Origin of the sequence: Jejuibacter sp. L23 (assembly GCF_050815825.1) — a bacterium.
GTDB lineage: Bacteria > Pseudomonadota > Gammaproteobacteria > Enterobacterales > Enterobacteriaceae > Jejubacter > Jejubacter calystegiae.
Genome location: NZ_CP138199.1, coordinates 631,120 through 1,092,492, shown reverse-complemented (window position 1 = coordinate 1,092,492; position 461,373 = coordinate 631,120). Strand labels below are relative to the sequence as shown.

The 461,373-nt window shown below is 54.8% G+C and carries 395 protein-coding genes, 8 tRNA genes, 3 rRNA genes, 10 pseudogenes, 1 riboswitch and 1 other annotated feature (1 of these 418 only partly in view); of the genes and pseudogenes, 182 read left to right on the top strand and 234 right to left on the bottom strand.

What is annotated here, in order from left to right; genetic code table 11:
• Positions 1-266 carry the beginning of an amino acid permease gene (locus SCU88_RS05020; RefSeq protein WP_175339337.1) on the bottom strand. It extends 1,003 nt beyond the left edge of the window, so 266 of the gene's 1,269 nt are visible here — the first part of the coding sequence; its start codon is at positions 264-266; its stop codon lies off the left edge, out of view.
• Between the two features lie 383 nt (positions 267-649).
• On the opposite strand from SCU88_RS05020, the gene SCU88_RS05015 reads away from it, so the two are divergent.
• A complete protein-coding gene (locus tag SCU88_RS05015; protein WP_175339336.1) occupies positions 650-1,195 on the top strand; it encodes a hypothetical protein in 546 nt (181 codons plus the stop codon).
• Positions 1,196-1,202: 7 nt separating this feature from the next.
• On the opposite strand, the gene SCU88_RS05010 is transcribed toward SCU88_RS05015, so the two are convergent.
• The 3 genes and pseudogenes from SCU88_RS05010 to SCU88_RS05000 all read right to left on the bottom strand — a co-directional run.
• Positions 1,203-1,814 (bottom strand): ankyrin repeat domain-containing protein, encoded by a 612-nt coding sequence (locus SCU88_RS05010; RefSeq protein WP_431810090.1) that lies wholly within the window; start codon positions 1,812-1,814, stop codon positions 1,203-1,205.
• 182 nt (positions 1,815-1,996) lie between these two features.
• Positions 1,997-2,305, bottom strand: coding sequence for a hypothetical protein (locus tag SCU88_RS05005; protein WP_175339334.1), 309 nt, complete (start codon positions 2,303-2,305; stop codon positions 1,997-1,999).
• A 79-nt stretch (positions 2,306-2,384) separates the two neighbouring features.
• Positions 2,385-2,516, bottom strand: a pseudogene (locus SCU88_RS05000) (IS3 family transposase); the annotation flags it as partial.
• Between SCU88_RS05000 and SCU88_RS04995 the strand changes: the two are divergent.
• A pseudogene (locus tag SCU88_RS04995) lies at positions 2,512-2,664 on the top strand (DUF4942 domain-containing protein); the annotation flags it as partial. The pseudogenes SCU88_RS05000 and SCU88_RS04995 overlap by 5 nt on opposite strands.
• Positions 2,665-2,794: 130 nt before the next feature.
• Here the strand turns inward: SCU88_RS04995 and SCU88_RS04990 are convergent.
• Positions 2,795-4,135: a carbohydrate porin gene (locus tag SCU88_RS04990; RefSeq protein WP_175339332.1), complete on the bottom strand. Its 1,341-nt coding sequence runs from the start codon at positions 4,133-4,135 to the stop codon at positions 2,795-2,797.
• 123 nt (positions 4,136-4,258) lie between these two features.
• Positions 4,259-5,656 carry an MFS transporter gene (locus SCU88_RS04985; RefSeq protein ID WP_175339331.1) on the bottom strand — a complete coding sequence of 466 codons (1,398 nt, stop codon included), beginning with the start codon at positions 5,654-5,656 and terminating at the stop codon, positions 4,259-4,261.
• 437 nt (positions 5,657-6,093) lie between these two features.
• Between SCU88_RS04985 and SCU88_RS04980 the strand changes: the two genes are divergently transcribed.
• The 4 genes from SCU88_RS04980 to SCU88_RS04965 all read left to right on the top strand — a co-directional run bounded on the left by SCU88_RS04980 (position 6,094) and on the right by SCU88_RS04965 (position 10,716).
• Positions 6,094-7,125, top strand: a complete 1,032-nt coding sequence (locus SCU88_RS04980; RefSeq protein ID WP_175339330.1) for a substrate-binding domain-containing protein — start codon at positions 6,094-6,096, stop codon at positions 7,123-7,125.
• Positions 7,126-7,379: 254 nt separating this feature from the next.
• Positions 7,380-8,309 carry a dihydrodipicolinate synthase family protein gene (locus SCU88_RS04975; RefSeq protein WP_431810089.1) on the top strand — a complete coding sequence of 310 codons (930 nt, stop codon included), beginning with the start codon at positions 7,380-7,382 and terminating at the stop codon, positions 8,307-8,309.
• A gap of 142 nt (positions 8,310-8,451) precedes the next feature.
• Complete coding sequence (locus tag SCU88_RS04970; protein WP_175339329.1) at positions 8,452-9,300, top strand: fumarylacetoacetate hydrolase family protein; 849 nt, start codon at positions 8,452-8,454, stop codon at positions 9,298-9,300.
• A 126-nt stretch (positions 9,301-9,426) separates the two neighbouring features.
• Positions 9,427-10,716, top strand: a complete 1,290-nt coding sequence (locus tag SCU88_RS04965) for an anaerobic C4-dicarboxylate transporter family protein (RefSeq protein WP_175339328.1) — start codon at positions 9,427-9,429, stop codon at positions 10,714-10,716.
• Between the two features lie 129 nt (positions 10,717-10,845).
• Here the strand turns inward: SCU88_RS04965 and SCU88_RS04960 are convergent.
• The 5 genes and pseudogenes from SCU88_RS04960 to SCU88_RS04940 form a co-directional block, all read right to left on the bottom strand.
• Positions 10,846-11,981, bottom strand: a protein-coding gene (locus SCU88_RS04960; RefSeq protein ID WP_431810088.1) for an IS3 family transposase whose coding sequence is annotated in 2 segments (ribosomal slippage) — positions 10,846-11,735 and positions 11,735-11,981 — 1,137 coding nt in all. Because the reading frame shifts where the segments join, the coding sequence is not laid out codon by codon here.
• Between the two features lie 100 nt (positions 11,982-12,081).
• Positions 12,082-12,675: pseudogene (locus SCU88_RS04955) on the bottom strand (transposase domain-containing protein); the annotation flags it as partial.
• Between the two features lie 101 nt (positions 12,676-12,776).
• Positions 12,777-13,775: an acyltransferase family protein gene (locus SCU88_RS04950; RefSeq protein WP_175339327.1), complete on the bottom strand. Its 999-nt coding sequence runs from the start codon at positions 13,773-13,775 to the stop codon at positions 12,777-12,779.
• 289 nt (positions 13,776-14,064) lie between these two features.
• Positions 14,065-14,419, bottom strand: a pseudogene (locus SCU88_RS04945) (Arm DNA-binding domain-containing protein); the annotation flags it as partial.
• A gap of 163 nt (positions 14,420-14,582) precedes the next feature.
• Positions 14,583-14,658: transfer RNA gene (locus SCU88_RS04940), tRNA-Thr, on the bottom strand.
• A 176-nt stretch (positions 14,659-14,834) separates the two neighbouring features.
• Between SCU88_RS04940 and SCU88_RS04935 the strand changes: the two genes are divergently transcribed.
• Complete coding sequence (locus tag SCU88_RS04935; RefSeq protein WP_175339326.1) at positions 14,835-16,115, top strand: DUF445 family protein; 1,281 nt, start codon at positions 14,835-14,837, stop codon at positions 16,113-16,115.
• 44 nt (positions 16,116-16,159) lie between these two features.
• On the opposite strand, the gene proA is transcribed toward SCU88_RS04935, so the two are convergent.
• The 5 genes from proA to gpt all read right to left on the bottom strand — a co-directional run bounded on the left by proA (position 16,160) and on the right by gpt (position 21,086).
• The gene (gene proA / locus SCU88_RS04930; protein ID WP_175339325.1) at positions 16,160-17,413 is read right to left on the bottom strand and encodes a glutamate-5-semialdehyde dehydrogenase; all 1,254 of its coding nucleotides are present in this window, start codon (positions 17,411-17,413) and stop codon (positions 16,160-16,162) included.
• Positions 17,414-17,423: 10 nt separating this feature from the next.
• Positions 17,424-18,527 (bottom strand): glutamate 5-kinase, encoded by a 1,104-nt coding sequence (gene proB / locus SCU88_RS04925; RefSeq protein WP_138095910.1) that lies wholly within the window; start codon positions 18,525-18,527, stop codon positions 17,424-17,426.
• Positions 18,528-18,735: 208 nt separating this feature from the next.
• Positions 18,736-19,137: a sigma factor-binding protein Crl gene (gene crl / locus SCU88_RS04920; protein WP_138095909.1), complete on the bottom strand. Its 402-nt coding sequence runs from the start codon at positions 19,135-19,137 to the stop codon at positions 18,736-18,738.
• 130 nt (positions 19,138-19,267) lie between these two features.
• Positions 19,268-20,515: an esterase FrsA gene (gene frsA, locus SCU88_RS04915; protein WP_175339324.1), complete on the bottom strand. Its 1,248-nt coding sequence runs from the start codon at positions 20,513-20,515 to the stop codon at positions 19,268-19,270.
• 112 nt (positions 20,516-20,627) lie between these two features.
• Complete coding sequence (gpt, locus tag SCU88_RS04910; RefSeq protein ID WP_138095907.1) at positions 20,628-21,086, bottom strand: xanthine phosphoribosyltransferase; 459 nt, start codon at positions 21,084-21,086, stop codon at positions 20,628-20,630.
• Positions 21,087-21,347: 261 nt separating this feature from the next.
• Between gpt and pepD the strand changes: the two genes are divergently transcribed.
• Positions 21,348-22,805: a beta-Ala-His dipeptidase gene (gene pepD, locus SCU88_RS04905; RefSeq protein ID WP_175339323.1), complete on the top strand. Its 1,458-nt coding sequence runs from the start codon at positions 21,348-21,350 to the stop codon at positions 22,803-22,805.
• A 37-nt stretch (positions 22,806-22,842) separates the two neighbouring features.
• Here pepD and dinB read toward each other — a convergent pair whose 3' ends face one another.
• The 8 genes from dinB to SCU88_RS04865 all read right to left on the bottom strand — a co-directional run bounded on the left by dinB (position 22,843) and on the right by SCU88_RS04865 (position 30,182).
• Positions 22,843-23,898, bottom strand: coding sequence for a DNA polymerase IV (gene dinB / locus SCU88_RS04900; protein ID WP_175339322.1), 1,056 nt, complete (start codon positions 23,896-23,898; stop codon positions 22,843-22,845).
• A gap of 212 nt (positions 23,899-24,110) precedes the next feature.
• Positions 24,111-24,335: a (Na+)-NQR maturation NqrM gene (nqrM, locus tag SCU88_RS04895; protein WP_138095904.1), complete on the bottom strand. Its 225-nt coding sequence runs from the start codon at positions 24,333-24,335 to the stop codon at positions 24,111-24,113.
• 11 nt (positions 24,336-24,346) lie between these two features.
• The gene (gene nqrF / locus SCU88_RS04890; RefSeq protein ID WP_138095903.1) at positions 24,347-25,570 is read right to left on the bottom strand and encodes an NADH:ubiquinone reductase (Na(+)-transporting) subunit F; all 1,224 of its coding nucleotides are present in this window, start codon (positions 25,568-25,570) and stop codon (positions 24,347-24,349) included.
• A 12-nt stretch (positions 25,571-25,582) separates the two neighbouring features.
• Positions 25,583-26,179: an NADH:ubiquinone reductase (Na(+)-transporting) subunit E gene (nqrE, locus tag SCU88_RS04885; RefSeq protein WP_138095902.1), complete on the bottom strand. Its 597-nt coding sequence runs from the start codon at positions 26,177-26,179 to the stop codon at positions 25,583-25,585.
• A 3-nt stretch (positions 26,180-26,182) separates the two neighbouring features.
• Entirely contained in the window at positions 26,183-26,821 is a 639-nt protein-coding gene (locus tag SCU88_RS04880; RefSeq protein WP_168198780.1) for an NADH:ubiquinone reductase (Na(+)-transporting) subunit D, read from the bottom strand.
• A complete protein-coding gene (locus SCU88_RS04875) occupies positions 26,814-27,605 on the bottom strand; it encodes a Na(+)-translocating NADH-quinone reductase subunit C (protein ID WP_138095901.1) in 792 nt (263 codons plus the stop codon). The genes SCU88_RS04880 and SCU88_RS04875 overlap by 8 nt, the downstream gene beginning before the upstream one ends.
• Positions 27,598-28,836 carry an NADH:ubiquinone reductase (Na(+)-transporting) subunit B gene (locus tag SCU88_RS04870; protein ID WP_138095900.1) on the bottom strand — a complete coding sequence of 413 codons (1,239 nt, stop codon included), beginning with the start codon at positions 28,834-28,836 and terminating at the stop codon, positions 27,598-27,600. Before SCU88_RS04870 ends, SCU88_RS04875 begins: the two co-directional genes overlap by 8 nt.
• 2 nt (positions 28,837-28,838) lie before the next feature.
• Complete coding sequence (locus SCU88_RS04865) at positions 28,839-30,182, bottom strand: Na(+)-translocating NADH-quinone reductase subunit A (protein ID WP_175339321.1); 1,344 nt, start codon at positions 30,180-30,182, stop codon at positions 28,839-28,841.
• Between the two features lie 446 nt (positions 30,183-30,628).
• On the opposite strand from SCU88_RS04865, the gene dpaA reads away from it, so the two are divergent.
• The gene (gene dpaA, locus SCU88_RS04860) at positions 30,629-31,363 is read left to right on the top strand and encodes a peptidoglycan meso-diaminopimelic acid protein amidase (RefSeq protein WP_175339320.1); all 735 of its coding nucleotides are present in this window, start codon (positions 30,629-30,631) and stop codon (positions 31,361-31,363) included.
• Here dpaA and SCU88_RS04855 read toward each other — a convergent pair.
• Positions 31,334-32,101, bottom strand: a complete 768-nt coding sequence (locus tag SCU88_RS04855) for a class II glutamine amidotransferase (protein ID WP_175339319.1) — start codon at positions 32,099-32,101, stop codon at positions 31,334-31,336. The genes dpaA and SCU88_RS04855 overlap by 30 nt on opposite strands.
• Before the next feature lie 49 nt (positions 32,102-32,150).
• Entirely contained in the window at positions 32,151-32,732 is a 582-nt protein-coding gene (lpcA, locus tag SCU88_RS04850; RefSeq protein ID WP_154777511.1) for a D-sedoheptulose 7-phosphate isomerase, read from the bottom strand.
• A gap of 224 nt (positions 32,733-32,956) precedes the next feature.
• Between lpcA and fadE the strand changes: the two genes are divergently transcribed.
• Positions 32,957-35,401 (top strand): acyl-CoA dehydrogenase FadE, encoded by a 2,445-nt coding sequence (fadE, locus tag SCU88_RS04845; protein WP_175339318.1) that lies wholly within the window; start codon positions 32,957-32,959, stop codon positions 35,399-35,401.
• Positions 35,402-35,446: 45 nt separating this feature from the next.
• Here the strand turns inward: fadE and ivy are convergent, their stop codons facing one another.
• Positions 35,447-35,896 (bottom strand): Ivy family C-type lysozyme inhibitor, encoded by a 450-nt coding sequence (gene ivy / locus SCU88_RS04840; protein WP_138095894.1) that lies wholly within the window; start codon positions 35,894-35,896, stop codon positions 35,447-35,449.
• 242 nt (positions 35,897-36,138) lie between these two features.
• Here ivy and SCU88_RS04835 point away from each other — a divergent pair, with 242 nt between their 5' ends.
• Positions 36,139-36,864 carry an amidohydrolase gene (locus tag SCU88_RS04835; protein ID WP_431810149.1) on the top strand — a complete coding sequence of 242 codons (726 nt, stop codon included), beginning with the start codon at positions 36,139-36,141 and terminating at the stop codon, positions 36,862-36,864.
• 217 nt (positions 36,865-37,081) lie between these two features.
• Positions 37,082-38,419, top strand: coding sequence for a cation:dicarboxylate symporter family transporter (locus SCU88_RS04830; RefSeq protein WP_175339942.1), 1,338 nt, complete (start codon positions 37,082-37,084; stop codon positions 38,417-38,419).
• Between the two features lie 139 nt (positions 38,420-38,558).
• Here the strand turns inward: SCU88_RS04830 and SCU88_RS04825 are convergent.
• Together SCU88_RS04825 and dnaQ are read right to left on the bottom strand one after the other, a co-directional pair.
• Positions 38,559-38,635: transfer RNA gene (locus SCU88_RS04825), tRNA-Asp, on the bottom strand.
• Positions 38,636-38,761: 126 nt separating this feature from the next.
• Positions 38,762-39,499, bottom strand: a complete 738-nt coding sequence (gene dnaQ, locus SCU88_RS04820; RefSeq protein WP_196240480.1) for a DNA polymerase III subunit epsilon — start codon at positions 39,497-39,499, stop codon at positions 38,762-38,764.
• On the opposite strand from dnaQ, the gene rnhA reads away from it, so the two are divergent.
• Positions 39,447-40,028, top strand: coding sequence for a ribonuclease HI (rnhA, locus tag SCU88_RS04815; RefSeq protein WP_168198779.1), 582 nt, complete (start codon positions 39,447-39,449; stop codon positions 40,026-40,028). The two genes, dnaQ and rnhA, sit on opposite strands and share 53 nt — an antisense overlap.
• On the opposite strand, the gene SCU88_RS04810 is transcribed toward rnhA, so the two are convergent.
• Positions 39,976-40,746: a methyltransferase domain-containing protein gene (locus SCU88_RS04810; protein WP_175339316.1), complete on the bottom strand. Its 771-nt coding sequence runs from the start codon at positions 40,744-40,746 to the stop codon at positions 39,976-39,978. The two genes, rnhA and SCU88_RS04810, sit on opposite strands and share 53 nt — an antisense overlap.
• A gap of 33 nt (positions 40,747-40,779) precedes the next feature.
• On the opposite strand from SCU88_RS04810, the gene gloB reads away from it, so the two are divergent.
• Both gloB and mltD read left to right on the top strand, forming a co-directional pair.
• Positions 40,780-41,535 carry a hydroxyacylglutathione hydrolase gene (gene gloB, locus SCU88_RS04805; RefSeq protein WP_175339315.1) on the top strand — a complete coding sequence of 252 codons (756 nt, stop codon included), beginning with the start codon at positions 40,780-40,782 and terminating at the stop codon, positions 41,533-41,535.
• A gap of 73 nt (positions 41,536-41,608) precedes the next feature.
• Positions 41,609-43,009 carry a murein transglycosylase D gene (gene mltD / locus SCU88_RS04800; protein ID WP_175339314.1) on the top strand — a complete coding sequence of 467 codons (1,401 nt, stop codon included), beginning with the start codon at positions 41,609-41,611 and terminating at the stop codon, positions 43,007-43,009.
• 50 nt (positions 43,010-43,059) lie between these two features.
• Here the strand turns inward: mltD and SCU88_RS04795 are convergent, their stop codons facing one another.
• Positions 43,060-43,830 carry a methyltransferase domain-containing protein gene (locus tag SCU88_RS04795; RefSeq protein WP_175339313.1) on the bottom strand — a complete coding sequence of 257 codons (771 nt, stop codon included), beginning with the start codon at positions 43,828-43,830 and terminating at the stop codon, positions 43,060-43,062.
• A 69-nt stretch (positions 43,831-43,899) separates the two neighbouring features.
• Positions 43,900-44,703: an endonuclease/exonuclease/phosphatase family protein gene (locus SCU88_RS04790; protein ID WP_138095886.1), complete on the bottom strand. Its 804-nt coding sequence runs from the start codon at positions 44,701-44,703 to the stop codon at positions 43,900-43,902.
• 199 nt (positions 44,704-44,902) lie between these two features.
• On the opposite strand from SCU88_RS04790, the gene yafC reads away from it, so the two are divergent.
• Positions 44,903-45,808: a DNA-binding transcriptional regulator YafC gene (gene yafC / locus SCU88_RS04785; RefSeq protein ID WP_175339312.1), complete on the top strand. Its 906-nt coding sequence runs from the start codon at positions 44,903-44,905 to the stop codon at positions 45,806-45,808.
• Between the two features lie 100 nt (positions 45,809-45,908).
• Here the strand turns inward: yafC and SCU88_RS04780 are convergent.
• From SCU88_RS04780 to gmhB, 6 genes are all read right to left on the bottom strand, one after another.
• A tRNA-Asp gene (locus tag SCU88_RS04780) sits at positions 45,909-45,985 on the bottom strand.
• A gap of 59 nt (positions 45,986-46,044) precedes the next feature.
• Positions 46,045-46,160, bottom strand: a 5S ribosomal RNA gene (gene rrf, locus SCU88_RS04775).
• A 105-nt stretch (positions 46,161-46,265) separates the two neighbouring features.
• Positions 46,266-49,171 (bottom strand): 23S ribosomal RNA (locus SCU88_RS04770).
• A 180-nt stretch (positions 49,172-49,351) separates the two neighbouring features.
• A tRNA-Glu gene (locus tag SCU88_RS04765) sits at positions 49,352-49,426 on the bottom strand.
• An 88-nt stretch (positions 49,427-49,514) separates the two neighbouring features.
• Positions 49,515-51,056: ribosomal RNA gene (locus SCU88_RS04760) — 16S ribosomal RNA — on the bottom strand.
• Together the 16S, 23S and 5S rRNA genes with 2 tRNA genes alongside form the textbook arrangement of a ribosomal RNA operon.
• A 366-nt stretch (positions 51,057-51,422) precedes the next feature.
• Entirely contained in the window at positions 51,423-51,983 is a 561-nt protein-coding gene (gmhB, locus tag SCU88_RS04755; protein WP_175340230.1) for a D-glycero-beta-D-manno-heptose 1,7-bisphosphate 7-phosphatase, read from the bottom strand.
• A 185-nt stretch (positions 51,984-52,168) separates the two neighbouring features.
• Here gmhB and metN point away from each other — a divergent pair, with 185 nt between their 5' ends.
• From metN to SCU88_RS04720, 7 genes are all read left to right on the top strand, one after another.
• Positions 52,169-53,200: a methionine ABC transporter ATP-binding protein MetN gene (gene metN, locus SCU88_RS04750; RefSeq protein WP_175340231.1), complete on the top strand. Its 1,032-nt coding sequence runs from the start codon at positions 52,169-52,171 to the stop codon at positions 53,198-53,200.
• Entirely contained in the window at positions 53,193-53,846 is a 654-nt protein-coding gene (locus SCU88_RS04745; RefSeq protein ID WP_138095882.1) for a methionine ABC transporter permease MetI, read from the top strand. Before metN ends, SCU88_RS04745 begins: the two co-directional genes overlap by 8 nt.
• 30 nt (positions 53,847-53,876) lie before the next feature.
• On the top strand, positions 53,877-54,692 hold the full coding sequence (locus tag SCU88_RS04740; protein WP_138095881.1) for a MetQ/NlpA family lipoprotein: 816 nt from the start codon (positions 53,877-53,879) through the stop codon (positions 54,690-54,692).
• Between the two features lie 116 nt (positions 54,693-54,808).
• Positions 54,809-55,213: an Rcs stress response system protein RcsF gene (gene rcsF / locus SCU88_RS04735; RefSeq protein ID WP_138095880.1), complete on the top strand. Its 405-nt coding sequence runs from the start codon at positions 54,809-54,811 to the stop codon at positions 55,211-55,213.
• Complete coding sequence (tsaA, locus tag SCU88_RS04730; protein WP_175340232.1) at positions 55,210-55,932, top strand: tRNA (N6-threonylcarbamoyladenosine(37)-N6)-methyltransferase TrmO; 723 nt, start codon at positions 55,210-55,212, stop codon at positions 55,930-55,932. Before rcsF ends, tsaA begins: the two co-directional genes overlap by 4 nt.
• Positions 55,933-56,091: 159 nt before the next feature.
• On the top strand, positions 56,092-57,810 hold the full coding sequence (gene proS, locus SCU88_RS04725) for a proline--tRNA ligase (RefSeq protein ID WP_175340233.1): 1,719 nt from the start codon (positions 56,092-56,094) through the stop codon (positions 57,808-57,810).
• 63 nt (positions 57,811-57,873) lie between these two features.
• On the top strand, positions 57,874-58,662 hold the full coding sequence (locus SCU88_RS04720) for a YaeF family permuted papain-like enzyme (RefSeq protein ID WP_175340234.1): 789 nt from the start codon (positions 57,874-57,876) through the stop codon (positions 58,660-58,662).
• A 43-nt stretch (positions 58,663-58,705) separates the two neighbouring features.
• Here the strand turns inward: SCU88_RS04720 and nlpE are convergent, their stop codons facing one another.
• The 3 genes from nlpE to SCU88_RS04705 are packed head-to-tail and all read right to left on the bottom strand — an operon-like array spanning position 58,706 to position 60,398.
• Positions 58,706-59,404 (bottom strand): envelope stress response activation lipoprotein NlpE, encoded by a 699-nt coding sequence (gene nlpE / locus SCU88_RS04715; protein WP_138095876.1) that lies wholly within the window; start codon positions 59,402-59,404, stop codon positions 58,706-58,708.
• Positions 59,405-59,436: 32 nt separating this feature from the next.
• Complete coding sequence (gene arfB / locus SCU88_RS04710) at positions 59,437-59,859, bottom strand: alternative ribosome rescue aminoacyl-tRNA hydrolase ArfB (RefSeq protein ID WP_138095875.1); 423 nt, start codon at positions 59,857-59,859, stop codon at positions 59,437-59,439.
• Entirely contained in the window at positions 59,856-60,398 is a 543-nt protein-coding gene (locus SCU88_RS04705) for a YaeQ family protein (protein WP_175340235.1), read from the bottom strand. Before SCU88_RS04705 ends, arfB begins: the two co-directional genes overlap by 4 nt.
• A gap of 187 nt (positions 60,399-60,585) precedes the next feature.
• On the opposite strand from SCU88_RS04705, the gene SCU88_RS04700 reads away from it, so the two are divergent.
• Together SCU88_RS04700 and rof are read left to right on the top strand one after the other, a co-directional pair.
• A complete protein-coding gene (locus tag SCU88_RS04700; protein ID WP_138095873.1) occupies positions 60,586-60,786 on the top strand; it encodes a YaeP family protein in 201 nt (66 codons plus the stop codon).
• Positions 60,773-61,033: a Rho-binding antiterminator gene (rof, locus tag SCU88_RS04695; RefSeq protein ID WP_431810087.1), complete on the top strand. Its 261-nt coding sequence runs from the start codon at positions 60,773-60,775 to the stop codon at positions 61,031-61,033. Before SCU88_RS04700 ends, rof begins: the two co-directional genes overlap by 14 nt.
• A 38-nt stretch (positions 61,034-61,071) precedes the next feature.
• Here the strand turns inward: rof and SCU88_RS04690 are convergent, their stop codons facing one another.
• The 20 genes from SCU88_RS04690 to rpsB all read right to left on the bottom strand — a co-directional run bounded on the left by SCU88_RS04690 (position 61,072) and on the right by rpsB (position 82,947).
• Positions 61,072-61,386 (bottom strand): c-type cytochrome, encoded by a 315-nt coding sequence (locus SCU88_RS04690; RefSeq protein WP_138095871.1) that lies wholly within the window; start codon positions 61,384-61,386, stop codon positions 61,072-61,074.
• Positions 61,383-62,696 (bottom strand): tRNA lysidine(34) synthetase TilS, encoded by a 1,314-nt coding sequence (gene tilS, locus SCU88_RS04685; protein WP_175340236.1) that lies wholly within the window; start codon positions 62,694-62,696, stop codon positions 61,383-61,385. Before tilS ends, SCU88_RS04690 begins: the two co-directional genes overlap by 4 nt.
• Before the next feature lie 97 nt (positions 62,697-62,793).
• Entirely contained in the window at positions 62,794-63,183 is a 390-nt protein-coding gene (locus SCU88_RS04680; protein WP_175340237.1) for a VOC family protein, read from the bottom strand.
• 160 nt (positions 63,184-63,343) lie between these two features.
• Entirely contained in the window at positions 63,344-64,303 is a 960-nt protein-coding gene (gene accA, locus SCU88_RS04675) for an acetyl-CoA carboxylase carboxyl transferase subunit alpha (RefSeq protein ID WP_138095854.1), read from the bottom strand.
• 12 nt (positions 64,304-64,315) lie between these two features.
• Positions 64,316-67,798 (bottom strand): DNA polymerase III subunit alpha, encoded by a 3,483-nt coding sequence (dnaE, locus tag SCU88_RS04670; RefSeq protein WP_138095853.1) that lies wholly within the window; start codon positions 67,796-67,798, stop codon positions 64,316-64,318.
• 21 nt (positions 67,799-67,819) lie between these two features.
• The gene (gene rnhB / locus SCU88_RS04665) at positions 67,820-68,416 is read right to left on the bottom strand and encodes a ribonuclease HII (protein ID WP_175340238.1); all 597 of its coding nucleotides are present in this window, start codon (positions 68,414-68,416) and stop codon (positions 67,820-67,822) included.
• Positions 68,413-69,561 carry a lipid-A-disaccharide synthase gene (gene lpxB, locus SCU88_RS04660; protein ID WP_175340239.1) on the bottom strand — a complete coding sequence of 383 codons (1,149 nt, stop codon included), beginning with the start codon at positions 69,559-69,561 and terminating at the stop codon, positions 68,413-68,415. The genes rnhB and lpxB overlap by 4 nt, the downstream gene beginning before the upstream one ends.
• Before the next feature lie 15 nt (positions 69,562-69,576).
• Positions 69,577-70,365 (bottom strand): acyl-ACP--UDP-N-acetylglucosamine O-acyltransferase, encoded by a 789-nt coding sequence (lpxA, locus tag SCU88_RS04655; RefSeq protein WP_138095850.1) that lies wholly within the window; start codon positions 70,363-70,365, stop codon positions 69,577-69,579.
• 3 nt (positions 70,366-70,368) lie between these two features.
• Complete coding sequence (gene fabZ, locus SCU88_RS04650; RefSeq protein WP_138095849.1) at positions 70,369-70,824, bottom strand: 3-hydroxyacyl-ACP dehydratase FabZ; 456 nt, start codon at positions 70,822-70,824, stop codon at positions 70,369-70,371.
• A 130-nt stretch (positions 70,825-70,954) separates the two neighbouring features.
• Complete coding sequence (gene lpxD / locus SCU88_RS04645; protein WP_175340240.1) at positions 70,955-71,977, bottom strand: UDP-3-O-(3-hydroxymyristoyl)glucosamine N-acyltransferase; 1,023 nt, start codon at positions 71,975-71,977, stop codon at positions 70,955-70,957.
• Positions 71,978-71,980: 3 nt separating this feature from the next.
• On the bottom strand, positions 71,981-72,460 hold the full coding sequence (gene skp / locus SCU88_RS04640) for a molecular chaperone Skp (protein ID WP_138095847.1): 480 nt from the start codon (positions 72,458-72,460) through the stop codon (positions 71,981-71,983).
• Between the two features lie 120 nt (positions 72,461-72,580).
• Positions 72,581-74,986, bottom strand: coding sequence for an outer membrane protein assembly factor BamA (gene bamA, locus SCU88_RS04635; RefSeq protein ID WP_138095846.1), 2,406 nt, complete (start codon positions 74,984-74,986; stop codon positions 72,581-72,583).
• A gap of 34 nt (positions 74,987-75,020) precedes the next feature.
• Complete coding sequence (gene rseP / locus SCU88_RS04630) at positions 75,021-76,373, bottom strand: sigma E protease regulator RseP (protein ID WP_175340241.1); 1,353 nt, start codon at positions 76,371-76,373, stop codon at positions 75,021-75,023.
• A gap of 14 nt (positions 76,374-76,387) precedes the next feature.
• Complete coding sequence (cdsA, locus tag SCU88_RS04625; RefSeq protein ID WP_175340242.1) at positions 76,388-77,248, bottom strand: phosphatidate cytidylyltransferase; 861 nt, start codon at positions 77,246-77,248, stop codon at positions 76,388-76,390.
• Between the two features lie 12 nt (positions 77,249-77,260).
• Positions 77,261-78,019 (bottom strand): (2E,6E)-farnesyl-diphosphate-specific ditrans,polycis-undecaprenyl-diphosphate synthase, encoded by a 759-nt coding sequence (gene ispU / locus SCU88_RS04620; RefSeq protein ID WP_138095843.1) that lies wholly within the window; start codon positions 78,017-78,019, stop codon positions 77,261-77,263.
• Positions 78,020-78,216: 197 nt separating this feature from the next.
• Complete coding sequence (ispC, locus tag SCU88_RS04615) at positions 78,217-79,413, bottom strand: 1-deoxy-D-xylulose-5-phosphate reductoisomerase (RefSeq protein ID WP_175340243.1); 1,197 nt, start codon at positions 79,411-79,413, stop codon at positions 78,217-78,219.
• A gap of 138 nt (positions 79,414-79,551) precedes the next feature.
• Positions 79,552-80,109, bottom strand: a complete 558-nt coding sequence (gene frr / locus SCU88_RS04610) for a ribosome recycling factor (protein ID WP_175340244.1) — start codon at positions 80,107-80,109, stop codon at positions 79,552-79,554.
• Between the two features lie 142 nt (positions 80,110-80,251).
• Positions 80,252-80,977: a UMP kinase gene (gene pyrH, locus SCU88_RS04605; RefSeq protein ID WP_138095840.1), complete on the bottom strand. Its 726-nt coding sequence runs from the start codon at positions 80,975-80,977 to the stop codon at positions 80,252-80,254.
• 211 nt (positions 80,978-81,188) lie between these two features.
• On the bottom strand, positions 81,189-82,037 hold the full coding sequence (gene tsf, locus SCU88_RS04600; RefSeq protein ID WP_175340245.1) for a translation elongation factor Ts: 849 nt from the start codon (positions 82,035-82,037) through the stop codon (positions 81,189-81,191).
• Between the two features lie 184 nt (positions 82,038-82,221).
• Positions 82,222-82,947: a 30S ribosomal protein S2 gene (rpsB, locus tag SCU88_RS04595; RefSeq protein ID WP_138095838.1), complete on the bottom strand. Its 726-nt coding sequence runs from the start codon at positions 82,945-82,947 to the stop codon at positions 82,222-82,224.
• A 316-nt stretch (positions 82,948-83,263) separates the two neighbouring features.
• On the opposite strand from rpsB, the gene map reads away from it, so the two are divergent.
• The 5 genes from map (at position 83,264) to SCU88_RS04570 (ending at position 88,927) form a co-directional block, all read left to right on the top strand.
• Entirely contained in the window at positions 83,264-84,058 is a 795-nt protein-coding gene (gene map, locus SCU88_RS04590; RefSeq protein ID WP_175340246.1) for a type I methionyl aminopeptidase, read from the top strand.
• 43 nt (positions 84,059-84,101) lie between these two features.
• Entirely contained in the window at positions 84,102-86,771 is a 2,670-nt protein-coding gene (glnD, locus tag SCU88_RS04585) for a bifunctional uridylyltransferase/uridylyl-removing protein GlnD (protein ID WP_175340247.1), read from the top strand.
• Between the two features lie 42 nt (positions 86,772-86,813).
• Complete coding sequence (gene dapD / locus SCU88_RS04580) at positions 86,814-87,638, top strand: 2,3,4,5-tetrahydropyridine-2,6-dicarboxylate N-succinyltransferase (protein ID WP_175340248.1); 825 nt, start codon at positions 86,814-86,816, stop codon at positions 87,636-87,638.
• A 572-nt stretch (positions 87,639-88,210) separates the two neighbouring features.
• The gene (locus SCU88_RS04575; RefSeq protein WP_175340249.1) at positions 88,211-88,378 is read left to right on the top strand and encodes a DUF4223 family protein; all 168 of its coding nucleotides are present in this window, start codon (positions 88,211-88,213) and stop codon (positions 88,376-88,378) included.
• A gap of 162 nt (positions 88,379-88,540) precedes the next feature.
• Entirely contained in the window at positions 88,541-88,927 is a 387-nt protein-coding gene (locus SCU88_RS04570; protein WP_175340250.1) for a DUF3461 family protein, read from the top strand.
• Between the two features lie 2 nt (positions 88,928-88,929).
• On the opposite strand, the gene SCU88_RS04565 is transcribed toward SCU88_RS04570, so the two are convergent.
• The 3 genes from SCU88_RS04565 to dgt all read right to left on the bottom strand — a co-directional run bounded on the left by SCU88_RS04565 (position 88,930) and on the right by dgt (position 93,353).
• The gene (locus SCU88_RS04565) at positions 88,930-90,105 is read right to left on the bottom strand and encodes a CdaR family transcriptional regulator (protein WP_175340251.1); all 1,176 of its coding nucleotides are present in this window, start codon (positions 90,103-90,105) and stop codon (positions 88,930-88,932) included.
• A gap of 155 nt (positions 90,106-90,260) precedes the next feature.
• Complete coding sequence (gene degP, locus SCU88_RS04560; protein WP_175340252.1) at positions 90,261-91,688, bottom strand: serine endoprotease DegP; 1,428 nt, start codon at positions 91,686-91,688, stop codon at positions 90,261-90,263.
• Between the two features lie 150 nt (positions 91,689-91,838).
• Positions 91,839-93,353, bottom strand: a complete 1,515-nt coding sequence (gene dgt, locus SCU88_RS04555) for a dGTPase (RefSeq protein WP_175340253.1) — start codon at positions 93,351-93,353, stop codon at positions 91,839-91,841.
• A 64-nt stretch (positions 93,354-93,417) separates the two neighbouring features.
• Between dgt and mtnN the strand changes: the two genes are divergently transcribed.
• The 3 genes from mtnN to SCU88_RS04540 are packed head-to-tail and all read left to right on the top strand — an operon-like array spanning position 93,418 to position 95,552.
• Positions 93,418-94,116, top strand: a complete 699-nt coding sequence (gene mtnN / locus SCU88_RS04550) for a 5'-methylthioadenosine/S-adenosylhomocysteine nucleosidase (RefSeq protein WP_138095829.1) — start codon at positions 93,418-93,420, stop codon at positions 94,114-94,116.
• Entirely contained in the window at positions 94,109-94,921 is an 813-nt protein-coding gene (btuF, locus tag SCU88_RS04545; RefSeq protein ID WP_175340254.1) for a vitamin B12 ABC transporter substrate-binding protein BtuF, read from the top strand. The genes mtnN and btuF overlap by 8 nt, the downstream gene beginning before the upstream one ends.
• 10 nt (positions 94,922-94,931) lie before the next feature.
• A complete protein-coding gene (locus SCU88_RS04540) occupies positions 94,932-95,552 on the top strand; it encodes a TRIC cation channel family protein (protein WP_138095827.1) in 621 nt (206 codons plus the stop codon).
• 52 nt (positions 95,553-95,604) lie between these two features.
• Here the strand turns inward: SCU88_RS04540 and erpA are convergent, their stop codons facing one another.
• Both erpA and clcA read right to left on the bottom strand, forming a co-directional pair.
• Positions 95,605-95,949, bottom strand: a complete 345-nt coding sequence (gene erpA / locus SCU88_RS04535) for an iron-sulfur cluster insertion protein ErpA (RefSeq protein WP_138095826.1) — start codon at positions 95,947-95,949, stop codon at positions 95,605-95,607.
• A gap of 81 nt (positions 95,950-96,030) precedes the next feature.
• The gene (gene clcA / locus SCU88_RS04530; protein WP_175340255.1) at positions 96,031-97,452 is read right to left on the bottom strand and encodes a H(+)/Cl(-) exchange transporter ClcA; all 1,422 of its coding nucleotides are present in this window, start codon (positions 97,450-97,452) and stop codon (positions 96,031-96,033) included.
• Between the two features lie 178 nt (positions 97,453-97,630).
• Between clcA and hemL the strand changes: the two genes are divergently transcribed.
• Positions 97,631-98,911, top strand: coding sequence for a glutamate-1-semialdehyde 2,1-aminomutase (gene hemL, locus SCU88_RS04525; RefSeq protein WP_175340256.1), 1,281 nt, complete (start codon positions 97,631-97,633; stop codon positions 98,909-98,911).
• A 36-nt stretch (positions 98,912-98,947) separates the two neighbouring features.
• Here the strand turns inward: hemL and SCU88_RS04520 are convergent, their stop codons facing one another.
• The gene (locus SCU88_RS04520; RefSeq protein ID WP_175340257.1) at positions 98,948-99,730 is read right to left on the bottom strand and encodes an NAD(P)H-dependent oxidoreductase; all 783 of its coding nucleotides are present in this window, start codon (positions 99,728-99,730) and stop codon (positions 98,948-98,950) included.
• A 91-nt stretch (positions 99,731-99,821) separates the two neighbouring features.
• Between SCU88_RS04520 and SCU88_RS04515 the strand changes: the two genes are divergently transcribed.
• A complete protein-coding gene (locus SCU88_RS04515) occupies positions 99,822-100,733 on the top strand; it encodes a LysR substrate-binding domain-containing protein (protein ID WP_175340258.1) in 912 nt (303 codons plus the stop codon).
• Here the strand turns inward: SCU88_RS04515 and fhuB are convergent.
• The 6 genes from fhuB to hrpB form a co-directional block, all read right to left on the bottom strand.
• Positions 100,730-102,715: a Fe(3+)-hydroxamate ABC transporter permease FhuB gene (fhuB, locus tag SCU88_RS04510; protein WP_138095821.1), complete on the bottom strand. Its 1,986-nt coding sequence runs from the start codon at positions 102,713-102,715 to the stop codon at positions 100,730-100,732. The two genes, SCU88_RS04515 and fhuB, sit on opposite strands and share 4 nt — an antisense overlap.
• Positions 102,712-103,608 carry a Fe(3+)-hydroxamate ABC transporter substrate-binding protein FhuD gene (gene fhuD / locus SCU88_RS04505; protein ID WP_175340259.1) on the bottom strand — a complete coding sequence of 299 codons (897 nt, stop codon included), beginning with the start codon at positions 103,606-103,608 and terminating at the stop codon, positions 102,712-102,714. The genes fhuB and fhuD overlap by 4 nt, the downstream gene beginning before the upstream one ends.
• On the bottom strand, positions 103,608-104,405 hold the full coding sequence (gene fhuC, locus SCU88_RS04500) for a Fe3+-hydroxamate ABC transporter ATP-binding protein FhuC (protein ID WP_175340260.1): 798 nt from the start codon (positions 104,403-104,405) through the stop codon (positions 103,608-103,610). Before fhuC ends, fhuD begins: the two co-directional genes overlap by 1 nt.
• 49 nt (positions 104,406-104,454) lie before the next feature.
• The gene (fhuA, locus tag SCU88_RS04495) at positions 104,455-106,692 is read right to left on the bottom strand and encodes a ferrichrome porin FhuA (RefSeq protein WP_138095818.1); all 2,238 of its coding nucleotides are present in this window, start codon (positions 106,690-106,692) and stop codon (positions 104,455-104,457) included.
• A 276-nt stretch (positions 106,693-106,968) separates the two neighbouring features.
• The gene (gene mrcB, locus SCU88_RS04490; RefSeq protein ID WP_138095817.1) at positions 106,969-109,482 is read right to left on the bottom strand and encodes a bifunctional glycosyl transferase/transpeptidase; all 2,514 of its coding nucleotides are present in this window, start codon (positions 109,480-109,482) and stop codon (positions 106,969-106,971) included.
• Between the two features lie 100 nt (positions 109,483-109,582).
• On the bottom strand, positions 109,583-112,009 hold the full coding sequence (gene hrpB, locus SCU88_RS04485) for an ATP-dependent helicase HrpB (RefSeq protein WP_175340261.1): 2,427 nt from the start codon (positions 112,007-112,009) through the stop codon (positions 109,583-109,585).
• 74 nt (positions 112,010-112,083) lie between these two features.
• Between hrpB and thpR the strand changes: the two genes are divergently transcribed.
• The 9 genes from thpR to panD all read left to right on the top strand — a co-directional run bounded on the left by thpR (position 112,084) and on the right by panD (position 119,081).
• Positions 112,084-112,614: an RNA 2',3'-cyclic phosphodiesterase gene (thpR, locus tag SCU88_RS04480; RefSeq protein WP_175340262.1), complete on the top strand. Its 531-nt coding sequence runs from the start codon at positions 112,084-112,086 to the stop codon at positions 112,612-112,614.
• Positions 112,615-112,622: 8 nt separating this feature from the next.
• A complete protein-coding gene (gene sfsA, locus SCU88_RS04475) occupies positions 112,623-113,327 on the top strand; it encodes a DNA/RNA nuclease SfsA (RefSeq protein ID WP_138095814.1) in 705 nt (234 codons plus the stop codon).
• Positions 113,328-113,493: 166 nt separating this feature from the next.
• Positions 113,494-113,949 (top strand): RNA polymerase-binding protein DksA, encoded by a 456-nt coding sequence (gene dksA, locus SCU88_RS04470; protein ID WP_138095813.1) that lies wholly within the window; start codon positions 113,494-113,496, stop codon positions 113,947-113,949.
• A 53-nt stretch (positions 113,950-114,002) separates the two neighbouring features.
• Positions 114,003-114,905 (top strand): tRNA glutamyl-Q(34) synthetase GluQRS, encoded by a 903-nt coding sequence (gene gluQRS / locus SCU88_RS04465; protein WP_175340263.1) that lies wholly within the window; start codon positions 114,003-114,005, stop codon positions 114,903-114,905.
• A gap of 51 nt (positions 114,906-114,956) precedes the next feature.
• A complete protein-coding gene (gene pcnB, locus SCU88_RS04460; RefSeq protein WP_206665554.1) occupies positions 114,957-116,348 on the top strand; it encodes a polynucleotide adenylyltransferase PcnB in 1,392 nt (463 codons plus the stop codon).
• Entirely contained in the window at positions 116,348-116,827 is a 480-nt protein-coding gene (folK, locus tag SCU88_RS04455) for a 2-amino-4-hydroxy-6-hydroxymethyldihydropteridine diphosphokinase (RefSeq protein WP_175340264.1), read from the top strand. Before pcnB ends, folK begins: the two co-directional genes overlap by 1 nt.
• Before the next feature lie 112 nt (positions 116,828-116,939).
• Positions 116,940-117,734: a 3-methyl-2-oxobutanoate hydroxymethyltransferase gene (gene panB / locus SCU88_RS04450; RefSeq protein WP_175340265.1), complete on the top strand. Its 795-nt coding sequence runs from the start codon at positions 116,940-116,942 to the stop codon at positions 117,732-117,734.
• Between the two features lie 14 nt (positions 117,735-117,748).
• Positions 117,749-118,603 carry a pantoate--beta-alanine ligase gene (panC, locus tag SCU88_RS04445; protein WP_138095808.1) on the top strand — a complete coding sequence of 285 codons (855 nt, stop codon included), beginning with the start codon at positions 117,749-117,751 and terminating at the stop codon, positions 118,601-118,603.
• A 97-nt stretch (positions 118,604-118,700) separates the two neighbouring features.
• Positions 118,701-119,081 carry an aspartate 1-decarboxylase gene (gene panD / locus SCU88_RS04440; protein ID WP_138095807.1) on the top strand — a complete coding sequence of 127 codons (381 nt, stop codon included), beginning with the start codon at positions 118,701-118,703 and terminating at the stop codon, positions 119,079-119,081.
• Positions 119,082-119,149: 68 nt separating this feature from the next.
• Here panD and SCU88_RS04435 read toward each other — a convergent pair whose 3' ends face one another.
• Together SCU88_RS04435 and SCU88_RS04430 are read right to left on the bottom strand one after the other, a co-directional pair.
• Positions 119,150-119,920 (bottom strand): ABC transporter permease, encoded by a 771-nt coding sequence (locus SCU88_RS04435; RefSeq protein WP_138095806.1) that lies wholly within the window; start codon positions 119,918-119,920, stop codon positions 119,150-119,152.
• Positions 119,917-120,843 (bottom strand): ABC transporter ATP-binding protein, encoded by a 927-nt coding sequence (locus SCU88_RS04430; RefSeq protein ID WP_138095805.1) that lies wholly within the window; start codon positions 120,841-120,843, stop codon positions 119,917-119,919. Before SCU88_RS04430 ends, SCU88_RS04435 begins: the two co-directional genes overlap by 4 nt.
• A gap of 108 nt (positions 120,844-120,951) precedes the next feature.
• Here SCU88_RS04430 and can point away from each other — a divergent pair, with 108 nt between their 5' ends.
• On the top strand, positions 120,952-121,614 hold the full coding sequence (gene can / locus SCU88_RS04425) for a carbonate dehydratase (protein WP_138095804.1): 663 nt from the start codon (positions 120,952-120,954) through the stop codon (positions 121,612-121,614).
• Positions 121,615-121,643: 29 nt separating this feature from the next.
• Here the strand turns inward: can and hpt are convergent, their stop codons facing one another.
• Positions 121,644-122,180 (bottom strand): hypoxanthine phosphoribosyltransferase, encoded by a 537-nt coding sequence (gene hpt / locus SCU88_RS04420; RefSeq protein ID WP_138095803.1) that lies wholly within the window; start codon positions 122,178-122,180, stop codon positions 121,644-121,646.
• Positions 122,181-122,385: 205 nt separating this feature from the next.
• Here hpt and SCU88_RS04415 point away from each other — a divergent pair, with 205 nt between their 5' ends.
• Positions 122,386-124,773, top strand: coding sequence for a membrane-bound PQQ-dependent dehydrogenase, glucose/quinate/shikimate family (locus SCU88_RS04415; RefSeq protein WP_175340266.1), 2,388 nt, complete (start codon positions 122,386-122,388; stop codon positions 124,771-124,773).
• A gap of 48 nt (positions 124,774-124,821) precedes the next feature.
• Here SCU88_RS04415 and cueO read toward each other — a convergent pair whose 3' ends face one another.
• The 3 genes from cueO to SCU88_RS04400 all read right to left on the bottom strand — a co-directional run bounded on the left by cueO (position 124,822) and on the right by SCU88_RS04400 (position 128,037).
• Positions 124,822-126,417 (bottom strand): multicopper oxidase CueO, encoded by a 1,596-nt coding sequence (gene cueO / locus SCU88_RS04410; RefSeq protein WP_175340267.1) that lies wholly within the window; start codon positions 126,415-126,417, stop codon positions 124,822-124,824.
• Between the two features lie 112 nt (positions 126,418-126,529).
• Positions 126,530-127,672 carry a biotin/lipoyl-binding protein gene (locus tag SCU88_RS04405; RefSeq protein ID WP_175340268.1) on the bottom strand — a complete coding sequence of 381 codons (1,143 nt, stop codon included), beginning with the start codon at positions 127,670-127,672 and terminating at the stop codon, positions 126,530-126,532.
• The gene (locus tag SCU88_RS04400) at positions 127,672-128,037 is read right to left on the bottom strand and encodes a DUF3302 domain-containing protein (protein WP_175340269.1); all 366 of its coding nucleotides are present in this window, start codon (positions 128,035-128,037) and stop codon (positions 127,672-127,674) included. The genes SCU88_RS04405 and SCU88_RS04400 overlap by 1 nt, the downstream gene beginning before the upstream one ends.
• A gap of 308 nt (positions 128,038-128,345) precedes the next feature.
• Here SCU88_RS04400 and SCU88_RS04395 point away from each other — a divergent pair, with 308 nt between their 5' ends.
• The 3 genes from SCU88_RS04395 to speD all read left to right on the top strand — a co-directional run bounded on the left by SCU88_RS04395 (position 128,346) and on the right by speD (position 130,470).
• On the top strand, positions 128,346-128,693 hold the full coding sequence (locus SCU88_RS04395) for a YacC family pilotin-like protein (protein WP_175340270.1): 348 nt from the start codon (positions 128,346-128,348) through the stop codon (positions 128,691-128,693).
• A gap of 101 nt (positions 128,694-128,794) precedes the next feature.
• Entirely contained in the window at positions 128,795-129,661 is an 867-nt protein-coding gene (gene speE, locus SCU88_RS04390) for a polyamine aminopropyltransferase (RefSeq protein ID WP_175340271.1), read from the top strand.
• Between the two features lie 14 nt (positions 129,662-129,675).
• The gene (speD, locus tag SCU88_RS04385) at positions 129,676-130,470 is read left to right on the top strand and encodes an adenosylmethionine decarboxylase (protein WP_138095796.1); all 795 of its coding nucleotides are present in this window, start codon (positions 129,676-129,678) and stop codon (positions 130,468-130,470) included.
• A 50-nt stretch (positions 130,471-130,520) separates the two neighbouring features.
• Here the strand turns inward: speD and SCU88_RS04380 are convergent, their stop codons facing one another.
• From SCU88_RS04380 to SCU88_RS04355, 6 genes are all read right to left on the bottom strand, one after another.
• Complete coding sequence (locus tag SCU88_RS04380) at positions 130,521-131,198, bottom strand: SDR family NAD(P)-dependent oxidoreductase (protein WP_138095795.1); 678 nt, start codon at positions 131,196-131,198, stop codon at positions 130,521-130,523.
• A complete protein-coding gene (locus SCU88_RS04375; protein WP_175340431.1) occupies positions 131,199-131,669 on the bottom strand; it encodes a YhcH/YjgK/YiaL family protein in 471 nt (156 codons plus the stop codon).
• Positions 131,669-132,838, bottom strand: a complete 1,170-nt coding sequence (locus SCU88_RS04370) for an exo-alpha-sialidase (RefSeq protein WP_175340272.1) — start codon at positions 132,836-132,838, stop codon at positions 131,669-131,671. Before SCU88_RS04370 ends, SCU88_RS04375 begins: the two co-directional genes overlap by 1 nt.
• 1 nt (position 132,839) lies before the next feature.
• Positions 132,840-134,252 carry a sodium:solute symporter family protein gene (locus SCU88_RS04365; RefSeq protein ID WP_175340273.1) on the bottom strand — a complete coding sequence of 471 codons (1,413 nt, stop codon included), beginning with the start codon at positions 134,250-134,252 and terminating at the stop codon, positions 132,840-132,842.
• A gap of 78 nt (positions 134,253-134,330) precedes the next feature.
• The gene (locus tag SCU88_RS04360) at positions 134,331-135,218 is read right to left on the bottom strand and encodes a dihydrodipicolinate synthase family protein (protein WP_138095792.1); all 888 of its coding nucleotides are present in this window, start codon (positions 135,216-135,218) and stop codon (positions 134,331-134,333) included.
• Positions 135,211-136,380 (bottom strand): iron-containing alcohol dehydrogenase, encoded by a 1,170-nt coding sequence (locus SCU88_RS04355; protein WP_175340274.1) that lies wholly within the window; start codon positions 136,378-136,380, stop codon positions 135,211-135,213. Before SCU88_RS04355 ends, SCU88_RS04360 begins: the two co-directional genes overlap by 8 nt.
• Before the next feature lie 168 nt (positions 136,381-136,548).
• Between SCU88_RS04355 and dtnK the strand changes: the two genes are divergently transcribed.
• From dtnK to SCU88_RS04340, 3 genes are read left to right on the top strand one after another with little or no spacing between them, the layout of a single operon-like run.
• A complete protein-coding gene (gene dtnK / locus SCU88_RS04350) occupies positions 136,549-137,784 on the top strand; it encodes a D-threonate kinase (RefSeq protein WP_175340275.1) in 1,236 nt (411 codons plus the stop codon).
• A complete protein-coding gene (locus tag SCU88_RS04345) occupies positions 137,785-138,771 on the top strand; it encodes a D-threonate 4-phosphate dehydrogenase (protein WP_175340276.1) in 987 nt (328 codons plus the stop codon).
• A gap of 2 nt (positions 138,772-138,773) precedes the next feature.
• Positions 138,774-139,538 carry a DeoR family transcriptional regulator gene (locus SCU88_RS04340; protein WP_175340277.1) on the top strand — a complete coding sequence of 255 codons (765 nt, stop codon included), beginning with the start codon at positions 138,774-138,776 and terminating at the stop codon, positions 139,536-139,538.
• 73 nt (positions 139,539-139,611) lie between these two features.
• Here SCU88_RS04340 and SCU88_RS04335 read toward each other — a convergent pair whose 3' ends face one another.
• The 4 genes from SCU88_RS04335 to SCU88_RS04320 all read right to left on the bottom strand — a co-directional run bounded on the left by SCU88_RS04335 (position 139,612) and on the right by SCU88_RS04320 (position 148,980).
• Positions 139,612-145,950 carry an Ig-like domain-containing protein gene (locus SCU88_RS04335; RefSeq protein WP_175340278.1) on the bottom strand — a complete coding sequence of 2,113 codons (6,339 nt, stop codon included), beginning with the start codon at positions 145,948-145,950 and terminating at the stop codon, positions 139,612-139,614.
• Between the two features lie 127 nt (positions 145,951-146,077).
• Positions 146,078-146,551, bottom strand: a complete 474-nt coding sequence (locus SCU88_RS04330; RefSeq protein WP_175340279.1) for a hypothetical protein — start codon at positions 146,549-146,551, stop codon at positions 146,078-146,080.
• Complete coding sequence (locus SCU88_RS04325) at positions 146,521-147,327, bottom strand: hypothetical protein (protein ID WP_175340280.1); 807 nt, start codon at positions 147,325-147,327, stop codon at positions 146,521-146,523. Before SCU88_RS04325 ends, SCU88_RS04330 begins: the two co-directional genes overlap by 31 nt.
• 462 nt (positions 147,328-147,789) lie before the next feature.
• Positions 147,790-148,980, bottom strand: coding sequence for an MASE1 domain-containing protein (locus tag SCU88_RS04320; protein WP_175340281.1), 1,191 nt, complete (start codon positions 148,978-148,980; stop codon positions 147,790-147,792).
• Positions 148,981-149,656: 676 nt separating this feature from the next.
• Here SCU88_RS04320 and SCU88_RS04315 point away from each other — a divergent pair.
• From SCU88_RS04315 to SCU88_RS04285, 7 genes and pseudogenes are all read left to right on the top strand, one after another.
• Positions 149,657-150,937 (top strand): annotated as a pseudogene (locus SCU88_RS04315) (glycoside hydrolase family 18 protein); the annotation flags it as partial.
• A gap of 825 nt (positions 150,938-151,762) precedes the next feature.
• On the top strand, positions 151,763-153,133 hold the full coding sequence (locus SCU88_RS04310) for a glycosyl hydrolase family 18 protein (RefSeq protein ID WP_175340432.1): 1,371 nt from the start codon (positions 151,763-151,765) through the stop codon (positions 153,131-153,133).
• Between the two features lie 41 nt (positions 153,134-153,174).
• On the top strand, positions 153,175-154,539 hold the full coding sequence (locus SCU88_RS04305) for a lytic polysaccharide monooxygenase (RefSeq protein WP_175340282.1): 1,365 nt from the start codon (positions 153,175-153,177) through the stop codon (positions 154,537-154,539).
• Between the two features lie 184 nt (positions 154,540-154,723).
• Complete coding sequence (locus SCU88_RS04300) at positions 154,724-155,407, top strand: LuxR C-terminal-related transcriptional regulator (protein WP_175340283.1); 684 nt, start codon at positions 154,724-154,726, stop codon at positions 155,405-155,407.
• 72 nt (positions 155,408-155,479) lie between these two features.
• Entirely contained in the window at positions 155,480-156,001 is a 522-nt protein-coding gene (locus SCU88_RS04295; protein WP_175340284.1) for a cytochrome b/b6 domain-containing protein, read from the top strand.
• Positions 156,002-156,096: 95 nt separating this feature from the next.
• Positions 156,097-156,708: a response regulator gene (locus SCU88_RS04290; RefSeq protein WP_175340285.1), complete on the top strand. Its 612-nt coding sequence runs from the start codon at positions 156,097-156,099 to the stop codon at positions 156,706-156,708.
• Positions 156,709-156,710: 2 nt separating this feature from the next.
• Positions 156,711-160,046, top strand: a complete 3,336-nt coding sequence (locus SCU88_RS04285) for an ATP-binding protein (protein WP_175340286.1) — start codon at positions 156,711-156,713, stop codon at positions 160,044-160,046.
• On the opposite strand, the gene yacL is transcribed toward SCU88_RS04285, so the two are convergent.
• The 9 genes from yacL to pdhR form a co-directional block, all read right to left on the bottom strand.
• Positions 160,043-160,405, bottom strand: a complete 363-nt coding sequence (gene yacL, locus SCU88_RS04280) for a protein YacL (RefSeq protein WP_138095775.1) — start codon at positions 160,403-160,405, stop codon at positions 160,043-160,045. The two genes, SCU88_RS04285 and yacL, sit on opposite strands and share 4 nt — an antisense overlap.
• A 150-nt stretch (positions 160,406-160,555) precedes the next feature.
• Positions 160,556-163,153, bottom strand: coding sequence for a bifunctional aconitate hydratase 2/2-methylisocitrate dehydratase (gene acnB / locus SCU88_RS04275; protein WP_175340287.1), 2,598 nt, complete (start codon positions 163,151-163,153; stop codon positions 160,556-160,558).
• A gap of 327 nt (positions 163,154-163,480) precedes the next feature.
• Positions 163,481-164,863 (bottom strand): aspartate aminotransferase family protein, encoded by a 1,383-nt coding sequence (locus tag SCU88_RS04270; protein WP_175340288.1) that lies wholly within the window; start codon positions 164,861-164,863, stop codon positions 163,481-163,483.
• A gap of 18 nt (positions 164,864-164,881) precedes the next feature.
• Positions 164,882-166,315 carry an APC family permease gene (locus SCU88_RS04265; RefSeq protein WP_138095772.1) on the bottom strand — a complete coding sequence of 478 codons (1,434 nt, stop codon included), beginning with the start codon at positions 166,313-166,315 and terminating at the stop codon, positions 164,882-164,884.
• A complete protein-coding gene (locus SCU88_RS04260) occupies positions 166,302-167,828 on the bottom strand; it encodes an aldehyde dehydrogenase family protein (protein ID WP_175340289.1) in 1,527 nt (508 codons plus the stop codon). The genes SCU88_RS04265 and SCU88_RS04260 overlap by 14 nt, the downstream gene beginning before the upstream one ends.
• Positions 167,829-168,054: 226 nt before the next feature.
• Entirely contained in the window at positions 168,055-169,479 is a 1,425-nt protein-coding gene (gene lpdA, locus SCU88_RS04255) for a dihydrolipoyl dehydrogenase (RefSeq protein WP_175340433.1), read from the bottom strand.
• A gap of 240 nt (positions 169,480-169,719) precedes the next feature.
• Positions 169,720-171,585, bottom strand: coding sequence for a pyruvate dehydrogenase complex dihydrolipoyllysine-residue acetyltransferase (gene aceF, locus SCU88_RS04250; RefSeq protein WP_175340290.1), 1,866 nt, complete (start codon positions 171,583-171,585; stop codon positions 169,720-169,722).
• 14 nt (positions 171,586-171,599) lie between these two features.
• Entirely contained in the window at positions 171,600-174,263 is a 2,664-nt protein-coding gene (gene aceE / locus SCU88_RS04245) for a pyruvate dehydrogenase (acetyl-transferring), homodimeric type (protein ID WP_138095769.1), read from the bottom strand.
• 199 nt (positions 174,264-174,462) lie between these two features.
• Positions 174,463-175,227, bottom strand: coding sequence for a pyruvate dehydrogenase complex transcriptional repressor PdhR (gene pdhR / locus SCU88_RS04240; RefSeq protein WP_138095768.1), 765 nt, complete (start codon positions 175,225-175,227; stop codon positions 174,463-174,465).
• A gap of 536 nt (positions 175,228-175,763) precedes the next feature.
• Between pdhR and SCU88_RS04235 the strand changes: the two genes are divergently transcribed.
• The 3 genes from SCU88_RS04235 (at position 175,764) to SCU88_RS04225 (ending at position 179,668) form a co-directional block, all read left to right on the top strand.
• Positions 175,764-177,134, top strand: coding sequence for an amino acid permease (locus SCU88_RS04235; protein ID WP_175340291.1), 1,371 nt, complete (start codon positions 175,764-175,766; stop codon positions 177,132-177,134).
• Positions 177,135-177,302: 168 nt separating this feature from the next.
• On the top strand, positions 177,303-178,715 hold the full coding sequence (locus tag SCU88_RS04230; RefSeq protein ID WP_138099153.1) for a glycoside-pentoside-hexuronide (GPH):cation symporter: 1,413 nt from the start codon (positions 177,303-177,305) through the stop codon (positions 178,713-178,715).
• On the top strand, positions 178,712-179,668 hold the full coding sequence (locus tag SCU88_RS04225) for a family 43 glycosylhydrolase (RefSeq protein WP_175340292.1): 957 nt from the start codon (positions 178,712-178,714) through the stop codon (positions 179,666-179,668). Before SCU88_RS04230 ends, SCU88_RS04225 begins: the two co-directional genes overlap by 4 nt.
• Before the next feature lie 332 nt (positions 179,669-180,000).
• Here the strand turns inward: SCU88_RS04225 and ampE are convergent, their stop codons facing one another.
• On the bottom strand, positions 180,001-180,855 hold the full coding sequence (gene ampE, locus SCU88_RS04220) for a beta-lactamase regulator AmpE (RefSeq protein WP_138095765.1): 855 nt from the start codon (positions 180,853-180,855) through the stop codon (positions 180,001-180,003).
• Positions 180,852-181,415, bottom strand: a complete 564-nt coding sequence (gene ampD / locus SCU88_RS04215; protein ID WP_138095764.1) for a 1,6-anhydro-N-acetylmuramyl-L-alanine amidase AmpD — start codon at positions 181,413-181,415, stop codon at positions 180,852-180,854. The genes ampE and ampD overlap by 4 nt, the downstream gene beginning before the upstream one ends.
• Positions 181,416-181,501: 86 nt before the next feature.
• Between ampD and nadC the strand changes: the two genes are divergently transcribed.
• From nadC to hofC, 4 genes are all read left to right on the top strand, one after another.
• A complete protein-coding gene (gene nadC / locus SCU88_RS04210) occupies positions 181,502-182,398 on the top strand; it encodes a carboxylating nicotinate-nucleotide diphosphorylase (protein WP_138095763.1) in 897 nt (298 codons plus the stop codon).
• Positions 182,399-182,566: 168 nt separating this feature from the next.
• Positions 182,567-183,004: a prepilin peptidase-dependent pilin gene (ppdD, locus tag SCU88_RS04205; RefSeq protein ID WP_175340293.1), complete on the top strand. Its 438-nt coding sequence runs from the start codon at positions 182,567-182,569 to the stop codon at positions 183,002-183,004.
• A gap of 5 nt (positions 183,005-183,009) precedes the next feature.
• Positions 183,010-184,383 (top strand): type II secretion system protein GspE, encoded by a 1,374-nt coding sequence (gspE, locus tag SCU88_RS04200; protein WP_138095761.1) that lies wholly within the window; start codon positions 183,010-183,012, stop codon positions 184,381-184,383.
• 5 nt (positions 184,384-184,388) lie between these two features.
• Positions 184,389-185,582, top strand: a complete 1,194-nt coding sequence (hofC, locus tag SCU88_RS04195) for a protein transport protein HofC (RefSeq protein ID WP_431810148.1) — start codon at positions 184,389-184,391, stop codon at positions 185,580-185,582.
• A gap of 129 nt (positions 185,583-185,711) precedes the next feature.
• On the opposite strand, the gene SCU88_RS04190 is transcribed toward hofC, so the two are convergent.
• Positions 185,712-186,755: a GMP reductase gene (locus tag SCU88_RS04190; RefSeq protein WP_138095760.1), complete on the bottom strand. Its 1,044-nt coding sequence runs from the start codon at positions 186,753-186,755 to the stop codon at positions 185,712-185,714.
• A gap of 254 nt (positions 186,756-187,009) precedes the next feature.
• Between SCU88_RS04190 and coaE the strand changes: the two genes are divergently transcribed.
• From coaE to yacG, 3 genes are read left to right on the top strand one after another with little or no spacing between them, the layout of a single operon-like run.
• Positions 187,010-187,630, top strand: a complete 621-nt coding sequence (gene coaE, locus SCU88_RS04185; protein WP_138095759.1) for a dephospho-CoA kinase — start codon at positions 187,010-187,012, stop codon at positions 187,628-187,630.
• A complete protein-coding gene (gene zapD / locus SCU88_RS04180) occupies positions 187,630-188,373 on the top strand; it encodes a cell division protein ZapD (RefSeq protein WP_175340295.1) in 744 nt (247 codons plus the stop codon). Before coaE ends, zapD begins: the two co-directional genes overlap by 1 nt.
• Before the next feature lie 15 nt (positions 188,374-188,388).
• Positions 188,389-188,586: a DNA gyrase inhibitor YacG gene (gene yacG, locus SCU88_RS04175; protein ID WP_138095757.1), complete on the top strand. Its 198-nt coding sequence runs from the start codon at positions 188,389-188,391 to the stop codon at positions 188,584-188,586.
• A gap of 14 nt (positions 188,587-188,600) precedes the next feature.
• On the opposite strand, the gene mutT is transcribed toward yacG, so the two are convergent.
• The 22 genes from mutT to ilvI all read right to left on the bottom strand — a co-directional run bounded on the left by mutT (position 188,601) and on the right by ilvI (position 214,493).
• Complete coding sequence (gene mutT, locus SCU88_RS04170; protein ID WP_175340296.1) at positions 188,601-188,990, bottom strand: 8-oxo-dGTP diphosphatase MutT; 390 nt, start codon at positions 188,988-188,990, stop codon at positions 188,601-188,603.
• 70 nt (positions 188,991-189,060) lie between these two features.
• Complete coding sequence (secA, locus tag SCU88_RS04165) at positions 189,061-191,766, bottom strand: preprotein translocase subunit SecA (protein ID WP_138095754.1); 2,706 nt, start codon at positions 191,764-191,766, stop codon at positions 189,061-189,063.
• A gap of 65 nt (positions 191,767-191,831) precedes the next feature.
• On the bottom strand, positions 191,832-192,335 hold the full coding sequence (gene secM, locus SCU88_RS04160) for a secA translation cis-regulator SecM (protein WP_175340297.1): 504 nt from the start codon (positions 192,333-192,335) through the stop codon (positions 191,832-191,834).
• 273 nt (positions 192,336-192,608) lie between these two features.
• Complete coding sequence (lpxC, locus tag SCU88_RS04155) at positions 192,609-193,526, bottom strand: UDP-3-O-acyl-N-acetylglucosamine deacetylase (protein ID WP_138095752.1); 918 nt, start codon at positions 193,524-193,526, stop codon at positions 192,609-192,611.
• A gap of 102 nt (positions 193,527-193,628) precedes the next feature.
• Positions 193,629-194,786: a cell division protein FtsZ gene (gene ftsZ, locus SCU88_RS04150; protein WP_138095751.1), complete on the bottom strand. Its 1,158-nt coding sequence runs from the start codon at positions 194,784-194,786 to the stop codon at positions 193,629-193,631.
• A 63-nt stretch (positions 194,787-194,849) separates the two neighbouring features.
• A complete protein-coding gene (gene ftsA / locus SCU88_RS04145; RefSeq protein ID WP_138095750.1) occupies positions 194,850-196,106 on the bottom strand; it encodes a cell division protein FtsA in 1,257 nt (418 codons plus the stop codon).
• Positions 196,103-196,933: a cell division protein FtsQ gene (ftsQ, locus tag SCU88_RS04140; protein ID WP_175340298.1), complete on the bottom strand. Its 831-nt coding sequence runs from the start codon at positions 196,931-196,933 to the stop codon at positions 196,103-196,105. Before ftsQ ends, ftsA begins: the two co-directional genes overlap by 4 nt.
• Position 196,934: 1 nt before the next feature.
• Positions 196,935-197,846, bottom strand: a complete 912-nt coding sequence (locus SCU88_RS04135; protein ID WP_138095748.1) for a D-alanine--D-alanine ligase — start codon at positions 197,844-197,846, stop codon at positions 196,935-196,937.
• Positions 197,839-199,314, bottom strand: a complete 1,476-nt coding sequence (murC, locus tag SCU88_RS04130; protein ID WP_138095747.1) for a UDP-N-acetylmuramate--L-alanine ligase — start codon at positions 199,312-199,314, stop codon at positions 197,839-197,841. The genes SCU88_RS04135 and murC overlap by 8 nt, the downstream gene beginning before the upstream one ends.
• A gap of 75 nt (positions 199,315-199,389) precedes the next feature.
• The gene (murG, locus tag SCU88_RS04125) at positions 199,390-200,448 is read right to left on the bottom strand and encodes an undecaprenyldiphospho-muramoylpentapeptide beta-N-acetylglucosaminyltransferase (RefSeq protein WP_175340299.1); all 1,059 of its coding nucleotides are present in this window, start codon (positions 200,446-200,448) and stop codon (positions 199,390-199,392) included.
• Positions 200,445-201,713 (bottom strand): cell division protein FtsW, encoded by a 1,269-nt coding sequence (gene ftsW, locus SCU88_RS04120; RefSeq protein ID WP_138095745.1) that lies wholly within the window; start codon positions 201,711-201,713, stop codon positions 200,445-200,447. The genes murG and ftsW overlap by 4 nt, the downstream gene beginning before the upstream one ends.
• Entirely contained in the window at positions 201,713-203,029 is a 1,317-nt protein-coding gene (gene murD, locus SCU88_RS04115) for a UDP-N-acetylmuramoyl-L-alanine--D-glutamate ligase (protein ID WP_138095744.1), read from the bottom strand. Before murD ends, ftsW begins: the two co-directional genes overlap by 1 nt.
• 2 nt (positions 203,030-203,031) lie before the next feature.
• On the bottom strand, positions 203,032-204,114 hold the full coding sequence (mraY, locus tag SCU88_RS04110) for a phospho-N-acetylmuramoyl-pentapeptide-transferase (protein WP_138095743.1): 1,083 nt from the start codon (positions 204,112-204,114) through the stop codon (positions 203,032-203,034).
• Positions 204,108-205,466: a UDP-N-acetylmuramoyl-tripeptide--D-alanyl-D-alanine ligase gene (gene murF / locus SCU88_RS04105; RefSeq protein ID WP_175340300.1), complete on the bottom strand. Its 1,359-nt coding sequence runs from the start codon at positions 205,464-205,466 to the stop codon at positions 204,108-204,110. Before murF ends, mraY begins: the two co-directional genes overlap by 7 nt.
• On the bottom strand, positions 205,463-206,950 hold the full coding sequence (gene murE / locus SCU88_RS04100) for a UDP-N-acetylmuramoyl-L-alanyl-D-glutamate--2,6-diaminopimelate ligase (RefSeq protein ID WP_175340301.1): 1,488 nt from the start codon (positions 206,948-206,950) through the stop codon (positions 205,463-205,465). Before murE ends, murF begins: the two co-directional genes overlap by 4 nt.
• Positions 206,937-208,703 (bottom strand): peptidoglycan glycosyltransferase FtsI, encoded by a 1,767-nt coding sequence (locus tag SCU88_RS04095; RefSeq protein ID WP_138095740.1) that lies wholly within the window; start codon positions 208,701-208,703, stop codon positions 206,937-206,939. Before SCU88_RS04095 ends, murE begins: the two co-directional genes overlap by 14 nt.
• Positions 208,704-208,738: 35 nt before the next feature.
• Positions 208,739-209,104 carry a cell division protein FtsL gene (gene ftsL / locus SCU88_RS04090; protein ID WP_138095739.1) on the bottom strand — a complete coding sequence of 122 codons (366 nt, stop codon included), beginning with the start codon at positions 209,102-209,104 and terminating at the stop codon, positions 208,739-208,741.
• Positions 209,101-210,042, bottom strand: coding sequence for a 16S rRNA (cytosine(1402)-N(4))-methyltransferase RsmH (gene rsmH / locus SCU88_RS04085; protein WP_175340302.1), 942 nt, complete (start codon positions 210,040-210,042; stop codon positions 209,101-209,103). The genes ftsL and rsmH overlap by 4 nt, the downstream gene beginning before the upstream one ends.
• A gap of 3 nt (positions 210,043-210,045) precedes the next feature.
• Positions 210,046-210,504: a division/cell wall cluster transcriptional repressor MraZ gene (mraZ, locus tag SCU88_RS04080; RefSeq protein ID WP_175340303.1), complete on the bottom strand. Its 459-nt coding sequence runs from the start codon at positions 210,502-210,504 to the stop codon at positions 210,046-210,048.
• 561 nt (positions 210,505-211,065) lie between these two features.
• Positions 211,066-212,070: a catabolite repressor/activator gene (gene cra, locus SCU88_RS04075; RefSeq protein ID WP_175340304.1), complete on the bottom strand. Its 1,005-nt coding sequence runs from the start codon at positions 212,068-212,070 to the stop codon at positions 211,066-211,068.
• A gap of 198 nt (positions 212,071-212,268) precedes the next feature.
• Positions 212,269-212,763 (bottom strand): acetolactate synthase small subunit, encoded by a 495-nt coding sequence (gene ilvN / locus SCU88_RS04070; protein ID WP_138099151.1) that lies wholly within the window; start codon positions 212,761-212,763, stop codon positions 212,269-212,271.
• Positions 212,764-212,765: 2 nt separating this feature from the next.
• Complete coding sequence (gene ilvI / locus SCU88_RS04065) at positions 212,766-214,493, bottom strand: acetolactate synthase 3 large subunit (RefSeq protein ID WP_175340305.1); 1,728 nt, start codon at positions 214,491-214,493, stop codon at positions 212,766-212,768.
• Between the two features lie 819 nt (positions 214,494-215,312).
• Here ilvI and leuA point away from each other — a divergent pair.
• From leuA to thiQ, 8 genes are all read left to right on the top strand, one after another.
• Complete coding sequence (leuA, locus tag SCU88_RS04060) at positions 215,313-216,884, top strand: 2-isopropylmalate synthase (protein WP_175340306.1); 1,572 nt, start codon at positions 215,313-215,315, stop codon at positions 216,882-216,884.
• 2 nt (positions 216,885-216,886) lie between these two features.
• Positions 216,887-217,978: a 3-isopropylmalate dehydrogenase gene (leuB, locus tag SCU88_RS04055; RefSeq protein WP_138095733.1), complete on the top strand. Its 1,092-nt coding sequence runs from the start codon at positions 216,887-216,889 to the stop codon at positions 217,976-217,978.
• Between the two features lie 3 nt (positions 217,979-217,981).
• Positions 217,982-219,382 carry a 3-isopropylmalate dehydratase large subunit gene (gene leuC / locus SCU88_RS04050; protein ID WP_175340307.1) on the top strand — a complete coding sequence of 467 codons (1,401 nt, stop codon included), beginning with the start codon at positions 217,982-217,984 and terminating at the stop codon, positions 219,380-219,382.
• A 12-nt stretch (positions 219,383-219,394) separates the two neighbouring features.
• A complete protein-coding gene (gene leuD / locus SCU88_RS04045; protein ID WP_138095731.1) occupies positions 219,395-220,000 on the top strand; it encodes a 3-isopropylmalate dehydratase small subunit in 606 nt (201 codons plus the stop codon).
• 233 nt (positions 220,001-220,233) lie between these two features.
• A complete protein-coding gene (sgrR, locus tag SCU88_RS04040; RefSeq protein ID WP_138095730.1) occupies positions 220,234-221,892 on the top strand; it encodes an HTH-type transcriptional regulator SgrR in 1,659 nt (552 codons plus the stop codon).
• 530 nt (positions 221,893-222,422) lie between these two features.
• Positions 222,423-222,511, top strand: a riboswitch (TPP riboswitch).
• A gap of 30 nt (positions 222,512-222,541) precedes the next feature.
• Positions 222,542-223,525, top strand: a complete 984-nt coding sequence (gene thiB / locus SCU88_RS04035) for a thiamine ABC transporter substrate binding subunit (RefSeq protein WP_175340308.1) — start codon at positions 222,542-222,544, stop codon at positions 223,523-223,525.
• Positions 223,501-225,111 (top strand): thiamine/thiamine pyrophosphate ABC transporter permease ThiP, encoded by a 1,611-nt coding sequence (thiP, locus tag SCU88_RS04030; protein ID WP_175340309.1) that lies wholly within the window; start codon positions 223,501-223,503, stop codon positions 225,109-225,111. Before thiB ends, thiP begins: the two co-directional genes overlap by 25 nt.
• Positions 225,095-225,814, top strand: a complete 720-nt coding sequence (gene thiQ / locus SCU88_RS04025) for a thiamine ABC transporter ATP-binding protein ThiQ (protein ID WP_138095728.1) — start codon at positions 225,095-225,097, stop codon at positions 225,812-225,814. Before thiP ends, thiQ begins: the two co-directional genes overlap by 17 nt.
• Here thiQ and SCU88_RS04020 read toward each other — a convergent pair.
• The gene (locus SCU88_RS04020) at positions 225,783-226,541 is read right to left on the bottom strand and encodes a DedA family protein (protein WP_138095727.1); all 759 of its coding nucleotides are present in this window, start codon (positions 226,539-226,541) and stop codon (positions 225,783-225,785) included. The two genes, thiQ and SCU88_RS04020, sit on opposite strands and share 32 nt — an antisense overlap.
• A 78-nt stretch (positions 226,542-226,619) precedes the next feature.
• A complete protein-coding gene (araC, locus tag SCU88_RS04015) occupies positions 226,620-227,498 on the bottom strand; it encodes an arabinose operon transcriptional regulator AraC (protein ID WP_138095726.1) in 879 nt (292 codons plus the stop codon).
• A 342-nt stretch (positions 227,499-227,840) separates the two neighbouring features.
• Between araC and araB the strand changes: the two genes are divergently transcribed.
• From araB to araD, 3 genes are read left to right on the top strand one after another with little or no spacing between them, the layout of a single operon-like run.
• Positions 227,841-229,550: a ribulokinase gene (gene araB, locus SCU88_RS04010; protein ID WP_175340310.1), complete on the top strand. Its 1,710-nt coding sequence runs from the start codon at positions 227,841-227,843 to the stop codon at positions 229,548-229,550.
• Positions 229,551-229,561: 11 nt separating this feature from the next.
• A complete protein-coding gene (gene araA / locus SCU88_RS04005; RefSeq protein WP_175340311.1) occupies positions 229,562-231,064 on the top strand; it encodes an L-arabinose isomerase in 1,503 nt (500 codons plus the stop codon).
• Positions 231,065-231,116: 52 nt separating this feature from the next.
• Positions 231,117-231,812 (top strand): L-ribulose-5-phosphate 4-epimerase, encoded by a 696-nt coding sequence (gene araD, locus SCU88_RS04000; protein WP_175340312.1) that lies wholly within the window; start codon positions 231,117-231,119, stop codon positions 231,810-231,812.
• A 141-nt stretch (positions 231,813-231,953) separates the two neighbouring features.
• Here araD and SCU88_RS03995 read toward each other — a convergent pair whose 3' ends face one another.
• Complete coding sequence (locus tag SCU88_RS03995) at positions 231,954-232,634, bottom strand: hypothetical protein (protein WP_175340313.1); 681 nt, start codon at positions 232,632-232,634, stop codon at positions 231,954-231,956.
• Positions 232,635-232,776: 142 nt separating this feature from the next.
• On the opposite strand from SCU88_RS03995, the gene polB reads away from it, so the two are divergent.
• From polB to phoC, 4 genes are all read left to right on the top strand, one after another.
• Positions 232,777-235,137: a DNA polymerase II gene (gene polB, locus SCU88_RS03990; RefSeq protein ID WP_431810086.1), complete on the top strand. Its 2,361-nt coding sequence runs from the start codon at positions 232,777-232,779 to the stop codon at positions 235,135-235,137.
• 214 nt (positions 235,138-235,351) lie between these two features.
• Positions 235,352-238,258 (top strand): RNA polymerase-associated protein RapA, encoded by a 2,907-nt coding sequence (gene rapA, locus SCU88_RS03985; protein ID WP_175340315.1) that lies wholly within the window; start codon positions 235,352-235,354, stop codon positions 238,256-238,258.
• A gap of 12 nt (positions 238,259-238,270) precedes the next feature.
• A complete protein-coding gene (rluA, locus tag SCU88_RS03980) occupies positions 238,271-238,927 on the top strand; it encodes a bifunctional tRNA pseudouridine(32) synthase/23S rRNA pseudouridine(746) synthase RluA (RefSeq protein ID WP_175340316.1) in 657 nt (218 codons plus the stop codon).
• A 150-nt stretch (positions 238,928-239,077) separates the two neighbouring features.
• Positions 239,078-239,824: an acid phosphatase PhoC gene (gene phoC, locus SCU88_RS03975; RefSeq protein WP_175340317.1), complete on the top strand. Its 747-nt coding sequence runs from the start codon at positions 239,078-239,080 to the stop codon at positions 239,822-239,824.
• Between the two features lie 46 nt (positions 239,825-239,870).
• On the opposite strand, the gene djlA is transcribed toward phoC, so the two are convergent.
• The gene (djlA, locus tag SCU88_RS03970; RefSeq protein ID WP_175340318.1) at positions 239,871-240,701 is read right to left on the bottom strand and encodes a co-chaperone DjlA; all 831 of its coding nucleotides are present in this window, start codon (positions 240,699-240,701) and stop codon (positions 239,871-239,873) included.
• Positions 240,702-240,884: 183 nt separating this feature from the next.
• Here djlA and lptD point away from each other — a divergent pair, with 183 nt between their 5' ends.
• The 6 genes from lptD to apaH are packed head-to-tail and all read left to right on the top strand — an operon-like array spanning position 240,885 to position 247,625.
• Positions 240,885-243,245 (top strand): LPS assembly protein LptD, encoded by a 2,361-nt coding sequence (lptD, locus tag SCU88_RS03965; RefSeq protein ID WP_175340319.1) that lies wholly within the window; start codon positions 240,885-240,887, stop codon positions 243,243-243,245.
• Positions 243,246-243,296: 51 nt separating this feature from the next.
• Positions 243,297-244,577, top strand: coding sequence for a peptidylprolyl isomerase SurA (gene surA, locus SCU88_RS03960; protein WP_175340320.1), 1,281 nt, complete (start codon positions 243,297-243,299; stop codon positions 244,575-244,577).
• Positions 244,578-245,567 carry a 4-hydroxythreonine-4-phosphate dehydrogenase PdxA gene (gene pdxA / locus SCU88_RS03955; RefSeq protein WP_175340321.1) on the top strand — a complete coding sequence of 330 codons (990 nt, stop codon included), beginning with the start codon at positions 244,578-244,580 and terminating at the stop codon, positions 245,565-245,567.
• Positions 245,564-246,385, top strand: a complete 822-nt coding sequence (gene rsmA / locus SCU88_RS03950; protein WP_175340322.1) for a 16S rRNA (adenine(1518)-N(6)/adenine(1519)-N(6))-dimethyltransferase RsmA — start codon at positions 245,564-245,566, stop codon at positions 246,383-246,385. Before pdxA ends, rsmA begins: the two co-directional genes overlap by 4 nt.
• A gap of 3 nt (positions 246,386-246,388) precedes the next feature.
• A complete protein-coding gene (gene apaG / locus SCU88_RS03945; protein ID WP_138095711.1) occupies positions 246,389-246,766 on the top strand; it encodes a Co2+/Mg2+ efflux protein ApaG in 378 nt (125 codons plus the stop codon).
• Between the two features lie 7 nt (positions 246,767-246,773).
• A complete protein-coding gene (gene apaH / locus SCU88_RS03940; RefSeq protein ID WP_138095710.1) occupies positions 246,774-247,625 on the top strand; it encodes a bis(5'-nucleosyl)-tetraphosphatase (symmetrical) ApaH in 852 nt (283 codons plus the stop codon).
• A 10-nt stretch (positions 247,626-247,635) separates the two neighbouring features.
• On the opposite strand, the gene folA is transcribed toward apaH, so the two are convergent.
• Positions 247,636-248,115 carry a type 3 dihydrofolate reductase gene (gene folA, locus SCU88_RS03935; protein WP_175340323.1) on the bottom strand — a complete coding sequence of 160 codons (480 nt, stop codon included), beginning with the start codon at positions 248,113-248,115 and terminating at the stop codon, positions 247,636-247,638.
• A gap of 251 nt (positions 248,116-248,366) precedes the next feature.
• Between folA and SCU88_RS03930 the strand changes: the two genes are divergently transcribed.
• Positions 248,367-248,981: a LysE family transporter gene (locus SCU88_RS03930; RefSeq protein WP_138095708.1), complete on the top strand. Its 615-nt coding sequence runs from the start codon at positions 248,367-248,369 to the stop codon at positions 248,979-248,981.
• 32 nt (positions 248,982-249,013) lie between these two features.
• Here the strand turns inward: SCU88_RS03930 and kefC are convergent, their stop codons facing one another.
• The 7 genes from kefC to SCU88_RS03895 all read right to left on the bottom strand — a co-directional run bounded on the left by kefC (position 249,014) and on the right by SCU88_RS03895 (position 258,954).
• Positions 249,014-250,876, bottom strand: a complete 1,863-nt coding sequence (kefC, locus tag SCU88_RS03925) for a glutathione-regulated potassium-efflux system protein KefC (RefSeq protein ID WP_175340324.1) — start codon at positions 250,874-250,876, stop codon at positions 249,014-249,016.
• The gene (kefF, locus tag SCU88_RS03920; protein ID WP_138095706.1) at positions 250,869-251,399 is read right to left on the bottom strand and encodes a glutathione-regulated potassium-efflux system oxidoreductase KefF; all 531 of its coding nucleotides are present in this window, start codon (positions 251,397-251,399) and stop codon (positions 250,869-250,871) included. Before kefF ends, kefC begins: the two co-directional genes overlap by 8 nt.
• 306 nt (positions 251,400-251,705) lie before the next feature.
• On the bottom strand, positions 251,706-251,939 hold the full coding sequence (locus tag SCU88_RS03915) for a YgdI/YgdR family lipoprotein (protein ID WP_138095705.1): 234 nt from the start codon (positions 251,937-251,939) through the stop codon (positions 251,706-251,708).
• A gap of 185 nt (positions 251,940-252,124) precedes the next feature.
• Positions 252,125-255,349, bottom strand: a complete 3,225-nt coding sequence (gene carB / locus SCU88_RS03910; protein ID WP_175340325.1) for a carbamoyl-phosphate synthase large subunit — start codon at positions 255,347-255,349, stop codon at positions 252,125-252,127.
• 18 nt (positions 255,350-255,367) lie between these two features.
• Positions 255,368-256,516 carry a glutamine-hydrolyzing carbamoyl-phosphate synthase small subunit gene (carA, locus tag SCU88_RS03905; RefSeq protein ID WP_175340326.1) on the bottom strand — a complete coding sequence of 383 codons (1,149 nt, stop codon included), beginning with the start codon at positions 256,514-256,516 and terminating at the stop codon, positions 255,368-255,370.
• A 448-nt stretch (positions 256,517-256,964) separates the two neighbouring features.
• Positions 256,965-257,786 (bottom strand): 4-hydroxy-tetrahydrodipicolinate reductase, encoded by an 822-nt coding sequence (dapB, locus tag SCU88_RS03900; protein ID WP_175340327.1) that lies wholly within the window; start codon positions 257,784-257,786, stop codon positions 256,965-256,967.
• 145 nt (positions 257,787-257,931) lie between these two features.
• Complete coding sequence (locus SCU88_RS03895; protein WP_175340328.1) at positions 257,932-258,954, bottom strand: substrate-binding domain-containing protein; 1,023 nt, start codon at positions 258,952-258,954, stop codon at positions 257,932-257,934.
• A 187-nt stretch (positions 258,955-259,141) separates the two neighbouring features.
• Here SCU88_RS03895 and SCU88_RS03890 point away from each other — a divergent pair, with 187 nt between their 5' ends.
• From SCU88_RS03890 to SCU88_RS03870, 5 genes are read left to right on the top strand one after another with little or no spacing between them, the layout of a single operon-like run.
• Positions 259,142-260,887: a class I mannose-6-phosphate isomerase gene (locus tag SCU88_RS03890; RefSeq protein WP_175340329.1), complete on the top strand. Its 1,746-nt coding sequence runs from the start codon at positions 259,142-259,144 to the stop codon at positions 260,885-260,887.
• 4 nt (positions 260,888-260,891) lie between these two features.
• Positions 260,892-261,317: a PTS fructose transporter subunit IIA gene (locus SCU88_RS03885; RefSeq protein WP_175340330.1), complete on the top strand. Its 426-nt coding sequence runs from the start codon at positions 260,892-260,894 to the stop codon at positions 261,315-261,317.
• 11 nt (positions 261,318-261,328) lie between these two features.
• Entirely contained in the window at positions 261,329-261,823 is a 495-nt protein-coding gene (locus SCU88_RS03880) for a PTS sugar transporter subunit IIB (protein WP_175340331.1), read from the top strand.
• Between the two features lie 10 nt (positions 261,824-261,833).
• Positions 261,834-262,631, top strand: coding sequence for a PTS sugar transporter subunit IIC (locus tag SCU88_RS03875; RefSeq protein ID WP_175340434.1), 798 nt, complete (start codon positions 261,834-261,836; stop codon positions 262,629-262,631).
• Entirely contained in the window at positions 262,631-263,449 is an 819-nt protein-coding gene (locus tag SCU88_RS03870) for a PTS system mannose/fructose/sorbose family transporter subunit IID (protein ID WP_175340332.1), read from the top strand. The genes SCU88_RS03875 and SCU88_RS03870 overlap by 1 nt, the downstream gene beginning before the upstream one ends.
• Before the next feature lie 39 nt (positions 263,450-263,488).
• Here the strand turns inward: SCU88_RS03870 and SCU88_RS03865 are convergent, their stop codons facing one another.
• From SCU88_RS03865 to ribF, 8 genes are all read right to left on the bottom strand, one after another.
• Complete coding sequence (locus SCU88_RS03865) at positions 263,489-264,271, bottom strand: glucose-6-phosphate isomerase family protein (protein ID WP_175340333.1); 783 nt, start codon at positions 264,269-264,271, stop codon at positions 263,489-263,491.
• Positions 264,272-264,339: 68 nt separating this feature from the next.
• On the bottom strand, positions 264,340-265,581 hold the full coding sequence (locus tag SCU88_RS03860; RefSeq protein ID WP_175340334.1) for an XAC2610-related protein: 1,242 nt from the start codon (positions 265,579-265,581) through the stop codon (positions 264,340-264,342).
• 6 nt (positions 265,582-265,587) lie between these two features.
• Entirely contained in the window at positions 265,588-266,505 is a 918-nt protein-coding gene (gene rihC / locus SCU88_RS03855) for a ribonucleoside hydrolase RihC (protein WP_175340335.1), read from the bottom strand.
• Between the two features lie 105 nt (positions 266,506-266,610).
• Positions 266,611-267,558, bottom strand: a complete 948-nt coding sequence (gene ispH / locus SCU88_RS03850) for a 4-hydroxy-3-methylbut-2-enyl diphosphate reductase (RefSeq protein ID WP_138095699.1) — start codon at positions 267,556-267,558, stop codon at positions 266,611-266,613.
• Positions 267,539-268,009: an FKBP-type peptidyl-prolyl cis-trans isomerase gene (gene fkpB / locus SCU88_RS03845; RefSeq protein WP_175340336.1), complete on the bottom strand. Its 471-nt coding sequence runs from the start codon at positions 268,007-268,009 to the stop codon at positions 267,539-267,541. The genes ispH and fkpB overlap by 20 nt, the downstream gene beginning before the upstream one ends.
• Positions 268,009-268,524: a signal peptidase II gene (gene lspA / locus SCU88_RS03840; protein WP_175340337.1), complete on the bottom strand. Its 516-nt coding sequence runs from the start codon at positions 268,522-268,524 to the stop codon at positions 268,009-268,011. Before lspA ends, fkpB begins: the two co-directional genes overlap by 1 nt.
• Entirely contained in the window at positions 268,524-271,340 is a 2,817-nt protein-coding gene (gene ileS / locus SCU88_RS03835; RefSeq protein WP_175340338.1) for an isoleucine--tRNA ligase, read from the bottom strand. Before ileS ends, lspA begins: the two co-directional genes overlap by 1 nt.
• Positions 271,341-271,400: 60 nt before the next feature.
• Positions 271,401-272,339, bottom strand: coding sequence for a bifunctional riboflavin kinase/FAD synthetase (gene ribF, locus SCU88_RS03830; protein WP_175340339.1), 939 nt, complete (start codon positions 272,337-272,339; stop codon positions 271,401-271,403).
• A 329-nt stretch (positions 272,340-272,668) separates the two neighbouring features.
• Here ribF and rpsT point away from each other — a divergent pair, with 329 nt between their 5' ends.
• Positions 272,669-272,932 carry a 30S ribosomal protein S20 gene (gene rpsT, locus SCU88_RS03825; protein WP_138095694.1) on the top strand — a complete coding sequence of 88 codons (264 nt, stop codon included), beginning with the start codon at positions 272,669-272,671 and terminating at the stop codon, positions 272,930-272,932.
• A 62-nt stretch (positions 272,933-272,994) separates the two neighbouring features.
• Here rpsT and nhaR read toward each other — a convergent pair whose 3' ends face one another.
• From nhaR to dnaK, 4 genes are all read right to left on the bottom strand, one after another.
• Entirely contained in the window at positions 272,995-273,894 is a 900-nt protein-coding gene (nhaR, locus tag SCU88_RS03820; RefSeq protein ID WP_138095693.1) for a transcriptional activator NhaR, read from the bottom strand.
• Between the two features lie 54 nt (positions 273,895-273,948).
• Entirely contained in the window at positions 273,949-275,130 is a 1,182-nt protein-coding gene (gene nhaA, locus SCU88_RS03815) for a Na+/H+ antiporter NhaA (RefSeq protein WP_175340340.1), read from the bottom strand.
• Between the two features lie 292 nt (positions 275,131-275,422).
• Positions 275,423-276,565 (bottom strand): molecular chaperone DnaJ, encoded by a 1,143-nt coding sequence (dnaJ, locus tag SCU88_RS03810; protein ID WP_175340341.1) that lies wholly within the window; start codon positions 276,563-276,565, stop codon positions 275,423-275,425.
• 120 nt (positions 276,566-276,685) lie between these two features.
• On the bottom strand, positions 276,686-278,599 hold the full coding sequence (gene dnaK, locus SCU88_RS03805; RefSeq protein ID WP_138095690.1) for a molecular chaperone DnaK: 1,914 nt from the start codon (positions 278,597-278,599) through the stop codon (positions 276,686-276,688).
• 278 nt (positions 278,600-278,877) lie between these two features.
• Between dnaK and satP the strand changes: the two genes are divergently transcribed.
• Positions 278,878-279,444, top strand: coding sequence for an acetate uptake transporter (gene satP / locus SCU88_RS03800; protein WP_138095689.1), 567 nt, complete (start codon positions 278,878-278,880; stop codon positions 279,442-279,444).
• A 37-nt stretch (positions 279,445-279,481) separates the two neighbouring features.
• Here the strand turns inward: satP and SCU88_RS03795 are convergent, their stop codons facing one another.
• The 3 genes from SCU88_RS03795 to tal form a co-directional block, all read right to left on the bottom strand.
• A complete protein-coding gene (locus tag SCU88_RS03795; RefSeq protein ID WP_138095688.1) occupies positions 279,482-280,783 on the bottom strand; it encodes an MFS transporter in 1,302 nt (433 codons plus the stop codon).
• Positions 280,784-280,908: 125 nt separating this feature from the next.
• Positions 280,909-281,496, bottom strand: a complete 588-nt coding sequence (gene mog / locus SCU88_RS03790; RefSeq protein WP_138095687.1) for a molybdopterin adenylyltransferase — start codon at positions 281,494-281,496, stop codon at positions 280,909-280,911.
• Positions 281,497-281,616: 120 nt separating this feature from the next.
• A complete protein-coding gene (gene tal, locus SCU88_RS03785) occupies positions 281,617-282,570 on the bottom strand; it encodes a transaldolase (protein ID WP_138095686.1) in 954 nt (317 codons plus the stop codon).
• Positions 282,571-282,770: 200 nt separating this feature from the next.
• On the opposite strand from tal, the gene SCU88_RS03780 reads away from it, so the two are divergent.
• Together SCU88_RS03780 and yaaA are read left to right on the top strand one after the other, a co-directional pair.
• Positions 282,771-284,237 carry an amino acid carrier protein gene (locus tag SCU88_RS03780; protein ID WP_175340342.1) on the top strand — a complete coding sequence of 489 codons (1,467 nt, stop codon included), beginning with the start codon at positions 282,771-282,773 and terminating at the stop codon, positions 284,235-284,237.
• An 82-nt stretch (positions 284,238-284,319) separates the two neighbouring features.
• Positions 284,320-285,093, top strand: a complete 774-nt coding sequence (yaaA, locus tag SCU88_RS03775; RefSeq protein ID WP_175340343.1) for a peroxide stress protein YaaA — start codon at positions 284,320-284,322, stop codon at positions 285,091-285,093.
• 34 nt (positions 285,094-285,127) lie between these two features.
• Here yaaA and SCU88_RS03770 read toward each other — a convergent pair whose 3' ends face one another.
• From SCU88_RS03770 to yjjY, 6 genes and pseudogenes are all read right to left on the bottom strand, one after another.
• On the bottom strand, positions 285,128-285,340 hold the full coding sequence (locus SCU88_RS03770; protein WP_175340344.1) for a hypothetical protein: 213 nt from the start codon (positions 285,338-285,340) through the stop codon (positions 285,128-285,130).
• Positions 285,341-285,554: 214 nt separating this feature from the next.
• Positions 285,555-286,841 (bottom strand): threonine synthase, encoded by a 1,287-nt coding sequence (thrC, locus tag SCU88_RS03765; RefSeq protein ID WP_175340345.1) that lies wholly within the window; start codon positions 286,839-286,841, stop codon positions 285,555-285,557.
• A gap of 3 nt (positions 286,842-286,844) precedes the next feature.
• On the bottom strand, positions 286,845-287,774 hold the full coding sequence (thrB, locus tag SCU88_RS03760) for a homoserine kinase (RefSeq protein ID WP_175340346.1): 930 nt from the start codon (positions 287,772-287,774) through the stop codon (positions 286,845-286,847).
• Positions 287,775-287,776: 2 nt separating this feature from the next.
• Positions 287,777-290,242 carry a bifunctional aspartate kinase/homoserine dehydrogenase I gene (thrA, locus tag SCU88_RS03755; protein WP_138095680.1) on the bottom strand — a complete coding sequence of 822 codons (2,466 nt, stop codon included), beginning with the start codon at positions 290,240-290,242 and terminating at the stop codon, positions 287,777-287,779.
• Positions 290,243-290,270: 28 nt separating this feature from the next.
• Positions 290,271-290,389, bottom strand: a sequence feature (Thr leader region).
• A gap of 197 nt (positions 290,390-290,586) precedes the next feature.
• Entirely contained in the window at positions 290,587-291,291 is a 705-nt protein-coding gene (locus SCU88_RS03750; RefSeq protein ID WP_175340347.1) for a tRNA/rRNA methyltransferase, read from the bottom strand.
• A 412-nt stretch (positions 291,292-291,703) separates the two neighbouring features.
• Positions 291,704-291,846 (bottom strand): annotated as a pseudogene (yjjY, locus tag SCU88_RS03745) (protein YjjY).
• A 96-nt stretch (positions 291,847-291,942) separates the two neighbouring features.
• On the opposite strand from yjjY, the gene arcA reads away from it, so the two are divergent.
• Positions 291,943-292,659 (top strand): two-component system response regulator ArcA, encoded by a 717-nt coding sequence (gene arcA, locus SCU88_RS03740; RefSeq protein ID WP_138095678.1) that lies wholly within the window; start codon positions 291,943-291,945, stop codon positions 292,657-292,659.
• 54 nt (positions 292,660-292,713) lie between these two features.
• Here arcA and creA read toward each other — a convergent pair whose 3' ends face one another.
• The gene (gene creA / locus SCU88_RS03735; RefSeq protein WP_175340435.1) at positions 292,714-293,184 is read right to left on the bottom strand and encodes a protein CreA; all 471 of its coding nucleotides are present in this window, start codon (positions 293,182-293,184) and stop codon (positions 292,714-292,716) included.
• Positions 293,185-293,392: 208 nt separating this feature from the next.
• On the opposite strand from creA, the gene robA reads away from it, so the two are divergent.
• Positions 293,393-294,262: an MDR efflux pump AcrAB transcriptional activator RobA gene (gene robA / locus SCU88_RS03730; protein ID WP_138095677.1), complete on the top strand. Its 870-nt coding sequence runs from the start codon at positions 293,393-293,395 to the stop codon at positions 294,260-294,262.
• Here robA and gpmB read toward each other — a convergent pair whose 3' ends face one another.
• Positions 294,263-294,910, bottom strand: a complete 648-nt coding sequence (gene gpmB / locus SCU88_RS03725) for a 2,3-diphosphoglycerate-dependent phosphoglycerate mutase GpmB (RefSeq protein ID WP_138095676.1) — start codon at positions 294,908-294,910, stop codon at positions 294,263-294,265. It abuts the gene before it with no gap.
• A gap of 53 nt (positions 294,911-294,963) precedes the next feature.
• Here gpmB and yjjX point away from each other — a divergent pair, with 53 nt between their 5' ends.
• Complete coding sequence (gene yjjX, locus SCU88_RS03720) at positions 294,964-295,479, top strand: inosine/xanthosine triphosphatase (RefSeq protein WP_175340348.1); 516 nt, start codon at positions 294,964-294,966, stop codon at positions 295,477-295,479.
• Here yjjX and trpR read toward each other — a convergent pair.
• Both trpR and sltY read right to left on the bottom strand, forming a co-directional pair.
• Positions 295,470-295,805, bottom strand: coding sequence for a trp operon repressor (trpR, locus tag SCU88_RS03715; protein ID WP_138095674.1), 336 nt, complete (start codon positions 295,803-295,805; stop codon positions 295,470-295,472). The two genes, yjjX and trpR, sit on opposite strands and share 10 nt — an antisense overlap.
• Positions 295,806-295,860: 55 nt before the next feature.
• On the bottom strand, positions 295,861-297,798 hold the full coding sequence (sltY, locus tag SCU88_RS03710) for a murein transglycosylase (protein ID WP_175340349.1): 1,938 nt from the start codon (positions 297,796-297,798) through the stop codon (positions 295,861-295,863).
• A 242-nt stretch (positions 297,799-298,040) separates the two neighbouring features.
• Here sltY and ycaC point away from each other — a divergent pair, with 242 nt between their 5' ends.
• Both ycaC and SCU88_RS03700 read left to right on the top strand, forming a co-directional pair.
• Entirely contained in the window at positions 298,041-298,667 is a 627-nt protein-coding gene (gene ycaC / locus SCU88_RS03705) for an isochorismate family cysteine hydrolase YcaC (protein WP_175340350.1), read from the top strand.
• A gap of 104 nt (positions 298,668-298,771) precedes the next feature.
• The gene (locus SCU88_RS03700; RefSeq protein WP_175340351.1) at positions 298,772-299,566 is read left to right on the top strand and encodes a DUF4225 domain-containing protein; all 795 of its coding nucleotides are present in this window, start codon (positions 298,772-298,774) and stop codon (positions 299,564-299,566) included.
• Here SCU88_RS03700 and SCU88_RS03695 read toward each other — a convergent pair.
• Both SCU88_RS03695 and SCU88_RS03690 read right to left on the bottom strand, forming a co-directional pair.
• Positions 299,554-299,880, bottom strand: coding sequence for a hypothetical protein (locus SCU88_RS03695; protein ID WP_175340352.1), 327 nt, complete (start codon positions 299,878-299,880; stop codon positions 299,554-299,556). The genes SCU88_RS03700 and SCU88_RS03695 overlap by 13 nt on opposite strands.
• Positions 299,881-299,991: 111 nt before the next feature.
• Positions 299,992-300,297 (bottom strand): hypothetical protein, encoded by a 306-nt coding sequence (locus SCU88_RS03690; protein WP_175340353.1) that lies wholly within the window; start codon positions 300,295-300,297, stop codon positions 299,992-299,994.
• Positions 300,298-300,417: 120 nt separating this feature from the next.
• On the opposite strand from SCU88_RS03690, the gene ettA reads away from it, so the two are divergent.
• Complete coding sequence (gene ettA, locus SCU88_RS03685; RefSeq protein ID WP_175340354.1) at positions 300,418-302,088, top strand: energy-dependent translational throttle protein EttA; 1,671 nt, start codon at positions 300,418-300,420, stop codon at positions 302,086-302,088.
• Positions 302,089-302,120: 32 nt separating this feature from the next.
• Here ettA and nadR read toward each other — a convergent pair whose 3' ends face one another.
• From nadR to serB, 3 genes are read right to left on the bottom strand one after another with little or no spacing between them, the layout of a single operon-like run.
• Positions 302,121-303,356, bottom strand: coding sequence for a multifunctional transcriptional regulator/nicotinamide-nucleotide adenylyltransferase/ribosylnicotinamide kinase NadR (gene nadR, locus SCU88_RS03680; RefSeq protein WP_175340355.1), 1,236 nt, complete (start codon positions 303,354-303,356; stop codon positions 302,121-302,123).
• A gap of 16 nt (positions 303,357-303,372) precedes the next feature.
• On the bottom strand, positions 303,373-304,755 hold the full coding sequence (radA, locus tag SCU88_RS03675) for a DNA repair protein RadA (protein WP_138095667.1): 1,383 nt from the start codon (positions 304,753-304,755) through the stop codon (positions 303,373-303,375).
• Between the two features lie 56 nt (positions 304,756-304,811).
• Positions 304,812-305,786, bottom strand: a complete 975-nt coding sequence (serB, locus tag SCU88_RS03670; RefSeq protein WP_175340356.1) for a phosphoserine phosphatase — start codon at positions 305,784-305,786, stop codon at positions 304,812-304,814.
• Positions 305,787-305,898: 112 nt separating this feature from the next.
• Between serB and SCU88_RS03665 the strand changes: the two genes are divergently transcribed.
• Together SCU88_RS03665 and SCU88_RS03660 are read left to right on the top strand one after the other, a co-directional pair.
• Positions 305,899-306,555, top strand: coding sequence for a YtjB family periplasmic protein (locus tag SCU88_RS03665; RefSeq protein ID WP_138095665.1), 657 nt, complete (start codon positions 305,899-305,901; stop codon positions 306,553-306,555).
• A gap of 73 nt (positions 306,556-306,628) precedes the next feature.
• Positions 306,629-307,645 carry a lipoate--protein ligase gene (locus SCU88_RS03660; protein WP_175340357.1) on the top strand — a complete coding sequence of 339 codons (1,017 nt, stop codon included), beginning with the start codon at positions 306,629-306,631 and terminating at the stop codon, positions 307,643-307,645.
• Positions 307,646-307,803: 158 nt separating this feature from the next.
• Here the strand turns inward: SCU88_RS03660 and deoD are convergent, their stop codons facing one another.
• The 13 genes from deoD to SCU88_RS03595 form a co-directional block, all read right to left on the bottom strand.
• Positions 307,804-308,526 carry a purine-nucleoside phosphorylase gene (deoD, locus tag SCU88_RS03655; protein ID WP_138095663.1) on the bottom strand — a complete coding sequence of 241 codons (723 nt, stop codon included), beginning with the start codon at positions 308,524-308,526 and terminating at the stop codon, positions 307,804-307,806.
• A 33-nt stretch (positions 308,527-308,559) separates the two neighbouring features.
• Positions 308,560-309,783, bottom strand: a complete 1,224-nt coding sequence (gene deoB, locus SCU88_RS03650) for a phosphopentomutase (RefSeq protein WP_175340358.1) — start codon at positions 309,781-309,783, stop codon at positions 308,560-308,562.
• Between the two features lie 192 nt (positions 309,784-309,975).
• A complete protein-coding gene (gene deoA / locus SCU88_RS03645; protein ID WP_175340359.1) occupies positions 309,976-311,292 on the bottom strand; it encodes a thymidine phosphorylase in 1,317 nt (438 codons plus the stop codon).
• A gap of 60 nt (positions 311,293-311,352) precedes the next feature.
• Positions 311,353-312,132, bottom strand: a complete 780-nt coding sequence (gene deoC / locus SCU88_RS03640) for a deoxyribose-phosphate aldolase (protein ID WP_138095660.1) — start codon at positions 312,130-312,132, stop codon at positions 311,353-311,355.
• Positions 312,133-312,425: 293 nt separating this feature from the next.
• Positions 312,426-313,703 (bottom strand): NupC/NupG family nucleoside CNT transporter, encoded by a 1,278-nt coding sequence (locus SCU88_RS03635; protein WP_175340360.1) that lies wholly within the window; start codon positions 313,701-313,703, stop codon positions 312,426-312,428.
• A gap of 154 nt (positions 313,704-313,857) precedes the next feature.
• Positions 313,858-314,637 carry a TatD family hydrolase gene (locus tag SCU88_RS03630; RefSeq protein WP_175340361.1) on the bottom strand — a complete coding sequence of 260 codons (780 nt, stop codon included), beginning with the start codon at positions 314,635-314,637 and terminating at the stop codon, positions 313,858-313,860.
• A complete protein-coding gene (locus SCU88_RS03625) occupies positions 314,634-315,704 on the bottom strand; it encodes a patatin-like phospholipase family protein (protein ID WP_175340362.1) in 1,071 nt (356 codons plus the stop codon). Before SCU88_RS03625 ends, SCU88_RS03630 begins: the two co-directional genes overlap by 4 nt.
• A 104-nt stretch (positions 315,705-315,808) precedes the next feature.
• The gene (locus SCU88_RS03620; RefSeq protein WP_138095656.1) at positions 315,809-315,970 is read right to left on the bottom strand and encodes a DUF1328 family protein; all 162 of its coding nucleotides are present in this window, start codon (positions 315,968-315,970) and stop codon (positions 315,809-315,811) included.
• 100 nt (positions 315,971-316,070) lie between these two features.
• Positions 316,071-316,685, bottom strand: coding sequence for a molecular chaperone OsmY (osmY, locus tag SCU88_RS03615; RefSeq protein ID WP_138095655.1), 615 nt, complete (start codon positions 316,683-316,685; stop codon positions 316,071-316,073).
• A gap of 190 nt (positions 316,686-316,875) precedes the next feature.
• Positions 316,876-318,465: a peptide chain release factor 3 gene (prfC, locus tag SCU88_RS03610; protein WP_138095654.1), complete on the bottom strand. Its 1,590-nt coding sequence runs from the start codon at positions 318,463-318,465 to the stop codon at positions 316,876-316,878.
• Positions 318,466-318,571: 106 nt separating this feature from the next.
• Positions 318,572-319,252, bottom strand: a complete 681-nt coding sequence (yjjG, locus tag SCU88_RS03605; RefSeq protein ID WP_175340363.1) for a pyrimidine 5'-nucleotidase — start codon at positions 319,250-319,252, stop codon at positions 318,572-318,574.
• A 21-nt stretch (positions 319,253-319,273) separates the two neighbouring features.
• Complete coding sequence (rimI, locus tag SCU88_RS03600; RefSeq protein ID WP_175340436.1) at positions 319,274-319,717, bottom strand: ribosomal protein S18-alanine N-acetyltransferase; 444 nt, start codon at positions 319,715-319,717, stop codon at positions 319,274-319,276.
• Positions 319,695-320,099, bottom strand: coding sequence for a DNA polymerase III subunit psi (locus SCU88_RS03595; RefSeq protein ID WP_175340437.1), 405 nt, complete (start codon positions 320,097-320,099; stop codon positions 319,695-319,697). The genes rimI and SCU88_RS03595 overlap by 23 nt, the downstream gene beginning before the upstream one ends.
• Positions 320,100-320,225: 126 nt before the next feature.
• On the opposite strand from SCU88_RS03595, the gene rsmC reads away from it, so the two are divergent.
• The 4 genes from rsmC to SCU88_RS03575 all read left to right on the top strand — a co-directional run bounded on the left by rsmC (position 320,226) and on the right by SCU88_RS03575 (position 321,700).
• Positions 320,226-321,254 carry a 16S rRNA (guanine(1207)-N(2))-methyltransferase RsmC gene (rsmC, locus tag SCU88_RS03590; RefSeq protein WP_175340364.1) on the top strand — a complete coding sequence of 343 codons (1,029 nt, stop codon included), beginning with the start codon at positions 320,226-320,228 and terminating at the stop codon, positions 321,252-321,254.
• A 124-nt stretch (positions 321,255-321,378) separates the two neighbouring features.
• Positions 321,379-321,465: transfer RNA gene (locus tag SCU88_RS03585), tRNA-Leu, on the top strand.
• A gap of 29 nt (positions 321,466-321,494) precedes the next feature.
• Positions 321,495-321,581 (top strand) — tRNA-Leu (locus SCU88_RS03580).
• A 32-nt stretch (positions 321,582-321,613) separates the two neighbouring features.
• Positions 321,614-321,700, top strand: a tRNA-Leu gene (locus tag SCU88_RS03575).
• A gap of 61 nt (positions 321,701-321,761) precedes the next feature.
• Here the strand turns inward: SCU88_RS03575 and SCU88_RS03570 are convergent.
• A complete protein-coding gene (locus SCU88_RS03570; protein ID WP_138095650.1) occupies positions 321,762-322,010 on the bottom strand; it encodes a DUF1435 family protein in 249 nt (82 codons plus the stop codon).
• A gap of 189 nt (positions 322,011-322,199) precedes the next feature.
• Between SCU88_RS03570 and fhuF the strand changes: the two genes are divergently transcribed.
• The gene (gene fhuF / locus SCU88_RS03565; RefSeq protein ID WP_175340365.1) at positions 322,200-322,988 is read left to right on the top strand and encodes a siderophore-iron reductase FhuF; all 789 of its coding nucleotides are present in this window, start codon (positions 322,200-322,202) and stop codon (positions 322,986-322,988) included.
• Positions 322,989-323,098: 110 nt separating this feature from the next.
• The gene (locus SCU88_RS03560; protein ID WP_175340366.1) at positions 323,099-323,557 is read left to right on the top strand and encodes a YbaK/EbsC family protein; all 459 of its coding nucleotides are present in this window, start codon (positions 323,099-323,101) and stop codon (positions 323,555-323,557) included.
• Here the strand turns inward: SCU88_RS03560 and SCU88_RS03555 are convergent.
• Complete coding sequence (locus SCU88_RS03555) at positions 323,551-324,798, bottom strand: MFS transporter (protein WP_175340367.1); 1,248 nt, start codon at positions 324,796-324,798, stop codon at positions 323,551-323,553. The genes SCU88_RS03560 and SCU88_RS03555 overlap by 7 nt on opposite strands.
• 346 nt (positions 324,799-325,144) lie before the next feature.
• A pseudogene (locus SCU88_RS03550) lies at positions 325,145-325,372 on the bottom strand (helix-turn-helix domain-containing protein); the annotation flags it as partial.
• 1,452 nt (positions 325,373-326,824) lie between these two features.
• Here SCU88_RS03550 and SCU88_RS03545 point away from each other — a divergent pair.
• The 8 genes from SCU88_RS03545 (at position 326,825) to SCU88_RS03510 (ending at position 333,404) form a co-directional block, all read left to right on the top strand.
• Positions 326,825-326,950, top strand: a complete 126-nt coding sequence (locus tag SCU88_RS03545) for a hypothetical protein (protein WP_431810085.1) — start codon at positions 326,825-326,827, stop codon at positions 326,948-326,950.
• A 126-nt stretch (positions 326,951-327,076) separates the two neighbouring features.
• Positions 327,077-327,268: a hypothetical protein gene (locus SCU88_RS03540; RefSeq protein ID WP_431810084.1), complete on the top strand. Its 192-nt coding sequence runs from the start codon at positions 327,077-327,079 to the stop codon at positions 327,266-327,268.
• A gap of 21 nt (positions 327,269-327,289) precedes the next feature.
• Positions 327,290-327,937, top strand: a complete 648-nt coding sequence (locus SCU88_RS03535; RefSeq protein WP_175340369.1) for a TetR family transcriptional regulator — start codon at positions 327,290-327,292, stop codon at positions 327,935-327,937.
• Between the two features lie 103 nt (positions 327,938-328,040).
• Positions 328,041-328,583, top strand: a complete 543-nt coding sequence (gene dnaT, locus SCU88_RS03530) for a primosomal protein DnaT (RefSeq protein ID WP_138095643.1) — start codon at positions 328,041-328,043, stop codon at positions 328,581-328,583.
• A gap of 2 nt (positions 328,584-328,585) precedes the next feature.
• Complete coding sequence (gene dnaC / locus SCU88_RS03525) at positions 328,586-329,323, top strand: DNA replication protein DnaC (RefSeq protein ID WP_138095642.1); 738 nt, start codon at positions 328,586-328,588, stop codon at positions 329,321-329,323.
• Positions 329,324-329,412: 89 nt separating this feature from the next.
• Positions 329,413-329,904, top strand: coding sequence for a DUF2501 domain-containing protein (locus SCU88_RS03520; RefSeq protein ID WP_175340370.1), 492 nt, complete (start codon positions 329,413-329,415; stop codon positions 329,902-329,904).
• A gap of 609 nt (positions 329,905-330,513) precedes the next feature.
• Positions 330,514-332,805, top strand: coding sequence for a phosphatidylglycerol--membrane-oligosaccharide glycerophosphotransferase (opgB, locus tag SCU88_RS03515; RefSeq protein WP_175340371.1), 2,292 nt, complete (start codon positions 330,514-330,516; stop codon positions 332,803-332,805).
• A 77-nt stretch (positions 332,806-332,882) separates the two neighbouring features.
• Positions 332,883-333,404: a GNAT family N-acetyltransferase gene (locus SCU88_RS03510; RefSeq protein WP_175340372.1), complete on the top strand. Its 522-nt coding sequence runs from the start codon at positions 332,883-332,885 to the stop codon at positions 333,402-333,404.
• Here the strand turns inward: SCU88_RS03510 and SCU88_RS03505 are convergent.
• From SCU88_RS03505 to SCU88_RS03475, 7 genes are all read right to left on the bottom strand, one after another.
• On the bottom strand, positions 333,398-334,429 hold the full coding sequence (locus SCU88_RS03505) for a fimbrial protein (RefSeq protein ID WP_175340373.1): 1,032 nt from the start codon (positions 334,427-334,429) through the stop codon (positions 333,398-333,400). The genes SCU88_RS03510 and SCU88_RS03505 overlap by 7 nt on opposite strands.
• On the bottom strand, positions 334,429-334,950 hold the full coding sequence (locus tag SCU88_RS03500; protein WP_175340374.1) for a fimbrial protein: 522 nt from the start codon (positions 334,948-334,950) through the stop codon (positions 334,429-334,431). Before SCU88_RS03500 ends, SCU88_RS03505 begins: the two co-directional genes overlap by 1 nt.
• Positions 334,941-337,466, bottom strand: coding sequence for a fimbria/pilus outer membrane usher protein (locus SCU88_RS03495; protein WP_175340375.1), 2,526 nt, complete (start codon positions 337,464-337,466; stop codon positions 334,941-334,943). The genes SCU88_RS03500 and SCU88_RS03495 overlap by 10 nt, the downstream gene beginning before the upstream one ends.
• A 37-nt stretch (positions 337,467-337,503) precedes the next feature.
• The gene (locus SCU88_RS03490) at positions 337,504-338,175 is read right to left on the bottom strand and encodes a fimbria/pilus periplasmic chaperone (protein WP_175340376.1); all 672 of its coding nucleotides are present in this window, start codon (positions 338,173-338,175) and stop codon (positions 337,504-337,506) included.
• Between the two features lie 57 nt (positions 338,176-338,232).
• Positions 338,233-338,754: a fimbrial protein gene (locus tag SCU88_RS03485; RefSeq protein WP_175340438.1), complete on the bottom strand. Its 522-nt coding sequence runs from the start codon at positions 338,752-338,754 to the stop codon at positions 338,233-338,235.
• Positions 338,755-338,870: 116 nt separating this feature from the next.
• A complete protein-coding gene (locus SCU88_RS03480; RefSeq protein WP_175340377.1) occupies positions 338,871-339,488 on the bottom strand; it encodes a hypothetical protein in 618 nt (205 codons plus the stop codon).
• 448 nt (positions 339,489-339,936) lie between these two features.
• Positions 339,937-340,887, bottom strand: a complete 951-nt coding sequence (locus SCU88_RS03475) for an aliphatic sulfonate ABC transporter substrate-binding protein (RefSeq protein ID WP_175340439.1) — start codon at positions 340,885-340,887, stop codon at positions 339,937-339,939.
• A 236-nt stretch (positions 340,888-341,123) separates the two neighbouring features.
• Here SCU88_RS03475 and SCU88_RS03470 point away from each other — a divergent pair, with 236 nt between their 5' ends.
• The 3 genes and pseudogenes from SCU88_RS03470 (at position 341,124) to SCU88_RS03460 (ending at position 344,433) form a co-directional block, all read left to right on the top strand.
• Complete coding sequence (locus tag SCU88_RS03470) at positions 341,124-341,699, top strand: cysteine dioxygenase (protein WP_175340378.1); 576 nt, start codon at positions 341,124-341,126, stop codon at positions 341,697-341,699.
• A pseudogene (locus tag SCU88_RS03465) lies at positions 341,699-343,273 on the top strand (rhodanese homology domain-containing protein); the annotation flags it as partial. The gene SCU88_RS03470 and the pseudogene SCU88_RS03465, both read left to right, overlap by 1 nt.
• A 77-nt stretch (positions 343,274-343,350) precedes the next feature.
• Entirely contained in the window at positions 343,351-344,433 is a 1,083-nt protein-coding gene (locus SCU88_RS03460) for an LLM class flavin-dependent oxidoreductase (RefSeq protein ID WP_175340440.1), read from the top strand.
• 485 nt (positions 344,434-344,918) lie between these two features.
• On the opposite strand, the gene SCU88_RS03455 is transcribed toward SCU88_RS03460, so the two are convergent.
• Positions 344,919-345,797, bottom strand: a complete 879-nt coding sequence (locus SCU88_RS03455) for an oxygenase MpaB family protein (protein WP_138095632.1) — start codon at positions 345,795-345,797, stop codon at positions 344,919-344,921.
• Positions 345,798-345,935: 138 nt separating this feature from the next.
• Positions 345,936-347,195, bottom strand: a complete 1,260-nt coding sequence (locus SCU88_RS03450) for an NAD(P)-binding domain-containing protein (protein ID WP_175340380.1) — start codon at positions 347,193-347,195, stop codon at positions 345,936-345,938.
• Positions 347,196-347,589: 394 nt separating this feature from the next.
• On the opposite strand from SCU88_RS03450, the gene SCU88_RS03445 reads away from it, so the two are divergent.
• The 4 genes from SCU88_RS03445 to argE are packed head-to-tail and all read left to right on the top strand — an operon-like array spanning position 347,590 to position 351,309.
• The gene (locus tag SCU88_RS03445) at positions 347,590-348,999 is read left to right on the top strand and encodes a purine-cytosine permease family protein (protein WP_138095630.1); all 1,410 of its coding nucleotides are present in this window, start codon (positions 347,590-347,592) and stop codon (positions 348,997-348,999) included.
• A gap of 57 nt (positions 349,000-349,056) precedes the next feature.
• Positions 349,057-349,479 carry a RidA family protein gene (locus tag SCU88_RS03440; RefSeq protein ID WP_138095629.1) on the top strand — a complete coding sequence of 141 codons (423 nt, stop codon included), beginning with the start codon at positions 349,057-349,059 and terminating at the stop codon, positions 349,477-349,479.
• Between the two features lie 11 nt (positions 349,480-349,490).
• Complete coding sequence (locus tag SCU88_RS03435) at positions 349,491-350,168, top strand: DUF1028 domain-containing protein (RefSeq protein WP_175340381.1); 678 nt, start codon at positions 349,491-349,493, stop codon at positions 350,166-350,168.
• Positions 350,161-351,309 (top strand): acetylornithine deacetylase, encoded by a 1,149-nt coding sequence (argE, locus tag SCU88_RS03430; RefSeq protein ID WP_175340382.1) that lies wholly within the window; start codon positions 350,161-350,163, stop codon positions 351,307-351,309. The genes SCU88_RS03435 and argE overlap by 8 nt, the downstream gene beginning before the upstream one ends.
• Here the strand turns inward: argE and SCU88_RS03425 are convergent.
• The 3 genes from SCU88_RS03425 to SCU88_RS03415 all read right to left on the bottom strand — a co-directional run bounded on the left by SCU88_RS03425 (position 351,306) and on the right by SCU88_RS03415 (position 355,204).
• On the bottom strand, positions 351,306-352,214 hold the full coding sequence (locus SCU88_RS03425) for a LysR substrate-binding domain-containing protein (RefSeq protein ID WP_138095626.1): 909 nt from the start codon (positions 352,212-352,214) through the stop codon (positions 351,306-351,308). The genes argE and SCU88_RS03425 overlap by 4 nt on opposite strands.
• A gap of 674 nt (positions 352,215-352,888) precedes the next feature.
• Positions 352,889-354,250: an amidohydrolase gene (locus SCU88_RS03420; RefSeq protein ID WP_175340383.1), complete on the bottom strand. Its 1,362-nt coding sequence runs from the start codon at positions 354,248-354,250 to the stop codon at positions 352,889-352,891.
• Positions 354,251-354,349: 99 nt separating this feature from the next.
• Positions 354,350-355,204: a LysR substrate-binding domain-containing protein gene (locus SCU88_RS03415; RefSeq protein WP_175340384.1), complete on the bottom strand. Its 855-nt coding sequence runs from the start codon at positions 355,202-355,204 to the stop codon at positions 354,350-354,352.
• A 510-nt stretch (positions 355,205-355,714) separates the two neighbouring features.
• Between SCU88_RS03415 and SCU88_RS03410 the strand changes: the two genes are divergently transcribed.
• The 5 genes from SCU88_RS03410 to SCU88_RS03390 all read left to right on the top strand — a co-directional run bounded on the left by SCU88_RS03410 (position 355,715) and on the right by SCU88_RS03390 (position 358,538).
• Positions 355,715-356,122 carry a DUF4225 domain-containing protein gene (locus tag SCU88_RS03410; protein ID WP_431810083.1) on the top strand — a complete coding sequence of 136 codons (408 nt, stop codon included), beginning with the start codon at positions 355,715-355,717 and terminating at the stop codon, positions 356,120-356,122.
• Complete coding sequence (locus tag SCU88_RS03405; protein ID WP_175340385.1) at positions 356,119-356,442, top strand: hypothetical protein; 324 nt, start codon at positions 356,119-356,121, stop codon at positions 356,440-356,442. Before SCU88_RS03410 ends, SCU88_RS03405 begins: the two co-directional genes overlap by 4 nt.
• A 193-nt stretch (positions 356,443-356,635) precedes the next feature.
• Entirely contained in the window at positions 356,636-357,886 is a 1,251-nt protein-coding gene (locus SCU88_RS03400) for a cyanate transporter (RefSeq protein ID WP_175340386.1), read from the top strand.
• Positions 357,865-358,266 (top strand): hypothetical protein, encoded by a 402-nt coding sequence (locus tag SCU88_RS03395; RefSeq protein ID WP_175340387.1) that lies wholly within the window; start codon positions 357,865-357,867, stop codon positions 358,264-358,266. Before SCU88_RS03400 ends, SCU88_RS03395 begins: the two co-directional genes overlap by 22 nt.
• Positions 358,267-358,379: 113 nt before the next feature.
• Positions 358,380-358,538: a YqaE/Pmp3 family membrane protein gene (locus SCU88_RS03390; RefSeq protein ID WP_138095620.1), complete on the top strand. Its 159-nt coding sequence runs from the start codon at positions 358,380-358,382 to the stop codon at positions 358,536-358,538.
• Positions 358,539-358,610: 72 nt separating this feature from the next.
• On the opposite strand, the gene codA is transcribed toward SCU88_RS03390, so the two are convergent.
• The 8 genes from codA to SCU88_RS03350 form a co-directional block, all read right to left on the bottom strand.
• Positions 358,611-359,849: a cytosine deaminase gene (codA, locus tag SCU88_RS03385; protein WP_138095619.1), complete on the bottom strand. Its 1,239-nt coding sequence runs from the start codon at positions 359,847-359,849 to the stop codon at positions 358,611-358,613.
• Positions 359,849-361,078, bottom strand: a complete 1,230-nt coding sequence (locus SCU88_RS03380) for a PucR family transcriptional regulator ligand-binding domain-containing protein (protein WP_175340388.1) — start codon at positions 361,076-361,078, stop codon at positions 359,849-359,851. Before SCU88_RS03380 ends, codA begins: the two co-directional genes overlap by 1 nt.
• Position 361,079: 1 nt before the next feature.
• Entirely contained in the window at positions 361,080-362,336 is a 1,257-nt protein-coding gene (codB, locus tag SCU88_RS03375; RefSeq protein WP_175340389.1) for a cytosine permease, read from the bottom strand.
• A 500-nt stretch (positions 362,337-362,836) separates the two neighbouring features.
• Positions 362,837-363,346: a redoxin domain-containing protein gene (locus SCU88_RS03370; RefSeq protein WP_241666584.1), complete on the bottom strand. Its 510-nt coding sequence runs from the start codon at positions 363,344-363,346 to the stop codon at positions 362,837-362,839.
• The gene (locus tag SCU88_RS03365) at positions 363,336-364,052 is read right to left on the bottom strand and encodes a DsbA family protein (protein ID WP_138095616.1); all 717 of its coding nucleotides are present in this window, start codon (positions 364,050-364,052) and stop codon (positions 363,336-363,338) included. Before SCU88_RS03365 ends, SCU88_RS03370 begins: the two co-directional genes overlap by 11 nt.
• Positions 364,049-366,082 carry a protein-disulfide reductase DsbD domain-containing protein gene (locus SCU88_RS03360; protein ID WP_175340390.1) on the bottom strand — a complete coding sequence of 678 codons (2,034 nt, stop codon included), beginning with the start codon at positions 366,080-366,082 and terminating at the stop codon, positions 364,049-364,051. The genes SCU88_RS03365 and SCU88_RS03360 overlap by 4 nt, the downstream gene beginning before the upstream one ends.
• A gap of 52 nt (positions 366,083-366,134) precedes the next feature.
• Positions 366,135-366,497, bottom strand: a complete 363-nt coding sequence (locus SCU88_RS03355) for a copper resistance protein (protein WP_175340391.1) — start codon at positions 366,495-366,497, stop codon at positions 366,135-366,137.
• A gap of 119 nt (positions 366,498-366,616) precedes the next feature.
• On the bottom strand, positions 366,617-367,495 hold the full coding sequence (locus SCU88_RS03350; protein ID WP_175340392.1) for a VWA domain-containing protein: 879 nt from the start codon (positions 367,493-367,495) through the stop codon (positions 366,617-366,619).
• Between the two features lie 525 nt (positions 367,496-368,020).
• Here SCU88_RS03350 and SCU88_RS03345 point away from each other — a divergent pair.
• Complete coding sequence (locus SCU88_RS03345; RefSeq protein WP_175340393.1) at positions 368,021-369,487, top strand: LecA/PA-IL family lectin; 1,467 nt, start codon at positions 368,021-368,023, stop codon at positions 369,485-369,487.
• A gap of 40 nt (positions 369,488-369,527) precedes the next feature.
• On the opposite strand, the gene SCU88_RS03340 is transcribed toward SCU88_RS03345, so the two are convergent.
• Entirely contained in the window at positions 369,528-370,148 is a 621-nt protein-coding gene (locus tag SCU88_RS03340) for a LuxR C-terminal-related transcriptional regulator (protein ID WP_175340394.1), read from the bottom strand.
• 607 nt (positions 370,149-370,755) lie between these two features.
• Between SCU88_RS03340 and SCU88_RS03335 the strand changes: the two genes are divergently transcribed.
• A complete protein-coding gene (locus tag SCU88_RS03335; protein WP_175340395.1) occupies positions 370,756-371,355 on the top strand; it encodes a LuxR C-terminal-related transcriptional regulator in 600 nt (199 codons plus the stop codon).
• A 29-nt stretch (positions 371,356-371,384) separates the two neighbouring features.
• Here the strand turns inward: SCU88_RS03335 and SCU88_RS03330 are convergent, their stop codons facing one another.
• The 4 genes from SCU88_RS03330 to SCU88_RS03315 are packed head-to-tail and all read right to left on the bottom strand — an operon-like array spanning position 371,385 to position 376,296.
• Positions 371,385-372,449 (bottom strand): fimbrial protein, encoded by a 1,065-nt coding sequence (locus SCU88_RS03330; RefSeq protein WP_175340396.1) that lies wholly within the window; start codon positions 372,447-372,449, stop codon positions 371,385-371,387.
• A 15-nt stretch (positions 372,450-372,464) separates the two neighbouring features.
• Positions 372,465-374,957 carry a fimbria/pilus outer membrane usher protein gene (locus SCU88_RS03325; RefSeq protein ID WP_175340397.1) on the bottom strand — a complete coding sequence of 831 codons (2,493 nt, stop codon included), beginning with the start codon at positions 374,955-374,957 and terminating at the stop codon, positions 372,465-372,467.
• Between the two features lie 15 nt (positions 374,958-374,972).
• The gene (locus SCU88_RS03320; RefSeq protein ID WP_175340398.1) at positions 374,973-375,668 is read right to left on the bottom strand and encodes a fimbria/pilus periplasmic chaperone; all 696 of its coding nucleotides are present in this window, start codon (positions 375,666-375,668) and stop codon (positions 374,973-374,975) included.
• Between the two features lie 43 nt (positions 375,669-375,711).
• The gene (locus SCU88_RS03315; protein WP_175340399.1) at positions 375,712-376,296 is read right to left on the bottom strand and encodes a fimbrial protein; all 585 of its coding nucleotides are present in this window, start codon (positions 376,294-376,296) and stop codon (positions 375,712-375,714) included.
• A 569-nt stretch (positions 376,297-376,865) separates the two neighbouring features.
• Between SCU88_RS03315 and SCU88_RS03310 the strand changes: the two genes are divergently transcribed.
• The 12 genes from SCU88_RS03310 to SCU88_RS03255 all read left to right on the top strand — a co-directional run bounded on the left by SCU88_RS03310 (position 376,866) and on the right by SCU88_RS03255 (position 389,505).
• Positions 376,866-377,660, top strand: coding sequence for a winged helix-turn-helix domain-containing protein (locus SCU88_RS03310; protein WP_175340400.1), 795 nt, complete (start codon positions 376,866-376,868; stop codon positions 377,658-377,660).
• A 3-nt stretch (positions 377,661-377,663) separates the two neighbouring features.
• Positions 377,664-378,149 (top strand): hypothetical protein, encoded by a 486-nt coding sequence (locus SCU88_RS03305; protein WP_175340401.1) that lies wholly within the window; start codon positions 377,664-377,666, stop codon positions 378,147-378,149.
• Positions 378,150-378,527: 378 nt separating this feature from the next.
• Positions 378,528-379,142, top strand: a complete 615-nt coding sequence (locus SCU88_RS03300; RefSeq protein WP_175340402.1) for a common pilus major fimbrillin subunit EcpA — start codon at positions 378,528-378,530, stop codon at positions 379,140-379,142.
• Positions 379,143-379,189: 47 nt separating this feature from the next.
• A complete protein-coding gene (locus SCU88_RS03295) occupies positions 379,190-379,867 on the top strand; it encodes a pilus assembly protein (protein ID WP_175340403.1) in 678 nt (225 codons plus the stop codon).
• A 131-nt stretch (positions 379,868-379,998) separates the two neighbouring features.
• Entirely contained in the window at positions 379,999-382,584 is a 2,586-nt protein-coding gene (locus SCU88_RS03290) for a CS1-pili formation C-terminal domain-containing protein (RefSeq protein WP_175340404.1), read from the top strand.
• Entirely contained in the window at positions 382,562-384,163 is a 1,602-nt protein-coding gene (locus tag SCU88_RS03285) for a receptor (protein ID WP_175340405.1), read from the top strand. The genes SCU88_RS03290 and SCU88_RS03285 overlap by 23 nt, the downstream gene beginning before the upstream one ends.
• Positions 384,164-384,166: 3 nt before the next feature.
• A complete protein-coding gene (locus SCU88_RS03280; RefSeq protein WP_431810082.1) occupies positions 384,167-384,823 on the top strand; it encodes a hypothetical protein in 657 nt (218 codons plus the stop codon).
• An 83-nt stretch (positions 384,824-384,906) separates the two neighbouring features.
• Positions 384,907-385,107, top strand: coding sequence for a hypothetical protein (locus SCU88_RS03275; protein WP_138095600.1), 201 nt, complete (start codon positions 384,907-384,909; stop codon positions 385,105-385,107).
• Between the two features lie 32 nt (positions 385,108-385,139).
• The gene (locus tag SCU88_RS03270; protein WP_138095599.1) at positions 385,140-385,325 is read left to right on the top strand and encodes a hypothetical protein; all 186 of its coding nucleotides are present in this window, start codon (positions 385,140-385,142) and stop codon (positions 385,323-385,325) included.
• Positions 385,326-385,393: 68 nt separating this feature from the next.
• A complete protein-coding gene (locus SCU88_RS03265; RefSeq protein ID WP_175340406.1) occupies positions 385,394-387,499 on the top strand; it encodes a cysteine peptidase family C39 domain-containing protein in 2,106 nt (701 codons plus the stop codon).
• Positions 387,499-388,248 carry a hypothetical protein gene (locus SCU88_RS03260; protein ID WP_431810147.1) on the top strand — a complete coding sequence of 250 codons (750 nt, stop codon included), beginning with the start codon at positions 387,499-387,501 and terminating at the stop codon, positions 388,246-388,248. The genes SCU88_RS03265 and SCU88_RS03260 overlap by 1 nt, the downstream gene beginning before the upstream one ends.
• Positions 388,249-388,254: 6 nt before the next feature.
• Complete coding sequence (locus SCU88_RS03255; protein WP_175340408.1) at positions 388,255-389,505, top strand: TolC family protein; 1,251 nt, start codon at positions 388,255-388,257, stop codon at positions 389,503-389,505.
• Between the two features lie 850 nt (positions 389,506-390,355).
• Here the strand turns inward: SCU88_RS03255 and dsbG are convergent.
• The 3 genes from dsbG to SCU88_RS03240 form a co-directional block, all read right to left on the bottom strand.
• Positions 390,356-391,114 carry a thiol:disulfide interchange protein DsbG gene (gene dsbG, locus SCU88_RS03250; protein WP_175340409.1) on the bottom strand — a complete coding sequence of 253 codons (759 nt, stop codon included), beginning with the start codon at positions 391,112-391,114 and terminating at the stop codon, positions 390,356-390,358.
• A 63-nt stretch (positions 391,115-391,177) separates the two neighbouring features.
• Positions 391,178-391,570: a copper-binding protein gene (locus tag SCU88_RS03245; protein WP_175340410.1), complete on the bottom strand. Its 393-nt coding sequence runs from the start codon at positions 391,568-391,570 to the stop codon at positions 391,178-391,180.
• 88 nt (positions 391,571-391,658) lie between these two features.
• A complete protein-coding gene (locus SCU88_RS03240; RefSeq protein WP_175340411.1) occupies positions 391,659-392,564 on the bottom strand; it encodes an N-acetylmuramic acid 6-phosphate etherase in 906 nt (301 codons plus the stop codon).
• A 204-nt stretch (positions 392,565-392,768) separates the two neighbouring features.
• Between SCU88_RS03240 and SCU88_RS03235 the strand changes: the two genes are divergently transcribed.
• Together SCU88_RS03235 and dcuR are read left to right on the top strand one after the other, a co-directional pair.
• The gene (locus SCU88_RS03235; RefSeq protein WP_175340412.1) at positions 392,769-394,370 is read left to right on the top strand and encodes a DcuS/MalK family sensor histidine kinase; all 1,602 of its coding nucleotides are present in this window, start codon (positions 392,769-392,771) and stop codon (positions 394,368-394,370) included.
• A complete protein-coding gene (dcuR, locus tag SCU88_RS03230) occupies positions 394,367-395,086 on the top strand; it encodes a two-component system response regulator DcuR (protein ID WP_138095591.1) in 720 nt (239 codons plus the stop codon). Before SCU88_RS03235 ends, dcuR begins: the two co-directional genes overlap by 4 nt.
• Here dcuR and SCU88_RS03225 read toward each other — a convergent pair.
• Positions 395,067-396,023 carry an FAD:protein FMN transferase gene (locus SCU88_RS03225; protein WP_175340413.1) on the bottom strand — a complete coding sequence of 319 codons (957 nt, stop codon included), beginning with the start codon at positions 396,021-396,023 and terminating at the stop codon, positions 395,067-395,069. The genes dcuR and SCU88_RS03225 overlap by 20 nt on opposite strands.
• Before the next feature lie 269 nt (positions 396,024-396,292).
• Positions 396,293-399,073 carry a flavocytochrome c gene (locus SCU88_RS03220; protein ID WP_175340414.1) on the bottom strand — a complete coding sequence of 927 codons (2,781 nt, stop codon included), beginning with the start codon at positions 399,071-399,073 and terminating at the stop codon, positions 396,293-396,295.
• Between the two features lie 612 nt (positions 399,074-399,685).
• Between SCU88_RS03220 and SCU88_RS03215 the strand changes: the two genes are divergently transcribed.
• From SCU88_RS03215 to SCU88_RS03205, 3 genes are all read left to right on the top strand, one after another.
• The gene (locus SCU88_RS03215) at positions 399,686-401,194 is read left to right on the top strand and encodes a DASS family sodium-coupled anion symporter (protein ID WP_175340415.1); all 1,509 of its coding nucleotides are present in this window, start codon (positions 399,686-399,688) and stop codon (positions 401,192-401,194) included.
• A 52-nt stretch (positions 401,195-401,246) separates the two neighbouring features.
• Entirely contained in the window at positions 401,247-402,896 is a 1,650-nt protein-coding gene (gene fumA / locus SCU88_RS03210; RefSeq protein WP_175340416.1) for a class I fumarate hydratase FumA, read from the top strand.
• A gap of 128 nt (positions 402,897-403,024) precedes the next feature.
• The gene (locus SCU88_RS03205; RefSeq protein WP_138095586.1) at positions 403,025-403,615 is read left to right on the top strand and encodes a hypothetical protein; all 591 of its coding nucleotides are present in this window, start codon (positions 403,025-403,027) and stop codon (positions 403,613-403,615) included.
• 296 nt (positions 403,616-403,911) lie between these two features.
• Here the strand turns inward: SCU88_RS03205 and gss are convergent, their stop codons facing one another.
• The 6 genes from gss to SCU88_RS03175 all read right to left on the bottom strand — a co-directional run bounded on the left by gss (position 403,912) and on the right by SCU88_RS03175 (position 411,227).
• Positions 403,912-405,789: a bifunctional glutathionylspermidine amidase/synthase gene (gss, locus tag SCU88_RS03200; RefSeq protein ID WP_175340417.1), complete on the bottom strand. Its 1,878-nt coding sequence runs from the start codon at positions 405,787-405,789 to the stop codon at positions 403,912-403,914.
• Positions 405,790-405,949: 160 nt separating this feature from the next.
• A complete protein-coding gene (locus SCU88_RS03195; protein WP_175340418.1) occupies positions 405,950-407,302 on the bottom strand; it encodes an amidohydrolase in 1,353 nt (450 codons plus the stop codon).
• 20 nt (positions 407,303-407,322) lie between these two features.
• The gene (locus tag SCU88_RS03190; protein WP_175340419.1) at positions 407,323-408,363 is read right to left on the bottom strand and encodes a 4-hydroxythreonine-4-phosphate dehydrogenase PdxA; all 1,041 of its coding nucleotides are present in this window, start codon (positions 408,361-408,363) and stop codon (positions 407,323-407,325) included.
• Between the two features lie 9 nt (positions 408,364-408,372).
• Positions 408,373-409,686 (bottom strand): MFS transporter, encoded by a 1,314-nt coding sequence (locus SCU88_RS03185; protein ID WP_175340420.1) that lies wholly within the window; start codon positions 409,684-409,686, stop codon positions 408,373-408,375.
• Between the two features lie 318 nt (positions 409,687-410,004).
• On the bottom strand, positions 410,005-410,502 hold the full coding sequence (locus SCU88_RS03180) for a hypothetical protein (RefSeq protein ID WP_138095581.1): 498 nt from the start codon (positions 410,500-410,502) through the stop codon (positions 410,005-410,007).
• A gap of 176 nt (positions 410,503-410,678) precedes the next feature.
• On the bottom strand, positions 410,679-411,227 hold the full coding sequence (locus tag SCU88_RS03175; protein ID WP_175340421.1) for a hypothetical protein: 549 nt from the start codon (positions 411,225-411,227) through the stop codon (positions 410,679-410,681).
• A 194-nt stretch (positions 411,228-411,421) separates the two neighbouring features.
• Here SCU88_RS03175 and SCU88_RS03170 point away from each other — a divergent pair, with 194 nt between their 5' ends.
• A complete protein-coding gene (locus tag SCU88_RS03170) occupies positions 411,422-411,820 on the top strand; it encodes a hypothetical protein (RefSeq protein WP_175340422.1) in 399 nt (132 codons plus the stop codon).
• Here SCU88_RS03170 and SCU88_RS03165 read toward each other — a convergent pair.
• Both SCU88_RS03165 and SCU88_RS03160 read right to left on the bottom strand, forming a co-directional pair.
• The gene (locus tag SCU88_RS03165; RefSeq protein WP_175340423.1) at positions 411,807-411,995 is read right to left on the bottom strand and encodes a hypothetical protein; all 189 of its coding nucleotides are present in this window, start codon (positions 411,993-411,995) and stop codon (positions 411,807-411,809) included. The genes SCU88_RS03170 and SCU88_RS03165 overlap by 14 nt on opposite strands.
• Positions 411,992-412,687, bottom strand: coding sequence for a hypothetical protein (locus tag SCU88_RS03160; protein ID WP_175340424.1), 696 nt, complete (start codon positions 412,685-412,687; stop codon positions 411,992-411,994). Before SCU88_RS03160 ends, SCU88_RS03165 begins: the two co-directional genes overlap by 4 nt.
• A gap of 494 nt (positions 412,688-413,181) precedes the next feature.
• Between SCU88_RS03160 and SCU88_RS03155 the strand changes: the two genes are divergently transcribed.
• The 8 genes and pseudogenes from SCU88_RS03155 to SCU88_RS03120 all read left to right on the top strand — a co-directional run bounded on the left by SCU88_RS03155 (position 413,182) and on the right by SCU88_RS03120 (position 429,104).
• Positions 413,182-413,784, top strand: a complete 603-nt coding sequence (locus tag SCU88_RS03155) for a BrxA family protein (protein ID WP_175340442.1) — start codon at positions 413,182-413,184, stop codon at positions 413,782-413,784.
• Positions 413,781-414,383 carry a DUF1788 domain-containing protein gene (locus SCU88_RS03150; protein WP_014837242.1) on the top strand — a complete coding sequence of 201 codons (603 nt, stop codon included), beginning with the start codon at positions 413,781-413,783 and terminating at the stop codon, positions 414,381-414,383. The genes SCU88_RS03155 and SCU88_RS03150 overlap by 4 nt, the downstream gene beginning before the upstream one ends.
• Before the next feature lie 11 nt (positions 414,384-414,394).
• Positions 414,395-418,036: a BREX system P-loop protein BrxC gene (gene brxC / locus SCU88_RS03145; protein WP_175340425.1), complete on the top strand. Its 3,642-nt coding sequence runs from the start codon at positions 414,395-414,397 to the stop codon at positions 418,034-418,036.
• Positions 418,037-418,080: 44 nt separating this feature from the next.
• The gene (pglX, locus tag SCU88_RS03140) at positions 418,081-421,710 is read left to right on the top strand and encodes a BREX-1 system adenine-specific DNA-methyltransferase PglX (protein WP_175340426.1); all 3,630 of its coding nucleotides are present in this window, start codon (positions 418,081-418,083) and stop codon (positions 421,708-421,710) included.
• A 190-nt stretch (positions 421,711-421,900) separates the two neighbouring features.
• Entirely contained in the window at positions 421,901-424,498 is a 2,598-nt protein-coding gene (gene pglZ, locus SCU88_RS03135; RefSeq protein WP_175340427.1) for a BREX-1 system phosphatase PglZ type A, read from the top strand.
• Positions 424,499-424,508: 10 nt separating this feature from the next.
• A complete protein-coding gene (brxL, locus tag SCU88_RS03130) occupies positions 424,509-426,593 on the top strand; it encodes a protease Lon-related BREX system protein BrxL (RefSeq protein WP_175340428.1) in 2,085 nt (694 codons plus the stop codon).
• Between the two features lie 38 nt (positions 426,594-426,631).
• Positions 426,632-427,723, top strand: a complete 1,092-nt coding sequence (locus SCU88_RS03125) for a hypothetical protein (protein WP_175340429.1) — start codon at positions 426,632-426,634, stop codon at positions 427,721-427,723.
• 173 nt (positions 427,724-427,896) lie between these two features.
• Positions 427,897-429,104: pseudogene (locus SCU88_RS03120) on the top strand (IS256 family transposase).
• 41 nt (positions 429,105-429,145) lie between these two features.
• Here the strand turns inward: SCU88_RS03120 and SCU88_RS03115 are convergent.
• On the bottom strand, positions 429,146-429,469 hold the full coding sequence (locus tag SCU88_RS03115) for a helix-turn-helix domain-containing protein (RefSeq protein ID WP_175341501.1): 324 nt from the start codon (positions 429,467-429,469) through the stop codon (positions 429,146-429,148).
• Complete coding sequence (locus SCU88_RS03110; protein ID WP_175341502.1) at positions 429,453-429,812, bottom strand: type II toxin-antitoxin system RelE/ParE family toxin; 360 nt, start codon at positions 429,810-429,812, stop codon at positions 429,453-429,455. The genes SCU88_RS03115 and SCU88_RS03110 overlap by 17 nt, the downstream gene beginning before the upstream one ends.
• Before the next feature lie 545 nt (positions 429,813-430,357).
• Between SCU88_RS03110 and SCU88_RS03105 the strand changes: the two genes are divergently transcribed.
• From SCU88_RS03105 to SCU88_RS03075, 7 genes are all read left to right on the top strand, one after another.
• Positions 430,358-430,687, top strand: a complete 330-nt coding sequence (locus SCU88_RS03105) for an NIPSNAP family protein (RefSeq protein WP_048264310.1) — start codon at positions 430,358-430,360, stop codon at positions 430,685-430,687.
• Between the two features lie 293 nt (positions 430,688-430,980).
• The gene (locus SCU88_RS03100; protein WP_021536027.1) at positions 430,981-431,184 is read left to right on the top strand and encodes a helix-turn-helix transcriptional regulator; all 204 of its coding nucleotides are present in this window, start codon (positions 430,981-430,983) and stop codon (positions 431,182-431,184) included.
• 183 nt (positions 431,185-431,367) lie between these two features.
• Positions 431,368-431,682, top strand: a complete 315-nt coding sequence (locus SCU88_RS03095; RefSeq protein ID WP_001090932.1) for a hypothetical protein — start codon at positions 431,368-431,370, stop codon at positions 431,680-431,682.
• Positions 431,683-431,761: 79 nt separating this feature from the next.
• A complete protein-coding gene (locus SCU88_RS03090) occupies positions 431,762-432,058 on the top strand; it encodes a hypothetical protein (RefSeq protein ID WP_109183688.1) in 297 nt (98 codons plus the stop codon).
• A gap of 52 nt (positions 432,059-432,110) precedes the next feature.
• Positions 432,111-432,347, top strand: coding sequence for a hypothetical protein (locus SCU88_RS03085; RefSeq protein WP_000182398.1), 237 nt, complete (start codon positions 432,111-432,113; stop codon positions 432,345-432,347).
• A 39-nt stretch (positions 432,348-432,386) separates the two neighbouring features.
• On the top strand, positions 432,387-432,737 hold the full coding sequence (locus SCU88_RS03080) for a hypothetical protein (protein ID WP_000658726.1): 351 nt from the start codon (positions 432,387-432,389) through the stop codon (positions 432,735-432,737).
• 69 nt (positions 432,738-432,806) lie between these two features.
• Positions 432,807-433,046 carry a DNA-binding protein gene (locus SCU88_RS03075; RefSeq protein WP_014639269.1) on the top strand — a complete coding sequence of 80 codons (240 nt, stop codon included), beginning with the start codon at positions 432,807-432,809 and terminating at the stop codon, positions 433,044-433,046.
• Between the two features lie 31 nt (positions 433,047-433,077).
• On the opposite strand, the gene SCU88_RS03070 is transcribed toward SCU88_RS03075, so the two are convergent.
• Entirely contained in the window at positions 433,078-433,776 is a 699-nt protein-coding gene (locus SCU88_RS03070; protein WP_175341503.1) for a DNA-binding protein, read from the bottom strand.
• A 1,456-nt stretch (positions 433,777-435,232) separates the two neighbouring features.
• Here SCU88_RS03070 and SCU88_RS03065 point away from each other — a divergent pair.
• From SCU88_RS03065 to SCU88_RS03050, 4 genes are all read left to right on the top strand, one after another.
• On the top strand, positions 435,233-435,997 hold the full coding sequence (locus SCU88_RS03065) for a hypothetical protein (protein ID WP_175341504.1): 765 nt from the start codon (positions 435,233-435,235) through the stop codon (positions 435,995-435,997).
• 319 nt (positions 435,998-436,316) lie between these two features.
• Positions 436,317-436,841 (top strand): hypothetical protein, encoded by a 525-nt coding sequence (locus SCU88_RS03060; RefSeq protein ID WP_001037948.1) that lies wholly within the window; start codon positions 436,317-436,319, stop codon positions 436,839-436,841.
• 16 nt (positions 436,842-436,857) lie between these two features.
• Positions 436,858-439,515 (top strand): DotA/TraY family protein, encoded by a 2,658-nt coding sequence (locus SCU88_RS03055; protein ID WP_175341505.1) that lies wholly within the window; start codon positions 436,858-436,860, stop codon positions 439,513-439,515.
• Positions 439,516-439,879: 364 nt separating this feature from the next.
• Positions 439,880-441,130, top strand: a complete 1,251-nt coding sequence (locus tag SCU88_RS03050) for a hypothetical protein (protein WP_049271439.1) — start codon at positions 439,880-439,882, stop codon at positions 441,128-441,130.
• A 62-nt stretch (positions 441,131-441,192) separates the two neighbouring features.
• On the opposite strand, the gene SCU88_RS03045 is transcribed toward SCU88_RS03050, so the two are convergent.
• The 4 genes from SCU88_RS03045 to SCU88_RS03030 form a co-directional block, all read right to left on the bottom strand.
• Positions 441,193-441,600: an H-NS family nucleoid-associated regulatory protein gene (locus tag SCU88_RS03045; protein ID WP_049271437.1), complete on the bottom strand. Its 408-nt coding sequence runs from the start codon at positions 441,598-441,600 to the stop codon at positions 441,193-441,195.
• Positions 441,601-441,723: 123 nt separating this feature from the next.
• A complete protein-coding gene (locus tag SCU88_RS03040; protein ID WP_239670095.1) occupies positions 441,724-442,002 on the bottom strand; it encodes a hypothetical protein in 279 nt (92 codons plus the stop codon).
• Between the two features lie 111 nt (positions 442,003-442,113).
• Positions 442,114-442,584, bottom strand: coding sequence for a hypothetical protein (locus SCU88_RS03035; RefSeq protein WP_000014601.1), 471 nt, complete (start codon positions 442,582-442,584; stop codon positions 442,114-442,116).
• Between the two features lie 125 nt (positions 442,585-442,709).
• Positions 442,710-443,090, bottom strand: coding sequence for a hypothetical protein (locus tag SCU88_RS03030; protein WP_426097924.1), 381 nt, complete (start codon positions 443,088-443,090; stop codon positions 442,710-442,712).
• 341 nt (positions 443,091-443,431) lie between these two features.
• Here SCU88_RS03030 and SCU88_RS03025 point away from each other — a divergent pair.
• Both SCU88_RS03025 and SCU88_RS03020 read left to right on the top strand, forming a co-directional pair.
• Positions 443,432-443,638, top strand: a pseudogene (locus SCU88_RS03025) (hypothetical protein); the annotation flags it as partial.
• Positions 443,637-444,089 (top strand): hypothetical protein, encoded by a 453-nt coding sequence (locus SCU88_RS03020; protein WP_175341507.1) that lies wholly within the window; start codon positions 443,637-443,639, stop codon positions 444,087-444,089. The pseudogene SCU88_RS03025 and the gene SCU88_RS03020, both read left to right, overlap by 2 nt.
• A gap of 150 nt (positions 444,090-444,239) precedes the next feature.
• Here the strand turns inward: SCU88_RS03020 and SCU88_RS03015 are convergent, their stop codons facing one another.
• Both SCU88_RS03015 and mobQ read right to left on the bottom strand, forming a co-directional pair.
• A complete protein-coding gene (locus SCU88_RS03015; protein ID WP_175341508.1) occupies positions 444,240-445,292 on the bottom strand; it encodes a hypothetical protein in 1,053 nt (350 codons plus the stop codon).
• A gap of 88 nt (positions 445,293-445,380) precedes the next feature.
• Positions 445,381-446,877: a MobQ family relaxase gene (mobQ, locus tag SCU88_RS03010; RefSeq protein WP_175341509.1), complete on the bottom strand. Its 1,497-nt coding sequence runs from the start codon at positions 446,875-446,877 to the stop codon at positions 445,381-445,383.
• A gap of 811 nt (positions 446,878-447,688) precedes the next feature.
• Between mobQ and SCU88_RS03005 the strand changes: the two genes are divergently transcribed.
• The 4 genes from SCU88_RS03005 to SCU88_RS02990 all read left to right on the top strand — a co-directional run bounded on the left by SCU88_RS03005 (position 447,689) and on the right by SCU88_RS02990 (position 451,559).
• The gene (locus SCU88_RS03005) at positions 447,689-448,000 is read left to right on the top strand and encodes a conjugal transfer protein TraD (protein ID WP_022064738.1); all 312 of its coding nucleotides are present in this window, start codon (positions 447,689-447,691) and stop codon (positions 447,998-448,000) included.
• 248 nt (positions 448,001-448,248) lie between these two features.
• Positions 448,249-449,760 (top strand): recombinase family protein, encoded by a 1,512-nt coding sequence (locus tag SCU88_RS03000; RefSeq protein WP_175341510.1) that lies wholly within the window; start codon positions 448,249-448,251, stop codon positions 449,758-449,760.
• A 13-nt stretch (positions 449,761-449,773) separates the two neighbouring features.
• On the top strand, positions 449,774-450,676 hold the full coding sequence (locus SCU88_RS02995; RefSeq protein WP_175341511.1) for a ParB/RepB/Spo0J family partition protein: 903 nt from the start codon (positions 449,774-449,776) through the stop codon (positions 450,674-450,676).
• Complete coding sequence (locus SCU88_RS02990) at positions 450,669-451,559, top strand: plasmid partitioning protein RepB C-terminal domain-containing protein (protein WP_175341512.1); 891 nt, start codon at positions 450,669-450,671, stop codon at positions 451,557-451,559. Before SCU88_RS02995 ends, SCU88_RS02990 begins: the two co-directional genes overlap by 8 nt.
• 383 nt (positions 451,560-451,942) lie before the next feature.
• Here SCU88_RS02990 and SCU88_RS02985 read toward each other — a convergent pair whose 3' ends face one another.
• The 5 genes from SCU88_RS02985 to SCU88_RS02965 form a co-directional block, all read right to left on the bottom strand.
• Positions 451,943-452,977: a DNA-methyltransferase gene (locus SCU88_RS02985; protein ID WP_175341513.1), complete on the bottom strand. Its 1,035-nt coding sequence runs from the start codon at positions 452,975-452,977 to the stop codon at positions 451,943-451,945.
• A 10-nt stretch (positions 452,978-452,987) separates the two neighbouring features.
• A complete protein-coding gene (locus tag SCU88_RS02980) occupies positions 452,988-454,355 on the bottom strand; it encodes a restriction endonuclease (protein WP_175341514.1) in 1,368 nt (455 codons plus the stop codon).
• Between the two features lie 60 nt (positions 454,356-454,415).
• Positions 454,416-454,721 (bottom strand): hypothetical protein, encoded by a 306-nt coding sequence (locus tag SCU88_RS02975; protein WP_175341515.1) that lies wholly within the window; start codon positions 454,719-454,721, stop codon positions 454,416-454,418.
• A gap of 158 nt (positions 454,722-454,879) precedes the next feature.
• Positions 454,880-456,130, bottom strand: coding sequence for an integrase arm-type DNA-binding domain-containing protein (locus SCU88_RS02970; protein WP_175341516.1), 1,251 nt, complete (start codon positions 456,128-456,130; stop codon positions 454,880-454,882).
• A 188-nt stretch (positions 456,131-456,318) separates the two neighbouring features.
• Positions 456,319-456,403 (bottom strand) — tRNA-Leu (locus SCU88_RS02965).
• Positions 456,404-456,674: 271 nt separating this feature from the next.
• Here SCU88_RS02965 and SCU88_RS02960 point away from each other — a divergent pair.
• From SCU88_RS02960 to ahr, 3 genes are all read left to right on the top strand, one after another.
• Positions 456,675-457,697 (top strand): HNH endonuclease, encoded by a 1,023-nt coding sequence (locus SCU88_RS02960; RefSeq protein ID WP_175341517.1) that lies wholly within the window; start codon positions 456,675-456,677, stop codon positions 457,695-457,697.
• Positions 457,697-458,278 carry a methyltransferase domain-containing protein gene (locus tag SCU88_RS02955; RefSeq protein ID WP_175341518.1) on the top strand — a complete coding sequence of 194 codons (582 nt, stop codon included), beginning with the start codon at positions 457,697-457,699 and terminating at the stop codon, positions 458,276-458,278. The genes SCU88_RS02960 and SCU88_RS02955 overlap by 1 nt, the downstream gene beginning before the upstream one ends.
• 172 nt (positions 458,279-458,450) lie before the next feature.
• Positions 458,451-459,470: an NADPH-dependent aldehyde reductase Ahr gene (ahr, locus tag SCU88_RS02950; protein WP_175341519.1), complete on the top strand. Its 1,020-nt coding sequence runs from the start codon at positions 458,451-458,453 to the stop codon at positions 459,468-459,470.
• A 137-nt stretch (positions 459,471-459,607) separates the two neighbouring features.
• Here the strand turns inward: ahr and SCU88_RS02945 are convergent, their stop codons facing one another.
• Positions 459,608-461,266, bottom strand: a complete 1,659-nt coding sequence (locus tag SCU88_RS02945) for a dihydroxyacetone kinase subunit DhaK (RefSeq protein ID WP_138095560.1) — start codon at positions 461,264-461,266, stop codon at positions 459,608-459,610.
• Positions 461,267-461,373 lie beyond the last annotated feature (107 nt).

Here is a 461,373-nt window from a genome sequence, read left to right as displayed (position 1 = left end):
CCGAAGATCGGCAGGGTGCCGTTATCCACCTGCGATTCACGCATATAGACCCGGCACAACAGCACGTGGGGAATCAGGGCCAGTGGTAACCCCAGCACCAGCATCAGAATAAGGACCAGCGGCCCTCGGGTGCCGACCTCTACCGGCAGAAAAAGCGTACCGGCGCCTACCGTGGTGCCGTACAGTCCAAGAATCCAGATAGCGTCTTTTAACGTCCACGAAGCGCGAGTATCAGGGGGGGTTGCAACGTCAATTTGGGTTGTCATGTCTGAACTTCACCAATTAAGCCCCTTCAGCAAAGGGAAATAAATACTACCGGCACCAGAAACGGTTCCGAAAAAAATGTCAGTAAAATAATTATTTTCCTGCCGATATTTTAATTTTTGGTTAAAAATGAAATATTTTTGTTATTTACAGAGGTAATTCTTTTCAAAAACCGGGCAGGCAATAATTAAGAAAAAACCAACATTTATTTAATTACCACAGAGTGTTGAAAGGGGAAAGTATTATTTTTGCATTATCGGTTCGTGACGCAGCAAGGAAAACCGGGCAGCGAAACGGCTTCAACACTGCCTCTTTCCCGGGATTGATACCATAAGCTATCTTCGATATAACCTGTAACAAATGAGATAACTCTCTGGCAGAATGGATGAAATTCAACCGATACCAGCACTATAAAACATATAACCTGCTACTTTTTATTGTTATTGCTTTCTGGTCTGCATGGTTCGTCTCATCGAACAGCGTCAGCAATGAGGTCTTCCTGAAGAAAAATTCATGGCTGTGGTTATATATCCTGACGTTCTCCAGCCTGCTGGCGCTGGGGCTCACCTCGCTGCATTTCTTACGAGGACCGGGATTTACAGAGAGCAGCATGGCGCTGTTCAAAACCTTTTTTTGGACCTTTCTCCTGTGTAATCTGACGCTATGGCCGGTGCCCCAGGTCTGGATATATCTGACAGCGAGCCGGGAAATCAATGACCGGGTGGAATTCACTCTCTTTTATCCTGGGCCATCCAAAGGTAAAGCAGGAAACTGTCCCGTCGGAATCGGCTACTACGATCGTGACCTTCAGCGCTATGTAGAGCTGTGCGCGGAGAAAGACCAAATCGATCGTAAAGCCAGAAAACTCTACGTTCAAAAACGCGTGAACGATTATGGCGCCAGGATCTGGCGCTATCACTTTATCAGGTAACCGCGACTCACTCCCGGGCACCGGCGCGCACCAGTAGCGCCTCGATATCCTTATAGCCACGCTGCCGGGCATGACTAAGCGGCGTAACGCCATCGCCATCCGCCAGGTTCACATCCGCACCTCCCTGAATCAATGCCCGAACAATAGCAGTGTGACTGACGCCGCCGTTTCCTAACAGAATGGCCTCAAGCAACGCGGTCCAGTGCAGATTATTCACGTGGTTAACATCGACACCGGCCGCTATCAGCAGATTAACGGTTTCCACATGACCCCGCTCCGCGGCAGGAATCAACGCCGTGCCGCCATAGCGATTGGTACTGGTCAGGTCGGCGCCGTGTGCCAGCGTCATTCGCAGGATCGCGTTATAGCCCCGGGCCCCGGCATAGAGGTAAGGGCTATCATGAATCCTGTCCTTTGCATTCACGTCGGCCCCCGCGTCGATCAGTACCTTCGCCGCATTCACATGATTGTGACGGGTGGCGATCAACAGCGGCGTGGCGCCGGTATTATCCCTGGCTTCCACATCGGCGCCATGCTCAAGCGCTTTGCGCACCTGAGCGGCGCTCCCCTGCTGCGCCGCTTCCCACAACAGGCGCTCCGCCGCACCACCTTCAGCCATAGCGGTCATTGAAGCAAAGAGCGCAATGACACCCCCTAATCCTGTGGATAACCGTTTTGTGACCATTACGCCTCCCCGCAAACTTAATGATAACGCCCCATGACAGGATAGTGGCGAGACAGGCAAGGATAAAATTAAATATGGCAATAAGAGACAGTGGGGAAATGAATAGCCTGGCCAGGCTATTCCTGATGCTTCTTAGTTAACAGCAAAGGCAATATCACCATCAAATAAGGGGATATCAGCCACAAAAAACCAATAGCTTTGGTTCTGTTCAGGTAATTAAGACAGCGCAGACTGGCCGAAACAATCGGCAGGATAAAAACAATCAACAGCAGAAAAGAAAGCGAATCCCCTGACAGCCAGAAGAAATAGATGGCAAACCACAGAATTTGAAAGACCAGTAGAACAAAATAATCCCACTTTGAATCTTGCTCACTGTAGTTTAGAGAGAGCATGAAGGATCTTTTTATTGTGTTAAACAGGTTCATTATTCATTTCAATCACCACCATAAAGGCGGCATAGTACCAAAATGTTTTGAGTATGTTAATTAGCCAGACTTCCCGTCATAGCTGAATATGAATACGCAGACAGCCATAGCGTATCCGGGTTTCCGCTATCTCCCGGATACGCCAGGTTATCGCCCGATCGTCACGCCGACTCTGCCAGTGGTAAACGGTTCTGCCCTGCTTCAGCAACCGGTACAGCAATCGTTACGAGGACGTGATGTTTACGCTCAAATACTTTCAGAAGGGAACCGCTCATATCTCTTCCCGGCAGCCTGATCTGGTCGATAAGCTGAAGGCCATCATCGCACGGCACTATCCGAAGTCGCTGACAGCAAGATGAAGAGAGCTGGAAAGCAAATTCTTACCTGACCCCAATTGCATTTAAAGAAAAAGAAGTCCGAGGATTTCTCATCTGGCTCCCTGTTTTTTTAGACGCTATACGGGCGGCCAGACGGTGGCGGCCTGCTTTATTAGAATTTGACAACCACCTGATTTCCGAAAACCCACGCGTCTTTAATCTCCTCACTTCCTCCAGGATGAGCGAGTAATTGAAGATTAGGGCGCACAGTCATCCAGGGAGTAAGGCGAAAACTATAATGCAACTCTGCGACATATTCGGCTTTGCGAACCGGGACATACAGGGGATTATCATAATCATCGATTCCCCGCATCTGGTTAAGGAGCTGCGCCCGACGGGCAACTCTGTCGTTGGCATGCATTTTACTGACGCCAAAGCTGATAAAGTCCTGCGGACGGCTGGCGAAAGGCCCTTTATAAATGGCACCGACCTGTATTTGATAGTCCATTGTCGCCGTCTCTTTATCATTCATTGCCAGATGCCCGAAAAGGCTCAGGCCATTTTGTCGATGACGGATCGAGTGGGTCATCTGCTGGACGACATAGAGATAACCGCCGTAGCGACCTCCGTGTCGTCGGGCGGCCTGGTGAGTAAGAACATAGGGATCGCCATTGCCGTCATCCAGGACATCATTCGCATCTGCCGTGTTATACCATCCCCCGATTTTCCATACGCCAGGAAGTTTTGCTGCGCCGAAAACGGGTAAGTATCCCACTTCAAAAAGGTACATGTATCCCAGATGCCCGGTTCCATCCAGCTCGAAGCTTCCATGGCGGGTGGCGTAGTTAGGATTGTACTGAAATGCACCCGCCTGGAGATAAAGCATCGGGGTTGGACTGTATTTAATGCGACCGCCCCACTGGCCTATGGGGGTGTTATACCAGACGCCGCTGCCGTGTCCGGCTAAAGAACCACACAGCGACAGGTTTTGAAAAAAGCAGCCGTTGTTATCAAAATCTTCCCCTGGTGGCATCAGGCCCACCTTGAGATCCAGCTTTTTATCCCACCAGTTTTTTTTGAACCAAAACTGCGTCGCATGCCATGTTTGTCCCCGGCCGTAGTTACTCTGTACACCAGAGCCCATTACCGGCGCGCGCGGGTCCTGAAGACGATCCTGGGTCAAATCTCTGCCATTACGATTATTCACCGACGCTTTAAATTCACTGTTATGAATGCCAAAAATCTTTTCCAGATCCATATCTACGCCAAGAATATATTGGTCGCTATAGCGTAGGGTTTTATCGCGATCGTAACCGCCGGAAAAATTCGTAGCTGTCATAAAGTTATATTCCAGCGTAAAATTATAGCCATGATGACGTAGATCCGTACGCACACCTCCCCACTCTCCGGTCATATTTTTTGCTGTTGGAGAAAAAAGCGTATCGTTGGCCATTGCCAGCAAAGGATGTAGTAAAACCAGCAGCATCGTGCCGCTTTTGATGAGTTTTTTCATGTTTTTCACCGCCTGTTTATGGTCCAGGTCTATGAATTATTCCCGGTAAGATGTAGTTGAATCAGCCGGGTACGCCGACCTCCTGTCAGATATGGCTCCATGATTCCCGAAGCCATAAGCCGTCTATGGCGACAACTCTTCTAACGATTTTCCTTTGGTTTCAATGGCAACAAGCCAGGTAATTAAGCCGCCAATCAGCGCAATGACGGCAAAAGTGACAAACACAAAGCGAATCCCGAAGCCGCTTACGATAAAACCCACCATCAGTGGGCCAATGGATGAACCCGCACGTAGCCATGCGCTGGAATACGCGGTGCCAATGGCGCGCAGTCGGGTGGGATAAAGCTCAGCCGCATACAGATAAAGCGAGAAGGCGATGGTCTGAAGAATGGCGTAAGTCAGGCTTCCGAGAACCAGAATTTCAACGGCAGATTTTGCCCCCAGAACAGAAAGGGTAATCAGAGGAAAGATGGCCAGTAAAAAGGCCCATGTGTACCAGCGCTTGCGCCCGACCCGGTCGATCATCAGGGCACAGATCACCGACGCAACGACGCCACAGGAGGAGGTAATCCAGCCGTAGGCCAGACTGGTATCGAGGGAGAGGTTAAACCAGGTTTTGTAGAGAGTCGGAAACCAGGTGATCATTCCGTTGTTGACGCTGTAAACCGTCAGCCACAGCCCCCACAGCATAAAGGTTCGGGATTTATAGATACCGCTAAAGAGGGCTTTTACCCCTTCAGGTGCCGCTTTTTGAACCGTGGAGGCTTTAATTTCAGGTTCGGGTAACGTCATCCCACGCCTGATGACCTCCGATTCCAGCGTTGATACGACGCTCTCCGCTTCCTTCAATCTCCCCTTTGAGGCCAGCCAGCGCGGTGATTCTGGCATTAGCCATCGCAGAGGAACGGTCAGTGCGGAGGGAACTAAGCCAATTAAAAACATAACTTTCCATCCATAGATGGGCACAAGAAAATATCCCACCAACCCGGCAAACATCATTCCGATTGGGAAAATCACTTCATACAACAAAAAGAAACGCCCGCGCTTTTTGGCTCCGACAAATTCATTGATATAGGCGCTGGCAATGGGAACCTCCGCACCGATACCCACTCCCTGCAAAAAGCGAATGATAAGAATTGACCAGCCGTTCCAGGCAAAAAGGCAGGCTGCATCCATCAGAACGAACATGATGATGGTGATACGTAATACGCCGATACGGCCTATTTTTTCCGCCAGCGAGCCAAAAAATAGTGCGCCGCACAGTTGGCCCACGTAGCTGGCCGCAATAATAAGACCGACAAATGTCGGCGTAAGCCCCCACTCCTGGGTGAGCTGAGGGAGAGCAAAGGCGATAGCAATAATGGTATAGGCATCGAAAAAAGTCGATAAGCCGACGATAACGCGGATCGCCTTCAGCCGTCGGGTGACAGGAAGACGTTCCAGCCTTGCCAGCAGCGCGTCTGGGGTTGTCTCAGTTCCGCTGGCAACTACGTAATCTGAATCAATAACCTGAGTTGACATAGTATTACCCTGTTAAACGTTGTCTGGGGCATACACGTAAATTTCTGAATAACCACAGGGCACGATCCCTTATCCAAAGACGTGCTGCATAGAATGCTGTCTGAATTCGTTTGTGATAACGTTAGTGCAATCGATTTCATTTTCAGTTAATCCTTTGCTGGATTCGCCGCTAAGTCAATTACGCCAGTTGTATAAATGTCGAACAGTTCACAATCTGAAAAAACTAACGAGTAAAAAGGCTAAGCTGTAAACGCAGAGTAAAGTAAATAAAAAGAGTGAATTAATGATCGGACGAACGTTCCCGGGCAAAGTAAAGCACCATTCCTTTTGTCCGGACGAGGTTTGACGTAAGATCTTTTAATCCCACGGTTTGCACGATGGTATCCGTTGAACGGGCAACACGGATTTTTACCCGCATTGATGAGTTGGAGCAGCAGATGGATCAAGAAAGTGAACAGAACGATTTGCCGGAAAAAAAGCCGGCGACAATGCGGGATGTTGCTCGCGCGGTGGGCGTTAGCGTCTCGACCGTTTCGCGGGTACTCGACGAAAGATTACCTACCTCGCGCAGCGCCTCGGCGGATAAAATTCGCCAGGTGGCCCGAGAGCTGGGCTACCGTCGGGACTATGTTGCTTCCAGCCTGCGTCGTGGCGATACCGGAACGCTTGGCGTCCTGGTGCCGAGACTGACCGATGCCGTCACGGCGATGCTTTTCGAAGAGATAGCCAGGGCTGCGGCCAGAAGAGGATATTTCGCGATTGTAGCCACCTGCGGTGATAGCAAGGAGCAGGAGAAAAACGCCGTTGAATCGCTGCTGGATCGCCGCGTGGATGGGTTAATCATGTCCACCTGTCGGCTGGACGATCCTTTACCGCAAACCCTGCGTGAACGGGATGTTCCCCACGTTCTGGCGCTGCGTACCGACGGTTTTAGCCCCTCTTCGGTCGGGGACGATGAGCTTGGCGGCTATCTGGCAACCCGACACCTGATTGATTTAGGCCACCGTGATATTGGCCTGATTGGCGGTCCTGATTTTGCCTCCAACGCGCGTAACCGGCGTAAGGGCTTTGAGCGAGCAATGCAGGAAGCCGGGCTCAGGATCGAAGCGGAATGGTGCTGTCATTCTGATTTTAATATCGCATCGGGAGAGCAGCAGGGAATAAAAATGCTCAATCAGTCTCATCGCCCGAGCGCGCTGTTTGCCGTTAATGACGAGCTGGCGATTGGCGTCCTCGCAGCCGCGCACCAGCAGGGGCTGGTGATTGGCGAAGATCTCTCCCTGGTGGGATACAATGATATTCCCCTGGTGAGCAGACTGCCCGTGGCGCTAACTTCGGTCAGAACGCCGCTGGAGCATATCGCCAGCAATGCGGTTGATATGTTATTGAATCCTGAGATAAATAATAATATGCGGATTACCACGCCTTCCCTTATTCCCCGTAAATCCACCTCGTCTCCGCGTAAATAATCCTCCTGAGACCCTCCCTGGCTTTTCCCGGAAAGCAGGGAGGGGGTGAATTTTGTACGGCGGATCTCATCCCGGATGCAAATTGCTGTTTAGTTTGTGACCCGAGTTGCATTTTTAACCAACGTGGCGTTGACGGATTTATTTTTGAGGTTCAATGTCAACATGACATGAAAACGATTGCAGAAACGATTTCACTTTCGTTTCAAACAATCGTTCAACCGCAAAATATATGCTTACTCGTCAAGGGGATAACTATGATTAACATCGATCTGAGAGGTTTAACTCCGGCTCCGGTAACACCATTCACTCTCGATGGTCGCGTAGACTATGATGCCATTCAGCGCCTCGGCAACTGGCTCGGCAGCATCGACGGTGTGAAAGGTCTGGTGGTTCTGGGACACGCAGGGGAAGGGACTTTTCTTACCCAGGAAGAGCAAGCGAATGTGATCCGCGCATTTGTGAAGTCCGTGGATGATAAGCTTCCTATTATCGCCGGTATCACCGGTGAAGGGACGGAAGTCGCTGCGCTGGAGGCTAAGCGTGCTGTTGCCGCTGGTGCCTCCGCCGGTTTACTCTATCCTTCACACGGTTGGCTGCGTTTTGGCTATCAGGATGGCGCTCCTCAGGATCGCTACCGCGTTGTTTATGAAGAAAGTGGCCTACCGCTGATTCTTTTCCAGTATCCGGATGTCACTAAAGCCACCTACAATCTGCAAACGCTGTTGGATATCTCCGCGCAGCCGGGCGTATTTGCCATGAAGAATGGCGTGCGTAATATGCGCCGCTGGGATACTGAAATTCCGGTTATTCGTCGCGAGCATCCGGATCTGCAAATCTTAAGCTGCCACGATGAATATCTACTGCATACCGCCTTTGATGTTGATGGCTTCCTGGTCGGCTACGGTAATATCGCGCCTGAACCGTTAATTGAAATGATTAAGGCGGGTAAAGCGGGCGACTACGTTAAAGCGCGTCAGCTGCACGATCGTCTGCTGCCGGTTACCAGAAGCGTGTATCATCGCGGTTCTCACATGGAAGGTACCGTTGCCCTTAAACATGCCCTGGTTGCGCGCGGGATCCTTGAACATGCTACCGTTCGCTCTCCTCTTCTGCCGCTCGAAAACGGGGCTGAGAAAGAGATCCACGACGCAATGCGCGCCGCTGAGCTGGGTCGTGTCCGTTAATTTAGTCTGATTCTGCTGTTAATCCGCAATACAGAAATATGTGTTACTGCATTGCGGATAATATATACCTCGCCCCGGTATCTTTTAATACTCTTCATCTTAACGCTGGGGCTTTCACCTCTGTATATTCCCAAGGTGATTTATGAAACTATTGAGCTTTCGCGTTAATAATAAAAATAAATATGGACTGGTGACCACTGACGGCGTCACTGACCTGCAGACGCTGTTCCCTCAATATGACAGCCTGCTTGAATTTATACCGCACCTTTATCTTCTTGATACTCTGCCGCCGTCTGCTAAAAAAGCGAATTATTCCTTCGACGAGATAGTTTTCCTGCCAGTCATTACTGACCCGAAAAAAATAATCTGCGCTGGCGTGAATTATCGCGATAAAGACGTTACGTGTAATGAGAGGCCCTCTAATCCTGTGCTATTCATCCGTTTTGCTGATTCACAGACCGGGCATCTGGCGCCGTTACTCAAGCCGGAGTGCAGCAATGAGTTTGACTATGAAGGCGAAATGGCTCTGGTGATAGGCCGTCGGGGACGCAATATCCCTCAGCAGGAGGCGCTACAGTATGTTGCCGGCTATAGCTGCTATATGGATGGCTCCATGCGCGACTGGCAGCATGCCTGCTTTACCGGCGGGAAAAACTGGCCAGCGACCGGTGGTTTCGGACCCTGGCTGGTGACTGCGGATGACATCCCCGATCCGCAAAATTTAAATATTACCACCCGGCTTAATGGCCAAACGGTGCAGCAGGATAATACGAACTGTATGGTGCACTCAATTGCAGAGCTAATTGCGTATATCAGCACGTTCAGCGCGCTCTCTCCGGGAGATGTGATCCTGACCGGCCCCCCCGGTGGCATCGGGAAAAAACGTACGCCGCCGCTTTTTATGCGCCCCGGGGATAGGGTTGAAGTCGAGATTGAGCAAATCGGATGCCTGATTAACACCGTGTACAGTGATGCCGCTGTATCGCGATAAGTTGTCGTTCACAGGCTGTTTATATCCAGAGACATTGTGAAAGCGCATTTGCCCGGCGGCCAGGACTTGCAGGCCAGTTAATCATTTATAGGGTTAATACCGGACAGGGAGCCGTGGAGGCGATTTATGGTATTGGTTCAGTTTCTGGTGGTGCTGCTGTTTCTGTACATCGGCATGCGGGTTGGGGGTATCGGTGTGGGGTTTGCCGGCGGAGCTGGCGTGATTGTCCTCAGCGCGCTCGGCGCCACGCCGGGTGATATGCCGATGCTGGTTATAGTGTTTATCATGGTCGTGATCGTGGCGATTGCTGCTATGCAGGAGGCCGGCGGTATTGAGTATCTTGTTGATCTCACAGAGCGCCTGCTGCGTCGCTATCCGCGATTGTTAGTAATAACCGCGCCGCTTTCCACGTGGCTATTAACCATGATGGCCAGCACTGGGCAAGTCTCATTTGCCTGTATGCCAGTTATTGTGGGTGTCGCGAAAGAGAACAATATAAAACCCACCCGGGCTCTTGCTCTCTCCGTTAGCGCATCTTTGCTTGGTATTGTTGCGTCGCCCATTTCTGCGGCGGTGATTTTTTTCTCGGGGATACTGGAAAAAGGTCATTATGGCTGGAGTTATATTGAGCTAATCGCAGTATCAATACCATCCACCTTCCTTGCGCTGCTGGTCACGTCTCTTTTTTACCTGTTCTGGGACAGAATCCGCCAGCAGGATCGGCTATATGACAATCCTGTTCAGGTTAAGACAAGGAGTGAGCGGACAATACCGCCTTATGCCGGTCGTTCTGTGCTGATCTTTATCGTTGGGCTGGTTATGGTTCTGGTCTATGCGATTGTCACCAGTCCCAAATTAGGGCTGATAGCCAATCCGGTCATGAGCAGCGGACAGGCACGAGTAGGAGTAATGATGGGCGTTGCGCTGCTGATTCTGGTGTACTGCCGGGTTAACGTACAAAAAATCCCATCCGGCTCGGTATTTAAAACCGGGATGACATCCTGTATTTGTATTCTCGGCGTAGCCTGGCTGGGCTCGACGTTTATGGACAGCAATCAGCAGTGGTTGCAAAGTACAGTCTCTTCACACTTACTGGATTCGCCCGTTGTGTTAGCCCTCATCATTATGACGGTCTCGTGCTTCCTGTATTCCCAGGCGGCCTCAACGAAAATTCTGTTCCCTGTCGCGCTGAGTATGGGTATTGCTCCCGGGGTTTTAGTCGCCTGCTTCCCGGCAACGGCCTCTCTTTTTATTCTGCCAAACTATCCGACGCTACTGGCGGCGGTAGATCTGGATGATACAGGGTCAACCAAACTGGGCAGACATATTATCGACCATCCTTTCTTACTGCCTGGCCTGGCATCGGTACTGCTTTCCATCCTCTTTGCTGCGGGGCTGGCTTTTTTGATTCAGTGAACCATATCAATCTTTCATTTCGTACTGAAAAACGGATATGAGTAATATCGCTATTGTAGATATATGTTGACGAAAACGACTTACACATGCAGTTTGGACTGACCCCATGCCTGTAGACAGATTCTGTCCTCACGACGAGGCCTGTTCAAAGGCCTCCGGACTGACGCCGCCGAGGTGGCTGTGGCGCCGGGCCCGGTTGTAGAACACTTCAATGTAATCGAAGATATCCGCCCGGGCCAGCTCCCGGGTTTTGTATATTCTCTTCCTGATGCGTTCTTTTTTCAGTGAACTGAAGAACGATTCGGCCACCGCATTATCCCAGCAGTTGCCACGTCGGCTCATGCTCGGTGCCAGGTGGTTGGCCCGGCAGAAGCGCTGCCAGTCGTCACTGCCGTACTGACTACCTTGATCGCTATGTACGATGACCTCGCCGTCCGGTTTTCGGCGCCAGACCGCCATCATCAGCGCGTCGAGCGCCAGTTCGCGCGAGAGAGTGGGTTTCATCGACCAGCCGACCACATTACGGGCAAAGAGATCGATAACCACCGCCAGATACAGCCAGCCCTGCCAGGTGCGGATATAAGTAATATCGGTGACCCAGACCTGGTTGGCCCGGACAACGGTGAACTGCCGCTGCACGCGATTAGGAGCAACGATTGAAGGCCTGCCAACGATACGACGTGGCGCTTTATAGCCGCGCACGGCTTTAATCCGGTTCAGTTGCATGATCCGACCCACCCGGTTTTTACCGCAGGTTTCCCCGATTTCGTTCAGATCGCCATGAACCCGCCGGTAACCGTATACGCCTCCGCTCAGAGAATATGAGTCGCGGATAAGCATCAGCAGGCGCTGGTTATCTTTATCACGCGCCGAGACAGGGTTATGCAGCCACGCATAGAACCCGGCCCGGGCGACATTCAGTACCCGACACATCGTCATCACCCCCCATACAGTGCGGTGCTCATTGATAAAGCGGTACTTCAGTCGGGCTCCCTTGCAAAGTACCGCGCGGCCTTTTTCAGGATATCCCGTTCTTCTTCGGTGCGTTTTAGCTGCGCCCGGAGTTTCAGGATCTCGCTTTTAGCTTCCAGTAAATCCCGGGCATGCTGCTCGCTGTTATCAGGTTTGATAGCCCGTAGCCACTTGTAGAGGCTGTGTGCAGAGACGCCCAGACGGTCAGATACTTCGGCGACGGAATAACCGCGTTCCGTTATCTGACGGACGGCTTCTTCCTTAAATTCAGGTGTAAATCGTGGTGTGCCCATACGCTCCTCCTATGCTCAAACTATAGGGCAGGATCGTCTACCGGGGCGGGGTCAGTCCAACTATAGGGCAGGATCGTCTACCGGGGCGGGGTCAGTCCACTTTCGCTTTATAGCGGTCCGCCGGGAGCCATGTCAGCACCGTTTTCTCCATGCCGTTCACCTCATAAGTTACCGCCCGGGCATACCAGAACTCTGGCAGTGAAGGATTCTTTTTCCGTGCCTGTTGTGACACTTTCAGCTTCAGCAGCCTGTCACCTGCGCCATAGCGGGTTTCCGTTTCTGCCACCATATCCTTACGGGCGGGCAGCAGCCAGTGGCGGTGACTACCCTGCCGGTTCAACGTCAGCAGCAGGTCTGCACTGTAGAACAGCTTGTCAAAAAGCGTGACAGTGTTATCCGGGATAGTGGTGAGCATTGAGTGGGCCAGCAGGTTCATCCCCGCTTCGCCATCCGCGCTCAGGTTCAGACGGAGAACCACATCGGTAATCGGCTCGTTGCGGGAAAAGGCCATCGCCACCACCATCCAGATAACCATGTCTCCCGGTAAACGACGGCGGCGAACAGTCGCATGTGCAGAAAGCGTCAGACAGTGCAGCATCCACTCCACGGGGAGGTGCTCTGCAAACAGTTGAGCAGAGGGCGGTGGCATAAGCGGATGGTCACTGAATTCGAGCAGGTCATTGAAAAGTGGCATAAGAAAACGGCTCCCTGTGGTGGAAGCCGTTATAGTGCCGCAGATTAAGGATCGGTCAATTGATCCTTAACTGATCGGTATTGCACCTAAGCGGGCCTATTTTAATTTGTAATATATCTCATTGCTTTTTTTCTTTTAAGGTATTTCGTTAGAGGTATCTCGACCATCTTGCTGAAGGCAACTCCAGCTGTGATAGATGCAATTACGGCTAAAATCGTAATGGCTTTTGAATCAAGCAAATCCAGTCTGCTTAATGCAATGTTAAAATAAGGATGCGTTAAATATATTGAATAAGATGCATTTCCAATATATATCAGCTTAGTAAAGCTGCACTCCCTCACTGTTAATGATAAGGCTACCACCAATATACTGAAAGGATAAAATATATCATACCTACTAACGTCTGATTCAGGCAATAAATCTATAAGCGCAAAGCATGCCACAGATAAAATCATTGACAATGCTATAAATGTATACTGTGACATGTTAAATCTAGATATACTATCAAAGTAAACACCAATCACACATCCAGCAGCAAATTGAATTATCATATAGCTTTGAACTATATTATGCAAAGCAAGTGAATTGTATTTTCCAGTAAATGGATAAAAATACTTAATTAAAAGCACTGATGAGCACAGAAGCATAGCACATACTACCGCTGCATATTTTCTGGACGGCATCACCATAAGAACAAATGCAAACACAATGTAAAAATACATTTCATATACAAGCGTCCATGCAACTGGATTTGCAAGACGATATCCATCATCAGAGCCAGGAAGCAAAAATATATTTCCGATTATGAAGTATAAATCCTTGTGGAAAGCAAAAACTGAGATCGAAATCAGTGCAAATGAAGAAATGATGTAAGGCGGGTAAATTCTAATAACCCTATCAACGATGAACTCAAAAGGATTTTTATTGATCGCGGTGTATGTCATGATAAAGCCAGATATTACAAAGAAGATGTTAACCCCATACCCACCAATATATTTAAATACACCACCGAATGATTCCGCTAAAAGATGATTCATAACAACGATAATTGCCGCTACGGCTCTCAAAAGCTGCAATATTTCAATTGATTTATTGTTCATGGCGAGTTCTTATTTGACTTTTCCAGAAACATAACATCCAATGCGCCTTCATGTCAAATAAGTGAGGCCGTCCTTGCCCAAAGATTTATGATGGTTACACAATGTGTGTCACATTAATATATGCCCCGCCAGCAAGGTAACCAGAACCTATATACATATTGCCATCAGGCTGAACTACCAGCCTTGCAGCAGACTCTATTGGTGGAGCAATGGTTGGAACAGAGAATACCCTGTAATCCTCAGGTCTGGCCCAAACGGGTGATCTCTTCCTGATTTGGGGAAGAGATCAGTCTGATGCATATCCCGCCGACCATTTAACAGATTTAAGTTGATGCCACTCTCTGTCTATCTTTTCGAAGGCGTTCTCTGACTCTGTTTGCAGAGCTAGCTTTTGCTCTTTTCGAACCTCACTAGGGTTCTTTCCTTCTGCCACAAGTTTTCAAGCGTCATCGCGACGGGAACGAGCATCAGCAAGTGTGATCGTCGGGTACACACCCAGCGAGATCATTTTGGGTTTACCGGCATAGCGATAGCGGAACCGCCAGCTCTTGCTTCCATTAGGCTCTATAAGCAATGACAAGCCTTGCCCATCCCCAAACGTATAGGGTTTTAGCACGGCGAATCTGCATATCGTTTAAAGGCATGTGTATAGGAATCCAAGACCGAACAGAAACATATACACAATCCTATACACATTATGTATCGGACTCTACTGGATGGTTACGGACGATAATGGACTAAAAAGAAATAAAATCGTTAAAAATCAGTGGGATTATGGATGAATGCGGATTTTTAGGGAAGTTGAGATGGTGCCGGTAATAGGAGTCGAACCTACGACCTTCGCATTACGAATGCGCTGCTCTACCAACTGAGCTATACCGGCCTGGGAGACGTGCGCAGGAACCTGAGCACGGGCTAAAGAGTAAGGAAAAGCGAGGAAGGCGTCAACTGTCAGCCGTGTCGGCTGCTGCTTTTTACAGCATCCTCCGCTGAATTCTGAGTTTGCGCTTTCCCCCTGCCCTGCTACCGCTACGCCGCGCATCGGGTTATGCTTTGGGTATGGAAAAGCTAACTGAACTGAAGCGGGCTCGTCGCCTGGCGCTGGCCCTGCTGTTGATTGCCGTGGCCGTGTTTGTCACCACGCTGTTTTTGCCACCGGCACGCTGGGTCAGCGCCGTGAAGGCCACGGCGGAAGCCGCCATGGTAGGGGCGCTGGCCGACTGGTTTGCCGTAGTGGCGCTGTTCCGCCGGGTGCCGATTCCCTTTATCTCCCGCCATACCGCTATTATCCCCCGCAAGAAGGATCGCATCGGCGATAATCTGGGACAGTTTATTCGCGAAAAGTTTCTGGATACCCGGTCGCTGGTGCAACTGATTCGCCACTACGATCCGATACGAGCCATTGGTAGCTGGCTGAGCCGACCGGCCAATGCACGGCGGCTGGGCGGCCATCTGCTACAGGTGATGGGCGGCTTTCTCGATCTGGCCGACGATGCCCGTATTCAGCGCCTGCTGCGGCGCGCCGTGCATCGCGCCATCGATAATGTGGATCTGACTCAATCCAGCGCGATGGTGCTGGAAAGTATGACGAAGGATAACCGCCATCAGGCGCTGCTCGATGCCCTGATAGGCCAGTTAATTAACCTGGTGAATCGCGATGGCACCCGGGAATTCCTGGCGCGCCAGATCGTGCGCTGGCTGGAAACCGAACACCCACGTAAGGCCCGGGTGCTGCCCACCGAATGGCTGGGGGAACACAGCGCCGAGTTGGCAGCCAGTATCGCCAATGCGCTGCTGGACGACATCAGCCACGACAGCGGGCATCAGATTCGCCACGCCTTCGACAGCGCCACTCAAAAGCTTATCGATAAACTGAAGCATGACCCTGAAATGGCTACCAGGGCCGATAACATCAAGACCTGGCTGAAAGAAGACGCCGCCTTTAACCGCTATATCGGCGAGCTGTGGGGCGATCTGCGCGGCTGGCTAAAGCGGGATATGCAGTCGGATGACCCGGTAACCGGTCAGCGTATTGCCAGGGCCGGGCAGTGGTTCGGGGAAGCGCTGATCGAGGATAACGCGCTACGTACCTCACTGAATGAGCATCTGGAGCAGGCCGCCGCTCAAGTCGCCCCCGACTTCGCGACCTTCCTGACCCGCCACATTAGTGATACGGTCCGCAGTTGGGATGCCCGCGAAATGTCCGAGCAGATCGAACTGAATGTCGGTAAGGATCTGCAATTTATCCGCATAAACGGTACCCTGGTGGGGGGCGCCATTGGGTTGATCCTCTGGCTGCTGTCGCAGATTCCAACGCTACTGGATATCGCGCCGCGATAAAAAAGGCGTCCCGAAGGACACCTGTGCCTGACTGAACAGGGATATTAACCGCGGATGGTGTCGTCGCCGTAGCCAATCCACTTATAGGTGGTCAGCGCTTCCAACCCCATGGGGCCACGCGCGTGCAGCTTCTGGGTGCTGACCGCGACTTCCGCTCCCAGGCCAAACTGGCCACCGTCGGTAAAGCGGGTAGAGGCGTTCACATAGACCGCCGAAGAGTCTACCGCGTTAACGAAACGTTCAGCGCTGCGCATATCGCGGGTCAGAATCGCATCCGAATGCTGGGTACCGTGCAGACGGATATGGTCAATAGCGCCGTCCAGGTCATCCACCAGGCAGACATTAAGGTCCAGAGACAGGAACTCGTCATCCAGTTCTTCCGGTTTCTGGGGCACCACCTGCGCCGGTCCCTCTTCCAGTTCCGCCAGCGCTGCGCGGTCGGCATGCAGGGTCACGCCCTTTTCCGCCATACGCTGGCTTAAAGCTGGCAGAAATTCTTTGGCAATCGCGCGGTGCACCAGCAGGGTCTCTACAGTGTTGCAGGTGCTCGGGCGCTGGGTCTTGGCATTGGTGATGATATCCAGCGCCGGTTCAAACGCCATGCTCCGATCCATAAAGATATGACAGACGCCAATACCGCCGGTAATCACCGGGATAGTGGACTGTTCGCGGCACAGCTTGTGCAGCCCGGCACCGCCGCGTGGGATCAGCATGTCGATATAGCGGTCCATCTTCAGCATTTCGGCCACCAGCGCGCGATCCGGGCTTTCGATCGCCTGCACCGCACCGGCAGGCAGGCCACAGGCTTCCAGCGCGCTCTGAATCACTTTTACAGTGGCGGCATTGGTGCGGTAAGTCTCTTTACCGCCGCGCAGAATCACGGCATTACCGGTCTTCAGGCACAGAGAGGCGACATCGATGGTGACGTTAGGACGCGCCTCGTAGATAACCCCCACCACGCCAAGCGGCACCCGGCGCCGTTCCAGACGCAGGCCGCTGTCCAGCGGACCGCCGTCGATAAGCTGCCCCACCGGATCGGCCAACTGGCAGACCTTACGCACGTCGTCGGCTATCCCCTTCAGCCGCTGCGGCGTTAACGCCAGGCGATCGAGCATCGCCTCACTCAGGCCGTTCTCACGCGCCAGAGCCAGATCCTGCTCATTAGCCGCCAGAATCTCATCGGCCTGGGCTTCCAGCTGGTCAGCAATACGCACCAGCACGCGATTTTTTTCCGGGCCCGATAGCTGAGCCAGTTGATAAGAGGCCTCTTTTGCCGCTTTACCCATTTGTTCCAGCATTAGCCTCTCCTTAAATAACGATCATATCGTCCCGGTGCATGGCAACCGGGCCATATTCATAGCCCAGAATCGCGTCGATCTCCTGGGAATGGTGGCCGGCGATGCGGCGCAGAGCGTCGCTGTTATAGCGGGTAACGCCATGAGCGATATCGCGTCCGTCAAGACTGAGAATACGAATAACCTCACCGCGGGAAAAATCGCCGTCGATGGTGCGAATACCGGAAGGCAGTAGCGAACTGCCGCGGCTAAGAATGGCGTTCAGGGCGCCGTCATCGATGGTGATATCCCCCACCGCTGGCGCGCCAAACAGCCAGCGCTTGCGGCTTTCCAGCGGCGATTCCTCAGCCAGGAAGCGGGTACCGACCGATACGCCTTTCGCAACGTCCTCAATCACGTCCGGCAGGCTGCCGGAAGCAATAACCACCTCGATACCGGCGCGGCAGGCCACATCCGCCGCCTGCAGTTTGGTACCCATACCGCCGGTACCCAGCCCGGAAACGCTGTCTCCGGCAATAGCGCGCAGCGCGTCATCCACACCCTGCACCTCTTTAATCAGTTCAGCGGTGGGATCGGTACGCGGATCGGCAGTGAACAACCCCTGCTGGTCGGTCAGCAACAGCAATCGGTCGGCGCCGCCCAGAATGGCTGCCAGCGCGGAAAGGTTATCATTGTCACCTACCTTGCTCTCTGCCGTCGCCACTGCGTCGTTTTCATTAATAATCGGGACGATATTGTTATCCAGCAGGGAGCGCAGCATATCGCGCGCGTTCAGGAAGCGTTCGCGATCGTCCATATCGGCACGGGTCAACAACATCTGACCAACGTGAATACCGTAGATGGAAAAGAACTGTTCCCAAAGCTGGATCAGGCGGATCTGACCCACCGCCGCCAGCAACTGGCGGGAGGCGATAGTCTGTGGCAACTCAGGGAATCCCAGGTGCTCACGGCCGGCGGCAACGCCCCCGGAGGTGACGATAATGATGCGGTGTCCCGCTGCGTGCAGATGGGCGCACTGGCGCACCAGCTCCACAATATGGGCACGATTCAGACGGCGTGAGCCGCCGGTGAGTACGCTTGTGCCAAGCTTAACTACCAGAGTCTGGCTATCGCTCATAGTGTTTTGCCATTTTGATCAGGGAAAAAGGGAAGAGCTGTGCATGTTGTTTTATCAGGTGTCGCGCACCTTGCCAACAGGCGGGGGGAGAAAAGGAAGTGAATACGCGGGAGTAGCGGCTTACGTCGCAATATAAGATGACAGGCCTCCTGTAACTATCAGATTGAAAGATATGAAAAACGCCAGTCAGTGCTGGCGTTTTACGCGGTCAGGCGCGGATCTTTACCGGCTCTTCAATAAAGCCCTGCGCCGGAACCAGTTCGAATGAAAGCTCGGTCAGTAGCGCCTCCAGACGCCCGTGAAAACTGCGCAACGCCTGCGCGACCTTCTGCTCGACCTCTTTATCTTTGATGGTGACCGGTACCCAGACTCCCTCTTTATCGAACAGGCCAAACTTCCAGGTGTAGTGGAACTGTTTGTCGACAGCGGTCAGCTCCATCCACCATCCCCAGAATTCACGCAGCTCGGGGGCGGGTTTTACGTTAACGCAGACAGCAAGGCAGTCGAAGAAAAAGCGGTTATCTTCGCACTTCTCCTCCCGGATATAGGGGCCAAGCGCGGTGAATTTTTTGATCAGTCGACTCTTCGGGTATCCACTCGGTAACGTCATTGCGATCTCCTTTTGTGAACCCCCAGTTTTATCAAACATAAGAAATTTCGCAACAACGGGACCCACAATTCGGCACATTTCCAATCCCCACACAACCAGTATGAAAATCGCTAAAAACCGCGCCAGAACGCTACTTCAGGCGCTTCGCCAGCCAGTCGGTAATCTCACTCAGCGCTTTATCAAAATTCAGAAAAAGTGGACTGAACGGAATGTTAAGCACCTTACCGTCGGCCGAGGACGAAGCGATTAACCGAGAATCCTGTTCCGGGCTGAAGGGATCGCGCTCCCAGAAACCGGACAGCATCGGCGTAGGGCAACGGCGCCCCAGCAGTCCCTGGGTCTTCAGCGAGTAGCGATTCAGCTCCACCCGTAGCGCTTCATCAGAAGCATCGATCATGCCCAGGCGGCTGGCCAGTACGTCAATATACATTTCCGGCACCCGCTGCTGGCGTTCAAATTCGCTTAGCAGAGAGTGCACCACCGGCCCCAGACAGGCCACCGCACGCAGGCGTGGCGATTCCAGATAGCCCAGACGTACCGCCACGTTGGCGCCAAAGCGGAAGCCGAAAGCCGCCACCCGGGTGTGATCAATCCAGGGCACCTCCGGTAGCGCACGCAGCACCTGCTGATGCAACAGGCTGGAATCCTGAGTCAGTTTCCATTTGGAAGAGAAGCCCACCGAGGGCATGTCGATAGTCAGCATGGCAATGCCCGCAGGCGCCAGATAGTGTTCAAACAGGCGATAGTAGTCGCTCTGCAGAGCATCCAGACCGCCGCACAGCAGCACGGTCGGAAACGGCCCCTCCTGCCCTTTCGGCATATGCAGGAAGCCCGTGATATCGCTACCGCCGGGCATCGAAAAGGTCAGCTCCCGCAGCCCGCCGGACAGACGTGGCGCTGCCTCTTCATACGCGTTGTTGGCCAGCACCTGGGCCTGCTCGGCCAGGTCGTCACCTTTCAGGTGGGGATAAGCGGCAATGCTGTAGAGATTAGCGGCCATCAGCCACTGCTTGCCGCACAATTCGGGATCCTGCTGCTGACCCGCGCGCTGCTGCCATAGCATGGCCTGTTTCGACCACTCGTAGATCCAGTTGCCGCTGCGATAACCAACGACGGTATCGTAATAGTCGTCATTGGTATGTTCGGCCTGGCTTGTGGCAATGCGGCTCTGAACGTCCATGATCTCCAGCGGATCCACGCCGCGCCAGATCCAAAGCAGGCGGTTAATCAGGCGATACCAGTGGGGTTCGGTACGGCCGTCCAGCGGCGACTGAACCTCCTCTCTCTTGTGATGGCGAGCGCGTCGCACCAGAGTCGAGGTTTCCGGGTGTTTAAAGCGGGGTTTGAAGAGATCTTCGCTGAGGTTGCGCTTCGACATGGCGACCCTTTCTCCCTAAAACGGATAAGCAGGCCTATTGTACTCGCTGTCGCCGTGTTAAAAAACAGACGCCCGGTAAAGCCGGGCGTCTGTTGCACATTTATTTTAGGGATTAACGGCCAGCCAGCGGCGGCACGAATGCAACGCCCATATCCCAGGGCTGCTCAATCCAGGTGTTCTGCGGAATATCGATTTCGTAATCATCCACCAGCGGCTTACCGGCTGGCTTAGCGAAGATGGTGACAAAATGCGCCTTCGGATACATTTCACGAATAGCGACTGCGGTACCGCCGGTATCCACCAGATCGTCGATAACGATAAAGCCTTCACCGTCGCCTTCGGCACGCTTCAGGACTTTCATTTCGCGCTGGTTATCGTGGTCGTAGCTGGAGATACATACGGTATCGACATGGCGAATACCCAGTTCGCGCGCCAGCAGCGCAGCCGGTACCAGGCCACCGCGGCTGACCGCGATAATGCCTGTCCACTGCTCAGCTGGCAGCAGACGGCTGGCCAGCTTGCGGGCGTGAATCTGCAACATGTCCCAGGTGACGACGTATTTTTCGCTCATGTGATGTATCCCGGCCTATCAATAACGGCTCAAAAAGTATTCTAATGGAATCAGGTTGCGCGAAATTATAGTGACCTGAGACACCAAACACCAGCCTCAGTTGCGCAACGGCGCGGTTTTTAGGCTTTCACTCCCCCGGAAAGTCAGAGAAAGTGGTATCCTCAGGTAATCGCGCGGGATGAGGCCCGCGGTACATTTTTATCCGGTAACCCCGCGACCTGGCACTACTTTTATCGCCGGTCAACGTCAAGGAGACGCATTGTGTCTGAACTGTCTCAACTCTCCCCGCAGCCGCTGTGGGATATTTTCGCCAAAATCTGTTCCATTCCTCACCCCTCTTACCACGAAGAGCAACTGGCGCAGCATATTCTCGACTGGGCGAAAGAGAAGGGCCTGCACGCGGAACGCGATCGGGCTGGTAATATCCTGATCCGCAAAGCGGCGACGCCGGGCATGGAAAACCGCAAGCCGGTCGCGCTCCAGGCGCACCTGGATATGGTTCCCCAGAAAAATAACGATACCGAACATGACTTCGCTAAAGATCCCATCCGCCCGTACATCGACGGCGAGTGGGTCAAAGCACGCGGCACGACGCTGGGGGCCGATAACGGTATTGGTATGGCGTCCGCGCTGGCGGTACTGGCGGATGATCGCGTTGAGCACGGCCCGCTGGAAGTGCTGCTGACCATGACCGAAGAAGCGGGTATGGACGGCGCCTTTGCGCTGCAGCCCAACTGGCTGCAGGCGGATATTTTGATCAATACCGATTCCGAAGAAGAGGGCGAAATATACATGGGTTGCGCAGGCGGCGTCGACGCCATCTCAACCCTGCCCCTGACCCGCAAAGCGCTGCCCGATGGTTTCGAGACCGTTAAACTGACCCTGAAGGGGCTGAAAGGCGGCCACTCCGGCGCCGAAATCCATCTGGGACTGGGCAATGCCAATAAACTGCTGGCCCGCTTCCTGAACGAGCAGGCGCCGCAGTTGGATTTGCGTCTTATCGATTTCACCGGCGGTACGCTGCGCAACGCCATTCCGCGTGAAGCCTTTGCCACCCTGGCAGTCAGTAAAACCCAGGCGGGCGAGCTGAAACAGCGAGTTGAGGCTTATCTGGCGGTGCTGCAAAATGAGCTTTCTCAGGTTGAGAAAAACCTGACCCTGCTGCTCGAACCGGTTCAGGCAGAGAGTCAACCGCTGGACGCTCGCAGCCGCGACGCTTTCCTGAATCTGCTAAACGCCACGCCGAACGGCGTAATTCGTAACTCCGACGTGGTGAAAGGCGTAGTGGAAACCTCTCTGAACGTGGGCGTAGTGACCACTGAAGGCGATCAGGCTCAGATTATCTGCCTGATCCGTTCGCTGATCGACAGCGGTAAAGAGTATGTGGTGAGCATGCTCTCTTCCCTCAATGTCCTGGCGGGCGCCACACTTGAGGCGAAAGGCAGCTATCCTGGCTGGCAGCCGGACGACAAGTCGCCAGTCATGCAGCTGGTGCGTGAAACCTATCAGCGTCTGTTTAACAAGACGCCGAACATTATGGTCATCCACGCCGGTCTGGAGTGTGGTCTGTTTAAGAAACCTTATCCGGAGATGGATATGGTTTCTATCGGTCCGACCATTACCGGTCCGCACTCGCCGGACGAGCAGGTACACATCGAAAGCGTGGGCCTGTACTGGCAGTTGCTGACTGAACTGTTGAAGTCCATTCCAGCGAAGTAAGTCGTTACCAACCGGCTCCCCCGGGAGCCGGTCTTCCCTATAATCCCAGCACCAACTGGCGCTCCAGCTCTGGAGCCAGAAGCGTCACGTGCAGCCCCACCAGCCGGACACCGCGTCCGCCGCGCCGTTCATCCCAGGTTTTACGCGCCGTCGCCAGCAGATCCTCTTTATTCAGCCGCGGCCAGACATGCTCCTGGGTGGTTAACTGGAAGTCGTCGAATTTTAGCTTAATGCCCTGACGAGCGATGAGTAGATCGGGTTTCACCTTCGCCAGACGCCGCTCCAGTTCAGGGTAGAGCCGTTCAATGATCGCGACACACTCGTGCCATTCGTGAATATCCTGAGCCAGTGTGCGCTCCACGCCAACCGACTTACGCAGTCGGTCAGTATTCACTTCGCGTTGATCAATACCGTGGCTGCGCTCCCACAGCACCCGACCAAATTTACCAAAGCGCTTAAGCAATAGCGCAAGGTCACTGCGCTGTACGTCGGCGCAGGTGCGCAATCCCATCTCCTCCAGGCGCGCCGCCGTGACCTTTCCCACCCCGGGAATTTTGGCAAGTTTCAGGTCCGCCAGAAAATCCCCCATCGATTCCGGCGTAATCACATACTGGCCGTCCGGCTTATTGAGATCGGAAGCGATTTTGGCAAGAAACTTAATGGGTGCAATACCGGCCGAGGCGGCCAGATTCAGCTCCCGGGCGATGGTGGCGCGAATTTCCCGGGCCATTAACGTGGCGGAGCCGTGGCAGTGCGGGCTGTCGGTGACATCCAGATAGGCTTCATCCAGCGACAGCGGTTCAATGCGCGCGGTATAGCGGCTAAAGATTTCCCGAATATGGGCAGAGGCCTCTTTATAAGCGTCGAAACGACCCGGCAGCAGGGTCAGGTGTGGGCAGAGCTTAAGCGCCATGGCGGTGGGCATGGCGCTACGTACACCATATTTACGCGCCGGATAGTTGGCAGTGCTGATAACACCGCGCCGCTCCCGGCTACCGCCAATGGCCAGCGGAATATCACGCAGCGCCGGGTTATCCCGCATCTCGACGGCCGCAAAAAAGCAGTCCATATCGACATGAATGATCTTGCGCATAGTTCACCACCACAACTGTATATGCATACAGGATAGAAAAAGATACGCCGGACTGCAACGCTTTCCCGCCACTATCGGTGGCAAAAATGCGCCTTCTCCAGTGCATGGAGGGAAAAAGAGGTAAAAAGTCAGAAGATTAGATCGAGTGACAGGGAGGAAGAAGGCAAAAAAATAACAAGGCCCGGAAATGTTCCGGGCCTTCAGATATCGGGTTACAGAATCCGATCCTGCTCCAGCTTCTGCCGTCGCTCCGCCGCTGCGGTGCGCGCTTTACGGGCATCACAGGGCTCCGGACAGTCGCACACCTTTTCCAGGCCCAGTGAACCGATGCCGCCACAGCTCCCCTGCAACGACTTGCGTTTCACGATGTAGCCCAGCGACATACCCAGAATCACCAGAGCGAAGATGGCGAAGCTCGCCAGAAATACCGTTAGCATTTCGGCCTCCATCAGCCGCCGAAGTCGTCGAGCATGATGTTTTCATCCTCCACGCCGAGATCCTTCAGCATCTTAATCACCGCCGCGTTCATTACCGGCGGTCCACACATATAGAACTCACAATCTTCCGGTGCCGGATGATCGCGCAGATAGTTCTCATACAATACATTGTGGATGAAGCCAGTATGACCCGTCCAGTTATCCTCTTCCAGCGGCTCAGAGAGCGCAACGTGGAAGGTGAAGTTCGGATTTTCACGCGCCAGCTGTTCGAACTCGTCCTGATAAAACATTTCGCGCAGCGAACGGGCGCCGTACCAGAAGCTGATCTTACGCTTGCTACTCAGACGCTTAAGCTGGTCGAAGATATGGGAGCGCATTGGCGCCATACCGGCGCCACCGCCGATAAAGACCATCTCGGCTTCGGTCTCTTTCGCGAAGAATTCGCCAAACGGCCCGGAAATCGTCACCTTATCGCCCGGTTTCAGCGACCAGATATAGGAAGACATAATCCCCGGCGTGACATCAGGCAGGCGCGGCGGCGGCGTGGCGATACGCACGTTGAGCATAATAATGCCCTTCTCTTCCGGGTAGTTCGCCATGGAGTAGGCACGCACCACCTGCTCATTGCTTTCAGATACGTAGCGGAACAGGTTGAACTTGTCCCAGTCTTCACGATATTCATCCGGCACATCGAAGTCGGCATAGGCGACTTTATGGGGCGGGCATTCGATCTGAATGTACCCTCCGGCACGGAATGGCACCACTTCCCCTTCCGGGATCTTCAGTTTCAGCTCTTTGATGAAGGTAGCTTTGTTATCGTTAGAGATAACTTCGCACTCCCACTTCTTCACCCCGAAGATCTCTTCCGGCAGTTCGAGCTTCATATCGTGTTTTACCGCGACCTGACAGGCCAGACGACAGCCCTCTTTGGCTTCGCGTTTAGTGATATGCGAAAGCTCGGTCGGCAGGATATCGCCACCGCCTTCTTTGATTGTGACCCGGCACTGACCGCAGGAGCCCCCACCGCCACAGGCTGAGGAGATAAAGATCCCCTGATCGGCCAGCGTGTTAAGCAGCTTACCGCCAGCCGGCGAATGGAACTGCTTGTCCGCTTCATTGTTGATCTCAATCAGCACGTCGCCGGAGTTCACCAGCTTTGAGCGGGCAAAGATAATCAGCAGCGCCAGCGCCAGTACGATCAGCGTAAACATGACTACGCCAAGAATAATTTCCATCAGTTACGCCCCTTATAGCTGCACACCGGAGAATGACATAAAGCCCAGCGCCATCAATCCGGTGGTAATAAAGGTGATCCCAAGCCCGCGCAGCCCTGCCGGCACGCTGGAGTATTTCATCTTTTCGCGAATACCCGCCAGCGCGACGATAGCCAGCATCCAGCCAATGCCGGAGCCCAGGCCGTAGACGATGGATTCCGGGAAGTTGTAATCGCGCTGAACCATAAAGGAGACGCCGCCAAAGATGGCGCAGTTCACCGCAATCAACGGCAGGAAGATCCCCAGCGCGTTATAGAGCGACGGGAAGAAGCGATCGAGGATCATCTCCAGAATCTGCACCAGGGCTGCGATAACGCCGATAAAGGTGATGAAGTTCAGGAAGCTGAGATCCACCCCTTCCACCAGCGCGCCGTCGCGCAGCACCAGGTTATAGATCAGGTTGTTGACCGGCACCGAAATCGCCAGAACCACGGTCACCGCCACGCCCAGACCAAAGGCAGTAGAGACCTTCTTCGATACCGCCAGGAAGGTACACATCCCCAGGAAGAAGGCCAGCGCCATGTTCTCGACGAACACCGCACGTACGAACAGACTAATATAGTGAGCCATCACTTACTCCTTCTCCTGCTGTTGCGGCTTCAGGGTTCGTAGCGCCCAGATCAGCAGACCGATCAGGAAGAAGGCGCTGGGGGCCAGCAGGAACAGGCCGTTCGGCAGATACCAGCCGCCGTTCTGTACCGTATCCAGCACGGTGACGCCGAACAGCTTACCGCTGCCAAACAGCTCACGCACAAAGCCGACGACCAGCAGAATCGCCCCGTAACCCAGGCCATTACCGATACCATCCATAAAGCTCGCCAGCGGCGGCGACTTCATGGCATAAGCCTCGGCGCGGCCCATTACGATGCAGTTGGTAATAATCAGGCCAACGAACACCGACAGCTGCTTGGAGATCTCATACGCAAAGGCCCGCAGAATCTGATCCACCACGATAACCAGCGAAGCGATGATCGCCATCTGCACGATAATACGTACGCTACTGGGGATCTGCTTACGGATCATCGAAATAAACATACTGGAGAAGGCTGTGACCAGGGTCACGGCAATCGCCATCACGAAGGCGGTCTCCAGTTTGGTGGTTACCGCCAGCGCCGAGCAGATCCCAAGAATCTGCAGGGTGATGGGGTTATTTTCCACCAGCGGGCTGACAAGAACCCGCTTAACCTCTTTCATATCGCCCATTTCAGCCATTGTTGAGCACTCCTTCACGAACCTGTTTCAGGAAGGGACCAAAGCCGTTTTCCCCCATCCAGAAATCAAAACTGTGCTGTACGCCGTTAGAGGTCAGCGTCGCGCCGGACAGACCGTCCACCGCGTACTCGTCTCCCGGACGAGCGCTGCCTTTCATCACGCGAATCGCAGGCTTGCCCTGGTCATCCAGTACCTTTTTGCCAATCCACTGACTGCGCCAGCTCGGGTTTTCCACTTCCCCACCCAGGCCCGGGGTTTCCCCCTGATCGTAGTAAGTAATGCCTTTCACGGTGCGGCCGTCGGTATCCAGCGCCACAAAGGCGTACATCATCGACCATAGTCCGTTGCCGTAAATCGGTAGCACCAGCTCTTGCACGTTTTTCTGCTCGTCGCGCACCAGATAGATTTCGACGATATTGCTACGGCGCTTGATGCCTGCCGGATCCTGGCTGGCGCTCAGGGTCATGCTCTGCTGCGGATCGCGCAGCGCCTTCGCGGGATCAAAGCTGGTTGGGTCTTTATCCAGCAGCTCACCGCTGGCCAAATCGAGCAGGCGCGGAGAAATACGCTCGCTATAGACGCTTTTCACATCATCGCCGGTCATGCCCGGCTGCATTAAGCCCGCCACGTCCAGAATGTTGCGCTGCTTATCGAGCTGTTTCTGCTCCTGCTGACGCGACTTAAGTCCTACCGCGGAGCCAGCCACCACCACCGAACAGACCAGGCAGAGAACCAGCACCACCAGCAGGGTTTTACCAATGGTATCGTTTCCTTTATTAGCCACGCGACTTCCTCCGCTTGATGTTGGCCTGCACCACCAGATAGTCAAACAGCGGCGCGAACAGGTTGGCGAACAGAATCGCCAGCATCATTCCTTCAGGATAGGCCGGGTTGACCACCCTAATCAGCACGCACATCACGCCGATCAGAATGCCGTAACTCCACTTGCCTCTATCGGTAAAGGAGGCGGAGACCGGGTCTGTCGCCATAAACATCATGCCGAAGGCGAAACCGCCCAACACCAGATGCCAGTACCACGGCATGGCGAACAGCGGGTTGGTGTCGGAGCCAATCGCGTTAAACAGCGCGGCAGTCGCGATCATCCCCAGCATCACGCCAGCGACGATACGCCAGGAGGCGATACGGGCGAACAGAATGATCGCGCCGCCAATCAGAATCATCAGCGTAGAGACTTCGCCAATAGAGCCCGGAATGTTGCCCAGGAAGGCGTCCATCCAGCTAACTGGTTGACCGGTCGCAACGTTGACCAGCGCCTCACCGCCGCCGCTAGCCCACTGGGAAAGCGGCGTAGCGCCGGAAAAACCATCCGCCGCGGTCCAGACCAGGTCGCCGGAGATCTGCGCCGGATAGGCAAAGAACAGGAAAGCGCGCCCCGCCAGCGCCGGGTTCAGGAAGTTACGCCCGGTGCCGCCGAAGATCTCTTTACCAATCACCACACCGAAGGAGATGCCCAGCGCCGCCTGCCACAGCGGCAGCGTCGGCGGAACGATCAGCGCAAACAGAATCGAGGTAACGAAGAAGCCTTCGTTAATTTCATGCTTGCGGATGATAGAGAACAGCACCTCCCAGAAGCCCCCGACCACAAATACCGTCATGTAGATGGGCAGGAAGAAGGCGGCGCCGATGACCATCATGCTTATCCAGCCGGCATCCGGGGCAAAACTGGCGCCCAGGAAATGCGCCAGCTGATAGTGCCAGTCTCCTGCGATAACCTGCTGTAGCTGCTCCGACCCATGAAGCTTGCCCAGCGCCTGGAGGGTCTGATGCCCAACGTTGTACATGCCCCAGAACATAGCCGGGAAGACCGAGAACCAGACCAGAATCATCATGCGCTTCAGGTCGATAGCGTCACGCACGTGGGATGCCCCGCGCGTCGCCGTGCCTGGCGTATAGAAGATGGTGGCCGCCGCTTCGTAGAGCGGATAATACTTAACCAGTTTGCCGCTGCCGGTAAAGTGCGGTTCCAGTTTTTCAATCAGATGCTTTAAGCCCATCGTTATCCTTCCTGCTCGATGCGGGTTAAGACCTCGCGCAGCACCGGGCCGTACTCATATTTTCCCGGGCAGACATAGGTACAGAGCGCCAGATCCTCTTCGTCCAGCTCCAGACAGCCCAGCGACTGGGCGCTATCGCCATCCCCAGCCAGCAGATCGCGCAGCAACATGGTGGGCAGGATATCGAGCGGCATCACCCGTTCATAGTTGCCGATGGGCACCATGGAACGCTCGCCGCCGTTGGTATCGGTGGAGAAGTTAAACAATTTATGCTTAAGGAAATGGCCTACTGTGGTGCGGGTGATGGAAAACTTGTCGCTCCCCGGCGCAACCCAGCCGAACAACTCTTTTTCACGCCCTTCTTTCAGCGCCGTTACCTGCAGGTGGAAACGCCCCAAAAAAGCGTGGGGACCGCTGGCCTGACGACCACTCAGCACCGAGCCGGAGATAATCCGGTTCTCCCCTTCCAGCAGTTCATTCGCGGTAAGCTGCTCCAGAGACGCGCCGAGCTGAGTGCGCAACAGGCGCGGACGCGCCACCTGCGGCCCCCCCAGTGCAACCACCCGCTCGGTCCACAGTTCGCCTTCGACGAACAGCTTGCCGATGGCGATCGCGTCCTGATAGTTCAGGTGCCAGACGCATTTCTGCAGGCTCACCGGCTCCAGGAAGTGAATATGGGTGCCCGGCAGCCCGGCGGGATGCGGACCGGCAAATTCATTGAAGGTGACCTGCGCGGCAGGATGCCCCCCCAGTTTGCCGCCGCCTGCCTGGCAGACGTGAACTTTACCGTCCGTCAGGCTCGTCAGCACGCTGAGGCCAGCGTCAAACATGGCGCGCTGCGCCTGGATAATCGGCTGAGGGTCGGCGGCCAGCGGGTTGGTATCCATGGCGGTCACGAAAATAGCTGCCGGAACGCTACCCGGCACCGGTGACTTGCTAAACGGGCGGGTACGCAACGCGGCCCATAGCCCGGAAACCAGCAGTTGCTGAGTCACGGTTTCGCGGGACAGCGACGCCAGCTGTGCCGGTTCATACTTATCAAAAGTAACCCGCTCATCGCCCTCAACGGCAATCACCACCGACTGCAATACCCGGCGTTCACCGCGGTTAATGGCTTCAATGGTACCGCTGGCCGGCGCGGTAAACATAACCCCAGGGTTCTTTTTATCTTCAAAGAGCGCTTGCCCTTTACGTACCCGATCCCCTTCGCGGATCAGCATAGAGGGACGCATGCCCACATATTCCTCTCCGAGCACGGCCACGCGGTCAGGCATTGGCCCTTCGTCAATTCGCTGTTCCGGCTGGCCAGCGATTGGCAAATCAAGCCCTTTTTTAATTTTGATCATAAAGTCATCACGTATGGTTGATCGTTATCGCGCCGCCGCAATCAGGGAGGCGCCCGAGCGAATAAATTAATCGTGTCCGCCATACGGAAAAGAAGGAAGGTGGCATCATGACCACAGAGGTTCACCGAGCATGAACACTGGAAAAGCGTCCGTTCTATTCCGCACATCATCATCGCGGCCGATTTTAGCATTAATTACTCTACAACCAGCAGAACTACTGAGGTTATAGGGTCGTATTTGCGAACAGACACGCAAACTTTCAGAAACCGGTTTAATCTGCGTTAGCGTACCGGGAATCGCGAAATTGTAAAAGCGGTAAGCAAGCGCTTGCTAAATTCCCCGGCGGTGATAATGTGAGCGCATAAAATCGGGTTTTCCGTCTTTATTACCGCTTTAAGGCCTCCCGGGCCTGTTTGCTTCATCAGGTTTATCAAGGAACCAGCAGTATGCGTAAAATCGCACTCTTCATTGCGATACTTTTAATGCCGTGCCTGTCATTCGCTGGCCTGCTCAGCGGTCAGGGGAGCCCCCCTCTTCCCGGCAAACAGCAATATATGGGCTCCCCGGTCTATATTCAGATCTTCAAGCAGGAGCGCATCCTTGAGCTCTATGTCAAAAACGGGGAAAAGTACCAGCTTCTCAGCAGTTATAACATCTGCAACTACTCCGGCGGTTTAGGGCCGAAGCGCCGTATGGGCGACTTTAAGAGCCCGGAGGGATTTTACAGCGTCGATCGCAGCCAGCTTAAGCCAGACAGCCGCTTCTATAAGGCCATCAATATCGGCTTCCCCAATGAATTCGATCGTCAGAACGGCTATGACGGGAAATACCTGATGATCCATGGCGCCTGTGTTTCTGTAGGCTGCTACGCCATGACGGATACCGGAATCGATGAGATCTTCCAGTTTGTGACCGGCGCCCTGCTGTTCGGTCAGTCGCGGGTCCAGGTCAGTATCTATCCGTTCCGCATGACCGACGCCAATATGGAGCGCCATAAGCACTCCTACTACGCGGGTTTCTGGAAACAGCTAAAACCGGGCTATGACTACTTCAATAAATACCATATGCCACCGGTGGTTTCCGTCAACAACGGCCAGTATGTGGTGAATGAGCAGCCGCCGAGCGCAACGGCTTCTCCATCTCTGTTTGCCTCAAATAACGCGCTCGCCGAGGCAAAATAGGACCCATTCTCCCGGTGCGATCCGGCTCCAGGTTTCATTACCAGTCAGGGGCTGGGTCGCAATCACCGTCACCACATCATCCGGTGTGGTTTCCCGCTGAAAGTCGATCTCCACATCCTGATCCAACAGCGTCGCTACGCCAAACGGCGCGCGCCGGGTGATCCAGAACAGGTTGGTGGAACACCAGGCCATCACGTAGCGCCCATCGCTGAGCAGCATATTGAAGACCCCTTTCTCACGCAGTTCAGCCGCCAGTCCGGCAATGAAGCGGAACACTGCTGGCATGTTGCCAGGCGTTCGTGGATAGCGCTGCGCCATCTGATTGAGCAGCCAGCAGAATGCGTGCTCGCTGTCGGTTTCACCCACCGGGCGAAAATTCCCGGTCTCCAGTTCCCGCCACCCCTTGAGCTGCCCGTTATGGGCATAGGTCCAGTTACGGCCCCAGAGTTCACGGGTAAAGGGATGGGTATTTTCCAGCGCCACTTTGCCGCGGTTGGCCTGACGAATATGGGCTATCACCGAGCAGGATTTGATCGGGTATTCCTTCACCAGCTTTGCGACGGGCGAGTTATAACCAGGCTGCGGGTCTTTAAAGGTGCGACACCCTTTGCCTTCATAAAAGGTGATACCCCAGCCGTCTTTATGAGGCCCGGTACCACCACCGCGCTGCACCAGACCGGTAAAGCTAAAGCAGATATCGGTCGGTACGTTCGCGCTCATCCCGAGCAGTTCACACATGACAACCTCCCCTGCCAGCCCCCGCGCTCCCGTCGGGGGCACCACAGACTTACGCCTTCACCATCTCTTTTTCGATCAACATCATCAGGATATGGATCACTTTAATATGGATCTCCTGAATACGATCGGCATAGCCAAAATGCGGCACGCGAATTTCAATATCCGCGGTACCTGCAATCTTACCGCCGTCTTTACCGGTCAGCGCGATCACTTTCATTCCTTTAGCGCGCGCGGCTTCAATGGCTTTGATGACGTTAGCCGAATTACCGGAAGTGGACAGCCCCAGCAGCACATCGCCTTCGCGACCGACAGCCTCAACGTAGCGAGAAAAAACATAGTCGTAGCCAAAGTCATTACTGACGCAGGAGAGATGGCTGACGTCCGAAATCGCAATGGCCGGATATCCCGGGCGGTTTTCACGGTAGCGCCCGGTCAGTTCTTCAGCGAAGTGCATGGCATCACAGTGGGAACCACCGTTACCGCAGGACAGCACCTTACCGCCCGCTTTAAAGCTGTCCGCCAGCATTACCGCCGCCCGCTGGATAGCGTGAATATTTGCATCATCTTTCAGGAAGTTAGCCAGCGTTTCCGCGGCCTCGTTCAGTTCACTACGAATCATGTCCTGGTACATGAGGATATCCTTCAGCCTGATCTAATCACATAGTGAAGTGTACCGGATAGCATCAGAAGCGAGAAGCGTAACCGCGAGGTTCAGCCCAATGTTTTGTGGTTCTGTGCGGTCATTCTGTGAGCATTGTTGTAATTGTTTTGTGAATAAATTGCTAAAAGCAACCACCTCGACTACAACCATAGTAATGACTGGTCTGACCTCTTAAAAAGACGGGAGCCGCTTCTATGATGATGTTGAGTATCGTTGCAACCCTCGTACTGCTCAGCGCACTCTTTTATCACCGCATTAATCTGGCGCTGAGTAGCATCATACTTCTGGCATGGACGGCTTTGCTCGGCGCCGTTGGCATCTGGACACCGTGGCTGCTGGTGCCGCTGGCGATTATTCTGCTGCTCTTTAATCTGGCGCCCATGCGCCAGAGGCTAATCTCAGCACCGTTGCTGCGAGCCTTTCGCAAGGTCATGCCTCCGATGTCGCGTACCGAAAAAGAGGCTATCGATGCCGGAACGACCTGGTGGGAAGGCGAACTGTTTCGCGGCCGCCCGGACTGGAACCGGCTACATAACTATCCGCAGCCGCGACTGACCGAAGAAGAACAGGCGTTTCTGGATGGCCCGGTGGAGGAAGCCTGTCGTATGGCTAATGACTTCCAGATCACCCATGAAATGGCCGATCTGCCGCCAGAGCTGTGGGCATACCTGAAAAAGCATCGCTTTTTCGCGATGATCATTCAGAAGGAGTACGGCGGACTGGCGTTTTCCGCTTACGCCCAGTCCCGGGTGCTGCAAAAACTGGCCGGGGTTTCCGGCATTCTGGCCATCACCGTCGGCGTGCCCAACTCCCTGGGGCCGGGAGAACTGTTACAGCACTATGGCACCGATGAGCAGAAGGATCACTATCTGCCACGCCTGGCGCGGGGTGAAGAGATCCCCTGCTTCGCCCTGACCAGCCCGGAAGCGGGATCGGACGCTGGCGCCATTCCGGATCGCGGCGTAGTCTGTATAGGCGACTGGCAGGGCGAACAGGTGCTGGGGATGCGTCTGACCTGGAATAAGCGCTACATTACCCTGGCGCCCATCGCCACGGTGTTGGGTCTGGCCTTTAAGCTTGACGACCCCGAACATCTGCTGGGCGATCGCGATGAACTGGGGATCACCTGCGCGCTGATCCCCACCAGCACGCCGGGCGTGGAGATCGGTAAGCGTCACTTTCCGCTGAACGTCCCGTTCCAGAACGGTCCAACCCGCGGCCAGGATATTTTTGTGCCCATCGACTACATCATCGGCGGACCTAAGATGGCGGGCCAGGGGTGGCGTATGCTGGTGGAATGTCTGTCGGTCGGACGCGGTATTACCCTGCCTTCCAACTCCACCGGTGGTGTGAAGAATGTGGCGCTGGCCACCGGCGCCTATGCCCATATCCGGCGCCAGTTTAAAATTGCCATTGGCAAAATGGAGGGGATCGAGGAGCCGCTGGCGCGCATTGCCGGTAACGCTTACGCAATGGACGCCGCCGCCTCGCTGGTGACCTGCGGCATTATGCTGGGCGAAAAACCCGCTGTACTCTCGGCCATCGTCAAGTATCACTGCACCCATCGCGGACAGCGCGCCATTATTGACGCCATGGATATCACCGGCGGCAAGGGCATTATGCTGGGCGAGAGCAACTTTGTGGCCCGGGGCTATCAGGGAGCGCCCATCGCCATTACCGTCGAGGGCGCCAATATTCTGACCCGCAGCATGATGATCTTCGGCCAGGGCGCTATCCGCTGTCACCCCTTCCTGCTGGAAGAAATGGCGGCGGCCGAAAGTAATGATGTGAATGCCTTCGATCGTCTGCTGTTCCGTCATATCGGCCACGTAGGCAGTAATAAGGTGCGCAGCTTCTGGCTGGGGCTGACCAATGGCCGTACCAGCGCCACCCCAACCCGGGACGCCACTCGTCGCTACTACCAGCAGATCAACCGACTGAGCGCCGCACTGGCGCTGCTGTCGGACGTATCCATGGCGCTGCTGGGCGGCAGCCTGAAACGGCGCGAGCGGATCTCCGCCCGCCTGGGCGACGTGCTAAGCCAGCTCTATTTTGCCAGCGCGATACTGAAACGCTACGACGACGAAGGACGCCAGCAGGCCGATCTGCCGCTGGTACACTGGGGCGTACAGGATGCGCTTTTCCAGGCCGAACAGGCTATTGATTCCCTGTTGCGCAACTTCCCACAGCGCCTGGTGGGAGCCTCGCTGCGGCTGCTCACCCTGCCGCTGGGCCGCCGCTGTTACGCGCCGTCGGATGCGTTGGATAGCAAACTGGCGCAGATCCTCCAGACGCCGTCCGCCACCCGCTCGCGCATTGGCCGCGGCCAGTACCTGACCCCCAGCGAACATCATCCTGCCGGCCAGTTGGAAGAAGCCCTGCAGGCAGTCATGGCCGCAGAGCCAATCCACCAGCGGTTATGCAAAACTCAGGGTAAGCATCTCTCTTTTACCGCGCTGGATAAACTGGCAGAACAGGCGCTGAGTCAGGGCTGGATCAATCAGGATGAGGCCACCACGCTACGTTATGCCGAAGCCTGCCGTCTGCGTACCATTAACGTGGATGAATTTGAGCCAGAGGCGCTGGCAACGCAGCCTCCCGCCCGGGAAGGGAGCGACCGTAGTTCAGAAGCGGCCTGAAGAAGGCGCAGGTCAAAAAAGCGGAGCCGGGCTCCGCTTTTTTGATTATTTAAAGTTAAAAGCGTCGGGGTGATTTTCCAGACTGCCGGTCAGCGCGGCATAAAGCACGGTTTTACCGTCAATGGATTCAGCATCGCCCACATTCAGCCACGCCAGCTGTTCGCTCGCCTTCGCCTCATCAACGCTGGAATAGAGCCCCATCATACGCTTAAGCTTTGGCGAATAGAGCACGGCAATGCGCTCGCTACCGCAGTCATGTGGTTTACAGGATTCCAGCACCAGGTAACGATTATCCCCCAGTTGAACCTCTTTGGTTCCGGTACTGGTTCCCCCTTTCGTGACCCATGCCGGCAACGTATGCCCTTCCACCATCTTTGAAAATTCGGCTTTGGTGCTCTGAGAAGTGGCAAGTTGACTCACCGTCAGGTCGCTTTCAGCCGCCATGGCGCTACCCGTTGCCAGAAAGAGTGCTACTGCGAGTGTTTTCTTTAACATGCTTTTCTCCCGGGGATGCTATTCCCCCTGTCAGAACGCGGCGTCACTGCCGCTGCGGGTTTAATGGTGGTCCAGAGGGGGCGGTAATGCAAATTTCCCGCGCCCTGCCGCCAACACAGTAACCCCAATAATGATGTCGTCTTATTTTATTACGCCCATGCTACAGTGAGCGTAAACCGTTTCTGGAGAGTCCGACCGTGTCTTTTTTGAAAATTTCACTGTTACAGCAGCCTCTGGCCTGGATGGATGGTGCTGCCAATCTGCGCCATTTCGATCCACTGCTGGAGCAGATAACGGACAGTGACCTGATCCTGTTACCCGAAATGTTTACCACGGGGTTCGCCATGGAAGCGGCGCAGCAATCGATGCCGGAAGAAGAGGTTATTACGTGGTTGCAAGACAAAGCCCGCCAGTGCAACGCGCTGGTCGCAGGCAGCGCCGCTATCCGCAGCGAGGCAGGCGCCGTAAATCGCTTTCTGCTGGTGCAGCCTGACGGTATCGTCCACCGTTACGATAAGCGCCATCTGTTTCGCATGGCGCAGGAACACCATCACTATCAGTCAGGTAGCGAACGTAAGGTTGTCGAGTGGCGCGGTTGGAGAATTCTGCCTCAGATTTGCTACGACCTGCGTTTCCCGGTCTGGTCGCGAAATCGCAATGATTATGATCTGGCGCTGTTTGTCGCTAACTGGCCGGCGCCGCGCTCGCACCACTGGCAGGCGCTGCTGACGGCCCGCGCTATTGAAAACCAGGCCTATGTAGCGGGCTGCAATCGGGTCGGCACCGACGGTAACGGCCTGCACTACCGGGGCGACAGCCGCATTATCGACCCCCAGGGCGAACTTCTGGCCAGCGCCGACCCCCATCAGGCCTGTTGCCTGGAAGCCCGACTATCTCTGGAAGCGCTGGATAATTACCGGGAGGCGTTTCCGGCATGGCGGGACGCCGATGATTTCCGGTTGGACTAATGGATCAGGCGGGCGTCGGCATGGCCCGCTTTATCAGAATATGATATTCGACATCATATCGCGTTATCTGAAGACGAAAAAAACAACCACACTCTTAGCCAGTCTTTTATTTGAGGTATATAATCGCCGCGGCGCTATCGGCATATATCAGGATAGCTTTGTTTACAGACACTCTTTCCGGCATTTCAGGTGCTGAATGAGGCAAGAGGTTTTAAGTATGTTAGCATTCCTTTATTTAATTGTTTTCTTTGTTTTCTGCGTTGTTATTTTTAAAGTAGACAGAAAAAGCACATCATTATCAAAAAGCGTTTTTATCGCACTATTTCTCGGCTCGCTTATCGGTTTATCACTTCACTTTATCGCCAGAGATACCAGTAAAACGGTCATTGAATGGTATTCGGTGGTCGGGAATGGCTACATTAATCTGTTAAAATTAGTCGCTGTTCCATTAATTTTCATTTCAGTCCTCTCGGCAATTAATAAACTGGAAAGCGGCATCGGACTCGGGCGCATCTCGTTAACAATCGTTGGCTGCATGCTGCTTTTGGTGATGGTCGCCGGTTTAACAGGTCTGCTTACCGCCCATACTCTGGGTCTTAACGCCGAATCCTTTAACGATATTCAGACTTCACTTACCCAAAACGATGTGGCAAAAACCACTGCAATTTCACTACCCGAACTTATCACGTCTCTGATTCCAACTAACCTGTTTCTCGATCTTAGCGGCGCAAGAAATGTTTCGGTCATTGGGATCGTTATTTTTACGCTTCTGGCAGGAGTTGCGCTATTAGCCGTTAAAAAAGAAGCGCCGGAAGAAGGAGTGAAACTGAGCGCTGGTATTAATGCGCTTCAGGTCTGGGTGATGAAAATGGTCAGAATAGTCATTGCGCTAACGCCTTATGGCGTGATGGCGCTAATGGCCAAAGTCTTTTCGACTTACCGCATAGAGCAGTTTACCAGTCTGTTAGGATTTATCGGCGCCTGTTATCTGGCCGTGCTGATGATGTTTGTGATCCATGCGTTGATTGTAGCCTTGACGGGCAATAATCCGGTCCACTATTTTAAAACCGTCTGGCCCGCCCTGACGTTTGCCTTTGTATCCCGTAGTAGCGCTGCCTCTATTCCTCTGGCGATTAGCGCTCAGGAAAAGTTAGGCATACCGGGCGCTATCGCGAATATCAGCGCCTCGTTTGGCTCCAGTATGGGACAGAACGGCTGTGCGGGAATTTATCCGGCAGTGATGGTTGCCATGATCGCGCCTACCATCGGTATCGACCCACTCTCTTTACACTTTCTGGCTGCATTGCTCCCGGCGATTGCGCTGGGCTCAATCGGCGTGGCAGGCGTGGGCGGTGGTGGTACCTTTGCCGCGCTGATCGTGCTGTCGACCCTGAATTTTCCCGTGGCGCTGGTGGGCGTATTTATCGCAATTGAACCCGTGGTCGATATGGCGAGAACCGCGCTAAACGTGAATGGTTCGATGATCTCTGGCGTGCTGGCGAACCGGCTACTGAAAGAAAAAGTCTCTGCGCCAGAACAACAGACCATTTCCTGACTGCGCTTCAATTTAGCGCGAATCGCTATGCGGGAGATTGCCCCTCCCGCTACAGCAAAGACGGCACGGCCCATTTTCCGGCTGAATAGCCAAAACGAAAAAACCCTGAATCATTGCTGATTCAGGGCATTTGAATTCGTGGCGGAACGGACGGGACTCGAACCCGCGACCCCCTGCGTGACAGGCAGGTATTCTAACCAACTGAACTACCGCTCCGCATTGCTCCCTCACCGGGGAGCGAGGCGAATATTACGGATTGCGGCTGGGGGCGTCAACGGCTTTTTTTCAACTTTTGAATCGGTTGGCGCAAAAATCGCCTGAGCGCCTTTTTTTCGTGCAAAATCAGGCGCGCCAGAGGCAGCTTCCGCCCTTCTTTTCCACCAGATCGAGACGCGATTCGTGGTTCATCAGCTCCTCATCGCTGGCGGCAATCACTCGTAGAGCCTGAGCGCGTCGTACAACGCGCTGAACAGTTTCGCTCCCCTGTTCCTGTTGAGACTCCCCTTCCATAGCGAAGGTCATTGACGTTTGCCCACCGGTCATCGCCAGCCAGACATCGGCCAGAATTTGGGAGTCGAGCAATGCCCCGTGCAGGGTACGTTTGGTGTTATCTATTTCGTAGCGGGAACAGAGCGCATCCAGGCTATTACGCTTGCCGGGAAACATCTTACGCGCCAGCGCCAGGCTGTCGGTAACCTCACAGAAGGTATTGGTTTTGGGGATTCCGCGCTTGAGCTTCCCAAACTCGTAGTCCATAAAGCCGATATCGAACGATGCGTTATGGATGATAAGCTCGGCGCCGCGAATATAGTCGATAAAGTCGTCCGCCACCTCGGCAAAAGTCGGCTGGCTCATCAGAAACTCATCAGCGATACCGTGAACCATAAAGGCTTCAGGATCCACCAGCCGGTCCGGCTTAATGTAGACGTGGAAATTATTGCCCGTCAGGCGGCGGTTGATAACCTCAACGGCCCCGATCTCAATAATGCAGTGCCCCTCATAATGGGCACCGATCTGGTTCATACCCGTGGTTTCGGTATCGAGTACGATCTGTCTTGCTATACCGGTATTCGTGCTCATGGCGCTCATTTATGTCAGACTTGGCGTTTTCAACACAGGAAGTCTACCAGAGATGGGTAAACAGGTAGAAATTTTCACCGACGGCTCCTGCCTGGGCAACCCCGGCCCCGGCGGTTATGGCGCCATTCTACGCTATAAGCAGCATGAAAAAACCTTTAGCGCGGGTTATCACCTGACCACCAACAACCGTATGGAGTTGATGGCGGCCATTGTGGCACTGGAGGCGCTGCGTGAACCCTGCGAAGTGGTGCTAAGCACCGACAGTCAGTACGTACGACAGGGCATCACTTCATGGATCCACAACTGGAAGAAGCGCGGCTGGAAGACCGCCAGTAAGCAGCCGGTGAAAAATGTCGATCTCTGGCAACGGCTGGATCTGGCTCTTAAACCGCATCAGGTGCGCTGGGAGTGGGTAAAAGGCCATGCAGGTCATCCGGAAAACGAACGCTGCGACGAACTGGCACGCAACGCGGCCACTAATCCCGCGAGCGAGGATGGCGGCTATCTTGCTGAGAGTTCCGGGAGCTGACCGTTACCCGGCACTGTCGGGTGGCGCCAACGGCCGGACGGAGCTGGGTCTTCTCCCGCCGTTGTTTCATGGGGTTAAACGTCAGTGGAATGGTGCGCTTACGCGCCACGATCAGCTGCAAGCAACCCAAGGCCGGCAGGTGGGTACTGAGCATTTTCCCTCCCTGACGCGACCAGGGAAGAACCTGAAAACAGCCCTGGTGCAACACCTCGAAGTTTAACAGCGACAGCCAGTCGAGCTGACGCGCCAGCGGAAACATTCGGCTGTTCCAGGGAGCTACGCGGCGGCGCTGGAAGGGCACCAGCTTACGCAGCCCTACCAGACTGATGGGATTAAAGCTGCTAAGGATAAGCCAGCCGTCATCGATCAGAATTCGATCCACCTCTCGCAGCAGCCAATGCGGATCCTGGCACCACGACAGGGTATGGGCCAGCAGGCAGGCATCGACCGAATCCGACGCAAACGGCAGATGTAACGGATCGGCCACCACCTGCAAGTTTTCCCCTTGTAACGCCAGGTTAACCTGGTGTGAAATGGCGCAGGCATCGGTGGCAATCTCAGTGCTCAAATTGCCTACCTTAATAAGATGAAAGCCAAACATCTTCGCCAGCCATGGCTGAAGGCGCTGCTCCAGTGCATCGCGGTAATATTCCCCCCAGGGGAGCTCGGCCCAGCGGTCAGGCGCAGCGATCGTGTCAGGTATCCTTGCCGGTTTCATCACAACCTTCCGTAACGCAGTGAGAGGTATTTTATGAATCTTACCAGTATTCCCGCTTTCCAGGACAACTACATCTGGGTTCTTCACGACGAAACGGGAAAATGCCTGATTGTGGATCCCGGTGATGCCGCGCCGGTACAGAAAGCGATCGAGGAAAACGACTGGCATCCCGAAGGGATTTTGCTGACCCATCACCACCAGGACCACGTTGGCGGCGTAAAAAAACTGCTGGAAAATTATCCGAACCTGCCAGTCTGGGGACCACAAGAAACCCAGGATAAAGGGGCTAACAGGATAGTCATCGACGGCGATCGCGTTGCTATTCTGGGCCTCGAATTTTCCGTTTTCGCGACACCAGGCCACACTCTGGGTCACATCTGCTGGTATGCAGCCCCCTGGCTTTTCTGTGGCGACACCCTATTCTCCGGCGGTTGCGGACGCCTTTTTGAAGGCACGCCCGAACAGATGTTCCTGTCTTTTCAACGCATTAATCAGCTGCCAGAACAAACGTTAATTTGTTGCGCTCACGAGTACACTGAGAGCAATCTGGCCTTCGCGTTGAGTATCCTTCCTGAAGATGTGGATTTAAACGGCTATTACAGAAAAGTTAAAGAGTTACGTGTAACAAAGCAAAAAACACTCCCCTCAACTCTGAAAATTGAGCGCAGAATTAATATTTTCCTTAGAACAGAAGATTCTGATTTTATTAAACAAATCAAAAATAAAACAAACTTGCAACAATCAAAGCAACTTTTTGCATGGTTAAGGGCTGCTAAAGACAACTTCTGACTATTCCTGGTTGCACCGCTCTACTATCGACTGTATGATTGCTCGTCTTTTAAGCAACAGTTGACACACACACATGAAGGCAAAAGCGATACTACTCGCCTCTGTTCTGCTGGTGGGTTGCCAGGGTACAAAGCACGACGGCAACGTTCAACAGCATGCTCAGAGCCTTTCTGCAGCTGGTCAAGGTGAAGCAGGGAAGTTGACAGGTCGAGCGACCTCTGCGCGATGGACTGACGAACAGTCTTTCCTCGCGCAGGATCAAGATCTGTGGGCCTTTATAAGTAACGAGCTAAAGATGGGGATTCCGGAGAACAGCCGGATTCGCGCGCAGAAACAAAAATACTTAAAAAATAAGAGCTATCTCCACGATGTAACACTCAGGGCCGAGCCCTATATGTACTGGATAGCCGGGCAGATTAAAGAACGAAATATGCCCATGGAGCTGGTACTACTGCCCATAGTGGAGAGTGCTTTTGATCCCCATGCGACGTCTTCCCGAAGCGCCGCAGGCCTCTGGCAGATTATACCGAGCACGGGGCGTAATTACGGTCTGAAGCAGACCAGCGCCTACGACGGTCGTCGTGACGTGGTGGCCTCTACCACCGCCGCGCTGAACATGATGCAGCGCCTGAACCGCATGTTTGACGGTGACTGGTTGCTGACCGTCGCCGCCTACAACAGCGGTGAAGGTCGGGTGCTGAATGCAATGAAAGCAAACAAGCGTCGCGGTAAGCCGACTGACTTCTGGTCACTGCCGCTGCCGCAGGAAACCAGGCTGTATATCCCCAAAATGCTGGCTTTGAGTGAGATCTTCAAAAACAGCAAACAGTACGGGGTACGTTTGCCGACGGCAGACGAAAGCCGCGCACTGGCACGCGTCGAGGTCAATAACCCGATGACGCTGAGCAAAGTGGCCGATATGGCCGGGATCTCCGTTAGCCAGATGAAGACTTACAACGCGGGTTATAAAAATGCCCGACTGGGCAGCAGTGGCCCGCAGTACGTCATGGTACCGCGCAAGCATGCAGGCCAGTTGAGAACGTCGCTGGCGGCCAGTGACTTCGAATCGGTACAGTCTGGTCTGCTGGCGGAAAATCGCAGCAGCGGCGCGCAAGGGAACGCTGGCGACAGCTACACGGTGCGTAAAGGCGATACGCTTTCTACTATCGCGTCGCGGATGAACGTCAGCACCCGCGATCTGCAGCGCTGGAACAACCTGCGCGGTGCGCAGATTCGCCCGGGTCAGAAACTGAGCCTGGGTGACGCCAGCGGCGATTCGCAACTGGCCAGCAACCGCAGCAGCAACAGCGGAGTTACCTATCGCGTACGTAAAGGAGATTCCCTCTCCAGTATCGCGAAACGTCACGGCGTGCAGATCAAAGATCTGGAGCGCTGGAATGACGATACCGATAACCTGCGGCCCGGCGATCAACTGACGCTATTTGTTAAGAACGACGATACGCCGGATACCTGATAGCCGGCCAGACAAAAAAGCACCCGTCTCAGGGTGCTTTTTTATACTTGTTATTCGGCCTTCAATGCTTCTATCCAGATGATATCACTGGTAAAGCTGCCATCATCCTGCAACCTGAAGTAGCGCTGAACATCAGTAGAGGCACTCCGCTGATACAGCCGAATCGCCTCCGCCAGCGGGGCCGGTGTACGCATACGGGCAATCCAGGAGGAAAACTCCAGCACCAGTTTATCGGCGGACAGATTGACGACGTTCAACCCCGCTTCGCCGACAAAGCCCAGCCACTCAGCGGCGGGATAGTCGCACACGTGGGAAGTATCTCGCAGCGCCTCAACCGTTTGCAGCCAGATATCCAGCACCGGGTGACCCGGCGCCGCCACATCCATAATAATCACCCTGCCACCCGGTTTCAGAACCCGGCGCACCTCTCTTAACGCCTGTCCCACATCGTGCCAGTGATGCGCCGAATAGCGGCTAATCACAATATCAAAGCTGGCATCATCGAAAGGAAGCCGTTCAGCGTATCCCTGGCATGTGGTCAGACTATCCAGTTGGCGTTCACTAGCCGCGCTGGCAACCACTTCCAGCATCTGTGCCGACAGGTCATAAGCGACCGTCTCCCGGACATGCTGTGCAGCCACGAAGCTGGCATGGCCAGCACCACAGCCCATATCCAGCAGGCGGGCATCAGAAAAACGTGCCAGCACGTTCCCCAACCGTTCGAGATCTCCCCCGCTGGCATGTACGCTGCTGTTCAGGTAGGCGCTGGCCTGTGAGCCAAACTGCTGATCCACACGATCGTGATGAGTGTCGGTTGTCATATTGTTGTCCTTATCGTTAAGTAAAAAACGGGACAGCACTGGTCTGCCCCATGGCAGACCTGACCAACCTTAACGCTTTTCAGGTTTGCCGGGTGTGAATTCGACGAGTAGCGGATTGTGATCGGATGCGCGGGTTACCAGCACAGAGGCTTCATGGACATTCAGACCGCGGTAAAAGACGAAGTCGAGCGGGCGTCCGAAAGCCCGGCGCCGCTGGTCATCAGTAAAACGTACTTCTCGCAGCATCATTTCACGAGCAAAGCGATACAGGGCCGCCATGCGTGGGCGACTCCAGGCATTAAAATCGCCGCCCATAATCACGGGTCCCTGATGATGAGCAATCTGGTCGCCAATGGGTCCCAGCTGTTTGCTGTAGACATCCACCCCCAGGCTGAAGTTAACGGCATGAATATTGACGACCATCAGCAGACGCCCATCAGGTAGCGGATAGACCGTAACCAGCGCCGATTTCGCCAGCCGCAGAATCGGCTCTCGCTCGCGCAGCGGACAGCAGTAGACCGGGTGAGCCGCTGACAGCGTCATCACACCAGAGGGATGCTGAGGTAATACAAAGGCGGGGACCTGATCCGCGGCCAGATAGTTGCTGGTAGCGAAACGCACCAGTTCAGGCGTGGTCTGGGCCTCCTGCAACAACACCAGTTGCGCCTCTTTACCGAAGTTCTGCAGCACGGAGAGCCAGTCGGCCCGCTGCTGTTTATAGATATTCCATACCAGCACGCGAAAGCGTTCGCCGCCGGGAAGCGGCTCGCCGGGAGGAAGCGCCTGACCTATGCTCGCGAAGGAGCCCGGCGGCAGAATACGTTCCGCAGGCTGACCGGCGACATAGCGCATGGCGTAGGTTTTTCTTCGCACGTTATGTTGATAACCTCTGTAACCTTTACCCCGCTTTAACAACGGGTATTTCTTCTGTTATAGGGGTTTTAGCGGCCACTTTCAATCGCTCTAAGGGCGAAAGCGAAACACAAAGCCCGTGGGATGACAGTATGAATTCACCGTGATTAAATACCGTGGCTGGTATTTTCCTCCGTAACCACCTGTCCGGAAAGTGATAATGAAAACGACCTCTGAAGAGCTGTGCACTTTTGTTTCCGTGGTGGAGAGCGGTAGCTTCAGCCGCGCGGCACAACAATTAGGCCAGGCCAACTCCGCCGTCAGCCGCTCGGTTAAAAAGCTGGAAGCCAAGCTGGGCGTGAGTCTGCTGAACCGCACCACGCGTCACCTCAGCCTGACCGAAGAGGGAAGCCGCTACTTCCGGCGCGCTCAGCATATTTTGCAGGAGATGGCGGCGGCCGAAAACGAACTTCTGGAATCGCGCCTGCGCCCCAGGGGGCTGCTGCGGGTGGATGCCGCCACCCCTGTGGTTCTGCACCTGCTGGCGCCGCTGGTGAAGCCCTTTCGTGAACGTTATCCCGAAGTCACCCTGAGTCTGGAGTCGTCGGAAACTTTTATCAATCTGATTGAGCGCAAGGTCGATGTCGCCATACGCGCCGGAGTGCTGAGCGACTCCAGCCTGCGGGCCCGGCCACTGTTTACCAGCTACCGACGGGTTCTGGCTTCGCCGGAGTATCTGACGCAGCACGGAACGCCCCAGAGCGTGCAGGAGCTGGCCGATCATGTCTGTATCGGCTTTAGCAGTCCTGCCACGTTAAACCACTGGCCGCTGTCCCAGGATGACGGACAACTCTATGAAGTGACGCCCACCCTGTTGTCCAGCAGTGGGGAAACCATCAAACAGCTATGTCTGCAGGGCAATGGTATCGCCTGCCTGTCCGACTTTATGGTGGATAATGAGATAGCTGATGGACAGCTGGTAGAGCTACTGCGGGACGCCGTGCTACCGGTCGAAATGCCCTTCAGCGCGGTTTATTACAGCGATCAAGCCGTCAGTAGCCGTATCCGGGCCTTTATCGATTTTCTAAGCGAACATACGACTCAGCCTCAGCCGACGCCACGCTAAATGACGACAAAATCGCCCAGGCGATCCCGACTTTTTGGAATAGTGTGGCGATTACGCATAAGAAAAAGCCCTGAGCAAATGCTCAGGGCCTATCTATAAGTGGCGGAACGGACGGGACTCGAACCCGCGACCCCCTGCGTGACAGGCAGGTATTCTAACCAACTGAACTACCGCTCCACCGAATTTTTCTACTTTCTACTGCCACCGGGCATTACCCCGGTACTTTCTAATTTGATGCCTGGCAGTTCCCTACTCTCGCATGGGGAGACCCCACACTACCATCGGCGCTACGGCGTTTCACTTCTGAGTTCGGCATGGGGTCAGGTGGGACCACCGCGCTGTCGCCGCCAGGCAAATTCTGTTCCGCTTACCGCCACACATGGCCATAAGCGTTTATCCGTCACAAGCTGATTTGATTCTGTCTCTCAACATCACACCAAAACATCTTTGGCGTTGTAAGGTTAAGCCTCTCGGGTCATTAGTACCGGTTAGCTCAACGCATCGCTGCGCTTACACACCCGGCCTATCAACGTCGTCGTCTTCAACGTCCCTTCAGGAGACTCAAAGGTCTCAGGGAAGACTCATCTCGGGGCAAGTTTCGTGCTTAGATGCTTTCAGCACTTATCTTTTCCGCACTTAGCTACCGGGCAATGCAATTGGCATCACAACCCGAACACCAGTGGTGCGTCCACTCCGGTCCTCTCGTACTAGGAGCAGCCCCCCTCAGTCTTCCAGCGCCCACGGCAGATAGGGACCGAACTGTCTCACGACGTTCTAAACCCAGCTCGCGTACCACTTTAAATGGCGAACAGCCATACCCTTGGGACCTACTTCAGCCCCAGGATGTGATGAGCCGACATCGAGGTGCCAAACACCGCCGTCGATATGAACTCTTGGGCGGTATCAGCCTGTTATCCCCGGAGTACCTTTTATCCGTTGAGCGATGGCCCTTCCATTCAGAACCACCGGATCACTATGACCTGCTTTCGCACCTGCTCGCGCCGTCACGCTCGCAGTCAAGCTGGCTTATGCCATTGCACTAACCTCCTGATGTCCGACCAGGATTAGCCAACCTTCGTGCTCCTCCGTTACTCTTTGGGAGGAGACCGCCCCAGTCAAACTACCCACCAGACACTGTCCCCACGCCAGATAATGGCGCCAGGTTAGAACATCAAACATTAAAGGGTGGTATTTCAAGGTTGGCTCCACGCAGACTTGCGTCCACGCTTCAAAGCCTCCCACCTATCCTACACATCAAGGCTCAATGTTCAGTGTCAAGCTATAGTAAAGGTTCACGGGGTCTTTCCGTCTTGCCGCGGGTACACTGCATCTTCACAGCGAGTTCAATTTCACTGAGTCCCGGGTGGAGACAGCCTGGCCATCATTACGCCATTCGTGCAGGTCGGAACTTACCCGACAAGGAATTTCGCTACCTTAGGACCGTTATAGTTACGGCCGCCGTTTACCGGGGCTTCGATCAGGAGCTTCTGGTTACCCATAACCCCATCAATTAACCTTCCGGCACCGGGCAGGCGTCACACCCTATACGTCCACTTTCGTGTTTGCAGAGTGCTGTGTTTTTAATAAACAGTTGCAGCCAGCTGGTATCTTCGACTGACTTCAGCTCCACCCGCAGGGGCTTCACCTACATGTCAGCGTGCCTTCTCCCGAAGTTACGGCACCATTTTGCCTAGTTCCTTCACCCGGGTTCTCTCAAGCGCCTTGGTATTCTCTACCTGACCACCTGTGTCGGTTTCGGGTACGATTCGTTGTTACCTGAAGCTTAGAGGCTTTTCCTGGAAGCAGGGCATTTGTCACTTCAGCACCGTGGTGCCTCGTCATCACGCCTCAGCCTTAACTCTCCGGATTTGCCTGGAAAGTCAGCCTACACGCTTAAACCGGGACGACCGTCGCCCGGATGACATAGCCTTCTCCGTTCCCCCATCGCAGTAACACCGAGTACGGGAATATTAACCCGTTTCCCATCGACTACGCCTTTCGGCCTCGCCTTAGGGGTCGACTCACCCTGCCCCGATTAACGTTGGACAGGAACCCTTGGTCTTCCGGCGAGCGGGCTTTTCACCCGCTTTATCGTTACTCATGTCAGCATTCGCACTTCTGATACCTCCAGCATACCTCACAGTACACCTTCGCAGGCTTACAGAACGCTCCCCTACCCAACAACACTTAAGTGTCGCTGCCGCAGCTTCGGTGCATGGTTTAGCCCCGTTACATCTTCCGCGCAGGCCGACTCGACCAGTGAGCTATTACGCTTTCTTTAAATGATGGCTGCTTCTAAGCCAACATCCTGGCTGTCTGGGCCTTCCCACATCGTTTCCCACTTAACCATGACTTTGGGACCTTAGCTGGCGGTCTGGGTTGTTTCCCTCTTCACGACGGACGTTAGCACCCGCCGTGTGTCTCCCGTGATAACATTCTCCGGTATTCGTAGTTTGCATCGGGTTGGTAAGCCGGGATGGCCCCCTAGCCGAAACAGTGCTCTACCCCCGGAGATGAATTCACGAGGCGCTACCTAAATAGCTTTCGGGGAGAACCAGCTATCTCCCGGTTTGATTGGCCTTTCACCCCCAGCCACAGGTCATCCGCTAATTTTTCAACATTAGTCGGTTCGGTCCTCCAGTTAGTGTTACCCAACCTTCAACCTGCCCATGGCTAGATCACCGGGTTTCGGGTCTATACCCTGCAACTTAACGCCCGGTTAAGACTCGGTTTCCCTTCGGCTCCCCTATTCGGTTAACCTTGCTACAGAATATAAGTCGCTGACCCATTATACAAAAGGTACGCAGTCACACCCCAAAGGGTGCTCCCACTGCTTGTACGTACACGGTTTCAGGTTCTGTTTCACTCCCCTCGCCGGGGTTCTTTTCGCCTTTCCCTCACGGTACTGGTTCACTATCGGTCAGTCAGGAGTATTTAGCCTTGGAGGATGGTCCCCCCATATTCAGACAGGATAACACGTGTCCCGCCCTACTCATCGAGCTCACAGCATGTGCATTTTCGTGTACGGGGCTGTCACCCTGTATCGCCGGACTTTCCAGACCGTTCCACTAACACACACGCTGATTCAGACTCTGGGCTCTTCCCCGTTCGCTCGCCGCTACTCAGGGAATCTCGGTTGATTTCTTTTCCTCGGGGTACTTAGATGTTTCAGTTCTCCCGGTTCGCCTCATTAACCTATGGATTCAGTTAATGATAGTGTGACGAATCACACTGGGTTTCCCCATTCGGACATCGTCGGTTATAACGCCTCATATCAGCTTACCGACGCTTTTCGCAGATTAGCACGTCCTTCATCGCCTCTGACTGCCAGGGCATCCACCGTGTACGCTTATTCGCTTAACCTCACAACCCGAAGATGTCTTCGCGTTGTAAGCTTGAGAGACCCATTAAACGGTTTTCCCGTTTATGGATTATCAATTTTCAGCTTGTTCCGGATTGTTAAAGAGCAAATATCTCAAACGTGACTCACTGAGCCAGTTTTGAGATATCGGGGGTAACATCTTTCACCTGTCACCGAGCAAGTGGCGTCCCCTAGGGGATTCGAACCCCTGTTGCCGCCGTGAAAGGGCGGAGTCCTAACCGCTAGACGAAGGGGACACGAAAAGTGTCACGACTTCGTAGCCGTCTTGCTTCTTTACTTTCATCAGACAATCTGTGTGGACACTGCGAAATCTGTATCCAAAGGTAAGGAGGTGATCCAACCGCAGGTTCCCCTACGGTTACCTTGTTACGACTTCACCCCAGTCATGAATCACAAAGTGGTAAGCGCCCTCCCGAAGGTTAAGCTACCTACTTCTTTTGCAACCCACTCCCATGGTGTGACGGGCGGTGTGTACAAGGCCCGGGAACGTATTCACCGTGACATTCTGATTCACGATTACTAGCGATTCCGACTTCATGGAGTCGAGTTGCAGACTCCAATCCGGACTACGACGCACTTTATGAGGTCCGCTTGCTCTCGCGAGGTCGCTTCTCTTTGTATGCGCCATTGTAGCACGTGTGTAGCCCTGGTCGTAAGGGCCATGATGACTTGACGTCATCCCCACCTTCCTCCGGTTTATCACCGGCAGTCTCCTTTGAGTTCCCGACCGAATCGCTGGCAACAAAGGATAAGGGTTGCGCTCGTTGCGGGACTTAACCCAACATTTCACAACACGAGCTGACGACAGCCATGCAGCACCTGTCTCACGGTTCCCGAAGGCACAGTCTCATCTCTGAGACCTTCCGTGGATGTCAAGACCAGGTAAGGTTCTTCGCGTTGCATCGAATTAAACCACATGCTCCACCGCTTGTGCGGGCCCCCGTCAATTCATTTGAGTTTTAACCTTGCGGCCGTACTCCCCAGGCGGTCGACTTAACGCGTTAGCTCCGGAAGCCACGAGTCAAGCTCACAGCCTCCAAGTCGACATCGTTTACGGCGTGGACTACCAGGGTATCTAATCCTGTTTGCTCCCCACGCTTTCGCACCTGAGCGTCAGTCTTCGTCCAGGAGGCCGCCTTCGCCACCGGTATTCCTCCAGATCTCTACGCATTTCACCGCTACACCTGGAATTCTACCTCCCTCTACGAGACTCCAGCTGGCCAGTTTCAAATGCAGTTCCCGGGTTGAGCCCGGGGATTTCACATCTGACTTAACCAACCGCCTGCGTGCGCTTTACGCCCAGTAATTCCGATTAACGCTTGCACCCTCCGTATTACCGCGGCTGCTGGCACGGAGTTAGCCGGTGCTTCTTCTGTCAGTAACGTCAATGCATGAACGTATTAAGTTCACACCCTTCCTCCTGACTGAAAGTACTTTACAACCCGAAGGCCTTCTTCATACACGCGGCATGGCTGCATCAGGCTTGCGCCCATTGTGCAATATTCCCCACTGCTGCCTCCCGTAGGAGTCTGGACCGTGTCTCAGTTCCAGTGTGGCTGGTCATCCTCTCAGACCAGCTAGGGATCGTCGCCCAGGTAGGCCATTACCCTACCTGCTAGCTAATCCCATCTGGGTTCATCTGATGGCGTGAGGCCCGAAGGTCCCCCACTTTGCTCTTTCGAGATTATGCGGTATTAGCCACCGTTTCCAGTGGTTATCCCCCTCCATCAGGCAGATCCCCAGACATTACTCACCCGTCCGCCGCTCGCCGGCAAGGAAGCAAGCTTCCTTCCGCTGCCGCTCGACTTGCATGTGTTAGGCCTGCCGCCAGCGTTCAATCTGAGCCATGATCAAACTCTTCAATTAAAGTTTGATGCTCAAAGAATTAAACTTCGTAATGAATTACGTGTTCACTCTTGAGACTTGATATTCATTTAGCGTCTTTCGACGTTCAGGATATCAGTGCTTTCGAGTGCCCACACAGATTGTCTGATAAATTGTTAAAGAGCAGTTGCGACGCGGCGTTAAGCTCACCGTCGCGAGGTGGCGTATATTACGCTTTCCTCTTTCAGAGTCAACCCTGATTTTCAGGATTTTCTCTCTTCGAATCACCACGCTGCGTTGCCGCTGCGCCGTGTCGATGGAGGCGCATTATAGGGACCCGCCGCGGGATAGCAAGCGCTAAAACAGAAAAAGTTTTCAACCGTTCAGTTTTCGCGCATAAAGGTGATTTTAGCCTCTTTTGATCAATTCAGGCAGCGCAGCCAGAGAATCAATTACCCAATCCGCAGCCGCTTCGGCATCCGGCGTCACCGGCTTTCCGGTCCGGACCAGTACTTTATTACCAACACCCGCAGCGGCAGCAGCCTGCATATCTTCCAGCTTATCCCCGACCATATAAGAAGAGGCCATATCAATATGCAGAAAGTCACGCGCTGAAATCAGCATCCCCGGTTGCGGTTTGCGGCAGTCGCACTGCTGACGAAATGCCTCCACTTTTCCATCCGGATGATGCGGACAGTAATAGATGCCATCGAGATCGACGCCGCGATCTGCCAGCGACCAGTCCATCCACTCCGTTAGCTGCTCAAACTGCTCCTCGCTGAAAATGCCGCGCGCAATCCCCGACTGGTTAGTGACCAGCACCAACGCATACCCCATAGCTTTCAGATCGCGCATCGCGTCGATGACGCCCTCGATAAATTGAAACTGATCTATCTCATGTACATAACCGTGATCGACATTGATAGTGCCGTCACGATCGAGAAAAATGGCGGGGACGTTTTTGGTCACCGAATGCTCCTGTGATCGCTGATAATAACTGGCGCACATCATATCCCTGCCGAACGCTAATGGCGAATCAGACATTGATTGATTTAGACGTCTGGATGCCTTAACATCCATCTCCAATACGGCTATCCCCGTACACGGCAGCAGAAAATGCCACGGCTTACTTATATAAGATAATAACTAACCTGATGATTAAACTTTCCAATATCACCAAAGTGTTCCAGCAGGGGAATCGCACCATCCAGGCGCTGAAAGACGTCAGCCTGCATGTGCCTGCCGGACAAATTTATGGGGTGATAGGCTCTTCCGGTGCAGGTAAAAGTACGCTCATCCGCTGCGTTAACCTGCTGGAGCGCCCCACCCAGGGTACCGTTCTGGTCGACGGCCAGGACCTGACGGCTATGAACGCCACCCAACTGACCCGGGCTCGCCGTCAGATAGGCATGATCTTCCAGCACTTTAACCTGCTCTCTTCACGTACCGTGTTCGGTAACGTGGCGCTGCCGCTGGAGCTGGACAATACTCAGCGCGATGAAATCAAACGCCGCGTAACGGAGCTGCTTGAACTGGTTGGTCTGGGCGAAAAACAGGATGCTTACCCGGCCAACCTGTCAGGCGGTCAGAAACAGCGCGTAGCTATTGCCCGTGCACTGGCGAGCAACCCGAAAATTCTGCTGTGTGACGAAGCCACCAGCGCCCTGGATCCAGCCACCACTCGCTCGATTCTGGAACTGTTGAAAGACATCAACCGTCGTCTGGGCCTGACCATTCTGCTGATCACCCATGAAATGGACGTCGTTAAACGCATTTGTGACTGCGTGGCGGTGATCAGCGATGGCGAGTTGATCGAACAGGATACTGTGGGCGAAGTGTTTTCTCACCCCAAAACCCCGCTGGCGCAGCAGTTTATCCAGTCCACGCTGCATCTGGATATTCCCGAGGACTACGCCCAGCGCCTGAGCGACAAAGCGAGCGCGGACACCGTTCCCCTGCTGCGTCTTGAGTTTACCGGGCAATCGGTTAACGCTCCGCTGCTTTCCGAAACGGCGCGCCGCTTTAATGTTAACAACAACATTATTAGCGCTCAGATGGATTACGCCGGCGGCGTGAAATTCGGCATTATGCTGACTGAAATGCACGGCGAACAGAAAGATACCAAGGCAGCCATTGACTGGCTCACGCAGCATCATGTGAAGGTGGAGGTACTGGGTTATGTCTGAAGCAATGATGTGGCTTCTGGGTCGCGGGGTATGGGAAACCCTGATGATGACCTTTGTCTCCGGTTTCTTCGGTTTTGTGATTGGTCTTCCGGTCGGCGTACTGCTTTATGTCACCCGCCCGGGCCAGATTATGGAAAACGCGAATCTGTACCGCGTCGTCTCGGCGCTGGTGAACATTTTCCGCTCCATCCCCTTTATTATTCTGCTGGTGTGGATGATTCCCTTTACCCGCGTGATTGTCGGAACCTCTATTGGCCTGCAGGCGGCGATCGTGCCGCTCACCGTCGGTGCCGCGCCCTTTATCGCCCGTATGGTGGAAAATGCGCTACTGGAAATTCCGTCGGGCCTGATTGAAGCTTCACGCGCCATGGGCGCCACACCAATGCAAATTATTCGCAAGGTTCTGCTGCCGGAAGCGCTGCCGGGCCTGGTGAACGCGGCCACCATCACACTGATCACCCTGGTTGGCTACTCCGCCATGGGCGGCGCCGTGGGCGCCGGCGGTCTGGGACAGATTGGCTACCAGTACGGCTATATTGGTTATGATGCCACCGTCATGAATACGGTACTGGTTCTGCTGGTTGTTCTGGTCTATTTGATCCAGTTCGGTGGCGATCGCATCGTCCGCGCTGTAACACGCAAATAACGCACTATCACATTTACGAAAGGAAGAGATATGTCTCTCAAATTTAAGACCGTTGCAGCAATTGGCGCCCTGGTCGGCGCCCTGGCTCTGGCAGGTTGCGGCCAGGAAGAGAAAGATCCGAACCATATTAAGGTCGGTGTGATCGTCGGTGCTGAGCAGAAAGTGTCTGAAGTCGCTCAGAAGGTCGCGAAAGAGAAATATGGTCTGGACGTTGAACTGGTGACTTTCAACGACTACGTCCTGCCTAATGAAGCGTTGAGCAAGGGCGATATCGACGTTAACGCATTCCAGCATAAACCCTATCTGGATCAGCAGATTAAAGATCGCGGCTATAAGCTGGTTCCGGCCGGCAAAACCTTTGTTTACCCCATCGCCGGTTATTCCAAAAAAATTAAATCGCTGGATGAATTACAGCCTGGCGCTCAGGTCGCTCTGCCTAACGATCCGACCAACCTTGGCCGTTCCCTGCTGCTGCTGCAGAAAGTGGGTCTGATCAAACTGAAAGACGGCGTTGGCCTGATGCCGACCGTGCTGGACGTGACCGAAAATCCGAAAAACCTGAAACTACTTGAGCTGGAAGCCCCGCAGCTACCGCGTTCGCTGGATGATGCCCGTATCGCGCTGGCGATTATCAACACCACCTACGCCAGCCAGATTGGCCTGACCCCGGCGAAAGACGGCATCTTCGTGGAAGATAAAGACTCGCCGTACGTGAACCTGATCGTGGCGCGTGAAGACAATAAAGACGCTGAAAATGTGAAGAAATTCGTTGAGGCATTCCAGTCTGACGAAGTTTCTGAAGCCGCAAATAAAATCTTCAATGGCGGTGCCGTGAAGGGTTGGTAATATTCGGTTGCCACTTTTTTGGTAAAAATGAAAAGACGGGCTCAGGCCCGTCTTGTTATTTTAACAAGAGCTTGATTCAATAAAGTCTGTTTCGATTCATCTATTGAGGAAAAATTATGCGTGCTTTACCGATCTGTTTATTAGCACTCATGCTAAGTGGCTGCTCCATACTAAGCAGATCTCCTGTCGAACCCACCCAAAGCACAGCAACAGCGCCGAAAACGGAGCCTACGCGTCCGAGAACCCCGCGGGCGGCACCGGTTAAGATTTACACCAATGCCGAAGACCTGGTCGGTAAACCCTTCCGGGATCTGGGTGAAGTCAGCGGTGACTCTTGCCAGATGAGCAATCAGGACTCACCGCCGAATATTCCCACTGCCCGTAAGCGCATGCAGATTAACGCCTCTAAAATGAAGGCCAACGCGGTCCTGCTGCACAAGTGCGAAATCACCAGCGGTGCGCCGGGTTGTTACCGTCAGGCGGTTTGCGTCGGTTCGGCGCTGAAAGTTAATGCCAAATGACATCGTTCAGTTTTGAACAAATTGGCGTTATCCGCTCCCCCTATAAAGAGAAGTTTGCCGTCCCTCGCCAGCCAGGCCTGGTAAAAAGCGGCGGCGGCGAACTTCATCTGCTTCCCCCCTGGCATCAGCCAGAGGCCGTACGTGGTCTGGAAGGGTTCAGCCACCTGTGGATTCTGTTCGTTTTTCACCAGACCATGAACGGCGGCTGGCGCCCGACGGTACGGCCGCCGCGGCTGGGTGGAAATACGCGTATGGGCGTGTTCGCCACCCGCTCCACCTTTCGCCCGAATCCCATCGGGATGTCGCTGGTTGAGCTAAAAGGCATTGAGAGCCAGCGCGATCGCCTGATACTGAAGCTGGGCAGTCTGGATCTGGTCGACGGTACGCCGGTGGTGGATATCAAGCCCTATCTGCCCTTTGCCGAAGCGCTGCCTCAGGCCCAGGCAGGCTATGCTGTCGACGCGCCGCCTGCCGATATGCCCGTCAGCTTCACCCCGGAGGTACAGCGCCTGGTGGATCAAGCAGCTCGACGCTATCCGCAACTCGCCCGCTTTATTCACGAAGTCCTGGCCCAGGATCCACGTCCGGCCTATCGCAAAAGCGAGGATACTGGGCGCGAGTATGCCGTCTGGCTACTGGACTTTAACGTACGATGGCGGGTGACCGAACAGGGGGCCGAAGTCTTTGCCCTGGAGCCCAGGCCAGAAAGCGCCGAATAGCAGTGAAAATGCCGCGCAAAGGGGGAACGGGCCGGTAAATATTCGAATTTCCACTCTCTCTCTTTTGGCAACTCTGCCACACTGGTACACTAAGCCACTTTTTTCCAACGGGCCCTTTTCAGGCCTGCGTTAGATCGTTCAAATGGAACCTTTACAAACATGCGTACTAGCCAATATCTGCTCTCCACTCTGAAGGAGACACCCGCCGACGCCGAAGTCATCAGCCATCAGCTGATGCTGCGCGCCGGGATGATCCGCAAGCTGGCCTCCGGGTTGTATACCTGGCTGCCGACCGGCCTGCGCGTCCTGAAAAAAGTCGAAAACATCGTGCGTGAAGAGATGAATAACGCCGGTGCCATTGAGGTGTCCATGCCAGTGGTCCAGCCAGCCGATCTGTGGCAGGAAAGCGGTCGTTGGGAGCAGTATGGTCCGGAGCTGCTGCGTTTTGTCGATCGTGGCGATCGCCCGTTCGTGCTCGGCCCGACGCATGAAGAAGTGATTACCGATCTGATCCGTAACGAGCTGAGCTCCTATAAGCAACTGCCGCTCAACTTCTTCCAGATCCAAACTAAATTCCGTGACGAAGTGCGTCCGCGCTTTGGCGTGATGCGTTCGCGTGAGTTCATTATGAAGGATGCCTACTCCTTCCACACGACTCAGGCCTCCCTGCAGGAGACCTATGACGCGATGTACACGGCCTACAGCAAAATCTTTACCCGCATGGGACTGGATTTCCGCGCTGTACAGGCAGATACCGGCTCGATTGGCGGTAGCGCATCCCATGAGTTCCAGGTGCTGGCCCAGAGCGGCGAGGACGATATCGTCTTTTCTACCGATTCCGAGTTCGCCGCTAACATTGAACTGGCCGAAGCCGTTGCCCCGGCCGCAGAACGCGCAGCACCGACTCAGGAAATGGAGCTGGTCGATACCCCGAACACCAGGACCATTGCCGATCTGGTCGAACAGTTCAATCTGCCCGTCGAGAAAACCGTGAAGACGCTGCTGGTGAAAGCGGAAGAAGGTTCAGCCTATCCGCTGATCGCCCTGCTGGTGCGTGGCGATCACACCCTGAACGAAGTGAAGGCAGAAAAGCTGCCGCAGGTCGCCGTGCCCCTGACCTTCGCAACGGAAGAAGAGATCCGCGAAGCCATTAACGCAGGCCCCGGTTCACTGGGTCCGGTTAAAATGCCGCTGCCGGTAGTGGTTGACCGTAGCGTGGCCGCCATGAGCGACTTCGCTGCTGGCGCCAATATCGATGGTAAGCACTATCTTGGCATCAACTGGGAGCGTGACGTCGCACTGCCGGACGTCGCTGACATTCGCAACGTTGTGGAAGGCGACCCCAGCCCGGACGGCAAAGGTACCCTGCAGATCCGTCGCGGTATTGAAGTAGGCCATATCTTCCAGCTTGGTACCAAGTACTCCGAAGCAATGAAAGCGAACGTTCAGGGTGAGGACGGCCGTAACCAGGTGCTGACCATGGGCTGCTATGGTATCGGCGTGACCCGCGTGGTAGCCGCTTCCATCGAACAGAACCATGACGATCGCGGTATCGTCTGGCCAGAAGCGCTCGCCCCGTTCCAGGTCGCCATTCTGCCGATGAACATGCACAAGTCATTCCGCGTGAAGGATCTGGCCGAACGCCTGTACAGCGAACTACGCGCGCGTGGCGTGGACGTGCTGCTGGACGACCGTAAAGAGCGTCCGGGCGTGATGTTCGCCGATATGGAACTTATCGGTATTCCGCATGCCGTCGTTATCGGCGATCGCAATCTGGACAACGATGACGTGGAATATAAGTACCGTCGCGCTGGCGAGAAAGAGTTGATTAAAACCGACGATATCCTCGAATTCCTGATGGAAAAAATCACCGGATAAGTTACTGACGCCCCGCAGGACGCGGGGCGTTTTTTTATCTTCGCAATGACAATGGAGTGTCCGATGGCGCCAACGATCCCCGCCCTGTTATGCATATCGCTGCTTGCTGGTTGTACCCTGGATATCTCCCCTTCACCTGAAAAACAGCGCCTGGCCATAAAAATACAGCGCCAGAGTTCTGCCCCTGGCAGCAGCTTGCGCGATATCACACCTGAACAGTTGCGCACTGGCGATGTTCTGTTCTCTTCCAGTCTGGGTCTGACTTCTTTGGGGATTCGACTGTTCAGTACCTCTTCGGTCAGCCATGTCGCCATCTATATTGGCGACGGCATGGTCGCGGAGGCCGTCGGTGATGGCGTACAGATCGCGCCACTTCAGGAAGTGCTGAAACACAGCGATAAGCTTTTTGCTTTGCGTCTGCCCGATCTGACCCAGCCACAGGCGGAGGCTATCGCCCGCTTTGCCCGCGACAAAAACGGTAGCCGCTATAATTACGGCGGGATCGTCGAAATGGTCCCCTTTATGCTCACCAGACAGCTCTGTTCTCTGAACCCCTTTTCCCGCGAATTTCGCCAGCAGTGCGTTCAGGGATTAGCCAGCGCTCAACTCAGTACGCCCGATGGCCGCACGCAGGATAGCTATTTCTGTTCCGAATTTGTATTAGCCGCCTATGCCGCCGCAGACCGCCCGCTCACCACCATGGCCGCTGGCTGGGTGAGTCCGGCCGATCTGATGCATATGCGTGATGGTGACGTCGCATCAATGACACCGGAACGACCGCTTGATTACGTTGGTCACCTGAAACAGGGGGTTTACCTTAAAGCGCGTAAAATGGCGTGGCGGTGGCACTAAAACAGCAGATGCAGGTGGCTGACATCGCCACCTGCCCATCGCGTCAGTCGTTACAATCCTTGCCCGGTGCAAAACGACCGTCGCTGTCAGGAACCACCGTCATCTGCATCTCCCCACTGTCCGGATTCGGCGTCAGGGTAAAGTGCGCTTCCAGCTTCACCAGCACCGGCTGCATGCTCTGGTCGCGCGCCTGACTGTAAGCCCGCTCCATCTGAATATTGTTGTCGAAGATGAAGGTGCGTCCGGTCGCGCAGTCGGTAAAGGTGGCTGCATCGGCCATATACATATATTTGCCCTTCATCGCCATCGGCGTTTTGGGCAGTTGCGTCTGCACCGACTCCAGACGATAGTTCAGCGCGGATTCAATGGGATTGCCCTCTTGATCCAGCATCTCCAGCCCCTCACCGTCCGGGCGGAAGTAACGCTTATTGCCCCGGGCATCGGTCAGCACCAGTTTATCGGCAGTACGCGCCCAGGACCCCCAGGAGGCAGAAACATCAGGCATTTTCGCCCCTATGCCTCGCTCATTCATCACCCAGGTGCCATCCTTTTCCAGGAACAGCGAGGTTTCAATGCCCTCACAGTCGGCACAGGGCAGCACGCCACGGAAGCTCTGCTGCATGGGTTTCAGTTCGGCGGCCTGGGTTTCTGGCGCCATCCGAACGCTATCGGAAGGGTTGTTACAGCCAAATAGCGACAACAACGTACCAACTGCAACTGCAGAAAAAATGATCTTTTTCACCGGCCAATCCTGTTATTCACTTTAGCGTTTCATTACTCCGGCATACGACGAACCCGGCCTCGCAGCGATTTAGTCGTCGACTTCTGCGACTTTGCCGCCAGCCGTCGCTGCTTTGAAGCACGCGTCGGCCGAGTGGGTCTGCGAGTTTTACGGGGCGCGTTCAATTCCTGAATCAACGCCACCAGCCGTGCGATAGCGGCCTCCCGGTTCATCTCCTGACTGCGATACTCCTGCGCTTTAATCACCACGATACCCTCTGAGGTAATCAGATGATGGCTGGCCGCCATCATTCGCGCTTTATACTCTTCTGGCAGGCTGGAAGCACCAATATCAAAACGCAGATGCACTGCCGTTGATGCTTTATTCACATGTTGACCACCCGCCCCCTGGGCGCGAATCGCGCTCAGCGTAATCTCATCATCGGGAATGATAACGCGTCGGGATATCTCAATCATTGCTGCTGCCACGACACTGGCTTCAACTCCAGATGGTTTTGAGCGTCAGAAAGCCAGATAGTTCCCTCCGTGAGCGTCGCCTGCAGCGTCATATTGCGCGCCGCCAGGCTACTCAGAGCCGCAAGCTGTTCATCATCCAGATACCAGATGGCCAGATTGCGATACCCGGCCAGCCGGGTCTGATTCTGCTGCCACCACACCTGGGCAGCACGGCTATTGTAGGCGAACAGCACCACCTGCGCCCCCTGACTACAGGCCTTCTTCAGGCGCTTTTCATCCGGCAGGCCCAGTTCGATCCATACATCGATATCGCCGCAATCGTTACGCAACCACAGCTCTGGCTCATCGTCGGCACAGAGTCCACGGGTAAAGGTCAGCCGCTCATCGGCATACATGATCCATGCCATCAGGCGCAGCATCATGCGCTGTTGCGTCTCTGACGGGTGGCAGGCAAGCGTCAGGCTGGTATCCATGAACCGGTTACGGTCGAGATCGGCGACATTGACTGCCGCTTTGTAAATCGTTGCTTTTAAAGCCATAGCGCCCCCAAATTTGCTGGCAATTATTGTAGCGAAAAGCGCCTCGACATTCTGCCGTTACTCCCAATTTTTCCCGTTCGTGCCCCTGCTGCCGTAAATTGCGCCACCTTGCGAAAGCGTGTTTATCTTCGTAGTCTTAGCAGGTATCCTGGTAAAAGTCTGGTTTCAGACTCGGAAAGGAGGGCATATGGAAAGGTATTGTGAATTAATACGCCGACGCTACAGTGAGATCGCCAGCGGCGAACTGGGCTACATCCCGGATGCGCTGGGCTGCGTATTAAAGTTTCTGAATGACACGGCTTCCGACGAGACGCTTTCGGATTCAGTCAGGGATAAGGCGGCTTATGCTGCCGCTAACTTACTGGTGAGCGATTATGTCAGTGAATGATACCTATCAACCCATTAACTGCGATGATTATGAGAATCTCGAGCTCGCCTGCCAGCACCACTGGCTTCTGACGCTGGAGTTAAAAAATGGAGAGAAACTCCATGCTAATGCCCAAGACCTGGTGATTCGCAAAGGCATCGAGTATCTGATTGTCGAAAACGGTGGCGACAAGCGCGAACTGCGCCTGGACGAAATTAATATGTTCAGTCACCCGGAACTTAAAGGCGATAACTACATTCGCGAATAATACTCTCTAAGGGCAGCCGCCTGGCTGCCCTTTCACTCTCAGGGCTCCATGCTGGCATAGTACGCCGCCAGATTATCAATATCCTCATCAGAAAGACCGTTGACGTAAGCCTTCATCACCTCCGCCTGGCCGCCGCTGCGCTCCCCTTTTTTATAAGCATGCAGCGCGTGGGCCAGGTAGGCCTCATTCTGTCCCGCCAGGTTAGGATAAAGCGGTACCGATATCTTCCCTTTAGCCCCATGACAGGCGACACACATCACCGCTTTCTCTTCACCGGCTTTGGCATCACCCTTCGCCAGCGCGGGCAGGCCGCACAGCAGCAGCGCCACCGCCAGCCCCGTTCGTTTGATCATGACTCTTGCTCCTTTTGCCATAAAATATGCCAGCATGACGCCCCCTGCGGGGCGCCTTCCCGGGTCACAAAAATCCCTGGCGCGGCAATCAGGCACTCATTGTAATAAAGCAGTGGCGTGGTGAAGCGCCGCCATGGCGCGATACCAAGCTCCTGCCACAGTTTTTTTATCGGCCGCCCGTGGGCGCGCCCCAGAATATGTACCGTCCCCCTGGCCCGGAAACGAACGCTAACCTGCTCATCGTCAGCAGGTGGACGTACCGCGCTACCCGGTTCACCCCAACTCAGAGCGCCCAACGCCTCCGGTAGCTCCAGCGGCTGGGCAGGATCGTCCCAGCTCAGCACGACATCATCCAGCGACGCCCGACATTTTACCCGCCACAGCGCGCCATGGTAGCGACGTACCTCTTCACCGCCCAGACGCAGACGCGGTGCGGCATCTGCCCTGGCGCAGGCCACTTCATCCCACAAACGCGTTAGCATAGAACGCGACGGCGCCTGACCGCCGCCTCGCGTCAGCCAGCGCCGCAGCAGCGCGGCACGTCGGATATCACTCATGGCAGCAAGCGGCGTCAGGCGTAGCTCGCCCTGGGGACCAATCAGCGACGCCAGTTCATCCGCCAGCAGTTCGTCGATCAGGCTCTCCTGCTCGCCGCACAGCGCCGCACTACGCCCCGCAGTACGGGCAAAATGAGGCCAGCGCTGTGTCAGTTGGGGCAGTACCCGCAGGCGCAGATAGTTACGATCGAAGCGATCATCCTGATTACTTTCATCTTCGATCCACGCCAGCCCGTGCTTTCCGGCATAGCTCTCCAGCGCCGAGCGCGGGTTTTTCAACATTGGACGTACGAGTGTCCCACCGGCGAACGCCAGCGTTTCAGGCATGGCGGCAAGCCCCGCCGGGCCGCTACCGCGTTTCAGGGCCAGCAGCAGCGTTTCGCACTGATCGTCCAGATGCTGTGCGGTAATCAGCGCCTCTTGCGGCTGTAGGGCCCCGGCCAGGGCGGCATAGCGCGCTTCACGGGCCTGAGCCTCAACGCCCTGCCCGTTTTCCTGTAGCTCAACCCGAATCACTTCCAGCGGCACCTTCCAGCGTTCGCAAATTTGCTGGCAGTGTACCGCCCAGTCGTCAGCGTAACGGCTAAGCCCGTGGTGGACGTGAATCGCCCGTAACCGGGCGCCTGTTTGCTCGCGTAGCTGCACTAACAGATGCAATAGCACCGTGGAGTCAAGACCACCGCTAAAGGCCACCAGCCAGCGCGACCAGTGATTCAGAGAGGGGGAGAGTGAAATATCGCCGTTGTTATCCATTGTCCGGAGGATTTAAGGAGGTATAGCGGCACGTTAACCACTCACGACAAAGCGATCAAGTCATTACGTCATACCCGGCCTGAAAAACAACTGTCGGTTACGCCTCGTAGAGTTCAAGCGGCAAACCATCCGGGTCAGTAAAGAAGGTGAAGCGTTTACCCGTCAGAGGGTCGACGCGCACCGCCTCGCAGGCCACCTGGTGAGACGTCAGATGGGCGACGGCCTGGTCGACGTCCGCCACGCTAAAGGCCAGATGGCGTAAGCCACAGGCCTCCGGGCGACTCGGACGCGGCGGAGGGAAGGGAAAAGAGAAAAGTTCGATAACATACTGTCCATTCAACGCCAGATCCCCTTTCCAGGAGTCGCGGGCTTCGCGGTAGACTTCGGACGTGAGGGTAAAGCCAAGAATATCGCAGTAAAAGGATTTGCTCTGAGCGTAGTTGGTGGCAATGATGGCGATATGGTGAACCTGTTGTAAACCCAGCATAATCTCTCCTTTTGTTATGCTGGGACAATAAAGGGCGACCAGGCGGGGCGCAAGGTGTCAACGGCGCTTTTCAGACTGCGTCTTAGCGTCAGCCGCATCCATTGCACCCATAAAAAAGGGCCGGATAAACCGGCCCTCTTCTCAATGCACCACACGCTAATCAGGCGTAGCCGTAACTCATCAGGCGCTGATAGCGGCGATTAAGCAGGTCGTCTTTACCCAGTACGTCCAGGTCAGCCAGGTCTGCCAGTAGCTGGGCCTTCAGCGATTCCGCCATCGTTTCCGGATTACGATGGGCACCGCCCAGCGGCTCCGGAATCACGGTGTCGATAAGCTTCAGCTCTTTCAGACGCTCTGCGATAATGCCCATGGCTTCTGCCGCCAGCGGCGCTTTATCTGCGCTCTTCCACAGAATGGAGGCACAGCCTTCCGGTGAGATTACCGAATAGGTGCTGTACTGCAGCATATTGACCTTATCACCCACGCCAATCGCCAGAGCGCCGCCGGAGCCGCCTTCGCCGATAACGGTACAGATAACCGGCACCGTCAGCCCGGACATTTCACGCAGATTGCGGGCAATGGCTTCTGACTGGCCGCGCTCTTCCGCCCCCACGCCCGGATAAGCCCCCGGGGTGTCGATAAAGGTAACGATCGGCATATTAAAACGCTCGGCCATCTCCATCAGGCGCAGCGCTTTGCGATAACCTTCCGGCGCAGGCATACCAAAGTTGCGACGAATCTTCTCTTTGGTTTCACGCCCTTTCTGGTGGCCAATGACCATTACCGGACGACCATCCAGACGGGCAATACCGCCGACGATGGCTTTGTCATCCGCATATGCGCGATCGCCGGCCAGTTCGTCGAAGTCGTCGAACGCCATACGCACATAGTCCAGGGTATAAGGACGCAATGGATGACGCGCCAGCTGGGCAATCTGCCAGGCGCCGAGATCGGCGAAGATTTTACGGGTCAGCTCTACGCTCTTTTCGCGCAGACGATGCACCTCTTCGTCGATATTAATATCCAGTTTTTCGTCCTGACGGCCGACCGCTGTTAAGGAATCGATTTTCGCTTCCAGTTCTGCAATCGGCTGTTCAAAATCAAGGAAATTCAGACTCATAGTATTCCTGTATTAGTCAAACTCCAGTTCCACCTGCTCCGAACCTATCAGACCGCGCAGATCGTTAAGTAAACGATCGCTGGGCGACACGCGCCATGCAGCGCCAAACCGCAGCCGTGCACGCGCATCCGCCCTCTGATAGTAGAGATGCACTGGAATGGTCCCCGAACGATGGGGTTCCAGAGATTGACGGAGTCGGTTTAAAAGCTGGTCATCAATTTGCCTGTCCGTCAGCGAGATAGCAAGCCCGCGCGCATACTTTTCGCGAGCCTCGTCAATGTCCATCACTTCCCGGGCCATCATTTTAAGCCCACCGCTGAAGTCATCAAAGCTGACCTGTCCGCTGACGATCAGGATACGGTCTTTTTCCAGCAGTTGCTGGTATTTTTCCAGCGCCTCAGAGAATAACATGACCTCCAGGCGTCCGGAACGGTCATCAAGGGTGCAGATGCCGATGCGGTTTCCCCGCTTGGTGATCATAATACGGGCAGCGAGCACCAGTCCCGCCGCCGTGGTCACCTTCCCACGATCCGTCGGGTGCATGTCTTTCAGACGCACACCGCCGACGTATCGCTCGATCTCTTTCAGGTACTGATTGATGGGGTGGCCCGTCAGATACAGTCCCAGGGTTTCGCGCTCGCCGTCGAGCTGCTGCTGTTCCGGCCAGGGCAGGCAGTTCGAGTAGGACTGCTCCACCTGCTCCGGCGCTTCCGCCAGCACGCCAAACATATCGGCCTGGCCAATGGCCTCGGCTTTAGCATGCTGATCCGCCGCTTTAAGGGCATCCCCCAGCGAATTCATCAGCGCAGCGCGATGCGGCCCAAGGCGATCGAAGGCGCCGGACATGATGAGCTTTTCCATCACCCGGCGGTTGATCTTCTTGATATCGGTACGGGCGCAGAGATCGAACAACTCACGGAAATAGCCGCCGTTGTTACGCGCCTCAATAATCGCTTCGATAGGACCTTCGCCCACCCCTTTGATGGCGCCGATACCGTAGACAATTTCACCGTCATCATTCACGTGGAAATGATACAGCCCGGAATTGATGTCCGGCGGCAGGATCTTCAGTCCCATACGCCAGCACTCATCCACCAGTCCCACCACTTTATCGGTGTTATCCATATCGGCGGTCATCACCGCCGCCATAAATTCAGCGGGATAGTGTGCCTTAAGCCACAGAGTCTGATATGACACCAGCGCATAGGCGGCGGAGTGCGATTTGTTAAAGCCGTAACCAGCGAACTTCTCCACAAGGTCGAAGATTTTCATCGCCAGTTCGCCGTCGATGCCGTTCTTTTTCGCCCCGTCTTCAAAACTGGAACGCTGCTTGGCCATCTCTTCCGGCTTTTTCTTACCCATAGCGCGACGCAGCATATCCGCGCCGCCCAGGGTATAGCCCGAAAGCACCTGGGCTATCTGCATCACCTGTTCCTGATAGAGGATGATGCCATAAGTTGGCTCCAGTACCGGCTTCAGGCTATCGTGCTGCCACTGAATATCCGGGTAGGAGATCTCCTCGCGCCCGTGCTTACGGTCGATAAAGTTATCCACCATCCCGGACTGCAGCGGCCCCGGTCGGAACAGGGCCACCAGGGCTATCATATCTTCGAAGCAGTCAGGCTGCAGGCGCTTGATCAGATCCTTCATGCCGCGCGATTCAAGCTGGAATACCGCCGTGGTTTCCGAGCGTTGCAGCATATCGAAGCTCTTTTTATCGTCCAGCGGAATGGCGGCGATATCCAGCGGCGGTTCGCCCTGCTTTTCACGCCGGGCGTTGATCATCTCCAGCGCCCAGTTGATGATGGTCAGGGTACGCAGCCCCAGGAAGTCGAACTTCACCAGCCCGGCATATTCCACGTCGTTCTTGTCGAACTGGGTGACCGGATGGCGCCCCTCTTCGTCGCAGTAGAGCGGCGCAAAGTCGGTGATTTTGGTAGGCGCGATCACCACACCACCGGCGTGTTTACCGGCGTTACGGGTGACCCCTTCCAGCTTACGCGCCATGTCGATAAGCGCCTTCACCTCTTCGTCCGCCTCGTAGATCTCCGGCAGTTGAGGCTCCGCCTCGAAGGCTTTTGCCAGGGTCATGCCCGGGTCTGGCGGCACCAGTTTGGAGATCCTGTCGACAAAGCCATAGGGATGGCCCAGTACCCGGCCTACGTCGCGGATAACCGCTTTAGCGGCCATGGTACCGAAGGTGATAATCTGCGATACCGCGTCGCGGCCGTACATGTCCGCGACGTGCTCAATGACCTGGTCGCGCTTCTCCATACAGAAGTCGACGTCGAAGTCGGGCATCGAGACACGTTCCGGGTTCAGGAAGCGTTCGAACAGCAGATCGAACTCCAACGGGTCGAGATCGGTGATTTTCAGCGCATAGGCCACCAGCGAACCGGCGCCGGATCCTCGTCCAGGCCCTACCGGCACGCCGTTATCCTTCGACCACTGGATAAACTCCATCACGATCAGGAAGTAGCCGGGGAACCCCATCTGGTTGATTACCTGGAGTTCGATCTCCAGACGTTCATCATAGGGAGGGCGACGCTGGGCCCGCTCTTCCGGATCCGGGTAGAGAAATTCCAGGCGCTCCTCAAGGCCTTCACGGGATTTCGCCACCAGGAAATCTTCGGTAGTCATATCACCGGTGGGGAACTGCGGCAGGAAGTACTCGCCCAGTCGTACCGTCACGTTGCAGCGTTTGGCGATCTCCACGCTGTTTTCCAGCGCTTCGGGGATGTCGGCAAACAGCTCGCACATCTCATCTTCACTGCGCAGATACTGCTGGCTGGAATAATTACGCGGCCGCTTGGGATCGTCCAGGGTATAGCCATCGTGAATGGCAACGCGAATTTCATGGGCGTCGAAATCGTCGGCGACCAGGAAGCGCACGTCGTTAGTCGCGACCACCGGTATCCCACGGTCTTCCGCCAGGCGAACAGCAGCGTGCAGATAGCTTTCTTCATCCGCGCGCCCGGTTCGAATCAGCTCCAGATAGTAGCGTTCGGGGAAGTGCTCCTGCCAGAATGCCAGACACTGTTCAACCAGGGCATCGTTACCGCGCAGCAGGCTGATACCCACATCGCCCCGGCGGGCGCCGGACAGCACGATCAGCCCCTCATTCAGCTCTACCAGCCAGTCTCGGTCAATTAAGGGACCCGCGGCGCCATAGCCACGCTGATAGGCGCGAGAAATAAGCAGGGTCAGGTTCTGATAGCCAACGTTATTCATCGCCAGCACGGTCAGTTCGACGGGTTCATCACCCAGTAGCTCGTTGACCATATGGAAGTCGGCACCCACCAGCGGCTTCATTCCGGCGCCGTGAGCCCCGCCGTAAAACTTCACCAGACCACACAGGTTGGTGAAGTCGGTAATCGCCATAGATGGCATGCCAAGGGCAGCCGCTTTTTTCACCAGCGGCCCCACCTTCGCCAGGCCATCGATCATGGAGTAGTCACTGTGTATCCGCAGGTGGACAAAACGTGGTTCAGCCATATCTCTTTCCGGTTAACGCAGTCAGGCGCTCAGGCCCAGGGCACGTTTGACGGGCGCAAAGCTGCGGCGATGGTGTTCCGTGGCGCCGTACTGCGCCAGTTTCTCTAAGTGTAAGGCCGTTGGATAGCCTTTATGTTTCGCAAAGCCGTATTCGGGGAACGCGCGATCCAGTTCCGTCATTTCACGATCGCGGGAAACTTTAGCGATAATCGAGGCGGCGCTGATTTCCGCCACCAGGCCGTCTCCTTTGATCACCGCCATGCTGGGCACTGGCAGAGTTGGACAGCGATTGCCGTCGATCAGCACATACTCCGGCGCAATCGCCAACCCGGCCACGGCGCGCTGCATGGCGAGCATGGTGGCATGCAGGATATTAAGCTGATCGATCTCATGGGGTTCAGCGCGCCCCAGACTCCAGGCCAACGCCTTTTCGCAAATCTCATCATGTAACGCCTGACGACGCTTCTCGGAGAGTTTTTTCGAATCCGCCAGCCCGGCAATGGGGCGTTCGGGATCGAGGATCACCGCAGCGGTCACCACGGCGCCAACCAGCGGGCCGCGCCCAACTTCGTCAACCCCGGCCACCAGCCGGGTGTGGGGATAGACAAATTCCATCATTGCGCCAGCTCCAGTACCGCTTGTGCCGCCTGCTCATCCGCGTTACAGCGGATCTGCTCATGCAACTGGCGGAAGATATCATGCATTTCGTGGCGCGTTTCACTCTCTTCCAGCAACGGAGTCAATGCCTGGGCCAGTAATTGCGGCTCACACTCCTCCTGGAGCAGCTCTTTCACCAGTTCACGCCCGGCCAGCAGGTTAGGCAGCGACACATAATCGGTTTTCACCAGCCGCTTCGCCAGCCAGAAGGTGAAAGGCTTCATACGATAACCCACCACCATTGGACATTTCGCCAGCATACATTCCAGCGCGGCAGTGCCGGATGCCAGCAGCGCGGCATCGCTGGCAATCATCGCCTCGCGGGCCTGTCCGTCCAGCAGTCGCACCGGCAGCTCTGGCGCCACCTCGGCCAGGATATGCTCAAACTGCTCGCGGCGTTTGCTGTTCACCAGCGGAACCAGTACTTCAAGGTCGGGAAAATGGCTGCGCAGCAGCTGAGCAGTCTTCAGAAAGTCGGCGCTAAGCATCTCAACTTCCGCCCCGCGGCTACCAGGTAACAGCGCCAGGCAGCGAGCCTCATGGGCAATACCCAGCACGTCACGGGCACCGTTTTTATCGGGATCCAGCGGCATGGCATCCGCCATGGTGTGACCGATAAAGCGGCAGGGAACGTTGAATCGATCGTAAAACGCTTTTTCAAAAGGCAGAAAAGCCAGCACCAGATCGGTGGCTCGCCCTATTTTGAAAACGCGTTTCTGACGCCACGCCCAAACGGAGGGGCTGACGTAGTGAATAGTCTTAATGCCGCGCTGTTTAAGTTTTCCTTCCAGAGTGATGTTGAAGTCCGGCGCATCGATACCGACAAAGACATCCGGCTGCAATTCGCTAAAGCGGCGGGTCAGATCGGCGCGAATCTGAAGCAGACGGCGCAGACGGCCAAGCACTTCGACAATGCCCATCACCGCCAGCTCTTCCATCTCATACCAGACTTCGCACCCTTCCGCCTGCATCAGCGGCCCCGCCACGCCAACGAAGCGCGCATCCGGTACTTTAGCCTTCAGCGCGCGGATCAGACCGGCACCAAGAATATCGCCGGAGGTTTCTCCGGCGACCAGGGCGATAGTAAGAGGACGACCCGTTTTCATTGGCGTGGCGACACCCTAGCGAATCAGACCGCGAGTGGAACGTTCAAAGAACGCCACAAAAGGCTGAACTTCAGGGTGCTTAGCCGCCAGAGCTTCGATTTCCGGGCGAGCTTCATCCAGGGTTTTTCCACTACGGTACAGCAACTTATAAGCGTTGCGGATGGCATGCAGCGCCTCTTTGCTGAAGCCGCGGCGCTTCAGCCCTTCGATATTAACGCCGAAGGGCGTCGCATGGTTGCCCTGAGCAATCACGTAGGGCGGCACGTCCTGCGCTACGCCGGAACAGCCCCCGACCATGACATGGGCACCGATGATGCAGAACTGATGTACCGCAGTCATGCCGCCAATGATGGCGTAATCGTCCACGGTGACATGGCCGGCCAGCGTCGCATTGTTCGCGAGGATACAGCGATCGCCTACCTGACAGTCATGCGCCACATGGGCATTGATCATCAGCAGGTTATCGCTACCCACCTTCGTCAATTCCCCCCCTTGCGCGGTACCGCGATGGATGGTGACGCTTTCGCGAATGCGGTTGCGATCGCCAATCTCCACACGCGTCGGTTCGTTCGCGTACTTCAGATCCTGATTCACTTCACCAATAGAGGCGAACTGGAAGATCTGATTGTCGCGGCCGATTTTGGTGTGGCCGTTAACGACAACGTGCGATTTCAGCACGGTGCCTTCGCCGATCTCAACGTTCGGGCCAACCAGCGAGTACGGGCCAATATGGACTCCGGCGCCGATAACGGCCCCCTCTTCCACAATGGCGGTGGGATGAATAAAGGCGGATTTATCAATCACGAATTAGGCCTCCCGGTTACGGGCACACATCATGGTCGCTTCACAGACAACCTTACCGTCAACTGTCGCCACGCCTTTAAAACGCGTCAAACCGCGGCGAGTCTTCTCAAAGGTCACTTCCATGATCATCTGATCGCCAGGAGAGACAGGGCGCTTGAAGCGAGCCTCGTCGATGCCGGCAAAGTAGTACAGTTCACCCGGCTCCAGTTTGCCAACGCTTTTAAACGCCAGAATACCGGTGGCCTGCGCCATTGCTTCAAGAATCAGCACGCCAGGGAAAATCGGTTTACCAGGGAAATGCCCCTGGAAAAACGGCTCATTAACCGAAACATTCTTCACCGCGCGCAGAAAGCGGCCTTCTTCGAAATCCAGTACGCGGTCAACCAGCAAGAACGGAAAACGATGCGGCAGAAGCTCCAGAATCTCTTCAATGCGCAGAGTATGTGTGTCAGTATTCAAAATACTCTTCCTGTCAAATGTACATTACATAAGGGACAATAATAACACGGCCCGCGGCGATCCGGAGATCGCTGGCAGGCCGCGAATCTGGCTCTGTATTCAGGTGTAATGAGTGAGCGGTGCGGTGGACTTAGTCCTGATTAACTTTTCGCTCTACCGCCTTGAGGCGTTTGCTCATCTCATCGATATTCATCACCAGCGCTGCGGTTTTACGCCAGACTTTATTAGGTTGCAGCGGAATACCTGATGAATAAACACCGGGTTCCGTAATGGGGCGCATCACCATGCCCATACCCGTTACGGTCACCTTATCGCAGATCTCCATGTGACCATTGATCACACTGGCACCGCCAATCATACAGTAGCGACCAATTTTCAGGCTGCCCGCCATAATGACGCCGCCTGCAACCGCGGTATTGTCGCCAATCACCACGTTATGTGCAATCTGACACTGGTTATCAATAATGACGCCGTTGCCGATCAGAGTATCGTCCAGCGCACCGCGGTCGATAGTGGTGCAGGCACCAATCTCTACCCGATCGCCGATGATCACCCGGCCAAGCTGCGGGATCTTCACCCAGTTACCGCGATCGTTGGCATAGCCAAAGCCATCGGACCCGATAACGGTACCAGACTGCACCAGGCACTGCTCACCGATTTCCACTTCATGGTAAACGGTGACATTGGCCCACAGTCGCGTGCCAGCGCCAATGCGGGTATTTTTTCCCACAAAGCACCCCGGGCCGACGATCGCGTCGTCGCCCAGCACCACGCCGGATTCAATCACAGCGTTGGCGCCGACCGCCACATTGTTTCCAAGCTTCGCGCTCGGGTCGATCACCGCGCCGGGCGCGATATTCTGCGCGGGTTTTGGCGTGGTGTCCAGAATCTGCGCCATGCGCGCGTAAGTCAGGTAGGGATTTTTAACGATCAGTGCCGCACTCCGGGCATAAGGGAGGTCGGCTTCCGTCATAACGATCGCAGACGCCTGGCAATCCGCCAACTGCTCACGGTAGCGGGGATTAACCATAAATGTAATCTGCCCCGCAACCGCAGACTGCATAGATGCCACACCGGCGATGGCGATATCGCCATCGCCGTGCAATTCGGCATCCAGCTGCTGTGCAAGGTCAGCCAGTCGAATTGAAGGCATGAATTATTTAACCTGCTTCAGCACATCAGCGGTGATATCTTTAACATCGCTACCGTGGTAGGCGATGCTGTTGGCATCCAGAACCACGTCGATATCTTTATCGTCAGCCACTTTCTTCACAGCAGTCTGGATACGAGTCACCAGTTTGCCGCGTTCTTCGTTGGAGCGACGAGCGCGATCCTGCTCGAAGGCCTGCGCTTTGGCAGAGAACTTCTCACGATCGGCCATGACTTCTTTTTCCAGGCTGCTATTCTTGCCTTTGGAATTCTGCAGACGCTGCATTTTGGATTGCAGGCTGCTTTCCATAGTCTGCAGTTCGCTCGCACGGCCTTTGAATTCGTTCTCCAGCGTTTTGGTGGTCCCGGTGCTCTGGGCTACCTGCTGAAACAGATTCGCCATGTTAACCACAGCGATGGTATCCGCAGCCTGTGCAGATGCAGCCATAGCCAGACCAAGACCTGCAGCAATAAACCACTTTTTCACTATAAACTCCTTACCATCCCATACGTACCCGCAGGTACCCGTTTTATGCGGACTCCGGCAGGGGGTATTCCCGCCCGGAGCCTTCGCTATACTGAAACGTGTGCCGTTTTTTCGGCGACGTTACCAGGTTTTACCGATATTAAACTGGAACTGCTCCGCTTTGTCGCCATCGTACTTCTTGAACGGCTGAGCGTAAGAGAAGACCAACGGCCCCAGCGGCGACATCCACTGTACGGCAATACCGGCAGACATACGAATGTTGCTCGGATCGCTGTAGTCCGGAATACCGGCTGCGCGGGTTTGCGCGGTATCATTCCACTCGGTATCCCAGACCGTACCTGCATCCACGAAGAAAGAGGTACGCACCGAGTTGGCGTACTTCTCGCTCAGGAACGGCGTCGGGGTGATCAGCTCAAGGCTGGCCACGCCCATGGCGTTACCGCCGATAGCATCGTCAGATTCACAGACCGCCGATCCGGAACAGTAGCGGTTATCCGGGCCATAGTAAGCGGCCTTCGGACCGATGTTGTTAGACTGGAAGCCGCGCACCGTGCTGGAACCACCGGCGTAGAAGTTCTCGTAGAACGGCAGCTCTTTACCGCCCAGACCGTCGCCGTAGCCCCAACGGGTACGACCCAGTACCACCCACTTGCGATCCTGATCGATAGGCATGTAGGTCGCGGTATCCAGCGTTACCTTATAGAACTCGTTGTCGGAGCCCGGAATGGTCACTTTACCATTCAGGTTAACGCGTGAACCTTTGGTCGGGAAGTAACCACGGTCGAGGTTGTTGAAGGTCCAGCCGTAGTTAAAGGTGAAATCGTCCGCCGAGAAGTCATCATCCTTACCTGAGTTGGACGGATGTTCACCCTGGGCATTCAGATAACGCCACATCGCAACCTGAGGCTGCATATCGGACAGGTCGTTGTGGACATAGCCCAGACCGACGCGCAGCGTGTTGTATTCGTTGATCGGGAAGCCCAGCGTACCGTCAAGGCCGTAGCTCTTGTTGGTGTACGTGGAGAGATCCGCATCATCCGCTTTAAAGTCGTTGTAGAACAGACGACCACCCAGGCTCACCCCATCCACCGTAAAGTACGGGTTGGTGACCGCGAGTTCCGCGTAAGTCTGGTAGTCGTTCTTGGTACCGTTGATCCCGACCGAATAGCCCGTACCCAGCCAGTTATCCTGCTGAACACCCGCCTGGAAGCTCACGCCACTCTCAGTACCGTAACCGATACCAAAGTTCAGACTACCGGTGTTACGCTCTTTCACCTTGTAGACCACGTCTACCTGGTCCGGGCTACCCGGCACGCGCTGGGTTTCGGTATCCACGGTTTCGAAGTAGCCGGTACGGTTCAGACGCTCTTTCCCCTGGTCGACCAGGTTACTACCCAGCCACGCCCCTTCCATCTGGCGCATTTCGCGACGCAGTACGGAATCCTTGGAGGTGTCGTTACCTTCGAATCGAATCTTACGCACGTAGTAACGGTTGCCGGCATCGACGCTGACGTGCAGTTTAACTGTCTTGTCGGCATCGTTGATCTCTGGTTGAGTCTGAACGCGCGGGTAAGCATAACCATAGCGACCGAGCAGTTTCTTAATGTCGTCCTCCATGCGGGTCACTTTAGTGCCGTTATAGAGTTCGCCTGGCTCGATTTTGGTCAGCTTTTCGATTTCCGCTGAGTGGCCCGCCAGATTACCGTTGACCTGAACGCCCGACAGCTTGTACTGCTGGCCTTCAGTGATGTTCACGGTAATGTAGATGCCTTTTTTGTCCGGCGTCAGGCTGACCTGAGTAGAGTCGATATTGAAGCGCGCATAGCCGCGATCGAGGTAGAAACTGCGCAGGGTTTCGAGGTCGCCCGCCAGCTTCTGCTTCTGGTATTTACGATCGCCGACCACGTTCCACCAGGGAACCTCGTCGCGCAGTTGGAAATTCGAGATCAGCTCTTCGGTGCTGTAGGCGTGGTTACCCACAATGTTGATCTGCTGGATCCTGGCCGAAACCCCTTCCTGGAACACCAGTTTCAGGTCGACGCGGTTACGCGGCAGCGGCGTGACAACAGCTTTCACGCTGGCGCTGTATTTACCCACGCTGTAGTAGAAATCCTCCAGCCCTTTCTCGATATCGGACAGGGTGGTGCGATCCAGAGATTCCCCCACGCGCACGCCTGAGGCTTCCAGGTTCTGCTTCAGCATATCGTCCTTCACCGACTTGTTGCCGGAGAAAGTAATGCTGGCGATGGTTGGACGCTCCTTCACCTGAACCAGCAGCGTATCGCCGTCGCGCAGTACCCGCACATCTTCGAAGTTACCGGTGGCAAACAGTGAGCGGATGGTATTACCGATATCATCGTCCGTTACCGTATCGCCAACGCGCACCGGCATGCTGAGGAGGGCCGCACCAACGGCGACTCGCTGCAGGCCTTCGAAATGAATATCTCTCACTACGAACCCGTCTGCACCGTATACGGTGGCGCTGCTGAAGAGCAGCGACGCTATGAGCAACTTTTTCATCGCCATCGTTGTTATGCGTTCTTCCTAACCCAAATCTCTCTTATAACCGAGAGAAATCATTGAAAAGTGCAAGCCCCATTAACAACACCAGCAAAATTGAGCCAATGCGATAACTAAAGTCTTGAACTCGCTCGGAAACCGGCCCGCCTTTCAGCTTCTCAATCGCCAGAAACAGCAGATGTCCACCGTCCAGAACAGGCAGCGGGAACAGGTTAATAATTCCCAGATTGACGCTAATCAGCGCCAGAAACATCAGGAAGTAGATCAACCCGTAGTCCGCTGACATCCCCGCCCCCTGGGCAATCGAGATTGGCCCACTGAGGTTGTTCAGTTTTACGTCACCGGTTATTAATTTCCCCAGCATGTTAACCGTCAGCTTCATCAACTGCCATGTCTTGTCCGTGGCTTCGATGACAGCGGTAAACGGCCCATACTGGCGCACTGTCTTGTACTCGTCTGGCAGCGGGGTGACCTGTGGTACGACCCCTGCAAAACCTTCCGCCTTCGCTTTACCCGGTTTTGTATCCGGTATCAGCGTTAAAGACAAGGTCTTCCCTTGCCTTTCGACTTCTATCTCTAGCTGGCGCCCCGGATTATCGCGCACCAGCTTAACAAACGTCATCCACTCTTTCAGCGGCTGACCATCGACTTTAACGATCCTGTCGCCAGCTTGCAAACCGGCTTTAGTCGCTGCCGATTGCTCCTGAACCTGAGCCAACACAGGTTCAACCGTCGGACCGCGGGGGATGATACCCAGCGAGGAGATGGGATCCTGGCGGTCTGGTTCAAAGTGCCAGTCCCGCAGATTAAGCGTTTTCTCACTCACCTGGTCGCTGCCAAAGGGCGCCACCGCTACCCGGGCCGATGCATCGCCAATCTTGCCGACAAAAGCGAGACGAACTGCATCCCAGTCAGGCGTTTCGATACCGTCAACGGCCTTAAGTTCCATACCTGGCGCAATTTGTGCCTGTGCGGCCACGGAACTGGCGGTTATTTCGCCAACAACCGGACGAACGCTGGGGATACCGATGATGAAAACCAACCAGTAGGCGATGATAGCAAACAGGAAATTCGCGATGGGACCGGCAGCGATAATCGCCGCCCGCTGCGAGACCCGCTTATTATTGAAGGCCTGATGGCGCATCTCCGGTAGCACCGGCTCCACGCGCTCATCCAGCATTTTGACATAGCCGCCCAGAGGGATTAGGGCGATAACAAATTCGGTTCCCTGCTTATCGACCCTGCGCCACAGCGCTTTGCCGAAACCGATAGAGAAGCGTTCCACGCGCACGCCACAGCGCCGGGCAACCCAGAAATGGCCAAACTCATGCACGGTGATCAACACACCAAGCGCAACGATAAAAGCCGCCAGATTCCATAGGATGCTCAGCATAGCGAAATGTCCCTTTAAACCGTTCTGAAAACCAGCAGTAACAGACAGGCGAAAACCGGCACCGCCGCCGTCAGGCTGTCGATGCGATCCAGAATACCACCGTGACCGGGGATCAGGTGACCACTATCCTTAATATCCGCTTCACGTTTAAACATACTTTCCGTTAAATCGCCCAGTACCGAAGCCAGGGCAGCAAAAATAGAGCAGACAAACAGCGTGGTCGGCGCCACTTCCAGGTTGGCCCAGGAGCCGAACAGCCAGGCAATGACCGCAGAGGTGAACAGTCCGCCGATAAACCCCTGCCAGGTCTTCCCCGGCGACACCCGCGGCGCCAGCTTATGGCGGCCGAACATCTTACCGAAGACATAGGCGCCTGAATCGGCTCCCCATACCAGCAGCATCACATACAGCAGCCAGATAGCTCCGGTGTAGTGATTAATATCGTAGTGCCAGTTGCGCAGTACCAGCATCCCCCAGAAAAAGGGCACGATGGTCATTACGCCGAAAACCAGACGCAGAACGCGCGAATTGCGCCATCTTCCCGCAGAAGCGGGATAAAACAGGACCAGCACCAGCGCCACAATCCACCAGGCCAGTGAAGCCCAGAGGATACCGGAAATCAGCGGCAGCTGCGCGCTATGGTGATGATATTCAGGCAGAGTATAGAGCATGGCGGCTAATATCAGGCCGCAGAGTACCGCCAGCCAGACCCGCTGCGAACGGCTTTTAAACCCACTCAGTTGCCCCCACTCCCAGGCGGCCAGCATACAGACCACAAGCAGAGTAATCGCGAAGCCAACCGGCGGCAGCCACAATAGCGCGGCGATCACCGCGGGAATCAGAATTAAAGCGGAAATCAGGCGATACTTCAGCAAAAGCTCCCCCCATCAGGCATAGCTGCCACCGGGTGTCGTGCCGCCAAAACGTCGCTCGCGATTTGCAAAGGCATGCAACGCACCTTCAAAGTCTTGTTCATCGAAATCAGGCCAGAGAACATCGGTAAAGTAGAGTTCAGCATAGGCTATCTGCCACAGCAGAAAGTTGCTGATACGGTGCTCTCCCCCTGTCCTAATCACTAAATCTACGGGAGCCAGCTCATTCATGCAGATCTGCTGGTTTAGCATCTCTTCATCGATTTGCTCGGGCGTCAGGACACCGTCCTGAACCTGGGTGACCAGGCGCTTCACTCCCTGAATAATATCCCATCGTCCGCCATAGTTCGCAGCGATATTCAGCGTCAGACCGGTGTTTTGAGCCGTCAGCGCTTCAGCTTTACGGATACGTTCCTGCAGTCGGGCGTTAAAGCGCGAGGTATCGCCGATGATACGCAGCCGCACGTTGTTCCGGTGCAGGTTCTTCACCTCGCTATCCAGGGCCCAGGCGAACAGATCCATCAGGGAGCTGACCTCCTGCGCGGGACGGTTCCAGTTTTCGCTGCTGAACGCATAGAGCGTCAGCGCGCTGACGCCATTATTGGCAGCAAAAGAGACCGCACGCCGGACCGATTTGGCACCGGCCTTATGGCCAAAGACCCTCATCTTCCCTTGTCTTTTCGCCCAACGGCCATTGCCATCCATAATAATGGCGACATGGCGTGCTCCATGCGCAGGTGAATTTTCGCTTAATGGTTGGTTAGCAGACAACATAACGCGTTTAATTTCCCTGATAAGGATTAAGCGGTTCTCAGGAATACAGAAGCCTTCACGTAAAAAAGCCGTGTCAACCACGGCTTAACCACCTGATAAGCACCAATGAGCTTCCATCGGGTGGCGCAGACTATATCACCTCAGCCCTGGACCCACAAATATACCCTGCATACTTCGGGTATAACGGTACCGCTTTATCAATGCGTAAAGCGTGCAACTTTTGCCGATGCCAGTGCCCGCGCCTCGCTGTCCACCCCCAGCACTTCTTCCACGCTGCGGGGTTCCGGTACGGCGATGGTCGCCAGCACATCACGGTTTAGCGCCGCAATATCGGTGAACGCAATGGCGCCCTCCAGGAAAGCAGCGACGGCAACTTCATTCGCCGCGTTCAGCGCGGTCGTCGCTGCCTGTCCCTGCCCAAATGCCGTCACGGCCAGTTGCAGGCAGGGGTAGCGCTGCATATCCGGAGCCTGGAAGCTGAGCGAACCGATCCGGCAAAAATCCAGCGGCTGAACGCCGGAATTTACCCGATCCGGGTAAGCCATAGCATGCGCAATAGGCGTACGCATATCCGGCTCCCCCAGTTGCGCCAGCACGCTGCCATCCTGGTAGCGCACCATCGAATGAATCACCGACTGCGGGTGAATCAACACCTCCATCTGCTCGGCAGAGGCGTTAAATAACCAGCGGGCTTCTATGTATTCGAGACCTTTGTTCATCATGGTGGCAGAATCGACAGAGATTTTACGTCCCATCGACCAGTTCGGATGCCGACAGGCCTGTTCCGGGGTTATCGTCCCGAAGCTCGCCAGCGGCATTTCCCTGAACGGGCCACCTGACCCGGTAAGGATAATTGAGCGGACCCCATTTTCCTCCAGGTCAGCGTATCCCAGCTGTTGCTGAATTGTTTCGGGCATACTCTGAAAAATGGCATTATGTTCGCTGTCGATGGGCAAAAGTTGCGCGCCTGACAGCTTTACGGCATCCATGAACAGTCGGCCGCAGGTCACCAGTGATTCTTTGTTCGCCAGTAGCACCTGTTTACCGGCCCGGATCGCCGCAAGCGTCGGCAGCAGACCGGCAGCGCCGACGATCGCCGCCATCACCTGGTCAACCTCATCCAGCGCCGCCATATCGCAGGCGGCTGACCTACCGGACAGCACCTCGGTACGGCTTCCCGCCTCTTTCAGGCGCCGGCCAAGATCGCAAGCGCTGGCATCATCGTTCATTACCGCATAGCGCGGCTGGAACTCAAGGCACTGAGAAAGCATGCGGGAGACGTTGCTTCCTGCCACCAGCGCGGAAACGGCGAACCGTTCGGGATTGTGGCGAACCACGTCGAGGGTGCTGCAACCGATAGAGCCGGTCGAGCCAAGAATGGTCAAATGCTTCATGAAATGCTCTGAAACCCGGAGGTATGTATCAAACGCACGGCTCAGCCGCACAGCCTAAAAAGCAAAAAACGCCGTCAGTCCAGACCGTTTGACTGGCCTCCCTGTACGGCGTTTTTTCACATTGCTTTCGAAGAGTGATTAGAATTCCATCAGCTCTTTTTCTTTATCTGCCAGCGCCGCATCAATCTTTTTGATAGCCGCGTCGGTCAGCTTCTGAACATCATCCTGAGAACGACGTTCGTCGTCTTCGCTGATCTCTTTATCTTTCAGCAGCGCTTTGACTTTATCGTTAGCGTTACGGCGAACATTACGTACCGACACGCGTGCATCTTCAGCATCGCCGCGAACCACTTTGATCAGATCTTTACGGCGCTCTTCAGTCAGCGGCGGCAGCGGCACACGAATATCGCTCCCTGCTGAGCTCGGATTCAGGCCCAGATCGGAGGTCATGATCGCTTTCTCGACCGCAGCAGAGATAGAGCGATCAAACACGTTGACTTTCAGCGTGCGGGTGTCTTCCACGGTGACGCTGGCCAGCTGGCGCAGCGGCGTGGGCGCGCCGTAGTATTCCACCATAATGCCGTCCAGCAGGCTCGGGGAAGCACGACCGGTACGGATTTTGCTGATCTGGTTTTTAAACGCTTCCACGCACTTGTCCATGCGTACATCGGCGTCTTTTCTGATATCGCTAATCACGTTATAAGTCCTTGAAAACTGGTTGTCAGGCTGCCCGCACCGCCTGCAGCGGAGTGCTTAAGTATAGCGCTCTTTGCCGGGCCGACCTGTGAGAAATCGATTTCGAAGGCGGAATCTTACCCTGATTCCAGGCAAACGAAAATTAGTCCGTAATCAAAGTGCCTTCTTTTTCACCCATGACCACCCGACGCAGCGCGCCTGGCTTATTCATGTTGAAGACGCGAATCGGCAATTTATGATCGCGGGCCAGCGTAAAGGCGGCCAGATCCATTACTTTCAGCTCTTTCTCCAGCACGTCCTGATAGTGCAACTGATCATACAGGGTCGCGTTCGGATCTTTTACCGGATCGGCCGAGTAGACGCCGTCGACCTTGGTCGCTTTCAACACCACATCGGCTTCGATCTCGATACCACGCAGGCAGGCGGCCGAATCGGTGGTGAAGAAGGGGTTACCGGTGCCAGCGGATAAGATAACCACGCGGCCATTGCGCAGCAGGCTGATCGCCTCGGCCCAGCTGTAGTTGTCACACACGCCATTCAGCGGAATAGCAGACATCAGACGGGCGTTCACATAGGCGCGGTGCAGCGCGTCGCGCATGGCCAGGCCGTTCATCACGGTAGCCAGCATGCCCATGTGGTCGCCGACTACGCGGTTCATACCGGCTTCGGCCAGTCCCGCGCCGCGGAACAGGTTGCCGCCGCCAATAACCACCCCGACCTGGATCCCTAACTCAACCAGCTCTTTAATTTCCTGAGCCATACGGTCCAGTATGCTTGCATCGATACCGAAGCCCTCTGCACCTTGCAGCGCTTCGCCGCTCAGCTTAAGCAGAATGCGTTTATAGACGGGTTTTGCATTGGTAGCCATGTTTCTTTCCTGGAACAATCAACGAATGGGATGGTTAAGTCTGGCGACAGAGTGTTGTCGCATTACGATCAAAGCGGAATCAGAGCAGACTGATAATGGCCTCTGACCGTGTTGCCCGTTTGCCGCCAGGACCAGAGGAAAATTCCCGGCGACCGGAATTCAGGCGTTGTCCGTAAAAAAGAGCCGCCCGCAGGCGGCTCCTTTAACAGCATTACTGCTTGGACATTGCAGCAACTTCGGCAGCGAAGTCAGCTTCAACTTTCTCGATGCCTTCACCCACTTCAAAGCGGATGAAACCAGTTACGTCAGCGCCTTTCTCTTTCAGCAGTTGACCTACGGTTTTGCTCGGATCTTTAACGAAAGCCTGGCCGGTCAGAGAAACTTCGCCGGTGAATTTCTTCATACGGCCTTCAACCATTTTCTCTGCGATCTCTTTCGGCTTACCGGACTGCATCGCGATGTCCAGCTGAACCTGGTACTCTTTCTCTACTACTTCAGCAGACACATCTTCCGGCTTCACGAATTCCGGCTTGCTGGCAGCAACGTGCATCGCCAGATCTTTCAGCAGCTCTTCGTCAGCGCCGGTAGCGGCAACCAGAACGCCGATGCGAGCGCCGTGCAGGTAGTCACCCAGCTCTGCGCCTTCCAGAATTGAAACGCGGCGGATGTTGATGTTCTCACCGATTTTAGCAACCAGCGCCACACGCTCTTCTTCGAACTGGGCTTTCAGAACTTCAACGTCAGTGACTTTGCCGTCAGCGGCTGCATCCAGAACTTTGTCTGCAAATGCCTGGAAACCAGCGTCTTTAGCAACGAAGTCGGTCTGGCAGTTAATTTCCAGAATCACGCCATAGTTGCCGACGATTTTGGTTTTGACTACGCCGTCAGCAGCCACGTTACCTGCTTTTTTCGCCGCTTTGATAGCACCCGATTTACGCATGTTTTCGATAGCCAGATCGATGTCGCCGTTAGCTTCGACCAGCGCTTTTTTACAATCCATCATGCCTGCGCCGGTACGCTCGCGCAGCTCTTTTACCAGGGAAGCGGTAATATCAGCCATTATTTAATCCTCGGTTATCTCGTGCGGTGAGATCACCGCTGTCCCCAGCGGGGACAGCGGTATAGTGCGACTCATCAAAGGATAGCCTGACAAGCCGGACTCAAACAAAAAAGGGGCCTGAGACAGGCCCCCTAACCAAACTTTTTATACCTGGTTAATAAGGGCTCTAAAAGAGCGAACCTTATTATTCAGCTTCTACGAAGCTTTCTTCAGCCTGAGTTGCCAGGTCCTGAGAACGGCCTTCGCGGATAGTCGCGGAAACAGCGTTCAGGTACAGGCTAACAGCGCGAATTGCGTCGTCGTTACCCGGGACAACGAAGTCAACACCGTCCGGATCGGAGTTGGTATCAACGATAGCGAATACCGGGATACCCAGGTTGTTGGCTTCTTTGATAGCGATGTGCTCGTGATCTGCGTCGATCACAAACAGTGCGTCCGGCAGGCCGCCCATGTCTTTGATACCGCCCAGGCTATTTTCCAGCTTGTCCAGTTCACGGGTACGCATCAGCGCTTCTTTTTTGGTCAGCTTGTCAAAAGTGCCGTCCTGAGACTGAGTTTCCAGGTCTTTCAGACGCTTGATGGACTGACGAACGGTTTTCCAGTTGGTCAGCATGCCGCCCAGCCAGCGATGGTTCACGAAGAACTGATCGCAGTTGGTTGCAGCTTCTTTTACCGCTTCGCTTGCAGCGCGCTTAGTACCAACGAACAGAATCTTACCTTTACGGGAAGAGATTTTGCTCAGCTCAGCCAGAGCTTCGTTGAACATCGGTACAGTTTTCTCAAGGTTGATGATGTGAACTTTGTTACGCGCGCCGAAGATGAACGGTTTCATTTTCGGGTTCCAGTAACGGGTCTGGTGACCAAAGTGAACACCAGCCTTGAGCATATCGCGCATGGAAACAGTTGCCATGTTTAAACCTCTATAGATTAAGTGGGGTTATGCCTCCACGTATCCCATATTACCGACTCCGAAGAGCACCCCGGAATATGTGTCGATACGTGTGTGTTATACACAAAGTGAGTTTTCGTCTGTTCCGTTCCGTATGGTATGTACTATACGAAATAGAATTCCGGCGCGCTTTATACCACAAACCAGCGCCGGACTCCAATAGTTGTTGCCTGGTCGCGGATAGCATCATTAGCAATTTGGCTACCTGGATCTGCCCTGATACCATTACCGCTATCATTAATTATTGTCGAAACCCCGACACAGCGGATCTCATTGCATGGCAATCTCAATCAAAACCCCTGAAGATATCGAAAAAATGCGCGTCGCCGGTCGTCTGGCCGCCGAAGTTCTGGAGATGATCGAAGCCCACGTGGTGCCCGGCGTCACCACCGGCGAGCTGGATCGCATCTGCAACGACTATATCGTCAATGAACAGCACGCGGTTTCCGCCTGCCTGGGCTATCACGGCTTTCCGAAGTCAGTCTGCATCTCGATCAACGAAGTGGTATGCCACGGTATCCCCAGCGATGATAAGCATCTTAAAGAGGGCGATATCGTTAATATCGACGTGACCGTCATTAAAGATGGCTTCCACGGCGATTCGTCCAAAATGTTTATCGTTGGCAAGCCGACTATTCTTGGCGAGCGTCTGTGCCGCATCACCCAGGAAAGCCTCTACCTGGCGCTGCGTATGGTGAAACCGGGTATCCGCCTGCGCTCTCTGGGCGCCGCAATTCAGAAATTTGTTGAAGCAGAAGGTTTCTCTGTGGTGCGCGAATACTGTGGCCACGGCATCGGCGAAGGCTTCCATGAAGAGCCGCAGGTGCTGCATTACGATGCCGATGACGGCGGCGTGGTGTTGAAAACCGGTATGACCTTCACCATCGAGCCAATGGTCAACGCCGGTGACTACCGCATCCGTACCATGAAAGATGGCTGGACGGTGAAAACCAAGGATCGCAGCTTGTCTGCACAGTATGAGCATACTATTGTGGTCACCGAGAACGGCTGCGAAATCCTGACCCTGCGCAAAGATGACACCATCCCGCGCGTGATATCGCATGATGAATAACATCTGAAGCCGGCGCATGCCGGCTTTTTTTATGGGCCCCCGCATGGATAACAGTTCCCCCCATCTTAATATGACCCGGGCCACCCTCCCCGGTCAGCCGGAAAACCCCAATACCTGGCAAGAAGCATGTTTCGACCTCAATACCCTGCGCACCCATCTGGATGACTTCCATCAGTGGCTGGGGCGCGCCTTTGACGACGGCGTAGCGGTAGACAAGCTTATCAACGCCCGAACCGAATTTATCGATCAGCTCCTGCAGCGCCTGTGGCGCCACGACGGCTTCGGCGATGTGTCCGGCCTGGCGCTGATTGCCGTAGGCGGCTATGGTCGCGGCGAACTGCATCCATTATCGGATATCGATCTGCTTATTCTGAGTCGCGAGCCGCTGCCAGAATCTCTGGCGCAGAAAGTCGGTGCCCTGATTACCACGCTTTGGGATCTGCGTCTGGAGCCCGGCCACAGCGTCCGCACCCTGGATGAATGCCTGCAGGAAGGACTTAACGACCTGACTATCGCCACCAACCTGATCGAGTCTCGTCTGCTAACCGGCGACGTCACGCTGTTCCTTGAGATGCAGAAGCAGGTGTTCAGCGACGGTTTCTGGCCGTCGGAGAAATTTTTCGCCGCCAAAGTGACGGAGCAAGAGGAGCGTCACCAGCGCTATCACGGCACCAGCTATAACCTGGAGCCGGACATTAAAAACAGCCCCGGCGGCCTGCGCGATATTCACACCCTGCAATGGGTGGCCCGGCGCCACTTTGGCGCCACGTCGTTGAATGAGATGGTCGGTTTCGGCTTTCTGACCGACGCCGAACGCACCGAACTGAACGAATGCCAGATTCAACTGTGGCGTATCCGCTTCGCGCTGCATCTGGAGCTCAACCGCTACGACAACCGCCTGCTGTTCGACCGCCAACTGAGCGTCGCCCAGCGTCTGAACTATAGCGGCGATGGCAATGCGCCGGTCGAACAGATGATGAAGAACTTCTATCGCGTGATGCATCGGGTCAGCGAGCTGAATCAGGTGCTGTTGCAGTTGTTCGACGAAGCGATTCTGGCACTACCCGCCGATGAAAAGCCCCGTCCTATCGACGACGATTTCCAGCTACGCGGCTCGCTTATCGACTTGCGTGATGAAACCCTGTTTATGCGCGAACCCCAGGCGATTCTGCGCATGTTCTACACCATGGTGCGCAATCGCGAGATTAGCGGTATCTACTCCACCACCCTGCGCCAGCTTCGCCACGCCCGCCGTAATCTGAAGCAGCCGCTATGCTACATTCCGGAAGCCCGCGAGCTGTTTCTGGCGATGCTACGCCACCCGGGAATGGTGCGCCACGGCCTGCTGCCGATGCACCGCTACAGCGTGCTTTGGGCCTATATGCCGCAGTGGGGCCATATCGTCGGCCAGATGCAGTTTGACCTGTTTCACGCCTATACCGTGGATGAACATACCGTCCGGGTATTACTGAAGCTGGAAAGCTTTGCCGATGAAGAGACCCGCCAGCGCCATCCGCTGTGCGTCGATCTCTGGCCGCGGCTGAGCCACCCCGAACTGATCTTTATCGCCGCGCTGTTCCACGATATTGCCAAAGGTCGCGGCGGCGACCATTCGGTGCTGGGCGCTCAGGACGTTCAGGCTTTCGCCGAACTGCACGGCCTGAACTCCCGCGAAAGCCAGCTGGTCGCCTGGCTGGTGCGCCAGCATCTGCTGATGTCGGTCACCGCCCAGCGCCGCGACATTCAGGATCCGGAAGTGATCAAACAGTTCGCCAAAGAGATGCAGACCGAAAACCGCCTGCGCTATCTGGTATGCCTGACGGTGGCAGATATCTGCGCCACCAACGAAACTCTGTGGAATAGCTGGAAGCAGAGCCTGTTGCGCGAACTCTATTTCGCCACCGAAAAGCAGCTCAGGCGCGGCATGCACAACACCCCCGATATGCGCGAGCGGGTGCGTCATCATCAGAGCCAGGCGCTGGCCTTGCTACGAATGGAAAGCATCGACGAAGAGGCGCTGCACCGGATCTGGCGCCGCTGCCGCGCCAGCTACTTTGTACGCCACAGCCCCAACCAGTTGGCCTGGCATGCCCGGCATCTGCTGAGCCACGATCTGGAGCAGCCGTTGATCCTGCTCAGCCCCCAGGCCACCCGCGGCGGTACCGAAATCTTTATCTGGAGTCCGGACCGCCCTTATCTGTTCGCTGCCGTCTGCGGCGAGCTGGACCGTCGTAATCTGAGCGTCCACGATGCCCAGGTTTTCACCACCCGCGACGGTATGGCGATGGATACCTTTATCGTACTGGAGCCGGACGGCACGCCACTTTCCGCCGATCGCCACGAGGCCATCATTCAGGGGCTGGAACAGACCATCACCCAGCGCTCCTGGCAGCCGCCGCGCCCGCGCCGCCAGTCGGCCAGGCTGCGCCACTTCAATGTACCGACCGAAATCGCTTTTCTGCCAACCCATACCGAGCGCCGCTCCTTTATGGAGCTGATCGCTCTCGATCAGCCAGGTCTGCTGGCTATCGTCGGACAGATCTTTGCCGATCTCGACATTTCCCTGCACGGCGCACGCATCTCCACCATCGGCGAACGGGTGGAGGATCTGTTTATTCTCGCCAACGCAGAAGGGCGCGCGCTGGGGGAAGATCTACAGCGCGAAGTACAGCAACGGTTGACAGAGGCCCTTAATCCAAACGATAAAGGGTAACTTCTTTTAAGTGACAATTAGCCATCAGGAAAGAGCAAAACAATGCAGCAGCTTCAAAAAGTGATTGAGTCCGCTTTCGAGCGCCGTGCCGACATTACACCGGCCAACGTTGATTCCGAAACCCGCGATGCCGTTAATCAGGTTATCGCTCTGCTCGACAGCGGTGAGCTGCGCGTAGCCGAGAAAGTTGACGGTCAGTGGGTGACCCATCAGTGGCTGAAGATGGCGGTCCTGCTCTCCTTCCGCATTAATGATAATCAGGTGATGGAAGGGGCAGAAAGCCGCTATTTCGACAAGGTGCCAATGAAGTTCGCCGGCTACGACGAAGCGCGCTTCCAGAAGGAAGGATTCCGCGTGGTACCGCCAGCGGCAGTGCGTCAGGGCGCCTTTATCGCCCGCAACAGCGTACTGATGCCTTCTTACGTTAACATCGGCGCTTACGTCGATGAAGGCACCATGGTGGATACCTGGGCAACCGTGGGCTCCTGCGCCCAGATCGGTAAAAACGTGCACCTGTCCGGCGGCGTGGGTATCGGTGGGGTACTGGAGCCGCTGCAGGCTAACCCGACCATCATCGAAGACAACTGCTTTATCGGTGCGCGCTCCGAGATCGTCGAAGGGGTTATCGTTGAAGAAGGCGCCGTTATCTCTATGGGCGTATACATCGGCCAGAGCACCAAAATCTATGACCGCGAAACCGGCGAAGTCCACTACGGTCGCGTTCCAGCTGGCTCGGTAGTGGTTTCCGGCAACCTGCCTTCTAAAGATGGCAAATATAGCCTCTATTGCGCAGTCATCGTCAAGAAGGTTGACGCCAAAACCCGTGGCAAGGTAGGTATCAACGAACTGCTGCGCTCGATCGACTAAGCGACAGTTATCCATTATCAGGGCGGCCCGGATTCCGGCGCCGCCTTTTTTTATTCAGCAGTCAGTCCCTCGCCGAATATAAGACATGCGCACCATTACCAGGAATATTCTTCCAATAAAGTCGATTGTCTTAATTATTTACTATATTGATTTCCAGTAACCAATCCAGCAACTATTCTCCGTAACCAGAATAAAATCCGAAAATGTCATCAATATAAAAACAGGAAAATAGCCATAAAATAAAAACATTATTTTATCTGTTACGCTTGTATCCAGTCCAGAGCAATAAAAACAGCGATAATTCCAGAGTCTGCTCTGGCACAGGCTATCCTCTGCCACATCTACCCCACCGCTTTTTTAAGACGCTTTCAGGAAACAAAACCGGAAACAATACCCCCATTAACTTATTAGGAATATTCGTCGTGTGCTCACGCAACAAATAACGCCGCTTGCCAGTTATGTCATTTTATTTACATTATGCTTGACATCATTATTGTTTGTAAGATTATATTTAGCACGACGCTAATTGATAGCGCACTCTCAATGGAATTATTTCAAACAGGATTGATACAATGAAAAAAATCGCACAGTTCACGGTTGTTGCTGCTCTGTTAGCCACTCTGACAGGCTGTACCGGTAGCATTTACAATAAAGAGAAGAACTGCGACTACGATTACCTTCTGCATCCGGCAATTTCTATCTCTAAAATTATTGGTGGCTGTGGCCCGGTAGACAAGTAAGTCTTGCGGGTTACCCGATGGTGTAAAGCCGACCCCTGCGGTCGGCTTTTCTGTTTCCTCTCCCGTAATGTCGAATTTTTGATATCCGAACTGGCAAAAAAACCGCTTTCCGTTAACTATCTACTGGTTGCTCTCGTCTCGCTTAAAGGGGAAAACGCCACTATGTACGATAATCTGAAAAGCCTCGGCATCACTAATCCGCAAGAGATTGACCGTTACAGCCTGCGCCAGGAGGCGAATAACGACATCCTGAAGATCTACTTTCACAAGGATAAAGGCGAGTTCTTCGCCAAAAGCGTGAAGTTTAAATATCCGCGCCAGCGCAAGACGGTCGCCGCAGGCGGTACCGGACAGGGATATCGGGAAGTCCAGGAGATCAGCCCCAATCTGCGCTACGTGATCGATGAACTCGATCAAATCTGCCAGCGCGAGCGTAGCGATGTCGATCTGAAGCGCAAGATTCTTGACGATCTGCGCCATCTGGAAAGCGTGGTAGCCAACAAAATTACCGAGATCGAAGCCGATCTCGAAAAGCTGACCCGCAAATAATTTTAGCTGACGCCGCCCACGCCCTGCTGCTCATCCAGTTGCAGGGCGATATACAGTAGTAGCCGATCGTCGAAGTGACTCAGATTAAGCCCCGTCAGTTCCGCCACCCGATTCAACCGGTATTCCAGCGTATTACGGTGAATAAACAGCGCCCGTGAGGTCGCCAGCGGCTGTACATTGTGACGGAACCAGGCATTCAGGGTACGGCGCAGCAGCCCGTTGTTGTCCATCGATTTCAGCCTGGCCAACGGCCGGGCCAGCTCATTAGCCTGCCAGCCGCCACGCAGACCATCGAGCAGCACCGGCAGCATCAGATCCTGATAAAAATAGCAGCGCTGTTCCGGCATCCTCTGCTTACCCACCATCATAGTAGTACGGGCCGTTCGCCAGGAACGGGCTATCGCTCCCTGGCCGGTAAAGTAGTTACCCAGCGCGATACGAAAACGTGGATGACCGCTCTCTTCCATGCGGGACAGCAGTTGCTCCACCCGACGTCGGTGATCGTCTGCATCCCAGCGTCCAAAGGCGTTTAGCGCCGGTTTCAGCACCACCATTTCCGTCAGCGAAACAATAGCGATCAGGTTATTTCGCTCCGGCGTGGTCAGGGCGTTTTGCAGACGCTGCAACTCCTCCATGGCGCTGTCGACCCCCAACTGCCCGCTGTCCACCTCAACCACGGCCACTACCCGTGGCTGATTCAGGTCAATTCCCAGCCGCTGGGCCCACTCCACCAGCGCAGGCGTGTGCTCTTCCGCCTGAATCAGGTTCATCACCAGCTCTTCACGTAACCGCCGATCCTGGGCCAACAGATGCATCAGCCTTGACTGTTCCAGCATCATCTCCGCCGTCATACAGACCAGTTCGCCGTACTGACGCAGCGTTTCCGGAGCGCCGGTCAACCCGATTACGCCGACAATCTCCCCTTCCAGACGTAGCGGCAGATTAATCCCCTGACGTACCCCGTGCAGATGGCGCGCCACCGCGTCGTCGATATCCACAACCCGCCCCTGTGAGAGCACCAGCAGCGCACCTTCATGCAATTCGCCAACTCGCTCCTGATCTCCGCTGCCAATAATTCTGCCGCGTGCGTCCATGACGTTGATATTGGTATCGATGATACGCATCGTCCTGTCGACGATCTCCTGCGCCATCAGGTCATTCAGGTGCCAGTCCGCCATAATCCCCTCCTCCCGCTAATCGACGTTCCAGCATAAGCCAGAGAGAAGGCGATAACATTGTGCAAATGCCCAAAGCGCGACATAGGGATATGAAGATGTGTAAAACGTCACAAAAAAAGGCCGCATACGCGGCCTTAGAAGGAGTGAAGAGAAGATTACTGCATCAGCAGATAGATAGAAGTGTCGCCGCGCTGAACGTTCAGCGCCAGCACCGACGGCTTGCTGTCCAGAATCTTACGCAGTTCGGCAATGTTGTTTACCGGCTGCTGATTCGCGCCAACAATCACATCGCCCTTCTTCAGACCGATGCGCGCCGCAGGCGTATTCACCTTCACGCTATTGACGATAACGCCTTTATCTTTGCCGGTGCGGTTGCTCAGTTCGGCCCCTTCAATACCGTTAAAGACGCTGGAAGAGTCCACCTGATTCTGGTTGCTCTGCTGCAGCTCCAGGTCAACGGTAACCTGCTTGCCTTCGCGCAGCAGACCCAGTTTAACCTTGCTGCCTACCGGCATGCTGCCCACCTGGGCGCGCAACGCGGCAAAGCTGCTGATCGGTTTACCGTTCATAGAGACGATCACGTCGCCCGCTTTCACGCCCGCTTTCGCCGCAGAGGAGTTCGGCATCACCTGGCTTACGAAAGCGCCGCGCTGGGCATCGACCTTCATGGCTTTCGCCAGATCGGAGTTCAGCTCGGTCCCCATGATGCCCAGCTCACCGCGCTTAACCTGGCCATATTTAACCATCTGCCCGGTCAGGTTCTTCACCATATTGCTGGGAATGGCAAAACCGATACCGATATTGCCGCCGTCCGGCGCCAGAATCGCGGTGTTAATACCAATCAGCTCGCCGTTCAGGTTAACCAGCGCGCCGCCGGAGTTACCGCGGTTAATGGCGGCATCGGTCTGAATGAAGTTTTCATAGTTTTCCACATTCAGCCCACTGCGCCCCAGGGCAGAGACGATACCGGAGGTCACGGTTTCACCCAGACCGTAGGGGTTACCGATAGCGACAGTGTAGTCGCCCACCCGCAGGCCATCGGAATCCGCCAGTTTAATCGCACTCAGGTTTTTCGGATCTTTCAGCTCGATCAGCGCGATATCAGAACGCGGATCCTTACCGACAACCTTAGCGTCGAACTTACGCCCGTCGCTCAGTTGAACCTTAATGCTGGTTGCCTTATCCACAACGTGGTTGTTGGTCACCACATAGCCTTTTTCGGCATTAATAATGACCCCGGATCCCAGCGCCATAAATTTCTGCTGCTGGCCGCCATCCGCGCCTCCCTGCTGACAGAAGGGAGAACTCTGGAAAGGCGAACCTTCCTGGCAGAACGGCGAGTTGTCGCCGAAGAACTGCTGGAAGTTGCGCGGCATGCGCGGCGTATTAACCGTAGTACTCCCTTCTACGTTGATACTCACCACCGATGGCATCACTTTTTCCAGCATCGGCGCCAGACTCGGCATCTGTTGCGACGCGACGGAAGAAGAGGCAGTCTCAGCGGCGGAGGCGAATGACACAGGGGCCAGCGCCAGGCCCAGACTCAGAGCCAGCGCACTCATTGCTAACGTGGTTTTTTTCATCAGTTTCTATCTCAAATTTCTTTAAATACTGAGCGAGCCAGAATGGCTATTGTTTATGGCAATTATCAGAGTGAATTTATAGCGTGAAGTTCCCTTAAACAGGTTATGGAAAAGGTAAAAATTTATTGTTCATCTTTACAAAGCGGTGACTCAGGTCACCGCCATCAGCCGCCGGTATTCGTCCCAGGCATAGAGATCGGTCATTCCGCTGATATAGTCCTGAATCAGGCGACAGCGATAATAAAACTCCATCTCCTCCATGTCGGGCGAATTCTCTGGCAAATTCTTAATCGCCTCAATATAAGACAGGCAGTGTTTGGTAGATAATTTGTGGTACAGCCGGGTTTCGATCGGCAAATGGCCCACGCTATTGTTCGCCACCATTTGCTGGAAATCCGCAAACGACATCATCAACAGCGGGCGGTAAATATCCAGCAGCCCGCTAATGACGCGGTAGCCCTGAAGCTCCAACTGCTCGACCTCCGGATGGCAAAAAACATGACGCTTCGCCACCTGTTTATACAGCTCCAGCAGACGACTGAACGGGCTGTCATCTTCCAGCAGCGCGTGATTAAAAGAGCCCGCGTATATCTGCCCGATATTATCGATAAAGCGCTGTGCGGCGTAGGGTACCAGCTTATTCAGGGTATTGACCCGCAGATACATAAAGAACTGATCTTCCGTACTGCGGCGCATGGTATTGGTGCCCGACTTCTCCCAGGCGTCATTGATGACCACTGAGAACAGATCGCCTGGCTCAGGCTCTCCCCAACGGGTTTTCAGGTGCTGATACAGCTGCTCTACCGTGAAAATATTTTTTTCTACCGCATCTTCCAGATCCGCCACGCAATAAGAGATATCATCCGCGGCTTCCATAATCCATGTCAGGGGGAAACGGCAATATTCATCCATTTCTAATTCGCGCCGCAGTCGGGCGATATAGGCTTCTTCAGAAAGGTAGTAGCCGGGCTTTTTCATCAGGTAGCGGAATGCCTCAGGCGGCTGGTCGGCATCCCAGGCCGGACGGGTGTATTTCAAAATACAGCCCACCTGAGCCCAGGTTAAGTTCATTCGCAACAGCGAATGAACCAGACGAATACCCTGGGCATTACCCTCAAAATGGCAGAGATCCTGACGCACCCGGCGACGCAAGGTATTACGTTCCGACTCCCCTTCCCGAAGCCGCAGACAGGCTATCTCGCAGCGCGTATCCTGCGCGGCGTCACGGCGGGTATCTTCCGGAAACAGACGTTGACGAAACCAGTCATTAATGGCCGCTTCGCCAAAGTGGCCAAAAGGGGGGTTACCGATATCGTGCATCAGACAGGCCATCTCGACGATGCTCTCAAAAGGCCCGGTCAGCTCATCCAGCCCGTAGCTTTCCAGCAGCTTCTGCTCTTTCAGACGACTCAGCACCTCGCGCGCGATGTAGCGCCCCACCTGCTGAACCTCCATAGAGTGGGTCAGCCGGGTGCGCACCGCCGCATTGCGCTCCAGCGGGAAGACCTGGGTCTTCTGCTGCAGGCGGCGAATAGCCGGCGAATTGATGATCCTGCCGCGGTCGCTTTCGAAAATCCGCAGAATTTCATGTTCCGTCTTTTCTCCCTGCGGTGAACGAAACCGGCGGTGCCAGTTTATTTTCCTGCGAAAATCAATACCGTTCATGCTCCCTCCCGTTTTTCCAGCCATGATAGACTATACAGCCAAATTAGCCCTGGAGAGTACCCGAATGAAAGTTGGCATCATTGGTGCAATGGAAGAAGAAGTCACGCTGCTGCGCGACAAAATTGAAAACCGCCAGACGCTGAAGCTGGGCGGTAGCGAAATCTATACCGGTACGCTGAACGGGGTTGATGTGGCTCTGCTGAAATCCGGCATCGGTAAAGTGGCCGCCTCCATGGGCGCCGCGCTGCTGCTGGACCACTGTAAGCCAGATGTGGTGATCAATACCGGATCGGCAGGTGGCCTGGCGCCGTCGCTAAAAGTGGGTGATATCGTGGTCTCCGACGAAGTGCGCTATCACGATGCCGATGTGACTGCGTTCGGCTATGAATATGGCCAGATGGCGGGCTGCCCGGCGGCTTTTGTGGCCGACGAAAAACTGATTAATGCCGCCGAACAGTGCATTGAAGCCCTAAACCTGCACGCCGTGCGCGGTCTGGTAGTCAGCGGCGACGCCTTCATCAACGGCGCGGAAAATCTGGCTAATATTCGTCGCCGCTTCCCGCAGGCGATCGCCGTAGAAATGGAAGCTACCGCCATTGGCCACGTCTGCCATAACTTTGGTACGCCGTTCGTGGTGGTTCGCGCCATTTCCGACGTGGCCGACCAGGAATCCCACCTGAGCTTCGAAGAGTTCCTGGCTGTCGCGGCCCGTCAGTCCAGCCTGATGGTCGAATCACTGGTGCAAAAACTGGCTCATGGCTAACTGGCCCGGCAGAGCCACGCTCTGCGCTCTGCTGATGCTGCTGCCGGCGTGGCTGTTTGCCGCGCCGCGCGTCATTTCACTCTCCCCCGCCAATACCGAACTGGCCTTCGCCGCCGGTATTACCCCCGTGGCGGTCAGCGCCTGGTCAGACTATCCCGAACAGGCGAAAAGCATTGAGCAGGTAGCAGACTGGCAGGGCATTAAGGTCGAGCGCATCCTGGCGCTAAAGCCCGATCTGGTACTGGCCTGGCGCGGCGGCAACCCCAGTCGCCCTGTCGAACAACTAACCCGATTTGGTATTAAGGTGCTATGGCTCGATCCCACCCAGGTCGAAGAGGTGGCGGACGCGCTCCAGCAACTGGCTGACTGGAGTCCAGCGCCGGACAAGGCGCACCAGGCGGCGGCTCAGTTACGTGACCAGTGGCAGGCATTACAGCAACAGTACAGCGGTAGCCCGAAACGACCGGTATTTTTGCAGTTCGGTGACCGGCCGCTGTTCACCAGCAACGCCCGTTCGCTTCAGAACCAGCTACTGAAAACCTGCGGCGGCGACAATATCTTTGCTGAAAGTAAGGTGCCCTGGCCCCAGGTTAGTCGGGAACAGGTGCTGGCGCGCCAGCCTCAGGCTATTATTACGCCAGGCGATGAGCAGAAAGCCGCTGCCGTTCGACGCTTCTGGGGAGCAACGCTGCCGGTTCCGGTGATTGGCCTTAAAGAGGACTGGTTTGAACGGGCGGGGCCGCGTATTATCCTCGCCGCCCGGCAGCTTTGCGGGGCGCTGTCGCACCTGAAATCACCGAGTTGAGGCACTCTGCATGCTGGTCTACTGGCTGGATATTATTGGCACAGCCGTCTTTGCGATCTCCGGCGTTCTGCTGGCGGGAAAACTGCGTATGGACCCCTTCGGGGTGCTGGTCCTCGGCGTGGTGACCGCCGTGGGCGGCGGTACCATCCGCGATATGGCGCTGGCGAATGGCCCGGTATTCTGGGTTAAGGATCCCACCGATCTGGTGGTGGCGATGGTCACCAGCATGATGACCATTATTCTGGTGCGCCAGCCCAGACGCCTGCCGAAATGGATACTGCCGGTGCTGGATGCCGTAGGCCTGGCGGTGTTTGTCGGCATCGGGGTGAATAAAGCCTTTATGGCCGGAACCGGCCCGCTGATCGCCGTTTGCATGGGCGTACTGACCGGTGTCGGTGGCGGCATTATCCGCGATGTCCTGGCCCGTGAAGTGCCGATGATACTGCGTACTGAAATCTATGCCACTGCCTGCATTGTCGGCGGTATTGTCCACGCCACCGCCTGGGATACCTTCCAGGTCCCGCTGGAGCAAGCCAGTATGATAGGCATGGCCGTAACCCTGAGTATTCGGCTGGCCGCCATTCGCTGGCGCCTGAAGCTGCCCACCTTTGCGCTTGAGGACAGGCAATAAAAACAAAAAGGCCGCGCATCATGCGCGGCCCTGTTCTACCCGAAGGGGAAAATCAGACGCTGAACGAAGAACCGCACCCGCAGGTGCTGGTCGCGTTCGGGTTATTCACCACAAAGCGGGAGCCTTCCAGTCCTTCGGTATAGTCGACGGCTCCGCCGACCAGATATTGCAGGCTCATAGGATCCACCACCAGCGACACGCCCTGTTTCTCGATGGTCATATCGCCTTCGTTAACCTGGTCATCAAACGTAAAGCCATACTGGAAGCCGCTGCAACCACCACCGGTGATGTACACGCGCAGCTTCAGATTCGGGTTTTCCTCATCTGCGATCAGGTGTTTTACTTTACTGGCTGCCGCATCGGTAAACTGCAGGGGCAGCGCTACGTCATCACTCATTTTTTGCTCCCAACTAAGGACTTCGCCGGGTAAAAATTAACCCGATCTTTGATGCCATTATCCAATACCCTGGTAAATCGTTCAAGTATTCTCCTGCGCTGGCGCCTTCTGCTGCCCCAGTTGCTTATCCGCTTCCTGTTTCGCCAGGGTACGGGCAAGGATCGACGAATAGAGCGGTTTACCTCCCAGGAACTGGGCTAACAGGGTAGCGCCCAGGCAGGTGATAATCATCGGCAAAATGAGCTGGTAATTATCGGTCATCTCCAGCACCAGTACGATACCAGTCAGCGGCGCCCGCACCGAGGCGGCAAACAGCGCGCCCATACCGGCAATAGCAAAGGTGCCCGCTTCCAGATTATAGCCGGGAAACCAGGCCATGCAGGCCATACCGAAGGCGGTACCAAACAGCGTGCCCAGCGCCAGCATAGGCGCAAAAATACCGCCGGGCGCACCAGAAGAGAAGCACAGCAGCGTGGTCACTACCCGGGCGACGAAAATAAACAGCAGCGTCGTCACGGTATAATTACCGGCGGCGGCAATGGGGATCAGCGTGAAGCCGCCTCCGGCAGCCGTGGGTTCAATCAGCCCCAGAATGCCGCACATGCCCCCCAGCAGCCCGCCAATCAGTACCCATTTTTTAATATTGCCGCCGTGCAGACGCTGGAACATATCCTGAGTGCGAAAGACCATGCCGTTAAACAGCGGCCCCAGCACCCCAAAGATCATCCCCAGCACCAGGTAGAGCCAGAGCGTCTCTACCGGTGCATTAATCAGTTTGCCGACTTCGATGACCGCCCCTTCCCCGTTAAAGATGCGGAACACCACGCTCGACATAATCACGCCGGTAAACACGGCCTTAATGGAGATCAGGTTATAGCGGAACTGCGGGCGCATCTCTTCCAGGATAAACAGAATCCCGGCCAGCGGCGCGTTAAAGGCCGCGGAAAGCCCCGCCGCTGCGCCGGTCGCCAGTAGCGTATGACGAGCCTCGGCGCCGCGTACCCGGAAAATATCCAGCACCATACGCCCGATATTGCCGCCAATCTGCACCGTCGGCCCTTCGCGCCCCAGTACCATGCCGCCGCCCAGCGTCCCCATACCGCCGATAAATTTGACCGGCAACACCCGCCACCAGCGCACCGGGCGCAGCTCTTCCAGCGCCCCTTCGATCTCCGGAATCCCCGAACCGCCTGCTTCTGGCGCAAAGCGCCGCACCAGCCAGTACCCCACCATCGCCAGTCCCGCCGAGGCAATAAACGCCAACGGCCATACCAGCCACCAGTGATGCGCCGTTTCAGCCAGCAGCCCAATACGGTTGTTCTGTACCCAGTTTACAGCCTTCTCAAAGGCCACGCCGACCAGCCCGGCCAGAGTACCGACAATGGCGGCAAGCAGCAGAATGGCCAGCGGGGTTTTATCGCGATGGATCAGACGGCGCACGATATCGCCGCGCCGCAGGCGTAACACCTGGCGTGACTCGAAAGTGGGAGATTCAGGATTCATAGGTCATCATAAATTGGTATGACAAAAAGCCGCCGCACATTCTATCACCTTACTGGCTTACGTCATCAGAAAAAACCTTACAAAGGGTCATGGTTCAATCGGGCAAATCTTTTATAAAGGTTGCATAATCCCGTAGAATAGCCAGCTACACATCATCATACGAATCAGGAGTCGATTCATGAGCCAGTCTGAAAACCTCTACGCTACCGCTCGCCAGCTCATCCCCGGGGGCGTTAACTCGCCGGTGCGCGCCTTTACCGGCGTAGGCGGCGTGCCGCTGTTTATTGAGCGAGCCGACGGCGCATACCTCTATGATGTCGACGGCAAAGCCTACGTCGACTACGTTGGCTCCTGGGGTCCGATGGTGCTGGGCCATAACCACCCCGGCATTCGCAGCGCGGTTATCGAGGCGGCAGAGCGCGGCCTGAGCTTCGGCGCGCCGACCGAGATGGAAGTCAAAATGGCGCAGCTGGTGACCGAGCTGGTGCCGACCATGGATATGGTGCGTATGGTGAATTCCGGGACCGAGGCCACCATGAGCGCCATCCGCCTGGCGCGAGGCTTCACCGGCCGTGACAAAATCATCAAATTCGAGGGCTGCTACCACGGCCACGCCGACTGCCTGCTGGTGAAAGCCGGCTCCGGGGCCCTGACCCTGGGCCAGCCCAACTCGCCAGGGGTGCCCGCTGACTTTGCGAAGCACACCCTGACCTGCACCTACAACGATCTCGATTCGGTGCGCGCCGCCTTCGAACAGTACCCGGAACAGATAGCCTGTATCATCGTCGAACCGGTAGCGGGCAATATGAACTGCGTACCACCTCAGCCCGAATTCCTGCCAGGCCTGCGGGCGCTGTGCGACGAATTCGGCGCGCTGCTGATTATCGATGAAGTGATGACCGGCTTCCGCGTCGCGCTGGCGGGCGCCCAGTCTTATTACAATGTGGTGCCGGATCTCACCTGCCTGGGCAAAATCATCGGCGGCGGGATGCCGGTCGGCGCCTTCGGCGGCCGCCGCGACGTGATGGATGCTCTGGCCCCCACCGGCCCGGTCTACCAGGCGGGTACGCTTTCCGGTAACCCCATCGCCATGGCGGCAGGCTATGCCTGCCTGAGCGAAGTGGCCCAGCCCGGCGTGCATGAAACCCTGGACGATCTGACCACCCAACTGGCGGAAGGGCTGCGTGAAGCGGCACAGGAAGCGGGAATTCCGCTGGTGGTGAACCACGTGGGCGGCATGTTCGGCCTGTTCTTTACCGATGCGCCGACCGTCACCTGCTATCAGGACGTGGTGGCCTGCGATGTGGAACGCTTCAAACGCTTCTTCCATCTGATGCTGGACGAAGGCGTCTACCTGGCGCCTTCCGCCTTCGAAGCGGGCTTTATGTCCATCGCCCACAGCGTCGACGACATCAACCGCACCATCGACGCCGCCCGCAAGGCATTCGCGAAGCTGTAACCCCATCCGCCGCCGACCTCCGTCGGCGGCGCTTTCCTACGACCGTAAATGAATCCCGAAGCCGCTCTGCCCCGGCGCAATGTCTTCACGCAGCGTCAGATCGGGAATGGTGTAATCGCCGCCATTCTGGTAACGCCAGCGCATCGTCGGCTGCTGCCATAGGGTATCCAGCCGTTCCCCCAGTGCGGCGCACTCCTGTGCAAAACGCTGCTCATCCACTTTTCCGGTACGCCAGACCAGATGAGGCGCGATCACCTCAAAGCCGGGATACCACAGCATGCCGTGATGAATCGGGAACAGGATATCGTCGATCGGGCCGTTAACGCCCCGGGGGCCATAATGGGACTCCCAGCCGCCAATCGTGACCACCAGCATGGCGCGCTTACCGACCATGCTCCCTTCTCCGTAGCGATCGCCCCAGTGGCGGTCTGAATGTTCCCCTACGCCATAGGCGAGCCCGGCGGCGTAAACCCGCTCCACCCAACCTTTCATGATCGCCGGCATCGACATCCACCACAGCGGGAACTGAAAAATCACCGCATCCGCCTGACGCAGCTTTTCCTGCTCCCGGGCGATATCCGCGCTCTGGGTTCCCTCGTTAAACGCCTGGAGCGAATCCAGGGAGGGATTAAAAGGCAGCTCCGAATCCCGGGCTGGATAGTCCCTGGCATCCAGCGCCGACTTCCAGTTCATGGCATAGAGATCGGAAAGCAGCACCTGATGACCGGCCGCCTCCAGCCGCTCCATCATAAAGCGTTTAAGCGCGCCATTCAGGGAGCGGGGCTCCGGGTGGGCATAAACCAGCAGAACATGGCTCATCTCAGTCACTCCTTATGGGGTTGATGTTATGAGCAGACTAGTGCGCCCTCAGGTATAGTTAAAATGAATTACCTTAATAACAGGTATAGCCATGAACAATTTTGACGGACTGGACCTGAATTTGCTGGTGACCCTGGATACCCTGCTGCGCGAGCAAAGCGTCACCCGGGCCGCATCCCGGCTGAATCTGTCTCAGCCTTCGGTCAGCATCCAGTTGGCGAAGTTGCGCGAGCAACTGAACGATCCGCTCTTGCTCCCCGGCCCCCGGGGAATGCGCCCAACCGCCAGGGCTGAAGCGCTGCGGGAACCGCTGCAGCTGGCGCTCAGCGCGCTGAAAGCGGCCGTCGCGCCTCCCGCCGGCTTCGTTCCGAAACAGGCCAGCCTCACCTGGCGCGTGATCGCTTCGGATTTCAGCGAACAGACGGTGCTGCTGCCGGCGCTTAACCGCCTGAGTGCGCAAGCGCCCGGCTGTCGGCTGGCTATCATCAGTCAGGCGCCGTCGCGTCTTGCAGAAATGAGCGAACGCAGCGGTATCGATCTGGCCTTTAATACCCGCGAGGAAGCGCCCCCGGGGTTGCGCAGCCGGGTGCTGTTTGAAGAGCGTTACGTTCTGACCTGCCGCCACGACCATCCGCAACTGATGACGCTGCCCACGCTGGAGACCTTCTGTAAGCTGGAACATATCGTGGTCTCACCGGAGGGGGGCGGCTTTGTGGGAATGACCGATAAAGCGCTGGCGGCACAGGGCATCCGGCGTCGGGTGGCGCTTTCAGTGCCCCGCTTTAGCTTTGCGGCCGCGATTGTGGCACAGAGCGATAAGGTGGCGGTGCTGCCGGAACGTCTGGTGCGCGGTCAGCCGGGGCTGCGAATGTGGGAGCCGCCCATCGCGCTCCCCGGCTTTGAGATGCTGATGCTGTGGCCCGAGCGGATGCACCGGGACCCGGCGCACCGCTGGTTAAGAGAGCAAATCGTGGCTTCGCTCGGGAAGCCAGCGTCTGCCTAACGCCCCTGCCTGCGCAGCAGCAGCACGAAGTAAGGGGCGCCGATAAAGGTGGCCAGCAGGCCCGCCGGGATCTGATCCGGAAACAGCAGCATTCGCCCACACCAGTCGGCCAGCACCATCAACGCCCCGCCGAGCAGCGCCGCGATGATCAACTGCGGCATAGCGCGACGAAAACCCATCATTCGGGCAATATGGGGCGCCATCAGCCCGACAAAGCTCAGGGGGCCGATGGTCAGGGTCGCCGCGGCCGTCAGGCAGGAAGCCAACAGCAGCAGCACGATCCGGGTCGGCGTCAGCGCCATTCCCACGGCCCGGGCGGTGGGACCACCCAGCGGCAGTACCTGCAGCCAGCGGTGACACAGCGGCGTCAACGCCAGCAGCACCGCCATCACCAGCGCGGTACGACCCGCAGCGGCGCCGGTCACGTTATAAGTAGAGCCGGAAAGCCAGGTCAGCAGCGAAGCCATGCGCGGATCGCCGCTCGCCAGCAGCATCATCAGCAGCATGGTGAAGGCGGTGCTGATCGCCATCCCCGCCAGCAGCATACGCTGGGGCGAAAAACCGCCGCGTCCGGCGGCGATCATTATCACCACCAGAGTCAGCGCCGCCCCCAGGCTACCGGCCGGTAGCAGCCAGCCGAAGGCATCGCCCGGCACCATAAACAGCATCACCACCACGCCAAAGGCCGCGCCGGAGCTAATCCCCAGCACTTCCGGGCTGGCCATACCGTTGCCGGTCAGGCGCTGGATAATACAGCCCGCCACCGCCAGCATCATACCGGCGCTCAGAGCCGCCAGCACCCGTGGCCAGCGCCAGGGCCAGAGCTGACTCAGCAGTTCACCGGATGCCCAACGCCAGCCAACCGCGTCACGTCCCAGCATCAGCGCCAGAGCCAGTAATACCAGCAGCAGGCCGATGCCCAGTAGCGCATACCAGACCACATGATGGCGTTCAGCGCTGACGCTGTTGCCCTCGTTCATCGAAGGGGCGCTCATGGTACGCAGGCGCGGCAGCAGCCACAGCAGCAGCGGCGCGCCAATCAGCGCGGTCACCGTACCGGTGGAAAACTCCCGCCAGACCCGGGTCAGCCAGATGATGACCTGATCGGAAAGCCACAGGATCAGCGCGCCAATCAGCGCCGCCAGTACCAGACGAGCCAGCAAGCGCCTGGCCCCCAGCATCCGCGCCAGCAGCGGCGCAAACAGGCCGATAAAGCCAACGATCCCCACGGCATTGACCAGCAGTGCGCTAATGGCGATAGCCAACGCCAGGGTCACCAGCCGTACCAGAGAGAGCGCCAGTCCCAGGTTGCGCGCCACGCCATCGTCCAGCCCAATCAGCGTCAGCGGACGCAGCAGCAGCAGGGTCAGCACCACGCCGCCCAATAGCTGCGGCCACAGGCTATCAACAATGCGCCAGTCGGTCTGGTTCAGAGCGCCGGTGCTCCACAGGAACATATTCTGGAGCTGGTCATGGTGGAAAATCGCCAGCAGTTGATTGATGGCCCCGCAGTAGAGACTCACCACCAGCCCCGCCAGAATCAGGGTGACCGGCGACAGCCGCTTCCCCCAGGCGACGCCAAATACCAGCAGGCCGATAATGCCCGCCCCGGCCAGCGCGGCAAACTGTTGGGTCAGCAGGCCGCCCGGCAGCGCCCACAGCGTGGCGACGGTGACCCCCAGTTGCGCGCCGGTGGCGACGCCAAGCGTGGTCGGCTCAGCCAGCGGGTTGCGCAACACCTGCTGGAACAGTACCCCAACCAACCCCAGGCCCGCCCCCACCAGCAGCGAGACCGTCAGTCGCGGCAGCGTACTGTAGTGGAACAGCATCTGCGGGATACTGTCGATATCAGGATGACGCAGGGCGCGCCCCCACTCCGTCAGCGGCAGCTGAGCGCTAAAGTTAAAGCCGGTCAGCAGCAGCGCGGCGATAAACAGCACGCTCAGCAGAATCCCCGGCAGAATCAGGTGACGATGTCTCATGGACGGCCTCCCAGCGCCTTATCCAGCAGGCGACAGAAGTGCATGGCCGACAGGGTCGCACCATAGAACCAGACCGGCGGCAGGCGCTGAAAGCGCCCGGCGCGCACGAACGGCATCGCCTGCCACAGCGGCGTGGCGGCAATCCGCTCCATCACGGCATCATCGCCATGGGCAAAGCACAGCACGTCGCTGGCTTCGATGGTGGCCAGGCGCTCAAGGCCAATCACCGCGCTGCCCCAGAAGTTCACTTCACCCTGCCAGCCATTCTTCAGCCCCAGCATATCCATCACCTGTTGGAACAGGCTGTTAGGCCCAATCACCAGCGCATGACGTTCATCGAGCAGCGACATCAGCAGCAGCGGACGATCGCCGCGAGCGGCGAAGCGCGGCTTCATCTGTTCAATAAAGGCATCGAATTCATTCAGATGAGCCCGGGCCTGAGACGCCAGCCCCAGGGTTTCACCCAGTTGGATCAATGACTGGCGGGAGCTGGTCAGCGGCTGGCGCCCGTCGCTGAAGTTGACCCCCAGCCCCGGCGCAATACGCTTAATTTTATCCTCTCCCGGCCCGTAGCCCGCAGAGTAGACAATCAGCGAGGGCTGCAATTGGGTCAGCAGCTCCAGATTGGGTTCAGTGCGCAATCCCACCTCGATAACGCCTTCCGGCAGCGGCGGCTCGCCAACCCACAGGCGATAGTTGGTGATATCCGCCACCGCCATCGGGGTGACGCCCAGTGCGACCAGCAGCTCCACCGGCAGCCACTCCAGCGCCACCACCCGTCGGGGATCGGCCGTTGCAGCCCGAACGCCGCGGGTGTGCCACAGCAGCGGCGCCAGCGCAAGCGCCGTCACCAGCCGACGGCGGCTGATGTCCGTTGCAAACAGATTATCCATCACCAGACAAAACTTACCGGCGAGGCGCCCGCCGGATGCGAAAGAATGCCCATCGGAATACCGTAGATCCGCTCCAGCGTTTCGCCATTCATCAACATTTCCGGCGAACCTTCGGCGATCATCTCACCGCCGCGCAGCGCCACCAGATGGTCGCAGTAGCGGGCGGCCATATTGATATCATGCAGTACGGCGATCACCGTCAGTCCCTGCTTCTGGCTCAAACGGTGAATCAGGGCCAGTACCTCTACCTGATGGGCGATATCCAGCGCCGAGGTGGGTTCATCCAGCAGCAGGCACTGGCTATCCTGGGCCACCAGCATGGCGATCCAGGCGCGCTGCCGCTCGCCGCCGGAAAGGCTGTCCACCAGACGTTTAGCCAGCGGTTTCAGCCCCACCAGCGCGATAGCTTCATCCACTTTTTCACGATCGGCCACGCCGAATCGCCCCAGCGCCCCATGCCATGGATAGCGGCCGATAGCCACCAGTTCGCGCACCGTCATCCCTTCAGCAAGGGGCAACTGCTGGGGCAGATAGGCCACCATGCGGGCAAATGCCTTGCTGCCCCAGCACTCCAACGGCTGTCCGTCGAGCATGATCTCACCGTCGGAAGCCTTCTGATGGCGTCCCAGCATTTTGAGCAGCGTCGATTTCCCTGAGCCGTTGTGGCCGATAAGGCCAGTCACTTTCCCGGCGGGGAAAGTGAGTGAGAGAGGGTGAAGCAGCGTGCGCCCCGGCACGCGAAAAGAGACATCGGAGAGGCTGAACGTAGCCCCGTGGCCACTCGGTTTATCCTGCATAACTCGCCAATTGGTTGGTGGGCGCGGCATCATCGCGCCCGGGTAAATATCAGAAGCGGAAAGTCGCGGTAGCGGTCACCTGACGCTCTGCGCCCCAATAGCAGGCGTAGTCGCGGTAGCAGCTGGAAACATAGCCGCGATTAAACAGGTTGCTGACGTTAACGCCCACGGACGACCCCGGCATACCAACGCGGGCCAGATCGTATTTCACGGTGGCATCGGCAACGGTATAGCTCGGCACGTTAAAGGACTTGTTCCTTTTGCTCTCGTCGTAATAGGTGTTCGAGTAGAAGCTGGAGCTGGAGCCCACATAGCGAACCCCCGCCCCCAGCGTCAGACCACTCAACGCCGTTTCATAGAAGGTGTAATCCATCCACAGCGATGCCATATTGCGCGGCACTTCGACCGGGCGCTGATGGTTATACAGAGTGTCTTCCGTATATTCGGCGTCGGTATAGCTGTAGGCCGCCGTCATATTGATATTGGCCGTCAGCGCCGCTTTCGCTTCCAGCTCGAAGCCACGTGAGCGAATCTCGCCGCCCATGGTGCTATAGAGTTCATTGCGCGGATCCACCGTCAGGTTTTTGTCCTTGGTGATCTGGAACACCGAGGCAGTCACACTAACTGGCTTATCTTTAGGAATATATTTCACCCCGGCTTCATACTGCTTGCCGCGTGATGGATCGAATGCTTTACCGTCATATGAACGCCCGGAATTCGGTTCAAACGATTCGCTGTAGCTGAAGTACGGGGAAACGCCGTTATCAAACAGGTAGTTCAGACCGCCACGCCAGGTGAAGGCTTCATCGCGGTTAATATCATTGGAAGCGCTGGCATAGCTGGTTTTACGGGTATGTACGCTGGATTTAGCAAAATCATAGCGCCCACCCAGGGTCAGCACCCATTTATCCCATTCAGCCTGGTCCTGCACATACAGACCGGTCTGTTCCAGGCGGTTAACCACCTGATATTTATCCGCATACGGATAAATATTGGACGGCGTTACGCCGCGGCTACCGAGATCGAGCGGATCGGCATCGCCGTACTGGGCGTCTACATCGTTACGGCTGCGCAGATAATCCACCCCGGTCAGCAGCGTGTGGGCCACCGGGCCGGTATGGAATTTACTTTCCAGTTGGGTATCGACGCCGAAATTGGTCAGGTCTTCATCTGAACGCACATAGCTACGCTTCAGCATATTGCCCTGCCCCGTCATACCAAAGCCATAGACTGAACGATACAGGGTATGTACCCGCGAATAGCGTAGGTTCTGGCGTACGGTAAAGGTGTCGTTAAAGGCGTGCGCAAAGCTGTAGCCCACCATCTGCTGGCGGCGCTGCATTTTGTTGTCCGGATCGCCTTCGTTGTAGTCGGTCGGCAGCTTGTGCGAATGACCATCGGCATCCACATAGGGCACCACGGTGCCGGTGCGCGGCAACCAGCCGTAGTAACCGGCGTGCGGATCGCTCTGGAAGTTGCTCAGGAAGGTGAAGTCAGTTTTATCGTCCGGGCGCCAGCTAAAAGAGGGCGCAATGGCGTAACGGTTAGATTTAACGCGATCCTGCTGGGCATCCTGGCTGAAAGCCAGACCGGTTAAGCGGTATGAAAAGACGCCGTCATCGTCCAGGGCATCGCTAAAGTCAAAGCCGGTCTGCCACAGGTTACGTGAACCGGCCTTAAACTGAACTTCGCGCAGCGGTTCAGTGGTCGGACGCTTACTGACCATCGATATCACCCCGCCGGGGTTGCTGTTACCGTACAGTACCGATACCGGGCCGCGAATCAGCTCCGCGCGCTCCAGGAAATAGGGATCCATCGAGACTTCAGAGTAGTTATTCCCCTGTAAGCGCAGACCATCCAGATACTGGTTGGTGTTCACCGTAGAAGGCGAGGTAAAGCCGCGAATCGACACCACATCATAGGTACTGGAGCTGCCGCGGGTCGCAAATACGCCCGGCGTATAGCTTAACGCCTCTTTCACGGTCTGGGGCTGGCGCATATCCATCTCTTCGCGGGTCACCACGGAGATCGACTGCGGCACCTTCTCTATTGGGGTATCGGTTTTGGTACCGGTGGCGCTCTGTTTAGCCGCGATGGTCGGCGCCGGGCCCCAGGCGCTCTCCTGAGCGACGTTCGCCGCGTCGGCGGAAACAGTAATGGTATCTTCGGGTTTAGCCTCATCGGCGGCGAATGCCGGGGCAGTCACGCCGCCCAGCGCCGCGGCTATCAGTATGGCCAGTCGACAAACGGGAAGCTGAGCTGCCCGAACGGTGAAACAACGCGTCATGGTAAATTCTCTTAGTGAGAGGTGCCAGGTTGAACGAAAACGAGAATTATTATTATGACTGCGGATAATATGCGAAAGATTGCGCGTATATCAAGCGCCGCTCCGTCCTGGGGCCCTTGTCAGGTCGGGAAATAACCAGGCAAAGCACACGGTCATTTTGTACTGTGTGAAATGTTGCATTGATGTTCTGTATGACGTTATCGAAATGCGCCTGGTGTTAGCAAAAAAAATCCCCCGACTGGTCGGGGGATTTCGCTTTTTGCCAGTATTGTTCGGTTAGTCGCCGCCGAACATATCTTTAATCCAGCCGGCAACGCCGTCGCTCTTCTTCTCTTCCTGCTGCTGCTCCTGTTGCTGCTGCGGCGCAGTCTCAGCGTTATTGAACGGGTTGCGGGAATCCATCTCCTGCTGGCTCTGCTGGCAGAGGCCATCCGGATTGGTGGTCCAGACCGGAAGCGTTCGGTAACCGCCCGAGCACTGGAAGTTGCCCATATCATCCACGCCCATATCGACGATATCTTCCGGCGGCGTCAGGGTCAGCGGAATCGGCGACTGATCGCTCAGATAGCGCTGGTAGAGCGACATTGCACCGCTGGAGCCGTACAGATGGGTCGGCTGGTTGTTGTCGCGTCCCACCCAGGTAATCACTACCTCTTTACCGTCGATACCGGCAAACCAGGTATCGACCTGATTGTTGGTGGTACCGGTTTTACCCGCCAGGTTCAGACCCGGAAACTTCGCCCCCAGCGCATGGCCGGTGCCGCGTTTCATCACCTGCTGCATGGTGTAGAGCGTCAGATAGGCCCCCTGAGCCGGTACGGCGCGCTCTGCCTGCGGATAGCTCTGATACAGCGCGGTACCGTCTTCGGCAATCACCGAACGCAGTACCGACAGTTCCGCCCGGTTACCGCCGCTGGCGATAGTCTGGAACGCCTGGGCCACTTCTACCGGCGTCAGGTTCAGGGCGCCCAGCAGCATAGCCGGAACCGGATGCAGCTGATCTTTCGGCACCCCCAGTTTGGTCCAGGTTTCAGTGACCGCGGGCAGACCCAGCGACAGGCCCAGATTCACCGTCGGCACGTTCATCGAACGGGTTAGCGCATCCACCAGCATCACCTGGCCGCTAAAGCGACGGTTGTCGTTTTGCGGCGACCAGGTCTTGCCACCCGGCTGCGGTAGTGAGATCGGCGCATCGGCAATCCAGGTGTTGAGCCGGTACTTGTTCGGCTGACTCAGGGCCGTCAGATAGGTAGCCGGTTTTGCCAGCGAGCCGATAGAACGACGCGCCTGCATGGCGCGGTTATAACCGGCAAAGTTAGGATCGGAACCACCAACCATAGCGCGAACTTCACCGCTAAAGCGGTCGACCACCACCATCGCGGTTTCCAGATCGTCCAGCTTACGCTGCTTCTTGAGCGCCGGAATACCGTCGGTCACCGCTTTTTCTGCGGCATCCTGAGACACCGAGTCAAAGGTGGTGAAGATCTTCACGCCAGAGAGATCCTTAACCTTATCCCCCAGCTTGTCGTGCAGCTGCTGACGCACCATCTGCATAAAGGCAGGCTGCGGCGAAATCACGCCGCCGCGCGGCTGAACGCCCAACGGACGGGCGCTGAGCATGTCATACAGCTCCTGGTCGATAATCTTCTGCTGTTGCAGCAGTCGCAGCACCAGGTTACGGCGCTCCAGCGCCAGCTTCGGATTACGCCACGGGTTATACAGCGAAGCCCCTTTCACCATCCCCACCAGCAGCGCCTGCTGATCGAGGCTCAGCTCCTCTACCGGACGGCCGAAGTAATAAAGGCTGGCCAGCGGGAAACCGCGGATCTGGTCGTTACCGCTCTGGCCGAGATACACCTCGTTCAGGTACAGCTCCAGGATGCGATCCTTACTGTAACGGGCATCCATGATCAGCGCCATATAGGCTTCGTTAGCCTTACGCCACAGGGTGCGCTGGTTGGTCAGGAACAGGTTCTTCACCAACTGCTGGGTCAGAGTACTTCCCCCCTGCACCGCTTTACCCGCGGTTATATTGGCGAGAAAAGCGCGGCCAATGGAGTAGAGGCTGATGCCGTCATGCTCGTAGAAGTGGCGGTCTTCGGTGGCCACCAGGGTATCGACCAGCAGCTCCGGGAAGCCGCTGCGCGGCACGAACAGGCGCTGCTCGCCGTTGGGCGAAGAGAGCATGGTAATCAGCCGCGGATCCAGGCGGAAGAAGCCAAAATCGCGACCGGTTTCCATATTCTTGATGGATTCCAGACGATCGCCATCAAAGGTGAGGCGCGCGCGAATCTGCCCTTCTTTGCTGTCAGGGAAATCGAACGGGCGACGCAGCATCTCGATGCTGTTGCCCTTCACGGTGAACTCGCCAGGGCGGGTAATACGCGTCACCTGACGGTACTGCGTCCCTTCCAGTAGCTTCACCATCTCTTTTTCGCTGAAGGCCATATCGGGCTCAAGGTTCACCATGCGCCCATAGACCGCCGCTGGCAGTTGCCAGACTTTACCGTCAATACGACTGCGGATCTTCTGGTCCAGCCAGACGCCATAGGCGACAAACAGCACCAGCAGTACGATCATCAGCTTAACGAAAAACCAGATCCAACTGCGTTTACGGCGTGGCGGACGCCCCTTCTTTACCTTGCGCGACATGGGCGCCTCATCAAAATCGTCGTCATTATCATCATCGTCATACCGCTCATCGCGCAGGCGACGACGGCTCACCTTCTCTTTAGGCGGACGCTTAGGTTTACCTTTGCGTCCGATAGGTTCGCGGTCATTCCCCGCCATTCTCTTTCTCCACAAAAGTGCAGGCGCAAGGGCCCGATTCTCCTGTCTTCCGCCGTTGGCGAAAGAAGAAAGCTCTCAAAATCTGGTCAATCCCGCGCCGTCACTGGTGACGTTTAGTGCGTCGGGTGGGCTGCGCCGTCGCCGGGGAGTCCGGCCAGACGTGTTTGGGATAGCGACCCTTCATCTCTTTTTGCACCTCGCGATACGCACCGCCCCAGAAGGCAGCCAGATCGCGGGTGATCTGTAGCGGACGATGGGCCGGAGACAACAGCTCCAGTACCATCGCAACCCGTCCTTCGGCAATCGAAGGTGTCGTCGCTTCGCCGAACATCTCCTGCATTCGTACCGCCAGCGCAGGAGGATTATCCGCATCATAACGGATGGCGATACGACTCCCGGTCGGCACAGTGTAATGAGTTGGCAGCGCACTATCCAGCCGCTGACGCAGTGACCAGTCAAGCAGGCTGTAAAGTCCCTGGCAGAGATCCAGATTTTTCAGGGCCTGGAGCGATTTTACCCCGCCCATCTGCGGCAGCAGCCACTGCTCCAGCGTCGCCAGTAGCGTTTCGTCATCAACCTTCGGCCACGGATGCTCCGGTAGCCAGCGGGCGGCGCAGCTTATACGCAACCGCAGCTGCTGTGCCGCTTCGCTCCAGTTAAGCAGGGACAGTCCCTTATCGCGAATGCCGTTCAGTATCGCCTGGTGAAGCTGATTTTCATCGGGGCGATTCAGCGGCTGACGCCTGACGGTCAGGTCGCCAATGCGCCAGCGGCGCCAGGCCTTCAGGGTACCCGGACCTTCGTCCCACTCCACGCTGTCGCTCTGACTCAGCAGCCCTGGTACCTCCGCCGCCAGCCGTTCTGGATCCACCGGCAGCGCTTGCAGAATGCGGGCATCCGGCGAGCTGGCCCCCTGAAGCAGTAGCGGCGCCAGCAGCCATTCGTGGCGAGTCAGCGGAGAATCCGGCTCCAGTGTCGCCCCCATGCCGTTAGCCAGCAGGTAGCGCCCCTGTTGGCCGCGCCGCAGCGCGATACGATCGGCAAAACCACGGGCCAGCAGACCCGGAGCCAGTTCAGGATCGCAGCTCCCCGCTTCGCTCTGAATACGTTTAAGCAACTGCCGAGCCCGCGCCCGCCAGTTGCCCTGGGGTCTCGTCAGGGCATCGTTCAAAGCGCCGTCGCCGCGGGGCGGTTCTTCGAGGATCGCCGCAAGTAGTGCTGCGGTGCTGCGTTCATCCGGCGTGGCCGCTGCCACAAGCATTGCCGCCAGTCGGGGATCCAGCCCCAGTTGCGCCATACGTCGCCCCTGTACCGTCAGGCGATCCTGATCATCCAGTGCTCCCAATTGCCGCAGCAGACGCCGCGCCGCCGCCAGATTGGGTTCCGGCGGCTTGTCCAGCCAGCTCATCTGCGCCACATCGGTACAGCCCCACAGGCAGAGCTCCAGCAATAAACCGGAAAGATCGCTCTGCATCATTTCCGGTTGCCCCTGAGCGGCGGCGCGATCTGCCTGATCTGCTGCCACCAGATGCAGGCAGATCCCCGGCTCCAGACGCCCGGCGCGACCGGCTCGCTGGGTCATCGATGCCTGGCTAATGCGCTGAGTGATAAGCCGGGTCAGCCCGCTGCGCGGATCAAACTTCGCGGTGCGCTCCTGAGCGCTGTCCACCACCAGGCGGATCCCTTCGATGGTCAGGCTGGTTTCGGCGATATTGGTCGCCAGCACCACTTTGCGCTGCCCTGACGGCGCGGGCAAAATCGCGCGCCGCTGCTCGTTCAACGGCAGCGCGCCATACAGCGGGCAGAGCATCACATCCCGGGGCACTCGTTCGCGCAGTTGCTCCTGCACGCGCAGGATCTCGCCTACGCCCGGCAGGAACAGCAATAGCGATCCAGACTCTTCACGCAGCAATTGCGCGGTGGCGATGGCTACCGCTTCGTCGAAACGCTGGTGGGCGGGCAGCCCCTGATAACGGCGTTCCACCGGCCAGCTTCGTCCTTCGGAAACCACCACCGGCGCCTCCGGCAATAGCTGGCTCAGGCGCCGGTCGTCCAGGGTTGCCGACATAATCAGCAGCTTTAAATCGTCACGCAGCCCCTGCTGTATCTCCAGCAGTAGCGCCAGCGCCAGATCGGCCTGCAGGCTGCGTTCGTGGAATTCATCCAGCAGCACCAGAGAAATACCGCTCAGTTCCGGATCGCGCTGGATCATGCGGGTCAGGATCCCTTCGGTCACCACCTCCAGCCGGGTGTTCGGCCCCACGCAGGTTTCCGCACGCATGCGGTAACCCACGGTTTCTCCCGGCTGTTCGCCTAACTGTTCCGCCAGGCGCTGGGCCACATTGCGGGCCGCCAGCCGTCGCGGCTCCAGCAGAAGAATGCGCCCGGCGGGCATCTCGCGCAGCAGCGAGAGCGGCAGCCAGGTGGATTTACCGGCGCCAGTGGGGGCAATCAACAGCGTTTGAGGCTTGTTCCGCAGCGCGGTGAGCAGTTCCGGCAGGACCGCCGCAACGGGTAATGTGGACACAATGCGTTTCCCGGGGTTAACAATCGCGTGGCGGCATTGTAGCATCCCGGCAAACCTTTGACCCCGAGAGAGCCATGTCCGCCACACGTCGCCTGTTTTTTGCTCTGGAGATTCCCGCCGCCATTCAGCAGCAGATCCTGCACTGGCGCGCGCAACAGTTCCCCCAGGAGACCGGACGCCCGGTAGCGGTAGCCAACCTGCATATGACGCTGGCCTTTCTGGGCGAGGTAGGAAGCAAAAAACAGCAGGCGCTGACCACCCTGGCCGGGCGCATCCGCCAGCCCGGCTTCGCCCTCACGCTGGACGATGCCGGTCACTGGCCGCGCTCCCGGGTGGTGTGGCTGGGCACGCGACGCGCGCCTCGCGGTCTGCTGCAGCTCGCCTCTCTGCTGCGCGCTCAGGCCGAACGCAGCGGCTGCCCCCAGGGAACCCGCCCTTTTCACCCCCATGTGACGCTCTGGCGCCATGCACAGTCGCTGGTCAAACTCCCGGCACCGGGATTTAGCTGGCGCTGGGAGGTGGAAAATTTCGCCCTCTATGAGTCGCTGTTCGAGCAGGGCCGCACCCGTTACCGGGCGCTTGAGCGCTGGCCGTTAACCCAATAAGGAAGATCATGGAATTTACTCCGCCGCTACAGCCCGCCACCCTGGTGCGCCGCTACAAACGCTTTCTGGCTGATGTGATTACCCCATCGGGAGAAGAACTGACGCTGCACTGCCCCAATACTGGCGCCATGACCGGCTGCGCTACGCCGGGCGATACGGTCTGGTATTCCACCTCCAGCAATGCGGCCCGCAAGTATCCCCATACCTGGGAACTGACCGAAACCGCTCAGGGCGCAATCCTCTGCGTCAACACGCTGCGCGCCAACGCGGTGGTAAAGGAAGCGCTGAGTCATCATCTGATTTCCGGACTGGAGGGGTATACCCAGCTTCACAGCGAGGTAAAATACGGCGCCGAACGTAGCCGCATCGATTTTATGCTGCAGGCGGATGACCGGGTTAACTGCTATATTGAAGTCAAATCAGTCACGTTAGCCGATGCGAACCGCGGCTGGTTTCCCGATGCTGTCACCGAACGCGGGCAGAAACATCTGCGGGAGTTGATAAGCGTGGTACAGGGGGGTGAACGAGCCGTATTGCTGTTTGCGGTAATGCATTCAGCCATCGACAGCGTCTCACCGGCACGGCAATACGATGCGAAATACGGACAGCTTCTTGATGAAGCCGTCGCCCGGGGGGTGGAGGTACTGGCCTGGAAAGCCAGTCTGACCCGAAGCGCGCTGCAGCTTAGCGCGCCGGTTCCTTTCATTCCTTAGGGCTGTCTGATTTTACGATCGGGCCGCGTGCTAAATACGCTTTCCTTCACAAGGTTGTCAAGAGGCGGATTTAATACAATTGCCATCCGGAAACGCTTCTGTTATTTATAGCGGCCTGATTTTCCCCCGATATGGGGACCGATAGTGCGTGTTAAGGAGAAGCAACATGCAACAAGGGCAAAACCGTAAGACATCGTCCCTGAGTATTCTCGCCATCGCTGGGGTGGAGCCATATCAGGAGAAGCCGGGCGAAGAGTATATGAACGACGCCCAGCTGGCGCACTTCAAGCGGATTCTGGAAGCATGGCGCAATCAGCTCAGGGATGAAGTCGATCGTACCGTAACTCACATGCAGGACGAAGCTGCCAACTTTCCCGATCCGGTGGACCGTGCCGCTCAGGAAGAAGAGTTCAGCCTTGAACTGCGTAACCGTGACCGCGAGCGTAAGCTGATCAAAAAGATCGAAAAAACGCTCAAGAAAGTGGAAGACGAAGACTTCGGCTACTGCGAATCCTGCGGTGTTGAAATCGGAATTCGTCGTCTGGAAGCGCGTCCGACCGCCGATCTGTGCATCGACTGTAAGACGCTGGCCGAAATCCGCGAAAAACAGATGGCTGGCTAACAGCCGACATCAAACTTTCCCGGGGCGGGGGCTATCCCCCGCCTTAATACCCCATGTCTGTGCAAAACTATATTGGGCGCTTCGCCCCCTCTCCTTCCGGTGAGTTGCATTTCGGTTCGCTGATTGCCGCCCTCGGCAGCTGGCTTCAGGCCCGCGCTATGCAGGGTCAGTGGCTGGTGCGCATCGAAGATATCGATCCTCCCCGGGAGGTACCCGGCGCTGCCAGCACCATTCTGCGCCAGCTCGAACACTACGGGCTGGTCTGGGATGGCGAAGTGCTGTGGCAGTCACAGCGCAGTGATGCCTATCGCGCCGCGCTCGCCTGGCTGCATGAGCAACGACTCAGCTACTACTGTACCTGCACCCGACGCCGCATCCACGAGACCGGCGGCGTTTACGACGGCCACTGCCGTTCCCTGGGATTAGGGCCGGAAAACGCAGCGCTACGCCTGTGGCAGCGCCACCCGGTTTTTAGCTTTACCGACCGCCTGCGCGGCCGCCTGGACGCCGACCAGGCGCTGGCGCGCGAAGATTTTATTATCCATCGCCGCGACGGTCTGTTCGCCTATAACCTGGCGGTGGTAGTGGACGACCACTTTCAGGGCGTTACCGAAATCGTGCGCGGTGCCGATCTGGTAGCCCCCACCGTGCGTCAGATATCCCTGTACCAGACCTTTGGCTGGCCGGTGCCGGACTATATCCACTTGCCGCTGGCCCTTAACGAACACGGCGATAAGCTATCAAAACAGAACCACGCCCCGGCCCTGCCCGAAGGCGATCCACGGCCAGTTCTGATGAGAGCGCTGGAGTTTCTCAACCAGACGCCGCCCCCCGACTGGCGCGATATGCCGCTGGATGCGTTGCTGGCTTACGCCGCGGACAACTGGTCGCTGGCGACGGTATTGCCAGAAACACCACGAATCCGCCATTCTCAAACGCGTCACACTGAGCTATGATTAGCCGCTGTTTTTTTTGTCCCCTGATGATTGACACAACCGAGGTGTACCATTTTTACTCGAGTCGCTAATTTTTGCCGTAAAGTGCTGAACCGCGAAGACGGCGCCCAGCAGGCGCACTCCGCACAGCCTGTCATGACGGTGATCCCGCGCGATCGGCACACCATTTCCCGCAAAGACATCAGTGAAAATGCCCTCAAGGTACTCTATCGTCTCAACAAAGCGGGATATGAAGCCTGGCTGGTTGGCGGCGGCGTCCGCGATCTGCTGCTGGGGCAGAAGCCAAAAGATTTTGACGTCACCACCAACGCCACGCCGGAGCAGGTCCGTAAGCTATTCCGCAATTGCCGTCTGGTGGGGCGCCGCTTCCGCCTTGCCCATGTGATGTTCGGGCCGGAAATTATCGAAGTCGCCACCTTCCGCGGCCATCATGAAGCGCAAACCGACCGCCAGCTTTCCCAGCGCGGGCAAAACGGGATGCTGTTGCGCGACAACATCTTCGGCTCCATCGAAGAAGATGCCCAGCGCCGCGACTTCACCATCAACAGCCTCTACTACAGCGCCGCCGACTTTACGGTACGCGACTATGTCGGCGGGCTGCGCGACCTGCAGGAAAAACGCATTCGCCTGATTGGCTCCCCCGAAACCCGCTATCGCGAAGATCCGGTGCGGATGCTGCGCGCGGTGCGCTTCGCCGCCAAACTCGGCATGACCATCAGCCCGGAAACCGGCGATCCTATTCCCCGTCTGGCCAATCTGCTCAACGACGTGCCCGCAGCCCGTCTGTTCGAGGAGTCGCTAAAGCTGCTGCAAGCCGGTTACGGCTACGAAACTTATCGGCTGCTGCGCGAATATCAACTGTTTCAGCCGCTGTTCCCCAGCATCACCCGCTACTTCACCGAAAGCGGCGACAGCCCCATGGAACGCATCATTGAGCAGGTGCTGAAGAACACCGATAACCGTATTCTGAACGGCAAGCGTGTTAACCCGGCCTTCCTGTTCGCCGCCATGCTGTGGTACCCGCAGTTAGAAATGGCGCAGAAGCTGACCCAGGAGAGCGGGCTTGCTTACTACGACGCCTTTGCCCTGGCCATGAATGAAGTGCTGGACGAAGCCTGCCGCTCTATTGCCATTCCAAAGCGTATTACCTCGCTGATTCGCGATATCTGGCAGCTGCAGCTGCGGCTTTCCCGCCGTCAGGGCAAACGCGCCTGGCGCCTGATGGAACACCCCAAATTCCGCGCCGCCTACGATCTGCTGGAACAGCGCGCCGTGGCCGAGAACAACGGCGAACTGCAGCGTCTGACCCAGTGGTGGGGCGAATTCCAGGTGGCCCCACCGCCGCAGCAGAAAAATATGGTCAGCCAGCTTGGCGATGAGCCCAGCGGCCGCAAGCGTCACCGTCGTCCGCGCCGTCGCGCTCCCCGACGCGAGGAGAAATAGTGGCCCTGTGCTACATCGCCATCGGCAGTAATCTGGCCTCTCCGCTGGCGCAGGCTCGCGCCGCCGTAGAGGCCCTGGATGGCCTTCCTCAGACCCGACGCGTCGCGCTCTCTGCGTTTTATCGCACGCCACCGCTCGGCCCCCAGGACCAGCCCGACTACCTCAACGCCGCCGTAGCGCTGGAAACCGCGCTCGAGCCCGAAACGCTGCTCGAGAGTACCCAACGCATTGAGCTGGAGCAGGGCCGCACCCGTAAGGCCGAACGCTGGGGACCCCGCACTCTGGATCTCGACATCATGCTGTTTGGCGATCTGACTCTCGCCACGCCGCGCCTGACGATCCCCCACTACGACATGAAAAACCGCATGTTTATGCTGTGGCCGCTGTTCGAAATCGCGCCCGATCTGGTATTCCCCGATGGCCAGAGCCTGCGCGACTGCCTGGCGCGTCTGACTGACCCAACGCCGGTGGTATGGTAACCGGCCCCCCGTTATTCATATTGTGGCAACAGAATCTCCCCTCACTTTATAGCACTGGCATTCTTCCCCGGGATCTTTCAGAATGCGCTATCGTTTTGTTACGGGGGATATTATGAAAGCGACAACCATCACCCACCTACGCCAGCTCAAAGAGCAGAACAAGAAATTCGCCAGCATTACCGCCTACGACTACAGCTTTGCCAGACTCTTCGCCGACGAAGGCATCGGCGTGATGCTGGTGGGCGATTCTCTGGGTATGACCGTCCAGGGTTATGACTCCACACTGCCCGTTACCATTGACGATATCGCCTGGTGCACCCGCGCCGTACGCCGGGGCGCGCCAGGCTGCCTGCTGCTTGCCGACCTGCCTTTTATGGCCTATGCCACTCCCGAACAGGCATTTGATAATGCCGCTCAGGTCATGCGCGCCGGCGCCAATATGGTGAAAATTGAAGGCGGCCAGTGGCTGGCGGACACCGTACGCCTGCTGACTGAACGCGCCGTGCCGGTCTGTGGCCATCTGGGGCTGACGCCGCAGTCGGTTAACATCTTCGGCGGCTATAAGGTTCAGGGGCGCGGCGATGCGGCCGCTCAGACGCTGATGGAAGACGCTCAGGCGCTGGAAGCCGCCGGTGCGCAGCTGCTGGTGCTGGAGTGCGTGCCTAAAGCGCTGGCTCAGCGCATTACCGACACCCTCTCCATTCCGGTGATCGGCATCGGCGCCGGTAACGGTACCGACGGTCAGATTCTGGTGATGCACGATGCCTTCGGTATCACGGGCGGCCACATCCCCAAATTTGCTAAAAACTTTCTTGCCCAAACCGGTGATATCCGCGCAGCCGTGCGCCAGTATGTCGCCGAAGTCGAGTCCGGGGCTTACCCGGGTGACGAACATAGTTTTGAATAACAGGAGTAATCGCTGTGTTGATCGTTGAAACCTTACCGCTGCTGCGTCAGCAGATTCGCCGCTGGCGGAAGGAAGGGAAACGGATTGCGCTGGTTCCAACCATGGGCAACCTGCACGATGGCCATATGAAACTGGTCGACGAAGCCCGCGAACGCGCCGATGTGGTGGTGGTCAGTATTTTCGTGAATCCGATGCAGTTCGACAGGCCTGACGATCTGGCGCGCTATCCCCGCACGCTGCAGCAGGATAGCGAAAAGCTTAACAAGCGTCGTGTGGACGTGGTATTCGCTCCTACGCCGCAGGAGGTTTACCCCAAAGGCATGGAAGGGCAGACCTTCGTCGAGGTGCCGGAACTCTCCACTATCCTGGAAGGTGCCAGCCGCCCTGGCCACTTCCGCGGCGTCTCTACCGTGGTCAGCAAGCTGTTCAACCTGGTGCAGCCGGACGTCGCCTGCTTCGGCGAGAAAGATTTTCAGCAACTGGCGCTGATCCGTAAGATGGTGGCGGATATGGGTTACGATATCGACATCGTCGGCGTCCCTACGGTACGCGCGAAGGATGGCCTGGCGCTGAGTTCCCGCAACGGCTATCTCACCTCCGGTCAGCGTAAAATCGCCCCGGGACTGCATCAGGTCATGAAGGAGATTGCCGCCAAACTTAGCGCAGGTGAACGCGACTGCGAAGAGATTCTCGCCATTGCCGCCCAGGCGCTGAACGAAAAAGGCTTCCGCGCCGACGACCTGCAAATCCGCGATGCCGATAGCCTGCTGGCTCTGACGCCGGAAAGCCAGCGCGCGGTAATTCTGATGGCCGCCTGGCTCGGTGAAGCGCGCCTGATTGATAATATGCAGGTCACGCTTACAGAGTAGACAGCAGACGCCTGATGGGGTAATACTGCCCCACTTTCCCAGGGCCAGGCCCGCCTGGCCCCTGTTCCGTATGACTTAATGACCAGGGTTTAACGCTATGATTCGTACTATGCTGCAGGGCAAACTTCACCGCGTCAAAGTAACGCAGGCCGATTTGCACTATGAAGGCTCCTGCGCCATTGACCAGGATTTCCTCGACGCGGCAGGTATTCTGGAATATGAAGCCATCGATATCTACAACGTCACCAACGGTAAGCGCTTTTCGACCTATGCCATCGCCGCCGAACGCGGTTCGCGCATTATCTCGGTGAATGGCGCCGCGGCCCACTGCGCCAGCGTTGGCGATATCATGATTATCGCAAGCTATGTCACCATGCCAGATGAAGAAGCCCGTAGCTGGCAGCCGAAAGTCGCCTACTTCGACGGTGATAACGAAATGAAGCGTATTGCGAAGGCTGTGCCGGTGCAGGTCGCCTGATAGCCCCTTCGTCAGCGTATAAAAAAACCGGAACGTCAGATGGCGTTCCGGTTTTTTTACGAGGAGAATTAGCTACGCAGCCCACGCCCGCGCTGGATCAGTCGCCAGCACAGCAGATAGAACGCAGCAATAAAGATAAGCAGTACGCCAACAGTCAGCGGCAGTTGAACGTCACTCACCCCCAGGAAGCCGTAGCGGAACCCGCTAATCATATAGACGATGGGGTTCAGCTTGGAGAGTGCCTGCCAGAAAGGCGGCAGCAGCGTCAGCGAATAGAATACCCCGCCCAGATAGGTCAGCGGCGTCAGTACAAAGGTCGGTATCAGGCTGATATCGTCAAAGGTGGTGGCGAATATCGCGTTCAGCAGCCCCGCCAGCGAGAACAGGATCGCGGTCAGCAGCAGGGTCAGGGCCACAAACAGCCACGAATGCACGTGGAACGGTACAAAAAACAGCGAAATCGCCGTGACCAGAATCCCCACGCACAGGCCGCGGGCCACGCCGCCACCGACATAACCCGCAATAATCACGTGGGTCGGCACCGGCGCCACCAGCAGCTCCTCGATATTGCGCTGGAATTTAGATCCAAAGAAAGAGGAAGCCACGTTGGCGTAAGCGTTGGTGATCACCGCCATCATGATCAGACCCGGAACGATAAACTGCATATAGCTAAAGCCGTGCATCTCGCCAATGCGCGAACCAATCAGATTACCGAAGATAATAAAGTACAGGGTCATGGTGATCACCGGCGGCACCAGAGTCTGGATCCAGATGCGCATAAAACGGTGAATCTCTTTCGCCCAGATGCTCTTCAGGGCGACCCAGTAAAGCTGCATCATGCCGGCTCTCCTTTCTTCTCATGGACCAACGTGACAAACAGCTCTTCCAGTCGGTTAGCTTTGTTACGCATACTTAATACCTGAATACCCTGTGCGCTCAGCTGAGCGAAGACGCTATTGACCCCCTGCTCGCGCAGCACTTCCACCTCCAGCGTCGAGGTATCCACCAACCGGTACTGGTAGCCGTCCAGCTTAGGAATCGGGCTTTTCGGCGCCAGATCGAGGATAAAGGTTTCCGACTTCAGCTTGGAGAGCAGATCTTTCATGGAGGTGTTCTCCACCAGCTCCCCGCTCTGGATAATACCGATATTGCGGCACAGCATCTCCGCCTCTTCCAGATAGTGGGTGGTCAGGATAATGGTGGTGCCCTGGTCGTTCAGATCCTTCAGGAAGGTCCACATTGAGCGACGCAGTTCAATATCCACTCCGGCTGTGGGCTCATCCAGAATCAGCAACCGCGGCTCATGCATCAGCGCCCTGGCGATCATCAGGCGACGCTTCATACCGCCAGAGAGCATGCGCGCACGTTCGTTGCGTTTTCCCCACAGATCGAGCTGCGTCAGGTATTTTTCGCTACGCGCTATCGCCTCGCGGCGCGGTACGCCGTAGTAACCCGCCTGATTCACGACGATCTGCTGTACCGTCTCGAAGGGGTTAAAGTTAAATTCCTGCGGCACCAGCCCAAGCTGGCGTTTGGCATTCACCACATCACGCGCCAGGTCATAGCCGAAGACCTTGACCTGGCCTGCGCTTTTATTGACCAGCGAGCTGATAATACCGATGGTGGTGGATTTTCCTGCGCCGTTAGGCCCCAATAGTGCGTAAAAATCACCGGCTTCTACGCGCAGATCGATGCCTCGCAACGCCTGAACGCCGCCGGGATAGGTTTTCGTCAGTTGCTCAAGTTCCAGTGCATATGCCATAGATTCAGCTTGCCTTGTTTTTCTTACACGAGTTATATGGTTTAAAAAAAAGTTGAGTTGCCCTATATTACCCCAACGCACTAATCTGGTTACAGGTTGTTAACCTCTATGAAAGATATCGACAGTCTCATCAGCAATAACCGTCTCTGGTCCAAAATGCTGGTGGAAGAGGATCCCGGCTTCTTTACGCAGCTTGCACAAGCTCAGAAGCCCCGTTTTCTATGGATCGGATGTTCCGACAGCCGCGTTCCCGCTGAGCGCCTCACCGGCCTGGAGCCGGGCGAGATATTCGTTCACCGTAACGTGGCTAACCTGGTTATCCATACCGACCTGAACTGTCTTTCCGTGGTTCAGTACGCCGTCGATGTGCTGGAGGTCGAGCATATCATTATTTGCGGTCACTACGGTTGTGGTGGCGTGCAGGCGGCGGTGGAAAATCCCGAACTGGGGTTGATCAACAACTGGCTGCTGCACATTCGTGATATCTGGTTTAAGCACAGCTCCCTGCTGGGCGAACTGCCGGAAAGTCAGCGCATGGATACGCTTTGCGAGCTGAACGTGATGGAGCAGGTCTATAACCTGGGCCACTCCACCATTATGCAGTCAGCGTGGAAACGTAACCAGAAGGTCACCATCCACGGCTGGGCCTACGGCATTCACGACGGCCTGCTGCGCGATCTGGACGTAACCGCCACCAGCCGCGAGTCGCTGGAGCAGAACTACCGTAAGGGCATCTGCAACCTGCGTCAGCAGCATCAAAACCATAAATAATGTTAAGGGCCGCATCGCGGCCCTTTTTGTTACTCGTCCAGCAGAACGACTTTGCCGACGTAGGGCAGATGGCGATAGTGCTGGGCGTAATCAATGCCGTAACCCACCACAAATTCGTCGGGAATGGAGAAGCCGATATATTCAACCTTAACGTCCACCTCACGGCGCGAGGGTTTATCCAGCAGGGTACAGATAGCCAGTGATTTCGGCTCACGCAGGCGCAAAATCTCACTCACCCTGCTCAGGGTGTTGCCGGAGTCGATAATATCTTCCACGATCAGCACATCCTTACCGCGAATATCCTCATCCAGATCCTTGATGATTTTAACGTCACGGGTGCTGGACATCCCGCTCCCGTAGCTGGAAGCGGTCATGAAGTCGACTTCATGAGGCACTTCAACCGCCCGGCACAGATCCGCCATAAAGATAAAGGAGCCGCGCAGCAGCCCCACCAGCACCATTTCGCTGCCGCTGTCGCGATAGCGTTCATTAATCTGCTGCCCGAGCTCTGCGACACGCGCCGCGATCTCCGCTTCCGGGATCATCACTTCTACTTTATGTTTCATCTGTATAACCAAATAATTTGCTGATAAGGCTCTGCTCCGCGGCCCTTCATTCAGAGAAAGTGCCCGCGTGAATCGAAAGATCGCAGAGTATAACAGCAAACCCCCCACCTTCGCTTCTTTGCATCAAAAGCCTTTTTTGTGATCGTTATCACACATGTAAATAACTATAATTAATTGCTATCAAAAATTAATGGAACTCTTCGCTATGGAAAAACAACAACCCCGGCCACGTATGGTCGTGACGTTATCCGCTCTGTTTGCGTTGTTAACAGGACTCTGGCTGTTGGGAGGTGGTGTCTGGCTGGTCGCTATCGGCGGCTCCTGGTACTACCCGATAGCCGGCATCGTCATGCTGGTGGTTGCCTGGTTGCTGTGGCGCCGCAGCGCCGCTGCATTATGGCTGTATGCCCTTCTGCTACTCGGCACCATGCTATGGGGCGTTTGGGAGGTCGGCTTCGACTTCTGGGCCCTGACACCGCGTTGTGACGTGCTGGTATTCTTCGGTATCTGGCTACTGTTGCCCTTTATCTGGCGCAACCTCGTTCATGTCAGTCTGGCTATTCCTGCACTGGTCGTCACCTTGCTTATCAGCGCCGGGATCCTGTCCTGGGCTGGATTTAACGACCCTCAGGAGATCCACGGTACCCTGCCGACCGACGCCACGGCAGCGGCGCAGAGTTCCGATATTCCTGACGGCGACTGGCCAGCCTATGGACGCACCCAGGAAGGCCAGCGTTACTCGCCCCTTAAGCAGATCAACGCTGACAACGTGCACCAGCTAAAAGAAGCCTGGGTGTTTCGTACCGGCGATCTGAAGCAGGATAACGATCCGGTCGAGATCACTAACGAGGTCACGCCGATCAAAGTGGGCAATAGCCTGTTCCTGTGCACCGCGCACCAGCGCCTGTTCGCCCTGGATGCCGCCACCGGGAAAGAAAAATGGCATTTTGATCCTGAACTGAAGACCGACCCTTCATTCCAGCACGTGACCTGCCGCGGCGTCTCTTATCATGAGGCTACCTCCGACAATGCTGCGCCGGATGTGGTGGCAGACTGCCCGCGCCGTATCATTCTGCCGGTTAACGATGGCCGCCTGTTTGCCATTAACGCCGATAACGGCAAACGCTGTGCCAGCTTTGCCGATAACGGCGAACTGAATCTGCAGAGCAATATGCCGGTCACTACGCCGGGCATGTACGAACCCACCTCGCCGCCGATCATTACCGACAAGGTCATTGTGATTGCCGGAGCGGTCACCGATAACTTCTCGACCCGCGAGCCTTCCGGCGTGATTCGCGGATTCGACGTGAATACCGGTAAGCTGCTGTGGGTCTTCGACCCCGGCGCCAAAGACCCGAATGCTATTCCGGCCGACGAGCATCACTTTACCCTGAACTCGCCGAACTCCTGGGCGCCGTCGGTTTACGATGCGAAGCTGGATCTGGTCTACATCCCGACCGGGGTGACCACGCCGGATATCTGGGGCGGCAATCGTACGCCGGAGCAGGAGCGCTATGCCAGCTCGATTCTGGCGCTTAACGCCACCACCGGTAAACTGGAGTGGTCCTATCAGACCGTGCATCACGATCTGTGGGATATGGATATGCCTTCCCAGCCGACGTTGGCGGATATTACCGATAAAGACGGCAACACCGTTCCGGTTATCTACGCACCGGCCAAAACCGGCAACCTGTTCGTGCTGGACAGACGCACCGGTAAAACCGTGGTACCTGCCCCAGAGCGTCCGGTTCCGCAGGGCCCTGCGAAAGGCGATCGTCTGTCGCCGACTCAACCGTTCTCTGAACTGACGTTCCGTCCGGAGAAAAAACTGACCGGCGCCGATATGTGGGGCGCTACCATGTACGATCAGCTGGTGTGCCGGGTGATCTTCCACGGTCTGCGCTATGAAGGCACCTTTACCCCGCCTTCCGAACAGGGCACCCTGGTCTTCCCGGGTAACCTGGGGATGTTTGAATGGGGCGGTATCTCGGTCGATCCCAGCCGCCAGGTGGCCATCGCCAACCCGATGGCGCTGCCATTCGTTTCAAAACTTATCCCGCGCGGACCGGGTAATCCGATGGAGCCGCCGAAGGATGCCAAAGGCTCCGGTACCGAATCAGGTATTCAGCCGCAGTACGGCGTACCTTTTGGCGTTACCCTGAATCCGTTCCTGTCGCCGCTCGGCCTGCCGTGTAAGCAGCCGGCCTGGGGTTATATTTCAGGTATCGATCTCAAGACCAACACCATCGCCTGGAAGAAACGCATAGGTACTCCGCGCGACAGCCTGCCGTTCCCGCTCCCGTTCTCGCTTCCCTTTAATATGGGAATGCCGATGCTTGGCGGGCCGATCTCTACCGCCGGTAACGTGCTGTTTATTGCCGCCACCGCGGACAACTATCTGCGCGCCTATGACATGACCAACGGCAAGAAGCTGTGGCAGGCACGCCTGCCCGCAGGCGGTCAGGCCACGCCTATGACCTATGAGGTTAACGGTAAGCAGTATGTGGTGATTTCCGCAGGGGGACACGGTTCTTTCGGTACGAAGATGGGCGACTATATTGTTGCTTATGCGCTGCCGGATGAAGCGAAGTAACTGCAATATATAATGCAAGGCGGCTCCCTATGGGAGCCGCTTTTCTATTCAGGAAACCGTAAAACCCAGCATCATCCCGGTATCTTCATGTTCCAGCAGATGGCAGTGGGCCATATAGCTGTGTTGCGCAGGGGCGGTATGATCGAAACGCACCAGCACTTCGCTGCGCTTGCCTTCCACCCGCACCGTATCTTTCCAGCCGCGGCGATGCTCCGCTGGCGGCTTGCCGTCTTCCGACAAAATACGGAACTGGGTGCCGTGGATATGGAACGGATGCAGCATCATGTCGCCTTCGCCGGAGATGGTCCAACGCTCGTACTGGCCACGCGGCACGTTAAATGACGGAGTGTTCATGTCGAAGGCCTTGCCGTTAATCTTATTGGCGTTATAGATATCCAGCTTCCGATCGCCGTTCGCCATCTTGCCCATAGCGCCATGATCCATCGCACTATGGTCCATTCCCCCCTTCATCTGTTCCATATCGCCATGGCCCATGGCACCGTGATCCATCCCGGCCATAGCCCCCTGACCATATTTTTCCATCAGTGCCTGCATACCCATCTGATCCAGGCGGGGATCCATCATCAGTTGTAGCCAGCGGGTATTAAGCCCTTCAAGCTTCGGGAGTTCAGGCACCTTCGCCAGGGTATCCGGCAGCTCGCCGGAGCCGTGAACCGGTACTGGCTGGATACGCACCACCGGCTGAGGTTTATCAAAGGGTGCAACCTGCATCCCCATCTGTGTCACCGGTAGCGCCATAATCTCGAAGGGTTTGGCATCCTTCACTTCCACCAACACCTCAAAGCGTTCCCCCATCAGCACAGGCAGGCTTTCGACCTTCACCGGCTCCGCCAGCAGACCGCCGTCGCTGCCTACCACATACATCGGGCGACCGTCGCTGGTCGCCAGCTCCAGCGAGCGGGCGTTACAGCCGTTCAACAGGCGCAGTCGCAGCCAGCCGCGCAGCGCGCCGAATTGAGGGTAATTAACGCCGTTGCATAACAGTGTATCGCCAAACCAGCCTACCGCGGCGCTCATGACGTCCAGCTGATAGTCGATCTGGCCGTCGGCATCGAAGCGTTTATCCTGAATAATCAGCGGAATATCATCGATGCCCCACTGCTTCGGCAGCATCAACTGGCGGCTTTCCAGGTCATCAATCAGAACCAGTCCGGCCAGGCCCATCGCGACCTGATGGCCGGTTTTACCGTGCTGATGCGGGTGGAACCAGCAGGTGGCGGCGCGCTGCTGCGGCGTGAACGAAACCTGGCGACTCGCGCCCGGGGCAATGACGCCCTGAGGGCCACCGTCCACTTCACCGGGGATTTCCAGGCCGTGCCAGTGTACCGTGGTGCTTTCCGACAGCCGGTTATGAATTTCAACGTTGACCTTTTTACCCTGCTCAAGTCGCAGCGCCGGCCCCAGCAGAGAGCCGTTATAACCCCAGGTGGTTGCCTGATGGCCCGCCAGCACGCTTTTCCCGACCTGGGCCGTCAGGCGAATCGAGCTCTGAGCGTCGGGTTCCAGCAGTGTGGGAATCGGTAACCGCGGGCGCTCTGCGGCATAAAGACGACCGCTAAGCAAAGGGAAACTACTGAGTACGCCCAGCGCGGCAGAATACTTCAGAAAATCGCGGCGTTGCATGATCCATTGTTCCTTATTAACCGGTATCGGACATGGGAGCATAGACCTTCCTCCTGGGGGAGGGTCAAGCCTCTGTCGGTTATTTGCACAACTTTTCTATCGTCGGATGAATTTAGTGATCCAGGTAGAGGAAATTCTGCCAGCTTTTCATACGAATCAGGATTTTACGAATCATCGCCAGGTGGTGAAAATGGTCCGAATAGACCGCCACTTCCACCGAAGTTCCCTGCGGCAGAGGATAGGCGGCCAGCCGTTTATCGGTGACATTCAGCATGACCAGCGCGCGGCCGTCGGTCTGTAGCGCCGAGGTGGTCAGCAGTTTTCCCTGGGCCTGAAGCTGACTTTCGCCAATAGCGGGCAGCACCTGCACCACTTCACCTGCAAACACCTTGCCGGGAATGGCCGGGAAGATAAATTCCGCCTTATAGCCCGGCTTCAGGCGCTGGAGCGAATTCTGGCGAAACGCGGCGACGTAGCTCGCAGACTGATGGGTATCGGTCGGAATAAAGGTCATCACCGGCGCCAGCCCCAGCGCCGTCGCCATCACGCCCGGACGCAGCCCCACCTGAGTGACATAGCCATCAGAAGGCGCGCGCACTACGGTATGGTCCAGCTTAAACTGCGCCTTACGCAATTCCGCCATCAGCGCCGCCACGGCGGTATTATCGCCGTTGATTTCCGAATCCAGCGCCAGCTTCGCTTCGCGCACCTTCGCCTGTGCCGCCTCTACGGCCGCCTGAGATGCTTTATAGTTTTGCCGACGGCTGTCGATCATCTGGTCGGAAAATGCCCCTTTGGCATATCCGGCCTGGAAACGGGCGTACTCACGCTGCTCTTTATCACGCTGTGCCACCGCTCGCTGAAGTTCCGCCCGGGCGCCTGAAAGGCTGGCATCCAGCGATAGCGCCCCCTGGCTGGCCTCTTTCACCTGAGCCTTCAGATTATCTACCTCGGCCTGAAATGGCGTGGGATCGATACGGAACAGAACATCGCCCTGCCTGAGCGGCTGATTCGGTTTCACCGGCACCTCAATCACCCGACCTCGCACCTGGGGAACAATCGGCACCGAACGAAAAACCTGGCTGCCCATTCGGGTATAGGGCGTGTTGTAATTCATTACTAATACCAGGGCGCCAATCATAATAATGCCCCCCAGTACCGCAGTCGGTACGGTCCATTTATTCAGCGGGATTTTAAATAGCTTAAAGATAACAATACACAGCGCCGCGTAGGTCAGTAACATTAACGTTTCCATTATTGTTCCTCCTGCTGCGAATGCGGGTTATTGGCGGTTTTCAACACAGCGATTTCCTGACGTAATTCATCAATCTGGTTATTCAATTGCGCCACATGGTGCTGAATATCATGCTGTTCCTGGGCAATTTGCTGAATGCCCCAACCCCGGTCTTCACGCCACAGCGTGGCCCAGATCCACAGTAGCGGCCACAGGACGTGCAGCGTGAACAGACTGACCCATCCGGCATAATGGATGGCATCCTGATGCGGATGATTGCGCTTTTTAGCAATTTCATAGGGAATATCGTGTATCACGATAATACCGTAGAAAATAATCAACGCCACGGCGATGAATATTCCCAGAGCAACATAATCCAGGGTCATGGTTTCTCCATAAAAGGCATAGCAGCGAACCCGCCTGAAGCAGGTGAAATGAAATAACAGGCAGCTCAACAGAAACAGCGAGAACGCACTCCGGACAGGGTGGCGATGACGGAGAGAGTGGGTAACCGCCCGGGCGCTGGCGAACGTTATATCAGCCTTATCTGATAATCAGAACTTAATCCGTGATTAAGTAAACCGTTCACCATCCCCTGTTGCCATTGATCTCGGTTATTTCCTGGTAATAACCGCTCGTAGCGCTTTGGCAAAATATGCTAACGTCTGGTATCCATCCAGAAGCGGTAGTCGTAATGAAGAAGTTTGTCAGGGCAGTGCTGTTGGGCGGCCTGCTGGGGTTTTCCACCGCCAGCCAGGCGCTTAACGAATCAGAAGCGGAAGATATGGCCGATCTCACGGCAGTTTTTGTCTTTCTTAAGAATGACTGCGGTTACGATCACCTGCCTAATGACCAGATCCGTCGCGCGCTGGTTTTCTTCGCACGACAGAATCAGTGGGATCTGAGCAATTACGAAAATTACGATATGAAGCGGCTGGGTGAAGAGAGCTATCGCGATCTGAGCGGCATCGCCGTACCCACCCAGAAGAAGTGTAAAGCGCTGGCCCGTGACTCCCTCAGCCTACTCGCCTGGGCGAAGTAACCCTCCGCTCTCCTGCGCTGAAATAATGTGCATCCCCCTCCATTGTTAGCTATTATGTTGCGCCCGTTTTTTGGGGAAGTTAACGAAGGAGGTTTCCGCCAGTGAGCGATAACAAGCTGTGGCATGAAACGCTGCATGACCATTTTGGTCAGTACTTTAGCGTCGATAACGTGCTTTACCATGAGAAGACCGAACATCAGGATCTGGTCATTTTCGAAAACGCGGCCTTTGGCCGGGTAATGGCGCTGGACGGCGTGGTGCAGACCACCGAGCGCGACGAATTTATCTATCATGAAATGCTGACTCACGTTCCGCTGCTGGCCCATGGCCACGCGAAACGGGTGCTGATTATCGGCGGCGGCGACGGCGGTATGCTGCGCGAAGTCTGCCGTCATAGCAGTCTGGAAAGCATCACCATGGTGGAGATCGACGCCGGCGTGGTCTCTTTCTGCCGTCAGTACCTGCCCAAACACAGCGCAGGCAGCTACGACGATCCACGCTTTAATCTGGTCATTGATGACGGCGTTAACTTTGTCAACAGCACGACGCAGACCTTCGATGTGATTATCTCTGACTGTACCGATCCCATCGGTCCGGGCGAGAGCCTGTTCACTTCGGCCTTCTATGAAGGGTGCAAACGCTGCCTGAACCCGGGTGGTATTTTTGTGGCCCAGAACGGCGTCTGCTTCCTGCAGCAGGACGAAGCCCTCGACAGTCATCGCAAACTGAGCCACTACTTTAAGGATGTGAGCTTCTACCAGGCGGCGATTCCGACCTACTACGGCGGCATCATGACCTTTGCCTGGGCGACCGACAACGAAGCGCTACGTCATCTGCGTCCCGACACCATTCAGGCACGGTTCCACAGCGCCGGTATCCGCTGCCGCTATTACAATCCGGCGATCCATTCGGCAGCTTTCGCTCTGCCGCAGTATCTACAAGATGCCCTGTCCGGACAGGCATCCTAAGGGGGTGGACCAAATTGAAAAAACTCAAACTGCATGGCTTTAACAACCTGACCAAAAGCCTGAGTTTTTGCATTTACGACATCTGTTACGCTAAGACGGCAGAAGAACGTGACGGCTATATCGCCTATATCGATGAGCTGTATAACGCTAACCGTCTTACCGAAATACTGACCGAAACCTGCTCCATCATCGGCGCCAATATTCTGAATATCGCGCGTCAGGATTATGAGCCACAGGGGGCCAGCGTCACTATTCTGGTGAGTGAAGAGCCCGTAGACCCCAAACTGATTGACCCGAGCGAACGTCCCGGCCCGCTGCCGGACGCCGTCGTGGCCCACCTCGATAAGAGCCATATTTGCGTGCACACCTATCCGGAAAGCCATCCGGAAGGCGGGCTCTGCACCTTCCGTGCCGATATCGAAGTTTCAACCTGCGGCGTGATTTCCCCGCTTAGCGCGTTGAACTATCTGATTCACCAACTTGAATCCGATATCGTCACCGTCGACTACCGGGTAAGGGGATTTACCCGCGACGTGAATGGCATGAAGCACTTTATTGACCACGAGATCAATTCGATTCAGAACTTTATGTCCGACGACATGAAAGCGCTGTATGACATGGTTGATGTCAACGTCTACCAGGAAAACATCTTCCACACCAAAATGCTGCTGAAGGAGTTCGACCTGAAGCACTATATGTTCCACACCAAACCGGAAGATTTAACTGAGGAAGAGCGTCAGACCATTACCGATCTGCTATGGAAAGAGATGCGCGAGATCTACTACGGACGCAATATTCCGTCGGTCTGAAGCCATCTCATTGAATCAATGCCGGTAAATTACCGGCATTTTTTATGCCATCAGGATAGCGATGCACCGCCACATATCACCATCTCCTGGCCAGTGACCGGCGCCGCGTCCTCTCCCAGTAGCCAGGCCGTTAAGGATGCCACCTCCTGCGGCTTAATCAGTCTGCCGATGGGCGGCACCCGTACCGATGCGCTTTCTCGACCAGGGGCGTGCAGCATTGGCGTTTGCGTGGCGCCAGGCGCAACCACATTCACCGTAATCCCCTTCTGAGCCAGTTCCGCTGCCCAGCTTCTGACCATCCCCACCAGCGCAGCTTTGGTCGCAACATATTGTGAGCGACCAGCCGCCCCTCTTGAGGTTCGACTACCGACAATTACGATGCGCCCGCCAGCCGACATACGGGGGGCAAAAAAGTTGACCAGCATTTCCGCCCCCCCGACATGCAACTGCCACAGACGCTGGCTTACCACCGGATCCAGTTCTCCCAGCGGCGCGGCCGCCATCATTCCGGCCGCGTGGATAAGCGCATCTGGCACCGGAAGTTCGGGTAATAGCGCCTGGAGTCGCACACTATCGCTGAGGTCAACACTGATGCTGTCAAATAACGTCTCATCCCGAACAACCGGGGTACGGCTCAGGCCGGTAACCCGCCAACCGTCGGCCAGCAGGCGGTTGACAACCGCCTCGCCAATCCCGGAGCTGGCGCCGGTCACAATCGCATGACGCATTTATCCCCCCAGTTTGCTTAACGGTACTTTAAATACGGCTTTGCGGACCGTTTGCGGCTCGCCAACGGCACAGAGCGCCTGGTGAGGCTCGCCGGGGAAGAAAACCGCAAAATCTCCCGGATCTAAGGTGATGCTCACGTTATGCCGTGCATTAGCGGTAATAAACAGATCCGGTTTGCGCTCTTCATCGGCCAGGTCCGGGACCGGTAACGTACCGACATGAATGATTTCGGCACCTTCCAGCATGACCTGAATGTCGGCCCACTGGCGATGATATTCGGTATGACGCAAAAAGACCGGTTGTGTGGTTGCCGGACCAATGGTGCAATACCAGTCAACGCCTTCGGGCTGCCAGCGGCCATCTTCCCGCGCCCGCAACGCCTCGAAGTGACAGCGAGGGTCGCCAAGAATCTCCCGTAAATACGCCGATAAGCCTGCGACGGGAAGCGCTTTTAGCTGACCAATAATCATCACTCCGCCCCCTGAATCCATTCGGGAGAGATGCGCACATACTTAATCGCCTGCCTGAAATACGTATAGGCGATATGCAGCTGGCCGTCCTCCCCCTGTTTAATGCTGGGATAGGAAAATTCACGGTTGAGCTTATCCTGAGAGTTATTGGTCATGCAGTAACCATCACCCTCATCAAGATTGCGCTGCCAGGGCCAGGTTTTACCGCCATCGGGGGAAAGCGCGACGGTCATCGGCGCCCGGGGGGCTCCCCAGAATGCCGTGCGCCCATCGGTTACCGTCGGCTCCTTACGGCTGTCATCGCCATCATCAATTTCGTCATACAGCGATGCACGGCGCTCCGGCGCCCCTGCTGCACTCATATGATTGAAAACCAGTGCCAGCTTGCCATCCTGTAGCGTAGTGACCTGAATGGAAGAGTTATTATTGGGCAATGAGGTCGGCTCAGGCACAGACCAGCTTTCACCGCTATCATCAGAACGGCTCAGGTAAATATTATCGGCCCAGCGGCTGCGGAACAGTGCAACCAGAGTACCGTCCGCCAGCGGCGTAATATTCATATGAACACAGCCCAGGCTTTCAGGAACTTCCACATCCCGCCAGCTTTTTCCGTTGTCAGCAGAAATTTTGACTGCGCTAATATCATCATTGCCGACCCATTTTTCACCCGGCTGAGTACGACAATAGAAAACGGGCAGTAACCAGTTACCATTGTTCAACACAGTCACCGGCTGGCGAATAAAAGTGCCTGGTTTATCGAGCAGTGTCGCAATATCCCCCCAGGTTTTGCCCATATCCTGCGACTGACGATAGCGCACAATCGCGGTATCCTGATTACCGGAGATCTGCGCAGTCCACATCAGCCACAGGACATTATCAGGCGCGAGAAACAATACCGGATTCTGCTCCGAACGTTCCGGGTCACAGGAAAGTTTTACGGCATCACTCCAGCAATCGCTGCCAGCCGCCAGCCGTGAACCCCAGACCGAGATGTCGGCAATGCCTTCCTGGGTGCCGCCAAACCAGACGCACATCAGAGAGCCATCCGGCAACGGCAGAATGTTGGCCGCATGATTCTGTGGACATTCCGAGGGTAACATCGCAGTCATCACCGCGTTATCCTGTCCCGGTGAATGAAGAACGCCATCGCGATTTACGGTTACAGTCATTTTAAACTCCAATATTTTTAACGTGACCCGGGGCTTTATGTTCCGCTTTATTAGGGATCAGACGATCGATACCCATAATTAATGCCGGGGTGAGCAGCGCGATATACATATTATTAATACCAAAGGGATCGCCCAGCAGATACCAGACAGAGGTCACCACACAGGCGCCGAGCAGCGCACAGTTGGCGCCGCGAGCGCTCTTAAAGAACGGCGCATAGAAAGCGATAATGGCGACCACGGTAATCGACAGGCGGATAGCGCGGGTAAAGAAGGAAAGTTTAAGCACCTCCGGCACCAGCAGCACAAAGATTAACGGCAGGAAACCGATGAACAGCGATATCCAGCGGGTGGCTTTAAATTCCTGTTCCGGCGTGGGGTTGCGCATCGGCACATAGAAGTCTTTCACCACCAATGACGCAATCGCCAACGCCACCGTACTGACACTGACAAAGATAGAGGCCACCAGCGATGTCGTGACCAGACCGGCCAGCCACGGGTTCATATCCTGCAGGAAAACCGGCATGGCGTACAGGCTATTAATTTCCGGGTGTAGGTATTTCGCCGCCACGCCAATAATGGCGATAGCAAAGGCTATCGGCAGACAGAAGAAAAAAGCGACCCAGGTTGAACGCTTTGCCGATTTTACATCCCGGGTGGATGAGATAGCCTGAATAACAAACTGGGTGCAGAAAATAGAACCAATCGTCCCGATAAGCCAGGCAATAATAGTACTGATGCCGATATTGCCATCCCAGGTCCAGTAGAACTCCGGCATTTTTTCGATCATCGGACTAAAACCACCGGTTTTCGACAAGGCAAATCCCAGGATAACCAAAAGACCAATATATTTCAGGGCGCTATGCAGCATCGTCACCCATGCCACCCCTTTCATCCCACCAAAGGCAAAATAGAAGGTACTGACAATGGCGGTGATAAAAGCAGCGACCGGTAAATTCACCTGTAATACCGTTGATATCGCCGCGGCCCCGCTCACGTAGTTGCCGACGTTAACCAGCAACAGGGCATAAATCATAATGACCGAGATAATATTTTTGGTGCTGTTGCCATATTTCTCTGCAATCGCCCCGGAAATCGTAATTTTACCGGTGCTGTAAACCCGCTTAACCAGTATCAACCCGAATAACGGGAAGCCAATGGCAGCGCCAAGCACCGACCAGGAAGCAGCAATACCACTTTCGAAAGCGGCCTGAGCCGTACCGATGGTGGATTTGGCGCCGATATATTCAGACATTAAAAGGATACCGACAATAAAGGCCGGCATGGCGCGAGACCCTTCCATAAAATCACCCGAGTTTTTACTTCGGATACGGAAAGTCAGCCATGTGGTAAAAATAATATAGGCAATAACGATTCCGACAATAATCAGGGTATCTTCAGCGGTAAATGTGTTCATCTTTACCTCTCTTATCAAGGCGTACCGATCCTACGCGCCGGAAGGGGCACGCAGAATGCTTGTGATGATTTAACAACCTTATTCGTGGGCAATATTCGCAATGAGCTGGCGAATAACGCTTTCCTGTTGCGGGCTAAATTCAACGGCGTAACGACTTTCGCCAACGGCATAACCCATAAGCTGTAATGCTTTTTTGACTGCCGCAGGAGAGAACGCCACCTGGTAAAGCTCACTACGTAGCTGCGTCACGCTCTCCTGCGCCTGACGGGAGCCATCAATATCCCCCGCTTTATAGCGCGACCAGATGGAATTTATCGCCTTCGGCGCCACGTTTGCCAGCCCGGAAATACAGGCGGAGCAGCCCTCTACAAATCCCTGATGAATAAGCGAATCCGGGCCATTTAACACATCAAAATCGTCGATATCCTTTACCGCATTAAGAAAACCGCTCAGGCTTTGATAGCTTCCGGCGCTATCTTTAATACCGATGATATTCGGGTGTGCCGCCAGTATTCTCGCCGTCTCCGGCTCAATCGTATTTCCAGTGCGCGCCGGGATGTTATAAAGAAACAAGGGCACGGTCAGCGCATCGGCAATGGACGTATAATGGGCGATTAACTCCTGTTGTTGCAGTGGCACGAAATAAGGCGTAATCACGGATACCGCATCCACGCCCAGTTTTTCAATTTGCTTTCCCAGACGGATGGTCTCGCGCGTGGATATCTCACCAATGTGAGCCACCACATGAGCCTGCCCTGCGACTTCATCGACGCAGGTTTGAGTCACGGTCACTTTCTCCTTTTCATTAAGCACAAAAAATTCACCGTTAGTACCACCGCAAAAGATACTGTTTCCTGCCTGCCGCTGTCGGGTGATCTGCTCCTTTAGCGCTTTCAGATTCAGCGCACCTTCGCTGTCAAACGGGGTCACAATAGCGGTCAGCACACCGTCGATTTTGTTACTCATTTTCACTCCCTGTGTATTCGCGGGTGGGGAAAAGCGTTTGATAGATGGCCTGGACATCGCGGTGATTCACCTGGCAAGGGGCATTGTTCATCAAACGCTTCACATTGAGTGCGGCTTCGGCGAGTTCCGGAATATCCGTGACGGGGACGCCCAGCGTCGCAAGGTTATCCGGCAGGTCGAGGCGTTTGACCAGCCCGGAAAAATAGTCCACCAGCGCGATGGATTTATCTGCAGCAGAGAGAGTGTGGTCAGCATCAGGCAGCAGATCCCAGACCTGAGCAAACTTATCGACAGCCCAGGGACGTATCACTTTCATGCAGGGGGCCAGCAGAATGGCATTGGCGACGCCATGGGGCAGATGATATTTACCGCCCAGCGGATAAGACAGAGCATGCACCAGATGGGTACCGGCATGATTGATGGCGACCCCGCCGTACCAGGACGCCCAGAGCATCTCGAGTCTGGCCAGCCGGTTTTCCGGCTCATTCACCGAAGTTTCGATATGAGTCAGCAGCTTCTTCAGCCCGATAAGCGCCGCATTATCACTCACCGGATTCGCGACAGTGGCTGTAAAACACTCAATCAGGTGACACAGCGCATCAATCCCGGTAGACGAAGCGATATGTGAGGGCATGCTGGCGGTAAGTTCGGGCAACAGGGCCACATAGTCCGGCAGCAGCACCGGAGAAATAATGCCCACCTTGGTATTTTGTTCAGGGATCGCCAGAATGGCGTTAGGCGTAGCTTCCGAGCCGGTACCTGCCGTGGTCGGAATCAGTAATGACGCCACGCGCTGCTGAGGTTTTTCACCGGCCAGCATGGCTTCCAGCCTGGGGGCGGTCGGATGGCAGAGCACGGAAAACAGTTTTGCCACATCCAGTACGCTTCCCCCGCCGATGCCAACCACCATATCGACGTCGGCATCGCCCAGGCCGTTGATGATGCCGTTAACATCATGATGGCTCGGCTCCGCAGGCACAGTATCGACCACCGTGATATCACGACCGTCGGCTGCCAGTAATTCCCTGATCTGCGCAACCAGCGGCAGCTTTATCATGTTTGCGTCAGTCACCAGCAAAATCTGGCGCCTGCCGGCCACCAGCGGTTCGAGCGCAAAAACGGATGCCGGGCCGACTATCACGGTGCTGTTAATCGTTGCCACAATATTCTCCTGTCTGTTTGATTGAACTCGCTCATAACAAGTTCATCACAATCGCATCATGGCGTAACTTTATAGTTTATCTCTTGACCGAATAAATTGAACTTGCTCACATTTAATCAAATGTGATTGAATATAATCAAATCTGAAATATGATGATCCGGAGCTGGGATGGACACAAAACTCACAACGCCTCAAATCGTGGTGGTTGCCGATGACTTTACCGGTGGTAATGATGCGGGCGTCAGCCTGGCGTGCACCGGTTTGCGGGTCGATGTCGCTTTTGAGCTGCCCTATCACGGCAATGCCGATGTGTTGGTGGTGAACAGCGATAGCCGGGCGCTTTCCGCACGGCATGCCGCTTCACGCATTGAGGCGCTGGTTCATGATTGCTACAGCAATCCACATCAGCTACTGCTGAAGAAGATAGATTCCACGCTGCGTGGCAATCCAGGCGCAGAGCTGGAAGCAATGATGCGATCGACCGGCAAACAGCTGGCGATTGTCGCCCCGGCCTTTCCTGATGCAGGACGCACAACAGTACAGGGGCAATGCCTGATAAACGGCGTTCCCGTCACGGAAACCGAATTTGCCAGCGACCCGAAAACTCCGGTCATCAGCGCCGATATCGGCCTGCTATTGCAGGCGCAAACGACGATTCCCTGCCAGTCGATGTCGCTGAGCCAGTTTAGCCACAGGCTGAACCAGTATGCGTCGGATGGCCCGGAAATTTGGGTGGTGGATGCGCAGACCGATGGCTGCCTGGATACCATCGCCACCCTGGCTCTGGCGCAAAAGGAGCGCCCGTTACTGGTGGGCTCTGCGGGAATTTGCCAGGCGCTGGCGCGGCAGCACGTAAATACTTCGCCACGTTGTTTACTGGCGATGGTGGGTTCAATGAGCGAAGTCGCGCAACGACAAATCGCCACCGTCTGCCGAAACGCCAGAGCGGAGAGCCTGGTCATTGATATTGAAAATGTCCTTTGCGGTTCGCCGACGCATTACCTGCAGCAGATTATAAACATTCTGTCATCCGGTCGGCACTGTATTGTCCATACCTGTCCGGATCATGAAGCGCGCCATCGGATCCCCGAGCTTTGCGCACGCTGGCAGCTGACTCGCCCCCAGCTTGGCGAAAAAGTTTGCCATTTTTTGGGAACCCTGACGCGCCAGGTCCTTGAGGCTGTCACACCCGACGCGCTGTATCTGTCAGGGGGAGATGTCGCCTCTGCAGTTGCCGGAGCACTGGGGGCAAGGGGATTCAGGATCACCGGCTGCGTCGCACAGTGCGTGCCGTACGGTCGCTTTGCTGGCGGTCTCTGGCAGCGCCCGGTGATGACGAAAGCGGGAGGATTTGGCGACGAGGCCACCTTACTTCAGGTACTGAATTTTATTGAGGAGAGATGAGTGAATAATATCATTGCTGTTACTATGGGTGACCCTGCCGGCATCGGCCCGGAAATCATTATCAAATCGCTGGCGGAAGGCGAGCTTTCTGGCTCGCCGGTGGTGGTGGTCGGATGCGCGCAAACGCTACGGCGGCTACTGGCGCTGAACATCACGCCACAGGCAGAGTTACGGATTATCGATGATGTCGCCCAGGCCCAATTCTCCCCAGGCGTCATCCACGTGATAGACGAAGCGCTGGCCGACCCCGGGTCGTTAAAGCCCGGCGTGGTACAGGCACCAGCTGGCGATCTGGCGTATCGCTGTATTAAACGCGCCACTGCGCTGGCCCTGGCAGGGAAAGTCTGCGCGATCGCCACCGCGCCGCTCAATAAAGAGGCGTTACACCTGGCCGGGCATCACTATCCCGGACATACCGAGCTGCTGGCCCATCTGACCGACAGCAAAGACTACGCCATGGTTCTGTACACCGATAAACTGAAAGTCATCCACGTCACCACCCACATCGCTTTGCGCAAATTCCTTGATACGTTAAGCGAAGAGCGGGTAAAAACCGTGATTCAGATAGCCGACAGCTTCCTGCGGCGCGTCGGTTATCAGGACCCGCGTATTGCGGTCGCAGGGGTCAATCCCCATGCCGGGGAAAACGGCCTGTTCGGTGATGAAGAGCTCAAGATTGTCGGGCCTGCCGTAGAAGCCATGCGGGCTAAAGGGCTGAATGTCGCCGGTCCGTGCCCACCCGATACGGTGTTCATGCAGTGCCATGAAGGGATGTACGATATGGTGGTCGCGATGTATCACGATCAGGGCCATATTCCGCTAAAATTACTGGGATTTTATGACGGAGTGAATATCACTGCCGGATTACCCTTTATCCGCACCTCAGCGGATCACGGTACGGCATTTGATATTGCCTGGACAGGCAAGGCCAGGTCTGAAAGCATGGCCGTGTCTATCCAGTTAGCGATGCAAATTACGCAGGATTAAAAATGAAAGGATATAACCGGTTAGAACAAATCATGGATTACCTGAAAGGGCAAAATCTGGTCACAGTAGAGCAATTAGTGGCGGTCACTCAGGCTTCCCCGGCAACCATTCGCCGGGACCTGATTAAGCTCGATCAAGAAGGCGTTATCAGCCGTACCCATGGCGGCGTAACGCTTAACCGGTTTATCCCTTCTCAGCCGACCACGCATGAAAAAATGCAGCGTAATATCGTGGAAAAACGCGCCATCGCCAGGGCGGCGGCGTGTCAGGTTAAGGCCGGAGATACCATCGTACTGGATGCCGGCACCACCATGATGGAACTGGCCCGCCAGTTGACACATCTGACGCTGCGGGTCATTACCAGCGATCTGCGCATCGCGCTGTTTCTCTCGGAATTTAAGCAGATAGAAGTGACGATTATTGGCGGGCGTATCGATGAGAGCAGCCAGTCCTGTATTGGCGAGCATGGTCGTAAGCTGCTACAGAATATCTGGCCGGATATTGCATTTTTAAGCTGTAACGGCTGGGACATCGAAAAAGGGATTACGGCGCCCACGGAAGAAAAGGCGGGGTTAAAACGCGATCTGATAGCCAATGCCAGACGCCGGGTGCTACTGGCAGACAGCTCAAAATATGGCGCCTGGTCGCTGTTTAATGTCGCCCATCTGAATTCTCTGACCGATATCGTGACGGATGAGCAACTGGAAGAGAGCATTCGTGAACAACTGGCGCAGATGCCCGGTCAGTTAATCATTTCCGATCATTAAACGTCAGGACAGCAGCGGGAAGCGCCGGGGAGCACGTCCCCGGCCTGATAGAGGTGAAAAAAGCGTGGCTATGCTACGGCCACGTATAACCAGCCGACTCTGAGTTATAGATCTCGTTTGTACACCGGTTACCATAGCTATCGTAAGTCACATAGGCTGCGGACCAGAGATCTCCGCCTTCATCTCCATTTTTCGTTTTATTTCCATATTTATCTCTGAATACAAAAGCATAGGATATTATCGCGGCTTTATCTGTATAAAGATCATAGATGACCTGGTCAGAAGCATTGACCGTTCTATCAAGCTTGAGCTTATTATTTCTCCACTGATAAACATCAACCTTCAAGTCCGCAGGCGCATTCGCAGGAAGATCCCAGCGTATCGTCCCTTTACTGTATGACCAGACGGTACAATCAGCGCCATGAATATTTAGCGTAAAAGGCAGAGTCACCTTTTTATATGTCACTTTGGTATTGCCCTTCGCGCCATTATCCAACTGAGCCATGAAGCTATAGTCCCCTAATGCATCACTTCCTTTGTCAGCACGAATGCTAACCGTCGCCGTGGTGACTCCTTTCGAATTTGAATTACCATTGCCTGCTGGCGTGATATCCACCCAGGATGAATAGCCGTTGGGGAAGGTCACTTTCACGCCTTCCAGCAAGTTGCCATAGGGATCTGTCACCGTTGCCGTCAACTTCACCGTTTTACCGGCGACTGGCGTTGTATTATCCGGCACCAGTGCCACCTTTGCGTTAGCCTTGTCAGCCTGATAGCTCACTCCCTTTTCAGCGCGCTGACCATTCGCCAGTTTCGCCGTCAGGGCATAGTCGCCCATCGCGTTATATTCCTTACCTGCAGTAATCTTCGCACTGGCTTTCGCGATCCCCTGAGCATCCGACTTTCCACCGTTTTCAGGGGTAATTGTCATCCAGGCCGGATAGTTACTTGAGAAGCTCACCGCCACGCCTGACAGCGGATTCCCGTAGCGATCCTTCACCTTCGTCGTTAACGTCACGCTCTCACCAATGTTCGGATTGGTGTTATCCACGGTGACGGGATCCAGACGCGCACTGGCTGCATCAGCCTTATAGGTCACCCCCTTTTCAGCGTGCTGACCATCCGCCAGTGTCGCCGTCAGGGTATAGTTGCCCATCGCGTTATATTCCTTACCTGCGGTAATCTTTGCGCTGGCTTTCGCGATACCCTGAGCATCCGACTTTCCGCCGTTTTCGGGCGTAATCGTCATCCAGGCCGGATAGTTACTTGAGAAGCTCACCACCACGCCTGACAGCGGATTCCCGTAGCTATCCTTCACCTTCGTCGTTAACGTCACGCTCTCACCAATGTTCGGATTGGTGTTATCCACAGTGATGGGATCCAGACTCGCACTGGCTGCATCAGCCTTATAGGTCACCCCCTTTTCAGCGTGCTGACCATTCGCCAGTGTCGCCGTCAGGGTATAGTTGCCCATCGCGTTATATTCCTTACCTGCGGTAATCTTTGCGCTGGCTTTAGCGATACCCTGAGCATCCGTCTTTCCGCCATTTTCGGGGGTGATTGTCATCCAGGCCGGATAGTTACTTGAGAAGTTCACCGCCAGGCCTGACAGCGGATTCCCGTAGCTATCCTTCACCTTAGTGGTTAACGTCACGCTCTCACCGATAACCGGGTCAGCCTTATCCAGGATAATGGGCTCCAGACGCGCACTATTCACATCGCCGGTGACCGGAGCCGTTTTATTACTGGACACGAACTGGCCATTGGTTCCATTGATATTTTTAACACCAACCTGAACGAACACCTGTTTACCAATATCACTGGACTGCAGGGTATAGGTTTCACCCGTCGCCCCCGTGATCCAGCCGTCCTGATGCATCCACTGATAGGTGTAGGTCAACGGGCCACTACCGTTATCATGCGACTTAATTTCTGGCTTCAACTGACTGCCAACGCTAGTTTTCTCTGGAATGGTCACCGATTCGATCACCGGAATCCCACTAAGCAGCAACTGACCGCTTCCCGACTTTCCGCCCGCCAAAGCGCTAACCTTCAGAGTACCGCCGGTTTTCTTCACCTCCAGCGTGATCTGCCCTGCCCCCTGCGCATTGGTTTGGGGAGCCTTATACAGCTCGCTAACCAGTTCAGGAGTCTCAACCTTCCAGTCAAGATCAACTCCGGACAGCCCAATCCCGTTTTTGTCCTTAGCCATTACAGTAAAGACAACCTGTTTTTCACCATCGGCGATGGTAGTTCCGTTTTCCGTCGTGACCTGAACCGAGTCCACCGGCAGCGGTTGACCGATAATGGTTTCTTCCTGATGGAGTTCCCCTGCAGACACCGAGACTTTCAGCTCATGCACGGAAACCAGTCCGGTTTTGGCCTTCAGTTTAAGTTGCGCCTTACCGCTGTTATCCGTGGTCTCAACCCGCGCCACTTCGATCACCCGATCCGGTTCGCCGATGATCCAGTTTACGGCCAGGCCCGGAACAGCCAGCCCATTCGTATCCTGTGCCGTCGCGGTCAAAGTGACGACTTCACTGGCATCTGCCACCACGCTATGCTTATCTGCTTCCAGCTTTAGCTGGCTAACCGGCAGCGGCACCAGGTTGATGCTCTGCTCATCGCCATGACCGTTTACCGTTGCCGTCACCTTCAACGTCTTCGCGGTGACCAGCCCGGTCTTCGCTTTCAGCGTCAGTTTCGCCTTACCGTCTGCGCCGGTCGTCTCAACCCGCGCCGTTTCAGTGACCAGCTCCGGCTCGCTGACCATCCATCTTACCGTCTGGCCCGGCGTCGCCAGTCCGTTTTTATCCTGCGCCGTGACGGTAAAGGTCACCGCTTCACTGGCATCCGCCGCCACGCTCTCTTTATCCGCTTTCAGTGCCACCTGGCTTGTCGGCAGCGGCGCCAGGTCGATGCTCTGCTCATCGCCATGACCGTTTACCGTTGCCGTCACCTTCAACGTCTTCGCGGTGACCAGCCCGGTCTTCGCTTTCAGCGTCAGTTTCGCCTTACCGTCTGCGCCGGTCGTCTCAACCCGCGCCGTTTCAGTGACCAGCTCCGGCTCGCTGACCATCCAGCTTACCGTCTGGCCCGGCGTCGCCAGTCCGTTTTTATCCTGCGCCGTGACGGTAAAGGTCACCGCTTCGCTGGCATCCGCCGCCACGCTCTCTTTATCCGCTTTCAGTGCCACCTGGCTAACCGGCAGCGGCGCCAGGTTGATGCTCTGCTCGTCGCCATGACCATTTACCGTTGCCGTCACCTTCAACGTCTTCGCGGTGACCAGCCCGGTCTTCGCTTTCAGCGTCAGTTGCGCCTTACCACTGGCATTGGTGGTTGCATCATGCTGCTCCGTCACCAGTGCCGAATCGCTAACGTCCCATTCAATGGCCTGATTCGCAACGGGGTTACCGCTCTTATCCAGGGCAATGGCCGTGAGTGTTACCGGCGTTTCACCGTCGGCATCAACGTTCTTACTGTCGGTTTCCAGCGTCACGCTATGCACGTCACCCACAACAATCTGCAACGGCTTCGACTGCTCCCCTACTCCCACCGTAATGGTCTGTGGCGCACTGTCAGGAATCGCGACCTGAGCGCTAACCCGCCCTTGCGCATCGCTGTTACCGCTGTCACTGCCCTCAACAAAGTGTCCGTTGCTAATTTTCCAGACGATCGCCTTATTACGGCTGGCAACCGGATTGTCGTATTGATCTTTCAGAACAGCGCTGACCGCTGCATTACCGCTTCCCGCAACTGCGCTGGCAGGTACCTCCAGTTGCACGGAATTCACCTTACCTGCCACCAGGTGCAGCGGCTGTGCATCGGCACGGCTCCCCTGTAGTTCGGCTGATACTTTCCATTCTGCTGCGGTACTTTTTGGCGCCTCCATCTCTACCGTGGATTCCCCATTCTCATCCGTTGTGGAATTTTCAACCACAATACCGTTGCTCTGCCACACCAGTTTGCTTCCGGTGAGCGGCGCACCATCCTGATCGCTGGCCTTTACGGTAAATTTATGACGACTGGCTACCTCGATATCGCCTGCAGGCTGAGTTTTTATGGTCAGTGCCTCGGGGCGAGCAAACAGCACCCGTAGATTAAGCCGCTGACGCTCTGCGGACGCCTGTGCATCACGGCTGGTACGTGCGGGCATCAGGGAAGCGATAACTTCATCCTGACCATCTGCCACAATACCGGAGATTTTTACCAGCGCTACGCCGTTGGCGTCGCTACGCACGCTATTGTTTTCCAGCGCACCCAAAGTGTTACGGCTTTGCCAGTAAACCTGCTGGTCCGCCAGCGGTTGGCCCTTATCGTCCACCACTTTGGCGGCCAGTAACATGCCCCCTTTAACCCCGTTGTGAAATTTGATACTGCCATCAGGGCGTATTTCTCCCTGGGCCAGCAGGTGGTCAATATAGATATCGGAGAGTACCGCCTGGGGCCCGGCAGCCTCTGCCATTCCCGGTTTACCGGCTACGCCGTGCTTATTCACCGGGGTGACCTCGAATACCAGCGTCTTGTTCATATCGGTCGGGCGAACCCGATAGGTCATTGCGCCTTCCTGTACGACCTCACCGCTCTCTTTGTGGTACCAGCGCAGTTGCGTCTTCGCCTTTTCCTCGTCTTCACCTTCGTTATTGATATAGGTATAGGTACCGATCAGTTCACTATTGAGCTGCGCACTGCCGTTAATCGCCACATCGCTGACCGAAGGCGCGAAATCGCCAGGCTGGATCGTCAGACGGTAGCGGGCACTACCCTGTACCGTACCGGACTGAATACCTGCATATTCCGTAGCAGTAATAGTCACTTCACCACGGCGCAGCGGTGATACCTGGCCGCTGGCGTCCACGCTGGCATAAGCGACGTCGGAACTGCTATAGACCACATGACCGCCCCGTCCCCCTTTTACCTGATGGCTAAAGGGCACGCCTGCCTTAACGCTTTTTTCCGTCGGATCAAAATAGAGACGCAGATCTTTCTCTTTCTGCTTATAGGCCAGCACAATATTGTTGTTACGTGCGACAAATTCGGTGCGCGACTGCATCAGCGACGGCATTGCCGAGGCGCTGGAGGCATCAAGCATCTGGGAAAGAGTACGTCCGAATTCCCACTTAAAATTCAGTCCAACCCTGGAATCATCGCGCTGGCCGCTAATCATGCGATGTTCCGCATTAATGCCCACCAGCGGAACCGGCTGCCAGTTCATGCCCAGCGTCATACCATAAGGATTGCGGCTCGCTTCGCTGCGGCTTCCCGTGACATCAACTTTATCGCCATACCACTGGAACCAGCCGGCCTTCGCAGAAAGATGCTGCGATACCGCCATTTCAAGGTTCAGATCCCAGCCACGAGCGGCGCGCTCATAAAGTTCATAACGAACCGGGGAGTCATTAAAGGTATTGTCTTTCGAATGACGCCAGTCGCTGACCGGCAGGTAGTAGTTAACTGAGCCGCGAATGCGATCGCTCCAGACCTCTCCACCAAGGCCCATCCGGCTATGATGGCGGGTAATATCCTGGTCAAAAAACAGGTTACTCCCCACCATTAAATGCGGGTTAAAGGTGTGGCGCCAGCCAATCCCGGCATTCAGGATATTGCGCTCATTCCATCGGTGGGCGCTCATCTGGGTAAACAAAATATCGTTCTGCCAGACGGCAACAGGCCAGAGGTAATCCAGGCCAAAGTCACGGGAGGCATTTTTCCCCAGGCCTGCACTGGCGGTCACCCGCGCCTTTCCACCGGTACGGTTAAGCCAGTTTTCCACTTCCTGGGTTAGCGCGGCATCCACGCTGCTGCTTGCCGCGTCACGCAATGCATTTCCGGCACCGCTGTGCTGGGCACTGCCCCATAACGCCGCCATTTTGTCGCGTAGCGCATTATCGTCGGCAGCTAGCGGTAATGTCGTGCCGGCAATCTGGCGATCAGCGGGCACAATCACCCACTGACCGCGAAGCTCCGCCAGTCTGGCTGGTGACTTCACATCACGGTTCAGATTACGCAGTTGTTCAACTGAAAGATGATGTTTAAAGGCAACATCACCCGGCTCTTCGGTCTCGCCAATAAATAGCAACTTCACCGCCGGATAACGGCGGGTCGCGGCGTTATCATCGGGTAACAATAACCACTCACCCAGCACCAGGCCGTAGGTCTGCGCCAGATTTTTCTGCCAGCCGGGCAGGTCGTTAATCTGGGGTGCCAGTTCACGCTGTATCTGCTGCCAGCTTTTGTCGTTTGCCTTATGATAAAGCACGTACCGATGGGCATTATCGCCCATCAGCTTATGCTGAGGGGTATTAGCGCGACTGGTAACGGGTATAGAGAACAAAATCAGAGAGAAGAGATAGTGCAACAGCGTTATCCAGCCGAATATACGCTGACGTATCACCAGGGTATCATGAGTCATTTGATTATTCCGAATAACCTAATAAAAAATAAATAAAAACAATAAAATCAAAACGTAAAGAGGCGCCTTCCTGTCAGGAAAGGGACAGGAGTGGGTATAAATAGACTCCACTCCCTGGCAGGGACATTTATTTATTTGTACACATCAAAATCCAGTTGTCATTTAACATCAACAACCATGAATTATGATTTAAACGTTTAAACATCATCATGATGGAGTCGCCTTTACCGCTAAACATCACCGCATTTCTCCCCAGAGAGTCCCCCGGAGCAATACTCACTTGCGCTATTCGTGCGCTAATAACATTGTGGGATTGCTGAACCTGATCCAGTGACAGGACTCGCTTCACGGTTATCAGGTTTTCATTGACCTTTTTTACTCCAAAAAAACTTATTTTTTTCTCTTTCGGCCACCAAGTCACACCACCGCTAAATGAATAACGCCGATTATCATCATCCATAAACAAACCATTATTCATCGTGCTACTACAAGGTGTCTGCGGCACCTCCGGATTGAACTTGCAAAAATAAACAATAACGGCCAACAGCGCACCTAAAAGTAAGCTCAGAATCAATAAATAGATATGTTTTTGTAATGACATTGGTTTTTTTCCTGATTTATCTCTTTATGACACTGAGCGATCCAGACCTTTGGCCCATTAGCTGCAAGGTAAATATGCCGCACTCCGCTTACTGGTTTTCCAACGATATCTTCCAGCATTTTGGGAATAAGTAATTGCTCACTGGTCGCATGATAAGTGATTCCCCTGGCCTGCAACGTATCTGCGAAATTGCTTTCTCCGGATATCCAGAGATACTGCACCAACAACGGTAACAGAACCGCCAGCGTACAGGAGGCGACGATCAGCCATCTGGGAAGACACACATGACGTCCCGTTCCTTCGTGCTTATCCGGTATCGGGGTAACAGAAACTTCAGACGGAAATGCTACCTGGCTGCGGTCATCCATATCCACTGATGCCTCCATTGATGATTGCGCAATACCGGACGGCATACTTTCCTCATCTATTTTCTCCACATCTGCTTCCACATATGGCGCACCATCATCAGGTCGGACATAGATGAGACCAAAGCGCGGTAGCGTTTTAATTACCGTGGCGGGTAACCCCGCACTTTGCAACTTACGGCGCAGAGTCTTAATCAGCTGATGATAACTCGACTCGCCAACAATGATTCCCCTACTGAGCCAGATTTGCTCAAAAACATTTTCTTTACTTCCTTTTCCTTCGAGAACCAGCTCCAACAGCTTACGTTCACCTGGCGTCAAATAAACATCCTGTGCATTTTCAACTTTCAGGCAGGAACATTCTGAATGAAATGTTACCCGGGATGACAAGGGAATAATTTTGGTTGTCATAAAAAACCCTAACTCATAACAATCAATATATGACGCACAAGGACATCTAAATATTGATATTAACTAAAGTGCAGTATGTTAGAAACAATAACCGCAGGACCAATGCCTGATGATTTCATGATGATACTGCCACTTTTCATTATGCATTTCTTATCACCACAGTCATTTCAGAGTAAAATCACAATGCCATCAGGGAAAAAAGCATCAGATCATCAGGTATCGCATCAGAAATAAAAGTTCGATGATTGAAAATGCTGCCTCACTTCGCCACCTCCAGAAAAATGCAACATTCATGAGTTCAGGAAATAAACCCCATGAAGTGGGATCTATTTGGTTTCTTAGATGTGGTCAAGAAGTAAACGGAAGGATACGTATTTTATTCTAAATGAAAAGAGGCCTCGACGATCCGGGCTGTTTTTCCAGGCAGGAAGGGAAGAATTCTCTCTCCCAACAAGAAATTTCTTATTCACCACCCCGGGGATGCGCCGCCTCTACGGCCAGCCCCCCCAGTATCTCATCCCGACTATCCCCCCCCAGCAGCACCATTCGACAGCGTACGATAGCGCCATCTAATAATAATGCGATCCTGGTTCTGAAAGGCTCTTCTCTTCCTCCGGCAATCCACGGCTCAAGGTCTGCATCGAAGGGAGAGACACTGCGCGCCTCCAGTAACGAAAGCGTCGTCACCGAATATTCATCACCGAAGAAAGCATCCGGCGGCGTCTGCCAGATTAATCGTCGGTCCGTCAGGTAAAGACGAAATAGCGCTGTCGCCGCCGCTGGCGCAAGGGCGTTATCTATACGAGCCCGCTGCTGTAGTTGATTCTTCAGCCTTCGCGTATATCGGGCAAAGCGGTTGGTAGTAAAACCAAGCCACGAGCAAAACAGAAGATACCACTGCGCGTTCCAGATGGCCGACAGCGAGCGTTCATCACCGCCCACGAAGAGACCCCGTTCATACAAGGTCGCACCGATCACGAGCAGATACTGTAACAGCAGTACCGCCCCCAAAACCCGGGGCTCCAGAACCAGTGCCAGCAGCAATATCCCTGTGAATATTAACCAAATCGGATTAAATCCATAAAGTATCGGTGACAGGTGACGCCAGGAAGGTAAAAACAGCATCAACAACGACACCAGCATCCCCACAGTCGCCAGGATATTTCGTCTTCCCCCAGCCACCAACGCCTTCCCCTCTCTATTCAACGCGTCAGTAAGTGGCCAGAAGGCCAGGATACTCGTCAGCAGCGCCAGCGACCAGGAGACTAAATGGAAAAGTGAGATATCATCGCCCAGCACCTTCAGGCACAGCATCAATAACAAACCGGAGCCAAAAACAATCGCGATGAGCGACGTTAATGCCAGCAGGGGTTCCCTCACCCCCTCTGAACGCTCACATCGGGTAATATAGCGCAGTGCCAGCGCGCACAGAGGAAGCGTGAAGGCATCAAAAAGAGCAAACAGAGCAGCCAGTATCAGGGGACGTCCAGAATACAGACCGCATAATGTGTGTAACAGCAACGCTGTCACGAGCCAGACAGGCCACAGGCTCAGGCGACTCATCATCAGAACTGCCAGCAGCAATCCGCCGGGAAGCCACGTCGTCGTAGAAAAACTCCATGGGTCACGGTTCGACAGGCTCAGTAATGCCATCCCGCCCCATAGCAGGCAAAACAGCATCCAGCGTAAGGTAAAATACATTCCCGGTAACCGACTCTTTAAGGCACATAACCCAAACTATAGACACGAATGCGCTTCGTCCCCAGCTAAGAGCCCATAGCTCACGACGACAGGAATATCCATATAAAAAAAGTGGGCTAAGCGCCCACTAAAACAGCATAGATATGATTTTGCTGCAATAACTGTCGATACTTATGATCCGGGCTAACCGGATGCAGCTATCCTGCCCTGGCAACTCGTCCCCAGCCATATAGAAAATCTGATGAATATCTAAATAAATCATCAGCTGAAAGTGATATCATGATCCGACACTCATAAATATTTCAATACCCCTATACTAACCGGAACATTAAATATAAATACCAGCATAAAGCCCCCATAGCTCTACACTATACATTAAACAACAACAACACCTCCAGTAAAATATAAAAACTCAGATTATCCGTAACACACCAGACAATAAACAACATCTCTTCACTGATTACATCTATTACTCGTTACATACCAACGACATATTAAAACCGCATTGCAAAATAATATTTTTAATCTATTACTTAACAGGCAGGGATTCATCACCATCACTCAAACCACAGGAGCAGTAACAATAAACAAGCAACTAATACTCATATAAAAATCAGGAGTCCTATGTATGAATAAAGCAACAGGCTCTCTTCGGAAACATCAGAAGCAAGTGATCGGATACGTCACACAATATGATGCATGGAAAGAAATACCCAATCTGGTTCCTAAAGGGGGGTATAATCAACTGAACATTGATTTTTCTAAATACACCATCCTGAATTTTTCATTTTTTGGATTAGCACATGATGGTTCATTACACAGCGCTGATTACCGTAATAAACAAATACATCTTCCCGAACAGATTCAGGAACCAGCGCCCCTGATACATGAAGATATCTATAGCAGTTGGGACCGCTATATCTTATTCGGCGCCCAGCAAATTCTTTGGTATGTATCAGAAGGTAGCTATGCCTGGAGCCTGGGCTATCGAGCAGCCGACTCTGGCGGCTGGATAAATGTCAACACCAACGAATCCGGCGACTTTCCACTGGCAATCGAGGATCCTGATGGCCCTCCGGGCCTGCTCAGAAAAGCAAAACAGTATGGCGTTAAGGTCATGGCATCTCTTGGCGGTTGGAGTATGTCCAAACACTTCCCGTCCGTGGCTAAAGACCCTATAAAACGTCAGAAACTGGTCGCCGAATGTCGCAGACTTATCAATATGGGTTTCGATGGGATCGACCTGGACTGGGAGTTTCCAAATGGTTTGGGCATGAATATTATCGAGCATAGCCCGGATGATTTTAAATACTTCACGATTCTGGTCGATGATATCAGGAAAGAGATTGGCAACGACCATCTCATTACGGCGGCCACCTCAACCGCCATTAAACTACTCGAAGGATTTGAATGGCATCGTCTCAATGAATTAATGGATTACTTTAATATCATGACCTATGATATTAATGGCGGCTGGTCAAATATAGCAGGTCATAACTCTCCATTATATAACTACCCCGGTCAGGAAGGTGGCGATGAAGCCTCGTCATTAGACAAAACGATTCGAGCGCTGAAAAAATGGGGGGTAAAAGAAAGCAAAATTAATGCTGGCGTTGCTTTTTATGGCCGGGGCGTCATTACCGAAGGCACCGCGGCATTAAATCAAAAAACGGTGAAATCGGTACAGAACGTTCCCCCCGATGGTTCTATTTCCACCTGTGGTGACTTTGACAACTGGCCATTAAACGTATGGGATGGCACCCCTAATTACGCCATGATTGTTCAAAAAACCCGCGAGGGGGAGTATGACGGCTGGCAATATCACTGGGATGAAAATGCCAGAGTTCCGTATTTGACCAAGGGGAAATATTTCCTGAGCTACGATAATGAAAGGTCGGTCGGCGAAAAAGCGAAATATGTTGTCGATAATAATCTGGCAGGCGTAATTATCTGGACTGCCTACGGCGATCTGCAAAACCTGACCACCAATACCACCGTACATGGCGGCAAACTGGTTGAGTGTCACGATGCCACCTCAATACTGGCGGATAAAATCGATCAGGTTTTCTCTTCTGATTCTCCTGATGTTATCGACAAGCCCATCAGCCTGAACGTTATTTCCCCGGGCGATGGCGAGGCCTTCCCCCCCTCAATTCCGATCAAGGTTCGGGTAGCGGTTCGGGCCCAGGGATCACCTGCATCTGTTTATTTCAAAGTCGGCGATAGACAGTACCCGGCAACGGTGTCAGAAACCAAACGCAATACTCAGGATGAAGTCTATTATGACGGAGAAATATCACAACTTAATACCGGCCAGCATACACTTGCCGCTATCGCCACTGACCGTCAGGGCAAAACGCATACCTCCCCTCTGGTGGCCTTTTCGGTGATGGAGCAATCACAGCCACCGGTTGAGCTGCCCGCCCCACACCTCTCAGCTACCCAGACAGGGGCCCCAGCCCATCGGGTAGAATTAACCTGGTCCGTTAACAGCCGCAGCTCGGGTCTTACTTTTACCCTGTATCGCAACCAACAGGCAATTCTTACCAATACGGTGAATAACAGCTATATCGATAGCGCCGTCTCTACCGGAACGGAATATCAGTACACTGTGATTGCGTCTGATAATAAAGGCAACCAGTCACCCGCCAGTAACCGGGTTACCGTCAGAATCAGTGCCGATCAGTCTGATAACAACGGCCAGTTCCCGGATATCAGCCAGAAGAAAATTGTGATGGGCTTCTGGCATAACTGGCCGCAGGAAACTCACGGTGGCAGCGGTTACCGGGGTGGGTACTTTAAAAATCTGGAACTCACCGAGATCCCGACGGCTTACAATGTTATTGCCATCGCCTTTATGAAAGCCTCTCAGAGCGATCATATCCCTGATTTTGCACCTTATAAGGGAACAGCAGAGGAATTCCGCCGCCAGATAGAGACGCTTCACACCCAGGGACGCGCCGTGCTGATCTCACTGGGCGGTGCCGATGCGCATATTGAGCTACAAAATAGCGATAAAGCGGCGTTAAAAGATCGCATTATCCAGCTTACGGAAACCTATGGCTTCGATGGGCTGGATATCGATCTGGAACAAAATGCTATCAGCGCTAAAGATAATGCCACAGTGATTCCCCAGGCATTAAAAGAGGTGAAGGACTTTTACCGCCAGAAAGGGAAAAACTTCATTATCAGTATGGCACCAGAGTTTCCCTATCTGCGTACCGGGCAAAACTATGAACCCTATATCCAGAGACTCGAGGGTGACTACGACTTTATTGCCCCGCAGTATTACAATCAGGGAGGAGATGGGCTCTGGATCGATGGTGTCGGGTATCTGAAACAGGATGATGATGAACTGAAGGAAGAGTTCCTCTACTACCTGACTGAGAGCATCGTGACCGGCACCCGCGGCTTTATTAAGATTCCCCACCAAAAATTCGCTATCGGCCTGCCCGCCAACAATGATGCCGCACGCACCGGTTATGTCATTAATCCGGATCACGTGAAAAATGCGCTACAGCGGCTCGATAGCCAGGGTCTGAGCATTAAAGGCGTGATGACCTGGTCCATCAACTGGGATACCGGTAGCGATATCAATCGTGAACCCTATAACTGGGAGTTTATTAAGCGTTATGGCTGGATCTCTGAAGGAGAGATTCCAGGACCCGGGCCAGATCCAGAGCCAACCCCGCCCGCTATTCCCACCGGACTCAAAGTCACCAGCTTTACCAGCCACTCCGTCACCCTGGACTGGACGCCTTCCCGCACCCAGGTTCGCGACTACACCCTGTATCGGGATGGCACCGCCATTAAGAGCGTAACCGCGCCACCCTTTACCGATACCGGACTGAGTCCGAACCAGACCTATAACTACCAGATAAAAGCCACCAATATGCAGGGCGTCAGCTCCGGGCTGAGCGCGGCGGTGACCGCTCGCACCAGCGGCTCGACCGAGCCCGACAACCCATGGCAGGACGGCAATATATGGTACCCGGATAACAGCAAAGTAAGCTGGCAGGGCGTCACCTGGCTGTGCGTGATGCAGCACACCTCTAATGCCTTCTGGAGTCCGGATAAAGCGACCTCACTGTGGAAGCGTCAGTAATAACGAGAACAACCCATCATAAACCGTTTCTGGAGAGACATATGGCACAGTATCAATCAGACTTTGACGATCAATTGAGCCCCTACCATGGACACGTTTACGATCCGGGTTCACGCGCCTGGAACGCCCGCCAGATGGGCCTTATTGATGAAGGTGCGCTCAATCAGTGTGAAGGGGGGAAATTCTTCCCGGAGACCCAGGGCGGTCTGTCGGATAAAGTCGCCCCTAATGATGTTCCCAATGCCGTTCCACCGGCTGACGGAAAAATCGCCAGCGCCGGGCAGGAAGCCGGACGGGTTCTGGATGACCCGACGAAAAACTGGCCGCGCAAACAGGTCGCCAGCGGCGATGCTATCGATATCTCCTGGTTTTTTACGGCTGCGCACCTTACCCGGCGCTGGAACTACTTTATTACCAAACCCGGCTGGGATTCGACGCGTCCTCTGTCCCGCGATCAGTTTGAAGCGAAGCCCTTTACCCAGGTGGAGTCAACGCTGGATCCCTTCTGGCAGCATAACGCGGCCCTGAAACCCGCTAACCCAACGAAACACAGTATCAGGCTACCGGAACGCAGCGGATATCATGTACTGCTTGGCGTCTGGGAAGTTGCCGATACCGGTAATGCTTTTTATCAGGTTATCGATCTCGATTTCGTCAAATCAGACATTCCGGATCATTTGCCCACCCCTCCCGGTAATCTACGGGCAGAAACGGTAACCGGTAAGAGCGTGAAGCTTGCCTGGAATGCCTCATCGGGCGCTTCCCCCATTACCACCTATCGCATTACACGTAACGGTATTACCACCATCGACGTTGCAGCATCACTGCTGACCTGGACGGATGAGGGCGTGGAGCCAAACACCCGCTATACCTATTTTGTCAGCGCCATTGATGAAAATGGCGCCGAATCCGCACCGGGTAATACCATTATGGTGACCACCCCAGGGGGCGAGGATACGCCGCCAACGGCACCGGGTAATCTGCACAGTATGGGGGAAACCGCCACCAGCGTCAGTCTTATGTGGGGCGCCTCGCTACCGGAAGCGGCGATCGCCAGTTACATCATCTACAGAGAAGGTAAAGAGGTACAGCGGGTTTCCGGTAGTAGCCAGACCTGGAATGATACAGGGCTGACGCCCGATACCCGGTATCGCTATTTTGTTGCCGCACTGGATAGCCATAACCGCCTCTCAGTGCCCAGCAATGTGCTAACGATACAAACAAAGAGTCAGGATAGCGGCGGCAACTATTCGACCTGGAAACTCAACGAGGCCTATAAGAAGGGGGACATCGTCACCTACAAAGGACAACTCTGGAAATGTGTTCAGGATCATATCTCCTACACCGATACCTGGGCACCCGATGTTCCTGAGGTCAAAGATATTCTATGGTCCTCACTGGCCTAACGTAATGTTTTAACGCCTACAATGTCGGTCACATGCAGGCCGACATTTCTTCAAACCAGTATACCAACCTACCACCTCGCGATTTTTCTTACTGGTACGATAGAAAGGTCTTATCAGCACAGGTATCTTCTCCCCCATCACAGAAGCAATCGTAATTTTTACTGGCCCGATCTGAGGAAAGTACATGACAACCCATATCGTCGTTGCTGATGAGCATACTATTATTCGTCGCGGTGTAGTATTGATGGTGAAAAACCTTCCGGAAATCAATCCGAACTTCAACCATCATAACATTAATATTGTGGGTGATGCTGCTTCTCCCACTGAGTTATTAAACCTGCTGGCCAATAACCCTGTAGACATCCTGCTATTGGGATTTAGTCTTAATACTTATAAAAGCCAGTCGCCGTTAACTGAGTTGGATGGTATTACGCTAATAAAATGGCTCAGCAATAAATACCCAAACCTAAAAACAGTGGTGCTGTCACCTTATAATAATGCCAATGTTATTCGGAGCGCACTAGATTCTGGCGCATCTGGCTATATTAACCATAACACCTGTGAAAAGGTACTGGAGAGAGCTATCACTGCCATGATGAATAACGAGACCTATATCGAAAAAAGTTTACTGAACTCTCTGCTTCAGCCTGCTACCCGGGGCGAACGGGAGCTCAGCTCGCGAGAGATCGACGTCTTGCGTCTGCTGTGTAAAGGCTTATCACCTGCGGCGATCTCCGGAAAGCTCAACCTGAGCAACAAAACCGTCAGCGCCCATAAACTACGCGCTATGGAAAAGCTGGGAGTAGCATCAGACTGTCATCTCTTTTTCCTGCTGTCTCAAACTCAAATGTTTGATATTGCTATTTGATATTACGCAGGTGCCAGAGAGGCACCTGCAATAAATATGATTACCGTCATCCATCGAGGCTTTTAAATAAAAATGACTTCTGCCGTTTCCTGTCGTTATGATTTTTTATCACGTTTATTGCATTGGGGTGTTGCTGCTATTATTATTTACGCAACCATCATGGGATATATTCTTCATAGTTTAGATGGAAGCCGCTGGTTTGATTTTTTCTCTGAACTAAATATGTCACTTGCCACTATAGCCACTCCCGTTATGGTTATCCGCTTCGTATGGCGTTTCTTCAGACCCCCCGTCGGCTGGCCATCGTATATCTCGACGCGCAAAAAACAGCTGGTGACATTTATTCATGAGATCTTTTATCTGACGATATTTATTGTCTTAATCAGCGGTTTTCTGATGCTGGAGAAAGGCTATCATCTGTTTTGGCTTATCCCTGTACCACAGCCTCTCTCATCACCGGAAGTTAATCAGTTCTTTTTTAAGGTACACCGTATCAGCTGTATGGCGCTGGGCGTACTCCTGGTTATTCACATTACCGCTGTCGCCAACTACTTACGACAGGGTAAAAAAGAGATTCTGAACAAAATGCGCTAATTTTTCAGCAATAACAGCCGCTCGACCCGCTCCGACTGAGCTTCCTGGCTATACTTTGTGTTCAATCGAATACAGACGTCAGGAGACAGGCCAACATGCGTAAAACGGTATTGATCGCCGACGATCATCCCGTCTATTTATTGGGGTTACGCACGCTATTGCAGGCCCACTCTGAGCGTTATGAGGTACTGCACGAAGCCAGCACCACTGACCAGTTGATCGACAAACTGCAACAGCAACCGGCTGATATTATTATTACCGATTTCAGTATGCCCGGAGAGCGCTACCCTGACGGCAGGGCACTTATTCAACATCTGCGACGCCAGTGGCCAGACAGTACGGTGATAGTGGTTACCATGATAACCAATCCGGCACTGCTGGCCTCTCTGGCACGCCTGGGAGTCCACGCGGTACTGAGCAAAAACAGCCTGTCGACGGAACTGATCGCTGCGCTGAAAACCAGTGAAATGCCAACACGCACCAGAGCGGGGAAAACGGCGCCTTCGGTTAAAGAGGCCCTCTCGCCCAAAGAGAGCGAGGTTGTACGCCTGCTCCTGCGTGGAATGACGGTCAATGAAATCAGTAATCTGGTAAATCGTTCCAAACAGACTATCAGCACACAAAAAAACAGTGCTATGCGTAAGCTTGGCGCCACATCAGAATTCGAGCTGTATCAGTACGCGCAAAAAATCGGGTTGGATAGTTGACGATGCGCACAGGCACGGTGGTGCGGGCACTGCTGTTCTGTTTTTTGTTTTCCGCGTTCGCCAATGCCGTAGAGCGCGTGGGCATTCTGAGCTACTCCCCACCATTTAGCGATAATGAGCAACAACAAAGCGTACTCAGGGATGAAATCACACTACTGTGGCAACAGGAGAAGAATCCTCCTCAGATAACAAACTATACCCACAGTGAAGAGGCGCTGGCGGCGCTGAATGCTGGCAAACTCGATCTGGTGATATCCGCGCAGGACTTCAGCCGTCAGGGGCTACTTTCCAGCCAGCCGATACTGGTATTTCCCCTTGCAGTACTGGGAAATTATCGCCCCGGGAGCACCCTACTGGCATCTCCAGAGATATTGACGCAACGACAAACGTCATCGCAGGGCAAACCACTCAACGTGATACCGGCCGGGACGACGATCTACGATAGCGTGCGGCGCATCATTCGTGGAGAGGCCAGCGGCCTGATCGCCCCCGAATTCGCCATTGCGCAATTCCGCCAGCAGGTGCCGCAATCAACCCTTCCCTGGCGGGAGTTAAGCGCCCATCCCCCCCTTCGCTACTCTCTCTGGGTGGCGGCGAACCATGCGGATCGGCTGGCGGCATTAAACCAGCGTATCGATAACCTGCGCCAACAGGACGCACGCTGGCTGGAACATAAATGGCAGCTTCCGGCCAACAGCGTGATTAGTCAGCGTAATCCTCCCCCCGGAAAGGAGCCCGTATCGTTAAGAGTTGCGCTACTTTACGCGCCTGAACCGCGGATTATCCACGGCAACGCGATCCGTGGCATGTGGCGGGATCTGCTCAACTCGCAGTTCCCCCCTCCTTTTTACCGGCTGACCGTCACGCCAGTCAGTGACAAAAAGCAGGCCAGACAACTGCTGAACCAGGGGAAAGTGGACCTGCTAATGGGCGAAACGACGCCGCTTCCCACGGATCAGGCAGTGCGCTTTGATACTCTCTCCTGGGGGATTGTCAGTCACGCACGCCATCCGCTGAATGGCTCACTGGCATCATTGCAGGGCAAAAGACTGGCCATCATCAGAGGTTCACCGCTGGCCACCCTCCCCGCGCTCGTTGCTCAGCATCCGGATATTGCGAAGGTCAATACTCTCCGACAGGGGATCAGCCTGGTTGAAGCTGGCGGTGCAGATGGGCTGATCGGCGACGCATGGAGCCTGGACTACCTGATACGCCGCGCCAATAACCGGCACCTGAGCCTGAGCGCTATCGACTTACCTCAGGTACCACTCTGGTTTGTTACCACTGCGGACGACAGTCCGAAGATGCAGCAGGTGCGTAACCGGCTTAGCGCCATGACCGATACCGATATCCAGGCCAGTAAAACCCGCTGGACGGTCGAAGTCCCCCCCATCACTGCTGACCAGCACCACCTGTGGACCAGCCTGTTAGCTATGTTAGCGCTGCTGGCAGCGTCAGGATCTGTGCTGTTTATCGCACGCGAAAGAAGTAAAAATAAAATCCGAATCCAACAGTATAATCAGCTCAGTGATACGCTTAACCTCTGGCAAACGCTGCTCAACAGCGCGCCTATCCCCCTGTTTTTCTGCGATCCCATTGGTCGGATACGCAGCATGAACCAGGCCTTCCATGATTCGCCATTTATCCCTGACGGATTTGAATCCGGGGAGTTGCTTGGAGAGATTGAACAGGGACCCTTTCACTGGCTGGATCCGTCCACGCGCCAGACATTGCTCTACGACACCCGGCCAATATTACGGGAGGTCACCCTGGGCCAAAACACGCTCCTGTGCTGGATTGCAGGCTATAGCAATTCCCAGGGGATCGCCCAGGGGATGGTCGGAGGCTGGCTCGATATCAGTGAAAAAGCGGCGCTCGAAGAGGCGCTAAGCCAGTCACTACGCCAGGCGGAAAAAGCCAGCGAAGAGAAGTCGGCTTTCCTTGCTCGTATGAGTCACGATATCCGTACCCCGCTTAACGCGATACTGGGCATGCTGGAGATAGAGCGTAAGCCCCATCCTTCTCTGGAGGTCGCCTGGCAGGCAGCGCTAACGCTACGCGATCTGGTCGGGGATATTCTGGATTTATCGCGTATCGAAGCTGGCGAGCTACACCTCGCCCCTGCCCCGCATAATCTGCACGAAATCATGGAGACAACCGCAGCTATCTTTGCCCGTAGCGCCCAGGAAAAGGGACTGACCTGGCACCACGATAATGCCATTCCCGACGAACTCTGGTGTCTGTGCGACCGTTCCCGACTCAACCAGATTATTGTCAATCTGGCAGGCAACGCGATCAAATATACCCATGAGGGTGAAGTCTCCCTGATCTGTCGTTACCAGGAATCCATCCTTAAAATAGAGGTTACCGACACCGGTATCGGCATCCCTGAAGCACAGCTGCCGATACTGTTCCAGCCCTGGTTCCAACTGGATAGCTCCGTTCCCCAAAGCAGCGGTCTGGGTCTGGCTATCTGCCATCAAATCATTGCCCTGATGAACGGGGAAATCACGATAGAGAGCACCGAAGGTAAGGGGACAACGGTCAGCGTTACACTACCCGTCGTCCCCTGCCAGATACCAGAGAAAGAGCCCCTATCCCTGGCGTCTGACGCCATACTGGCGCCGCGGCGCATTCTTCTGGCGGATGATTTTCCGGCTAACCTGACGGTGATGACGCGACAACTGGAACGCGCCGGTCACCAGGTCGAGAGTTGTCTGAGCGGACAGGAGGCGCTGGCCCGGTTGGAGCACGAAAGTTTCGATGTTTTGATCACCGACTGCCAGATGCCGGGAATGAGCGGCTACCAGTTGTGCGCCTCCGTGGTGCTACACAACCTGCTGGGACGCGTTACGTTGCCCGCGATGATACTGGGATGTACCGCCAGCGCGCTGCCTCGTGAAGAGGAGGAGGCAAGGCATGCCGGTATGGATCGGTTGCTGCGCAAGCCACTCAGTGAAGCCGGACTGCGTCAGGCACTGGATACGCTGCCAGAGACAGAAGGAAACAGCCCGAATCTTGAGGAGCTACGCGCGCTGGCAGGGGAAGATTCATCACTGGTGACACTGATGCTGTCACAAATAGACCAGGCTATCGATGAGGATCTGCGGCGTCTTCAGGAACAGTACACCGACCTACAGCTCCTCTCCCAAACAGCGCACCGCCTGAAAAATAGCTGGAACCTGTTACGCATGCAGCAAAGCTGGAGGCTCTGCCAGATTATGGAAAATCTGCCGGCATCCTACGCCGGGGGCATCGTCAGTCAGGCGGAGATGCCTGACCTGGTTAACGCCTTTATCGCACAAATGCGCAGCGCCCAACGGCAGATACGGGACTAACGCCCCATCACAAACTGTCGGTAAGCGCGCAACACCTGAAGAAAATCCTCGACCCCGCACAGGGTCAGACTCTCTTCATCGTAGTAGCTCATTCCTTCTTCGATCTCGTCACCAGAAAAGTCGAGCTGATTGGCCCGCACCATTACCTCTTCACCGTCCAGCCACAGGGTGTACTCGTGGCCGTTGCGCTGCCATTGACGTTCGCTGCCTTTGACCGCAAGCAGAGCCTGCTCCACCTCGTCCAGCAGCGCCAAATCCTCTTTCACCTCTTCATTGAACCAGTGGCCGACCGCCTCATGGCCCATCGACATCCGCACTTTTACCGTGCCGGTGATATCACGCAGAAATTCGTAATCCATACCGTATCCTCTCATTGCGTCCTGGCCGCTGCCGGGTTGCGTCTTTATCCTTATTATCGCAGTCGTCAGAGAGAAAATCAGCGCTGTGGCTGGCTCTGGAGCAATAAAAAAGGCCGCATCAGCGGCCTTTTTCAGCAGACAGAGTGAAAATCAGACTGCGGTCTGGAAGATCACACCGTCAGCCTTTTCGGTATAGTCCTCCAGGCGGTCGAAGTTCAGATAGCGGTAGGTGTCATCCGCCGTCTTATCAACCTGATCCATAAAGGTCTGATACTCTTCCGGCGTCGGCAGCTTGCCCAGCAGCGATGCCACTGCGGCAAGCTCGGCAGATGCCAGGTAAACGTTGGCGCCGTTACCCAGACGGTTTGGGAAGTTACGGGTCGAGGTGGAAACCACGGTCGCTCCGTCGTTCACCCGCGCCTGGTTACCCATACACAGGGAGCAGCCCGGGATCTCGATACGGGCACCGCTCTTACCAAAGACGCTGTAGTAGCCCTCTTCAGTCAACTGGGTGGCGTCCATACGGGTCGGCGGCGCTACCCACAGGCGGGTCGGCAACTGGCCTTTATGGCTGTCCAGCAGTTTACCGGCAGCGCGGAAGTGACCGATGTTGGTCATGCAGGAACCAATGAACACCTCGTCGATGGTGCTGCCCTGAACTTCAGACAGCAGACGGGCATCGTCTGGATCGTTCGGCGCGCACAGAATCGGCTCTTTGATCTGCTCCAGATCGATCTCGATCACCGCAGCGTATTCCGCGTCGGCATCGGCTTCCATCAGCTCAGGCGCCGCCAGCCACTTCTCCATGCTCTGGATACGACGCTCCAGAGTACGGCGATCGCCGTAGCCTTCGGCAATCATCCACTTCAGCAGCACGATGTTGGAGTTCAGGTACTCAATGATCGGCTCTTGATCCAGCTTGATGGTACAACCGGCAGCAGAGCGCTCGGCGGAAGCATCAGACAGCTCGAACGCCTGCTCAACTTTCAGGTCCGGCAGCCCTTCGATCTCCAGAATACGGCCGGAGAAGATGTTCTTCTTGCCCTTCTTCTCGACGGTCAGCAGACCCTGCTGAATCGCATAGTAAGGGATGGCATGCACCAGGTCACGCAGGGTGATACCCGGCTGGCGTTTCCCCTTAAAGCGCACCAGAACCGATTCCGGCATATCCAGCGGCATCACGCCGGTCGCGGCAGCGAACGCGACCAGGCCGGAGCCCGCCGGGAAAGAGATACCGATCGGGAAACGGGTATGGGAGTCACCGCCAGTACCTACGGTATCCGGCAGCAGCATACGGTTCAGCCAGGAGTGGATGATACCGTCGCCCGGGCGCAGCGATACGCCGCCGCGGTTCATAATAAAGTCCGGCAGGGTGTGGTGAGTCTGTACATCCACCGGCTTCGGATAAGCCGCAGTGTGGCAGAAGGACTGCATTACCAGGTCGGCTGAGAAGCCCAGACAGGCCAGATCTTTCAGCTCGTCGCGGGTCATCGGCCCGGTGGTATCCTGGGAACCCACAGAGGTCATCTTCGGCTCGCAGTACTGACCCGGACGGATACCGTCTACGCCGCAGGCGCGACCCACCATCTTCTGAGCCAGCGAGAAACCACGGGTGCTTTCGGCCACGTCTTTAGCGCGACGGAAGACATCGCTCTGCGGCAGCCCCAGAGATTCACGCGCTTTAGTGGTCAGGCCACGACCTACGATCAGCGGAATACGGCCGCCAGCGCGAACTTCGTCCAGCAGCACTTCGGTCTTCAGTTCAAAGGTCGCCAGCACTTCGCCGGTTTCGTGATTACGCACTTCACCTTTGTACGGGAAAATGTCGATCACATCGCCCATATTCAGAGAGCTGACGTCGACTTCGATCGGCAGCGCACCGGCATCTTCCATGGTGTTGAAGAAGATCGGCGCAATCTTGCCGCCCAGTACCACACCGCCGCCGCGCTTGTTCGGCACGTTCGGGATGTCGTCGCCCATAAACCACAGCACCGAGTTGGTGGCCGATTTACGGGAAGAGCCGGTCCCCACCACGTCGCCTACATAGGCCAGCGGGAAACCTTTCTTCGAAAGCTGCTCGATCTGCTTGATGGGGCCAACGGCGCCCGGCTGATCCGGCTCAATGCCTTCACGCTCGTTCTTCAGCATCGCCAGTGCGTGCAGCGGAATATCCGGACGCGACCAGGCATCCGGTGCCGGAGAGAGATCGTCGGTATTGGTTTCGCCGGTCACCTTGAAAACGGTCACGGTGATCTTTTCCGCAAGCTCAGGGCGGGCAAGGAACCACTCGGCATCAGCCCAGGATTTCATAATCTGTTGCGCGTAAGTGTTACCCGCTTTAGCTTTCTCTTCTACATCGTAGAAGCCATCAAACATCAGCAGAGTATGGGACAGCGCTTTCGCGGCGATGGGCGCCAGCTTGTCGTTGTCCAGCGCTTCAACCAGGGGATGGATATTGTAACCGCCCTGCATGGTGCCCAGCAGCTCAACGGCTTTTTCAGGGGTAACCAGCGGGGAGGTCGCTTCACCTTTGGCCACAGCGGCCAGGAATCCTGCTTTTACATAGGCGGCTTCATCAACGCCCGGCGGTACACGGTTGGTCAGCAGGTCCAGCAAAAAAGCCTCTTCGCCAGCTGGCGGATTTTTCAGCAGCTCGACGAGCGCGGCCATTTGGGTTGCATCGAGGGGTTTTGGAACAATCCCCTCAGCGGCACGCTCTGCAACGTGCTTACGGTATTCTTCTAGCACGACGGTTCTCCTCGCTCTCATTGTCAGAACGGTGCCAGGCAATTCTCTTCACTCTCCTGTGGTGCAGAAGTTTCGTAGGGTAAAAGGCCCGGTACCGCATCGGGCAGCATATCAGGATTTGACCAGCATGTTAATCCGTTTACAAAAAAGCAACAAAGATTTTCCACTACCGTCACGGCCTGTTATCCCCGTAGCTCCGGCCTTCGCGCCGCTTTTGGCCTTTGCAGGGGCACTGCTATCCCTGAGCGCAGGTTATCATTCTTTAATAAAGCATAACCGGAATTTAATTCACGGAAGGCGCCGAATCCGGGATCCGGCGCCCGAAGATTATCCCCGATCTAAGGATTGCGCAGTGCGATCCATAGCCCGCCGGGTCTTATCCAGCAGCTCGTCGATTTCGGCATGGCTCGCCACCAGCGCTGGCGCCATAATCATGCGCCCCAGGGTAGAGCGGATGATCACACCTTCCTCGAATCCCAGGGTCCGGCAACGCCAGCTAATCTCATCCTCTTTTTCAAACCGCTTGCGGGTGGCTTTATCGTCCGCCAGTTGCAGCGCGGCCACCATACCCGTCCCCTGAATCTCGCCCACCAGCGGGTGATCGCTAAACAGTTCCCGCAGGCAGCGCTGCAGATAAGGGCCGGTATCCGTCTTAACCCGCTCGACGATCTGCTCGTCGCGCAGCGCTTTCAGGTTAGCGATAGCCACTGCGGCCGCTACCGGGTGACCGGAATAGGTCAGGCCGTGCGCGAACACGCCGCCCTGCTCCACCAGCGCTTCTGCCATCCGCCGGGAGAGCACCAGCCCGCCCATTGGCACATAGCCAGAGGTCAGCCCCTTGGCGATGGAGACGGTATCCGGTTCGAAGCCGAAGTGCTGATGGGCGAACCACTCGCCGCAGCGCCCAAAGCCGCCGATAACTTCATCGGCGCACAGCAGCACATCATACTTACGGCAGATGCGCTGGATCTCCGGCCAGTAGCTTTCCGGCGGGAAGATCATCCCCCCCGCCCCCTGGAAGGGTTCGGCGACAAAACCTGCCACGTTGTCGCTGCCCAGCGCCAGAATTTTCTCTTCCAGCTGGCGGGCACAGCGCAGGCCAAACTCTTCGGGCGTCATATCGCCACCGTGAGCGTACCAGTACGGTTCATCGATATGGGCGATATCGGGCAGCATACCGCCCATCTCATGCATAAACTTCATGCCGCCCATGGCGGTGGCGGCCAGCGTAGAGCCGTGATAACCATTCCAGCGGCCAATCATAATGCGTTTGCTGGGTTTACCGACCACCTGCCAGAAACGACGCACGGTGCGGATCAGCACTTCGTTGGATTCAGAGCCGGAATTGGTATAAATCACGTGGCTGTAACGCCCGGGCAGCAGGCTGAACAGCAGTTCGGAAAGCTCGACCACCGCCGGGTGCGTGGTGTGGAAGAACATGTTGTAGTAGGAGAGCTGCTCCATCTGGCGGCTGGCCGCCTCAATAAGATCCCGACGCCCGTAGCCCAGTTGAGTGCACCACAGTCCGGACATGCCATCGAGATAGCGCTTACCTTCGCTGTCCCACAGATACATCCCCTCGCCTTTGACGATCACCCGCGGCCCTTCGGCGTTGAGCTTCTTCTGGTCGACAAAGGCGTGGATATGGTGTGCGGCATCCATGGTCTGCCAGACTTCGGTGCTGTAGCTGTCGTTACTCTGCATTTTCATCTGATTCTCCATTGGTTATCAGGCATTGTTCTCGGTTTCCGCCCGGTTCAGTACCGGCCTGGCGGCGTTGGCGACTTCCGTACGGGACGGATGCAGTGCCTGCTCCAGCGGCTCGGGCGTGAACAGCGGTTTACGCATTACAAACACAATCCACAGCGCGGCGATAACGGCCACCAGCGCCAGTACGCCACCGGCATAGCCGAAGATTTCAGCGGTCATCTCCGGTGAAGGCGATGCATTCCACATGGCGTACAGCATGCCGGCGATTCCAAGCAGTTGCGGCAGCGGATAGAGCGGCGTGCGAAACGGACGCTTCAGGTCGGGATAGCGACGGCGCAGCACCATGACATTCACGTGGGCGACGATATAAGCCAGCAGCCAGCACAGCGCGGCGGCCAGCAGCAGAATCTCCACCGCATCGCCGTTCATCAGCAGCATCGGCAGGCCGGTAATCAGCGCCACAAACAGCACCGCGACCCAGGGGGCGCCGGTGCGAGCGCTGTGCGCTTTAAAGCAGGTAAAGGCCTGGCCGTTTTCCGCCATACCGCTCAGCATGCGCGAGATGGTCGCCAGCGAAGAGTTGAGGGTGCTACAGGTGGCCGTCACCGCTGCCGCCAGCAGCAGCACCTTGCCGGTATGGCCGAATACGTGGATAGCGAACAGATAGTGGGGCAGGTTGTTATTCACCAGTTGCTCCCGCGGCAGCACCATCAGGGCACCCAGACCGTACAGCAGCACAGTCAGGAAGATCACCGTCAGACCAACCATCATCGAGCGGGGAATATTGCGCTGCGGTTGCCGGGTCTGCTCTACCAGCGGGCAGACAAATTCGGCGCCGACAAAACCCCAAATAGCCGCGGCCACCAGCACAATGACGCCCCATCCCATAGGCGCGGCGCTCTGCTGCGTCATCAGCGCGCTAACGGGCGTAGCCTGATCGCTGCCAATCGCGCACACCCCAAGCAGCACCAGGGTGACAATCATCACTACCGCCAGCGCCGACTGCAGACGGGCGAAGATATCGATATTAAGCAGATTCAACAGGGTGAACAGCACCAGAATTCCCATGGCCAGCGCCATCGGCGGCAGCACCAGCGCCGGGAACAGACTGCTAATCACCAGATTGAGCAGCAGCAGCTCGGCGGAAAGCGCGAACATCGCCACCACGATATAGCCGGAGAAAGTGGCGACAATCGCCGGGAAGTGGCCCAGCGCCACCTCGGTATAACTGCACAAACTACCGGCCCGGGGGATCATCAGCGCCAGTTCCGAAAACGAACAGGCGTAGGTCAGCGCCAGTAGCCAGGCGAGTGCCAGCGGCAGCACAAAGCTGAGGCCCGCCATGCCCACGCCGTGCAGCATCATCACCATCACGCCCTGGGAAACCACCAGCCCTACGGACACCGACAACAGAGAGAAAAAACCCAGCTTACTGGCGTTATCCCGCTTCATAATCACCTCCCGGCGCAGCAGACTGGTGCAACTGAATCCAGGTGGTTTTTAGCTGAGTGTATTTATCGAAAGAGTGCAGCGACAGATCGCGCCCGAAGCCCGACTGTTTACCGCCGCCAAAGGGTACGCAGATATCCAGCGCATCGACGGTGTTGACCGACACCGTACCAACCTCCAGCGCCTGAGCCACCCGGTGGGCGCGGTTCAACGAGCCGCTCCACACCGACGCCGCCAGGCCGTAGTGGGAGTCATTGGCCATGGCAATCGCCTGCTGTTCGCTATCGAAGGGCTGTACGGCCAGCACCGGGCCGAAGATCTCTTCGCGGGCCAGTAATGAATCTGGCGCGACATCGGTAAAAATCGTCGGCTGGATATAATTCGTCACGCCGTTAATGGTAAGACGCTCGCCACCGCAGACCAGGCGCGCCCCCTGACGCCGGGCCTCAGCGATAGAATCCATCACTTTCGCCGTCTGGCGGGCATCCACCATGGCACCGGCGCGGCTGTTCGGGTCCAGCGGATCGCCGGGCGTCCATTCGGCGGCCAGAGCGACCAGACGTTCGACAACGGCCTCGTAAATCGGGCGCTCAACCAGCAGCCGCGAGTTGGCCGAACAGACTTCCCCCTGGTTATAGAAGATGGCGCGGGCGGCATTTTCCGCCGCCAGACCCAGGTCGTGGCAGTCGGCGAAAATAAGATTGGGGCTCTTACCGCCGCACTCCAGCCATACCTGCTTAAGGTTGGACTGCCCGGCATATTCCATCAGCCGTTTACCGGTCCGGGTCGAGCCGGTAAATACCAGACAGTCGATATCCGGATGCCGCCCCAGCGCCTGACCGGTGACCGCGCCGGTGCCAGGCAGCACGTTAAAGACTCCTTCAGGTATTCCAGCCTCCAGCGCCAGTTCCGCCAGACGCAGGGCCGAAAACGGCGACTGCTCCGCAGGCTTAAGCAACACGCTGTTCCCTGCCGCCAGCGCAGGCGCCACCTTCCACGCCGCCATCTCCAGCGGGAAGTTCCAGGGCACAATGGCCGCCACCACGCCAAGCGGACTGCGGGTGACCGTGGCGACGGCATCCGCCGCGGTGGGCGCTACCTGACCGTAGATTTTATCCAGACTTTCGGCATACCAGCTGAAGAAGTGGGCGGTGCCGGGAATATCGAGCTGCCAGGCTTCCATCACCGGTTTGCCCATGCTGAGCGAATCCAGCAGCGCCAGTTCGTCACGATGCTGCATAATCAGCTCGCTAAGGCGCAACAGCACCGCTTTACGCGCCGTCGGCGACTGCCTGGCCCAGATGCCGCGCTGATATGCGCGGCGAGCCGCACGCACCGCCCGTTCCACTTCATCGTCACCGCACTCGGCGACCTGCGCCAGAATCTGATCCGTGGCCGGGTTGATCACCGCGAAAGTCTGTCCCGACTTCGCGTCGCAGGCTTTACCCTCTATCTGTGCCTGACAGATGAAACGCTGCTGTGCTGCGCGTTTCTTCCACTCACTCAACGTCCACATGCCATACCCCTCTATTAACCAACAAGCTTGTAAAATTTTTGTTTAGATAATGTAAGGAATTCGATGCATGCTACTACGCCGATCCGACAGGGAAAATGAGTAAAAATATGGCGTCAGACGATAAAAAAGCTTTTCAAAGCAGGGAGGTACGCGGGAGATTATGGTAAAGGAAGAAAAAACCGGGGCCTTGCGGCGCCCGGTTTCAGAACCTGATATTGAAGGAGAACTACTTCTTCTTCGCTTTCGGGTTCGGCAGGTCGGTGATGCTGCCTTCGAAGATTTCGGAGGCCAGACCCACGGATTCATGCAGCGTCGGGTGCGCGTGGATGGTCAGCGCGATATCTTCCGCATCGCAGCCCATCTCGATAGCCAGGCCGATTTCGCCCAGCAGTTCGCCGCCGTTGGTGCCCACAATGGCGCCGCCGATCACGCGATGGCTCTCTTTATCGAAGATAAGCTTGGTCATACCGTCTGCACAGTCAGAAGCGATAGCACGGCCAGATGCCGCCCACGGGAAGGTGGCGGTCTCATAGCTGATGCCTTTCTCTTTGGCTTCTTTCTCGGTCAGACCCACCCATGCCACTTCCGGCTCGGTGTAAGCGATGGACGGAATCACTTTCGGGTCGAAGTAGTGTTTCTTGCCGGAGATAACTTCCGCAGCCACGTGGCCTTCATGCACCCCTTTGTGCGCCAGCATCGGCTGACCGACGATATCGCCGATAGCGTAGATGTGCGGCACATTGGTACGCATCTGCTTGTCGACGCGGATAAAGCCGCGATCGTCCACTTCCACGCCCGCAAGACCTGCATCAATCAGCTTACCGTTCGGGGTACGGCCGATAGCGACCAGTACGGCGTCGTAACGCTGCGGCTCAGCAGGTGCTTTTTTACCTTCCATCGTGACGTAGATACCGTCTTTCTTCGCTTCAACGGCGGTCACTTTGGTTTCCAGCATCAGGTTGAACTGCTTGCTGATACGCTTGGTGAACACTTTCACCACGTCTTTATCGGCAGCCGGAATCACCTGGTCGAACATCTCAACCACGTCAATCTGAGAGCCCAGCGCGTGGTAGACGGTGCCCATTTCCAGGCCGATGATACCGCCGCCCATGATCAGCAGGCGCTCAGGCACTTCTTTCAGCTCCAGCGCATCGGTGGAGTCCCATACGCGCGGGTCATCATGCGGGATAAACGGCAGTTCGATCGGGCGGGAGCCCGCGGCGATAATGGCGTTGTCGAAGTTAATCACGGTCTTGCCGCCTTCGCCATCGACTTCCAGGGTGTTGGCGCCGGTGAACTGGCCCAGGCCGTTAACCACCTTCACTTTACGACCTTTAGCCATGCCTGCCAGGCCGCCGGTCAGTTGGGTGATGACCTTCTCTTTCCAGGTACGGATTTTGTTGATGTCGGTCTTCGGTTCGCCGAAAACGATGCCGTGGTCGGCCAGCGCTTTCGCTTCTTCGATCACTTTCGCTACGTGCAGCAGCGCTTTAGAAGGGATACAGCCAACGTTCAGACACACCCCGCCCAGGGTGTTGTAGCGTTCTACCAGTACAGTTTCCAGCCCTAAGTCAGCGCAACGAAAGGCGGCGGAATAACCTGCCGGGCCTGCCCCAAGTACCACGACCTGAGTTTTGATTTCAGTACTCATCATGACCTCTTAAATTTATATCCGGCGGGTCTGACGTCTGTCGTACCCCCTGGGGGTACATTTTTTATCAACGCCCTCTTCCACCGGGACGTATCTTGCCGCAATAGTTTACAAAATTGTTAACATTTTTGAAACAACAAGCGGCAAACGAATTGTGCTTTCGGCTCTGGCAACCTCCGATGACAGCCTGAGATTACCAGAAAAAAGCCGGCCAGTAAGGGCCGGCTTTTTAGCTCGCTGTTACATCACCAGACGGCGAATGTCAGACAGCAGGTTATTGATGATAGTGATGAAACGCGCCCCGTCTGCGCCATCGATCACCCGGTGATCGAAAGAGAGCGAGATAGGCATCATCAGACGCGGTTTGAACTCCTGACCGTTCCATACCGGCTCCATAGAGGAGCGGGAAACGCCAAGGATGGCCACTTCCGGCGCGTTAACAATAGGCGCGAAGTGGGTGGTCCCCAGACCGCCAAGGCTCGAAATGGTGAAGCAGCCGCCCTGCATATCGCCGGCCGTCAGCTTACCGTCGCGTGCCTTCTTAGAGGTCGCCATCAGTTCGTGGGACAGTTCAATGATGCCTTTCTTGTTAACATCCTTGAATACCGGAACCACCAGGCCATTCGGGGTATCCACCGCTACGCCGATGTTGATGTATTTCTTCAGCGTCAGCTTCTGACCGTCTTCAGACAACGAACTGTTAAAGCGCGGCATCTGCTCCAGCGCGGCAGCTACGGCCTTCATGATGAAGACGACCGGCGTGATCTTCACGTCCAGTTTCTTCTTCTGAGCTTCGGCGTTCTGCTGCTTACGGAAAGCTTCCAGATCGGTGATATCGGTTTTGTCGAAGTGGGTTACGTGCGGGATCATCACCCAGTTACGGCTCAGGTTAGCACCAGAGATCTTCTGGATACGGCCCAGCTCCACTTCTTCGATTTCACCAAACTTGCTGAAGTCCACTTTCGGCCACGGCAGCATGCCCGGCAGGCCGCCGCCGCTGGCTGCCGGTGCAGACTCAGCGCGCTTGATAGCGTCTTTCACGTAAGCCTGAACGTCTTCACGCAGGATACGTCCTTTACGGCCAGTGCCTTTCACTTTCGCCAGGTTCACGCCGAATTCGCGCGCCAGGCGGCGGATCAGCGGAGTGGCGTGTACGTAGGCGTCGTTCTCGGCGAACTCGGACTTACCGGCAGCGGCAGGCTTAGATGCCGGAGCAGCGGCTGGCGCGGCTTCCTGCTTCGCAGGGGCTGCAGCCGGTGCCGGTGCCGGTGCGGCGCCTGCGACTTCGAAGACCATGATAAGCGAACCGGTTTTCACCTTGTCGCCCACGGCTATCTTCAGCTCTTTCACCACGCCCGCGAACGGTGCCGGTACTTCCATAGAGGCTTTATCGCCTTCTACGACAATCAGCGACTGCTCGGCTTCAACTTTATCGCCAGGCTTGACCATCACTTCGGTCACTTCGACTTCATCACCGCCGATATCCGGTACGTTAACCTCTTTGGCAGCAGAAGCGGCAGGTGCGGCCGCCGGAGCGGCTTCAGCAGCCGGTGCTGGCGCAGCAGCGCCCTCGCCCGCCACTTCGAAGACCATGATAAGCGAACCGGTTTTCACCTTGTCGCCCACGGCTATCTTCAGCTCTTTCACCACGCCCGCGAACGGTGCCGGCACTTCCATAGAGGCTTTATCGCCTTCTACGACGATCAGCGACTGCTCTGCTTCAACTTTATCGCCAGGCTTGACCATGACTTCGGTGACTTCGACTTCGTCGTCGCCGATATCCGGTACCATGACTTCTTTAGCAGCACTGGCGGCGGCCGGTGCTGCGGCTTCTTTCTTCTCTTCCTGCGCGGGCGCAGCAGCAGCTGCGCCATCGGCGGAATCGAAAACCATAATCAGGGATCCAGTGGCGACTTTGTCACCCACGGCCACTTTGATCTCCTTGATCACCCCCGCCTGCGGCGAGGGGACTTCCATAGAGGCTTTGTCGCCCTCTACGGTGATGAGTGACTGTTCAACTTCAACTTTGTCACCCACTTTCACCAGGATCTCCGTGACCTCGACCTCGTCGGCGCCAATATCCGGTACGTTGATTTCGATTGCCATTATCTGTTTACCTCTTATGCCAGACGCGGGTTGACTTTATCTGCATCGATGTCGAATTTCTTGATGGCTTCAGCCACCACTTTCGCATCGATCTCACCACGTTTAGCCAGTTCGCCCAGAGCCGCTACCACCACGTAGGAGGCATCAACCTCGAAGTGGTGACGCAGGTTCTCACGGCTGTCGGAGCGGCCGAACCCGTCGGTACCCAGCACGCGATAGTCATCGGCCGGTACGTAGGTACGAACCTGCTCGGCGAACAGTTTCATATAGTCAGTAGAAGCGACTGCCGGAGCATCGTTCATCACCTGAGCGATATACGGCACGCGCGGGGTTTCCAGCGGGTGCAGCATGTTCCAGCGCTCACAGTCCTGACCGTCGCGGGCAAGCTCAGTGAAGGAGGTGACGCTATACACGTCAGAACCCACGCCGTAGTCTTTGGCCAGAATCTGCGCGGCTTCACGCACGTGACGCAGGATGGAGCCAGAGCCCATCAGCTGAACCTTACCTTTGCTACCTTCCAGGGTTTCCAGCTTGTAGATACCCTTACGGATACCCTCTTCGGCACCCTCCGGCATCGCCGGCATGTGGTAGTTTTCGTTCAGCGTAGTGATGTAGTAGTAAACGTTCTCCTGCTGTTCGCCATACATGCGGTGCAGACCATCATGCATGATGATCGCCACTTCGTAGGCGTAAGCCGGATCGTAAGAGATACAGTTCGGGATGGTCAGCGACTGAATGTGGCTGTGGCCATCTTCGTGCTGCAGACCTTCGCCGTTAAGCGTAGTACGACCGGAAGTACCGCCAATCAGGAAGCCGCGAGCCTGCTGATCGCCTGCTGCCCAGCACAGATCGCCGATACGCTGGAACCCGAACATCGAGTAGTAGATGTAGAACGGGATCATCGGCAGGTCGTTGGTGCTGTAAGAGGTGGCAGCCGCCAGCCAGGATGCGCCAGCACCCAGCTCGTTAATGCCTTCCTGCAGAATCTGACCTTTCTCGTCTTCTTTGTAGTAAGCCACCTGCTCACGGTCCTGCGGAGTGTACTGCTGGCCGTTCGGGCTGTAGATACCAATCTGACGGAACAGACCTTCCATACCGAAAGTACGCGCTTCATCGGCGATGATCGGCACCAGACGATCTTTGATCGACTTGTTCTTCAGCATCACGTTCAGGGCACGCACAAAGGCGATAGTGGTGGAGATCTCTTTGTTCTGCTCTTCCAGCAGCGCAGTGAAATCTTCCAGGGTCGGCAGATCCAGTTTTTCGCTGAAGTGGGTGCTGCGGGTCGGCAGGTAGCCATTCAGCTTCTCACGCTGGGCGCGCAGGTACTTCATCTCCTCGGACTCTTCCGGGAAGGTGACGTACGGCAGTTTTTCGATATCGGCATCGGCCACCGGCACATTGAAACGGTCGCGCACATAGCGAACGCCGTCCATGTTCATTTTCTTCACCTGGTGAGCGATGTTCTTGCCTTCGGCGGTGTCGCCCATGCCGTAGCCCTTGATGGTGTGGGCCAGGATGACGATCGGTTTGCCTTTGGTGTCCTGCGCTTTCTTCAGTGCCGCGTAGATTTTCTTCGGATCGTGACCGCCGCGGTTCAGCGCCCAGATTTCATCGTCGGACCAGTCTTTCACCAGTGCGGCGGTTTCCGGATACTTGTTAAAGAAGTGCTCACGCACGTAAGCGCCATCTTTCGATTTAAAGGTCTGATAGTCACCGTCGACGGTTTCGCCCATCAGCTGCATCAACTTACCGCTGGTATCTTTACGCAGCAGCTCGTCCCAGCGTCCGCCCCAGATAACCTTGATCACTTCCCAACCGGCGCCGCCGAAGATGCCTTCCAGTTCGTTGATGATCTTGCCGTTACCGGTGACCGGTCCATCCAGACGCTGCAGGTTACAGTTGATGATGAAGACCAGGTTGTCCAGCTTTTCACGGGTTGCGATGGTGATTGCGCCCTTGGATTCCGGCTCGTCCATCTCGCCGTCGCCCAGGAAGGCGTAAACGGTCTGAGCGGAGGTGTCTTTCAGGCCGCGGTGCTCAAGGTACTTCAGGAATTTCGCCTGATAGATGGCGCCGATCGGACCCAGACCCATAGAAACGGTCGGGAACTGCCAGAATTCCGGCATCAGTTTCGGGTGCGGATAGGAAGACAGACCGTTACCGTGAACTTCCTGACGGAAGTTGTTCATCTGTTCTTCGGTCAGGCGACCTTCCAGGAAAGCACGCGCGTAAACGCCCGGGGAGATATGGCCCTGGAAGTAAACCAGGTCGCCGCCGTCTTTTTCATTGCGAGCGCGGAAGAAGTGGTTAAAACACACTTCATAAACGGTGGCAGAGGACTGATAGGATGCCATGTGGCCACCCAGCTCCAGATCTTTCTTGGAGGCACGCAGCACGGTCATGATAGCGTTCCAGCGAATCGCAGAACGGATGCGACGTTCCAGGTCCAGGTTACCCGGATATTCCGGTTCATCATCAACATTAATGCTGTTGATATAACCTGTAGACCCAGCGCCTGCGGCAACGCTAACGCCGCCTTTACGGGCTTCGTTCAGCAGGTTGTCAATCAGGAACTGGGCGCGCTCAACGCCTTCTTCACGGATGACCGATTCGATCGCCTGTAGCCAGTCGCGAGTTTCGATCGGATCCACGTCATTCTGTAAACGTTCTGACATGGGGTATTCCTTATCTATCTAATACGTTGATTATGCTGGAACCTGTCCCATTGCACTCTGACTTACCAAAGCACAATAAGACAGGTTCTGCGTCTAGTTGCCGCGCTCTAAAAATGGGCGCTTTTTTGAGCTTACAGCGAGCCCCCTGTTCCTGCGCCCGACGACCGCCGAAGCACGGGCCACGGCCCTCGCACAAACTCTAATCCTTACGTTGCTGCAGGCGGCGCATTGAGCGTTCGCGTCGGCTTTGCTCACGGCTGCGATCCAGCAAGATTTCCTCAATAAAGGAGAGGTGGCGGTGCGAGGCTTCACGCGCCTGCTCCGGCTCCCCCGCCATAATCGCCTCGAAAATTCGGGCGCGATGGCTGCTCACGAGAGGCAGCATCTCGCGCCTCGCATAGAGCAATTCAAAATTCTGTCGAACATTCTGCGCCAGCATCGGCTCCATGCAGCGTAGCAAATGAAGCAGTACTACGTTGTGTGCCGCTTCCGTCACGGCGATTTGATACTTAACGACGGCGCTGGATTCAACATCCAGATCCCCGGCCTTCTGGGCTCGTTCGATCTCTTCGTGGCAGACGCGAATGCGTGCCCGATCCTCTTCGTTGGCGCGCAGTGCCGCATAGTAAGCCGCAATGCCTTCCAGCGCGTGACGGGTCTCCAGGAGATCAAACTGAGATTCGGGATGGTCGGTCAGCAACTCCACCAGCGGATCGCTGAAGCTCTGCCACAGACTACTTTGTACAAAGGTACCGCCGCCCTGGCGGCGCAGCAGCAGCCCTTTTGCCTCAAGGCGTTGAATAGCCTCGCGCAGTGAAGGGCGGGAAACGTCAAACTGGCGAGCCAGCTCACGCTCAGGAGGAAGTTTTTCACCGGGGCGCAACGTCCCCTCAAGAATCAGAAACTCCAGCTGCTGCTCAATCACATCTGATAATTTTGGTTGGCGGATTTTGCTGTAGGCCATAGTTCCCTATTCTTTGCCATAACCGCGGAGTCAATTGGTCATACCAATTTCATGTTCGTGACGCTAAAGTAACAAAGTATTCACCTTCTGTCTATCCTGGTTTGATTGAAATCAGGAAAGCCGACACTTTTTAACAAGATTACAGATTATGCATTTCACCTCAATAACCACATAAAAATAACGGCATTACGAATAACCTGACAAATCTTAACAATAAAGACGCAAAACCAGGGCAATCTGAACCGATTCAACAAAGAAAAATACGAATAATTATTCATTAAAAACGCTTTAACACCTGGCGAGCATTCTGGAACATAGCTCACCTGATAGCGTCAAACGCTCTCTTTTTAGACACACCGCCGCTCCCCACTCAGAAACCAGGTGCATTTGGCGCCGCTTATCACTATTCTTTGCCGAACGGAACCGGAAGCCGATAAATAACGAAACCGGATCCGTAAACAAATGAATACAACCTACAAAAAGCAGGGTTACATTAACGCTGAAAATCGGCGTTTTACCACATACGAGGTTTCATAATGGAAGGTCAACAGCACGGCGACTCGCTTAAGCGCGGCCTGAAAAATCGCCATATTCAGCTTATCGCGCTGGGCGGTGCCATCGGCACCGGTCTGTTCCTGGGGATAGCTGACACCATCAAAATGGCCGGCCCGTCGGTTATCCTGGGCTATGCGATCGGCGGCTTCATCGCTTTCCTGATTATGCGTCAGTTAGGGGAAATGGTGGTGGAAGAGCCGGTCGCAGGTTCATTCAGCCACTTCGCCTATAAATACTGGGGCGATTTCGCCGGTTTCGCCTCTGGCTGGAACTACTGGGTGCTCTACGTGCTGGTCGCGATGGCGGAGCTCACCGCCGTGGGCAAATACATCCAGTACTGGTGGCCAGAGATCCCCACCTGGATATCGGCGCTGGGCTTCTTTGTGGTGATTAACCTCATCAACCTGTCTAACGTCAAAATCTACGGCGAGATGGAATTCTGGTTCGCCATTATCAAAGTGGTGGCGATTATCGGCATGATCGCCTTCGGCGCATACCTGCTGTTGAGCGGTAACGGCGGCCCCCAGGCCAGCGTAACCAATCTCTGGAACGAAGGCGGCTTCTTCCCCTATGGCGTTACCGGACTGGTGATGGCGATGGCGGTGATTATGTTCTCATTCGGCGGACTTGAGCTGGTAGGGATCACCGCCGCCGAAGCGGATAACCCGGAGAAAACCATTCCCCAGGCGACCAACCAGGTTATCTGGCGCGTACTGATTTTCTATATTGGCTCCCTGACCGTTCTGCTCTCCCTGTATCCCTGGGGCAAAGTGGTGGAAGGTAGCAGCCCGTTCGTGATGATCTTCCATGACCTGAACAGCAACCTGATCGCCAACGTCCTGAACGTGGTGGTACTGACGGCGGCCCTGTCGGTGTACAACAGTTGCGTTTACTGCAACAGCCGTATGCTATTCGGTCTGGCAAAACAGGGGAACGGCCCCAAATCGCTGCTGAAAGTGGATCGCCGCGGCGTGCCCTATATCGCTCTGGGCGTTTCCGCAGCGGCCACCGCGCTCTGCGTGCTGATCAACTATCTGATGCCAGGCAAAGCCTTCGGCTTCCTGATGACCCTGGTGGTGGCCGCGCTGGTCATCAACTGGGCAATGATCAGTATCTCGCACCTTAAGTTCCGCCGCAGCAAGGCGCAACAGGGCGTTGAGACCCGCTTTAAGGCCATGTGGTACCCCTTCGGCAACTGGCTGTGCCTGGTCTTCCTGGCAGGAATCCTGGTGATTATGAGTATCCACGCCGGTATGCGCGAGTCGGTCATCATGATCCCCTTCTGGCTGGTATTCCTCGCTATCGGCTACTTTCTGAAGCAGCGTGGCCAGAAAGCGCTGAAGACACAGTAACCCTCTTTTTCCACGCCCGGCGCCAGAAATGGTCCGGGCGCTCTGTTATCTTCTTCACACTTTGTTATTCACAACACGATCGTCCATCTCTGTGACGCTATCCTTCTGCGCACCAGGCACCGTAACAGCCAATAATCCTGTCCATACCCTGTATCGGAGATGCGTAAGATGGAAAGCGGCAAATTATCCGTAAAAGAAAAGATTGGCTATGGAATGGGTGACGCCGGGTGCAACATTATTTTCGGCGCCATCATGCTGTTTGTTAACTATTTTTATACTGACGTCTTTGGCCTGGCTCCGGCGCTGGTGGGGGTACTACTGCTCTCAACCCGTATTATCGATGCCATCACCGACCCCATTATGGGCGCAATTGCCGATCGAACCCACAGCCGCTGGGGGCGTTTTCGTCCATGGTTGCTGTGGATGTCTTTGCCGTTTGCCCTGTTCAGTATCCTGATGTTCACCACGCCGGACTGGGGCTATAACAGCAAGGTTATCTATGCCTTTGTCACCTATTTCCTGCTGTCGATCACCTATACCGCCATCAACATCCCCTACTGCTCGCTGGGCAGTGTCATCACCAGCGATCCCGGCGAGCGAGTCGCCTGCCAGTCCTACCGTTTTATTCTGGTGGGCATCGCCACGCTGATTCTTTCTCTGTCATTGCTGCCGCTGGTGGAGTGGTTCGGCGGCGGCGATAAAGCCAAAGGCTACCAGCTGGCGATGACGGTGCTGGCGCTGTTGGGCATGTGCATGTTCCTGTTCTGCTTTACCACGGTACGCGAACGTATTCGCCCGGCAGTACCGGCCCGTGACGCCATGAAAGCGGACCTGAAAGACGTCTGGAAAAACGATCAGTGGGTACGCATCCTGCTACTGACGCTGTGCAACGTCTGCCCGGGGTTTATCCGTATGGCGGCCACCATGTACTACGTCACCTGGGTTATGCAACAGAGCACCAGCTTCGCCACCCTGTTTATCAGCCTGGGGGTGGTCGGTATGATGATCGGTAGCGCCCTGGCAAAACCGCTGACCGACCGCTGGTGCAAACTCAAAGTGTTCTTCTGGACCAATATCGCGCTGGCCCTCTTCTCCTGTGGTTTTTATTTCCTGAATCCTCACGCCGTCACGCTTATCATGGTGATGTACTTCCTGCTTAACATCCTGCATCAGATTCCTTCGCCGCTGCACTGGTCACTGATGGCCGACGTGGACGACTACGGCGAGTGGAAGACCGGCAAACGTATTACCGGCATCAGCTTTTCCGGCAACCTGTTCTTCCTTAAGGTAGGGCTGGCCGTCGCGGGTGCCATGGTCGGCTTCCTGCTCTCCTGGTTTGGTTACGACGCCTCTTTGAAACAGCAGAGCGCACCTGCCCTGAACGGTATCGTGCTGCTATTCACCGTAATTCCCGGCATTGGCTACTTTATTACCGCCATCGTGGTACGCATGCTGAAAGTGGATCGCACGCTGATGCAGCGCATCCAGGCCGATCTCGAAAAGCGCCGCGCCAGCTATCAGGAGCTGAGCGACTGGCAAGAACAGAAACCCGCAACTGATATCGTAAGGAAAGCGCTATGACTCCTTCTCCCTGGCCTAATCCGCTGATTGAACAGCGCGCCGACCCCTTTATTCTGCGCCACGGCGACGGCTACTATTTTATCGCCTCAGTGCCGGAGTATGACCGGCTGGAGATCCGCTACGCTACCGACATTGAAAAACTACCGGCAGCGCAGCCGGTAGTGGTATGGCGTAAGCCGCAAAGCGGGCCGATGAGCCAGCTTATCTGGGCGCCGGAACTGCACCATATTGACGGCCGCTGGTATATCTATTTTGCCGCCGCCGCCACTAAGACGCTGGATGCCTTAAATATGTTCCAGCACCGGATGTTTGCGCTGGAGTGCGCCGATGCCGATCCCCTGACCGGCCACTGGATCGAAAAGGGTCAGGTGGTCACCCCCTGGGATACTTTCGCTCTGGACGCCACCACATTCCATCATCAGGGCAGGCAGTGGTATCTGTGGGCGCAAAAGGCGCCGGATATTCCGGGTAACTCCAATATCTACCTGGCGGAGCTGGAAAATCCATGGACCCTTAAAGGCGAACCCGTCATGCTCAGCAGGCCGGAATTCGAATGGGAGTGCCGCGGTTTTCTGGTTAACGAGGGACCGGCAGTAGTCACTCACGGTAACCGATTGTTCATCAGCTATTCCGCCAGTGCTACCGACGAAAACTACTGTATGGGGCTACTGTGGATAGATATGGAAGCCTGTCCGCTGAATCCGGCCAACTGGCATAAGTCACCGCAGCCAGTCTTTACCACCAATTGGGAAAACCGCCAGTTCGGGCCCGGCCACAACAGCTTTACCACCACACGGGACGGACGAGATGTCCTGGTCTTTCACGCCCGCAATTACACCGAAATTGAAGGCGATCCGCTCTACGATCCGAATCGCCATACCCGGGTACAGCTGTTTGAATGGGATAAACAAGGCATGCCGCAGTTTGGTACGCCGCAGCCAGAGCATGACTGACACTGTGCAGAGACACAAAAAAACCGCCATTTAAGGCGGTTTTTTTGTGCTGGTCGGGTAAGCGGCCCTTCCGGCAGAGTTTCGTTACCAACAAAATGCAGGCACGACCCCGTGCTTGCATTCGTTGCGAGATCACCGGTGATGTCAAAGCGAAGCGGTCTGTGCAAGGACCGCGCAATGGAACGATACTTTTGTATCGTGCTCGTTGTCTCTGGTGCGTTGTCATCACCCGGGAATGGGGGCTGGAATATCACCAACAACTCGCTCTCAGTGGTAATCAACGTAGCAAGCAAGTAAGCCCGTCACCGCCCCTTATGGGGCGGTGATTCTAACTACACCAGCGTCCCATATATGGTCAGCAGCGCTACCACCACCACAATGGCGAAGCTGCACTTCTTCGCCATAGATACCGCGGCTTTCGGTGTCTGAATCTTATCGGTATGCGGATCCCGCGCCAGCGAGAACTGCGCCAGATTCGTCAATACCTGATACTGCGAGGTGTGGCCATCGGTCAGCGAAGAGAACCACGCCGGCAACGCTTTCTCTCCGTGCCCCAGCAGCGCATAGGCCACTCCCGCCAGCCTGACCGGCACCCAGTCCAGCACGTGCAGCACCGCATCAATCCCCGATAGCTGACGCTGATGCGGCGTATGATGGCGGGCCAGCCAGCTCTGCCAGGCGCGCAGGAAGGCGTAGCCCACCAGCGTTACCGGCCCCCAGCTGCCGCCGACCACAAACCAGAACAGCGGCGCCAGATAGAAGCGAAAATTAATCCACAGCAGCGCATTTTGCAGCTCGCGCAGGAATTCGGTTTCGTTACAGTCGTGTGGAACGCCGTGGATCAGCGTTAGCTCGCTGGCCATCGCTTCCCGGGCGCTGCTGTCGTCGCGGCTGGCGGCCTGCAAATAAGCGTGATAGTGCAAACGTACCTGCCCTGCGCCGATACAGAGCACGCCCAGCAGGATCCAGAAAACCAGTAGCGGCACGTTGAAGAACAGACCGTACAAGCCGCGCAGGCAGAGCCCCACCACCAGCATCGCCACCACCGTCATCAGCAGCGTATGCCACAGTGAAAAGTGCTTCACCCGACGGAACAGCGCCTCCAGCCGATGATCCAGTTGCCAGTGCTGACCGAGCTTAAACAGACGCTCACAAATGAAAACCAGTAACAGGGTAAACAGCGTCATGGAACCTCCTGCGCCAAAGATGCCGTGAGCGCGCTGCGAAAGCGCTGCCAGTCGAATGCCGGACCGGGATCGGTTTTACGTTCCGGCGCAATATCGCAATGGCCCGTCAGATGTTCAGCTATCTCCGGATAGCGCTGAATCAGCGTACAAGCCAGCGCCACCAGTTGACGGTACTGAGCGTCGGTATAGGGCTCAGTATCCGTGCCTTCCAGCTCGATACCGATGGAAAAGTCATTGCAGCGTTCACGCCCCTGATAGCAGGAAACACCGGCATGCCAGGCCCGCTTATCGAAAGGCACATACTGTACGATTTCGCCATCACGGCGGATCAAACAGTGCGCCGAGACCCGCAGCCCGGCAATATCGGCAAAATAAGGGTTAGCAGCGGGATCCAGGGTACCGGCAAACAGCGCATCGATCCATGGACCGCCAAACTCTCCGGGCGGCAGACTGATATTGTGCACCACCAACAGCGAGGGAATTTCTCCCTCCGGCCTTTCATCAAAATGAGGGGAATGCGCCCTGCGCGCATCGACCAGCCAGCCCTCTTTCAGCTGCATCCGTCCTTCTCCTTTCTGTGGAACCAGGCTGAGGTTCAGAGTAGCATGTTTCTCTGTCATGCTAATCAGCCATTTCGGAGTTTACTATGCCGACCCGTCGTTATAACCCCGACCGTCGACGTGAAGCACTACTGGAACGTATCAGTCTGGATATTCCTTTACTTGTCTCCCAGGCCCTGCGTGAGGATCTGGGCGGCGAAGTCGACCCTGACCAGGATATTACGGCTCAACTCTTGCCCGCCGACAGCCGCTCGCACGCGGTAGTGATTACCCGGGAAAATGGCGTATTCTGCGGACGCCGCTGGGTGGAAGAGGTGTTTATTCAGTTGGGCGGCGATGTGGAAGTCACCTGGAAAGTCGAGGATGGCGATACCGTTCAGGAAAATCAGCCACTGTTCGAACTGAAAGGGCCTTCCCGGGTTCTGCTGACGGGTGAACGCAGCGCGCTCAACTTTGTGCAGACCCTTTCTGGCGTCGCCAGCGAAGTACGATCCTATGTGGATCTGCTTAACGGCACTCATACCCAGCTGCTTGATACCCGTAAAACCGTTCCTGGCCTGCGTTCCGCCCTGAAATACGCCGTACAGTGCGGCGGCGGCGCCAACCACCGTCTGGGCCTGTCCGACGCGTTTCTGATTAAAGAAAATCACATCATCGCTTCTGGCTCCATTCGCCAGGCGGTTGAAAAAGCGTTCTGGCTGCACCCCGATGTACCCGTAGAGGTGGAAGTGGAATCGCTGGACGAGCTGGATCAGGCGCTAAAAGCCGGTGCCGATATCATTATGCTGGATAACTTCTCGGTAGAAGATATGCGCGAAGCCGTGAGCCGCGCCCATAATAAGGCCCAACTGGAAGTGTCCGGTAACGTCACCAAAGAGACCCTGCGGGAATATGCTCTGACCGGCGTTGATTACATCTCCGTCGGTGCCCTGACCAAACACATTCGTGCGCTCGATCTCTCCATGCGCTTTATCACTCCCTGATAGCAAACGCGCCCGGTTATGCGGGCGCGATTCCTTCCCCCTATGTAACCCGTGTAACGCCGCTAAGTTGTGCTGAAGCACGCTTCCCGTTCCCGTTTTTGCCATTCGCTAACCCCGCCATGACTCCTGCACAGTGAGCCCATTACCCGACTCACCACGGAGCTTCATATGCACAACCAGAAAGGCTTTACCCTGATTGAACTGATGGTCGTTATCGGGATCGTCGCCATTCTTAGCGCAGTCGGCATTCCGGCTTATCAGAACTACCTGCGCAAGGCTGCACTGACCGACATGTTGCAAACCTTCCTTCCCTTTCGTACCGCAGTTGAAATCTGTGCCCTTGAGCGCGGTGGACTATCCCCCTGCAGCGCCAGCACCAATGGGATCCCTGCACCAGCTACCAGCCGTTATGTAGAGAAAATGAGCGTGGCTCAGGGCGTTATCACACTGACCGGTAAAGAGAGCCTGACCGGCCTGACCGTTACCCTCACGCCACTCTGGAATAACGCTGAAGGCATAACGGGATGGAAGCGCGGCTGTAAGGTGGCGCAGGCCAATGCCCTGCAGGGCGCCTGCGAAGAAATTTTCCGCTTTGCGACGGAGTAATCATCATGTCCCCTGACGAGCTCGCCCAACTGTGCCGCCAGCATCAGACCGTACTGCTGGAAATGAACGAAAGCCGAATTCGGGTCGCAGTACCTGACCAGGTCCCTTCCGGACTGCTGGAAACCCTCAACTTCGCAGATAATCGCAGCGTGGAACTGGAGTACTGGAGCCGGGAGCGACTGGAAACATATCAGCACGCCCGGGAGAGCAGCACGCCGTTCAGCACCGTACCAAACAGTGCCGTGGAGCTGGTCAGCCACATGCTGGCCAAAGCGGTAACCCGCCGGGCCTCGGATATTCATATCGAACCGGGCGCAACCCAGGGCCGCATCCGCCTGCGCATCGACGGCGTACTCCATTCGCTAACCACTTTCCCGATAGAGATGGCTGGGGCGTTGGTGACCCGTCTGAAGGTACTCAGCAATCTGGACGTCGCCGAACGGCGCCTGCCCCAGGATGGCCAGTTCACGCTGACGGTAGAAAGCGAAGCGCTGTCATTAAGAATCTCCACCCTGCCCTGCCAGCACGGTGAAAAGGTGGTACTAAGACTGATGCGCAACAACAGCCACCCGCTAACGCCGGATGCGCTGGGTATGACGCCAGACGCCCTGAACTGCTTTCGCCAGGCATTGCACAGCCCTCAGGGGCTGTTGCTGGTCACCGGCCCTACCGGCAGCGGCAAAACGCTAACGCTCTACAGCGGCCTGAACGAGCTGAATCAACCGGGCGTGAATATCTCAAGCGTAGAGGACCCCGTGGAAATTCCGCTGGAAGGCATAACCCAAACGCAGATTCATCCCCGAGCAGGACTCACCTTTCAGGCAGTACTCAGATCCCTGCTTCGTCAGGATCCGGATGTCATCATGGTCGGGGAAATCCGCGATGGCGAAACCGCAGAGATAGCCATTAAAGCGGCCCAGACCGGTCATCTGGTACTCTCCACGCTGCATACTCACTCGGCGGTTCAAACACTGACTCGCATGGAACAAATGGGCGTGGCCCGCTGGCAGATTGCCTCTGCCCTGCGGCTAATTATCGCCCAGCGCCTGGTGCGCCGCCTCTGTTCCCACTGCCGCATCCGGGGCGACACCGACATCGTGCTGCCGTCACATCTCTGGCCGCGACCGTTACCGGACTGGCAGCCACAGGGTTGTGAGCAGTGTTATGGTGGATTCTATGAACGCCACGCATTGTTTGAACTACTGCCAGTAGACGAAACCCTTCGCCAGGCGATTGCCAATGGCGTCTCGCAGGCAGAGCTTACCCAAATGGCGAACGGCCTGGGGCTGCCGGGCCTCCATGAGTGTGGTTTTCATGCCGTTGAGCAGGGGTTAACCACGGTTCAGGAACTGTGGCGGGTGTTAGGAGTGGCCCCGTGAACGCTATGCGTCTGTGGCGTTGGCAAGCGCTGGATGACGACGGCCAGCTATATTATGGCGTGATGATCGCCCGCCATCGCCGCGAAGCGCTGGCGCATCTGAATGAACGATTGCTCTGCCCCATACAGTTGCGCAGCGTTGCTTCTCCGGGGCGACGCTGCTGGCATCCGCAGCAGAAAATTCACTTTCTACGCCAACTCGCGGCGCTATTACAGGCAGGGATAGCACTGGAGCAGGGATGTCGGCTGATAGCGCAACTTCATGAACTGGACGGCTGGCGGGCTCTATTGACGCAGATTGCAGAACAATTAGCCGCAGGCAAAACACTCAGCGATATCCTGGCCCACTGGTCCGGACTTTTCCCACCCCTGTTCATCGCGCTATTACGCACCGGTGAACAGACGGGACAACTGGCGGAATGCTGCGAACGCCTGGCCGATCAACAGGCACAACTCTATCAATTACGCCAAAAAACGCTCAGGGCGCTGCGTTATCCGCTATTTACACTGGCGGTCGCATTGCTGGTATGCGCAGGCCTGGTGGGATTCGTACTGCCGGAATTTGCCGCCATCTACCAGAGCTTCTCTGCCCCGCTTCCGGCTCTGACGCAGGGAGTCATTAACCTCTCGGCATGGCTGGTCCGGTATGGTCCGATACTGGTCGTCGCCATCGCCGCCCTTTTACTGTGCTGGCGATGGCTACGCCGCTATGAACGCTGGCAGGACAAAGAGCAGCGTATGCTGATGCGCCTGCCGCTGATTGCGCCACTGCTTCGTGGGCAGCGCCTGAGCCAGATCCATACCACGCTGGCATTAACCCAACGTTCTGGTCTCCCTCTGATGCAGGGGCTGGAGGCCGCCGGGTTAGCGCTCACCTCGCACTGGTGGCGGTCGCAGCTACAGCGCGTTCGCCAGCGTGTGACCGACGGTTCTCCCTTTTCTCAGGCGCTGGCGCAGGAACCAATTTTCACGCCGCTATGCGTGCAGCTTGTCCGCACCGGCGAGGAGAGCGGAACCCTGGACCTGATGCTGGAAAAGCTGGCGCAGTGGCATACCGAAAAAACGCGCGAACTGGCCGAAGGATTGAGCAGTGCCCTGGAGCCCATTGTGATGGTTATTATGGGGGTACTGATCGGTACTCTGGTGATCGCCATGTACCTGCCGGTCTTTCGGCTGGGGGAGGCATTTGGAATGGGGTAATCGTCAGAAAAATAAACAAGGAAAATCAATGCATTGATTTTCGGCTGATAACCACGAAGAGGGAAAAACCACGTTTTTTCCTCTTCGTCATCAACCTGAAAGGGCGCCTGAAGGCACCCTTTACACAGATTACAGACTGTTAAAGATCCGGTTTTCCTGTTCCTGAACCCGGATAAAAGTCGTGCGCTTGGTCAGCTCTTTCAGACGTTCAGCCCCTACATAGGTGCAGGCAGAACGCAGGCCGCCAAGAATATCGCGGGCCGTATTTTCCACCGGGCCACGTAGCGGCAGCTTCACGGTTTTCCCTTCCGCCGCGCGGTATTGCGCCACGCCGCCGACGTGGCGGTTCATGGCCGAGGCGGAGCTCATGCCGTAGAACAGCATAAATTTCTCGCCGTTCTCTTCAACAATACTGCCGCCGCTCTCTTCGTGACCGGCCAGCATGCCGCCCAGCATCACAAAGTCAGCGCCGCCGCCAAAGGCTTTGGCCACATCGCCCGGCATGGTGCAACCGCCATCACTGACGATCTGGCCACCCAGGCCATGCGCGGCATCCGCACATTCAATCACGGCGGAAAGCTGCGGATAGCCCACCCCCGTTTTAACCCGGGTGGTACACACCGAGCCAGGACCGATGCCGACCTTCACAATGTCGGCGCCGGAGAGAATCAGCTCCTCACACATTTCACCGGTGACCACGTTACCGGCACAGATCACTTTATCCGGCCAGGCTGCACGCGCTTTGCTGACGAAATGAACGAAATGCTCAGAGTAGCCGTTAGCCACATCGATACAGATGAAATTCAGTGCCGGGGAAAGCGCCAGAATATCTTTGGTTTTCTGGAAATCGGTATCTGAAGTTCCGGTAGAGACCATCACGTGCTTCAGCACATCGGCGGAGGCCGAATCGACAAACTGGCTCCATGCCGCAACATCATAGTGCTTGTGCACTGCGGTCAGAATATCAAATTTGGCAAGCTGACGTGCCATTTCGAAGGTGCCGACGGTATCCATGTTGGCGGCAATAATGGGTACGCCAGACCACTTAATACCCGCATGCTTAAAGGTGAACTCGCGCTCCAGCTCGACTTCGGAGCGGCTTTTCAGGGTAGAACGTTTAGGGCGGATAAGAACGTCTTTAAAACCTAATTTCAGATCTTCTTCAATACGCATGAGCGGATTTTCCTGGGTTAATGGTGATGTTCGCTGTGATGACTTCGGCGGTACAACGACCTGGTCCAGTGACGCTATCATACGCGCTAATAATGACGCCGCAAGACTGCGAAATTCTCCTTTTTTACGCTACAATCCCGGAAATTTACCTTAAAAACGGTCAGGTGCACGTATTCCTGTACCCTCCTGTCATCATCGGCAGGAAAAATTTCATCTATCCTTTTGATAATGCGTAACTTCCAGGTATCACCTTTATGAGCTATATCGTCGCCTTAACGGGGGGAATCGGCAGCGGAAAAAGTACCGTCGCCGATGCCTTTGCCGCACTGGGAATTGTCATTGTCGATGCCGACATGATCGCTCGCGAGGTTGTGGAACCCGGCGAACCGGCTCTGAGAGACATCCAGGCACATTTTGGCCCCGATGTTATAACTGCGGATGGCGCGCTCAATCGCCGAAAACTGCGTGAAATCGTCTTTGCCGAGCCGCAGGAAAAAGCCTGGCTGAATGCACTGTTACATCCGCTGATACAAAACCGTACCCGCGAAGCCATTGCCAGGGCTGGCTCCCCCTATGTACTCTGGGTGGTGCCGCTGCTGGTGGAAAATCAGCTTCAGAGCCGGGCCGATCGGGTTCTGGTCGTCGATGTTGCGCCAGAAACACAAATAGCCCGAACCATGAAGCGTGACGGCGTTACCCGCCATCACGCGCAACAGATTCTTGCCGCCCAGGCATCCCGGGAAACCCGGCTCTCTGTGGCGGATGACGTAATAAATAATGACGGCGACCCGCAGAACGCGGTTGCGGAAGTCACCCGCCTGCATCAACACTATCTGGCTCTGGCCAGGCAGGCAGCAGCACAGGAAAATGATTGATGCTCTCTCAACTCCTTTTTGAACACCCACTGAATGAAAAAATGCGTACCTGGCTGCGTATGGAGTTTCTGCTCAAGCAGATGGATGCCCTGCTGCCAGTTCAGGATCACGCCAGTGCGCTCCATCTGTTCCGTAACCTTGGCGATCTACTGGACGTTCTGGAGCGTGGTGAGGTGCGTACGGATATTCTTAAGGAGCTGGAACGCCAGCAGCGTAAATTGCAGGAGTGGGCTGCGGTTCCCGGCGTCGATCCCCAACGCATTAACGAGCTGCGTGCGCAATTACAGGCCCTGGGCAGCACGCTGATGTCAGCCCCTCGCCCCGGTCAGACGCTGCGGGAAGATCGCCTGATAGCGCTGGTACGCCAGCGCCTGAGTATCCCCGGTGGCTGCTGTAGCTTCGACCTGCCGACGCTGCATGTCTGGCTGGCTCAGCCTCAGGAGATGCGTGATACGTTGGTAAATGGCTGGCTTGCCTCACTGACGCCGCTGCGTCAGCCGCTGGATATGGTGCTGGAGCTCACCCGCAACGGCACACCGATGCGCAAGCAGACCAGCCTGAACGGCTTTTATCAGGATAACGGTGAAGATGCGAATCTGCTACGGCTGCAGCTTGCTGCCGACTGCGGTCTGTATCCGCAGATTTCCGGTCACAAGAGCCGCTTCGCCATTCGCTTTGTGCCGCTGGACAGCGAGCGCGGAACAGTACCAGACCGTCTCGACTTCGAGCTGGCCTGCTGTTAAGAAGGAGATATAACGATGTCTGATACCACCGTAAACTGCCCCACCTGTGGCAAATCGGTTATCTGGGGCGAACAGAGTCCGTTTCGCCCCTTTTGCAGCAAGCGCTGTCAGCTGATCGACCTGGGGGAGTGGGCTGCGGAAGAGAAGCGAATTCCCAGCCAGGGCGATCTCACCGACAGCGATGACTGGAGCGAAAACGAACGCTTCGAATAGCGCCTGAAGCCGCTTTACTCCGCCAGTAGCTGTTCAATAACCTGGACATTGGCTGGCGGAAAGGCGTCAATTTTCAGGGCATGCTGCGGGATCCATTCTCCAGGCTGCCCCTCCTTTCCCCAGGGTTCCCCCTGCCACGCATCCACCAGATAGAACCACAGCGTCACATGGCGATCGGGAAAGCTGTGCTCCAGTTTGCGGTAGAGCGCGTAGCGGCTGACCTCAATGCCCACCTCTTCACTCAGTTCACGGACCAGCGCCTGTTCCGGGCTCTCTCCCTGTTCAATCTTACCGCCAGGAAACTCCCACTTATCCCCCATATGGGCATCGGAGGCCCGACGGGTAATAAAAATCTGCCGCTCGGTATTGCGGATGATGCCGACGGCGATATTCAGCTGTTTCATCAATTTTTCCTGTAAAAAAGGGCGCAGCAAGCTGCGCCCATCGTATCCTTTCCCTTCGGCTAAGGGAGAATTAGCTTAAGCGGCCATGGCACTGCTTATATTTCTTTCCGGAACCGCACGGGCAGGGATCGTTACGCCCGACTTTACGCTCCCCGGTCTGGGATGCGATAGCCTCGGCAGCGGCCTGCTGGTCGTCCTGATGGCTAAGCTGCTGCATCTGCGCCAGGCGCTCGGCCTCTTCGCGACGCTGCTGCTCCATCTCTTCCACCTCTTCCGGCATCCGTACCTGAACCTTGCTCAGGGTGCTGATAACTTCATACTTCAGAGACTCCAGCATTGCTGCGAACATGGAGAAGGATTCACGCTTGTACTCCTGCTTAGGATCTTTCTGCGCGTAACCACGCAGATGGATGCCCTGACGCAGATAGTCCATGGCGGCAAGGTGCTCTTTCCACAGGGAATCGAGCGTTTGCAGCATCACGCCTTTCTCGAAGTGGCGCATCATCTCTTCGCCTACCACCTCTTCTTTCGCCTTATAGCTATCGATGGCGTTCTGCAGAATGCGCTCGCGCAGGGTCTCTTCGTGCAGCTCCGGCTCTTTATCCAGCCACTCGGCGATCGGCATATCCAGATCGAAGTCGTTTTTCAGACGTTCCTGCAGACCGGTCACGTCCCACATCTCTTCCAGCGACTGAGGCGGAATATGCGCGTCAATGGTCGCTTTAAAGACGTCTTCGCGAATGCTGCCGATGGTTTCGCTGATATCGGCCACGTCCAGCAGTTCGTTACGCTGGGTGTAAATCGCGCGACGCTGATCGTTAGCCACATCGTCATATTCCAGCAGTTGCTTACGGATATCGAAGTTGCGGCTTTCCACCTTACGCTGGGCGTTAGCAATAGCCTTGGTGACCCACGGGTGCTCGATGGCCTCGCCCGGCTTCATGCCCAGTTTTCGCATCATGCCAGAGACGCGATCGGACGCAAAAATACGCATCAGGGCATCTTCCATGGACAGGTAGAAACGGGAAGAACCCGCATCCCCCTGACGACCGGAACGCCCGCGCAGCTGGTTATCGATACGGCGCGATTCGTGGCGCTCGGTACCAATAATATGCAGACCACCTGATGCCAGCACCGCTTCGTGGCGCTTCTGCCACTCGGCCTTAATAGCTTCAATCTGGGCTTCATCCGGGTTTTCCAGCTGCGCTACTTCGCTCTGCCAGCTACCACCCAGCACGATATCGGTACCACGGCCCGCCATGTTGGTGGCAATGGTGACGGTACCAGGATAGCCGGCCTGAGCGACGATTTCCGCTTCGTGGGCGTGGAATTTCGCATTCAGCACGTTGTGCTTGATACCCGCTTTGGTCAGCTCTCGGGAAACCACTTCCGATTTTTCGATAGAGATAGTCCCCACCAGCACCGGCTGGCCATTGGCGGTACGCTCTTTAATATCTTCGGTAATCGCGACGATCTTGTCAGCTTCACTCATGTAGACCAGATCCGGCAGATCCTTACGAATCATCGGACGGTTGGTCGGCACCACGATAGTATCCAGCTTGTAGATAGAGCTGAATTCAAACGCTTCAGTGTCTGCAGTACCGGTCATCCCCGCCAGTTTCTGGTACAAACGGAAATAGTTCTGGAAGGTGATCGACGCCAGGGTCTGGTTCTCGTTCTGAATATCCACCCCTTCTTTCGCTTCCACCGCCTGGTGCAGACCGTCTGACCAGCGACGACCCTGCATGGTACGACCGGTGTGTTCGTCGACGATAATAACTTCGCCATCCTTCACGATGTAGTCCACATCGCGAGTGAACAGCGCATGGGCGCGCAGCGCTGCCGTCACGTGGTGCATCAGCATAATGTTAGTCGGCGAGTAAAGCGACTCTCCCTCTTCCATAATGCCCTCGTTCACCAGCAGCTCTTCTACCAGCACCAGGCCGCGCTCGGTCAGGTTCACCTGACGAGATTTTTCATCAACGGAGAAGTGGCCTTCACCCTGGAAGGTGTCGGAGTCCTCTTTTTCCTGACGAATCAGGTTCGGGATGATTTTATCCACGCGGCGATAGAGGTCGGAGCTATCTTCCGCCGGGCCGGAAATAATAAGCGGAGTACGGGCTTCGTCGATCAGAATGGAGTCAACTTCGTCCACCAGCGCGTAGTGAAGCTTGCGCTGAACGCGCTCTTCCGGGCTGAACGCCATGTTGTCACGCAGGTAGTCAAAACCGTATTCGTTGTTGGTGCCATAGGTGATATCGGCAGCATAGGCCTCACGCTTGGCCGGCGCCGGCATTCCCGGCAGGTTGATGCCGACGGAAAGCCCCAGGAATTCGAACAGCGGGCGGTTGTTTTCGGCGTCACGCTGGGCCAGATAGTCGTTGACGGTCACCACGTGCACGCCTTTGCCGGTCAGGGCATTCAGGTAGGCGGGCAGCGTCGCGGTCAGCGTTTTACCTTCACCGGTACGCATCTCTGCGATGCAGCGTTCGTTCAGCACCATACCGCCCAGCATCTGGACATCAAAGTGACGCATGCCGAATACCCGCTTACTGGCTTCGCGGACCACCGCAAAGGCTTCCGGCAGCAGCGATTCCAGAGACTCATCCTTTTCCAGGCGCGCGCGGAATTCCGCCGTCTTGCCTTTCAGCTCTTCGTCGGAGAGTTTTTCCAGCTCCGGCTCAAGGCTGTTAATCTTCGCCACCTGCTTGCGCATGCGGCGCAGGGTACGATCGTTGCGACTACCAAATACTTTCGTTAATAACTTAATTAGCATGATAATAAAATCTCAGACGCCTCATTACGGCGGGGTAATAGAATGAAAAAAAACAGATAACCCGATTAAACGAGGCGCTGAGGTCCGGCGCGAATACCGCGAACCTGGCTCAGCCAGTTTTTCACGCTAAAGCGATGCGCGGGAGGAAAGGCGGACAGTCGCGTGCTGCGGACAGCCGGAGGTTTGCTCTGTAGGGTAAGCAACGCGCTTAACGTATCCAGTAGCGCGAATTGCTGTGCCTTCAGGGGAAGCGGTGCCTCTGTCGTCGGCAGCGCCTGAGGCGCCATCGCGAAAGAGAGATGGCGAATAACCGTACGAAGGGCGTGCTGATGCCAGTAGTCGACGCTGAAAGAGGTGCGGCGATTAGCATCCTGTAGCAAAACCAGACTGGAAAAATCCAGCGTCGGACGACGTTCCGGATTACTGGCTGCGGCTTCTGCCTGAGGTCCTGTACCTGCGTCATTGTTCGGCGCGGGCAGGCCAAGACTGGCCGCGACCATCCCCAAAAGGAGATGCGGCCAGAAATATCGCCTGCCGAATTGTCGCCATCGAACAAGGATGCCAATCACTCAAGTCACCAGAAGTTTAATAGACAGATGGGCGCAGCCCGCATTTCAGAACGTGAAAATTTGTGCCAGATAGTACCATCAATCCCGCCTGGCGGCATCTGTAATCATCGGGTGCCCGACGCGGATCGCGTAATAAAAAAGCAGTTGCGTCGTCAGCCAAAGAAAATAGCGTTGAGAGGAGATGGGGAGACAGGCAAGACAAAAACGACTGGTTCCCCTGGCCGGAGAGAGTGCCAGGTAAACCAGCCGTCTTTTTAAGTCAGGCGCGTTGTATTACGCCAGGACCAGCGACGGTGCTTTGAATGCTACCGGAAGTTCGGCTTCGTCCTCGAAGGTCACATACTCCCAGGCTTCCTGTTTTGCCAGAACGGCCTGCAGAAGTTTGTTATTCAGTGCATGCCCAGACTTATACGCAGTGAACGCACCAATAATGTTGTGACCGCACATGAACAGATCGCCAATGGCATCCAGCATTTTATGACGCACGAATTCGTCTTCAAAACGCAGGCCATCTTCATTCAGCACGCGGTAATCGTCGACGACGATAGCGCAATCAAAGCTGCCGCCCAGGCACAGGCCGCGGGACTGCAGATATTCGATATCGCGCATAAAGCCGAAGGTACGCGCGCGGCTGATCTGCCGCGTAAAGGCGTCGGCCGAGAAATCCATGCGGTAACGCTGGTTGCTGGAATCAATCGCCGGATGGTTAAAGTCGATGGTAAAGTCCAGCGAAAAACCATTGTACGGTTTGAATTCAGCCCATTTGTCACCATCCTCAACCCGGACGGTCTCTTTAATGCGGACGAATTTCTTAGCCACATTCAGTTCATCAATGCCAGCATCCAGCAGCAGATAAACAAAGGGCGCGGCGCTGCCATCCATAATCGGAATTTCCGGCGCATTGACTTCAACAATAATGTTATCAATGCCCAGACCGGCCAGAGCGGCATTCAGGTGCTCGACGGTGGAAATCCGCACGTCATGCTCGTTCACCAGGCAAGTGCAGAGCATGGTATCCCGCACGGATTTGGCATCTGCCGGAAAATCAACCGGTGGATTCAAGTCTGTGCGACGATAGATGACCCCGGTATTGGCCGGCGCAGGGCGCAACGTCAGCGTGACTTTCTTGCCGGTATGTAAACCGACACCTGTCGCCTGAACGATACGTTTTAATGTCCGTTGTTTGATCATCGTTTTATCTCGCCAAATTACTCATCCAACCGAAAGTGTACATCACAATCGGTGGGGCATTGTAGCACATCGGGCTATAAAACCCAAACTTCCGGTTAATTCTTAATCCGCCTGCTTACGCAGAAACGCCGGGATATCAAGATAATCCGGTTCTTTTGCCGCCTGACCGCTGTTGTCGTTGACCACTTTAGCGACGGTTTTCTGCTCCTGAGTCAGCGGAGACATACCGTGCTGCTGGTAACGATCCATCACCGGCTGCTGTACCTGCTGCTGCTGTTTGGTCACCAGGGTAATTTCCGGACGCTTGTCCATACCGATACCGGTCGCGACGACGGTAACACGCAGTTCGTCATTCATATCCGGATCCAGTGAGGTACCGATAACCACGGTGGCGTTGTCGGAGGCAAACGCGCGGATGGTGTTACCCACGGTTTCAAACTCATCCAGACGCAGGTCGAAGCCAGCGGTGATGTTGACCAGAACGCCACGCGCGCCGGACAGGTCGATATCTTCCAGCAGCGGGCTGGAGATCGCCATTTCGGCCGCTTCTTCGGCACGGTCTTCGCCATTGGCAACGCCGGAGCCCATCATCGCATAGCCCATTTCGGACATCACGGTGCGAACGTCCGCAAAGTCGACGTTCATCAGACCCGGACGGGTAATCAGTTCGGCAATACCCTGCACTGCGCCTTTCAGCACGTCGTTAGCGGCGCCGAAGGCGTCCAGCAGAGAGATGCCGCGGCCCAGTACTTTGAGCAGCTTATCGTTCGGAATAGTGATCAACGAGTCCACGTGCTTGGACAGTTCGGTAATCCCCTGCTCCGCAAAGGCCATACGCTTCTTGCCTTCAAAATTGAACGGCTTGGTCACAACGGCCACGGTCAGGATCCCCAGGTCTTTGGCTACTTCAGCCACGACCGGTGCTGCACCCGTACCGGTACCGCCACCCATGCCCGCTGCGATAAACACCATGTCCGCACCTTCCAGCGCGGCGCGCAGCGCCTCGCGGTCTTCATCGGCCGCGTTGCGTCCCACTTCCGGGTTCGCCCCTGCGCCCAGACCTTTGGTAATGCCGTTACCAATCTGGATGGTCTGCCCTACCGCCGTCTTACGCAATGCCTGAGCATCGGTATTGACTGCGAAGAACTCTACGCCTTCGATGCGCTCGCGCACCATGTGCTCTACGGCGTTGCCGCCGCCGCCACCGACGCCGATGACTTTAATCACCGCGTCGTTGGTTAGTTCCATAGGTTCAAACATAGTTTCTCTCCGTTTTGTGCCTGTCGCCTGAGACCGCTAATTTTCTACGGTCTCTTAAAAAAATTAAAACTCTTTTCTCAGCCAGGTGTTGATTCGCTTAATCCATGAACCGACTGATGCTCGTTTCTCTACTTCCGCCTCACCGCTCAGATGGGACTCTTTCCCGTAATGCAGCAGTCCGACAGCCGTTGAGTAGTAAGGCTCCTGGGCATAATCCGTCAGCCCGGTAATATTGAGCGGCTGCCCGATACGCACCTGCGTATGGAAGACGCGCTGCGCGCAGGCGGCCAGTCCTTCAATTTGCGCAGCACCGCCGGTCAGAACGATACCCGCCGCCAGATGATGTTTCACACCCTGCTGACGCAGTTGCTCCTGCAGTTGCAGAATCTCTTCATTCACCAAATTAAGCAGCTCGGTATAACGCGGCTCAATCACTTCAGCCAGCGTCTGCCGCTGCAAGCTACGCGGCGGTCGGCCCCCAACGCTTGGGACCTCCACACTCTCGTCTTTGCCAACCAGCGAACCCAGCGCACAGCCATGGCGCACTTTAATCGCCTCCGCGTCGCTCGGCGGCGTGCCGAAGGCATATGCGATATCGCTGGTCACCACATTCCCCGCGTAGGGAATAACCTTAGTGTGACGCAGCGCGCCGCCAGTATAGACGGCCATATCCATTGTACCACCGCCGATATCAACGACGCAGACACCCAGCTCACGTTCATCCTCGGTCAGGACCGAATAACTCGCCGCCAGACCCGCGAAAATAAGTTGGTCAACTTTCAGGCCGCAACGTTCCACGGCTTTAACAATGTTTTTCGCCATATCGTTATGGCAGGTAATCAGGTGCACCTTTGCCTGCATCCTGACCCCGGAAAGTCCTACCGGATTCTTAATTCCTTCCTGGTAATCGATAGCATATTCCTGAGGAATAACGTGAAGAACCCGGTGTTCATCGCGTACGCGTACCGATTTTGCGGTGTGGACGACGTTTTCCACGTCCTCCTGAGTCACCTCTTCTTCAGAGATCGGCACCATACCAATCTCGTTCTGGCAGCTGATATGCTTACCCGAAAGCGCCAGATAGACCGAGGAGATCTGGCAATCAGCCATCAGTTCGGCCTGATCGATGGCGCGCTGTACGCACTTCACCACCGATTCCAGATCGTTAACACCGCCTTTATCCATACCCCGCGACGGGCAACTGCCCACGCCAATGATATTCACAATACCGTCGGGCAGAACTTCCCCTACTAAAGCGGCCACCTTCGCAGTGCCAATCTCCAGTCCTACTACCAGTTTTCTGTCCGTCGATTTAATCATCGTTGCTCTGCCTGTGCCTGATTCTGTTGTTGATTAAGTTCCTCGACAGGGGCCGGCGCCCAACCGACCGCTGCGCCTGAGTCATAGCGCAGATCGACGGTGCTGATAATCTTGCCGTCGGTCTGTGCCTGCTGTTGCAGAACCGGGTAGAGTTCCACAAAGCGATTCAGACGTTTCATCGTATCGCCCCGACCCAGATTGAGCTTAATATCGTTATTAAGCGTTAAGACCCAGGAACGACGGGCGGTCATTGCCGCCTCTTTCAACGTAAATCTGGCTTTCGCCAGCACTTCACTCATATCGCGGTAGCCCGTAAGCACCTCTTTTTCGCTACCTTCCGGGCCGAAAAGCTTCGGCAACGTCTGGTTACGGGTGCGGGACGCGGGCACGCTGAAGGAGTTTCCCGCAGCGTCAACCATATGCTGGTCATTCCACCGCGCCATGGGCACATATTCAACCAGATGAATCTTCAATTCGTCCGGCCATTGCTTTCTGACGCTCGCCTGCTTAATCCACGGCAGGCGCTCAATCTGTTGCTGGATGATGTTCACATCCTGCGTCATAAAGGTACCAGGCGCCCCCAGCGACATTATCGACTGGCGAATATCATCGTTGCGCGTGTAGTGGCGCTCCCCGGTGACCACCAGCTTCGACAGCGGCAAACGCTGAGCGTCTTCCATCCATCCGATGACCATCCAGCCGCCAATCACGACCGACATCACCACCGCCAGCAAAAAAATAATGCCCGCCAGGTGCGTACCGTTGTTGCGGCCGGAGGATTTTTCTTCTTCCTCCCGGGGGCGAGCATTCAGAGCAGCCTGAGACATATCAGTCCGCCAGTTCCAGAATACGCGCCACCAGCTGCGGGAAGCTCATCCCCGCCTGGCGCGCCGCCATCGGCACCAGGCTGTGGCTGGTCATACCGGGCGCGGTGTTGACTTCCAGCAAACGGAAACTGCCGTCGCTGTCTTCCATCACGTCCACGCGCCCCCAGCCGCTGCAACCCAGAACCTGCCAGGCTCGGATAGCCAGATCCTGCAGTTCCGCCTCACGCTCATCGCTCAGTCCCGCCGGGCAAAAGTACCGGGTATCGTCCGACAGATATTTGGCTTCATAATCATAAAAGATGCCTGCCGGCTGAATACGGATAGAAGGCAGCGTCTCTTCCCCCAGCACCGCCACGGTATACTCCGGGCCACTCAGCCATTTTTCGACCAGCACTTCGTCGTCGTATTTAAACGCCAACTCCAGCGCATCCGCCAGTTCATCGGCGGTAGTCACTTTCGACATACCAACGCTCGATCCTTCGCGGCTGGGCTTAATAATCACCGGCATTCCCAACGCGGCGACCTGGATTGCCAGGCTCGCCGTAAAACCGTCATGCGCGTTCAGCGTCACCGAAGGCGCTACCGGCAATCCGGCACCCTGCCATAACAGCTTGGTGCGCTGTTTATCCATAGTGATGGCAGAGGCCATCACACCGCTACCGGTATAGGGCATCCCCATCAAATCCAGCATGCCCTGCAGCGTGCCATCTTCACCACCGCGCCCGTGTAGCGCGATAAAGACCCTGTCGTAACCCTCTTCTTTCAGCGAGGTAACGGGGATATCCCGCGGATCCACGGCATAGGCGTCGATACCCGCCTCGCGCAGGCCAGCCAGTACCGCGCTTCCGGACTGCAGTGAAACTTCACGCTCTGCCGAACTTCCCCCCAGCAGGACGGCAACTTTTTCAACCATGTTGATCCTCCTCCTGAGTTTGGGGTTGCAATTTGATTTCAGCCAGTTTTTTCGCAATTTTCCCGACGTTCCCGGCACCTTGCACCAGGATCAAGTCATTTCCCGTCAGAACCGGCGCCAGGATCGAGGCTACCTGTTCTGCGTCCGGCACCAGGATCGGATCCACCATGCCGCGACCGCGAATGGTGCGACATAGCGAGCGGCTATCGGCGCCCGGAATCGGCGCTTCACCGGCCGAATACACCTCCAGCATCAGTAATGCGTCCACCTGCGACAGCACCCCGGCGAAGTCATCATAGAGATCCCGGGTACGGGTATAACGGTGCGGCTGGAAGACCATCACCAGATTTTTATCCGGCCAGCCAGCGCGCGCGGCCTTAATGGTGGCATCCACCTCCGTCGGATGGTGGCCATAGTCATCCACCAGCATGGCGCTGCCCGTTTTGCCGTTCACCGGCGCCAGCGGATACTCGCCCAGGAAGTCGAAACGCCGCCCGGTGCCCTGGAAGCTCTCCAGAGCCCGCAGAATGGCCTCATCGTCGATGCCTTCCTCGGTCGCCACCGCCACCGCCGCCGCCGCGTTCAGCGCGTTATGGCGCCCGGGTGCGTTAAGCTGTACTGCAATGGCGGGTTTATCCTGGCGCACCAGGGTAAACAGACCACAGGCGCCGTTCTGCCGGTAATCTTCAATCCGCACGTCCGCATCATCGCTAAAGCCGTAGGTGGTCACATGACGCCCTACTCGCGGCAGCAACTCGCGAATGACCGCATCGTCAACACACATCACCGCACGACCGTAAAACGGCAGGTTATGCAGAAAGTTAATAAACGTCTGCTTCAGATTCTCGAAGTCGCCCTGATAGGTATCCATATGGTCGGCTTCGATATTGGTGACCACCGCCACCATCGGCTGCAGATGCAGGAAGGAGGCATCGCTCTCATCCGCTTCCGCAATCAGGTAACGGCTGCAACCCAGTCGCGCATGGGTACCGGCCGACTTCACCAGACCACCATTAACAAAGGTGGGGTCCAGTCCCGCCTCCGCATAAATACTTGCCACCATAGCCGTGGTGGTGGTTTTTCCATGGGTACCGGCAATCGCGATACCGTGGCGAAAACGCATCAGTTCCGCCAGCATCTCGGCCCGGCGAATCACCGGAATGCGCAGCTCATGGGCCGCAACGATCTCAGGGTTATCCTGAGTGATGGCAGATGACACCACTACCACGCTCGCATCCCGCACGTTTTCCGGGCGGTGATGGAAATAGATGGTTGCGCCGAGCTCAGACAACTGCCGGGTAACCGGGTTCGGCGCCAGATCGGAACCGCTGATCTGGTAGCCTTCATTCGCCAGCACTTCCGCGATGCCGCCCATGCCGGCCCCGCCGATGCCAACGAAGTGTATGTGCCGGACGCGACGCATCTCGGGCACGATTGAACGCAGTTTCGCCAGTTGTTGTGTATTCATTCTTTAATACCCACGGCGCAATCAGCGCCTTACCTCTTAAATATCACTCCGGGGCACAAAATCGCGCCCGAATCATCAGGCCAGCGCCGCAGCGCTAACCTCCTTCGCCACGCGCTCCGTAGCATCCGGAATCGCGGCCGCACGCGCACGTCCGGCCATAGTCAATAAGGTTGCGCGGTCCCAACCTGCCAGGGTTTCCGCTACCGCATCTACCGTGAACTGCGGCTGTTCCAGGATCTTCGCCGCTCCCGCTTTTTCAAGCGGCAGCGCATTCCAGTATTGCTGGCGATCTTTGTGCTGGAAGGGGACAAACAGCGCCGGTACGCCAGCGGCCGCGATCTCACTGACCGTCAGGGCGCCAGAGCGGCAGACCACCACATCGGCCCATCCCCAGGCCTGAGCCATATCGTCAATAAACTCCGCAATCTGGTGTTGGGGCTGACCCGCCTCAGCATAGGCCCGCTCCACTTCCTGCTGCGCGCCCTTACCAGTCTGATGCCAGATAGTCACGCTCTCGCCCAGCCGTGCCGCCACCTGCGGCATTGTCTGGTTCAGAATGCGCGCCCCCTGAGAGCCGCCAATCACCAGAATCCGTACCGGACCTTCGCGATCCGCGAAGCGTACTTCGGGGGCAGGCAGCGCTAATACATCGCTGCGTACCGGGTTACCAACCACTTCCGCATTGGGAAAAGCGCCCGGAAATGCCTGCATCACCGTACGGGCAATCTTCGCCAACCACTTGTTGGTGAGGCCGGCAATGCCGTTCTGTTCATGCAGCACCACCGGAATGCCCAGCGACCAGGCAGCCAGACCGCCAGGGCCAGAAACATAACCGCCCATACCCAGCACCACATCCGGCTTAAAGTGCTTCATAATGGCCCGCGCCTGACGCCAGGCGTTAAAAATACGCAGCGGCGCCAGCAGTTGAGCCTTCAGCCCTTTGCCGCGCAGCCCGGAAATACGGATAAAATCGATCTCAATACCATGTTTCGGTACCAGGTCCGCTTCCATTCGGTCCGCAGTGCCCAGCCAGCGAATCTCCCAGCCCTGGGAATGTAAATGGTGCGCGACTGCCAGGCCCGGAAATACGTGCCCGCCAGTACCACCCGCCATCACCATTAACCGCTTCGTCATCGCGTAGCACCTCTTGTCACCGCCTGGCCTTTGGCCAACCGGGTTTCATAATCAATTCGCAGCAGCATCATAATGGCCGTCGACATGATCAGCAGACTCGAACCACCGTAACTGATCAGCGGCAGGGTCAACCCTTTGGTCGGTAGCATACCGGCCGCGGCACCCACGTTGACCAGCGCCTGGAAGCTAAACCAGATGCCGATAGAGCAGGCCAGGAAGCCAGCGAAACGCTGGTTCATATCCAGCGCTTTGCGCCCTATCGACATAGCGCGAAAGGCCACGAAGAATACCATCAAAAGCGCCAGCACCACACCGATATATCCCAGCTCCTCACCGATGATGGAGAAGATAAAGTCGGTGTGCGCTTCGGGCAGATACTCCAGTTTCTGAACCGAGTTCCCCAGCCCCTGTCCCCAGAATTCGCCGCGCCCGAAAGCCATCAGCGACTGGGTCAGCTGGTAACCGCTGCCGAAGGGATCTTCCCAGGGGTTCCAGAAGGAGGTCACACGCCGCATACGGTAGGGTTCCGCCAGGATCAGCAGGACCACCGCCGCAATCCCCATACCGATAATGGCCAGGAACTGCCACAGCTTGGCGCCTGCCAGAAACAGCATGGCCAGCGTGGTCACAAACAGCACCACCACGGTACCGAGGTCCGGCTGTGCCAGCAGCAGCACCGCCATCACCAGAATCACGCCCATCGGCTTCAGGAAGCCGCGCAGGTTGTTACGCACCTCGTCAACCTTACGCACCAGGTAGTTCGCCAGGTAACAGAACAGAGACAGCTTGGTAAACTCCGCGGGCTGAATACGCAGCGGCCCCAGCGAGATCCAGCGCGAGGCCCCGTTAACCGAGCTCCCCACCACCAGCACGATCAACAACATCGCGATCGAGGCCAGCAGCATCACGGCGCTGTAGCGCTGCCAGAACGCCATTGGCAGACGCAGCGTCACCATCGCCAGCAGAAAAGCCAGCAGCAGGTAGATAGCATCACGCTTGGCGAACAGGAAAGGATCGTCCGCCAGACGCTGTCCCACGGGCATTGAGGCCGAAGTCACCATAATGAAGCCGATAGCCGCCAGCCCGAAGGTCAACCACAGCAGCACGCGATCGTAGAGCACCATGCTGTTGTCGTCCGCTTCGCGGGAGCCCATCACCCAGCCCCTGAGCGCGGTAAAGAGCCATGCCAGCAACGCGCCAATAGCGCCGCCGCCCGGTATATGTGGCATACGCGGCATTCTCAGGCGCGGGAGAGAGAGTCGCATCAGCCTAACTCCTTCGCCAGTTGCGTGAAGCAGTCTCCACGCTGTTCAAAATTTTTAAACTGATCGAGACTGGCGCAGGCTGGTGACAGCAGCACTGTATCGCCGGGGCGAACCCTTGGAGCGATCAGGCGCATTGCCTGCTCCATGGTTTCGGTCTGCTCCGCAATCTCCGGGCGCAGCGCCGCCAGCTCGCCGCCATCGCGGCCAAAGCAGTAGAGACGGATACGGTCGCCCTGCAGAAAACGGTTCAGCGGCGCGAAATCCGCCGATTTTCCGTCTCCGCCCACCAGTAGATGCAAGGTGCCGGTTACCCGCAGGCCGCTCAGGGCCGCCTCAGTACTGCCCACATTGGTCGCCTTCGAATCATTAATCCAGCACACATCGTTATGATTGAGCACCAGTTGGAAGCGGTGCGGCAGCCCCCCGAAGGTCGTCAGCGCCAGCAAGCTGCTGGACCGGGGCAACGCTACCGCATCCGCCAGCGCCAGCGCCGCCAGCGCGTTGGTATAGTTATGCTGCCCGACAAGCTGCATCTCATTGACGTTCAACACTTTTTCGCCACGCGCCCGCAGCCAGGTGTCGCCCTGCTGGTGATTAAGGTGATAATCCCCCACGTCCACCCCAAAGCTGATGCAGCGCTCATCGGCGCCGCGCACCGGCATGGTCAGGGCATCGTCAGCGTTAACGACGCAGACGTCCGCGTTTTCATAGATACGCAGCTTGGCGCCACGATACTGCTGCAAACCAAGCGGATATCTGTCCATATGATCTTCGGTCACATTCAGTACCGTGGCCGCCGCCGCTTTCAGGCTGGATGTGGTTTCCAGCTGGAAGCTGGATAGCTCCAGCACGTAGAGCTCGCGCTCGGCATCCAGCAGCATCAGCGCCGGTAAACCGATATTGCCGCCCACGCCGACGTTAACGCCGGCGGCTTCCGCCATTTCACCCACCATGCGGGTGACGGTACTTTTACCGTTAGAGCCGGTGATAGCGACAATAGGGGCCTGCGCCTCACGGCAGAACAGTTCGATATCGCCGACGATCTCGACACCGGCATCGGCAGCGGCAACCAGTGCTGGCGTTGCCAACGCAATACCCGGGCTGGCAACAATCAGATCCGCTTCCAGTAACCAGACTTCATTCAGACCACCCAGGTGACGTTCGATTTCCGGCGCCAGCTTGTCCAGTCCGCCGGGCGAAGTACGGGTATCCATAACGCGCGGCGTAACGCCGCGCGCCCGGAAAAAGTCCACGCAGGAGAGCCCGGTCAGGCCCAGGCCGATAATGACTACCTTTTTCCCCTGGTAATCCGCCATCGTTAACGTACCTTCAGCGTCGCCAGCCCAATCAGGACCAGCATCAGTGAAATAATCCAGAACCGCACGATAACTCGCGGCTCCGGCCAGCCTTTCAGCTCATAGTGGTGATGGATAGGCGCCATCCGGAAAATGCGCTGACCGCGTAGCTTAAAGGAGCCTACCTGCAGAATGACCGACAGCGTCTCCACCACGAAGACTCCACCCATAATGACCAGCAGAAATTCCTGACGCAGCAGCACCGCAATCACGCCCAGCGCACCGCCCAGTGCCAGCGAGCCCACATCGCCCATAAAGACCTGCGCCGGATAGGTGTTAAACCACAAGAAACCCAGCCCCGCGCCAACAATGGCCGTACAGACAATCACCAGTTCCCCCGCGTGACGCAGATAGGGAATGTGCAGATAACCGGCGAAGTTCATGTTCCCGGTGGCCCAGGCCACCAGCGCAAAGCCTGCGGCAACCAGTACCGTCGGCATTATCGCCAAACCATCCAGACCGTCCGTCAGGTTTACCGCATTCCCGGTACCGACAATCACAAAGTAGGCCAGCAGAATGTAGAAAATCCCCAACTGGGGCATCACATCTTTAAAGAACGGCACCACCAGTTCGGTGGCAGGGGTTCCTTTGCCGGTAATATAGAGAACGAAAGCCACCACCAGCGCGATGGCGGACATCCAGAAATATTTCCAGCGGGCCACCAGCCCTTTGGTGTCTTTACGCACGACTTTGCGGTAATCATCCACGAAGCCCACAATGCCATACCCCACCAGCACGAACAGCACGCACCAGACGTAGGGGTTGGAAGGATAGGCCCACATCAGTACGGAGATCACAATCGACGTCAGGATCATAAGCCCGCCCATGGTCGGGGTCCCGCGTTTGCTGAAGTGGGACTCCGGACCGTCGTTACGGACCACCTGACCGAAAGAGAGCTCCTGCAGGCGAGCGATCAGTCGCGGCCCCATCCACAGAGAGATAAACAGCGCTGTCAGCAGGCTGAGAATGGCCCTGAACGTCAGGTATGAAAAGACGTTGAAGCCAGAATAAAATTGGACCAGATGTTCGGCCAGCCAGACTAACATGTCCCCTTCTCCTGTATTGCTTGCACCACCTGTTCCATGGCAGCGCTACGTGAACCTTTCACTAAAATTGTTACCGCGGCATTTCCGGCCAGCAGCGTTTTCAGACGCGCTACCAGAGCCTGTTTATCATTAAAATGTTCGCCCACACCGCTCGCATGGCTCAGCGCCTGACTCAGAACGCCTACGCTCAACACCTTATCGATTCCCGCAGCACGAGCCGCATCGCCCACCTGACGGTGGCACGCCTGTGCTTCGCTTCCTAACTCGCCCATATCGCCCACCACCAGTACGCGCTGACCCGGCATTTCCGCCAGAACCTGCACCGCAGCAGTCATTGAGCCCACATTGGCGTTATAGCTATCGTCCAGCAGCAGTTGATTTTCTGAAAGAACAATCGGGAACAGGCGTCCGGGAACCGCTTTCAACTGCGCCAGCCCCTGCTGTACGGCCTGGGGCGCGGCGCCAACCGCCATCGCCAGCGCCGTCGCTGCCAGCGCGTTAGCAATGTTATGGCGACCCGGCAGCGGCAGTGTCACCTCAAAGGTTCCATCGGGGGTATTCAGCATAAAGTGAGTGCCATCAGCGCGAATCCGCACGTCGCTGGCGCTGAAATCACAGCCCGCCGCGTCGGGAGAAAAGCGCCAGGTGCGGCGATTGCCAATGATCCCGCGCCAGTTTTCCAGATCGTTGCTGTCAGCGTTGATAATCGCCGTTCCTTCAGAAGAAAGACCTTCAAAGATCTCCCCCTTCGCCTTCGCGACACCTGCCAGCGAGCCGAAACCCTCCAGATGCGCCGCCGCCAGGTTATTGACCAGCGCCGCTTCCGGCCGCGTCAGGCTGGTGGTCCAGGCGATTTCACCCTGATGGTTCGCCCCCAGCTCAATCACCGCGTATTGATGTTCCGGCGCCAGACGCAGCAGCGTCATCGGCACGCCGATATCATTGTTCAGATTGCCCTCGGTATAGAGAGTGTTGCCGCACTGGCGCAGAATCGCCGCAGTCATCTCTTTTACCGAGGTTTTGCCGGAAGAACCGGTCAGGGCCACAATCCGGGTCGGTACCTGCTGGCGCACCCAGGCGGCCAGCAGCCCGAAGGCGTGGCGGGTATCTTCAACCACCACCTGCGGCGCCTTAACGGCAAGCTCGCGGCTCACCAATAGCGCACCCGCGCCGCTTTCCAACGCCCGGTCGACAAAATCGTGGGCGTCGAAACGCTCGCCCTTCAACGCGACAAACAGACAGCCCGGCGTGACTTTACGCGTGTCGGTAGTCACCGCCTCGATGACACCATCGGCGCCGACCAGACGACCATTAACCGCCTGCGCCAGCTGGCTCAGTGACAGGCTAATCATGCCACCACCCCCAGCAGTCGCGCGACGGTGACGCGATCCGAATAGTCCAGACGGCGATTGCCAACGACCTGATAGTCTTCGTGTCCTTTCCCGGCCACCAACACCACATCGTCGGCTCCTGCCTGCATAATGGCGTTAGTCACCGCTTCGGCACGCCCCGCCACCACTCGGGCAAGCCCGGCATCGGTCATACCGGCCAGGATATCCTCTACGATGGCCCGCGGCTCTTCGGTACGCGGGTTATCATCTGTTACCACCACCCGGTCTGCGAACTCTTCAGCCACGGCGCCCATCAAAGGACGTTTACCTTTGTCGCGATCGCCACCGCAGCCAAAGACGCACCATAGCTGGCCTTTACAGTGCAGACGCGCCGCTTCCAGCGCTTTTTCCAGCGCATCCGGCGTGTGCGCATAGTCCACCACCACGGTCGGTTTACCGGGCGCCGCGAAAACTTCCATGCGACCACACACCGGTTGCAGTCGTGCGGAGCTCTCCGTCAGTTTCTCCAGCGGATAGCCCAGCGCCAGTAGCGTCGCCAGTGCCAGCAACAGGTTGCTGACGTTAAAAGCCCCCATCAGACGACTTTCGATTTCGCCCTCGCCCCAGCTCGAACTGAAGCGGATGGTAGCGCCGCTGTCGTGGTAATCGACGCCGGTTGCTTTCAACCAGCGGCCATGACCGTTCGGGTTAACCCGGTCTTCCATCGAGACCGCTACCGCGTCCGGCAGTTGTTCCAGCCAGCGCTGACCGGTTTCATCATCGGCGTTGATAATCGCCTGACCGTAGTGATGGTTGGAGAAGAGCTGCCATTTGGCTTCTTCGTAATGCGCCATATCACCGTGATAGTCGAGGTGATCGCGGCTCAGGTTGGTGAAGACAGCGGCCGCAAAATGCAACGCGGCAACGCGATGCTGTACCAGGCCGTGAGAAGACACTTCCATCGCAGCCAGGGTCGCGCCCTGACTTTTCAGACCAGCCAGTACCTGCTGCACATCTACCGCTGAACCGGTGGTATTTTCGGTCGGCGCCACGTGGCCGAGCAGCCCGTTACCTACCGTCCCCATTACCGCGCTGGTTTCCCCCATCAACTGCGCCCACTGAGCCAACAGCTGCGTGGTGGTGGTTTTACCGTTGGTTCCGGTGACTCCGACCAGACGTAAATGGTGCGACGGGGAGCCATAAAAGCGATCCGCCAGCGCGGACAGGCGCTGATTAAGCTGGCTCAGCCAGATAACGGGTACGCCGTGAACTTCGCGCACCTCACCGTCGGCGGCTTCGCCTTCCGCTTCCGCCACGACAGCGGCAACGCCCTGCGCTATCGCCTGCGGAATGAAACGACGTCCGTCAGCCTGATGACCTTTTACCGCGACAAAGAGATCCCCCGACGCCGCCACGCGGCTATCGAGCGTCATCTCCCGAAGCGTTCGCTCCGGCGCCTGCGGCGCCCAGGGAGCCACCAGGTCATGCAAATTACGATCTGCCACCCGTTTTCCCACCTTCATTAATCACAAATTCGTTTTTATCGCCCGTCGGCAGCGCATCCGGCTCGACGTTCATGGTACGCAATACACCGCCCATGATGGCGCCAAATACCGGAGCCGAAACGGCGCCACCGTAATATTTACCCGCCTGCGGATCGTTAATGACCACCACCAGCGCAAAACGTGGGTTGCTGGCAGGGGCTACGCCCGCGGTGTAAGCAATATATTTGTTGATATAGCGTCCATCAGGACCCACCTTCTTGGCAGTACCGGTCTTGATGGCGATTCGGTACCCCTTAATTGCCGCCTTCACCCCGCCGCCGCCAGGCAGCGCCACGCTCTCCATCATATGAACCACCGTACGTACGATGGATTCCGGAAAAACGCGCTCGCCAGGAACCGGCGGATCGACCTTAGTGATAGACAGGGGACGATACACCCCGTAGCTACCGATTGTTGCGTAGACTCGCGCTAACTGTAACGGCGTTACCATCAGCCCGTAGCCGAAAGAGAAGGTGGCCCTCTCTAAGTCAGACCACCGTTGTTTTTTTGGATATAAGCCACTGCGTTCTCCGACCAACCCCAAATTGGTCGCCTTTCCCAGTCCGAAGCGTGAGTAAGTATCTACTAACGCCGAGGACGGCATCGCTAACGCCAGCTTGGAAACGCCGACGTTACTCGACTTCTGCAGAATTCCGGTGACGGTCAGCTCGCTGTAGCGCGCCACGTCCCGAATTTCATGTCCGCTAATCCGGTAGGGAACGGTGTTTAACACGCTGTTTTCCCGTACCACACCGCGCTGTAGCGCAGTCATTACCACCATGGGCTTCACCGTGGAGCCCGGTTCAAACACGTCTGTGATGGTGCGGTTACGCATCACATCCTTCGGCGTTCCCGCCAGATTATTCGGGTTGTACGACGGACTGTTCGCCATCGCCAGAATCTCGCCGGTGTGAACGTCCACTAACACCGCACTGCCCGATTCCGCTTTGTTGAACGCTACGGCGTTGTTCAGTTCGCGATACACCAGCGCCTGCAGGCGTTCATCGATACTCAGCGCCAGGTTATGGGCCGCCTGACTGTCGGTAGAGGAGATATCCTCGATCACCCGTCCATAGCGATCCTTACGCACGATGCGCTCACCGGGTTGCCCCGTCAGCCACTTATCAAAACTCTTCTCAACGCCTTCGATCCCTTCACTGTCGACGTTGGTAAAACCGATAATCTGCGCCGTTACTGCCCCGGCAGGATAGTAACGACGAGACTCTTTACGCAGATGAATGCCCGGCAACTTGAGCTTTTTAATGTAATCGCTGATATCCGGATTCACCTGACGCGCCAGATAGATAAAGCGCCCCTTAGGGTTAGCGTTTACTCGCTTCGCTACCTGATCCAGCGGCATCTTCAGCGCATCCGCCAGCGCCTGCCAGCGGTTGTCGAGGGTAATTCCCCCAGCGGCATGCAGCTCTTTCGGGTCAGCCCAGACGGCGCTCACCGGTACCGAGACCGCCAGCGGACGTCCGCCACGGTCGGTAATCATGCCGCGCGAGGTGGAAACCTCCTGAACGCGCAGTGAACGCATATCCCCCTGACGAACCAGCATGTCGGGATTAATTATCTGTAACCAGGCCACGCGTCCCAACAGAAACGCCAGTGCTAACAGAATGCAGCCGCACAGCAACGCAAAACGCCAACTGATAAAGTTGGCCTGATCGTCCTGACGCTTCGGTTTTTGCGATCTCGTCGCGGCTCTCATTGGTTACCTGGTTCCTTAGACTTCATCAAAAACATCTACTTCTGCACCACGATATTTTCCTGCGCCGGATCCACATGCTGCATATGCAGTTTCTCCGTGGCCGTACGCTCCACCCGGCTGTGATCGCCAAGTGCATTCTCTTCCAGAATCAGGTTGCGCCATTCGATATCCAGCGCGTCGCGCTCCAGTACCAGTTGCTCGCGCTGGGCGGTAAGCAGGCGGGTATGGTGCGCGGTGGTGACCACAAAAATGGCAGTGACGATAATGGCAATGAAAAGACAGAGTGGCAGCTTCCCATATCGCAACAGGTCGCTTCCGATTACGCCAGGCAAAGCATGACGCTCGTTGCTTCCGATCGACCCGGTTACTTTGCTCAGGGCCTCTGTCACTCTGCTAATCATGCGTTCGTCCTCTCTGCAATACGCAGAACTGAACTCCGGGCTCGAGGGTTGTCCGCCACTTCTTCTGCACCCGGCATCATTTTTCCTATTATTTTCAGCTGGCGACCGCCCAATTGGTTAAGCTGCGCTTCCGTCATCGGGATCCCCGCCGGCACCTGAGGCCCACGACTGTATTCACGCATAAAGCGCTTCACCAGCCGATCTTCCAGCGAGTGGAAACTGATAATGGAAAGCCGCCCTCCCGGGGCAAGTACGTCCAGCGAGCCTTTTAGCGCCAGCTCTACCTCCTCCAGTTCACTGTTTACCCAGATGCGCACCGCCTGGAAGGTACGGGTCGCGGGGTGTTTATGCTTGTCTTTGACCGGGGTAGCTGCCGCCACCACTTCCGCCAGCTCGCGGGTCCGGGTCATTGGCTGCTCCCGATTACGTTCCACGATGGCGCGGGCGATGCGTTTTGCGAAACGCTCCTCGCCCCAGGTTTTCAGTACCCGTGCGATCTCATCCTCTTCGGCATCCATCAGCCATTCGGCGGCCGAACGACCACGGCTGGGATCCATTCGCATATCCAGCGGGCCATCGCGCATGAACGAGAATCCACGTTCAGGGTCGTCGAGCTGGGGGGAAGAGACCCCAAGGTCAAGCAGAATGCCGTCGATACGACCGACTAGCGAGCGCTCGCGCATATAATCGCCAAGCGCAGAAAAAGGTCCATGAATGATGGAAAAACGCGGATCGTCGATGGCCTGCGCGGCGGCAATTGCCTGAGGATCGCGATCGATAGCCAACAGACGTCCTTCCGGCCCCAGACGGGACAGGATCAGACGGGAATGACCACCGCGACCAAAAGTGCCATCAATGTAGATACCGTCACGACGCGGGTTAAGACCCTCTACGGCTTCGTCGAGCAGTACCGTGGTATGTTTATAATTTTCCATCATTTTTTATAGTGACAAGTCCTGCAGCCGCTCCGACAATTCGCTCGCGGAGGATTGCTCAGCGTCAATATCTTCCGTGACCTGTTGATGCCAGGTCGCCTCGTCCCACAGCTCAAACTTATTAAACTGTCCGACCAGCATCACTTCTTTGGAAAGCCCGGCGTGCTGTCTGAGCACTGGCGCGACCAACAGGCGCCCCGCACTGTCCATCTGACACTCGCTGGCATGACCCAACAGCAGTCGCTGTACGCGGCGTTCCGCGGGGTTCATGCTCGATAAACGCGACAACTTTTGTTCAATAATCTCCCACTCGGGAAGTGGATAAAGCAGCAGGCAGGGGTGATGGATATCAATGGTGCAAACCATTTGACCCATCGCGGTTTCGATCAGCTTTTCCCGGTAACGGGTAGGAACGGAAAGCCGCCCCTTGCTGTCGAGATTGACTAACGTTGCCCCACGGAACATGCCAGTCTCACCCTCTCCTCACCCTTTTCACCACTTTATCCCACAAATTCCCACATGAAGAAGTTTACGGAGCGGAGGAAAAGCTTGTCAAGCCAACACCCATATATAAGAAAGTAAAAAAAGGTCACTGACAGGGGATTAACAGCCTGAGAGAAAACCGCGATTCGGGCGAGACAAAATTAACGCGCTGAATATTTGTAGAAAAATGACTAACAGACATGCAAATCGTAAAAAAGGCTGAAGACATCCTGAAAAAAATATTACGTGCTAAGTTTGCGACGCGGGCGGCATTTTAAGGCAATTCACCAGGCAAGAACAGCGCCAGATGGCGTCTGTACGCTGGCGACAGGCAAGAGGAAGAAAAACAATCAGAATATTTGCTGTTTTTTCGCTCCGTTCCGGAAGGTGAATGTAACAAAATCATTCCGGGCTATTAAAAAATTGACACCGGGGGGAGGAAAAAGTCTTAGTTAAAAAAATGGGTCAGAAAACGCTGTCTGTTTTTAACGCCATATGACGAGAATAGTCTCAATTATCAGGCAGCCGAAGCTGCCATTTCAATTAAGCGCGACTCAAGTTACCCCGGCGCCAAAGATTTCGACGTATTCTGGTTAAACCGGCCTGTGGCTTACGCGGTTCATCAAGGCTTGCCAGCACCAGCTCCAGTACCTGCTCAGCCACTTCGCGGTGGCGCTGGGCCACGGCAAGCACCGGACACTGCAGGAAGTCCAGCAGCTCATTGTCACCAAAGGTCGCGATAGCCAGTTCAGACGGCAGCCGCCCTTCACGACGCAGCGTGACATCCATTACCCCCTGCAGCAGGGCAAACGAGGTGGTGAACAGCGCCTGAGGCATGGGATTGTTATCCAGCCACTGGCCAAAGCTGCGCGCAGCCGCCTCGCGTTCATAGCTGTCGGCGTATAGGAACTGCACTTCACGCGGATCGTCCCGCCAGGCATCGCGAAAGCCTTTTTCACGCAGGAAGCTAACCGACAGTTCCGGCAATGCCCCCAGATAAAGCACGTTTTCGGCCGGAAACTGGCGCAGCTCCGCTGCCAGCATGCCGGCATCTTCTTCATCCGCCCCTACGACGCTGGTGAAGTGTTCGGGATCCAGTGCACGGTCCAGAGCAATGATGGGGAACTTACCGCTGGCCCAGCGTTGGTAGAAAGGATGCTCCGGCGGTAGAGAGGTGGAAACGATAATGGCATCGACCTGACGCTGTAGCAGATGCTCCACACAGCGCATTTCATTATCCGGCTGATCCTCGGAACAGGCGATAAGCAGCTGATAACCGCGCTGGCGCGCCTGACGCTCCAGATAGTTGGCGATACGGGTATAGCTGGTGTTTTCCAGATCGGGAATCACCAGACCAATGGAGCGCGTTCTGCCAGCCCGCAGCCCTGCGGCGACGGCATTGGGATGGTAGTTATGTTCTCTCACCACAGCCATCACTTTTTCTACGGTCTTATCGCTGACACGATACTGCTTTGCCTTGCCATTAATGACGTAGCTCGCCGTAGTGCGGGAAACCCCCGCCAGACGCGCAATTTCATCCAGTTTCACTATTGCCCCTTATAATCGTTAAGCCGTAGCCTCAGCCCTGCAGCCCACTTTCGCACCACTGGCGCGAAGACCCCGAGGTTACATCTTTTAACATCTAAGCGCAGAATAATAACCGGAGCAACCGCTTTTAAATCAGCCCGACTCCGATTTTGCCAAAAAAAACCCGGCATGAATGCCGGGCTTGTGAGCCGCGTCTCCTCACTGGCGCATAATCTTGTCGCCGCGTGACAGCCCCACCACGCCGGAGCGGGCAATTTCCACAATGTTAGCGACATCGCGAATGGCGGCCAGGAAGGCATCCAGCTTATCGCTGGTTCCCGCCAGTTGCACAGTATAGAGCGACGGCGTGACATCGATAATCTGACCACGGAAGATCTCCGCGCTGCGTTTGACCTCTTCACGGCCGTATCCGCTGGCCTGCACCTTCACCAGCATCATCTCGCGCTCAACGTGGGAGCCCTGTCCCAGTTCACTGACCCGGAGAACATCTACCAGCTTGTGCAGTTGCTTTTCGATCTGCTCGATAATCTTCTCGTCGCCCACGGTCTGGATCGTCATGCGCGACAGGGTGGGATCGTCGGTGGGTGCCACCGTCAGGCTTTCAATGTTGTAGCCTCGCTGAGAAAACAGCCCAACAACGCGCGACAACGCACCCGATTCGTTTTCCAGTAATACAGATAATATCCGGCGCATAATCAGGTTCTCTCCGTTTTGCTCAGCCACATTTCATCCATTCCCCCACCGCGGATCTGCATCGGGTAGACGTGTTCACTACCGTCCACGGTGACATCCACGAACACCAGACGACCGCTTTTCACTTGTGCCAGCGCCTCGCTCAGCTTACTTTCCAGCTCCTGAGGCTTTGTGATACGTATCCCCACATGGCCATATGCCTCTGCCAGACGAGCGAAATCCGGCAACGATTCCATATAGGACTGGGAATGACGACCTGAATAGATCATATCCTGCCACTGCTTCACCATGCCGAGGAAGCGGTTATTCAGATTCAGCACCAGCACCGGCAGATTGTACTGTAATGCCGTCGAGAGCTCCTGAATGTTCATCTGGATGCTGCCGTCGCCGGTAACGCAGACCACCGTCTCTTCCGGAAGCGCCAGTTTAACGCCCAGCGCTGCTGGCAGGCCGAAGCCCATGGTGCCCAGACCGCCGGAATTAATCCAACGACGCGGCTTATCAAAGGTGTAATAAAGCGCGGCGAACATCTGGTGCTGACCGACGTCCGAGGTCACGATGGCATTTCCTTCCGTCAGGCGATAGATTGTCTCGATGGCTGCCTGCGGTTTGATCGTTTCACTATCCTGCTGATAGCTAAGGCACTTACGGGCACGCCACTGCTCGATCTGCTGCCACCAGTCACGGATCTCATCCAGCGGTCGTTCCGCCGGCGCTTCCTGATCCAGCAGTTCCAGCATCTGTCGGAGGACCTGGCGGGCATCGCCGACGATCGGCACATCTGCCTCCACCGTTTTGGAGATCGACGTGGGATCAACGTCAATGTGCAGCACCGCGGCGTTCGGGCAATATTTGGCCAGATTATTGGTGGTACGATCGTCGAAACGCACGCCAACCGCGAAGATCAGCGAAGCATTATGCATCGCCATATTGGCTTCATAGGTGCCATGCATACCCAGCATGCCCAACGCCTGAGGATGGGTACCCGGGAAAGCTCCCAGCCCCATCAGCGAAGAGACGACCGGTGCATTCAGCGCTTCCGCCAGCTGCAATAACTCTTTATCACAGCCGGAATTAATCGCGCCGCCACCCACGTAAAACACCGGGCGTTTTGCCGCCGTCAGGGTATTCAGGGCCCGCTTAATTTGCCCCCGATGTCCCTGAGTCGTCGGGTTATAGGAACGCATGCTGACCGTCTCCGGCCAGACATAGGGCAGCTTATTGGCGGGATTCAGGATATCTTTCGGCAGGTCGACCACAACAGGTCCGGGACGGCCGCTGGCCGCCAGCCAGAACGCCTTCTTCAGCACGCCGGGAATATCTTCGGTCTGTTTCACCAGAAAACTGTGCTTCACCACCGGGCGGGAGATACCCACCATATCGCACTCCTGGAATGCATCGTAGCCGATGAGCGACGTTGCCACCTGCCCGGAAAGCACTACCATGGGAATGGAATCCATATAGGCGGTCGCAATGCCGGTGATGGCATTGGTCGCACCGGGACCGGACGTGACCAGCACCACACCCACTTCGCCGGTAGCACGAGCCAGACCGTCTGCCATATGGACAGCCGCCTGTTCGTGACGAACCAGCACGTGATCGATTCCCCCAACGGTGTGCAGCGCATCATAGATATCGAGCACCGCGCCTCCGGGATAGCCGAATACCTGTTTAACGCCCTGATCGATCAACGATCGGACAACCATCTCGGCTCCTGACAACATCTCCATGGTTTGCCTCCAGGCTTTTTTGTTTAGCGACTGACTACGGAACTCATTTCCATACAGTCACGGCGCGGGTGAGTACCCTCGCCCGTTTTTAGGATATTAAGGAAAGCATTTTTCTAACATAACCTCTGAAAATCGGGCAGGCAATGCGTTAACGGCTCATCTCCCGCCGCCTTTTTTTTGCCATTCACTAAATCAACTGCAACATACAGCCAAAATAACCACTTCAGAGTGATACATACAAATAAAAAACCATATAAAGAGGAATTTATCAGAATAAAATCTAATTCAAAGCACTACGGACGAGTGGCTACCGGCTCACTGACACGCCTCTCAGACAGGCCCCTTTCGATGGGGCATTCAGTCAGATGAACACAGCTTCACACCACCGCGCCCCGAAAAAATTTCGCCTGTTCGTGAAATTAATGCAAACTTTCAGTGGCCTCATTTACCAAAAAAACCAGCAGGAATATCGCCATTAAGCAGTCATTCATTCCATCTCTTATTAGATAAGCAGTTTATCCACCTGGTTTTACCAATACAGTCATTGGCTGGTCCTGCAATATGAATCATTTCGAGGGGTTGACTCCGCAAGCCAGATAACGTACCACTAATACATACTTAATTTTGATGAGGCGGACTTAATGATTTTTATCGCTCACCACTCTCTGGCTCTACTACTAAACGCCTTCACTGTGCGCGGTAGGCTGGCGGGTAGCGGTAAACATTAATCCGACTCACCAGACAAACAAAAACCCGCGCCACTGCGCGGGTTTTTTTATGCTCGAAGCAGGGCGCCTGATAAAACAAAGGACCGAACCCATGAGCCAACAAGTCATTATTTTTGATACTACTTTACGCGATGGTGAACAGGCGTTGCAGGCAAGCCTGAGTGTGAAAGAGAAGCTGCAAATCGCCCTGGCGCTGGAGCGTATGGGTATCGACGTGATGGAAGTGGGTTTCCCGGTCTCTTCCCCCGGTGATTTCGAGTCGGTACAGACCATTGCCCGTCAGGTCAAAAACAGCCGCGTCTGCGCCCTGGCCCGCTGCGTGGAAAAAGACATCGACGTCGCCGCCGAGTCGCTGCGCGTGGCCGAAGCCTTCCGGATCCACACCTTTATCGCCACTTCGCCCATGCATATCGCCACCAAACTGCGTAGTACGCTGGATGAAGTCATCGAACGCGCCGTGTATATGGTGAAGCGCGCCCGTAACTATACCGACGATGTCGAATTCTCCTGCGAAGATGCCGGTCGTACACCGGTGGCGGACCTGGCCCGGGTGCTGGAAGCCGTAATCGATGCCGGCGCCACCACCGTCAACCTGCCGGATACCGTGGGTTACACCACGCCAGCCGAATACAGCAACATCATCGCATCAGTGCGTAACAGCGTGCCAAACATCGATAAAGCGATTATCTCAGTCCATACCCATGACGACCTGGGCATGGCGGTCGGTAACGCCATCGCCGCCGTTGAAGCCGGCGCCCGTCAGGTCGAAGGCGCTATGAACGGTCTGGGCGAGCGAGCCGGAAACTGCGCGCTGGAAGAGGTGATCATGGCTATCAAGGTGCGCAGCAAAATGATGAACCTGCGCACCAATATCAACCACCATGAAATCTGGCGTACCAGCCAGACCGTCAGTCAGATCTGCAATATGCCGATTCCGGCCAACAAAGCGGTAGTGGGAACCAACGCCTTTGCTCACTCTTCCGGCATCCACCAGGATGGCGTACTGAAGAATCGCGAAAACTACGAAATCATGACCCCGGAATCCATCGGTCTGAACCAGGTGCAGCTGAACCTGACCTCACGCTCCGGCCGCGCCGCAGTGAAGCATCGTATGGACGAAATGGGCTACCAGGAAAGCGATTACAACATGGACGAGCTGTACGACGCCTTCCTGAAGCTGGCCGATAAAAAGGGCCAGGTGTTCGACTACGACCTGGAAGCCCTCGCTTTTATTAATAAACAGCAGGAAGAGCCGGAGCATTATCGTCTGGACTACTTCACCGTTCAGTCCGGCTCTAACACCATGCCAACCGCTTCAGTGAAATTAGCCTGCGGCGACAACATTAAATCGGAAGCCGCCACCGGGAATGGTCCGGTCGATGCCGTCTACCAGGCAATTAACCGAATTACCGGTTACGCCATTGAGCTGGTGAATTATCAGCTCAGCGCCAAAGGCCACGGCGAAAACGCGCTGGGCCAGGTTAATGTGGTCGCCCGTTATAACGGCCGTCGCTTCCACGGCGTAGGGCTGGCAACCGACATCGTAGAATCTTCCGCTCAGGCCATGGTTAATGTGCTGAACAATATCTGGCGCGCCGCCGAAGTGGAAAAAGAATTACAACGCAAAGCTCAGACTAAAAAACAGAATCAGGAAACCGTGTGAACATGTCCAGAAACACCCATATTGCAGTATTACCGGGCGATGGGATCGGCCCGGAAGTGATGGCCCAGGCGCTGAAAGTACTGGATGCGGTACGCAAGCGCTTCGATATGCGTATTACCACCAGTGAATACGACGTGGGTGGTATCGCCATCGATCGTCACGGAACCCCGCTGCCGACCGCTACCGTGGAAGGCTGTGAACAGGCGGATGCCGTACTGTTCGGGTCGGTCGGCGGCCCTAAATGGGAACACCTGCCCCCGAACGAACAGCCTGAGCGCGGCGCGCTGCTGCCGCTGCGTAAACACTTTAAACTGTTCAGCAACCTGCGCCCGGCCCGCCTGTGGCAGGGGTTGGAAAGTTTCTGTCCGCTGCGGGCCGACATTGCAGAACGCGGCTTCGACATTCTGTGCGTCCGTGAACTGACCGGCGGTATCTACTTTGGTCAGCCGAAAGGGCGTGAAGGCAGCGGCATGTATGAAAAAGCGTTCGACACCGAGGTGTATCACCGCTTCGAGATCGAACGCATCGCCCGCATCGCCTTTGAATCGGCACGCAAGCGTCGCCACAAGGTGACCTCCATTGATAAAGCCAATGTGCTGCAAAGCTCGGTGATGTGGCGTGAAATCGTTAGCGAAATCGGCAAACAGTATCCCGATGTCGAGCTGAGCCATATGTACATCGACAACGCCACCATGCAGATGATTAAGGATCCGTCTCAGTTCGACGTGGTGCTGTGCTCAAACCTGTTTGGCGACATTCTTTCCGACGAATGCGCCATGATCACCGGCTCGATGGGCATGCTGCCCTCCGCCAGCCTGAACGAGCAGGGCTTTGGTCTTTATGAGCCCGCGGGCGGCTCTGCGCCGGACATCGCAGGCAAAAATATCGCCAACCCCATCGCCCAGATCCTGTCGCTGGCGCTACTGCTGCGCTACAGCCTGGATGCTGGTGAAGCCGCTGAGGCTATCGAACGCGCCGCCAATCGCGCACTGGAAGAAGGTATCCGCACCAGCGATCTGGCCCAGGGCGGTCAGGCAGTCAGTACCGATGAGATGGGCGATATCATCGCCCGCTATGTGGCAGAAGGGGTATAAATCATGGCCAAAACCTTATATCAGAAGCTGTTTGACGCCCACGTTGTGCGCGAAGCGCCGAACGAAACGCCGCTGATCTATATCGATCGTCATCTGGTGCATGAGGTTACCTCTCCCCAGGCCTTCGACGGCCTGCGGGCCCACAACCGCAAAGTGCGTAGGCCTGAAAAAACCTTCGCCACTATGGATCACAACGTCTCTACCGAGACTAAAGACATTAACGCTTCGGGCGAAATGGCGCGTATTCAGATGCAGGCGCTGATTAAGAACTGCAATGAATTCAGCGTAGAGCTGTACGATCTGAACCATCCCTGGCAGGGGATCGTTCACGTTATGGGGCCCGAGCAGGGCATCACCCTGCCCGGCATGACCATTGTCTGCGGCGACTCCCACACCGCCACCCATGGCGCTTTCGGCGCTCTGGCTTTTGGTATCGGTACCTCGGAAGTCGAACACGTGCTGGCGACCCAGACCCTGAAGCAGGGTCGGGCCAAAACCATGAAGATCGAAGTCACCGGCAAGGCCGCGCCTGGTATCACCGCGAAAGATATTGTACTGGCCATTATCGGCAAGACCGGTAGTGCGGGCGGCACCGGCCACGTGGTTGAATTCTGCGGTCCAGCTATTGAAGCACTGAGCATGGAAGGGCGAATGACCCTGTGCAACATGGCGATCGAAATGGGCGCCAAAGCAGGTCTGGTCGCGCCGGATGAAACGACCTTTAACTATGTGAAAGGCCGCCGCCACGCGCCGAAAGACGCAGAATGGGACGAAGCCGTCGCATACTGGAAGACCCTGAAGAGCGATGAAGGCGCGGTCTTCGATACCGTCGTCACACTGAACGCCGAAGAGATTGCCCCGCAGGTCACCTGGGGAACTAACCCGGGTCAGGTGATTTCCGTCACCGATGCGGTGCCGAATCCGGCCTCGTTCGCCGATCCGGTAGAGCGCGCCTCCGCCGAGAAAGCGCTGGCCTATATGGGGCTGCAGCCGGGTGTTCCGCTGACCGATGTCGCTATCGACAAGGTCTTTATCGGCTCCTGCACCAACTCACGTATCGAGGATCTGCGTGCCGCCGCCGCCATCGCTAAAGGGCGCAAGGTCGCACCAGGCGTGCTGGCGATGGTGGTTCCTGGCTCCGGCCCGGTTAAGGCTCAGGCCGAAGAAGAAGGACTGGATAAGATCTTCCTCGAGGCCGGTTTTGAATGGCGCCTGCCAGGCTGTTCCATGTGTCTTGCAATGAACAACGATCGTCTGAATCCTGGTGAACGTTGCGCATCCACCAGCAACCGTAACTTCGAAGGGCGTCAGGGACGCGGCGGACGCACCCATCTGGTGAGCCCGGCGATGGCTGCCGCTGCCGCTATCACCGGCCGTTTCGCCGATATTCGCGACATTAAATAAAGGAGGCACACCATGGCAGAGAAATTTATCCAACATACCGGCCTGGTCGCCCCACTGGACGCCGCAAACGTCGATACCGATGCGATCATTCCGAAGCAGTTTCTGCAGAAGGTGACCCGTACCGGCTTTGGCGCCCATCTGTTTAACGACTGGCGTTTTCTGGACGATAAAGGCGAGCAGCCCAATCCGGAATTTGTGCTGAACTATCCGCAGTATCAGGGGGCTTCAATCCTGCTGGCACGTGAAAACTTTGGCTGTGGATCATCCCGTGAACATGCTCCCTGGGCCCTGACCGACTACGGCTTTAAGGTGGTGATTGCACCGAGCTTCGCCGACATTTTTTACGGCAACAGCTTTAATAACCAACTGCTGCCGGTCACCCTGAACGAACAGCAGGTAGACGAACTGTTCCAACTGGTTCAAAGCCAGCCGGGCATTAAGTTCACGGTAGATCTGGAAGGTGAAAAGGTTATCGCCGGTGATAAAGAATATCCCTTCACCATCGACACCTTCCGCCGCCACTGCATGATGAATGGCCTGGACAGCATTGGCCTGACGCTGCAGCACGAAGAGGCTATCTCGACCTGGGAACAGAGGCAGCCCGCCTTCGCCCGTTAATCGACAGCCCCTCCGCCCGGAGGGGGTTTTATTTGCGAATTCCGCCCATAAAAAAGCCGACGGTAACAAACCGTCGGCCGGTGATATTCGCACCAATACTCAGTCACACATGATGTCTGCTACGCCGCATCGTCTGCAAATTCGTCAACGCGCCTCGCTTTCATCTGACGCCATTATTCGCCTAATATAGGGAAACTAAAATTGATGACTTTCTGTCATGGAGTTCCCCTTTTATGCCTTCCTCTCGCCTGCAACAACAGTTTATCCGCCTGTGGCAGTGCTGCGACGGCAAATCCCAGGAGACCACGCTCAACGATCTTGCCCGGATGCTGAGCTGTTCACGCCGCCATATGCGCACCCTGCTTAACGCCATGCAAGAGAAAGGGTGGCTCACCTGGCAGGCGGAAGCCGGTCGGGGAAGGCGTTCCCGGCTCACCTTTATCTACACCGGGCTGACGCTCCAGCAGCAGCGGGCCGAAGATCTACTGGAACAGGATCGCATCGAACAACTGCTTCAGTTGGTGGGCGATCGTCAGACGGTACGCCAGATGATCGTCTCTCATCTGGGTCGCAGTTTCCGCCAGGGGCGCCATATTTTACGGGTACTCTACTATCGCCCGCTGTTAAATCTTCTGCCCGGAACCGCACTGCGCCGTTCAGAAAGCCACGTGGTGCGGCAAATTTTTAGCGGCCTGACGCGCATAAATGAGGAAAACGGGGAAGCCGAAGCGGATATCGCCCACCACTGGCAACAACTTTCGCCGCTGCACTGGCGTTTCTACCTGCGTCCCGGCATTCATTTTCATCACGGCCGCGAACTGGATATGCAGGACGTTATCGACACGCTGCAACGCATCAATCCCACACCGCTTTACGCTCATATTGTGGGTATCGACTCCCCTACCGCCTGGACGCTCGATATCCACCTTAACCAGCCCGATCGCTGGCTCCCCTGGCTGATGGGCAATTCCGCCGCCATGGTACTGCCCAGGGAATGGCGCAAGATGCCAGACTTCGCCCGCCAGCCGGTGGGAAGCGGCCCCTATGCGGTAGAGCGCAATACCAATAACCAGCTGAAAATCCATGCCTTCGATGACTATTTCGGTTACCGGGCGCTCATCGACGAAGTGAATTTCTGGGTATTGCCGGAAATTAGCGAGGATCTCAGCTGCGGAGTACAGCTGGAAGGCAGCGGCGACAGCGAAAAAGCCGTGGAGAGCCGACTGGAAGAGGGGTGCTACTATATTTTGTTCGACGCCCGCTCGGCACTCGGTTGTCGCGATGACATTAAACTCTGGCTGAACCATATTCTCTCGCCTGTCAGTCTCATTTACCGGGCCGGTGAACAATATCAGCGTTACTGGTTCCCGGCCTGGGGGCTGCTACCACGCTGGCACCACGCCCAACCGCCAGAGGTCGTCGAGAAACCGGCTGACCTTGATACTCTCACCCTGACCTTCTACCGCGACCATGCCGAACATCAGATTCTGGGCGGTATTATTCACCAGTTGCTGGCCGAATGCGGAGTGAGTTTGATCGTTAAAGAGGTGGACTACGACCAGTGGCATAAAGGAGACGATATCAGCGATATCTGGCTGAACAGCGCCAATTTTACCCTGCCGCTGGAGTTTTCACTGTTTGCCCATCTGTACGAAGTACCGCTGCTCCAGCGCTGCATTCCCGGCGACTGGCATGAAGATGCGCGCCGCTGGCGGGCTGGCGAACTGGATCTGGCCGAATGGTGCCGCCAGCGCCTTGCCAGCCTTGAGATCCAGCCGCTTATTCACCACTGGCTGATGCTCCAGGGCCAGCGCAGTATGCGTGGTCTGCGGATGAACACCCTGGGCTGGTTCGACTTTAAATCCGCCTGGTTCGCGCCGCCGGATGCTTAAGTTTTCGGGCACAAAAAAACCGCCATGGCGGCGGTTTTTTTGTGCTGGTCAGGTAAGCGGCCCTTCCAGCAGGGTTGTGTGTCCAATGTTACGCAAGCACACCCAAGTTTTTGCATACTGTGCCGCTTTTTCGCTAAAGTCAAGTATCTGTTCGAGGCTTTGAGATGTACCATTCAGTCGGGCCTTTTCACCGTCTTAAGCAAGCGGGCGCCGGACCTGGAAAAGGATGTCCAATGGCCGTATACGCAAGCACACCCAAGGTGCTTGCACTCACGGCGATATTTCCGGCGGTGACGTCGTGAAGCGGTCTATAGTCAGGACCGCACAATGAAACGGTACTTTTGTATTGTCATCGTTGTTTCTGGTGCACTGCTGTCATCCGGAAATGGGGGATGGAATATCTCCCATAACGCATTTTCAGTGACGATTGTCGTACCAGGCAGGTAAGCCCGGTAGCCGCCCCGTAAGGGGCGGTTTCCTTAATCCCCCACGCGCCTTTCGCTACTCCCGTTAACTCATTACAATGTGGGCCATTCTCAACGGGGTGCCACGAGCTGAGAGATACCCGTCGAACCTGATCCGGATAACACCGGCGGAGGGATTTGAGGCCACGCCCAAAATCCTTTGCCACCCAATACTGGAGTGCAAAGTGCTGAACAAACTGCCTGTGCTGCTGACGCTGGTCGCCCTGCCCGCCTTCGCGGGTCCGCAGCTCACCGTCTATACCTATGACTCTTTCGCCGCCGACTGGGGCCCGGGCCCTGCCATTAAAAAGGCCTTCGAGGCCGACTGCGACTGCCAGCTTAAATTTGTCGCGCTGGAAGACGGCGTCGCCCTGCTAAACCGCCTGCGAATGGAAGGGAAAAACAGCAAAGCGGATGTGGTGCTGGGGCTGGATAACAACCTGCTGGAGGCGGCAACCCAAAGTGGCCTGTTCGCCAAAAGCGACGTGGATACCCGTCACCTGACTCTGCCGGGCGGCTGGCAAAACGAGACCTTCGTCCCTTATGACTACGGCTGGTTCGCTTTCGTATACGATAAAAACCGCCTGAAGAATCCCCCTAAGAGCCTGAAAGAACTGGTGGAAAGCGACAGGAAATGGCGCGTTATCTATCAGGATCCCCGAACCAGTACCCCCGGACTGGGCATGCTGCTGTGGATGAAGCAGGTCTATGGCGACCAGGCCCCCGAAGCCTGGCAGAAGCTGGCCAGTAAGACAGTGACCGTGACCCGGGGATGGAGCGAATCCTGGGGGCTGTTTCTGAAAGGTGAAGGGGATCTGGTACTCAGCTACACCACCTCTCCGGCCTATTCGCTTATTGAAGAGCACAAAGATAACTACGCCGCCGCCGACTTTAGCGAAGGCCACTATATGCAGGTAGAGGTCGCAGCCCGTTTGAAAAGCAGCAAACAGCCGGAGCTGGCCCAAAAGTTTATGCAGTTTGTAGTATCAAAGGAATTCCAGCAGACCATTCCCACCGGCAACTGGATGTATCCGGTAAGCCAGGTCGCTCTGCCTGAAGGCTTTAACAGCCTGACCCGACCTCAAAAGACGTTACAGTTTACCCCCCAACAGGTCGCCCAGCAGCGCGCCGCCTGGATCGGTGAATGGCAGCGCGCCCTCAGCCGCTAATTCCCGGCTGGCTGTGGCCTGGCCTGCTCGCCGCTGGATTGATGCTCGGCGTGGCGCTGGCCGCCTTTGGCGCCCTGTGGTTCAGCGCACCGGGCGTCGCGCCCCGTACCCTGCTCCAGGACAGCTATCTGTGGCACGTGGTGCGCTTTTCCTTCTGGCAGGCGTTCCTTTCCGCATTGTTCTCAGTGCTCCCGGCCATTCCCCTGGCCCGGGCGCTGTGGCGCCGCCGCTTTCCCGGGCGCCAGCTCCTGCTGCGGCTTTGTGCCATGACCCTGGTGCTGCCGGTGCTGGTCGCGGTTTTCGGCCTGCTTTCCGTTTATGGCCGCCAGGGCTGGCTGGCCGAACTCTGCCAGTGGCTGGGCATCGACTGGACGTTTTCGCCCTATGGCCTGCAGGGGATCCTGCTGGCGCACCTCTTTTTTAATTTGCCGATGGCTACCCGCCTGCTGCTCCAGTCGCTGGAGGGTATTCCCGGCGAACAGCGCAGGCTTGCCGCTCAGTTAGGGATACGCGGCTGGTCGCTGTTCCGTCTGGTGGAATGGCCCTGGCTGCGACGTCAAATTTTCCCCACCGCCGCCCTGATTTTTATGCTGTGCTTCGCAAGCTTCGCCACCGTGCTGGCGCTGGGCGGCGGCCCAAAAGCCACTACCATCGAACTGGCCATCTACCAGGCCCTTAGCTATGACTACGATCCCGCCCGGGCGGCATTACTGGCGCTTATTCAGCTATTCTGCTGCCTGGCGCTCATGCTGCTGGCCCAGCGTTTTAGCAAAGCGATTCCCAGTGGAGCCACCATGGCGACGGGCTGGCGACCACCCGACAGCACCCTGCTCTCTCGCGGGCTGGATTCGCTGCTGATCGTACTCCTCCTGCTGTTGATGCTGCCGCCTCTGATGGCGATTGTGGTGGATGGCCTGCGCGGCGACCTGCCGCGTCTGCTCCAGCAGAGCGCGCTATGGCAGGCAGTCTGGACTTCACTGCGAATAGCCACCGCCGCTGGTCTTCTTTGTGTCGTACTGACCCTGATGCTGCTCTGGAGCTCCCGCGAGCTAAGGCTACGTAAGCAGCCGCTGGCGGGCCAGGCGCTGGAGCTGAGCGGCATGCTGATCCTCGCTATGCCAGGCATCGTGCTGGCAACCGGCTTCTTCCTGCTGCTTAACGCCACCGTTGGTCTGCCGGAATCAGCGGATGCTATCGTTATCTTCACCAATGCGCTGATGGCCATTCCTTACGCCCTCAAAGTGCTGGAAAATCCCATGCGCGATCTGGCTGAGCGCTACGGTCCGCTGTGTCAGGGGCTGGGCATCCGCGGTATTCACCGTCTGAGGATTATCGAGCTACGGGCCCTGAAGCGCCCTCTTGGCCAGGCGCTGGCCTTCGCCTGCGTTCTGTCGATTGGCGATTTTGGCGTAGTGGCGCTGTTCGGCAATGAGGATTTCCGCACACTGCCTTTTTATCTCTACCAGCAGATCGGCGCTTACCGTAGCGATGATGGCGCAGTCACCGCGCTACTGCTCCTGCTGCTCTGTCTGACGCTGTTCACTCTGATGGAAAAATTACCGGGGCGCCATGCTGACACTGACTGATGTAACCTGGCTGTATCATCACCTGCCCATGCGCTTTAGCCTGCAGGTCGCCCGCGGCGAGCGCCTGGCGATACTCGGCCCCAGCGGCGCAGGAAAAAGCACGCTTCTGAATCTGATTGCCGGTTTTCTGACGCCGGGCAGCGGCCGCATTGTTCTTGACGGCGCCGATCATACCCATACGGCGCCCGACCAGCGACCAGTCTCGATGCTGTTTCAGGAGCACAATCTGTTCCCGCACCTCAGCGTACGCCAGAACATCGGCCTGGGACTGAATCCCGGCCTGCGGCTGAATGCGCAGCAGCGCAAAGAGGTGGAGAGCATCGCCGCTCAGATGGCGATAGGTGAGCTACTGGAAAGGCGCCCTGGCGAGCTTTCCGGCGGCCAGCGCCAGCGGGCGGCCCTGGCGCGCTGTCTTATCCGACAGCAGCCTCTGTTGCTGCTGGATGAGCCGTTTTCCGCCCTCGATCCGGCTCTGCGCCAGGAGATGCTCGCCCTGCTGGATGAAATCTGCCGCAGCCGACAGCTCACCCTGCTGATGGTATCGCACAGTCTGGAAGATGCCGCGCAGATAGCGCCTCGCAGCCTGGTGGTGGTGGATGGCCGCATCTACTGGGACGGCGATACGGCGCAGTTATTAAGCGGCGAGGCCAGCGCCTCGCGCACGCTTGGCATCAGAGCCCCAACACCTTACCCAGGATCCTGAGATAAACCGGCATCAGCGGGTGGAGCGCCACCCGCAACGTCACGGCGATCGCCGCTGCCGCGCAAAGCGGCGCCAGCCACAACAGTCGGCCACGCGGCAGATACGCCGTTAGCTTATCCTTCGCCGCCTTACCGCTACGCCACAAGCGCCAGCACAGCCACCCCGCCAACCACAGCAGCAGCGCCGCCGCCAGCAGCCACCATTTAAAGGCGCCGCTTTCCATTCCAGCGGGGATATCAATGGCCGCGCCGGCCAGAATTCCGGGCAGGAAGTAGAATGGCGGCCAGAGCACGCAGCCAATGATATTGGGGCTGATAAACTTGCGTACCGGCAGCTCCAGCATACCAGCCACCATCGGCACCAGAGGCCGCGTCGGCCCAATAAAACGCCCCAGCAGAATGGTGAACATGCTGTGCTGGTGCAGGGCGTGCTCAGTTTTATCCAACCATGACTTCTGCTTTTTCAGAAATGACCAGCGGTGCAACGGCCCCCGGAAGCGCCAGCCCAGCCAGTACGAAATCCAGTCCGCCAGCAGGCAACCAACGGTTCCCACCAGCCATGCGGAGTAGAAATTCACCTGCCCGCTACCGATCAGCGCCCCCAGCGCGGCCATTACCACAGTGCCGGGCATAATCAGCCCCACCAGCGCCAGTGATTCAAGAAAAGCGACCAACCAGACGGCGATCAGGGAGTAGTGGGTAACGAAGTGTTGCAGAAAATCTTCCATAGCGTGTCCGGTTGAAGGCGCAGTCGCTCGATTCTCCTGATGAGGCCGTCGGGCGTCAAGCTGCCCGACGTAACCGGTTCAAACATGGTTTAACGACTCATCGCGATTAAGCTGCTCGCAACCGGCCCGAAACTCGCTGGGACTGGCCCCGGTGCACTTCTTAAAGACCCGGGAAAAATAGAGCTGATCCTCAAAGCCGACGTTTCGACCCACGCTGGCAATCGGCAGTCGCGTGGTGCTTAGCAACAGCCTGGCCTGGCTGATGCGCTGATCCTCGCGCCAGCCCAGCACGCTGACCCCCAGTTGCTGGCGAAACAGATGAGAAAGGCGCGACGGCGACAGGCAGACGTGCTGCGCGACGCTTGCGATATCAAAGCGGCTGTCCGCCAGATGGTCGGTGATGTACTGACAGGCATCGCGCACCCGGTTATCCAGCGGCGCCTTCTGGGATTCGCTCAGGGCATCCATACGACGCAGCAACAGCTGCTCCAGCAAATTGATCGCCAGCAGCTCTGCGTAGCGCCCCTCCCCATGACCGGCATCGATAATCAGTTGAAACAGTCGTGAAAAGTGGCGCTGGTGCTCTTCGGCCGGACGAAAAAAGCCGGTTTTCGCGAAGATAGCGGGCCAGTTCAGCCACTCGTGCCAGTAGGCGCGAGGCCGGAAATAGACCCACTGGTGATACCATTCCGGGCTGTCGGGATGGCGGCCGTAGTGGTGAACCTCCCCCGGCGGGAACAGCAGCATATCGCCGGTGCGGCAGATAAATTGCTGGCCCTGGTTATTAATAATGCCCTCCCCGCGCACGGTACGGTTGAGAATAAACCCCTTCATGCCCAGCGGACGATCGATAAAGAAATCCAGCGGACCGCTGGCCTCGATGGGCGTTAATCCCGCCACCAGATGGGCGTTAAACGAATAACCGGGCAGCAGGGGATCATTTTGCGTCTCTGTCATCAGGCTCATCCCTCCACGGGGTCATAAAAGAAACCATTTGTCCATATCCTGTCACCGCCACATCCGGCCCTGTTCCGGGTTGCTTATCCTGAGGATACCAATGACTGCGAAACCGCGCCACGACGGAAAAATGTGACAAACATCGGGGTCCTTCGCTTTCAAAAGGGACAACAAGAGTGTCTATAAGAGTGGCAGAAATGTCCACATCGAATATTTGCGTGGCGTCACATATTTCTCCCTGACAGCAATTTTATCCATAAGATAAGCCAGATTGGCCTGACCCCTTATCGCCTCTGCCCTCTATGGTTCATCCATGTTCTGTTTGACCCATGGAGTAACGAGATGGCTATTGCACTGGGCCTCGATTTTGGCAGTGATTCCGTTCGGGCGCTGGCGGTGGATTGCGACACCGGCGCCGAGCTGGCAAGCGGCGTGGAGTGGTATCCGCGCTGGAAAGAAGGGCGTTACTGCGATGCCGCCCACAACCAGTTCCGCCACCATCCGCGGGATTACATTGAATCCATGGAGCGTGCCATTAAAAGTACGCTGGCGGCGCTGAATGACGATCAGCGCGCCCGGATCATTGGTATCGGCGTGGACAGTACCGGTTCCACCCCGGCCCCCATTGACGCCAGCGGTAACGTGCTGGCGCTGAATCCTGAATTTGCCGATAACCCGAACGCCATGTTCGTGCTGTGGAAAGATCATACCTCCGTGGAAGAGGCTGAAGAGATAACCCGCTTGTGTCATCAGCCGGGTAAAGAAGACTACTCGCGCTACATCGGCGGTATCTACTCCAGCGAGTGGTTCTGGGCCAAGATCCTGCATGTGACCCGCCAGGATAGCGCTGTCGCCAACGCCGCCGCCTCCTGGATTGAACTGTGCGACTGGGTGCCGGCGCTGCTTTCCGGTACCACCCGCCCGGAAAATATTCGCCGCGGTCGCTGCGCCGCCGGCCATAAATCGCTGTGGCACGAAAGCTGGGGCGGTCTGCCCCCAGCCAGCTTCTTCGACGAGCTGGACCCGATTATCAATCAGAACCTGGACTATCCCATGTTCCGCGACACCTGGACCGCCGATCTACCTGTGGGTCATCTGACCGCCGAGTGGGCCGGGCGTCTGGGACTGTCTGAACAGGTGGTCATTTCCGGCGGCGCCTTCGACTGCCATATGGGCGCGGTGGGCGCCGGTGCCGGTACGCACACCCTGGTGAAGGTCATTGGCACTTCGACCTGCGACATCCTTACCGCCGGAAAAACCGCCGTGGGCGATCGTACCGTGAAAGGGATCTGCGGTCAGGTGGACGGTAGCGTTACCCCGGGCGTCATTGGGATGGAAGCCGGGCAATCCGCCTTCGGCGATATCTACGCCTGGTTTGAACGCATCCTGAGCTGGCCGCTGGAGCAACTGGCGCAGCAGCATCCGGAGCTGGGTGAACAGATAACAGAGAGCCGGAAAAAACTCATTCCGGCGCTGAGCGAAGCCTGGGCCGAATCCCCGTCGCTGGAACATCTGCCGGTGGTGCTCGACTGGTTTAACGGCCGCCGCACCCCCTTCGCCAATCAGCGTCTGAAAGGGGTGATTACCGATCTTAATCTGGCGACCGACGCCCCACTGCTGTTCGGCGGGCTGATTGCCGCCACCGCCTTCGGCGCCCGCGCCATTATGGAGTGCTTTACCGATCAGGGCATTGCGGTGAACCACGTGATGGCGCTGGGCGGTATCGCCCGTAAGAACCCAACCATCATGCAGGCATGCAGCGACGTGCTGAACCGCCCGCTGCAAGTGGTGGCCTCCGATCAGTGCTGCGCCCTCGGCGCCGCTATATTCGCCGCGGTGGCCTCCGGGGTTTACGACGATATCCCCGCCGCCCAGAAAATTATGGCCAGCCGGATTGAACGCACGCTCCAGCCGATACCGGAACGCGCCGCACGCTTTGAACAGCTCTATCAGCGCTATCAGCAGTGGTGCCAGAGTGCTGAACAACATTACCTCCCTTCGGGTGCCCCTCAGGCCTGCGCTTCTACGAGCCAGGCGGCACTGACACACTAAAGGACACAAGCATGACTATTTTCGATCAGTATGAAATTTGGTTCGTCATTGGCAGCCAGCACCTGTATGGCGAGGAGACGCTGCGTCAGGTCAACAACCAGGCGGAACAGGTAGTCAACGCCCTGAACCACGATGCCAAACTGCCGTGCAAACTGGTACTTAAGCCGCTGGGCACCCGTCCGGATGAAATTACCGACATCTGCCGCGACGCCAACTATCAGGACCGCTGCGCCGGTCTGGTGGTATGGCTGCACACCTTCTCGCCGTCCAAAATGTGGATTAACGGCCTGAGCATCCTGAACAAACCGCTGCTGCAGTTCCACACCCAGTTCAATGCGCAGATCCCCTGGGACAGCATCGATATGGACTTTATGAACCTGAACCAGACCGCCCACGGCGGCCGCGAGTTCGGTTTTATCGGTGCCCGTATGCGCCAGCAACACAGCGTGGTCAGCGGTCACTGGCAGGATAAACGCGCTCAGGAGCGTATCGGCGGCTGGATGCGTCAGGCGGTATCAAAACAGGATACCCGTCACCTTAAAGTCGCGCGCTTCGGCGATAACATGCGCGAAGTGGCGGTGACCGATGGCGACAAAGTCGCTGCGCAGATTAAGTTCGGCTTTTCGGTTAATACCTGGGCGGTGGGCGATCTGGTGGCCGTGGTCAACGACATCAGCACCGGCGATATCAACGCCCTGATCGACGAATACGAAAGCAGCTACACCCTGACGCCCGCCGCTCAGATTAACGGTGCTAAACGCCAGAATGTGATCGATGCTGCGCGTATTGAACTGGGGATGAAACGCTTCCTGGAAGAGGGCGGTTTCCACGCCTTTACCACCACCTTTGAAGATCTTCACGGCCTGAAGCAGCTACCGGGTCTGGCGGTACAGCGCCTGATGCAGCAGGGTTACGGCTTCGCCGGTGAAGGCGACTGGAAAACTGCCGCCCTGCTTCGCATTATGAAAGTGATGTCTACGGGGCTTTCAGGCGGCACCTCCTTTATGGAGGACTACACCTATAACTTCGAGTCCGGCAACGACATGGTGCTCGGCTCCCATATGCTGGAGGTTTGCCCCTCTATCGCCACACCGACCAAACCGATTCTCGACGTTCAGCCGTTAGGTATTGGCGGCAAGGACGATCCGGCGCGTCTGATCTTCTCTACCACCACCGGCCCTGCCATCAACGCCAGCCTGATCGATCTGGGCGATCGTTTCCGCCTGCTGGTGAACTGCGTCGATGCGGTTGAAGCGCCCCACGCGCTGCCGAAACTGCCGGTCGCTAACGCCCTGTGGAAAGCCCAACCGGATCTGCCCACCGCCGTCGAGGCCTGGGTACTGGGCGGCGGCGCGCACCACACCGTATTCAGCCAGTCCCTGACTCTGGACGATATGCGCCTGTTTACCGAGATGTACGACATCGAACTGACCACGATTGATAACGACACCCGCCTGCCCGCCTTTAAAGACGCGCTGCGCTGGAACGAAGTTTACTACCACTTTAAACGCTAAGACCTGATGCGGGCCGATGTTCTGGCCCGCCCTTTTTCGGAGGAAACGACCGATGCTGGAAGAGTTAAAACGTCAGGTCCTGGAAGCGAACCTTGCATTACCACGCCACAATCTGGTGACCCTGACCTGGGGCAACGTCAGCGCCGTCGATCGCGAACGCGGCGTGCTGGTGATTAAGCCTTCCGGGGTGGAATATGACGCTATGAGCGCCCAGGATATGGTGGTGGTTTCACTGGAAAGCGGCGAAGTGGTCGAAGGTGACAAAAAACCTTCGTCCGATACCCCCACCCACCGCCTGCTCTACCAGAGCTTCCCGGAGATCGGCGGTATCGTACACACCCACTCTCGCCACGCCACCATCTGGGCTCAGGCGGGTCAGGCGATCCCTGCCACCGGCACCACCCACGCCGACTACTTTTACGGCGACATTCCCTGCACCCGCAAAATGACCGACGCCGAAATTAACGGCGAGTACGAGTGGGATACCGGTTCGGTGATTGTGGAAACCTTCCGCGAGCGGGGCATTTCAGCAGCTCAGATGCCCGGTGTGCTGGTGCACTCCCACGGCCCCTTCGCATGGGGGAAAGACGCACAGGATGCGGTACATAACGCCATAGTGCTGGAAGAAGTCGCCTATATGGGTATCTTCTGCCGCCAACTGGCGCCGGAGCTGCCGCCCATGCAGCAGACGCTGCTGGATAAGCACTATCTACGTAAACACGGCGCTAACGCTTACTACGGCCAGTAATAGAAGGGGGGTATGACTCCCCCTTAAACAGTGGTTTGTTCGAAAGCGGAAGCTAAAAACCGGCAGAATATAATGATGCGGTGAGCTGTTCCGTTCACTTTGAGTCACTGCTTATCTGTTGATTTACAGCCGGTGAACGCTTCAATTTCCCAGGCTCGTGATGCCGTCTATCAATGCGCGTAATACACGGGCCCGGTTCAGGGTAATATCACACAGCAAAGCGAAAACCAGTCCGACGTAGACCAGGTAATACCATCCCATATAGTCATTAAAAATAATGGTATATAGCCAGTCCTGCATAAAAATATAGCTGTAAGACATGAACCCCGTCGCCAGCAACAATAGCCCCGTCGGCACCAACAACGGTCGAATACGATCCCGGCACAAGAATGCTGTCAGCGTGACAGCCAGAAATAGCCCGCCGCTTAGCCCGGTAAACAGACGAAAGTCGTGGGTAAGCTGCCCCACCACTTCCTGATACTTCTGCCGTAGCGCATGAGCGATCTTTCGATGAACAGCCCCCATCAGACCTGTAGGTTCCGGCACGCTCCGATGCGCCACCACATTATACAGCGTTTCCGCCACGGCCCCCTGCAAATGCGCCTTTAAACGCTCACGCTGCTCTTCCGTACTGGCAATACGTTTGGCGAGAAAGGCTGGCAGTGTATCCACCCGCCTGTCGATCTCATCATACAGTGCCGTGCTAATCACATAGCGCGACGTTTCCACCACAAAATCCGGGCGCAAAAAAGTGAGCCCCCACAGCAAAATAAACGCCAGACCGCCAACGCCGCCGCAGGCCATTATCAGATAACGCATCATCCCTCTTCCTTATGTGGCATTTGTCATCCCTTACCTGGCGGAAAACGCGCCATAGCATCAAAAAAATCACTGTATAAATTCACAGACCCAACCACGCTATTCAGGCTATAATAACGCCTGAACTTTGATGAAGGAACAAAGCGTGGCCGAGACGCGACAGGGCTTTTTGCTTACCCGCCACTGGCGGGATACTCCCCGGGGCACCGAAGTCAGCTTCTGGTTGGCGACGGACAAGGGCCCACTGCGCGTAGTGCTCCCTCCCCAGGAGTCGGTCTGCTTTATCCCCGACGCTCAACGCGAACTGGCCAGCCGCCTGCTGGCCGGTGAAAACCACTGGCGACTGGCGGATCTTACCTTGCGCGACTTCCAGCGCCGACCGGTCTGTGGGCTATACACCCGTCAGCATCGCCAGATGATGCGCCTGGAAAAACGGCTGCGCGAAGGCGGCGTACACCTCTGCGAAGCCGATATTCGCCCACCCGAGCGCTATCTGATGGAACGCTTTATCAACGCCCCGGTCCGGGTCAGCGGCGAATGGCAGGGCAACGCGCTGGTCAATGCCCGTATGGCCCCGGAGCCTGACTACCGCCCGCCGCTTAAATGGGTCTCCCTGGATATCGAAACCAGCCGCCATGGCGAACTGTACTGCATCGGCCTGGAGGGGTGCGGCCAGCGAACCGTCTATATGCTGGGGCCGGAAAACGGCGACCCGCAAGCCGCAGATTTCGAGCTGGAATACGTCTCCAGCCGCCCGCGTCTGCTGGAAAAGCTTAACGACTGGTTCGAACGCCAGGATCCCGACGTGCTGATCGGCTGGAACCTGGTACAGTTTGATTTGCGGGTGCTTCAGAAGCATGCGGAGCGCTACGGCATTCCCCTGAGACTGGGGAGAGCGGGCACGGCACTGGAATGGCGCGAACACGGCTTTAAACCCGGCGTCTGGTTCGCCCAGGCCGAAGGACGGCTGATTATAGACGGTATCGAAGCGCTGAAATCCGCCTTCTGGAACTTCAGCTCGTTCTCGCTGGAGACCGTTGCCCGTGAGCTGCTGGGGGAAGGCAAAGCCATTGACGACCCCTGGCATCGAATGGGCGAAATAGAACGCCGCTTCAATGAGGACAAACCGGCCCTTGCCACCTACAACCTGAAAGATTGCGAGCTGGTGACCCGCATCTTCCATAAAACGGAACTGATGCCGTTTCTGCTGGAGCGCGCCACCGTAAACGGCCTGCCGGCCGATCGCCACGGCGGATCGGTAGCCGCCTTCTGCCATCTCTATTTCCCCCGTATGCACCGCATCGGTTATGTGGCCCCTAATCTCGGCGAGGTACCGCCCCAGGCCAGTCCCGGCGGCTATGTGATGGACTCGCGCCCGGGGCTCTATGATTCGGTACTGGTACTGGACTACAAAAGCCTCTACCCCTCGATCATCCGCACCTTTCTGATCGATCCGGTGGGGCTGGTGGAAGGGATGGCGCATCCGGACCCCGAACACAGTGTGGAAGGTTTCCTGGGGGCCTGGTTTTCCCGCAGCCAGCACTGCCTGCCCGCGATCGTGACTCAAATCTGGCAGGGGCGCGAGACGGCCAAACGCCAGGGCAACCGCCCGCTCTCTCAGGCGCTGAAGATCATTATGAATGCCTTCTACGGCGTGCTGGGCACCAGCGCCTGCCGCTTCTTTGATCCCCGCCTTGCCTCTTCGATAACCATGCGCGGCCATGAGATCATGCGCCTGACCCGGGAGTGGATCGAAGCGCAAGGCTTTGATGTGATCTACGGCGATACCGACTCCACCTTTGTCTGGCTAAAGCGGGCGTACAGCGATGACGAAGCCCGGGCCATCGGGCAGCGCCTGGCCGATGGTGTTAACCGGTGGTGGCGCCAGCAACTGGGGGAAAACCAGCGACTTGAGAGCGCGCTGGAGCTGGAGTTTGAAACCCACTTCACCCGCTTTCTGATGCCAACCATTCGCGGCACTGATGCAGGCAGCAAGAAACGCTATGCCGGGCTGACCGGCAGCGGGGAAGATCAACATCTGGTCTTTAAAGGACTGGAGGCCGTACGCACCGACTGGACGCCGCTGGCTCAAACTTTCCAGCGCGAACTCTATTCGCGCATCTTCCATAACCAGCCCTGGCAGGAATACGTCCGCGCCACTATCGCCAGCCTGATGGCCGGTGAACTGGACGATCAGTTGGTCTATCGTAAACAGTTACGGCGCCCGCTGGGTGAATATCAGCGCAACATCCCGCCCCACGTACGCGCCGCCCGACTGGCGGACGAAGAGAACGCCCGGCTGGAGCGCCCTGCCCGCTATCAGAATCGCGGCGCCATCAAGTATGTCTGGACCACTCAGGGGCCCGAACCGCTGGAGTATCTGCGTTCGCCGCCAGATTACCAGCACTACCTGGAGCGCCAGCTTCAGCCCGTGGCCGAAGGGATACTGCCCTTCATTGGCGAAGATTTTGCTACACTGGCTACAGGGCAACTGGGGCTTTTTTGACAGGTGACGAACGGCCTGCCATCCAGTACCATAGCGCCCTTCCATTTTGACTGAATCTGATTCCGGCCTCCGGCGACGACGCGCGGGAGGTCATATTCCCCTATAGAATTCGCGCGGCAGAGCCAAAGGGTGCAACGCACTGGTCCCGACATCTGTTGCCCGAATTCCCGGGGGCATTTTGCCTGCAAATACAGAGAAACAGAGTTAAACAAATATGCCTTTTACCCCTGGTCAACGCTGGATTAGCGATACGGAAAGTGAACTGGGACTGGGTACCGTGGTTGCGCTTGATGCGCGTACGGTGACCCTGCTCTTTCCCGCCACCGGCGAAAACCGCCTCTATGCCAGAAACGACTCCCCCGTCACCCGCGTCATGTTTAACCCGGGCGATACCATCACCAGCCATGAGGGCTGGCAGTTAAAGGTAGATAGCGTCAGCGAAGAAAAGGGACTGCTGAGCTATACGGGAACCCGGCTCGACACCGGCGAAACCGACGTTACGCTGCGCGAAGTGATGCTTGACAGCAAACTGGTGTTCAGCAAACCACAGGATCGGCTGTTCGCCGGTCAGCTCGACCGCATGGATCGGTTTGCGCTGCGCTATCGTGCCCGGCAGTATCAGAGTCAACAGTATCGCCAGTCCTGGAGCGGCCTGCGCGGTATGCGCACTAACCTGATTCCCCATCAGTTACACATCGCCCGCGATGTGGGTACCCGTCACGCCCCGCGCGTACTGCTGGCGGATGAAGTTGGCCTGGGTAAAACCATCGAAGCCGGGATGATCATTCACCAGCAGTTACTATCCGGCGCCGCCAGCCGGGTGCTGATTGTGGTGCCTGAAACACTCCAGCACCAGTGGCTGGTAGAGATGCTGCGCCGCTTTAACCTGCGTTTCGCCCTGTTCGATGACGATCGCTACACCGAAGCTCAGCACGAGTCCGATAACCCCTTCGAAACCGAGCAACTGGTGATTTGCTCCCTCGACTTCGTGCGCCGCAATAAGCAGCGTCTGGAGCAGTTGAGCGAAGCGATGTGGGACCTGCTGGTAGTAGATGAGGCTCATCACCTGGTCTGGAGCACCGATGCACCCAGTCGTGAATACCAGGCCATTGAGCAAATCGCCAGCCAGACCCCCGGCGTACTGCTACTGACCGCCACCCCGGAACAGTTGGGGATGGAGAGCCACTTTGCCCGCTTGCGCCTGCTGGATCCCGATCGCTTCCACGATTTCGACCTCTTTGTGGAAGAGCAGCAGCACTTCCGCCCGGTGGCGGACGCTGTAGCCCTGCTGCTAAAAGGCGAACGGCTGAGCGACGAATCGCTGAACGCCATCAGCGACCTGTTGGGCGAGCAGGATGTCGAACCGCTGCTGCAGACCGCCAACAGCGAACGTGATGGCAGTGACGCAGCACGCCGCGAACTGATTAACATGCTGATGGACAGGCACGGCACCAGCCGGGTGCTGTTCCGTAACACCCGCGGCGGCGTGAAAGGCTTTCCCCAGCGAGAGCTGCACACCATACGCCTGCCGCTGCCAACGCAATACCAGACCGCCATTAAAGTCTCCGGCATTATGAGTTCGCGCCAGTCGCAGGAAGAGCGGGCACGGGATATGCTCTATCCCGAACAAATCTACCAGACCTTCGAAGGCGACAGCGGCACCTGGTGGAATTTCGACCCGCGGGTTGAATGGCTGATGGGCTGGCTGACCAGTCACCGCTCACAGAAGGTGTTGGTGATCTGCTCCCGCGCCGACACCGCGCTTCAGCTTGAGCAAGTACTGCGCGAACGCGAAGGCATCCGCGCTGCGGTATTCCATGAAGGGATGTCGATTATCGAGCGTGACCGTGCCGCCGCCTGGTTCGCTGAAGAAGATACCGGCGCTCAGGTGCTGCTGTGCTCTGAGATAGGTTCCGAAGGTCGCAACTTCCAGTTCGCCAGCCACCTGGTGATGTTCGATCTCCCCTTTAACCCGGATCTGCTGGAGCAGCGCATCGGCCGCCTGGACCGCATCGGTCAGGCCCACGATATTCAGATCCATATTCCGTATCTGGAAAAAACCGCCCAGTCGGTGCTGGTTCGTTGGTATCACGAAGGGCTGGACGCCTTCGAGCACACCTGCCCCACCGGTCGCGCTATCTACGATAGCGTCTATCCGCAGCTTATCGGCTACCTGGCGAATCCGGACAATATGGACGGCTTCGACCCGCTTATCGCCCAGTGTCGCGAGCAACATGAAGCGCTCAAGACTCAACTGGAACAGGGGCGCGACCGCCTGCTGGAGCTGCACTCCAACGGTGGCGAGCAGGCCCAGCAACTGGCGGAAGAGATCGCCGCTCAGGATAACGATATCCAGTTGGTCAACTTCGCCATGAACCTGTTCGATATCATCGGCATCAACCAGGACGATCGCGGCGACAATATGATCGTGCTGACCCCTTCCGATCACATGCTGGTGCCAGACTTCCCGGGTCTGCCGGAGGATGGCTGTACGATCACCTTCGATCGCGATGTGGCGCTGTCCCGCGAAGATGCTCAGTTCGTTACCTGGGAGCATCCGATTATCCGCAACGGCCTGGATCTGATTCTTTCCGGCGACACCGGCAGTAACGCCATTTCACTGCTGAAAAACAAAGCGCTGCCGGTCGGTACACTGCTGCTGGAACTGGTCTACGTGGTCGAGGCTCAGGCCCCGAAACAGCTGCAGCTGCATCGCTTCCTGCCGGCGACGCCGGTACGTATGCTGCTGGATAAAAACGGTGCCAACCTCGCCGGCCAGGTGGAGTTCGAAAGCTTTAACCGCCAGCTGAGCGCCGTGAATCGTCATACCGGTAGCAAACTGGTCAACGCCATGCAGCAGGACGCTCACGCTATCCTGCAGCTGGCTGAGCCGCAGATGAACGAAGCCGCCCGCCTGCTTATCGACGCCGCGCGCGCCGAAGCCGATGAAAAGCTCAGCGCCGAATATGCGCGCCTGGAAGCGCTGAAGGCGGTAAACCCCAACATCCGCGATGACGAGCTGGAAGCCATTGAGCACAACCGTCAGCAGGTGCTGGAGGCGCTGGAACAGGCCAGCTGGCGTCTGGATGCGCTGCGCCCTATCGTGGTCACGCACCAGTAACCGGAGCCAAAAATGCTGGAACCCTACAACCCACCGACGGATCCCTGGCTGGTCATCCTCTACCAGGATGAACACATCATGGTGGTCAATAAGCCGAGCGGTCTGCTCTCGGTGCCTGGACGGCTCGAAGAGCACAAAGACAGCGTGATGACGCGTATTCAGCGCGACTTTCCGCAGGCCGAGTCGGTGCATCGCCTGGATATGGCCACCAGCGGCGTTATTGCGGTGGCGCTAACCAAGGCCGCCGAGCGCGAGCTTAAACGCCAGTTCCGCGAGCGGGAGCCGCAAAAGCAGTATCTGGCGCGGGTGTGGGGCCATCCGGCGCAGGAAGAAGGGATGGTGGATCTGCCGCTCATCTGCGACTGGCCGAACCGACCTAAGCAGAAGGTGTGCTACGAGACGGGTAAACCGGCCCAGACCCTGTATGAAGTGCTGGAGTACGGTGCAGACAATACGGCACGGCTGCTGCTAAAGCCGATTACCGGGCGTTCGCACCAGCTTCGCGTTCATATGCAGGCGCTGGGGCACCCGATCCTCGGCGATAAGTTCTATGCCACGCCAGAAGCGCTGGCGCAGGCAGATCGTCTGTTACTGCACGCATGGACGCTGACCATTACGCATCCCGCATACGGTAACAGCATGACCTTCCGGGCCCCACCGGATTTCTGACCGTTAAATGGGCGCGATAATATCGCGCCCATTTTTTATCTCTCTGATAATGATGTACTACGCACAGAAACCCGACCGGCATCCCCTACATAATAAAGACGAGACTCTCCCTGTTTTTGAGTCCACACCAATAAAATAAAGGATGAAAAGATGAAAAAAGTAGTACTCCCTTTGTGTCTTTCTTTATTGTCATTCAACCTGTTCGCTGCAACCCCACCAGGTAACGATGTCACGACTAAACCCGATCTTTATTACCTGAAAAATAGCCAGGCGCCCGATAGCCTTGCGCTGCTGCCGCCTCCGCCTGAGCCCGGTAGTATTCTGTTTGCCAACGATCAGGCGATGTATGAAAAGGGGCGTTTGCTGCGTAACACCCCACGAGGAAAACAGGCGATTGAAGACGCTAATCTGGCGGCGGGCGGAATCGCTACGGCCTTTTCCGACGCCTTTGGACATCCGATTACCGCCAAAGAGGCGCCTGAAATTTATAAGCTGCTCACCAATATGATTGAGGACGCCGGCGATCTGGCGACCCGGGGAGCAAAAGAGAAATATATGCGCATTCGGCCCTTCGCCTTCTACGGCGTGCCGACCTGTAACACTAAAGAGCAGGATAAGCTATCCACCAACGGCTCCTACCCTTCAGGACACACTTCTATCGGCTGGGCCTCGGCGCTGGTACTGGCGGAAATTAACCCCGAAGCGCAGGACAGCATTCTTAAGCGCGGCTATGAACTCGGCCAGAGCCGGGTGATCTGCGGCTATCACTGGCAGAGCGACATTGACGCCGCCCGCGTTGTGGCCGCCGCAGTGGTGGCAACGCTGCATACCAACCCGGCGTTCCAGCAGCAGTTGCAGAAAGCAAAAGCGGAATTTGCACAACTGAAGCAGAAATAAAACAAACGGGATCGCACTTATCTGGTGGGATCCCGCTTTTTGTCGGTTACTTAATATTCTTCGCCGTCTTCACCAGTTCCCAGGCCTTCTGAATCTCCTGGGCTTTCTGCCGGGCCATTTCCATCATCTCCGGCGGTAGCCCTTTCGCCACCAGCTTATCCGGATGATGTTCGCTCATCAGCTTGCGATATGCCCGCTTGATGGTCGCAGGATCGTCATTAGGGCTAACGCCCAGCACGCTACAGGCATCTTCGAGGGTTGGCCCCTTTTGAGCCTGACGAGGGCCGCCGCCAGCCTGCTGCTGATACTGCTGATAGTGAAAACCGCCACCGCCAAAGCTGGCTCCGCCCTGCATCATACGCAGAAACTGGTCGAACTGAGCCCGGGAGATCCCCAACTCTTCGCCAATCACATACAACACGTCCCGTTCATTGGGATGCAGAGAGCCGTCAGCCAGCGCCGCGCGAGTCTGAATTTCGAGAAACATCCGAATTAAATCAAAACGTCCGAAGCAGGCGCTGCGCAGTTGACGCAGCTTCTCGCGTAGCGGATAAGCGCCCTGCTTCCCGACCCGAAATGCATGCTGAGCGGCGGTTCGCGACTCGCCGTGTAACTGCATCTGGTCCATTAGCTGTGAGGCAATGTCAATATCGGCCTGAGTCACACGCCCTTTAGATTTGGTCAGATGCCCCATCACTTCAAAGGTCGTGGCAAAAAACAGCGCCTGACGCTGCTGCTGGCTGGCAAACAGCACGCTGCGGCGGCTGCGTACCCGGTCAAACAGATGTCCAATCAGCAGCCCTGCCACCACGCCCCAGAAGCCGCCGCCCATCAACAATCCCATGGCGGCGCCCACCACTTTACCCAAATACTGCATATACTCCCCAAATCGTCATGCCGTGCGACGGAAATTGCATTATCATACCTGTCATTCGGAGCGCTGCCTAACGGGCGAGCTCAAAAACGGACAGGATAAGACTGGCGCGTTGCCGCCTGGTAAGTTAGTCTCTGAGCGTTTGCCGACGCGAAGCCACTGATGACGGAACAACGAAAAAAACGTATGAAAAAACGTATTCCCACTTTGCTGGCCACCCTGATTGGTTCAGCGCTCTATAGCCAGTCAGGGATGGCTGCGGATCTCGCCTCGCAGTGTATGCTCGGCGTGCCTAGCTATAATCGCCCTCTGGTGAAAGGTGACACCAACAAGTTGCCGGTCACCATTAACGCCGATCGCGCAAAAGGGAATTATCCCGATAATGCGGTATTTACCGGTAATGTGGATATCCAGCAGGGTAACAGTCGTCTGCAAAGTGATGAAGTTCAGCTTCATCAAAAACAGGTCGATGGCCAGCCGGATCCGGTGCGTACCGTTGATGCCCTGGGCAATGTGCACTACGACGATAACCAGGTCATCCTGAAAGGTCCGAAAGCCTGGTCAAACCTGAACTCCAAAGATACCAACGTCTGGGAAGGTGACTACCAGATGGTGGGCCGTCAGGGGCGTGGTACTGCCGATCTGATGAAACAGCGCGGCGAAAACCGCTACACCATCCTGGAAAACGGGACCTTTACCTCCTGTCTGCCCGGCTCCAACACCTGGAGCGTGGTAGGTAGCGAAGTGATCCACGACCGCGAAGAGCAGGTCGCAGAAATTTGGAACGCCCGCTTTAAAATCGGCCCGGTGCCGGTATTCTACAGCCCTTACCTGCAACTGCCGGTGGGTGACAAGCGTCGTTCAGGCTTCCTGATCCCCAATGCCAAATACAGCTCTAACAGCGGTATTGAGTTCACGCTCCCGTACTACTGGAATATTGCGCCGAACTTCGACGCCACTATTACGCCGCACTACTATCAGGATCGCGGCAACGTCCAGTGGCAGAACGAATTCCGCTATCTGAGCCACTTTGGCACCGGTATTGTTGAATTCGACTACCTGCCCTCTGACAGCCAGTACCGCGAAGATCACCCGAGCGAAGACCGCAACCGTCGCTGGCTGTTCTACTGGCAGCATAGCGGAGTCGTGGATAAGGTCTGGCGCTTTAACGTTAACTACACCAAAGTTAGCGATCAGTACTATTTTAACGACTTCGATTCCGAATACGGCGACAGCACCGACGGCTACGCCACCCAGAAGTTTAGCGTCGGTTACGCCAACGAAAACTTTGACGCGACGCTGTCGAGCAAGCAGTTCCAGGTGTTCGCCGATCAGGCTTCCCGAAATTCCTATCGTGCCGAACCGCAGCTCGACGTTAACTACTATATGAACGATCTGGGCCCGTTCGACGCTCATATCTACGCCCAGGCGGTGAAATTCACCAACGTTAACGACAATCTGCCGGAAGCAACCCGTCTGCACGTCGAACCCTCGATTAACCTGCCGCTCTCTAACGGCTGGGGCAGTCTGAATACCGAAGTGAAGATGCTGGCGACCCACTACCAGCAGGATAATCTGGATCGCTACCGGACATACGCAGGCAACAGCGCTGCCTCACAGGAACTGGATAGCACCGTAAACCGCGTAATGCCGCAGTTTAAAGTGGACGGCAAGCTGGTGTTCGAGCGCGATATGAACTGGGCCGAAGGCTATACCCAGACCCTGGAGCCGCGCGCCCAGTACCTGTATCGCCCCTATCGCGACCAGAGCAATATCTACAGCTACGACTCCACCTTCCTGCAGTCTGACTACAGCGGCCTGTTCCGCGACCGGACTTACGGCGGTCTTGACCGTATCGACTCCGCCAATCAGGTAACCACCGGTCTGACCTCGCGTATTTATGATGACAACGCCGTGGAACGTTTTAACGTCTCCCTGGGTCAAATCTACTACTTTACCGAGTCGCGTACCGGTAGTGACGATATTAACTGGGAAAAAGACAAGAAGACCGGTTCGATGGTGTGGGCTGGCGACACCTACTGGCGCATTAGCGACCGTTGGGGTCTGCGCGGCGGGCTGCAGTACGATGCGCGCCTGAACAATATTTCCACCGGCAGCGGCGCTCTGGAGTACCGCAAAGATGCCGATCGCCTGGTACAGCTGAACTACCGCTATGCCAGCCCGGAATATATTCGCGCCTCGCTGCCGAACTTCGCCAGCTCAGATCGCTATAAAGACGGTATCAACCAGGTCGGCGTGACCGCCAGTTGGCCGATCGTCGATCGCTGGTCTGTGGTGGGTGCCTGGTATTACGACACCAACACTCACCAGCCCGCCGATCAGATGCTGGGCGTACAGTATAACTCCTGCTGCTACGCGATCCGTGTCGGTTACGAGCGTAAGCTCAACGGTTGGGAACATAACAAGAGCGCGTACGACGAGAAGATCGGCTTCAATATCGAGCTGCGTGGCCTGAGCTCCAACTACGGCCTTGGCACCCAGCAGATGCTGCGCTCGAACATTCTGCCGTATCAGAGTTCGCTGTAACTGATGTTTAAAACAAATCCGCTCCGCGGTAAATTCGGAAATGGAAAAAGTATGAAGAACTGGAGAACGCTGCTTATTGGTATCGCCCTGGCGGCGAATACCGCCTTCGCCGCCCCGCAGGTCGTCGACAAAGTCGCCGCCGTTGTTAATAACGGGGTGGTGCTGGAAAGCGACGTCAATGGCCTGATGCAGTCGGTCAAGCTTAATGCACGACAGGCAGGCCAGCAGCTCCCGGACGACAACACGCTGCGCCACCAGATTATGGAGCGTCTGATCATGGATCAGATCATCCTGCAGATGGGCCAGAAAGCGGGAGTTCAAATTAGCGACCAGCAGCTCGATCAGGCTATCGCCAATATCGCGGCTCAGAACCAGATGTCCGTGGATCAGCTGCGTAGCCGCCTGGCCTACGAAGGCCTGGACTACGCCACTTATCGCAGTCAGATCCGTAAGGAGATGCTCATCGCCGAAGTGCGCAACAACGAAGTCCGCCGCCGTATCACCATTCTGCCCCAGGAAGTGGAACAGCTGTCCAAACAGGTAGCGGATCAGAACGATGCCAGCACCGAGCTGAATCTGAGCCACATCCTGCTGCCGCTGCCGGAAAACCCCAGCTCCGCCCAGGTTAACGAAGCCGGACAGCAGGCCACCTCCATTGCCGAACAGGCTCGTAACGGCGCCGATTTCGGCAAGCTGGCTATCACTTACTCCGCCGATGCTTCTGCCCTGAAGGGCGGCCAGATGGGTTGGGGACGTATTCAGGAGCTGCCTTCCATCTTCGCCCAGGCGCTGACCACGGCGAAGAAGGGCGATATTATCGGGCCAATCCGTTCCGGCGTGGGCTTCCACATCCTGAAAGTGAACGATCTGCGCGGCCAGACCCAGAATATCTCTGTCACAGAGGTTCACGCACGTCACATTCTGCTGAAGCCGTCGCCGATCATGAACGATCAGCAGGCGCGCCAGAAGCTGGAGCAGGTAGCCGCTGACATCCGCAGTGGCAAAACCACCTTCTCCCAGGCGGCGAAAGAGTTCTCTGAAGATCCCGGTTCTGCCAACCAGGGCGGCGATCTTGGCTGGGCAACGCCAGATATCTACGATCCGGCCTTCCGCGACGCGCTTATGCGCCTGCAGCGCGGTCAGCTCAGCTCCCCGGTACACTCCTCCTTCGGCTGGCACCTGATCGAACTGCTGGACAGCCGCAAGGTCGACAAAACCGATGCAGCCCAGAAGGATCGCGCTTATCGCATGCTGTTTAACCGTAAGTTCGCGGAAGAAGCGCAGACCTGGATGCAGGAGCAGCGCGCCAGCGCCTACGTGAAGATTCAATAAATGATAAACACAGCTCGTGTGGCGATCACTCCCGGCGAACCCGCCGGGATTGGTCCCGACCTGGTCGTCGCGCTCTCGCAGCGCGACTGGCCGGTGGAGCTGGTCGTCTGCGCTTCGCCAGATCTACTGCGCGAGCGCGCGGCTTTACTCCACCATCCTCTGCAGCTTCTACCTTACCAGCCAGATTCCGCACCGCGCCCCCAGAAAGCGGGTACGCTCACGGTCTGTGAGATTCCGCTGTATGCGCCAGTGACGCCAGGTCAGCTTGACGTCGCCAACGGCCAATACGTGACCGACACCCTGGCCCGCGCCTGCGACGGCTGCCTGAGCGGTGAATTTGCTGCGGTGGTGACCGGTCCGGTGCATAAGGGGATCATTAACGATGCCGGTATTCCCTTTACCGGACATACCGAATTTCTGGAACAGCGCGCCGGTAGCGAAAAAGTCGTGATGATGCTGGCAACCGAAGAGTTGCGGGTCGCACTGGCCACCACGCATCTGCCGCTGCGGGCAGTGGCAGACGCCATTACCGCCCCGCTGCTGCGCCAGGTGCTGACCATTCTGCATCAGGATCTGCGGCAAAAATTCGGCATCAGCCAGCCCCATATTCTGGTCTGCGGTCTGAATCCGCACGCCGGTGAAGGGGGCCATATGGGTACAGAAGAGATTGACACCCTGATTCCGGTTCTGGAGGAGATGCGCGCCAGCGGCATGCGGCTGACCGGCCCTCTTCCCGCCGATACCCTGTTTCAGCCCAAATATCTGGACCACGCCGATGCCGTCCTTGCGATGTACCACGATCAGGGGCTGCCCGTGTTAAAATATCAGGGATTCGGGCGAGCAGTGAATATCACGCTGGGTCTGCCCTTCATTCGTACTTCGGTCGACCACGGTACTGCCCTTGAGCTGGCGGGTATGGGGAAGGCCGATGTCGGTAGTTTTACCACGGCGCTTAATCTCGCCATTAAAATGATTGTTAATAGTCAATGAATAATCGAGTCCATCAGGGCCATTTCGCCCGTAAACGCTTCGGGCAAAACTTTTTAAATGACCCGTTCATTATCGACAGCATCGTCAGCGCCATTCATCCCCAGAAGGATGAGGCGCTGGTCGAGATCGGCCCCGGCCTCGGCGCGCTAACCGAACCCGTTGGCGACAGGCTCGACAAGCTGACGGCCATCGAACTGGACCGCGATCTGGCTGCGCGTTTGAAGACCCATCCGTTCCTTGGCCCTAAGCTGACTATCTACCAGCAGGACGCCATGACCATGGATTTTGCGGCTCTGGCCAAAGAACAGGGCCAGCCGCTGCGCGTTTTCGGCAACCTACCGTATAACATCTCCACGCCGCTGATGTTCCACCTCTTTAGCTATACTGACGCCATAAAGGATATGCACTTTATGCTGCAGAAGGAGGTGGTTAAGCGCCTGGTTGCAGGCCCGGATACGAAAGCGTATGGTCGTTTAAGCGTCATGGCGCAATATTACTGTCAGGTGATCCCGGTGCTGGAAGTGCCGCCCACGGCCTTCACGCCGCCGCCAAAAGTCGATTCCGCCGTGGTGCGCCTGGTGCCGCACGCCACATTGCCGCATCCCGTAAAAGATTTACGGCTGCTGGAGCGTATCACCAGCGCAGCCTTTAATCAGCGCCGCAAAACGATTCGCAACAGCCTCGGCAATCTGTTCACCGTAGAGGCGCTGACCGAGTTAGGCATCGATCCGGCGATGCGCGCGGAGAATATTTCCGTTGCCGCTTACTGCCAGATGGCTAACTACTTAGCAGAGAATTCGCCGTCGAAGGAGAGCTGACCCATGTCTGATTCACCCCGCGTTTGCGTCCAGGTACAGAGCGTTTACATTGAGTCCCAGTCCACGCCCGAGGAAGAGCGCTTTGTCTTCGCCTATACCGTCACTATCCGCAACCTGGGGCGCGTGCCCGTGCAACTGCTGAGTCGCTACTGGCTGATCACTAACGGTAATGGTCGCGAGACCGAAGTCCAGGGTGAAGGCGTAGTCGGTCAGCAGCCGCATATCGCACCGGGGGGTGAATACCAGTACACCAGCGGCGCCGTCATTGAAACGCCCTTTGGCACCATGCAGGGACATTATGAAATGATCGACGCCGCAGGCACCACCTTCCGCCTCGCCATCCCGGTTTTCCGGCTGGCAATTCCATCCTTCATACACTGAAAACACCATGTCGACATATCTGATTGGCGATGTTCACGGCTGCTATGATGAGCTGATTGCCCTGCTCAGGCAGGTTTCATTCAATCCCGCTCAGGATACGCTGTGGCTGACCGGTGACCTGGTAGCCCGCGGCCCCGGTTCACTGGAAGTGCTACGCTATGTGCGTTCGTTGGGTGATGCCGCCCGCATCGTACTGGGTAACCACGATCTGCATCTGCTGGCGGTTTTCGCCGGGATCAGCCGCAACAAGCCCAAAGATCGCGTGACCCAACTGCTGGAAGCGCCGGACGCCGACGAACTCATCAACTGGTTGCGCCGTCAGCCTCTGCTGCAGGTGGATGAAGAGAAAAAACTGGTGATGGCCCACGCCGGCATTACGCCACAGTGGGATCTGCCAACCGCCATGGCCTGCGCCCGGGATGTGGAAGCGGTGCTGTCCAGCGATAGCTATCCGCTGTTCCTCGATGCCATGTACGGCGATATGCCCAATAACTGGAGCACTGACCTGAAAGGGCTGGCGCGGCTGCGTTTTATCACTAACGCCTTGACCCGCATGCGCTACTGCTTCCCTAACGGCCAGTTGGAGATGTACTGCAAAGATACGCCGGACAACGCCCCGGCGCCGCTGAAACCCTGGTTTGCGATCCCCGGACCCGTGGCACAGTCGTACAGTATCGCTTTCGGCCACTGGGCATCGCTGGAAGGCAAAGGCACGCCGGAAGGCGTTTACGCGCTGGATACCGGCTGCTGCTGGGGCGGCGTTATGACCTGTCTGCGCTGGGAAGATAAGACCTGGTTTATCCAGCCTTCTCACCGCCAGAGCGATAACGACAGCGGCGAAGCCGCCGCCGCTTCCTGAATGGAACGCCTTAACGGCGTTCCAGCACCTCAAAGCAGTAGCTGTGAGAATTGCTCTCATCAGCATCGTGAAACTCACTGAAAACCGACTGCCACTCGTCCGGCTCGTATTCCGGAAAATGGGTATCCCCCTCCACTTCGGCATCAATATGGGTCAGGTAGAGACGCTGAGCCTGAGCCAGGAAGTGCTGGTAGATCTTACCGCCGCCGATTACCATGATTTCCGGCGCCTCACCGCAGGCGGCAATCGCCTCTTCCGGCGAGCTCACCCAGGTGACGCGAGAATCATCTCCAGGGCTGCGGCTAATCACAATATTCTGACGCCCCGGCAGCGGGCGACCAATCGATTCCCACGTCCTGCGCCCCATTACCACGGGCTTATCCAGCGTATTACGCTTAAACCAGGCCAGGTCGGCCGGCAAACTCCACGGCATGGCGTTTTCCATACCAATTACGCGGTCGGCCGCCAGAGCGGCAATCAGACTGATCATTGTTAAAATCCCCGGGTCAAAAAATTGTCGCCACTATACGGAAAGCGGCGGGTTTCGTCGACGGATGCAGCACCCACTGCTGTAGAAAATCTCTGTTGCATCACACCCGGCCAGCCACGCATTCTGGCAAACCCGCGCTGGCTGTCGCTGTACACCGTTGATAAAACCCGTCGTCATCGGTGTAAATCTGCCTGCACATGCGTAAAGGGCAGGGTATAGTGCAGGATTCGGGTCCCTGAAAGAGTCAGAACATGCTGGAAACTACCCTGCTTATTGCCACTATCGCTACCCTGGGAATGCTCTCTCCCGGGCCGGATTTCTTCCTGGTGATTAAAAACGCGGCCCGCTATACGCGCCCGGCAGCGCTGATGACCTGCGCCGGTGTGATCTGCGGCGTGGCAACCCATATGAGCTACTGTGTCGCCGGGCTGGCAGTGGTTATAACCACTACGCCCTGGCTGTTCGGCCTGCTGAAATACGCCGGAGCGGCTTATCTGGTCTGGGTGGGTCTGCATGCCCTCTTCTCCCGGGGCGGCAGTAAGATGGACGTCAGCCAGTATGGCGCCCGGCAGACCACGCTGAAAAAGGCGTTTCTCCAGGGCTATTTATGCAATCTGCTTAACCCTAAGGCCACGCTCTTTTTCCTTGCGATGTTCACCCAGGTGTTGAGCGTAAATTCCGGTCTCGGGGAGAAGCTGTGGTATGCCGGGGTCATCGTCGGGCTATCGGTTATCTGGTGGCCGCTGCTGGTATTGCTGATTCAGAGCGAACCCGTGCGTAAGGGGCTGGCCAGGGCGCAAAAGATTGTCGACCGACTGCTGGGTGGCGTACTGCTGGCTCTGGGCATTAAAGTCGCCTTAAGTTAATGTCCCTCTCCTTTGAAGAAGAGGGACACGCGCTATGCTTCGGGCTTCACTGCGGGTTCATCCGCCAGCGAGCCGCTGTGGACGCCCTCTTCCGTTCCCTGCCAGCCCAGGCGCTGCCCGGTATTAAGATGGCTGCGATCCTGATTGATGATGTCGGTCAGCATCGCACTTGAACGCTTGTAGACCGCGGCACGGCTAGCGGTATCGCTCTCACCGTTGACCAGTTCTTCCACCATCCGCAGATTAAAGCGCCGAAAGTGGTCCGCCCTCTCCCTGGCCTCATAGCCGCCAAGGCCCAATTGCTCCAGCGCCATACGGCCAGCCCGCAGCGCCCCTTCAAAGGTTTCACGTTCCGGCTGGTCAATACCGACCTGACGCAGGCGAATGTAGTGGTCCACATCGCGCGCCCTGGCGACAATTTTCAGCTGAGGAAAGTGCTCCCTGGCAAGCTCCGTCAGCTGCATATTGACCTGAGGATCGTCAATGGCGTTAATCAACACCTCGGCTTTTTCGGCACCGGCAGACTCCAGCAAATCAAGACGCGTGGCATCGCCGTAAAAGACCTTCATCCCAAACTTACGCAGGGTTTCGATATGATCCGGATCGTGATCCAGCACCACCATCTTCACGCCGCTGGTAAACAGCAAACGCCCGGCTATCTGACCAAAGCGGCCAAATCCGGCGATGATCACCCGGGGCTGCTCTTCGTCGATATCATCGGCTTCCCCCTGCTGTTGAGCGCCGCTCTTCTCCAGCTTCGCCAGTAGCACCAGCAGCAGTGGCGTAATCGCCATCGACAGCGCTACCGCCAGGGTCAGGGATTTCGCCCAGCCGTCGTCCAGCACCTGCGCCATATGCGCCGCGCCAAAGACCACGAAGGCGAACTCACTCCCCTGCCCCAACAGCGCCGCAAAGGTGCGCCACTGACGACGCGGCACCTTCAGCGGCCAGCCGATAACCCAGAGCACCACCCCCTTAATCACCTGAAAGCCCACCAGCAGCACTACCACCCGCAGGGGGTTATCGATCAAGGTACCAAAGTCGATGGACATGCCGACGCCGATAAAAAACAGCCCCAGTAGCAGCCCCTTAAAGGGTTCAATATCGCTTTCCAGCGCATGGCGGTATTCAGAGCTGGCCAGCAGTACCCCGGCCAGGAAAGCCCCCATCGCCATTGACAGCCCCGCCTCTTCCAGTAACAGGCCGAAGCCGAAAACCAGAAACAGCGCCACGGCGCTGAACACTTCGCGCAGACCGGATCGCGCCACAAAGCGCAGCAGCGGGCGGGTGACGTAGCGGCCCAGCAGTATCACCAGCGCCAGCGCCCCCACCACCTTCAGCGCCGACAGGGTAAAAGCCCCAAGCGTAGTGGCAGCGCCGCTGCTGGCCAGCAGCGGAATCATCGCCACCAGCGGAATCGCTGCAATATCCTGGAACAGCAGCAGCGCGAAGGCGCTGCGCCCCATCGGACTCACCGTCAGGTTACGTTCATTCATCGCCTGCATAGCAATAGCGGTGGAAGAGAGCGCCAGGGTCAGGCCAACCAGTGCCGCCACCTGCCAGCGCAGCCCCAGCGCCACGCAGAATCCGCCTAACGCCAGGCCGCAGGCCGCCATTTGCAGGAATCCGCCGCCAAACACCGAGGCGCGTAGTCGCCACAGACGCTGCGGATCCAGCTCCAGACCGATGACGAACAGCATCAACACCACGCCAATCTCGGCAAAGTGCAGGATGGTTTCGGCATCGGTCACCAGCCGTAGCCCCCAGGGCCCGATAATACAACCGGCAATCAGGTAGCCGAGCACGGAGCCTAATCCCAGACGCACCGCAACGGGCACAATCAGTGCGGCGGAGCCAAGATAGATCAGCGCCTGTATCATGCTATGGCTATCCATTATCCACCTCCTGCCAGTCCAGAAGGCGCTGTCGATAGCGCGAAGCGTGCATCTTCATGATCTCGTCTTCACAAATAAAGGCGTCGTGCAGTGAAAACGGTCGTAACCAGTTCAGGCCACAATAGAGCGCGGTCGCCTGTAGCGGCTGCGCCAGAACGTCAAAACCGGGATGGTCGCCCAGGCCAAAGTGGTGCTCGCTCCCCCCGGTGGTCACTGCCCACATCAGGCTCTTGCCATGGAGCGCCTTACCCCCTTCCCCATAGGCCCAGCCGTGAGACAGCACTTTGTCGATCCACAGCTTCATCAATGGCGGGATGCTGTACCACTGCATGGGGTGCTGCCAGATAATTAAATCAGCCTTCGCCAGCGCCGCCTGCTCGGCCCCGATATCGATATTAAAGTCGGGGTATAGATGATAAAGCGTGCGAATTTCCACCCCTGCTAAATCCCGTACCTGCTCCAGCATGCTGCGATTAGCATGGGAGTGCTCAGGATAAGGATGTGCATAAATAATCAGAATCATAAACATCCACTGCCTTGTTATTGTCTTATTCGTTTAGCGCACAGGGAGGCTGCGTAAGAATGGAATGAGGAAGCGTGTCGCCGTCCGTTTGCAGCCAGAGGATCCCTGGCGGGAAACATCCACAGTGAGTGTAGTCAGTTAATTCTTAGCCTGACAGAGGGAAGCGAGAAAATCCTGAAAAATCGGAGTCGGTATGGGGAAAGAAGGAAACCAGAGAAAGAAGAAGATCGGGTACAGGAGCCCCGCGCTCGCTGTACCCGTAACTCTGAAGCGCGTTCAGAGCCGCCACCCCGGACCGTGAAGGTCTTAGTTGTCCAGTTCGTTCATAGACTGAACCTGGTCGCGATTAATCTGTTCGGTTCTGCCGCTTTCGGCATTTTTGTAAGAAACCAGACCGGTATCATCATCCACCTGCGGCTTGCCGTCGGTGACGATGGTTTTACCGTCGGTCGTCTTGATGGACTGATTCGACGAGCATCCGCTTACAAAGAGCAGGGCCACTGCAGCAAGCGTAGAGGTAACAAGGAGTTTGGTACGCATAGTTTTCTCCTGACAATGTGATCGTTTTTCTCTTCCGTCCATACACTATAGCCAAATCATCATCTTCCGACAGGGGCCGGGCGCGAAAAGCAGAGGACTCTTAAGAAAAGTTTCCCCGGTAAATCAATAAAAAACGGCCCCCGCCAGGGCGGAGGCCGTCAGGATGATAACCTGTTGCGGCGCGATTATTTCGCGATCTGCGCGTGCATCTCCTGCACCGAAATAACCTGCTCGGTGGCATCAGCATTCAGCGACATCGAGGTAGCGAAACCGCCGTTCAGGGTGGTGTCGTAATGCACTTTGTACTGCAATGCGCTGCGGCGAATGACCCGTGAATCTTCAATCGCCTGGCGTCCCGCCGTGGTGTTGATGATGTAGCTGTACTCGCCGTTCTTGATGCGATCCTGGATATGCGGGCGACCTTCGTGCACCTTGTTAACCAGGCGCGGATTGATGCCCGCTTCGCCCAGCACGATAGCGGTGCCGTGAGTCGCATCCAGCTCAAAGCCGTGCTTAATCAGTCTGGCCGCCAGATCCACCACCCGCTCTTTATCGCCTTCGCGTACCGAAAGCAGGGCGCGGCCCCCTTTCTGCATCTTGCTCTGGCTGCCCAGCATCGCTTTAGCGAACGCTTCAGCAAAGGAGCGGCCAACCCCCATGACCTCACCGGTGGAGCGCATTTCCGGCCCCAGCAGCGGGTCGACACCCGGGAATTTATTGAACGGCAGCACCACCTCTTTCACCGAGTAGTACGGCGGAATCACCTCTTCGGTGTGGCCCTGGCTTACCAGACTCTGGCCAGCCATGACGCGCGCTGCCACCTTGGCTAACTGAACACCGGTTGCCTTGGAGACGAAAGGCACGGTACGCGCCGCACGCGGGTTCACCTCAATCAGATAAACTTCGTTGTCCTTCACTGCAAACTGGACGTTCATCAGACCGCGCACCTGCAGTTCGAAGGCCAGTTTACGCACCTGGTCGCGCATCACATCCTGAATCTCCTGACTCAGGGTGTAGGCCGGAAGCGAGCAGGCGGAGTCGCCGGAGTGCACGCCAGCCTGTTCGATATGCTCCATAATGCCGCCAATCAGCACCGTGTCACCGTCGCAGATGGCATCGACGTCGACTTCAACCGCGTCGTCCAGGAAGCGGTCCAGCAGGACCGGCGCATCGTTAGAAACGCTGACCGCCGTTTTAAAGTAGCGCTTGAGGTCGGTTTCGTCGTAAACGATTTCCATGGCACGGCCGCCCAGCACGTAAGAGGGGCGGACCACCAGCGGATAGCCAATCTCTTTCGCCTTCTCGACCGCCTGTTCGATAGTGGTCACGGTAGCGTTAGCCGGCTGCTTCAGTTTTAGCCTCTCCACCGCCTGCTGGAAGCGCTCACGGTCTTCCGCACGGTCGATGGCGTCCGGGCTGGTGCCGATAATCGGAACGCCGGCGGCTTCCAGATCGCGGGCCAGTTTCAGCGGCGTCTGGCCGCCATACTGCACGATAACCCCTTTTGGCTGCTCGATGCGGACGATTTCCAGCACGTCTTCCAGCGTTACCGGCTCGAAGTAGAGGCGGTCGGAAGTGTCATAGTCGGTGGAAACCGTCTCCGGGTTACAGTTCACCATAATGGTTTCATAACCATCTTCGCGCAGCGCCAGCGCGGCGTGCACGCAGCAGTAGTCAAATTCGATACCCTGACCGATGCGGTTCGGACCACCGCCCAGCACCATAATCTTGTCACGCTGCGGGTTGGGGCGTGATTCACACTCCTCTTCCCAGGTGGAGTACATGTAGGCAGTGTCGGTCGCGAACTCGGCAGCGCAGGTATCCACGCGCTTATAGACCGGGTGCAGGCCAGACTTCTCGCGCAGTTTACGGATTTCTCCCTCACGCACGCCAGAAAGCGCAGCCAGTCGCGCATCGGAGAAGCCTTTACGCTTCAACTGGCGCAGGAAGGTGGGGTTCAGGCCGGTGATACCGACTTCCGCCACCTGCTCTTCCAGGCGCACCAGCTCTTCAATCTGCACCAGGAACCAGCGGTCGATGTTGGTCAGGTTGAAGACGCCATCCACAGAGAGCCCGGCGCGGAAAGCATCGGCGATGTACCAGATACGCTCGGCACCGGCATCCTTCAGCTCGCGGCGGATTTTGGTCAGCGCTTCCGGGTCGTCCAGGCTGACTTTCGGGTCAAAGCCGGTGGCGCCCACTTCCAGACCGCGCAGCGCTTTCTGCAGCGACTCCTGCTGAGTGCGACCAATCGCCATCACTTCACCCACTGACTTCATCTGAGTGGTCAGGCGGTCGTTGGAACCCGCAAATTTCTCGAAGTTGAAGCGCGGGATCTTGGTGACGACATAGTCGATGGAAGGCTCGAACGACGCCGGGGTACGACCGCCGGTAATGTCGTTCATCAGTTCATCCAGGGTGTAACCCACCGCCAGCTTGGCCGCCACTTTAGCAATCGGGAAGCCGGTAGCTTTCGAAGCCAGCGCCGACGAGCGCGATACGCGCGGGTTCATTTCAATCACGATCAGGCGACCCGTTTTCGGGTTCACCGCAAACTGAACGTTGGAGCCGCCGGTTTCCACGCCGATCTCACGCAGTACCGCCATCGAGGCGTTACGCATGATCTGGTACTCTTTGTCGGTCAGCGTCTGAGCCGGAGCCACGGTGATGGAGTCACCGGTGTGAATCCCCATCGCATCGAAGTTTTCAATTGAGCAGACGATGATGCAGTTGTCGTTGCGGTCGCGCACCACCTCCATCTCATACTCTTTCCAGCCAATCAGCGACTCGTCAATCAGCAGCTCATTGGTCGGAGAGAGATCCAGACCGCGCTCGCAAATCTCTTCAAACTCTTCGCGGTTATACGCGATACCGCCACCGGTACCGCCCATGGTAAAGGAGGGGCGGATAATACAGGGGAATCCGACATCGTCAGCGACGGCCAGCGCTTCTTCCATGGTATGCGCAATGCCGGAGCGGGCAGTTTCAAGGCCGATTTTCTTCATCGCGACATCAAAGCGGCGACGATCTTCCGCCTTATCGATGGCATCCGCAGTAGCGCCGATCATCGCGACACCGAACTCTTCCAGCACCCCCTGGCGCTCCAGTTCCAGCGCGCAGTTAAGGGCGGTCTGACCACCCATAGTGGGCAGAACCGCATCCGGACGCTCTTTTTCGATGATTTTGCGCACCACTTCCCAATGGATCGGCTCGATGTAGGTGGCATCCGCCATATCCGGGTCGGTCATGATGGTGGCCGGGTTGGAGTTCACCAGAATGACCCGGTAGCCCTCTTCACGCAGCGCCTTACAGGCCTGAGCGCCGGAGTAGTCGAATTCACACGCCTGGCCGATAACAATCGGGCCGGCGCCAAGAATCAGGATGCTTTTAATATCGGTACGTTTTGGCATGGCTTTTCTTGCTCCTGATTATTTCGCGCTGTGGCGATGTTGCTCAATAAGCTCAATAAAGTGGTCGAACAGCGGGGCGGCATCGTGCGGGCCGGGGCTCGCTTCAGGGTGTCCCTGGAAGCTGAACGCGGGCTTGTCGGTGCGGTGAATGCCCTGCAGGGTGCCGTCAAACAGCGAACGGTGAGTCGCGCGAAGATGAGCAGGCAGGGTGCTTTCATCAACCGCGAAACCGTGGTTCTGTGCGGTGATCATGACGCAATCCCTGTCCAGGTCCTTCACCGGGTGGTTACCACCGTGGTGACCAAATTTCATCTTCAGGGTGCGGGCGCCGCTGGCCAGGGCCAGCAACTGGTGACCCAGACAGATGCCGAACACCGGAATATCGGTTTCCAGGAAACGGGTAATGGCGTCGATAGCGTAGTCGCAGGGCTCCGGATCGCCAGGGCCGTTGGAAAGGAAGATGCCGTCCGGGTTCATCTTCAGCACCTCTTCCGCCGACGTCTGAGCAGGCACGACTGTCAGTCGGCAACCGCGGTCCACCAGCATGCGCAAGATGTTGCGCTTGGCGCCGTAGTCATAGGCCACCACGTGGTAAGGCAGCGCCTCTTCATTTTGCTCTTCAGGCAGGTCGCCCTGTAGCGTCCAGCTACCCTGGCGCCAGTGACTGATGGCATCGCAGGTGACTTCTTTCGCCAGGTCCATTCCCTTAAGACCCGGGAAAGCCCGTGCCTGCGCCAGCGCGCTGGCGGCATCGGGATTATCACCGGCAATAATACAACCGTTCTGGGCGCCCTTCTCGCTTAGCAGCCGCGTCAGCTTACGGGTATCGATATCGGCAATGGCCACAATGTTGTGGCGCTTCAGATAGCTGGAGAGATCTTCCTGGCTGCGGAAGTTGCTGGCGATAATCGGCAGATCGCGAATAACCAGCCCCTGAGCATGCACCCGGGAAGACTCTTCATCGGCCGGGTTGGTACCGACATTACCGATATGGGGATAAGTAAGAGTGACAATCTGGCGAGAATAGGAAGGATCGGTGAGGATTTCTTGATAACCGGTCATTGAAGTATTGAAAACGACCTCTCCCACGGCCGATCCCAATGCCCCAATGGCCCGACCGTGGAATTGGGTTCCGTCTTCCAGAACCAACAGCGCTGACTTAATCAAAACGTCCTCCAGGGAATAAACAGTCACTTTTACTGCATAGTAATTCATCCTCGGGGGGAGAATCAATGCAGTTACCGCACGACACGGCGAATTTTTGACAAACGGCGGCATTCTAGAGAGAGGCAGGGGGAAAGTCCAGCCTTAAGGCCATCTTTTATTATTATTTTGAGTCACTGATGAGCAAATTGGAGAGTAACAACCAAAAAAAGCAAAAAACCAGGCCAAAAACGGGCCTTTAAGGCGAAGAAAAGTAAAAAAGTATTCTATCACAGCTAAACGAAGTGGACCAAATGGTCAAAATTTACTTACAGAGGAGATACTAGCGTATAAAGACATTATTTTTAATAATCTAAGATAAAAAATACACCAAATATAATAAATAAAAAGGGTGACAATATATCACCCTGACAATCAACACGTTATGATTGCAATTACCACATCACACGGATTACAACTCATCGAGATCCAGCACATCACGCATATCGTAAAGGCCAGTTTTTTTCGTCATTAACCATAAAGCAGAACGAACAGCGCCATTTGCGAATGTCATACGGCTGGAAGCCTTGTGAGTTATCTCAATGCGCTCACCAATATCCGCAAACATCGCCGTATGCTCACCAACAATATCGCCTGCGCGAACCGTGGCGAAACCGATAGTGCCAGGTTCCCGCTCGCCGGTATGGCCTTCGCGAGACCAGACCGCGCACTGCTTCAGATCCTTACCCAGCGCTTCGGCAATAGTTTCCCCCATCGCCAGCGCGGTACCAGACGGAGCATCCACTTTATGGCGGTGGTGAGCTTCGATAATTTCAATGTCGGTGTGATTCCCCATCACCTTTGCGGCTTTTTCCAGCAGCTTCAGCAACACATTCACCCCCACGCTAAAGTTAGCGGCGAAAACCACCGGTATCGTGCTGGCCGCTTCCTGGATGGCCTGCTTTCCGGCATCATCAAAGCCGGTCGTGCCAATCACGATGCCTTTAGCGTGCTGGCGGCAAAAGGCCAGATGGTTCAGCGTTCCTTCCGGGCGGGTAAAATCGATCAGCACATCGAAGTCATTGACCACATCATCCAGAGCGGTGGCAACGGTCACTCCACAGCGCCCTACTCCCGCCAGCTCACCGGCATCGCTTCCTGCAAGCGTTGAGCCAGAACGCTCCAGCGCCGCCCCAAGCATAACCCCTTCTGCCTGCATCGCCGCCTGAATCAACTGGCGGCCCATTCGTCCCCCGGCGCCGGCTATTGCGACGCGAACCTGTGCATCATGCATGGATATTCTCTTTGGTTAACATAAGCTAAATCGTATTCAGAATACTCACCCCGTTAAGGCCTGACCACTGAAAACGCCAGTCATTAAAAAAATATGACAAAGCGCCGGGAATATCAGTAAAAAAAATAAAAACGGGCTTCGGCGTTTATCTCTCCCGAACGGGACGGGTCCCGCAAGAGCCCCTCACCACCAGCGAGGGAGGCAGAATAATGCGCTTCGGCGGCTCATCATTCCCCTGAATCCGGCTGTACAACAACTCCCCGGCCTTACGACCAATCTCCCGGGCAGCCACCGATACCGTGGTGAGCGCAGGCTGTATCAGCGCCGCTTCGCTGATATCATCAAAGCCAACCAGTGCAAAATCGCGACCTGGCTCCCGCCCCGTTTTACGCAACGCCTGCATGACGCCCAACGCGACAATATCCTGATAGCATACGGCTGCGGTAATTTCCGGATAGCGCGACAGCAGCGTTTCCGCCACTCTGGCCCCATCGAGTTGATTCGCCCGGGTCGTCGCAATCCACTCCGGCGTCGGTGAAATACCGTTCTCCAGCAATGTGCTGGTAAACCCGCCAATCCGCTGAGCCCGCGTTCCCGAGCCCAGGCTACCGCCAATAAACGCGATATGCCGGTGCCCCAGATTCAATAGATGCGTCGTCGCCATTTGCGTCCCCAAAAAGTTGTCGGTACCGACAAAATCAAAATCGGGATCGCTCAACGGTCGAACCACCACAATGGTGGGCACATTCCGGTGCTTTAACGCATCAAAGAATAACCGCGGCGTTTCACGCGCAGCGCATAGCACCATGCCACAGGCACTGTTACGCATTAGCGAATCGACAAATTTCTGCTGACGTTCACAGGACTCTTCACTGTTGGCAAGGAACAGCAACAGATCGTGACGTTCCATTTCATGTCCCAGGCCAGCCGTCATTTCACCGTAAAAAGGGTTGGTAATATCATGCAGCAACAGCCCGACCTGATTGCTGGTACGGTTACGCAAATTTGCAGCAGTCTGATTATAAACGTAGCCGGAATCATCCAGCGCCTTAAGCACTCGCTCACGCGTCGCCTGGGAAATACGGCCGCGGTTGCGCAGTACCATAGAAACCGTCGCAGTAGACACCCCTGCCCGTTCTGCGACCTGTGCCAGCGTTACTGTTGTCACTCTTGCTCCTGTTGGTTACTGAGGTTAATCGAATAATCTACAATCACCTTTCAATCGTGACACCCCTCACAAATACATGCCATTCAGCGGCAAAAACTCTCCAAGATGACGGGTTAATCGCGTTAATCATGCTGTCAAAATAAGGTTAATCGATTAATCTTATTATAGCCACATGGAGAAATAAACAATGCCAACGATCTACAATAAATTCCCTGAAGTTGCCATTCAGGGCTATGACACTCAGGCATGGCAGAACTGGGATACGATTAGCGCTGAGCTTAATGCCAGCATTGCAACACGCTCCCGCACGGTGCTGGTTATTGACTGCTATCCGGGGGTGCGGCTTGCGGAGCTGGAGCAGACCCTGCTGCCATCACTGGGTGCCGCGCTGATTATCAATGTCGAATCAGCACGTCATGATAAACAGACATTACACGAGCTGCTGGCGCGTAATCTGACGGACGACCGGGTATTCGGCGTACTCTCCTGCCACCATCTTGATGAGTTCTTTGATGCTGACAAACTCACCGAACTACGTCGGCAGATTGATGCCGTCACGCAAGGCCTGGTGGTAGTCTATGGTTCCGGCGCAGCGCTGACACACCCGGGGGATCTCCTGGTCTATGCCGATTTGCCGCGCTGGGAGATCCAGCAGCGAATGCGCCACGACGGGTTGGGTAACTGGGGCGCAGTCAACCAGGATGAGGATATCCTGCGGCGTTACAAACGCGCCTTTTTTATCGAGTGGCGCATATTCGACAGGCATAAAACCCCGCTGCTCAGACGCAGCGATTACCTGCTTGATACCACCATCAAAAATGCCCCCGCCATGGTCAGCGGAGATGCGCTACGCGCAGCGCTGAAACACACCACTACCCGCCCCTTTCGCGTCGCGCCCTTTTTCGACCCGGGCATCTGGGGCGGCCAGTGGATGAAGCAGCGGTTTAACCTCGATCCCAGCGCGCCCAATTATGCCTGGTGTTTTGATTGCGTACCCGAAGAAAACAGCCTGCTGCTGCGCTTTGGCAAGGTGCGGATCGAAATCCCTTCGCAGGATCTGGTATTACTGTATCCCAGTGCGCTTCTGGGAGAGAAAGTCCACGCCCGGTTCGGAGCCGAATTCCCGATCCGCTTTGACTTTCTGGACACTATCGGCGGCCAGAATTTGAGCCTTCAGGTACATCCGCTCACCGAATATATCCAGCAACAGTTCGGTATGCACTATACCCAGGATGAGAGCTACTACATCCTTGATGCAGAGCCGAATGCCGTTGTTTATCTCGGTACCCAAACCGGGGTGGATCCCCAGGACATGCTGGACTGTCTGAAAGCCGCCAATCAGGGGGAGCAACCCTTTGACGACTCGCGCTTTATTAACCAAATTCCGGCCCGTAAGCACGATCACTTTCTGATCCCGGCAGGCACCGTTCACTGCTCCGGCGCAGGCACGATGGTGCTCGAAATCAGCGCCACCCCCTATATTTTCACCTTCAAGCTGTGGGATTGGGGTCGACTGGGTCTGGATGGCCTGCCCCGCCCCGTCCATCTGGAACACGGCGCGCAGGTTATCGACTGGCAGCGCGACACCCAGTGGGTACACGACCACCTGGTCAACCGTACCGAAACCCTCGGCGAAGGTCCGGGCTGGCGCGAAGAGCGTACCGGGCTACATGAACGTGAATTTATTGAAACCCGTCGCCACTGGTTCAGCGCACCAGTGATCCATCATACCCGGGGCGGCGTCAACGTTCTAAACCTGGTGGAAGGGGCCCAGGCGCTGGTCGATAGCCCTGATGGCGCCTTTGAGCCCTTTGTTGTGCACTACGCCGAAACATTTATTATTCCGGCCGCCGTAGGCAAATATCGTATCTCCCCCTACGGAGCAAGCGCCGGACAGTCACTTGCCACTATTAAAGCCTGGGTGAGGGGGTAGTTATATGATTCATTTTATCGTCGCCACGCATGGTCCGCTGGCCGAAGCCTTACTGACCAGCGGCCAAATGGTCTATGGCGAGCTGCCGCATGTATCCGCGGTCACACTCAGCGAACAGTCCGGAATTGAAGGATTTAAGCAGGATTTCGCCCATGCCCTGGAGACCTGTGGTCAAACCGCCGATGGCATCCTGGTACTGTGCGATATGCAAAGCGGCACCCCATGGAACGTCGCCTGCCAGCATGCTTTCTCCGACGCGGTTCCCCCTATCGCCGTTGTGGCAGGCGTGAATTTTCCCATGCTGCTGCAAAGTGAAGAACTCTGTCAGCTAAAAGACGTCCACCTTGCCGCGACCCAACTGCTGGAGCTCACCCTCCCCACGCTGATTAAAGCGGCTCCGACCACATTCGTTCAGTCAGATGATTTTTAAAGGTACCCGTTATGAGTCTCTCTTTTGTACGTATTGATGACCGCGTCATTCATGGGCAGCTCGTGACTCGCTGGGCTAAAGAGCTCCCCTGTGACGGCATTATCGCTATCGACGACGCCGTGGCGGCCGACCCCCTGCTCTCTTCCGTGATGAAAGGTGCCGTTCCGGATACCCGGGTCTGGTTATTCGATATCGCCACCGCGATCGAAAAATTACCTAAAGTCATTGCCAGTGAAAAACGCTATTTCGTCATTGGGAAATCCCCCGTCACGCTACGGCATATCGAAGAGGCAGGAATCAGCCTGAAGAATGCCAACGGTAAAATCAATGTCGGCCCCATGAGCGCCAGGGCCGATACCATCACGATCGGTCCCAACCAGTCGGTTAATCACCAGGAAATTGCCGCCTTTGACTGGCTGGCGCAGCACGGCCATCACATTGAATTTCGTCTGGTTCCCGATGCTGGTTGCTACAGCTGGCAGGACGCGCGTCAGAAAATAAAATAAGGAGCAGATGATGTTTATCGAAGCTGCGCTGATTGGCGCTCTTTGCTACCTGGGCGCACTCAGCAGCCCCTGGTTACTCGGCCTGACAGGCGGCTGGTATCTGATTACCCGACCGCTGGTTTCAGGAATGCTGGTTGGGTTAATTCTGGGGGATCTCAAAACCGGCATCATGGTCGGGGTCGCGGTACAGGCTGTCTATATAGCCATGGTGACACCCGGTGGCTCTATGCCTGCCGATCTTAACTTTGTCGCCTGGCCGGCGATCGCACTGGGTGTACTGTCAGGCAAAGGACCGGAAGTAGCTGTCGCACTGGCGGCCACTATTGGTATTGCAGGCACTATCCTGTTTAACGCGATGATGGTACTGAACTCCTTCTGGAATCACCGGGCCGACGTGGCGCTCGAACGAGGCGACGAGCGCGGTATTTACCTCAACAGCGCCATCTGGCCACAGGTCACAAACCTTTTCCTGCGTTTTATTCCCACCTTTATTGCGGTCTATTTCGGCGCACAGTATATCAACCATTTTATGGAGAGCCTGCCGGAAGCCGTATTATCCACGATGAATGTTCTGGGCGGCATTCTTCCTGCCGTAGGGATCGCCATCCTGCTCAAACAGATCATTAAAAGCTACACCATGCTGATCTATTTCCTTGTGGGTTTTGTCTGTATCGTTTTTTTAAAACTCAATATGGTCGCGCTGGTGATCGTCGGTTCACTGCTGGCGCTCATTCATTACAACTACAAGCCGGAACCCCCACAAACCACTGGCGCAACCCCCACCGCTAATGATGAGGATGAATTCTGATGGAAGAACGCACACTCACCCGAAAAGATCTGCGCCGCTGCTGGCGGGCGTGGATGATGTATAACCTCTCCTCTATGAGCTTTGAGCGCCTGGCATCATTCGGCTTTTGTCTGAGCATGCTCCCCGTGGCGAAAAAGCTCTATCCGGATCCAGGCCAACGCAGTGAAATGCTGCGTCGTCACGCCTCGTTTTATAATACGGAACCGCAAATGGGTGCGATCGTTAACGGTATGGTGCTGGGGCTGGAAGAGAAAAAAGCCAGCGGCGAACCCATTGACAGCGAAATGATTAATACGTTGAAAGTCGGTCTTATGGGGCCCGTAGCCGGTATCGGCGACTCGATGATTCCTGGAATGCTGATTCCTATTCTGCTAAGTATCGGTATGGCGCTGGCAGCAGGCGGCAGTATTTTAGGTCCTCTGTTTTATATTATCGCCTGGCTGGTTATCGCAATTCCCGGTTCATGGTTTCTGTTTCTTAAAGGTTACAAAATGGGCTCCGGCTCGGTCGAAATGCTGGTCAGTCACCAATCGACCCGGCTGCGCGAGGCGCTATCGCTTCTGGGGATCTTTGTCATGGGCGGTGTGGCGGCCAGTTACGTGAAGCTCGGTTCCGGACTGGAATTCGTTACCAAAGATGGCGTGAACATCCACGTGCAGCAGATGCTGGACGGCATCTTCCCACAGCTACTCCCGCTAATCGTCGTGCTGGGTACCTGGTATCTGATGGCAAAACGCGGTATATCGCCGGTAAAAGCCATGGTGTTACTGCTGATACTGGCGGCGCTCGGTGTCACAGGCGGAATTTTTGCCGGTTAACCGGCATCTTTCATGACGGGGAGGCATCCTCCCCTTTTTTTACGGATGAAAATGGCGCCACAGACTGGCAACTTCTCCTGGGTGGGAAATAAAACGATAGCGGGCAGGATCGGCAACAACCTGCGGGTAAGCAGGTTCAGGAGTGATGCCAAACTCGATATACTGCCGTGGCGTCACGACCTGTAGCTCTCCGGGAAACCAGGCGTCGTTATGCTGCCAGACAATCTCCTGCCCCTGGAGTCGCGGATACCAGGCCAGCCCCCGGTGAGCCCTCACCTCCTCATAGTCAAAGCCATACTCGCGGTCGCACCACGCGCCAAAGGTGAGCGGCTCCTCCGGGCAGGCAGAGATGGTGGCATGTCCCCAACCAGGCGGCACCAGGACTTTCTCTCCGGGTCCGGCCATCACCGCAAAGCAGCGCCCGGGATCGTCCGCGACATATTCCTGCATGTAGATAATCGCTCTCCCCTGCCAGATCTCATACAGCTCCGGCGGTGACCAGCCGCTATGCCGACTGATGCAGTGAACATGACCCTGGCTACGAATGGGCTCTTCGCCAAGGCGACCGGTCGCATAAGTGACGATACCGAACAGTAACCTGTGCTGCTCCAGCACCTCACGATCCTGGGTTTGCGCCACATCCATCGCGATGGCATACACCTCTTCCGGCCCGTCGCAGTCGGGATCTCTCAGGGATGGACGGATCTGATCGAGCCGACGAACTTCCGGCACCGGTCCAATCACATTTTCACCATAGCTAAAACCCAGAGGCTGGTGATGAACGGCCACGCTCAGTCCCCAGGGATAACACGTTTCCACCATGACAGGCTCCTTTCACTGAGAGTGATAACAGCGTAAGCTCTCTGATTACGGCTAAGGCCGAAACTGCGTCATGATTCCTCCTTATATGGATCCTGCTTCTGGCATAAGGCTTCCACATATTCGGACTGCTTTAACACCCTGCGGGTAATTTTATCCCCATCGAGAAACGGCACCTCCGGACACCAGCGCGCTCCTCCTGACGTTACCACCTTTTTCCAGCGTAATGTCTCCATCCGCACATCGCCCGGATCCGTAGCACTCTGGATCATCGTTAATAAATGTTCACTGCTATCCAGCTCGCTACATATCTCCTCATCCCAGGGAAGCGGCGTCAGTTTGCCATTGCGCTCCTGCACCGGCCAGCTCACATGCCCATTTCTGTAACCGGGCACGATATAGCAATGGTAAGCCTTCCCCTTCACCCAGAGCGGCTGCATATAGCTACTGCCCTGTTCCACCAGCATGACATCATCGCCCTTCCAGCGGTACACATTCACCCCGTGACTACAGCAGCTACCACGCCAAAAACTGACAATATTCTGGTATTTTTCATCGATATCCGGAGCAGTGATCTCCTGAAATCCTGGTGGGGCATCAATAAATCGCTGCCCGTCATTAAGCCAGGTCTGGTATGGAATATTGGGGCCTGCCGGCAGATACTGCACCAGCATCAAATCGGGCCGCCCGTCAAAATTTACATCTTGCCAGTCAGGCAGATATATTTCACAGGTTCCCTGTGACTCTGTAGCCAGAGTCTGCAGTAGATGTCCGTCTTTATAGAGTTTAATCGCAGATACCAGGGGGATGTCCAGGCACCCTGACGACGCCTCCCGTTCTGGTAATGAGTCCGCTACCAGGTGAATCTCCAGACCGGGATCGTTTTCCGGTTTTACCTCTTTCAGCGCCACTTCGGCATGCTGCAAACGATCGGCCGAATTCCAGTTTCCATCCAGCACCAGGCCATTCTGTCCCTGTCTCAACCGCCAGAACCCTGTCAGCGGCATCTCAGCGCGACTGACATCATGTTCTTCAAGTTCTATGTCATCACCGTCAATGGTTCCTTTCAGACTCAAGGCATAACGCGTATGCGTACGACACGGCGCATAACAATAGCGGCCAGAAATGAACGAACCACGCCGTTCAAGACTGATCCTGACGTCTTTTCCTGCCACCTGTCCCTGAAAGTCTTTACTCCACACCGGAAACTCCACGGTCCCGGCTCCCCAAACTATCGGTGCCGCCAGAAGAACCACCACACCAAAAACGCTCGCTCCCTTCACCTGATATCTTCCCTTTTGAGTTATCCACATAGTGCCTTATGGTGCCATAGAAAGCACCTGAGCCACCCACTTCCGAAAACCGTCCACATCCAGCCCCAGCGCCACCCGGGCATTAGCGGGTTGTCCCAGTCGCCCTTCAATATCCACTACCGTGGTGCCCGCTGTCCATTCGCCCCGGGTTTCCACCGCCACAAAGCAATCACGCAGGTCAAACAACTGCGGTTGTACCAGCGCGGCGATGGCACACAGATCGTGCATGCGTAATCCGGTGGACATACTGCCGCTACGGTAGTGGCTAAAGATGGCATGCAGCATGGCGCCGGTACGATTCATTGTCGGTAGCTGAGCCAGAAAATCCGGCGCCAGTATCGCCTGGTTGGTGACATCCAGTCCGCACATCACAATATCCAGACCGCTGGCAAAGACCCTGGCGGCCGCTTCGGGATCGACGGCAATGTTAAATTCAGCGTTGGGCGTAAAGTTACCGCGACCCGCAGAGCCGCCCATGATGACCAGACGGTGAATTTTGGTCAGGATGTCCGGATACTGGGTCAGCAGCAGCGCGATATTGGTCAGCGGCCCGATGGCCACCAGCGTCATCGGCTGCTGGCTTGCCATCAGGCAGTCATGGATGGCCTGAAAGGCCGGTACAGCCAGCGGCGTGCGATCGTGCGCCACAAAGTCGTAGCCCTCCATACCCGATACGCCATGTACCCCGGCGGCATCACGCGCCGGGCGCGCCAGCGGCGTTGCCGCTCCGCGAGCCACCGGTACATCCGCCTGCCAGAAATGGGTCAACTGCAGCGCATTACGGGTGGTTTTATCCACCCCGACATTACCTGACACGGTGGTGATCAGTTGCAGATCCAGTTGAGGCTCAAAGAGCGCGGCGGCAAGCGCGACTGCGTCATCGATGCCGGGATCGGTATCGAGAATTATCGGGATGCGTTTCATCGGCTTCTCCATAAAAAAATGCCAGACGGTTTATCCATCTGGCATTCTCGCATACTGAGGATGAAGCGCATGAACCGGGATTGCGGCCCCGATCACAGCACTGAATTATGCTTCGTGCACATCCAGCCGCAGCTCGCGCGGCACTTCGAAGAAGATGTTCTCTTCCCGGCCGGTCAGCTCAAGCACATCGCCGCCGCCCAGCGCTTTCAGGCGCGCCAGCACATTCTGTACCAGCACATCCGGCGCTGAAGCGCCAGCAGTAACGCCCACGCACTCAATACCGGCCAGCCAGGCGTCCTGAATGTCGTCGGCATCGTCGATCAGCCATGCCGGTTTCCCCATGCGTCTGGCCAGTTCCGCCAGGCGATTAGAGTTAGAGGAATTCTTCGATCCCACCACTAACACGGCATCGGCCTGACTCGCCAGTTCGCGCACCGCCTGCTGACGGTTGGTGGTGGCGTAGCAGATATCGTCCTTACGCGGTCCGACAATCTTCGGGAATCGCTCACGCAGCGCATCGATCACTTCGGAAGTGTCATCCACCGACAGCGTGGTCTGGGTCATAAACGACAGCTTGCCTTCGTCTTTGATCTCAAGCGTCCAGACATCATCCGGTGATTCCACCAGGTACATGCCCCCTTTCGGGTTACTGTACTGCCCCATGGTGCCTTCCACTTCCGGATGACCGGCGTGGCCGATCAAAATCGACTCTTCACCGCGACGGCTGGCGCGCGCCACTTCCATATGGACCTTGGTCACCAACGGGCAGGTGGCATCAAAGATGGTCAGATCGCGGCTCTTCGCTTCGTTGCGTACCGCCTGGGAAACGCCATGGGCCGAAAAGATAAGGATAGCGCCGTCCGGCACTTCGCTAATCTCTTCAATAAAGATAGCGCCGCGCTCGCGCAGGTCATCCACCACGTAGCGGTTATGCACCACTTCGTGACGCACGTACACCGGCGCGCCGTAAATCGCCAGCGCGTTCTCTACGATGCTGATAGCCCTGTCGACTCCGGCACAGAAGCCCCGGGGATTAGCCAGCAGAATCCGCATGTTGCCCCTCCAGCGCCGGATCGATTTCCAGCACCTCGATATCAAAATGGATGGTGCGCCCGGCAAGAGGGTGGTTGAAGTCCACGGTAATGGAGTCTCCGCTCACCTCCTGAATCACGCCAGGCATCTCGCTGCCGTCCATTGCGGTAAAGAGCATAATGGTGCCGGTTTCCGGCTCCCCGGCATCGATAAACTCGCGCCGGGAAAAATACTGAATCAGATCCGGACTGGGGACGCCAAACGCCTCTTCCGGTTGCAGCGAAAACGCATGTTTAGCCCCTGGTTTCAGGCCCAGAAGATGACGCTCCAGCCCTTCGGAAAGGGAACCATCGCCCATCTGAAACAGCGCCGGTTTACCGTTCGCCTGGGTCGACTCCGCCGTAGAGCCATCATCCAGCTTCAGCGTAAAGTGCACCAGCACTGCGCTGTCGCTTTGTACAGAGTCCGCCATTAGCTCCCCTTGTTGTTGGCCGCCTTCTTCTTATCGGAAGGAGCAATAAAACTTTCCAGCACGATGAGTGCGGCGCCGATACAGATCGCCATATCGGCAATGTTAAAGGTGGCAAAATGCCAGTCGCCGACATAGAAGTCGATCATATCGACCACAAAGCCATGCACCATGCGGTCAAACAGGTTGCCCAACGCCCCGCCAATAATTAAAGCATAGGCGATATTGTTGAGCTTCTGGCTGGCTGCAGAGCGGTACATCAGCGCCAGCAGCACCACGGCAATACCAATAGCGATGCCGGCAAAGAACCAGCGCTGCCAGCCCCCTTTATCCGCCAGGAAGCTGAATGCCGCGCCCGGGTTGTGGGCGTAGTGCAGGTTCAGAAACGGAATCAGCGGCCGGGTTTCAAACAGCTGGAAATTATCCATTACCCACTGTTTGACGCCCAGATCCACGACCAGAACCAGGAGCGCCAGCCACAGCCAGCGCAGTCCCGTTGAAAGTATTGGTTTACTCATCAGGCAAACTTACGTTGTTCACCGTCGCCGGCGACGTTGCTGACACAGCGTCCGCAGATCTCTGCGTGGTCCGCCACCTTGCCAATATCGGTCGTGTAGTGCCAGCAACGCGGGCACTTCTCGCCGATGGCTTTACTCAGACCCACTTTCAGGCCCTTAATTAGTTCGCTCTGCGTGGCTTCTTCGCCCGCTGCGGCATAATCCGCGACTTCAGCGCCGGAGGTCAACAGGACAAATCGCAGTTCTTCGCCAAGGGAACGCAGCTTCGTGGCCAGTTCCGGTTCAGCATACAGCGTGACCGCCGCTTCCAGCGAACCGCCCACGCGCTTGTCGGCACGGGCCTGCTCAATGACCTTGTTCACCTCGCCGCGCACCTGCAGCAGGTCGGCCCAGAAGGCGTCGTTCATCGGCTCGTTTTCCGAAAGCGTAAACAGCCCTTCGTACCATTCACCGGTGAACACGTACTTATCGCGGGCGCCCGGCAGATGGCCCCACAGCTCATCAGCCGTGAAGGAAAGGATCGGCGCCATCCAGCGCACCAGCGCTTCAACGATATGATAAAGCGCCGTCTGGCAGCTGCGGCGCGCGACACTGTCCGCCTTCGCGGTGTACTGGCGATCCTTAATGATATCCAGATAGAAAGAGCCCATCTCGATAGAGCAGAAACGCATCAGGCGCTGTACCACTTCATGGAAGTCGTACGCTTCATAAGCTTTGAGGATATCGGCCTGAGCCGCGCGGGCACAACCCACCGCCCAGCGATCCAGCACCACCATCTCTTCCGGTTTCACCATATCCTTCGCGGGATCGAAACCGTTCAGGTTGGCCAGCAGGAAGCGAGCGGTGTTACGGATACGACGATAGCTGTCGGCTGCGCGCTTCAGAATTTCGTCGGAAACCGCCATTTCGCCGGTGTAATCGGTGGAAGCCACCCACAGGCGCAGAATATCGGCGCCCAGTTTGTTCATCACATCCTGCGGGCTGACAGTGTTGCCGATGGACTTGGACATCTTGCGCCCCTGCCCATCTACGGTGAAGCCGTGCGTCAGTACCTGACGATAAGGCGCTTTGCCCTTCATCGCGGTCGAGATCATCAGCGAAGACATGAACCAACCGCGGTGCTGGTCGGAGCCTTCCAGATACATATCGGCAGCGTGACCGGCGAATTCCGGACGCACATCCACCACGGAAGCGTGGGTGGATCCGGAGTCAAACCAGACGTCCAGGGTATCCGGCACTTTCACGTAGTTATCAGCGTCATCGCCCATGATGTCGCGGGGATCGAGATCCCACCAGGCCTGAATGCCGTCCACTTCTACGCGCTTCGCCACCTCTTCCATCAGCTCCTGAGTGCGCGGATGCAGCTCTTCGGTCTCTTTATGCACGAACAGCGACATCGGTACGCCCCAGGTACGCTGGCGGGAGATACACCAGTCCGGGCGGTTAGCGACCATAGATTCGATACGTGCCTGACCCCAGTCTGGGATCCACTGAACGCCCTTGATCTCTTCCAGGGATTTTTTGCGCAACCCGTTCTGATCCATGCTGACAAACCACTGCGGCGTGGCGCGGAAGATGATCGGCGTTTTATGACGCCAGCAGTGCGGATAGCTGTGCAGCAGTTTTTCCACGTGCAGCAGCGCGCCCTTTTCGCGCAGCAGCTCAACGATGGTGTCGTTGGCTTTAAAGACCTGCAGCCCATCCAGCGTCGGGTAAGTACCCGGCAGGAAGCAGCCGTCCGGACCAACCGGATTGGCGATTTCCAGACCGTATTTCTGACTGATGGTGTAGTCGTCCGGGCCGTGGCCGCCTGCGGTGTGTACCGCACCAGTACCGGCATCCAGCGTCACGTGGTCGCCCATAATGGCCGGAACGTCGAAGTCCAGGAACGGGTGCTTAAAGCGCATCAGTTCCAGATCGGCACCTTTTGCAGTGCCCAGGATCTGCCAGCCTTCAATGCCAGCGCTCTGCATCACGCTTTCTACCAGATCTTTCGCCAGAATCATCGCCTGACCTTCCGCCTGGACCAGCGCATATTCAAACTCCGGGTGCAGGGAGATTGCGCGGTCGGCGGGCAGCGTCCAGGGCGTGGTGGTCCAGATCACCAGAGAAACCGGCCCCTTTACCTCGTTCACGCCAAATTTCGCGGTAACCGCAGCGGCATCGGTCGCCTGGAAGGCCACGTAGATAGACGGCGAGGTTTTGTCGTAGTACTCCACCTCGGCTTCGGCCAGCGCCGAACGGCAGTCCACACACCAGTGTACCGGCTTGGCCCCTTTGTGCAGATGGCCGTTACCGATGATCTTACCCAACGCGCGAATGATGTTGGCTTCGGTTTTGAAGTCCATGGTCAGATAGGGATGACTCCAGTCGCCCAGAACCCCCAGGCGGATAAAGTCCTTACGCTGGCCTTCCACCTGTTCGGCGGCATACTTGCGGCAGGCGGCACGGAACTCAGCGGCAGACACTTTCTCACCTGGTTTGCCGATCAGCTGTTCAACCTTCAGTTCGATAGGCAAGCCGTGGCAGTCCCAACCCGGAACATACGGGGAGTCGTAACCGGAAAGCCCTTTGGACTTCACGATAATGTCTTTCAGAATCTTATTAACCGAGTGACCAATATGAATGTTGCCGTTCGCGTAGGGAGGGCCATCATGAAGAATGAAAGTTTTTTTGCCTTTTTTCGCTTTGCGGATGATGCCGTACAGATCGTCATCGGTCCAACGCGCCAGCATGCCCGGTTCGCGCTTAGCGAGATCGCCGCGCATCGGGAACCCTGTTTCCGGCAAATTCAGGGTGGATTTAAAGTCACTCATCAGATTCTCGGTTCCGTATTTCGGTTTGGTTAATGCTTTATCAGATGCCAGGCGCGGCAATTATTGCGGCAGCGCCAGCCCGAAGAATTCCCGGGCCGTCATCTCGTCTCTGGCGATCTGCGCTTTCAACGCATCCAGCGAAGTAAAACGCTGCTCGTTGCGGATTTTGCTACGCATAATTACTTCAATATGTCGCCCGTACAGATCCAGTGTAACGTCCAGCAGATGGACCTCCAGCTGCTGGCGTGTCCCTTCTACCGTAGGGCGGGTGCCGATATTGGCAACGCCGAATAGCGGCGTTTCTGCGGCGCCCAGTACCTCGACGGCATAAACGCCTTTGACCGGCGACACCTGGCGACGCAGCGGCAGGTTCGCCGTAGGAAAACCGATAGTGCGCCCCAGCTCATCGCCATGCACCACGCGCCCGGAAATAGAAAATGGGCGTCCCAACAGGCTTTCCACCAGCGTTAAATCATCATTCGCCAGCGCCTGACGCACCGCGGTACTGCTGATACGCACGCCGCCTTCGCAGAAGGTATGGGTGCTGACGACGTTAAAACCGTACTCTTGTCCGGCTTTCTGTAATAATAAGAAATCGCCCTTGCGACCAGCGCCAAAGCGGAAATCATCCCCCACTGCCAGGTAGCGAACTCCCAGACTACCGACCAACAGCTCTTTCACGAAGCTTTCGGCAGTCAACGCCGCGAATCGACGATCGAAACGCACGCAGAGAACGTAGTCCACGCCGCATTCAGCAAGGTAACGCACTTTTTCCCGCAGACGCGTCAGGCGCGCAGGAGCTTCATTGCCTGCAAACAGCTCAAGGGGCTGGGGCTCAAAGATCATCACAATCACCGGCAACTGGCGACGACGCCCCTCTTCGACCAGCCCCTGTAGCAGGGACTGATGACCACGATGCACGCCGTCAAAATTACCAATGGTCAACACGCAACCGTGATGGCTGGCGTTGATATTATGTATGCCGCGTATCAGCTTCATGACAGGCTCAAAACAGTGGAAATCGGCGGATTATACCTTGTACAGCCGTTAAAATTAACCGGCGAATGGTTCGTTATAGCATAAAGCGGCAATGATTTTTCCTCTGTTGACGGCCCCCCGCACCAGCTTGCCGCGAGACGCGTCAATTTTGTCGCTGAAAGACTGTATTCACGCGCGGCAAGCTGGTAGAATCTTGCGCCATCATTACGTAACCGGTGCCGCTTGCTTTAACGGCGCTTATTTGCACAAATCCATTGACAAAAGAAGGCTAAACGGGCATATTCCTCGGCCTTTGAATTGTCCACATATGATTATTTGGGAGTTGGACCTTGGCTAATATCAAATCAGCTAAGAAACGCGCCGTACAGTCTGAGAAGCGCCGCAAGCACAACGCTAGCCGTCGCTCCATGATGCGTACCTACATCAAGAAGGTATACGCGGCGATTGCAGCAGGCGACAAAGAAGCTGCTCAGAAAGCATTTAACGAAATGCAACCGATCGTGGATCGTCAGGCCGGTAAGGGTCTGATCCACAAAAACAAAGCAGCGCGTCATAAGTCTAACCTGGTCGCGCAGATCAGCAAGATGGCCTAATCGCCTTCTTCGCTGTTGCTTGATAAAAAAACCCGCCGATGCGGGTTTTTTTATGTCCTGAATCAGCGTATAGGGTTGGCGAACAGCGCCGAATAATCCCGGTTGCAGATACGCTGTACCGCCGGATGTTGAATCATACGCTCGGCGAAAATCACGTGGTACTCCTCCATCACGTTATCCATCCGCCCTATCTCCACAATCTCTTCATCGCGGTAGAAGTCGTAAGCGTAAAGGGTCGGCGCCACAAAGATCGCATTATGCGCAGCGCCAAAGGCTTTCATCAGCGCCGCATCGTCAAACTCACCAAGGATCTGTACCTTTAAATCCTGCGCGTTGATCCAGTTCAGTAGCTTACGCCCCAGCATGGAACGGCGCCCGGGAATCAACAAACTGCGTTCCTCCAGACAGGCGGGAAACGGTTTCCCCGGCAGCGGCGCCTGGCTCCAGAAGCTCACGCCACATTCACCAATCTTCACCGAAAACAGCCCCTCCTGCTGGGATGAATCGACAGGACAGTCAGAAAGGATCATGTCCAGCTTATGCTGGCTGAGCTGCTCCAGCAGCAATTCGTGGGTAGACTCGAAACAGCGCAACCGAATCTGGCTGTCCTCTTCCACCGCCGCATCCAGTACGCCGCTGACCAGCCGTTTGGAAAGCGCATCCGCGACCCCAACGTCAAACAGCAAATGAGACTCTTTGCGGTAGTTGACGATATCCAGCATCTCCTGGCTCAGGGTGAACATCCGGTCCGCATAGCGGAACACCAGCTGACCCAGTTCAGAAGGCTCCAGACCTCGCCCCTTGCGCTTGAACAGCTTGCCCTGCAGACGCTCTTCCAGCAGTTTAATCTGCCCGGTAATGGTTTGAGGCGTCAGATAGAGCACCTCGGCGGCCCCCACAACCGATCCCTCTTTGCAGACGTGCCAGAAATAGTACAGATGGTTGTAGTTTATATGGGGCATAAGCGTCACTCCGTGATGGAAATCCCTGCGGCCCCGTTACGGGGCCGCCTTATGTTAGTGCGTATGCTGTGCCTCACGCCCTGAGAGCCGCATTCTCAACATGATATATCCCAGTACTGCGGAGAGCATCGACCCCACCAGAATCCCCAGCTTCGCCCAGGTGATAAGCTCAGGATCGATATCGCCGAACGCCAGGGTCGCGATAAAGATCGACATGGTGAAGCCAATACCGCACAGCACACCCACCGCAACGATATCCCGACAGGTTGTCCCTTCCGGCAATGAAGCCAGCTTCAGCTTCAGGGCCACCCAGCAGAAGAGGCTGATACCAAGCGGCTTGCCTACCAGCAGACCAGCGATAATGCCCAGCGGTAGCAGAGAAGTCAGCCCGCCCAGGGTAACGCCCTGCAGCGGAACCCCGGCATTCGCGAAGGCGAACAGCGGCAGAATCAGGAACGAAACCCAGGGGTGTAGAATATGCTCCAGTTCCCGGGCCGGTGAATGCCCTTTCTCCGGCTTAAGCGGGATCAGGAAGCCGATAATCACCCCGGCAAGCGTTGCGTGAACGCCCGATTTTAGCACCGCGGTCCACAGCACCACCCCCACCAGCAGGTAGATTCCAATCCGTCTCACGTTAAACAGATTCAGCATCACCAACGCCACAATGGCGGCGGCAGCCACGCCCAGCGACAGTACCGACAGGTCACTGGTATAGAACAGCGCGATGATCACTATCGCGCCCAGGTCGTCGATAATCGCCAGCGCCATCAGGAAGATCTTCAGCGATGCCGGAACCCGGTTGCCCAACAGCGCCAGAATCCCTAACGCAAAAGCGATATCGGTCGCAGCCGGAATTGCCCAACCCTGGCGGGTAACGGGATCCTGCATATTGAACAACAGATAGATTACGGCCGGCACTACCATACCGCCAGCCGCCGCAATGATGGGGAAAACAGCCTGACGGCGGCTGGCCAGCGAGCCGGACACCAGTTCGCGTTTAACTTCCAGGCCAATCATCAGGAAGAAGCAGGCCATCAGGGCGTCGTTGATCCACAGCAGCATGTTTTTGTGGATCTCCAGGCTGCCCAACTTTAGCTCAACCGGCATATTGAGGAAGGAGAAATACTCCGCCTGAGTGGTGGACATATTGGCCAGAAGCATCGCCAGTGCGGCAGTAATAATCAGCAACACGCCACCTGAAGCATCGCTGCTGAAGAAGCGTTGTAATTGTTTCATTATTCGCTGTCTCATCAAGTAAAACCGAAGTGACAACTATCATAGGACAGAATAAATATTCGCTAAAAGCAGGTTATTACTGCCGTAACACTCGGTTTTAACGATAAGTATAATGCAAGAAGAACGGACAATGGCCTTTTTACTGGGGTCATGATGCGATACCGGTGAGAAATCCGCAAAATAATAACCACACGGAAAAACCTGTTATTCAGAACTGTAACGCAAGGCAGGTGTAAAAAAACCTTAAGGGACCGGCAGTCCCTTAAGGTTCTATCTGGCGAATGCCCCGACGTTAGCGGGTCAGATCGTCAAAGAACTTTTTCACGCCGTCGAAGAAACTTTTGGAGCGCGGGCTGTTTTTCTCGCCGGTCGGGCCGCCAAAGCTTTCCTGCAGCTCATTAAGCAACTGCTTCTGCCTCTCGTTCAGGTTGACCGGGGTTTCAACCACAACCCGGCACAGCAGGTCCCCCTGCGCGCCGCCGCGTACCGATTTCACGCCTTTACCGCGCATGCGGAACAGCTTACCGGTCTGAGTTTCACCCGGCACCTTCAGATTCACACGGCCATCCAGGGTCGGAACTTCAATCTCGCCGCCCAGTGCCGCCATCGTAAAGTTGATCGGTACTTCGCAGTACAGATTATTCCCTTCACGTTCAAAGATCGGATGCGGTTTAACCTGCACCTGAACGTAGAGATCTCCTGCCGGTGCGCCATGCTCACCCGCTTCACCCTCGCCCGCCAGGCGGATGCGATCGCCAGTGTCCACCCCAGCCGGAATTTTCACTGACAGCGTTTTGCTCTTCTCGACGCGACCATGGCCGTGACATTTGGTGCAAGGGTCGGTAATCAGCGTACCGCGGCCCTGACAGTGTGGACAGGTCTGCTGTACGGTAAAGAAGCCCTGACGCATCTGCACCTGGCCGGCACCGTGACAGGTGGGACAGGTCTGCGGCTTGGAGCCTGCCTTCGCGCCGCTGCCATGGCACAGGTCGCACTCTTCCAGAGTCGGGATACGGATCTCTTTGGTCACGCCGCGTACCGCTTCTTCCAGCGACAGCTCCATGTTGTAGCGTAAATCGGCACCGCGAGCGGCACGGGTTCTGCGACCGCCGCCAAAGATATCGCCAAATACGTCGCCAAAGATATCGCTGAAGTCAGCTCCACCGCCGCCAAAGCCGCCACCGAAGCCGCCACCGCCCATTCCACCCTGTTCAAAGGCGGCATGGCCATACTGATCGTAGGCCGCACGCTTCTGGGCATCGGTCAGAATTTCGTAGGCTTCTTTGATCTCTTTAAACTTATCTTCGGCCTCTTTATTCCCGGGATTGCGGTCCGGGTGGAACTTCATGGCCAGGCGTTTATAGGCTTTTTTGATGTCGCGCTCTTCCGCATCTTTCGCGACGCCTAAAATCTCGTAGTAGTCTTTCTTCGCCATCTTTTTATCTGCCCTTATCCCCGAATAGATTCAGAAAACCTCCCGGGAATAGATGAATAAACGGGCGTGGAGGAAAAACCTCTACGCCCGTGCGAACAATCTTACCCACTCAAAGGGCGATTATTTTTTGTTTTCTTTAACTTCTTCGAACTCCGCGTCTACCACGTCGTCGTTCTTGTCAGCACCGGCTTCTGCACCAGGCTGTGCCTGCTGCTGTGCATTCTGCTGAGCGATTTCAACCAGTTTGGCTGAAGCCTGCGCCAGCTCCTGCATCTTCGCTTCGATATCAGCTTTATCTTCACCTTTCAGGGAAGTTTCCAGCGCGCTCAGCGCAGATTCGATAGCGGTTTTGTCTTCCGCCGGCAGCTTGTCGCCCGCTTCTTCAACCTGTTTGCGGGTGCTGTGTACCAGGTGATCCGCCTGGTTGCGGGTCTGTACCAGCTCCTCAAACTTACGGTCAGATTCAGCGTTAGCTTCAGCTTCCTGCACCATCTTGTTGATCTCTTCCTCGTTCAGACCGGAAGAGGCCTTAATGGTGATCTTCTGCTCTTTACCGCTGTTTTTATCTTTCGCGGAAACGTGCAGAATACCGTCGGCGTCGATGTCGAAGGTGACTTCGATCTGCGGCATACCGCGCGGTGCCGGGTTAATGCCATCCAGGTTGAACTGACCCAGAGACTTGTTATCGCCCGCACGCTTACGCTCACCCTGCAGCACGTGAATGGTCACGGCGGCCTGGTTGTCCTCTGCGGTAGAGAAGACCTGGCTGTGCTTGGTCGGGATAGTGGTGTTCTTGTTGATAAGCGCAGTCATCACGCCGCCCATGGTTTCAATCCCAAGGGAGAGCGGAGTGACGTCCAGCAGCAGAACATCTTTCACTTCACCGGTCAGTACGCCGCCCTGTACCGCAGCGCCAATAGCCACGGCTTCGTCCGGGTTTACGTCTTTACGCGGATCTTTACCGAAGAATTCGGCAACTTTCTTCTGCACCATCGGCATACGGGTCTGACCGCCAACCAGGATAACGTCATGGATGTCGGAAACCGACAGCCCAGCGTCCTGCAGCGCGACTTTCAGCGGCTCGATAGAGCGGTTAACCAGATCTTCCACCAGGGATTCCAGTTTGGCACGGGTCACCTTGATGTTCATGTGTTTCGGACCGGTGGCGTCTGCGGTGATGTACGGCAGGTTCACGTCGGTCTGCTGGGCAGAAGAAAGTTCGATTTTCGCTTTTTCTGCCGCTTCTTTCAGGCGCTGCATCGCCAGCGGGTCATTACGCAGGTCGATGCCCTGATCTTTCTTAAACTCGTCAACCAGGTAGTTGATCAGACGGGTATCGAAGTCTTCACCACCCAGGTGGGTATCACCGTTGGTTGCCAGAACTTCAAAGGTTTTTTCGCCGTCAACGTCATCGATTTCGATGATGGAGATATCGAAGGTACCACCACCCAGGTCGTATACCGCGATAGTGCGGTTACCGGTCTGCTTGTCCAGACCGTAAGCCAGCGCAGCAGCGGTCGGTTCGTTGATGATACGTTTCACTTCCAAGCCCGCGATACGACCGGCGTCTTTGGTTGCCTGACGCTGCGCATCGTTAAAGTAGGCCGGTACGGTGATAACAGCTTCGGTCACCGGCTCGCCCAGGTAGTCCTCGGCGGTCTTTTTCATTTTCTTCAGCACTTCAGCAGAAATCTGCGGCGGTGCCATTTTCTGATCTTTAACTTCAATCCATGCGTCGCCGTTATCAGCGCCCACAATTTTGTACGGCATGATGGACACATCACGCTGGACTTCTTCGTCCTGGAAGCGACGGCCGATCAGACGCTTGATTGCAAACAGGGTGTTCTGCGGGTTCGTCACCGCCTGACGTTTAGCCGGCTGACCCACCAGAGTTTCACCATCCTGAGTATATGCAATGATAGAAGGCGTGGTGCGTTCACCTTCTGCGTTCTCGAGCACACGTGCCTGAGTGCCATCCATAATAGCTACACAAGAGTTGGTAGTACCCAGGTCGATACCAATAATTTTACCCATCTAAACGTCTCCACTAAAAATTCGTCATCTTTGATGATCGTGAACCTGTAATAAGGGCAAAATTGTCTCTTTCAACCGCCCGGATTCGCTTTTTTTTCAGATTCACTCTTCGTTGGTTGTCTACAAGATGGGGTCGTCCCGCTCGCCATCAAGGGGGAAGACAAAAAAAATTTCATTCTTACCCCTTTCGATCAAAGACGCAGCAAACAGAGCCCCTATATGATGCGCCGCCAGCCGCCGGAGAGTGGCTGTTTTGTTAATGATGATACTGAGGCTTTATGGAAACTGTAAAACTGGCTAACCCGGCTCCGCTGGGCCTGATGGGCTTTGGCATGACCACCATCCTGCTCAATCTGCATAATATTAATCTGTTCCCTCTCGACGGCATTATTCTGGCGATGGGGCTCTTTTATGGCGGTCTCGCGCAAATTATTGCCGGAGTGCTGGAATATAAAAAAGGAAATACCTTCGGTCTGACGGCGTTCACCTCTTACGGCTGCTTCTGGATGACGCTGGTCGCTATTCTGCTGATGCCGAAAATGGGGCTGGCTGAAGCGGCAAATAGCCAGTTTATGGGGGCCTGGCTCGGCCTGTGGGGTATTTTCACGCTGTTTATGTTCTTCGGCACCCTGGGAGGCAACCGCGCCCTGCAGTTCGTCTTCCTGAGCCTGACCGTGCTCTTCGCCCTGCTCGCCATCGGCCATCTGGCCGACAGCGCGCAGACGGTACGCATCGCCGGTTGGGTCGGCATTACCTGCGGCGCCAGCGCCTTCTGGACGGCGATGGCGGAAGTGCTTAATGAAAAAGCAGGCCGTACCCTGCTGCCGATTGGCGAACGTCACTAACGTTCCTGGCCCTCGCCTGACGGCGAGGGCCCTACCCTCACATCACCCGCTGGGTCTGCAAGTCACCGGTCACCTGCGGCGAACGCCAGAGCCAGAAACCGATAACCAGCCCCATCAATGCCAGAGCCAGTACATACCAGGCCGGCGCCAGCGGGGAGATCCCCATCATTAGCGTTACCGCAATCGGCGACAGCCCGCCAAAGACGGCATAGGACATGTTGTAAGAAAAAGAGAGCCCGGAAAAGCGCACCTCCGGCGGAAAGGCCCGCACCATGACAAAAGGAACGGCGCCCACTACACCGACGCTGAGGCCCACCAGGCCATAGAGCAGAAACAGCGACTCAGGATGACTCAGCATCAGGTGATAAAACAGCGCGCTGCACAGCGCCAGTACCAGGCTTCCCACCATGAAGGTCTTACCGGCGCCGAAGCGATCGGCAGCCAGCCCCGCCAGCAGACAGCCGCAACACAGCATAATGGTCGCCACGCTGTTAGCCTGCAGCGCCCGGGCTGGTGCGATAGCGGCCTGCTGCTGAAGCCAGGTCGGCGCCATCAGGATCACCACCACAATACCGGCCGACAGCAGCCAGGTAAGCAGCATAGAGACCATCACGGCTTTACGATGACGGGTGACGACCGCTCTCACCGGCAGTTCGCGCGCCAGCATTTTACGCTGTTGCAGCTCCACAAAGACCGGCGTCTCCTGTAACCAGCGCCGCAGATACATCGCCATTAGCCCGAAGATGCCACCGAGCAAAAACGGAATTCGCCAGCCCCAGCCTTGTACCGCATCGGGCGTTAACAGCGAATTCACCAGGGTCGCCACCAGTGAGCCCAGCAAAATCCCCAGCGTCAGCCCTGCGGTCAGAATGCCACAGGCCAGCCCGGTACGCCGCTCCGGCACATGCTCAGCCACAAAAACCCAGGCGCCCGGCACTTCGCCGCCGATAGCCGCCCCCTGTAGTAACCGCATGACCAGCAACAGCAGCGGCGCTGCGACGCCGAGCGTATCCCAGGTCGGCAGCAGGCCAATCGCCAGGGTCGGCAACGCCATCATCAGGATACTCAGGGTAAACATACGTTTACGGCCGCTGCGATCGCCAAAGTGCGCCATCACAATACCGCCGAGTGGGCGAATCAGATAACCGGCGGCAAAAATGCCGAAGGTCTGAACCTGGCGCAGCCATTCGGGAACGTCCGGCGGGAAGAACAGCGCCCCCACTACCGCTGCGAAAAAAACGAATATGATGAAATCGTAGAACTCCAGCGCCCCGCCAAGGGCAGCCAGCGCCAGCGTTTTATAGTCCTGGCGGTTGAGTGGTCGCGTGTCCTGAGCCATAGATAAACCGTCACCCCTCGAGTGTATCGAATAGTTTCCATTTAATTGTAAATATGGAGTTACTATAACGATAAAATCGCGCTGTGCCAGAGATATACGACTATCGATGATGTAAAAAAGCGAACTCAGCCGACATTTTCACGCCTGGCGCTTTTCGGACGAAAGGCGGCAACCACCTGGGCGTGAGTTTCGACATAAGGGCCTTCCAGCAACTGGATGCAGTACGGCACGCTGGCGAAGATACCCTGTACCAGCACGTTACCCGCATCGTCCCTCACCCCTTCCAGGGTTTCCTGAATCGCTTTCGGCTGACCGGGCAGGTTGAGGATCAGCGCCTGTTTACGAATCACACCCACCTGGCGCGACAGAATGGCCGTAGGGACAAAACGCAGACTCACCTGACGCATCTGCTCACCGAACCCCGGCATTTCCCGGTCGGCCACCGCCAGGGTTGCATCCGGCGTGACGTCACGTCGGGCAGGTCCGGTACCGCCAGTGGTCAATACCAGATGGCAGCCCATCTCGTCGACCAGTTCACACAGGGTTTGTTCAATAAGCTGACGTTCATCAGGGATCAGGCGTCGTTCCAGCTGGTACGGGGTGGCAAGCGCCTGCTCCAGCCAGCTTTCCAGAGCCGGAATGCCCTTATCCTGGTAGACGCCGCTGGAGGCCCGATCGGAAATAGAAACTAAGCCAATACGTAAGGTGTTCATAGCAAGTCCGTAAATCAGTGGTTCATACCCGAATCATACACTGTGAAGGGAATTGCAGACAGAAGGAGGTGAAAGCTCGGGGGGAGTGAGAACGTGGCCGGTTACCCGGCCACGGGGGAATTACAGCAGGTCGCTGACCATTTTTTCCAGTTTTTCCTGGTCAATGGCGAACTTGCGGATACCTTCCGCCAGTTTGTCGACCGCCATCGGATCCTGGTTATGGCTCCACAGGAATGCAGACTCGGTCATGCGCTCCGGACGCGCCTTCACGTCGCCCGCCCAGGCCAGTTTGCGTTCGATGGCGCCTTCGCTATCGGCCAGTTCTTTGAGCAGAGCCGGTGCAATGGTCAGACGGTCGCAGCCCGCCAGTTCCAGGATCTCGCCAACGTTACGGAAGCTGGCGCCCATCACCACGGTTTCATAACCGTGCTCTTTGTAATACTGGTAGATTTCACTCACTGATACCACGCCTGGATCTTCCGCAGGCGCATACTCTTTCTTGTCGGTATTAGCTTTGTACCAGTCGAGGATACGGCCAACGAACGGCGAGATCAGGTAAACGCCCGCTTCGGCGCAGGCACGCGCCTGAGCGAAGGAGAACAGCAGGGTCAGGTTACAGTTGATGCCCTCTTTTTCCAGCTGTTCAGCTGCGCGAATCCCCTGCCAGGTAGAGGCCAGTTTGATAAGGATGCGGTCGTTGCCGATACCGGCATCATTGTACATCTTGATCAGGCGCTTCGCCTTGGCGATGCTCGCTTCGGTATCGTAAGAGAGACGCGCATCAACCTCGGTAGAAATACGACCGGGGATCAGTTTCAGGATCTCAAGGCCGATGTTTACCGCCAGCTTGTCGGTAGCATCCACCACCTGCTGCGCACGATCGCTGCTCTGGCCGCGTGCCCATTCAACGGCATCGTCGATAAGCTTACGGTATTCAGGAATCTGAGCGGCATTGAGAATCAGTGAAGGGTTGGTTGTGGCATCCTGCGGCTGATACAGCTTCATCGCCGCGATGTCTCCGGTGTCAGCCACGACTGTGGTGTACTGACGCAGGGAGGTCAATTTATCCGTCATGATAGATTTCTCGTTAAAACTACTTGTTAGTGAGATGTAACCGGTCTCACTCGATAATATCACGCCCCTCTTTCGGTGCAACCGGAGTCACCCAGGAGTTACCCTCTGTGATAAACTCTAAGACTTATCACCACGACATGACGGACGGCCGAATCAGCGCGCGGCACGGAACGGCCAGGGCGCGGCATTAAAGGATATCAATGCACGATTTTCTGTTATTCATGAGCGACCTGATATGGGGCTCAATTCTTATCTATCTGCTGGCTGGCGCGGGCATCTGGTTTACCTGGCACACCGGTTATATCCAGTTTCGTCATTTGCGCATGTTTTGCCCCCTGCTCAGACGAGGTATCACGCCACCGCGAGACGGTCTTAGCGCACTTCAGGCGCTGCTTATCAGCCTTGCGGCGCGGGTCGGCGTCGGCAGTCTGTCCGGCGTAGCAATAGCGCTGGCCGCTGGCGGGCCCGGCGCCATCTTCTGGATGTGGGTCACCGGCATTATCGGTATGGGGATCTCCTTTGCCGAATGTACTCTGGCGCAGCTTTATAAAACCCGTAACGACCGCGGACAGTTTCAGGGCGGCCCCGCCTGGTACATGACCCGGGGCCTGGGTATGCGCTGGATGGGCAGCCTGTTCGCCGTCATGCTGATTGTCGCCTTTGGCTTTATCGCTAACTATCTTCAGGCTTCCGCCATTTCCCGGGCGCTGCATCAAACCTTTAATATTTCCCCGCTGGCGATTAGCATCACGCTATTCGTCCTGTGCGCGCTGGCCATTCGCCGCGGCATTCAGGGCGTCGCCGCCATTGCGCTGTGGCTGGTGCCGATAATGAGCCTGTGCTGGCTACTGCCGGGCCTGGGGCTAATGCTATGGCATATCGACCAGATACCTTCGGTCCTTGGACTGGTGCTGCGCGGCGCCTTCGGCTGGCACGAAGTTGCCGCCGGTACACTCGGCTATACCCTGAGCCAGGCATTAAGCCAGGGATTTCAGCACGGGATGTTCTCTAACGAAGCGGGGGTGGGTTCAACGCCTAATGTCGCGGCGGCGGCGGTTTCCTGGCCTCCTCATCCGGCGGCCCAGGGGCTGGTACAGATGGTTGGCGTGGCCTTCGATACGCTGGTGTTGTGCAGTATCACAGCCATGGTCATCCTGCTTTCCGGCGTGCTCGACATCCCCGAGCTACAAAGCAACGGCCTCTCGATTCTACGCCTGGCGATGGCCTCATTGGTGGGACAGTGGGGTAGCACGCTGGTCACTCTGATTGTTGTGCTGTTTGCCTTCACCACAATTATCGCCAACGTCGTTTATGCCGAGAATAACCTGAACTTTATGCTGCGCCCAACGGCCAGCCGGCGCCTGCTCTTTCGGCTGAGCATACTGCTCACCGTTATTGCCGGCTGCCTGTTTTATATGCCGGGGGTCTGGCAACTGGCAACGATAATGACGGCTCTGATGGCGATCGTTAACCTGATTGCCATTCTGCTATTGTCGCCGGTGGTCCGGGAGTTGATCGGGGACTGGCGACGCCAGCGAGCGCTGGGTAAGATGCCGGTCTTTAATCCTGAACGCTTTCCGGAAATTCATAGCCAGCTGGAGCCCGGCGTCTGGGATAATGCGAAGCGCAGTACGCCATCGGCTTCCAATTACAACCATCGGCCATAACATCCGCCAGATTTGCTACAGTAGTCCGGGCTGAATTCCGTATGGTCCGCCAGAACCTGAATCAACCTCGCAAGGAAAAGAGATGCTTATTCTGATTTCACCTGCCAAAACTCTGGATTACCAGAGCCCCCTTGCCACACAGCGCTATACCCAGCCTGCGCTGCTGGAGTATTCGCAGCAGTTGATCCGTGAGGCCCGTAAGCTTTCCGAACCACAAATTGCTTCGCTAATGGGCATTAGCGATAAGCTGGCATCGCTCAATGCAACGCGCTTCCATGACTGGCACCCGGACTTCACGCCGCAAAACGCCCGTCAGGCTATCCTTGCCTTTAAAGGCGATGTCTACACCGGTCTGCAGGCAGAAACCTTAAGCGAAGAGGATTTCGACTTCGCTCAGCGCCATTTGCGCATGCTCTCCGGCCTGTACGGCGTGTTGCGCCCCCTGGATCTGATGCAGCCCTATCGTCTGGAGATGGGCATCAAACTGGCGAACCCACAAGGTAAGGATCTCTATAGCTTCTGGGGCGACATCATTACCGATACCCTGAATGCCACCCTGACAGAGCAGAATGACGACGTGGTGATCAACCTGGCTTCGGATGAATACTTTAAATCGGTACGGCCGCAAAAATTGAAAGCGACGCTGATTAAGCCGGTCTTTCTGGATGAGAAAAATGGCAAGTTCAAGGTGATTAGCTTCTACGCCAAGAAAGCGCGCGGCCTGATGAGTCGCTATATCATCGAAAATCGACTGACCCGACCAGAACAGCTCACGGCGTTTGATAGCGACGGCTACTTCTTTGATGCCAGCGCCTCAGACTCCGGTGAACTGGTCTTTAAACGCCACGAACGTTAACGTCAAAACGCCAGCTCGAAGGCTGGCGTTTTGATTAATAGCGGTGGTGATGGTGATGATAGTGCGGCGGCGGCGGCCGATGCCCGTGATGGTGGTAACGCGGCGGTGGCGGCGGCGGACGATGCCAGTGATGACGTTCGTGGTCGAAATGGTGGTGGCGCGGCGGCGGCGGCCGGTGATCGTGGGCCTGTGCCGCAAAGGGCGCCGCTATCATCATTATGAATGCCAGTGTGAAGGCTCTTAACATCGTCTTCTCCTTATTCTCGCCCCTTTCGGGACTACGCATTCATCCTATAAGAGCCCGAATTAGTTTTTTATCCTGTGAAGTCCTAATTCTCTCCTGGCAGCACGCATAGATAATTTATGCTTATTTACTGCCATTTTTCTGCACATTATCTTCACAATTACGGATATAAATAAAAAAACCGCCAATCAAGGCGGCTTTTAACAGAAGAAATCTCTTATTTACTTTTCAGAAGAAGCTGACTCAAAACAGTGAAATCTGCCGGTATAACGCTGGATAGCAGAGGAAGATCGGCACGTTCAGCCAGCGCTTCGGGCAGTTCCAGCGATTCGCCAAGGATCTCCTCGACGCTCTCCTTAAACTTCGCCGGATGCGCCGTACCCAAAAACAGACCAAACTCACCAGGCTGTAGATTATCGCGCAACGCACGCCAGGCCACTGCGGCATGGGGCTCGGAAAGATAACCCAGCCCTTTCAGTTTGCGCACGGTCTCTTTGGTGGTTTCATCATCCACGGCGGCGTAGCCAAGATCGCTCAGGCGCCAGGTCTTACGACGGAACAGCTCTTCAACCCGCGGCCAGTTGTTAGGCTGGCTGACATCCATCGCATTGGAAAGCGTCGCGCGGGTCGAATGGGGCGACCACTCGCCGCTTTCCAGATAGCGCGGAACGGTGTCGTTAACGTTAGTCGCAGCGATAAAACGCTTCACTGGCAGCCCCAGCGCTTTCGCCAGCAGCCCGGCGGTCAGATCGCCGAAGTTACCGCTCGGCACCGAAACTACTAACTGATTACGCGCTTCCTGAGGCAGCTGCGCCACGGCTTCAAAGTAGTAGCAAATCTGCGCCAGCAGGCGGCTGATGTTGATGGAGTTCGCGGAATTCAGCCCCAGTTGCTGCTTCAGAGGCTCATCGTCGAAGGCCTGTTTCACCAGCGCCTGGCAGTCATCGAAATCGCCTTCCACCGCGACAGTTTCAATATTGCCACCAAGCGTACAGAACAGCTTCTCCTGCAGCGGGCTTATCTTGCCGCGCGGATAGAGAATTACCACCCGCACATTTTTCAGACCGTAGAAGGCGTGAGCGACTGCGGCACCGGTATCGCCAGAGGTGGCGGTCAGGATAGTCACCGGCTTATCGCCGCTGATATGCGTCAGCATCTGGGCCATAAAGCGACCGCCAAAATCCTTGAACGCCAGAGTCGGGCCGTGAAACAGCTCCAGACAGGCCACATCGTCACTGACTTTCGTCACCGGCGCCGGGAAGGTGAAGGCGGCGCGTACCCGCTCCTCCAGAATTTCCGGCGTAATTTCGTCGCCGATAAAGGCCGAGAGAATGCGACTGCTGCGCGGAACAAAGTCCATCTCCAGCAGTTCGTCGATCTCCGTCAGGCTAAATTCCGGCAGCCCGTGCGGAAAAAACAGCCCCTGATTTTTCCCCAGTCCCTGTGTCACGGCCTGCGCAAAGCTGACCTGCTCGTTATGATCTTTCAGATTATAGAGTTTCATGCGTTATCCCAGTACTCGTGCGCCCGCCGTATCCAGACGGCAAATATGAACGAAGCCTTCATCATTCTGTAAATAGTGCTGGCTGAGCCAGTCCGCCGCGCGCTGCGCCGTTTCCTGCTTATCGCATACCGCAAACAGGGTCGGGCCAGAGCCGGAAATACCACAGGCCAGCGCGCCGATCTCACCAACGGCGCGTCGGGCTTCGGCAAAGCCCGGCAGCAGCTTCGCCCGGTAGGGCTCGGCGATGACATCACGCATCAGCGCTGCCGCAAGCGCCGGCTGGCCACTGTGGCAGGCGTGAATAAAGCCTGCCAGACCGCGCCCGTGGCTGATACAGTCCTGACGACGATACTGCGCTGGCAGAATCGCCCGGGCTTCAGCGGTGGAAACTTTAATTCCCGGGTAAGCCATCACCCAGAACCACTCTTCAAAGCAAGGCACCGACTGGCTGATAATCCCCTGCTCTTCTATCATCAGTTGCATACCGCCCAGATAGCAGGGCGCCACGTTATCGTAGTGGACGCTACCGGAGATCCGCCCTTCCAGCTCCCCCATCAGCGCCAGCAGACGGGTCTGATCCAGAGGCCGATCGCAAAATTCATTGAGCGCGACCAGCGCCGCAACGACTGAACAGGCGCTGGATCCCAATCCGGATCCAATCGGCATATTCTTTTCCAGGGTCATCGCCACCGGAATCTGCTCGCCTAGCTCCTCGCAGAAACGCTCCCAGCACTGGTACACAATGTTGTCCTGCGCCCTGGCAGGGAGCTTGCTAACGAAACTTCCGGCATTATCCAGGCTGAACTGGCTGGCCCGCTCCACGCTAACGCAGTCGCCAAGCAGTGAACCGTCGGCCGGCGATACCGCCGCCCCCAGCACGTCGAAGCCGACGCTGACGTTGCCAATTGAGGCAGGGGCATAAACTTTGACCATTATTAAACTCCCGAATTCCAGGACAGGGTGCGCAGCAGATCGGCGAAGACACCGGCCGCCGTCACGTCATTGCCGGCGCCGTAGCCGCGCAGGACCAACGGCAGAGGCTGATAATAGTGGCTGTAGAACGCCAGCGCGTTCTCGCCGTTTTTCACCTTATAAAGCGGATCGTTACCGTCCACTGCCGCGATCTGCACCCGGCAGCCGCCCTGCTCGTCAATCATCCCGACGTAGCGCAGCACCTTACCTTCATCCCGAGCCTGCGCCACCCGTGAAGAGAAAAGATCGTCAAGCTGCGGCAGGCGCGCCATAAATTCCTCTACCGGGCCGCTGGCATCGAAGCTTTCCGGCAGTACCGGTTCGATAACGATATCCTCCAGCTCAAGGCTGTAGCCGCTTTCACGAGCGAGGATTAGCAGCTTACGGGCCACGTCCATACCGGAAAGGTCATCACGCGGATCCGGCTCGGTATAGCCCATCTCACGCGCCGTACCGGTCGCCTCCGACAGGCTCATGCCCTCATCCAGCTTACCAAAAATAAAGGAGAGCGAACCGGAAAGAATCCCGGTGAAACGCTGTAGCTCATCGCCGGCATTCAACAGGTTCTGAAGGTTTTCAATAACCGGCAGGCCCGCCCCAACGTTGGTGTCATACAGGAACTTACGGCGCGAGCGGCCCGCTGCGGTCCGCAACTGGTGGTAGTAAGCCATAGATGAGGTATTGGCTTTCTTGTTCGGCGTGACGACGTGGAAGCCTTCGCTCAGGAAGTCGGCATACTGGTCGCCTACCGCCTGGCTGGAGGTGCAGTCGACGATCACCGGGTTCAACAGGTGATAATCCTTCACCAGGCGAATCAAACGCCCGAGGTTGAAAGGCTCCGAGGCCTCTTCCAGCGCCGGGCGCCAGGCCTCGAGATCCAGACCGTGAACATTGGTGATCATGGCCCTTGAGTTGGCTACGCCGCACACCCGCAGATCGATATTCTTTTTCTTAAGCCAGGTCTGCTGGCGCTTGATCTGCTCAAGCAGCGCGCCGCCAACGCCGCCAACGCCGATCAGGAATACTTCCAGCACCTGCTCGGTGTTGAACAGCATCTGATGCACCACGCGCACGCCTGTGGTGACGTCATCATTGTTCACTACCACCGAGATGGACCGCTCGGAAGAGCCCTGAGCGATAGCTATGATATTGATGTTGGCCCGGGCCAGCGCCGCGAAGAACCTGGCCGAGATGCCGCGTAGGGTACGCATACCGTCGCCCACTACTGAGATAATCGCCAGACGTTCGGTGATGGAAAGCGGCTCCAGCAGCCCCTCTTTCAGCTCCAGATGGAATTCCTCTTCCAGGGCGCGTCTGGCGCGTAGTGCATCGCTCTGGGGCACGCAGAAGCTGATGCTGTACTCTGACGAGGACTGAGTGATAAGCACCACCGAGATGCCGCTACGCGACATAGTGGCGAACACCCGGGCCGCCATGCCAACCATGCCTTTCATTCCCGGCCCGGAAACGCTGAACATCGCCATATTATTCAGGTTAGAGATGCCTTTAACCGGCAGGTTTTCGGCTGCATCGCTATCCAGACCAATCAGCGTACCCGGCGCCTGAGGATTGCCGGTATTTTTAATCAGACAGGGGATCTGGAACTGGGCGATGGGGGAAAGCGTACGGGGGTGAAGGACTTTGGCGCCGAAGTAGGAAAGCTCCATAGCTTCCTGGTAGGACATCGACTTCAGTAGTCTGGCGTCCGGCACCTGGCGCGGATCGCAGGTATAAACCCCATCGACATCGGTCCAGATCTCACAGCAGTCGGCACGCAGGCAGGCCGCCAGTACCGCGGCGGAATAGTCAGAGCCATTACGCCCCAGCACCACCAACTCCCCCTTATCGTTACCGGCGGTGAAACCAGCCATCAGGATCATATGGTCGGTAGGGATGCGGCTGGCGGCGATACGGCGGGTAGATTCGGCAATGTCCACCGTCGATTCAAGGTAATGCCCCACCGCCAGCAGCTTCTCAACCGGGTCCAGCACAGTGACCTGATGACCCCGCGCCTGGAGCAGCGCCTCCATAATGGCGATGGAGAGCTTCTCGCCACGGCAAATCAGCGATGCATTGATGGCGTCCGGACACTGCCCCAGCAGGCTGATGCCGTGCAGAACATGCTTGATTCGCGCGAACTCCTGACCCACCCGCTCCTTCATACGCTCCAGGGGAAAACCGGGTTGCGCCTCCGCCAGCCCCTGAAGCAGGGCATCGAAGATCTGTTCGGCATCGCTGATATTCGGCAGAGGATCCTGGCCTGCGATGGTTTTCTCAATCATTGCCACCAGGTGATTGGTGATTTTGGCCGGGGCAGAAAGCACGGTCGCCACCTGCCCCTGTCCGGCATTACTTTCCAGAATGTCGGCGACCCGTAAAAATCGCTGGGCATTCGCCACTGATGTACCGCCGAATTTCAACACTCGCATTTCCAGATACCCCCTGGTTTTTTAAGCTCAAAAAAAAGCCCGCATCCTTCAGGGTGCGGGCTTTTTTCATTTTTTCCTGTACGCGTCAGCCCGCCCCGTTACCTGTGGTAATGGTGGTGGTAATGGTCATGGTGGTCAGGCCGATGCGAATCATGATGTTTGTGTGCTCTAAATTATTCTGTCCGTCTTGCGTTATATATTGGTTAAAGTATCTGCCGGGCTAAGTCAATGAATTTTTAAGTTGCTCACGGTAATTAGCTTTTCACGCCCTGCCTGCGGACAGCCAACAGACTTCTCATATCCGCCAGCCATAACGCACAAAACTGGTTTTTTATATCGATAAACTATCCATTTACGGCATTATCATCCGACAGCCTTTTTTCGATATCATGCAGCAGTTGGTGCAACATTGCGGTGTCTCTTTGGGCTAACAGACCGATTCGCTGTTCCAGCCAGGCAGACAATTTGAGATCGTCTGCCACCGCCAGCCGGGTCAGTAGTCTGGCGATTCTCTGGCGCAGCGCACGCAGTTGCCCAGCGTCGGCAACGGCTTCCTGGCGCGGTTCAATCTGCAGCAACCCGGAAAGCTGATAGCAGTAAACCATCACCGCCTGCCCAAGATTAAGCGACGGGTAATCTGCAGCCATGGGCACACCGGTCAGAATATCAGCCAGCGCCAGCTCTTCATTGGTCAGCCCTGAATCTTCCCGGCCAAACACCAGCGCCAGCGTGGGCAGCCAGCGCCCTTTTTCCTCCAGCAGCGGCAGTAGCTGTTGAGGCGTAGCGTAGTAATGATACTGAGCCCGGGTACGCGCGGTGGTGGCGACAGTGAAATCGACATCGTGCAACGCGGATTCAAGGGTGGGATATTCTTCAATATTATCAATGATATCAGTCGAACCATGGGCCACATAGCGGGCGGCAGGTTGACGATGAGCTTCGCTATCCACGATCCGCATTTCGCTAAAGCCCATGGTCTTCATGGCCCGCGCGGCAGCACCAATATTTTCAGCTCTGGCCGGCCCGACCAGAATCATAACTAAACGCATAATCCCTCTTTATACAAAAACCAGTAAACACCATCAGGAAACAAAACAGCGCGCAATCAGGAAAAATTCGCGCCAACAATTTACTTTATTGCAACAATTTTCTCCCCTTTTTGCGTAGGGTAATTTATAATAAAAACTTATAAATTTGCGTACTGACAGACAAACGGAACTTGCGATACCACATCCGTTATCTTGTTGTTCGTCAGCCAGAAATATCCTGGTGCTGTCCCGGGCTTTTTCCATTGATTCCATTTATCGATTCATCAGGGAAGCCGGTGTGATTATTAAAAAAATGTGACGAACAGAACCAGTACGCTACGAAGATTTCATCACTCTGTTAACGTGCTACAATTGAAATTGATATATGTCAACGAAGCGTAGTTTTATTGGGTGTCGGAAACCTCATGCCCTGTTATGTTGCTGTTAAAATGGTTAGGATTACAGCCGTTTTTAACACCGTCGGGTCTTGAGGGATATAGAGCCCACGACCAAGCTAATGATGTTGTTGACGTTGATGGATTGAGCATCAAGAACGCAATTACGTACTTTAGTCATGTATGGCCGGTCATGTTAATTTGCGACATGTACCAGGCAGGTCAGGGACTTCTGTACTCCTGTTTCGATTTTAGTTGGCAATTTTAGGTAGCAAACATGCAGACCCCTCACATTCTTATCGTTGAAGACGAGTTGGTAACACGCAACACGTTGAAAAGCATTTTCGAGGCAGAAGGTTACGATGTCTTTGAAGCGACCGATGGCGCCGAAATGCATCAGATCCTTTCTGATAATGACGTTAACCTCGTGATCATGGATATCAACCTGCCGGGTAAAAATGGCCTGCTGCTGGCCCGTGAGCTACGCGAACAGGCAAATGTGGCACTGATGTTCCTGACTGGCAGGGACAACGAAGTGGACAAGATCCTGGGTCTTGAAATCGGTGCGGATGATTACATCACCAAACCGTTCAACCCACGAGAACTGACCATCCGAGCCCGTAATCTGCTGCAGCGTACCATGAATCTGGGCGCCGTTAGCGAAGAGCGCCGCTCCGTTGAAAGCTACAAATTCAACGGCTGGGAGCTGGACATCAACAGCCGTTCGCTGGTCAGCCCTACCGGCGAGCAGTATAAACTGCCGCGTAGCGAATTCCGCGCCATGCTGCACTTCTGCGAAAACCCGGGAAAAATCCAGTCCCGTGCCGAACTGCTGAAGAAAATGACGGGCCGCGAGCTGAAGCCGCACGACCGTACTGTGGATGTCACTATCCGCCGCATCCGCAAACACTTTGAATCGGTACCGGATACGCCGGAGATCATCGCCACGATTCACGGTGAAGGTTACCGCTTCTGCGGCGATCTCCAGGAGTAAGCCACTCCCGGAGCCACAAAAAGGCCGCTTATGCGGCCTTTTTGTGTTGAGCCGTTATTTCCACGGCATAATGGGCACCGCACTCAACGCATTCTTCGGCGAACCTTCCACGACTTTGTCGGAATAGCTAAGGTAAATCAGTGCATTGCGACGTTTATCATAGAAGCGAACCACCTGAAGCTTCTTAAACACCAGCGATGTCCGTTTGCGAAACACCATCTCTCCTTCCGCTTTCCCCGCCTTGATCTTGTCGCTCAACGTAATCGGCCCAACCTGCTGACAGGAAATAGCCGCGTCTGCGGTATCCTCCGCCAGCCCCAGTCCGCCCTTGATGCCACCGGTTTTCGCCCGGCTCAGGTAGCAGGTCACGTTCTTCACATCGGGATCGTCAAAAGCTTCTACGACGATTTTGTGATCCGGGCCAAAGATTTTAAATACCGTATCTACCGAGCCTACCTGCTCCGCCTGTACGCCGCGGGCCGTAAACGCTAACAGCAGCGCAGCTGCCAACACCTTATATTTCATATTGTTACCAATTTTTAACATTACGTTCAGTGACTATTAGACATCTGATAAAAAAAACGTTTAATATCACGTTATTAAAATTTTCAGAGAGATGTGCGTGTTTTTTAAGCACGTGTTGCTAAAAAAAACACTGAATGCGTCATCATTGAAAAATGATATCATTCGCGGCAGAAATCAGGCACTCGCTCGTCAGGATTGAGGATATTATATGGATCAGGCTGGGATCATTCGCGATCTACTAACCTGGCTGGAAAGCCATCTCGATCAACCCCTGTCTCTGGATCACGTCGCCGCCAGGGCTGGCTACTCCAAGTGGCACCTGCAACGAATGTTCAAGGATGTGACCGGGCACGCTATCGGTGCCTATATCCGGGCTCGCCGTCTGTCCAAGGCCGCCGTCGCGCTACGCCTGACCGCACGTCCGATTCTGGATATCGCCCTGCAGTACCGCTTCGATTCACAGCAGACCTTCACCCGCGCCTTTAAAAAGCAGTTTGCGCAAACGCCAGCCCTCTATCGCCGCTCCCCCGAATGGAGCGCCTTTGGGATGCGTCCGCCAATCCGGCTTGGTGAGTTTACGCTACCTCAGCCCCATTTTGTGACGCTGCCGGAAACTCATCTGATGGGCATAACCCAAAGCTACAGCTGCACGCTGGAGCAGGTGAGCGAGTATCGGAACGAGATGCGGATGCAGTTCTGGCGTCAGTTCCTGAGCAATGCGCCGAGCATTCCACCGGTGCTCTACGGGCTGCATGAACCGCGCCCCAATCAGGAAAAAGATGACGAGCAGGAGGTCTTCTATACAACGGCGGTTCTGCCAGAGCAGGCCAGTGGTTGCCCACATGAGGCGCATCCGGTCACGCTGGAGGGAGGCGAGTACGTTCAGTTTAATTACGAAGGGCCGACCAGCGGCATTCAGGGCTTTATTCTGATGATTTACGGCACCTGCATGCCCACGCTGAACCTGACCCGGCGGCATGGGCAGGATATCGAACGCTTCTACCCATCCCATAAGGATAAAGTAGAAGCGAACCCGCAGAAGCTACGCTGCGAATATCTGATTCCGGTACGCCGTTAGTTAACGCTGTAGTTCATCCAACGCGGGGGCGTCCAGATGCGAGACGTCTCCCGCCGTTTCCACCACCCAGCCGGACGCCAGCCACGGGCTGTGTTGATGATCCACCCGGGAAATCGAACAGTTTCGCAGACGCAGACGACGCTCGGCCCAGGACGGCAGTCCCAGAATGGTGCTGACCAGACTGCCCAGCGCCATACCATGGCTAACCAGCAGCGGGCGACTCCCTTCCGGCAGGTCAAGGCAGGCGTTCAACGCCGCGTGCATACGCTCGCTGACGTCAGTCATCGACTCCCCTTCCGGAATACGTCCGTCCGGGGTGCCATTCACCAGGCGCTGACGCCAGCCTTCTTCTTCCTCGGTCAGAGAATCAAGCTGACGGCGCTCCAGCACCCCCATATGCAACTCACGCAGTCGCGGATCCAGCGTCACCTCGCAGCCACAGGCGTCGGCAATGATCTCCGCCGTGCGCTTTGTGCGCCCCAAATCGCTGGCAATCACATGCGTGATTCCCATATTTCTCACCCGTTGCGCGACCTGATGCGCCTGCTGCTCACCTTTTTCGGTAAGCGGGCTGTCCGACTGCCCCTGAATGCGGCGCTCGGCATTCCACTGCGTTTCGCCATGGCGAACAAGGTATACCTGTAACATGCTTATGATCCGTTATACTGCTTTCACAATTTTTAAACAGGGTTCCACAGAATATGCTTCATGTCATCTGCGCGACCCGGAACCCCGCCAAAATTCAGGCGATTCTGGGCGCTTTTGAACAGATTTTCGGTAACGGATCCTGCCACATCGACGCCGTTGACGTCGAGAGCGGCGTACCAGAACAGCCCCTCGGAAGTGAGGAAACAAGACGTGGCGCACGTCAGCGGGTGGATAACGCCCGTCGTCTTCAACCCAAAGCAGACTACTGGGTCGCCATTGAGGCAGGAATTGACGACGACAGCACCTTTAGCTGGGTGGTGATCGAAAGTCCGGATCGGCGTGGCGAAGCGCGTTCAGCAACGCTACCGTTGCCCGAAGCCATCATGACACGGATACGCGCCGGGGAGGCGCTGGGGCCAGTCATGTCAGACTGGAGCGGAATTAGCGAGGTGGGACGCAAAGAGGGGGCCATCGGCATCTTTACCGCCGGCCAGCTAACGCGCGCCAGCGTTTACCACCAGGCCGTGGTGCTGGCTCTGAGCCCCTTTCATAACGCGATCTACCGCTGAGGCAAGGTCTCGGGAAGCGCCCGCTCCAGCCAGGCGAGCAGGTCAGGTGGGGCGGACTTCAGACTGTTCGAGCCGCGGGTAATGGTCGCAATGCCGGCGCCGAGCTCATTTTTCAGCTCGCGCTGGCTCATTTCACCACGCAGCAGCTCTTCGATAATCCGCACCCGGGTACCCAACGCATCGCGCTCATCCGGGGTCAGCAGCAACGTCAGTAACGGCAGATGCAGGCCGTCATCAAAGGAGTGCTTCAGCAGTTCGACAAAACGTAGCCACTCCTGGTCACGCTGAAGGTTCGGATCCGGGGAAAAGGGAGATTGCTGGGTCATGATATGCCGCCATACTCATTCACTAGTACAGCAGCATACCACATAATATCGCAAATCAGTAACGGCCCTGCCACTCGGCATCGGTCATCAACTGCGCTGCGCTATCCCCCATAAAGTGACGATAATAAGCGTCGTAGGCCAGCACGTTCTTCACATAGCCGCGGGTTTCCGAGAACGGAATACTCTCAACGAAGGCCACTGCATTAATGCGGCCGCCGCTGTTGCCGCGCCAGGTTTTCACCCGCCCCGGACCGGCGTTATAGGCCGCCGAAGAGAAGATGCGGTTATTGCCGAACTGCTGATAGACGTACTCGAGATAGCTGGTCCCAATCTGGATATTGGTTTCTGGATCGAGCAGTTGGTTACTGCCGCTATAGCCAGGTATCCCATTCATCTTCACCGTATGGCTGGCAGTGGCTGGCATCAGCTGCATCAGACCCGTGGCCCCCACCGGCGAACGCACCTTCGGATTCCAGGCGCTCTCCTGGCGGGCAATCGCCATCGCATAACTGTTAGTGATACCTTTACCGCGGGTATAGCGCTCAAAAGTAGACTGCCAGGCCAATGGGAAGCGTTCTTCCAGATGGTTCCACAGCTTACCGGCAATGGTGGCCTGCACGCTCAGATCCCACCAGCCGCGCTCCAGCGCATAGTGCGCAAGACCCGCCTGCTCCGATGCCGTACGACTGCTCACCAGATTGGCCCACTCGCCGCGTGCGGTGTTATCCAGCCCCCAGTACATCAGTTCGCGAACCCGGGCCATCTCGGCCCCCTGAACCAGGACGCTGTTCACTGACGGTGCTTTATCGATACGCAGCTTGTAGTCTTCGCCCAGACGCTGAGCCGCCACCATCGGATAGAATCCGCGTTCTTGCATCAGAGAATGCAGAATCTCTTTGGCTTCCTCATCACGCCCGCGATCCAGCAGCAGATCGGCCTGCCAGTAGCGCCATTCATCTTTCGCTTTGGCATCCATAGGCAGGCGCGCCAGCCAGGTATTCAGACCGCGGCGATCGCCGGTGCCTAACGCCATACGCACCCGGCGCTCCAGCAATGAGGTGGAATCGGAACTCATGATCACGCTATCGCGCCAGCGGCTCTGCTCGTCGGTCACGTCATTGCCCATCATGCGCCAGGCGACACTCTCTTTCAGTTCCTGCTGCTGAGCAGCATCCAGCTTCTGGGCCTGCGCCAGCGAAGGAATCATTAAACGGGCATTTTCCGCATCCTGACGCGCCACGCGATCAAAAGCCGCCGCCGCCATCTGACGGGTAAAGTTGGTTGGCGAAACACTACGGGCAAAGGCCAGTACATTATTCGGGTTATTCGCCAGGTCGATAATCGCGCTGGAGATAGTTTGATAGTCGGAGGGCATCTCGCGAGCAAGATAAGTCACCAACCCGGTATCCCCTGCCTTCATCGCCAGGCGAATCCGCTCCAGGTAAGCTTCCGGGCTCTGCTGACCGGATGAACGCCATGCGGAAAACAGTTTGTCGCAGGCATTGGGTCGACTCTTTCCGGTCAGCCACAGCGTTTTCGCCCCCTGCCAGGCCTGCTGAGCCTGTCCGGTATTCCACTTCGCGTAGTAGTAATTGCACTGGGCTTCAATACCGCGCGGCTCCTCAGGGCTGAACGCCAGTAGGCCGCGCCAGTCTTCGCGACGCGCCAGTTCATTGACGTAGCGCGATGTCAGGCTCCTCGCCACTGGCAGCGTTGGATATTTCTGAACAAACTGCTTAACGGTGACCGCCGGTTCGGTTTTCAGGGAGTCGGTAATCTGGCGGTATTCCAGGTAGGGGTAGAGCGGGTAATCGCGCAGGCCGGGCATCAGTTGCGCGACCACATCCATCTGCCGGTTGTCCCACGCCTGCTTAATCTGCGAATAACGGCTGCGCTGCTCATCCAACGAATCCGCCCGCGCCGCCTGGCTCAGGGTCACCAGACACATCCCCGCAGCCAGCAGTGACCAGACTGCCTGTTTAGCTTTTCCCACAAGAATTCCTCACGTAATCAACGTTATTAACCGCAGCTTCATGCCGCCTTAAAATTTTTCACCTGTGTTCATGCTAACCAGGCGAACAAGGTTGCGCCACGTTACGGACGTTTTTTTACTTAGATTCAGCATAATTCCCCTAATAAAAAAGCGGCATTTTTAGCCGCTTCTGCTTCAATTTATAGAGTACAACCGTGCCGTTTAACGGCCCCCCTTAATGATAAGGATTGCAGGAGAAAACAATGAGTAAGCCTTATGTTCGCCTGGATAAACAAGACGCAGCCGTGCTACTGGTCGATCATCAGACCGGGTTGCTCTCTCTGGTTCGTGATATTGAACCGGATAAATTCAAGAATAACGTGCTGGCGCTTAGCGACCTGGCCAAATACTTCCATCTGCCCACCATTCTGACCACCAGCTTCGAAACCGGTCCAAATGGTCCGCTGATACCTGAACTCAAGGAGCAGTTTCCTGATGCCCCCTATATTGCCCGCCCGGGGAATATTAACGCCTGGGATAATGAAGACTTTGTTAATGCGGTAAAAGCCACCGGCAAGAAACAGCTGATTATCGCGGGCGTCGTGACCGAGGTTTGCGTCGCCTTCCCTGCCCTTTCAGCCATTGAAGAAGGATTCGAGGTCTTTGTGGTGGCCGATGCTTCCGGCACCTTTGATCCCATCACCCGTGACGCCGCCTGGCGGCGCATGGAGCAGGCCGGCGTACAGCTGATGACCTGGTTCGGCGTGGCCTGCGAACTGCACCGCGACTGGCGCAACGATATCGAAGGTCTGGCCACCCTGTTCTCTAACCATATTCCCGACTACCGCAACCTGATGACCAGCTATGACCGGCTGACTCAGAAGGGTTGATAGTTTGCCTGCGGGTATTAACTTACCCGCAGGCTTAGCTTCTGGTCTGATTAACCAGTTTTTGTTTACAATACGTTATCAACTTGTTTTAAAAAAAGGCTTACATGGATATCTGGCTGAATAAGAACCGTTTTTCTGATTACTTCTTCACCATGGCAAACCTCGAGGCCCGGCAGTTACACAATCTTGCCCAGTCAGTTTCTGCCTTTCACCTGAAAGACAGCCTGGTCAGAATCCAGTTTCAAAAAGAGATTCGCTCTTTTATTGATGCTCAACTCAGCACGATCCGCGCGGCCACCACAGACACTGAATGCCAGACATGTATACAGAACCTAAAACAAGAAAGAGAGCACCTTTCCTTTCAGGATCGGCTTCTACGTACAGGTGAAGCCAAACTTCAGGCGGCAGTTCAGTTTGTCAGGAAAGATGAAAACTGGGGATATATCATCAACGGCGTCGGTATAGTTCTAAGTTCATTACAAACTATTGCAGGCGTTGGGGTGATGTTTGGCTCCATCGCGACAGGTAATATTGTTGGCGCTGGATTTGGTGCTATGTTGTTCCTGCACGGGATAAATGGAATGGAAGAAAGCTATAAAAACCTCAGATTTGGGAGAAATGACTCAACAGGTTTTCTTAAAGGTACCTACATTTCCACAGCAGAATTTCTTGGGTTTGAGCGAAAGACAGGAGAGTTAGCCTATAGTTCCATCGATCTTGTTCTATCCGCCTACGGCATGACACGATTCATACTGAAGCCTGAATCCTGGCGTCTATTCCATCACATGAACGCAGATTATGTTCGGGGAATCACTCTGATGAGCAAAACGGAACTTGCTTTTGAAGTTTACAGTGATGGTATGGCAATCAAATCAATATACGACAGCTACAATAAATGACGGTTTCTCTTCAGGAATAAAAACGCCTTAACAGCAAGCTTCATTGGTGCCAGGAAATAGAGAATAACAATCCCTAAAAAAGCCGCAAAAGAGTAAGCCTCAATATCTTCCTGGCTGCCAGTAATCCATACCTTAATCCAGAATCCAACCAGGATGAGGATAAGAACACAGCAGCCTATAAAACGTTTTTGTAGCTCTTCCAATAAAACCAGATAAGATATGTGCCTTTTGTTGACATGTTGACGTAGCGCATCGATATCTTTAGGTGAAAATCCATGATTATAAAGAACTTTCTCCATTTCAGCGCTATTCATTTTGTCCCCAACATTTTATCTGGCCCTTATCGCATAATAACTCATTTATAACAAATTTATAACCACAATATGCTTCCGCCGCCTTACCAGCAACGCATAAAACGCCGGGCTTTAAAACCGAGCTTTAACGGTGTAAAGGCATAAAAAAACAGGAAATATAATGGCCAGAGGGATCGTTGCAGCGATGGCAGCCTTAAAATCTTCATACATCAACGTCCAGACGAAACCGACAGCCACCAGCGCCAACATACCCACTGACACAATGAAACGTACGCGAAGCTGCCCCAGAAGTACCGGGTAGGTTACGCCACTTTCGCCCAGATACTGGCGTAACGCCCTAATCTCCTTCACGGTGAATCCACCGCGGTTTAACTGACGCTCCATCCCTGCACTATTCATCTTAATTTCCCATCGCATGATAAACGCATTCAGAATGCCTTCCCCATTCACCCCACATCTGGGATTAAGGCGTGAAAAAGGCTACACTTCGCCACTAAGACTAACCATTTACTACGATAAAAGAGGCGAAGTCGCAACGTGGCTCAATTCGTTTATACCATGCATCGTGTCGGCAAAGTGGTGCCGCCGAAACGCCATATTCTGAAGAACATCTCCCTGAGCTTTTTCCCTGGGGCCAAGATCGGCGTGCTGGGCCTGAACGGCGCCGGTAAATCCACCCTGCTGCGCATTATGGCGGGTATCGATACCGATATTGAAGGCGAAGCCCGCCCGCAGCCCGGTCTTAAGATTGGCTACCTGCCTCAGGAGCCGCAGCTTAATCCAGAGCAGACGGTGCGCGAGGCCGTTGAAGAAGCGGTCGCCGACGTGAAAAACGCCCTGACCCGCCTGGATGAGGTTTACGCCGCCTATGCCGATCCGGACGCCGACTTCGACAAGCTGGCGAAGGAACAGGGTGAGCTGGAAGCGATTATCCAGGCCCACGACGGTCATAACCTGAATATCCAACTGGAACGCGCCGCCGATGCGCTGCGCTTGCCGGAATGGGATGCCAAAATCGCTAACCTTTCCGGTGGTGAACGCCGCCGCGTGGCGCTGTGCCGCCTGCTGCTTGAAAAACCGGACATGCTGCTGCTGGATGAACCGACCAACCACCTGGATGCCGAATCCGTCGCCTGGCTGGAACGTTTCCTGCACGACTTCGAAGGTACCGTGGTCGCTATTACCCACGACCGTTACTTCCTCGACAACGTCGCTGGCTGGATCCTGGAGCTGGACCGTGGCGAAGGGATTCCGTGGGAAGGCAACTACTCCTCCTGGCTGGAGCAGAAAGATCAGCGTCTGGCCCAGGAAGCCTCTCAGGAAGCCGCCCGTCGTAAATCCATTGAGAAAGAGCTGGAGTGGGTACGTCAGGGCACCAAAGGCCGCCAGTCCAAGGGCAAGGCCCGTCTGGCTCGCTTCGAAGAGCTTAACAGCGCCGAATACCAGAAGCGTAACGAAACCAGCGAACTCTTTATTCCACCCGGAGCGCGTCTGGGCGACAAAGTGCTGGAAGTGGCCAATCTCACCAAGTCCTACGGCGATCGCGTTCTGATCGACGACCTGTCGTTCTCGATCCCCAAAGGAGCGATCGTGGGGATCATCGGCCCGAACGGCGCCGGTAAGTCCACCCTGTTCCGGATGATCACCGGAGCCGAACAGCCCGATTCCGGCGATATCGCCCTGGGCGATACCGTGAAGATCGCGGCCGTAGAGCAGTTCCGCGACGCGATGGATGACAAGAAAACGGTCTGGGAAGAGGTCTCTGGCGGTCTGGACATCATGAAGATCGGCAACTTCGAGCTGCCGAGCCGCGCCTATGTCGGCCGCTTTAACTTTAAAGGGACCGATCAGGGCAAGCGTGTCGGCGAACTTTCCGGCGGTGAGCGCGGACGTCTGCATCTGGCCAAGCTGCTGCAGGTTGGCGGCAACATGCTGCTGCTCGACGAACCGACCAACGATCTGGATGTAGAAACCCTGCGCGCCCTGGAAAACGCCCTGCTGGAATTCCCCGGCTGCGCCATGGTCATCTCGCATGACCGCTGGTTCCTTGACCGTATCGCTACCCACATTCTGGACTATCAGGACGAAGGGAAAGTGGAGTTCTTCGAAGGTAACTTCACCGAATACGAAGAGTACAAGAAGCGTACCCTCGGCGCCGAAGCGCTGGAGCCGAAGCGCATCAAGTACAAGCGGATCACCGCCCGCTAATAAAGCAGAAGAGGCGCCGATGGCGCCTCTTCTTATTCTACCGCTTCCCCCATCAGCTGCTTCACCAGCTCCACGCAGCGCAGGAAGCGCGCGTCGTAGTCCGACTCCGCCACCAGCACATACTCAATATCGTTCTCTTTCAGCATCGACACCAGCAGCGCCTGAAACGCCGCCCGATCTGCCGGACTGCCCAGACTGCGTAAGCCATCGGCGACCCAGGGGGTGTTATTTTCCAGCAGAATCACCAGATCGAAGCGATATTCATCAATCAGCGCCTGCACGAAAGGATGTTTACGCCCTTCATAGCGCACGCAGAAGGCCTGGGTTGAGACAAAATCGGTATCGATAAAGGCCACCTTATTGGCGTACTTCACCGCAAAGTCGATGTACTGGGCGTGGCCAAGGGCGATCTTATCGTAGTCGGAATACTGTAGCGCCATCTCATCGCCCCCCAGATGAGAGAACACATACTCCCGCCCGTACTCCCAGGCGCTGGTGGTATTGAAGATATTGGAAAGCTTATTCACCAGCGTCGACTTACCGCTCGACTCTCCGCCCAGTATCGCCACGGTGCGCACAAAGAAGGGCTTCACCTCAGTAGGAATATACTCCCAGTAGCGGAACGGATTTTCACGGATCCGGGCGCCGCTGATATTCATAAAGGTACGCTCAGGGTCCACCAGCACGGTCTCAATTCCCAGATGCTCCAGATACTGCGGCGCGTCAGTCTCTTCCGAGGTATAGATCCGGTCCGGCTGAATCCCTTTTTCGGCCATAAACTGTTTAATGCCGTGGCTCCAGACATCCCAGCCGTGGGGATAGGGCTCCATCCCCTCTTCATTAAAAGGATGAATGTGGATGTTCTTTTGATATTTAAAGGTCTGGAGCAACCAGCGCAGCCGGTCGCTAATGGTAGGCTGCTGAGACATGGCGCTGGCTTCGAACAGCGCCCGGTCGCGGGGTTCGTCATAGCCCATAATGATATGCAGCTCATCCACCTGGCTACAGGCCCGCTGAATCAGATAAATATGGCCGGTGTGCAACGGGTAAAATTTACCGAACACCACCCCGACACGCTTAGGCTTAAGGGGATATTCCAGCCCCAGAAAGCGATGCAGCGCCTCCAGCTTACGGGCGCTGGGGCTCTTGATTTTGGCATTCAGCAACTGGCTGAGGTAGCCCTTGGTCATGCCGCTGGCTTCCGCCACCTGCTGCAGGGTGCAGCCCTTCTGGCGGATCGCGGTCTTCAGGTAGTCGAATGACGACATAATATGGGCTCCAGAATTACAGGTCGTCAAAGACGGTCAGCGCGTCCGACAGTTTCTTCACGCCGAACACCTGCATCCCTTCCGGCGGCTTCTTCGGCACGTTGGCCTGAGGCACAATGGCGCGACGAAAACCGTGGCGGGCCGCTTCGAAGATACGCTCCTGGCCGCTCGGCACCGGGCGAATCTCACCGGCCAGTCCCACCTCACCGAATACCACCAGATCCTTCGGCAATGGGCGATCCCGCAGGCTGGAAACCATGGACAACAGCAGCGCCAGGTCGGCGCTGGTTTCCATCACTTTGACCCCGCCCACCACGTTGACGAACACGTCCTGATCCGCCATCTGCAGGCCGCCATGACGATGCAACACCGCCAGCAGAATCGCCAGGCGGTTCTGCTCCAGCCCCACCGCCACACGCCGGGGATTCGACATCATCGACTGATCCACCAGCGCCTGGATCTCCACCAGCAGCGGCCGGGTTCCTTCCCAGACCACCATCACCGAACTGCCCGACGTGACCTCGTCGCCGCGGCTCAGGAAGATAGCAGAGGGGTTGCTCACTTCCCGCATTCCCTGTTCAGTCATCGCAAAGACGCCCAGCTCGTTTACCGCGCCAAAGCGGTTCTTGTGACTGCGCAGGGTACGGAAGCGGGAATCGGCGTCACCATCCAGTAACACCGAGCAGTCGATACAGTGCTCCAGAACCTTCGGCCCGGCCAGTGAGCCGTCTTTAGTCACGTGGCCGACCATAATAATGGCAACGCCGCGGGTCTTGGCGAAGCGCGTCAGATAAGCCGCAGTTTCCCGCACCTGAGCCACGCTGCCGGGAGAAGACTGAATATCCGCCATATGCATCACCTGAATGGAGTCGATCACCATCAGCTTCGGCTCCTCCTGCGAGGCAATTTCGCAGATCTGCTCGATGCTGGTTTCCGACAGCATATTCAGGTTATCGGTCGGCAACCCCAGACGGTGGGCGCGCATCGCCACCTGCTGTAGCGACTCCTCGCCGGTGACATACAGGGTCTTCATCTGATCGGCAAGCTGGCACATGGTCTGCAACAACAGCGTCGACTTACCGGCCCCAGGACTTCCGCCGATCAGAATCGCACTGCCCGGCACCACGCCGCCGCCCAGCACCCGATCAAACTCTTTAAAGCCGGTGGAAAAACGCGGCAACGACTCCAGGCTAATCTCCGAAAGTTTCTGCACCTTGCTAACGCCCGCACTGCCCGCATAGCCGCTCAGTCGCTCGTTACGCGCCGCCTGGGGCGAGGCGGCGATGCGCACCTCGGTAATGGTATTCCAGGCATGGCAGGCGCTGCACTGCCCCTGCCAGCGCGGAAAGTCCGCACCACACTCATTACAGACAAACGCGCGTTTTGCCGCTTTCGCCACCGCTGTTACCTCGCTCTGTTACCGTTTTAACCCCGCTCTGCGGCGAGGAGAAATGCTTACTCTTCCTGCTTCAGGCTGCCTGACAGGATGCAAAAGACGCCCATCAGGCTGGCGTGACGAATGGTCACCTCCGCCTTCTCATTCACTTTGGGTTTGGCATGATAAGCCACTCCGAGCGCCGCCCGCTTCAGCATGGGCAGATCGTTGGCACCATCGCCAATCGCCACCGTCTGCTCCGGGGCGATATTGTACTGCTTCGCAAGGCGAGTCAGGGTACTGGCTTTAAACTTCGCATCCACCACCGTACCGATCACCTCACCGGTCAGTTTGCCGTCGACGATCTCCAGTTGATTAGCCACCGCTTCGCACAGATGCAGACGTTCGCGCAGGTGATCGGCAAAGAAGGTAAAACCGCCGGAGGCGATTGCCACCTTCCAGCCAAGCGTCTCCAGTTTCAACACCAGAGACACCAGTCCCGGCATCAGCGGCAGCTGCTCCAGCACCTGGCTGAGGATACGAACATCGGCCCCCTTCAGGGTCGCCACCCGCTGACGCAGGCTGGCGGTAAAATCCAGCTCGCCGCGCATCGCCCGTTCAGTGACCTCGGCCACTTCATCACCGGTTCCGGCCAGCTTCGCGATCTCGTCAATGCACTCGATCTGAATCGCCGTCGAATCCATATCCATGACCAGAAGCCCCGGCGTACGCAGATGAGGGATCTTGCCCAGCGGCGCCACATCCAGCCCCGCATCGTGCGCCAGGCGGGTGGCGCGAGTCGTCAACGATCCCGCCAGCCGGATAACCTGATACTCTTCTACACACCAGGCGCTGACGATAACCATGGCCGCCCCCAGCTTACGCTGGTATTGGGTCAGCCGCTCTTTATCCAGATTCCGGCCATACAGAAGCCAGCCGCTACGCCCCGCACGATAGTCGAGCGGCATAACCTCGTCACCGCTCAGGGAGAGGGGCAACCCGGGCCAAAGAGAGACATCATTTGGCAAATCACACCAGGTCAGACTATTTGGCATTAGCGTACAGCTCCTGTATTCAGTTAATGGCCGGAACAAAACAACGCATGAGGCTACCCTGTAGCGGGCGCTTCTGGCAACATGCTGCCAGCAAATTTTCAACGGGAGAGATATGACCAGCGCAAAACTTAAATTCCGCCTGCATCGTGCGGTTATTGTACTGATCTGTCTGGCGCTTCTGGTGGCGCTGATGCAGGGAGCCTCATGGTTCAGCCAAAGCCATCAGCACGCGCGTAATCTGCAAATGGAAGAGATGGCCCGTACCCTGGCGCGCCAGGTCAGTTACAGTCTGGTCCCCCTGATGGGGGGCGAATCGCCGGACGAAAAAGGCATCCTGCAAATTCTGAATCAGCTAACCCACGATAGCCGAATACTCGACGCCGCTGTCTACGATGAAAGCGGCGCCCGGGTGGCGCGGGCTGGCGAAAGCGTGGCGCTACGCGACAGGCTGGCCATCGATGGTAAAAAAGCGGGCAGCTATTTCAATCGTCAAATCGTACAACCCATTGAGAAGAAAGGGAATCTATTAGGTAATCTGCGGCTGACGCTGGATACCCACACCCTGGCGACCGAGTCGCAGCAGGTAGATAACACCTCCAATATCCTGCGCCTGATGTTGCTGCTGGCGCTGGCTATCGGCATCGTGTTAACCCGTACGCTGCTGGAAGGTAAGCGTACGCGCTGGCAGCAGTCCCCTTTTCTGTTGACCGCCAGTCAGGATCTGCCCGATGACGATAACGAAACGCCTCAGGACCAGAAAAAGCCCTGAAGCGCTCTGAGCGCCACGCCCCGCCTGGCGCATCATGATAAAATCAGGCTCTGCTTCAGGAAAGGATCCCGCTATGTCTGCTCTGCGATTACTGATTTCCCACTCTCACGATCCCTGGTTTAACCTGGCAGTGGAAGAGTGCATCTTCCGCCAGATGCCCGCCACCCAGCGCGTGCTGTTCCTGTGGCGCAACGCCGATACCGTGGTTATTGGCCGTGCCCAGAACCCCTGGAAAGAGTGCAACACCCGGCGAATGGAACAGGACAACGTGACGCTGGCCCGACGCAGCAGCGGCGGCGGCGCGGTATTTCACGATCTGGGCAATACCTGTTTTACCTTTATGGCTGCCAAACCGGAATATGATAAAAGCGTCTCTACGGCCATTGTTATCGACGCCTTACGCCGCCTGGGCGTTAGCGCCAGTGCATCCGGACGTAACGATCTGGTGATGGAAACCGCTGAGGGGCCACGCAAAATCTCTGGCTCCGCCTACCGTGAAACCCGGGATCGCGGTTTCCACCATGGCACGCTACTGTTGAATGCCGATCTCAGCCGGCTGGCGAACTACCTGAATCCGGATCGGAAAAAGCTTCAGGCTAAAGGGATTACCTCGGTGCGCGGGCGGGTAGCCAACCTGAGCGATTTCGTGGAGCAGATTAGTCATCAGCAAGTGTGCGACGCCGTCGAAGCAGCCTTTTTCGACCACTATGGCGAGCGCGTCGCGCCGGAGTATATCTCCCCGGATGCTGCCCCCGATCTGCCGGGATTCTCAGAAACCTTTGCCCGCCAGAGCAGTTGGCAGTGGAACTTCGGCCAGGCCCCGGCCTTCAGCCATCTGCTGGACGAACGCTTTGTCTGGGGCGGCGTGGAGCTGCACTTCGATGTCGAAAAGGGGCACATCACCCGCTGCCAGATGTTTACCGATAGCCTGGAGCCCACACCGCTGGAGTGGCTTGCGAAACGGCTGGAAGGCAGTGCCTACCGCAGTGAAGTGCTGAAAGTCCAGTGCGACGCGCTGGCAGAAGAGTTTCCGGACCAGGCCTCCCAGCTACGCGAACTGGGTGCGTGGATAGCCCAGGCGGTAAGCTGAAAGACGCCGACGCCCGTCTGTTGTCAAAGAATTTGCAACAGGCTACGGGGAGCGTGGAGGCACAGCGAGAGAAATAAAAGCTGCGAGAGGTCTTCAGAAATCGCAAACAGCGCCCTGAACCACTCAGGGCGCTGCGTATATCAGGTAAAGCGCAGGGATCAGGCGTCTTTATCGCCCAGCAGTACCGATTCCAGCGCTATCTTAATCATATCGTTAAAGGTCGTCTGACGATCGGCGGAAGAAACCTGCTCGTGAGTACGAAGATGGTCGGAGACGGTGCAAATAGTCAGCGCTTTCGCGCCAAATTCCGCGGCCACCCCGTAGATCCCGGCGGCTTCCATCTCAATGCCCAGGATGCCGTATTTTTCCATCACGTCGAACATTTGCGGGTCCGGGGTATAGAACAGATCGGCAGAGAAGATGTTGCCAACCCGGGTATCAATGCCCAGCGCTTTTGCCGCATCAACGGCGTCACGCACCATGTCGAAATCGGCGATAGCGGCGAAGTCGTGATCCTTAAAGCGCAGGCGGTTCACCTTAGAGTCGGTACAGGCGCCCATGCCAATCACCACGTCGCGCAGCTTCACATCCGGGCGTACCGCGCCGCAGGAGCCGACGCGGATGATCTTCTTCACCCCGAAGTCGGTGATAAGCTCTTTGGTGTAGATAGAGCAGGAAGGAATGCCCATTCCGTGCCCCATCACCGAAATCGGACGGCCTTTATAAGTACCGGTGTAACCCAGCATCCCGCGAACGTTATTCACTTCGCGGATATCGTCCAGAAAGGTTTCGGCAATATGCTTCGCGCGCAGCGGATCGCCCGGCATTAAAACAACGTCAGCGAAGTCGCCCATTTCCGCATTAATGTGTGGCGTGGCCATAGAAAATTATCCTTATCAACAATTCAAAATGAATTAAAACAGAGCCTTACCGTATTCCATCTTCGACACGCCAAAGTACCCGGCAAGGGTTTGCCCGATGTCAGCAAAGGTGTCGCGATGGCCATAAGAGCCGGGTTTAACCTGGGGGCCGTAGACCAGTACCGGAATATGTTCGCGGGTATGGTCGGTGCCCTTCCAGGTGGGATCGCAGCCGTGATCGGCAGTCAGAATCAGGATATCGCCCTCTTCCACCAGCGCCATCAGCTCCGGCAGGCGGCGGTCGAACAGCTCAAGACCTGCGGCATAGCCTGCCACATCGCGGCGGTGGCCCCAGGAAGAGTCGAAATCAACGAAGTTGGTAAAGACAATGGTGTTGTCCCCGGCCTGTTTCATCTCTGTCAGCGTAGCGTCGAACAGCGCATCCAGACCGGTAGCCTTCACCTTTTTGGTGATCCCCACGTTGGCATAGATATCGGCGATTTTCCCGACAGACACCACCTGGCCCTGCTTTTCATCCACCAGCTTTTTCAGCACCGTGGGCGACGGCGGCTCTACCGCCAGGTCGTGGCGATTACCGGTACGCTCGAAGTGACCGGCCTTATCGCCAGTGAAGGGGCGTGCAATGACGCGGCCAATGTTATAGCCCCCTTCAGTCAACTCTTCGCGGGCGATTTCGCACAGTTCATAGAGTCTGTCGAGACCAAAGGTCTCTTCATGGCAGGCAATCTGGAAGACCGAATCGGCAGAGGTGTAGAAGATCGGCTTGCCGGTCTTCATGTGCTCTTCGCCCAGTTTATCCAGAATCACGGTGCCGGAGGAGTGGCAGTTGCCAAGATACCCCGGCAGATTCGCGCGTTCGACCAGCCTGTCCAGCAACGCCTGGGGGAAGCTGTTCTCTTCGTCTTTAAAGTAGCCCCAGTCGAAGAGCACAGGCACACCGGCGATCTCCCAGTGACCGGACGGCGTATCTTTACCGGAAGAGAGCTCATGAGCCCAGGCGTAACCGCCGATAATCTCGGCATCGCCATCCATACCGGCCGGGATTTTCCCGGTAACGCCTTCGCCAGCCTTCGCCAGCCCCAGACGGGTCAGATTCGGGAGATGCAGCGGCCCCTGACGGCCGTTGTCGGCCTTACCTTCAGCGCAGGCCTGCGCGATGTGGCCCAGCGTATCCGAACCTGCATCACCAAAGCTGTCGGCATCCTCAGTGGCGCCAATGCCAAATGAATCCAGCACCATAATAAATGCACGTTTCATAGTTATCTCCTGCGTTAACGCGCTCATTACCCTAAATAATTCCTGCTACAGGAAGGCGGCAAGTGAACGAGCTCCCGGGAGCATAGAAGACTATGTGACCGGGGCGAGAGAACGCAGCCAACGCATCTGTAGCCTGAAGTATGACGGGTACTGGCTTACGACAAAAAAGCGATCGGATCAGTATACCCCACCTTAGCGACCAATCCTGCGATAAATCACCGGCGTCGGCTGATATGCCTGTTCCGTGATGCTAATAGCGGCTTTCACGCTGTCGGCGGCCGCCTGCCAGTCGTCCTCGCTGGCGGCATGTATCACGGCCAGCGGACGCTGACTGTCCACCCGCTCGCCCAGAGTCACCATCCGGTCCAGCCCCACGCTGTAATCAATAGGATCCTGGGCCCGACGCCGTCCGCCGCCCATACCAACCACCGCCATCCCCAGCGCCCGGGTATCCATGGCGCTAACCACGCCTTCGCGTTCGGCATAGACCGCCTTGCTGAGAGTGGCCGACGGCAGGTAGCGGTCGTAGTGGGTAATAAAGTCAGTTGGCCCCTTTTGCGCCGCCACCATCTGTGAGAAGCGCTCCGCCGCCTGGCCGTTATCCAGCACAGCCTGCAGCTTCATGCGGGCCTCCTGCTCATCCTGCGCCAGCTGGCCGGAGATTAGCATCTCGGCGCACAGCGCCATCGTCACCTCCAGCAGGCGCGGGTTACGATACTCGCCGGTCAGGAAGCGTACCGCTTCCCGCACTTCCAGGGCATTACCGGCGCTGGAAGCCAGCACCTGGTTCATATCGGTCAGCAAAGCGGTGGTCCGCACGCCTGCGCCGTTGGCGACGCCGACAATAGCTTCAGCCAGCAGTTGCGAACGCTCAAACGTCTCCATAAAAGCGCCGCTGCCCACTTTCACATCCATCACCAACGCATCCAGCCCTTCCGCCAGCTTTTTAGCCAGAATCGAGGCGGTAATCAGCGGAATGGAATCCACGGTGGCGGTAATATCCCGGGTGGCGTAAAAACGCTTGTCCGCCGGGGCCAGCGAGCGGGTCTGGCCGATAATCGCCACTCCCACTGAATGAATAATCTCCCGGAATCGCTCGTCATCAGGGAAGATATCAAAACCCGGAATCGCCTCCAGCTTATCCAGAGTACCGCCGGTATGCCCCAGGCCCCGCCCGGAGATCATCGGAACGTAGCCGCCACAGGCGGCCACCATCGGCCCCAGCATCAGAGAGGTCACATCCCCCACGCCGCCGGTGGAGTGTTTATCCACCACCGGGCCGTTTAGCCCCTGCCAGTCAAGCACCGCGCCGGAATCGCGCATCGCCAGCGTCAGAGAGACCCGTTCGGTCATCTCCATATCCTGGAAGAAGACAGTCATCGCCAGAGCTGCAATCTGCCCTTCGGTAATGGTGTTGTCACGGATACCATTAACGAAGAAGCGGATCTCTTCGTCGCTAAGCGGCTGGCCGTCACGTTTCTTACGAATAATTTCTTGAGCGAGGAACACGGTCACTCCTTGCAGCGTTAAGACAATGATCGGCGGTCGGGAAACCGCCGGATTTGCGGATTAGTAGCCGCTCACACTCTTACCGTCGCCATGACCCAGCGCGTTAAGCAGGCTGGCGAGCAGGCTGGAGGCGCCGAAGCGGAAGTGGCGGCTATCGGCCCAGTCGGCACCAAACAGTTCATCAGCAATGCCCAGATAGAAAGCGGCATCTTCAGCGCTACGTACGCCGCCGGCCGGCTTAAAGCCCACGCTCTTCGCCACCCCCATATCGCGAATCACCTCCATCATAATGCGCGCGCTTTCCGGCGTGGCATTGACCGGCACTTTACCGGTAGAGGTCTTAATAAAGTCGGCACCGGCGCGAATCGCAATTTCAGAGGCCTTGCGAATCAGGCTCTCTTCTTTCAGCTCACCGGTTTCAATAATCACTTTCAGCAGCACGCCAGCCTCAGCACAGGCTGCTTTACAGCGTTTCACCATATCGAATCCGGTCTGCTCATCGCCGGCCATCAGGGCACGATACGGGAAAACCACATCTACCTCATCGGCGCCATAGGCGATTGCGGCGCAAGTCTCTGCCAGCGCAATCTCAACGTCATCATTGCCGTGGGGGAAGTTGGTCACGGTCGCGATGCGAACATCCGGCGTTCCCTGAGCCTTCAGGGTTTTCCGGGCAATGGGGATAAAACGCGGATAAATGCAAATAGCCGCAGTGTTGCCCACCGGCGTTTTCGCCTGGCGGCACAGGGCGATGACCTTTTCATCGGTATCATCGTCATTAAGGGTGGTCAGATCCATCAGCTTCAGCGCGCGCAGGCTGCTGGCGGTTAAATCGGTCATGGTTTTCTCCAGTAAAAATTGACGGCATCCCGGGCCGGAAACGCAACACCAGAGGCGCGGTCAGGTTCTGAAGTGAGCTCACCGCCGACAATGTTAAAATGCTAACATTCCGCTACCTGCTGTTTTGTGTTTTATTTCACAAAAGCCAAAGATGATATTGCAGCATATTGGGAAGTATATGTGATTAACTCTACAAAACAATCCCCATCAGGCGCCGGAAAACGCACAGGCGGCCGGGTTTATCGCCCGGCCGCCTGCGGTAAGAATGTTATAATTATAACATTCCGAGTGGATTACAGCGCCAGGAAGATCCCGGCAATGGTGGCGCTCATCAGGTTCGACAGCGTTCCCGCCGCCACCGCTTTAAGCCCCAGTTGAGCCACTTCATGACGCCGGGTCGGAGCCATGCTGCCCAGACCGCCGATCAAAATAGCGATAGAAGAAAGATTAGCAAAACCACAGAGCGCGAAAGAGATAATCGCCTTGGTGTGATCGGAAAGTACCTGTAGCCCTGCCGCCGCTACCGTGGCGTCATCCTTCAGATATTCACCAAAATTCAGATAGGCCACGAATTCGTTGATAATCAGCTTCTGTCCGATAAAGGAGCCCGCCACGGTGGCTTCGCTCCAGGGCACGCCGATAAGCCAGGCCAGCGGCGCGAATACCCAGCCCAGAATCAGCTGTAGCGACAGTTCCGGATGGTTAAACCAGCCGCCAATCCCCGACAGCATACCGTTCAGCAGCGCAATCAGGGCAACGAAAGCCAGCAGCATAGCGCCGACGTTCAGCGCCAGCTGCATACCCGATGCCGCCCCAGCCGCCGCCGCATCCAGCACATTGGTAGGGCGATCGGGATCGTTTTTCAGCGTCTCAGGATCCGGCGCATCATGCGGCTTTTCGGTTTCCGGGATCATCAGCTTGGCAAACAGCAGCCCACCCGGCGCCGCCATAAAAGAGGCGGCGATCAGATATTCCAGCGGTACCCCCATCTGGGCATAACCCGCCAGTACCGACCCGGCCACGGAAGCCAGACCGCCACACATCACGGCGAACAGCTCAGAGCGAGTCATGGTGGCGATGTAGGGGCGCACCACCAGCGGCGCTTCGGTCTGCCCCACGAAGATGTTAGCCGTGGCAGAAAGCGACTCGGTACGCGACGTCTTAAGCACCATACGCAGGCCGCCACCGAGGATCCGAATCACCAGTTGCATAATACCCAGGTAATAAAGCACGGCAATCAGCGACGAGAAAAAGACGATGATCGGCAGAACGCGTAGCGCAAACACAAAACCGCCGCCGCCGAACAGTTCAAACATTTTGTCGGACGCCAGCCCACCAAACACAAAGCTGATGCCATCGTTACCGTAGGAGATAACTTTAGAAACCCCTTCCGACATCGCCAGCAGCACCCGGCGCCCGGCAGGGACATAAAGAATCAGCGCCCCAATTCCCACCTGAATAAGCCAGGCCCCCAGGACAGTGCGCAGATTGATCGCCCGGCGATTGCTGGACAACAGAACGGCGATCAGCAGCAGCGCCACCATGCCGATTATTCCCATAAGGATTTGCATACAGATTCCCTGCCCCAAAAATTAAAAAGAGAAGCCATGACAGACGGGGCGAATTATAACGGTGGGGAATAATTAAAGATCTACACACATCACGGAATAGTGCAGCAATTTACATAGTAAGATTTTATAAAGTGACGAAGATCACGCTTTACCATCAGGATAGCGCAAACAACCGACTGGCGTTTTCGAATAACGCATCGGCAATTTGTCGGGGAGATTCGCTGCGCAGCTCACAGAGCGCCCGAAAGACCTCCGTGACCTGTTCCGGTCGGTTGGGCTGCCCCTGCCAACCGTTGAGCGGCATATCGGGTGCATCGGTCTCCAGCAGCAGCGCATCGAGCGGCAGCGTCGCCATCACCGCGCGGGTCTTACTGGCCCGGGGATAAGTAATGGTGCCCCCTACGCCGATGCGGTAGCCCAGCGATACAAAATGCTGAGCCTGTTGCAGGCTACCGGAAAAACCGTGTACAACGCCCGCCCGCGGTAGCGCCATGCGACGCAGCAGGGCTGCCAGTTGGTCGTGGGTTCGGCGCGAATGCAAAATCACCGGTAGATCATAATGTTTTGCCAGCCGAAGCTGAGCTTCCAGCAGCGCCATCTGCCTGTCAAACTGCGGCTCGGGAATATAGCGATCGAGACCAATTTCGCCAATCGCCACCAGCCCGGAAGGGCGCTGGCTCAGATGCAGCTCCAGCAATGCCAGTGCCGTATCATCGTGCTGCGCTACCCACACCGGATGCAGCCCCAGCGCGGCATAAATCGCCGGATGCTGACAGGCAAGCGAAAGCACATCATCGAAGCGCGAAGCGCACACCGCCGGAACAATGACGCGCTCAACGCCAGCCCTGGCGGCCCGGGCCAGGCTTTCCGTTTCATCCCCCTCGAAAGGGGGAAAATCGAAATGGCAGTGAGTGTCGATAAAGCGCCAGTTCACGCCAGATCCTCGTTGTTAAAGGCGGCATCATTGGCCTGCGGCACCGCGATATCATTGGCTGCGGGCGTCATCAGGGATACCGCTTCCGGCAGCGCCGCTGGCGCAGACACCACCGGCGCGCTAAAGCGACGCAGCGGCGGCTTACGGGCCAGCATGCGCCCGACTGTCGCCAGAAAGTAGCGCCCGCACTGGCGGCCCAGCTTATAGTCGCTGCGTAGCGCCACCTGGCGGCTGCCTAAGGCAATGCTCTTCAATGGCCCGGGCGGGTAAATTTCGAAAATGCGCAGGTCACCAGGCGGTTTATCGATGAACTTCTGGATGGCCGCATAGCTGGTTTCATGATGCTGCACCAGGTTGATCAACGGCTTCAGGCTTCCCTCTCCCAACCAGCGCTCCATGCGCCGAAACCACTGGGGCGTATAGTACATCTGGGAAGGAACGGTGCGGATCACCACCAGCGTTTGTGCGCCGCGCTGCGCCGCCTGGCGAACCGGAATCGCATCGCTGATTCCGCCATCCTGGTAGCTAAAGTCACCGAGCTGAACGCCGGTGCGGTAGAAGCCGGGAATCGCGCTGGAAGCGCGAATCACATCGAGCCAGTTACCGCTGTCAGGCGCGAAGTAATCCGGCGTGTAGTCGTTATCGCTGCGGCAGGCGCACATATAGAACTCACGACCGGCGTCGAACAGCCGTGCGGCATTATCCATAGCCAGCGGCATCTTCCGGGAGGTGGCATCCACCAGCCAGTCGAGATCGATCAGATTACCACCGCGCACAAAACGCAGCGGATTAAAGAATTCGCTGCGCGTCGTGTAGCGGGTAATGACTCGCCGGGCATAGCCGGGCTGGCGGCAGACAAAGGCCGACAAATTCTGAGCACCAGCCGATGTCCCGAAATAAAGATCGAACGGGTCGAAATTAGCGTCCAGGAATTCGTCCAGCACGCCTGCGGTAAAGATACCGCGCTGACCGCCGCCTTCACAGACCAGCGCCAGTTTACCGGGATGAAAGGGTTTTAACGCCAGCGGCGCAATATTGCCGAGCGTTACAGGTATTCTCTGCCCCACCGCTGCTTTCCTGAAGATATTATCGTTATGGACGATCATTCTGCATTCAGAACAAAATAGCCAGCCCGAAGGCTGGCTATTTTGTTACAAATACCTGGCCCGGGCTAAGGGCGCCTGCGCCCCATAAAAAGGCTAACCAGGAACAGGATAACACCGACCACGAAAACAATTTTTGCGGCGCTTGCCGCCGCACCCGCCAGGCCACCAAAGCCCAGAGCTGCCGCAATCAGTGCAATAATCAGAAAAATAATGCCCCATCGAAACATACACAGCTCCTTTTAGTTGGATATCTAAGTGGTGACAAATCGCTCTCGAGTGGGAAGACTCCCGTTACTGACGCTTTTCATGCCGCCCTGAATCAGGGTATTACGGCTGAACTTTCAGGTCGTTTTTCACGCTTTTCACGCCTTCAACGGCCTTTGCAATACTCTCGGCCCTGTCGGCCTGAGCCTGGGTTTCTACGTTACCGGTCAGTTGCACTACACCGTCGGTGGTTTTGACTTTCACATTGCGTGAAGGCAACCCATCATCCGCCAGCATTTTGGCTTTAATTTCGCTGGTGGTGGCGGTATCGCCCGCATAGCCTTTCAGGCTCTGGGCCTTGCTGTCTTTCACATGCAGCTTATCGCTCACCGAGGTCACGCCCTCAATCCCTTTCGCCAGTTGCACCGCTTTTTCAGCTTCCGCCTGGCTGGTCACGAAACCGCTTAACGTCACCACTTTATCGTCGGTTTTCACCGAAATATCGCTGCTTTTGATCGCTTCATCGTCTACCAGCGCCGCCTTCACCTTTGCGGTGATAGCGCTGTCATCCATGAAGTTACCGACTTTTTTCATCGAACTATCGATTTTCTGCCCTGCACTCTCGGTGCCAGACTGGACCTTGTTCGCCGCATCGCTCTGCGCCATGGCAGAGCCGCTCGCCAGAACGGTACCCAGTACCACGGCCAGTAGCGTTTTAGAAATCATCGGATTATTCATCGGTTCACTCCTGTTTTTGCTTATCCATCAGAATCTAACTTTATTAAATATAGACGAGCAGAATAAAAGCGCATGGAGATAAACCTGAAAACGGCAGTATCACCAGGGAATTAGGAGTATTCTTTAACCAATTAATATTTCAGAAGAATTATGGAGCGCAGCCAAAATGCCGCGCTCCAGTCAGGCGGGCTTAGTGTTCGCGGGTCTTGCGGAAAGTGACGTCAGGATAGCGTTCCTGGGTCAGATTCAGGTTAACCATGGTCGGGGCGATATAGGTCAGGTTATCGCCGCCGTCCAGTGCCAGCTGCTGCTCGTTCTTGCGCTGGAACTCGTCGAATTTCTTCGCATTATCACACTCGACCCAGCGGGCGGTGGCGACGTTTATCGACTCATAGAGTGCCTCAACGTTGTATTCGCTCTTAAGACGCGCCACCACCACATCAAACTGCAGCACCCCTACGGCGCCCACGATCAGATCGTTATTGGCAACGGGACGGAACACCTGCACCGCGCCTTCTTCCGAAAGCTGCACCAGCCCTTTGAGTAACTGCTTCTGCTTCAGCGGATCGCGCAGGCGAATACGGCGGAACAGTTCAGGCGCAAAGTTAGGAATGCCGGTGAACTTCATCGCCTCACCCTGAGTAAAGGTGTCGCCAATCTGGATAGTGCCATGGTTATGCAGGCCGATAATATCGCCGGGATACGCCTCTTCCACGTGGGCGCGATCTCCCGCCATAAAGGTCAGGGCATCGGAAATCACCACATCCTTACCGGTACGCACCTGGCGCAGCTTCATGCCTTTCTCATAGCGGCCGGAAACCACGCGCATAAAAGCCACGCGATCGCGGTGTTTGGGGTCCATATTGGCCTGAATTTTAAAGACAAAGCCGGAGAACTTCTCTTCACTGGCCTCGACCGTACGGGTATCGGTCACACGCGGCATCGGCGCTGGCGCCCACTCCACCAGGCCATCAAGCATATGATCAACGCCGAAGTTACCCAGCGCGGTACCGAAGAATACCGGCGTAATGTCGCCGCTCAGGAACAACTCTTTATCGAATTCGTTGGAAGCCCCCTGCACCAGTTCCAGCTCATCGCGCAGCTGCTGCGCCAGATCTTCGCCCACGGCGGCGTCCAGCTCGGGATTATTCAGCCCCTTAACGATACGCACTTCCTGGATGGTGTGCCCCTGGCCGCTCTGGTAGAGATAAGTCTCATCCTTATACAGGTGATAAACCCCTTTAAACAGCTTGCCGCAGCCGATTGGCCAGGTAATGGGGGCGCAGGCAATTTTCAGCTCGCTTTCCACTTCATCCAGCAGTTCCATCGGATCGCGGATATCACGGTCCAGTTTGTTCATAAAGGTGATGATCGGCGTATCGCGCAGACGGGTAACTTCCATCAGCTTACGGGTACGATCCTCAACCCCTTTCGCGGCATCAATCACCATCAGACAGCAGTCCACCGCCGTCAGGGTACGGTAGGTATCTTCCGAGAAGTCTTCGTGCCCGGGGGTATCAAGCAGGTTGACCAGCGAGTCATGATAGGGAAACTGCATTACCGACGTGGTGATAGAGATACCACGCTGCTTTTCCATCTCCATCCAGTCCGATTTAGCGTGCTGACTGGCGCCGCGACCTTTAACCGTACCCGCGGTCTGAATCGCCTGTCCGAACAGCAGTACCTTTTCCGTAATGGTGGTTTTACCGGCGTCCGGGTGAGAGATGATGGCAAAAGTGCGGCGCTTCGCCACCTCTTGCAAATAAGGAGACAAGGTCATAGTTCAGTCTTCAGGTTGCGGCGCGCGGTTTCTGTTCGCGCGCAGGGTATTCAAGAAAGTGGGGCAATTTTACTCATCACCGCGGGTTAGACAATTATTCATTACACTATTCTTCATGGCACAGCAGCGCTTCCAGCTCCGGCAGCGAAGCAACCTGCCAGTCGGGACGAATGCCTTCCGGCAAGGGGCGGTGTTGGGCATTCAGCCAGACGGTGGAAAGCCCGGCATTCATACCGCCCAGAATGTCTGATTCGGCGGTATCGCCGACCATCAGCACCCGCTCCCGGGAAGGTTCGCCCATACGCGCCAGCGCATGGTCAAAAATTTTGCGATCCGGTTTGGCAACGCCCACCTCTTCGGAAATCACCAGCAGATCGAAATAGTCCTTCAGGCCAGTGCGGGACAGACGACGATTTTGCAGTGCGCTAAACCCGTTGGTGATAATGCCCATCTTCGACTGACCTTTCAGGGCGTTAAGCAGTGAGACAGCCCCAGGTAGCGGCGTACAAATCTCGGCCATCGCGTTCAGAAAGGCGTCATTCAAATCACTGGCCGGTACCCTCAGGCGATCGGCCCACCCCTGGAAGCGCTGATGCTGCAACTGTAAAGCGGTGATGTTACCGTTCTGGTAATCAACCCAAAGCGGTTTATTAACGGCCTGGTAATCCTGGTAGTCCTCTGGGGTAAAGGTCACGCTGTAGTCAAGAAACATGCGCTGTAGCCCGCCAAAGGAGTCGAAGCTGAACAGCGTTTCATCAGCGTCAAAGAGTATCCAGTCCCACTTCATTTACATCACCTTTGTTGTTATTTAGCCCAGCGGCAGGGCCATAATAATGGCGTCCTCACGTCCGTCTGTGGTGGGATAGTAGTTGCGGCGTACCGTCACCTCATTAAAGCCGAGGCTTTCATAGAGTGCGATGGCGGCGACGTTAGACGCGCGCACCTCCAGCCACAGCGTAAGGACATCGCGTTGTTCCAGTTCACCGATCAAATGCGTCAGTAACTGACGGCCAAGCCCGCGCCGCTGCCAGGCGGGATCGACCGCGATATTAAACAGCGTAGCTTCGTCCAGTACCACCTGGGTAATGGCGAATGCCGCCATCTCGTCATCCACATTGAGCCGGAAGTTGAGATAACGTTCACCCTGATTGCTTGCGAAAGTTTTTTCGCTCCATGGGAAGGCGTGGCTGCGCTGTTCAATGGCCCAGGCCTGCGCCAAATCCTCCGGATTAAGGGAAGAGATCCTGTTCATGTTCACAAATCTGACGCCAGAGCGCGATACGCGCCGCAACGTTATGAAGAAGCTCGTCGAAACCCGGTGAAGAGAGCTGGACGCCAGGCAGCGTCAGCGGCGCTTCCACGCCCAACCGCCAGCTATTGCAGCGGCTCCCCTCAGGCAGCAACGCCGCACGCTCTGGCGTAAGCGGCAGCACACTGGCCTCCGTTAGCATCAGCGCGCGCAGCACGTCCTGAATCAGGGGATCGGTTAATGCGGGCGGCTTATCAGCCACCATCACCAGGCGGATATGTTCGGGGATTCTGAGCGCGATTTCGCCCTGCAACACCGCGGGGCGTCGAAGCCGCCACTGGGTGATCCCCAGTTGCGTGAGCTGCCTGTCACGTCGGGATGTCATCACGAAATCTGCTCCAGTCACCAGAAGGCCGCAAATATAGCAAATTCATCGAATCCCCGCCAACAGATGCCGCTTCCGGCGCGTTGGGGTTATAATCCCCGGCCAACTATGAGAAGGAGTCGTTTTATGTCCGCCTGGTGCCCCGCAAGCGAAGTCGTGCTGCGCCACAGTGATGATTTTACCCACCGCCGCGTGCTGTTCGCAGGCGATCTCCAGGATACCCTGCCAGCACAGATCGAAACGGCCCAGAGCCGGGTGTACGCCTGGCAGTACCACCACTGGCAGCTACTGAGCGCGCAGATGGATGATCGCGCCCGTTTTGGCCTGCAGGCCGATGCCGATGCCATCGGCGACAGCGATACGCTGGTCTACTACTGGCCCAAAAACAAGCCCGAAGCCCAGTATCAGCTAATGAACCTGCTGTCGCTGCTGCCGGAAGGATGCGATATTTTCATCGTCGGGGAAAACCGCAGCGGCGTGCGCAGCGCCGAACAGATGCTGGCGGACTATGCGACTTTGAATAAAGTGGACAGCGCCCGACGCTGCGGCTTCTACTATGGCCAGCTCGAAACGCGCCCGGCTTTCGACCCTGAAGCCTGGTGGGGCGAGTATCACCACGACGGCATGACCATCAAAACCCTGCCCGGCGTCTTCAGCCGCGACGGGCTCGACAGCGGCAGCCAACTGCTACTCTCCACCTTTATGCCCCATACCAAAGGTAAAGTGCTGGATGTAGGCTGCGGCGCCGGGGTACTCGCCGTTGCGCTGGCGCGTCATTCCCCCAAAGTGCGTCTGACCCTGTGTGACGTTTCGGCCCCGGCTCTGGCCGCCAGCCGCGCGACGCTTGCTGCAAACGGTCTGGAAGGCAACGTACTGGCCAGTAATGTGTTGTCCGACGTACAGGGGCGTTTCGATATCATCCTCTCCAACCCGCCGTTCCACGAAGGGCGCGAAACCAGCCTGGAAGCTGCTCGTCAGCTCATCCGTCACTCCGTACGCCACCTGAACAGCGGCGGCGAGCTCAGAATTGTCGCCAACGCCTTCCTGCCATATCCGAATGTGCTGGACGAAGTTTTCGGCAGTCACGAGGTGCTGGCCCAGAACGGACGCTTTAAGGTATATCGCGCCATATATGGCCGCGGCGCCCGCCGTTAACGTTTTTTGCCCAATGTGCCGCTTTTTGCACCATTCAGCATGACGGCACATAATTAACTGTTGACGACGGCGATAAAACATCTAGAATGCGCCCCCGTGGTTGCGAGATTTCTCGCGCTGTGATGCGAAGGTGGCGGAATTGGTAGACGCGCTAGCTTCAGGTGTTAGTGTCCTTACGGACGTGAGGGTTCAAGTCCCTCCCCTCGCACCAACAACCACAAGATATCGTTAGCAGTACCTGCGAAGGTGGCGGAATTGGTAGACGCGCTAGCTTCAGGTGTTAGTGTCCTTACGGACGTGAGGGTTCAAGTCCCTCCCCTCGCACCACTGCGCGGGCGATATCACATCAGACAAACTGTGCGAAGGTGGCGGAATTGGTAGACGCGCTAGCTTCAGGTGTTAGTGTCCTTACGGACGTGAGGGTTCAAGTCCCTCCCCTCGCACCAGTCTCTTCCTGATTTTTCTCTTATTTCCCCAAAATCCAAACGCTTTTTCATGCCCTTCCCGCTAATGGCCGGAAAACGCTGCGCTATGCATCAGCACAGGCACCATTCCCATCGCGACGACAATGCAGGATGGCAACAGCAGATAGTGGCGCAGCCGCCGGTGGAACAGCATCGCGACGGTCGCCACCATCGCCAGCGCCATCAGTAACCGCCAGGTGCCAAACGAGAGATCGCCCAGTATCAGCCCCGACGCCACCAGAACGCCAGAAAACAGGCCAGCCCAACCGCTTTCCAGACCCCGTTGCAACATATCGACTATTCCAACAATTGATAATGATAACCAGTATCATATGGTAGTATTTCTCATTTGTCAGCCCACTTTTTTCTTCTGCTATCACCATTTTTTGATGCTACGCATGCCTTCCAGGAAATCCCTTGCCATCGGTTATAGCGATGATTAAGATTGGCAATCATTATCATTTAGATTGGCAATTCGCCTATGTCACTACAGAGCACGCACATTGCGCAGCCGGGGATCTGGCTGCCGGAACAGACAGGCAGGATGCAGCCGCTGGCCGAAACGCTTCGTGCCGCCTTTAGTGAACAGCGCCCGTGGTTTAATGAGACCATAACTCTGTTGGACCAGCTTCCGGCAGAGGGAATGACGCTGAGCGAATGGTCCCGCCCTGCCACCCTCGAAGCCCTGATGGCAAGCTACGCGCAACATATCTATCGTAACGACCCGGATGCGCAGCGCCAGAATAAGCCACTGGCCTCTCTCTGGGCGCAGTGGTACATCGGCCTGCTGGTGCCCCCACTAATGCTGGCGCTGTTCCATTCTGGTAAAGCGCTGTCAGTCGCCCCTGACGCCGTACACGCCGTCTTCCATGAAACCGGCCGCGTCGCCCACTTCCATCTGCACGTTCGCGAAAATCGCCAACTCACGACACTCTCGTTTGAGCAGCGCCTGGAATCACTGTGGATGGATGGCATTCTGCCGGTCGTCAGCGCTCTGGAAAACAGCGGCGGCGTTAGCGGCAAGCTAATCTGGAGCAACACCGGCTATCTGGTGAACTGGTTCCTGGGCGAAATCCGTTCCCTGCTGGGCGATGAACAGTATCATGCCCTGCGCCAGCGCTGCTTCTTCAGCAAACAGTTAAGCTGCGGTCGCGATAACCCGCTGTTTCGCACCGTCGTTCCGCGCGACGGCCTGCTGGTACGCCGCACCTGCTGCCAGCGCAACCGACTGCCCGGTGTCCAGCAGTGCGGCGACTGCACCCTGAAATAATCCCCTACATACAGAAAGCTCTGAATTCCCGGTCGCTATAGCAGTCCTGGCGGTTTACAGCCCGCTCTCCCTGTGACAGATTATCAGGCGCATTTATCAGGAGAAGATTAATGAGCCTGCAATCCGTTAGGCAGTTTTTTGCCGACAATGCCCCCGATATTGAAATCATTGAACTGAATCAGAGTACCGCTACTGTCGCACTGGCCGCCGTCGCTCATGGTGTAACGCCCGGGCAGATCGCCAAAACACTCTCACTCAAAGTAAAAGACAATGTGGTACTGGTCGTCGCGAAAGGAGACGCTCGCCTCGACAATAAGAAGCTAAAGTCCTTTTTTGGCGCCAAGGCCCGGATGCTGAGCAGCGATGAAGTGGTGACCTGGACCGGCCATCCGGTGGGGGGCGTCTGCCCGTTTGGGCTGGAGAATCCGCTACCGATTTACTGCGATGTTTCCCTGCAACAATTTGCTGAAGTTCTCCCCGCCGCGGGCGCCATCCATAGCGCCGTACGTATATCGCCTTCCCGGCTTGCGGAGCTCACAGAAGCCACATGGGCCGATCTCTGTCAATGACTGTGCTGCCGTGACGCCGGGGTTACGCCCTGCTGGCCAGAAATCACCATCCCCCGGGTTTCCCGGCCAAAGGCCACCAGCAGGCAGATAAGAATCGCCACCGTCCCGGCCACAATGGCCATCGCCAGACCATAATCGCCACCGTGGCGTTCGGCGATGGTCGCCTGTAGCGTCGCATTCACCGAAGCAATCAGGTTACCCAACTGGTAAACGAAGCCAGGCAGTACGGCACGAGCATTAGCTGGTACCAGCTCATTCAGCCAGGTCGGTACCACGCCCCAGGCGCCCTGGACCATAAACTGCATCAGAAAAGCCCCCAGCCCGATGGTAAAAGAGCCGCTGGAAAAGGCCCAGAGCGGCAGTACCGGCAACGCCAGGAATGCGGCCACCATCATCGCCTTCTTGCGACCAATGCGCTCAGACACCGAGCCAAACAGAATACCGCCCAGCATGGCGGCGATATTGTAGAAAATGGCAATGGTACTGACGGTATGGGGATCGAAACCGTGCTGCACTTTCAGGAAGGTGGGATAGAGATCCTGAGTACCGTGACTGAAGAAGTTGAAGCAGGCCATGACCAGCACCAGATACAGGCAGAGCTTCCAGTGACTGCGTAGCGTTGGCAGCAGCGCCGCGCTCTCTTTACGTTCGCGCGCCGCCAGCCAGACCGGCGATTCCGGTACCTTAAACCAGATATAGGGCAGCAGGACAATGGGCAATGCGCCAATCAGGAACATCCCGCGCCAGCCCACCAGTGAATAGAACAGCCCAAAAATCACCGAAGCCAGCAGATAGCCGCAGGGATACCCGGCCTGAAACAGGCCTGACATCAAGCCGCGCGAGCGGTCGGGAATGGTTTCCATCGCCAGCGAGGAGGCAACGCCCCAAATACCGCCCATGGCAACGCCGTAGATCACCCGGAACAGCAGAAAAGCGGAAAAGGTGGGCGACCAGGCCGAGAGCAGCTCGAATACCGAAAAGCAGGCAACGTTAAACATCATAACCGGCCGTCGCCCGAACTTTTCGGCCAGCCGACCAAAGATCAGCGCGCCGATAGGTCGCACCGCAAGGGTCAGCATAATCGCCAGCGAAACATCCGCCACCGAAGAGTGGAAATAGCTGGCTAAATCACTCAGCACAAAAACCAGTATGAAGAAATCGAAGGCATCCAGCATCCACGCGGAAAAGCTGGCCATCGCGACATGACGTTGCGTTGACGTCCAGGTAAGGGGAGTAAACATAGGGTATGTCCTGTCTTGCAAACACCGACATTGCGGTAAAAGAATGGCTCGCGTTTTTTGAGTCAGGCAAGGAGAGATCGGGGCAGTCCCTGTCGCGGAGGCAACGCCAGCCCAGTTAACACATGTTTTCCATATGTTAATTATTTGTTTATATCAGAGCCGCATGCTGAAATAACCCGCAAAATGGTTTCCACTTGTAATAATAGCAAGCTAAATATTTCATTTACAATTTATTATTCCCCGCCCATAAAAAAGCCCCATTTAACAGGTAAACGGGGCAAGGGGCTTACAACAGCCATTGCTCTGCAATCACAACCGGCACCTGCCGGTTACGGTCGGCAACGGTCTACTTTTCCAGAGATTCCAGCGGCTGAACGTTCAGCTCACGCATACCGCGGGGGCTGTTGATCCAGGCATACATCTCGGCATTACTGCGCAAAGCCAGACGACGCATAGCGCTATTTTTCTGAGCGCTAACGGTCTTATTACTCTTTTTCAGCAGACCAGAAATCTGATTGATACTCCATCCTTTTGCCATCAGCCGTAAAACCTGGCGCTCCGAAAGCGTTAACGGCTGTCGCCCCTCCTGAGTAGCGCCATCAACCTCACCCAGGTAGTTCCCTGCTTCACCGCTGTGAATACGATTCTGAATCTCTGCCAGAGTAAAGGTGTTCGGCAGCAGCAGGCTACCCGGCCACAGCAGCTGTTGCATCGCGGTAAAGCGAGCGAAATGAGGTATCAGAAAGACCCAGGAGATATGATGGCCCGTCTGATACAGAGTTCTCAGCTGCTGAAAATCCTGCTCAATTTCAACGGCATCTCCGGTCAGATCAATGACCGCCAGTGTCGCCTTCTGCAATAACTGCGGCGTCACGGCCTCGTGGCTTTCAACGATATGTATAACCGTCTGCGGATCGAGTCCCTGGAGCCCCTGTTCCAGACCCGCCGCCATCGCGGGGTAGCGGCTAAAAATAATCGCATTCTGATGACGTCCCTGTGACATCGTTAACTCCTCCCGTAATTTATTTTGCTGAAACTGCTAATAACTGCTCCTTTCGTTTTTCTGCAGTGCAGTAACAAAAGTGTTTTATTTTCAACAGTAAAAAGGTAACGTTCGGGCCTGCACAACACGAAGAAAATTCTTAGTACCCAGACCGCATTTATCTTAATGAGTAGAAAATTCTTAATATTCCAAAAGACAGCGAAGGAATATCAATTACTGATAAAATAATACTGTTATGGTTTAGCTGTCAATCCCGCTGAAATCTTAAAAAGGTTTATTATTGTTTCTTAAAAAAATAAAGAAAAGTAAAAAACATTATTTTATAAAACATCAACTTGATTAATAATATAAGAAAGTGAGGTTTAATATCAAAGTGCTCATCCCCGGCAGGTAAACACCAGAAAAAACCATGTAATTCATATCGATAGAAGAATCACCACAGTACTCCCCCAAGATGAGGACCTGGAATATTCTCTCTTTGTTGACCTCATTCTGATAAGCATTTTGAGACTATACGAATCTGATATCATAACTTACCGAGAAAGAATGATAATTTGGTTAAAAGACGCCTGTCAAAACGCAGTTACCTGTGAACCAACCAGTACGAAACATAAGCCAGACACGATGCAAACACCAAAGATGTTCCCGTATTCGGAGATGCCCAGGAAATTTCTACACCTCATACCGAAAAGCGCCAGCCAGTAGCCGAAGCCAGATTCTCCTGATTACCTGGAAATAACTTACTGGCGACAGAAAAAGTCGTTATCCCTGACTGCCTGGCGATATCTTCACTGTTTCAGGTCTGTCTAAGGTCAGGCAACGGCGCCCATACCGAATCCCCTTACAGCCAAAAGTTATGGTAGGTCCCAGTGTAATACCGCCGCCCGGGTAGTAGTCCTGCATCACGCCGGACATATCATTTCCGACCGCATACAGATTCACGTTTGTCGCTTTCACTTGTTTATCGCATCGACGCTGCGATAATCGCGCTATCTGACGGCATGAATGGCAGAAATGTGACGAATGAAGCAAATCCCGGCGCATCAGCGCGACCTGATAGCTGACCAACAGAAAGGGCTGGCGCTGATTCATCTATTTTCCAAAGAGACGCCCGGACTCACTGTCCCCCGGGCGATCGACTGTGGCTGATTTCGCTGGGCCCGGACGAATGAGAGACCTTTTTGCGCCGGGTGCGGCCTCAGCCCATCACGCCCTATACCCTGAGCGATATTCTCCGGTTGATGCCGGTCATCGCCGCCATTCGCGAGCAGGGCTATGCCACTATCAGTAAAGAGTTTGAACCGGGTATGCTGGGGTGGCGGCGGTCCCACTGCTCGACCGCCAGGGCAGGTTCTGGAGCACCCTGAGCCTGACCCGCCGCCAGTCGCGCACCACCCCACCGTCGAGGCGATGTGTCGCGATCGCTTCGATCTGCTCTATGAAGCCCAGGCCATGCTCAGGGCATGACCGAAAGTACAAGGAGACACCGTGGAACATCGGGATATCTATCTGCCCGGGCCCTTTGATGAGGCCACCGCTACGCTAAAAGAGAAGATTTTTTTCAGCGCCATCGCCCTGTTCGCCGAATATGGCCTTAACGGCGCGCGTATGGAGCAAATTGCGGAAAAAGCCGGTACCACCAAGCGAATGGTGGTTTACCATTTTCAAAATAAAGAGCATCTCTATATGCAGGTGCTGGAGTATGTCTATACCCGGATTCGCGGCGCCGAGCACCAGCTTAATCTGGCGCAGCTGCCGCCGGTCGAAGCGATGGTGCTGCTGGTGGAAACCACCTTCGATTACCATGCCGATAATCCCGATTTCATACGGATTATCAGCATGGAGAATATGCAGCGCGGCCGATATGCCCGGGACTCTGCCCGGCTGAAAGAGGTGAATCGCAGCGCCCTGACGCTACTGGACGATATTCTGCAGCGCGGCCAGGCGAAACAGCTGTTCAGCACCGCCGTCACCGCCCGGGACGTTCACCGCCTGATCAGCAGCTTTAGCTTCCACTACGCCGCTAACAGCTACACCTTTGCACTGCTGTTTGAGGAAGGCAGCGACGCCGCCGCAATGCGCGCCCACTACCGTGCGATGGCGGTGCGGGTGGTTCTGCGCTATATCTGTCCGTAACGGACGGCGCTTTTGCGAGCCTTGTCGCAATGGATTTATGTTATGATACGCCACCGTTCCTCTGCCCCGTTGGGCAGTCCTTCATGCTTTCTGAGATGGTGTTATGTCTGCCAAAATCCTGACTTCCGATGTCATCGGTATTGACGCGTTCCGCCAGGATCCTGAAGCGGCGCTGGCCACATCCGGACAGGGTGCCGTTGCGGTCTTCAACAATAACGCGCCTGCCTTTTATGCTCTGACTGCCGGACGGCTGGCGGAGCTGCTGGCGCTGGAGGCGCGACTGAAGCGCCCGGTGTCCGATGTAGCGCTGGAAGAGACGCTGTTTGAGGAAACGCCCGTAGCGGCCCCTATTGCGCCGCCCATGGGCAAATTCGCCATCTATCCGGACTGGCAGCCGGATCCCGAATTCCAGCGCCTGGCGGCGCTGTGGGGCATTATGCTACGGGAGCCGGTGACCCCCCAGGAGCTGGCCTCCTTCGTGGCATACTGGCAGGCGGAAGGCAAAGTCTTTCACCACGTGCAGTGGCAGCAGAAACTGGCGCGCAGCGTTCAGATCTCCCGGGCCGCAAACGGCGGATCGCCCAGGCGCGATGTGAATGCCGTATCGCAGCCTGACGACAATATTCCTGACGGATTCCGGGGCTGACTATGAAAAATACTGCCGCACTGATGGCCCGGCTGAAAAAGATGATGCCGGCCAACGTAAAACCCGCCTTCACCAGCGGCGAAGAGCTACTCGCCTGGCAACAGGAGCAGGGTCGCATCCGCTCTGCCGCCATCGCCCGGGAAAACCAGGCGATGAAAATGCAGCGCACCTTTAACCGCTCCGGCATTCGCGAACTGCATATGAATTGCTCGTTCGACAACTACCGGGTCGAATGTGAAGGACAGATGAAAGCGCTGGAGCGGGCGCGTAAATACGCCGCCGAATTCGACGGCAATATCGCCAGCTTCGTCTTTTCCGGACGCCCCGGCACCGGCAAAAATCACCTGGCGGCCGCCATCTGCAACGATCTACTGCTGCACGGCAAGACAGTGCTGATTATCACCGTGGCCGATATTATGTCGGCCATCAAGGGCACTTTCGGCGGCGGCGATACCACCGAAGAGCGTCTGATCAACGATCTGAGCAACGTCGATCTGCTGGTGATCGACGAGATCGGTATGCAGACCGAATCACGCTATGAGAAGGTGATCATTAACCAGATCGTCGATCGCCGCTCCTCTTCCCGCCGCCCTACCGGCATGCTAACTAACCTGAATATTAATGAAATGAACACGCTGCTCGGCGAGCGGGTGATGGACAGGATGCGTCTCGGTAACAGCCTGTGGGTGATCTTTAACTGGGACAGCTACCGTAGCCGGGTCACCGGTAAAGAGTACTGACCTTTTTCCGGAAGATTCAGAATCGGATTTCGCCATAAGGCACAGACGCTATACTGTGCCCGGCAACGAGGAATAATAAGGAGAACGAAATGAAGTTTATGGCAAAACGGGCGGTCTATGGCGCAGCGATGGCCACGATGCTGGTTGCAGGCAGCGCCAGCGCCGCCAACTGGCAGGATCAACTGTCCAGCGCGGCAAACGAACTCTCCAGCCAGAGCGGCTCCCAGGGCGGTGCTTCCCTCTCCCAACTCACCGGTCTGCTTAACGGCGGCAACCAGGCGCTGAGCTCCAACAGCATGACCAACGCCGCGGGCGTCATGCAGTACTGCGCGAAGCAGAAGCTGGCTTCCGTAACCAGTACGGACAACATTAAGAGCCAGTTGATGAATAAACTGGGCCTTGAGGATACCCAGAAACAAAATCAGCAGCAGGACTATCAGCAGGGCCTGCAGGGTCTGTTGAATACCGGCAACGGCCAGCAGCTCAATCTGGAAAGCCTGGGGAATTCCCAACTGGCGGAAAAAGTAAAAACCAAAGCCTGCGATCTGGTGCTGAAGCAGGGTAAGCAGTTCCTTTCCTGATTTTTTAGCCAGCAAAAGCGGCGGCCACCCGGGCCGCCGCTTTTAGTTAAACCAAACTTAAACAAAACTTAATTATTTTCTACGCCCGGCGTTATTTTTTACGGAACCGGTTACGGCCCTTTGGGCCTGAGAGCCTGCGCTTATTCACTTCCCGAAAATGCTTCACGAAACAAAAAAGCGCAAACGCCAGTAGCGCAATAAGACTGACGATTGAAAGCATCATACTGTTATATCCACCTAAAATGGGGCAAGTCAGGGTAAAACCAGAGCTGTCATGATTCACACACTCTTTATCGTGAGATTTTCCTTAAATATGACCTTGCTCACATCGGCATTGTCTTAAAAATACCTTAGATAACCTGATGACAGAGATAAAACTTTCGGAAATGGCACAAAACATCGCTGTTTGTTCTCAACTCAGGGTTTATCCCTGTTTTCCTGCTCCGGGTATCGGATGTGATCCAGATCGAGGCTGGCGATGAATCAACCAATTCTGAAGACCTGCACACTATTTTGACAGTAGAATTGCAGCTATGTGACAACGACGGTACATTGTTGCGCGTCTGAACTTGTCCAACTCAATCCTGGTTATCTTAAGAGGATGTTCCTTTGCCAGAAGTGCTTTCATTAGGACTCTTTGTTGCGTCCATTGCTATCTATACGCTTAAAGCGGGGCGCAATACCCTGTGGTTCGCCGCCATTCTGGTGGTGCTGGGCGTGTTCGTCATTCTGAATTTGACTCTTTACGCCAGTAACTACTTCACCGGCGACGGGATCAACGATGCCGTGCTCTATACCCTGACCAACAGCCTGACCGGCGCAGGCGTCAGTAAATATATTCTGCCCGGCATCGGTATTATTGCGACCCTGGTGGGGATGTTTGGTCTGCTGGCCTGGCTGCTGCGCCGTCGCTGGCACCGCCCCCACCACTTTGGCTACAGCCTGCTGGCCATGGCGCTGGCGCTGGGCTCCGTAGATGCCAGCCCGGCATTCCACCAGATTGCCGCCCTGGTGAAATCCCAGACCAGCGATGGCGATCCCGACTTTAAGATCTACTATAAAGAGCCGCCGAAAGAGATAGCCAATCCGAAGCTCAACCTGGTCTATATCTATGGTGAAAGCCTGGAACGCACCTACTTTAATGAACAGGCGTTCCCGAATCTGGCGCCAGAGCTGAGCGCCCTGAAGAAACAGGGGCTGGACTTTAGCCATACCGAACAGCTTCCCGGCACCGACTACACCATCGCCGGTATGGTCGCTTCTCAGTGCGGTATTCCACTGTTTGCTCCGTTCGATGGCAACTCGGCCTCTTCCATGTCGACCTTCTTCCCGCAGAATACCTGCCTGGGCGATATCCTGAAGAACTCCGGCTACCAGAACTACTTTATTCAGGGCGCCAACCTGCGCTTTGCCGGTAAAGATGTGTTCCTGAAATCCCACGGTTTCGATCACCTTTACGGCTCCGAAGAGCTGAAAACCATGGTGGATGACCCCGAATACCGCAACGACTGGGGATTCTACGACGACACCGTGCTGGATGAGGTGTGGCAGAAATATGAAGAGCTGTCGAAGCAGGGCAAACGCTTCTCACTGTTTACCCTGACGGTGGATACCCACCATCCGGACGGCTTTGTTTCCCGATCCTGTAAGCGTAAAAACTACGATCACGACGGCAAGCCCAATAAGACCCTGAGCGCGGTCGCCTGTAGTCAGGAACATGTGGCGCAGTTGATCGAGAAGATCAAAGCTTCACCGTGGTTTAAAAATACGGTGATCGTGGTCTCTTCCGACCATCTGGCCATGAACAATGGCGCCTGGAAATACCTGAACGAACAGCAACGCAATAACCTGTTCTTTGTGATTCGCGGTGACCAGCCGGAACAGAAGCAGATCGCGACCAAACGCAACTCCATGGATAACGGCGCCACGGTGCTGGATATGCTGGGCGGTGGCAACTACCTGGGGCTGGGGCGTAGTAGCCTTTCCGGGCAGTCGATGTCGCAGGTGTTCCTGAACACCAAAGAGAAGATCCTGGCCTGGAAACCCTCCGTGGTACACCTGTGGAACTTCCCGCGTAAGATCGACCGCTTTACCCTCGATCGTACTCAGAATAACGTTAGCTTCTCAGGCTCCACCTTCCGGCTGCCGCTGTTGCTGAAAGTGGGTGACAAGCGCGTTGAGCCGAAGCTCGAAAACGAATTTTCCGATCCTCTGCGCATTCAGCTGGCAAATTTCGCGCCGAACGATGACTTCGTCTGGTTCGATACCTGCTACAAGATGGGCCGTCTGTGGGATCCGCAACTCAGCCTCTCCACCGATCTGTGTATGGCTCAGGGCCAGTTGGGCGGTGAGCCGCAGATTACCCGAATAGAGCAGGACAAATGGCAGGGTAAGGTAGCCATTAAGCAGAGCGTGATTGATAGCGATCGCTACCAGCACACCGTCGATCTGCTGAAGGCCAATGATAACGACATCCGCTATCAGTCTGACAGCTTTGTCTTTAACGTGCCCGGCGCGCCGGAAGCGGTAAAACAGTTCAGCGGTATTTCTCGCCCCGAATCCTGGGGCCGTTGGTCCAACGCCAATCTGGCACCGGAAGTGAAAATCGAATACCACCAGCCGCTGCCAGAGAAATTCTCGCTGGTCATTACCGCTAAGGCCTTTGGCCCTAACGCCAATAAGCCGATTCCGGTAAGGGTGGGCGACAGCGAACAGACGCTGACCCTGAATAAAGAAGTTAGCACGACCACACTGCACTTCACCAACCCGGGTCACAGTAAGGTGCTGACCATTACGCCGCCGGAGCCTCAGGACTCCAACGAAGGGAATATCCTCGGCCACGCGCCGCGTAAACTGGGTATCGGGATGGTCGATATCAAAGTAGTGAAAGACGCGGGTTAAACACCACAATGCTCCCCATCAGGCCCCGCTCATCGGGGCCTTTTTATCACAAGCTAATAAGGAGCCCGCAGTCTGATATGTCACCATACTCTATCCGCCCTACCCGCCCGGACGACGCCCCGCACCTTCCCGCCATTGAACGCGCCGCCGGTCAGGCGTTTCTGGCGCTGGAGGCCTTTCGCTGGATAGCCGATGACGCGGTTCTCAGCACGCAGGCGCATCTGGCGCTGATCCGCAGCGGTCACTGCCTGGTCGCCGTTGAAAAGCACGATCGCCCCATCGGCTTTCTGGCCGCTGGCGTTCGCCACGGGCGCCTGCATATCCATGAATTTGCAGTCCATCATGACTGGCAGGGAAAAGGGGTGGGCAGCACATTGCTCAACCATCTGGCGGCAGATGCACGGAAAAAAGGCTTGCGCCAGCTCAGCCTCACCACCTTTCGTGAAGTGCCCTGGAACCGCCCTTTCTATGAGCGCCAGGGGTTCAGGGTACTTACTCCCCCAGAACTCCCCGATGATTTACAGCATCTGATGGCACAGGAAGCCCGGCACGGCCTGGAGCCTGCCAGGCGCTGCGCGATGGTTCGCGATCTTTATTGATACGAAAAGGTAATGCTCGCCAGCGCGTTCGCGGTGCCGGGTACAATTTCGCCTTTACGGTAGTAGCTCACCTGGAAAGGCAGCGTCAACGTCGCCGCTTCGCTGACGCTCTGGATAAAGAACTGGCCTGTAGCGCCAGGGCTTGAATCATCTCTCCCCAGTTGCAGCGGCCCCTCACCGTTATAGAAGAAGGCCACCCCCACATACTGCGCCGTCGAATCCGGCGTCAGTGATACCGCATCGGAATTATTGAGCGGGTTATTCGCATCGCTAACGGTGGCATAGAGAGAAATATTTTCATCACAGGAGAGCGAAACCGAAAAGCCCTTACGCTCAGACATTGCTCCTACGCTGTTCAGCGTTCTGATATCCACATTGCCCAAATCCACCGAGGCATTTGGCGTATTCACAATACAGCCGCGAGCGGTCACCGTCACCGTTGTGGAATCGATAATCACATAGGCGTTCGGCGCCACCTCTCCCCAGTCCGAATAAGCATTCAGGACCGCAGCCTGAATGGCGGGCAGCGTATAAACGCCGGAGGCCAGCGACTCACCGGTTTTAACGTAGGTCACCTGCGCCGACCAGCCGATATCAGTGGCGGCGCCACTGGTTCCCGCCACAGGATAAGTTTGTGTCGTTTGAGTCTGCAATGGTATCCAACTGGCGGCCCCAGGATCCCTCAGACCAATCACAAAACCGATTCCCGGCACTCCGGTTTCATACACCTGATAGCTGACGCCATCCATTTCCATCGTCATGCCTGCCGACACGATCGAAGGGCCTGGCGACATGGTGGCCCGGTTGCACATATAAACGGTATAACCGCACCAGAATACCGTCGCCACATTCACAATAGCGCTCCATTGCGAGCCAATCAGGTCGCCGGTCGTTACCGCGTCGGCAGCCCCTGTATAGGTGAACGCAGGGGGAGTGATGGTCATATCCGAGCTCTTCACAACGGCGCCTGCGCTCATACTGACGGCCCACACCCCCAGTAACCATTTGCTTATCCATTTGCTCATTACTGATACTCCAGTGTGTAAGTTGCCGTGGCGGAGAGGGTTCCTGGCGCGACACTCTGCTGCGTCGCTATCGGCCGGGCATAAAATGTCATCGCCACACTGCTTTGCTGGGCCAAACCATAAACCGGGCTTTGACTATTGAGCGCCAGCGGCTTTTGCTGTGCGTCCAGTAACTGGATCCCCAGTCCTGCGGCATCACCGGCGCTGTTTTTTACGACATCGTTATTTTCATCGTCCGGCGTGGCGCTAAACATCACCCGCACGCCGCTGAAAGTGGGCCCACACTCTTCCAGGTTAATGGTAAAGGGCGCGATAAAATTGCCGGTATCCCCGATACTGCGGAACTGATTTATGGCGGTCACACCCAGATCAACTTCAATATTTTCCGAATTCACGGCCACGGTGCAGGTATTACCGATAATCGTTCCGGTCACCGAGACCAGCACATCATAGGCCACCGCGCGACTGGCAAAGAGCAACAGCAGCGCGGCACTGCAATAGCGTCGCGATATTACCGGCATGTTGCCTCCTGAATATAGAGCCCGGTACGGGCATTAAACCGGGTATCATCCAGACGATAATCAATACGGCACTGACCACTGGCCCCTTTTCCCCAGACGGCAATCAGCGTCCCCTGGGAAGTCAGACCGGAAAGATAGACCGCACCGTTATCGCCGACGATCCCGGTAGCGCCATCGTTGTCAGGCTGGCTCAGTACGGTGCCAAAAGGCAGCCAGCCATTGTTTTGATGGCGCAATGAAAACATCGCCTTATAGCCGCTACGCGTCGCGAAATCGGCCCGCGACAGGGCACCGTCGGTCGGTACCCGGTTCACCACCGCATTGTCGATCTCCACGGTGTCAGGCAGTTCGCGAATATCCAGCGCTATCCGATTCAGACGGTAAGGTGTAGCCCAGGGAAGCACGGCATAACCGCGGCTGTCGGTTCTCACCCCTCTGCGCCCTTCTACCACCACATCGCGCGCGCCAGGCGCCTTGATCAGAATATTGGTGTTGCCCAGCGGCTGGCCGAGCGTAATGCCATCCTCATGCAGTACCGCACCACCGCTCAGACCATAGCTGAAAGTACGGCTGTAATCGGTATAGCTGTACCCCAGATTGACGTTCCCCTTTGCCCCCTGATACTGCATCGCCAGATCCGCGCCATAGCGGGTATCCCCGGCATAGCGCTGGTTCAGGCTATAGTTAAGGTTATCCATCCCAGGCAGATAGCCGCTCATGCCCAGACTATGGGAAACCGCGCGATGCTCGCTGCTGGTCAGGCTATAGCGCGCCCGGGTTGCGTTGTGTGCATCCCCCAATGGAATGGACAGGTTCAGTGAAAAGATATTGTCTTTTTGGTTCGACCACAGCGTACGGGTCTGCTGCCAGGCCGCGCCCCAGGAAAGGTTACCGATACTGCTATTCCAGGAAAGTTGCAGACTTTCGCTGGCGCGATCGGTATTCCAGTAGCCCTGACGATCCCAGGAAACGGCCACCGATCCCCAGTCGGCCAGATTCTGGGAAAGCTGCATCTGGTGCCTGTCTTTACGGGCATATCTCAGATTATAAAAATCCCGGTACCCGGTAACGGCAACGCCGTCTGCATCCACGCTTTCCACCCGGCTGCCGCCGCTCATCCGTCGTTGGGCAGTGTCGCTCAGGTGATAAAATCCCTTAGTCGAAAAACGCCAGGAGTAAAAATTGAGCCGGGTCCCGGCATCATTCAAAACTTTGCTGTAACGCAGGCGAACGGCATCACCGCTGTAACGTTGTCGATCGGCCAGGCGGCTGCGGGCATGGGTCAGATCCACTGAAAGCGCGCCAAAAGCGCCCATATTGTGGCCAATACCCAACGCCAGCGCCTGATAATCGTCCGCCATCTGGGTTCCGCCATACAGCGTCAGGCCATACCCCATGCCGTAAAACAGCTCCCCCTGGGCAAACAGAGGAGCGCTCTGCTGATACTGAGGCCGGAATCGCCCCATACTGACGGCGTATTTCACCTGGCCTTCACGGACCAGATTCGGCACGCTGGCAAAGGGAACCACCCAACGCCGTACGCTGCCCCCTTCCTCTTCCTGGGTCACTTCAATATCGCCACCGGACGCGGTGGGGTAGAGATCGCCAATCGTAAATTCACCGGGCGGTACCGTCGTCTGATAGATCACGTTACCGCTCTGGCGCAGGGTGACCGTCGCCTGGCCCTGAGCAATACCGCGAATCACCGGCGCGTAGCCACGCTGGCTGGCTGGCAGCATGTTGTCGTCGCTGCTGAGCTGCATGCCGCGCACGCCCACGGCATCGAACAGCGAGGCTGGGGTATAGCTTTCCCCCAGATAGAGTTGGCCACTCAGCGCCACCAGATCGCGCTGTAACCAGGTACGAACCCGGTTAAATTTGCCGTCGTCATCGCTACGACTCCAGGTGGAGTAGTCACGTAACCGCCATGTGCCCAGGTTCAGGCCGCTGTTCAGCCCGACAAACAGCGGACTGCTGGTACGACCTCCACTGCCTCGCTGTTCGCTGTGGGAGCCGTTAATCATATAGCTCAGAAAACCGGCCCGGATACCGTAATCCCAGCTTCCGGGGCTGATATAACCCCGGGGGCGGTTAATCATCATGCCCTGTGGCACGGTGAACTGCAGATTCATGGTGCCGACATCCAGAGAAACCTGAATATCACGGGCATCCATATCGGGTGAATAACAACGCTGTGCCGCCATCGACTGACCGGCCAGACGATGAAGATCGAGCCCCAGCATACCTAACACATCCGGCGTCAGACAGGGACTCAGGCGACCATTAACCTGTTGAAATGACAGAGAGCGACTGATGACATAGGCCGTATTAACATAAATGTTGACCTCATAGTTACCCGGGGGCAGCTCTCCACCGCCATTTACCCAGGATAAATCGGCGGATATTGCCTGGCCGCCCCCCAGAAATAGCGGGTTAAACTGATAATCGGTTTCAGCCCAGGCCATACCGCTCAGTAATAGTATTGGTGTCACGAAAGTCCGTTTTACGATCTTCATAGTCAGAGCCATCCCTGCGAGCGCCAACGATCGGAGATTATTTCAACGTCGCGGTGTACGTTTTACTCCAGGCGCCAAAATCATTAATCACGCGATAGCTAAAGCGGCTGGCGCCAGGATAGCGCCCCGGCAGCGTCAGACTTTGCTTCGGCGGAACCATCACCCCCTGAACCTCTTTGCCCTGCACCTGCAGTAAGGCGAGCGTAATGTGGTAAGGCGTGGGATTATTGAGCGTGATGCGGTCGCCACTGCGACTGCCTGATAATTGCCCCCAGGCCTGGTCCGGCGAGACAGGTAAATCCGCGGGGCGATAGAACATCTTGATGCGATTCGCCGAAGCGAGCTGCAAGGTATTTTTACTGCGCGCCGACGTATGCGGAATCGCCTTTGCCGTCAGCCAGTAGAGCGTTTCGCGATCCTGCGGCAGCCCACTGGCGGTAAACATCACCCGCAGCGTATTTTCACTTTCCGGCTTCAGGACGAACAGCGGCGGCGCAATCACAAAATCTGAATTCTTGTTGCCCCGAGCATCATCAACCCACGTCTGAATCAGAAACGGAGACTGACGGTCGGTATTGCGAATATTAAGAGTCACCTGGCGGGCATCGTCCGGATAAATAAGCCGGGTCGCCCCCAGGCCCACTCCCCCCGCCAGGGCCTCAGACATCAGTACAACAGAGCCCAATAACAGGCAAAACCATTTACGCATAGCGTTTCCCTCCGGGGTAAATGGCGCCCGCTTTATCCCTGCGGGCGCCGGGTGGCATTACGAATAAGTCAGGGTATAGGTCGCCACGGCGCTGGCATCACCCGCCGTAGCGCCGCCAACGGGCGAGGTATATTTCGCGCTAAAGTTTATCTGGTTGCTGCCATCACGCAGGGTGGTGACCGAAGAGGGTTCATCCAGATTGACGGCAGATCCACTTTCGTCATACAGGTGGATAGCCACATGCTGCGCCGAAGAGGCACCACCATTGACACCTGCAGCCAGCGCCGTCGGATCGGCACCATCAGCGGTGCCGCTAAAGGTGATGGAGACGCCGGTATAAGTGCTGGCATCACAGTCTTCCAGAAGAACGCTGAAATCTTTTCCAGTTGGCGCGATACTGCCCGCAGCCGACAGCGCCGTCGTACGTACCTGCCCCATATCCACCGTCATATTGGCGCTACCAGAAGAGAGCGCACAGGCGGCAGCAACAACGCTACCCTCGAAATTAACCGTACCGCCTGCCACGGTCACCGGCGTCGGTGCCTCAGCCTCTTCTGCATAAACTGCGCCCGGCAGCATCAATAATGCGACCAGCGGTAATGCAGCACGATAATGTGTTTGTTTTTGTTTATTACGTTGTTTATCCATCTTATTTCATTCCCTTTATGGTTATTTCATCCGCTGACATTCCATGTTTAATTGGCCAGGAAAACCAATAAATCATTTTTCGTCCGCAGACCCAGTTTACGCACCGCAGACATTTTCAGCGCGCTAACTCTTCTGTAATTAATTTCCCGACGACGGGAAATTGAATTCAGTGACTCCCCGGTGAAAAGATCATTAATCACCAGCCACTCATCACGATTTAAAATAAAATTACCTTTTCTTGCGCTAACCACCTCCTTTTTCGTAGCGCCATCTGGTATTAAGAATACCTTGAGATGCTTCCGCCAGGCGGGAAAGGGCTCACCAATACACTGTAACCATCCTGTACTTTGGGCACGTAGCAGAAAACTTGTTGCCCGCCTGGAGTACACCAAAAGCTGTATCGACGGGTAGTCATATGCTATCTGATGCATAACTCTCAGGCAGCTTAAGCCGACATCACACTCATAACCGGACACCAGAATAATGATATCCACGGGGTATTGCCCAAGAAGAATTTCCAGCGCCCGATAATTATTTAATGATGCCTTAACGGCAACTCTGGGATTTATTTCTCGAATTAGTGTGACAATTCCCGCCCTGGCATAGCTGTCTTCCCCAATAATCGCAACTCGGGGATCGGTAACCTCTCCCTGCGTTTGGACCAAGAATTTTCTCCTCTTGTTTTAGTCGAGTTAATTTATCTGTGCTTGCGATATATTCAAAACAATCCAGATCCTTCCGGCTAAAATAGACGATAAAACCAATAATCCATTTAAAACAAGATTAATATCTCGTCATGCGCTCGCAACAAACTCCCGCATAGAGATAAAAACTACATAATAGATTCACAATAACTCTGTCACCTCCTTGTTGACGACTTTTCATACCAGGATTTTTCCATGAAATATTCCTGATGGACAACAATTACTGATACGATTTGTCTCAAACAAAAATAGAAATCTATTTTTATATATTTATCAGCGAATTAAAAACATTACAGTCTACAGACCTGACATTGACAATATCTATAAATAAGAATATGAACGAGAATACTCTGAAGCTCGACTACCGGCGGGAAGCCTTGTCCCGGCACCTCGCCGGTAATCGCCTGAGTCAGGGAGCAGACAGCGTAAATCGGGCATCAAAGGTGGGTTTTACATCCAGCGGTTTCAGGATCATTCCCTGTTTCAGCCAGTAGTCGGCCGTCTGCTGCTGCTGGGTTATCGTCGCCGCATCTATCCGCTGCCAGCGGGCATTACGGCTCTCATACTGCGCAGTGGCAATTGCTGGCGGCAGGCCGATTAGTCTACTGAGGGTGACGCCATAAGCCCGGGTATGGTCCCGCGCCCAGTTTTCGGCTTTGGCCAGACGCGCCAGGTAGTCCTGAAGCGCCGCACGACGGCGCGGGTCGGCCAGCACATCCTCCGTTGCCGCCAGGAAGGTGTTGCCCTGGATATGCCCCCGGCCATTGACCAGCACCTTTCCCTGCCCGGTGCCAGTAAGCCCGGTGGTATAGGGCTCCCAGGTGGCCCAGACATCAACATCCTTATTCAGTAGCGCAATACGCGCATCCGCCGGCGCCAGAAAGCGCCACTTAACCTCAGTGGGGGCAACGCCAGCCTGCTCCAGGGCGCGCAACGCAATGAAATGGCCGATAGATCCCCTGCCGGTAGCGATGGTTTTGCCTTTCAGACTCGCAGCCCCGGTCAGCGGCGAATCGGGCCTGACCAGCAGCGCCGTACCGTAGGGATCGTACTTATCGACGGCGATAGCTTTTACCGGCGCCCCCTGGGCCAGCACAAACAGCAGCGGCGCATCGCCGATAATACCGGCATCCACGGCACCGGCATTGAGCGCTTCGGCCAGCGGTGCCGCCGCCGGAAACTCATGCCATTTGATCTGATAGTCCAGCCCCTGTAGCTGATTCGCCGCCTCCAGCACGGCCCGCATCCCCCCTTTCTGATCGGCAATCCGCAGCGTGACATCAGCCGCCGCCCATAGCGGAGATGAGGTTGCGACCAGAGTCAGTCCAATAATCAAAGAGCCCAGAGCCCGGCGTCGCATCATGGTAATCCTCCTGGTGGTATTCAGTGTCAGACCGAAACGCTAATGCAGTCGCTGCGACGGGCTAAATGCCGATTTCGCATATCCTTTCCCATACTGGCATCTCTTCCTGTGCGATTCGGCTCCCCGCAACCAATAACCAGATTGCATATTAGCTTAGCGATATATTGCATTTCGGGAATAAAAACGCCTTTGCTACTGTCACTTCCGCAACCACTGTCCAACGGGAGTCGACGATGGAGACACCACCTAACCTCAACCGCCTGCACCAGTTTGTTTGCGAACTGACCGGGATCTGTCATCAGGAAACCCGCGGTCAACGGCTGATCCATCAAATTAAACCGCGGCTACAGGCGCTGCTCGCCCATGATGACTGGCTATCGCCGACGCTCGCCCAACCGGATCCCCAACGCTATCAGCAGTATCTGCTGTATGCCGATCCGATGGGCAGTTTCAGCCTCGTCAGCTTTGTCTGGGGACCCGGGCAGCGTACGCCGGTACATGACCACCAGGTCTGGGGGGTGATCGGTATGCTGCGCGGCGCAGAACTCAACCAGCCTTACCGGCTTGATAATAACGGCACGCCCCGGCCTCATGGCGCACCGCAGCGACTGAACCGCGGCGATGTGGTGAGTTTTCTCCCCGAGCAGGGCGATATCCATCAGGTCAGTAATGCGCTGGATAACGCAACCTCTGTCAGCATTCACGTTTATGGCGGCGATATCGGTGCCACAGAGCGCCATCTCTGGCTGGAAGATGGTACCCGTCAGCCCTTTGTTTCCGGCTACTCCGCCCAACAGGAGGTTCACTAATGACCATCCCGGAATATCGCGATGCGCTTGCGATTCGTCAGGCGCTGTTAACAGGCAGCGAACTGGCGCTGGTCGATGTCCGGCCGGAAGCGGAATACGCCCGGCAGCATCCGCTGTTTGCCGTCAATATTCCCCTCGGCCGCCTGGAGCTGGATGCCTGGCGACGTATCCCGCGCCACGATACGGCAATCACCCTGTATGACGACGGTGAAGGGCTGGCGGAGCGTGCCCGACAGCGGCTCATCTCCCTGGGATACCGGAATGTCGCCCTGCTCCGCGATGGGCTAGCAGGCTGGCACGCATCCGGCGGCGAACTGTTTCGCGACGTTAACGTTCCCTCAAAAGCCTTTGGCGAACTGGTGGAGCAGCAACTGGATACGCCTTCCCTGACGCCACAGCAGGTCAGAGCGCTACAGACATCCGGAGAGCCGCTGGTCATTGTCGATGCCCGGCGGCCGGACGAATACCACACCATGAGCATACCGGGCGCCACCAGCGTGCCCGGTGCCGAACTGGTCCGACGCATCGCGGCGCTGGCACCGGATCCCCGTACCCGTATCGTCGTCAACTGCGCTGGCCGCACCCGCAGCATTATCGGCACCCAGTCGCTGATCAATATCGGGCTGCCTAATCCGGTAACGGCGCTGCGCAACGGCACTATCGGCTGGACCCTGGCGGGTTACGAGCTGGAACATGGACAGAACCGCAGCTATCCGCAGGTGCCCCCGGCGCCGCACCTGAAAGCCCGCGCCTGGGAACAGGCGCTAAGAGCAGGCGTGCAGGCCATTAACAGTGCCACCCTGGCGCGCTGGCAGGGCGATACCACCCGTACCACTTATCTGTTCGATGTACGCAGCGAAAGCGAATATCTGGCCGGGCACTTTCCCGACAGCCTGCACGTACCAGGCGGACAACTGGTTCAGGAGACCGACCACCACGCCAGCGTACGCGGCGCCCGTATTGTGCTAACCGATGACGACGGCATCCGGGCGCCAATGACCGCCAGCTGGCTGGCCCAGATGGGCTGGGAAGTCGCGCTACTGCCGCTGGCGGACAGCCGGGCCTTCAGTCAGTCCGGACCGACGCCTCCCGAACATCCCCCTTTGCCGCAGGTCGAGGAAATTGACGCGAACGCTCTGCAAGCGCGCCTGATCCGCCGCCAGGCCATCGTGCTGGACTTCACCGCCAGCGCTAGCTACGTAGCGCGCCATATTCCCGGTGCCTTCTGGCTCCAGCGGGAACAACTGGCACAGGTGCTGACACAACTGCCTGAGGCACAAAGCATCGTCGTGACCTGTGGCACCAGCCTGCTGGCCCGCTTTGCCGCACCGGAAGTGGCGGCGCTAACCGGTCGCCCGGTAGCGGTACTGCGCGGTGGCACCGCTGCCTGGATAGAGGCTGGATTACCGCTGGAACAGGGAGAGACCCGGCTGCTGTCGCCCCGTAACGATCGCTACCAGCGCCCCTATGAGGGCACCGATAACCCCTCTGAGGCGATGAACGGCTATCTGGAATGGGAGTACGGGCTGGTGGCGCAACTGGCACGCGATGGCACCCACGGATTCCGGACGATCGCGCCACTTTCCATTCCCGGGAACGGTTCAATTCCCCCTGTTGAGGCGACTGACGCCCACACCCTTCGGAGGTTATGATGAGCATTGAATTTACCGGCATGATCGGCCACCAGCTATCGTCCGAAATCCTGCCCCCGACCGGCCCGATTTTCGATCGCGACCATATTGTCCGCTTTGCCCAAACCCACGAAGCGGCAGGGTTCGATCGCATTCTGGTGGGCCACTGGTCCGACAGACCGGACGGCTTTCTGGTGACGGCGCTGGCGGGGCTTTCCACAAAGCGCATCCGCTTTCTGCTGGCCCATCGCCCCGGCTTTGTCTCCCCCACCCTGGCGGCGCGCAAATTCGCAACGCTGGAACATCTGCTGGAAGGCCGACTGGCGGTGCATATTATCAGCGGCGGCAGTAACAGCGAGCAGCGCCGGGACGGCGACTGGCTGGATCACGACGAACGCTACGCCCGCAGCGACGCTTTTCTGGAGGTGGTGCGCCGTACCTGGACCAGCGAGGAGCCCTTCGATATCGCTAACGACTTCTATCGCGCTGAGCAGGCCAGGTCTGCCATACGTCCGCAACAGCAGCCCCATATTCCCATCTGGTTCGGCGGCGCTTCCGACGCCGCGTTACGGGTAGCGGGCCGTCACGCCGACGTCTTCGCGCTGTGGGGGGAATCTCTGGATCAGACCCGGGACACCATCCAGCGGGTTCGGGAGGAAGCGGCAAAACAGGGACGCCAGCCGCGTTTCAGCGTCTCGTTCCGCCCCATTATCGCCGACACCGAAGAGGCGGCCTGGGCTAAAGCGAATGAGATTCTGGAACAGGCCAGGGAGCTGGCCTCTGGCTATACATTTTCCCCCAAGCCAGAAAGCGTGGGGGCTCAGCGGCTGCGCGAAACTGCGGCCAAAGGGGATGTCGTGGATAAGCGACTGTGGACCGGTATCGCCAGGCTGGTCGGCGGTGGCCATAACTCCACGGCGCTGGTTGGCACGCCCGAACAGGTGTCCGATGCCCTGCTCGACTATTACAGTCTTGGCGTCAGTAACTTCCTGATTCGCGGCTTCGACCCCGTTAATGACGCCCGCGATTACGGCCAGGCGCTTATTCCTCTCACCCGTGAGAAAGTGCGGCTTCGGGCAGAAGCGCGGCGGCAGCCGGCATAATAAAAGGTTCATCGCGAATTAGAGTGGAGTGTTCGAAAGCGGAAACCAAAAACCGACAGAATATAATGATGGGGTGAGCTGTTCCGTTCACTTTGCGTGACTGCTTCTCTGCTGATTCACAGCCGGTGAACGGGGAAGGCGTGGCTCAGTCGCCACCACCCTGGCAACCCGGGCTTTCCGGCAGTAAAAAACGCCCTTCGGGGCCCCTTCGCTTATCACTCCGGGCTTTTCGGAGCGGGCGAGAGCCGCCATCCCTGGCGGCCCCGCCCTGTCGCGACATCCTTGTCGCTCCTCCGGCCCTGCGTGAACGCTCCGGCGTTTTTTAAGCCGGAATAAAACCCCACCGGTTCCGCTGTTTACATAAACAAAATCACCTTAAGGTGAACGGAACCTTCTCCTGCGCGGCATATTCATCAAGACAAATGGGTTAACCACTGTTAACTTCTGTTTCACGCCAATTCGCGATGAACCTAATAAAAACGGGGCTAGAGTACCGGATTTTCCCCCATGCGCCGCATGGCGCAGTGATACGCCGCGTTACGCACCGAAGCTCGCAGCACCCTGGCGATGCCATGAACGCCAGGGCGCACAATGTGCCGCTGTAATGTAGACAGATGCAACCCCAGCATCTGCGCCGCCCAGTCGGGCAGCAGATCAATACCCGCCCGCATCATCAACGCCCCTGGCAGACGAGCCAGGCGGCTGGGAGCCGGTGCGTTCAGCAGCAGATTCGCCACCTCGCGAGTACGCCCGTCACTGCACAGTTGCGGGCGCTGGGCCTGCAAATAATCGGCGATCGCCGCACTCGAGGTGGGAACGTCTCTGGCGCCCAGCGCTTCGGCGATGCGCGCCGCCTCCCGGTAGTAGCGATCCTGTTCGCTGACTGCCAGTCCGGGGCGCCGGTAACGCAGATGCGCCGCCATGAAGCTGCTGCACTCCGCCACGTGAACCCAGGTCAGCAGTTGAGGATCGCTGGCCTCATAGGGCGTGCCATCGCAGGCCCGCCCCGATACCTGTAAATGAATATGCTTCACCCGCTCGATCAGCCGCTCGGCGTCCCGGGTGGTGCCAAAAGTGGTGGCGGAAATAAACTGGCTGGTACGGCGCAGGCGGCCAAGCATATCTTCGCGAAAGTTGGAATGATCCCACACTCCGGCCAGCGCCAGAGGATGCAGCATTTGCAGCAGCAGTGCGCTAATACCGCCGCACATCATCGAGGTAAAATCACCGTGCACCTGCCAGATGACCGAACGCGGCCCGAACAGCCCGGGCTCTCCGGCCGGGTGTTCATAGTCGATCTCCTTCAGGGCAATGCCAGTGAGTCCCAGTACCTGTCGTTCGATAGCCGCCCGCACTCTTTCCACGTCTGTCCCTCCTGAAATTCAGCGCTCACTATATCATCAGGGGACTAAGGTTCGGCTTAGCAATAAATGAGGGTTTGGGGATTAAAAAAACCCGGCGCCACCATGCGCCGGGTTTTTTATACTTTATCCGAAAGGCTCTCACTCTCCCGACGGCAGGTAATGCTCGTAATTACGTCGGGTGGCGATATGGTCAGCGATATGCTTCGCATCGTGCCAGACGCCCCAGATAAAGGTGGAGCCGCGGCGCGACAGCCAGGGGAGTCCAAGGAAATAAATGCCTGACTCGCTGGAAACGCCGCGCTGATGGCGCGGTTTTCCCTGTTCATCAAAGGCATCAACTTCCATCCAGTTGTGATCGGTAGCGTAACCGGTGGCCCAGATAATCGAAGTCACGCCTGAGTGGGCCAGGTCCAGGCTCAGAATCGGATCCGTAACGCATTCGGGATCCGGCAACATTTCCCGCGCTTCGGGCTCTTCCGGCAGGGAGGCGCCGTTACGTTCCACCCAGGCATCCGCGGCATCCAGCAGCCCCAGATAGTTTTCATCGCCGCGGGCGATATTTTCCGCCAGATCGGCGCTGAATGTCGCAACGCCCTGCTCAAAGCTCTGGGTTCTGCCCACAAGCGTAATCCCTTCATTCGCCAGCCGCCGGAAATCGACGGTGCGACCGCCTCTGGCGCCGCTCACGGCTATGGTCACGTGCTCTTTGCCCGGTTCGCTGGAAGAGAGATCCCAAAGCCCCAGAACCCCCAGCCACCAGCAGAAATCACGATTACGGTAAGAGCGCGGCGGCCGATCGTGAGGGCCAACCGACAGATACACCTCACGCCCGGCGCGTCGCAGTTCGTCGGCGATCTGAACGCCGGAAGAACCGGCTCCCACCACCAGTACCGCCCCTTCCGGAAGCTGCTGCGGGTTACGATAGTGCGCCGAATGGATCTGATGCAGTTCCGGCTCACGGGGAGCAATCGCCGGAATCACCGGGCGCTGGAACGGACCAGTAGCGGCCACCACGTGCAGTGCTTCTATCGTCCCTTGCGTAGTTTCAACGGTAAAACCCGGGCGCCCCTGGTTGCGGCGTAGCCGTTTTACCTCCACGCCAGTGCGGATCGGCGCATTAAACTGCTGCGCATAAGCAACGAAATAATCAGCGATCTGCTCTTTGGCCACAAAACCATCAGGATCGCCGGCAAATTCCATACCGGGAAAGCGATCGTGCCAGGCGGGCCCGTTCGCCACCATCGAGTCCCAGCGCGCGCTGCGCCACGCTTCGGCAATACGGTTTTTTTCCAGCACCAGGTGCGGTATGTCCAGGCGGGTCAGGTGCTCGCTCATCGCCACACCGGCCTGCCCCGCGCCCACCACTAATGTGTCGATTTTGATTGTTTCTGGCGTCATCTCTGTGTCCTGAGTCATGGGGAATGATCCAAGACTATGGAGCCGCCGTGGGACGGTAAAATAGTATTAAGCTGGTCACTGACCATAAATTAACAATTCAGCCACACTCACGTTACCAATACCCTTTGAGTGGGCATGCCCCCATCAGCGAACAGCAATAACCCAACGCGCTGCCCCTCGGCTTTTCCATCACAAATTTATATTGCTGACAGTAACTTAACCTGTGTTCTCAGAGGAATAAGCAGATATAGTTTTTTTCTAACCCCTGAGAACAAACTTACTAATTTACCCACCGCCACAACAGTGCGCATTATCAATTCGATAACAAAAAGCCGCCATCATGATGCGGCACCAGCACGACTTCACCTGTTTCTTTGTCGCTTTGGAGTTTGCTATGTCCGACACACAAACATCGCCACCGCTCGTTGAAAAACACACTATCGGCTATATTCCACCGGAAGATCGCCACGGAAAAGTCAGGGATCTGTTTACGCTCTGGTTCGGCGGCAATATCGCGCCGCTGCCTATCGTGACCGGCGCCCTCGGTATCCAGCTATTTCATCTGAATCTGCTATGGGGCATCGTTGCTATCCTGGTCGGCCAGTTGATCGGCGGCGTACTGATGGCGCTCCATTCCGCACAGGGGCCCCAGATGGGGATCCCGCAGATGATTCAGAGCCGCGCCCAGTTCGGATCGCTGGGATCGCTACTGGTCGTGGTTATCGCCGGGATCATGTACATCGGCTTCTTCGCCTCCAACATCGTGCTGGCGGGCCAGTCGCTGCACGGGATCGCCGACAGCGTCCCCCTTCCGGTCGGCATTGTACTCGGCGCCGTAGGCTCTGGCGCGATCGGCATTATCGGTTACCGTTTTATCCACGTTCTCAACCGTATCGGCACCTGGGTGCTGGGGATTGGGATCCTTGTCGGCTTCGGCTATATCCTCACCCATATCCACACCGGGGACTTCCTGACCCGCGGCAGTTTTAACCTCTCCGGCTGGCTGGCGACGGTTTCACTGGCGGCACTGTGGCAAATTGCCTTCGCCCCTTATGTTTCCGACTACTCCCGCTATCTGCCGGAAAAGGTCTCGGTTTCCTCTACTTTTTGGGCTACCTGGCTGGGATCGACCCTGGGCTCCAGCCTGGCGTTTATTTTCGGCGCCATGGCGGTACTGGCGACGCCGCCGGGGCTGGAAACCATGGAAGCGGTGAAACTTGCCACCGGCGCGATTGGCCCGCTGATGCTGATCCTGTTCCTGCTGAGCGTTATCAGCCATAACGCCCTTAACCTGTATGGCGCGGTGCTCTCTATCATCACCCTGGTGCAGACCTTCGTCTGGCGCTGGATCCCCGGACACCGCAGTCGTACCTGGATCTCCATCATCGTGTTGCTCGGCTGCTGTATTGCCGCGATCGGCGCCTCCGCCGACTTTATCAGCCACTTTGTCGATCTGGTGCTGGCGCTGCTGGTAGTACTGGTTCCCTGGACCGCCATTAACCTGATCGACTTCTATGCTATCCACAAGGGCAACTACGATATTCAGTCGATCTTCCGGGTCGATGGCGGCATCTACGGTCGCTATAACCCTCAGGCGCTGCTGGCCTACGCCATTGGGATTCTGGTGCAGATCCCCTTTATGAATACGCCGCTCTACGTCGGCCCCATCTCGCGTTACATCAACGGCGCCGATCTTTCATGGCTGATTGGTCTGCTGGTGACCTCGCCGCTCTATTACTGGCTGGCCACCCGTGACACTGCGTATCGCCGCCGTCAGAGCGGCCTGCAACATCCCATAAGCTGAACAAACCCCGGCGCCTGAACGGGCGCCGCACAGGAAACAAGCACAGAGGAGTCAAACATGAGCTCACCTACCCATACCCGTATCCGCATGTTTAATACCAAAAGCACCTACCCCAACCAGACCCTGGACAACGATCTGTGTCAGGCGGTACGCGCCGGTAATACCGTCTACGTGCGCGGCCAGGTCGGCACCGATTTCGAAGGCAATCTGGTGGGACTGGGCGACCCTCAGGCCCAGGCGGAGCAGGCGATGAAAAACGTGAAACAACTGCTGGAAGAGGCGGGCAGCGAGCTTTCGCACATTGTGAAGACCACCACCTATATTACCGATCCGCGCTTTCGCGAGCCGGTCTACCGCGAAGTGGGCAAATGGCTGAAAGGGGTGTTCCCCATCTCTACAGGTCTGGTGGTCGCCGGTCTCGCTCAGCCCGAATGGCTGATGGAGATAGACGTTATCGCCGTGATCCCGGATAACCAGTAACAGGAGGCTCTATGACATTTTCGATTGCGGCACGCTGCCCGGAAACCGGGCAACTGGGCATCGCCGTCAGCTCATCCAGCATCGCCGTTGGCGCACGTTGCCCCTGGGCGCGGTCCGGCGTGGGAGCCGTTTCGAGCCAGAACATCACCCTGCCCCAACTCGGCCCGGACATTCTTGATGCCCTGGCTCAGGGAGCAACGCCCCAGCAGGCCCTGAAGCAGGTGCTGGCGGGGCGGGACTTCAGCGAATACCGACAAATTACGGTTATCGACAGCCGCGGCGAAACGGCGGTCTTTAGCGGCGCCCGCTCGCTCGGCACCTGGCATGAAGCCCAGGGGCGCGGCTGCGTGGCGGCAGGGAATATGCTGGCCGATACGGCGGTGATCGATACCCTGGTAAGCGCCTTCGGGCAGAGTCGCGGCCCGCTTGCTGGCCGACTGGTGGCCGCGCTCCAGGCCGCACTGGACAAAGGCGGCGAGGCTGGCCCGGTACACTCTGCGGCCCTGAAGGTGGTGGGCGGCGGCTACGGCTGGCCCATCGTCGATCTGCGGGTAGACTGGGCCGACAGCGATCCTATCGGACAACTGGCCGGGCTATGGGACGCGTACGCCCCCCAGATGCAGGACTATATTACCCGCGCCATCGATCCCCGACAGGCCCCAGGCTACGGAGTGCCGGGCGATGAATGACAGGGTGCGGGAGATACTGGCGCGCCTGCTGAGTTTCGACACCACCAGCCGCGAATCGAACCTGGCGCTGATCCACGCTATCCGCGACTATCTGGCGGAGCACGGCGTGGACAGCGAACTGTTCCACAACGACGACGGCAGCAAGGCTAACCTGTACGCCACCCTGGGTCCGCCGGGCGGCGGTGGGGTGATCCTCTCCGGCCATACCGATGTGGTACCGGTGGATGGCCAGCAGTGGAGCCTTCCCCCCTTCGCCCTGACCCAGCGGGATGGTCGCTACTACGGCCGGGGCAGCGCCGATATGAAGGGTTTTCTTGCCTGCGTGCTGGCAGCAGTTCCGGATTTTGTCGCTCAACCGCTGCGCCTGCCGCTGCACCTGGCCTTTTCCTACGACGAAGAGGTGGGCTGCCTGGGGGTACGCAGCCTGGTGGCCCATATTCAGGCAAGCAGCAACAAACCCGCGCTGTGCATCATCGGCGAACCCACCCGAATGCAGCCAGTATTCGGCCATAAGGGCAAACTGGCGATGCGCTGCCAGGTACAGGGGCACCCCTGCCATTCGGCCTATACGCCCCAGGGAGTCAATGCTATCGCTTACGCCTCGAAGCTTATCGGTAAACTCCAGGATCTCGGCGACTGTCTCAGCCAGCATCGGGACTCGCGCTTCGATCCCCCGTACAGCACCCTGCAGGTGGGTACCATCAGCGGCGGCAGCGCCCTGAATATCGTGCCGGAGCACTGTAGCTTCGACCTCGAGATTCGCCATCTGCCGGATCACGCGCCGGAAACGACCATCGACGCGCTACGCCGCTATGCAGAAAGTGAACTGCTGCCTGCCATGCGCCGTATCGACAGCGCCTGCGATATTCGCTTTCAGCCGCTGAGTCGCTATCCGGGGCTGCTGACCGATCCACAATCGGAATTCGCCCGACTGCTGGCTGGCTGGTGCGGCAGCGACAGCTTTGACACAGTCGCTTTCGGGACCGAAGGCGGGTTGTTTGATGAAGCGGGCGTCGCCACCCTGGTCTGCGGGCCAGGCAGCATGGACCAGGGCCACAAAGCCGATGAGTATGTCGAGATTGAACAACTCGATCGCTGTATGGCGATGCTGGCAAGCCTGAAAGGCTGGATGGCGGCTTAAACCGCCTCTGCCAGCTCCGCTTTGCAGAACTCCACGAACAGCTGCGCCGGTCGGGTTAACCGGCTGCGGCGCAGCCAGGCCGCAGCCAGGCCGGACCCTTCCACCTCATCAGCCAGCTCCACCGCCGCCAGCGCCTGACCGTCGTAGCTGCGTTCGCCGTGCGGGCGAGTCACCAGTACGGCAAACCCGAATCCCTGCCCTACCATGCCGCGCACCATCTCAATAGAAGGTGAGCTAAAAACGATATTGGGAGCGATCCCGGCCCGGGTAAACAGGTTAACGAAGTAGTTACGGCTGGGCTGCACGTCCAACAGGATCATCGGCTCATCCGCCAGATCCGCCAGCGAGATACAGGGTTGACTGGCGAAACGATGACTGGCGGGCAGCAGGATGTATGGGCGGCTCGGCGCCACCAGCGGATCAACGCTGATGCTGTCATCCAGATCGTGATTAAACAGCAGCGCCAGATCGAAACTGCCGGCGGTCAGCCCCTGCACCAGTTCGTGCTGCTCGCCGTCGCGGATCACGATCTCCACTCCCGGATAACGCGCCTTAAAGCCGCGCAGCAGCTTCGGCAGAATCAGCGGCGCAACGGTTTCAAAGCAGCCGATATCGATCTTGCCGGAGATCATATCGTTATCCGCCAGCGCATCCTGTTCGAATTCATGCGCCATCCTGAGTAGCCGCTGGGCCTTATGGTGGAAGCGCGCTCCGGAAGGCGTCAGGGAAACGCCCTGGGCGTGATGGCGAATGAACAGCTGCACGCCGAAGCTATCTTCCAGGTTTTTAATCGCCGTCGAGATCGAAGGCTGAGCGATATAGAGTTTTCGCGATGCTTCTGCCACGCTGCCGCTTTCCACGGTGGCGACAAAATATTTCAACTGGCGCAGGGTATAGTTCGCCATTGGGGCTCCTTAATGCAGGTGTTATGTGTCACCCGGTCCCTCAGGCGTGTTTTAAGATAGTGTAATCAGCGGCCGCGCCCGAACAAAGCGTTCGGGATCGCGAAATGGAGATTTTGCCACCGGCTTCCAGCATAAAGAAAAACCGGTCGTCGGGCTGCTGCTATCAGGTTCAGATAAGAAAAGGCTATGACCAAAAAGTAAGGAAGCCGCCCCACTGGGAGCGGCTACCGGGCTTACTTGCCTGAAGTGTTGATAATCACCGAAAGTGAGTTGTTAGAAATATTCCAACCCCCATTTCCGGATGACAGCAGCGCTCCAGATACAACGAGAACAATACAGAAGTACCGTTTCATTGTGCGGTCCTTGCACAAAACCGCTTCACGGCACGACCACCGGAGATATTACCGTGAATACAAGCACTGGGTTGTGCCTGCATTGACGGCCATTGGACATCCTTTTCTGAAATCCGGTGCCCGCTTGCTTAGGGCGGCGAAAAGGCCCGCCGACATTTTTATACAGCCTCTTGACTCATTCCATCTATTTGTACAAAATATGCGCACTGGGTTGTGCCTGCATTACGTTGGTTATCAACGCCCTGCTGGAAAGGCCGCTTACCTGACCGGCACAAAAAAACCGCCTTTAACTGGCGGTTTTTTTGTGCCGGTTTTTGCCGTCTATAGCCTGCCGTAAACCTGACGACCGCGATGGAAGGTGGCGGTGACCGGCGAGATACGCGCCACCGCTTCGGCGGAGCAACTGGCATCCACCAGCATAAAATCCGCATTCTGCTGAAGCACAGGCCACTGACGCTTACCGTCGTCACTGAGCGGCAGCGTATCGCCAGTACCCAACGCCAGCGCCCGGCTCAGGGAAAATTCATCCGGTCCGCCATAAATCTGGGCATAAAGGTTAGCCTTCTCCAGCATGCTGCCGGTGCCGTAAGGCTGCCAGTGATCGGTCACGCTGTCGGTACCGCTCATCACCCTCACCCCCGCCGCTTTAAGCTCCGGCAGCGGCATAATCAGACGGCCAATGGGCACGGTACTGGCGACGCTAAACCCCTGCGTCGCAAGCTCCGCCGCCATTTCATGAAGTTCTTCGCCCTGTAGTGTGCCCAGCGCAAAGGCATGACTCAGAGTCACCTTCCCTTTCAGAGCCGGATTCTCACGCACGGTGCGCAACATATAGCGAATAGCCGCCACGCCGGAGGGGGCTGTTTCATGCAAATGGATATCGACCCCGGCCTGATAGTCCAGAGCGATGGCAAACATGGCATCCAGCGATTTTTCCATGGCGCCGTCGACCACGGTCGGATCCAGTCCGCCCACATAATGTGCCCCCATCTGCATCGCTTCACGCATCAGTTTTTCAGAATGCGAATGCAACAGACCGTGCTGTGGAAAGGCCACAATCTCGCACTCAAAATCCGCCTGATGTTTCCGTAGCGCGGTCTGCAAATGCTCCAGACTCTTCAGGCCGCTAACCGGATCGATATTACAGTGGCTACGGGCAAAAGTGCTGCCCTTCGACTGCAACAGCGCAATCAGCTTTTCCGCCCGCTCGACGGATCGCGGTAACAACTGCGGGATCAAACGCTGCTCGCGCTCGATCATCTCCAGCACGCTTTTACGCGGGCGCGGCGCCTGCCAGGGATCGCCATAAAAGGTTTTATCCAGATGAATATGCATATCCCGGGTGGCGGGCAACATCAGCGCACCGCGGGCATCCGGCCCCGTCGCTCCCGGGCTGGCGCCTGCAGGATGTAGCGCGACAATTTTACCGCCGTCGATATCAATGTCGTACAACCCGGTTTGGGTGGCCACGACAACCTCTCCCTCTTTGTCAAACCCCTCTTCCAGCCGCACATTATGCAGGCGGTAACGGGCAGGTAATGGCGACTTCGCCGCTTCGCCTTGCTGCGGCTGAGCGCCAGAGGCCGCACCGCTCATTCCTGCTGCCAGTAGCGTTCCCGCGGCCGTAAGCTTTGCCCCGGTACAAAGAAAGTCGCGGCGACTGCCGCAAATGGAAGAGGTCATCAGAGGTCTCCTGTCGGTGATTTTCCCTATACTGGCCGACAAGAACTGGCCGCGCAGCGATATTTACCACTGCTGGCCAGTGGCAAACCGAATAGTGGTTTAGCTCAGGCCACAAAACGTGATTAACGCCCTGGCCAGCGCCTGCTGTAGCGGCGATGCCCCTTCCCGGCAGAACAGGGCCAGTTCAAAATTATCGATGGTCGGCAACCCTTCAGTGGCTCCCAGCATCCGGTGCTGTGCCTGACGACAAGTGGCGGGCAGCAAAGTGACGCCTAAACCCGCGGCACTGGCGGCAATCAGCGCCTGCAGGCTGGCGCTGCAGTAACTGATGCGCCAGCTCAGCCCCAGTTCATTCAGGGCCTGGCAGAGCTCTTCGCGATACAGCCCTTCCTGCGGAAAAACCACCAGCGGCACCGGCGTAAGCTCAAACGCCGGACGTTGCAGACTGTCGAGCCACAGCAGCGGTTCCGGACGCGCCGCCAGCGGCTTTTCCCCCCTGGGCTGCTTGATAAGCATGATATCCAGCTCTTCGCGCTGCCAGGCACGGCGCAGTTCCACATTCATCCCACTGATAATATCAAGCCGCAAATGGGGATGCTGACGGCTGAACTCCGCCAGCAGCGGCGTAGTGGGCGCCGCATAATCCTCCGGCACGCCCAGGCGCACCACGCCATCGCGCCACTGTTCGCTCAGAATGTCATGGGCTTCGCCGTTCAGAGCGATAATCCGCCGCGCGTAACCCAGCAGCTTTTCCCCTTCTTCCGTCAGCCGCACTTCATGGGAGGATCGCAACAGCAACGCCTTACCCAGAGAGGCTTCAAGCCGCCGCACCTGCTGGCTGACCGTGGACTGCGACAGACAGACCCGCTCGGCGGCGCGGGTAAAGCTGGCGGTTTCGCACACCGCCACAAAGCTCACCAGTTGTTGTGCGTTAAACATCGGGTAACGATTCATTTTTCCACTACCGGGGATGTTGAAATTGGGTTTTATGATAGTAACCGATGGGGGGAAAGGGGCAATCTTTTCAGGTTTTGTCCTGAAAGGTTTATCTTACTGTTCGCACGGCAACTGCCTGCTGCGCAAACAACTAAACCTGGCTTAGGTTATTACATGTCGTTCACTCGCTACCTGTCTCCATTGCGGCATATTTACAAACCATCAGAACACGATTTTGCAACATACAGGATAAATTAGGTAACATAAGCGGTCTAATCTAAGGAAGTAAGGGCTGTCAGATGTATTCTCATAACAGGGATAAAGACCAATTCGAAGATAAGGCCAGAGAACTGGATAAGCTATCACAGGCACTTTCAGCAAAACATATCCTGTACGGCGCATCTGATCTCTATTTTGAAGCCCAGCGATTTATCGCACGAATAAAACGCGATATCGAATCGAACTGTCTGACTTACCATTGAGGGATTGAGCTCATCATCGAGCAGATAGACCATCTTCATGAACAAGATGTACTACTTACCTTCGAAAGAGCAAAAATTTACATCGTTGTTGAAAAAAAAAAGGCAATCAGCCGCTGACAGAACATCAACAACCACTATTGCCTTAAAACAAATTGGATTTGTTGCAGGCGGAGCCCAATCTTTTGCCGGAGCCAGCCTGTGTGTTGGCTCAGCAGACTTTGTATATGGAGGTGTTGATATTTTGCTGTCTGGATATGGAGCGACGAGAAAAAAACTCACACCAAGAGAAAAATCATGGAGTCTGTTTCAAAATATCAGAACCGACTACATCCGTGGTTGGCAGGAGGCATCTAAAACATCTCTGGCATTAGATTTCACCAGTAGTAGTATTACCGGATGGCAAATGTACCAATTAGCAAAAAAGAATAAACCGTCTAAAGAGAACCAATTATGAAACAAGGTTTTGATGTTTTTCAGTATCCTCCTCTCTGGCCCGCAGTGCTTTACTTCGCTATATCTATCGTGATTTTCATATTGCTATGCTTTGGAAAGGCCAGAGTAAACAAAGCCCACAAATATCCATTATTTATTTTTTACACTCTTTTCGTTATTGCCATAGCAGCAATTCAAATCAATATTTTTGCCAACGGATACGATTTTGTAAAAGGTTTTTTACATATAGACTTTGATCCATATCGATATGATTCAGTCTACTGGGGGTCATTATGTTTCTCACTGCTTTATTTATTTGCGATGCCCAAAAATAAATTTTAATACATATTTATTCAGCCGACTGACAAGCATGGATGCTTTCCTTCCCAAAAAACCTGTCTGTCTCCCAACACACTCAGTAGCGGTCACTATCCATTTTCCCACTACTCACCATGCTGAGATTTAATTTCCAGATAGCCAACGCCAGGCGCATAGTGACACGCCTGTCGGAATACCTGAGTTTTGCGGAGTTTTAGTGAAGAGAGAATCCACGCTGTTAACGCTGCTGGCGCTGGTAACAGCGGGCCTGACCATGCGTCCGCTGCTTACCTCCGTCAGCACCCTGCTACCGCGTCTGCAGAGTTCTATGGGCGTTGGTAACGCCACGGCGTCGCTGCTGGCGGCGGCGCCAATGGTGATGATGGGCGCCATCGCCTGCCTTGCCGGAGGCCTGCTGCAACGCCACTCCACCCGCAGGATACTGATCGCCGGCCTGGCCCTGCTGCTGACAGGCACCGCGCTGCGTCAATGGGTGGGCTCCGGAACCACGCTGCTGCTCACCGCCGCGCTGGGTGGTCTTGGGATTGGGCTGGTCCAGATGGCGATGCCTGGCGCTATCCGCCAGCGCTTTCCTTCCCGCAGCGCCGCGGTGACCGGCCTGTGGTCTGGCGCGCTGATGGGCGGTGGCGGTCTGGGGGCGGCGCTAACCCCCTGGTTAGCGGAACGGTTAAATACCTCCCTCGCCCTTTCCGGCTGGAGCGCGCTGGTGCTACTGGCGCTGTTGCTGTGGCTGGCGGTACGGCTGATGGAGCCCGCTCGTACAGAATCACAGCAGCCCCGAATGCGTACCGCGCTACACCGTTTTCCTCGCGCCTGGTCGCTGGCGCTCAGTTTTGGGCTGGTTAATGGCACCTACGCTTCTCTGATTGCCTGGCTACCGGACAGCTTTATGCGTTATGGCTGGCCTGCCCAGGCCAGCGGCGCGCTACTGGCGCTGATGATTGGCGCTCAGGTCTGCGGCGCCCTTATTCTGCCGCTACTGGGCCGCGGTCAGGACAGACGCGGGCTGATTCTGATGTGCCTGGTGCTTCAGGGCGTGGGGCTGAGCGGTTTCCTGTTCCTGCCGCTGACCACCCCCTGGCTGTGGGCGATCGCCGCCGGTGTAGGGCTGGGGGGCGCCTTTCCGCTGGCGCTGGTACTGGCGCTGGACCATCTGGCGCGTCCGGTTCACGCAGCACGTCTGGTAGCTTTCGTCCAGGGCGTGGGCTTCATTATCGCGGGTATTATGCCGTTTATTGCCGGTCAGTTGCGTGCCCTGACCGGATCCCTGCATAGCGCGTGGGCGCTACACCTGGCGATTATCTGCGGGCTGATGCTGCTTAACCTGCGCTTTCACCCCCGCAGCTATCACCGGGCATTCCCGGCCCTTGCCGATGATGCCGCGACTACGGATAATTCCTGCTCTGGCCAAACACAGGAGTCCTTATGCCAACAGAAAACGCGCTGATCGCCCACCGTAGCGTGGTGGAATTACATCAGTGGATCGAAGCGGTATTTCGCGGAGCCCCCGATAGCGTCGCCGTGCGGGAGCGGCTGATGGGCAGTTTTCACCGTGATTTCATTATGGTCACCACCGGTGGCCAGACCGTAGGGTTACCTGAGGTAGAAGCGCTGTTTCAGCGCCTGGCCGGAGCGCGCCCGGCGCTAAACATTGAAATTGACGCCTGCGAAACTCTGGCGCATGAAAAGAGTCAGGTCGTCTGCCGCTACCGGGAAACCCACCATGATGGCGATAGCGTTCAGGCGCGCTGGTCGGTGGCGATGATTGAAGTGATTGACCAACAGCCGTACTGGCGCTTCCTGCAGGAAACGGCGATTCCGGCATAATTCAGACTCGGCCTGGTCAAAATGACTAACGCAGCGCTGGCACTCTGTCACTACCAGGCTAAAATAAGAAATCATGGTTTAAAACAGATAGTTGTATCTATACAGGAGGTACTATGGGTTTCTGGAGAATTGTTTTTACCATCATCCTTCCGCCGCTGGGCGTACTGCTGGGCAAAGGTCTCGGCTGGGCTTTTCTGCTTAATATCGTCCTCACCCTGCTGGGCTATATTCCGGGCCTGATTCACGCCTTCTGGGTACAGACCCGCGACTGATTTTACTGCGCCAGCCCCGAAGGGCTGGATTTGAATTAAATGCCGGTACCCAGGGGTACCGGCGGCAGGGAATTAGTGCGGATACTCCAGGCGTTCCGGGTGACGGCGCAGAATAACCTTACCATTGCGTACGGAGATTCTGGCTTTCGCCTGACGGCGCAGCACTTCATAATCGTTTTCCGCATCCAGAATCACCAGATTAGCCGGGCGGCCGGGTTCAATGCCGTAGCGCTCCCCCAGGTTCATCGCCCTGGCGCTGTTGTCGGTCACGAAGTCCAGGCTGCGCTGAAGATCCTCATAGCCCATCATCTGACAGATGTGCATACCCGCGTCCAGCACCCGCAGGATGTTGCCATTGCCCAGCGGATACCAGGGATCCTTAATGGAATCCTGACCAAAGCAGACGTTCATTCCGGCTCTGTCCAGCTCCGCCACCCGGGTAACGCCGCGGCGTTTCGGCCAGGTATCGAAACGACCCTGTAAATGGATGCTTTCGGTCGGACAGGAGACAAAGCTAATCCCGGAGCGTTTCAGCAGGCGGAACAGTTTGGAGCAGTAGGCGTTATCATAAGACCCCATCGCGACGGTATGGCTGGCGGTCACTCGCGCCCCCATATCGCGTACCCGCGCCTCTTCAGCCAGCACTTCCAGAAAGCGCGACTGCGGATCGTCAGTTTCGTCGCAGTGTACATCCACCAGGCAGCCGGTCCGTTCGGCCAGATCCATCAGGAACTTCACGGAGCTGACGCCCTGATCGCGGGTATTCTCAAAATGCGGGATCCCGCCAACCACGTCGGCCCCCATCTCTACCGCCTGCTCCATCAGCGCCCGGCCATTGGGGAAGGATTCGATCCCTTCCTGAGGAAAAGCGACGATCTGCAGATCGATAAGATCCCGCGCCTCTTCTTTGACTTCCAGCATCGCTTTCAACGCGGCAAGGCTCGGGTCGGTGACATCCACATGGGTGCGCACGTGCTGAATGCCGTGATCGCGCAGCCAACCGATAGTGGAATGGGCCCGGCTTTTGGTGTCGTCATGGGTAATGGTCGCCTTGCGCTGGCCCCAGCGCTCGATGCCTTCAAACAGGGTGCCGCTCATATTCCATTCCGGCTCCCCGGCGGTCAGGGTGGCGTCCAGATGGATATGGGGCTCCACCAGCGGCGGGATCACCAGCCCGCCTTCGGCATCCAGTTCCCCATTCTGCGGTGCGCACGGTTCAGACTGTGGGGTAACGCTGGCGATGAGATCGCCATCCAGAACGATGCTGTACCAGCCTTCACGACGGCGTAAGCGGGCGTTGATAATCTTCATCAGGACTCCTGTAGATTGGTCTGGGACATACGCCAGATCAGCAGCGCCACGGCGGCATCCAGCCGAAACTGCGGATCGTCCAGCGTATGGCCGGATTGTTGTTCAATACGCTGCAAGCGCTGGTGCAGCGTGTTGCGGTGGATGGAAAGTCGTTCAGCGGCGCGCAGCGCGTTGCCGTTTTCCTGAATCAGCGCCTCCAGAGTTTCCACCAGAAGGTAAGGGGAACGGCGTGCGGGTTCGATGAGCCGCCCCAGTGTATCGCGGGCAAAATCAGCCAGCAAAGCGCGATCGCCCACGGCGCTGAGCAGTTTGATCACCCCCAACTGATCGTAATCGCACAGGCGCTGACGCGGTGCCAGACCGGCCGCCACATCCAGTGCTCTACGGGCTTCCGCCAGCGCATTCGACCAGTGGCTCAGGTCAGAGACTGCAGACGACGCGCCGCACAACAGCGCCAGCGGCTCGCGCGAGTCTTCCGCGCCTTCCTGCAACCATTGCTGTAGCCGCTGCTTATGGCGCGACAGCCCCGGCTCCGGGAGCAGCATAATAAACATCTGTCCGGTAACCAGCAGCGGAAAAGGGTTGTCCAGTTGGCCCAACAACACCTGTAACCGCTGGCTGGCGAGCTGACGCGCCTGTTGCAGATGCGCCTCTGCCGCTTCGCCGGGCAGATCGCGAAACAGCGCGACGGCGCCGGTCAGCCGGAAAGCCACCACCCGCAACGGCAGCGACAGGTCAAGATTCTGGCTGCGAGCGCGCTGGCGAATAATCTCCACGTCCGGATAGTCCCCGGTCAGCAGCTGCAACAGCATATCGCGGCGCGAACGTTCCAGCTGATCGCGCCGTACCAGGGCGGTGGCGATAAGCTCAGTGACAATCACCATTTTTAGCTGATAGGGCTGCTCGATCAGCGCAATATTCAGGGTATTCGCCAGCGCAATGGCCGCCGGAGGAATCGCACGAATAAAATCCGGCCCGGTCAGCACCACCATACCGGCAATGCCACGCTCTCGCCCTTCGCGTAGCAGCTGCAGCAGATTGGTCTCATCCCGCGGATGGTTAATGCCGGTGACAAAGACCAGTTCGCCCCCCATCACCCAATCGGCAATGCCTTCGTTTTCCGCCACGTAGTACCAGCGTACCGGCGCATGCAGCGAGTGCTCCCCTGCCCTGAGACGCATCGCCCCCAGCCCTTCCAGCGCCAGGATATCGCCAATCGTCATGCTCATCTTACTGCCTCTGGGTCGCGGCAACCGAACGGCGCGCCAGCCCGGTCAACAGGATATAGCTCAGCGCCGCCACGCCAATGCCCACCAGTGGAGCAACCCAGGGCGAAAAGCAGGCGCACAGCGCCCCCAGACCGTAGGCGGTCAGCCCGGCCCAGTTGTAACGCGGCAGCTGTGCACTCTGCACAGATGGATAACGACCACGACGATGGAACCAGTAGTCAGCGATAATCACGCCGCCCACCGGAGGAATAATACTGCCGAGTAGTACCAGGAAAGGAATCAGCATCTCATACATGCCGCCGATGGCCAGAATAATACCGATACCGGCACTGAGCAGCGTCAGGGTACGACGGCGTTCGCTGCGCAACAGATGGCAGGCGGCGGCAGAGACGTTATAAATCGTCGGCCCCTGGATGGTCCACAGGTTCAGGCACAGCATAATCACTGCAGCGATGGAGAGCCCCTGTAGCATCATCACGGCAACGATATCCGACTGCTGATACACCACGGCGCACCAGGCGCCCGCCACCACCATCAGACCATTGCCGATCAAGAAACTGATCAGACTGGCGCCAATGGCCGGGCCGCTGCCGCGCGCCATGCGGGTCCAGTTGGTAGCCTGGGTGGCTCCGCTGGCAAAAGTGCCAAACACCATGGTGATGGCCGCAGACCAGCCCATGCTCTGGCTCGGTGCAATGGTGGTCATCCCCTGCCAGCCGCCGGCGTGACGGGTGGCGATCCACATCGACACCACCAGCAGCACAAACATCAGGGGAACCGACACCCGGGACAGCATATCCAGGCCTTTAAAGCCCACCAGTGCCGTGATGCAGAAGCCCAGACCAAACAGCACCATCAACGGAATCGTCAACCATTCCGGCAGCGCCAGCAGGCGAACCAGCGAAATCGCTACCGTGGCGGTACCCCACGCATACCAGCCCAGCTCTGCAAACCCGAGCAGAAAATCAGAAAGTCGACTGCCTGCCTCGCCAAAGCAAAAACGCCCCATCAGCACCGTATTCAGGCCGCTGCGTGCGGCAATCCAGCCCAGCGCCGCCGCATAGATCGCCAGCAGCGAATTGCCGATCGTCGCAATCCACAGCATCTCGACGATGGGGAATGCCACTCCCAACTTGCCGCCAGCAAACATCGTGCCGGTGAAAAAGGTAAAACTGAACAGCACCATTGAGATGGAAAACAGCCCTCGACGCCCACTGTCCGGCGCCTCGCTCAGGGGAAATTCGTTACTGGCTGACATAAGGCGATTCCTCTGCAATTAACCCATAATAAACGGACTGTTATTAGCAAGAAATGTGCCAGTGAAAACAGGGCGCAGAGGATAGCTATAAGTGTGCAGATTGCACATTTATAGCCTGTAAACAAAGCAATAAGCACCTTAATGGTGCGCGCAAATCTTTTTTTGCACCATTAAGGTGCAAAGCGGCGATTCTGGTTTAGCTCATCTTCTGAGATACCGGTAATTTTCATGACGGTCACGTCATCCATATTATTCTGTAGCATGGTGTGAGCGATTTCCCTGTCGCTTCCTGTTCCTCCCGACAGACGGCCCTGTTTACCGCCCTATTTGCTCCAACTTCTGTGCAATTGTCATAAATTCCTCCTTGTATTGTGGTAACCGATGCGCCAGTTCCTGGCCCTCTTCGATAAAGGATCCCGACGTCAGCTGCAAGGTACCCAGATCGTAAATTTGCAATAACGTTACACAACAAGGCCGGAGCAGATGCTCCGGCCTTTTCATTACTGCATCAACCGGGCCCACCATAGCCGCAGTTGAATGCCCGGGCCGCTGGTCCAGCCGGTGGTGCTGGATACCACCTTCCCTTTGGAAACGACCAGCAGAGTGGGCGTCACCCCCACCTGCCAGGCGGCGGCCAGCCGTCCGGCGCTGTCGTTAACCACCGGCATGGACAGACGGCGGCGCGCCAGCCAACGTTCCAGGCTGGCATCATCGCCGGAGCGCAGTGCGATGGTGAGCACGTTATCCCCGTCCTTAACCCGCTGTTCGATGCCCGGCGTAGTATGACGACAGATACTGCACCAGGTGGCCCAGATATAGACCAGCAGCGGTTTGTCCTGACTAAGCGCCGCCAGATCCACCCCCTTTCCATCCAGGGTATGCAACGGCTGGCTCAACTGCTGGCCGGAAACCGTCGGTGAACGCAGGGTATCCACTACCAGCACTACCGCAACCGTTAACGCCAGCATCACCAGCAGTTCCCGCAGGCGGCGGCGCCATTTAGCCGCCACGAGCTTTCGCCAGTTGCTCCTTCACCAGCGCCTCCAGATCTTCCCGGGGAACGGCCCCAGAAAGCATGGTATCCCCGACCAGGGTTGCCGGCGTACCCTGTACCCCCAGCGCTTCGGCCAGTTTCAGGTTAGTACGCAGCGTATCTTCACTCTGCTTATCCGGTTCAACCGCCATGGCGCCGGACTTCTGGAAAGCGGTACGAATACTGGCATCATCATGGTAGCCCTTTTTCGCCATCAGCTTCTGATGCAGCGCCCAGAAGTGCTGAGGATCCTTACGCCATACCGTCAGCGCTTCCCGGGCCGAGGTGATTGAGCTTTCCCCCCGGAACGGAATCAGCTTAATAATCAGCCGGACTTGCGGATTATTTTTCACAATGCGATCCAGTTCCGGATCGAAGCGTTTGCAATACGGGCAGTTATAGTCGGTAAAGGTTACCAGGGTCAGCAGCGGCTTTTCTGCTCCCATCGATGGGCTGGCGTCATCGTGGTAGAGCGCCTCCTTTTGGGATGAGAGCACTGATTGAATGCGATCCTGGCTGCCTTTCTGCTGCCAGGCATCCAGCGACTGGCCCAGAATATCCGGCTCGGACACCATGGTTTCACGCACCAGCGCTTTAATGCGCGCTTCCTGCTCGGGCGTAAACGGGGCGGCCACACTCAGCGGCGCCAGACAAAAAAGCAGAATAAAGCTAAGCACTCTCATGGTTGTTTTCCTTTGGATTCAGACAGGGCATTGAGAACATCTTCACGGCTCAGCAATGCAGGCAGGATTTTTCCCTGCGGCAGGCCCGGGCCGTAAACCTGGTTAAAGGGAACCGCAACGCTGCCGCGGCGGTTAAGGAAGGCGGTAATCTCAGCGGACGGACGACTCCAGTCGCCGCGCAGAGCCACGACATCCGGCGCCCTCAGAGCCTCCTGGGTCTCGTCGCGCAGCAGCACATTGTATTTATTGGCTTTACAGGTCACGCACCAATCGGCGGTGACATCCACAAACACCCGCTTATTGTCGGCCAGCGCCTGACGGATGGCCTGTTCGCTAAGCGGCTGCCAGTTCACTTCATCACGCAGCGGACGCTTTTCGCTGGTCAGGGAAGCACCGAACAGCACGCCCCCCACCAGAAGTACCGCTATGCTGGCGCTGATAACGGCAGTACGCCAGCCGTAACGCCGGGCTATCGCCGCCAGCAGAAGCACCAACAGGGTAATACCCAGGCCAAACGCGGCACCTCGCCCAATGTGCAGAGCCAGCAAGCTCAGCAACCACAGGGCCGAGCCCAGCATCATCAGCCCCAGCACGGTACGCAGCACGTTCATCCAGCGTCCGGGACGCGGCAGCCGCAGCGCCAGCGTTGGCCAGGCGGCAATCAACAGCCACGGCAGGCTCATACCTATGCCCAGCGCCAGGAAGATGCCCCACAGCACCGGCAGCGGCGCCGCCAGCGCCAGGGCCAGCGCAGTTCCCAGAAACGGCGCGGTACAGGGGGTGGCCAACAGCGTGGCGAAGACCCCCTGCCAGAAGTGACCCGCCGTGCCGTTTCCGCCCCAGGTGGCAAGCCGGGTGGTGGCTCCTGAAGAGAGACGTAGCTCAAACAACCCAAACAGACTGGCGCTGAACAGCGCCATCACCAGCGCCATGCCGCCAATAAACCACGGGCTCTGGAACTGGACGCCCCAGCCCAGCGCCTGATTGCCCAGCCGCAGCAGCGTCATCATCAGAGCCAGTGCCAGAAAGGAGACCACGATCCCGGCGGCAGAAGCGATAAACTGACGCCGCACCTGGCGTTGGCTCTGACCCTGGGCCTGCAGTACGCTACCAAGCTTCATCCCCAGCACCGGTAGCACGCAGGGCATCAGATTGAGAATAAAGCCCCCCAGCAGCGCCGCCAGAATCCCCTGCCATAGTCCAACGCCCGAACCAGACGCCGTCTGACCTGCTTCGCCCACCGTTAACTGGCTCTGCTGAGCCATATCACCATCGGCCAGCACCAGCGAAAGATGCTGACCCCGCAGATCCGGCGCCTCATCACCCCAGCTATCGCTGACCGGCACCGTCGCCGTTAACCGTGAGCCCTCGACCCGATAATCCGGCTCGCCAAATGAGGCATCGTCCGGGTTATCAAGAAACAGTTCGGGCTGATGCCAGCCGCCGTCGCGGGTTGCCGTTACCACCAGTTCTCCCGAACGATATCCGGCGCTCAGGGTCCGGGTCAGTCCCTGATCCGGCGGAACCTGCCCCAGCGCCCGGGCATAGTCATGGGCAAACTGCGGCCCGGCCGGACTGGTGAGATCCAACTGGAACGGGTAGTCGGTAAGAATGCAGACATTGCTACAGGTAGAGAGCGTCAGTACGCCGGAAAGCCTGCCCGGCAGGCGGCCCTGTAGTTCGATGGGAAGCGTGACGTCGCCTTTATACCCCTGGGTGGTAATACCGGCCACATCAAAACGATGCGGTGTCGGCCACTGCCAGCGCGCGTTAATACCGTCGCTGTTCCAGCGGATCGAGGGCGCTACCCCCCCTTCCCCTGGCGATCGCCAGTAGGTTTTCCAGCCCTTCTCCAGCTTGATATCAAGCAGCAGATTGACACGATTTTCCCCCTGTGGGGCCCCGGTGCGCAGTCGTACGCTGGCATGCTGGTTGTCCGGCGCGCGCAGCCAACCGCTGTCCGCCGCCCAGCTTGCAGGCAGCCACAGCCATAACAGGCAGAGCAACGCTCGCCTGAATAAAACAGACATAGATTTTCTCCGTAACTAAGTCATTAACCTGAAAAAAAAGACAGGCGCTGACTCATTCACGGAATACGCATAATCGCAGATGGACTCTGAGAGAGGGAGGGGAAGCCGCAGGCGGCGGTGCAAGGCGTAAACGCCGTAACGGACGCGGCGCCAGCAGGACCAGCAGCAACGCCAGCGCCAGAACCACGCCGTCGAACAGTACCGGCGGCGCCGCCAGCAGGGATTTCGCGCTAAGTTCACAGGGGGAGACTGGCGCTTCATCGGACGCGTTAGCATCCTCGCCATAAGCGATGGCCGCAGGCTGAGCGACAAGCGCCAGCGCATGCAGGCCCGCCACGCGCTGCGCGATGCACACCAGCATCACGACGCATACCAGACCCAGAAACCAGCCAGCCATTCGCTGCCGTTTGACCATGACACCCCCAGTGATTAGTGAGGCTTATCTTAGCCAGACGGAGCTATTTCGCAATGATTGTGCTGTAAAGAATTGTTGGAAAGGAAACGACGACCACGGTGGCCGCCGTCACTGTGGTATCAACACTCGCCTTTGCCGGCATCCTCTTTTTCATGTTCATGGCAGCGGCAGCCGCCCTTGCCGCCTCCCGGCCCGCAGATATCTACCAGCTTATCCAGCACGCCCGCCAGGGTGTTCACCGCTTTGATAATCTCTGCTGCGTGATCGCAGATATTGCCGCCAGACTCGATCCCTTCCAGCTTATCCGCCTCTTTTTGCTTATCGGCAATGCTCTGCTCCTGAGGCACCCGGCTGGCGCAGATAGTCTGTTTCAGCACCTGAGTAAAATCCGCTACGCCTCGGGTGTAGATATAGTCTTCTCCGCCGGTACGCAGCGCCAGGCGCCGATACTCCTTAATCATCGCTTCTTCATCAGCCGGAGTGGGATAGGGATCGCTGGCATAGGGCGTCCCCAGATAGGTATGCACTTTCACCTTGTTTTGAACCGCGGTGGCGATGGCGCTGGTACAGGCCTGGATGCGCTCAGGATTCAGCACCATGTCGCCCCCTTCCATGCTCTCGTCGCCCAGCACAAACAGGTTACGTTCGGCTCCCGGTCGCCAGTCGTAGTAGCGACTGACGTCCTCTACGGCCCTGGCCACATCTTCTTGCGCACCAGCGCGTTCCACCGAGTCCAGGATACGCCCCTTCAGGGTACCGCCATCCACGCCGATACCGGTCAGATACTGGCGTACCGTCTCATTAAAATCGCTATTGTCAAAGGTGCCCTCAATACCGAGGAATTTCACTCGCAGGTCGGAAGGGCACGCGCTTTTAGCCTCTTCCACGGCAGCATTCAGCGCCTGGCTTAATGCTTCGGCTTCATCCGACATCGACAGGCTGGTATCGATCACTATCACTAAATCAACAGGCTGGGTCGCGGTACTGGATGTGCTCATCGTTGCGTTTTCTCCATGCAGGGATATCAGAACAGACGATCAAAAATATAAATATTATTAATAGAAAACATAAACAGAACACATGATGGCAGGCAAGAAAAAAATCGCCACAGTCGTCACAAAAAGGAGTAAACATCGTTCTGGGAAAATAACCACTTCATTAATGTTATTTAATTTAATAAATCATAAACCAACATAAAGAAATTCCTAATCAAAATCACAAAAACCATCCAATAACAACAAGATACAAAATAAATACAATATTCATAATGACAATAAAACACCGAACACCCGGAGATAATCTATGCTTCTTGCAGTCCTGTGCCATTATTACTTACACGCTGCCATCACTTTTTTTCTTATAAAAATGGTATTGGCATTAACCTTTGGAATTATGGGTGATAATTTTAAAGGACTCAACAAAAGCACCAAAAGATAAACATTCATGAACATTAAAATGCTCAACGTCCACGGCGGTTCTCACTCTTTTTCACAGCCGCCAATGGTTATATTAAGGAGGCATAAATGACAGCATCCCCCGTCTGGTCCGGCGATATCGCAGCCAAAAATCCCGCAGGCAGCAGTACGGGCATCATCCTGAAGAAGGGAGAACCCGTCACCATCACCGCCAGCGGCTGGATTAAGCGCGGCAAAGAAGCTCACACGCTGGCTGGCCCGCAAGGCGTGGCGGGGAAAAACGACGATAAAGTCGCGCTTAGAGGCAAGATTGGCGATGTTATCTTCGATGTGGGTAACGGTATCGTCAATTTTCCAGCCCCTGCTGAGGGTGAACTGATCCTTTTTGTTCAGGATGGCGCCAAATTTTATGGCGATAACAGCGGCAGTTTTCAGGCCCAGGTTTATCCGGGCTGCCAGGAAAGCAGAGAACAGCCCTCCGACGAGCAAAATTCACAACAGAGCCCGCCGCCGCTGGCCGGAGATCTGATTCATAGTGGGGAGGACATCTGTGCCCGGGCGCCGGAAATCATCAATACGGTCAATATGCTGGCCAACACCTTAAAGAAGCTGCTGGAAAACTGTGGCCCCGTCCATACCGGCTGTCAGTGCCAGGAATCCCGGCCCGCACCGTCCCCAGAACCAAAACCCGAGCCAAAGCCTGAGCCAAAACCTGAACCAAAGCCTGAGCCAAAGCCTGAGCCAAAGCCTGAGTCAAAGCCTGAGCCAAAACAGCCCAAATATACCGAGGCCGACGAACTGTTCGCCATCGCCATTGATGGCGGCGCCAATGACGGCGCAGATATCTTTAGTCACGATCCCCAGACGGGCGAAGTGATTAAAAAGGTGGTGGATAATAACCGCAACGTGGGCCAGAGCAACGCCCTGACCACCGACGGCTGGTCCTACTATTTCTGGTCTAATCAGCGTCAGGCGTATCGGGAAAAGGACGGCAAGCGCGAACAGATTAAAGGACTTTCCGGCAGAAAGATCGACGGTATGGCATTTCGTAAAGACAACACCGGCTTTATGTTCACAGACTCAGAAAATAAGGTTTTCTATTACCAGCACGATCCCAATTCCACCGCCACCATGAAACGCAGTGACAGCAACAGCCTGCGGGTCAGCCCGGCGCCGGGCGAAACGGTGGTGCCGTTTGGGAAAACTAACGATAAGCTGGTGACGGATATCGCCTTTGATGCCCAAAACCGCGCTTACCTGATTGGTTTCCAGGGCAATTTGTGGGTGATTGACGATACCTCCTCCACCGCTGGCTGGCAGTCCCGCTTTCTGTTCCGTTTTGAACAAATTGCCAGCGGCCACGAAATGCAGTTTACCGGCATGACGTTCGACTCCCAGGGATATGTTTACCTGTGCGGGCGCCTGGTGAAGGGGCGCAGCTCACGGCGTTTCATCGCCAAAGGGCGCCTGGAGGATAAAGGCAAGCTGACGATGCTTTATGAAGGTGGCGCGGGTGGCTACGCCAATATCACCACCCGCGCCTTCCCGGATATTCCGGCAAGCGCTATTCAATAACCTGCAGGGCAGGGCTTTAAGCCCTGCCCCTCATGCTCAATCAGTTAAGAATACAGCGGATTTGCTGATGGAAAGCCGGGCCACGCATCACATTTAACTTATTCATGGCATTGCTTTTATAGAAGTAGACCTGTCTGACATTACAGCCCAATAGTCGGGCGATCTGTTTGGTTTTCAGGTTCCAGGCATAGCCCCGCAGCACGCTGGCTTCTTCGCTGGTCAGGCAGGCGTTTTTCCCGGCATCAACGGAGATATTCAGATGATAATTGGTGCCCGCACTGGAGATTCTGCTGGTAATGATACGCCACAGTACTTCCAGATCTCCCAGAGAAATGCTCTTATTAAACATCCCATCCACGCTGGACACCTTCAGAAATCCAACCGAGGACGAATAAATATAAACCCGAGCCCGATGGTAGCGTTTTTTAATCGCCTGAATATCCTGCTCCACATTGACCATAAAGTTACGGGTGTTAAGCGGATCGTAAATAACTGCATCGTAATCACTGTCACTACAACATAAGTCTGCGACTTCCATAAATCCGTGGAAGCGAACATTCATAGATTCCACCGGCTCCCTGCTGACCAGGGTCTCAAGGCCGATCAGTGTAAACTCACAGGCATCGACAACAGCAATATTCATTTCCTTTTTGGTTCCCATAACGAACCTCCTTATATCGACCATCCTGCATCATGCAGATAGATAATACGCTGCCCGGTTATGGACAGTTTTCCTTGCAGCTAAATAGCAACCTCTGCTCCCCTATCGAAGGAGTCAGTCTTTTCCTAATTTAGGAGTTATCAATGAGGCAAATTCCTAACAAAAGATAAGCTCCAGGCACTTGCAAGTAAATAGATACCGACACAATTACTAAACATAAAATAAAAATATTGGGCTAATATCTTAAGTAATGAAGTTAACCCATAATGAATATCTTGCTTAGTGTTTTATCCTGAATTTTAATAATTATAAGACTTTTAATATCAAAGAGTGGTCAATATATCGTATTAAATGTCAATGAAACGTTGTTTATGCGCAACAAAAGATGTGCATTTGCAATGTTTTCGGGTATCGCTTGCCAAAATAGCCAGGATTTTTACTGCAGCACCGCGTTTATCCTGGGGAATAAGACTGCGCCACGACTTGAGGCACCAGAGCAATTCCCATATCATTCATCCATTCAATGACGATGTAATAAAACAAAATGGACAAATCCCCAGGCAACACCAGGATAGCCGTATTTTATCGGGATAATATTTTCAGGAAGATGATTTATCGGTTCTTTGAAGACAGTTTCCATTACCCTCAGGAGTCCATTCTTTTTAGCGACAATATTGATGCGTTACTTGCAACGCTTTCGACTAACCCGCCAGGCATCCTTATTAGCGAATTCAGTTTTCTGTTTGGGCATAAAGCCTTTAACCGATTCATAAACGGCGATATCGTTCGCTGCTGTAAAGCCTGCGATGTACGGCGCGTCATTATTGTTACCGATGCCAGTCCATGGCTGATTCAACATATTATCGACATGCAATTTAGCGCCACTTTAAGTCTGTATGACAGTAGCACTGAACTACATAAAGCAATAATACATCTTCAACAAGCCAAACCCAGCGCGCCTTTTATTTCCTCTTATCTGAAGGCGCGTATGCGCAGCGCTGGCAGGCAACGCTTTCCGCTCTCGCCTGGCGAACGGGAAGTTCTGCATATGATGGCCCAGGGCTTTACGCTGAATGAAATCGCCCAAATCAAACACCGGGCGGTCAGCACAATCGCCACACAAAAGCATAATGCGATGAAAAAGCTGGGGGTTACCAGCAATAGCGAGTTGATGAAATACCTGTTACTGATGGAAAACGCCAGATAGAGACGGGGCAGGCTCCCTGCCCGGCCCCATTACGGATAGATAATATTGAGGGTAGCGGAAGTGTTAATTTTCCCCTGAGTCACACTTTGCGGCGCATAGGGATAGTAGTAGACAGCCATAGGAATGGTAAAGTTTTCGCTCAACGCACCGCCCGCCGCGACGCTAAAGATGGCCGTAGCGCTACCGCGGCTGGTGGTGGAGGTCGAGAAAGTCACCGGTATCTCCCCCGCTTCGCGTTTCACCACCCGCAGCCCTACGCCTTTGGCTGCATCGCTGCTGTTATCCACCAACACGGAACTGTCGCCGGACAGCAGATTATTGCTCGACAGAAACATCTCGATAGCCCGGTCAGAGGTATTATTCTGCGCCAGCGACTCACAGCGCATATTCAGGGTAAAAGGCGTCAGTCCCGGCTGACTGGAAGCGGTCACCTGACTGATGCCCAGGGTCGGCAGCGTCACGGTAAGCCCGGCGTTATCGAACGCGCAGGTGGTCAGCTTCGGCGCATACTTCACGATCATCGGCTGGCCGAACATATCACGGTTGTCATAGGGCCAGTTAAAACCGTTAAACAGCCACTGGAGGATCTTACCAATCTGGTTAATCGGCCACATGATGATTTCCCAGAGTGACAATCCGCTCATATCGCTGACGAACATAACATCGTTCAGGGTGGCGGTATCTCCGGTCAGAGCCGTCCCCGCCTTACTCACCAGAGTGAAACGTACGGTAAAACTGGTGTTCAGTTCCGAAGCGCTATGGCTGCCCCCCTTAGACAGGGTGGCATTGGGGTGTTCATCGGTAATTTCGGCGCGAACATTATATTTATTATTGCTGAATCCCAGCACGGTGGCGTAGCTACTGTCCGTTGAGAGAATCGGCGTATAAGCGAATACGCTGTTGCCGGTTGAACAGTTAAAGCTTCCGGAATATTGAGTGCTGAAGGTTCCCGTCCACTCCGGCGTCGCCGGACTCAACTTATCGGAGAGATCGACATTAATCGGCGCGGCGTACTGGATGCTCCCACTGGCGCAGGTGGCGTAGCTGGATGCGCTAAAGCCCGCCAGCAGCACTAAAATCAATACTCTTATCATGATGCTATCCCGTTTTTACTGGCAGTAAGAAGCCGCGTTGCTCAGCCCATACTGCGGATGATTAATCACGCAGCCGCCGTTGCGTAGCCGGATATTAAGCCGGGTCGGTTGTGCGTCCGCCCGGATATAGAGCGTGCTGGCCTGGCCCACAAATCCCACTGAATCGCCGCGTTCGTTAAAGACCTCGCTGCCGAACGGCAGAGGCTTGCCATCCGGTGCGGTGGCGCGCAATTCCCAGGCGCTGCGGCTATCCGTCTCAAAGCGCAGATAGTTCACCGCGCCGTCGTAAGGCACGCTGTTGGCCATATTGCCCAGAATCTCCGCACCGCTGCTGTTATCGGTTTTGGTCAATGTCACCGAATTCTTACGGTATGGCGTGGCGTAAGGCACCAGCGCCAGACCGTCGCTATTGGTCACGATGCTTTCATCACCGTTGACCATCAGACCGCGGGCCTTCGGCGCTTCGACGATCGTCATGGTGCTGCCGATCTCATTCGACGTCAGCAAATGCCAGGGAATTGCCACCAGGCTGCCGCGACTGCTCAGGCCGCTCTGGCGATAATCGGAAGACTCGCTGTAAGAGGCCCCCAGCGTGGAGAAGCTGGCGCGGTATGCGGTATTGACACTCGCCATATTGCCGCCGCCGCGCTGATTACTGCCGGAAAGCGAATAGCTAAGGCGGTTAGAGGCCAAAGCGTTACCGCTCAGCGTGATATTACTCTGTTCGTAGTGCGAATCGGTGGCCGTCAGGCTGGTCGTCAGCCAGGCGTTGTTGTCGAACATCGAAAACGGCAGGTTGAGCGAAACATAAAAACGCGTCTCTTCGTCGCGATCGCTGTTTCTGACGCGGCTTGCAGATAGGGTATAGCTGGCGCGCCCCAGCCCGTTGGAGTAGCCCAGTTGATATTCGCGACTGCTCTGGCTGGTAGTCCAGTAATCACGCTGGGTGCCGGAAAAGAAGACGGTTCCCCAGCCGTCGGTCAGACGTTGGTTCAGGTTAAGCGTAAAGGTGTTCTTCGGGCGGGCAGCGCGTAGCGCATCCCAGGCGTTAAGATCCAACGCAGGCGCTTCGCCAAACCGATCGCGATAATCGTCGTACTGTTTACGCAAACGCTGGTAGCCTTCCCGCGAGTAGAGCGCATCGCTGAAGGTATAGTAGCCTTTAGTGGAATAGCGCCAGGCCGCCAGCGTAAAGTTAGTGGACGTGGTATCCACGAATTTACTGTAAGCAATGCGGAAACTCTGACCGCTGTCACTGTGGTCCTGAAGCTGAGTGCGGGCGTGAGTCACATCCACAGAAATCGCACCAACGGGCAGGTTCCAGCCCGCCCCCAGCAACCCGGCCTGGTAGTTATCGCTAACGATGGTGCCCACATAACCGGTCACCAGGTTATTAAAGCCATAGCGCAGCGTGCCCTGAACAAAGGCGGGATCGTCATCGATAGTGGTTTGATGCACCTTACCGGCCATCACGCTATATTCGCTCACCCCCTCTTTCAGCATGCCGGGCACCGCCGAGAATGGAACGGTAAAAGACTGTTCGGAACCATCCGCTTCACGTACCACCACCAGCAGGTCCCCCGCCGATCCGGTAGGCTGAATATTATCCAGCGTGAACTGCCCGGGAGGCACGTTTTCCTGATAAATGGTATTGCCGTTCTGGATCACTTTTACCAGGGCATTAGTACGGGCAACACCGCGTACGATCGGCGAAAAGCCCTGCTGGGAGTCAGGGCGCATCTTCATGTCGGTAGAGAGCGCCACGCCGCGTATGCGCAGTGAGTCGAACAGATCTCCGGGGGTATAGAAGTCGCCAATGGTCAGATTGGATTTAATCGCGGCGACAGGACGGCGCAGATAGCGGGTATTGTTCTGCCATTCACCGCCCTGCCCCGAGGTTTTACGCCACGAACTACTGTCGCGAAACTGCCAGCCGAACAGATTAGCGCCGGATTCCAGCCCCGCGTAGAAGTCGTCATCGCTCTCTTTATTTCCGGTTTTAGCTCGAGTGTTGTAGTAAGTCAGGTTATAAGAGAGCATGAGCGCAGGCAGCCCTTCATCCCAGAACTGCGGTGCCACATAGCCTGCCTCCATGTGCGAAACGTACGCCTGGGGTACGGTCAGGCGAATACTCAGGGTACTGGCTTCCACATCCACTTTGCCGCCCTGCACCAGATCGTGCAGCGTAATCTGCCGCTGCGGATTTTTGGCGTCGGCAAACTTAGCGGTTTCAATCCCCAACAGCGAAGCGTCTTTCCAGGCCAGCCGGATATCATCGCGCTTTTCACCGAAAATCACGGCATAGCGCCCCTTCCAGTTGCTGTTAACGTAGATATCCATCTCCTGGGTACCTGCGGGCATATCGTTATTCTCATAAAAGCGCGATAGATCGGATTCCCCTGACATACCCGCCAACAGACTGGTATCGAAGGTTACCGCGCCGGATTTCTGCGAAAGCAGCAGCGAACAAACGGCCAGCAGGCAGAGTCTGTTGTGTTTCCATTCCATGACGAGCTATTCCAGTCAGCGGGCCACAAAAGATTTGGATTTATATGCGCCTAAGTCATCGACGTACTTCACCTGTATGGTCTGCCCTTTTGCGATCGCTCGCTTCGCACTAGCTCTGGCCTGGCTGAAGGGATTAACCATCACGGCATCGTTCAGGAGCAGTTCTTTCCCTGAAGTAGCAATATTGGCGACGGTGATATGGAACGGGCTGTTATTCACCAGCTGGACTTCCCGACCTTCGGACCGTATCTCCATCTTCGTCAACGCATCATCCAGCGAACCTCTTAGCGACGACGGACGATAAAACAACTTGATGCGCGACTTAATCGCCAGCTGTACGGTATTCTGATTTTTCAGGTTTTCCGGTACCGGCGGAATATCCAGAACATTCAGATAAAAAACCGATTCACGGTCGTCTGGCAGCGCCGCTGGCAGCTTTTTAATACGCAGTTGCTGACCATTATGGCCGGACACTTTCACCACCGGCGGCGAAAGTAAAAAAGGTACTCGTGCGGTTTCTGGCGTAGAGTTAATGTCTCCGTCATCGATCCATGACTGAACCAGCGAAGGATCGTCACCGTTATTCACCAGTTGTACAATCACTTCTTTACTTTTTTCCGGATAAATAACCCGGGTACCATTAATCACAATATTTGCCCATGACGAACCCGTCGCCAGTAATAATGCGAGCAGATAAATGAACTTTTTCATGACACAACCCTATAACCGGGTCCATGGCCGGACCCGGATATTATTACAGATAGGAGATGGTGTAGGTAACGTTAGAGCTTAACTCGCCCACTTTGGCGGCTTCAGCATTGGTTTTATAGTAATAAACATCCAGCGTAAGGGTTTCAGAATCCGGTGCGCTCTTATTCCCCAGAATATCGGTAACAAACGGCTGATCCAGCGGAATCGGAGTGGACGATCCCGGCTTCGCCAACGAGAAACCAACATTACGCGCCACGCTGGCATCGCTTTCATTAACAGAATTATTCAGCAGATACTTTCCATCGGTGGAAATATTATCAGCAGACGAGAAATAGACCTTCAATTTCTGGCCTTCCGTTGCTGCTGCAGGAGAACAACCGGAAAACGTCATCGAAAAAGATTTTTTATTTTTGATGATAGGACCTACCGTCGTTCCGGCATCCGTCACGGAAATCGGAGACAACGCGACGGTAAAATCTGCGCTTTTACCACCGTTAATCGTACAGGTCGTATCAGTAATCGCACCGCTAAAGTTAATAACGCCACCCGCGGCATTATCGGCGGCCAGAGCATTGCCAGAAAGCAGAGCCGCGGCCAGTACAGTGAGAGAGGCGAATTGTTTCACCATAACAAACTCCATTAACTATATATAACAAATGACATATTTTCCCTGAAGGATGCCATTAACATTACGGCTGTTCCCTCAGACCTACAGAATAATTGATTGAATAACTTTACTACGTTTAACTGATGGCCTTGCTGTTAACCGCGTTCGTGTCTCCTTTTGCGCCATAATGCGTACAATGCACATCACTCAAAAGTCGGGATAACTAACCAATTTCATATGATTAACATTCAGCATGCAGCTCAAACAAAGAGTTTTAACCAATGACTCAGACAAATCTCTCAGAGGATTCACTGGTCAACGGCACCATAATGCCGCAAAAAAGCACACAACAAAACATTATTCTGAATAAATCAAAATTTAAAGATTATAATCTTATTATATTTGACTTTTAAGAAATTTAATCTTTTGGCGGATTTTGTATCCAGCCTGTTTAATGTTTTAATAAATTATTTGCAATGGAATTTTCTATTGCAACAAATTTAATAACTTTACTCCTCTTGACCCGCAATTATATAGAATCGATACTGCCTACTCTTAATGTGGGTTCTTATAAAGTTAAGACGGAAACTATGAAGTATCTTATTGATCTAAAAATGCTTTATGAAGTTGACACCGGTATTATTATGATCCATGGTGAAGAAGAGTCTTCATTGCGTTTATCTAATCAGGCATCACGCCTGCTGTATGAACTGATCATTAATAATGGCCGTATTCTGGAGCGCGATTACTTAATCAAAAAAGTGTGGGAGGATCATGGCTTCTCAGGCTCTTCTGTGAGTCTTAATGTTGCAATAAGCGAAATTCGTAAGGCATTCCGTAATCTTGGTCGCGATCCTGGTCTCATTAAGACCGTGCGCGGCAAGGGATTCAGCCTTGCCGCGCATATTGAGCATCATACTATTCGTCCTCCGGTCTCCCAGCCGTCGACAGAATCACCAGCGCCACTTCTGTCGGAAACAAGCGACAAGATTTATCCTAATAAAGAAAAAGGCATCGTCTTGTTACCCGTAATGTTGCTGGTCATTCTTATCGTCACCACCTGTGCATTTCTGTTAATCGATTGGAAAGTACAAGCATTTGATCGACTAGATATCTCTGATATTCACATGGTAGGCAAAGAGCATCAGTGTACAATCTACCTGGTTGATAAGAATATGTATGAGCCCGCCTCATTTTATCTGAAGCGGATCAAGCAGGAACTGCACAACTGGAGCGTCGACTGCGACAGCCAGCCTGCCGATGTTTACTTTTCACAATTTAATAAATCACAGTACCAGAACTATTTTATCGGCGTCTGCTACACTCCGCAGGATGCGGAGAAATACAGCAACTGTCTTTCTCTTAAGACGCTAACAGGAAGTTAAGCCATGTTAAAAAAATACATTATTATCAGCACCATGATGACATTTATCGTTCTGATCGCCGGGATAATTGCGCTCTATACTCGCAGCGAACAGGGTCAGGATTTTCGCTGTCAGTCCGATGTCAGCATCCGTAAAATCCGCTCGAACGGCGATATCAACGAACTCAAGGTATCCACCTTTTTTTTATTCAATAATCCTCATCTGATCACAGTTATCCACAAGGGAATACTCAAAAGCGCCGATCGCATCTGGATCATCGATAGAAACCTCCAGGTCAAGGTGGATAAGCTCAAAGGCAGCAATATCTACTATATTGCCGATAAAAAGATGGCCAAGACGCCGGACGACACCGCACCGCCCAATATCGTCAGCGAGATGATGCTGGACAGCGTAAACTATTTCTATATGTCCAGGATAAAGGAGAATGCATTACTGATTCAGGGCTTTGTACTGCCGGTGATGATGTGTGTGGACATAGAGAGCGAATAACCGGCCTTTTCCGACGGCACTACAGTGTAGCCATTCACTTATAAGACTCTCGCTTAGCCATTACAATTTTTATTCTTTGCCATCTGGTAAGGGATTGATTTACCTGCACCCAATGCGCTCCGAAAAATCAAGAAATATCCCCCCTGATATTTCGGGGTGCTGTATTTTCCGCACTAATTAATAAAACCATAAAAAACCGCCAATTAAATCAAAACAAATTTCACTAGTTTCAGAGCATCCTCAGATTTTTACTTTCACGATAATAACGAGATGAAATTTTCCTCATTGCCTTGATTGTTTCTGGCTGCCTATACTCCGCCCGGAAAAGGGCAGCGCCTTTTTCTCAACAACTGGACTCATTTTTTAAGGACTAATTAAATGAAAAAATTGAACGCTATCGTTCTGGGATCTCTGCTGTCTGCTTCCGCCATTAGCGTTGCAAATGCTGCCGAAGCAACTGCGACCGCGACCTGGCAGGCATCGGCAACTAAAGATAGTGATTCTGAGCTGGTCGTAACCCCGACTCGCGCCCTGAAGTTCATCTACAGCGCTAATACTCAGGCTTTTAACACCGATACCGGCCTGTTTGACGTTGTGATTCGTGGCGATCACTCCACCGCCACCAGCTTCAAGCTGGAAGCGATGGTTGACGACACTGACAACACGCTGTTCAGCGTTGGCGGCACCCCCACCAAACTGAAAGTGGGCGCACGCTGGGGCGGCAACGATCTGGGTTCTAAAACCGGGTCTATCAGCAATGGTTCAACCGACTGGACCACGCTGGTTGATTCCGCCAAACTCTCCGGCCCTCTGGCTTCCCTGGCCTCCAGCGCAGGCGCCACAGCGGGTACTGAAGTTACCGCTCAGAGCAGTTTTGACTTCTTCGTTGATTCTGCTGAAGACAACGCCGGTACGGCCGTGGAGTTCAAAGATCTGACTAACAGCCTGTGGGAAGGCAAAGTCTCTGTCGACTTCCGTGCCACCTGGAGCTAAGACCTAAAACATGTACAGGGGTGCAAGCCCCTGTTTAGGGAAATATCATGTTTATCCTGAAAACGATCGCCGCTTCATTATGCCTGGTCACCGCTTCCGCGCTGGCCGTTAACGTGGGTTCAGTGACCACTATTATTCCCGATAATGCCGAATCCATTAGTAAAGAGATTAAAAATGAGTCCGACGCCGCACGTGTTATCTCTATTAGCGTGCAGCGCATCAGCAGTCCAATGGACGAAGGTGTAGTTATCCAGCCTGAATCGCCGGACGAAATTCTGTTAACACCAACCAGAATGATCATGCCCGCCAACGCCAGCAATATTGTGAAGTTTTATTATCACGGCAAGAAAGACGGCCTGGAGCGCTACTACCGCATTACTTTTGTCGATGAAGGAATTACCGAAGATCAAAATGCCGATGCCGACAAAAGCGGACAAGGCATGACCCGCGCAGTGGTCAGCACCATTCTGGTCGCTCAGCCGCGTAATAAGAATATCGACTTCGATTATCGCGACGGAAAAATTTTTAATAAAGGCAACGCCGCCTTACGCGTTAACGCTACCGGAAAATGCCTGCAACGTACCCCGGAAAACCCAAAGAACCAGTGCGTGCAGAACTTTTATGTCATGCCGGAAACGTCTCGCGACATCAAACTGATTGACGTAAACGATAAAGATTTCCATCTGGGCCTCTGGGATTTAAAACATTTTATTCCGGTGAAATAGGAATAACTGCCACCACCGGTCATCGTAGGTACCGCCAGCCTCAGAATACCGCCTGCTCTACGCAGGCGACGGCCTGGGCAGGACCTGAGCCCGGACGGGCTTCGCTTTCAATCGCGAATAAGTAAGGATACATGGTGAATAACAAATTCGTGTTGCCTGTGATAATCGCCTGCGCGTTGGGGCCATTATCCGCATCGGCACAGCCCTCTTACGGCTCAAAGGTCATCGGTAATTATCGCTTTCCGGATACGCTCTATAGCCTGATGGAAGAAGGGATCAAAATTCCCGTTTACCTGATTAATAACGATACGGTAAACGAAAAGGAGAAGGCTGCTGGCAACCGCTATGTGCGCATTGGCACCGTCACACTTTTTGTCGATGGCAACAAACTCGGCCTGCGGGAAGTGGAAGTTCAGGAGTCCGACAACGGTATCCGACTCTCTAAAGAGATGCGTACCCTGCTGCAGAGCATTGATAACAAGAAATTTAACGACCAGATGCAGATCCCGGTGAAGCCGGGCACCGCATTTCAGTTGGATCAGAAAAAAATGCGCCTGCTGCTGACGCTTTCCCAGGACGACTACGGGGTTCAGCTGCGTCCGCGCGAAGTGGATATCGACGCACCGGAATCCGACGATCTGAGCGGCACCTTTACCTATAATCTGGGCGCCTACCACACCCGCAGCGGCTACGGCAGCAACTGGACTTCCGGCTACCTTAATGCCCGTAGTTGGACATCTATGGGCGCCAGCCACCTGTTGATCGACGGTTCCGGCTATGTGAATAAAGACAGCCACGAGACCCAAATGAACGCCATCATGCTGGAGCGGGATTACCAGGGCATGCGCTACGCGGCCGGTTTGCTCAGCGGTTGGGCTATGCAGTCGGTCGCCAGCGTCAGCGGCATCTCTGGTGGCGAAGTTTACGGCGTTTCCGTCGGCAATCAGGCCAACTCGCGCAAGCGCGACAACACTCTGTCGCTGACCCCCATCGTGCTCTACTTCCCAAGTTCAGGCGAAGCGCGCATTCGCCGCGACGGGCAGCTCATCGGCATTCAGCGTTTCGACGTAGGTAACCACGAACTCGACACCAGCCAGCTCCCCTACGGGATCTACACCGTTGAGATAGAGGTGGTCAACGGCGGCCGCACCGTGTCCCGCAATATTTATACGGTTAATAAGCCCTTTTCCAACAATATTTCCCAGAGTCTGCGCTGGCAGCTATGGGGCGGGGTCTATAACCGCGATAAAGCGATCATCAACGTGGAAAAATACCGTAAGCACAAAAAAAGCGACGATAATACCTACTACTATGATTACGACACCCACCACAAGGACACCATGTCACTGGTGGGCGCCTCGTTCGGTAAACGCAGCGGCATGCTGGACTGGAGCGCATCGACCTACATGATGCGCGAGCAGATGGTCGGAGAATTCTGGGGATCGCTGAACCTCAGCAGCTATCTGTCAGTGAACTCCCAGAGTATGGCGGCATCGGACGGCACCTGGCGCGCCAACTACGGCGCGAACATACGCCTGCCGTGGAATATCGGTTCGGTCTGGTATACCCACGAAAAGCTCTCCAGCGGCCGTTTCCTGGATCTCTATGAAAACAACGGCAATACCTGGGGCGCTACCTTTAACCTACCCTCTGTCGGCTTGCCGTCGGCGGGCAACCTGAGCCTGACGCGCCAGGAAGATAAGGCCTACCACTACAAACGCTACCAGGTGGACTTCTCGCAGGGAATCTATGCCGGACGCTACGGCTCGGCACGTCTACGGCTCGGCCTTTCCCGCTATGAGTATCTGAACGATGAAGAGAAAGACCGCTATGTGATGCTGGATTTCTCAATCCCTATCGGCAATACCGTCTCGGTGGGCGTGACCCATAACCGCGACAGCGGCACCGCCCTGAACGTTAACGCCAGCCGTCAGTTCGACGGTGACTACCTGAAGTCGGTCTCCGCCAACGTCGCCAAAGCGTTCAGCAATAATGAAGGACAGCGCGATATCAGCGGTGGCGGCAGCGTCAACTTCGACACCCCATGGAACAGCAACATTCTCAGCGTACAAAGCGGCACCAGTAAAGGCTGGAACGCCACCCTGACCAGTAGTGGCAGCCTCGGCTGGTCGAAAGAGGCCTTCGCCGTCGGCCGCGGCACTGAAAGCGCTGGCGTAATCGTCGACACTGGCCTGCAGGGCGACGACGCGCTGACGCTTAAGCTCAACGGGCGCAAAGAGAAGCTGAAAGGCGGTAAAACCTGGGTATCACTGCCGGCCTATCAGAACTACGACCTGGAAGTCATGAACAGCGAAACCGGTACCGAAAGCTACGATATCGGCAGCAACGCCCGGCGCCATATTACGGTTTATCCGGGCAACACTGTGGTGATGAAGCCGAACGTGAAGAAGATCGTCACGCTGTTCGGCCGCCTGGTGGACGAACATGGCCAACCGATCGGTGCCACTCAGATCAAAAACCACGTCGGTATTACCCGCACCGAACAGGATGGGCGCTTCGTGATCGACGTCGACAAGAATAACCCGATCCTGAGCATCGCCACGCCGGACGATAGCCTGTGCGAACTCCGGCTTGATATTGAGTCCAACCGCGGCGCGCTGTGGCTTGGGGATATTACCTGCGATAAAGGCAACTACGTATGGCAGGAAACTAACGGGATGATGGAACGCGACAATGAAAAAGCTATTCGCTCTTAATTTGCTGCTGCTGGCCGCCGCCGCTCAGGCGGACATGCAGCTCAACTATATCGCCATAAAAAACCCGGACCATACCGGCAGTAGCAACACGGCGGCGCTGTTCAATCTGGACAGCTCCTCAGCGGCCTTTTTACATGGCTCCTTTGAATGGCCGACGCTCAGTAACAAGGTCAATAACGGCGTTATCACTTATATCCCGGATAACCTGTTTTCCGGCCCGGCGGGCAGCCCGTTAACCATTAATTTCTCAGTCAGCGGCTCCAGCGCCAGCCCGTTCTTTAAAGGAACGGCCTGCACCACCTGTAAAGGTTCCGGCGTCACGGCGCTGAACAAATATTCTGACGCCTCCATGGTGGTGCAGCCACCAGTCCTGGAACCTGCCGCTGCATACGGACGCTGGGTGCTGGGCGACGGCTTCTTTAACTATCTGCAGGACGCCGCACCGGGCAACGAGGTGATTATCTCCTCCACCCCGCAGGCCAACAGCGTCACCGGCAACAAAACCACCACCAACACGCTGCATAAACTGGGGAATATCTCCCTGACCAACAATCGCGCGCTGAATCTGGGCATCGACCCCATCAGCGGCGAAATCACCATTGTGGATAGCGCCACCGGCGAATCCTGTACCAAATACACCCGAAATACGATTTCCGGGGTGCTGTGCAAACTGATGGAGTACACCTGGGACGGCGAAGATATCAGCGGTTATAGCCCCGGTCTGTCGCTGGTCAACGCCAATATCAACCCGATACTGGAATCGCATATGACCGGTAATACCGGGCTGGCAGCCGAGATGACCTTTGATGAGAAGCTCTGGTTCGGCCTTTCAGGGGGAAGCCTGAACGGCGCCAATGATTTTGCGAAGAGTTTCTTAACTGCGCCGCTATCCAGCGGCGGCAAGGCCTATCTGAAGATCTTTCTACCGCGGGATCTGATCCTGAGCATCGCCCAGAAGGGGGACGGCGAAAATATTGGTAATATCGTTAGCCTGTGCCTTAACCCGGCCCAGAGCACTGTCGCCGCCGACTTCTGTTTCCAGCCCGGGGGCAAGATGAGCATCCAGCCTATCGAGCCCGGACTTGAGATCCGCCCCGATAACCCGGACTACGCGCTGGATCCCAATGGTTTCGGCGGTTCGGGCAGCGGCGTTATCGGCGAAGGCCCGATTGAGATCCCTTACACTATTACCTATAGCGGCGCCCAGAGCGATGTCGCGGTAGCGGTAAACGTCAAAGTCACCGGCCCCACCCGCAGTCTGGACGGCGCCGACTACTGCGCCTTTAGCGGCAACGGCTTTACCGTGCCGATTCCCGGCAACATGCTGGTCGGCAAGAGCCGGACGCTGATGGCTCATAACTGTAAGGGCGAAGAGATCGCCATTCCGGCGCCGGCCACCCACGGCGAAGAGTGGGATAAGGTTAACTCCGGGGTGACCGATGTCTGGCTATGGAAAACACCGCTGGTTTTACAGTTTGTTATGGATAATCCGGTTTCCCAATTAACCTATGAAGGAAATAGCTGGTTTGGTGAAGTCACTGCTCAGGGAAGAATTGACGTTAGCGCATCCTGGGAATAATTCATGAAGATGAAAAAAATCCTGGCATTTGTTGCAATAAATCTCTTCATTTCCACCAGCGCAAATGCTTTAATTATCGACTCACTGAATATCGATTTTTTACCAGAAAAAAAAGTTCACTTTCAGTTAATAAAAAACAATAGCGAACAACGTAAGAATTATACGCTATCGATGGTGCAAGTCGATGTTCCAAGAGAAAAGGGCCATGAAACCGAAATCGAATCCGGGGAACTGCTCTACTCCCCGAAACAGTTAACCCTGGGGCCGGGAGAAAGTGCCGGATTTAAGTTTTATTACACCGGCCCACAGGATGACAAAGAGCGTTACTACCGGGTTAAGTTTATTGAAACGCCGCTCCAGGCCCACCAGGTGATCTCGAAGGGGAGGCGCATCCAGACCGACATTACCGTGTCGCTGGAAGCGATATTAATCGTCCGCCCCTGGAAGCGATACTTTCAATATACATTTGCCAACGGTGTGATAAGAAATACTGGAAACACCTATTTTAAATATGCTTCCTCTCGGGGATGCAGCAATCAATACAATGATTCAAAATATATCCCCCCGGGGGAAAGTTTAAACATTGACAATAAGGACCAGGTCGCCAGAAGAATGATCGTATATGGTAAGAAGATCATATCGCTAACGACCTGTTCGTAATACCACTTTCCTTTATATAAGGAAATTCGTCTTTAGTATGCATTAGCATTTCTAAAGAATTCACTCAATCAGGAGAAATAAAAATGAAAGCTATTTCATTCGTTGAAGCTAAGGAAATCATCGGCGGCGCGGCTAACCCGTTCTACGCTCTGGTGAAAGGCGCCCAACTGGGCTATGAAACTGGTGCCGGCATTATGGGTATGGTCGGCGGCGTTGTCGGCGGTATCCTGGGCGGCGCAATGGGTTTCCTGGGTGGCCTGGTCGGCAGTTACGATCCGGCTTAATTCACTCTCTGGACAATAAGGAATAATAAACAATGAACGTTATTAGTATTAAAAAAGCGAAAGAAATTATCGGTGGTTGGGATCCGTTTGCCGCTGCGATGCAGGGCGCCAGCGCCGGTTATGCCGCTGGCAGCCAGCTGCTGGGGCCGCTGGGCGGCACCATCGGCGGCGTATTCGGCCTGGTCGGCGGCTTCATCGGCGGCTTCCTGAGCGCTTAATGAGGTTTACCTGATAACAATGTGGCCCGCCTTAGGGCCACATTTTATTTTCAATGTCACGGAGCAGTATGTTTTCGCTTTTTCAGCACAGGAAACCGGGTAAAACGCCCCTGATTCGCCAACACGAATTTACCGAATGCGGCCTGGCCTGCGTCGCCATGGTCATGGGCCACTATGAACACCACGTCTCCATCAGTCAGTTACGCCGGGAACTCAGCGTCTCCGCCGAGGCCGGTACCTCCATGGCCGAACTGCTGCAACTGGCCGAAGGCAAAGGTATGGATGGACGAGTGTTGCAGGGCGATGTCAAAGAGCTGCAAAACGCGCAACTGCCCCTGATCGCCTTCTGGCGCGGCAACCACTTTGTGGTGATAGTCAAAGCCGACAGCCGCGCGATTACCATACACGATCCCGCCTGCGGCGCGCGCCGCTACAGTTACCGTGAAGCGGCGAAGCTGTTTTCCGGCTTTGTGCTGGAACTCAAACCCAGGCCCGAATTTAAAAAGAGAGATCCTGACGATCAATTAACGCTGGGCGCGCTCGGCCAAAAAACCGCAGGGCTATTCCAGCGCCAGGTGCTGCTGTTCGCGCTGTCGATCTTTACCCTGATTACCATGCTGGCGAGCCCCTCTTACGTCCAGCTGATTATGGACGAGGCCATCTCACGCAGCGACAGCGATCTGGTGATTCTGCTGACTGCGATCTTCGCCATCGTCTTTATCTTCGAAGTCATCGGCCGGTTCCTGAAGCAACTGCTGGAGATCTTTATGCGTAACATCGCCTATGACGATCTCAGCCAGTCGATCCGCGGCTATATGCTGCGTACCCAGGCCCACTGGTTTCAGTCCCGCCCGCCGGGCATTGTACTGGCGATAGAAAAATCGCTGCACGCCTGCGCCGACTTTATCAGTAATGGCTACGTCCAACTGATCTACTCCGGGCTTATCGCCCTGACCAGCCTGATCTTTATGCTGTTCTACAACGTAGAGATCGCCCTGCTGACGCTGCTGATGATGGGCGTGTTCTTTATCATCCGCTTCTCGCTTATTGGCCCTTACCAGCGGGCGGTGGACGACTCCATCGAGCGTACAGCCCAGTATGAATCCCTGCTGGTAGAGACCCAAAAAGGGATCATCACCCTTAAAGCCAATAATATGGAACGCGCCCGCGATGCCGTGATGGATAAGTCGATGCGCGAACATATCGCAGCCCTGATGCGCAAAGAGCGGCTGCTGGCCCGCTTCGATGTCGCCTCGCTGTTGGTGATTAACGCCGAGCAGCTACTGGTGGTCTGTCTGGGGGCCTGGCTGATTCTTGAAGGCCAGATGAGCATCGGTATGCTCTATGCCTATATCAGCTACAAACGCTATTTTTCCGATGCCATGGTGCAGGTCGCCCAAAAACTGCTGGATAAAAATGCCCTGAAAGGGCCGCTGGATCGCGTGGGCGATCTGCTCTTTTCCCCCACCGAAGCCAGTCAGTTCGGCAAAACGCTGGTCACGTCGCCGGTCAGTATCCATTTCGACAACGTCTCGTTCGCCTGGCCAGGCCACGACAATCTGCTGCATAACATCACGATGACCATTAACGCCGGCGAGGAGCTGACAATTATCGGCCAGAGCGGCTCCGGTAAAACCACCCTGCTGCGCCTGATCTCCGGCATGCTGCAACCCACTGGCGGAGAGCTGAATATTAATAAGACGCCGATTAACGAATGCGATCTCAGCTCGCTGCGCCAGCATGTGCGTATCGTCCACGCCGACGACATTCTGTTTACCGGCTCCATTCTGGAAAACATCGCCTGCTTCGACAGTAATCCCGACCGGGAACGGGTGATCGAGGCCTGTCAGATGGCGGAAGTCCACCACGTGATCGAGCGACTTCAGCACGGCTATGACACCGCGCTGGTGCCCGGTAACTCCTTTTTTTCCGCCGGGGAAACCCAGCGCCTGGTGCTGGCCCGCGCCCTGTACGGCCAGCCTAAGCTATTGCTGTGCGACGAGGTTACCGCCAACCTGGATAAAACCACCGCACAGCGGGTGCTGGCTAACCTGCGCTCGCTGGGGATCGGGCTGGTTTTCGTCACCCACTCTCCGGAAGTGATCGACAGTCGCGGACGCTGCTATGTAATGGAGCGTGGCCGCCTGCGCGCCATGGAGGAAACGCCATCGTGATGCTGCTGCCCCGCTTCTACGCCCGACTCTGCGCCCGACGAGCCGAACGCACCCTGACCGGCGAACGGATCGGCCAGAACTACTGCCACTTTATGGACTGCACGCCCGATCGGATGCCGCAGGACTTTCTGCGTCAGACGATTTATGAGCAGAGCGGCTTCGGCTTTATCGAGCAGATTATGCCACCGACCGCCTGGCCCAAAACCCTGCGCGGCGATTTGCGTCAAAGAGTGGCCGCCTTCTGCGAACAGAGCGCGCTATTCAGCCAGCGCCGCACCCTACTGCTGACCCTACAGTGGTCGGGGTTGGGGGTGATGCTGGAAGCCCTGATGGCCGTAGCGCCTCCCGGAATTCGCTTTCGTTTTATCACCCACCATCCGGTGTTGCTCAAGCTGCGGGACGCTTTCCCCGATCGTCGCGCCGCCAGCCCGTTCGCTACCGACGCCAGCCAGATTACCGTGCTACTGGTGGATGAACGCCTGCCAGAAGCACCGCTGTTTCCTGCCCAGACAGGTAAACAGCGTCTGTGGCTCACCGACGTCCCCACCGCGACGCTGGCTCGCCACGGCTACGATATCCGTTCCCTGGTGCCGGAACGTTCCCTGCACGATCCGGACTTTGGCCTGCACAGCTGCCGCTATCCGGCCTCCGACTACCGCCTGGCGGCAACGGAAACCCTGGGGGCCGTGCGTAACATGCCCACGCTGTGGAGCGCCTGGGACTCCCTTTCTGTTCTTTACCATGGATGATATGACGTGCAGCTAAAACAACGCAGTCGACGGAATCGACCGCTGATTCCCCGGCACTTCTCCCAGAGCTATAAGATTAATGCGCCGCGCCTGAAGACGGTGCTGGCACTCTTTTCCTCTTTTTTTCTGTGCCTGCTGCTGTTCGCCGTAGTGTTCGATTTTTCAGAAACCACTCTGGCGCGTGGCGTGCTTATCCCCGGTCAGGGCGACGTGGAGGTCCGAGCCAGAGAGTCGGGCACTATCGTCGACTTTATGGTACGCCCCGGCGATTACGTTAAAGAGAACGACAAACTGTTTACCGTCTCTCAGGACTACGGCGGCAAGCAGGGATCGGTAGTCACCTTCGATCGCCAGCAGATGGAGGAAGAGAAAGCACGTAGTGAAATGCGGGTTAAGGCCATCGATGCCTCCATCAAGGCCTATAGTGACAACCTGGTGCGACAGCTGAAAATTACCAACCAACAGATCGCGGTTTCGCGTCAAAAGGTAGAAAAGCTGCGCGCTCTGTTGAAAAACAATCAGGAAACCTATGTTGCCTGGAAAAAGATGGCGCAGAAGGGCTATGTCTCGAAAGCGGATCTCGACCAGAGCCATAATGAGATGCTGAACGCTCAGGTTAACCTGACTCAGGAAGAGAGCACTATCCTGGAGCTGGAGGCCCGCAAAAACAGCCTTACCGACAGCACTCAGGCGCAGATCGACTCGCTGAGCGAAGAGCAGCTGTACGTTAAAAATCGTATCAGCGAAATCGCCCGTAACCTGTCGAGCCGCGGCAGTTCAACCATTTCTATGCTGGCCCCGGCCAGCGGCTATGTGGTGGCAATTAACTTTCCCCCCGGTCGGGCAATCACTCAGAATAATGAAGTGGTGGTGGTGATCCGCAAAAATGAAGCCGCCACCATGGAAGGCTATCTCTATATTCCCGCCCTGGGCGTGGGGCGCGTTAACAAAGGGGATAAGGTGAAAGTGCGCTTCGACTCCTGGCCGGTGGATAAGTATGGTTCGGTGGAATCAACGCTGTCGGACTTCTATGAAGTGAATATCGATCCGAAATCGGCGCTGATTCCGCTTCAGGAGGGGCAAAACTACTATCTGGCCAAAGTACAGATGCCCTCCTGGTTTACCGATCCGGAACATCATAAGCGCATGCTACGTGGCGGCATGACCATTAACGCGGATATCGTGATAGACCGTAAACCGCTGATCAATATGTTGATTGCACCACTGGAGCGAGTGCGTAAACGCTTTATAGAGTGACTCGATATTTTTGCTGTGTTGCTTGTTGCTACCTTTGCCAGGCCTATGCCTGGCTTTTTTTTTGGTTCATCGCGGATTAGCGTGGAGTGTTCGAAAGCGGAAACAAAAAACCAGCAGAATATGATGATGTGGTGGGCTGCTCCGTTCACTCTGAGTGACAGCTTCTCTGTTGATTCACAGCCGGTGAACGGGCCAGGGGCTCAGTCGCCGCTCCCTGGCAACCCGGGCTTTCCGGCAGTAAAAAACGCCCTTCGGGGCCCCTTCGCTTATCACTCCGGGCTTTTCGGACCGGGCGAGAGCCGCCATCCCTGGCGGCCTCGCCCTGTCGCGACATCCTTGTCGCTCCTCCGGCCCTCCGTGAACGCTCCGGCGTTTTTTAAGCCGGGGCATAACCCCCTTATCGCTTCACCCTGTTTTTTCAAATGACACCGGCAATGCCTTTCCTGATTAATTTGGGCAGAAGATGAAAGGCGGCAACACTCCTCCGGCTCAAAAATGCCGACGGGATTCCGGCTCTCAGGGACGCCCCGCAGGGATGCGGGGTGAGGGCGCGCCTTACAGGGACGTTACATCGCGCCCGGTCCCGTCAAGAGAGCCGGGAGCGCGGAGGGGACCCGAAGGGCATTTTTTTCGCCGGGCGCCGGGGGTTGTCAGGGGGCCGGGCGTAAGGCCCCCTGACCCGGTCACCGGCTCCGCTATCGACATATGCAAAATCACCTTAAGGTGAACGGAACTTTCTCCTGCGCTACATACTCACCCAGAAGATGGGGCAGCCGCCGGTAACTTCAGCTTCACGCTAATCCGCGATGAACCTTTTTTTTGGCCGCCCCGCAGGCGCGGCCAACTCAGGCTACTGGCAGGCCACCAGATTTTTCATCTGCTGTTCATCCGGCATGCCCACAATCTGTTGCAACACGCGATCCTTATTCAGATAGTAGATGGCCGGTGTCCCATTGGCACCTAACTCCTCCATCAATCGCTGGTTATTCTGGATCTGGTTAAAGATGGGGCGCGGCGTCTGCTCCAGCTTCGGTGGTTTTACCTTACCGTTCGAATTTTCGAAATCGCGCCAGGCCTTATTCGGGTCCTTCGCTCCCAGAATCGCCGCCGCATGCAGGGCGCTATCCTGACGAATCACCCCCACCAGCTGGGTCTTGATACTGATTTTCTGCTGCTTAACCCAGGGCTGAGCCTGATGCCAGAACTGGTTGCAGTACGGGCAGAAAGGATCGGCGAACACCACCACCTGACAGGCCGCAGATTGACTGCCCTCCTCCAGACCAGGGGCGGTCTGGAGCCGCTTCCACATCTCGCGTCCTGCCGGAATGTAGATCTCATCATTAATGATCTTTTCGCTCAGGTTGTTGCCCTTAGCATCATAGATGTAGCCGGAAATGGCATGCTTCTTATCCGGGGTCAGAAAAATGGTCACGCCGGTATCCTGGTATTTTCCCAGCCAGCCTTGCACGCCGCCGGGGGCGGTAAAGGGCTTAATAATCTGGATACCCTGCTTTTCAAACTGCTGCACCGGTTCGGGCAGCGGCTGGGTGGCGGCCAGGGCATTCACGCCCATCAGCATCGCGCCCGCCGCGACGAAAAATTTGTTCATTGCTACTCCTTAACGGAACTCACGTAGATAGGGAAATCGTTGATCGTGTGACTTCAGCGTCAGCTATTCCCTGAACACGCAGTTTGTCAGATGTATTCGCCGTCGCGGCCAGGGGGGCTCGTGGCCGTGGGGAAACGGCGCCCGGCGCGCCATCAATACAGGAAGCAGCAGTGCCAGCAGGCCGGGCAGCAGCACAATGGCGTCAAAGAGCAGGGGCAATGCCGAAAACAACGAGTGAGCGCTAAGCTGGCAGGGCGAGAGCGCCGCAGGCAGCGGCTGTTTATCCTCAGGAGCCTGGGCGGCATGGATAACCCCCGCCGCAGTGATTTGCAGATCGCGCAGCACGCCAGCGCGCTGGGTCAGGCAAATCATCATCGCAATGCCGGTCAGTACCAGAAACGCCAGCGCTTTAAGCTGGCGTCGTTGCTGAAAAGATGAAGAATTGAGGGTCGTCATGGCGCTAAGCATAGGAATAAGCCATAAGCGCGGGCAAGGCGAAATTTGTAAACAAGTCGCTTCTCCCCGCCCTTTCCTCGTGAGCAGCTTACCCCGCCAGCGGTACATCTCCCGCCGCCAGGCGCAGATAACCGTGATTGCGATTCAGCAGATCGTGCGCCCGCCAGGCATCCAGTCCGGTCAGCACCATCAGAATGGCCGTCTTGCAGTGGTTGTTACAGGCGGCCAGCGCCGTTTTGGCCGCCGCACGCGAACAGTCCGCGGCTTCCATCACTATCGCAATCTGACGCTCGCTACAGCGATCGCCAGCGGGCTCCAGATCCACCCGCAGGTTGCCGTATACCCGACCGCTGCGCACCGCCAGTCCGGTGGTCACCATATTCAGCACCAGCTTCTGGGCAATGAGCGCTTTCGGATTGCCAAAGCCCGCCACCACTTCCGGCCCGGCTTCGGGCACCACCACGATATCCGCCAGTTGGGCGGCTTCGCTCTGGTGCGTTGCGCTAATGACCGCCGCCGGCGCGCTCATGGCCCAGGCGTGACGCAGTGCGCCCCAGACCCAGGGAGTTCTGCCGCTCACGGTCAGCCCCACCAGCATATCGTGCGGGTTAAAACCGATAGCTTCCAGATCCCGCGCGCCGCGCTCATAATCCATGGCCGCTTCCGCCGAAGTATTCAGCATGGCTTCTGGCCCACCAGCCAGCAGCGCCACCACCGGGCCACCGGCTCCGGGAGCATACTCGGCTGCCGCCAGCATGCCCTGGCGACCTGAAGCACCGGCCCCCACCAGTACCAGACGCCCGCCCCGACTCACGGCCGCGGCGGCGTTATCCACTAACCGCGCAATATCAGGGAGGCAGGGAGCGATAGCGCTGGCGATCTGCATATCTTCCTGATGGATAACCGCTAACATATCCCCGGTGGACAGCCTGTCGATCTCCGCCGTCCTGGCATTGCGTCTTTCCGTAATCTTATCGTTCAGCCTGTTGCTCATAACCACCTCCTTTGTCGTGACTGCCCCTCACTATAAAGAATTTCCTTATACCGACATGCGAATGCGGTCACGAATACTCAGCCCTTCCTGCGCTATTTGCGGGCTGGCGCACAGGCTGAATCGCAATCAGCCATTTCCGGTTCGACTTTCAGAACGCCCCACTGCCGGTATAATTAGCTTTTTATACTGTCCACCGGGGCGTCGATGAGCGATTTGCAGCAACTCCAGGAACAGCGCCCGATGAAGCTAAGCACGGCAGTTACGCTGATGGTCTGTAGCGTGGTGATCTCGGTTCTGCTGGTGGTGTTCACCCTCTATTTTATTCAGATCGGCCGCGCCACCCACGATGGCGTGAAGGAGACCGCCCTTGCCGTCGCCCGTACTCTGGCCGACGCGCCAGAGGTCAGACGCGGTCTGAGCCACTCCCCGCAGAGCAACATTATCCCGCCCCTGGCGCACCGGGTGGAGCAACGCAACGGCCTGCTCTATGCGGTGGTCACCGATATGCGCGGCATTCGTTACACCCATCCTAATCCTGAGCTTATCGGCAAACGCTTTATCGGCGACGATCTGACGCCAGCGCTGCAGGGTAAAGAGAATATCGCCGTAAATAGCGGCGTGCTGGCCCAGGCGCTACGCGCTTTTACCCCGGTCTATGATGAACAGCATCGTCAGGTCGGCGTGGTGATTGTCGGCCTTTCCCTGAGCGGCGTAGCCGAACAGATCAACCACAGCCGCTGGAATATCCTGTGGGCGCTGCTGTTCAGTATTCTGGTGGGGGCGCTGGGCATCTGGGCGCTGGTGCGGGTGCTGAAACGCATTCTGTTCGGCCTGGAGCCTTACGAGATCTCCCGCCTGTTTGAGCAGCGCCAGGCGATGCTGCACTCCCTGAAAGAGGGGGTTATCGCCGTGGATGCCCGGGGTCGTGTCTCGCTCATCAACCATGCCGCTCGTCAGATGCTGCTGTCTACCAGCGCCAATGACGCCCATGCCCCGTTACTGGATGGCCTGAACGAGGTGCTGAAAAGTGGTCAGGCCCAGCAGGATCGCGAGGTCAACGATTATGGCCGCCTGCTGCTTAGCAATACCGTGCCCGTGCGCAGCAATAACCGGATTATCGGCGCCATCTGTACCTTCCGCGATAAAACCGAAATCGACCGGCTGACCCAGCGGCTGGACGGCATGGTTAACTACGTCGACGCGCTGCGCGCCCACTCCCACGAGTTTATGAATAAGCTGCATGTCATTCTGGGTCTGCTGCATATGAAGCGCTACGACAAGCTGGAGCAGTACGTTATTCAGACCGCCAGCCACTACCAGACCGATATCGGCGCCATTCAGCGTCAGATCCGCTCGCCGGTGGTGGCCGGTTTTCTGCTGGGTAAGATTGGCCGCGCCCGCGACGCCGGGCACAGCCTGACGCTGGCGGAAGAGAGCCGGGTGCCGGATAACCCCAACGAACAGCAGGTGGCCACGCTGGTTACCGTGCTCGGTAATTTGATCGAAAATGCGCTGGATGCCATGGCTGACCAGACGGAAGGCGAAATCGGTCTGCTGCTGCATTATCAGAACGGCTGGCTGAACTGCGAAGTCAGCGATGACGGTCCCGGTATCGGGTCCGGGCACATTGATTCCATTTTCAATAAAGGCTACTCGACCAAAGGCCATAATCGCGGCGTGGGGCTGTTTCTGGCCCGCCAGCAGTTAGAAAGTCTGGGCGGAACCCTGAGCGTGGAATCCGAACCCGGCGTCTTTACCCAATTTTTTGCCCAAATTCCCTGGAACAGTGAGAGGAGCAGTACGTGATAAATGTTTTAATCGTTGATGATGACGCCATGGTGGCGGAACTGAACCGCTGCTATGTCGCCAGAGTCCAGGGATTTCACTGCTGCGGGGTCGCCTCCAACCTCGATCAGGCGCGGGAGATGCTGAACGATCCCGCCCTGGCGGTCGATCTGGTGCTGCTGGACGTTTATATGCAGCAGGACAGCGGGCTGGATCTGCTGCCGGATATTCGCGCCACCGGCCGCCCTGTCGATGTGATCATGATTTCATCGGCTTCCGACAGCGCCACCGTTCAGACTTCGCTGCACTACGGCGTGGTGGACTACCTGATCAAACCCTTCCAGTTTCCGCGCTTTGAAGAGGCGCTCACCGCCTGGCGGGATCGCAAAAACCAGATGGACAGCCACGACTACTACGAGCAGGCAGATGTCGATCGCCTGCTGCACGGCGGCGCGCCAGAGGTCGCAGACAGCCGACGGCTGCCAAAAGGACTGACGGCTCAGACCCTGCGCACCCTGTGTCAGTGGATTGATGCCCACCCCCAGAGCGAATTTTCCACCGACGAACTGGCTAACGCGGTGGGCATTTCCCGGGTTTCCTGTCGTAAATATCTGATCTGGCTGGCGCAGATTAATATTCTGGATACCAGCATCCACTACGGCGCCACCGGGCGACCGCTCTACCGCTACCAGGTCCAGCCCCAGCATATCGGGCTGCTTAAGCAGTACTGTCAGTAAGGCGGTAGTCGTCGTCAAGTAGCCGAAAACGGAACTGGCGGGAAGAGGAGAGGATCACCCGGCGATCCCGGGTGACGAAAATAGCTTCGATATCCGGCCGCTCCTGCAGGGCGGCACAGCCCTGGTCCACCCCCATACCGTAGATCAGGGTGGTCCAGATATCGCCATCGATAGAGGCGGCGGAAATAATGGTGACGCTATCCAGCTCGTTATCAAGGGGATAGCCGGTACGCGGGTCAAGGATATGGTGGTAGCACTGACCGTCCTGCTCAAAGTAGCGCTCATAGGTGCCGGAAGTCACCACCGAACGATCCCCGACCTCCAGCGCGCCCACCAGCGCATCGCACCCGGCAAACGGCCGTTTCAGCCCGATGGACCAACCGCTCCCCAGGGTCTGAACATTGCCGCCCAGATTAATCAATCCCCGAACCGCCCCTTCCCGACGCAGAAAATCGCGAACCCGATCGGCGATATAGCCTTTGGCGATAGCCCCAAGGTCGATCTCCATACCGGGCCGGGCCAGCATCACGCTACCCGCGGCCTCATCAAGAAGCACGCCGTCGGGCCGGGTCAGCGGCAGCAGTGCGCTCAGTTCGTGAGCGGGGGGCACGCTATCGCCCCGAAAGCCGATACGCCAGCGTTTTACCAACGGGCCAATGGCGAGATTAAAGGCGCTGTCCGGCAGCAGACTGGCGGCCCGGGCACGGCGAATTAGCTCAAACACCGGGCGGCTGACCGCCACCGGATGATGTCCGGCAGCGTGGTTTATCGCCATCACCTGGGAGTCGGCGCGATTCACGGTCAGCAGATCTTCGTACTGTTTAATCAGCCGGAAAACGCTGGCCGCCAGCGCTTCCCGGGGTTTCTCCAGGGTGAGGCGGACCGGCGATCCCATCAGTACCGCCGCGTAGTGCCAGTGACCGTCGTTGTGTGGCATAGCGAGCTCCCTGTTGTTTGCCTTTGCCCCTCACCCAAGCCTCTCCCCGTATTTGCCCCTCCCCCCAACCCTCTCCCCCCAGGGGAGAGGGAGTTAGATGGTGCGGTTTTCCCCCTCTCCCTTTGAAGGAGAGAGTCAGGCGTGCGGTTTTCCCCCTCTCCCTTTGAAGGAGAGAGTCAGGCGTGCGGTTTTCCCCCTCTCCCTTTGAAAGAGGGAGCCAGGCGTGCGGTTTTCCCCCTCTCCCTTTGGGAGAGGGCCGGGGTGAGGGATCAGTCCCCGGCCTTCGCATGCGCAGCGGCCTGATGCCCGGCCAGCGTACCGAAGATAATAATATCCGCTACCGCGTTACCACCAATGCGGTTGCCGCCGTGAATGCCCCCTACCACTTCCCCTGCGGCAAAAGCGCCTGGAATAGCCCGCCGGGATGTATCCAGCACCGCGGTATCGGTATCGATAGTCACGCCGCCCATGGTGTGGTGCACCCCAGGCGCAATACGAATGGCATGGAACGGCCCGGCGTTCAGGGGACTACGCAGCGCGGTCTTACGCCCGAACTCCTCGTCCTCCTGGCGCTCGACAAAGCCGTTGTAGCGTTCCAGGGTCGCCACCAGGCGCTGCGGATCCATCCCGGTTTTTTCCGCCAGTTCCACGGCCGTACTGGCGCTGGTCACAAGCCCCCGGGCGATATATTCATCGGCGGCTTTGTTACTGGCGCGCACGTGTTCGTCGAACACCACATAAGCATATTTTTCCGGCAGCGCGATAATCTGCGCCGAGACCTTATCGCGGGTCTCCATCTCATTATAGAAACGACTGCCCTGCTGATTGACCAGGATGGCGCCGCCACCGCGAATCGCTTCGGAAATCAGATAAGAGGTGGACTGCTCAACGGTGGGGTGGATCTGAATCTCGCCCATATCCACAGTACCGGCGCCAATCTGTTCCAGCAGCGCAATACCGCTACCGGTGGCCCCTTTATGGTTGGTGGTGACAAAGCCTGCCAGATCCGGACGGTATTTCACCACCATCTGGCTGTTGGCGCTAAAGCCGCCGGTGGCGACAATCACGCTGCGGGCTTCAACGGTGAGCGTCTCACCCTCCTCATTCTTCAGGGCCAGACCGCTGACCCGACCGTTATCCATCAGGATTTCAGTCACCGAGGTATCCAGCATCACCGCGATACCGCGTTTATTGATATTGCGCACCAGGCCGCTAATCAGGTAGCCGCCTACCGCGGAACGGTCGCGCGGACGGTGGGTGCGGTCAATGCTCATTCCACCGGTAATGGTGATGTCATTCAACATAATGCCGCGCTGCGCCAGCCACTCAATGGCCTGGGGAGCGTTTTCCACAAAACGGCGCAGCAGTTCGGGGTTGTTCTTGTTCTGGCCGCCTTTCAGGGTCTCCTGATAGAACAGCGCTTTGCTGTCGTGAATCCCTTTCACCCGCTGGAAGCGGGTCTCGGCGGCGTTCATCCCCACCGACGCCTTAATGGTGTTACCGCCAATCGTCGGCATTTTTTCGACGATAAGTACGCGACTCCCCTCGTCGTGAGCCTGAATGGCCGCCGCCAGCCCCGCGCCGCCGCTGCCCACGACCACCACATCGTAGCTCTGGGGCTGCGGATCGCCGCCCTGCTCTGCCGCCAGCGCCTTACCGGACTGAATCATCGCTTTCGATACCGCCTTTTTCACCGCTTCGCTCTGGCTGGTGGCGCCGGAAATAGCATCGACGTGCGGAGTGTTGGCATCCAGAATCCGTTCGCGGATCTCTTCAAAGCTGGAGGTAAAGGCCACATCCCGATCCGGACCGGAGGCCAGAGCGATATCGGCGATGCGATCGGTTTCCAGAGTCACGTCGATCACCAGCGATTTCGCCTCATCCTGAACCGTTTCGCTGTACAGGCCGGGCTTAAACTTCGATTCGCCCATGCTCATGTCGCGAATCATGGCCTCGACCAGCGAGAAGCGCCACAGCGGCTCAGGGATATTGAGCGCCGCCCGCTGGGTGCTGTCGATAAACAGTTCCGGCGCCTCGCCGCGGGCAATGCGATCGGCCCAGTCGGGATAAGCGATGCAGGCACGCCCCACCGCCACCATATCGTAGCCGCGATCCAGCGCCATCTGAGCGTCGGATTCAGTGACCACATTCCCCACCCCAATCACCGGCAGTTGCGCCAGGCTGGCGGAACGCTGCGCCACGAATTTCTCAATAAGCGGCGTGGGATCTGTGGTATCGACGATGGATCCACGCAGGGTGTAGCCCATGGAGAAGTGCAGATAATCCAGCCCGCGTTCGGCCAGCTTTTCCATCAGATACAGCGTATCGTCGAAGCGAATGCCGGGAACTTCCAGCTCTTCCGGCGAGAAGCGATAACCGATGATAAAAGCGTCGTCGGCGTACTGGTTCACCATCTTATGGGTGATATCCAGCACCGCCAGCGGGAAGCGGGCGCGGTTATCGCGGCTACCGCCCCATTCATCATCGCGCTGGTTAGAGTTTGGGGAGTAAAATTGCTGAATCAGATAGGTATTGGCGCCGTGCAGCTCAACGCCGTCGAAGCCCGCCTGAATGGCACGCCGTACCCCATCGCCAAATTTACCGACCATCGCGACGACGTCATCGCCGGTCAGGGCGGCCGGGATCACGGCGCCGTCGCGCGGTGCGGCCAGGGCGCTCGGCGCTACCGGCGTACGGCCACCAATCAGCATCGGATCCACCATGCGACCGCCGTGGTAGATCTGCAAAATCGCCCGGGAGCCGCGGCCGTGAATGGCATCGACGATCCGCGCCAGACCCGGGATCTTATCGTCGCTGTCGATCCCCAGTGCGCCCGGGAAGGCCGGCCCCAGAGAGTCGACGAAACAGCACTCCACAATAAGGGTTCCGAGGGTGCCAGCCCGCGCCCGGTAATATTCCACCAGTTCGCTGGTCACCGTGCCGTCGTAATAACCGGTACAGGTGGTCATAGGGGCCATGACCAGGCGGTTTTTCAGCTCAGTTCCGTTAGGTAACGTAAAAGGGCTGAATATCTCCCGATGACTGTTCATAAAGAAAACTCCAAACTTTTAAAATTTAAACCTGATAATTCATGAGCGACGCTATTCTGGTTATGTTTTTTTGCCGCATTAAACGCCATTAATATAATTGTATTTTTAGTTACTAAAGCAATTACATTAGTTAAAAAACTATTGAATAATGGCAATAACACAACTACCTCAAAAGAATTATATTTTTAATATAAAGTGTTTACAATCTATTAAATATGTAAACTTTTTAATTACCTGGTCGCTTTATCACCAAAAACAACAGTCACAATAAAAACAATAAGATAAAACCACAAGCCCTCATACGCCGCTAATTAGCAGCCGCTTATTCTGATAGATACACCAGAAAAAACCATAATCCTATAGGGTTATTTTTATTTTACCTTGCGCGCTATTGGTTGTATTTTATTGATGGCGATCAACAGACCGCGCATTGAAAAATGCATGATGGAGACATCAAATATTTAAATTCAACGCTGCGCTTTTGGCGCTGAATTAGCGTGGGCCAGATTCTTATTTATTGTCATTTAGAAACTAAAGAAAGTTAAATAACTAAAAAAACCCAATAGCATCTGGTCGCATAACCGAATTTTTAACCACTTACAGACCTTTCATATGAACGCAAAAACATCGATACCGCCTGCCGCTGCGGGAAATATCACCAGCGGCAACGGCAAACGCCTGGTGATGATGGCACTGCCCTTTATCGTCGGGCTACTGCTGTTCTTCATCCCGGTGCCGGAAGGGCTTCCTCCCCATGCCTGGCACTACTTCGCCATCTTCGTCGGCGTGATTGTCGGGCTTATTTTCGAACCGCTGCCCGGGGCCGTTATCGGCCTGACCGGCGTGGTGATCATCGCCCTTGGCAGCCAGTGGCTGCTGTTCAGCCCCGAACAGGTGGCGGCGCCGGGCTTTAAAATGGCCGCCAGCTCCTTTAAGTGGGCGGTCAGCGGCTTCGGCAACTCCACCGTCTGGCTGATCTTCGGCGCCTTTATGTTTGCCGCAGGCTACGACAAAACCAACTTCGGCCGCCGCCTGGCGTTAATCCTGGTGAAATATCTGGGGCGCCGCAGCCTGACTCTGGGTTACGCCATTACCCTGGCCGACCTGCTACTGGCGCCGTTTACCCCTTCCAACACGGCACGCAGCGGCGGAACCATCTACCCGATTATCGCCAACCTGCCGCCGCTGTACGGCTCTAAACCCAACGACCCCAGCGCCCGCCGTATCGGCTCCTACCTGATGTGGGTGGCGATTACCGCCGCCTGTATCACCAGCTCGATGTTCCTTTCCGCGCTGGCCCCCAACCTGCTGGCGCTGGCGCTGGTGAAAAGCATTGTCGGTATCGATATCGCCTGGGGCACCTGGTTCCTGGCCTTTCTGCCGCTGGGGGTACTGCTGATACTGACCATGCCGCTGCTGGCTTACTGGTTCTACCCGCCGGAAGTTAAGGTCAATAACGAAGTGCCGCTGTGGGCCGCCCGCGAGCTGGAAAAGCTGGGCAAACTGTCGCGCAATGAGATCCTGCTGCTGGCGTTTGTCTGCTGCGCGCTGGCGATGTGGATCTTCGCCACCAGTTGGATTGAACCGGCCATGGCGGCCCTGCTGATCATCGGTCTGATGCTGTGGACCGGGGTCCTGCAGTGGGGTGATATCACTGGCAATAAGGCGGCCTGGAATACTTTCGTCTGGTTCGCCACCCTGGTGGCGCTGGCCGATGGCCTTTCCAGCACCGGCTTTATCGGCTGGCTGGGCAAAGAGGGCGGCGCCCTGATGGGCGGTATCTCGCCCGGCACCGCCACCATAGTGCTGCTGCTGGCTTTCTATCTGCTGCACTATCTGTTCGCCAGCACCACGGCGCACACCACGGCGCTACTGCCAGCCATGCTGACCATCGCCGCCACCATTCCCGGCATCAATATGCAGGTGTTCTGCCTGCTGATGGTCACCTCGCTGGGGGTAATGGGGATTATCACCCCTTACGGCACCGGCCCCAGCCCTATCTACTACGGCAGCGGCTATCTGCCCGCCAAAGATTACTGGCGGATGGGCACCATTTTCGGCGCCATCTTCCTGGCGGCACTGCTGCTCATCGGCTATCCGTGGATGTCCATGATGTTCTGATTTGTACTTTTAAGGCCGCCCGTTTACGGCGGCCCATATCAGTGAGAGAGCTATGTCGAATAAACCGTTTTTCTATCAGCCCCCCTTCCCGCCAGGCAAGGACGATACCGAATACTATCTGCTGACCCGCGACCACGTGAGCGTGGCGGAATTTGACGGTAAGCCGGTGCTGAAAGTGGCCCCCCAGGCGCTGACCCTGCTGGCCCGCCAGGCCTTCCACGACGCCGCCTTTATGCTGCGTCCGGCCCATCAACAGCAGGTGGCCGCCATCCTGAACGATCCCGAAGCCAGCGAAAACGATAAATACGTGGCGCTGCAGTTTCTGCGTAATTCGGAGATCGCCGCCAAAGGGGTACTGCCCACCTGCCAGGATACCGGCACCGCCATTATCGTCGGTAAGAAAGGCCAGCAGGTCTGGACCGGCGGCGGCGATGAGCAGGCGCTGACCCGCGGGGTGTACGACACCTATACCGAAGATAACCTGCGCTATTCCCAGAATGCGGCGCTGGATATGTATAACGAGGTGAATACCGGCACCAACCTTCCCGCGCAGATCGATCTCTACAGCGTGGACGGCGACGAGTACAAGTTCCTGTGCATCGCCAAGGGCGGCGGCTCGGCCAACAAAACGTACCTGTACCAGGAGACCAAAGCGCTGCTGACGCCGGAAAAACTCAAGGCTTTCCTGGTCGGGAAGATGAAAACCTTGGGCACTGCCGCCTGCCCGCCCTATCACGTCGCCTTTGTGATTGGCGGCACCTCGGCCGAATCCACCCTCAAGACCGTGAAGCTGGCCTCGGCCAAATACTACGATGCGCTGCCTGACGAGGGTAACGAACACGGCCAGGCCTTCCGCGATCGGGCGCTGGAGCAGGCACTGCTGCTCGAAGCCCAAAAGCTGGGGCTCGGCGCCCAGTTCGGCGGTAAATACTTCGCCCACGATATCCGGGTGATTCGCCTGCCGCGTCACGGCGCCTCCTGCCCCATCGGTATGGGAGTCTCCTGCTCGGCGGACCGTAATATTAAGGCCAAAATTAATCGCGACGGAATCTGGATCGAAAAACTGGAGCAACACCCGGGGCAGTATATCCCGGCACACCTGCGTCAGCAGGGCGAAGGAGAAGCGGTGCGCATCGACCTGAACCAGCCGATGGACGACATCCGCCGCCAGCTAAGCCAGTATCCGGTTTCCACCCGTCTGTCGCTGAACGGCACCATTATCGTAGCTCGCGATATCGCCCATGCGAAGCTGAAAGCGCTGCTGGATAACGGCGAACCGCTGCCGCAGTACGTGAAGGATCACCCCATCTATTACGCCGGTCCCGCCAAAACGCCGGAAGGCTACGCTTCTGGCTCGCTGGGGCCCACCACCGCTGGCAGGATGGATGCCTACGTCGACCTGCTGCAATCCCACGGCGCCAGCCTGGTGATGCTGGCCAAAGGCAACCGCAGCCAGCAGGTGACCGACGCCTGCCACCAGCACGGCGGCTTCTACCTGGGCAGCATCGGCGGTCCGGCGGCGGTGCTGGCGCAGCAGAGCATCCGCAGTCTGGAGTGCGTGGCGTATCCGGAACTGGGGATGGAGGCCATCTGGAAGATTGAAGTGGAGGATTTTCCGGCCTTTATTCTGGTGGATGACAAAGGGAATGATTTCTTCCAGCAGATCCGTAACGGCCAGTGCGCAGGCTGCGCGCAGCGCTAACCACGGCGGCTATTCAGACTCACCCTTGCACTGGCAGTTTGATTTGCACCATTGCTAAGTTTTGCCAGGCGAAAGCCTGGCTTTTTTGTTGGTACACTTAAGCCTTTCCCATCATCCTCAAAAACATCATGCCCGACTCGTCACTAAAAGCGCGGCTACGTCACTGCCGGGAGCTGGAGCACCAGATCAAACACGCTTGCGCCAAACAACGCCAGGCCGTGAGTGAGAAAATTAATGCGGAGATTCAGCTAAATGTTGGCCTGTTCAGCTTCGCCCTGCCCATGATTATCTGCATGCTGATGCTTATTGTGAGCTTCTCTCTGGCACTATTGCCCGTCGTCGAGACCATCGCGCAGTGGTTGATACTCCCTTCCCACATCACGTTAGTGATGGCGGTAGCTGCCACTATGCTATTTGCCGGCACTAATGTTCTAACCACCTGGTTCATCAGTAAAGGCTTTATCAGCGCCGTTAACATAGTACGTAAGCTGATGACGCTATCTCTGCTGGTCAGCGTACTTTCATTGGTCAAATCCCTTTCAGGACAGTGGTTCGGCCTTCCCCACTCAGCTTCCGGGATAATCACTGCACTGCTCGCCTGTGCATTAGTCGGCGGCTGCTTTGTTATTATGCGCTCCCGGCGTTTTATGGATGGGTTGTTATTCAGCCTGTACTGCCGGGCGGCGCGAATGGAGGCTGTAGCGGATAAAACCTCATGATGCCGGGCAGCTGAATCAGCAGAAGTCAGCACATAAAAAAGGTTCATCGCGGATTAGCGTGGAGTGTTCGAAAACGGAAGCTAAAAACCGGCAGAATATAATGAGGCGGTGGGCTGTTCCGTTCACTTTGAGTCACTGCTTCTCTGCTGATTCACAGCCGGTGAACGGAACCTTCTCCTGCGCTGCAGATTGGTTAACCACCGTTAACTTCATCTTCACGCTAACCCCCGATAAACCATAAAAAAGCCGCTACCCCAAACAGGTAACGGCTGATAATCCATCAGAAAATAATACGGTTAATCCCTAAGAAACGCCCTATCCTTCACCACCACCAGCGGCTCAATATCGCTCTCTTTCTTGATAACCATCGAGGTATCGCCGCGCAGGCAGGCGCCGCCATAGCTGCCGCCCACGGTGAAGGTACAGACCTGAATATATTTGCCGTCCACCTTCGGCAGGCACCAGAGCTGCTGATAGATATTTTTGCGGTCGCTAAACTTACCGCTGGTTTTATCCAGTAGCTCCTCGTGGCGGCTGACCAGGTCGATATTGCTGCCGCAGCGCCCGGAGATGGGCTTCACCGCATAACCGGTCTTCGCCAGCTCGCTGTTCACTTCGAAGTCGGTATCCAGCAGATAGCGGTGGTGGGGGAACAGCGACCAGAGCACCGGCAGGATCGCCTTGTTGCCCGGAATCACCGTCCACAGCGGTTCGAACACCAGCACCTCCGGGCGCAGCAGGACGTCGATCAGCCGCACCTCGTTGCGCGGATGGCCGGTGCGAATCGGCACCGCGGCATACTCCTGTTCACTGACTTCGCGCACCTGCTCCAGCGCCGTTTCCCAGGCCCAGGTCTTCCAGACGCAGTTCACCAGCCGCCCGTCGCCGTCGATAAGCTGGCCGGTGGCGTCCCAGCCCAGTTCGTCCAGACCATACAGTATCTTGCTTTCGAACCCGGCCTGCGCCAGCGCCCGCTGCATAAACTGGGCGTGATAATCCTCTTCCGGATCTTTGTCCTGCATGATGTGGACAAAAGGGCGCGCCCGGCTGTGCTGCCAGGCGTCCGCCAGTTCGTCCAGCAGCCCCTGAGCCGGGTTAAAGCCCGTGGCGCAGCCGCCCGCTTTGGCCCACTGCTCCAGAATCAGTCCGGCTTCGGTATGACAGGAGGCGGAATCGGCATTGTATTCGTAAACCTTCAGACCGCGCTCGTCCATACAGAAATCCAGACGACCGGTAATCATATGGTGGCGCCGCCGCTGCCACGACAGCCGCAGACGCGGCCAGAGGATTTTGGGAATATCGAACAGCGCCAGCAGGTTGTCGTCCTTCAGCACCTTATCGGTGGCGTGCAGGTACATCAGGTGCGTTTCGTTGGTGGCCTTAATCAGCTCCTGCTCCGCGCTTTCGGAAATCTGGTAGTAGTGGTACGGATCCTGATTGATGGTCTGGCCGTTGGCGTAAACGTAAGCGCGCTGCAGCGGATCCTGCTCGTTGAGCCAGGGGCCGTCGAACTGGCCGCGATTTTCCAGGCGCGCGCCGTGAATCGCCATTTCCGGCGCCGCCAGCGTCGGCTGAGGCAGGCTGTAGCGGGTATCGTCGGTCTGAATCATCCAGCCAAGAATGGTGGTGTCGTGGAAGGTATCGCGGATGCGGTAATGACCGTCCTCCACCTCCAGCGTCAGCTCACGGGTCCACTGCTGGCCGGGGGGCAGCGGATGATGAATCACATTCTGCTCGGCAATGCGCACCTTATTGCCCACCAGTTGGGTGATCACCGCCACATGGCCGGTCTCATCGAACTCGCCCCCCTGTTCCCAGATCAGCAGCGAACCGGCCTCTGGCGGACGGCGGGCGCCATTGGCGAATGCCTGAAGCGGCAGAATATTGTCGTTAACCACCTCGCGCAAAAAGCGCAGCGAGAAGATCTCCCAGGCCATGCCGACATCGGTAAACACCGCGCCATAGGTCAGAAACAGGAAACGGCGCGCAAACTCCACGCACTGCCACTTGTGGCCCATATATTCGTTGCCGATATAGCTGTGAAACGCCGTCTTATCGCGGCGCTGCTCCGGCGTCAGATTGCTGTAATTAGAGGAGTAAATCGCCACGCCGCCGGGGGCATAGCCCAGCAGCGTGCCAAAGGGGGCATCGCTATCTTTTGTTCCTGCGCTCATCTGAGTGACCTTAAAAACATGAACCTGGGCGGGCCGCTGGAAGGTCCTTTGTTTACCGCTCAGGCAAACCATGAAGAAGAGAGAGATATCATAGCACTCTGACGGCGGGACGGTAGCAAAAGGGAAGAGCGGCGGCCGGCCCTACCCGGCCGCTTAACGTTTACGCGCCCGGCGCGGCGCTGCTACGGGTTTGCGGGTAGTCCATGACGAAACGCAGATGAGTGCGCACGCCGGTCACCAGGGTGTTATCGTCCACGATAAACTGCGGACTGTGGTTACTGGCCGCCTTGCTCATATCCTGATCCGGCGGCGTGGCCCCCAGGAAGACGAACAGCCCCGGCACCTTTTCAGCGTAGTACGAGAAATCCTCACTGGGGGAGGCGTTGCTCTTCAGTACCACCACCTTATTATTGGCGGCCTTTTTCAGGCTGGGCTCCATGGCCCGGGTCAGCGCATCGTCATTCATGGTGACCGGTACGCCGTCGGCAATGGTCACCTTCGCCTGCGCCTGATTGGCTTTGGCGATATTTTCCGCCAGCGGCGGCAGCGACTGTAACAGGGTATCGCGAATGCCCGGTGCGTTGGAGCGGATGGTGCCTTCCATCGTCACCTCATTGGGGATGATATTGCCCGCGGTACCGCCGTGAATATTGCCGACGCTGACCACGCCAATGCCCTGAGTGAGATCCGCCCGGCGGCTGACCAGCGTCTGCATGCCGTTGATTATCTGCGCGGCGGTAGTAATGGGATCCACCCCGGCCCAGGGCATGGAGCCATGGCTCTGCTTGCCGGTCACGGTGATGCGATAGCTGTCGGCGCTGTTCAGGATGGCGCCGGATTTCCAGGAGAGCTGCCCGGTGGGCGAGCCGGACATCACATGCAGCCCGAACACCACGTCCACTTTGGGATTATCCAGCGCTCCTTCTTCGATCATCCCCTTCGCGCCGTAGGAGAGCGGCTTATCGCTGGTGTAAGGATCGACATCGCTCTGGCCCTCTTCGGCAGGCTGGAACAGGAACACCACGGTACCGGCGATCTTATCGCGGTTTTCGGCCAGCACCTTAGCCGCGCCGAGCAGCATGGCGGTATGGGCATCGTGACCGCAGGCGTGCATGACATCCACCTTTTTCCCCTGCCAGGTGGCGGTGGCGTGACTTGCGAACGGCAGACCGGTCTGCTCCTTCACCGGCAGCGCGTCCATATCGGCACGTAGCGCCATTACCGGACCGGGCTTACCGCCCTTCAGCACCCCCACCACGCCGGTTTTCGCCACCCCGGTACGCACATCGATACCGAAAGCGCGCAACTGCTCAGCTACCAGCTTCGCGGTTTCCACCTCCTGATTGCCCAGTTCCGGATGCTGATGGATATGGTGACGCCAGTCGATCACCTGCGGCGCGACGCCTTCAGCCGCCGCCGCGACCCAGTCTTCCGACCCGACCTGGGCCGATGCCTGAAACGCACTGGCGGCGATAACGGCGGAAAATAACAGCGACCTTGTTCCTGTTTTCATCTGTCCCTCAAACATAGTGATTATTGTTGTTCCGCAATAGCGGCCGATGCCCCCTGCGGTTGTGAGCCGCTTCCCTGCGCCATACGAATCGCCAGCAGCACGGCCTGTTCAAAGGCCGATGGCGTCGCCAGATTCTGACCGTAAATATTGTAGGCGGTACCGTGGTTGGCGGTGGTAATTGGCACAGGCAAACCGCCCTGAACCGTGACGCCGCGCTCAAAACCCAGCATTTTCAACGCAGTGGCGAACTGGTCGTGATACATCGACACCACCGCATTTAACTTCTGCGCCTCCATGGCTTTCCAGGTGGTATCGCCGGGATAGGGCCCGAATACCGCAATCCCCTTTTCACGCGCCTGCGCCATGGCCGGACGGATAATGGTCTGCTCCTCATCGCCAAACAGACCGTTTTCGCCGCCGTGGGGATTCAGGGCCTGTACCGCAATACGCGGCTCTGCAAAGCCCGCCTGACGCAGGGTGTTGTGCATCAGCGCAATGGTATCCAGCACCCCCTGGACCGACAGATTGCTGACGATATCCCGGAACGGAATATGGGAAGTCGCCCGCCCGGCCCAGACATCGTCGACCACGTTCACCTCGCAGCAAAAATGCGGCCAGTTAAGCTGATGCGCGAACCAGTGCAGCTCATCGTTAAACGGTAGCCCCCCCAGATGCATGGCCTGCTTATTCAGCGGCGCAAAGCAGATAGCCTGAGCGATGCCCGCCTGGGTCAGCGCCAGCGCCTGTTGCAGGGTTTCCAGAATATAGACGCCGCTCTGTTCGGTGGCGACGCCGTACTCGAACGGCGCCGGATGGCTACTGCGATGATGCACCAGCAGCGCTTCACCTGGCTGCATCGTTTCGCTTTCCGGTGCCTGAGTTTCGCGGTACGGGAAACGCTGACTGGCAATGGTCATCCCCTTTTCCAGCTCGTCGCGATCGGCAATTAAGATAAAATGGGCCTGACGGCGCAGTTCGTCGCGGGCCAGCACCTTAGCGACCAGTTCCGGCCCTACGCCTGCAGGGTCGCCCAGCACCATGGCAATAACGGGTAACGACATAATCACTCCTTAGGGTAGTGAAGAGGTGACGGAAGGCTTATCGCTTTCCGGCGCGGTATGGCGGGCAGGCGCCTCCTGCAGAGGGATATCCGGCCGCATAAAGAAGGTGAGCGCAATGCCCAGCATCAGCAGCGCCACCGAACCGTAGAACGGCAGACTCCAGTTGCCGGTTTGATCGATAATCACCCCAAACAGGATCGGAGAGATGATTCCCGCGACCGCAGATCCGGCATTCATCAGGCCGCTGGCGATCCCCACGTGTTTGGGGGTGATATCCATGGGAACGGCCCAGATGGGGCCAATGGTCAGTTCCAGGCAGAAGAAGGCCACGGCCAGGCAGGCGGTAATGACGGTGGCCGATGATGCAAAGATCACCGGTATCAGCAGCAGCAGCGCGCTAAAGAAGCTGAAAATGATCACATTACGCCGGGCGGCCACTACATTGCCGGTGCGCCGGTAGATAGCATCGCTCAGCATACCGCCCACGGTGTTGCCCACCACGCCGGACAGGAAGACGCCGGAGGTAAACAGCGCCGACGCCTTAATATCCATACCGCGTCCGTTCATAAAGAAGGTCGGTAGCCAGGTGAAGAACAGCCAGCCGGTCCAGCCGTAGCAGAAGTAAACCCCCATGGTCGGCCCCATGCGCTTAAGCAGCGCCTTCCAGGGAGTGGGCGCCTTCACTTTCTCTTCCACCTGCGGGTCCGGCTGCGGATAGCGCGCCAGCTCCTCTTTACTCATATCAGGGAACTGGTGGGGAGAGTCGCGGAAGATGGTCACCCACATCAGCAGCCAGACGGCGGTCAGCACCCCGAGCGCGATAAACGAGAAGCGCCACGAATGAGCCAGCACCAGCAGCGCCACCAGCGACGGCGTAACGGCGTTACCGAACCGCGAAAACGAATGGGTCAGCCCCTGCACAAAGCCGCGCTTTTCGCGCTTAAACCAGAAGGTAATGGCCCGGGCCTGGGAAGGCAGCGCCGCCCCTTCGCCAATGCCCAGCAGCAGGCGGCTGAGAAACAGCGACATAAACCCACCGACCAGCCCGGTACAGATGGTGGCCACCACCCAGATACTGCCGCAGATAATAATGGTGCGTTTAGCGCCGAAGCGATCGCAAAACCAGCCGCCGATAATTTGAAACACCAGATAGGTATAGGCAAACGCCGAGAAGATAATCCCCAGTTCGGTATTATCCAGCCCGATCTCCTGCTTGATTAGCGCCGCCGACGCCGAAAGATTCACCCGATCCACATACATCAGAAACGAAAGCGCGCAGAACAGCGCCAGCACCTTAGTGCCCTGATTATTAATCCGATTCATGAAACGCAACCCCCACCTTGTATTGAGCGAGAATCCGTCGCCTGCACACTTCCGGCGGAAACGCGTGAACCAACGATCAAATGTTTATTAAATGTTCATCTGAGCTATCACAAAATCAAATTTCACCATGTTTAAAAGAGAGGTGGGTCACAATTAACCGGCAAACCCGCGGTAAAAAAAGTTGCGGAATCGGTTTTTGTGCAAATGTATGAATGGCGAAGTTTTGGCAGGAGTTCAAATGTTCATTACATGCCAGCCCCGTCGCTCAGAAAAAAATGTCCGGGACTGACATGCATTAAATATACATGGGCTAATGGCTTAATGACTTTTGTGAAAACTGTTTGACTGGCCGACAGTATTGACGATGGTATCCAGACAGGCCTTTCCCGATGGCGCTTTATAGAGTGCACGAATGGCGTCAACCACATACTGATTAAGTTGCGGCTCCGTCATGGTATTAAACGGTAGTGAACAAATTTGCTCTTCGCTAAGTGCCGCATACTTGCTGGTCATAATCTCCAGAACGACCATGGCATTACGAGGAATAGCCAGTGCCACCGCAGAACTGAGCGACGCCGATAACTTACCACTAGTACCGGGAGCCAGCCGTGAGGCCACGTCAAGCCAGCGACTATCACCGTTGCCTACCTGTTCCATCACGTATTGCCATTCACTGCCCTGATTTTCATTCAGACGGGCAATTACTGACTGGACACCCATCCACTCAATCTCAATCAACAGCGTTTTTGCATCCGTTTTGGTCGCAGCGTTTGCGGAAAACACCAGCAGGAAACATAAAAGAAGAGATATTTTCATTAGCCTTACCTGAGAAATAAACTGAGGAAAATCATTTGCGAGGACTATTAATTCCACAATATTTCACTGGTATTAAGTCAATATTTCCAAATCTTTCTATTTTCAGATTATCTTTCAGCTGGCCATGCGAATGTCACGCTATAAAACAGAGCGCAAACAGCTATAAAAAAGATATTTCACTGGGATAAATCACTTACCGAGTAATCCGGAATCTGGTAGCTCATCACGACCCGGGAATAAGGCAAATAGTGAATACGGATAGCCTGACCCGGCTGTAGTTGAGCCAGTTCATCATCAATAAAGATAAAGCGCCCCACCGTAAACTGATACGACCGATCGTTCGCGATGCCGGTTGCCAATAGCACCCGCTCATCCGGCCCACGGCGATGATGTTCGGTATTGAGCTGCTCCACCCGCAGCAAAATGGATTCCGGATGGCGAAGATGAGGGATATCGCGCAGGGTGTCGATCGACAGCAGCAAACCGGCAAACAAAAGACCGACGGCCACCAGCAGCATACCCGCTTTACGCCAGCGCCCCATCCCTGGCACGCGATACCCTCCCCAGAGCGCGGCGATCCCCATCACCATAAGCAGCCCCTCCTGAAGCAGCAGCCCGCACCAGCCCCAGTAGCCCGTAGCAGGACCCGGGATGGCTATCGCCAACATAGCGATAATCAGCACCGCCAGAGCACTAATCAGGGGTTTTCGGACAGGGGAATGCATGTAGAATCCTTATTGACGTTTTTTTAACCGGTTTTTTTTATCAATGGCAAACCCGAGCTACTGACCATTGTTCCACTCAGGGCAGACAGCCAAAAAATAAAACCCACGATTTCCCTCACGCTTTTTCTTGTCTTCCATGACATCGGCGGAGAATATCAACATCATACAGACCGCGACATAAAGAGAAAACGCCAATGAACGACCGCCATGACTTACGGCCTGAGTCATCTCTGGAAGAGGTTATTCAATGTGTACGTGATAGTTCAGGGGACCGTAAAACGGCTATTGATGAATACACCAGGCTGGAAAAGGATCTGGGAATTACGGGTGACGATGGTTCAGAGCTGATCGAAGAAGCAGAGCTCCGGTTCGGAGTGTCGCTCTTTGATGAAGAGGGAAACGCGTTCGGGCTAAAAGAGAACGAGTATCTGTTTACCGCTGAAGGATTAGACCTGCTCGGCATCTGCCGGTTTATCGACTGGCTACGCGGCATTCCCCGGCCGGTTATCACCGACCTGACCGTGGGGCAGCTGCATCAGGCGCTGGTGAGGGCATGTCGCAAACGTGATATGGAACGGGCTAATCCCACTTAGAGTATCTGACGTACAGCACGCAGACGATCAGAGCCCAGCCCAGGGTCAGCCAGAACCCATATTCGGGCAACAGCGCCATAAAGAGAACGCCGCCCAGAATGATGGCAATAACAGGTATCATGTAGAAAAATGACTGGCCGAACCACTCTACCAGCCACTTGAAGATTGTTTTCACTGTGCCAACATCTTATTCATCAAGTAAATGATTTCCTCTTCATTTGAAGAGCCTGATTTTATCAGGCGTATAACCTTGGACATTTCGGGCTCTATAATATAATAAAGCAGCTCTATTTTCTGGTTGTAAAGCTCATTATAGTAAGTTGGATCATCAAACTGGAGTCGTCTTGCAGCCATTGCGGCTGTTTGCATTTTACCGTAGAAGCTTAATACGTTAACCGCTGTCATACTGCTTTTATTTATCATATTAACATACGATTGTTTAAATCTATGAGAAGATGTAATAACTTTAGCTATCAAAAAAGATAATGCTTTTTTTGATGCTTTATCTGAGGCATGACTGGCTAATTTTTCGGATATGGAATATCCAATACTTTGCTGACCTTGAGGACTAATTTTCTTAAGCTCTTTTCTAAAAAACAATTCAACCATATCCAGAACAACATCATCTCGCTGATAGACTTGTCTTACAGCAAGCAGCATACGGGTGTCTTCTGTTGTGAGTTGCTGACATACATTCTTGTAATCATCAACAAGACATGAGGCGTACCAACTGGCACGCTGCGCCCCTGACTGCACATTTCGTGCAGTATCAGCAATAGTTCTCCCTACCTCGACAACAGCCTGTTCGATATTCATTGCCAGAGTTCTATCAGCCTGCATTTTAAGCTTTAAATAGGAATTCGACACCACACACCCTTAACAAAACAATCACACTTGATTAAAATGGTAAAGCATCCGGGATAGCTCAACAAGGTCGATTGATGAAATCTATAAAAACATGGTTCCTCTACGTTATTATCCTTCTGTTTTACCTCATCCTTATACCTGAGATCGTATTCCGCTATCTCCCTGAAAAATACCTTCTTTTCCTGGGAAAAATCGCAAATCCTTTCCACCTGATGAGTTCTTCCCTTGACTCATTGATAATCGCAATTGTCGTGGTATCCGTTGCACTAGCATGGTTAACGCTCTTTTTAATTCGTAGACTAAAAGTTTATAGTCGGAAGTAATTGATTGCCTCTATGGGGTTGGGAGACTTTGGACTGACCCTGCCCCAGGATCCGTAATTGTTACCCCCTCACAAATTGCCTTTTCTCATGGCATCCGGCCCCTTCCCCCATTACAATCATCGTTTGTTTTTTTGCGAGCTACATAGCAGTCTTCAGAGGGTAGATATGACGATGAAAAACGACAAGGCATGGATTGGAGACCTGCTAGGCGGGCCACTGATGAGCAGGGAAAGTCGTATCATCGCTGAGCTCATGCTTACCAATCCCGATGAACAGACCTGGCAAGAGCAGATCGTGGGTCATAACATTCTCCAAGCCTCCTCTGCCAATACAGCAAAGCGCTATGCCACAACAATAAGACTACGCCTGAATACGCTTGATAACGCGGCGTGGTCACTTATTGCACAAGGGAGCGAACGCGAGCGTCAGCAATTACTGTTTGTCGCTCTGGTACTCCATTCACCGGTTGTTAAAGACTTCCTGGCTGAAGTGGTGAACGACCTGCGTAGACAGTTTAAAGAAAAGCTTCCTATGGATAGCTGGGATGAGTTTGTGGCCAGCCATCTTCATCAGCAGCCCGTACTCACTAGTTACTCAGATTCATCCATCAAAAAAATGGGTAACAACCTGGTTAAAGCACTGGCTGAGGCGGGTTATCTGGATACGCCACGCCGACGTAATCTCCAGTCAGTCTTTCTTTTACCAGAAACTCAGGCGATCTTGCAGCGCCTCGGGCGACAGGAATTGGTTTCTATTCTGGAGGGGCAACGGTGATCGATCCCGTGCTTGAATACCGCCTGTCACAGGTTCAGAGCCGCATTAGCGAAGAGCGCTTTCTCAAAAACAACGGCTCAGGTAATGAGATTGGGTTCTGGATTTTTGATTATCCTGCTCAGAATGAGCTGCAGGTACGTGAACACCTGAAGTATCTTTTCCGTAATCTGGAAAAGGACCACAAGTTCGCGCACCTCAACATCTTTCAGATCATTATCGACATGCTCACCGAACGTGGGCTATTTGAGCGCGTCTGTCAGCAGGAAGTGAAAGTCGGTACCGAAGCGCTGAAAAAACAACTCGTTGGCTTATTGAATCAGAAAAAGATCGCGGATTACATAGCAAAAAAAGTCGATCTTCAGAATCAAGAATTTGTCATCCTGACAGGCATGGGTAATGCCTGGCCGCTGGTTCGTGGCCATGAGCTGATGAGCGCCTTGCAGGACGTGATGGGTTTTACCCCTCTGTTGATGTTTTATCCAGGAACCTATAGCGGACACGATCTCTCCCCATTGGCGGGCATTGATTCCCGAAATTATTATCGCGCCTTCAGGCTGGTACCCGAAAGCGGGCCTGCGGCGACATTGAATCCTCGTTAAAGAGCACAGCAATGAATATTGAACAGATCTTTGAGAAACGTCTGGACCGAAATATCAATGGCGTTGTGAAAGCCGAACAGACGGACGATGCCAGTGCCTGGATTGAGCTTGATGAATACGTCATCACCCGGGAACTGGAAGGACATCTTCGCCATTTCTTCGAATCTTATGTTCCGGCAACCGGTCCGGAGCGCATACGCATGGAAAACAAAATTGGCGTATGGGTTTCAGGGTTCTTTGGCTCAGGTAAATCACACTTTATCAAGATTCTGTCGTATCTATTGTCTAACCGCAAAGTCAGCCATAACGGTACAGAACGTAATGCCTACGCCTTCTTTGAAGACAAAATCAAAGATGCTCTGTTCCTCGCTGATATCAACAAAGCGGTCCATCATCCGACGGAAGTGATTCTGTTCAATATTGATTCTCGTGCTAACGTCGATGACAAAGAAGACGCCATCCTTAAAGTCTTCCTGAAGGTGTTTAACGAACGGGTTGGCTACTGCGCTGATTTTCCGCACATCGCCCATCTGGAGCGTGAGCTGGCTAAACGCGGACAATACGAAGCGTTTAAAACTGCATTCGCCACTATCACTGAGTCAAGTTGGGAAAAAGAGCGCGATTCCTACTATTTCATCAGCGATGAAATGGCAGAAGCCCTAAGCCAGGCCACCGGCCAAAGCGTTGACGCCTCGCGTCAATGGGTGGAACAGCTGGATAAGAACTTCCCATTAGATATCAATAATTTTTGCCAGTGGGTCAAAGAGTGGCTGGATGAAAACGGCAAAAACATCCTCTTTATGGTGGATGAGGTTGGCCAGTTCATCGGTAAAAATACGCAGATGATGTTGAAGCTGCAGACTATCACTGAAAACCTGGGTGTGACCTGCGGTGGACGCGCATGGGTTATTGTTACCTCCCAGGCGGATATTAATGCGGCCATTGGTGGAATGAGCAGCCGGGATGGACAAGATTTCTCTAAAATCCAGGGCCGCTTTTCAACTCGCCTGCAGCTTTCAAGCTCCAACACATCCGAAGTTATCCAAAAACGTTTGCTGGTGAAAACCGATGCTGCAAAACCCGCGCTGGCGAAAGTCTGGCAGGAAAAAGGCGACATTCTGCGCAACCAGCTTGCCTTTGATCCTACAACCACCGCTTCTTTGCGCCCCTACACCAGCGAAGAAGAATTTATTGATAACTATCCGTTTGTCCCGTGGCACTACCAAATTCTGCAGAAGGTTTTTGAGTCTATTCGGACCAAAGGTGCCGCCGGTAAACAGTTAGCCATGGGTGAACGCTCGCAGTTAGAAGCATTCCAGACTGCGGCGCAGCAAATCGCCCCGCAAGGTCTGGATTCTCTGGTGCCGTTCTGGCGTTTTTATGCCGCGATTGAGAGCTTCCTGGAACCGGCCGTCAGCCGCACCATCACTCAGGCATGTCAGAATGGCATTCTTGATGAGTTCGATGGCAACTTATTGAAAACGCTGTTTCTGATCCGCTATGTCGATGTGCTGAAAAGTACACTCGATAATCTGGTCACCCTTTCCATTGATAAAATCGATGCTGATAAAGTCGATCTGCGCCGTCGCGTTGAAACAAGCCTGAACAAGCTGGAACGGGAAATGTTGATTGCACGTGTCGAAGACAAATACGTGTTCCTGACCAACGAAGAAAAAGAGATCGAGAACGAGATCCGCAATGTTGAAGTCGACTTCTCTGCGATCAACAAAAAACTGGCGTCGATCATCTTTGATGACATTCTGAAAAACCGCAAATATCGCTATCCGGCAAATAAGCAGGACTTCGACATCAGCCGCTTCCTGAACGGGCACCCGTTGGACGGCGCGATGCTTAACGATCTGGTAGTGAAAATCCTCACGCCAAAAGATCCGAGCTATACGTTCTATAACAGCGATGCAGCGTGTCGTCCTTATACTTCAGAAGGCGATGGCTGTATTTTGATTCGCCTGCCTGATGAGGGGCGCACCTGGACTGATATTGATTTAGTTGTCCAGACCGAAAAATTCCTCAAGGACAACGCCGGACAACGCCCGGAACAGGCCAGCCTGCTTTCAGAAAAAGCCCGCGAGAACAGCGTTCGCGAGAAAATGTTGCGCGTCCAGCTGGAGTCGCTTATTGCCGAAGCGGACATCTGGGCGATTGGCGAGCGCTTACCGAAGAAATCTTCGACGCCATCCAGCATCGTGGATGAAGCCTGCCGCTATGTGATTGAAAACACGTTTGCCAAGCTAAAAATGCTGCGTCCGTTCAACGGCGATATCGCGCGTGAAATCCATGCGCTACTTACGGTGGAGAATGATGCGGAGCTGGATCTGGGCGAACTAAAGGAATCCAATCCCGACGCGATGCGCGAAGTGGAAACCTGGGTCAGCATGAACATCGAGTACAATAAGCCGGTCTACTTACGCGATGCTCTCAACCACTTTGCCCGTCGTCCTTATGGATGGCCGGAAGAAGAAGTGAAGCTGCTGGTTGCCCGTCTGGCGCGCAAAGGCAAATTCAGCTTTAGCCAGCAGAATAACAATATCGAGCGTAAACAGGTGTGGGAGCTGTTTAATAACAGCCGTCGCCACAGCGAGCTGCGTCTGCACAAAATTCGTCGTCACGACGAATCGCAAATTCGCAAAGCCGCACAACTTATGGCGGATATTGCCCAACGGCCGTTTAGCGAACGTGAAGAACCTGCCCTGGTTGAACATATCCGTCAGGTCTTCGACGACTGGAAGCAAGAGCTAAATGTCTTCAGAGCGAAAGCGGAAGGTGGAAACAATCCAGGCAAAAATGAGATTGAGTCAGGTCTGCGCCTGCTGAATTCCATTCTTAGCGAAAAAGAAGAGTTTGCCCTGATTGAGAAGGTCACCACCCAGGCCAATGAATTGCTGGATTTCAGCGAAGATCGCGAAGATTTGGTCGATTTCTACCGCAAGCAGTTCTCCACCTGGCAAAAGCTGGGGGCTGCGCTGAATGGCAGCTTTAAATCCAACCGCAGCGCACTGGAAAAAGACGCCGTGGCGGTAAAAGCGTTAGGTGAGCTGGAAAACATCTGGCAGATGCCGGAGCCTTACAAGCATCTCAATCGCATCACGCCGCTGATTGAACAGGTTCAGAACGTTAACCATCAGTTAGTTGAACAGCACCGCCAGCGCGCCCTGGAACGTATTGACGCCCGCATCGAAGAGAGTCGTCAACGTTTGCAGGAAGCGCATGCCACATCAGAGCTGCAAAACAGCATTCTGCTGCCGATGCAAAAAGCCAGAAAGCGCGCTGAGGTCAGCCATTCGATTCCGGAAATTCTGGCGGAACAGCAGGAGACGAAAGCGCTACAAACGGATGCAGAGAAGAAGATTAACCAGTGGATCGACGAGCTGCGTAAAAAGCAGGAAGCCCAGCTACGAGCAGCGAATGAAGCCACACGCGCTGCAGAATCACAACAGACCTATGTTGTGGTAGAAAAGCCCGTAATCCAGCCGGTACCGAAAAAAACGCATCTGGTGAATGTCGCCAGCGAGATGCGCAAAGCCACCGGTGGTGAAGTGCTGGAAACCGCTGAGCAGGTTGAAAAAGCGCTGGATACACTTCGTGCTGCGCTGCTGGCAGCCATTGAGGCAGGTGACCGGATTCGTCTTCAGTAACCCCATTTCAGGGCAGCGCTCTGCTGCCCTTTGCAGGATTTTCTATGAATACCAATAACATCAAAAAATATGCGCCACAGGCCCGTAACCAGTTCCGCGATGCAGTGATCCAGAAGCTAACCACGCTGGGGATTTCCGTCGATAAAAAAGGTACTTTGCAAATTGCAGATGCCGAGATCGTTGGCGAGACCGTGCGCTATGGTCAGTTCGACTACCCAAAATCCACCCCCGTCCGCCGCGATCGTCTGGTAAAACGCGCCCGCGAGCAGGGCTTTGACGTGCTGGTTGAGCACTGTGCCTACACCTGGTTCAACCGCCTGTGCGCCATTCGCTATATGGAAATCCACGGCTATCTTGACCACGGTTTCCGCATGCTCTCGCACCCGGATAATCCAACCGGCTTTGAAGTGCTGGACCATGTGCCGGAAGTGGCGGAAGCGCTACTGCCGGAGAAAAAGGCGCAACTGGTCGAAATGAAGCTGTCCGGTAACCAGGACGAAGCCATCTACCGTGAACTGCTGCTGGCCCAGTGTCACGCCCTGCACCGCGCGATGCCGTTCCTGTTTGAAGTGGTTGATGATGAAGCCGAGCTGCTGCTGCCGGATAACCTGACCCGTACTGACTCTATTCTACGCGGTCTGGTGGACGGCATTCCGCCTGAAGACTGGGAAGACGTTGAAGTTATCGGCTGGCTGTATCAGTTCTATATTTCTGAGAAAAAAGATGCCGTTATTGGCAAGGTGGTAAAGAGCGAAGATATTCCTGCCGCCACCCAGCTGTTTACCCCAAACTGGATTGTACAGTATCTGGTGCAAAACTCCGTCGGCCGCCAGTGGTTGCAGACCTACCCAGAATCGCCGCTGAAAGGCAAAATGGACTATTACATAGAGCCCGCCGAACAAACGCCGGAAGTGCAGGCGCAGCTGGCGGCCATTACGCCTGCCAGCATTGAACCGGAAAGCATCAAGGTGCTCGACCCGGCCTGCGGCTCCGGGCATATTTTGATTGAAGCCTATAACGTGCTGAAAAATATCTACGAAGAGCGCGGCTATCGCGCCCGTGATATTCCACAGCTGATTCTGGAAAATAATATTTTTGGTCTCGATATCGACGACCGCGCTGCCCAGCTTTCCGGTTTTGCCTTATTAATGATGGCCCGACAGGATGACCGCCGGATATTCACCCGCGACGTGCGCCTGAATATTGTCTCCCTTCAGGAGAGCCTGCATCTGGATATTGCTAAGCTGTGGCAACAACTGAACTTACACCAGCAGAACCAGACCGGTAGCGTGGGAGATATGTTTGCCGAAAATGCCGCATTAGCGCATACCGACAGTGCAGAATATCAGCTGCTGATGCGCACGCTGAAGCGCTTTGTAAACGCCAAAACGCTGGGCTCGTTGATTCAGGTGCCGCAGGAAGAAGAAGCGGAACTGAAGGCGTTTCTCGATGCGCTGTATCGCCTGGAGCAGGAAGGGGATTTCCAACAGAAAACGGCAGCGAAAGCGTTTATTCCGTATATTCAGCAGGCGTGGATATTGGCGCAGCGGTATGATGCGGTGGTGGCAAATCCGCCGTATATGGGTAGTAATGCTATGAATAATGATCTTAAAAACATTATTCATAACATTTACCCGAATAGCAAATACGATTTATGTACCATTTTTATGGAAAATGCAGATAATAAAATAAAATCACATGGCTTAAATGCTATGATCGTAATGGAATCATGGATGTTCCTCTCCTCTTATGAAAGTTTAAGAGAATCATTATTAATCAACAATACACTACTTTCGCTTATCCACATGCCATATGAAGGAAAAGGGAAAACTCCTTTAGGAATTAATTTTGGAACTGTCGCCTTTGTCACCTCAAAAATAAAAATAAAAAATAAAAAAACAAAATTTTATTGTATTCACTCAAGTGAAATAAATGCACTTGGCATCCCAGTCACTTTCCCAGTACTAAACGATAGGCATAACATTCTATCTTGCGAACAATTCCACAATATACCAAGAACTTGCTTCGGCTATTGGGCATCTTCTGAGCTATTAAAAACATTCACAGATAACACTTCAGTTGAGGAGATATCAGCTGTAAAAAGTGGAATAACCACAGGTGATAATGAAAAATTTATTTTATACTGGTATGAAGTATCATATGACTTAATTAAGAACAGCAATGAAAAATTGCCCAAACGTTATTCACTTCACAATAAAGGCGGTGATTTTAGAAAATGGTATGGGAATCTAGAGTCCGTTTTAAAAGATGGAACCACTCATCTTTCAGAAATGAAATTAAATAAAGGATTTAGATCAGATGGTATCAATGATTTTTATAAACCTATGATTGGTTGGAGTAAAATAACATCATCCTTGACAAGCTTTCGCTTTTATCCCAGTGGATGCTCTTTCAACACTGCAGGCCTTGCAATATTTTGTGATGATGAAGTCTTAATTAACCTACTAGGAGTATTAAACTCCAAAGCTACTCAGTACCTTCTTGAAATTCTCAGCCCAACTATAAACTCATCACCTTTATCAATTAAATCACTTCCGGTTTCAGAGATAGGGAATGAAAAAATAATTAATGAACTCATTGAAATTCACAAGTTAGACTGGGATTATCAAGAAATATCTATCGATCATTTAGGGTCCCCTATTGTAAGTCATCACATGGGGAAAATAGCTGATAGTTATACTAAGTTCCAAAAAACCTGTGAAACAATTACATTAAGAGCCTTCCTTTTAGAAAAAAACAACAATAGTAATGTAATGTCTCATTTTAAACTAACTGAAGATAAATATTCCAACACCCTAATTAATGAAGTAACTCTATTCTCAAACCCTGAATATATATATAATGGAAGAAGTGATAAAAAAAATAGATTCAGATCAGACTCTTTCCAAAATTTATTAAGTTATACCATCGGATGTATGGCAGGTCGTTACTCCATTAATCGCAAAGGCCTGGTCTACGCTCATGAAGGCAATAAAGGCTTTGCCGAACTTGTCGCTGAAGGCGCCTACAAAACCTTCCCGGCCGATAAAGACGGCATCCTGCCGCTGATGGATGACGAGTGGTTTGACGACGACGTCACCTCTCGCGTCAAAGAGTTTGTTCGCACCGTCTGGGGCGAAGAACACTTGCAGGAAAACCTCGAATTTATCGCCGAAAGTCTGTGTTTATACGCGATAAAACCCAAAAAAGGCGAATCTGCACTGGATACCATCCGCCGCTATCTTTCCACTCAGTTCTGGAAAGATCATATGAAGATGTATAAAAAGCGCCCAATCTACTGGCTGTTCAGCTCCGGCAAAGAGAAAGCGTTTGAGTGCCTGGTTTATCTGCATCGCTACAACGACGCGACGCTGGCGAGAATGCGTACTGAATATGTGGTGCCGCTGCTGGCACGCTACCAGGCCAATATCGATCGCCTGAACGAACAGGTCGATGGTGCCTCCGGCGGCGAAGCCACACGTCTGAAGCGCGATCGCGACAATCTGAGCAAAAAATTCAATGAGCTGCGCAGCTTCGACGATCGCCTGCGTCACTATGCTGATATGAGAATCAGTATTGATCTCGACGACGGCGTTAAGGTTAACTACGGTAAGTTTGGCGATCTGCTGGCGGATGTGAAAGCCATTACCGGCAATGCGCCTGAGGTGATTTAAGTCAGATAGCATACCTTCCCACACCACCGGGCTTTAGCCCGGTGGCGATCTCGATACGGGAAACCGGCCTTATTCAGGCATCCGTCACCTCCAGTTCATGATAAAATGCGGCTTTATGTCAGAATGCGAAACACGGTTTCCAGGCGTTCAGGCATCTTCGAATATACAGAATCAACATGGGATTGTGACCTTGCAAAATCAGGAATTTATTGCCGGCCTTAAAGCAAAATTCGCCGAACATCGCATCGTTTTCTGGCACGATCCCGATAAGCGTTTCCTCGAAGAGCTGGGTAATCTCGAACTGGAGAACATCACGCTACTCGATATGACCGACCAGTCGCAGCTGGCGGTTAAAAAGCGCATTGAAATTGATGAGCCTGAACAGCAGTTTTTGCTGTGGTTCCCCCACGATGTGCCTCCCAAAGAGTTCGACTGGCTGCTGGATATTCGTCTTTATAGTACGGAGTTCCATGCCGATTTCGCCGCCATCACGCTGAATACGTTAGGCATTCCGCAGCTTGGCCTACGCGAGCACATTCAACGCCGGAAGGCATTTTTCAGCACTAAACGTCTTGCTGTCTTAAAAGGCCTGGTGACTGAGCAGGAAAACGAAGCCTCCCTTGATAAGAAGATGGTTGCGGTCATCGCTGGCGTGAAAACAGCAAAAACGGAAGAGATTCTGTTCAGCCTGATTACCCAATACGTTAATCAGCAAAAAGATGACGACAGCGACCTGGAAAACACGCTGGCGATGCTGAAACGCCACGATCTGGATGGCGTGCTGTGGGACATTCTGAATCAGGAAATGGGCTATCAGGCCGAACATCCGACCCTGGAAAACCTGATCCTCAAACTGTTCTGTACCGATCTCTCCGCGCAGGCTGATCCGCAGAAACGCGAATGGCTGGAAAAAAACGTGCTGACCACGCCGTCAGGCAGAGCCTCCGCACTGGCCTTTATGGTCACCTGGCGTGCCGACCGTCGCTACAAAGAAGCCTATGATTATTGTGCACAGCAGATGCAGGATGCGCTGCGACCAGAAGACCAGTACCGTCTCAGCTCGCCATATGATCTGCACGAGTGCGAAACCACACTGAGCATTGAACAGACCATTATTCATGCGCTGGTGACGCAGCTTCTGGAAGAGAGCACCACACTTGACCGTGAAGCCTTCAAAAAGCTTCTGTCTGAACGCCAGAGCAAATACTGGTGCCAGACGCGTCAGGAATACTACGCTATTTATGATGCACTTCGTCAGGCTGAGCGGCTGCTGAATCTGCGCAATCGTCATATTGATGGTTTCCACTATCAGGACAGCGCAACGTTCTGGAAAGCGTACTGCGAAGAGCTGTTCCGCTTTGACCAGGCCTACCGCCTGTTTAACGAATACGCGCTGTTGGTTCACAGCAAAGGCGCAATGATCCTGAAAAGCCTGGATGACTATATCGAAGCGCTGTATTCCAACTGGTATCTGGCAGAATTAAGCCGAAGCTGGAATAAGGTTCTGGAAGCCGAAAACCGTATGCAGGAGTGGCGTATTGCGGGCGTTCCACGGCAGCAGAACTTCTACAATGAGGTGGTTAAGCCGCAGTTTAATAATCCACAAATCAAGCGTGTGTTCGTGATTATCTCCGACGCGCTGCGTTATGAAGTGGCAGAAGAGCTGGGCAATCAAATCAATACTGAGAAACGCTTTACTGCCGAACTGCGTTCCCAGTTGGGCGTATTACCCAGCTATACCCAGTTGGGAATGGCGGCATTGCTGCCACATGACGAGATATGCTACCAACCGGGTAATGGTGACATCGTTTATGCGGACGGGTTGTCTACCTCAGGTACGCCTAACCGCGATGCCATTCTTAAGAAATATAAAGGGATGGCAGTAAAATCGGACGATCTTCTGAAATGGAAAAATCAGGAAGGACGGGATCTTATTCGCGATTACGAAGTCGTTTATATCTGGCATAACACCATTGATGCCATGGGTGACAGCGCATCTACGGAGGAGAAAACCTTCGAAGCGTGCCGTAACGCGGTGGTTGAACTGAAGGATTTAGTGACACGGGTGATAAACCGTCTCCACGGTACACGCATTATCGTCACGGCGGACCACGGTTTCCTGTTCCAGCAGCAGCCCCTTTCCGGGCAAGATAAAACCACGCTGCAGATCAAGCCAGACAATACGATTAAAAACCACAAACGCTTTATTATCGGCCACCAGCTTCCTGCCGATGATTTTTGTTGGAAAGGAAAAGTGGCGGATACCGCAGGCGTGAGCGATAACAGCGAGTTTCTGATTCCGAAAGGGATCCAGCGCTTTCATTTCTCAGGTGGAGCGCGGTTTGTGCATGGCGGTGCCATGCTACAGGAAGTCTGTGTTCCCGTATTGCAGGTGAAAGCGCTGCAGAAAACCGCTGCAGAAAAGCAACCTCAGCGTCGTCCGGTAGACATCGTGAACTACCATCCGCTGATCAAACTCGTCAATAACATTGATAAAGTCAGCCTGCTGCAAACCCATCCGGTAGGTGAGTTATACGAACCGCGTACCCTGAATATCTTCATCGTCGACAACGCCAATAATGTGGTATCCGGTAAAGAGCGAATCTGCTTTGACAGCGATAACAACACAATGGAAAAACGCGTGCGTGACGTTACGCTGAAGCTGATTGGCGCGAATTTCAATCGCCGTAATGAGTACTGGCTGATACTGGAAGATGCACAAACGGAAACGGGTTACCAGAAGTACCCTGTGATTATCGACTTGGCATTTCAGGATGATTTCTTTTAAGTGAGGCGATATGCAAACCCATCATGACTTACCCGTTCCAGCCGTCTCCGAAGGGGAACTCGTCGCAGAAGGTTACGATCTGGACGCCTTACTGAATCAGCATTTTCGTGGTCGGGTAGTGCGTAAAGATCTGACCAAGCAGCTCAAGGAAGGGGCTAACGTCCCGGTCTATGTGCTGGAGTATCTGCTCGGTATGTACTGCGCTTCCGACGATGACCAGATCGTCGAACAAGGCTTGCAGAACGTTAAGCGTATTCTGGCTGATAACTACGTCCGCCCTGATGAAGCAGAGAAGGTGAAATCGCTCATTCGTGAGCGAGGATCCTACAAGATCATTGATAAAGTATCGGTAAAGCTCAATCAGAAGAAAGACGTTTACGAAGCCCAGCTCTCCAACCTCGGCATTAAAGATGCACTGGTGCCGCCGCAGATGGTCAAGGACAACGAGAAGCTGTTGACCGGTGGCATCTGGTGCATGATCACCGTGAACTACTTCTTTGAGGAAGGACAGAAAACGTCCCCCTTCTCTCTGATGACGCTTAAACCTATCCAGATGCCCAATATGGACATGGAAGAGGTATTTACCGCACGTACGCACTTCAACCGCGACCAGTGGATTGATGTCCTGCTACGTTCCGTGGGTATGGAACCTGCTAACATTGAGCAGCGAACCAAGTGGCACCTGATCACCCGCATGATCCCTTTCGTGGAAAATAACTATAACGTCTGCGAACTGGGCCCACGCGGTACCGGTAAAAGCCACGTCTATAAAGAATGTTCGCCAAACTCGCTGCTAGTTTCCGGCGGACAAACCACGGTAGCAAACCTGTTTTACAACATGGCCAGCCGCCAGATTGGCCTGGTCGGTATGTGGGATGTGGTCGCGTTTGATGAAGTGGCAGGGATCACTTTCAAAGACAAAGACGGCGTGCAAATCATGAAGGATTACATGGCGTCTGGCTCGTTTTCACGCGGCAGAGATTCGATTGAAGGCAAAGCATCGATGGTGTTCGTCGGCAACATCAATCAGAGCGTTGAGACGTTAATCAAAACCAGCCATCTGTTAGCCCCCTTCCCTGCCGCAATGATCGACACGGCGTTTTTCGACCGCTTCCATGCCTATATACCCGGCTGGGAAATCCCGAAAATGCGCCCGGAATTCTTTACCAACCGCTACGGCCTTATCACAGATTATCTCGCCGAATACATGCGGGAAATGCGCAAACACAGCTTCTCCGATGCGATTGATAAGTTCTATAAGCTGGGTAATAACCTCAACCAGCGAGATGTTATCGCGGTAAGGCGCACGGTTTCTGGTCTATTGAAACTTCTTCATCCCAATGGCTGTTACAGCAAAGAGGACGTCCGTGTTTGCCTGACCTACGCCATGGAAGCCCGTCGTCGAGTCAAAGAACAGCTTAAAAAGCTGGGCGGTCTGGAGTTCTTCGATGTGAATTTCAGCTACATCGATAACGAGACGCTGGAAGAATTCTTCGTCAGCGTGCCAGAACAGGGCGGCAGCGAATTAATTCCTGCTGGCATGCCAAAGCCAGGCGTTGTGCATTTGGTTACGCAAGCGGAAAGTGGCATGACGGGTCTGTATCGCTTTGAAACTCAGATGACCGCTGGTAATGGTAAGCATAGCGTTTCTGGTCTGGGATCAAGTACCTCTGCTAAGGAAGCTATCCGGGTTGGATTTGACTATTTCAAAGGCAACCTCAACCGCGTTAGCGCAACAGCGAAATTTTCTGAACATGAGTACCACCTGCATGTAGTCGAATTGCACAATACCGGACCAAGTACTTCTACCAGCCTTGCGGCACTTATTGCCCTGTGTTCCGTTTTACTGGCGAAACCCGTTCAGGAACAAATGGTCGTGTTAGGTAGCATGACGCTCGGTGGAGTAATCAACCCTGTTCAGGATCTGGCAGCTAGCTTACAACTTGCTTTCGATAGCGGCGCGAAAAAGGTCCTTCTGCCGATGTCTTCCGCGGTAGATATCCCGACGGTGCCAGCCGAGTTGTTTACCAAATTCCAGGTCAGTTTTTACTCAGAGCCTGTGGACGCAGTATATAAGGCCTTGGGTGTAAATTAGAATTATAACTATTTTTCAAAAATATGGAGAGGATACATATGGAAAAACGCTCTGAAATTAAATTCATAAGGCCTTGTCCATCTATATATGAAAATAACAAGATATTGACTCCAGCTTATGCTTTGCAATGTTTGAAGCATAAAAAAGTTGTTCAGATAAATTTGGATAATTGTTCTTTACAAAGAATGGAGGAATTATCATCGACATCTACTTTGGAAGATGTACAACGCGTTGGATTATTACCGTTGGTGGATTTATTACAATCAGGAAATGTATGTTTAACCGCAATTGGTGTTAATGAAATGCCAGATATATGGGTTGAGAAATCAATGGCTGCATATCAGAATTTTTGCCACAGATTCTGGCCGGGTCATATTGACGATCCTGAGGCGACTTTCAGGGATTACTCCCCTGATGCGAAAGAAAAGAAAATTCATTTCCAGGAACTATCAGATGAAGCAAGAACGGTATATGGCCTCCACTATATATCAATGCTACAAATTCAAAATATAAAACTAAACTATGCTCATCTCACGCCTGAAAAAAGATTCGAAGTATATATTTATAGCATGATAAGCTTCATTGATATGATTAGTGCATATGATTTGGAAATCGCAAAATATGCTTTTTGGGATCTTGATTCAAACACCATCAACCAGTTATCAATGAGTATACATACGCGTCGAAAATATATAAAAGAGAATTTTTATAAGAACGGAAGTAATCTTGATAAATGTCGGTGGTATGCATTTGATGCCGCGATGGACTTACACTGGCTAACCGGAGCTAACTTTTCAGAAGATATAGGCTCTTTCATCACTTTAAATGGTGTAAAGTTTGAGACTGAGCATTGGGTTGGAACAAACGATAAAAAATTATATTATATCTCACAAGATATTCATCATATTTACTATGAGGATTCGACAATGAAGGCATTGAGTGTCTGTAGAGAAAATGAGATGACTGCATTTCAATACTGGAAAATTGTCGATAGCATTTCAGAATCTGTTCTTTTATTCCGGAAACAATCAAAAAAGGAATCAAATCCGAATATTACTAAGTTGATTGATTTGGCTGTACAGAAAATCGAAAATGATTTACAGATTTTTTTCTTAACAAGAGATAGATAAAGTTGTCAGTATCGAAATAATATGTTTCAGTTCATTCTTGGCTTTAAGCGCCCAGTTAATTAGTATAGCTATATCTTGGCCGAATCATAGCTCTATGCATGCAGAGACTGTAATTAAAATTGTGTAATTGCCTGTTTTTGGTATGTTCACTCCAGTAACGGAGACAGGCATTTATGGACGAAAAGAAACTCAAAGCCCTTGCGGCTGAACTGGCTAAAGGCCTCAAAACCGAAGCCGATCTCAATGCTTTTTCCCGCATGTTGACGAAGCTTACCGTCGAAACGGCGCTCAATGCGGAGCTGACTGACCACCTCGGGCATGAGAAAAATGCGCCCAAAACAGGCTCAAACACCCGCAATGGCTACTCGTCAAAAACGGTGTTATGCGATGACGGCGAGATCGAACTGAACACGCCGCGTGACCGCGAAAACACCTTCGAACCACAGCTGATTAAGAAACACCAGACGCGCATTACGCAGATGGACAGCCAGATTTTATCCCTCTACGCCAAAGGCATGACTACCCGCGAAATCGTCGCCACCTTCAAAGAGATGTACGACGCCGATGTGTCACCCACGCTGATATCTAAAGTCACGGACGCCGTAAAAGAGCAGGTCACTGAGTGGCAAAACCGGCAACTGGATGCGCTGTATCCCATTGTTTATATGGACTGTATTGTTGTTAAAGTTCGCCAGAATGGCAGTGTGATAAACAAAGCTGTTTTCCTGGCGCTGGGGAGCAATACTGAAGGCCAGAAAGAGTTACTGGGCATGTGGCTGGCCGAAAATGAAGGAGCAAAGTTCTGGCTAAGCGTGCTGACGGAGCTGAAAAACCGGGGTCTTCAGGACATCCTGATTGCCTGTGTGGATGGTCTGAAGGGCTTCCCGGATGCGATAAACAGCGTCTATCCGCAGACTCACATCCAGTTGTGCATCATCCATATGGTGCGTAACAGCCTGAAATACGTATCCTGGAAGGACTACAAAGCCGTCACCAGCGGGCTAAAAGAGTTTATCAGGCCCCGACCGAAGAGGCGGCGCTGATGGCGCTGGATGCGTTCGCGGGCGAATGGGACGATAAATATCCGCAAATCAGCAAAAGCTGGCGTACGCACTGGGAAAATCTGAACACGTTTTTCGGCTACCCGCCGGATATCCGTAAGGCTATCTACACCACGAACGCGATAGAATCACTGAATAGCGTGATCCGTGCCGCGATTAAGAAACGCAAAGTGTTCCCGACAGATGACTCGGTGCGGAAGGTTATTTATCTGGCGATCAAGGATGCGTCGAAAAAATGGAGTATGCCGATCCAGAACTGGCGGCTGGCAATGAGTCGTTTTATTATTGCGTTCGGTGACCGCCTGAGCGATCACCTTTAATACATTGGCAGTTACACAGAATTACTGACAGGCTCACTGACTCAAACCAACACTTTCAACCCATGCTTTTGCACCACGGTAAGCAGTTTCAGCGCCAACCCTCCAGGACGCTTTGCACCACTTTCCCATTTCTGCACCGTTGACACACTGGTGTTCAGATAACTGGCAAAAACCGGCTGACTGACGTTTAGCTTCTCGCGCAACGCCTTAATTTCAATGGGTTGAAGCTCATCCACATTGCTGAGGCACGCTTTATCAAAGTTGCGCATGGTTTCCTGCGGGATAGCATCGACGCTGAATAATCCAGAAGCTGCGCTGTGGATGGCCTCAAATGCAGGACTTTTGAATTTACTTTTTGCGGTCATGGCAAATCTCCACCAGTTCTTTACTCTTAATCAGTGCCGTTATCTTTTCATCAACCAGGCCAGCGTAGTGCTTCGCCAACTCACGAAATGCAGCCAGTTCGCGTTGATCGATGTTTGCCATATCCTGTTTGGCATACAGGAACGTATAAAACCAGTGTTCTCCACCTTTCGCCAGGATAATGGCGCGATCGCGATTCCGGTTCAGGCGCTTCTTGTAGACCCCACCACCAAGATTATCAGCTTTCCCCTGTACCACAGCCTCTATAGCCTGGCATAACTCACCATTCCTGATGGCGTGAGATTTAGCCGCCTTGCTGAACCATTTAGTTTTGAATACGCGCATCAGGCCCACATCCTGTAAGCTAAAGTATAGCACCTGGTGCCAGACTACTCTTGTTTGGTATCGGATGCAAAGCGCATAGAGGCAGGCCGGGAATGTCTTGAAACACTCAGCTTATGAGGTGATAAATTCGGGAAAGAATAGATATTTTACTTAAATTTCAATCTGATATGCCGAAGGCCGGACTCGAACATCGCATATAACCCTATGTTAAAAAGTAATAAAATTTAAAAGACAATTTTCAGTACCAACAAACATACCAACAGTCCCGTTCAGTGATTATCGAACAGCGTGATAACTCATTAGTATACCTACAGCTTAAATCTCTTAACGGGTTATTGGCAAGAACAACTCTGGCATTCCGTGTAAGGAAGCTAAAGTAATATTAGATAGAAATGGCGTCTCAATTATTGTCCCCTCTTACCTTAAACGTTGCTTCTGCTCCCTAGCCCCATAACTGGACTAAAACTAACAGCCCTTCTTCCCTAAACCAATTGAACGCGTTAGCGTCACTGAAACAATTTCTCATGCTCATTAATGGAGAAGGTATGAAGGATAGGATCATCGAAATACTACAATACACCCTGAAAAAAGGTTCTGGTGAGGAGTTTCATCAGATCATGCGTGAGGTAAGTGTTCCACTCCATGCCCGGAACGGTATTGATGTGGTTGCGTACGGAAACTCTCTCCATGATGCTGACAGCTACTACCTCATACGTGCTTTTGACAGCGAAGAACAGATGAAAAGCGTTCTTGAGGATTTCTACGCAAGTGCGGGTTGGCGCAGTGGCCCACGAGAAGCAATCATCAGTCGAATTGAACTCAGTTTAAAATCAGTTCTATCACTACCACAAAGCGGCATTGATGGATTGAGATAAAGCGAGCAAAGGGGGATGCGCTGTTAAGTGGGTATCCTCCGCAGTACAGAATTTAAACTGAATTAACATAATTCATTGATAAATAGGTACATTTTAAAAATCTCGTTCCTGCTTCTAAAAATAGCACTTTTTGCCAAAACCCTCTAAGCCCCGTCTTGTAACAGCATTCAAACTATTCCTTTCTAATCTGTACAAAAAACACTCATTTACGCAATAATTCCGAAAAAACAGGTGTTGATTATCATAAGCGATATTCGAATAATAACCTCATCAAAACAACGACGAGGAAATATATGAACGAAAGAAAAAGATTTATCCGTTTACCTGAAGTATTAAATAGAACGGGCCTTTGTAAAGCTTGGATTTATCGCCTGATTAGTCGTAATGAATTCCCGGCCCAAGTAAAACTTGGTGAAAGAGCAATAGCATTCTTAGAAAGTGATATTGATAAGTGGATTGAAGAAAGGATTTCTTTATCACGTAATAAAGTAGCATAAAAAACAAAATCATAATGGTTTCGGTACAACCAGTTAGTCTATTAACTAAAAAATATAAACGTGGGAGGTCATATGTAAAAACAATCGAACTTAGTATCAGCATAAAACAAAAAATATAAACTGCTCTCAAATAATGCATGCAAATGCAGGGAGTTATACATTTAAAAAATAAGGAGTAACTATATGAATACTGAAGAACTAAATAACATTAAGGACTCATCAACTAAAGTTTTTACTGCTATGGCGAAGAATCTTTATATCACAGGAATACGTATATATAAAGAGCAGGAAGAGTATGAGGTATTGGAAGCCATAATGTTAGATAGTAATAGAACTGAATCATATCTTTTGCATGTTAAAGAATATCTGGAAAAGCGCTTTGATAAACATATGGAAGAGGCAGGTAAAAGAGAAAGACTGATTTATGTTGATATGGATAAAGTTATGCATGAAATGAGATATGTACATACTCAAGCATTACTTTTTAGTATGAGCTAATAACCGCGTATTCGGCCCCGGAAGGGGCTAATAAAAAACACAATGAATTAAATAAGCATTTAACTATGAGGATATAAATATGTTTAAAGAGAAGATAGGTATTAATAAATCAACTGAACTGTTCTATGACCTTGCATGTAGATCATTTGCCACAAGCTGGAATATGTTCATGGAAGTTAATGGCGATGGGGATGCTAATGATTATCTAGATGACCCGGATTTTATGAGTCCATTTATTATCCATGTGATTGACCACATTCAGAACAACTTTGAAATATTCACTGCCCAAGAGGGTAATAACGGTGATATTAATCAGGTTAACTTTGAAATGGTTGCTGCTATGTTGGTTAGATATTCAGACAGCTTCAGAAAATAAGAATCCATTTTGCCCCGCAAGGGGCTAAGATTAGTAATAAAGGAAAATATAAATGACAAATAAAATATCTGTAGTAGTAAGTATGCTGTGCGAAGGAACTCCTAACGTAATGAATACTATTCAAGAAAGCTTTGATGTATTTGTTGCTCTAAGTGGGTATTCAGTAGAAGAAATGATAGGGGATAAGAACTTGATTGATGCTTTAAATAGACATGTCAATAACGATTTAGTTGATGAGTTAGATTTGGAATATGGCTCCGTTATCATCAATATCGGTTATAACAACTAATTATTTTTACTAACCATTAACAAAATAAAAGGATTAAAGATGAAAGAGATTATATTGAATAGTTATGAGGAAACAAAAAACGAACTTGTTGCTAACATCTTACAAGGATACTGTGATGAGATATATGGTATTTATGAAAAACATCCTGAAACAGCAATAGATATTTTGAATGATGGTTTCCTTTCAGGCATCACATATGACGTTTTGATTGCTCGTGAGATGAAGAAATACTCTGTCAAAAATGATGTATCTGATATCAATAGAAGAGATTTAAAAGCCACAATCTTGTATTGGCATCAAGAACACATCATTGAACTTGTTTCAAAAAATATAAATCAGGATGAAAATGAAGATCCGATTTACTGGAAGCTAAAAATGACAGTTATTTGATATTTAGATGTAATGAGTATTCCCTCGAAAGAGGGAAATCACATGAATGATAAAACTAAGAGGTTTAATATGATTGATGAATTCCACGTTATGTATATGTATAGAAAAATCCAAGCTGAAGCGGCTACCACTGATATAAAGACATTGAACAAACTCTTGAAGAAGTTCCGCAAGGTAGTAGCGGAACGGCGGGAAGAATACTATCAGGAGATTGGTGAGAAAAAGGCACGTAAGTTAAAAATGAAAAAGATCCTCAAATTGATGGAGAAGGATAGGATATCACCAGAGGATCTCATTGACTGGCAGTAGCCAGTCACTATGTTGCTTCTTCGCTTATATATTAAACATCATCATAAGCTGGCTCTTCTGTTTTAGGATACTGCAGCGTCAGTGCTGGATCTGTTTCTTTGTTAGAACAGCTATCAGATGTTTTTGGTGGCTCAGATGTAGTCGTTCCCTCTGTAAGTTGATTGTCAGAATCATTTGTTTGATTAAATGTATAAACATTATCAAATACTGGTTCATTATTAGCGTTAAATCCCTGTGCCTTTTTAACATTAGGGCGTTGTTTGGCATTGATAGAATGCGCTTGTCCCTTAAGAAATATGTTGGAGTTCATAAAGAGATCTCCATCTTTATCAATAATGATCTCTTTCTTTTTGAGCGTTTTAAAGACAAGAGACATATTTGATTTTTTAATATCTAAGTCGCGGCATAGCTTTGCTTGCGATATATGAAAGCAGTTTCCAAACTCCATGATGTTTAAAATCCTTGCGATAACCTTCAACTCATTCTTGGAAATATCAAGTTCTGCGAGTTGCTGGAAGTTTTTTGTGAACATATGGACATAATCAACATCTTTTTTAATAGATTTAATGTTTTCTTTTCTCGAATAGATATTGGTAGTGTCTTTATGTGTGCTGTGATAATGTTCGAATATCTGCACTTTCTGTTCATTAGTGAAAAGATGATCATCAATATACTGCGTTAGCTGAAAGGGGGATAAACTGCTAAGAGATTGAAAATCTATTTGTGTCATTGTATTTTCCTTTTGTTATTGTTTTTATTAATACATAACAGATTAAACACTATGGTCAATAACAAAGTCAAAAATAAGTGGAAAAAGTTTTAATATAGTGGAAAACCATCCACAGAACAGGATAAATTGAAGCCGTTATTGATTCGTGACTGGAATAAGTTTATTGAGAGTGGAATGCTCGCCAGTTTTAAAGATTAGTTTCAGTGCGGACTATAGTTATAGTTTTTGCTAATTATGGTTATAGTAAACTATAATCCGAGTTATAGATATCGATAACCATAGTTATAGGAACCTATAACCTTTTTTCTGTAATATGTTGTTTTATATGAGAAATAACAGCTGTAATATAGTAATAAGTTTAATATAGTAAAAGGGAATGTGTGCCTGTTGAATGGCACCTGCTGTTTTATGAATGGCGTTGGAGGTTTTCAGCAATGAAGGATGAATTGTATTGAAATATTTCTTAATTGATCTGTCCAGAAACGTTTTGCTATGAAACTCATTTTTGCCTTATGAAAATGGCACCTTGTGCTACCTATTTTATTTTTACTATAATGTTATTACAGCGAAGTGATTGTTTTAAACAATCACTAAGCACTGCTTATATATGAGTACAGATGAAATTGTTTCTCCTTTATTTCATAGCGGCTATCGCCGCAATTCTTTATGGATAAATCCATCATTGACAGGGATGAACCCTGTTCCAGCAATGTGATTGTCTTGAACAATCACTAAGTGCTGCTACTGAAAATATAATTTTCCTATTCGTTTAAGGGAAAATGCTATATGTTATTGCGGTAATGCTATGTTCAAACATAGGATCAATTTTGTTTTTTATGATGAAATGATCTGGAAAAGATCTTTCCTCTTTTTACTATCAATATTAATAAGACACCTCATCAAGATAAAAATACATATTTCAGAGTTAGGGCGTAGCCGTGCGTCAGCACATGAGCTTCAGCTCATAGATGGTGGTGATTTTCAAAAAAAAGATGTTAGTGAAATAGAAAGAAATGCTTCGCAATAAAAATAAATATTGCACTCAAAAAAACTAATCATTTAAAATATTGAAACCCTGTATGGCGATTATAAAAATCGCCCGGTTTCCTTTAATCCTATTAAGTATTATCTCTTACTTCTTGCAAAATTAAATTAAGAAAAAACCTGCCTGTAGCCCTTACGGCATAAGGCTTAGAACGAAAATATACGACTGACCGTACAGTCAGTGTTCCTGACTCTATAGTCAGTATTCCTGACTGCACGGTGAGCTTTCCTGACTTTGCAGTCAGTTTCTATGTCATTTTTAGCTTAAAAACGACAGTGCTTTAAAGTATCGTCACTGGAATAGTTGCGATTTTGAAAATATTTTCGCAAAAAAATATGCAAAAAACTTGATATCTTTTTTGTGCATGGTATTTAATTTATTATAAATAAAATAACAAGAGGTAATAATGAAATGAATGAAATAGACGTTGACTTAGATTTAGGATTAAATCCTTTTTGCTTTGAGACAGAGCTAAAGATTGAAACACGAAAGAAAAATCTGACCGTTTCAAGAGGCACAGAATTTATCGAAAAGAAAGATACAGGTAAAAGCTACTTCGCCAATATCGTGCATACGCAAGAGGTCGATAAAGAAGAGTTCATTAAACTCTATACCTCTCAGATAAAAGCATACTTTGATCTCACGAAAACAGCATACAAAGTGTTTTTCATATTTTTACGAATATATCAGGATGCGATAGGCAAAGATCATTTCTACCTGAGCTGTAAAAAGGCAATGTCTCTTGCGGAAAAGATAGATCACTTTGTCTTGTCTGAATCTATCTTTTACAGAGGGATCAAAGAACTTATCGAAAAACGTATTATTGCTAAAACCAATGAGAAAAACTGGTATTTCATAAACCCTGCTATTGTCTTCAATGGTGATCGTGCTCGCTTTGTTTCAGAGATTATAAAAAAGAAAGAAGCAATGGAAGAACAACCCGAAAGCATAGTCGTCAATGGCGGCGACAATAGCACACTTAAAAATAAAAACAGGTCAATTGAAACAGTTATACAAGAAGTTAATAACCAAGATGACATAGATTTGTTAATCGCAAGATTGCAGGCTAAAAAGTCTCAAGGGTTAGCGAAGAGTGAAAGTATAAATGGAATCCCTTCTGTAGAGAACACAAGTCTTGTGCCACCAGAAGAACCGTTAGATTGGGATAATATTTAGTAATCCATTAACGCGACTTCTCTGAACTTTTTATACACATATATTCATATTTTAAACGTTGGGATGTGGAAGGTGAAATCCCTATTAAATTAAAAGAAGCCAGATAATCTGGCCTCTTCAGAGTATTGTAATAAATTTTTCGGAGTAATCATTTATTTACTATTAAACAGTAATCAAAAATAAAGTCATTGTCAAATTAAATTATCGTTCTCTTGATTAATTCCATTTTATTTAATATATATTAATAAGGCATTGTATTTTTATTTAATCAGAAGAAGAAATATGGTGAATAAAATGTAATAAATCAAAGGAGTATCAAATGAATAAACTTAATAAAAACAAATGGCGAACAAATGTCTGTGTCCGCATTTTCAAAATAATCCTTCCCGCAACAATATTAATTTCAGCAACCACAGCTAACGCAGCAGTCTGTAGCCCGGATGTCAGCTCATCATTAAAACAAGCGCAATATAACGCAATGAAGCAGGATGCGGCTCAGTTAGAGCCGGTAGCGAAGAATTTCATGGATAACATCAATCAGTCGCTTGAGACTATTGGCTGTACGGACGCGTGGCCCACCGGAAACCTCGGCATCAGCCTGCCATCTGTGGATTCAATAATTAAAAAAACGAAGGAAGCAGCAATAAGTAAAGCCTGTTCGATTGCGAGAGAAAAAGTCAGTCAACTGACCGGAAGTATATCCGAGAGTATTTCTATTGATATGCCCGTGATTGGGAATATCGCAAATGGAAGTGTTTCTACAGGAACTGGCTCTTCATCAGGATCGGGAGCAACCGTCAATGGAACCGATGTCTGGAGCAGCATCAGTAATTCAATGAAGTAAGAGGCAAAGGAATGTAATGATGATAAATATAAAGAAAAAAGAAGTGTCGATATTATTAGCAATATTAGCTAGCCTGTTATTAACTCAGTCAGCTTATGCCGCCGATTTATTTACCGTCCCGGAGACAGACAAATCAAAGCTGTGGTTTCTGGATATCTTATTCCCGGAGAATTTAGCGGAAAGCCCCTTAGCCAGCACAATGACGATCCTCAACAGCGCTGTTTTACTGGTTGGTGGCATTTTAGCTGCCTACACACTGATTGCCGGAACCATGTCAACGGCACATGACGGAGAAATGCTGGGTAAGAAATGGTCTTCCATGTGGTTGCCCGTAAGAACTGCATTAGGCACGGCAATGATACTCCCGGCTGCAGGTGGTTTCTGTGCCGCTCAGGTTATGGTGCTGTGGATGATTAATCAGGGAGTCGGTCTGGCAGATACCGTCTGGAATACCTATGCATCCAACCCCTCAGATGGGGCTGTTATTACCACATCTGCATCTTATCAGGAGCTTGATCGCATAGCGAAAACCGCCTTTATCAATAACGTCTGTATGTTAAAGGCGGGAGAATTATGGAAGAAATCAGCAGCAGCCGATCCCTTCCCGCACGTCACGCCTGCGTTTGAAATGACACCGGAGAAAGGTGCCTATTTATACACATACAGTTATGGAGCCAGCAATGCCGGTAATGATATGAATAAAAATTTACTGGTATCCAAGGCTGCATGTGGAAGCATCACGCTTACAGACCCGAAGGCCAAAGCTTCTTATGACGAACAGGCTAAAGCTCAGGCTACCATTGCTGCTGGCGGCATGTATATGGCTTATATGCCACAGGATATAAAGACGAATATTTCAGATGTTATTGAGGCACACAATGCCGCATTTATCGGCCTTGATAATAGTATGAAAACGCTGGCTGAACAGTATGTGGCCGATAATAATATTGATATTCAGACCGGAATAAACAGCGCAACGGCCTCATATGTATCCATTATTGATACTGCAGTACGAACAGTTTTCTCCACTGGCGACCAGTGGGATGATTTCAAAGAGAATGTCCAGAAAGACGGATGGTTTATGGCTGGCGCATGGAGTATGAAACTGATCCGTGTGCAGGATGCGATTAATGGAGCAGCTCATAATCTTCCTGTAGGTGGGCAAGCGACAATGGAATACGGAGATATATTCGATAACAGCCTGAACGCGATTATGGCAAAAGTAGCTCAGGATATGGCGAAATCAACGACAGCTTCAAGATATGCGAATGGTATTGATGCGCAAAACCGAACGGAAGCCAATACCAGTGGTAAAAGTGGCGCTGGCCCTAAAACAGATGATGCCGGGAAAATAGTTTCTTCTCTTCAAAGTGAAGCCAATAAGAGTATTTCTGGTGCAATGGCGGGTTTTCTCAGTTCCAGCGTTATTAATGGAAGAAAGCAAGGGAAAATTGTTTCATTTTCAACCGACACAACTGCTGCCAATTTACAGGCGATAAACCCGTTATTAGCCGTTAAAGGGCTTGGGGATACGATCAGTGCCGCTGGCTGGACGTTATTAGGAAGTTCTGCGGTTGTTGGCGCAGGTCTTGGTGCATGGACTTCATGGACTGCAAGCTGGGTATCGGGTGCATTTGGCGCTATGGGGATTGTTATGCCACTGGTTATCCCTTTATGGATAGCTGGTGATACCTTAGCCGTCGTTATTCCTATGTTGCCTTACGTCATGTGGTTTGGTGTTTGCGTCGGCTGGATGATCCTGTGCCTTGAAGCAATGGTCGCAGCACCATTATGGGTAATAACACATTTACATCCAGACGGTGATGGCGTAGTGGGTCGTGGTGGCGCTGGTTATGGTCTGGTTTTATCGTTAACCATGCGACCAGCGCTAATGATAACAGGATTAATAGCAGCCTATACGATGCTCCCTATCCTTGGTGGGATCGTCAATGAAACATTCTCCGGCGCGTTTGGCATGATGTCAGCCAATGCCGGGATAGGTATCATCGAGTCACTGGCTCTCATTGCTGTTTATATTGCGATGATGTTCACGGTAGTGAAGAAATCACTTTCACTGATTCACATCATCCCTGATGAAATTATGAAGTGGCTTGGTGTTCATGGTGGTCAGAGCATGTCGGGTTACGCACAGTCGGCACCAAAAGGTGTTGAAGGTGCTATGTTCACCAAAACCGTGTTGGATCAGGTTTCTCATACCTCAAATGCGATGGGTAATCAGATCAGGAATGCGCAAATCAATAAAGACCGTGAACAGCAACGTGAGCTTCAACAACAGCAACAGGCTAAACAGGGGAAAGCACAGGCAGCTAATAAAGCCAATGATACGGGATCTGCATTCAGAACTCATATGAGTAATGCTGGCCCACTGGATCAGCAGGATGAATATCAGTCTCTTGAAAGTGCTAACTCGGCTTACAATGCGGCTGAGGCAGCAGATGCTGTTGGTGATACAGCAGGCGCTGCAGGTTATATGAATGTAGCCCAAAAGGCTGCTAACAGAGCGGTATCGTTTGGTGAACATAACAGACCGTTGCTGCCTATAAACCTTCAGGCCCAAGCTTCACCAATTGAAAGCTTTAAGGCTCCAGATAAAGGGAATGGTGGTGGATCTTCCGGTGGTAGTTCATCACCCACTGAAAGTAATGACAGATAATGTGATATAAAAAGAGGGCTTTCGCCCTCTTTTTAATTGTTCGTTATCTGGAATGGAACTCACTTTATATGTTTACTTACCAGCATAATTTAAATGACTATAGTGAAAAATAGAACATCGCCACAGTCTTTATTGAATATGGGCATTTCTCATGTAAGATTTTATTCTCCTATAAAATATTTTTTATAGGCAAAAATATATAAAAATATCGCTGCATTTATGATATTCACTCCGTTTGTTTTATATGTCCTCTGTTATATTACTTTTCAATGCAGATGCTAAATAAATGTTTCTGTTAAAATTGACAGCTTACATTTAATTAGTTAAATAATAAATTAGGTAATAAGTTAACGGGAGTATTATAATGAGAAACAATAAATTTAAATTAAAGAGAATAACAGTGGTTTCGGCTTTGTGTTTTTCTGTGTTATATACAAATACAGCTTTTGCTGTCTGGCCCGTCACAGAAGAGATTTTGACACCGTATCTTATGGGGGCTTCACCTCAATCTATGGGCAATGGAATAATTGAAACATTAGTTTCAATGAACGACAAGCTGGCACAAGCAACAATAACAGCAAATGAGAATCAGAAGAATGCTGTTGTCAGTAATGCCAGTCAGGCAATCCAAGAACAGCGCATGAAAAATATCTTAAACAGGATACCTGATGCCAATGCCTGTGAAGAAGTCACGAGCGCAGGTGGTCGTGGTGCAGCAGGATCGAATACAAGCTCAGCGAAAGAGGCTTTATCTGAAAACAGCGTTAAGATGTTTACACAAGCAAATACCGGAATAAATGAGGCCAAGAAAAACATCATGGGCAGAGTATCAATAAGTGTTTGCTCCGAAGATGATGTGAAATATAACAGAGGTGGGTGCAATACTATAGGTCAGTATCCTGATAAAGATAAGTCGGCATCAAGCCTAATTACACCACCATTATCTAAATCCGAAGCATTGTCTAATAAGGTTTCGAATCAGTCCTATTCTGTTGAGCAGATTGAAGTTGCTGAAGCGGCAAAAAGAAATCTGATAGGGAACTTACCAGTTGAACCATTAAAGAACAAGGGATTAGAAGATACAACTGAAGGACGAGAATATTTATCGGCCTTTTCGAGCTTTGTCTCCAGAAGCACTGCTGGAACAAACGCCATTGATTCCGTACTGGCAATGAAAAAAGCAAGTAATGTATCAGTGAACTCAAGAGGAGCCAAAATAGGATCCACATTAGGTTCTACGCAGGGAGCAAACCTTGCTTGGTCAGATACTTCCGTAAAAAACAAGTATGCAACTCTATTTCCCGGCACAACATTCCCGGATAATCCTTCAGAGTGGGAAATGTTAAGATATGAGATCTATTCACGCTATGCAGATACAACAGGTGCTGACGCTTGGCAGGTAAAAATCAGTAGTGCTGATGAAAAAGAAACTGCGCATGAGCAGGCAAGAATGCAGGCACTTGATTTAAGATTACAAATGCTTCAAATCGAAAGAACAGAAGACACAAATATTTTGCTTGCGGCTCTGTTAGGACAACAACTACAACCTGTTGATAAGCAAATGCTGAATAATTTAAAAACAAATGCGACAAGAGCGACTCAGGCAACAAAATAATTGAAGTCATTAAAAAAACCGCCAGCGCTGGGCCAGCGGATTTGGTAGACTTGGTATGAAGATTATTTGATCTCGAAATCTTCCAGTGCCTTACCGGCTTCGAGCGCAGCAGCGATAGCACGAGGAGTTCGGCCCTGACCTGTCCATGTCTTTTCAGAACCATCGGTATCGATGTATTTATACTTAGCTGGACGTGGGGCGCGTTTCGCTCCGGTCTTGGAAGAAGATGAGTTAACAGTTGAAAGCAACTCTGCCGGGTCTATGCCATCTTCCAACAACTTCTGACGGAATGCTTCCAGCTTGGCCTGTTTCTCTTCCTGCTGCTTTAGAAATGAGGCCTCTTCTTCACGACGTTCTTCTACAACGATAGTGAGTTTTTCTAACATCTCTTCCAAGGTTTCGAGTGTCAGTTCACGAGCCTGAGAACGGAGAGTACGAATATTGTTGATGATCTTTAAAGCATCAGACATGCGATTTCCCTAATGTTTGTGGTAAAGAATACAAGCAATAACATCATAGTTTTAATCGTTCCTGTGCACAAAATCAATACATTATATGGTATAGACATTAGTTCCATCCTGAGTTCAAATTTTTTATTTGAGTTTGTGATTATCTTTAGCCGAGCGGGTTTCTTCAGATGATATATTATCAATGCGATTTTTAAATTTTCTTGAAAATCTGTTTTTCTCAATGCATTTTTTCTCAGCCTCTTCCTGATTATTAATGTAGTATTCGATTGTATTGCCGTTATCCAAGTCATAAATGACAGAAATCAAGATATTAATATTTTCATCTCTACTGTCATGTGTAATGTCAAACTTAGATATTAGCTTTGATACAACAACATAATTTGGATGCAAAATAGCTGTCATGGTGAGTATTCCATAAAATGGATGATTAATATTTAGACGTGTCTATAGGAGACACAACGAATAGTATCTTATAGGAAATAATTATAAATCATGAAGAAGCCAAAGCTCTTTTTATGGTTTCTTTTTTAGCTCGCGTTGCGGGTAAGGAAACGCCAAAACACTTTCACCTATATTGTTTTTAGATACGGCGTTCCACCATTTTTCGCGATATTCTGGATGATTACAGTAGTCTCGCTGCCGTTGAATTTCATCAAGAATATGGTCTTTTTGGTCAGGCCATTCTTCTTGCAATCTGTTTATCGTTCTGTAGAAAATATTCGACTGCATCATTATTTTGAAGAAGTTAAGCCTAAACCCTTCCAGACGTTGCTCGTAATCAGCGACAACCTTCTTATGGCTATTGATTGTGTTATTCAACTGCATCTGTATTCTACTAACCCTGTCATTAGCCATAGACGCTTCAAACTGCGACTGTTGAGAATCCAGCCTTGCCTCATTTGCCTGTTGGTAAGAGTCTACAATTTCTCTATTACGTTGCGCCGCATTATAATCATAATTCCAAAACGGATTTTTTCCAGACATAAGTATACCTCGATATCAATTATTCTATGTGTATATAATTAAACATTAATTTACTAAAAAGCAAATAATTCCATTAATTAGAATCATTAGTCAGATATTTATTTTCCTTTTGTTTAATACTTTGTTTATGGGTCAAAGAAAATACGGTTATTAAATACTTCCATCCATTTCTCGCAAATATAATGTGCGTGAGATGGAACCCTGAACGTCCAGACTGGATTTAATACATCATCAGTCATAATACAGATCTCGGCATCATCGGATCTGCAATCAGGCAGCGAGTAGTTGATTTCCCTGATGTTGCTATATGAATATATAAATATGCTGTTCATATTTTTACGCAATGTCGAAGACATTACGTTTTTCTTCATATTATGGTTAAAGAGAAGAACAGAGCGCTTCAGTAAGTTTATGGTGAAACCCGCCTGTTCGTATTCGTAAGACAAAACAGCATCGCTGAACGAGTCAACAAAAGCGATTTTTTGATCTTTTTCGACGATTTCCATGCTCATCCCTCGCTGTTTTACTGCTTTATCTCAGCCCAGCATAGTCGCCAGTGCCTGCATACTCAAGTAAAATGATCTGTAAAATCGATCGATAAATTTATATTGATAGATAATAACGATTAAAAAAGATTTATCGATCGGTTTTTTAATTGATTTAATCGATCGATATATTGCTTGTGATAGTCTGTGTCTATCGTTTGTTTTGTATCGATCGATTTAAACGATGTGACGAACACTAAAAATAATTCAATTCTATCAATTGATTAGATGATAACTCCTGATCTATAGGTGAGAGCGCCGGGATTGGGGTATACGAATCTGACTAAATCCTTGAGGAATAAATGAAAGGACATAACTTCTTAGCACTGGCGGTCTCTCTGGTGTTTCTTTCTGGCTGCCAGCAGCTTAACGATGGCGTAAATACAGTTAATGGCGCAATCAGTTCTTCGTTGTCTTCAGTAGGTAAAGCGCTGGGGGCAACTGCCACCACTCAAAGCCTTGGCCCGGTATCGTCTGTATCTGGCCTTGGTGCTGTCTGCAAAGACTATGTGGCTGGTCGTTGTTGCTATTGGGCTGTTTTTGGTCACACTGCTTCCAACGGTGAAATTCATTCGTAAGCATTTAACCGTAGGTAAAAGCAGGGCTGTTATCCTCTCATCATTCCTGATTGTCTATGCCGTCAGGTTTCATGGCGTGTTTTCAGATGTTAATGGAAGTGGATATACGATTAACGGCTACAATACAATATGGACATTCTTCTTCCTGTTTGCCTTCCTGTTGGCTTATATCGGTTGTTCCGGGAATAGCAAAAACTGTGGGACATATATTCCTCCAGCCACTGTGCAGCCTAATGGTCATAAAGCCTATGCGCCCCAATCAGAGATTGATACCGATATCGCTGTGAAGGGATCAAGTGTGTTATTCGATCCAAATCTAGATATTGTGGAACAACAGCGTTATCGGGATGCTATTGAAAAGCGAAATAATGATAGCTGGTAAGGCAACACTCTCTGATAATGTTGTGTTTAGACGATAGATTTAATTAATGTATTGTGGTGTTTAAGTTTGAATGAAATTGAGTAGGATGGATACTGTATTCATTCTACTCAATACTTATACAAAGATGATGTAATCAATATGTAATTGATGTTAATAATTTTGGTTTTTTAATTCCTCTATAATGGAACGCAAGATTTTTTTGATTTCATTAGTGTCCTTGTTATTATCCATTTTTCTTTTGTTGAAATCATCAAGGGATAGTAAATATCTGTCTGGCGATATGTTTTTTCTATTAAAGAATACATCCTCATTGGTTTTTATTATTAGTTGTAAAAACAGTTCTCCATTTTCTCCTTTTGTTAGCGCCTTGTCGTTATCTATTGATATATATATACTGGACTTATCATTGTAAGGCCCATAGACTTCAGTATTAATAATTAGTGAATATCCTAGGCTTTCTAGCGAGTTAATAACTAATTCATCATAATACTCTTTCTTTGACATATATTCTGAATTTTTCATAAAGAAAATGTCAGATTTGTTTTTTCCATGTTCTCCTATCGCGTCAGGGGTTAGTTCTTGGCTATCAAATAGCATTAAGATAAATTTCTTTAAGTATTCTGTTGGTTTATAATACTGACCAGCGGCCTTACCCTTGTTAGGTTCAAAGATGAGTCCATTTGCATATAATTTGTTGATTGATTTTATTTCCCGTCCTTCTTGCGATTCAGTAATTTTTAATAATTGCTCCGCAGTGTTCTTGAATCCCTTAATATCGAAAATATCGTATATATATACTTTCTTCATGAAATTAATATCATAGACTGTGAGAGCATTTAGCATTGATATAAAATCAATTCTTTGCTCATCAGGAATATCACTTTTCGATATGTTTATTGCTAACTTAGAATAAAGGTGAGTTTTATTATCTTCGTCATCTTGCATGAATTTTTTAATCAAAAATGCCAAATTCGCTTTTGTGAATTTCTTTTCTGTATCGTCATCTAATTGCTCAATGCCCATGTATAACTCATATAATTTTTTCTTGTTCATCTCATCATAGAAATTTTTACTATTTATCACTAGCCCTTCTATTATAGATGAGGCATTCCCAATGTATGGATCTAATAATAGTTTTCCTGTGTCTTTTACTAAGTAGCCAAAAATTTTAATCAGTGCTTTATTTTTATTGCTTATATTCATATGGACTCCTAAAAAACGGATGGAACTAGTTTGATATTATATCAAATATTATTCTGCAATAAAGTTAAACTTTAGAATAATTTAGAGGTTATTCATTTTTATCGAATGATGATGGTTTCAATGATGGATAATTAACTCTTTTACCTGATACTATCGGAGAAGTCTGGGTATAGTCCAGAACATTATATTTTTTGTGTTGCTCTGCTTTCGGACGACTTGGAAAACGCCTGATCTCATCTGGTGTTGGACTATAACTGCCACTGTTAAATCTGGCACGTCTTTCATACTCAGCGCGTGATACATAGATGCCCAGCACTTCATCGAACACGTAGTTTTCGGCAATACGCTTATCGTGTTCAGCATCGGTAGAAACGGGAGCAGGTTTTCTCTTGGTCCATACGAACTTTTCTTTGAAGAAGTCCACTATGAGTAGCGTGAAACGCTTAAATATTCCACTCTGACGAGGTTTAACCTGCTTCCTCTTGCTTTTAAAAGGCGCGCGTTTAACTGCGCCCGCTGTTGAAGGAGAAGAGGTTTTCAGTTTAGAGCGAGGTGAGGCAGGGATCACCAGTGATGGTTTTGGTTCTTGGTTAACCTGACTGATCTTATCAGGGTTACGATACGACTTCACTGGCGGCCTTATCTGTGAAACTTGGGCTGGCTGAGTAGTAATGGTTTCTCTGCTGTTTGCTGTATTTGAGAGGGTATCAACCAATATAATCTCTTCTGGTTCAGCAAGATGTGTAATCGTAAAGCTTCTTACATCAACGACGATTTCAAGATCAAGTTCACTGAATGTTTTGTAGACTTCGATGGCTTCTTGCTTGGCAGCATCACGAACAGCCTGTTCTGCGGCTCTTTGTTCTTGAGCAGCCTTACTACGCCATTTAGCACTGAGGATACGTTTCATTGGAGGACGGTTTGTTTCAGCGGCCTTGGCAAGCCATAGCGCTTGTTCTTCATTGTCCAGAGCAACCGCTGCTTTCTCTAATGCTTCCTCATGCTGGGATTGGAGAGAGCGATGGTCAATACGTTCTGACGAGCCAGCGGCAGCGAGGTAGCTGTTAGCCATCGATGCCCATGATTCACGCCACAACACAGACATTTTTCTGTCATTCCAGCTTCTTTCTTTTTTACCAAAGCCTTCCGGGCCTATGGTTTTTAATGTCAACATAACGTGAGCGTGTGGGTTATCGCTATCAAGATCATGAAAAGCGATATCGGCAATCATGCCTTTATCAACGAAATTTTTCTGGCAGTATTCAAGGACAAGTTTTTTCTTGTCTTCATTATTTAACTCGGCAGGAATGGCAACGTCAAAAAAACGGGCTGTTTGACCATTTTGTTGACGCTCGACTCTTTCAACTTCATTCCACAATGCTGTGGAGTCTTTTACGATATGTTCTGGAGCATTAACAGGTGCTAATATGAAATGCCCATATAAATCAGTACGGCGGCTATAATCATACGTATCACCTGTTCTTTCATCTGTTATACGTGTACGAGCATGATAGGCAGCTTTCGCAACGGAAGATCTGCCTTCTGAACGTTTCACAATTTTAAAATCAAGATGAAAAATAGCCACTATATAATATAACCTCAAAATAAATTTAAATATCAAACCAAAATATAAATCTCCAATGCGACTATGCTGGTTTTAGTTTTTCGCAAGAAAAACTCTGGTGTTGACGTTGACCTTGCTTTTAGCCTGCGGCAGGCAACCGTCGGTAGACCCCACACGCTGCGTAGCAGTGTATAGGTGGGCATTGCTTTATTTTTATATCTCCTAAAGGAGCTAAAAATAACGACAATGTATTAAGTTTTTCTATAGCTAAATAATAACGCTAGTTTTAATGTCTGTGAAATTAACTGAGCGGAAATCGGATGAACGGCTGAGGTAGGATGGTAAGACTTAATATTTTGGTTTTAGGTAACGCCCGTAAGGGCATAAGTAGTATTTTTCCCTCCCGCCGGAAGGCGGGAAAGCGGAATGTAGATAAAACAGTGAAAATAACAGATGCTTTTGCGTGTTGCACAATTCACAGGTTAAGACCAGAAATCAGAGTCAAAAAACAAGAGATGAAATTGTTTTCATTGATTTGATAAAATAAGTAACGCGGAGAGTATCAGGTATTTTAAGTTATGGTTGCTCGCATATGTGTTGCATAATTTTATTTTGAACTTACTGATTTATCAATTTTAAAACCAAAACACCATTTTTTCGGGATAAATCCCATCATTAATAGGCAAGCCTGTTTAACTACTGATTGTCAGAAACAATCATCTCGTGCTGCGTAGTTTAATTCAAAGTAAAATGTTCGATTTACTCATGTGGTTTGACCTTTTCCTTTTTTAATTGTATTTGATGTTTTTAAAAACCAAAAGGAAAAGTAATTATGAGTACGGATGATAAAAACAGAAAGCCAAGAACAGAAAAAACAATTAAGCAAAAAATAGCATCAGCGCAGATGCGTTTGAATCGTCTCAAAACCAAAGAGAAATCTTTGTCCAAGAGTGCTGAGACACGCCTGAAGATAATCCTTGGGGCAGAAGTAGCTAAAGCTTTTGGCTGTAAAGTAGAAGACGTCGATAAGGAGTTTGTGTTGGGTATATTAATACATTTTCAAAATGTTGGTGCTGAGGATAAGGCAAGGCTGAAATTACGCGGTAAAAGGTTTCTTGAGGATATGGTTGGTAGACAGGAATAACGATTAAAAAATCTAACATCATGATAATGAGGGTTTTTTCCGTGTTCGGCGGAAGTTGGATATTTAGAACTACAGAGGTGATTGTTCAAATAGTGTTCGTTTTTGAGATCGTGCTCAAGAAAATCTATGTGCTTTATAGTGTAGTTTAACTTAAGTGAATTTTCGTTAAGGTATTGTGGAGGAAGGTTTTTTGAAATTTGACTTTTCCATGAAACCATAATCTTTTTCATTGAGGTGAGGTGGATGTTATGGATAAAGTCAATGTTGCTCAATATTTGAGAATGTCTACAGACCATCAGCAGTATTCAATATTCAATCAATCTCAATTCATAAGTAAATTTGCGTCAGAACATAAGATGAATATCATTCATACATATGATGACTCTGGAAAAAGTGGGGTTACGGCAAACCGAAGACAGGCATTTCAACAGTTAATAGATGATGTGGTTGAAGGGAAAATAAATATTAAAGCAGTTTTAGTTTATGACATAAGCCGTTTTGGGCGATTTCAGAGTATAGATCAATTTGGATATTATACCCATCAACTTCAAATGCATGGTGTTGGCGTCATATATTGTGCAAACCCTATCATTGAAGGTAATAGTGATTATGCTGATTTTCAATTATTCATAGATCGAAAAAAAGCTTCTTCTTTAAGTCGGGATTTATCACAAAAAGTCTTTCTTGGACAAGCTAATCTGGCTGGTCGTGGATATCACCAAGGCGGGCCTGCTGGATATGGTTTACGAAGAATGTTGATAGATGAAAACCATAAACATAAAGGGATACTTAAATATAGAGAGTGGAAAAGCATCCAGACTGATCGAATAATTTTAGTATTAGGGCCGGAAGATGAAGTCATAACGGTTAGATGGATATACAATCAATTCGTGAATAACTCTAAGCCAGAGAGGGTTATTGCCTCTGAGTTGAATAGAAGAGGGATTACTGCAGAGCATGGCACTAAATGGACCAAAGGAAAGATCCACGAGATTTTAACTAACGAAAAGTATATTGGTCATAATGTCTATAACCGAACATCTTCTCGTTTAAAGCAGCGTCTTATCCACAACCCACAGCATGAATGGATAAGATGTGAAAATGCTTTTGAAGCTATTATTTCTCCTGAGTTATTTTTACAAGCGCAGACTATTATTAGTAATAGAAGTATTCATCTTAGTAATGATGATTTACTTGGTAAACTCTCCGAGCTTTTTAAAACAAAAGGGAAACTATCCGGCATAATTATAGATGAAGATGATAATACACCATCCTCATCTGTTTACAGGAAACGTTTTGGTGGTCTATTACAGGCTTATAAATTAATTGACTATAAACCAAAGCACGATTATGACTATTTGCGAATTAATTCCTTGCTAAGAGAAAAGTACCATAGTTTAGTTGAAAAACTCATTTTTGATATTACAGAACAAGGCTGTTATGTTGATTATGATGAGGAGTCTAAATTATTTACTATTAATGATGAAGTTAAAATGTCTGTAGTTATCTCCCGTTGTTTCATGAATAACACGAGAAAGCGCTGGAGAATCCGGTTTGAGCGAAAGTTTAGCTATGATATTTGTATCGTTGTTAGACTTGATAGTCAAAACGTGAACACCAAAGATTACTATATATTCCCTTCAATAGAGTTATTAGATAATCAGTTTGTTTTTGAAGAGTTAAATCCTTACCAGTTAGAGTTTTATCGATATGATGACTTGATACTTTTTTTGCAAATCCTTAAACGTGATGTTTTTTAAAAGGAATCCACTGATGAATGAATATGAAGAAATAAAGCTTATAGATATCTCAGAGATCAGAATCGTTAATCCACGTTCAAGAAGCAAATCTATTCACGATGAACTTGTTGAAAGTATAAAAAACATAGGGCTAAAAAAACCTATTACGGTTAGGTTATCTGACTCAACCTGTAAGACGTATGTGTACGATTTAATTTGTGGGCAAGGACGGATTGAGGCTTATGAAATGTTAGGTGAAAAACAAATCCCAGCAATAGTAAAGTCAGTTGATCATGAAGATGGTCATATCATGAGTCTGGCAGAAAATATTGCTCGAAGAAAACCACGTTCGACGGAGCTTCTCAACAGCATTATAGAATTAAAGAATAAAGGTTTTTCTGAGTTAGAGATTGCTAATAAAATTGGCCGTTCTAAAAATTGGGTAGCTTCTATTGTATCACTAAAAGAAAATGGCGAAGATAAATTACTTTCTGCTGTTGAGTCTGGCAGAATCCCGATATATATAGCGGTAGAAATATCAAGAGCTAAAGGAGTTGATATACAACACCTGCTTTTAGAAGGATTTAATTCTGGTGACCTCAACTCAAAGCAGATAGGTGCAATTAAAAGGATCTTATCTCAGAGAGAGACATCCGGTAAAGGAAGTGATAATAATTCTTTTGTTCAGGGGGTAAAAAAGAAGCGGATTACTTCTGATGAGTTAAAAGAACTTTATCAAGAAAATGTCAAAAGGCATAAAATTATTCATACAAGATCTGAGTTTACAATATCTAGCCTAATGGTTGTTAAAGAGATAATGGTTAATTTATTGAGGAATAGAGAGTTTTCAGACCTTCTATCTGTTGAGAGCCTGAATTCTGTTCCTGCATTTATTCTGGATAATGTTGACCCAGAACGAGGTCTTGAAAATGAATAAACCCAACTTCGGTAATAAGTGTTTTATTATTAATGTTTCTGATCTGCTATATGGGAAAGAGTTGCCTATTAATGTGAAATCAAGCGTAAAATATCATCAGATAGTTTCCACGGTGAAAACAGTTGGTATCATAGAACCCATAGTTATTTATATTAATAATTTGTCAGAAAAGATAATACTTGATGGTCACTTAAGAGTTGAAGCATCAAAGGATATAGGGCTATCCACTGTACCTTGTTTGATTTCTGAGGATGAAGAATCTTACAGCTATAACAAGTATGTCAATCGATTACCAGTTATTCAGGAATATCGTATGATATTACAGGCTGTGGATGCTGGTGTTTCAGAAGAAAAAATTAGTCAATCTCTGAATATATCAGTAGATACACTCAGGGCAAAGTTTAGATTACTTGATGGGATTAGCCCGGAAACTACCGCTTTATTAGCAAATCAACATGTTCCACAAGCAATATTCGCTATTTTACGTAAAATGAAACCAGAAAGACAGCTGGAGGCGGTATCCACGATGATGAGTATAAATAATTTCAGTCGTAAATTTGCTCTATCATTATTACACTACACTCCCGATGATATGCTAATAAATCCGAAAGATTCGAAACTAAAGCAGCAAGACATTGCAAAGAATTTTGCCAGAATGGAACGAGAAATGGCTGCTATGGAAATGGAGACTAAACAACTCGAAAATATATATGGAACAAATAATTTAAAGTTGGCAGTGATTATTGGACACATAAAAAGACTACTTTCTAATTATTCTGTATTAAATTGGTTGGTAGATAATAATCCGGATTATTTAGCTCAACTAAAGAAAATTGCTGCTATTGACTCATTGCCAATGTACGAAGATGAAGAGTTGCGTTGAGTATTATACGGCCCACTATGAACAATGCATTTTATGTTGTAGTGTGTTGTTCATAGTTGTGCTTTACATTGTATATTATTTTTAAATCTGAAAGTTTTAGAGGAATAAATTTGACAATTGATATTTAATATTATATTTAATAAGTGTTCCTTGTGAATATTCACTTCAACGAAGTGTCTGATTGCCCCACAGATGGGGAGATGTTTGCAGCCCAATGGGCTGATTTATTTGCCCCAAGTGTGGGGATATGTATTCTCTCCAATGGAGAGTTCCTTTAAAGGGAAAAGAAAGGGCCTTATGGCCCTTTCTTTATTATATTAACCGTTCATTTTCGCGGAGATGCTTCTAACATTAATAAAAAGGGTCAAAAAACCCTATCTATTTTAATTATTTTGATTCTCGGATTTGGGTTTTCTTTTTTTCCCACCATCCTCATCTAATTTTTCTTCTTCTTGCCCCCAATATAATCCGGGACGAGGAACTCGATAATAAGATGAATCTTCATCAATATTCGGTCTTTCAGTTGTGATTACCGATTTGAAGCGGCCTACTGCGCCTTGTAGATATTCTTCCACCATTTCACAGCATATCCAGTTTCGGCCTAAACGTTCCGATACTTCACCAGTCATGCAACTACCGCCAAATGGATCAATAACGGTATCACCGGCATCAGTTAACATTCTGATAAAATACTCAGGTAAATCAGATGGATAACGTGCAGGATGTGACTTTATACCTTCATCTTGACAATACCGTAAATAAGAGCTATTACTTTCTGTATTGGGTATAGCCAGAAGATTTGGTGGTATTGCTGCACCATTATCGATACTAAATTTTTCACTTATGTCATGCCCACTAGGTCTTTTCTTAGCTTTGTATCCTTTCTCTAATAATGTCCTCATACTTGGGCTATATGGCTGCAATACCTTACGATTACTCGCCTTTGGCCAAGGGGATTTTGATAACCACCATACAGTATTTATTGCATCTTTAACTCTTATTCTTCTAACTGTAACCCATTCAGCAGGAGTAGGCAATTTTGAAGGATTCCACCAATAAAACTCTTGTGCAAGATTGAATCCGAACTCTTCGCATAACATAATTAGCAATTTAAAATGATAAAGGCTTCTCGTTGGCTGTCCTTGATTCCACGCACCACCGATATCTATCACGAGACTTCCGCTATCTTTTAAGATTCGTTTGAATTGGATAGCAAAACTCTTGAACCAGTCAAGATAATCATCAGAATGAACATTTCCATATTCTTTTTTTCTTACCAATCCAAAGGGAGGACTCGTCATGATTAGATCGACACTACTATCTGGTAATGTACTCATGACATCCAATGAATCACCAAGAAAAATTTTACCTAGATCAGTTTTATGATAAATTCTTGGTTTGATTTTTTTGTTACTCATACAAATTCTCTTAGATGTCAAGTTTCTTCAAATTCATAGCATGTGAAGCTTCTCTATTGAAAGCCTCAACTATATATGATGGATTATCCCTGATTATATTCAAGTCGTCTCTATCGACCATTACCACGCAAAGATTAGATTCTGCCATAATTTTGTTCGCATAGCGACGAGCTTCGCTTCCAATATCTCCAGTACTAACCATTACAATTGCATTAGACTTTAGGAAATGAGTTAATCCGACTTCCTTAGCTACATCATCTAAAGATACACGTGATGTATTTTTACATTGGACTTGCCACCTTGAAAAGACAAGGCGGGATGACTGAAATATGATATCAATCTCAGCACCACCAGTGGATTGTGCTCTAAGCCGTGTAGCTGCATAGTCCATTGCTAAGAGTCGCATAAGTTTGAACGCTAAAGCTTCCAATGCGAGCCCGCTAATATAGCGATCAGAAGAATCGATTTCCTCTAATATTTCTGCAAGAGGCTTTCTTAGTAACTCAATTAATTTAGGATCTGTTTGTTGCTCTAACTGATTCAATAAAGGCATGATTATTTCTGCAACTAATTTATCAGTTGCTGTAATCATAAATGGTTTCGCCCCTCGCCCTTCTGTCGTTTTTCTAGCAAGAATATAGCCACACTCTTCTAATTTATTCAACACTTGCTTAGGTAAGCTTTTTTCAGGAAACTCAATTCCATAAGTAGCCTCCGCCAACTTTACTATATGGTTTGCGGGTATTTCATCCTGACTATCAATATTAGCAAGTGTAAGGACAAACGCTTTTTGCTGAGACGTTAAAGACGCTAACTGAGGGAAGTCATCGGTATCCAAGCCAAGTATATCTTTTATCGCTTGATCATTTACTTGCCAACGACTACCGATAAACACCCCAGCTTTAGCTAACCAAAGACGCATCATACTCGGATGCTTTCCACCTGAAGGATAATGCACTCCTCGCTCAGCTAACCCTTTTCGGAGGGTGGTCAGATTGACTATTTCGCCTGCAACAGTCATGTCTTTTATACATTGGACAAGAGTCATACCATTCAAGTTCAGTAATATATGTCGCGCAAGTTCTTTATATAAATCTGATGATGATATTTTTAGCGTAAGTAATTTCCTACCAAAATCAGTAAATTTTCCATCTGCATTAATTATTCCATATGCCTTCAACCCCAGCCGACAATTCATGGCAAGTTTATTCTGGTTTCTTATATTCCCATTACCATGTTTGGAAAAGAAAGCATTTCTGATTGCCTCTTCTAAAGTTTTATTGTTCTCATTTTGCGCGATCATGTCCAAAAGCCCGACAAGATCAATTTGGGACGGAGAAAACTCACTTCCAAATGGTAAATCGCTTCGCTGGCTCATAATCACTCCATAATTAAAAAACTCTCAACTATATCGCAAGAAATATTGAAAGTCAAATATTTATATCATCCAATGTTTGGGGATAGTTAATGAAAATGCACTTTCAGCATATGTGAGATTTTTCATAATACTTAAATATTTTTCTTTATCGTAGGCTAATTTATTATTTTTTGCAGCTAAAATATTTTTCAACTCTTTTAATTCAAACATATCTAACAGAAATAAATTTGTCCACGTAGCGTCTCCAAACAGGTTATAAATAGTTTCTGTACCATCCCTTTCACTAGCTAGTCTTTTTTCACCAACGATTTTTGAAAGATAATATTCAGCTTTTTCTTTATCTTCATATGTATTTAAAAGTTTCATATTAAAATCTTATAAAGTGATTGAAACATAGATCCGTCAGAATTTAGCGGATGCGTAATGTCTACATTCTACGTCATAGACATATAGCCATCAACCTAAGATGGCTAATTATGTTATTGTAATGAAATGATTATTTCATTTGCTTACGCAAAGATATGTTATTTATTGGAAAAATCAAATGGCCTTACCATATCGTTAAGATTGGCATCAAGATAGTCAGCCCACCACTGTAGCATTAACCTACGCTCATCGAGATGCTCAGCAAGGTGGATGTAAGCGGCGCGAACATTATTACGCTCCTGATGGCTCATCTGACGCTCAACAGCATCTCTTGACCATAAACCTGATTCTATCAACGCACTACAGGCCATTGCCCTAAACCCATGCCCGCAAACTTCCGTTTTGGTATCATAGCCCATCGAGCGAAGGGCCTTGTTAACAGTGTTCTCACTCATTGGCCTATCGGGCTGGTGATCGCCTATGAATACCAATTCGTAGTCCCCACTGATCTGTTTTATCTCCTCTAAGACTATCAGTGCCTGACGGCTTAAAGGTACGAGGTGAGGGCTACGCATTTTAGAACCACGATGTGAGTATTTAATGCCCTTTAGGGGTTCTCGTTCTGCAGGTATCGTCCAAAGCGCATTTTTAAAATCGATTTCTTGCCACCTTGCAAAACGCAGTTCACTTGAACGTATGAATACCAGTAGAGTGAGTTTCACTGCCAATTTCGTCAACTTTCGACCTTTAAAGCATTCGATACGATCAAGTAATTCGGGTATACGTTCGAAATCTAGAGCCGGGCGGTGCACTCGTTTAGCTACAGCGATTGCACCAGCCATATCTTGAGCTGGATTATAATCAAGTAGACCATTTTGTACGGCAAAACGTAGGATTGCAGTCGTTCGCTGTTGAAGGCGCGAAGCTACTTCATATCGCCCACTCGCCTCTACTACCTTTATTGGAGCGAGTAGATCCCGAGTTTTCAGTTCCGAAATCTTACGTTTACCTAACGCAAGGAAAAGATTATCCACTAAGCTTTTAAGCACCCGCTCACTATGGGACTCCGACCATTTTTTGCTACAGGATGCATGCCAATCTCTTGCTACAGCCTCAAAGGTTAGTGCTCCGCTTTCTTCAATTTTATCCTCTTTTTTCTTTTGAGAGGGATCAATACCATCAGATATCAGTTTCTTTGCTGCATCGCGCCTCTTACGAGCCTCTGCCAACGAAACCATTGGATAAACCCCTAACGCCAGCATCTTCTGTTTGCCACTAAAACGATATTGAAGACGCCAGTATTTTGAGCCATTGGGGTTAACCAACAGGTGCATCCCCTCACCATCGGTAAGTTTGAAAGGTTTGTCTGCAGGCTTAACTGTTCTGACTTTGATATCAGTAAGAGCCATAGATCCCCCTCCCCTTGTTGGTATCAATTTCAATCGAACCGAAGCTACCAACAGTTATACCATCATTTGTTGGTAGATGTTGATATACGACAGTAGACTTTAATAGACCTGAAACAAGAGGCAGGATATCTAACTTATTGATTTTGTATACGTAAATAGACTTTAGTAGACGAAAAAAAAGACTTGATTGGTGCCGAAGGCCGGACTCGAACCGGCACGTATTTCTACGGTTGATTTTGAATCAACTGCGTCTACCGATTTCGCCACTTCGGCACTGTAGAAGGGTTGCGGTAAGCGTCTGCCATTATACCCGCCGGGGATCGCCATGCAAGCGAGGCGATCGCCTGGCGTCGTCGATTGCCGAAAAAAACAGCGGCTTATACGCTATTTCCCTTCTGTAGCCTGTCGGTTGCCCCCTCTTTTCAGAATCCGATCCCGACTCCGGCACGCTGCAACGGTTTACATTTGCCCCGCTTTGTTATCTGATCCTGTTAGCGGTTTTACTAATCTGAACCGCTTCTCTCTCCCGGAACAGGATCACGCTATGCGCTTTTATCAGGTTGAACCAACGCTGGAAAACTACTGGCGCGGGGTGATTCTGTTCGGGCGCAACGCGGCCACCTATAAGTTTGCGCTGGCTCAGGCGCTGTACGATATCCAGCAACAGAAACCGGGCAGCGATCTAATTCTGCTGGCGGATCTGGCGCAGCCCTTTAGTCAGCATCTCTGTCGCCATCTGCAGCAGGCGCCAAAGCAGGGCACCGCCGGTCGCAGCCGCTTTCTGGATGCCTGCCAGCAGTTTAATCGGGGGGAGATCGGGCAGGATCGGCTCACCGAACTGACCGTGCGGCTGGGGTTCGCCAATGTGCTCGACGCCTTTCATATCGTCAATCGTGCGGAGATCGCCACCCGCTTTTTTGTGGACGAGCGAAAAAGCCATGGCGCTATCCGGCTTACGGAAAACTTTTATCAGTTGGGGGAGCGGCCCCAGTACCACAGTCTGGCCCTGGAAACCGAGGCGCGCTGGCGACTGGTGGAGCAGGCCTGGGCCCAGGGCATTTCACGGCAGCTTATCGGCGTGGAATACGATGAACAGACCCGTATGCTGTTCAGCCAGCTGAACGCCCGGCGGGTGAATATCACCAGCTGTCGCGATGCCCTGAACGGCTATCAGAAGGGGCGTTGCTTCTACTGCGACACGCCTGTTTCACTGCGCAGCGGCGACCAGAATCTTGCCGATGTCGATCACGTTATCCCCTGGGCCATACGCGATAAGGTGCCCAATATCGACGGGGTCTGGAACCTAGTGCTGGCCTGTCGCAACTGCAATCGCGGCAGCGCCGGTAAGCTCGCGCTGGCGCCGCCAAAGTGGGCGATGGAACGGCTACGCCAGCGCAACGACTATATTATCGACAGTCATTTGCCGCTGCACGAAACCCTGTCCAGGCAAACCGGCGCCACGGCCAGCGCCCGGTTGCATTTTCTGCAGCGGGCGTGGAATACCGCCATCGAAACGCTGATCCATATCTGGCAGCAGCCAGCGCCCCGGGGAGAGGAAACGCTGTAATGACTCAGGAGTACTACCAGCACAATGCTCAGCGCTTTTTCGACGATACCGTCGCGGTAGATATGGAATCGCTGTACCGCCCTTTTACCACCCGGCTGCCACCCGGCGCCCGGGTGCTGGACGCCGGATGCGGTTCCGGGCGCGATGCTCTGGCCTTCCGGCGGATGGGTTATCGGGTCGATGCCTTCGACGCCTCCCCGAATCTGGCCGCTCTGGCCCGCGCCCATAGCGGCCTGCCAGTGCGCGAGATGCGCTTCCAGGATCTGGAGGCGCAAGCATGCTATGAGGGTATCTGGTGCTGCGCTTCGCTGCTGCACGTGGCCCGGGCAGAGCTGCCGTCAGTCATGGCGCGGCTGGCCAGGGCGCTAAAGCCCGGCGGGGTGTGGTATCTCTCCTTTAAGTACGGCAACGAAGAACGCCGCCAGGCCGGGCGATGCTTTACCGATCTCGACGAGTCTGGCCTGAACGCCCTGCTCGCCCCCCTGCCCCAGCTCACCCTGCTGGAATGCTGGCAAACCCGGGATCTGCGCCCGGAACGCAGCGAACGCTGGTTGAATGCATTGCTGCGGCGGGAAAGCTGAATACCGCCATCTGGATACTCTGACCGCCTCACTACGCGCCATGGAAGCCGCCCTGGCCGCGCATTAATACGTGATAAAAATCACATAAATAATGAAACATCCGGCAAACCCGCCCGTCAGGTATTTGAAGTACACTGTGATTTCAGAAGTCACAACCAATAAGGTATTCATCATGACCATGATAAAGAGCTATGCGGCGCAACAGGCCGGGGCTGAACTGGAGCTGTATGAGTACGACGCCGGTCAGCTGGCGCCGGAGGATGTTGAGGTGACCGTCGAATACTGCGGCGTCTGCCACTCCGATTTGTCGATGATCGACAACGAGTGGGGCTTTTCGCAGTATCCACTGGTGCCGGGTCATGAAGTCATCGGTCGGGTCAGCGCGCTGGGCAGCGCCGCCCAGGATAAGGGGCTTAAAATTGGCCAGCGCGTGGGCATTGGCTGGACCGCCCGCAGCTGTCAGCACTGCGACGCCTGCATTAGCGGCAACCAGATCAACTGCCAGGAAGGCAGCGTACCGACCATTATGAACCGCGGCGGCTTTGCGGATAAGATCCGCGCCGACTGGCAGTGGGCCATTCCACTGCCGGAAGAGATGGATTTCGCCACCGCCGGTCCGCTGCTGTGCGGCGGCATCACCGTCTTTAAACCGCTGCTGACCCACCATATCACCGCCATGAGCCGGGTGGGGGTCATCGGTATCGGTGGTCTGGGCCATATCGCTATCAAACTGCTGCGCGCCATGGGCGCCGAGGTCACCGCTTTTAGCTCCAATCCGTCCAAGACCCAGGAGATTCTGGATATGGGCGCCGATCGGGTAGTTAACAGCCGCGATCCGCAGGAGCTGAGCGCGCTGGCCGGGCAGTTTGATCTGATTATCAATACCGTTAACGTCAGCCTGGACTGGATGCCCTATTTCACCGCGCTGGCCCCCGGCGGCAACTTCCACACCGTGGGCGCCGTGATGAAGCCGTTCGAAGTTCCCGCGTTCTCGCTGATTAGCGGCGACCACGGCATCAGCGGTTCCGCCACCGGTAACCCGGCCGAGCTGCGCACCCTGATGAAGCTGGCCACCCGCGCCCGGGTGGCGCCGCAGACCGAAGAGTTCCCGATGTCGAAGGTGAACGAAGCGCTGCAACACGTGCGCGACGGCAAGGCCCGCTACCGCGTGGTGCTGAAGGCGGATTTCTGATTTCCGTTGTTTAACTACGCAACAGCCGACCTGAAAAGGTCGGCTGTCTCAGGGCCGGGATGACTTTTCGCTCAGCGCCTTGCCACCGTGTACACAGCAACGCCCTTTGTCGGCGTCTGCCTCTCTCATCTTTTGCATTAGCGGGCGATTTTCTGTTCCACTTCCGCCAGCGCGCTGAATGCCGTGGCGACCGCGGCAGCGCCCGGATCTTTCACGCCCAGCAGGCGCTCGCTGGCGATATAGGCAGAACGCCCGGCGTTAGCCTTGCTCATTGCGGCGGTGTCCTCGGCGCCCTGACAGGCTGCGGCCGCTGCCGCGATCACGCCCTCTTCCGTCAGGGCTTCCAGCGCTGGCTGGAGCGCATCGATCAGGGTGCGATCGCCCGGCTCTGCGCCGCCGTAGAGTTTGATCTGCTGTAGTCCCACCATCAGCGCCTGCGCCAGGGGTTGCCCCTGCAACCGGGCCCGGCCCGCTGCGGTAAAGAAGATCGACATCAGGCCGCCGCTGGTGCCGCCCATTACCGTCGCCAGACGTTCGCCAATAAAGGCCAGCAGCGCCGCCTGATCGTTAAGCGGCAGCGCCCCCAGCCCCAGCAAGCGGGCGATATCCCGGGCTCCCTGCGCAAAGGCGGTGCCGGTATTGCCGTCGCCCACTCTGGCGTCCAGCGCGTTCAGATCCGCTTCTATCTCAATCAGGGAGAGCGTCAGCGCCGCCACCCGCATCGCTACCGCTTCATTGTGGGAAGGCAGCGCATCCACCCGGTCATGGGTGGGGCGCTGGGGCTGCATTTTCACCGGCGTAAAAGGCACCAGCGGGCGCCAGCCCAGGGTTTCACAGGGTCCCTGGAGCGCATCGATAAAGGCATCGCTCAGGCGCAACACCGACAGCGAAAACCCCTTCATATCCAGCGCGCTCATCAGCGGCGCCGGGCCAATCATAAACTCCACCTGGTCACGCAGACGGGAGTGGGCCAGCGCCTTAACAATCAGCGCCATTTCCATCTCCGATGTGCCCCCCAGGTTGTTGACCAGCAGCGCCAGGCGCACGTCGCCCCCGGCGTGCTGCCAGAGCTGCTCCACCATCAGATCCACCAGCGCGCGGCTGTTGCGGGTGTTCAGGGTCCGGGCCCCCGGCTCGCCGTGCAGGCCAAGCCCGATTTCGACCTGCCCCGGCAGGATGCGCCATTCATCCTCCACGCCATCCGGCAGGCTACAGCTGCGCAACGCCACCCCCAGACTAAATACGTTTTCGCTGGCCTGCCGGGCAGCCTCCTTCACCTCCCCCAGCGAACGTCCCTGCTCGGCGGCATAACCGGCAATCTTGTGCACCAGCGAGGTTCCGGCGATACCGCGCGGCTGGTTGCCCGGCAGGGCGATATCGTCGCCCACCACCACCATCTCTACCTTCAGGCCATAGCGCTTGGCTTTTTCCGCCGCCAGCCCGAAGTTCAGACGGTCCCCGGTGTAATTTTTCACAATCAGCAGGCAGCCGCGATCGCCGGTCACCGCCACAATGGCGTTCAGTATCGCATCCACTCCCGGCGAGGCGAACAGGTCGCCGCAGACCGCCGCAGTAAGCATACCGCGCCCCACAAAACCCACGTCTGCCGGTTCATGACCGGCACCGCCACCGGAGATCACCGCTACCCGGCTTTTGTTCCAGTCGTTGCGCATCACCACCCGTATGCCCGGCTCAATATCCAGGCGCGTCAGATTACGGTGGGGAGAAGAGAGGATGACGCCCTCAATGGCGTCATCCACCAGTTGTTCACGTTGATCAAAGAAAAATCCGGACATGATGTTCCATCAATCGGCTAGCCATAGCACAAGCATAGCTGCTGATACGTTGTATTGGATACCCTCAGGAATATACTGAGTCTCTGATAATTACTATGATTTAAGAA

Bases quoted from the DNA above. Each gene is read 5' to 3' on its own strand.
- SCU88_RS03540 (WP_431810084.1), top strand. From the start codon at position 327,077: ATGCCACTATCAGTAAAGAGTTTGAACCGGGTATGCTGGGGTGGCGGC.
- yacG (WP_138095757.1), top strand. From the start codon at position 188,389: ATGTCTGATACCACCGTAAACTGCCCCACCTGTGGCAAATCGGTTATC.
- panD (WP_138095807.1), top strand. From the start codon at position 118,701: ATGATTCGTACTATGCTGCAGGGCAAACTTCACCGCGTCAAAGTAACG.
- btuF (WP_175340254.1), top strand. From the start codon at position 94,109: ATGGCTAACTGGCCCGGCAGAGCCACGCTCTGCGCTCTGCTGATGCTG.
- leuD (WP_138095731.1), top strand. From the start codon at position 219,395: ATGGCAGAGAAATTTATCCAACATACCGGCCTGGTCGCCCCACTGGAC.
- dapB (WP_175340327.1), bottom strand. From the start codon at position 257,786: ATGCATGATGCACAGGTTCGCGTCGCAATAGCCGGCGCCGGGGGACGA.
- SCU88_RS04435 (WP_138095806.1), bottom strand. From the start codon at position 119,920: ATGATGCAGCTTTACTGGGTCGCCCTGAAGAGCATCTGGGCGAAAGAG.
- rsmC (WP_175340364.1), top strand. From the start codon at position 320,226: ATGTCCGCCTGGTGCCCCGCAAGCGAAGTCGTGCTGCGCCACAGTGAT.
- SCU88_RS03260 (WP_431810147.1), top strand. From the start codon at position 387,499: ATGCTGCTGCCCCGCTTCTACGCCCGACTCTGCGCCCGACGAGCCGAA.
- SCU88_RS03085 (WP_000182398.1), top strand. From the start codon at position 432,111: ATGACAAATAAAATATCTGTAGTAGTAAGTATGCTGTGCGAAGGAACT.
- SCU88_RS04360 (WP_138095792.1), bottom strand. From the start codon at position 135,218: ATGAGTAACAAAATCGACGGTGTGCTGACCGCTATTGTGACCCCGTTT.
- SCU88_RS03060 (WP_001037948.1), top strand. From the start codon at position 436,317: ATGAATAAACTTAATAAAAACAAATGGCGAACAAATGTCTGTGTCCGC.
- SCU88_RS03195 (WP_175340418.1), bottom strand. From the start codon at position 407,302: ATGAAAACAGGAACAAGGTCGCTGTTATTTTCCGCCGTTATCGCCGCC.
- SCU88_RS03110 (WP_175341502.1), bottom strand. From the start codon at position 429,812: ATGCGCGTATTCAAAACTAAATGGTTCAGCAAGGCGGCTAAATCTCAC.
- mutT (WP_175340296.1), bottom strand. From the start codon at position 188,990: ATGAAACAGCTGAATATCGCCGTCGGCATCATCCGCAATACCGAGCGG.
- SCU88_RS03520 (WP_175340370.1), top strand. From the start codon at position 329,413: ATGAAGTTTATGGCAAAACGGGCGGTCTATGGCGCAGCGATGGCCACG.
- fumA (WP_175340416.1), top strand. From the start codon at position 401,247: ATGTCGAATAAACCGTTTTTCTATCAGCCCCCCTTCCCGCCAGGCAAG.
- pyrH (WP_138095840.1), bottom strand. From the start codon at position 80,977: ATGGCTACCAATGCAAAACCCGTCTATAAACGCATTCTGCTTAAGCTG.
- hofC (WP_431810148.1), top strand. From the start codon at position 184,389: ATGCGTCTGTGGCGTTGGCAAGCGCTGGATGACGACGGCCAGCTATAT.
- SCU88_RS04335 (WP_175340278.1), bottom strand. From the start codon at position 145,950: ATGACTCATGATACCCTGGTGATACGTCAGCGTATATTCGGCTGGATA.
- bamA (WP_138095846.1), bottom strand. From the start codon at position 74,986: ATGGCGATGAAAAAGTTGCTCATAGCGTCGCTGCTCTTCAGCAGCGCC.
- SCU88_RS03690 (WP_175340353.1), bottom strand. From the start codon at position 300,297: ATGCGATGGGAAATTAAGATGAATAGTGCAGGGATGGAGCGTCAGTTA.
- SCU88_RS03350 (WP_175340392.1), bottom strand. From the start codon at position 367,495: ATGAGCACATCCAGTACCGCGACCCAGCCTGTTGATTTAGTGATAGTG.
- SCU88_RS04515 (WP_175340258.1), top strand. From the start codon at position 99,822: ATGAACAATTTTGACGGACTGGACCTGAATTTGCTGGTGACCCTGGAT.
- SCU88_RS03175 (WP_175340421.1), bottom strand. From the start codon at position 411,227: ATGCATTCCCCTGTCCGAAAACCCCTGATTAGTGCTCTGGCGGTGCTG.
- SCU88_RS02995 (WP_175341511.1), top strand. From the start codon at position 449,774: ATGAATGAATATGAAGAAATAAAGCTTATAGATATCTCAGAGATCAGA.
- SCU88_RS04745 (WP_138095882.1), top strand. From the start codon at position 53,193: ATGTCTGAAGCAATGATGTGGCTTCTGGGTCGCGGGGTATGGGAAACC.
- aceF (WP_175340290.1), bottom strand. From the start codon at position 171,585: ATGGCAATCGAAATCAACGTACCGGATATTGGCGCCGACGAGGTCGAG.
- degP (WP_175340252.1), bottom strand. From the start codon at position 91,688: ATGAAAAAAACCACGTTAGCAATGAGTGCGCTGGCTCTGAGTCTGGGC.
- sfsA (WP_138095814.1), top strand. From the start codon at position 112,623: ATGGAATTTACTCCGCCGCTACAGCCCGCCACCCTGGTGCGCCGCTAC.
- SCU88_RS04880 (WP_168198780.1), bottom strand. From the start codon at position 26,821: ATGGCTGAAATGGGCGATATGAAAGAGGTTAAGCGGGTTCTTGTCAGC.
- SCU88_RS04690 (WP_138095871.1), bottom strand. From the start codon at position 61,386: ATGATCAAACGAACGGGGCTGGCGGTGGCGCTGCTGCTGTGCGGCCTG.
- gpt (WP_138095907.1), bottom strand. From the start codon at position 21,086: ATGAGCGAAAAATACGTCGTCACCTGGGACATGTTGCAGATTCACGCC.
- SCU88_RS04365 (WP_175340273.1), bottom strand. From the start codon at position 134,252: ATGAACACATTTACCGCTGAAGATACCCTGATTATTGTCGGAATCGTT.
- SCU88_RS03015 (WP_175341508.1), bottom strand. From the start codon at position 445,292: ATGAATATAAGCAATAAAAATAAAGCACTGATTAAAATTTTTGGCTAC.
- ispC (WP_175340243.1), bottom strand. From the start codon at position 79,413: ATGAAGCATTTGACCATTCTTGGCTCGACCGGCTCTATCGGTTGCAGC.
- SCU88_RS04980 (WP_175339330.1), top strand. From the start codon at position 6,094: ATGGATCAAGAAAGTGAACAGAACGATTTGCCGGAAAAAAAGCCGGCG.
- SCU88_RS05015 (WP_175339336.1), top strand. From the start codon at position 650: ATGAAATTCAACCGATACCAGCACTATAAAACATATAACCTGCTACTT.
- SCU88_RS03185 (WP_175340420.1), bottom strand. From the start codon at position 409,686: ATGAATCGGATTAATAATCAGGGCACTAAGGTGCTGGCGCTGTTCTGC.
- SCU88_RS03155 (WP_175340442.1), top strand. From the start codon at position 413,182: ATGAAAAACGACAAGGCATGGATTGGAGACCTGCTAGGCGGGCCACTG.
- SCU88_RS03220 (WP_175340414.1), bottom strand. From the start codon at position 399,073: ATGAACAGTCATCGGGAGATATTCAGCCCTTTTACGTTACCTAACGGA.
- murG (WP_175340299.1), bottom strand. From the start codon at position 200,448: ATGACGAAGCGGTTAATGGTGATGGCGGGTGGTACTGGCGGGCACGTA.
- serB (WP_175340356.1), bottom strand. From the start codon at position 305,786: ATGCCAAATAGTCTGACCTGGTGTGATTTGCCAAATGATGTCTCTCTT.
- lspA (WP_175340337.1), bottom strand. From the start codon at position 268,524: ATGAGTAAACCAATACTTTCAACGGGACTGCGCTGGCTGTGGCTGGCG.
- SCU88_RS03320 (WP_175340398.1), bottom strand. From the start codon at position 375,668: ATGAAAAAGTTCATTTATCTGCTCGCATTATTACTGGCGACGGGTTCG.
- ppdD (WP_175340293.1), top strand. From the start codon at position 182,567: ATGCACAACCAGAAAGGCTTTACCCTGATTGAACTGATGGTCGTTATC.
- SCU88_RS03700 (WP_175340351.1), top strand. From the start codon at position 298,772: ATGGATATCTGGCTGAATAAGAACCGTTTTTCTGATTACTTCTTCACC.
- SCU88_RS03750 (WP_175340347.1), bottom strand. From the start codon at position 291,291: ATGCGTTTAGTTATGATTCTGGTCGGGCCGGCCAGAGCTGAAAATATT.
- dapD (WP_175340248.1), top strand. From the start codon at position 86,814: ATGCAGCAGCTTCAAAAAGTGATTGAGTCCGCTTTCGAGCGCCGTGCC.
- gspE (WP_138095761.1), top strand. From the start codon at position 183,010: ATGTCCCCTGACGAGCTCGCCCAACTGTGCCGCCAGCATCAGACCGTA.
- dnaJ (WP_175340341.1), bottom strand. From the start codon at position 276,565: ATGGCGAAGAAAGACTACTACGAGATTTTAGGCGTCGCGAAAGATGCG.
- SCU88_RS04540 (WP_138095827.1), top strand. From the start codon at position 94,932: ATGCTGGTCTACTGGCTGGATATTATTGGCACAGCCGTCTTTGCGATC.
- SCU88_RS03310 (WP_175340400.1), top strand. From the start codon at position 376,866: ATGAAGTATCTTATTGATCTAAAAATGCTTTATGAAGTTGACACCGGT.
- SCU88_RS03325 (WP_175340397.1), bottom strand. From the start codon at position 374,957: ATGGAATGGAAACACAACAGACTCTGCCTGCTGGCCGTTTGTTCGCTG.
- SCU88_RS03695 (WP_175340352.1), bottom strand. From the start codon at position 299,880: ATGAATAGCGCTGAAATGGAGAAAGTTCTTTATAATCATGGATTTTCA.
- SCU88_RS03170 (WP_175340422.1), top strand. From the start codon at position 411,422: ATGAACGACCGCCATGACTTACGGCCTGAGTCATCTCTGGAAGAGGTT.
- SCU88_RS03865 (WP_175340333.1), bottom strand. From the start codon at position 264,271: ATGGTGGAAACGTGTTATCCCTGGGGACTGAGCGTGGCCGTTCATCAC.
- SCU88_RS03125 (WP_175340429.1), top strand. From the start codon at position 426,632: ATGGAAAAACGCTCTGAAATTAAATTCATAAGGCCTTGTCCATCTATA.
- gluQRS (WP_175340263.1), top strand. From the start codon at position 114,003: ATGTCTGTGCAAAACTATATTGGGCGCTTCGCCCCCTCTCCTTCCGGT.
- SCU88_RS04965 (WP_175339328.1), top strand. From the start codon at position 9,427: ATGGTATTGGTTCAGTTTCTGGTGGTGCTGCTGTTTCTGTACATCGGC.
- SCU88_RS04720 (WP_175340234.1), top strand. From the start codon at position 57,874: ATGGCGCCAACGATCCCCGCCCTGTTATGCATATCGCTGCTTGCTGGT.
- thiQ (WP_138095728.1), top strand. From the start codon at position 225,095: ATGCTGACACTGACTGATGTAACCTGGCTGTATCATCACCTGCCCATG.
- SCU88_RS04400 (WP_175340269.1), bottom strand. From the start codon at position 128,037: ATGACCCTGGATTATGTTGCTCTGGGAATATTCATCGCCGTGGCGTTG.
- SCU88_RS04870 (WP_138095900.1), bottom strand. From the start codon at position 28,836: ATGGGCTTAAAGCATCTGATTGAAAAACTGGAACCGCACTTTACCGGC.
- dnaQ (WP_196240480.1), bottom strand. From the start codon at position 39,499: ATGAGCACGAATACCGGTATAGCAAGACAGATCGTACTCGATACCGAA.
- SCU88_RS04020 (WP_138095727.1), bottom strand. From the start codon at position 226,541: ATGGAAGATTTTCTGCAACACTTCGTTACCCACTACTCCCTGATCGCC.
- SCU88_RS04835 (WP_431810149.1), top strand. From the start codon at position 36,139: ATGGATGGTGCTGCCAATCTGCGCCATTTCGATCCACTGCTGGAGCAG.
- secA (WP_138095754.1), bottom strand. From the start codon at position 191,766: ATGCTAATTAAGTTATTAACGAAAGTATTTGGTAGTCGCAACGATCGT.
- SCU88_RS04265 (WP_138095772.1), bottom strand. From the start codon at position 166,315: ATGAAGCGGGATAACGCCAGTAAGCTGGGTTTTTTCTCTCTGTTGTCG.
- SCU88_RS03030 (WP_426097924.1), bottom strand. From the start codon at position 443,090: ATGGAAATCGTCGAAAAAGATCAAAAAATCGCTTTTGTTGACTCGTTC.
- SCU88_RS04990 (WP_175339332.1), bottom strand. From the start codon at position 4,135: ATGAAAAAACTCATCAAAAGCGGCACGATGCTGCTGGTTTTACTACAT.
- SCU88_RS04380 (WP_138095795.1), bottom strand. From the start codon at position 131,198: ATGCGTCATGCGATTGTGACCGGCGCCAGCTCCGGGATTGGCGAGGCG.
- SCU88_RS04795 (WP_175339313.1), bottom strand. From the start codon at position 43,830: ATGACAACCGACACTCATCACGATCGTGTGGATCAGCAGTTTGGCTCA.
- SCU88_RS03475 (WP_175340439.1), bottom strand. From the start codon at position 340,887: ATGCGACGCCGGGCTCTGGGCTCTTTGATTATTGGACTGACTCTGGTC.
- SCU88_RS03870 (WP_175340332.1), top strand. From the start codon at position 262,631: ATGGAAGAACGCACACTCACCCGAAAAGATCTGCGCCGCTGCTGGCGG.
- pglX (WP_175340426.1), top strand. From the start codon at position 418,081: ATGAATACCAATAACATCAAAAAATATGCGCCACAGGCCCGTAACCAG.
- thrC (WP_175340345.1), bottom strand. From the start codon at position 286,841: ATGAAACTCTATAATCTGAAAGATCATAACGAGCAGGTCAGCTTTGCG.
- arcA (WP_138095678.1), top strand. From the start codon at position 291,943: ATGCAGACCCCTCACATTCTTATCGTTGAAGACGAGTTGGTAACACGC.
- rseP (WP_175340241.1), bottom strand. From the start codon at position 76,373: ATGCTGAGCATCCTATGGAATCTGGCGGCTTTTATCGTTGCGCTTGGT.
- ispH (WP_138095699.1), bottom strand. From the start codon at position 267,558: ATGCGGATTCTGCTGGCTAATCCCCGGGGCTTCTGTGCCGGAGTCGAC.
- pdxA (WP_175340321.1), top strand. From the start codon at position 244,578: ATGATAAACACAGCTCGTGTGGCGATCACTCCCGGCGAACCCGCCGGG.
- SCU88_RS03040 (WP_239670095.1), bottom strand. From the start codon at position 442,002: ATGACAGCTATTTTGCATCCAAATTATGTTGTTGTATCAAAGCTAATA.
- fhuF (WP_175340365.1), top strand. From the start codon at position 322,200: ATGTCACTACAGAGCACGCACATTGCGCAGCCGGGGATCTGGCTGCCG.
- SCU88_RS03315 (WP_175340399.1), bottom strand. From the start codon at position 376,296: ATGGTGAAACAATTCGCCTCTCTCACTGTACTGGCCGCGGCTCTGCTT.
- SCU88_RS03595 (WP_175340437.1), bottom strand. From the start codon at position 320,099: ATGACATCCCGACGTGACAGGCAGCTCACGCAACTGGGGATCACCCAG.
- SCU88_RS03365 (WP_138095616.1), bottom strand. From the start codon at position 364,052: ATGAGAGTGCTTAGCTTTATTCTGCTTTTTTGTCTGGCGCCGCTGAGT.
- deoD (WP_138095663.1), bottom strand. From the start codon at position 308,526: ATGGCCACGCCACACATTAATGCGGAAATGGGCGACTTCGCTGACGTT.
- hpt (WP_138095803.1), bottom strand. From the start codon at position 122,180: ATGAAACATAAAGTAGAAGTGATGATCCCGGAAGCGGAGATCGCGGCG.
- rsmA (WP_175340322.1), top strand. From the start codon at position 245,564: ATGAATAATCGAGTCCATCAGGGCCATTTCGCCCGTAAACGCTTCGGG.
- SCU88_RS04405 (WP_175340268.1), bottom strand. From the start codon at position 127,672: ATGGAAACGTTAATGTTACTGACCTACGCGGCGCTGTGTATTGTTATC.
- SCU88_RS03495 (WP_175340375.1), bottom strand. From the start codon at position 337,466: ATGAAGATCGTAAAACGGACTTTCGTGACACCAATACTATTACTGAGC.
- SCU88_RS03995 (WP_175340313.1), bottom strand. From the start codon at position 232,634: ATGATGCGTTATCTGATAATGGCCTGCGGCGGCGTTGGCGGTCTGGCG.
- SCU88_RS02955 (WP_175341518.1), top strand. From the start codon at position 457,697: ATGACTCAGGAGTACTACCAGCACAATGCTCAGCGCTTTTTCGACGAT.
- fadE (WP_175339318.1), top strand. From the start codon at position 32,957: ATGATGATGTTGAGTATCGTTGCAACCCTCGTACTGCTCAGCGCACTC.
- SCU88_RS02980 (WP_175341514.1), bottom strand. From the start codon at position 454,355: ATGAGCCAGCGAAGCGATTTACCATTTGGAAGTGAGTTTTCTCCGTCC.
- SCU88_RS04740 (WP_138095881.1), top strand. From the start codon at position 53,877: ATGTCTCTCAAATTTAAGACCGTTGCAGCAATTGGCGCCCTGGTCGGC.
- SCU88_RS03420 (WP_175340383.1), bottom strand. From the start codon at position 354,250: ATGACCTCTTCCATTTGCGGCAGTCGCCGCGACTTTCTTTGTACCGGG.
- SCU88_RS03665 (WP_138095665.1), top strand. From the start codon at position 305,899: ATGACCAGCGCAAAACTTAAATTCCGCCTGCATCGTGCGGTTATTGTA.
- SCU88_RS04310 (WP_175340432.1), top strand. From the start codon at position 151,763: ATGGGCTTCTGGCATAACTGGCCGCAGGAAACTCACGGTGGCAGCGGT.
- SCU88_RS03360 (WP_175340390.1), bottom strand. From the start codon at position 366,082: ATGTCTGTTTTATTCAGGCGAGCGTTGCTCTGCCTGTTATGGCTGTGG.
- leuA (WP_175340306.1), top strand. From the start codon at position 215,313: ATGAGCCAACAAGTCATTATTTTTGATACTACTTTACGCGATGGTGAA.
- SCU88_RS04235 (WP_175340291.1), top strand. From the start codon at position 175,764: ATGGAAGGTCAACAGCACGGCGACTCGCTTAAGCGCGGCCTGAAAAAT.
- SCU88_RS05010 (WP_431810090.1), bottom strand. From the start codon at position 1,814: ATGGCTGAAGGTGGTGCGGCGGAGCGCCTGTTGTGGGAAGCGGCGCAG.
- fhuC (WP_175340260.1), bottom strand. From the start codon at position 104,405: ATGCAGGATAAACCGAGTGGCCACGGGGCTACGTTCAGCCTCTCCGAT.
- SCU88_RS03285 (WP_175340405.1), top strand. From the start codon at position 382,562: ATGAAAAAGCTATTCGCTCTTAATTTGCTGCTGCTGGCCGCCGCCGCT.
- codB (WP_175340389.1), bottom strand. From the start codon at position 362,336: ATGTCAGCCAGTAACGAATTTCCCCTGAGCGAGGCGCCGGACAGTGGG.
- dnaC (WP_138095642.1), top strand. From the start codon at position 328,586: ATGAAAAATACTGCCGCACTGATGGCCCGGCTGAAAAAGATGATGCCG.
- SCU88_RS03305 (WP_175340401.1), top strand. From the start codon at position 377,664: ATGTTAAAAAAATACATTATTATCAGCACCATGATGACATTTATCGTT.
- rihC (WP_175340335.1), bottom strand. From the start codon at position 266,505: ATGAAACGCATCCCGATAATTCTCGATACCGATCCCGGCATCGATGAC.
- frsA (WP_175339324.1), bottom strand. From the start codon at position 20,515: ATGTCGAAGCGCAACCTCAGCGAAGATCTCTTCAAACCCCGCTTTAAA.
- SCU88_RS03620 (WP_138095656.1), bottom strand. From the start codon at position 315,970: ATGTTTCGATGGGGCATTATTTTTCTGATTATTGCACTGATTGCGGCA.
- SCU88_RS02985 (WP_175341513.1), bottom strand. From the start codon at position 452,977: ATGAGTAACAAAAAAATCAAACCAAGAATTTATCATAAAACTGATCTA.
- SCU88_RS04950 (WP_175339327.1), bottom strand. From the start codon at position 13,775: ATGAACAATAAATCAATTGAAATATTGCAGCTTTTGAGAGCCGTAGCG.
- SCU88_RS03020 (WP_175341507.1), top strand. From the start codon at position 443,637: ATGTGGCTGGTCGTTGTTGCTATTGGGCTGTTTTTGGTCACACTGCTT.
- SCU88_RS03425 (WP_138095626.1), bottom strand. From the start codon at position 352,214: ATGGCGAACTATACCCTGCGCCAGTTGAAATATTTTGTCGCCACCGTG.
- ftsA (WP_138095750.1), bottom strand. From the start codon at position 196,106: ATGATTAAATCGACGGACAGAAAACTGGTAGTAGGACTGGAGATTGGC.
- ilvN (WP_138099151.1), bottom strand. From the start codon at position 212,763: ATGCGCCGGATATTATCTGTATTACTGGAAAACGAATCGGGTGCGTTG.
- leuC (WP_175340307.1), top strand. From the start codon at position 217,982: ATGGCCAAAACCTTATATCAGAAGCTGTTTGACGCCCACGTTGTGCGC.
- tilS (WP_175340236.1), bottom strand. From the start codon at position 62,696: ATGGATAACAACGGCGATATTTCACTCTCCCCCTCTCTGAATCACTGG.
- mrcB (WP_138095817.1), bottom strand. From the start codon at position 109,482: ATGGCGGGGAATGACCGCGAACCTATCGGACGCAAAGGTAAACCTAAG.
- SCU88_RS03415 (WP_175340384.1), bottom strand. From the start codon at position 355,204: ATGAATCGTTACCCGATGTTTAACGCACAACAACTGGTGAGCTTTGTG.
- yafC (WP_175339312.1), top strand. From the start codon at position 44,903: ATGAAAACGACCTCTGAAGAGCTGTGCACTTTTGTTTCCGTGGTGGAG.
- SCU88_RS03275 (WP_138095600.1), top strand. From the start codon at position 384,907: ATGAAAGCTATTTCATTCGTTGAAGCTAAGGAAATCATCGGCGGCGCG.
- SCU88_RS04865 (WP_175339321.1), bottom strand. From the start codon at position 30,182: ATGATCAAAATTAAAAAAGGGCTTGATTTGCCAATCGCTGGCCAGCCG.
- SCU88_RS03885 (WP_175340330.1), top strand. From the start codon at position 260,892: ATGATTCATTTTATCGTCGCCACGCATGGTCCGCTGGCCGAAGCCTTA.
- mtnN (WP_138095829.1), top strand. From the start codon at position 93,418: ATGAAAGTTGGCATCATTGGTGCAATGGAAGAAGAAGTCACGCTGCTG.
- SCU88_RS03290 (WP_175340404.1), top strand. From the start codon at position 379,999: ATGGTGAATAACAAATTCGTGTTGCCTGTGATAATCGCCTGCGCGTTG.
- SCU88_RS04290 (WP_175340285.1), top strand. From the start codon at position 156,097: ATGCGTAAAACGGTATTGATCGCCGACGATCATCCCGTCTATTTATTG.
- rcsF (WP_138095880.1), top strand. From the start codon at position 54,809: ATGCGTGCTTTACCGATCTGTTTATTAGCACTCATGCTAAGTGGCTGC.
- SCU88_RS04370 (WP_175340272.1), bottom strand. From the start codon at position 132,838: ATGACTGTAACCGTAAATCGCGATGGCGTTCTTCATTCACCGGGACAG.
- metN (WP_175340231.1), top strand. From the start codon at position 52,169: ATGATTAAACTTTCCAATATCACCAAAGTGTTCCAGCAGGGGAATCGC.
- SCU88_RS03560 (WP_175340366.1), top strand. From the start codon at position 323,099: ATGAGCCTGCAATCCGTTAGGCAGTTTTTTGCCGACAATGCCCCCGAT.
- SCU88_RS03770 (WP_175340344.1), bottom strand. From the start codon at position 285,340: ATGTTAAGAGCCTTCACACTGGCATTCATAATGATGATAGCGGCGCCC.
- lpxC (WP_138095752.1), bottom strand. From the start codon at position 193,526: ATGATCAAACAACGGACATTAAAACGTATCGTTCAGGCGACAGGTGTC.
- SCU88_RS03505 (WP_175340373.1), bottom strand. From the start codon at position 334,429: ATGAGCAAATGGATAAGCAAATGGTTACTGGGGGTGTGGGCCGTCAGT.
- carB (WP_175340325.1), bottom strand. From the start codon at position 255,349: ATGCCAAAACGTACCGATATTAAAAGCATCCTGATTCTTGGCGCCGGC.
- surA (WP_175340320.1), top strand. From the start codon at position 243,297: ATGAAGAACTGGAGAACGCTGCTTATTGGTATCGCCCTGGCGGCGAAT.
- thiP (WP_175340309.1), top strand. From the start codon at position 223,501: ATGGCAGCGCGCCCTCAGCCGCTAATTCCCGGCTGGCTGTGGCCTGGC.
- SCU88_RS04230 (WP_138099153.1), top strand. From the start codon at position 177,303: ATGGAAAGCGGCAAATTATCCGTAAAAGAAAAGATTGGCTATGGAATG.
- gloB (WP_175339315.1), top strand. From the start codon at position 40,780: ATGAATCTTACCAGTATTCCCGCTTTCCAGGACAACTACATCTGGGTT.
- kefC (WP_175340324.1), bottom strand. From the start codon at position 250,876: ATGGATAGCCATAGCATGATACAGGCGCTGATCTATCTTGGCTCCGCC.
- codA (WP_138095619.1), bottom strand. From the start codon at position 359,849: ATGAAGATTATCAACGCCCGCTTACGCCGTCGTGAAGGCTGGTACAGC.
- SCU88_RS04135 (WP_138095748.1), bottom strand. From the start codon at position 197,846: ATGGTTGAAAAAGTTGCCGTCCTGCTGGGGGGAAGTTCGGCAGAGCGT.
- ampE (WP_138095765.1), bottom strand. From the start codon at position 180,855: ATGACGCTGTTTACCCTGTTACTGGTTTTCATTTGTGAGCGTCTGTTT.
- SCU88_RS03555 (WP_175340367.1), bottom strand. From the start codon at position 324,798: ATGTTTACTCCCCTTACCTGGACGTCAACGCAACGTCATGTCGCGATG.
- SCU88_RS04810 (WP_175339316.1), bottom strand. From the start codon at position 40,746: ATGAAACCGGCAAGGATACCTGACACGATCGCTGCGCCTGACCGCTGG.
- brxC (WP_175340425.1), top strand. From the start codon at position 414,395: ATGAATATTGAACAGATCTTTGAGAAACGTCTGGACCGAAATATCAAT.
- robA (WP_138095677.1), top strand. From the start codon at position 293,393: ATGGATCAGGCTGGGATCATTCGCGATCTACTAACCTGGCTGGAAAGC.
- lpxD (WP_175340240.1), bottom strand. From the start codon at position 71,977: ATGCCTTCAATTCGACTGGCTGACCTTGCACAGCAGCTGGATGCCGAA.
- SCU88_RS03570 (WP_138095650.1), bottom strand. From the start codon at position 322,010: ATGTTGCAACGGGGTCTGGAAAGCGGTTGGGCTGGCCTGTTTTCTGGC.
- mltD (WP_175339314.1), top strand. From the start codon at position 41,609: ATGAAGGCAAAAGCGATACTACTCGCCTCTGTTCTGCTGGTGGGTTGC.
- nhaR (WP_138095693.1), bottom strand. From the start codon at position 273,894: ATGCCCCATATAAACTACAACCATCTGTACTATTTCTGGCACGTCTGC.
- ycaC (WP_175340350.1), top strand. From the start codon at position 298,041: ATGAGTAAGCCTTATGTTCGCCTGGATAAACAAGACGCAGCCGTGCTA.
- SCU88_RS03660 (WP_175340357.1), top strand. From the start codon at position 306,629: ATGTCTGCTCTGCGATTACTGATTTCCCACTCTCACGATCCCTGGTTT.
- SCU88_RS03105 (WP_048264310.1), top strand. From the start codon at position 430,358: ATGAAGGATAGGATCATCGAAATACTACAATACACCCTGAAAAAAGGT.
- SCU88_RS03265 (WP_175340406.1), top strand. From the start codon at position 385,394: ATGTTTTCGCTTTTTCAGCACAGGAAACCGGGTAAAACGCCCCTGATT.
- SCU88_RS03500 (WP_175340374.1), bottom strand. From the start codon at position 334,950: ATGCCGGTAATATCGCGACGCTATTGCAGTGCCGCGCTGCTGTTGCTC.
- tsf (WP_175340245.1), bottom strand. From the start codon at position 82,037: ATGGCTGATATTACCGCTTCCCTGGTAAAAGAGCTGCGCGAGCGTACC.
- leuB (WP_138095733.1), top strand. From the start codon at position 216,887: ATGTCCAGAAACACCCATATTGCAGTATTACCGGGCGATGGGATCGGC.
- yacL (WP_138095775.1), bottom strand. From the start codon at position 160,405: ATGGATTACGAATTTCTGCGTGATATCACCGGCACGGTAAAAGTGCGG.
- panB (WP_175340265.1), top strand. From the start codon at position 116,940: ATGAAAGCGACAACCATCACCCACCTACGCCAGCTCAAAGAGCAGAAC.
- SCU88_RS04285 (WP_175340286.1), top strand. From the start codon at position 156,711: ATGCGCACAGGCACGGTGGTGCGGGCACTGCTGTTCTGTTTTTTGTTT.
- ampD (WP_138095764.1), bottom strand. From the start codon at position 181,415: ATGCAGCTGAAAGAGGGCTGGCTGGTCGATGCGCGCAGGGCGCATTCC.
- SCU88_RS03330 (WP_175340396.1), bottom strand. From the start codon at position 372,449: ATGATAAGAGTATTGATTTTAGTGCTGCTGGCGGGCTTTAGCGCATCC.
- SCU88_RS02990 (WP_175341512.1), top strand. From the start codon at position 450,669: ATGAATAAACCCAACTTCGGTAATAAGTGTTTTATTATTAATGTTTCT.
- dnaK (WP_138095690.1), bottom strand. From the start codon at position 278,599: ATGGGTAAAATTATTGGTATCGACCTGGGTACTACCAACTCTTGTGTA.
- zapD (WP_175340295.1), top strand. From the start codon at position 187,630: ATGCTCTCTCAACTCCTTTTTGAACACCCACTGAATGAAAAAATGCGT.
- djlA (WP_175340318.1), bottom strand. From the start codon at position 240,701: ATGCAGTATTTGGGTAAAGTGGTGGGCGCCGCCATGGGATTGTTGATG.
- satP (WP_138095689.1), top strand. From the start codon at position 278,878: ATGGAAACTGTAAAACTGGCTAACCCGGCTCCGCTGGGCCTGATGGGC.
- araD (WP_175340312.1), top strand. From the start codon at position 231,117: ATGCTGGAAGAGTTAAAACGTCAGGTCCTGGAAGCGAACCTTGCATTA.
- SCU88_RS03410 (WP_431810083.1), top strand. From the start codon at position 355,715: ATGTACTACTTACCTTCGAAAGAGCAAAAATTTACATCGTTGTTGAAA.
- proA (WP_175339325.1), bottom strand. From the start codon at position 17,413: ATGCTGGAACAAATGGGTAAAGCGGCAAAAGAGGCCTCTTATCAACTG.
- nqrM (WP_138095904.1), bottom strand. From the start codon at position 24,335: ATGCTAACGGTATTTCTGGCGAGCTTCGCCATCTTCGCTCTGGTGATT.
- rnhB (WP_175340238.1), bottom strand. From the start codon at position 68,416: ATGATGGAATTTGTCTATCCCCACACCCGGCTGGTGGCCGGGGTTGAC.
- SCU88_RS03080 (WP_000658726.1), top strand. From the start codon at position 432,387: ATGAAAGAGATTATATTGAATAGTTATGAGGAAACAAAAAACGAACTT.
- SCU88_RS03490 (WP_175340376.1), bottom strand. From the start codon at position 338,175: ATGCGTAAATGGTTTTGCCTGTTATTGGGCTCTGTTGTACTGATGTCT.
- yjjG (WP_175340363.1), bottom strand. From the start codon at position 319,252: ATGAAGTGGGACTGGATACTCTTTGACGCTGATGAAACGCTGTTCAGC.
- nadC (WP_138095763.1), top strand. From the start codon at position 181,502: ATGCCGACCCGTCGTTATAACCCCGACCGTCGACGTGAAGCACTACTG.
- SCU88_RS03055 (WP_175341505.1), top strand. From the start codon at position 436,858: ATGATGATAAATATAAAGAAAAAAGAAGTGTCGATATTATTAGCAATA.
- erpA (WP_138095826.1), bottom strand. From the start codon at position 95,949: ATGAGTGATGACGTAGCGCTGCCCCTGCAGTTTACCGATGCGGCAGCC.
- SCU88_RS03470 (WP_175340378.1), top strand. From the start codon at position 341,124: ATGGAGACACCACCTAACCTCAACCGCCTGCACCAGTTTGTTTGCGAA.
- SCU88_RS04680 (WP_175340237.1), bottom strand. From the start codon at position 63,183: ATGCTGGGTTTACAACAGGTTCACCATATCGCCATCATTGCCACCAAC.
- ftsQ (WP_175340298.1), bottom strand. From the start codon at position 196,933: ATGTCTCAGGCTGCTCTGAATGCTCGCCCCCGGGAGGAAGAAGAAAAA.
- pdhR (WP_138095768.1), bottom strand. From the start codon at position 175,227: ATGGCCTACAGCAAAATCCGCCAACCAAAATTATCAGATGTGATTGAG.
- dksA (WP_138095813.1), top strand. From the start codon at position 113,494: ATGCAACAAGGGCAAAACCGTAAGACATCGTCCCTGAGTATTCTCGCC.
- SCU88_RS05005 (WP_175339334.1), bottom strand. From the start codon at position 2,305: ATGAACCTGTTTAACACAATAAAAAGATCCTTCATGCTCTCTCTAAAC.
- lptD (WP_175340319.1), top strand. From the start codon at position 240,885: ATGAAAAAACGTATTCCCACTTTGCTGGCCACCCTGATTGGTTCAGCG.
- SCU88_RS03380 (WP_175340388.1), bottom strand. From the start codon at position 361,078: ATGAGCATGACGATTGGCGATATCCTGGCGCTGGAAGGGCTGGGGGCG.
- argE (WP_175340382.1), top strand. From the start codon at position 350,161: ATGAATGACAGGGTGCGGGAGATACTGGCGCGCCTGCTGAGTTTCGAC.
- SCU88_RS04225 (WP_175340292.1), top strand. From the start codon at position 178,712: ATGACTCCTTCTCCCTGGCCTAATCCGCTGATTGAACAGCGCGCCGAC.
- cueO (WP_175340267.1), bottom strand. From the start codon at position 126,417: ATGCAACGCCGCGATTTTCTGAAGTATTCTGCCGCGCTGGGCGTACTC.
- dgt (WP_175340253.1), bottom strand. From the start codon at position 93,353: ATGAACGGTATTGATTTTCGCAGGAAAATAAACTGGCACCGCCGGTTT.
- thrA (WP_138095680.1), bottom strand. From the start codon at position 290,242: ATGCGAGTGTTGAAATTCGGCGGTACATCAGTGGCGAATGCCCAGCGA.
- SCU88_RS04430 (WP_138095805.1), bottom strand. From the start codon at position 120,843: ATGGCATATGCACTGGAACTTGAGCAACTGACGAAAACCTATCCCGGC.
- SCU88_RS03345 (WP_175340393.1), top strand. From the start codon at position 368,021: ATGACAGCATCCCCCGTCTGGTCCGGCGATATCGCAGCCAAAAATCCC.
- dnaT (WP_138095643.1), top strand. From the start codon at position 328,041: ATGTCTGCCAAAATCCTGACTTCCGATGTCATCGGTATTGACGCGTTC.
- osmY (WP_138095655.1), bottom strand. From the start codon at position 316,685: ATGAATAATCCGATGATTTCTAAAACGCTACTGGCCGTGGTACTGGGT.
- SCU88_RS03390 (WP_138095620.1), top strand. From the start codon at position 358,380: ATGGGTTTCTGGAGAATTGTTTTTACCATCATCCTTCCGCCGCTGGGC.
- nadR (WP_175340355.1), bottom strand. From the start codon at position 303,356: ATGTCGTCATTCGACTACCTGAAGACCGCGATCCGCCAGAAGGGCTGC.
- SCU88_RS03340 (WP_175340394.1), bottom strand. From the start codon at position 370,148: ATGGGAACCAAAAAGGAAATGAATATTGCTGTTGTCGATGCCTGTGAG.
- thpR (WP_175340262.1), top strand. From the start codon at position 112,084: ATGTCCGCCACACGTCGCCTGTTTTTTGCTCTGGAGATTCCCGCCGCC.
- SCU88_RS03795 (WP_138095688.1), bottom strand. From the start codon at position 280,783: ATGGCTCAGGACACGCGACCACTCAACCGCCAGGACTATAAAACGCTG.
- crl (WP_138095909.1), bottom strand. From the start codon at position 19,137: ATGACGTTACCGAGTGGATACCCGAAGAGTCGACTGATCAAAAAATTC.
- SCU88_RS03860 (WP_175340334.1), bottom strand. From the start codon at position 265,581: ATGTGGATAACTCAAAAGGGAAGATATCAGGTGAAGGGAGCGAGCGTT.
- fhuD (WP_175340259.1), bottom strand. From the start codon at position 103,608: ATGGATAATCTGTTTGCAACGGACATCAGCCGCCGTCGGCTGGTGACG.
- nhaA (WP_175340340.1), bottom strand. From the start codon at position 275,130: ATGAAACAATTACAACGCTTCTTCAGCAGCGATGCTTCAGGTGGCGTG.
- phoC (WP_175340317.1), top strand. From the start codon at position 239,078: ATGAAAAAAGTAGTACTCCCTTTGTGTCTTTCTTTATTGTCATTCAAC.
- brxL (WP_175340428.1), top strand. From the start codon at position 424,509: ATGCAAACCCATCATGACTTACCCGTTCCAGCCGTCTCCGAAGGGGAA.
- rof (WP_431810087.1), top strand. From the start codon at position 60,773: ATGTCAGTGAATGATACCTATCAACCCATTAACTGCGATGATTATGAG.
- SCU88_RS04935 (WP_175339326.1), top strand. From the start codon at position 14,835: ATGGAAAAGCTAACTGAACTGAAGCGGGCTCGTCGCCTGGCGCTGGCC.
- tsaA (WP_175340232.1), top strand. From the start codon at position 55,210: ATGACATCGTTCAGTTTTGAACAAATTGGCGTTATCCGCTCCCCCTAT.
- prfC (WP_138095654.1), bottom strand. From the start codon at position 318,465: ATGACCTTGTCTCCTTATTTGCAAGAGGTGGCGAAGCGCCGCACTTTT.
- ftsW (WP_138095745.1), bottom strand. From the start codon at position 201,713: ATGCGACTCTCTCTCCCGCGCCTGAGAATGCCGCGTATGCCACATATA.
- rapA (WP_175340315.1), top strand. From the start codon at position 235,352: ATGCCTTTTACCCCTGGTCAACGCTGGATTAGCGATACGGAAAGTGAA.
- SCU88_RS03005 (WP_022064738.1), top strand. From the start codon at position 447,689: ATGAGTACGGATGATAAAAACAGAAAGCCAAGAACAGAAAAAACAATT.
- SCU88_RS04570 (WP_175340250.1), top strand. From the start codon at position 88,541: ATGTACGATAATCTGAAAAGCCTCGGCATCACTAATCCGCAAGAGATT.
- dsbG (WP_175340409.1), bottom strand. From the start codon at position 391,114: ATGAACAAATTTTTCGTCGCGGCGGGCGCGATGCTGATGGGCGTGAAT.
- coaE (WP_138095759.1), top strand. From the start codon at position 187,010: ATGAGCTATATCGTCGCCTTAACGGGGGGAATCGGCAGCGGAAAAAGT.
- tal (WP_138095686.1), bottom strand. From the start codon at position 282,570: ATGACGGATAAATTGACCTCCCTGCGTCAGTACACCACAGTCGTGGCT.
- SCU88_RS03115 (WP_175341501.1), bottom strand. From the start codon at position 429,469: ATGACCGCAAAAAGTAAATTCAAAAGTCCTGCATTTGAGGCCATCCAC.
- deoC (WP_138095660.1), bottom strand. From the start codon at position 312,132: ATGACCGATTTAACCGCCAGCAGCCTGCGCGCGCTGAAGCTGATGGAT.
- lpcA (WP_154777511.1), bottom strand. From the start codon at position 32,732: ATGTACCAGGACATGATTCGTAGTGAACTGAACGAGGCCGCGGAAACG.
- SCU88_RS02945 (WP_138095560.1), bottom strand. From the start codon at position 461,266: ATGTCCGGATTTTTCTTTGATCAACGTGAACAACTGGTGGATGACGCC.
- SCU88_RS04330 (WP_175340279.1), bottom strand. From the start codon at position 146,551: ATGTCATTACAAAAACATATCTATTTATTGATTCTGAGCTTACTTTTA.
- accA (WP_138095854.1), bottom strand. From the start codon at position 64,303: ATGAGTCTGAATTTCCTTGATTTTGAACAGCCGATTGCAGAACTGGAA.
- SCU88_RS03280 (WP_431810082.1), top strand. From the start codon at position 384,167: ATGAAGATGAAAAAAATCCTGGCATTTGTTGCAATAAATCTCTTCATT.
- proB (WP_138095910.1), bottom strand. From the start codon at position 18,527: ATGAGCGATAGCCAGACTCTGGTAGTTAAGCTTGGCACAAGCGTACTC.
- SCU88_RS03300 (WP_175340402.1), top strand. From the start codon at position 378,528: ATGAAAAAATTGAACGCTATCGTTCTGGGATCTCTGCTGTCTGCTTCC.
- fhuB (WP_138095821.1), bottom strand. From the start codon at position 102,715: ATGAGACATCGTCACCTGATTCTGCCGGGGATTCTGCTGAGCGTGCTG.
- thrB (WP_175340346.1), bottom strand. From the start codon at position 287,774: ATGGTCAAAGTTTATGCCCCTGCCTCAATTGGCAACGTCAGCGTCGGC.
- SCU88_RS03635 (WP_175340360.1), bottom strand. From the start codon at position 313,703: ATGCAAATCCTTATGGGAATAATCGGCATGGTGGCGCTGCTGCTGATC.
- mraZ (WP_175340303.1), bottom strand. From the start codon at position 210,504: ATGTTCCGTGGGGCAACGTTAGTCAATCTCGACAGCAAGGGGCGGCTT.
- SCU88_RS04190 (WP_138095760.1), bottom strand. From the start codon at position 186,755: ATGCGTATTGAAGAAGATCTGAAATTAGGTTTTAAAGACGTTCTTATC.
- SCU88_RS03435 (WP_175340381.1), top strand. From the start codon at position 349,491: ATGACATTTTCGATTGCGGCACGCTGCCCGGAAACCGGGCAACTGGGC.
- murF (WP_175340300.1), bottom strand. From the start codon at position 205,466: ATGATTAGCCTGTCACTGAGCCAGCTGGCGCAGGCGGTTAATGGTCGT.
- ahr (WP_175341519.1), top strand. From the start codon at position 458,451: ATGACCATGATAAAGAGCTATGCGGCGCAACAGGCCGGGGCTGAACTG.
- SCU88_RS03045 (WP_049271437.1), bottom strand. From the start codon at position 441,600: ATGTCTGATGCTTTAAAGATCATCAACAATATTCGTACTCTCCGTTCT.
- SCU88_RS03205 (WP_138095586.1), top strand. From the start codon at position 403,025: ATGCCCGACTCGTCACTAAAAGCGCGGCTACGTCACTGCCGGGAGCTG.
- ftsZ (WP_138095751.1), bottom strand. From the start codon at position 194,786: ATGTTTGAACCTATGGAACTAACCAACGACGCGGTGATTAAAGTCATC.
- SCU88_RS03460 (WP_175340440.1), top strand. From the start codon at position 343,351: ATGAGCATTGAATTTACCGGCATGATCGGCCACCAGCTATCGTCCGAA.
- SCU88_RS04270 (WP_175340288.1), bottom strand. From the start codon at position 164,863: ATGAAAATGCAGAGTAACGACAGCTACAGCACCGAAGTCTGGCAGACC.
- sgrR (WP_138095730.1), top strand. From the start codon at position 220,234: ATGCCTTCCTCTCGCCTGCAACAACAGTTTATCCGCCTGTGGCAGTGC.
- SCU88_RS03270 (WP_138095599.1), top strand. From the start codon at position 385,140: ATGAACGTTATTAGTATTAAAAAAGCGAAAGAAATTATCGGTGGTTGG.
- SCU88_RS03065 (WP_175341504.1), top strand. From the start codon at position 435,233: ATGAATGAAATAGACGTTGACTTAGATTTAGGATTAAATCCTTTTTGC.
- SCU88_RS03545 (WP_431810085.1), top strand. From the start codon at position 326,825: ATGAAGCAAATCCCGGCGCATCAGCGCGACCTGATAGCTGACCAACAG.
- SCU88_RS04320 (WP_175340281.1), bottom strand. From the start codon at position 148,980: ATGGCATTACTGAGCCTGTCGAACCGTGACCCATGGAGTTTTTCTACG.
- trpR (WP_138095674.1), bottom strand. From the start codon at position 295,805: ATGACCCAGCAATCTCCCTTTTCCCCGGATCCGAACCTTCAGCGTGAC.
- apaH (WP_138095710.1), top strand. From the start codon at position 246,774: ATGTCGACATATCTGATTGGCGATGTTCACGGCTGCTATGATGAGCTG.
- SCU88_RS04415 (WP_175340266.1), top strand. From the start codon at position 122,386: ATGGAAAAACAACAACCCCGGCCACGTATGGTCGTGACGTTATCCGCT.
- SCU88_RS04575 (WP_175340249.1), top strand. From the start codon at position 88,211: ATGAAAAAAATCGCACAGTTCACGGTTGTTGCTGCTCTGTTAGCCACT.
- yaaA (WP_175340343.1), top strand. From the start codon at position 284,320: ATGCTTATTCTGATTTCACCTGCCAAAACTCTGGATTACCAGAGCCCC.
- dinB (WP_175339322.1), bottom strand. From the start codon at position 23,898: ATGCGCAAGATCATTCATGTCGATATGGACTGCTTTTTTGCGGCCGTC.
- SCU88_RS03035 (WP_000014601.1), bottom strand. From the start codon at position 442,584: ATGTCTGGAAAAAATCCGTTTTGGAATTATGATTATAATGCGGCGCAA.
- SCU88_RS04565 (WP_175340251.1), bottom strand. From the start codon at position 90,105: ATGGCGGACTGGCACCTGAATGACCTGATGGCGCAGGAGATCGTCGAC.
- SCU88_RS03075 (WP_014639269.1), top strand. From the start codon at position 432,807: ATGATTGATGAATTCCACGTTATGTATATGTATAGAAAAATCCAAGCT.
- map (WP_175340246.1), top strand. From the start codon at position 83,264: ATGGCAATCTCAATCAAAACCCCTGAAGATATCGAAAAAATGCGCGTC.
- fhuA (WP_138095818.1), bottom strand. From the start codon at position 106,692: ATGACGCGTTGTTTCACCGTTCGGGCAGCTCAGCTTCCCGTTTGTCGA.
- rimI (WP_175340436.1), bottom strand. From the start codon at position 319,717: ATGAACAGGATCTCTTCCCTTAATCCGGAGGATTTGGCGCAGGCCTGG.
- SCU88_RS03295 (WP_175340403.1), top strand. From the start codon at position 379,190: ATGTTTATCCTGAAAACGATCGCCGCTTCATTATGCCTGGTCACCGCT.
- SCU88_RS04520 (WP_175340257.1), bottom strand. From the start codon at position 99,730: ATGAGCCATGTTCTGCTGGTTTATGCCCACCCGGAGCCCCGCTCCCTG.
- araA (WP_175340311.1), top strand. From the start codon at position 229,562: ATGACTATTTTCGATCAGTATGAAATTTGGTTCGTCATTGGCAGCCAG.
- SCU88_RS03780 (WP_175340342.1), top strand. From the start codon at position 282,771: ATGCACGATTTTCTGTTATTCATGAGCGACCTGATATGGGGCTCAATT.
- SCU88_RS04295 (WP_175340284.1), top strand. From the start codon at position 155,480: ATGACTTCTGCCGTTTCCTGTCGTTATGATTTTTTATCACGTTTATTG.
- SCU88_RS03890 (WP_175340329.1), top strand. From the start codon at position 259,142: ATGCCAACGATCTACAATAAATTCCCTGAAGTTGCCATTCAGGGCTAT.
- dpaA (WP_175339320.1), top strand. From the start codon at position 30,629: ATGCGTAAAATCGCACTCTTCATTGCGATACTTTTAATGCCGTGCCTG.
- SCU88_RS04830 (WP_175339942.1), top strand. From the start codon at position 37,082: ATGTTAGCATTCCTTTATTTAATTGTTTTCTTTGTTTTCTGCGTTGTT.
- SCU88_RS04375 (WP_175340431.1), bottom strand. From the start codon at position 131,669: ATGATTATTGGTCAGCTAAAAGCGCTTCCCGTCGCAGGCTTATCGGCG.
- SCU88_RS04985 (WP_175339331.1), bottom strand. From the start codon at position 5,656: ATGTCAACTCAGGTTATTGATTCAGATTACGTAGTTGCCAGCGGAACT.
- SCU88_RS02975 (WP_175341515.1), bottom strand. From the start codon at position 454,721: ATGAAACTTTTAAATACATATGAAGATAAAGAAAAAGCTGAATATTAT.
- SCU88_RS04705 (WP_175340235.1), bottom strand. From the start codon at position 60,398: ATGGCTTTAAAAGCAACGATTTACAAAGCGGCAGTCAATGTCGCCGAT.
- SCU88_RS03225 (WP_175340413.1), bottom strand. From the start codon at position 396,023: ATGCCACACAACGACGGTCACTGGCACTACGCGGCGGTACTGATGGGA.
- dtnK (WP_175340275.1), top strand. From the start codon at position 136,549: ATGGACACAAAACTCACAACGCCTCAAATCGTGGTGGTTGCCGATGAC.
- murD (WP_138095744.1), bottom strand. From the start codon at position 203,029: ATGGCGGATTACCAGGGGAAAAAGGTAGTCATTATCGGCCTGGGCCTG.
- creA (WP_175340435.1), bottom strand. From the start codon at position 293,184: ATGAAATATAAGGTGTTGGCAGCTGCGCTGCTGTTAGCGTTTACGGCC.
- SCU88_RS03450 (WP_175340380.1), bottom strand. From the start codon at position 347,195: ATGACGCCAGAAACAATCAAAATCGACACATTAGTGGTGGGCGCGGGG.
- SCU88_RS03485 (WP_175340438.1), bottom strand. From the start codon at position 338,754: ATGCTGCCGGGCGCAGTTTATGCAGAAGAGGCTGAGGCACCGACGCCG.
- rluA (WP_175340316.1), top strand. From the start codon at position 238,271: ATGCTGGAACCCTACAACCCACCGACGGATCCCTGGCTGGTCATCCTC.
- SCU88_RS02970 (WP_175341516.1), bottom strand. From the start codon at position 456,130: ATGGCTCTTACTGATATCAAAGTCAGAACAGTTAAGCCTGCAGACAAA.
- lpdA (WP_175340433.1), bottom strand. From the start codon at position 169,479: ATGAGTACTGAAATCAAAACTCAGGTCGTGGTACTTGGGGCAGGCCCG.
- SCU88_RS04340 (WP_175340277.1), top strand. From the start codon at position 138,774: ATGAAAGGATATAACCGGTTAGAACAAATCATGGATTACCTGAAAGGG.
- SCU88_RS04305 (WP_175340282.1), top strand. From the start codon at position 153,175: ATGGCACAGTATCAATCAGACTTTGACGATCAATTGAGCCCCTACCAT.
- fkpB (WP_175340336.1), bottom strand. From the start codon at position 268,009: ATGGCGGACTCTGTACAAAGCGACAGCGCAGTGCTGGTGCACTTTACG.
- SCU88_RS03095 (WP_001090932.1), top strand. From the start codon at position 431,368: ATGAATACTGAAGAACTAAATAACATTAAGGACTCATCAACTAAAGTT.
- SCU88_RS03070 (WP_175341503.1), bottom strand. From the start codon at position 433,776: ATGACACAAATAGATTTTCAATCTCTTAGCAGTTTATCCCCCTTTCAG.
- SCU88_RS03335 (WP_175340395.1), top strand. From the start codon at position 370,756: ATGATTTATCGGTTCTTTGAAGACAGTTTCCATTACCCTCAGGAGTCC.
- SCU88_RS03880 (WP_175340331.1), top strand. From the start codon at position 261,329: ATGAGTCTCTCTTTTGTACGTATTGATGACCGCGTCATTCATGGGCAG.
- SCU88_RS03235 (WP_175340412.1), top strand. From the start codon at position 392,769: ATGAGCGATTTGCAGCAACTCCAGGAACAGCGCCCGATGAAGCTAAGC.
- aceE (WP_138095769.1), bottom strand. From the start codon at position 174,263: ATGTCAGAACGTTTACAGAATGACGTGGATCCGATCGAAACTCGCGAC.
- nqrF (WP_138095903.1), bottom strand. From the start codon at position 25,570: ATGGAAATTATTCTTGGCGTAGTCATGTTTACGCTGATCGTACTGGCG.
- SCU88_RS03190 (WP_175340419.1), bottom strand. From the start codon at position 408,363: ATGTCGTTACCCGTTATTGCCATGGTGCTGGGCGACCCTGCAGGCGTA.
- yjjX (WP_175340348.1), top strand. From the start codon at position 294,964: ATGCTTCATGTCATCTGCGCGACCCGGAACCCCGCCAAAATTCAGGCG.
- rsmH (WP_175340302.1), bottom strand. From the start codon at position 210,042: ATGATGGAAAATTATAAACATACCACGGTACTGCTCGACGAAGCCGTA.
- SCU88_RS02960 (WP_175341517.1), top strand. From the start codon at position 456,675: ATGCGCTTTTATCAGGTTGAACCAACGCTGGAAAACTACTGGCGCGGG.
- proS (WP_175340233.1), top strand. From the start codon at position 56,092: ATGCGTACTAGCCAATATCTGCTCTCCACTCTGAAGGAGACACCCGCC.
- SCU88_RS03930 (WP_138095708.1), top strand. From the start codon at position 248,367: ATGCTGGAAACTACCCTGCTTATTGCCACTATCGCTACCCTGGGAATG.
- SCU88_RS03875 (WP_175340434.1), top strand. From the start codon at position 261,834: ATGTTTATCGAAGCTGCGCTGATTGGCGCTCTTTGCTACCTGGGCGCA.
- SCU88_RS03405 (WP_175340385.1), top strand. From the start codon at position 356,119: ATGAAACAAGGTTTTGATGTTTTTCAGTATCCTCCTCTCTGGCCCGCA.
- kefF (WP_138095706.1), bottom strand. From the start codon at position 251,399: ATGATTCTGATTATTTATGCACATCCTTATCCTGAGCACTCCCATGCT.
- SCU88_RS04855 (WP_175339319.1), bottom strand. From the start codon at position 32,101: ATGTGTGAACTGCTCGGGATGAGCGCGAACGTACCGACCGATATCTGC.
- SCU88_RS03180 (WP_138095581.1), bottom strand. From the start codon at position 410,502: ATGAAAATATCTCTTCTTTTATGTTTCCTGCTGGTGTTTTCCGCAAAC.
- SCU88_RS04325 (WP_175340280.1), bottom strand. From the start codon at position 147,327: ATGACAACCAAAATTATTCCCTTGTCATCCCGGGTAACATTTCATTCA.
- dnaE (WP_138095853.1), bottom strand. From the start codon at position 67,798: ATGGCTGAACCACGTTTTGTCCACCTGCGGATACACAGTGACTACTCC.
- SCU88_RS04300 (WP_175340283.1), top strand. From the start codon at position 154,724: ATGACAACCCATATCGTCGTTGCTGATGAGCATACTATTATTCGTCGC.
- arfB (WP_138095875.1), bottom strand. From the start codon at position 59,859: ATGATTGAGATATCCCGACGCGTTATCATTCCCGATGATGAGATTACG.
- SCU88_RS04095 (WP_138095740.1), bottom strand. From the start codon at position 208,703: ATGAGAGCCGCGACGAGATCGCAAAAACCGAAGCGTCAGGACGATCAG.
- gpmB (WP_138095676.1), bottom strand. From the start codon at position 294,910: ATGTTACAGGTATACCTTGTTCGCCATGGCGAAACGCAGTGGAATGCC.
- SCU88_RS03000 (WP_175341510.1), top strand. From the start codon at position 448,249: ATGGATAAAGTCAATGTTGCTCAATATTTGAGAATGTCTACAGACCAT.
- SCU88_RS04700 (WP_138095873.1), top strand. From the start codon at position 60,586: ATGGAAAGGTATTGTGAATTAATACGCCGACGCTACAGTGAGATCGCC.
- clcA (WP_175340255.1), bottom strand. From the start codon at position 97,452: ATGAATCCTGAATCTCCCACTTTCGAGTCACGCCAGGTGTTACGCCTG.
- SCU88_RS04395 (WP_175340270.1), top strand. From the start codon at position 128,346: ATGAAGAAGTTTGTCAGGGCAGTGCTGTTGGGCGGCCTGCTGGGGTTT.
- SCU88_RS03245 (WP_175340410.1), bottom strand. From the start codon at position 391,570: ATGACGACCCTCAATTCTTCATCTTTTCAGCAACGACGCCAGCTTAAA.
- ivy (WP_138095894.1), bottom strand. From the start codon at position 35,896: ATGTTAAAGAAAACACTCGCAGTAGCACTCTTTCTGGCAACGGGTAGC.
- nqrE (WP_138095902.1), bottom strand. From the start codon at position 26,179: ATGGCTCACTATATTAGTCTGTTCGTACGTGCGGTGTTCGTCGAGAAC.
- mog (WP_138095687.1), bottom strand. From the start codon at position 281,496: ATGAACACCTTACGTATTGGCTTAGTTTCTATTTCCGATCGGGCCTCC.
- gss (WP_175340417.1), bottom strand. From the start codon at position 405,789: ATGAGCGCAGGAACAAAAGATAGCGATGCCCCCTTTGGCACGCTGCTG.
- folA (WP_175340323.1), bottom strand. From the start codon at position 248,115: ATGATCAGTCTGATTGCCGCTCTGGCGGCCGACCGCGTAATTGGTATG.
- apaG (WP_138095711.1), top strand. From the start codon at position 246,389: ATGTCTGATTCACCCCGCGTTTGCGTCCAGGTACAGAGCGTTTACATT.
- ileS (WP_175340338.1), bottom strand. From the start codon at position 271,340: ATGAGTGACTTTAAATCCACCCTGAATTTGCCGGAAACAGGGTTCCCG.
- SCU88_RS03240 (WP_175340411.1), bottom strand. From the start codon at position 392,564: ATGAGCAACAGGCTGAACGATAAGATTACGGAAAGACGCAATGCCAGG.
- SCU88_RS04975 (WP_431810089.1), top strand. From the start codon at position 7,380: ATGATTAACATCGATCTGAGAGGTTTAACTCCGGCTCCGGTAACACCA.
- SCU88_RS04970 (WP_175339329.1), top strand. From the start codon at position 8,452: ATGAAACTATTGAGCTTTCGCGTTAATAATAAAAATAAATATGGACTG.
- ftsL (WP_138095739.1), bottom strand. From the start codon at position 209,104: ATGATTAGCAGAGTGACAGAGGCCCTGAGCAAAGTAACCGGGTCGATC.
- ribF (WP_175340339.1), bottom strand. From the start codon at position 272,339: ATGAAGCTGATACGCGGCATACATAATATCAACGCCAGCCATCACGGT.
- hemL (WP_175340256.1), top strand. From the start codon at position 97,631: ATGAGCCAGTCTGAAAACCTCTACGCTACCGCTCGCCAGCTCATCCCC.
- SCU88_RS03090 (WP_109183688.1), top strand. From the start codon at position 431,762: ATGTTTAAAGAGAAGATAGGTATTAATAAATCAACTGAACTGTTCTAT.
- murC (WP_138095747.1), bottom strand. From the start codon at position 199,314: ATGAATACACAACAACTGGCGAAACTGCGTTCAATCGTGCCCGAGATG.
- SCU88_RS03440 (WP_138095629.1), top strand. From the start codon at position 349,057: ATGAGCTCACCTACCCATACCCGTATCCGCATGTTTAATACCAAAAGC.
- SCU88_RS03395 (WP_175340387.1), top strand. From the start codon at position 357,865: ATGCCAACAGAAAACGCGCTGATCGCCCACCGTAGCGTGGTGGAATTA.
- deoB (WP_175340358.1), bottom strand. From the start codon at position 309,783: ATGAAACGTGCATTTATTATGGTGCTGGATTCATTTGGCATTGGCGCC.
- araC (WP_138095726.1), bottom strand. From the start codon at position 227,498: ATGACAGAGACGCAAAATGATCCCCTGCTGCCCGGTTATTCGTTTAAC.
- SCU88_RS03050 (WP_049271439.1), top strand. From the start codon at position 439,880: ATGAGAAACAATAAATTTAAATTAAAGAGAATAACAGTGGTTTCGGCT.
- SCU88_RS03355 (WP_175340391.1), bottom strand. From the start codon at position 366,497: ATGGTCAAACGGCAGCGAATGGCTGGCTGGTTTCTGGGTCTGGTATGC.
- SCU88_RS03445 (WP_138095630.1), top strand. From the start codon at position 347,590: ATGTCCGACACACAAACATCGCCACCGCTCGTTGAAAAACACACTATC.
- lpxB (WP_175340239.1), bottom strand. From the start codon at position 69,561: ATGAAAACGGGTCGTCCTCTTACTATCGCCCTGGTCGCCGGAGAAACC.
- ispU (WP_138095843.1), bottom strand. From the start codon at position 78,019: ATGTTGTCTGCTAACCAACCATTAAGCGAAAATTCACCTGCGCATGGA.
- SCU88_RS03100 (WP_021536027.1), top strand. From the start codon at position 430,981: ATGAACGAAAGAAAAAGATTTATCCGTTTACCTGAAGTATTAAATAGA.
- SCU88_RS04260 (WP_175340289.1), bottom strand. From the start codon at position 167,828: ATGTGGACGTTGAGTGAGTGGAAGAAACGCGCAGCACAGCAGCGTTTC.
- SCU88_RS03215 (WP_175340415.1), top strand. From the start codon at position 399,686: ATGAACGCAAAAACATCGATACCGCCTGCCGCTGCGGGAAATATCACC.
- can (WP_138095804.1), top strand. From the start codon at position 120,952: ATGAAAGATATCGACAGTCTCATCAGCAATAACCGTCTCTGGTCCAAA.
- ilvI (WP_175340305.1), bottom strand. From the start codon at position 214,493: ATGGAGATGTTGTCAGGAGCCGAGATGGTTGTCCGATCGTTGATCGAT.
- glnD (WP_175340247.1), top strand. From the start codon at position 84,102: ATGGATAACAGTTCCCCCCATCTTAATATGACCCGGGCCACCCTCCCC.
- mraY (WP_138095743.1), bottom strand. From the start codon at position 204,114: ATGTTAGTCTGGCTGGCCGAACATCTGGTCCAATTTTATTCTGGCTTC.
- araB (WP_175340310.1), top strand. From the start codon at position 227,841: ATGGCTATTGCACTGGGCCTCGATTTTGGCAGTGATTCCGTTCGGGCG.
- SCU88_RS03915 (WP_138095705.1), bottom strand. From the start codon at position 251,939: ATGCGTACCAAACTCCTTGTTACCTCTACGCTTGCTGCAGTGGCCCTG.
- SCU88_RS03510 (WP_175340372.1), top strand. From the start codon at position 332,883: ATGTCACCATACTCTATCCGCCCTACCCGCCCGGACGACGCCCCGCAC.
- rpsB (WP_138095838.1), bottom strand. From the start codon at position 82,947: ATGGCAACTGTTTCCATGCGCGATATGCTCAAGGCTGGTGTTCACTTT.